The following is a 442,994-nucleotide window of genomic DNA, read 5'->3' on the forward strand; positions in this document are numbered from 1 at the left end:
GTGGTTCGTGCTGGTCAACGCCGCACCCCAGGGCACCGGCGAGGCTCGGGTGGACTGGCGGCGGCCGGGGCTGGCCGAGGCGTACCGGGATCGGGTCCTCGATGTGCTCGCCGCGCGCGGGGCCGACGTACGCGATCGCCTGCTCTTCGCGGAGATCCGCACGCCGGCCGATCTGGCCGACGCGACCGGCGCACCCGGCGGCGCCATCTACGGCACCGCCGGCGGCCTGCTGCGCCCGGCCAATCGCGGCCCGGTCGACGGATTGTTCCTGGTCGGCGGTTCGGCCCACCCGGGCGGTGGCCTCCCCATGGTCACCCTCTCAGCCCGCATCGCCGCCGACCAGATCGCCAAGTCGCGGGTTGAGGAGTAACCACCACCCCATCAGGCCCGGCCGTGAGCGGCCAGGAAAGCCTGGGCGATGCCGGCGGCGAGGTCGGCCGGGTTCTTGGCGGCGATCGCCTGCCCGCCGGTCGCCTTGGCCATTCCCTGCAGCGCCGGCAGGTTCGCGCCCGGCCCGAAGCCGACCGCGATCACCGGCACCGGCCGCGCCGGGTCCTCCACCGCGGCCAGCCGTTTCAGGAAGTCCGTATGGGACATCTTGAAACGTGTCCCGCCGTCCGACCCGTCGGTCAGCACCACCACCACGGTCGCGGTGTTGGGTTTGACCTCATCACGCATCGCCGTCACCCCGTCCAGCACGGTCTGGTAGAGCGGCGTCCCCGAGTTCGCCACCGGCTGGTAGTTGGTGATGGCCGCGGCCAGCTGATCCCGCCGCGACTTGCCGTTGGCGGCGGCCCGCATCGGTCCGAACGGCACCGCCTCGGTGTGCGCCGGGCTGCTCGCCGACGGGGTGCCGAAGAACCACATGCCCAGGCTGCTGTCGTCGCTGAACAGTTGGGCGGCGGTGGCTCCGGACTCGCGCAGCAATGACGCCTTGGTCACGCTCCGCCCGGCCCGGTCGGTGATCTTCTCGTTCATCGAGCCGGACGCGTCGATGAGCAGCAGCACCTGGAAGGCCACCGACTTGTAGTCGGCCCACTGCCGGGCCGGGCCGAGCAGCGCCTCCGGGTCGGCCGGCAGGCGCAGCGCGCCCTTGGTGGCCGAGGAGCGGAATCCGGCGTCGGTCAGGGCTTCCGTGGTGATCGCCTTGCGCAGGTCGGCGACGAGGTCGGCCGGGGCGCCCTTGCGCACCGCGTAGGGATAGTCGGCGTCCACCTGCCCGTCGGCCGGGGCGCCGCCGGCCAGCCGTACGTCGTGTTCGGCCTTCTGATAGCCGAGGAACTGCTGCTCGGTCGTCGGGAAGACGCCCACCTGATAGGTCGCGGCGGTCGCGTCCGACTGGTCGGCCATCTGCTGGAGCAGCCCGGCCGGGTCGGCCACCGCGCTCTCCAGCCGGCTGCGCAGGGTGAGCGCCTGCAGCTGGGCGATGCCGGCGTCCGGGTTGGCCTTGGCCGTGGCCTGCTGGAGGGCGAAGACACTGAGCAGCCCGATCGTGGTCTGGGTCGGGTCGGACATCCGGACCGCGGGCACCCGTTTCTGGATCGCGCCCTGCACCATGCCGCTCCACGAGGTCGCGCCGTTCGGGGCGAACAGGGTGCTGATCGCCTCGGGTCCGGCGATCACCAGCGGCGACCAGGCGAGCGGTCCGCCGTCCACGGTGTACTTGGCGCCTTTGGCCCCGGCGACGGCCAGCCACGCGCTGCTGGACGGCACCCACACGTCCGGCTGGGGGTTGGCCGTGAGCACCGCGCCCGGTTCCATGGCCTGGACCGCGACCTCGGAGCAGCGCTGCCCGTCCCGGCTGAGCCCGGTGGCCGCGGCCTGGACCACCGGGGCGATCTCGGGCGCGGCGGCGACCCGCAGTTTCGGCTCGGGGCAGGGCAGGGCGGTGGCCGGCACGGTGGGCGGGGGCGCGCTGGGGTCGGCGACCGGGGTCGTGCCGCGGCCGCTCATCAGGCGCCAGGCGATGCCGCCGGCGGCCAGCAGGACCAGGACGACGACCGCGGCGGCCAGCAGCGCACGTCCCCGCCCGGGCGGCGGGTCGTGGTGCGGCTGGCCCCACTCGACCGGTTCGGGGAGTCGTGGGTCGGACCACTCGTTCTCGGGCATGCCACCTCGACATCGCGTAAAGATCGACAACGGTCGGTAAAGGCCGACACCGATGGTTGCGGATAGTAGTCCCGGTTCTAAGTCATGCAATGGCTCCTAAGGTTCCGCACAACAACTCGGCACAACCGTGACCGTCAGGACATCAATCGAGGAGCCGCTATGGAGATCACGATGAACTCGCCGTCTCCGCTGAGGCCGACCGGCTCACGGCCCCATCCGCCGTAGATCTTGTCCACCCGGAAACCGGCCTCCCGCAACGAGTCGCGCAGTTCCGGTTCGGTCCGGAATCTCAGTGTCGCCGAGTTCGCCAGATCCCGCCCGTCGGCAAATCGGTAGCGCTCGGTGACGTGCCAGACGTTGGTCGCCACCTCCGCCGACTCGCTCCACGCCTCCACCGCGCTGCCGTCGCCGAGCACCACGGTCCGCCCGGAGTCGCGCGGATTCCAGAAGCCCCACGGCTCGCGCGCTGGGTCGCTGGTGTCGAAGACCAGCCGCCCCTCGGGGACCAGGGCCCGCCGCAGCCCGCGCAGCACCCCGTCCCACTCCTCGTCGTCCACGAAGGACTGGGCGACGTGGCTGGTCATGAACGCGGCGTCGAACGAGCGGGCCGGCAGCTGCCCGGCCGAGCCGCGCACCCAGTGCACGCGGTCCCCGCCGGGTTTGCGCCGGGCCGCGGCCAGGGCCGCCGCGGCCGGGTCGAGGGCGGTGACGTCGTGTCCGGCCTCGGCCATGGCGATGGCCAGCCGGCCGGTGCCGCAGCCCAGGTCGATCACCCGGTGGGCGGAGCGTTCGGCGAGCACGGCCATGAAGAAGTCGTCGTCCCAGCCCCAGGGACACTCGGCGTCGTAGACCTCGACGAGTCGCGGGTCGTGGAACTCGCCAATCCACACACCTGGACTCTAAACGCGCGGTGGGCGGTTGACTACCCTATGTGGACGGTGCCTTCCAACGCCCGTACGCCGAAAGGCAGTTTGCCCGAGGTGATGTGCTCGAGCACCACGTCGCGCAGCGCCGCGGCCGCGTGCGGCAGGACCGCGGCCCGGCGCTGGGCCAGGGCGATCGTCCGGCGCATGCCGGGCGGGGCGAGCGGCGTGGCCCGCAGCAGCGGCCGGTTGGCCAGGACCATGCTGGGCACGAGCGCGACACCGAGTCCGGCCTCGACGAACGCGAGCACGGCATCCATCTCGCCGCCCTCGACGGCGAGCTTGGGGGTGAAGCCGGCCCGCTCGCAGGCGTGCAGGGTCACGTCCCGGATGTCGTAGCCCTCCCGGAACATCACCATCGGGGTGTGCCGCAGCTCGCCCAGCTCCAGCTGCCGGGCCACGGTGAGCGGCGGACCGTCGGCCACCGAGGCCACCACCAGACTCTCCCGGACCAGTTCGGTGGTGATCAGCGCCGGGTCCACGCCGTGCTCGGGGGCCACGATCAGGGCCAGGTCGAGGGTGTGGGCGAGCAGCCCGGCGATCAGGTCCTGCGAGCTGCCCTCGCTGATGTGCAGTTTGACCCCGGGATGGTCGGCCCGGTAGGTGCGCAGCACGGCCGGGACCAGGGAGGAGCAGAGGCTCGGGGTGGCACCCAGGCGCACCTCCCCGCGACGGAGCCCGACGATGTCCTGGACGGCGTCGCGAGCGGCGTCGGCGTCGGCGACGATCCGCTGGGCCATCGGCAGCAGGGTCTCGCCGGCCACGGTGAGGGTGACCGCACCCCGCATCCGCTCGAAGAGAGGGGCTCCGAGCGAGGACTCCAGGGTGTGAATCTGCTTACTCAACGTAGGCTGCGAGACGCCCAGAATGTCCGCCGCTTGGGTGAAATGTCGTGTCTCCACCACTGCTAAGAAGTACCTGAGTTGTTGCAGCTGCACCGTAATAGCCTATCTCTATGGCAACCGGCCCGATCATGCATTAGACGAATGGCCCGGGACTTCCTACCGTCCAGGTTGTGGCGGTAGACACTTCAGTTCCTAAAACCAAGAACGCGGCCGGGGCGACGGCAACGCCCACTCCGCGCAAGGTGGTCCGGCCCTCGTCGATCATCTTGAAGATCACCATGGCGGTCAGCGGCATCCTGCTGGTGCTCTTCCTTTACGTACACATGATCGGCAACCTCAAGATCTTCCTGGGCGGCCCCGACTTCGACCACTACGCGCACTGGCTGCGGGATCTCGGCACGCCGCTGCTGCCGCACATGTGGTACCTGTGGATCCAGCGAGGCGTCCTGACCCTCGCCGTGCTCGCGCACATCTACACGGCCGCGGTGCTGACCATCCGGGCCAAGAAGGCCCGCCCGGTCAAGTACGCGCACCGGCCCAAGATCCAGGGCAGTTACGCCGCCCGGACCATGCGCTGGGGCGGCGTGATCGTCTTCCTGTTCATCATCTTCCACATCCTCGACCTGACCACCGGCACGGTGAACCCGGTCGGGGACCACGAGCACCCGTACGCCAACGTCGTGGCCGACTTCGCGCCCGACCGCTGGTACGTGACGCTCTTCTACGCCCTGGCGATCGTGGCCGTCGGTTTCCACCTGTGGCACGGGATCTTCAGCGCGGCCCGGACGCTGGGCCAGCAGACCGAGAAGGGTCAGCGCCGGGCCAAGGCCGCCGCGCTGGTGCTCTCCGCGGTCCTGGTAGTGGGATACCTCTCGGTGCCGTTCGCGGTGCTGACCGGATTGGTGGACTGAGATGACTGAGACTGATTTCTGGAAAGAGGGCGACCCGGTCGTCGACAAGGCCGCCCCGGACGGCCCGATCGAGACCCGGTGGGAGCGTCGCAAGTTCTCGGCCAAGCTGGTCAACCCGGCCAACCGCCGGAAGCTGACGATCATCGTGGTCGGCACCGGCCTGGCCGGCGGTTCGGCCGCGGCGACGCTGGCCGAGCAGGGTTACCACGTCAAGTCCTACTGCTACCAGGACAGCCCGCGCCGCGCGCACTCGATCGCCGCGCAGGGTGGCATCAACGCCGCGAAGAACTACCGCAACGACGGCGACTCGATCTACCGGCTGTTCTACGACACGGTCAAGGGCGGCGACTTCCGCGCCCGCGAGTCCAACGTGTACCGGCTGGCCCAGGAGTCGGTGAACATCATCGACCAGGCCGTGGCCCAGGGCGTCCCGTTCGCCCGCGAGTACGGCGGCCTGCTCGACAACCGCTCGTTCGGCGGCACCCAGGTGTCCCGCACGTTCTACGCCCGGGGCCAAACCGGTCAGCAGCTGCTGCTCGGTGCGTACCAGGCCCTGGAGCGCCAGATCGGCCTCGGCAACGTCGAGATGAACGCCCGGCACGAGATGCTCGAACTGATCATCGTCGATGGCAAGGCCCGCGGCATCGTGGTCCGGGACATGGTCACCGGCGAGATCACCACCGAGCTGGCCGACGCCGTGGTGCTGGCCTCCGGCGGGTACGGCAACGTGTTCTTCCTGTCCACCAACGCCAAGGGCTGCAACGTCACGGCGTCATGGCGGGCCCACCGCAAGGGCGCGCTGTTCGCGAACCCCTGCTACACGCAGATCCACCCGACCTGCATCCCGGAGTCCGGCTCGCACCAGTCGAAGCTGACCCTGATGTCGGAGTCGCTGCGCAACGACGGCCGGGTCTGGGTGCCCAAGGCGCAGAAGGACACGCGTCGCGCCGCCGACATCCCCGAGGACGAGCGCGACTACTACCTGGAGCGCATCTACCCGTCGTTCGGCAACCTGGTGCCGCGGGACATCGCGTCGCGCGCGGCCAAGAACGTCTGCGACGAGGGTCGCGGTGTCGGTCCCGGCGGGCTCGGCGTCTACCTGGACTTCGCCGACGCGATCAACCGGCTGGGCCGCAAGGCGGTCGAGGCCAAGTACGGCAACCTCTTCGAGATGTACGAGCGCATCACCGGTGAGGACCCGTACGAGACGCCGATGCGCATCTACCCGGCCGTGCACTACACGATGGGTGGCCTCTGGGTCGACTACGACCTGCAGTCGACGATCCCCGGCATGTTCGTGGTCGGCGAGGCCAACTTCTCCGACCACGGCGCCAACCGGCTCGGCGCGTCCGCGCTGATGCAGGGTCTGGCCGACGGCTACTTCGTGCTGCCCAACACGATCAACAACTACCTCGCGTCGGGCCCCTTCCCCAAGGTGACCCAGACCCACGAGGCGGTCGTGGCGGCCCGCAAGCAGGTCGAGGACCAGATCGAGAAGTTCCTCTCGATCGACGGCGACCGGACCGTCGACTCCTTCCACCGCGAGCTCGGCCACATCATGTGGGAGTACTGCGGCATGGAGCGCACCGAGGAGGGCCTGACCAAGGCCATCGGCCTCATCCGGGCCCTCAAGGAGGAGTTCTGGACCCGGGTCAAGGTCCCGGGCAAGGGCGAGGAGCTCAACCAGAACCTGGAGAAGGCCGGCCGGGTCGCCGACTTCATCGAGCTCGGCGAGCTGATGTGCATCGACGCGCTGCACCGGCGGGAGTCGTGCGGCGGTCACTTCCGGGCCGAGTCGCAGACCCCGGACGGCGAGGCGCTGCGCCACGACGACGAGTTCGGCTACGCCGCGGCGTGGGAGTACTTCGGCGCCGACGGCAAGCCGACCCTGCACAAGGAAGAACTCGTTTTCGAGTACGTCCACCCGAGCACGCGGAGCTACAAGTAATGGACATTCAGGTACGGGTGTGGCGTCAGTCCGGTCCCTCCGACAAGGGCCGGATGGTCACCTACGACGTCAAGGACATCTCCCCCGACGCGTCGTTCCTCGAGATGATCGACGTCCTGAACGAGAAGCTGATCCTCGACGGCGACGACCCGATCGCGTTCGACCACGACTGCCGTGAGGGCATCTGCGGCGCGTGCAGCATGGTCATCAACGGCACGGCGCACGGCCCGGAGAAGGCCACCACGACGTGCCAGCTGCACATGCGCAAGTTCAAGGACGGCGACGTGATCGACGTCGAGCCGTGGCGGGCCGCCGCCTTCCCGGTCATCAAGGACCTGGTCGTCGACCGTTCCGCGTTCGACCGGATCATCCAGGCGGGCGGTTACATCAGCGCCCCGACCGGCACCGCGCCCGACGCGCACGCCGCGCCGGTGCCCAAGAAGGACGCCGACGCCGCGTTCGAGGCGGCCACCTGCATCGGCTGCGGTGCCTGCGTCGCCGCCTGCCCGAACGGCTCGTCGATGCTGTTCACCGCCGCGAAGATCACCCACCTCGGCCTGATGCCCCAGGGGCAGCCCGAGCGCGACAGCCGCGTCATCGACATGCTGCAGGCGCAGGACGACGCCGGCTTCGGCGGTTGCACCAACATGGGCGAATGCGCGGAGGTCTGCCCCAAGGGCATCCCGCTGAGCCTGATCGGCCGACTCAACAGCGACTACCGCAAGGCCGTCGCCAAGAGCTGACGCTTTCCCCCAGCCCGGGGGTTGCCGTCCCCGGGCCGCTGGTGGCGGGACATCCGCTGTCCCGCCACCACCAAATCTCCAGGCGTCCGGCCCAGTGTCGTGCCGGACGCCCGGTCATCCGAACTTCCCGAAGATCAACTTCAAGATCTTCATTGCCTCGGTCCGCCGGGGTACAGACCGTCGCTCCCGCGGGGACCCTTCCGACCCTCGCAGGGCGCTGGCGCGCCCAGAACGCGAGGCCCGCAAGGGCGACGTGGTCGGCTGGTCACGGTCAGAGCAACAAACCCGGTCAGGCCGCGAGAGCCGCGACGATAACCATCGTGCACTGATACTCACGCCACCCGTCCCGCGCACGCAGCACCCCGATGAACCGCGCCGACGCCCGCACGCCGGCCCCCCGATGGATGCCGACCAGCTCGCACTCACGACGATCACGCCCGGGTCAGCAGTCTCGTAGATCACCACGCTCCGGCAGTCGTCGAACCCAGCTGACCGGCCTCAGCTGGCACTCACGGCTCCACAACCAGCCCAGAACAGCCCCCAGCGCCAGCTGACCGGCCCCAGCTGGCACTCACGGCTCCACAACCAGCCCAAAACAGCCCCCAGCGCCAGCCGGCAGGCCTCAGCTGGTGCTCACGGCTCCACAGCGAAGCCGGAACAGCCCTCGGCGCCAGCTGGCGGGCTTTGGCTAGTGCTGAGGGCTGTTTTGAGGGGCTGGGGACAGCCGTCAGCGCCAGCTGGGCGGGGCGAGGCGCGCTGCGGCCCGGAGTGGAGCGGGGGTCGCGGGTCGTGGGGACGGGCGGGTTCTCACGGCGTACGGGAAAAAGAATTGAGGCCGCCCAGTCCCGCGTGGAGGAAGCCGGTGAGGGTGTCGATGGCCTCGTCGTCGGAGAGTTCGCGGCCGAGGTCGGGGCGGTTGGCCGAGAGCCAGCTGGTGGCGAAGGCGCTGATCGTCGTGCCGAACAGGGACGCGCAGACGAGCGGGTCGCCGGGCAGGGCGAGTCCGGCCAGGTGGTCGGCGATGTGGCCGAGGTCGGGGGCGAGCAGGTCGCGGCTGCGTTCGGCGAACGTGTCGGAGACGAGCGCCGCCTGCTGGAGCGCGAGCATGACCACGTGGTGCCGCCGGTAGGTGTGCCAGAACGCCGCGACGTGCCACCGGACCGCCTCGCGGTCGCGGAAGTCGGTGCCGTGGCCGGCCATCTCGGCGCTGGCGTCGCCCTCGGCCAGCAGGTCGGCCATCAGGGCTTCGAGCAGGGCTTCTTTCGAGGCGAAGTGTTTGTAGAACGAGCCGGTGGCCCGGCCCGCCTCGGCCGTGATGTCGGTGATCTTGGTGTTCAGGTAGCCGACGCGTTCGAAGACCCGGACCGCGGCCGCTTTGAGTTCGGCCTCGGTCTGCGCCGCCAGTTCCTTGCGGAGCACCCCGTCACCACCATCCGGACAACCCGACCCTTGACCGGAGCGTATCAGCGCCTTACGGTGAATCTATGTTCACTGAATCGAGATTCACTCTCATCGCCGGTGCCGGCCCGACCGGCCTCACCGTGGCCCGCCAGCTGCAGCGCTACGGCGTGCCGTTCCGCATCGTGGAGAAATCGCCGCGCCCGTTCGACGGCTCGCGCGGCAAGGGCCTGCAGCCGCGCACCCAGGAAGTGCTCGACGACCTCGGACTGATCGACCGGTTCCGCGCGTCCGGCAGCGACTACCCGGCGCTACGGGTGCACCGGCCGGACGGGACGCAGGTCGAGTGGCGGATGGACGAGCTGCACGAGCCGACGCCCGCGGTGCCGTACCCGAACGTGCTGATGGTCCCCCAGTGGCGCACGTCCGAGCTGCTCGCGGACGGCATACCGGTCGAATTCGGCGTCGGGGTCGAAACGGTCGAGCAGGACACGGACGGCGTCCGGGTCACGCTCGACACCGGCGAGGTCGTCACCGCGCGTTACCTGGTCGGGGCCGACGGCGGGCGCAGCACCGTCCGGCGGGCGCTCGGGGTGGAGTTCCTCGGCTCGACCCACGAGGACGAGCGGATGTTCATCGCCGACGTCCGGCTGACCGGTGTGGATCGCTCGCACTGGCACGTCTGGCCGGGCGACCCCGGGTTCCGGCTCGGCCTGTGCCCGCTGCCCGGCGAGGGCGACTGGTGGCAGCTCACCGCGCCGCCCACCGAGACCCCGATCGCCGAGCTGGTGGCCGGGGCCGACCCGTCCATCACGATCACCGAGGTGGCCTGGACGTCACAGTTCCGGGCCAACATCCGGATGGCCGAGCGTTTCCGCATCGGCAACGTGTTCCTGGCCGGCGACGCCGCACACGTGCATTCCCCGGCCGGCGGGCAGGGGCTCAACACCGGCATCCAGGACGGCTACAACCTGGGCTGGAAGCTCGCCACCGGCGACGACGCGCTGCTGGACACGTACGAGGCCGAGCGTCTGCCGGTCGCCGCCGGCGTGCTCGGCATCAGCACCGAACTGCACCGCCGTTACGTCGCGAGCGAGGACGACGCGATGCGCCGCGACGACCCGGTGCTGCGCCAGCTCACCCTGAACTACCGCGGCGGGCCGCTGGCCGCGGAACATCGCGCGACACCGGGCACGGTCCGGGCCGGCGACCGGGCCCCGGACGCGCCGCTCGGCGACGGCCGCCGCATCTTCGACCTGCTCCGCGGCGGCCACGCGACGCTGCTCGCCTTCGACCGGCCGGACACCCCGCCCGTTTCGGTGCCGGTTCACCACATCACCGCCGACAAGGCAAAAGACGCCTATGACGTACGGGATTCCGCCCTGTTCCTGATCCGCCCCGACAACTACGTGGGCTGCGCTACGCAGAACCCGCAGGACGTCCTCGACTACCTGAAACTGATCGGCCGCTAGCGATCAGGACCAGGGTGGCGCCGAGCAGCAGCGGGGGTCGGGAGCCGAGGGTGGAGAGGGCCGAGCCGAGCGGGATCCCCAGCGTGATCGGGCCGAACATGACCATGGTGCCGGTCGCGGCGACACGGCCGAGCAGGTGGGCCGGGGTGCCGGTCTGGATCGCGGTGACGCCGGCGATCAGGGTCCACGGCAGCCCCAGGCCGGCCAGCACACTGCCGGCGATCATCGCCGGCCACCAGGGCAGGGACCAGGCGATACATGCCGTGGCGAAGAGGGCGGCGCCGAGCGCGGCGACGCGGGCGGCCGGGAGGCGGGCCAGTAAGCGGCCGACCAGCAGGCCGCCCGCGATCGAACCGGCGCCCTGGCTGCTGGACAGGAGGCCGAGCTGAGTGGCCGGGCGGTGCAGGTCGTCGACCAGGTGGAGCAGGACGGCCGCGTTGGTCAGGCCGGAGACGGTGATCGCGACCGCGGCGACCAGGACCGGGGTTCGCATCGGCTCCCGCCACAGGGTGGTCAGGCCGGCGCGGACGCTCGCCCAGCCCAGCGTCACCGCCCGCTCCTCGTCGGCGATCGTGTCCGCTCCCCCAGCACCCGGAGCGAGCCCGGCATCCGGAGCGAGCCCGGCAGCAGGGGCGGGAGCGACAGCAGGGGCGGGAGCGGGTGCCGGTCGGAGGCGGACCAGGGCGTACATCGCGGCGGTGGCCAGCGGAAGGGCGGCGCAGAGCAGGACCACCGCGTGCGGGCCGCGCCAGGCGTAGAGCGCCGCGCCGGCCAGCGGGGCCAGCAGTTTCGCGCCCTCCTGGGCGGACGAGCGCCAGCCGTTGACGTCCCCCAGCGACTCCGGCGCCAGGGCGGCCGGGAGCAGGGCCGTCTCCCCCGCGTCGAGCAGGACGTAGCTGAGACCGCGGACCAGCAGCACCGGATAGATCCAGAGCGCCGACGGAGCAGCCAGGAGGGACAGGATCGCGGCGCTGATCACCAGGTCGACGGTGATCAGGAGCGGTCGGCGCGGCAGGCGGTCGACCAGGGCGCCGAGCCACGGTGCGACGAGCACCGGCAGGTAGGTGCCGAGCCCGGCCAGGGCGGCCAGCCCGGCGGAACCGGTCAGCTCCAGGATCCACAGGCCGGCCGCGATGGCCATGGCGGTGCTGCCGAAGCCGGAGCACAGGGAGATCAGCACGAACAGGACGGCGTTCCGGCGCATGCGTCACCCCAGTATTGAGTCGAGTGGACTCACATCCTGGGCGGTTGAGGGAACCTATGTCAACCCGGGCCGGCCGCCCCGAAATCGGCCCGGAGACGGTCGACGGCGGCCTGCAGCGCGGCCGGGAAACCCGTGCCCAGGTCGGCCAGGGCCAGCCCGACCAGGTCGTACAGCGCGCCGGGCGGGGCGTCGGGCGTGGCCGACAGGGTTTCCCGGACCAGGGCGGCGCGCGGGAAGCGGTGGTCCCACCGGCGGTCGGCGCCGATCCGGTGATGCAGGTCGAGGGCGGATTCGCGCAGGCGGGCGGGGCTATGACCGTACCCCCGATCGATTTTGACCCGCAGCGGCCCGGCGTCGCGGTCGGCAGCCTGAGCCAGGCGATGCCGGCGTTGTTCGGCCGCCTGGCGGCTGGCCAGACCGAGGGCGGCGGCGATCTCGGGCCAGGTCGCGCCGTCGCGGCGAGCACGATCGATCAACGCCAGCTCCTCGGCGTCGAGCCGGGCCCGCCGTTCCCGGATCTCGCGCAACTCGCTCAGCTCGGACATGCGCCCACTCTATCGTTTGTCAACAAAATGTTGACAGGTAGATCAGTCGAACTGGTCGTCGATGAGCGCGTACGGCGGCCGGTCGGCCCGCCGGGAGAAGCGGACGATCACGTCGGCGGCCGCAGTCGGCGGCGGCGTGTTGTCGGCGACGACGATCTGCGCGCCGGCGCCGGGCCCGGAGAGCCAGTCCTCCAGGTGGCGGTAGACGCGGTCGATGCCGGGGCCGTCGCCCGCCTCCGGACCGGACGTCTGGCCGAGGTTCTTCTGCGGGCTGTCGACCAGCAGGAATCCGGGGTGCGAGGAGCGCGTCTCCCAGGCGATCTCGAAGATCGCGAGCTGCCAGGCGAGGGCGATGAGCGTGCGGCCGCCGGGCGACGCCGAGGTGTAGGGCTTGCCGCGGACGAACGGGGTCAGGTCCTCGGCCACGAACGCGTCGGCGGCCCGCGGGAAGTGCCATTCGCGCAGGATGTCGCGGTAGCGCCGGCTCACCCGGGCGACCGTCGCGGCCCGCTCGCCGTGCCCACCGCCCAGCGGCGTCTCCGTCCGCAGCGTCGTGAGCTGCGCCGACAGGTCGGCCACGGTCGCCGCCCGCCGTTCCAGTCCGTGCACCAGCCGCAGCCCGGCGACCGCCTGCTGCAGCGCGCCGCTCGCGCCCTCCCGCCGTCGGGTCACCGCGTCCCGCTGGGCCAGGTACGGCGTGACCGCCCCCGAGGTCACCGCGTCGAGTTCGGCCGCGGCCCGCGCCTCGGCCTCGGCGGTGCGTTCGGCGGCCGCCCGCAGCCCGGGGATCTCGCGTTCGATCGTGTCGAGGTAGTCGGTCAGCTCGGCCAGCCGCGCCCGCGCCGACCTCAGCTCGGCGCCGACGTCGGGCGGCCCACCGGCCGACGGCTCCAGGGCGGTGTCGCAGGTGGCACAGCGCCGGTCGTCGGGCCCGACCTGGTGGAGGCAGGACGGGCAGACGTCGAGCCGCATCGGCGGAAACAGGCTGCCCGCCTCGGCCAGCATGACGAGTTTGCTCACCTCGTCCGCGTACGTGATCCGCAGCCCGGTCATCCGCTGCGCCTGGGTCTCCCGGTCGCGCAGCAGCGCGGCCGCCGCCCGGGCCGCGACGGCCGCCGCGCGGTGGCGTTCGCGCAGGTCGTCGGCGAAACGAGTGTCGGCCCGGGCCCGGGCGTCGAGCTCGGCCAGGGCGGCGTTGCAGGCGGCGATCTCGGCCTTGGCCGCGCGTTCGCGCTCCTCCAGCTCGGCCCGGCGGCCCGGCTCCAGCTCGGCGATCATCACGGCCGCGGTCCGGTGCGCGGCGGCCGCGGCGTCGATCTCCGCCTCCAGGGTCCGGATCCGCCGGCCGACCTCGATCGCCTGGTCGTCGTGCACGTCGAAGACGACGTCGACCACCTGGCGAAGCTTGAGGTTCTTCATCGGCACGTTCTCGAACAGCAGGTTGCGGTCGTCGAGCCGGTCGTTGGGCAGGAAGCAGAGCCACATCAGGTCGCGGAAACTGAGCGGGTCGGTGTCGCCGGCCCGCAGCCGCACGCCCTCCAGCTTGCAGTGCGCGAGCAGGAAGCTGGACAGGCTGTCGGGTGCGCCGGCCGGGCGCAGCGGGCGGCGCTCAGGGGTGGCCGGGGGGCCGATCCGGTCGAGGCGGCCGGGCAGCACGTACGCAAAGGTGGAGGGTTCGCCGACGATGCGCTGGATCAGGTACGGCGTCCCGGAGAGCTCGGCCTCCAGGGTCGCCGCCCGCACCTTCGGCGTGATCTCCGGATGCCGTGGGTGGTCGGACGCGCCGAGGCAGTAGTCGACGAACTCGAGGATCGTCGTCTTCCCGGTGCCGAACGCCCCGGCGATGATCGAAAGCGGCCGCGTGAGGTCGCTCCCGTCACGGAAGTCGACGTCGTAGGTCCGGCCGTCGGCGTGCAGGCGCAGCCGCCGGATGCGTATCCCGTTTCTCATCGCGTGCCCTCCACCAGGCATTGACGCGCGACCCATCTCAGCCTACGTCCGCTGAGCGGTCGCAGTCGTTTCACGACCGCTGTGGCAGCTGTCAGGTACGAAACGGCATATGCCGCATCGACCCGCCCGGCCGCGGCCTGTCCCTCGCCGGTCAGCCGGTACCGGATCCGCCCGGCCGCCCGCGGCGCGACCAGGCCCCACCGCACGAGCAGCAACAAGTCGCCGGGCAGCCGCTGCTGGGCGGTCGCGAGCAGCTGGCCGGCGCTGGAATAACCGAGTGCCCGATCGTCGAATCCGGACAGTCGCAGGGTCAGCCGCTCGGGGTCACCCTCCCGGAACAGCAGCAGTGGGTGGGCGGCGAAGAAGTCGTACAGTCCGAGCCGTTCCGCGTCGGTGCCCTCCGGATCCAGCCGCCGCAGATACCCGAGCAGGACCAGCAGCCGCGCGCAGCGGAACGCCGCCACGTCGTCCGGGGTCATGACGACGCGACCTCTCGCCAGTGCCGCACCCACCCGGCGCGACGGCCCTGCACGACGTGGTGCATCAGGCCGCAGCGATGCACCCGGCCCGCGTTCAGCTCGGCCGGGAACGCGCCCGACTCGCGGATCTCCCGCATCACCGCCGCGTGCAGGCCGGGCAGCACCGGATCGGCCGGGTGGGCCTGGCTCGCGGCATTGAAACGAGCCTCCCAGATTCCGTACGCGATGCTGTCCGCCTCGCCCAGGGCGTCGAGCTCGGCCGGCACCCCTTTGTCGCGGATCTCCCGGGTGAGCAGGTCGGCGTTGAAGAACTCGTGCTTGGCCGACTCCACCTCGACGTGACCGGCCGCGCGCAGCTGACGGACGAAGAGCGCCCGTTCGAAATCGACGGCCGTGGCGTGATCGAGTTCGCGCAGCGGCCGCCGCGCCGGAGAAGAATCCGCCGGGAAGTACGGGTCGTAGTAGTGCCGCCGGACATGACCCGCGTCCGGCCGCACCAGCATCTCCCGCAGCACCGTCTCGTGCCACAGCTCGATCACCACCCCGGTCTCCCGCTGCCGGCGTGCCCGCCACCGGTCCCACCAGCGCGCCGTCTCCGGGTCCATGCTGGACGGAACGCACAGGACCCAGCGGCTGACCCGGTAGTGGTTGCGCTCGGCGGCGGCCATCGCGGAGTTGAAGGACTCGCGGATCTGCGCCCTCGCGGACCCGGCGACCACCGGCCAGAAGTACTTGGCCTGCCAGATCATGACCAGGCCGGAGAGCTCGCCGAGCAGGACGTCGATGCCCCAGTCGCCGGGGTTGGCGGCGATCGCCCGGGCCGCCGGGTGGATCGCCGAGATGAGAACCGCGAGCATCTGCTCGAAGTCGTCCCGCGCGCCGGCCAGGTTGCCGGCGCGGAACTGGTGGGCCGCGAAGTTGATCGGGGGCTCGCCCGCGACGAGCCGGGAGCTGGCAGCCGTCGCCGACATCACCCCTCCTCAGGGCTCTCGGAGCTGCATGATCACTATCGCTCGGTCGAGTGACGCGATGCAATCATGCGGCTACCGAAAGACAACTGTTGGGGAGGGATTCACCCGCTGTTGGTCGCGTTCTCGATCAGCCGGTGTCCACTGCCGACAGTCATCGCCCCGAGCCGGCGATCAACAGCTCGATGCCGTCGAGCAGGCGGGCCAGGCCGACCTCGAAACCGTCGTCCGGCTCGTCGCTCGCGAAGACGCCGGCGGCCAGCGCCTCGGCCAGCGCCGGGAACCGGTCCGCGGTGACGAACCGGGCCAGCAGCGCGCCGTAGTCCTCGGTCACGTCCGGCGTCCCGCTCATCAGCACCGCGTTGATGTGCGCCTCACCGCGGGCCAGGTACAGCGCGGCCATCACCATCTGGCCGCGCTCGTCGTGACTCAGCGGCGTCCCGGCGAAGGCGGCCAGGCCCCGGTCCAGCCAGGCGAGCTGCCCCGGCTCCAGCGGCGGCCGGCCGGTGGTGGCCTGCAGGATCCACGGATGCGCATAGAGCACCGCGCGCAGCGCCCGCGCCCACGTCGCCAGCCCGTCCCGCCAGCCCGCCGGCAGTTCCGGCGGCTCGCCGGGGGCCGCGTCCTGCATGAAGACCAGCAGCTCGTCCTTGTTGGCGACGTGCCGGTAGAGCGACATCGGCGCGCAACCCAGCCGCTCGGCGAGACGGGCCATGGAGAGCGCGGCAAGACCGTCACGGTCGGCGATCTCGATCGCCGCGGCGACGATGCGGTCCAGGCTCAGCGTCGGCTGCGGGCCGCGGACGGGCCGCTCCGCAACACCCCAGAGCACCTTCAACGTACGGGGTAGCTCGCTCACCATCGGCACATTCTAGGGGCTTGGCAGATTACTGCGTACGTCATACGCTCAACTGCGTAGGCCATACGCAGATTGGGGAGCTGACATGGTCCGATGGTGGCGACGTCCATGGATCGTCCCGCTCGCGGCGATCGTGGTGATCTTCGTGGGGTTCTCGATCCCGCCATACCTGAGCTTCGACCCGGCCCGATCCCGCGTACCCCAGCCGGCGACACTGGGCGTGGCGCACTACTGGCTGCTCGTACCGCACGTGCTGTTCGGCAGTGTCGCACTCGGCACCGCCGTGCTGCAGATCTGGCCGTGGTTCCGGCAACAACACCCCGTCGCCCATCGGCGCATCGGCCGCATCTACGTATTCGGCGGAGTGCTGCCGGGCGGGATGTGCGCGCTGACCATCGGGGCGTTCACGCCGTACGGGCCGGCCACCCGGGCCAGCGACGTCCTCCTGGCCGTGCTGTGGCTGGGCGTCACCACGGCCGGCTGGCGGGCCGCACGCCGGCGACGCTTCGGAGAACACCGACGCTGGATGATCCGCAGCTTCGCCCTCACCGCGTCGATCATCACCAATCGGATCTGGGGGGCGATCTTCGTGATCGGGCTGACGCCGCAGCTGGACACCACCTTCCACGGGGACGAAGGGCTGCTCAGCTGGGTGGCATCGGCGGGGGCGGCGTGGCTGGGGTGGACTGTTCCGCTGGTGCTGGCGGAGTGGTGGCTGGAACGGGATCGGGGGCGAGGACGGCGGGCGGGAAGGGGCGTCGGCGGGCGGGTGGAGGCTGAGGTTCCGGTGTCTTGACGGGGTGGCCGTTGCGCCCGGATGCCGGCGCCCCGCCGGCGCGACCCACCTGCCGGCGCCCTGGCCGGTCCGGTCGGCCCGGCGCCCCAGCGCCCCGGTCGGCCCCGGCGGCCTGGTCGGCCCGGCGGCCCGGCAGCCGGCGGCTGGACCGGTCTGCGGGCGCCCGCCTGAACGTAGAACCCACCCTCCCTCAGGGGGTCTTGCCCCCACAAACATCCTGGCAGAAAAGCCGAAGATCATGCCGACAGCCTGTGGACAACCAACCACTGTGGATAACCGAAATCGATCTTCAAGCCGGGCTAGGGTCGACGGATCAGCCGCACCAGCAGGCCACCCGACTCAGCCGGCAGCTCGCAGGTCGGTCCGCGACGCCAGGGAAGGGGTGGGGTTCGAGGTCGGCAGGTGGCGCAGGGCGGTGAGGACGATCAGCAGGGCGCCGACGGCGAAAGCGGCCGCGGTGAGGAAGGCGAGGCTGTAGCCGTCGCGCAGGGCCGGCACTTCGGCCACACCGGCGGCGAGACGGGAGGAGGTGCGACTGGCGGCAACCGCGGCGAGGACGGCCAGGCCGAGGGCGGCACCGGCCTGCTGGGCGGTGTTGTTCAGGCCGGAGACCAGGCCCATGTCCTCATCGGACGCGCCGGCCATGGCCAGCATCATGATCGACGGGACGGTGATGCCGACGCCCAGGCCCATGACGATCAGGGCCGGAAGCACGTCGCGGGCGTAGGACGGATCCACCGGTACGCGGACCAGCAACGACAGGCCGCCAGCGAGGAGCGCCAAGCCGGCCAGCAGGACACGCCGGGGGCCGAACCGGGAGGTCAGGCGGGCGGCGACGAAGAGCGACACCAGGCCGATGACGATCGGGGTGGGGAGGAAACCGAGACCGGTCCGGAGCGTGTCGAAGCCCATCACACGCTGCAGGAAGAGGGTGTTCACGAACTGGAAGCCCATGCCGGCGGCCAGGATCAGGACCACGGCGGCGTTCGCGGCGAGCAGCCACGGGCGGCGGAGCAGGCGGAGCGGGACGAGGGGTACGGGCGCGCGGCCCTGCCGTACGAGAAAAGCGATGACCAGCAGGAACGCACCGGCGGCGAGCGACCAGGCCGGGGCCGGCGGAGCCGGTTCGCCGACCGCGACGATGGCGTAGACGCCGAGCGAGAGACCGGCGGTGACCAGGACCGCCCCGAGTACGTCGATCCGGCCACGCACCCCGGCACCGGTGGTCCCGGCCGACGACTTACCGACCGGCTCGGGGACGACGGAGTCAGCCGGTCCGGCCGTCCGCCCACCGATCGGCCCGGCGCCGAGGTCGGCTAGCCCACCGACCGGCTCCGCGACGAAGTCGGCGGGGCCGCGGGTCGGCTCGGCGAGGACGGGGACGGGGGCGGCCGGGAGGAGGCGGCGGCCGAGGAACCAGGTGGTCAGGCCGATCGGGATGTTGATCAGGAAGATGGCGGGCCAGCCGGCCAGGTCGGTCAGTACGCCGCCGACGACGAAGCCGATGGCGGCGCCGCCGGCCTGGGTGAAGCTGAAGATGCCCATGGCCCGGGCTTGCGGACCCGGCTCCGGATAGAGGCGGACGATCATGCCGAGTACGACGGCGGAGGCCAGCGCGCCGCCCGCGCCCTGCACGAAGCGGCCGGTGACCAGGAGTCCGGCGTTCGGGGCGAGGCCGCAGAGCAGGCTGGCCGTGGTGAACACGAGCAGGCCGGTCAGGAAGATCCGGCGGGCGCCGAGCAGGTCGCCCAGGCGGCCGGCCAGCAACAGCAGGCCGGCGAAGGCGACCAGGTAGCCGTTCACGACCCAGGCGACCCCGGCCGGGGTGAAGCCGAGATCCCGCTGGATGGCCGGGATCGCCACGGCGACGATGGTGCTGTCCAGAACGATCATCAGCGCGACCGTGCAGAGCACGGCCAGTGTTGCCCCACGAGAAGGACTCATAGGACCGACCGTAACAGATAATCCGCTTCGGAACTATCTCGGAGCGGACGAAGAGGGTGCAAGCAAGACGCGGCGCGCGAACCAAGAAGGGCGCGCGGACCAAGGGCTACCGCGGAGCGGAGGAAGCGCGGGCACGGCGGACCGGCTGCGGACCCAGGATCGTCTCGCCGGCCAGCGCGTCGAGGATGCTCAGGAACGCCGCACGGGAGTCCGCCGGGAAACCGGCGAGCGCCTCCTCGTGCACCCGATCGACGATCCGCTGCCCTTCTTCCGCGGTCAGCCGGCCTTTCTCGGTGACCGCGATGATCCGGGCCCGCCGGTCGGTGGCCGACGGGCGACGCTCGGCCAGCCCGCGTTTCTCCAGCTCGTCAACGGTGCTGACCATCGTGGTCTTGTCCAGGCGGGAGACGGCGGCGATCTGGATCTGGGTGCGTTCCTCCTCCAGCGCATGGAGCAGCACGCACTGCATGCGGGGAGTCAGGTCGACCTCGGCCAGCGCGGTGGCCAGGCGGTTGGTCAGCGCGTGGCCGGCCTCGTTGAGCAGGCCGCTGACGTCGAGCTGGGTGCGTTCCGGGGCAGACATGAGACAAGGTTATCCCCGGATCATCCGCAAGCAGACGACCCGGGGAAAGACGCAAGGCGGGGCAAGGAAGAAGCGGGAGCGGGACGGGAATGCGAGCAGAGGGAAGAGAAGGGGGGACGGCCGGCGAGTCCCCGTGTAAAACCCGCCGGCCGCCCGGCTCTCAGGCGAAGGTCACCCAGGCCGGCGCGTACGGCGTCACGCGCAACGGCATCCGGGCCTCCGCGGGCGTCCGGTCGCCCTTCCGGTTGTTGCAGCGGCCGCACGCGGCGACCGTGTTGAGCCATTCGTTTCCGCCGCCGCGCGAGCGGGGCAGGATGTGGTCGATGGTGGTGGCGGTGTCGCCGCAGTAGCCGCAGACCTTCTTGTCGCGGGCCAGCACGCCGGCCCGCGTCCAGCCGGGGCCGCGTCCGCGCCGCCAGCGGGTCACCACGTAGCTGACCAGGCGGACCACGGTGGGCACCTGGTAGACCCCGATGGTCGCGTCCGGCTGCGCCTCGTGCACCACCGCCACTTGACGGAACAGCATCCGGATCGCGTGCCGGAGGCTGACCCGGTGCAGCGGCCCGCAGTCGGCGTTCAGAACCAGAACCGCGCTCATTCCGTTTCACCTCCGTCAACTCTATTTTCCACCACGAATCAGCAGTTCAGAGCGCATTACTGCTGAGGAAGAAAATAGGCGCGGCATCGAAGCCGGACAACTGATTAAAGGTCAGCGCAGAGCGCGGTGGACGACCACCGACAATTGCACCAGGCCGGCTGTTTGCAGCGCCGCCCAGAGCGCCGGCGGCAGCCACGGAAGGTCGGCGAAGGCGAGTGCGGCCAGGCCCAGGCCGGCGATCAGGGCACGGGTGGGCCGTTCGGCGACGGTGACGACGCCGATCTCCGACATGCCGGCCGCGACGGCGCGGGCCCGGATGTACTCGTGCAGCCAGCTCAGGGCGCCGGCGCCGGCCACCAGCCAGCCGGGGGCGCCGGCGATCCAGAACGCGACGAGCCAGGCGGCTTCACCGATGCGGTCGGCGACCGAGTCGTACACGAATCCGGTTCTCGTCACCCGGCCGGAGACCACCGCGACGGCGCCGTCGAGGCCGTCGGCGAGGGCCGCGACCAGCACCAGCACGGCGGCCAGGAGCAGGCTGACCGGGACCGCGGCGGGCACGCCGACACAGATCAGGAGGCCGCAGGTGGTCACCGTCATCGGCGACACCCGCTTCTTGCTCAACCAGAATCCGATTTTGTACGCCGTGAGCACCCACCCACGCACGATCCGCGACCCTTTCCGCGGGTCGAATCCGCCGTGCAGCCCGGACCACGCGATCGCGTAGTCGTCCCAGGTCACCGCAGTCCCCACGGCACTAAAGGCACCTAGGCCGCCACGGCCACGTCCGACGGGGCGAGCCGCTGCCAGACGTCACGCGTCGCGGTCGACCGGTTGAGCGTGATGAAGTGGATGCCCGGCACCCCTTCGTCGAGCAGTCGCGCGCACATCTCGGCGCATTTCTCGACGCCGAGCTCCCGCACCGCCGCCTCGTCGTCGGCGACCTGTTCGAACTCGCGCAGCAGCGCGGGCGGGAACGGCGCCCCGGACAGCTGGGTGGAGCGTTCGATGGTGGCCATCCGGGTCACCGGCATCACCCCGGGCACGATCGGCGTGTCACAGCCCCCGGCCGCGACCCGGTCGCGCAGGCGCAGGTAGTCGTCGGCGTCGAAGAACATCTGGGTGATCGCGTAGTCGGCGCCGGCCCGGCATTTGCGGATGAAGTTCGACGTGTCGGCGGCCACGTCGGCCGAGCGGGGATGTTTGTACGGGAACGCGGCGACGCCGACGCTGAAGTCGCCCGACTCGCGGATCAGCCGGACCAGTTCCTCGGCGTAGAGCACACCCTCGGGGTGCCGCACCCACTCCCCCATCGGGTCGCCCGGCGGGTCGCCGCGCAGGGCGAGCACGTTGCGGATCCCGGCGCCGGCCAGCCGGCCGATGACGTTGCGCAGGTCGGCGATCGAATGGTCGACCGCGGTGAGGTGGGCCATCGGCAGCAGGGTGGTCTCGGCGGCGACCCGCTCGGTGACCGCGACCGTCGTCTCCCGGGTGGTGCCGCCGGCGCCGTACGTGATCGAGACGAAGCTCGGCCGCAGGGACTCCAGTTCCCGGATCGCCTGCCACAGGAGCTGCTCGCCGGCCGGCGTCTTGGGCGGGAAGAACTCGAACGAGAACGTCGGGGCGGCGCCGCGGATCAGCGCGCCGACCGACGGCGTTCCGGGCAGCTTGGAGGGGAGGCCGAGTGACACACCGGCAACTCTACCGGGCCGGTTTCACGGCGAAAGTTCGTGAACAAGTAGCGTCGGGGCGTGACGACTTCCCCGCTCGAGCTGGCCGGCCTCCGGCCTCGCGTGAACCAGGCGCTGACCGATTTCCTGGCCGGGCAGACCGACCGGCTGCTGGCGATCGACCCGGCGCTGGCCGAGGTGGCCGCCACGGTCTCCGAGTTCGTGCTGGGCGGCGGCAAGCGGCTGCGGCCGGCGTTCGCCTACTGGGGGTTCCGCGGGGCCGGTGGCGCCGACTCGGACGGCGTGGTCGCGGCCGTCGCGTCGCTGGAGCTGGTGCAGGCCAGCGCCCTGATCCACGACGACCTGATGGACCGGTCGGACACCCGGCGCGGGGTGCCGTCGGTGCATCGCCGGTTCGAGAAGCTGCACGCCGGTGAGGGCTGGCGCGGCGGTTCGGCCGGGTTCGGCGACTGTGCCGCCGTGCTGCTGGGTGACCTGGCCCTGGTCTGGTCGGACGAGCTGCTGCACGGTTCCGGGCTGCCCCTGGAGGACCTGGCCCGGGCGCGGCCGGTCTTCGACGGGATGCGCACCGAGGTGACCGTCGGGCAGTACCTGGACGTGCTCACCCAGGCGACCGGGGACACGTCGCTGGAGCGGGCCGGCAAGGTGGCGATCTACAAGGCGGCCAAGTACACGGTGGAGCGTCCGCTGCTGCTCGGCGCGGCGCTGGCCGGTGCCGGTCCCGAGGTGCACGCCGCCTATTCGGCGTTCGGCCTGCCCCTGGGCGAGGCGTTCCAGCTGCGCGACGACGTGCTGGGCGTCTTCGGCGACCCGGATCGGACCGGCAAGCCGGCCGGTGACGACCTGCGTGAGGGCAAGCGGACCTACCTGGTCGCGTCCGCGTTCGGCGCGCTCGACGCGGCCGGCCGGGCCGAGCTGGATGCCGCGCTCGGCGATCAGGGCCTGGACGACGCCGGGGTCGAGCGGCTGCGAGCGGTGATCCGGGACAGCGGTGCCCTGGCCGCGACCGAGGCGCGGATCGACGAGCTGATGACCGGTTCGCTGGCCGCGCTGGCCGCGGCGCCGATCGACGACGAGGCCCGGGACGTGCTGCGGCAGCTGGCCGAGGCGGCTACTCGCCGTTCCGTCTGATCCGGTCCCACAGACTCCGGCCCTCACCGGCCATCGGGTGGCGCTGGATGCCGCGACGGCCCAGCGTCACCCACACCGACAGCGTGCTCAGCACCAGAGCGAACCCGAACAGCAGGTCCTCGACGGGCGCGTAGACGAGACGCCATCCGATGATCGCGGCCGGGTCGTACATCACGATGTCGCGCCCGGTCAGGATCCCGTTCGAGATCAGCTGAAAGACGAAGATGATCGGGTAGGTCGCCCAGAAGACGACCCGGCGCACGAGCTTCGTCCGCAGAATCAGAAGATCAAGAGCCAGCGATCCCAGTACGCCGATGAGCGCGGCCGTGGTGTAACTCACTCGTCCCCCGCCGGACGGCGCAGGACCGCGCGCACGGCCTCGAACCCGAGGATCGCGCAGACCGGCACGACCAGGAAGAACAGCACCTCGTCGAGCGGCAGACCGCCCCCGAGGAAGATCCCGGTGATCTGCTCGGGGTCGAAGTGCCAGTGCCCGGCGGCGATCGCGCCCAGGTCCCAGAGGACGAAGACGGCCGCCACCGGCAGCACCGTCAGCAGCAGTCGACGCCATCGTCGCACCACGTTGACCCGCAGGAACGGCTCCAGCCAGAGCGCGCCGGCCAGGCAGCCGACGAGCACGACGACGTACGTCAAATGCCGCATTTGATCTATTTGAAGGTCAGAAGCCGAGCGCCTGGGCGCGCCGCTTGATCTCCCGGGCCAGGTCCCCGCCGAGCGCGATCGCGGCGTTGCCCCCGACGTCGGGATCGGACGCGTACAGCCACCGGAGGGCCTCTTCGTCGTTGTACCCGGCGTCGCGGAGCAAGTTCAGCACGCCGGGCAGGTGCTTCAGCACAGTCTCGTTGGCGACCAGCTCGGCCGGCACCAGACGCACGCCGTCGCGCCGGACGGCGAGCAGGTCGCCGTCCTTGACCATCTGGTTGACCTTGCTGATCGACAGGCCGAGCTTCTCGGACACGTCCGGCAGGTTGACCCATCCGGTGGGTTCGGTAGTGACGGTTTCGCTCACGCGTACAGCGTGCCAGACCAGATCGGAGAACAGTTGATGAGCCTGTGGCGAAGGATGCGCGGCGAGCTCGCCGGGGCCTGGCGCTCGGTCCGCTACGACCTGCGCGGGCGCCCGGGAGAGCGTCCCGAGGGCCCGGACGTGACCTCGACCGGGCTGAGCACGTTCCCCGGATCGCTGATGGAGTGGCGCACCGTGCCGCCGGAGACGAACGCCACACCCCCGCGGCGATTTGTTGCGGTATCGGCCCTGTGCCTGCTCGCGCTGGTCGGCGCGATCGGCTCGTATCTGCTGGTCACGCGCGGTCTCGCGGCCGCCGACGACCGGCCCGAGGCCGCTCCGGCCGTTCCCGCCGCCCCCGCCCCGCCGGCGGTCGAGACCCCGGTGGACCCGGCGACCAGCACCCCGGACGACGCGATCGGCCCGCCGAGCCGCCCGAAAACGGTCCGTCCGGCCCCGACGACCACGGACGCCCCGCCGCCCGAACCGACAAAGACCGACATGTCCGGCACAGCGCCGCAGCGGGCGACCACTCATCGCCCTCCGGTGACCACTCCGGAGTGTGACTGCGTGACTCCCCCGGTTCCGACCCCGACCGTCCCCTCACCGAGCGGCAGCACCGCCTCTGACCCGGGCGGATCCACCTCGGTCGGCCCGTCCGCGACCCCCGGCGGATCGATGGACCCCAGCCCGGGCGTGAGCAGCGGGGACACCGACGGTAAGCAGCGGCACGCCCGCCGACACTGGCCGAAAAACGGATAAAACCGGAATGCCAGCCGGGGCGACTGTCAATCGGCGCAGGTCACAGGGGTTCAGGTACCCGTTTGGACTCAGCTGTGACATCCTGGGTCACCCTCACCGGAAAGACACATACACTTCACGCCGATGGACACCACAGTCGCCGATACGTTGATCGGCACAACGATTGACGGGCGCTACCGGATCACCGGTCGCGTCGCCCGTGGTGGCATGGCGACCGTGTACCGGGCCACCGACGAGCGACTCGGCCGTCCCGTCGCCCTCAAGATCATTCACCCGTCGCAGGCCACGAACGTTCACTTCGTCGACCGGTTCACCGACGAGGCGAAGACGATCGCCCGGCTCACCCACCCGAACGTCGTGGCCGTTTACGACCAGGGCCGCCACCAGGGTCTGCCCTACCTGGTGATGGAGTTCGTGCAGGGCAAGACCCTGCGTGACCTGCTGGCCCAGCGGCGCAAGCTGAGCGCGGTCGAGGCGCTGGCGATCCTGGAGCAGATGCTCGCCGCGATCGCCGCCGCGCACCGCGCCGGTCTGGTCCACCGCGACGTCAAGCCGGAGAACGTGCTGGTCGCCGAGGCACCCAGCGGCGGGACGGCCGACCTGGTGGACGCCGTGGTCAAGGTCGCCGACTTCGGTCTGGCGCGGGCCATCGAGGCGAGCACCGTGGACGAGTCCGGCCAGCTGATGGCCACCGTGGCCTACGTGGCTCCCGAGCTGGTCCAGGCCGGCCAGGCCGACGCCCGCACGGATGTGTACTCGGCCGGCATCGTGCTCTACGAGATGCTCACCGGCCAGGTGCCCTACGACGGCGCCGACCCGGTCGAGGTCGCCTGGCAGCACGTCGACAACGACGTCCCGCCCCCGTCGCGGACCGTTCCCGGCCTGCCGCGGGCACTCGACGAGCTGGTCGCCCGGGCCACCAAGCGCAACCCGTCCGAGCGGCCGACCGACGCCGGCCGGCTGCTCACCGAGGTCCAGGCGGTCCGCGACGGCCTGGGCGCGATCAACCTGCAGACCGCGATGATGCCGCAGGTCCCCGGCCGGCCCCCGGTCGCGGACGCGACGACGATCGTCCCGACCGTGCCCGCGGCCGACGCGACCGCGCTGGTCCCGCCCGTCCCGGGCGGCTATCACCATCCCGGGGCCGGGCAGCGCCCGTCCTGGGCGCGGCTGCCCGAGCAGGGCGGCCCGCCGCGCACGACGGCGTACGGGCGGGGCGCGGCCGACCCGCGCGGCCGGGAGGGTTTCTTCGCCGACCGGCGCCGGGTCACCCTGGTCTCCCTGATCGCGCTGATCGTCCTGGTCGTGGCCGGCAGCACCTGGTGGGTCACCTCCGGGCGGTACACCGACGCCCCGAACCTGATGAACCTGCCGAAGGCGGACGCGCAGGCGGCCGCCGACAAGGCCGGCTTCGGCATCATCTTCGGCGAGCCCGGGCAGTACAGCCCCAACGTCCCGGCGAACTCGGTGGTCAGCCAGAACCCGGCCCCCGGCGACAAGGTGGTCAAGGGCGACACGCTCACCCTGTTCCTGTCGCTCGGCCCCGAGGTGCACCCGGTGCCCGACGTGGCCGGGCAGGAGGCGGCCGCGGCCAAGGCCTCGATCGAGGAGCTCGGCCTGAAGTACAAGCAGGCCAAGGGCGCCTACAGCGACACCGTCCCGGAGGGCGTGGTCGTCTCGACCAACCCGAAGGTCGGCACCGAGCTGAAGCCCGGCGACACGGTCACCGTGACGCTGAGCCTGGGCCGCGCCCCGATCACCGTGCCCAAGCTGACCGGGCTCAACATCAACGAGGCCCGCGCCAAGCTGCAGGAACTCGGCCTGACCGCGCTGGAACGCACCAAGGACAGCGACCAGCCGGCCGACCAGGTCCTGGCCCAGACCCCCGCGGCCGGCACCGGCGTGGAGAAGAACGCCGAGATCACCCTCGACGTGAGCAAGGGCCCGCCGCTGGTCACCGTCCCCGACGTGAACAACCAGCCCTGCGCCCAGGGCGAAAGCACACTGAAGAACCTCGGTCTGCAGGTCCAGGTCAACAACCTGAACCCGCTGAACCCGGGCGCCACCGTCCACCAGCAGAACCCGGGACCGAACTCGCAGGTCCAGCCCGGCTCGGGAGCGCAGATCACGTGCTTCTAGACCGCCGGATCGGGTCGCACACGAAGACGTCGGGCGGGCTGGCCAAGGCCGCCCTCCCGTACGTCGACGCCGCCGGGTCGGAGACGCTGCAGGTGTACGTCTCCAACTCGCGCGGCTGGGCGCTGCCGGCCGGCGACCCGAAGCAGGACACGCTGTTCCGCGACGGGATCGGCGAGCGCGAACTGCCCGCGTACATCCATGCCTCTCTTCTGGTGAATCTCGGATCACCGACCGAGCTCACGGTGGAACGCTCGATCGCCACCCTGGAGCACGCCCTGCGGCGCGGGAAGGCGATCGGCGCGACCGCGGTCGTCTACCACGCCGGCAGCTCGGTCGACGAGGCGCACGCCGAGAAGGCCATGCACCAGCTACACGAGCAGCTGCTGCCGCTGCTGGAGACGGCCGCCGCCGAGGGCCTGCCCCGGCTGCTGGTCGAGCCGAGCGCCGGTGGCGGCCGCAGCCTGGCCTCCAAGGTGCAGGACCTGGAGGCCTACCTGGCCGCGGTCGACGGGCACCCGTGGCTGGGCGTCTGCTTCGACACCTGCCACGCCTGGGCCGCCGGGCACGACCTGGCCACCCCGGGCGGCATGACCGAAACCCTGGACGCGCTGGTGACGGCGGCCGGGGCCGGACGGCTCCAGCTGATCCACGCGAACGACTCGAAGGACGCCTGCGGTTCGACCCGCGACCGGCACGAGACGATCGGGAAGGGCACGATCGGGACGGCCCCGTTCGCGGAACTGTTCAACCATCCGGCGACGACCGGCGTGCCGATCATCGTGGAGACGCCGTCGGTCGAGCACGAGGGCCACGCGGCCGACATCGCCCTGCTCAAGGGCCTGCGCGACACCTGACCCGTTCGGTGATCTTGAAGGGGCCGTCCGGCGGTTGGCCGGGCGGCCCCTTTCGCGTTTCCTCGGTGACGTCAGTAAGAGGTGTCCTCTGCCGGCGCCGGATTCCTCGTCGGCGTCCGCGGCAGGCTCCTCGATGACTCTGCGGAACATGAGGAGGCCGGGCCGGTGGACGACACGCGCGGGCCCGGGATCGACACTCCGGCCGGATACACCCGGTTGCGCCGGATCGGCTCCGGCGCCGAGGCCGACGTCTACCAGGCCTGGGAAGAGCACACCGGGACGTGGACGGTGCTGCGGCTGTTCCACGGCTACATCGCCGGACGCCTCCAGGAACAGGACTTCACCGACCGGTACGGATCAGCGGCCCGGCTCGGTGGGCACCCGGGCATCGTGCCGGTCCGGGCCGGCGGGATCACCGCGACCGGCCGCGCCTGGCTCGCCACCGACCTCGTCGACGGCGACACCCTGGCCGACCGGCTGGCCGTCGGGCCGATGCCGCTGGACGACGCGCTCGCCCTCACCGCCGTCCTGGCCGACGCTCTGGCCTGGGCCCATGCCACGCAACCGCCGATGACGCACGGCCGGATCGACGCCGAGCACGTGCTGCTGACACCGGACGGGCGGCCGATGCTCACCGGGTTCGCGCTCGCCGCCGGACGCCGCTCGACCCGCGCCGACGTGGCCGCACTCGCCGCGCTGCTCGGACACGCCCTGACCGGCCGTCCGGGAATGATCAGTGGACTGCCGCCCGCGCTCGCCGCCGTCCCGGGGCTGGCCCGGCTGCTCTCCGACGGGCTGTCGACCAACTCGGCGGCCGAATTCGCCTACCGCCTGCGCGATGTGACGGCACGCCGCTTCCCGACCGCGCTCGCCGCGCCGTCCGGGACCTATCCGGCGGTGCACGCCCCTTCGGGCGCGTTCTCGGTGCTGCATGCGCCTTCGGGCGCATTCTCGATCCTGCACTCGCCCGGCGCTCACCCGGCGCCGCACGGGTCCGGCGGTTTTCCGGCATCGCGCAAGGGCGGCCCTCACGCTGCGCCGCACTCGCCCGGCGGTCACGCGGCCGACGGTCATCCGGCCGGCGGTCATCCCGTGTCCGGCGCCTACCCGGTGCTGTCCGACGCGATGGCCGCGCGGCTCACCGCTCCGGCCGCGGGGCAATCTTCGCTTTCCTCCAAAAAAATCCCTTCGCCGTACGGCGGAAAGCGCCGTCGCCTGGCTGGAATCGTGGCTCTGGCCGCGGTCGCGGTCCTCGCCGTCGCCGCCGGCGTGGTGCACGCCACCGGAGGCCGGACGTCCTCCGACGCTGCCGTCCCGCTCACGGGCGGCGCCGGCGGCGCGGCAATCGGCAACGGTGATGCGGCGGCAAGCAACGGCAACGCGTCGGCGGCCGGCAACGCGGGCGCCGCGGCCGGTGGAGGCAACGCGTCGGCCGGCGATGGCAACGCGTCGGCCGGCAGCGGCAACACGTCGGCCGGTGGAGGCACGGTCGGCGCGGGCGATGCCGCAGCCGGCTCCGGCAACACCGGGGCTGGTACCGGCAACACCGCGGTCGGTGCCGGCGCGACGGCATGCCCACCGGCCACCACCGACCTGGCCACCGGCAGTAACACCGCCCCGGCGCTGTGGTGGCCGCTCGACGGGAACGCGGGCACGATCGCCTGCGACGCGTCCGGGAACGGGAACACCGCGACGCTCGGCTCCGCGGCGGGCTGGCGCAGCGCCGCCCCGAAAGCGCTCAGCCTGACCGCGGCGACCGGCGACAGCTACGCCGCGGGGCGTGCTCCGGCGGTCCGGACCGATCGCAGCTTCACGGTGATGGCCTGGGTGTATCTGACCGACAAGAGCGGTCCGCACGGCGTGCTGTCCCAGCCGGGCAAGGTGAGCAGCGGTTTCAACCTCAAGTACGAGAAGTCGACCGACTCGTGGCGGCTCACCATGCCGCGGACGGACTCCCGGAGCCCGGTCGTGGACGGGCCGTCGTCGACGAGCCGGCCGGCCCTGAAGACGTGGACGCACCTGGCCGCCCGGTACGACGCCGGGTCGGGGAAGATCACGCTCTTCGTGAACGGGCGAGACGAGGACAGCGCCGAACATCCACGGTCGTGGAACGCGACCGGGGCCGCTCAGATCGCCCGGTCCTGGTACAACGGCGCGTGGACCGATCGTCTGGCCGGGGCGGTCACGGATGTGCGGGCCTATCAGGAGGCGCTGCCCAGCGACGAGATCACCGCCATCAGCAAGCTCAAGCCGTAGCCGCCTCCGCGACCCCAGAGGCGGCGGGTTCAGGGTTTGCGGGCGACCGCCCCGAACTCGTCCACCTCGCGCAGGTCGTCGCCGGAGGCGTCGGTGGCCGGGCGCCAGCGCGAGCACGGGACCAGGCCCGGCTCCAGGATCTCCAGGCCGTCCAGGAAGCGGGCGAGTTCGTCCGGGTGGCGCAGGTGGTAGCTGAGCGGCGCGTTCGCGTTCCACACCCCGATCGCCGCCTCGAATGCCGGCCCGTCGAGCACGTTCGTCCCGTCGGCGGTGATCAGGTAGCTGCCCGGCGGCAGGCCGGCCAGCAGTTCCCGGGCGATCGTGACCGCCTGTTCGAGGTCGGGCACGTGACCGAGGATGTTCATCAGGATGAGCCCGACCGGCCGGTTCAGGTCGAGGGTCGCCCCGGCCGCTTCCAGGATCGTCGCGGGCGCGTGCAGGTCGGCGTCGGCATACACCGTCCGGCCTTCGGGGGTGCTGGTCAGCAGCGTCCGCGCGTGTGACAGGACCAGTGGGTCGTTGTCGACGTAGACGATCGACGCGTCGGGTGCGGCGGCCTGCGCCACCTGGTGTGTGTGCTCGGCCGACGGCATGCCGGTGCCGACGTCCAGGAACTGCCGGATCCCGGCGTCGCGCACCAGGAACGTGACGGCCCGTTTGAGGAATGCCCGCGAGTGCCGCGCGACCACGGTGATGTCCGGGTAGAGCTTGGCGAAGTCGTCGCCGACGGCCCGGTCGACCGGGAAGTTGTCCGTGCCGCCCAGCCAGTAGTTCCACACCCGGGCGGAGTGCGGCACACCGGTGTTCAGCGCGGCGATGGCGTCACTCTCGGTCATGTTGCGCCTCCCGGCTCTCACGTCCGACGCTCAGCCTACGCCGCCTCCCCCCGGTGTCCACTATGGATTCTTCTGGTGAGGCGGCTCGCGGGCTCGACCGGGCCGATGGATTCAGCCGGCCAGGAGCGCGGCCAGGCGGCTGGCCGGCTCGGCCGGGTCGTCGGCGCCCGGGGCCCGCAGCAGTTCGACCCGGTGCACCAGGCGGGGTGCGCCGAGCCGGACCGCGACCAGGTCGGCCCGGCCCGCGACCAGCCACTCCGGGAGGACGGCGAGGCCGTGGCCGGCGGCGATCAGGCCGGTGAGGACTGTCGACTCGGCACCCTCGTAGCGCAGGCCGGCCCGCAGCCCGTCGACCGGGAGCCGCTGGAAGGGGGCCACGCCGGGGGCGTCGATCCAGTACGCGTCGGCCAGGTCGGCGAGATCCACCGACGGCCGCCGGGCCAGCGGGTGCCCGGCCGGGACGGCGACGACCGCCGGGCTCTCGGTCACCCGCAGTGATCGCGGGTCGCCGGGCTCGGGCAGGCGCAGCGGGTCGCTCGGGGCGGTGAAGCCGTCGACCAGGCCGAGGTCGAGCGCGCCGGTGGCGGTGGCGGCGACGACCCGGTCCAGGTCGGTGACGTGCAGGCGGGCCGAGAGGCGGACGGACTCGGCGCGGATCCGGGTCAGGGCCGCGGCGACCGGGCCGGACCAGGCGAGCGGGGTCAGGCCCAGGGTGAGGCGGCCGGGTGGCGCGGACGTGCGGGTCACGTCGGCGCGAGCGGCCTCAAGACGTACGAGCAAGATCTTGGCATGGCCGAGAAGCCGCTCACCGGCCTCGGTCAGGCCGACCGGACGTCTGGTCAGCAACGGGGTGCCCAGGTCGGCCTCCAGGGCGGCGATCTGCTGGGAGACGGCCGACTGGGTGAAGTTCAGGCGCTCGGCGGCGGCCGAGAACGAGCCGGTCCCGGCGACCTCGGCGAAGGTGCGCAGCAGATGGGGATCCACATCAGGAACCCTAATACGGCATGCAGTAACGATCGTTGGACCTGATCTCGGTCGCGGGACGACGATGAGCGCATGATTTCGATCGCATTGGTCGGTGACCGGTCACCGACGGTTCGCGCGCACGGCCGGATCCCGATGATCGTGGACGCTCTTCGCGAGAGCGAGGGCCTCGACCTGGACGTCTACTGGGTGCCGACCCCGGCCGCCGAGGACCCGGAGGCGCTGCGCGGGTTCTCCGGGATCTGGCTCGTGCCCGGCAGCCCGTATCGGAGCGAGGCCGGCGCGGTGGGTGCGGTCCGGATCGCGCGGACCGAGGGCATCCCGTTTCTCGGCACGTGCGGCGGGTTCCAGCACGCGATGCTGGACTTCGCCCGGGACGTCTGCGGGTTCACCGGCGCACGGCACGCGGAGAACGGGCCGGCCGGGGAGGACGACCTGATCGTGGAGCTGTCCTGCTCGCTGGCCGGGCACGAGGCGGCCGTGGACCTGGTGCCCGGCTCGCTGGTGGAGCGGCTGCTCGGGGCGACGCGGACGGTGGAGCGGTATCACTGCTCGTACGGGCTCTCCCCCGCCTACCTGGAGCTGTTGCAGGCCCACGGCATGCGGTTCACCGGGCACGACCGGTCGGGCGAGGTGCGGGTGGCCGAGCTGCCCGGCCACCCGTTCTTCCTGGCCTCGCTCTTCCAGCCGGAGCTGTCCGGCGAGGGTGCCCACCCGTTGATCCGCGGCTTCGCCCGCGCGGCCGGTGCCACGAGCCGGCCGGTCCTGAGCGGGCCGGCCGGACCGAACGCCTAGCGCCCCCGGCGCCGAGTGGCATCGGGGGCGCTGGGCGCCGGGCAGGAAAGCCGGAACTAGTTGTCGGTGTAGCTGAAGATCGACGCGGCCGTGAAGTGGCTGGCCTTCCCGGAGCCCGAGGTGAAGCTCACCGCCACCGGCCCGCCCTGGGTCGCCGTCGGCACCGTGCACTGGAAGGCCAGCGTCGACCCGGACCCCTGCTTGACGCACTCGGCCGGGTTGTCGCCGAACTTGAATCCGGTCGAGTCGGCCGCGCTCGCCCCGGCCACCCGGACCACGACCCGGGTGCCCCCGGCGATCGTGTCGGACTTGGCCGACAGGCTGGTGACGACCGGTGCGATGCTGACGTCGGACGCCTCGCCGGCGATGTTGTCGTGGGTGACGGTGAGCGACGCCGTGTCGGTGGCCAGGGCCGGCATGAGGACCCTGACGTGGGTCTCGTCGACCCAGGTGGCGGTCAGGGACTTCTTGCCGGCCAGGACCGCGATCCGCTCGGCGGTGAACTCCTTGGCCGAGCCGCCGACCGTGCCGCCGCTGATGGTCAGCAGCAGCGGGCCGCCGCTGGCCTTGGCGGTCGGGTTGTCGGTGATGTCGACGCCGAGCGCGGCCCGGTAGTTCACCTTGCTGGAGTTGTTGGCCTCGCTCGACCCGCCGGTCGAGGTGATCTTGACGGTGGCCGGGCCGTTCGCCCCGGCCGGGGCGACCGCCGTGATCTTGGTGGCGGACACGACGGTGACCGCGGTGGCGGCCGCGTCGCCGAACATGACGGCCTGCGGGTCGGACGCGTCGACCCCGAGGAAGCCGTTGCCGCTGACGGTCACCAGGGTGCCGCCGATCGAGCTGAGCTTGGTCGGGACCACCGAGACGACGCCCGGGTAGTACGCGACCGTCGAGGTGGACTCCGGCCCGGCCGTACCCTTGCGGAACAGCTGCATGGTGACCGCGCTCGCGTTGGTGGTGGCCGGCGCGGTGACCTTGATGTGGGTCTCGTCCACGTAGGCCACCTGCGCCGACTGCCCGCCGACCCGGGCGGTGACCCGCATCGCGCTGAACGCCTGCGGCGTGGATCCGACGGTGCCGCCGGTGACAGTCACCGGGATGACCGTGCCGCCGGTCGAGCGGGCGGCGGTCCGGTCGGTGAAATCGGCTCCCAGCTGGATCGGGTCGGCCTGGGCGGTGACCCGGCCGGAGGCGTAGGCGCTGCTGGAGACGCCGGCGGCCAGGAGAGCGGCCACGGTGGCGGCCCCCGCCGCGGCGCGGGACTTCTTCGAGTACGTCATTGCGGCCCTCCTGATCAGTCGATGTCGGTGTAGCTGAACGCCGCGCCCGGGGTGAACTTGCTCGTCGTCCCGGTTCCGGCGGTGAAGGTGACCCAGACCGGGCCGGGCTGCGTGGCGGCCGGCACGGTGCAGGTGTAGACGAGCCCGGAGCCGGTGCCGCTGCCCGGGCAGACGGCCGGGTTGGAGCCGAACATGAAGTTCGTCGCGGTGGCGACGCCGGCGCCGGCCACCCGGACCTTGATCGTGGCGCCGCCGGTGAGCGTGCTGTTCACGGTGGACAGGCTGGTCACGACCGGCGCGACCGGCACGGTGACCGGCGGGCCGGCGACCACGTCCTGCCACAGGATCAGGTCGACGTTCTCGGCGGTGAGCGGCGGGACGGTGACCTTGAGGTGGGTCGGGTCGACGTAGGTGGCGGCGAGTTTGGTGTTGCCCATCCGTACGGTGATCGCCGCCGCCGTGAACTCGGCGACGTTGGCGCCGAGCGTGCCGCCGGTGACGCTCAGCAGGTGCACCCCGCCGCTGGCCCGCAGGTACTGCCCGCTGTCGAGGGCCAGCGGGGTGCGGTAGGAGACCTTCGCCGCCGTCGCGTCCGGGCTGCTGCCGCCCGGGGTCGTCACCTTCACCGCGGCGTTCCCGGCGGCCGCGGGCGGGACGACGGCCTCGATCTGGACCGGGGAGATCACGTTGACGTACGTCGCCGGCACGCCACCGATCGTGACGGCCCCGGTGTCGGTCTCGTCCACCCCGCCGAACCCGGTGCCCATGATCTTGACGGTGTCCCCGCCGGCCACGCCGACCGAGCCGGGCGTCACCGTGGACACCACCGGGAAGTAGTTGACCACCGAGCTGGACTCGGGCCCGGTGAATCCTTCCTGGACCAGCTGGATCTTGCTGGGCACGGCCTTGGTGGTCGCGGGCAGGGTGATCCGCACGTGGCTGTCGTCCAGCCAGACCACCTTGGTGGTGGAGATGCCGCCCACCTTGGCCGTGATCTTCAGGGCGGCGAACTGGGAGGAGGTGGCGCCGACGCTGCCACCGGTGACCGCGGCGATGACGTCGGTGCCGCCGGTCGCCTTGGCCGAGAGGGTGTCGAAGTCGGCGTTCAGCTGCATCCGGTAGCCGAAGATGGAGGTGGTGTTCTTACTGGTCCCGCCGCCGGTGACGACCGTGATCAGCGCGTTGCCGGTGTTCGGCGGGGAGATCGCGATGATCTTGGTGTCGGAGACGAACCGGATCTCGGCGGCCGGCTGGTCGCCGAACATCACCGAGGCGACGTCGTCGGAGTCGATGGTCTTGAAGCCCGAGCCCCAGATGGTCACCGGCGTCCCGCCCTCGACGACCCCCATGAGCGGCGTGATGCTGGAGACGACCGGGCCGACGTCGGCGGCGGCCCGGACCATGGCCGTCGCGGAGTACGCGGCGGTCGGTTCGGCAATGGCGACCGTGACGGTGCCGGCAACGGCTACCACGGCTGCGGTGAATGCGCTGGCCCTCCGGGCCCGAGTTGTCTTCGTCATAGCGAGGACTTGTATCGGGCCCGGCGGGCCGCAGTTGCGGAAAGTCAGGCCAGCAATACGGTGAGTACCGAGATCGCCTCGTCGATGCCTTCGTCGTCCACATCCAGGTGCACCACGAGCCGGGCCAGCTGCGGCAGCATCGCTGCGATCATGACGCCCCGGCGGGCCGCCTCGGCAGCCAGTTCCGGCGCGTCGACCGAGGCCTTGGTCAGGTCCAGCGGGACCAGGTTGGTGCGCACCTTCTCCGGGTCGACCACGCCGAGCGGGGCCAGGCCCTCGGCCAGCCGGCGGGCCCGCGCGTGGTCCTCGGCGAGCCGCTCGACGTGGTGGTCGAGCGCGTACCGCCCGGCCGCGGCCAGGATGCCGGCCTGCCGCATGCCGCCGCCCATCCGCTTGCGGATCACACGAGCCCGGGCGATCCGCTCCCGGCTGCCCACGACCAGCGAGCCGACCGGGGCCCCGAGACCCTTGGACAGGCAGACCGAGAGCGTGTCGAAGAGCGCGCCGTAACTGGCCAGCGGCACGCCGTCGGCGATGTGCGCGTGCCAGATCCGGGCGCCGTCGCAGTGCAGGGCCAGGTGCTGGGCGTCGGCCACGGCACGCAGGTCGCGCAGCGTGGCCAGCGGGATCACGCCGCCACCGCCCAGGTTGTGGGTCTGCTCGACGGCGATCGCCGCGGTCGGCACGGACGGGAAACCGGACGGGCGGATCATCGCGGCGATCCGGTCCACGTTGAGCGCGGCGCCGGTGGCCGCCCAGGTCCGGGTGGAGATGCCGCCCAGCAGCGCGGCCGCGCCCAGCTCGTAGGTCACCACGTGCGCGTCCGACCCGGCCAGCAGCTCCCCGCCGGGCGGGGCGACCAGCTGCAGCGCGATCTGGTTGGCCATCGTTCCGGACGGGGCGAACAGCGCCGCCTCGTGCCCGAACATCCGGGCCACGTGCTGTTCGAGCGCGTTGACGGTCGGGTCGTCCCCGAACACGTCGTCGCCGACGACGGCGGTGGCCATCGCCTCCCGCATCCCGTCGGTGGGACGCGTGACCGTGTCCGAGCGCAGATCAACAACCACGGGACGCCTCCGGGAAAGAGCGGCGGAGAGAACGCGGATCAGCCACGGAGCATCTCCGCGACCAGGAAGGCCAGCTCCAGGCTCTGCTGGGTGTTCAGGCGCGGGTCGCAGGCGGTCTCGTACCGGTCCGGCAGGTCCAGGTCCTCGATGCCCTGCGCGCCGCCGAGGCACTCGGTGACGTCCTCACCGGTCAGTTCGATGTGGATGCCGCCCGGGTGGGTGCCGAGGCCGCGGTGCACCTCGAAGTAGCCCAGCACCTCGTCGACGATCCGGTCGAAGTGCCGGGTCTTGTAGCCGTTGGACGACTCGTGCGTGTTGCCGTGCATCGGGTCGCACTGCCAGACCACCTTGGCCCCGGTGGCGTGCACCTTCTCCACGATCGGCGGGAGCGCGTCGCGCACCTTGCCGTTGCCCATCCGGCTGATCAGGGTGAGCCGGCCCGGGATGTTCTCCGGGTTCAGCTTCTCGCACAGCTCGATCGCGGTCTCCGGGCTGGTGCCGGGGCCGATCTTGACGCCGATCGGGTTGGAGATGCGGCTGATGAAGTCGATGTGCGCGTGGTCGAGCTGGCGGGTGCGCTCGCCGATCCAGAGGAAGTGGCCGGAGAGCCCGTACGCCTTGCCGCCGGAGACCCGGGTCAGGGCGCGGTCGTACTCCAGCGCGAGCGCCTCGTGGGAGCAGTAGAGGCTGACCGTACGCAAAGCCTCGTTGTCGGTCATGCCGCAGGCGCGGATGAAGTCGAGCGCGCGGTCGATCTCCCGGGCGATCGCCTCGTAGCGCTCACCGGCCGGGGAGGCCCGGACGAAGTCCTTGTTCCAGTCGTGCAGCCCGTGCAGGTCGGCCAGGCCGCCGGCCAGGTAGGCGCGGAGCATGTTCATCGCGGCGGCCGAGTTCGCGTACGCCCGGATCATGCGCTGCGGGTCGGCGACCCGCGCCTTCTCGTCCGGCTCCAGCGCGTTGATCATGTCGCCGCGGTACGCCTGGAGGCCCAGCGAGTCGGTCAGCGACGAGCGCGGCTTGGTGTACTGCCCGGCGACGCGCGCGACCTTGACGACCGGCATCGACGCCCCGTACGTCAGCACCACCGCCATCTGCAGCAGCGTCCGCGCGTTGGCGAGCAGGTGACTCTCGGTGTTGTCGGCGAACGTCTCGGCGCAGTCGCCGCCCTGGAGCAGGAACGCCTTGCCCTCGCACACCTCGGCGAGCCGGGCCCGGAGCTGGTCGACCTCGTACGGCGCGACGATCGACGGAACGTTGCCGAGAACCTCGCAGACCGAGGCGACCTCGGCCATGTCGGGCCAGGGCGGCATCTGCACCCGGGGTAGAGCACGCCAGCGGTCGAGGCCCAGGGCCTCGTCCTCGGCGGAGTCGGTGGACGGACGGGAGGTCGCGACTCCCGGGTGACTGAGCTGATGCCACTCACGGCGCATGAGGTAGAGCCTACGAAAACGGGGCACCGGGCCTGGACCCGGTGCCCCGCATTCAACTATTCGATCAGAGGTTGTTCTTGATCGAGGTGATCAGCTCACCGTTGCTGGTGTCGCCGGAGAACTCCCAGAAGAAGGCGCCGCCGAGACCCTGGTTCTTGGCGTACGTCATCTTCCCGGCGATCGTCGACGGGGTGTCGTAGCTCCACCAGTTGCTGCCGCAGTAGGCGTACGCCGTCCCCGCGACCGTGCCGGTGGCCGGGCAGCTGCCCTTGAGGACCTTGTAGTCCTCGATGCCGGCCTCGTAGGTGCCGGGGGCCGCGCCGGTCGCCGAACCGCCCGGAGCCGCCTGGGTGACCCCGGTCCAGCCGCGGCCGTAGAAGCCGATGCCGAGCAGGATCTTGCTGGCCGGAACGCCCTTGCTCTTCAGCTTCTGGATCGCCGCGTCGGAGTAGAAGCCGGCCGTCGGGATACCGGTGTACGAGGTCAGCGGCGAGTGCGGGGCGGTCGGGCCCTGCGCCGCGAACGCGCCGAAGTAGTCGTAGGTCATCGGGAAGACCAGGTTCAGCTTCGAGATGCCGGAGGCGTAGTCGGCCACGTCCAGCTTGCCGCCGTTGGAGCCGTCGGCCGAGATCGCCGAGGTGACCAGGAAGCTCGAACCGAACTTGTTGCGCAGCGCGGTGATGACCTTGTTGTACGAGTCCGGGCCGGACGCGTCGCAGCTCAGGCCACAGGCGTTCGGGTACTCCCAGTCGACGTCGATGCCGTCGAAGACGTCCGACCAGCGGGAGTCCTTGACCAGGTTGTAGCAGGAGTCGGCGAACGCGGTCGGGTTCGCGGCGGCCTGGGTGAAGCCACCGGACCAGGTCCAGCCGCCGAACGACCAGATCACCTTGATGTTCGGGTACTGCTTCTTCAGCTTGCGCAGCTGGTTGAACGAACCCCGCAGGGCGCCCGCGTCCCAGGTGTCGGCCACGCCGTCGACGCTCTCGGCCGCGGAGTAGGCGCGGTCGTAGTCGGCGTACGAGTCACCGATCGAGCACTGCCCGCCGGTGGTGTTGCCGAACGCGTACAAAATGTGGGTCAGCTTGGCCGCCGAACCGGACGTCACCAGGTTCTTGACGTGGTAGTTGCGGCCGTAGATGCCCCACTCGGCGAAGTAGCCGACGACGTTCTTCCCGCTGGTGCCCGGAGGAGCGGTGGTCGGGCTGGTCGTCGGGCTGCTGGTCGGCGACGCGGTCGGCGAGACCGTCGGGCTCACCGTCGGGGAAGCGGTCGGGGATGACGTCGGGGTGGTCGTGCCGCCGCACACGCCGTTGTCGATCCAGACGTCCCACTGGCCGCTGTGCGTGGCCGGCGACTCGTTCTGGGTCCACCACTTGGCGGTGTAGTTGTGGCCGCTCTGCGAGGCGACGTTGTCCTTGACGTAGGTGGCGGTGGCAGACCAGGCGGTGGCACACGCGGTCGCCGCGTTCGCCTGCACGAGCGGGACCGAGGCCGAGGCTCCGATCACCACCGCACTGACGAGCAGCGCCCGGCGGAGGGTTTTGCCCACGGGGTCTCCTTTAATATTTAGGAAACTTTCCAGAAAGAGGATGTAGAGACCGTAGTCACATCGATTAACACGAGTCAAGCCTGGTGACGACCTTTAAGGTTTCGTTAACAGCGACCACGGGATGAACACGGCGTGCATTCAAGCCACTACACCGCGTAGGCTTCGACCATGACCATCTTCGACGTCGACATTGACGCCCTCACCGGCGGCACGACCGATTTGGACCGCTACCGCGGATCGGTTCTGCTGGTGGTCAATGTGGCCTCGCGCTGCGGACTGACCCCGCAGTACGACAAGTTGCAGCCCCTCTACGACACCTATCGCGACCGCGGTCTGGTGCTGCTCGGCGTGCCCTGCGACCAGTTCGGCAACCAGGAGCCCGGCAGCGCGACCGAGATCGACGAATTCTGCCGGACCACGTACGGCGTGACGTTCCCGATGACCGAGAAGGTCGAGGTCAACGGGGCCGGGCGGCACCCCCTCTACGCCGAGCTGATCGGCGGCGGCCCGGACATCCAGTGGAACTTCGAGAAGTTCGTGGTCGCCCCGGACGGCACGGTGGCCGCCCGCTTCAGCCCACGCGTCGAGCCGGACGATCCCGAGCTGGTCGCGACCGTCGAGAAGCTGCTGCCCCACTGAGCCGCCCGATGCGCGAGCTTGCGAGCAAATCCAGAAGCACAGTCCTCAGCTCATCGAGGCGCCGGAGCGCAGCGGAGGTGACTCGATGAGCATCCATGTGATAGGGGTCGATGCGTACGCGCTCGGCTGGGTCGGGGTCGAACTGCGCGACGGCGCCTTCGGGCGCGCGGTCCTCGCCTCGACGCTCTACGAGATCGTCGCCGGCAGCTCCGGGGCCGCCGTGATCGGCGTCGACATCCCCCTCGGCATGCTGCCCGACCGCTGGCGGGCCGCCGACACCCTCGCCGCCGACCAGCTCGGCCCGCGCCGCGGCAGTGTCTTCCGGGTGCCGCCGCGCGCGGTCTGGACCGAGCCCGACTTCGCCGCCGCCAACCGGCTCTGCCGCGAGCTCACCGGCGCCGGTCTGAGCCGTCAGTCCTGGGCCCTCCGCCCCAAGCTGCTGGAGGCCAACGCCCTCTGGGAACGCCACCCGGGCCTGCTCTTCGAGGCCCATCCCGAGGTCAGTTTCCGCACCATGGCCGGCGAGCCGCTGCCGTTCGCCAAGAAGACCTGGGCCGGCCAGTCCCGCCGCCGCGAGCTCCTCGCCCGCAACGGCATCACCCTCCCCGACCAGCTCGGACCGGCCGGCCAGGCCCCGCCCGACGACATCCTGGACGCCGCCGCGGTCGCCTGGACCGCCCACCGGGTCGCCACCGGCACAGCATTGTCCTTCCCGTCACCCCCCGAGGAGGACAACGGCTCCCGCATAGCCATCTGGTATTAAAACCCCCGATTTGGTACGGCCATAAGCACACGCCCGCCCAGCCCGGCCGGCGCCGCCCACCCTCGGGCACACGCCCGCCCGGGCCCCGGCCAAGCGCCGCCCACCTCGGGCACGGGCCCGCCCGGGTCCCGGCGCGGCCCGGTCCCGGCGCGGCCCGGTCCCGGCGCGAGCCGGCGCGGCCCGGTCCTGGCGCGAGCCGGCGCGGCCCGGTCCTGGCGCGAGCCGGCGGCGCGCCGCCGGGTCCCGGCTGGTGCTCACGGCTGTCTCAAGGCCCTCGAAACAACCCTGAGCACCAGCCGAAGACCGGGAGTCGCGGCTGGGCCCCGGGGTGGGATCGGCTCGCGGGCCAGAGACTGACGCGCAAGTCGCCGGCCGGGGCCGGGAGTGGCCGCGGCGTCGCGGGATCGGACCAGGGACTCCGGGTCTGCGGTCGTGGGGTGCGCCAGGACGTACTGCGAAAGGGTTTTAAAGGGCCTGAGCGGCGATCTCGCGGGCCCGGTCGCGCGCCGCCTCCAGGGCCGACAGCATGGCCGCGCGAACCCCGTGCTTCTCGAGCTCGCGGACCGCCGAGGCGGTCGTGCCGGCCGGGGACGTCACGGCCTCGCGGAGCTTGACCGGGTGCTCGCCGGAGTCGCGGAGCATCGCGGCCGAACCGACGGCGGTCTGCACGATCAGGTCGTGGGCCGTCGACCGGGGCAGGCCGAGCAGGACGCCGGCGTCGATCATGGCCTCGACCAGCAGGTAGAAGTAGGCGGGACCGGAACCGGAGAGCGCGGTGACCGCGTCCTGCTGCGACTCGGGGACGCGGATGGTCACGCCGAGCGGCGTGAACATCGCCTCGGCGACGGCCAGGTGCTCGTCGTCGGCGTGGGTGCCGCCCGAGATCGCGGTCATCGCCTCGCCGACCAGGGCCGGGGTGTTGGTCATGACCCGGACGACCGGGGTGCCCTCGGGCAGCCGGGACGCGAAGAACGCGGTCGGCAGGCCGGCGCAGAGCGAGACGACCAGCTTGCCGAGGGCCAGCGACCGGCCGAACCCGTCGAGCAGCGCGGCCGCGTCCTGCGGCTTGGTGCCGATGGTGAGGATGTCGGCGCGCTCGACCGCCTCGGCGGTGCCGACGGCGGCGACACCGTACTTCTCGGTCAGCTCGGCGGCGCGGGCCGGACGGCGGGCGGTGACCAGCACCCGGTCGGCCGGCCAGCCGGACCGCAGCAGACCGGCCAGGACGAGCTCGCCCATCTTGCCGGTGCCGAGCATCGCGACGGTGTGCTTGGTCAACGCGTTCTCCGTTCATGAATGAAGGCCGGCGTCGAGGACGCCGGCCTTCATCACAACACGATCAGTTACCGAAGAAGACCTCGGCCTCTTCGTACCGCGACAGCGGAACGGTCTTCAGCTCGCCGGTGCCCTCGATCAGCGGGACGCGGACGATGTCGGTGCCGCGCAGCGCCATCATCTTGCCGAAGTCGCCCTCGTGCACGGCGTCGATCGCCTGCAGGCCGAAGCGGGTCGAGAGGACCCGGTCGAACGCGGTCGGCGTGCCACCGCGCTGGATGTGACCGAGGACGACCGTGCGGGCCTCCTTGCCGGTCTTCTCCTCCAGCTGCTCGGCCAGCCACTGGCCGATGCCGCCCAGGCGGACGTGGCCGAAGCTGTCCAGCTCCTGGTTGTGCGTGACCATCTGGCCGTCGAGCGGCTGCGCGCCCTCGGCGACGACGACGATCGGCGCGTACTCCACCTGGAAGCGCTTGGTCACGTACGTCGCGACCTGCTCGACGTCGAACTTGCGCTCCGGCAGGAGGATGACGTTGGCGCCACCGGCGAGACCGGCGTGCAGCGCGATCCAGCCCGCGTGGCGGCCCATGACCTCGACGACCAGGGTGCGGTGGTGCGACTCGGCGGTGGTGTGCAGCCGGTCGATGGCCTCCATCGCGATGTTCACCGCGGTGTCGAAACCGAAGGTGAAGTCGGTCGCGTTGAGGTCGTTGTCGATCGTCTTCGGCACGCCGACGACGTTGACGCCGAGGTCGTTCAGCTTGGTCGCGACGCCGAGGGTGTCCTCGCCGCCGATCGCGACCAGCGCGTCGACGCCCTGCTCGGCCAGGTTGGCCTTGATGCGCTCGACGCCACCCTCGATCTTGAACGGGTTGGTGCGCGAGGAGCCCAGGATGGTGCCGCCGCGCGGCAGGATGCCACGCACCTCCGCGATGCCCAGCGGCTTCGTCAGACCCTCCAGCGGGCCCTTCCAGCCGTCACGGAAACCGACGAACTCGTGACCGTAAGCGGTGACGCCCTTGCGCACCACGGCACGGATGACCGCGTTGAGACCGGGGCAGTCGCCGCCACCGGTGAGCACGCCGATACGCATGTTTCTCCTCGTCCTTCCCCTTGCGGGTAGCGAGATGCAGATAGCTCGTGAGAATCCCCGGGAGCGTCTTCGTCGGCAGCGTTGCCGGGCCCGGGGCGAGCCGCAGGCCGAACTCTAGTCTCCGTCTCCGACAGCGTTCGAAGCGGCCCTTTCAAAGCAACGACTCGACCGCTCCGAGGGCTTCGGCCTCGTTGCCGAGTGCGGCCTGGACCACGGTCAGGCCGGCCGCCGCGCTCGGCGCGCAATGTCGCTGCAGCGACTCGCGGATGCCGTCGATCACGTACGGCCCGGGCTCGGTGAACCGGCCGCCGACCACCACCACGGACGGGTTGAGCAGGTCGCAGACGACCGCGACGGTCCGTCCGATCAGGCGGCCGGCGTCCAGCAGGGCGCGGCGGGCCGGCCCGTGACCGCCGGCGGCCAGCGCGATCAGGTGGTCCTCGGTCGGCTTCTCCAGCAGCGCGCCGAAGTAGGACGGCATGAGGAACGCGCCCAGGCAGCCGCGGCGGCCGCAGACGCAGAGGGGTCCCATGTCCCGGACCGTGAGGTGGCCGATCTCGCCGGCGTAGCCGATCGCGCCGCCGTACGAGCGGCCGGCGGCCACGATGCCGGCGCCGACGTACTGGGCCGCCTTCAGGTAGAGGACGTCCCGGGCGCCCCGGGCGGCGCCCCGGCGGGCCTCGGCCAGGGCCGCCAGCTGGGCGTTGTTGCCGACCACGACCGGGCAGCCGAGCATCCGGGCCATCAGTTCGCCGGGTGAGAAGCCGGAGAACATCGGTAGAACACTGCGGGCGCCGAACTCGCCGGTGAGCGGGTGCACCGGGGAGGGCACGCTGAGCGCCACGGCGGCGTCCGGGCCGGTGATCAGCTCCTTCGCGTACTCGGCGGCGGCCTGGATCAGCACCCGGCCGTCGAGGCCCGGGGCCAGCGGCCGGAAACCCTCGGCCAGGCGGTGGCCGGAACGGTCGGTCAGGATCGCGCGCAGGCCGTCCAGGTCCATGGCCAGGCCGAGGACGACGCCGGGCGGGGCGGCCAGGCGGAACGCGGGTGAGGGACGGCCGGAGCGGACCGGGGGCGGGCAGGACTCGATCACCCGGTCGTGGCGCATCTCGGCGAGCGCCTCGGTGACCGCGGCGCGGGGCAGCTTGGTCAGGCGCACGAGGTCGCTGCGGGTGGTCGCGCCCCGGGCCCGCAGGAGGTCGGTGATCACTTCGCGGCGAACAGCACGTTCATGCTGTCCGACTTTTACGGATATTTCGCTTAATGTTCTCCCGCCGCGTGAGGTTGGCGTCGCGCGCAGCGCCAGCGTCACCGCCCCCAGCAGACCGGCCCGCCCGCCCAAGCCGGTGATCCGGATCTCGGTGCTCTCCGCGACCTCGGGCTGGGCATATCGCCGGATCGCCTCCCGGACCCCGGCCAGGACCGGCCCGCCCTCCTCGATCAGCGGCCCGTCCAGCACCACCAGCTCCGGGTTCACGGTGTTGGCCAGGTCGGCCAGGACCCGCCCGACCATCCGCCCGGCGTCCGCCATGATCCGCTCGACGGTGGCGTCGTGCCGGGACAGCTCGACCGCCCGCTCGGCGGTGAGCGGCTCCCCGTACGTCACGGCCAGCGCGGCCAGGATCTCCCGGGGCGCGGCGATCGTCTCCAGGCAGCCGCGGTTCCCGCAGCGGCAGAGCGCCCCGGTCTCGTCCACCTGCACGTGCCCGAGCTCGCCGGCCACCCCGGAGGCGCCCGGATGCACGTGCCCGGCCAGCATCAGCCCGCAGCCGATGCCGGTGGAGACGCGCAGGTAGCAGACGTCCCGCCGGCCGGCGGCCACGCCGTGCGCGACCTCACCGATCACGCACAGGTCGGCGCCGTTGCGGACGGTGACCCGGTGGCCGAGGCGGGCGGTCAGTTCGCGGGCCGGCTCGTGACCGGCCCAGCCGGGCAGCACCGTGCCGGGCTGCACGACCCCGTTGAGCAGGGGCGCGGAGAGCCCGACGACGATGGACCAGACGCGCTGGCTCGTGCACGCGGCGAGCAGGTCGGCCAGCTCGGCCGGGTCGCCGCCGGGGTGCCGGCGTTCGTCCAGGATCCGGCCGGAGAGGTCGGCGACGGCGATCCGGATGCCGTCGCCGCCGACGACCGCGCCGACCACGACGCCGGCCCGCTCGCCGAGCGTGAGCAGCCGGGCCGGGCGGCCGGGACGGCTGCCGTCGGCGGCGGCGCCGGTCTCGGCGAGCAGGCCGGCCTCGATCAGCTCGGCGACCAGCCCGGTGATGGTCATCCGGGCCATGCCGGTGCGCTTGGCGAGCTCGGCGCGACTGATCCGGCCCGCCTCGCGGACCGCCGCGAAGATCAGGTCGCGGCGGACGAGGTGGACGCGACGGCCGGTCACCGGTCGAGCCTACGCCGGGGTTTTGCCGGACCTGGACGTAATCCGCGCCGCACGGTGACCGTGATCACCATCAGAAAGCCGCAAAACGTACATATATACCGTCGACACAGGCAATTCACGGCCGTGACCAGGCCTCACAGCCTCTGGTTCGGTGCTGTTCCAATCGATACCTTACGAAAACAAGGCGTTAACAAACCGGAAGCCGGCCCGGTCCCCGCCTCTCCCCATAACCCGTGTTCCGAGGTGTGCGATGACCACTGTCGAATCCCGGCCGACGACGACGCCCGTCCAGTCCGAGCGGCCGAACGCTCCCACCAAGCTGATCGTCGCCATGGCGCTGGCCATGCTCGGCGCCTATCTCACGATCCTCACCCCGGTCATCGTCACGATGTCGATCCGGGTCGCGCAGATCGCCCCGGACGACAAGTCCGCCGCCCTCGGCACGGTGCTCTCGGTCGGCGCGGTCCTCGCGCTGATCGGCAACCCGTTCTTCGGCGCGATGTCCGACCGGACCACCTCCCGCTTCGGCCGCCGCCGCCCGTGGCTGCTCGGCGGCATGCTGGTCGGCTCGGCCGGCCTGCTGATCGTCGCGCTCGGCAGCAACATCCCGACACTGACCGCCGGGTGGGCCCTGGCGCAGCTCGGCATCAACGCCACCCTGGCCACGCTCACCGCGCTGCTGCCGGACCAGATCCCGCCCCAGCAGCGCGGCAAGGTCAGCGGCATCCTCGGCCTGATGACGTCGGTGGCGATCCTGGCCGGCAGCGCGCTCGCCGCCGCCCTCTCCAACACGGTGCTGATGTTCATGGTCCCGGCGATCATCGGGGTCGCGACGATCGGACTGCTCGTGGTGATCCTCAAGGACCGCCCGGCCGAGAAGGGGCACTTCGCGCCGTACGGCTTCAAGGAGTTCCTGGGCACCTTCTACATCCACCCCGGCAAGTACCCGGACTTCGCCTGGAACATCCTCAGCCGGTTCCTGATCTGGACGGGCCTGGCCTGCGTCACCACCTACCAGGCGTACCTGCTGATCGACCGGTTCGGCTACACCACCGACAACGTGGCCGGCGGCATCCTGGTCGCCACCCTGATCAGCACCGTCGGCCTGGTCGCGGGCTCGTCCTTCGGCGGCACGCTCTCCGACCGCCTGGGTCGCCGCCGCCCGTTCGTGCTCGGCGCCGGCATCGTCATCGCCGCCTCGCTGGTCCTGATCGCCTTCGCGAACAATTTCGCGGTCTTCCTGATCGCCTCGGCGCTGTTCGGGGTCGGCGAGGGCGTCTACCTCGCGGTCGACCTGGCGCTCGCCACCGACGTGCTGCCGAACCCGGACGACGCCGCCAAGGACATGGGCGTGCTGAACATCGCCAACGCGCTGCCGCAGTCGCTGGTGCCGATCCTGGCCGCACCGATCCTGGCCATCGGCTCCGGTGGCTCCAACTACAGCCTGCTGTTCCTGCTCGGCGCGGTCGTCGCGGTCGCCGGCTCCCTGCTCGTCCAGATGATCCGCGGCGCTCGCTGACCCTCTGTCTCCTTGGAGAAGAAGATGCACGACTACCAGAACCCGGAACTCCCCATCGAGGAGCGGGTCACCGATCTGCTCGGCCGGATGACCCTGGCCGAGAAGGCCGGACTGATGTTCCACACCATGGCCGGGGTCAGCCCGGACGGCACCCTCCCGCCCGGTGACGCGATGATCCCGTCCACCGAGTCGCTGATCCGCGACGGCCGGCTGAACCACTTCAACATCCTGACGTTCGGCCCGGTCACCCCCCGCAAGATCGCCGAGTGGCACAACCGGGTCCAGGAGATCGCCGCCGGCACCCGGCTCGGCATCCCGGTCACCGTCTCCACCGACCCGCGCCACGGTGTGATCGACAACCCGGCGGCCTCGGCCGCGTCCGGCGGCTTCTCGGCCTGGCCGGAACCGATCGGCCTGGGGGCGACCAAAGACCCCGATTTGGTACGGAAATTCGCCGACATAGCGCGCCGGGAGTACCTGGCCGCCGGCATCCGCGTCGCCCTGCACCCGATGGCCGACCTGGCCACCGAGCCGCGGTGGGCGCGGACCAGCGGCACGCTCGGCTCCGACGCCGACGTGGTGTCGGCGCTGATCACGGCGTACGTGCAAGGGTTTCAAGGTTCCTCGCTCGGACCGGACAGCGTCGTCGCGATGGTCAAGCACTTCCCCGGCGCCGGCCCGCAGAAGGACGGTGAGGACGCGCACTTCGCCTACGGCCGCGAGCAGGTCTACCCGGGCGGGATGTGGGACTACCACCTCAAGCCGTTCGAGGCGGCCTTCGCGGCCGGGGCGGCCCAGATCATGCCGTACTACGGGATGCCCGTCGACACCACGTACGAGCAGGTGGGGTTCGGTTTCAACCGCGACGTGATCGAGGGACTGCTGCGGCAGCGGTACGGCTTCGACGGTGTCGTCTGCACCGACTGGGGCCTGGTCACCGACGCCGAGATCATGGGCACCCCGATGCCGGCCCGCGCCTGGGGCGTCGAACATCTCGACCGCCACGCCCGCGTCCTGAAGATCATCGAGGCCGGGGCCGACCAGCTCGGCGGCGAGCAGTGCCCGGAACTGATCATCGACCTGGTCTCCCGCGGCGACCTGAGCGAAGCCCGGATCGACGTCTCGGTCCGGCGCATCCTGCGCGACAAGTTCCGCCTCGGCCTGTTCGACGACCGCCGCTTCGTCGACCCGGACGCGGCCGGACGGATCGCCGGGGCGCCGGAGTTCCGCGCGGCCGGCCTGGAGGCGCAGCGCCGCTCGGTGGTGGCCCTCGCCGGCTCGATCCTGCCGCTGGCCGAGGGTTGCACGGTCTACCTGGACGGCGTCGACCCGGACGTGGCGGCCGGCTACGCCAAGGTGACCGACGACCCAGCGCTGGCCGACGTCGCGATCGTCCGGCGGGCCGCGCCGTTCGAGCCGCGCGGCGGTGGGTTCGAGGCGTTCTTCCACGCCGGGCGCCTCGACTTCTCGGCCGACGAGCTGGCGCCGGTCCTGGCCCTGACCACCCGGCTGCCGACCGTCGTCGACGTGTGGCTGGACCGGCCGGCCGTGCTGACCCCCCTCGCCGAGACGGCCGCGGCCCTGGTCGGCACGTTCGGGGTGAGCGACGAGGCGCTGCTGGACGTCCTGTTCGGCCGGTCCCCGGCCACCGGCACGCTCCCGTTCGAGCTGCCGTCCTCGATGGCCGCGGTGGAGGCGTCCCGCGAGGACGTTCCCAACGACACCGAGAACCCGCTGTTCCCGTACGACCACGGCCTCGCGTTCTGACCTTTCCGACTACGGCCGTCACCCACGCCTCCACGGGTGACGGCCGTTTCGGCGTCTTGTCGAGGATTTGATCATCAAGTAAGAACGGTTGTCGTGACTGTTCCGGGCGGTTCGGCCGCAGAGCGTGAGCCCGTACGGGATGCGGCGCCGTCGCTCGAGGAGGCCGTGCGTTCGGCCGTCGAGCAGGGGCGGGCCGAACTGACCCATCTGGACGACCTCACCGACGAGCTGGCCGCCGTCTTCGCCGGCGAACCGTCCGGCGAGGCGTCCTCCCCCGGCCTGATCACCCGGCTGGATGCGTTCGCCCGGGTGTTCCCGGCCGAGCTGCGCCTGCACCTCGACCGGGAACGCGAGGAGCTGGGCACGTTCAACATCGCGTTCTTCGGGCGGACCGGGGCCGGGAAGAGCACCCTGCTGTCCGCGTTCGGCCGGCTCGACGGCGGTTACGTCTCCCGGAGCGAGGGCGACTGGACCACCGAGGTCTGCCCCATCGAGTGGCGGGACTGCCGGCTGTTCGACACCCCCGGGATCAACGGCTGGGGACGGACCGAGAGCCGGGCCGCGCTGGAGGCCAAGGCCCGCCGGGCGGTCGAGATCGCCGACGTCGTGCTCCTCTGCTTCGACAGCATCAGTCAGCAGCAGATGGAGTTCGACAAGGTCGCCGACTGGATCCGTGACCGCGGGAAGCCGGTGGTCGCGGTCCTCAACGTCCGGAACGCGGACTGGCGCCAACCGGACCGGGTGCCCGAGTCGCGCCGCGCCAACCTGTCCGAGCAGGTGCGCCAGAACGCCGGGAACATCCGCTCCCAGCTCGCCCAGAAGAGCCTGACCGGCATCCCGATCGTCGCGGTCCACAGCCGGCGGGCCCTGATGGGCCGGGCCACCCTGCCCTACCGCGGCCCGTTTCCGGGACCCTTCCTGAAAGAACGCGACCATTTCGGTACGGACCATCACGAACGCTGGTCGAACTTCGCCACGCTGGAACGCCTGATCGTCGCGTCGATCGCCGAGGGCGGGGCCGACCTGCGGCTGGCCGCGCTGCGCGACGACGTCCGGTCCCGGTGCCGGCGCGGGACCGCCGAGCTGGAACGCCTGGCCGCCGAGATCGAGCGGGAGGCCGAGTCCCTCGAACGCCACGTCGAGTCCCTCTTCGCCGTGCTGGGCTACCCGGGCGAGACCGAACGGGCGACCCGGCTGCACGACGCGGGACTGAACGCGGATCTGGTCGACGTCTCCGAGCGGGCACGGGGCCGGGAGTACACGTCGCCGCCGCAGGGGTCGCTCGACCGCTTCGTCCGGCACCTGGCCGCCGCCCACCTGGCCGGCGCCCACCGGCAGGCCAAGACCGCCGTGGACGACCTGATCCGGGCGGCCGCCGAGAACCAGAAGGTGATCGACGAGACGGCGTTCACGGCGGCGGTGTTCGACCGGGAGACGATCGCCGCCGCCGAGGACGCGGTCTGGTCCGAACGCGCGGCCTTCCTGCGGCGCGAGCTCGAAGTCGTGGCCGGTCAGGAGGCCGGCGGTGACGGCCCGGCGGTGCTGCACGCCGCGCGGATCCTCGGCGACGTGGGCCACGGGGTCACCGGGAACGTCGTCCGGGGCACGGGCATCGCGGTCGCCCTGGCCGGGACCGCGCTGCCGCTCATCTGGAACCCGGCCGGCTGGATCCTCGGCCTGACCGCGATCGGCGTCGGGCTGGTCACCCAGGCCGGGCAGATCCTCGGCCGCCGGAGCAGCCAGAACGAGGCCGAGAAGGCCCGGGAGGCGAAGGCCCGGGCGATCACCGAGGGCCACCACGCGGTGGACCGGACGTTCGCCGAGTGCGAGGACGCGCTCGTCCGCGACAGCCGGGAGGCGGCCTGGACGCTGCTGGCCCCCGCAGTCGCGGAGTCGCTGCGCGCGGCCGTCGAGCTGCGGATGGCGCTCAGCCGGACCGTGCGGTTGCTCGACGGGATCGGGGCGTACGCCGCCTCGGTCCGGACCGCACCCCCGGTCGCCGACGTCCTGCAGCGGGCCCAGCGGCGGCTGGCCGACTCCCCGGACGAGGTGACCCGGGTGCTGCTGGGCGAGGACTGGCTCACCGCCCCGGTCGGTCACCGGCCGGCGCCGATCGACCCGGCCGTCCACGAGACGTACGCGACCCTCCAGGAAGTCGAGCACGCGCGGCTGGCCGGGGTGCTCGCCGAGGCGTGGAGCCGGCCGTCGGCGGACGGGCTCGGGGCGTGGCGGGCCGAGCTGGAGGAGGCGGCCCGGCACGATCCGGGGCTGTTCGACGTGGTACGGACGTTCTGGCGGGTCGACGGCGCCCGCCCGGCCGTCGCCGTCCTCGGTGACTACAACTCGGGCAAGTCGTCGCTGCTGCGCCGGATCGTGGTCGACTCCGGCCCGCCGCCGTACCCGGTGTTCGGCATCCGGGCGTCGCCGGCGACCACGGCCGCGGTCCACTACCGCCTCCCCCGACTGGACCTGGTGGACACTCCGGGCCTGCAGAGTGGGCGCGACGGGCACGACGCCGCCGCGCTGGAGGCGATCACCGAGGCCGCGCTGGTGCTCGTCGTCCTCCAGATCAACCTGCTGGTCGGCGACACCTCGATCCTGGAGGATCTGCTCCGCGGCTCGGCGACACTGGCCGCGAAGGGCACACGGACGCTGTTCCTGGTCAATCGCAGCGACGAGCTGGTCGTGGATCCGCGGATCGCGGCCGGCGACTTCGTCACCCTGCGGGAGAACAAGCGCGTGGAGCTGCGCGCGGCCTTCGCCACCCGTGCCGTCGACGTCCCGGCCGACCGGGTGCACTGCCTCTCCGGCGATCCGTTCGGCCTGATCGGCGACGACCCGGCGGCCGAGGCCGGTGACTTCGACGAGCATCGGCTGTGGGACGGCGTGGGTGCGCTGACCGGCGCCCTGGCCGGGCTCTCGGACGAGCAGTTGTCGGCCGCGTCGTCGGCGGCCGCTCTCGACGCGGCACTCACCGGCCTCAAGCGTCACCGGCACGCGCGGGAACGGGAGCGGGACGACCTCGCGGCCGAACTGCTCCGCGCGGAACCGGTGATCGACGCGCTGCGGGCCGCCGTCGACGAGGCCGCGCTCCTGGCCGGCTCGCTGCGGGAAGCCGCCCGCCGGATGGTGGACCGGCACCTGGTCGAGGCCAAGTCCGCGGTCGCGCGCATCGACCGCAAGGACGGCCGGAAACTGACCGAGCTGGTCGAGTCCTGGGCGCGGACCCCGCAGTTCGAGGCCGACCTGGAGAAATATCTGGCCGACGCGACCGGCCGGCTGACCGACTGGTACGCCGACCACAACTCGGCGATCGGACGGGAGATCCGCGCCGCCGAGTTCGAGGTGGCCCCCGAGCTCGCCACCGAGTTCGAGGCCCGAGGCAACGCCTGGGCGGGCGATCTGGCCACCGGTGCCGGGGCGGTCACCGGCACCGCCGCGAAGATCACGAAGGCGCTGGGCAGCCGCGACGCGATCTACACGATCGGCAAGCAGTTCGGCGTCAAGTTCAAGCCGTGGGGCGCGGTCAACGCGGCCGGCAAGGTCGCCCGGGCCGGGATCGTCCTCGGGGCGGTGGCCGGCGTCATCGACACCGCGGCGATGGTCACCGACCACCGCAACGACGGGAAGCACCGGCAGCAGCAGGACTCGGCGGCCCAGAAGCTCGACGAGGCGGCGGCCCGGCTCATCGAACAGATCACGCGGGGCGAGCAGGACCGGGGTCCGCTCGGCTACCTCGACCAGCAGACCGAGCAGCTCCGGGCCTGGCTGGACGAACACCTCGGCCTGGCCGCCGCGGTCCGGGAACGGATGGACGAGGCGATCGCGCGGGCCGCGGTCGCCGGAACCCTGATCACGGCCGCGGAGGCCTTGACCGCACCAGCAGAGGGGAACGAGTGACCGTGGTCGACATCGATGCCGTGCGGGACTGGCTGGGGCGGCTGCCCGGCGGCGCACCGGACGACCGGCGGGCCGGCGACTGGGACGCGTTCGCGCGGCTGGACCGGCCGGTCGTGACCCTCTTCGGCGCCTACGACACCGGCAAGAGCTCGCTGCTGCGCCGGTTGCTGGTCGACGCGGGCGGCGAGGTGCCGGGCTGGCTGACGATCAGCGCCCGGCACGAGACCTTCGAGGTCAACCAGGCCGCGATCGGCGACTGCCTGGTCCGCGACACCCCGGGACTGGCCGTGGACGCGGCCGACCTGCGCGGGCAGAACAACTCGCGCCGGGCGATGGCCGCGGTCGGGCTCACCGACGTCGGCGTCGCGGTGCTCACCCCGCAGCTGGCCACCGCCGAGTACGACGTCCTGCGGGAACTGTTCGCCCGGGGCTGGCCGGCCGGCACGATGTGGTTCGTCATCTCCCGCTTCGACGAGACCGGCGGGGACCCGCGGTACGGCCTCGACGAGTACCGGGAGCTGGCCGATCGCAAGGTCCGCGAACTGCGGAAGGTCTTCGGGCTGGACGCCGAGGCGCGGATCTTCGTGGTCGCGCCCGACCCGTTCCAGACGGCCGGCCCGGACACCGACCTCACGCCGGAGATCTGGGACGAGTTCCGCGACTGGGACGGCGTGCGGGACCTCGCGGACGCGCTCGCCGCGATCTCCCCCGCGGCGCGGCCCGGGTGGCGGCGCGCGGCCGGGCAGCGGTACTGGACCGCGGTCCTCGACGAGACCCTGCCCGAGCTGCGGCGGGAGCTGGCCGACACGACGGCGCGGGCCGCGGTGGCGGCCAACGGGGTCGCCCGCCGCGACACCTGGGAGCAGGAGCTCGGGGCGATCGACCGGGCCGCCACGGCCGACCTCGACGGTCTCGTCGAGCAGGCGCTGCGACGCTCGTGGGACCCGCACTCCGGCGTCGACGGCCTGGCGGACGAGGTCAGGCGCACCCTCGACGAGTGGTTCGCCCGGCACGAGGCCCGCCTGCACCGGTTGTGGCAGTCGGTCCGCAAGGCCAGGGCCCGCGAGCGCGCCCAGCCGTCCTGGGCCGGGTTCGCCGCCCTGGTCGCGACCTTGGAGTCCGGGAAGAAGGACGCCCCGGCCGGAGGGGGTGGCGTCGCCGAACATGTCGACAAGTTCGGGAGCATGCTGATCAGGGCGTTGCGGGCCACCGAGGGCAAGCCCGCGGCCAAGGTCGCCGAGAAGGCCGCCGACAAGATCAACGCCAAGGCCGCGTCCCTGGCCACCGAGGTGGCCGAGGAGACCGACGGCTGGCGACGGCACCTCGGCACCGCCGAGGCGTTCCTGCCCCTGGTCGTCCACCTCACGAAGATCGCCGGCGACCAGTGGGCCGATCGCGCCCGGCGCCACCAGGACCGGGCCGCCGACGAGCGGCTCCGGCAGGTCGCCGCCGAGGGCACGCGGCGGGCCCGCGACCACTGGCAGCTCCACGTCGACGACGTGCGCGACCAGATCGTCGCCGAGACGGCCGACCAGGTCGACCTCGACGCCGGCCTGCGCGACCTGGTCGAGCAGTTGCGCGCGGCCGTCGCCGAGGGCGAGCAGCTGCGCGCGGCGGTATAGAACGGTGCAGAACGACCGAGAGCCGGCCGGGTGCCCGGCCGGCTCTCGTGGTTCGGGTCGGGTCAGTGGGCCATGGCCGGCTGCGCGTCCGGGTCCACCTCGAGCGGACCGGTCCGGAACAGCACCGCCGCCACCACCGCGGCCAGCACGAAGAAGCCGGTCGACCACCAGAACACCGTGTGGTAGCTCTCCAGCGCCGCCTGCGCCTGGACCAGCGGGGTGACCTGCTTGCCCTTCAGGTAATCGGTGGCCGCGCTGGCCGCGAACGAGCTGAGCAGCGCGGTGCCGATCGAGCCGCCGATCTGCTGCACCGTGTTGATCATCGCGGAGGCCACGCCCGCGTCCCGGTGCTCGACGCCCGAGGTCGCGGCGTTCTGCGTCGGCGCGAAGACCAGGCCGAGGCCCAGACCGATGATGATCAGGCCGGGCAGGACGCCACCGGCATACGTCGAGTCGAGCTGCAGCCGGGTCAGGAAGAGCATGCCGCCGGCGGCGACCAGCGCGCCCAGCGGGACGAGCGGGCGCGGGCCGACCTTGGGCGTCAGGATCGAGCCGGCCGTGGTCGCGGTGAGCATGACCGAGCCGAGCATCGGCAGGAAGGCCAGACCGGTCTTGACCGGGGTGAACCCGAGGATCGCGGTCAGGAAGTAGGTGAGGAACAGGAAGATGCCGAACATGCCGGCACCGGCGATCGCGATCGACGCGTACGACCCGCCGCGGTTGCGGTCGAGGACGACGCGCAGCGGCAGCAGCGGGTGCTCCACGCGCAGCTCGATCAGCACGAAGATGATCAGGGAGACGACGCCGACGGCGATCGGGCCGAGGGTCCAGCCGGCCGTCCAGCCGTCGGTCTCCGCCTTGCCGAGGCCGTAGACCAGGCCGACCAGGCCGATCACGGCGGCGATGGTGCCCGGGACGTCGATCTTGCCGTGCGCGGCGACCGGCTCGTCCTTGAGCTTGAAGATGGCGCCGGCCACGGCGATCGCGGCGATCAGCAGGTTGACGTAGAGGCACCAGCGCCAGGACACGTACTCGGTCAGCACGCCGCCGAGCAGCAGGCCGATGCCGCCGCCGGCACCGGAGATGGCGCCGAAGATGCCGAACGCCTTGCCGCGCTCGGCGGGCTCGGTGAACGTGGTGGAGAGCAGGGAGAGCGCGGCCGGGGCGAGCGCCGCACCGAACGCGCCCTGCAGCGCGCGGGCGACGATCAGCATCTCGAGCCCGTTGGCCGCACCGCCGAGCGCCGAGGCCAGGGCGAAGCCGATCAGGCCGATGAGGAACATCTTCTTACGGCCGAAGAAGTCGGAGAGCCGGCCACCGAGCAGCAGCAGGCTGCCGAAGGCGAGCGCGTAACCGGTGACCACCCACTGGCGGTCGGCGTCGGAGAAGCCGAGGTCGGCCTGCGCGGTGGGGAGCGCGATGTTGACGATCGTGGCGTCGAGCACCACCATCAGCTGGGCCATGGCGAGCACGACCAGCGCCCACCAGCGTCCCTTGTCGGACGGGACGGCGACCGGCGCCTCACGTCCGGATTCTCGGGGTCGATCAGTAAGGGTGCTCATCGTGGCCTTTCGGGAAGTTGAGGTTCGTCCTCCACTTCGGCAGGCTAGCAGCCGAAGTTGAGGAATAACCTCCACTTAGTTGTAGGCTTGGACACATGACCGAGACCGCCCGCCCCCTGCGCCGCGACGCCCAGCGCAACCGGGAACGGATCCTTCTCGCTGCACACGACGCTTTTGCGGCCCGAGGGTTCGCCGCCACGCTCGACGATGTGGCGCAACTCGCAGGCGTCGGCGTCGGCACGGTCTACCGGCGCTTCCCCACCAAGGAGGCGCTGATCGAGGCCCTCTTCGCCGACCGGCTGGAGGATCTGGTCTCCCTCGCCGAGGACGCGCTGGCCCTGCCCACCGGCTGGGACGGGTTGACCATGATGTTGCGGCGCACCATCGAGATGCACGCGGTCGACCGCGGCCTGCGCGACGCCGCACTCTGCGTCGGCATCGACAAGCACCACTTCGCTGAGGTCGGTGAGCACCTGTTGCCGCTGGTCCAGGAGGTGTTCGACCGGGCCCACCGGGAGGGCTCGCTGCGGGCCGACGTCGGCATCAACGATCTGCCGATCATCATGGCGACCGTCACCGACCTGGCCCGGCACAGCGGCGGCGACCGGCCGGCGATCTACCGGCGGTTCCTGGAGCTGATCATCGACGGGCTGCGCGCCTCACCCGACAACGGAGATCTCGGCCCGGCCACCACCCAGGAGGACGTCGAGGCGATCGTGCACGACTGCGTGCCCCCGATCGAGACCCGCCGCCGAGGCTGAGACCCCACAACCCTCAAAACCGATTATTCGGTACGTCGTGAAGGCCCCGCCCGGCGAAAGCGACCGTCCGAGCGAGGCGTACGTCAGGGCTGGGCTTTTTCGGACACGCTGAGCATCGTCTGCCAGCGGGCCAGGTTGTGCCGGGCGTCCACCAGCGCGTCGTGCCGCCCGGACATCTCGGGCAGAACCGGCCGCCCCAGATCGTCCCACCGCTGGCGCAGATCCTTGGTGAAGCGCGGGATCTCCCGCGGCAGCGCCGGCATCGCCCCCCACAACTGGGCCAGGGCCACGTGGTCGTACGCCGCGTACCAGGCCCAGAGCTCCATCTGCTCGCTGCGACCCCGCAGCGGCTCCATCAGGAACTCGTAGAGGTCGTCCCGGATCCGCTCCCGGCTGCGCCAGGACTTGTCGGCCGGGGACGGGAGCTTGTCCAGGACGTTGCGGCGCACCCAGGGCACGGCGCGGCTGTCGTCGAACTCGGTGCTGACCGCGTAGAACTCGCGGCCGAACTCGTCGACGACACCGATCGAGACGAGGTCGACCAGGCGGCCGTCCTCGATGAACTCGCAGTCGTAGAAATAGCGGTAGACCATCGGGGTACATCCTTGCCCATCGTCACCCGGGCATGGACTCCAGGGCCTCCCTGGCCAACTCCAGGCCGGTCAGGCAGCCCCAACGGGCCGATCGGTCGGCCAGCACGGCCCAGCGCAGCCGCAGCAGTACCGGCAGCGCGACCTCCAGTTCGTCGGCCTCGACCGGGCCGGCCGCGCGGTAGCCGTCCAGGAACTCGGCCGCCCGGTCCGGGCCGCCGGCGTAGAGCACCGCGGCGGCCACGTCGTAGACGAGCGGGCCGGTCCCGCAGGCCCCGCAGTGCATCAGGCCGGAGCGGCCGGTGTCGGCATCGAGCACGAACGTGTCCGGCGCCGGGTCGCCGTGCAGGACGCCGTACGTCAGCCGGTCGGTGACCGTCAGCCGGGTCGCCGCGGTGACCGCGGCCGCGACCGCACCGCGCAGCCAGGGCTCGGCGTCCAGGTGCGGCGCCTCCGGGTCGATCGGCTGCCACGGGCGCAGGCCGGGGTGCCGGAAACCCTCCAGGGCCCGGTGCACGGCACCCAGCCGCTCCCCCCACCACTGCTGGTCGACCGGGTCGGCCCCGTCCAGGTGCCGCCCGGGCGGGCGCCGCAGCACGGCCAGGGCGCCGTGGGCGGTCTCCACGGTGAGCGCCCCGCCCAGGGTGCGGACCGGCTCGCCGGCTTCCATCCGGATGCCGCGCAGGTGGATCGCGGCGGCCAGCCCGGCCTCGACCGGCAGCCGCGCGGCACTCTCGGCGAGCCGGGCCACGTAGCGGTCGCGTCCGGCCCGGACCTCCCAGCCGCGTGACATCACCGCCATCGGGAGCTCGGTGATCTCCGATGGGGAGAGGTGCCACTCGTCGCGCAGCACCGTTCGCACAATCTCGTCTTCCGGCACGGCGGGATTATCGCGGCACACCGCTCAAATCCGACGGACAGGCAGGGCGACAATCACAGAAGGCGATGGGGTGTTTACAGAAAGCGACCGAAGAGACATGATCGTGGGTGGCGAGCTTCGATGTCCGGAGTAGAAATGGCGTTCGGAGCGCGTCATGTGCTAAGAGTGATCGTTCGCGTCGTGGGGCCGGCGCCGGCCGGGTCGACGCGGTCCCCAATGGGGGAGGGATAACGTCGTGGACCATCGCCTGCCGGATTCCGGCGACGCGCTGACCGGCGTGGAAATGTTCGCCGGGCTCGAGCTGGATGTACGACAGCGGGTCATAGCCGCGGCGGTTCCTCGCCACTACCGGAAGGGGCAGATCCTCTTCGTCGAGCACGACCCCGGGGATTCGCTGATCATCCTGAAACGGGGCGCGGTCGCGGTCTTCCGCACCGCACCGACCGGTGAGCGCGCCGTGCTCACCGTCGTGCGACCACCCGACGTGCTGGGCGAGGTGTCGCTGCTGGACGCGTCCACGCGCAGCGCCTCGGCCGAGGCGATCGAGGACTCGCAGGCACTCTCGCTGTCCCGGGCCGCCTTCATGGACCTGGTGCACTCGAACCCGCGCATCCTGGACGCGGTGATGCGCTCGGTCGGCGGCCTGATCCGCCGCCTCACCGAGCAGAACGCCGATCACGTCTTCCTCGACCTGCCCGGCCGCGTCGCCAAGACGCTGGTCCGGCTCTCCGGGGAGAGCCAGGCGCCGATGATCACCATCGAGCTGAACCAGAGCCAGCTGGCCGAGATGGCCGGCGGCTCACGCCAGAGCGTCAACCAGGCGATCGGCTCGTTCGCCAACCGTGGCTGGCTGCGCACCGAGGGGCGCCGCATAGTGGTCACGGACGTGCAGGCGCTCAAGCGGCGCGCGGGGATGAGCTGAACCCCTCAGATCAAAAACATGTGCGCGTACGGCGACAGGAGCGCTTCCTGCCGCCGTACGCGCAAATGATCTGACCCTGACCTCAGGCGGGCTGAGGTTGAGGCTGGGGGTCTTTGAGCTTCGAGGCGTAGACGTCGACGTACTCGCGGCCGGAGAGCGCCATCAGCTCGAACATGATCTCGTCGGTGATCGCGCGCTCGACGAAGCGATCGCCGCGCGTGGCGGCGTAGCGGGAGAAGTCGAGCGGCTTGCCGATCCGCATCCGGACGCGCTTGACCGCCGGGATCAGCGTGCCCGTGGGCTGGATCTCGTCGGTGTTGAGCAGCGCCACCGGCACCACCACGGCCCCGCTCTCCAGGGCCAGCCGGGCCACGCCGGTCTTGCCGCGGTAGAGCCGCCCGTCGGGCGAGCGGGTGCCCTCGGGATAGATGCCGGCGATGTTGCCCTCGCGCAGCACCCGCAGGAGGGTGTCGAGCGCCGCCTGGGCCGCCTCACCGCCCGAACGGTCCACCGGGATGGTCCCGGCGCCCACGAAGAACATCCGCGAGAACCACCCCTTGATCCCCTTCCCGGTGAAGTATTCAGCTTTGGCGACGAAGGTCACTTTCCGCTTCATCACCAATGGGGTGAAGATCGAGTCCGAGAACGAGAGATGGTTGCAAGCCAGGATCACCGGGCCGGATCGGGGAACATTTGCCAGCCCCTCGACCTTGGGACGGAACAGAAGCTTCAGCACGGGTCCCAGGACCACCAACTTGAGCAGCCAGTAGAACACTCTCGTCCTTTCAGCGGATGCCGCCGGCGTCCCGGGGCGCAAGAAGGGTACGAAGCGGGAGCGGCACGCCACAACGCACTCCCGCAAGTGGTGCCTGCCGTGTCACCATTCAAGGCACGGTCGGCGAGGAGGGTGTGCATCGGTGACAGCGGGCGGCGCCCGTCGCGGGCGGCGGGACAACGGACTCGACGCGACTGATTACGCGGTCGCGGGCGACGTGGACCCACGCGTGGGTGAGCACATGCTCGACGTGCTGGCCGCCGGCGGCATTGCCGCCTATCTGCAGCCGACAGCGGATCTGAACCCGGTGCTCCGGGCGACGACCCTGCCGGCCCGGCCGATCGACCGGCTCTACGTGGACCGGACCCATCTGGAGACGGCCAAGGAGCACCTGCAGCAGGTGACCGGCGGCGCGCCGCCGACCCCACCGGCCGAACCCGCTCCGGCGCCCCGGCCACAGGCCGAGGTGGACGCCGAGTGGGAGAAGATCATCGCCGGCTTCCACACCGCGGTCGAGCCGGAGGCGGCGTCCTGGCCGGAGTCCGAGGGCACCACGTCGGACACCAAGGCCCGCCCGGTCGACCAGGACGGGCGGCCGCTCAACCGGCGGCGCACCGATCCCCCGCCGGAGCCGGTGTTCTACCCGGTCCTCGACCCGTTCGGCTTCCCGGACGTCGCCGAGGAGGACGAGCGGTATGTTCCGCCCCCGCCCCCGCCGCTGCCCAAGATCTCGAAGTACGCGGCGTTCGGCGTCCTCGGCGTGGTCCTCGGGTTCGTGCTCTTCCTGTTCCCGTGGCTGCTCCCGATCGACCCGTTCTTCGTCATGCTCTTCGGCTTCGGTGCGATCGTCAGCGGCGCGGTCACCCTGGTGTGGCGACTGCGCTCGGGCGATGACGACGACGAGTTCGACGACGGCGCCGTGGTCTGAATCGGTCACGTCGTCTTCACCTCACCCCTCGCATCGACATACGTGAGTGGCTTACCGATAACCTACGGTGATGCGTCAGAGTTCGCTCGTCGTCGTCGCCAATCGACTGCCCCTCGATGACAGCGCCGCCCGGGACGGCGCCTGCGAGTGGCGCCGCAGCCCAGGCGGGCTCAGCGGGGCCCTGCACGCGATCCTGCAACAGACCCCGGCCACCTGGGTCGGCTGGGACGGCGAGGTCGGCCCGGCGCCCCAGCTGCCCGACATCGGCAGCGTGCGGCTGCGGCCCATCGCGCTCAGCGCCGAGGAACAGGCCGGGTACTACGAGGGCTTCGCCAACTCGACACTCTGGCCGCTCTACCACGACGCGGTGCAGCAGCCCGTGTTCCAGCGGGAGTGGTGGGAGACGTACCGGTCGGTCAACCAGCGCTTCGCCGAGGCCGCGGCCGAGGTCGCGGGCAAACACGCCGCGGTCTGGGTGCAGGACTACCACCTGCAACTGGTCCCGCGGATGCTCCGGGAACTACGACCCGACCTGCTCATCGGGTTCTTCATGCACGTGCCGTTCCCGCCGCCGGAACTGTTCATGCAACTCCCCCGCCGGGTCGAACTGCTCCTCGGGATGCTCGGCGCCGACCTCGTCGGCTTCCAACGCGAACAGGCCGCGCACAACCTGGCCCAGCTCGCCCAGAAACTGGTCGCGGCCGACGCCACCGACGACGCCATCACCGTCGGCGGGCGCACCGTGCGGACCGGGGCGTTCCCGGTCTCCATCGACGTCCGCGAGATGCGCGCCCTGGCCACCCGGCCCGACGTGGTCGCCGAGGTCAAACAGCTCCGGCACGACCTCGGCGAATCGAAACGGGTGCTGGTCAGCGTGGACCGGCTGGACTACACCAAAGGGATCGAACATCGGCTCACCGCGTACCGGGAGCTGCTGCGGGACGGGCACGTCAAGGTCCGCGACACCGTCCTGGTCCAGGTGGCCGTGCCCAGCCGGGAACGGGTCGAGAGCTACCGGGCCCTGCGCGACCGGATCGAGGGCGAGGTCGGCCGGATCAACGGGGAGTACGGGCGGGTCGGCGAACCGGCCATCCACTACCTGAACCAGCCGTTCTCCCGGGCCCAGCTGGCCGCGCTCTACCAGACCGCCGACGTGATGGTGGTAACCCCGCTGCGGGACGGGATGAACCTGGTCGCCAAGGAGTTCGTCGCCGCCCGGGAAGACGGGTCGGGGGCTCTCGTACTCAGCGAATTCGCCGGGGCCGCGGCCGAACTGTCCGAAGCCTTCCTGGTCAACCCGCACGACGTCGACGACCTCAAACAGACCCTGCTGCGCGCCCTCGACGCCGACCCGGCCGACCTCGCCGCCCGGATGACCGCCATGCGCCGCCACATCGCCGAACACGACATCCTGGCCTGGGCCCGCGCCTACCTCACCGACCTCGACCACACCGGCCGCCTCGCCCGCCGCTTCATCGGCCGCCCCTGACCCACCCGCCCAGCTCCCGCGCCGCGGATACGGGCCCCAGCTGGTGCTGAGGGCTGCCCCAAGCCCCGCGAAACAACCCTCAGCACCAGCTGACGGGCGCGAGCCGCACCGCGAGGCCGAACCGGGACGGGCCGGGCGGCGCAGGGCGGGGCGGGCGGCGCAGGGCGGGGCGGGCGGCGCAGGGCGGGGCGGGCGGCGCAGGGCGGGGCGGGCGGCGCAGGGCGGGGCGGGCGGCGCGGGGACGCGACGTTCGCCGCGCACCGGGTGGCGACGCGGGTGCGAGCCCCAGCTGGCACTCAGGGCTGCTTCAAGCCCCGCGAGACAACCCTCAGCACCAGCCGGCACCGCGAGCCGCACCGCAATGCCGAACCGAGCGGGGACGCGACGTCCGCCGCACACCAGGCCGCGACGCGGGCACGGCCCCGGCTGGCACTCAGGGCTGTTTCAAGCCCCGCGAGACGACCCTCAGCGCCAGCTGGCTGGCGCGAGCGGCACCGCGAGGCCGACCGGGACGGGGCCGCGGTGCGGGGCCTGGGTGGGGTTGGGGGCGGGGTTGGGTTGGGTTGGGTTGGGGGTGGGGTTGGGGTTGGGGTGAGGGGGACCAACGGCGGACGTCGCCCTGGAGGGGGTCGCGTTCTGGGCGCGCCAGCGCCCTGCGGGCCCCGGAAGGGTCCCCGCGGGAGCGACGGTCTGTACCCCGGCGGACCTAGGCAATGAAGGTTTTGAGGGTTTCAGAGGTGTTTGAGGAGCCAGTCGAGGATGGCGTCGATCGGCTCGGCCCAGCTGTCGTCGAGCATCAGGTCGTGGCCCATGCCGGGGAACATCAGGGGGGCGCCTGCGTAGGCGGCGGCCGCGCGGTCCAGGGCTTTGCGGGCTACGACGCGGTCGTCCGGGCTGCCGATGACCAGCGTCGGTGGGTTGCCGACCGGGCGGGGCGGGGTGGTGCGGCGCAGGAGTTCGGCGCGGGGCTTCGGGTCGAGGCGGGACAGGTACTCGGTGGCCTGGTCGGCCGGGAGTCCGGAAGTGAACAGCTGGCGGGCGGAGAACCGGAGGCGTCCGCCGAAGAGGGCGGGCAGCGTGCCGGACGGGTTGGTGCGCAGCGCCGAGCCGAGCGCGGACCATCCGTCCAGGACCGGGGCGACCAGTACGGCGGCGTGGGCCGGGTAACGGCCGAGGGCCCGGGCGACCACCTGGGCGCCGACGCCGTGACCGATCAGGACGGCGCGGCGGGGCAGGGACGCGGCGGTCTGGACGACGTCATGGACCTGGGCGCGCAGGTCGCCGCCGGGGCGCGGGGTGACGGCGTGGGCCGGGAAGCCGCGGCCGGCCGTGTGCGGGAGCCAGTGCTCGGCGAACGCCCACGCGGCATGGCCCAGGCCGGGGACGAACAGGACCGGCGGGCGGCCCTCGTCGTCGTCCGGGAGCAGGGCGGCGACCTCGCGGTCGGCCGGGGGGACCGGGTTCGTCCAGTCCTCGAAACGGAGCAGATCAAAAGCGGTCATGACGCGGGCTCCATCTCGTTCAGGAGACTCTCCAGCGAGCGCAGGTAGTCGAGGTGGTCGACCTCGAACCAGTGGCGCTCGGTCTTGACCACCCGCCGCTTCGACCAGGAGCCGAGGGGCTTGGCCGACTCCTTCTGCTGGACCGCGGCCGCCCGCACCGGGTCGGACTGGCGCAGCCGCAGCCAGCGGGCGGTGGCCACGCTCTGCCAGTGGGCCAGCGGGAACACCCCGGCGTCGGGCTGGACCAGGCCGATCACGGCCAGCGTCGGGTTCTTCCGGGCGAACGTGTGCAGGTGCAGGTCGGGGCGGCCGGACTCGTCGGCGTCGAGCAGCTCGGGGGCGAGAAACTCGAAACGCGGACGATAGCCGGTGGCGGTGATCACCAGGTCGGGCTCGATGCGGCGGCCGTCGGCGAGTTCGGCCGCCGGGCCGTCGAAGCCGGTCACGTCCGGGACCGGGGTGATCCGGCCGTGGCCCAGGTAGTACGGCAGCTGGCTGTTGACGATCGGGTGGCTCTCGTACGGCTCGTGGTCCGGCGCCGGCAGCCCGAAGCGCGTCAGGTCACCGGTGGTCAGCCGCACCGTGCGGCGGTACAGCCACTGCCGCAGGCGCAGCGGCAGCCGCCACTTGAGCAGCGCGTCGTTCACCTGGTCGGCCGGGCGGCCGAGAATGTACTTGGGGGCGTACCAGTAGCCGCGGCGGGTCGAGTGCCACACCTTGGTCGCCTGCTGGGCCGCCTCGACGGCGATGTCGCAGCCGGTGTTGCCGCCGCCGATCACGAGCACCTTGCGCCCGCGCAGGTCGGCCGGATCCTTGTACGCCGACGAGTGCATCACCCGCCCGCGGAACTCCCCCGGGATCGACGGTTTCCGCGGATCCCAGTTGTGGCCGTTGGCGACGATCAGCGCCGCGTAACGCGACGTGCGGGACGAACCGCCACCGGTCGACCGGGTGGTCACCTCCCAGCCGCCGTCGTCGGTCGGGACCGCGGAGACCACCTCCATGCCGAACCAGATGTGCTCGCCCAGCCCGAAGTGCGAGGCGTAGCGCTCCAGGTAGGTCAGCACCTGGCTGTGGTGCGGATAGTCCGGCCAGGTGTCCGGCATCGGGAAGTCGGGGAACTCGGTGAGCGGCCGCGACGAGATCAGGTGGGTTCCGGCGTAGACCGGGCTGCGGTCGTGACGCCAGTTCCAGGCACCGCCCACGGCGGTCTCCCGCTCGTAGCAGTCGACCTGAAAGCCCAGTTCGAGCAGGTTCTTGACGGCGGTCAGGCCGCTGGCGCCGGCGCCCACGACGCACACGGCGTCGCGGCGGTCGCCCGGGTCCGGGGAGTCGTGCACCCGGCGATCCTGCCAGACCCGGGGCTCAGCCGGAAGGGAGTGAAAGGTCCGCGAGGACCGGTAAATGATCACTCGCGGCACGTGCCCGATCCGTCGAGATGATCTCGTAACCTTCGATGGCGATGTCCGGACTGACGAAGAGCCCGTCGATGCGCCGGCTGGGCGCGGCGGCCGGGAACGTCGGCTCGTCGTCCTTGGTGGTGACCAGGCCGTCCTCGACGGTGCGCCAGGCGCCGCCGCCCGGGCCCTCGTTCAGGTCGGCCGCCACGATCACCGGGCCCTCGATCTTGACCAGCTCGTCCTTCCAGTGCGCGGCCTGGGCCGGACGCTCGGCCGGATCGGTGGCCAGGTGCGAGCCGGAGACGGTGAACGACGCGCCCCGCACCCGCCCGCGGGCGAAGAACGCGCCGCGCAGGTGCCGGCCCGGGGTCAGCGGATAGCGCAGATTCCACGACTCGCGGACCGCGACCCGCAGGTTCACCAGCAGCAGGTTGCCCAGCGCGGGCAGCCCGCCCGCGCCCACGACCAGGCCGCACTCGTCGGCCAGCGCGGCCGACCGGTGCCGCCAGCGGAACCGGCGCGGGGCCTCCTGCACGATCAGGACGTCCGGGGCCAGCTCACGAACCAGGCCGACCAGCGCGGCCCGGTCGTCCTTCAACCCGTGCACGTTCCAGCTGAGCACGCGCAGCGGCACCCCGGACATTCCCGTTTCCCCTGTTCGCTTCGTTTACGCGCGCCGGGCCAGGTCGGCCGCGCCGACCACACCGGCGACGTTGCCCATCTGCGCGGCCCGCACCTCGGCGACCGGGAAACGGTCGCGCTGGGCGAGCTGATCCCGGTACGTCCGCTCGGCCGGGCCCATCAGCAGCGGGCCGGCGTCGACCACGCCACCACCGATCACCAGGATCTGTGGGTCCAGGCTCTGCGCCAGGTCGGCCAGGGCCACCCCGAGCCAGTAGCCGATCTGCGCGAACGCGTCCATGGCGACACCGTCGCCACCCCGGGCGGCCTCGGTGATCTGCCGGCCGGTGATCGCCAGCGCGTCCCCGCCGGCCAACTCCAGCAGCTTGGCGGCGCGCTCCGGCTCCTGCCGCGCACCGGCCCGGGCGAAACGGACCAGGGCGTTGCCGCTCGCATACTGCTCCAGGCAGCCCAGCCGGCCACAACCGCACGGATGCCCGTCCGGCACCGACTGGATGTGACCCAGCTCACCGGCGATGCCGTTGGCGCCCCGCCACAACTTGCCGTTGATCACGATGCCGCCGCCGATACCGGTACCCACGGTGATCATCACCATGGAGTCGTCGGCCTGCTTGGCGACCCCGAAGCGGAACTCGGCCCAGGCGGCCACGTTCGCGTCGTTCTCCAGCACGGTCGGCAGGCCGACCGCCTTCGACACGTAGTCCCGCAGCGGCTCGTCACGCCAGGCCAGATTCGGCGCGAACAGCACCGTCGAACCGGCGGCGTCGATCCACGCGGCGGCACCGATCCCGATCGCGGTCGCCTCCGGGTGCGCCGCCGCCAGCTCGGCGGCCACCTCGGCGATCGTGTCCCGGGTGCCGGCCGGGTCCTCCGCCGGCGTCGGCCGGCGCGTCGACGCCAGCACGTTGCCGTGCTCGTCGACCACCCCACCGGCCACCTTGGTGCCGCCGACGTCGATTCCGATGGTCAGCGTCACGCTGCCCGTCCCCTCTTCACACCGCGTCGTCGCCCCGGGCGTCATCGCCCGGCCGCACGCCACGATCCTCGGGCGCCTCGGCGCCCCGCTCATGATCCACGCTACGTCGCCCGGCCGCGTCGCCTTCGGCGGCCTCCGAGGTGACCACGGACCAGACGTCCCGACCGGGCGCCGGGTTCGCTTTCCCCGGCGCGGGCCTGGCCGCCGCCGGGTTCGCTTTTCCTTGCGGTTTGCCCTTTTCCGGTACGGCGTCAGCCGCCGCCCCCGGAGCCGCCGGGCGAGACGCCACACGCCGGGCGTCGGCCACCGCCTGGGCGACCGCCTTCTCGGCGGCGCGGGCCCGGGCACGGGCGGCCTCGGCCTCGCGGGCGCTCTCGGCCGTCGCGGCCGCCCACGGGTCGGCGTCCCGATCCACAGCGGGCTCGGCGGCACGCGGCCCGGGCGTGGCGGGGCCGGCCGGCGTGGCCGTGCCCGGAGACGTGGCCGTGCTGGTGGGCGTGGCTGTGCTGGTGGGCGTGGCTGTGCTGGTGGGCGTGGCCCTGCCAACGGGCGTCGCCGCGTCGGCGGGCGTCGCCGCGTCGGCGGGCCTGGTGGGTGCGGCGGCGGGGGTCCGGGCGCCGCCGGGCGCCGGGGTGCGGGTGGCGGCGGACCAGGCCTGGTCCGGGGTCGGGGCGTGCCGGGCCGCTCCCCCGCCGGACGGCTTGGCGGCTGGGCGCGGGTTGTTCAGGACCGTGCCGGCCAGGGTCGACAACCCGCGCAGCACGCCGGCCGCGCCGGTGGCGACGTCCCCGGCGCCGGTGGCGACCTTGAACACGGTGTCCGGGTTGGGGTTGCGGGCTGCGGCGATGGCCCGGCAGACCGGGCAGACGCAGCATTCGACGCTGCCGGTGGACCAGCCGGCCTGCGCGGAACCGCCCTGGCCGGCCTGTGGGGTGCCGGCGCGGGCGACATCGTTCAGCACGCCGAAGAGGCCGTCGACCGCGTTGCCGACCAGCGCCGCGGCGCCCGAGACGGCCGAGCCCGACCCGGCCCCGGAGCGGCCCGAGGCTGAGCGGCCGGAGGCGGTGGAATCGGACGAACCGGGGGCGTCGGCTGACGCCGTACCCCCGAAATTGACGGAGTCGCGGAAACCGCGAGCCGCGGCACCCACGCCGGCCGAAGCGGCCCTCGCGAGAATCGCCGCCACCAGGCGCTCGGCCTCATCACGTGCTGACCCGGCCACAGCCGCTCCCCTCGACGCCCCCGCGAACGGTCGACGCCCGCGAATAGTCACCGCCCGCGGCCGATCGTCGCCCGCGAGCACAAGTCACCGCCCGCGGGCGGTGGACGCCCGCGAACAGCTCAATCCTGCGTCGAAAAACCGGCCCCGGCGAGCGGCCGGGCCATCTAGCCCGGGCGCGGCGCGGTCAGGTCGCGGGCAGGCTCTCGACGCGGCGCTTGAGCTCCTTGAGCGCCGTGTCCATGATCATCTTCTCGGCCTTGCGGCGGAACATCCCGAGCATCCCGATGGCCAGGTCGACCGCCAGCGTGTACGTCACCGTGGTGGTGCCGTCGGCCCCCTCGACCAGGTCGTAGGAGCCCTCTTGGGACTTCTGCGTCTTGGACGGCGCGACCAGGTGCCACTCGATCCGGGAGAGGTCGTCGGCGTACGCGTACTCCAACGTGTACTCGTCGGCCATCACGCCGGCGTCGATCCGGAAGGAGACCTGGGCGGCATAACCGTCCTCGTACTCCTCGACGACCGTGGCCTGCTTGATCGCCTCCGCCCACTCCGGATAGCTCGGGAAGTCGCAGATGACCGCGGCCACCCGGGCCATGGGGGCAGCGACCTGGATCGACTGGGTCGAGGTGTCCGCCATGCACGGGAGGCTACCCGCTGCGTACGACAAAGGATGTGACCGCCCCGTCGCCGACGGGCCGTTTCCCGCCATCCCCGCTACCATCCGTGACGTGCCAGCCCTACCCAGCGGATCCACGCGCATCCGTCCGCTCGAAGCCGCGGCGCGTGTGATCATGCTCGCGCTGGTCGCCGTGCTCACCGTGATCGCCACCCATGACGCCCGCCAGCTGGGCTGGATCGGCCTGCTCGCGGTCGCCGCGCTGCCCGCGTTCGTGGCTCGCAATCACCCGGTCCTGGCCCCGGCCGGCCGGTTCGCCGAGGTGATCGTCACCGGCCTGGCCGCCGGTTTTGTCGCCCACGCGGCCAAGGGCGTGGCCCAGGGGTTCGGCGCCGAGGCGATCCTGCCCTACCTGGCCGTCCCGCTGCTCACCGCCGCGCTGCGGCGCAGGCCGACCGAGGGCACCGCCCTGCTCGGTGTGGCCGCCGTGGCGATAGTGCTGGGTGGCGCCGTCACCGACCCGAAGACGGTGCTGGCCGGCACCGGTTACCTGGCCGCCGGCGGCCAGTGGCTGGTGCTCGGCGCGATCGTGACGTTCGCGGCCGAGGCGATGCGGCAGTTCCTGCAGCCGGCCGAGATCACCCCGCAGCCGTACGCGGAGGCCACCCGCCTGCTGACTCAGCTGCGCAGCGTGGCCCGCTCACTGCCGGGGGCGACCCTGGACCCGGGCGGCATCTCCGAGCACCTGCTGGAGGAGCTGCGCGCGGTCGCGCCCGGCCACCGGGCGGCGGTCCTGTCGGCCAGTGGCGGCGGCCGGCTGGTGGTGCTCGCGCAGACCGGCGCCGAGCGGGTCGACTGGGAGACCACGCTCGACGCGGACTCGGCCATCGCCGACGCCTGGGCCACCCAGCAGCCGCACGTGGCCAGCCGGTCGCAGGCGCGCACACATCGTGGTGGCGAGGTGTCCTCGCTGGTCATCCCCCTGGTCGCCGGGGTCCGGACGATCGGCCTGGTGATCCTGGAGACCGACGCGTCGGGGGCGTACCCGTCGGCCGTCGTCCAGGGCGTGACCGAGGTGACCGATCCGGCCGCACTGCGGCTGGAGGCGGCGCTGCTCTTCGACGACGTCCGCTCGCTGGCCACCAACGAGGAGCGGCAGCGCCTGGCCCGGGAGATCCACGACGGGGTCGCGCAGGAGCTGGTGATGGTCGGCTACGGCATCGACAACGCGCAGGCCACCCTGCCCGAGGGGGCCGAGGAGACGGCCGAGGAGCTGCGGGCCCTGCGCGGCGAGGTGACCCGGGTGATCACCGAGCTGCGGCTGAGCCTGTTCGAGCTGCGCTCGGAGGTGGACCGCAACGGCGGGCTGGCCGCGGCCATCGCGGAGTACGCGCGGACCCTGGGCACCAGCGCCGGCCTGCGGGTGCACTTCACGTTCGACGAGTCGACCGCCCGGCTGCCGGCCGCGACCGAGGCGGAACTGCTGCGGATCGCCCAGGAGGCGATCACCAACGCGCGCAAGCACGCGGGCGCCTCGAACCTGTGGGTCACGTGCACCGTCGATCCGCCGTACGCGGAAATCGAAGTCTCTGACGACGGCAAGGGTTTTGCCGACAATCGACCCGACGGCCGGTACGGTCTGACCATCATGGCCGAGCGGGCCGAGCGCATCCGGGGCCGTCTCAAGATCACCCCGAGACACCCGAGCGGGACAACCGTCGCCGTAGTGCTCGGAACCCCGCCCCGGCGCGATAGCGTGCGGGATAGCGTTTCCGCTCCAGAAGGGGAGTAACCCGAGCATGTCGACCAGTCCTGCGCCGACGACGCGCACCAAGGTCCTCCTTGTCGACGATCACGACTTGATCCGTAAGGGGCTGCGACACGCATTCGAGCGCGACCGGCAGTTCGAGGTCGTCGGCGAGGCGGCGACGGCCGCGGAGGCGGTGCGCCAGGCGGGCGCCCTGCAGCCCGATGTCGTGATCATGGATCTGCGGCTGCCCGACGGCAGCGGCCTGGAGGCCACCCGGGCCCTCCGGAAGAACAACTCGAACATGGGCATCGTGGTGCTGACCATGTATGCCGGCGATGACCAGCTCTTCGGCGCCCTCGAGGCCGGGGCCAGCGCGTTCGTGCCCAAGACGGCCCCCGCGGACGAGGTCGTGGCGGCCGCCCGGCACGCCGCGTCGGCGCCCAGCGCGTTCACCGCGGCCGACCTGGCCGAGGCGATGAAGCGCCGGCTCGCCCCGTCCGGCCCGCAGTTGTCGCCGCGTGAGGGTCAGGTGCTGCGGCTGCTGGCCGACGGCATGAGCGTGGCCGGGATCGCCAAGCAGCTGTTCGTCTCCGAGTCGACGGCGAAGACCCACATCTCGAAGCTGTACGAGAAGCTGGGCGCGGCGAACCGGGCCCAGGCGCTCATGACGGCGCTGCGTCTGGGGCTCCTGGAAGCCCCCGACGCCCCGAAGTTCTAGACATTCCCGACACTTTCGGCGTTTCTGCCTGTCAGCCTTCGAATCCCCAGATAGGCCTCGCAGCCCAGGCACAACCCGAAAGCAGCATTGAGGAACGCCGCGAGCAGCCCGAACGCCGCGGCGATCAATCCGAGTGTCTCCGCGCCCGTGAGGTATCCCCCCGCGGAGACGCTCAGGAACACGAAGCCGACGAGTTGCGCGAATCGGACGGGTGCCGCGGGCTCCGTGCGTCCACTGGGCGCCCAGACGGTTCGATAGATCAGGGCATAAGGCCCCCACTTCGGACGGTACGCGGTGATCGCGAAGACCACCGCCTGCGCCAGGGCCAGCCAGCCGGAGCCGGTGATCAGCACGAGCGCGACGACGACGCTGGTTATGGTCGCGGCGAAACGCTGGCCGCGGGGATCGAGTTCCATGCGCCCATTATTCCCCCAGGGATAGTAGGACTTTGCGCAAGAGTGCGTTGAGCTGCGTCAACTCGTCCAGCGAGAGCACCTTCAGCGCGTCCTGATCGCGGGCCATGCCCTGAAATATGTAGCCGTTCCACTTCTCGCGCCCCGCGGGCGTCGGCCGGATCAGCACCCGCCGTCGATCCTGCGCGTCGACCGTCCGGGTCACCAGACCGGCCGACTCCAGACGATCCAGCCGGCTGGTCATCGCCGCCCGCGTCACGTTCGCCGCCTCGGCCAGCTGCGCCGGGGTCGCCTCGGTCGGCCACGGCTGGATCATCAGCACGTGCAGGGTCTTGTAGTCCTGCAGCGTGAAGTCCTCGTCGTTGTGCGCGAACGCCGTCGCGTCGGACCGCTCGATCCAGCGCAGGATGTGCTTCATCCGCACCAACGCGCCCTCGACCTCGGGCGCGAACTTCGGCTCGTCCTTCCAGAACGACGCCCACCGGGCCACGTGCTGATCCACACCGTCTTCCATGGGTCAATTCTGCCACGCATCTAATTATTAGTTGCCTGATAGTTAGACGGTGAACTACTTTCGGGGCATGACACGCGACTTCCGGCTCCTCGCCACCGGGCAGACCCTGTCCTGGCTGGGCAACGGCTTCCAGACCGTGGCACTCGCCGTCGCCGTCGTCACCCACGGCGGCGCCGACGACCTCGGCCTGGTCATGGCCTCCTCGATCCTCACCATGCTGGCCGGCACACTCTTCGGCGGCGTCTGGGCCGACCGGCTCCAGCCCCGGCACGTCATGGTCGTCTCCGACCTGATCCGCCTCGTCGCCACCGCCGGAATCGCGATCATGTTCGCCGGCGGGGGCTACCACCTGCCGCTGCTCTGCGCCCTCACCGTCGTCTCGGCCGGCGCCGGCGCGTTCTTCACCCCGGCCATGAGCTCGCTCAAACCCCTGCTCGTCCCGGCCGACCGGCTCCAGAAGGCCAACGCGACCCTGAGCATGCTGCAGACCGGGTGCGGTATCGCCGGCCCGGCGCTGGGCGGCCTCGCCGTCGCCGCCTTCGGCGCTCCGGCCGGATTCGCGGCCAATGCGGTCAGCTTTCTCTTGTCCGGGGTTGCGGCCGCTCTTCTTCGCGTACGGGCGGAGCGGGGCCCCCGCGCACCCATGCTCAGCGAACTGGGCGCCGGATGGCGGGAGATCCGAAGCCGCGACTGGCTGATCGGCGGACTCCTCGGGGCCACCGTCTACCACGTCGCCAACGGCATGATCCTGGTCCTTGTGCAGGTGATCGCCGTGAAGCGGCTCGGCGGGGCCCACGCCATCGGCTGGATCTCGGCCGCCGAAGGGCTCGGCGGGCTGATCGGCTCCGGGCTGGCCCTGCGCTACCAGCCACGGCGGCCACTCCGGGCCGGCTGGCTCACCCTGCTGCTCATGCCGTTCTGGGCGCTGTCCTACGTGTGGCCCGGCATGCTCACGGGCGTGCTGGCCGGGGCCATCATCGGGTACGGCGGACTCATGTTCTTCGCCGTGGCCTGGGAAACCGCCATCCAGGACCGGGTGCCGCAGGCCGTGCTCGGCCGGGTCGCCTCCTGGGACTACCTGACATCGTTCCTGGCCATGCCGCTCGGCAACGCCCTGGCCGGCCCGCTCTGGACCCGATTCGGCCTCGACCGCGTCCTGATCGCCTGCGCGGCCGTCCTATTCGTCTCCGCCGCTTCCCAACTGCTCATCCCCGGCTCCCGCAACCTCACCCGCCACCCGTCCCCCGAGCCGGCCCCACCCCTCACCCCCGCCCTCACCCCCTGACCCCACCCCCACTTCACCCCCGCCCCGCCCTCACTCACCCCCGCCCCCACTCACCGCCTGCCCTCCCCGCTCACCGCCCGACCCCACTCACCGCCCGACCACCCTCGCCACCTGACTCCGCTCGCCCTCCAGCTCCGCCACCCAAGCAGCCGCCGGCTCCGCGGGGCGGGCAGCCGCCGGCCCTGCGGGGCGGCGCCACCCCGGCCCAGGCCGGGACGCGGGTCACGGGCTCAGCTGGCGCTGAGGGTCGCAAAAACAGCCGGACACAACCCTCAGCACCAGCCGGCGACCGCAACACCCGCCGGGCCCGCGAGCCCGCACCATCCCCGGGCCGCAATGCGGGTCACGGGCTCAGCTGGCGCTCAGGGCCGTGTCAACCACCGGGAAACAGCCCTCAGCACCAGCCAAGCAGCACGAGCTGGTGCTGACGGCTGCCCCGCAGGGGCCGAGGCAACCCTCAACGCCAGCCGAACAGCACAAGCTGGCACTGGCGGCTGCTTCGCGGGGGTCGAGGCAACCCTCAACGCCAGCCGAGCGGCAGGAGCTGGTGCTGAGGGCTGCTTCGCGGGGTTGAGGCAGCCCTCAGTGCCAGCTGGTGACCGTGCGGAGCGGGTGGGGCTGGAGTGGGGGCGGGCTCGCGTGGGGGCACGTACGGGTCTGGGGTCGGGGCTGGAGGGGGTGGGTGGGTTTGTTGCTCTGGCCGCGACCAACCGACCAGATCGCCCTGGAGGGTCTCGCGTTCTGGGCGCGCCAGCGCCCTGCGAGGCCCGGAAGGGTCCCCGCGGGAGCGACGATCTGGACCACGGCGGACCGAGGCAATGAAGAATTTGATCTTCGGAAGTCAGCTGGTGATCATCCCGGTCGGCGGTCCCGGCTCACGCCTGCGCCCCTGGCCGCGCTCCCGTCTGCGCCCCTGGCCGCATTGCCGCCTGCGCTTCCAGCCGCGCTCCCGCCCGCACCCGTGGCCGCAATGCCGCCTGCGCTTCCGGCCGCGCTCCCGCCTGCGCCCCTGGCCGCGCTAGCGCCTGCGTTTCTGGCTGCGTTGCGCGCCTGCGTTCTGGCTGGGTTCAGCTGGGGAGGAGGTCGGCGAGGGCGGCGATGAGGTGGGGTTTGGTGGGGACGCCGGTGGCGCGTTTGGCGACGCGGCCGTCGGCGGCGAGGACCAGCAGGGTCGGGGTGCGCCAGATGTTGAGTTCGCGGACCTCGTCGAGGTGGCTTTCGGCGTCGACCTCGACGTGGCGGATCTCGGGGAGCAGCTCGGCGACCTCGGCGCTGACGCGGCGGACGGCGCGGCACGGTGCGCAGAAGGCGGTCGAGAACTGGAGCAGGGTGACCCGGCCGGGTTCGGCGCCGAGCCTTTCCAGGAGGGCGGGGTCGAGCGTCTCGGGGGTGTCCACGCGACCAGTCTGCACCCGGCCGTCGGTGTGGCGGCGCCACAGGCCGACCGCCGCACCCGCCGCGAGTACCACACCGACCGCGCTTATCCCCACCGGATCCATGGGACTACTGTGACACTGGATCAGGCGGATTGATAGGCGCTGGCCTGCAGTGTGAACAACTGGGAGTAGAGACCGGCGGCGGCCATCAGCTCCTCGTGGTCGCCCTCCTCGACGATCGTGCCGTGATCGAGGACATAGATCCGGTCGGCCTCGCGCACGCTGGCCATCCGGTGGGTGATCAGCACCACGGTCCGGCCCGAGGCGAGGTCGCGCAGGCGGCGGTAGACCTCGTGCTCGGCTCGCGCGTCCAGGTTGGCGGTCGGCTCGTCGCAGATCAGCAGCGGTGCGTCCCGGTGGAAGGCACGGCTGACGGCGAGGCGCTGCCACTGGCCGCCGGAGAGGTCGGCGCCGTCGGTGAAGTGGCGGGACAGCAGGGTCTCGTACTGGCGCGGGAGTTCCATGACGAAGCCGTGCGCGTCGCCGGCCCGGGCCGATTCGCGCACCTGCTCCAGGGAGGCCGGGCGGTCGTGGCGGCCGATCGCGATGTTGGCGCGGGCCGACAGCGGCCACCGGGTCGGTTCCTGCATCACCACGGCGACGCGTTCGCGCACCGACTCCGGGTGGAACCGGGTGACGTCCACGTCGTCCCAGGTGATCGTGCCCTCCTGCGGCCGGTACAGGCCGGCCAGCACGGCGGCCAGGGTCGACTTGCCGGAGCCGTTCTCGCCGACCAGCGCGACGATCTCGCCGCGGCGCAGGGTCAGGCTGATGCCGTCGACGGCGGCCCGCTCGGCGTCCGGGTAGCGGAACGTCACGCCGTCCAGCCGGATCTCGTCGAACGACGCGGGCGCCCGCGAGTCCGGGGACGGCTCGGAGCGGGCCTCGGAGAGTTCACAGAAACCCTGGAAGTCGGCGAAGTAGAGGCCGTGCTCGTAGACCCGGTTCGCGGTGAATGCCAGCTCACGGAGCTTGCCGATGCCGATGTTGATCGCGTACGCGGCGGCGCCGCCGGCGGCCAGATCCATCCGGCCGGTCCAGAGCAGCCAGCACAGCACGACGTAGGCCAGGCCGGTGAGCAGGCCGCTGAGCGCCTGGCCGTACAGGTTGGTCCGCACCGAACGGGTCACCACCCGGATCTCCTCCTCGGTGGTGATCCGGAGCAGGCGGGCGGCCTCGGTCAGCAGGAACCGGCGCACGGTGAAGGCCCGCAGCTCACCGGCCGGTTCCCGGGCGCCCAGCAGGTCGGCCAGCATGCGGTGCCGGCGCCAGACCGCGATCAGTCCGAGGCGGCTGCGGTACTGGCCGCGGGCCGCGCGGACCGCCGCCCAGCCGGTCGGCAGGACCGCCCCGACCAGCAGCGGCAGCAGGATCGGATGCAGCACGGCCAGCACCCCGGCCACCGCGGCCAGCCCGATCACGTTGGTGAGCAGCTGGATACCGAAGTCGACGACCTGCTGCGCGGCGTAGATCCCGCGGTCCCGGGCCCGCTCCATCGCGTCCCGCCAGTCCGGGTCGTCGAACGTGGCCAGGTCGACCCGCGTGGTCAGATCGAGCAGGCGGTTCTCGGCGGCCTCGTAGACGGTCGGTGACAGGCGTCCGTGCGCGGCCGCCGCGGCCGACGCCAGCAGACCACGCACGGCAAGAGCGACAATCAGGACGATCAGCGAGGGTACGGCGGCCCGTACCCGCTCCGGGGTCGGGCCGGCCCGCAGCAACCCGTCGAAGACACCGACCACGCTGATCAGGCCGAGCGCGCTCGCCGCCCCGGCCGCGAGCTGCAGGGTGAGGACGGCGGCGGTGGTGCCGGGACTGGATCGCCAGGCCAGCAGCCAGGCCGAACGGAGCAGGCCGGGCAGGCGGCGCAGCATCTGCAGGAACGTGGTGTTCGCGGCCTCCTGGGTGCTGGTCAGCCAGTACGGCAGATCCAGCTCGGCGTCGTCCCCCATGTCCAGGGTGGTCGCGTCGTCGGTCGGGTCGTGGGCGGGACTGGCTTCCGGCATCAGCGGCCTCCGGTCAGGGATCCGTCCGTAGTCCGTTCCTACGCCGCCGGTGGGACCGCTGTCCACGGCGTTTCCGGCTCATTCACGATCCGGGTTCGAGCAGGGCCGCGAGGCGGGCCGCCTGCTTCTCCCAGCGCCACTCCCGCTCCACCCACGCGCGACCGGCCTTCCCCATCGCCCCGGCCTGATCCGGATCGGACAGCAGCCCGGCGATCCGATCGGCGATGGCCGGCCCGTCGGTGCCCCCGACGACGTAGCCGGTCTCCCCTTCGCGCACCGCGTCCGGTGCCCCGCCCGAGTCCCCGCCGACCACGGGTAGCCCGGTCGCGGACGCTTCCAGGTAGACGATGCCGAGCCCTTCCACGTCCAGGCCCGCGGCCCGGGTGCGGCACGGCATCGCGTAGACGTCGCCGGCCGCGTAGTGCTCGGGCAGCTCGGCCCACGGCACCGAGCCGGTGAACACCACGTCCTTCTCGACGTCGTGGTCGCGGGCCAGCTGGGCCAGGGTCTTCCGGTACGGCCCGCCGCTGACCAGCAGCAGCGCCGCCCCGGGGACCCGGCGGCGGATCTCCGGCAGGGCGCGGATCAGCATGTCCTGCCCCTTGCGGGGGACGAGCCGGGACACGCAGACCACCACCGGACGGTCGGACAGCCCGTGCCGGGCCCGGACCGCGGAACCGTCGACGCCGGGGTGGAACGTGTCGACGTCGACGCCGGGCGCGAGCCGCCGCAGGTCGGTCCGCCCGTGCAGGGCCTTGTCGAGCCGGACCCGCTGGAACTCCCCCAGGTACGTGATCACGTCGTTGCCCCGGGCGATCCGGCGCAGCAGCCCGCGGGCGCCGGGCAGCGCCGCCCAGCCGATCTCGTGCCCGTGCGTGATGCCGACCGCGCGGGTGATCCCGGCGTTCCTCCGCAGGCCGTGGGCGAGCAGCCCGAGCGGGGCGGCCGCGCCGAACAGGACCTTGTCGCAGCCGTGGGACCGGGCCAGCTCGGCCGCCCGCTTGGCCACCGCGGGGGTGGGCAGCAGCATCCCGGTGTCCTCCCGGACCACCTCGAACGGCTGCTCGGCGTCGAACGCGGCCGCGCCCTTCCAGGTGGACGAGTAGACGACGACCGAGCCGGCCGGCTGGCGCACCGCCAGGTTGTGCACGAACTGCTGGATGCCGCCGGGCCGGGGCGGGAAGTCGTTGGTGACGAGCAGGGTGCGGCCCATCAGCGCTCGCCCCGGGCGTAGGCGCGGGCCGCGGCCATCCGCTGCACGGTGGACGGGTGCGAGGCGAACATCAGGAACTCCCAGGTCGGCGGATCAGGATCGGACAGATTCACCGAGCCTAGGCGGCGCTGCATGGCCTCGAAGGTCTGCGGGTCGCCGGTCAGATCGAGCGCGTGCCGATCGGCCCGGGCCTCGATGTGCCGGGAGACGAACGCCTGGCCCGGCCCGGACGCCAGACCGGCCAGCGCGGCCACCGCCAGGAGCAGGGCGATGGCCCGGGGCTCGCCGATCGAGTCCACCCCGGCCAGTCGCAGCAGCCCGGACCAGGCGCCGAGCAGGTAGATCGCGACGACCGCGAGGGCGGCCCCGAGTGCGCCGAGGATCGTGCCGGTCAGCACGTCGCCGTCCTTGGCGTGACCCAGCTCGTGCGCGGCGACCGAGACGACCTCGTCCGGGGTGGCCTCGGTGAGCATGGTGTCGTAGACGACGATCCGACGGGTCGGGCCGAGCCCCGAGACGTACGCGTTGACGGCCCGCGTCCGCCGGGAGGCGTCGGCGACCAGCACGTCCTTGACCGGCACGCCGTCCCGGTCGGCCAGCGCGATCAGCTCGGTGCGCAGCGGCCCCTCGGCCATCGGGGTGAACTTGTTGAAGATCGGCTCGACCACCACCGGCAGCACGAACGACAGCAGCACGACGAGCCCGGCCGCACCCACCGCCCCGAACGCCCACCACCAGCGCGGCGCGAAGTGCGTGATCGCGAAGAACCCGGCCAGCGCCAGGCCACCCAGGACGACCGCGACGCCGAACGACTTCAGCAGGTCGGCGCCCCACCCGCCCCAGGACTGGGTGGAGATCCCGTAGCGCACCACGACGGTGTGCCGCCAGGCCGCGAACGGCAGCGTGAGCAGCTCACCGGCCAGGACCACGAGCAGGCCGCCGAGCACCGCACGGGCCAGCCAGTGGTCACCGAACGGCCGGCCGGCCAGCTCGACCAGCCGGGCCCCGAGCGGTGTCAGGCCCAGGACCAGGGCCACGATCAAACCCAAGATCATGCTTGCGTACGTCATGGGCCGCAGCTCGGCCCGGAACTGCCGTGCTTTCGCCACCTGGTCGGCCGGGAACTGGCCGAGCGCGGCCACCTGGTCGGCCCGCGGGGCGGGCGCGCGATGCCACGGGACGGTCAGCGCGGCGAAGACGACCAGCGCCACAAGGAGCACCCCGAACGCGACGAGGGCCCACAACCGGGGAGTCATGACGAAAGATCCTAGGCGCTTCTCATGATCACGCCACGTGGCGGCGGAACGGCACGATCGCCGGTGGCTCCGGCGTCTCCAGCAGCTCCACCTCGAAACCGGCCAGCTCGAACACCTCGATCGCCCGCAGCTCGCCGGGAGTCAGGTCGGCGATCCCGTCCGGCGTGCCGTCGAGCACGCTGACCAGGCACCCGGTGCACTCGTCAGTCCGCTCGACGCAACGACCACAATCGATGATCATTAAGCCTCCTCGACCGGGAGGGCCGGCTCGCGCGACGAACCGGTCACCTCAGGTGACCGTCACGCTATGCGAGGGGTACGACAGTTTTCCCGGCCCGAGATCAGGAACGGGCGAGGCGGCGCAGCAGGGAGTCGGCGCCCATCGGGTAGGCGCCGTGGCGGCGGACGCCGTCGGCCACCTCCCGGTCCGACGAGACCACGACCAGCGGGCGCCCGGCCGGCTCGGCCCGGACCAGCTGGCGGATCAGCTCGTCGGCGGTCATCCCCTTGCGGGAGAAGAGCACCCGCACCCCGCGCGGCGCCGGCGGCAGCCCGTGCACCCGCTCGGCCCCGTCGAAGACCACGGTCACCTCGTCGCCGGTCTGCGCGGCGATCCCGCCCAGCCCGGTGATCAGGCGTTTGCGCTGCTGCTCCAGGGACATGTCGGCGAAGCCGCGCTTGGTCACGTTGTACCCGTCGACGATCAGGTGCGCCCGGGGCAGGGCGAGCAGCTGGTCGAGGCGGCCGGGGTCGTCGGTGTCCTGCGCGCGGGCGCGGGCCCGCTCGGGCGCACCCGGGCGGTCGGCCGCGGCGTCGGCCACGAAGTCGGCCGGCCGTTTGTCGCTCGGCTCCAGGGCGAGCTCGCGGCGCAGGCCGGTGGCGGCCTGACCGATGGTCTCCAGCAGCAGCCAGAGCCGGGCGTCGTCGACCGCGCGGGCGTCCTTGGCCGCCTGCTTGCCGGTGGCCGCGGTGGTCTCGGCGTCGGCCAGGCGGGACTTCAGACGGCGTACCTCCGCCTCATGGTCCTGAGCCGTGCGCCCGGCGCGCCCCTTCTCGGTGGCGAGCAGGTCGGCCGCCCGCTTCTGCGCGGCCTGGGCCTCGCGCAGCGCCTTGGCCGTGGTCCGGGCCTCCTCGCGCAGCTGACCGAGCTCCTCGCGGACCCGGGCCAGCTCGTCGCGGAGCTTGTCGGCCTCGACGCGGGCGACCGTCCGGTCGTGGTCGGCGCGGGTGGCGCGCTGTTCGGCGGCGCGGATGCGGTCGGCCAGGGCGGCGCTGTCGGCGTCGGCCCGGACCACGTCGCCGGCGGCGTCGATCAGCTCGCGCCAGCCGTCCGGCCGGGCCAGGTAGGCCAGCGCGGCGACCTCGACCGGGTCGGCCGCGGCCGGGGCGACGCCGCTGGTCACGGCCGCGCCCAGGTCACCGGACTCGGTCACGATGCGGGCGCCGATGCGCTGGCGGAACAGCGGGTCAGCGGTGAGCTGGGCGGCGATCTCCCGGCCGCCGAGGCGGGCCCGCCGGTTCGGCGCGAAGCGGGCGACGCGGCGCAGCGCGACCGGGATCTCGTCACCGGGGAGCCCGGGCAGCGCGGCCGCGGCCAGTGTCATGATCCGCTGGCGGACCGGTTCCGGGAGAACGGGTTCCTGAGATGAGACCGCAGCCTCCGGCGCCGCCCCCTCTTCGGGGCGGTCATCGGGTTCGAGCGGCGCGGACATCTACCCATTCTCACACCGTGGCCCGCGAAAACGCTTGCTGAGGCAAGTGATCTTTTCCGGGTGGGCTCGGTTTATGTCGTACCCCCGCTCTAGTGTTGCCCGCCGTGGCACAACCGGCTTATGTGCAGGGCACTCTGGACACGCTGCTGGCCGCCGACGGCTCGGTCGATCCGGCCGCGGTCTCGCTGGCCGACACCACGTTCGTCGTGCTCGACCTGGAGACCACCGGCGGCGCTCCGGACGGTGGCGGCATCACCGAGATCGGCGCGGTCAAGGTGCGCGGCGGCGCGATGCTGGGCGAGTTCGGCACCCTGGTCAACCCGGGTGAGCCGCTGCCGCCGTTCATCACCGTGCTGACCGGCATCACCGAGGCGATGCTGCGCCCGGCCCCGCCGATCGAGACGGTCCTGCCCACGCTGCTGGAGTTCCTGCGCGGCGCGGTGCTGGTCGCCCACAACGCGCCCTATGACGTGGGCTTCCTGAAGGCGGCCTGCGCCCGGCACGGCTACCCCTGGCCGTCGCCCCGGGTGCTGGACACGGCCGCCCTGGCCCGGCGCGCGCTGACCCGCGACGAGGTGCCGAACCGGAAGCTCGGCACCCTGGCCCACTTCTTCCGATCCACCGTCGAGCCCAATCACCGGGCGCTGGACGACGCCAAGGCCACGGTCGACGTGCTGCACGGGCTGATCGAGCGGCTGGGCAGCTTCCGGATCCACACGCTGGGCGACGCCATCGAGTTCGCCAAGGCGGTCACCCCGGCCCAGCGCAGCCGGCGGCACCTGGCCGACAACCTGCCGCACGCGCCCGGGGTCTACATCTTCCGGGCGGCCGACGACCGGCCGCTCTACGTCGGCAAGTCCAACGACATCGCGACCCGGGTGAAGACGTATTTCACGGCCAGTGAGAAGCGGTCCCGGATCTCCTCCGAGATGCTCACCGCGGCGGTCCGGGTGGAGGCGGTGGAGTGTGCGCACTCGCTGGAGGCCGAGGTGCGGGAGTTGCGGCTGATCGCGGCGCATTCACCGCCGTACAATCGAAGGTCGAAATATCCGGAAAGAGTGGTCTGGCTGAAGCTGACGGCGGAGGCGTTCCCGCGGCTGTCGGTGGTCCGGAGCCTGACCGAGGACGGTGCGACCTATCTGGGCCCGTTCTCCTCACGGCGTACGGCCGAGCTGGCCGCGGCCGGGGTCTACGACGCCGTCCCGTTGCGCCAGTGCAACCACAAGCTCTCGCTGCGGACCCGGACCCCCGCGTGTGCCCTGGCCGAGCTGGGCCGCTGCCCGGCCCCGTGCGAACACGAGATCACCCCGGAGGAGTACGACCTGCGCGCTGCCCTCCCGTTCCGCACCGCCACCTCCGGCGATCCCGGTCCGGTGATCGAGGCGATCCTGGCCCGCATCGACACGCTCAGCGACAAGCAGCGGTACGAGGAGGCCGCGACCGTCCGTTCCCGCCTGATCGCGCTGCTGCGCTCCCTGATCCGGATGCAGAAGCTGGACGCGCTGACCCGCCTGCCCGAGATCGTGGCGGCCCGGCGCGACGACCGGGGCGGCTGGGAGATCGCGGTGATCCGGCACGGGCGGCTGGCCGCCGCGGCCACCTCGCCGCCGCGCGAGCACCCGCGGCCCACCCTGGACGCGGCGCGGCTGACCGCCGAGACGGTCCTTCCCGGACCGGGCCCGGTGGCGTCCGCATCGGCCGAGGAGACCGAGCGTGTCCTCGCCTGGCTGGAGCGGGTGGACACCCGCTTGGTGGAAACCTCCGGCGACTGGGTGTCACCGGCTCGTGGCGCGGCGCGTTTCTCCGCACTGCTAAGCAGGGCTGAATCCGCCGCATCAGTCCAAGACTCGACCGTTCGCCTATCGGTAACTGACCGTTCGGATGACGCCCGCTCGCTTAGGCTGTAAGGCACGCGGGGACTTGTGGTGATCCGGGTTGTGGACGGTTCAGCCACCACCGGTCCACGTGCCATGCTTCGTCGAGAAGGATGGACGATCGGTGAGGGGGTGTCCGGGTGGACGTCGACGCCGGCCACGGCGCCGCTCTCGGTCGTGCCCTGCCGGCCGCCACGTCCCCGAGCCCGCTCAGCTTCACCCGGCGGCTCCGGTCCTTTCTGAGTTTTCAGGGGAATGACGACGATCCGGTCTCGACTCTGGCCAAGACCCATCGCAACATCCACCCGTCGGCCGACGTGGCCCTGCTCCGCCGCAGCTATGCGATCGCCGAGCAGCAGCACCGCGGCCAGTTCCGCAAGTCCGGGGATCCGTACATCACGCATCCGCTCGCGGTCGCGCAGATCTGCGCCGAGCTCGGCATGGACACCACCACCCTGGTCGCGTCGCTGCTGCACGACACGGTGGAGGACACCAACTACACGCTCGAAGCCCTCGAAGGCGACTTCGGTCCCGAGGTGACCCACCTGGTCGACGGCGTGACCAAGTTCGACAAGGCGTTCTACGGCAAGGCGGCCGAGGGCGAGACGATCCGCAAGATGATCGTCGCCGCCGGCAAGGACGTCCGGGTGCTGGTGATCAAGCTGGCCGACCGGTTGCACAACATGCGCACGCTCGACGCCCGCTCCCCGGCCTCCCGTGCCCGGATCGCCAACGCCACCCTCGACGTGCTGGTCCCGCTCTGCGACCGGCTCGGCATCCAGGCCCTCAAGCGCGACCTGGACGACGTCGTGCTGTTCCACCTGGAGCCGGACGCGTACGCGCGGATCGACGACCACGTGCAGAACCGTCCCGGCTGGAACGAGTACCTGGCCGACGTCTCGGCCAAGGCCCGCGCCGCGCTGCGCCGCTCCCGGGTCGACGCCGAGGTCACCCCGCGCCCCCGGCACTACTACTCGATCTGGAAGGACACCGTCGCCGGCGGCCACACCGTGCCGCTCGACCTGCCCCGGATCGCGGTCGTGGTCGACGGCCCGGAAACGGACTGTTACGCCGCCCTCGGCGCCATCCACGGCCGGTGGCGCCCGGTGGCCGGCCGGTTCAAGGACTTCATCGCCTCGCCGAAGAACAATCTGTACCGCTCCCTGCACACCACCGTGGTCGGCCCCGAGGGCCGCCTGGTCGAGGTGCTGATCCGCACCGAGACCATGCATCGGTACTCGGAGTACGGCGTCGCCACCAGCTACCGATATCCCAAGGTGTCCGACGAGCCACCCGGCGCCGACCAGCTGACCTGGCTGAAACGTGTGCTCGACTGGCAGCAGGACACCACCGACGCGGCCCAGTTCCTCGACTCGCTCCGATGTGACCTGGCCGAGGCGCAGATCACGGTCTTCGCCCACGGCAACGCGTACGAACTGCCCAGCGGCTCCACCCCGGTCGACCTGGCGTACGAATTGGGCCCCTCCAAGGGCGACCAGTGTCTCGCCGCGACCATCAACGGGCGCCTCGCCCCCCTCAGCTCCCCCCTGCGTGACGGTGACGTCGTCGAGATCTTCTCGGAGAACGACGGGCACGTCGAGGCCGAGACGAACGCCCCGCGCGGCCCGCGCCGCGAGTGGCTCGGGTTCGTCAAGTCGAGCCAGGCGCAGATGCAGATCAACCGCTACTTCGACGAGCGGAACGCGCCGGGCATCAGCATCGCCGACAAGGTCCGGCTGGGCCGCGCGACCATCGGGCTCACCCTGCGCAAGCACGACCGCGGCCTGGCCAGCGAGGTGCCGTTGCGCCGCCTGGCCGAGGACATGGGCTACCCCGACCTGGAGACGCTGCTGGTCGCGGTCTGCGAGCGCACGGTCGAGCCGGACAACGTGGTCGAGCAGCTCATCGCCATGGTCGACCACCCTGACTGAGTTGTTCAGAATCCCGGGCTAGCCTTACCGGCGTGAACATCTCTCGGCAGTTACGTGGCCTCGCGTACCAGGTTTTCTACGGGCTTCCGCTGCCGCTGCGCCGCCAGGTCGCCCGCGCGGTCTCCCCCAAGTTCCTGGTCGGCGCGGTCGCCGTGGTCCGCGACTCGGAGGCCGGTGAGCCGGGCCGTGTCCTGCTGCTGCGCCAGCCGTCCATGCGCGGCTGGGGCCTGCCGGCCGGGCTGCTCAAGCGCGGCGAGATGCCGGCCGTCGGCGCCGCCCGCGAGCTCTTCGAGGAGTCCGGCGTCCGGATCGAGCCGGGCGACCTGCGCCCCGGCAATCCGAACGCGATCCTCCACCCGAACGCGGCCAACGTCGACATGGTCTGGTTCGGCTGGGTTCCCGCGTCGACGACCCCGCTGGTGGTGGACGGCGGCGAGGTCCTGGAGGCCCGCTGGTGGCCGCTCGACGAGCTGCCGAAACTCACCTGGGCGACGGCGCGGCTGCTCGGCATCTACGGCCTCGGGCCGCGGGCGGGCGAGCTGCCGCCGTCGGTGCCGGTCTCCGACACCGCCCCGACCCGGCCGACGTCCGCATGACCACTCCGGAGATCTGCGGGGTCGTGCTGGCCGCCGGTGAGGGCCAGCGCCTGCGCCCCCTCACCGCCGCCGTGCCGAAAGCGCTGTGCCCGGTCGGCAACCGGCCGCTGCTCGACCACGCGCTGCGCCGGCTCGCCGGTCTCGGCCTGATCGGCCCCGACCGGGTCGGCGTCAACGCCGCCTACCTGGCCGACCAGGTCGTCGCCCACGCCACCGGCCGCGCGCACCTCTCGGTCGAACTGGACGGCCCGCTCGGCACGTCCGGCGGCGTCGCCCGGCTGAAAAAATGGATCGACGGCCGCGGCGTGCTCGTCGGCAACGCCGACGCGTACCTGGCCGATCCGTTCCGCGAGCCCGGCAAGGACATCGAGGCCCTGCTGGCCGGCTGGTCCGGCGACACGGTCCGCATGCTGACCAAACCCTGCCGCCCCGGCGAGACCGGCGGCTTCAGCGGCAGCCGATTCGCCGGCTTCTCCCTGATCCCGTGGCGCTTCGTCGCCCACCTTCAAGATCAAAATCAGGATTTGGTACGTACGGTGTGGCGCCCGGCCGAGGCCGAGGACGCGCTCGAACTGATCCCGTACGACGGCCTCTACCTGGACACCGGAACACCCGCCCTCTACCTGGAGGCGAACCTGCACGCCGCCGCGTCCGGCCTGACCGACCCGTCGGCCCAGGTCACCGGCACCGCCGTCGACTCGGTCATCGGCGCCGGCGCGGTCGTGGCCGGCGACGTCACCCGCTGCGTGATCTGGCCCGGTGCGGTCGTCGCCCCCGGCGAGTCCCTGACCGACGTGATCCGCGCCCCCGGCGGCCTCACCGTCCCCGGCGTCGCCTGACCTCCCCGCCCCACCCGCCTTCCGGCGCCACCCCCGCCCCTGCGCCCCCCTTCAGGCGCCGCCCCACGCCCCTGCGCCACCCACGCATCCCTGCGCCACCCCACTCTTCCGGCGCCGCTCCACGTGTCCCTGCGCCGCCCCACTCTTCCGGCGCCACTTCACATGCCCCTGCGCCACCCCATCTTCCGGCGCCACCCACCTCCGGCGCCGCAGGCGGATCGCCTATCTGGAGGCCCGCCACGAACGCACCCCGCCGCGCCGAGAGGGAAGCGGAGTCCGGGATCCCGCACGACTGATCGTGGGACCCCGGCCGACCGGATCGTGGTGTGGATAGCATGGTCGCGGAATGTTCGGCCGCACGGCGAGGAGACCTCAGGTGAATACCGCGATCGTCCACATCGACTGCGCCACCGACTCGATTCCCGAGGTCGCGGAGGCGCTGGCCGCCCTCGACGGCGTCAGCGAGGTCTACTCGGTGGCCGGCAACGTCGACCTGATCGCCATCGTCCGCGTCCCCCGGTTCGACGACATCGCCGAGGTCATCGCCGGCCGCATCTCCAAAACCCCCGGCGTGATCAACACGGAGTCGCACATCGCCTTCCGTGCCTACTCCAAGCACGACCTCGAGGACGCCTTCGCCATCGGCCTCCCCGACGCCGACTGACCCCACCCACCCCAGCGCCACCCCAGCCCAGCGCCAAGCCTGACCCAGCGCCAAGCCCGACCCCAAGCAGCCCGGGCTTGGTGCCACCCCGCACCAACGCCGCGCAGGCGAAGCGGGCCGGTGCCGGCTCACCAGCTGGCGCTCACGGCTGCTTCCACGCCCGAATACAACCCTCAGTACCAGCCGAGACCCCAACCCGCGCAGCACGGGCCGGGCAACCGAGACACCACACGGCCCAGCTGGCACTCACGGCTGCTCCCACGCCCGAATACGACCCTCAGCACCAGCCGAGACCCCGACCCGCGCGGCGCGGGCTGGGCAACCGAGACACGTCGCGGGCCGGCTGGCGCTCACGGCTGCTTTCGCGCCGGGATACGACCCTCAGCACCAGCCGGGGGCCCGGGGCGCGCGATGACCTTGGGGTGCTCCGATGGGGCGCGGGGCGGCCGGTGCTCCGCGGAATGGGGAGCAGGGGCGGAGCGGGGGCCGGTGTTCTGCGGAATGGGGAGCACGGGCGGAGCGGGGGCCGGTGCTCCGCGGAAAGCGAATCGGCCCGCCGGCAAAAGCCGACGGGCCGAACTCGTTGCTGATCTCAGCGCTTGGAGCTGATCTCCTCGCGCTTGTTGCTGCCGATCGGCGCGGGCGAGACCGGGGCCTCGGCCGGCTTCTCGACCGGGAAGAAGAAGCCCTTCACGGCCGGTGCCAGAGCGCCGATCTTGTTCATCTTCTTCGGGACGACCCAGCCCGCGTATTCCAGCGGGATCGGGTGACCGTGGTCGTCCACCGGGCCGAGTGGCTGGTGGACTTCGATGAACGCGCCGTTCGGCAGGCGCTTGATGATGCCGGTCTCCACACCGTGGGCCAGGACTTCGCGGTCGTGCTGCTGCAGACCGAGGCAGATCCGGACGGAGATGTAGTACGCCAGCGGGGGCAGGACGAGCAGGCCGATGCGGCCGGCCCAGGTCATCGCGTTCAGGCTGATGTGGAACTTGTCGGCGATCACGTCGTTGCCACCGGAGATGGTCGCGACGAGGAAGAACGACAGGGCCATCATGCCGATGCCGACGCGCTCCGGGTTGTCCCGGGGGCGCTGCAGCAGGTGGTGCGACTTGGTGTCCTTCAGCTTCCGCGCTTCCAGCCACGGGTAGAGCATCGGCAGCGTGAACAGCGCGCCGAGGCCGACCACGGCCGGCCAGAACAGCGGCGGGAGGCTGTAGTTGCCGATGTAGATCTGCCAGTTCGGCATCAGACGGACCAGGCCGTCCATGAACATGACGTACCAGTCGGGCTGGGACGCGGAGGAGACCTCGGCGGCCCGGTACGGCCCGAAGTTCCAGATCGGGTTGATCTGGAACAGGCCTGCCATCAGCGCGATCACGCCGAAGACGGCCATGAAGAAGCCGCCCTGCTTCATGGCGTACCGCGGGAACATGCGCTCACCGACCACGTTCTCGTTGGTGCGCAGCGGGCCCGGCCACTGGGTGTGCTTCTGCTTGAACACGATGCCCAGGTGGACGCTGATCAGCGCCAGCAGGATGCCGGGGATGAGCAGCACGTGCGCGATGTAGAACCGGCCGATGATCAGCTCGCCCGGGTACTCCCCGCCGAAGATCGCGGCGGACAGCCAGGTGCCGATGACCGGGAGGGACAGCATGATCGCGGAGGCGATGCGGAGACCGGTGCCGGAGAGGCCGTCGTCCGGCAGCGAGTAACCGGTGAAGCCGGCGAAGAACCCGAGCAGGAAGAGCAGGACGCCGATCACCCAGTTGATCTCACGCGGCTTGCGGAACGCGCCGGTGAAGAACACGCGGGCCATGTGGACCACGATCGACGCCATGAACAGCAGCGCCGCCCAGTGGTGCATCTGGCGCATGAACAGACCACCGCGCACCTCGAACGAGAGGTGCAGGGAGGACTCGTACGCCGCGGACATCTCGGTGCCACGCAGGGCCAGGTACGACCCGTCGTAGGCGACCTCCTTCATCGAGGGATCGAAGAAGAGGGTCAGGAAGACGCCGCTCAGCAGCAGCACGATGAACGAGAACAGCGCGATCTCGCCCAGCAGGAACGACCAGTGGTCAGGGAAGACCTTGTTCAGGAGGCCTCGGAGCGGGGTGGCCGCCTGGAAGCGGTCATCGACGCCCTTGGCGAAATTCGCTGTTGCCTCGGCTGGATCAAGCTTTCGGCGTTTCACGGCCGCTCCCAGAAGTCGGGTCCGACAGTGTCCTTGAAGTCAGACGTTGCCACAAAGAAACCTTCGTCGTCCACCGACAGCGGCAACATCGGCAGACGGCGGGTGGCCGGGCCGAAGATCGGCTGAGCGTTGTCGACGATGTTGAACTGCGACTGGTGGCACGGGCAGAGCAGACGGTTGGTCTGCTGCTCGTACAGGCTGGCCGGGCAACCGGCGTGGGTGCAGATCTTCGAGTAGGCGACGTAGTTGCCCCACATCGAACCCTTGTTGCGCCCGTTCTTGTCGCCCTCGGCGGCCGTGCGCGCCTTGGTCGCGTCGTCGTCCCGCAGGTGGATCAGCAGGGTCGGCGAGTCGGCGAACTTGTTCGTCGCGCCGCCCGGGATGCCCGGGTAGACGGTCAGCTGACCGCCGGCGCTGACGTCCTCGGGGCGGATCGGCGAGCCGTCCTCACGGGACAGCCGGACCGGCTTGTTCCCGTTCGGCACCGGGTCGAAGCCGGTGTGGTACATCATCGGCTCGGGGTCGCGGTGCGGGTTCTGGATCAGACCGCCGACCAGCGGGGCCGCCGCGGCCAGGCCCAGCGGGGCCAGGCCGAGGCCGATCGCGCCCTTGAGCAGCGGGCGCCGCTGCACGCCGAGCTCGTCCGCCACGTACATCATGGTCTGACCGGTGATCAGACGCTCGTCGTCGCTGGACGGGTCGCCGTGCCGCTGCTGGATCGAGAGCTCGTGCGGCAGCAGCTTCTTCGCCCAGGCGAGGATCGCGATGCCGAGCGCGAACAGCGAGATGCCGAGCGTCACACCCAGGATCGGGGTGTAGTAGTCGCTGCGCGTCTCGCCCATCTCGAACTTCCAGGGCCACACGATGTAGAAGACCAGGAAGGCGAGCCCGAACAGACCGGAGATCAGGAACAGCAGGCTGATGTTGCGGACTACCCGCTTCTCGGCCTTCGAGTTCGGACCCTGGAACTGCGACTCGTACGTGATGATCTCGATGTCATCGCGCCGCAGGCCTTCCTTCACGATGTCGAAGCGGGTGAGCTTCGGATCGTGCACGTCGACCGGAGTGCCGGTCTCGCCGTGGTGCAGCGTGGTCATGACTTCCCCGCAATCCAGAGCGACGTGAAGACCAGGATGGTGATGCCGACCAGGAAGATCGCCACGCCCTCGGTCGCCGGACCGTAACCACCCAGGTTGAAGATGCCACCCGGGTCCTTGTTGTCCTGCAGCTGCTTGGTGATGTACGTGATGATCTCGCGCTTCTCGTCCGGCGAGATCTGGTTGTCACCGAAGACCGGCATGTTCTGCGGGCCGGTCAGCATGGCCGCGTAGATCTGCTCGGCCGTGGCGTCGTGCAGGCTCGGGGCGAACTTGCCCGAGGAGAGCGCGCCGCCGGCGCCGGTGAAGCTGTGGCAGGAGGTGCAGTTGACCCGGAAGAGCTCGCCACCGCGGGCCAGCGACTCGGGGTTGGTCTTCAGGTCCTCGGTCAGGTCGCCGGAGGGAACCTCCGGGCCACCGCCGATCTCCTGGATGTACTGCGCGAGCTGCTTCGTCTCGTCCGGAGTGAACTGCGGCTTCTTCTGCTCGGCCTGAGCTTCCTGGCGGGTCATCGGCATACGGCCGGTACCGACCTGGAACTCGACGGAGGCGGAGCCGACGCCGATCAGGCTGGGGCCACGGTCCTGGACACCCTGCCCGTCCCGACCGTGGCAGCTGATGCAGCTGTTGTCGAAGAGCTCCTTGCCCTGCTGCGCGGCGGTGGAGAGCTGGGTGTTGTCCTCGGCGAACGCGCCGGGGGCGAAAGCGGTGTAAACGCCGCCGGCGAGCGCGAGCGCCGCAAGCATGCGCACCGCTGCGCCGATCCGCCGGCGCGCCCGGCTGGGCGCGCCGCGGCGCCGGGAGAACACCCGGGCGCGCCCGCGGGCGGGGGTGTCAGAAGTCATGGGCTTATGTCCCTCTGGTTTGAACCTGAAGCTCAGCGGATTGCGGCGGTCACTTAAGCCAATAGATCATGGCGTAGAGGGCGATCCAGACGACATCCACGAAGTGCCAGTAGTAGGACACCACGATCGCCGAGGTCGCCTGCGCCGGGGTGAAGCGCCCCATGGTCGTACGGATCATGTAGACGATGAAGGCGATGAGTCCGCCCGTCACGTGTAGACCGTGGAACCCGGTGGTCAGGTAGAACATCGAGCCGTACCCGTCACCGTTGAGCTTCACGCCCTCGTGCACCAGGTTGCGGTATTCGTTCGCCTGGCCGAGCACGAAGATCAGGCCCATCACGAAGGTGATCGTGAACCAGCGCCGCAGCGCGAACACGTCACCCTTCTCCGCCGCGAAGACGCCCAGCTGGCAGGTCACCGAGGAGAGCACCAGGATCGTGGTGAACGTCGTGGCGTACGGGATGTTGAGCTCTTTGGTGTGCTCCGCCCACATCTCGGGCGCCGCCGCGCGGATGGAGAAGTACATGGCGAACAACGCCGCGAAGAACATGAGCTCGCTGGAGAGCCACACGATCGTCCCGACGCTGACCATGTTCGGCCGAGTGAGCGAGTGGATCCGGCTCTTGTCGATGGCTGCCGCTGTCACGGGCTCATTATTCCCCCGCCACAGGTGCAAGGTCAGCCGGGGTCCCTAATCCGGCACTGTGGGCAGCCCGGAATATTCGGTGACCAGGGGGTAGGTCTAGCTTCGAGTGGTGCAGTCAGTCGAAATGCCCCCGCTGGCGGACGCTCGCGGGGATACTGAACTTCCGCCGTTCTCGGCGGCGGCCATCTTCCAGCACTTCCACCTGGTCAGCTTGATCGCGGTCGGATTGCTGGTGGCGGCGGCGCTCTACCTCTACGGGGTGCAGCGCCTGCGGCAGCGCGGCGACCACTGGCCGCCCGGCCGGACCGTGGCGTTCGTCGCGGGTGGACTCGGTTCGATCGCGCTGGTCTCGGTGACCGGCATCGAGGCGTACGACACCACGCTGCTCTCGGTGCACATGGTCCAGCACATGGTGCTGTCCATGGTCGGCCCGATCTTCCTGGCCCTCGGGGCGCCGACCACTCTGGCCCTGCGTGTCCTGCACGGGCCGCCGCGCAAGGCGCTGCTCGCGGTCGTGCACAGCCGGATCGTGCGGGTGCTGACGTTCCCCCTGGTCGCGTTCGGACTGTTCATCGCCAACCCGTTCGTCCTCTACTTCACCGGTCTCTACCGGCAGACCCTGGAGCACGCCTGGCTGCACGAGTTCATCCACATCCACTTCATGGTGACCGGATGCCTCTTCTTCTGGCCGCTGCTGGGCCTCGACCCGCTGCCCAATCGCTGGCCCTACCCGGGGCGCGCGTTGCTGATGGTGCTGTCGGTGCCGTTCCACACCGTGCTCGGGCTGACGATCATGCAGGCGCCCGAGCTGCTCGGCGGCGACTGGTACCCCAACCTGCACCTGAGCTGGATGGATCCGCACAGCGACCAGGTCACCGCGGGTGGCATCCTCTGGGCCGGCGGTGAGGTCGTCAGCGTCACCATGCTCGGCATCCTGGTGATCCAGTGGATCCGGCAGTCGGAACGGGAGGCCCGCCGGATCGACCGCGCCCTCGACCGCCAGGAGATGGAGGCGGCCGCGGCCGCGTCGGCCACGACGCCGGAAATGGCGGCCCGACCGGACCCGGACGCCCGATAACAGATCCGATACGATCCGTGGGACCTCCGAGGTGAAGTGGGGCACAAAGATGAGCGACACAGCCGCTACTCAGTTCACGGTTCTGCTATACAGCGACGACGCCGCGGTGCGCGACCGGATCCGGCTCGCCATCGGCACGCGTCCGGCGGCCGATCTCTCGGTCGAATTCGCCGACGCCTCCACCTGGGAGGAGTGCCGGCGACTGCTGGACGACTACGAGATCGACCTGATGGTGCTCGACGGCGAGGCGACCCCGGCCGGCGGGCTCGGCATCGCCCGTCAGACCAAGGACGAATATCAGGACCCGCCGCCCACCTGCGTCGTGATCGCCCGCGCGGCGGACCGCTGGCTGGCGGCGTATTCGAACGTCGACGCCACCCTGCTGGCCCCGCTCGACCCGGTCACCACCGGTCAGACGGTGGCGCAGCTGCTCCGCGCCCGCAAGGCCGGCGCGGTGCCGCTGGGCGCCCTGCCCCGCACCTGACCTTTCACGAGCTGACACCCCCCGACGGAGGCCCCGCCATGGGCGCACGCACCTGGCCCAACCTGACCATGTCCCTGATTCGCGGCGAGGAACTCGCCACCGCGGACACGGCCTGGGCCATGGGCGAGATCATGGCGGGCAACGCCACACCGGCCCAGATCGCCGGTTTCGCGGTGGCGCTGCGCGCCAAGGGCGAGACCCCGGCCGAGCTGGCCGGCCTGGTCGAGGCGATGCTGGCCAACGCCACGCTGGTGGAGTTGCCGGCCGACGTCCGTACGTCCGCGGTCGACGTGGTCGGCACCGGGGGCGACCGGGCCAACACGGTGAACATCTCCACCATGGCGGCGATCGTCACCGCCTCCGCCGGGGTGACCGTGGTCAAACACGGCAACCGGTCCGCGTCGTCCACCACGGGCACCGCCGACCTGCTCGAACACTTCGGGATCCCGCTGGACCTGGGCCCGGCCGGGGTGAACCGGACAGTGACCGAGGCCGGCATCGGCTTCTGCTTCGCCGCCCGCTACCACCCCGGCATGCGGCACGCCGCGGTCACCCGGCGTGAGCTGGGCGTGCCCACCTTCTTCAACGTGCTCGGCCCGCTCACCAACCCGGCCCGGCCCACCGCGGCCGCCGTCGGCTGCTTCGACCCGCGGATGGCGCCGGTGATGGCCGAGGTGTTCGCCCTGCGCGGCGACTCCGCCCTGGTCATGCGCGGTGAGGACGGCCTCGACGAGTTCACCACGTCCGCGCCGACCCGGGTCTGGATGGCCCGCGACGGCAAGGTCGAGGAACTCCTGGTCGACGCGACCGAGCTCGGCCTGGCCCGCAGCCGGCCGTCCGACCTGCGCGGCGGCGACGTGGCCTTCAACGCCGACGTCGCCCGCCGCGTCTTCGCCGGCGAACCCGGCCCGGTCCGCGACGCCGTCCTGGTCAACGCGGCCGCCGCCTTCGCCGCCCGCGCCGGTTTCCCGGGCGACTTCCGCGACACCCTGCGTGCCGGCATCACCCGCGCCGCCGCGGCCATCGACTCGGGTGCGACGACGGCTCTCCTGGAGCGGTGGGTGGCTGCCGCGCAGGCGGCCAAAGCCGCCGATTAACCCCCTCTTCCCGTACGGCGGTGAGCCGCCCGCCCACCGCCACCCCACCGCGCGCGCCTCCCCCGGCAACGCCCACCCACGCCGCGCAACGCCCGCTCGCTAAGGCCGCTCTGCGACGCCGGCTCCCCAGCTGGCACTCACGGCTGTATCCCGCCCCCGGAAACAACCCTCAGCACCAGCTCAATGCCGCCAGCTGGCAGCCAGGGCTGGGTCGCGAGGCCGAAGGCAGCCCTCAGTGCCAGCTCGATGCCACCAGCTGGCAGCCAGGGCTGCGTCGCGAGGCCGGAAACAGCCCTCAGCGCCAGCTCAATGCCACCAGCTGGCAGCCAGGGCTGCGTCGCGAGGCCGGAAACAGCCCTCAGCGCCAGCTCAATGCCACCAGCTGGCAGCCAGGGCTGCGTCGCGAGGCCGGAAACAGCCCTCAGCGCCAGCTCAATGCCACCAGCTGGCAGCCAGGGCTGGGTCACGGGGCCGAAGGCAGCCCTCAGCGCCAGCTCAATGCCACCAGCTGGCAGCCAGGGCTGGGTCACGGGGCCGAAGGCAGCCCTCAGCGCCAGCTCGATGCCGCCAGCTGGCAGCCAGGGCTGGGTCACGGGGCCGAAGGCAGCCCTCAGCGCCAGCTCGATGCCGCCAGCTGGCAGCCAGGGCTGGGTCACGGGGCCGAAGGCAGCCCTCAGCGCCAGCTCGATGCCGCCAGCTGGCAGCCAGGGCTGGGTCACGGGGCCGAAGGCAGCCCTCAGGGCCAGCTGGATGCCGCTGGCTGGCGGTCACGGCTGGGTTGCGGGGTGGGGGCAGCGCTCAGCGCCAGCTGGGTGGTGGGTGGGTGGATGGTGGGATGTTTTTTGAGGTGGGGGTACACGTCTGGGGGCTGGGTGGGTGTTCGGGGGCGGCACTACCTGCTGAAAAATCCTGAAAAAGACCGCAACACGCCGTTGGTGATGCTCGGCATCGGCCTACGGACGTGACAGCGTCTGAAGGACATTCGGGTAATCCCACCTTCCGAACGAAGGAGAAGCCCGTGCACGAACGCGAACAGCGCTGCGTCATCTGCGACGGCGACATGCTCTTCGAGACGCCGCCCTGCGAGGACGGTCACGACGACTGCCCCGAACTCGTCTGCACCCGCTGCGGCGCGGCCGAGGTGGTAGCCCCGATCGTCGTGCACCTGTGGATGGAACCCAAGGACCGTCCCCGCCGCATCGCCCCCCAGCAGCGAACCGCCGCCGCCTGACCGTCCCCGGCACCCGAGCTACGCCTCGAATCCGTGACCACTCGCGGACGGTCATCAGCCGATACCGTCCGGCTGGGGCTCAGAGGTGCGTCGAGGGTCGGGCGGCCGCTCCGAACGAGTCAGCTGCTCAACGCGGTCGGGCCGGCCTCCATGCAGGGCGGGTGGGTGGGTTTGTTGCTCTGACCGTGACCAACTGACCACGTCGCCCTTGCGGGCCTCGCGTTCTGGGCGCGCCAGCGCCCTGCGAGGCCCGGAAGGGTCCCCGCGGGAGCGACGATCGGGACCACGGCGGACCGAGGCAATGAAGAATTTGATCTTGGGTTGGCGAGGGGAAAAGGACGCGGCCCGCACCTCCTGAGCAGGAGGTACGGGCCGCGGTAAGGCTGTGGATCAGTGTTCGGCGGGCTGGCGCGTGCCGGAGTAGTACTCGAAGAGCATCGCGCAGGCGGTGAAGATGACCGCGACCAGGCCGACCGCGATGAGCCACCACATCCAGAAGACCAGGCCCAGGCCGGCAACCGCGGCCGAGAGGGCGATGCCGAACGGCCAGTACGAACCGGGGCTGAAGAAGCCCAGCTCGCCGGCGCCTTCGGCGATCTCGCCGTCCTCGCGGTCCTCCGGGCGGAGGTCGATGCGGCGGGCGACGAACCAGAAGAAGCCGCCGCACATCGAGCAGAGCAGACCGGAAAGGATCAGCGCGATCGTGCCGACCCATTCGGTCTGGCCCTGCTGGCCGCTGGTGTAGAAGCCGTAGACGGCCGCGGCGCCGAAGAGGAACAGCGAGACGCCGAGGAAGATCTTGTATTCGGTACGCATGTCGGTTCCCTACTTCCCCGCGGCGACGTTGGAGTCGCCCTGGTTCCAGCTGTGCGTGCCCCGGCGGGTGTCGAACGGCTGGGTCTTCGTGGCGTACGGGTTCTCGCCGATGGCGGAGAGCGCGTCCTGAGTCGACTTGCCGGCCTTCTTGGCCGCGAGGAACTGGTCGAACTTGTCCGGGGTGGTCGCGACCATCTCGAAGTTCATGAACGCGTGGTACGTCCCGCAGAGCTCCGCGCAGCGGCCGACGTAGCGGCCCTCCTTGTCGAGGGTCACCTCGAAGACGTTGCGGATGCTGCCGGGCATGACGTCGCGCTTGAACAGCAGCTCCGGCACCCAGAACGAGTGGATGACGTCGGCGCTGGTCTCCTCGAAACGGATCTTCTCGTGGGTCGGGACGACCAGGATCGGGATCACGTCCGACGAGCCCACGGTGGACGCCACGGTGTGCGCGTCCTTACCCATGCCGTCGCGGTAGTTGAACTGCCAGTTCCACTTGAAGGCCTTGATCTCGACGATCTGATCAGGGTTCTTCGAGAGCTTGTCCACGTCGGTCTGCACGATCGCCGTGTAGTAGAAGAGCACCGCGACGATCAGCACCGGCGTGACCGTGTACAGGACCTCCATGGGCATGTTGAACCGGGTCTGCACGGGCAGCTCTTCGCCGCGCTTGCGGTACCGGATGATGCACCAGAAGATCAGGCCCCAGACGCCCACGCCGACGATCAGCGCGGCGATCACCGAGGCGATCCACAAGTCATACATCTTGTGTGCCTGCAGGCTCACACCCGGACCGGGCCATCCGAAGTGGCCGAACTTGCTTCCGACGTCCTCGACCGAGCATCCGGCGAGCATTGCCAGCAGCAGCACGCCCCCGAGACCCAGCCCGGCCGCCCGGCCAATCGCCCGCGGCCGTGTGGCCGAACTCCTTGCGCCCACCTGCTTCTGCCTCCTTAGCAGCGCCGCCGCCCTGCCGAAACCGGACACCTGGCGGCAAGGCTCACCGACGGTCGCACACTACTCGACCAGGGCGGGGCGACCCGCCACCGGGGGGCTCGCGTCAAGCCGTCCGAAGAACACCAGTCAACCGGACGATACCGTTCCCTCTGTGGATTACACAGGCGAACCGGCCGCCTACATGGACGCGGCCAGCGCGGCACCGCTGCATCCGGTCGCGCGGGAGGCCCTGCTGGCCGCGCTGGCCGACGGCTGGGCCGACCCGGATCGTCTCTACGCGGCCGGGCGCCGGGCCCAGCAGCTACGCGAGGCGGCCTCCGCCGTGGTCGCCGAGATCCTGCGCGTACGGACGGATGAGCTCTCCTTCTGGCCCTCCGGCGCCGCCGCGGCCCAGGCGGCCGTGCTGGGTGGCCTGGCCGGGCGCAAACGCGCAGGTCGCGGCCTGGTGCACTCGGCCATCGAGCATTCCACTGTGCTGCACGCGGCCGGGACGGCTGAGGCGCGTGAGGTGGGAGTGGACCGGCTCGGCCGGCTCGACCTGGACGACTGGTCGGCCGCGGTCGCCGGGCCCGGGGTGGCCCTGGCCGCCCTGATCAGTGCCAGTCACGAGGTGGGGACGATCCAGCCGGTGGCCGCCGCCGCGGACTACTGCGCCGAATTCGGGGTACCGCTGTTCGTCGACGCCGCCCAGTCGGTGGGCCGGGTCCCGGTGCCGCCGGGCTGGTCGCTGCTGAGCGCGAGCGCGCACAAGTGGGGCGGGCCGCCCGGCGTGGGTCTGCTGGTGGTCCGCAAAGGGGTGCGATGGATCTCACCGTCCCCGCAGGATGATCTTTATCGCCCGCGCGCGCAGGGCGCGGCCGACCTGCCGGGGATCGTCGCCGCGGCGGCGAGTCTGCGGGCGGTGACCGCGGAGGCCGAGGCCGAGGCGGCCCGGCTGGGCGCGCTGGTCGACCGAGTCCGGGAGCGGGTCGCGGCCACCGTGGAGGACGTGGAGATCGTCGGCGATCCGGTCGACCGGCTCCCCCACCTGGTGACGTTCAGCTGCCTGTACGTGGACGGCGAGGCGCTGCTGCACGCGCTGGACCGGCACGGCTTCGCGGTGTCGTCCGGCTCGTCGTGCACGTCGTCGACGCTGCGGCCCAGTCACGTGCTGGAGGCGATGGGGGTGCTCAGCCACGGGAACGTGCGGGTCTCGCTGCACCGGGGCACGTCCGAGGCCGAGGTCGAGCGGTTCCTGGCGGTGCTGCCCGGGCTCGTCGCGGAGATCCGGAAGGAGGCCGGGCTCTGATCACGCTGGACTGCCGGGGGCAGAAGTGCCCGCTGCCGATCATCAAGCTGGCCAAGGCGATGCCGGGGGTGGCCGTGGGTGAGATCGTCCGGGTGCTGGCCGACGATCCGGCCGCGGCCAACGACATCCCCGCCTGGTGCCGCATGAAGGGCCAGGAGTTCGTCGCGGGCCACGGCCACACGTTCGACGTGCGCAGGATCAGCTAGCTCAGATAACTGACGACCTGCGGGACGGGGTCCTTCGCCAGGAAGGTGTCGACGACCAGGCGGGGGCCCAGATACGGCTCGTACTCCGACTGGCGTTCCAGCACGCGCACCCAGTCCGGCACCCCGTCGTGATCGCGGGACTCGTAGCGGGACTCGACCCGCCGCCGGTGCTCGGCGTCGTCGCCGCAGACGACCTCGACCACGCGCAGCGGCACCTGCATGCGCTCGGCCAGGTCGACCCAGAGGTCACGGGCGGCCTTGACCGGGTTGACGGCGTCGATGATGACGTGCCGGCCGATCTTGAGTTGTTCCTCGGCGAGGGCGGCGACCACGCCGTACGCCGCGTAGCCCGGACGGGACTCGTGGACGGCATACCGCTGGAGCGTGAAGTCGACGATGTCGACGGCGAGCACCGCGGCCGGCAGCTCCTTGGCGACAGCGCCGGCCAGCGTGCTCTTGCCGACGCCGGGCAGACCGGCGAAGACGGCTAGGACCATGGTTGGAGTTTCTACCCTCAGGCCGGCAGATGCGGGGTGATCTCGGCGGCCGCCTGCTCGCCGTAGGCCGCGGTGAACCGCTTGACGAACTCGGAAGACTTGATGTCGTACTCCTGCGTGCCGACGGTCTCCAGCACCAGCGCGGCGACCAGCGAGCCGACCTGGGCCGACCGTTCCAGGCCGAGACCCCAGGACAGGCCGGAGAAGAAGCCGGCCCGGAAGCCGTCGCCGACACCGGTCGGGTCCTCACCGATCACGTCGGGCACGACCGGCACGTGGATGCGCTCGATGCCCTTGCCGGTGATCTCCACGCCGTCCTTGCCGAGCGTGGTGACCCGGATGCGCACCTCGTCGAGGATCTGGTCGCTGGTCAGGCCGGACTTGGTCTCCAGCAGGGAGCGCTCGTACTCGTTGCAGAGCAGGAACTCCGCCCCCTGGATGAGGGTCAGCACGTCCGACCCGTCGACCCGGGCCAGCTGCTGCGACGGGTCGGCGGCGAACTTGTAGCCCCGGGCCCGGCACTCCTGCGAGTGGCGGATCATCGCGGCCGGGTCGTTGGCACTGATCAGGACCAGGTCGATGCCGCCGAGCCGGTCGACGACCGGGGCGAGCTCGATGTTGCGGGCCTCGGACATGGCCCCGGCGTAGAACGACGCGATCTGGTTCAGGTCGTCGTCGGTGGTGCAGACGAAACGGGCGGTGTGCGCCACGTCGCTGATGTGCACCGAGTCGCAGTCGACCCCGTGCCGCTCGAGCCAGGACCGGTAGTCGGCGAAGTCGGCGCCGACCGCACCCACCAGGATCGGCCGCAGACCGAGCTTGCCCATCCCGAACGCGATGTTGGGCGCGATGCCGCCGCGGCGCACGACCAGGTCGTCGACGAGGAACGAGAGCGAGACCTTGTGCAGCTGGTCGGCGATGAGCTGGTCGGCGAACCGGCCCGGGAAGTGCATCAGATGGTCGGTGGCGATCGAGCCGGTGACGGCGATCTTCATGTCGGCCCTCAGGTGTCGGGGATCAGGGGTCCTTGCGGCTAGAGCCTACCGGGCGGTTACGCAGAACAGGCCGCCCCGTGAACGGGACGGCCTGTTCGGAGAAAGCTCGATCAGTGGAACGAGTCACCGCAGGCGCAGGAGTTCTGCGCGTTCGGGTTGTCGATGGTGAAGCCCTGCGCGTCGATGCGGTCCGCGAAGTCGATGGTGGCGCCGGCCAGATAAGGCGAGCTCATCCGGTCCACGACGACCTCGACGCCGTCGAAGTCGCTGACGACGTCGCCGTCGAGCGAACGCTCGTCGAAGAAGAGCTGGTAGCGCAGGCCGGAGCAGCCACCGGGCTGTACGGCGATGCGCAGGCGCAGGTCGTCGCGCCCTTCCTGCTCGATCAGGGCCTTGACCTTCACCGCGGCGACGTCGGTGAGGATGACGCCGGTCGGGGCGGTCGCCTCGGTCGACTCGGTGTGCGCTTCAGTGGTCACGTAGGTATCTCCCTGCCAGGTGCGGTCATGTGCCGTACCAGCCAACGCTAACCCCATTCCCGGAGATTCCCAATCCGGGCGGGTTGCAGATCACCTACTCCACTGCCGCGAGATACGTTCGGCCAGTTCCCGCAGGCCGCGCGCGGGTTCCTCCATCGCCTGCTCGACCGAACCGAAATGTTCGACCAGGGTGTGCGTCTCGGTCACCCCGGCCGCCGAGGCCTCGCGGTGACCGGTCTCGTTGCGCCCGGCCAGCACCACGCAGGGCAGGCCGCGGTCGCGGGCGCCGGCCGCGATCCCGGCGACCACCTTCCCCCGCAGCGACTGATGATCGAAACTGCCCTCGCCGGTGATCACCAGGTCGGCCGCGTCGAGCTCGGCATCCAGCCCGATCAGGGTGCTGACCAGGCCGATCCCCGAGGTCACCCGGGCGCCGAGGGCGATCAGGGCGGCCCCGAGCCCGCCGGCCGCCCCGGCACCGGGTCGAGCGGCAAGATCTTCAACCGCAAAGGCCTTCTCCAGTACGGCCGAGAAGTGCGCGAGGGCGGCGTCCAGGCGCAGCACGTCGTCGCGGGTGGCGCCCTTCTGCGGGCCGAAGACGTTACTGGCGCCGTGCAGGCCGGTCAGCGGGTTGTCGACGTCGGTGGCGGCGACCAGGGCGACCTGGCGCAGCTGGGGGACGCCGCCGAGCGCGGACGCGGTGATCAGCGGGGCGCCGCCGTAGGGCAGCGCGTACCCGGCCGCGTCGATCGGGGCGGCACCGAGCGCGGCCAGCATGCCGGCGCCCGCGTCGTTCACCGCCGAGCCGCCCAGGCCGACCACCACCTGGGCCGCCCCTGTCTCGACGGCGGCGGCGAGGAGCAGGCCCAGGCCGTACGACGTAGTGGTGTTGGGGTTTCGCTCTTCGATCGTGAGGAGGTGCAGGCCGCAGGCCTGGGCGCTCTCGACGTAGGCGATCCCACCGGCGTAGAGGATCTCGCCGCGAGCCGGCCGCCCGAGCGGGTCGACCGTCTGCACCGGGATCCGGCGGCCGCCCAGCGCGGTGGCCAGGACCTCGACGAAGCCGGGGCCGCCGTCGGCGATCGGGCGCAGAACCAGCTCGTCGGTGGGGACGGACCAGCCGTCGGCGACCGCCTGGGCCACTTCGGGGGCGGAAAGGGTACCGGCGAACTTGTCCGGACAGATCAGTACGCGCACCCCAGGAGTGTGGCAGCACACAGCCGCCTTCTCAGCCCCTGTGCAACGATGAATCTCGTGACGGCGACCTGGACCGAACCTGGAAACACCCCTGTCGCGCTGCTGCTTCTCGGCAAGGGCACCGACCCGGCGAGCGAGCGGGGCGTCGACTGCCCCGGTGATCTGCCCGCCCCCAGCGACCCCGACCTGGTCGCCCGCGCGACGGCGGCCAAGGCCGCGCTCGGGGACCGGGTGTTCGTGCTGGGGCATCACTACCAGCGGGACGAGGTGATCCAGTTCGCCGATGTCACCGGCGACTCGTTCAAGCTGGCCCAGCAGGCGGCGGCCCGGCCCGAGGCGGAGTTCATCGTCTTCTGCGGCGTGCACTTCATGGCCGAGAGCGCGGACATCCTGACCAAGCCCGAGCAGCAGGTGATCCTGCCCGACCTGGCGGCCGGCTGCTCGATGGCCGACATGGCCGTGCTCGGCCAGGTCGAGACCGCCTGGGAGCACTTCCAGGACCTGGGCATCGCCGGTGACATCGTCCCGGTGACCTACATGAACTCGTCGGCCGACATCAAGGGCTTCGTCGGCCGCAACTCCGGTGTGGTCTGCACCTCGTCCAACGCCAAGCGTGCGCTGGACTGGTCGTTCGAGCAGGGCTCCAAGGTCTTCTTCCTGCCCGACCAGCACCTGGGCCGCAACACGGCCGTCCTGGAGATGGGCTTCGACCTGGACGACTGCGTGCTCTACGACCCGCACAAGCCGCACGGCGGCCTGACCGACGAGCAGCTGCGCAACGCCCGGATGATCCTGTGGCGCGGGCACTGCTCGGTGCACGGCCGGTTCACCATCGACAGCGTGCGCGAGGTGCGCGAGCGGGTGCCCGGCGTGAACGTGCTGGTCCACCCCGAGTGCCGGCACGACGTGGTCCGCGCGGCCGACTACGTCGGCTCGACCGAATACATCATCAAGGCGCTCGACGCCGCGCCCGCCGGTTCGGCCTGGGCCGTCGGCACCGAGCTGAACCTGGTCCGCCGGATGGCCCTGGCCCACCCGGACAAGCAGATCATGTTCCTCGACCGGACGGTCTGCTACTGCTCGACGATGAACCGGATCGATCTCCCCCACCTCGTCTGGACGCTGGAGGAGCTGGTGGCCGGTCGGGTGCCGAACGTGATCACGGTGGACGAGAAGACCGCCCGCGAGGCCCGGGTCGCGCTCGACCAGATGCTCGCCCTGCCGTAGTTTCGTAACACTGTGTAGCCGGGCTGTATCACCCCGGAGGGTGATTGCCCGGCTACTTCGTTTTCTCGCCGCGCTACGACTGGCGGACTTGTCACTCAGCGCTATGCTTCCCCGGTTGCAGGATCGGGTACCCCCGCCCGAGAAATGCCCCCTCAATCACCGGGCGTGCACACACGCCCACCGGCTGGAGGTTACGTTGACCGACGATGTCCTGATCGTGCACGGCGGCACGCCGCTGCAGGGACAGATCCGGGTCCGTGGCGCCAAGAACCTGGTTTCCAAGGCGATGGTGGCCGCCCTGCTGGGCGAGTCGCCGAGTCGGCTGTACGACGTGCCCCGCATCCGCGACGTCGAGGTCGTCCGCGGCCTGCTCGGGCTGCACGGCGTCAAGGTCAGCGACGGCGCCGAGGACGGCGAGCTGATCATGGACCCCACGAACGTGGAGTCCGCCAGCACCGACGAGATCAACGTGCACGCCGGCTCCAGCCGGATCCCGATCCTGCTCTGCGGCCCGCTGCTGCACCGGCTCGGGCACGCGTTCATCCCGGACCTGGGTGGCTGCCACATCGGGCCGCGCCCGATCGACTTCCACATCAAGGCGCTGCGCGAATTCGGCGCGGTCGTCGACAAGACGCCCGAGGGCATGCACCTCAGCGCCCCGAACGGGCTGCACGGCGCCAAGCTGGAACTGCCCTACCCGAGCGTCGGCGCCACCGAGCAGGTGCTGCTCACCGCCGTCCGCGCCGAGGGCGTCACCGAGCTGCGCAACGCCGCGATCGAGCCCGAGATCATCGACCTGATCTGCATCCTGCAGAAGATGGGCGCGATCATCACGGTGCACACCGACCGGATGATCGAGATCCAGGGCGTGCCGAAGCTGTACGGCTACGAGCACAAGCCGATCCCGGACCGGATCGAGGCCGCCAGCTGGGCCGCCGCCGCGCTCGCCACCCGTGGCGAGATCGAGGTGCTCGGCGCCCGGCAGGCCGACATGATGACGTTCCTGAACGTCTACCGGAACATCGGCGGCGAGCTGAAGATCACCGACGACCGGGTGGCCCGGCCGGGAGTGACCGGCGCCGAGGGTGGCATCAAGTTCTGGCACCCGGGCACCGAGCTCAAGGCGGTCGCCCTGGAGACCGACGTGCACCCCGGTTTCATGACCGACTGGCAGCAGCCCCTGGTCGTCGCCCTGACCCAGGCCCGCGGCATCTCGATCGTGCACGAGACCGTGTACGAGCAGCGGCTCGGCTACACCGAGGCGCTCAACTCGATGGGCGCGACCATCCAGGTCTACCGGGACTGCCTCGGCGGGACCCCGTGCCGGTTCGGCCGCCGCAACTTCATGCACTCCGCGGTCATCGCCGGCCCGTCCAAGCTGCACGCGGCCGACCTGGTCATCCCCGACCTGCGGGCCGGCTTCGCGCACCTGATCGCCGCCCTGGCGGCCGAGGGCACGTCCCGGGTCTACGGGGTGAACCTGATCAAGCGCGGGTACGAGGACTTCGAGCAGAAGCTGGCCGCCCTGGGCGCCCACGTCGAGCGGCCCTGAGCCTTTTAGCTGCAGTTATGTTGCGATCAACGGCGCGGTGTGCGACACACCGCGCCGTTTGGCTACGCTCGTGTCGTGTCCCCGCTGTTTCGCCGTAAGGCTGCCGACCTCGTCGAAGACGCCACCGCCTCGGTAACCGAGGAGGCGTCGGCCGACAACCGCCGCAAGAGCTACACGCCCAGCAAGAAAGAGCTGGGCGTGGTCACGCCGAAGCGCGCCCCGCAGGGCCGCCGCGTGGAATCGGCGCCGGCCGACCGCAAAGAGGCGATGAAGCTGATGCGCGAGAAGCAGCGCGTCGAACGGGCCGAGGCGTCCGAGGGCATGCGCAACGGCGACGAGCGGTATCTGCTGGCCCGCGACCGCGGCCCGGAGCGCTCGCTGGTCCGCGACATCGTCGACTCACGGCGTACCGTCGGATCGTTCTTCATCGCCGGCGCCGTGATCGTCATGATCGGCTCGGTGGTCCGGAACACGAACGTCCAACTGGCCAGCAACGTGCTGTGGGCGCTGCTCGCCCTGGCCGTGGTGGTGGACAGCATCTTCATCTCGCAGCGGATCAAGAAGACGGTGAAGTCGCGCTTCCCGGAGTCGACCCAGCGGATGGGGTCGCTGTATCTGTACGGGGTGATGCGGGCGCTGACGTTCCGGCGGATGCGCGTCCCGAAGCCGAAGGTCGAGCTCGGCGCGAAGATCTGAGTCCAGCTTTCCGAGGCCCCGGCGCTGTCTGCGCCGGGGCTTCGCGCTTTCCTGCCCCGGCTAGGGGACTCCGGCCAGGCGGAGGAGGGCGGCCGTTGCGGCGGCGGCGATGACGACCAGGATGAACGGGGCTTTGCGCCAGGCCAGGAGGGCGCCCACGGCCACGCCGGCGGGGCGGGCGACGCCGGCGAAAGCGGTGCCGGCCATCAGGGCGGCGGTTCCGGCCAGGGCGGCGAGCAGGGCGGCGGCGGCCATCGGGAGCAGGCGCTGGAGTGCGGGCGAGAGTTCCAGGCGGTCGCGGAGCAGGACGCCGCCGAGGCGGATCGCGTAGGTGCCTACGCCGAGGGCGATGATCGCGGCGATCAGCATGGGTTCCTCCCTGAGACAGGCCCCTCGACGTCCGACAAGTGTGATTTGTCGGACCGGGCGGGTGGTTTGACGGCGGGGCTCCGGCGGGCGGGGCGCAGGAGGACCAGGAGACCGAGGAGGGCGGCCAGGACCGGGAGGCCGGCCGGGAGGATCGGGGTCAACAGGACGGCCAGGGCGGCGCCGGTGAGGGCGACCCGGCGGGTGTCGCGGTCCTTCAACGACGGCAGGATCAGGGCGAGCAGCGCGGCCGGGAACGCCGCGTCCAGGCCGAACGTGTTCGGGTCGCCGGTGACGCCGCCCAGCAGGACGCCGAGGACGGTGCCGGCGTTCCAGGAGATCACCAGGGCGACGGCGACCGTCCAGTACGTGCGGCGGCGGGCCTGCGGGGTTTCCTCGGCCAGGGTGAACGCGACCACCTCGTCGGTCATCAGGTGACTGCCGATCAGGCGGTCGCGCCATCGGGGGCCGAGGGTGCCGGCGACGGCCAGGCCGAACGGCAGGTGGCGGGCGTTCAGCAGGAGACCGGCGAGGACGGCGGCCACCGGGTTGCCGGCGGCGAACAGGCCGACCGCCAGGAACTGGGCGCCGCCGGCGAACACGACGATCGACATGAGTGGCGGCAGCCAGGGCGGAAGTCCGTACGCGATGGTGATGGCGCCGAACGACGCGCCGGTGGCCAGGGTCGCGGCGGCCAGGGCAGCCACGTCGCGGGGACGGGCTCGCGTTCGATATACCGTACTCATAGTTCGTCATGCTGAACGACACACCGAGCGTTCGTCAAACCGAACGACCCGACCGATGGAGCGAACACTGATGGATCAACCGGCGCCGCCGCTCGCCGTCATCGCCGCCGCGCTGCGCCGTGAGCGGGATCGGGCCGGCATCTCGCTGGCCGAGCTGGCCCGCCGCGCCGGGCTCGCCAAGAGCACGTTGTCGCAGCTCGAAGCCGGGGCCGGGAACCCCAGCATCGAGACCCTGTGGGCGCTCGGGGTCGCGCTCGGGGTGCCGTTCAGCCGGCTGGTCGAGCCGGAACCGACCCGGGTGCGGGTCATCCGGGCCGGCGAGGGCGCGACGCGGCTGCGGGCCGACCGGGCCGACTTCGTGGCGACCCTGCTGGCGACCGGGTCACCGCACGTACGGCGGGATCTCTATCTGATGGAGCTCGAGCCCGGCGAGGCCCGGGAGGCCGAGGCGCACATCCCGGGCAGTGTCGAGCACATCGTGGTCGGGGCCGGCCGGATCCGGACCGGGCCGGCCGAGGAGCCGGTCGAGGTCGGGCCGGGCGACTACGTGACGTTCCCCGGCGACGTGCCGCACCGCTACGAGGCGCTCGAACCGTCCTGGGCGGTGCTGGTCATGGAACATCGGTAGCGGTGTAGAGACGGGCCACCACGTCCTCGATGTCGGGCTCGACGACCGACAGGTCACGGATCGGGACGGCCGCGACCAGGCCGGCCACCGCGGCGCCGGCGGTGGCGCCGTCCAGGGCGAAGGTGACCCGGTGACGGTCGGCCTCGGTGGCGACCAGGGTGGCACCGGGCAGGGTGAAGTCGAGTGGGAGCGGGGACGCCAGGTCGGCGACCAGGCTGCGGCGCGAACCGTAGCGGGAGTGCAACGCCTCGATCGTGCCGTCGTGCACCACCCGCCCGTGGTCGATCACGATCAGGCGCTCGCACAGGCGCTCGATGTCGGCCAGGTCGTGGGTGGTCAGGACGAGCGTGACGTCACCGGTCGCGCCGAGCTCGGCCAGGAACGAGCGGACCGCCTGCTTGCTGACCACGTCCAGGCCGATCGTCGGCTCGTCCAGGAACAGCACCCGCGGGCCGTGCAGCAGGGCCGCGGTCAGCTCGCCGCGCATCCGCTGACCCAGGGAGAGCTGGCGGACCGGGGTGTCCAGGAAATCGTCCAGGTCGAGCAGGTCACGGCAGCGCCGCAGCCGGGCCGCGTGGTCGGCCGCGGGGACCCGGTAGATGTGCCGGAGCAGGGCGAACGACTCGTGCAGGGGCAGATCCCACCAGAGCTGGGAGCGCTGCCCGAAGACGACGCCGATGCGCAGCGCCAGCTTCGTGCGCTGCGGGACCGGGCGCAGGCCGCACACCTCGACCTCGCCGCCGGACGGGGTGAGCACGCCGGTCAGCATCTTCAGGGTGGTGGACTTGCCGGCCCCGTTCGGCCCGATGTAGCCGACCATCTCCCCCGCACCGATGTCGAGCGAGACGCCGGCGACCGCTTCGACGGTGCGTTTCTCACGGCGGAAACGGCCGCTTTTCACCCGTACGGCGAAATCTTTGGTCAGGTCCTTGGTTTTGATCATGAGCCGGTGCTCCTGTACTGACGGATGCCGATGCGCCAGACGACCGTGGCGATCGTGGCGGCGACCATGGCGACCAGGGGTGACGCGAAACCGGCCCAGGCCGGCAGGCCGAGCGGATCCGGGCGGCCGAGGAGGGCCAGCGCCGGTTGATAGGCGACGAAGGCGAACCCCAGCGCGTACGCGAAAAGGCTGCGGAACGTCGTGCCGTAAACCGTGATCGGGTACGAGGCGAAGTCGCGCCCGCCATAGGTGAACGCGCTGCCGATCTCCCCCGACTCGACCCACCAGAACGCCAGGCTGGCGCTGATCACGAAGATCGAACTCATGAACACGGCACACGACAGCGGCGCCAGGGTGATCAACAACACCCGGGCCGGCGTCCAGTCGACGTCGTTCACGACGACCGCCGTGACCAGCACCCCGAACCCGAACACCACCCGCAGCACCTTGCGGATCGGCATGTCCATGAGCAGCAGCTGAGGCAGCGCGCCGAGCGGGCGGACCAGCACCGCGTCCAGGGTTCCGGCGCGGACGTACGTCTTGAGCCGCTCCACGTTGCCGACGGCGAAATCGGCCAGCGCGAACCCGGACGACACGATGCTGGTCATCAACAGCGCCTCGGAGAGGTCGAAACCGCCGATCCGATCCGTGGCGCGGAACAGCACCAGGATCGCGAGCAGGTCGAACGCGGTCGCACCGATGTTGCCGACCATCTCGACCAGGAACGACGCGCGGTAGGAGAAAGCCGAGCGCGCCTGGGCGCCGGCCAGCGCCGCATAGGCCCGGAACTGCAGGTCAGCCACCCTGCACCACCAGACGGCGCTCGGCCCGCTTCTGGACGACCCAGGCCAGTGTCAGAAGTACGACGGCCCACCAGGCCTGGAGTGCGACCAGCCCCGCCTGCAGGCCCGGACCATCCCGCTCGGCCGCCACGTCCAGCGGCGTCTGCAGAATGCTCGGCATCGGCGTGCCCAGCCACAACGCGACCGTCAGCCCGTGCGGGAGCAGGCGCAACGGGAAATACAGGCCACCCAGCACGCCCGCGCCGAGCACCCACAGCAGGATCGGGCCCCGGGCGTCGTGCAACCAGTAGGCGGTCGCGTTCACCAGATAGCGGCAGCCGAAACTGATCACCACCGCGAGCAGCACCGACATCAGGAACAACGGCACGGTCGTCCAGCGTGTCGGCATCCGCAACGGGAAACACAGGGCGCCGACGACCACCGGCGCGATGAACCGGGTGAGCATCGCATGGCCGGCCCGGCCCAGGTCAGCGGCCAGATAAGCGATCAACGGGGGCACCGGACGTAACAGATCGGCCGCGACGTCGCCCGTCCGGATGCGTTCGGCGAGCTCCGACCAGGCCCACAACATGACTACGCTGAGTAATCCTTGCCCCAACCACACGTACGTGGCGAGTTGCTCCGTGTCGTACCCGGCGGGCTTGCCGCCGAGTGTGCTCGCCGCCACCGCCAGCAGGACATAGCACCGCAGGTAGCCGAAGACTATGTTGGTGAACGTTCCGGCTATGGTGGCCTGACGATAGGTGGTGTACCGCCGGAAACCCGACCCGACCAGTGCACCGAAAGTAGTAATCGAGCCGCGCAACGGACCGTCCGGAGAGATCGTGAGCACGCTGGCGTCCTTCCCGGCCACGCCGCTAGTCTCCTTTCCACCAACCCGCAGTGGAGCCGGGAGACTGTACCCGGGTCCCCGGTCGGCCACGGCTCGATTTTTTGACACCCTGGAGTTCGCCGTGACGGAGCGTTGCCAATCGCCGGGCCCGGTCGCCCGATGAACGGTTGGAGCTCCCGCCCGGGCGCGGAAGGCTGGGACGACGAACCGGCGTGGGTGTACGAGATCACCTGGGAATGGGAACCACTCCCCGGTCAGCGCTATCCGGGCGACCCCGGGCGCCGCAAGGCCGTGCACACCCCGGTCTACGAGGCGTCCCGCGGCGGGCAGTCAGGATCCGCGCCGGTCAGCTCCGCTCCAGGAAGCGGCGCGGCGCAAGGTCGCGGCCGGGTTCCGGCTGAAGATCCGCAGAGGTACGGCGGGGCGCCGCGCGACTCGCGAGACGATCCGTCGTGGAATCGGCCCAACCCGTATGGGGAACAGCGGCGAGGGGCCGCGCCCGTTTATGGGCGTGGGGCGCCTTCCGTTCCGGTGAACCCTGGACGGGTGCCCGGAGCGTCGGCACCCGTTTCGCCCGGGCGGCCGTCCTCGGGGCCGGTTTCGCCGGGGCGGCCTGGGGTTTCCGGGGCGGCTCGGGTTCCGCAGGGTGGGGGGCCTGGGGGCCCTGGTGGGTCTGGGGGCCCTGGTGGCCCTGAGCGTGGTGGACAGCGGCCGGAGAACTGGGGTGGGCGGCCTCCGCAGACTCAGCCCGGGTCGCCGCACTCTCAGCCCGGGCCTCAGCAATCTCAGCCTGGGCCTCAGCAATCTCAGCCTGGGTGGAATCGGGAAGGATTCGGGCCGCGGCCGGTCTCGCCGGCCGGGCAGGCCGCCGGTGGGCCAGGGCGTGGAGGCTTCGGGCCCGGGCAGGCTCCGGCTGCTGCTCGGGGTGGGGCTCCGATGCCGCCCGGTGGGCGTGGTCCGGGTGGTCCTGGGCAGGTTCCCCCTGGGCAGATGCCGCCCGGTGGGCAGGTTCCACCCGGGGGTCAGCAGCAGCGGTACGGCGGGTTCCCGCCTCCGCACGAGCAGCAGCCCGGGTATCAGGGGCGGCCGCCTCAGCACGGTGGGCAGCCTCATGGTGGGCAGCAGCCTCAGCACGGGGGTCAGCCTTCACACGGCGGGCAGCCTCAGCACGGTGGGCAACCTCTTGGTGGGCAGCAGCCCCAGCACGGTGGGCAACCTCTTGGTGGGCAGCAGCCTCAGCACGGGGGTCAGCCTTCGCATGGGCCTCGGCCCGGTGAGCAGCAAGGGCGGCCTGGGCCTCGGCCGGTCTCCCCGGCCGGGCCGACCTACGGCAGCGCTCGGCCGGCTCCGCCGGAGGCGTTCCCGACCCGGGCGGGGCGCGATGGGCGTACGCCCGATTCGCCGTTCGATCTGCGGCCCGTTCCGCAGGATCGGAACAGTCCCGCGCCGGCGCGTCCGGCTGCCCAGCCGACCCGGATGACTCCGCAGCAGCCGGCAGTTCAGCCCTCGGCGATGTACCCGGGTCAACCTGGGCAAGGGAATCCGCCCTACCGGCGGGACGAGCACGAGTGGGGTGCCAGCCAGCCGGTCTCCGGGGTCGCCTCGGCTCCGGTCTCCGGCATCGCCGGTCCCGGCGTCGCTCCCGTGTCCGGGATCGCCGGCGCCGGCGTTGCGCCGGTCTCCGGTGTTGCGCCGGTCTCCGGTGTTGCGGGTCCGGGGGTTGCTCCCGTCTCCGGCATTGCGGGTCCCGGGGTTGCTCCGGTCTCCGGCATTGCGGGTCCCGGGGTTGCCCCTGTGTCCGGCATTGCAGGGCCCGGGGTTGCTCCTGTGTCCGGGATCGCCGGGCCCGGGGTTGCGCCCGTGTCCGGGATCGCCGGGCCGGGGGCCGCGTTCGGTGGGCCGATTCCTGGGGCGGCCGCGCCCGTGTCCGGGATGGCCGCGCAGGCTTCCGCTGGTCCGGCGCCGGTGGCCGAACCTCGGCGGGCCGAGAACGAGTACGAGGAGCGGACGCGGCCGTTGGATCCGCGGCGGGCCGGGTATCCGGGGCAGGCCGCGCAGGTACGGCCGGCCGATCCGGTCGCGCCGGCGGCCGGGGAGGATCCGACGCGGCCGTTCGACCCGCGACGGGTGGATCTCGCAGGAGGCGCGCAAGGGGGCGCCCCCCGGCGGGCCGAGCATCTTCAAGGACCGCACCGGCCGGAGGACCGTACCCAGGCAGTGGACCTGCGGCGGGTGGATCTGGGCTCGCCCGGGGGAACTCAGCCGCGGCACGGTGGGGCACCGTTCCCGCCCGAGGAGCGCACTCAGGCGATCGACCCTCGGCGGGTCGGGCCGGGGATGCCGATCGAGCCGTTCGCCGGGCCGGACACCACCGCTCCGCGGGCAGCATTCGCGGGGCCGGACACCACGGCGCCGGGTGGGGCGTTCAGCGGGACGGAGACGCCGGGGACGGTGGCCGGTGGGGCGGAGGCCCCGGTTACCGGGGTTCCGTTCTCGGAGGGCGCACCTCAGGGCGACGGCGAGGCCGAGGAGCCTCGCGGGCTCGGCTGGCTGCTGTCGATGAGTGGGCTCGGGGCGGAGACGCCCGTGCCGGACACCTCACCGTTGGCGCCCGAGCCGGTGGTCGAGGTCGTGGAAGTGCCGAAGCCGGCCGGATGGTTCGCGGCCGAGGAAGGTGCGGACGGCGAGTCCGCGCAGGAGGCCGGCGACGGCGCTGAGGCTGCGGAAAGCGCCGAGGTCGCTGTCGGGACGGACCTTGTCGACGCGGCCTCTGCCGGGGCGGACTTTGTCGACGCGGCCTCTGTCGGCGTCGAGACCGGTGCTGAGGCCGAGGTTGCCGGCGCGAACGGTTCCGACGCGGCTGTTGTCGAGGCCGGCGTGGTGGACGGCGGGTCGGATGCTGCGGCGAGCGATGCCGAGATCACGCAGGCACGGCTCACGGTGCCGGTGGGCGAAGTTGACGACGTTCGGGCCGGGCTGACCGATCCGGAGATCACGCAGACGCGCCTCGGCGCGGACTCGGCGGGTCAGGGTGCTGAGGCCGGTGAGGTCGAGGTTACGCAGGCTCGTCTGACGCTGGACGGGGTCTCGGGTGGCGTCGGGTCGGCCGGGGATGACGGTGACGTCGCGGAACCGGTGGTGGCGGCTGAGGATCAGCACGGTCACGCGCGGGGCGAGGATACGCTGGCCGGGGACGTTCCGGAGTGGATCGCCGCTGTTCAGGCCGGGTATGGGCGGCACGAGCGGTCCGGGGTCGACGAACGGCCGGGGCGGCACGAGCAGCCGGTGGCCGAGTCGTCGGCCGGTGCGCACTTCGCTGCCGAGGAGGCGGTCGAGGACGCCGCGGATGAGGAACCCGTCATCACCGTGGTGACGCATCTCGCGGAGGCGGTGGCCGAGGACGCGGCACCGGTTGAGCCGGGTGCGGGACGGTTCCAGTCGCCCACCGTGGCGATGCCGTTGATCGCGGCTCGTTCGGCTCTCGCGGCCGAGTCCGTGGACCAGCAGGCCGACGTCTCCCCCGACCAGCCGGTCAGTGCTGTACCCGCACCGGTCAGCGCCGCACCCGTCGTCACGAGCCAGCCGATCAGCGCGGCGCCTGCGTTCACGGCCGAACCGGTCAGCGCCGCACCCGCGTTCACCAACGTGCCCGTCAGTGCCGCGCCCGCATTCACCGCCGAACCGGTCAGCGCGGCGCCTGCATTCACAGCCGAGCCCGTCAGCGCGGCGCCGGCGTTCACGGCCGAGCCGGTCAGCGCGGCGCCGGCTGTCACGGACGAGGACGACGACACGCGCGGGGCCGGCGATGAGCTGGGCGGCGCGGCGGCGGTCGTCCTGGACGAGCCGGTCAGCGGGGCGCCGTTGTTCGGGGGCCGCCTGGCCGGTGCGGAATACGACCTGACCGACGAAAAGGTCAGCACGCATCTGCCCGAGCCGGTCAGCGCGGCGCCGGTCTACACGGACGAGACGGTCGGCGGGCTCGGGCCCGCGCCGGTCAGTGCCGTGCCGGTCGGCGTGGACGGGACGGCCGGCGCGAGCGGGGCCGTCGGCGCGGTGGAGACGCAGGTCGCCGCCGGGTCCGAGGGCTTGACGGCCGCGGCTGATGAGCTGGACGGCGGGGTGGAGCGAGACGGCGGCGCCTCGGCCGGTACGGCGAGTGCTGGTGCGGGACCGGCGTCCGGGGACGCCCACGACACGTCCGAACCGGGGTCGACCGCTGCGCACCACCACAACGGGACCGGGCCGGCCTTCGCGCTCGCCGGTGACACCGTGACCGAGACGGCCGCCGCCGTCCCGGCAATCGTGGATGCGCCCGCCGCCGCCGGAACGGACAGCGAGTCCGCGCCGGTCGATCCGATCGCGGAGACTCCGGCCGCGCAGAGCCCGGCGGTGGAGACTCCGGCCGCGCAGGTTTCGGCCGTGCCGACAGCAGCGGAGACCCCGGCCGTGGCGACACCGGTCGCGGAGACTTCGGCTGGGCAGGCGCCGGCCGGGGAGACGCGGGAGGCTGAGGGGTCGGAGACGACGGGCGCGGGTCCGGAGTCCGGTTCCGGGGCGGAGGCTGGTGCCGGGCACGGTGCTGACGCCGTACGCGCAAATGAAGTTGATCTTCTGCCGATCCGGCAGCGACGGAATCAGCAGGCGCCGGCCGACCGCAGGCGGGCCGACCCGGAGCAGATCCTGGCCGCCTACCCGTGGATGTTCGATCCGCAGACCCTGCGTGAGCAGCTCGACGAGCCGGAGCGGCTCTGGGACGTGGCCGACCGGCTGACCGACCGGCTGGAGTTCGCCGAGCGCGACAGCGTGCGAGCCGGCCTGCTCAGCCTGCGCGCGGTCGTCTCGCGGGTCCTGGGTGAGCTGGACGACGCGCTGGCCGACGGGCGGGAGGCGTTGCGGCACGCCGAGACCTCGGGTGAGGCGCGGACGGTCTCGGTGGCGCAGGCGCGGCTGGCCCACGTGCTGCAGTGGCGGGGCGAGTTCGACGAGGCCGACCGGCTCTACGCGAAGGCCGACTCGCCGGAGTTGCCGGCCCGGCTCCGCGCGGAGATCTACGAGCTGGCCGGGCGGTCGGCGTTCGAGCAGGGCCGGTTCCTGGAGGCGGTGAACCGGTTCGAGCGGGCGCTGGACCTGTGCCAGGACCGTGATCCGGAGCTGGTCGAGCGGATCGAGCTGGCGCTCGACGTGATCGCCCGCCGGTCCGGGGACGGCTGGGGACCCTACCCGCGGCGCCGTGAGGAGCTGCTGGAGCTGCCGGCCGCGCCGCTGCTGCTGCCGGACGAGGGCGCCGGGCTGTGGGGCTACGCGGCGGCCGTGGAACCGCGCTACGCGCAGGCGCAGCCGTTCGCCGAGGGTGTCGCCTGGGTGCGCCGCCCGGATTCGCCGGCGTGGGAGCTGATCGACCCGTCCGGGGCGGTGGTGATCGGAGCCGACTCCGGTTATCTGGCCGCCGACCGGTTCTCCGAGGGCCTGGCCTGGGTGACCCGGGATCAGGACGGCGGCTGGTTCGCGATCGACCGGGAGAACCGGCTCATCGTGCCGGGCGGTTTCGAGGACGTACGGCCGTTCCGCCGCGGCCTCGCGCTGTTCCGGCGCGGCGGCGGCTGGGGCGCGATCGACCGGCACGGGCGGATCGCCGTGCAGCCGAAGTGGCGGCAGGTCGCCACCGTGCTCAGCACCGGCGGCCCGATCGACGGCTTCAGCGACGAGGGTTTCGCGGTGGTGGACGCGGGCGCCGGTTTCGGTGTCATCGACCGCACCGGCCAGCTGGTGATCACCCCGGGGCACAAGGCCGTGGTGATCCACCCGTCGGCGTTCCTGATCGCCGACGACGCCGGTCGCTGGGGTGCGCTGGACCGGCAGGGGCAGCCGCTCGTCGAGACCCGGTACGTGGATCGCGCCGAGGCGGTCGAGGAGGTCGTACGGCTGCGGCCGGACGCTCGACCGGTTCTGTAGGTTCAACCCATGGAGTTCCGTCATCTCGGCCGTTCCGGCCTGCTCGTCAGCGAGATCGCCTACGGCAACTGGATCACCCACGGATCCCAGGTGGAGGAGGAGGCCGCGCTCGCGTGTGTGCGCGCGGCCCTCGAGTCCGGGATCACCACGTTCGACACCGCCGACGTCTACGCCGGCACCCGGGCCGAGGAGGTGCTGGGCCGGGCGCTGAAGGACGAGCGGCGCGACGGCCTGGAGATCCTCACCAAGGTCTTCTGGCGGACCGGGCCGGGCGCCAACGACAGCGGCCTGTCCCGCAAGCACATCATGACGTCGATCGACGGGTCGCTGCGCCGGCTCGGCACCGACTACGTCGACGTCTATCAGGCTCATCGGTACGACCACACGACGCCGCTCGAGGAGACCATGGAGGCGTTCGCCGACGTGGTGCGGGCCGGCAAGGCGCACTACATCGGGGTGTCCGAGTGGGACGCCACGCAGATCCGCGCGGCCAAGGTGCTGGCCGACGAGCTGAAGGTCCGTCTGGTGTCGAGCCAGCCGCAGTACTCGATGCTGTGGCGGGTCATCGAGGCCGAGGTGGTGCCGGCGTCGCAGGAGCTGGGCCTGGGTCAGATCGTCTGGTCGCCGATGGCGCAGGGCGTGCTGACCGGCAAGTACAAGGCGGGCGAGCAGCCGCCGGCCGGTTCGCGGGCCACCGACGAGAAGTCCGGGGCCAACTTCATCGCCCGCTGGATGACCGACGAGGTGCTGAACACCGTCGCCCGGCTGCAGCCGCTGGCCGACCAGGCCGGGCTGACCATGGGTCAGCTGGCGATCGCCTGGGTGCTGAGCAACCCGAACGTCTCGGCCGCGATCATCGGGGCGTCCCGGCCCGAGCAGGTCCGGGACAACGTGAAGGCGTCCGGGGTGAAGCTGGACGACGGGCTGCTGAAGGCCATCGACGAGATCGTCGACCCGATCGTCACCCGGGACCCGGCGCTCACGACCAGCCCGGCCAAGCGGCCGTGAGCACCACCCCGATCCGCTAGCTCCAGAAACGCATCAGGTCGAAACCGTCCGACACCAGGCCGGGATGCAACTGGAGCAGCTCCGCGATCCAGGTGACCAGCCTGGAGAAGTACGTGCCGAGCTCGGTCTGCCACAGCGCCACGAACAGCAACAGGAACCCGAACGGGGCGAACGTGTCCCAGGCGCGCCGGTAGGCCGGGCTCAGCCACGGCCGCAGGATGCTGCCGCCGTCCAGACCGGGGATCGGCAGCAGGTTCAGCACGCTCGCGGTGATCTGCAGGAACGCGACGAGCGAGAGCGCCTGCCAGAACTCCGGGTGATCGGTCACGATGAACGCCCGGGTGCCGGTCTCGACGATGTCCGGCCCCAGGCCCACGATGAACGGCAGGGCCGCCACCAGCGCCAGGACGACGTTGGCGAGCGGACCGGCCGCGCTGATCAGCGAATCCTTGAGCCTGCTGTTGATGTACCGGTGATCGATCCAGACCGCGCCACCGGGAAGACCGATGCCGCCCAGGATCACCACGATCACCGGGAGCACGATGGACAGCAGCGGGCTCGTGTACTTCAACGGGTTGAGCCGTAGATAACCCCGGTCGGCCACGGTCAGGTCGCCGGAGAAGAACGCCGAGACGGCGTGCGCGTACTCGTGCAGGCACAGTGAGACCAGCCAGCCCGAGACGACGAACAGGAACGCGTCGAACCCGACGTTGCCGAACTTCGACCAGACCAGGTAGCCGCTCACCGCGAAGATCGCGACGATGCCGACGAAGACCGGGCTCGGGACGAACGCGTTCCTCGGGGTGCGCGTGTAGACCGGTTCGTAGGTCACGTCACTCCGCCGGCTGCAGGCTCATCTGATAGTCGACCCGGTCGTCCTCGACCAGCGTGACCGTGCTGACCCCGGACGCCTGCAACTGACGCCACTCCTGGCCGATCCAGGACTCGGCGTCGGCCTGGCTGCTGAACGTCTCGGCCGGCCCTTCGACCGATTTGCCGTCGACGTCCTCGTACCGCCAACTCCACGGCATTGAGCCGCCCCCTCACGTCGTACGTCGGTGGCCTTCCACCCTACGGCGTGCGCTTGTGCGGACCGGCTCTAAGGTACGGGGCATGTCCGAAGATCGGTGGAACACGGTCCTGGTGCTCGGTGGGATCCGCTCCGGCAAATCCGCGTTCGCCGAATCGCTGGTGGCGGACGCGCCGGCGGTGCGGTATGTGGCGACCGCGGTCGGCGGTGAGGACGATCCGGAGTGGCTGGCCCGTATCGAGGAGCATCAACGTCGACGGCCGCAGTCCTGGACGACCGAGGAGACCGGCGCCGACCCGGCCCGGCTCACCGAGCTGCTGTCGTCCGCGAAGCCCGACGACACACTGCTCGTCGACGACCTGGGCGGCTGGGTGGCCGCGGTGCTCGACCCGGCCCGCCAGCCCAATGACGACGAGGCCGACGTGGCCGCGCTGGCCGAGGCCGTGCGCGGCTGCGCCGGGCGGGTCGTCCTGGTCAGCCCCGAGGTGGGGCTCTCGCTGGTTCCGGTGACGCCCGTGGGCCGGGCGTTCGCCGACGCGCTGGGGAGCACGAACCAGGCGCTGGCGGAGGCCGCCGACGGCGTGGTTCTCGTGGTCGCCGGCCAACCGACCTGGCTGAAAAATCTTTCTTCGCGTACGGCGGTGGCCCCCGCCCCCGAACCGGTTGTCTCCGCGGCGGCGGCTCCCCGGCCGGCCCCTTCGGTCACGGCCACGCCCGCGCCCCCTCCCCCGCCCGCCTCGTCGCCGACCTTCGTCACGCCCGAGGCCGACCCCGCCTTCGTGGCCGCGCCGGTCGCGGCCACCGTCGTCGCGCCCACACCCGTCGCCGACCCGGTGCCGCCGGTCGCCGACGCGCTGGGCGGCATGACCATGAGCCTGCCGCTCGTCGCGTCCGGGCTCACCAAGATCCAGCCGGGCATGGACCTGCCGCTGCCGGACAGCGACGCCGGCCCGGACGCCCGCGAGCGCCTGGAACGGATCGACCTGCCCGGCGCCGGGCTGGGCCGGGTCCGCGAGGCGATCGAGTTCGCCGCCGGAACCCAGGAGACCATCACCCCGCAGCCCTGGTCGTCGGTCCGGGTCCTGGTGATCTCCGGCCGGCACGGCGGCGGCGCCGCGGCCGGCGCCGACCCCCTCGACGCCGAACGCCGGGTCGCCGAGACCGAACTCGGCATCGGCCTGCTGGGCCGGCTGGCCGGGCAGGCCGGCGCCGACATCGCCGTCCTGCGGGTCCGGTCCTCCGGCGCCATGGAGGACGGCCCGGTCACCGAGGGCCACGCGGTCGACGCCGCGCTGCGCCAGGGCTGGCAGCTCGCCGACGAGGCGGCCGACGCCGGGCGGGACGCGCTGCTGCTGGCCGGGATCGGGGTCGGTGTGGAAGCGGTCGCGACCGCGGTGCTCGCCGCCACCACCGGCGCCGAGGCGGCCGCCACCCTGCCCCGGGTGCTGCTGCCCGGTGGCCGGTTCGACGACAACGCCTGGATGGTGCGCTGCGCCGCCGTACGGGATGCCCTGCACCGGATCCGTCAGGAGCCGCGCGGCGCCCACGACATCCTGCGCGAGATCGGTGGCCTGGACCTCGCCGTGGCGACCGGCGTGCTGCTCGGCGCGGCCGCCCGGCGCCTTCCCGTCCTGGTCGACGGGCCGCTGGGCATCGCCGCCGGGCTGATCGCGCGGGACCTGGCCGGGCAGACCCGGCACTGGTGCCTGCTGCCCGAGGCCGGGACGCTGGCACTGGTCAAGCAGGGCGCGGACGTACTCGGCCTGACGCCCGTCCTGGAACTCGGGCTCGACCTCGGCGAAGGGGCGAACGCCCTGGCCACGCTGCCGCTGCTGCGGACCGTGCTCGGGCTCGCGGCGGCGTTGCCGGTGCACCCGGCACTGCTCGCCGAGCCCGGCGACGACGGCCTCTCGGACGAACTGGCCGAGGAGACCGGCGGTCTCGACGACAGCTACGACGACGGGATCGACGAGGAGGAGCCGACGACAGTGCTCCCCCGCGGCTTCGGCAACCCCGCGCCGGACCCCGAGGACGGCGCGGCCGGGCGCTCGTGACCGGGCGGGTGGCCGACGGGCTGCGGCTGGCGGTCACCACGTTGACCGTGCTGCCCGTACGCGGCGGCCGGGTGGATCGACCCACCGCGGCCGTGGCCATGAGCGTGGCGCCGCTCGTCGGGGCGTTGCTCGGGCTGGTGCTGGCGGGCGTGGACGAAGGGCTGGGGGCGCTCGGCGCCCCCGGTCTGGTCGCCGGCGGGGTGACCGTGGCGGTGGGCGCGCTGCTGACCCGGGGGCTGCATCTGGACGGGCTGGCGGACACGGTGGACGCGCTGGGGTCCTATCGCTCCGGGGCCGATGCGCTGGAAATCATGAAAAAGCCTGACATCGGGCCGTTCGGTGTGGTGGCACTGGGGACCGACGTGCTGATCCAGGCCGCGGCGATCGCCGCCCTCCCGTGGTGGGGGATTGTGCTGGCCTGGACCACCGGGCGGCTTGCCATCTCGGTGGCCTGCCGTCGCGGAGTGCCGCCGGCCCGGCCGGGAGGAATGGGGGCGATGGTTGCCTCTACGGTTCCCACGCCGGTGGTGGTGATCTCTGCGGCACTTGTGGTGGGGGCCGGGGTATCGGCTGGCTGGCAAGGGGTGGCCGGGGTGGTGGTGGCGGTGGGAGCTGTGGGTCTGCTGGTGCGGCACTGCACTCGACGGTTCGGGGGGATCACCGGGGATGTGATCGGGGCCTGCGTTGAGGTGGCTACGGCTCTTACACTTTTGGTGCTGACTTTGGGCTGATATCCACAGTGATGGCTTGTCCACAGGGCGCGGGCGGGATCTTGGATTTTCCTGCCACACTGGAATTGGGGGGCGCCCCAAAGGATGCGGGCCTCCCAGCAGCGGCGGGCTCCCCGGTTTTCCGGTCGGCGTCGCTCACGGCCGTGGGTGGTTGCGGTTTTGCATCCCAGCCACCATTCGCTTCGGGTCACTGTCCCGGCCGCCACGAGCGGCCCGCTGCTGGTCACCCTTTTCCAGCCCGCTTGGGTACGGACTCAGCCCCGCCCCAACCGCACCCGCCAAGCCCCACCCAGCCCTCACCGCCGGCCCGCTGGCCCGCACGGTCGAACCCCGCTCGGCATACACCCGTCAGCACCAGCCGAGCCCAGCCAGCTGGCACTGAGGGCGCCACCAGGGCCCGGAAACAGCACTGAACGCCAGCCGAGCCCAGCCAGCTGGCACTGAGGGCGCCACCGAGGCCCGGAAACAGCACTGAGCACCAGCCGAGCCGAGCGAGCTGGTGCTGAGGGCTGCTTCCGGGGCCCGGAGACAGCCCTCAGCGCCAGCCGCGCCGCGCCGGCTGGTGCTCACGGTCGGGGAACGAGCCCGGACCAGCCGCCAGGGCCGGCTGCGGGGTGGGGGCTGGTGCTCACGGTCGGGGAAAGAGCGCGGGACAGCTGTCAGCGCCGGCTGGGCCGGTGCCGGCGGGAGTGGCGGGATTCGGCGGGGGCCGCTACGGGCGTACGCGCGAAGGGTTTGTCATCGGACCGAGGGCTGGACGAACGGGGGCTTGACCAGGCGCGCCTCGACCCGGCGACCGCGGATGTCGATCTCGACCAGGTCGCCGTCGGCCAGGGCCGGGGCGGTGTCGATCAGGGCCAGCGCGATGCCGATCTTCTTGGTCGGGGAGAACGTGCCGCTGGTGGTCTCGCCGACGGTGCGGTCGCCGGCCAGGATCGGCATGTGGCCGCGCGGGATGCCGCGGCCGGTGAGTTCGAGGCCGCGCAGCTGGCGGCGCGGGCCGGCGGTTTTTTCGGCGAGGAGGGCGTCGCGGCCCCAGAAGGCCGGTTTGGACCAGCCGACGGCCCAGCCGGAGCGGGCCTGGACGGGGCTGATGTCCAGGGACAGTTCCTGACCGTGGAGCGGGTAGCCCATCTCGGTGCGGAGGGTGTCGCGGGCGCCGAGGCCGCACGGGCGGACGTCGGCGGCGATGATCGCGTCCCAGACGGTGGTCGCGGCGTCCCACGGGACAACCAGTTCGTAGCCGTGTTCGCCGGTGTAGCCGGTGCGGCAGACGACCAGCGGTGCGCCGCTGAGCGTGGCGGCGGTGAACGACATGTAGTCGTGGTCGGTGGGCAGGCCGAGGGTGTCGAGGACGGCGGCCGAGCGGGGGCCCTGGACGGCCAGGATCGCGAAGTCGTGGTGCAGGTCGGTGACGGTGATCCCGGGCGGCGCGGCCGCGTGCAGGCGGCGGACGACCTCGGCGGTGTTGGCGGCGTTGGGGATCAGGAAGACGTCGTCGGGGCCGTAGAGGTACGCGATCAGGTCGTCGACGACCCCACCGGACTCGTCGCAGCAGAGTGTGTACTGCGCCTGGCCGGGGGCGATGCGGCCGAGGTCGTTGGTGAGGCACGCGTTCACGAAGTCGGCCGCGCCGGGGCCGAGGACGCGGGCCTTGCCCAGGTGGGACACGTCGAAGACGCCGGCCGCCTCGCGGACGGACGCGTGCTCCTTGAGGACGCCGGTGTATTCCAGCGGCATCTCCCAGCCGCTGAAGGGCGCGAACTTGGCGCCCAGCGCGACGTGGCGTTCGTGCAGCGGGGAGCGGTGCGACGCGGCAGACATGAGACTCAACTTACCGGTGACCTTGGCGGTGGTTAGAGTCGCGGGGAATACCAAGCGTTTCCCACCAGCCGGGAGTACCGCCCTGCGGCGGAACCGGCCCAGAACGTCGCGGAGAGTCCGAGTGACCCAGCCCAGCCTGAGCCTGGTCGATACCGACCCGGCCGAATTGGCGGTCGATGCCATCGTCATCGGCCTGCACAGCCAGCCCGACCAGGACGGCGCCCTGCTGCCGGCGTCCGGCGCGGAGAGCATCGCCGCGGCGTTCGACGGGAAGCTGACCGCGACGCTCGCCCTGCTCGGCGCGAGCGGCGCCCCGGGCGAGGTGACCAAGCTGGCCACTCTCGGCACGATCGCCGCGCCGCTGGTGGTCGCCGTCGGCCTGGGTGACGAGCCGTCCGGTTCGGCCCCGGATCTGGAGACGCTGCGCCGGGGGGCCGGTGCGGCGGTCCGCGCGCTGGCCGGCAGCGCGTCGGTGGCGCTGGCCCTGCCGCTGCCGGACGACGCCGACGCCCCGCCGGTGCTGCGCGCCACGCTGGAGGGTGCGCTGCTGGGTGGGTACCGGTTCGCCGGTTACAAGACCAAGCCGCAGAAGGGCCGCCGCGAGCCGGTCGCCGAGTTGCGCATCCACGTGCCGGATGCGGCCGACGAGGCGGCCGCGGCCGAGCTGACCCGGGCCGCGGTGGTCGGCCGCGCGGTCCGGCTGGCCCGCGACTGGGTGAACATGCCGCCGAACGAGTTGCGGCCGGCGGGCTTCGCCGACCGGGTGGCCGAGGCCGCCCGCGAGGCCGGGCTGGGTGTCGAGGTGCTGGACTTCGAGCAGCTCAAGGCCGGTGGTTACGGCGGGATCGTGGCGGTCGGGCAGGGTTCGGAGGCGCCGCCGCGGCTGGTCAAGCTGACCTACACGCCGGAGGGTGTGACCGACCCGAAGCGGGTCGCGCTGGTCGGCAAGGGCATCACGTTCGACACCGGTGGTGTGAGCATCAAACCGGCGGCCGGCATGTGGGAGATGAAGTCCGACATGGCCGGCGCGGCCGCGGTGGGCGCGACGATGCTGGCGATCGCCGCGGTCAAGCCGGGTGTCGCGGTCTCCGGTTATCTGGCGATCGCCGAGAACATGCCGTCCGGGTCGGCGTACCGGCCGGGCGATGTGATCACCATGTTCAACGGCAAGCGGGTCGAGGTGTTCAACACCGACGCCGAGGGCCGCATGGTGCTCGGCGACGCGATCGCCCGGGCCTGCGCGGACGGTACGGACTACGTGTTCGAGACGTCCACGCTGACCGGTGGCCAGGTCATCTCGCTGGGCAAGCGGGTCGCCGGCCTGATGGGCTCGGAGGAGGCGACCGGGCTGGTCAAGGCCGCCGGTGACGTGGTCGGCGAGCCGGCCTGGCCGATGCCGCTGCCGGACGACGTGCGCAAGGGCATGGAGTCCGACATCGCCGACATCTGCCAGACCAACGCGAACATGGACCGGGCCGGGCACATGCTGCAGGGTGGCGTGTTCCTGCGCGAGTTCGTCGAGCCGGGTGTCGAGTGGGCGCACATCGACATCGCCGGGCCGGGTTACCACTCGGGTGAGGCGACCGGTTACTGGACCAAGGGCGGGACCGGCGTGCCGATCCGTACCCTGCTGCACCTGGTCGAGAATCTTTAATCGGACGTACGCCGTCCGGCCTGATCAGGCCGGACGGCGTTTCTGCCGGGCGTTGTAATCGCGCATCCGCTGCGGATATCCGAGCAGCCGGACGTCATAGATCGGCAACGAGAGTTGTTGTGCGAAACGGCGCGCGACCTCAGGGGACTCAATTCGTCGCCGTGTCCATTCCCCATCGTGTGCCACAAGCAACACGGTGGTTTCGGTCACTGTCGTGCGGGGCTCGATGAACGCCTCGACGCCCCGGCGCGAGCGGACGAACTGCGTGAGATGCTCCAGATCGGCCTGATCCACTCGCCGCCCGCCGGGCCCACCGGTACGGGGTCGACGCCGAAACCAAGCCACTGCTCCTCCTCGCGCTGAATGCCGCAAGGGTACGACGAGCCGACGTGTCTTGGGGCACCTGGCTGCATTGAGCGGGTCTCCAAGTGACAAGATGTCCGAGACGGGACTGTGACCGTTTCCATTGTGTGACCCACATGGCGACGACTCGACTACTGGAGTCAACGTGAGCCAGCCGAACGGCGGAACCTTCGACATCGTCATTCTCGGCGCGGGCAGCGGCGGCTACGCGGCCGCGCTGCGCGCCGCCGAACTGGACCTCTCCGTAGCGCTGATCGACAAGGCCGAGCTGGGCGGCACCTGCCTGCACCGCGGCTGCGTCCCGACCAAGGCGCTCCTGCACGCGGCCGAGATCGCCGACCAGACCCGCGAGAGCGAGCAGTTCGGCATCAAGGCCGACCTGGTCGGCATCGACATGGCCGGGGTCAACACGTACAAGGACGGCGTGGTCGGCCGGCTGTACAAGGGCCTGCAGGGCCTGCTGACCCACAACAAGAACATCACCGTGGTGGCCGGCGCCGGCAAGCTGGTGAGCAAGGACACCGTCGAGGTCGACGGGCAGCGCTACACCGGCCGCAACGTCATCCTGGCCACCGGCTCGTACTCGCGGTCGCTGCCGGGCCTGGAGGTCGACGGCACCCGGGTGCTGGCCAGCGAGCACGCGCTGAAGCTGGACCGGGTCCCGTCCTCGGCGATCGTGCTGGGCGGCGGCGTGATCGGCGTCGAGTTCGCCAGCGTGTGGAAGTCGTTCGGCGCCGACGTGACCATCATCGAGGCCCTCCCCCGGCTGGTCGCCGCCGAGGACGAGGACGTCTCGAAGCAGGTCGAGCGCGCCTTCCGGAAGCGGAAGATCAACTTCAAGGTCGGCAAGCCGTTCGAGAAGGTCGAGAAGACCTCGGACGGTGTCAAGGTCACCATCGCCGGCGGTGAGACCCTCGAGGCCGAGGTCCTGCTGGTCGCGGTCGGCCGTGGGCCGACCACCGCCAACCTGGGGTACGAGGAGCAGGGCATCACCCTGGACCGCGGCTTCGTGATCACCAACGAGCGCCTGCACACCGGGGTCGGCAACATCTACGCCGTCGGCGACATCGTGCCCGGCCTGCAGCTCGCGCACCGCGGCTTCGCGCAGGGCATCTTCGTGGCCGAGGAGATCGCGGGCAAGAACCCGGCGGTCATCGACGAGGCCGGCATCCCGCGGGTCACCTACTCCGACCCCGAGGTCGCGTCGGTCGGTCTGACCGAGGCCAAGGCCAAGGAGAAGTACGGCGCCGACAAGGTCACGTCGTACAACTACAACCTCGGCGGCAACGGCAAGAGCCAGATCCTCAAGACCGCCGGCTTCGTCAAGCTGGTCCGGGTGGAGGACGGCCCCGTGGTCGGCGTCCACATGGTCGGCGCCCGCATGGGCGAGCAGGTCGGCGAAGCTCAGCTGATCTACAACTGGGAGGCCTTCCCGGAGGAGGTCGCCCAGCTCATCCACGCCCACCCGACGCAGAACGAGGCGCTGGGCGAGGCCTTCCTCGCGCTCGCGGGCAAGCCCCTGCACGCGCACAGCTGATTCGATTTCGATCGCGTTCACTGAGGCCACGTGAACAAGCCTCATTTGCGTTAAGGAGTTTGGGGAAAAATGCCGACATCGGTAACCATGCCGCGGCTGGGCGAGAGTGTCACCGAGGGCACCGTCACGCGTTGGCTCAAGCAGGAGGGCGAGCGCGTCGAGGTCGACGAGCCGCTGCTCGAGGTCTCCACCGACAAGGTCGACACGGAGATCCCGTCGCCCGCCGCGGGTGTGCTCACCCGGATCGTGGTCGCTGAGGACGAGACCGCGGAGGTCGGCAGCGAGCTGGCCGTGATCGGCGACGAGGGCGACGACGCGGGTTCCGCGGCTCCCGCCCCGCAGCAGGAGGCCCAGGCCGAGCCCGAGCCGGCCGCGCCGGTCGAGCCGTCGACCGAGAAGCCGGTCGAGGCCGAGGCCCCCGCGCCTCAGGCGTCGGGTGGTTCGGCCGAGGGCACCGAGGTGAAGCTGCCGGCTCTCGGCGAGAGCGTCACCGAGGGCACCGTCACCCGCTGGCTCAAGGCCGTCGGTGACTCCGTCGAGGTCGACGAGCCGCTGGTCGAGGTCTCCACCGACAAGGTGGACACCGAGATCCCGTCGCCGGTGGCCGGAACGCTGCTGGAGATCCGGGTCGGCGAGGACGAGACCGCCGAGGTCGGCGGCGTCCTGGCCGTCGTCGGCTCCGCGTCGGCCGCACCGGCCGCGGCTCCGGCCGCCCCGGCGCCGGCGCCGCAGCAGGCCAAGCCCGAGCCCAAGCCCGAGCCGAAGCCGGAGCCCACGCCGGCCCCGGTCATCGAGTCGAAGCCGGCTCCGGCCCCCGCGCCGGCCGCTCCGGCGCCCGCTCCCGCGCAGCCGGCCGCGCCGGCCGCCGAGACGGTCAAGGCGAACGGCGCCGGCGACGCCGGTTACGTGACCCCGCTGGTGCGCAAGCTGGCGGCGGAGAAGGGCGTGGACCTGTCCTCGCTGACGGGGACCGGCGTCGGAGGCCGGATCCGCAAGCAGGACGTGATCGACGCCGCCGAGAAGGCCGCCGCGGCCAAGGCCGCTCCGGCTCCGGCCGCCGCCGCTGCCGCCCCGGCCGCCGAGGCGCCCGCCGCCAAGGCCAAGCCGGAGCCGAGCCCGCTGCGGGGCCGCACCGAGAAGCTGACCCGTATCCGGGCCACCATCGCCCGGCGCATGGTCGAGTCGCTGCAGATCTCGGCGCAGCTCACCACCGTCGTCGAGGTGGACGTCACCAAGATCGCGCAGCTGCGGAACAAGGCGAAGGCCGACTTCCAGGCCAAGCACGGCGTGAAGCTGACCTTCCTGCCGTTCTTCGCCCTGGCCACGGTCGAGGCGCTGCAGCAGCACCCGGTGGTCAACTCCTCGATCGACGTCGAGGCGGGCACGGTCACCTACCACGGCTCCGAGCACCTGGGTATCGCCGTGGACGCGCCGAAGGGCCTGGTCGTCCCGGTCATCAAGGACGCCGGTGACCTGAACCTGGCCGGTCTGGCCAAGCGGATCGCGGACGTCGCCGACCGCACCCGCAACAACAAGATCGGGCCGGACGAGCTCGGTGGTGGCACGTTCACGCTGACCAACACCGGCAGCCGGGGCGCGCTCTTCGACACGCCGATCATCAACCAGCCGCAGGTCGGCATCCTCGGTCTCGGCGCGGTCGTCAAGCGCCCGGTGATCGTGAACGACCCCGAGCTGGGCGAGATCATCGTGCCGCGGTCCATGGTCTACCTGGCGCTGAGCTACGACCACCGGATCGTGGACGGTGCCGACGCGGCCCGCTTCCTGGGCACGCTCAAGGAGCGTCTCGAGGGCGGGCACTTCGAGGCCGACCTCGGTCTCTGATCCACATTCAGGAAGACCGGTTGCGCGTACGCCGTACGCGCAACCGGTTTTTTGTTTTGGTTTGAATGATCTCCGGGCAAGAATCGAAGTCATGCGGATCGTCATGGCCGGCGCGTCCGGCTTCCTGGGTGCCCGGCTCGCCGACAGGTTGCGCCGGAGCGGCCACGACGTGGTTCGGCTGGTGCGACGACCGGCCGCCGGCTCGTCGGAGATCACCTGGACCCCGGGGCAGGGGCGGCTGGAACCGGCGGCGCTGGCCGGCGCGGATGCGGTGATCAACCTGTCCGGGGCCAACGTCGGCGGTCGCCGCTGGACCACGGCCTACAAGAACACGTTGCGGACCAGCCGGTTGGACACCACCGACACGATCGCCCGGGCCCTGGCCAAGCTGCCCGAGGGCGATCGCCCGCGCACGCTGCTGCAGTCGTCGGCGGTCGGGTGGTACGGCGACACCGGCAACCGCGAGGCGGGCGAGGAGTCCCCGGCCGGTACGACGTTCCTGGCCGATCTCTGCCGGGTCTGGGAGGCCGCCGCCCGCCCGGCCGAGGACGCCGGTGTCCGCGTCGTGCTGCTGCGCACCGCGCCGGTGCTGGACCGGCAGGGATCGCTGCTGAAACCGCTCCTGCCGGTCTTCAAGCTGGGCGGCGGGGCCCGGATCGGCGGCGGCCGGCAGTGGATGGCCTGGATCGCGCTGGCCGACTGGCTGGGCGCGGCCGAGTTCCTGCTGGAGCGCGAGGACGTGGCCGGCCCGGTCAATCTGGTCTCGGCCGCGCAGTGCACGAATCTCGATTTCACCCGGGCGCTGGCCCGCCGGCTGCGTCGCCCGGCGTTGCTCAGCGTGCCCGGTCCGGTGCTCGATCTGGTGCTGGGCGAGTTGGCCGGGGAGGCACAACGGAGTCAGCGGGTGATTCCCGGCGTACTACGCAATGCCGGGTTCTCCTGGAGGTATCCGGACATCGAGTCCGCGCTGGCCGCCGCTCTGCAACCGCAACCGGCGATCACTCACTGATCCGTGGCTCGCGCTGCTAACCTGCGCGTGATGTCCGTCGCCGCCCCCGCCCCCGCCGCCTCCGCCGATCCCCCCTCCGAGTCCACGAGCGTGCCCACCGAGAAGGCACGCGAGTGGCCCGTGCACCTGAGTTTCGCCGTCGTGGCGATCTCGTTCGCGGTGTACGTCACGAGTGGCCTCTGGCGTGACCCGTACACCCACGTGCTCTCCGACAACGTCGGTGATCAGGCCTTCTTCGAATGGCTGATGGGGTACGGGTACTACACCGTCACCCAGGGATCGGACCCGTTCTTCACCCACCTGCTGAACGCCCCGCTGGGCGTGAACCTGGCCGCCAACACGTCGATCACCGTCTACACGGTGCTCTTCACGCCGCTGACCCACTTCGCCGGCCCGCAGGTCAGCTTCGTGACCGTGCTCACGCTGAACCTGGCCGGTTCCGCCTTCGCGTGGTACCTGTTCCTGCGCCGCTGGCTGGTCAAGAACTCGATCGCGGCCGCGGTCGCCGGCCTGTTCTGCGGCTTCGCGCCCGGCTTCATCTCGCACGCCAACGGGCACCTGAACTGGACCGCCGGCTGGGTCGCCCCGGTCGTGGTCTGGCAGGTGCTGAAGCTGCGCGAGCCGGGTCGCTGGCTGCGCAACGGCATCGTGCTCGGGGTGCTGCTCGCGGTCGGCTTCTCGATCGCCGCCGAGGGCCTGTTCTTCACGGCCCTGGCCAGCGGCGTCTTCATCGTCGTGTGGTCGATCGCCCGGCCGGTGCGTCAGCAGGCGCGGGAGGCGCTGCCGACCGTCGCGCGTGCGCTCGGCGTGACCGCCGTGGTCGCCGGGTCGCTGCTGGCGTACCCGCTGTACATGCACTTCGCCGGTCCGCAGACATTCTCCGGCACCGGCTTCAACCAGCGTTACTTCGTCGAGGACGCCGCGGCCTACCTGTCGTTCCCGAGCCGCTCGCTGGCCGGGTTCTTCGGCTGGCACGCCGATCTGGCGCCGAACCGGACCGAGGAGACGTCGTTCTTCGGCGTGCCGCTGGTGCTCCTGATCATCGTCGGGTTCGTGCTGGTCTGGCGCCGGTCGGATCCGGGCCGCCGGGCGACGCTGCGCGCCGTGGCCGTGGTCGGCGTGTTCTTCTTCCTGCTCTCGCTCGGCCCCCGGCTGAACGTGAACAAGCACGAGTACAGCCACGTCCCGCTGCCGTACTCGGTTCTGATGCACTTCCCGCTCTTCGACTCCGCGCTGCCGATCCGCTTCGCGCTGGGCGTGGTCGGTGTCTTCGGCATCCTGCTGGCGCTGATGATCGACCAGGTGCTCAGCCGGCGCCCGTCCAGCGGGCTGCTGAACACGGCGCTGGCCTCGGCGGTCGTGGTCAGCCTGCTGCCGATCGTCCCCCTGCCGGTCCGGATCCAGTACCGCGCCCCCGAGCCGGCGTTCATCGCCGACGGCCTGTGGAAGAAGTACGTGCCCGAGGGCGGTGGGATCACCGCGCTGCCGTTCGCGATGAACGTGACCGCGGACGGGCAGCGCTGGCAGGCGTACACGATGGCCCGGGGCGGGCAGCCGTTCAGCATTCCGGACGGCTACTTCCTCGGACCGCAGACCACCGGCGAAGAGGGCAAGAAGCAGGTCGGCCGGATCGGCGCGCCGCCGCTGGCGACCGACTGGCTGTTCCTGCGGGCCGCCTGGTACGGCTACATCCCCCGCCTCACCAACGCCGACCGCGCCCAGGCCCGCGCCGACTTCCAGTACTGGGGGCTCGACGCGGTCTTCCTGGCACCGCAGATCACCGGCTCGGACCACCAGACGCTGAACCAGCCGGCGGTCGAGGCCGCCGCCCGGGAACTGCTCGGTGAGCCCGAGGAGGTGGGTGGCGTGCTGGTGTGGCGCATCCGTCGCGGCACGGACCCGGTGGATCGCTGAGTACTGGTGAGTACGGAGTTACGCTGGCCGACGTGACAGCCTCCGTACTCACCGTTCTGCGCCCCGGCCTGGTCGATTACCGCGACGCCTGGGACGAGCAGAAGCGCCTGCACGAGGACGTGGCCGACGGCACCCGTCCGGACACGATCCTCCTGCTGGAACACCCGAGCGTCTTCACCGCCGGCAAGCGCACCGAGCCGGCCGACCGTCCGTGGGACGGCACCCCCGTCGTCGACGTCGACCGCGGTGGCAAGATCACCTGGCACGGTCCGGGCCAGCTGGTGGGGTACCCGATTCTCAAGCTGCCCGAGCCCGTCGACGTCGTCGCTTACGTACGCCGGGTCGAGCAGATGCTCATCGACGTCTGCGCCGAGTTCGGCGTGGCCACCGAGCGCGTCGAGGGCCGCAGCGGCGCCTGGGTCCGGGCCACCGACGGCGGCCTCGACCGCAAGATCGCCCAGATCGGGATCCGGGTCGCACGCGGCGTGACCCTGCACGGGTTCGCGCTCAACTGCGACTGCGACCTGTCGGCGTTCGACCGGTTCATCCCGTGCGGGATCCGGGACGCCGGGGTGACCTCGCTCAGCGCCGAGCTGGGCCGCCCGGTGACGATCGCCGAGGTCATGCCCGTCGTCGAGCGGCACCTCACGACGCTGTTCTAGTCTCCGCGGTGGGCACGCGCCAGACCGTGGTGCCGCCGGCCTTACGGCAGGCCAGGAACTCCCCGGCCCGCACACAGCCGAACGGTGTCACGCCGTCCAGCATGCCGTAGACGTGACCGGTGCGCAGGTCGGTGACCTGCGTCCGGTCCCCGGCGGCGCGCAGCATCAGATCACCGGCGGCTTCGCCCCGGCCGAGATCGCGGATCACGTGCCCGGTCGCCGGGTCGGCCAGGACGATGTGCCCGTCGACCCGCCGGACGATCCCGCCGGAGTAACCGAGCCAGTTCGGCGCGGTCCAGCGCAGTTCGCCGGTGGCCGGGTCGAGCGCGCTGGTCCCCTGCTCACCGCTGACACAGTCCAGCTTTCCGCAGGCCACGATGCTCGCCGGGCTCAGCACGTCGGCCGGGGCGGTCCAGAGCGCGGTCAGGTCGCCGAGCCGCAGCACGGTGACGTCGGACTGGCCGAACAGGTACACCCGGTCGCCGACGATCGGTGACTGGACGATGCTCACCCCTTTACCGGGCAGGGGGTGGGTGGCCAGCAGGCGCCCGTCCGCGACCGACCGCACCTGCGCGATCAGGCTCCCGACCACGTCCACCGTGAACAGGTAGCGCCCGCTCGGGTCGAAGTTCGCCGACAGTGCTTCGCCCGGCTGCGACCACCGGATCCGGCCCGTCCCCAGGTCGGCCAGCTTCACGACGCCGTCCCCGCGGATCACCACCTGATCGCCCTGGATCAGCGCGGCACCCGCGTCCAGCTGCCAGCGGTCCTTCCCGGTGGCCGCGTCGACGATCTTGACGGTCTGATCGTCGCTCACCACCAGACCGGTTCCGGCCCGGGACAGCTTCACGCTGCCGTTCGTGCTCAGCCCGGCCCGGAACTGCCAGGACGGGCCGCCCTCGACCAGCGGCCGGGCCGCGACCTCGACGCCGTCACCGTCCGCGGCCTCCTGCACGGAGTACAGCGCCCGCTCGTCGAGCAGGATGGCCGCCGCCGGACGCCCACCCGAGTCCGCGACCTGCTCGAACACCATCGGACGGGCGCCCGCGGCACCACCGCCGAGCAGCAGCAGCGGCACGACGGCGACGGCCACCCGGCCCCACCACGGACGCCACTTCTCGCCGGGCGGCACCGGGGCGGGGACCACGTCCAGGTCGATCAGCACCTGGACAACCTACGGCTACGGCGCCACCCGGTGCGGGTCGCGGGGAAACGCCGTGACCTCACGGACGTTGGCGGCGCCGGTCAGCCGGGCCACCAGGCGCTCCAGGCCGATCGCCCAACCGCCGTGCGGCGGCATCCCGTACCGGAAAGCGGCTAAATAGCCGTTATATGCGGAGATCGGTTCGCCGGCGGCGCTCAGCGCGGCCACGTAGTCGGCGTGCCGATGCAGCCGCTGACCTCCCGTGACGATCTCCAAACCCCGGAAGAGCAGGTCAAATCCATTCGAGTACGAGGGTCGGGCCGGGTCCGGGTGTGTGTAGAACGGCCGTTTGCGCATCGGATAGCCGGTCACGTAGACGAACTCGGAACCGTGCTCGCGCCGCGCCCACTCCCCCAGCGCCCGCTCGTGCGCCGGCGCCAGGTCGGGCTCGTCGGCCGGCGCCCCGGCGATCCGCAGCGCCTCGGTGAAGTGCACCGCCGGGATCTCGGCCGGCACCTGCGGCGTCTCCGCCCCGGTCCGCCCGGTGATCTCCGTGAACATCCCGGCCAGTGTCCTGGTCAGCGTCGCCATCACGTCGCGGTGGTCGGTGATGAAACCCATCTCGGCGTCGAGCGACGTGTACTGCGTGAGATGCCGCGCGGTGTCGCTGTTCTCCGCGCGGAACACCGGCCCGACCTCGAAGACCCGCTCGAAGACGCCGACCATCATCTGCTTGTAGAACTGCGGCGACTGGGCCAGATAGGCGGGCCGACCGAAGTAGTCCAGCTCGAAGACGTCCGCGCCGGACTCGGTGGCCGACCCGACGATCTTCGGCGTCTGGACCTCGACGAACCGCTGCGCTTCCAGGGCTTTGCGGAAACCGGCGGTGGCGGCGGCCGAGATCCGCAACACGGCCCGGCGGGCCGGATGCCGAAGAGCGAGAGCGGCGTGGTCCAGCTGGGTGGGCAGACTCGCGGTCAGCGCCGGTCGATGCAGATCGAACGGCAGACGTACGTCCACTGCGGAGTGCACGCGGACGACCGGCCCGGTCAGCTCCACCCCGTTCGGCGCCTGCGCGTTCGGGGTGACCGTGGCGACGACCGAGACCACGCTCTCCTCGGTCAGCTCGCCGGGCTCGTCGAGCACGACCTGGGCCAGGCCGGCGGCGTCCCGGACGATCAGGAAAGTGACCGCCTTCAGCCGGCGGACGCGATGGACCCAACCCTCGACGAGCACCTTCTCGTACGGGTGGGCGGCCAGTTCGGTGGAGAGGATGCGTTGCACGGCTTCGTACCTCCTCGGGTTGCTGCAACGCGGCCCCAGGGAGGTGCGGGCGAGCGGGATCCTCGCGGTACCACCGCACCTTCGCGCCCCGTCAGGGCGCCTCTTGCACTGCTCGGCTCCGGGGTGTCTTCGCGCCCCGGCGCACGGGCCACCCTCACAGCCGCCGCGTCCCGGGGCCGGTCTCCCGGCCGGCTCGGGCGCGGCCGGTGGCTCTCTCGGCCGGCGGATCGGAGCGCTACTCGGTCCCATCACTGCCGTGGCCCGGAACGTTAATCGCGTCCTCGACATCTGTTCAACGGGTTTTCCGCGCTGCATTTCATGATGGGTTCGATTTCGTGACAGCGGTCACACGGAACGTCACGTGAGCCTCGTCGCCCATCCGTCGCGGCGGCCGGTCGCGGGCGTATCTTCGGGGTGTGACTATTGCTCCCGAGGGCCGCCGCATGCTGCGCATCGAGGCGCGCAACGCCGAAACTCCCATCGAGCGGAAGCCGCCGTGGATCAAGGTCAAAGCGAAAATGGGTCCTGAGTACACCCAGATGCGCGGGCTGGTCCAGAAGGAGGGCCTGCACACCGTCTGTCAGGAAGCCGGCTGCCCCAACATCTACGAATGCTGGGAAGACCGCGAGGCCACCTTCCTCATCGGTGGCGATCAGTGCACCCGACGCTGCGACTTCTGTCAGATCGACACCGGCAAGCCGGCCGAGTTCGACGCCGACGAGCCCCGCCGCGTCGGCGAGTCCGTCGCCACCATGGGCCTGCGCTACGCGACAGTCACCGGGGTGGCCCGCGACGACCTGCCCGACGGCGGCGCCTGGCTCTACGCGGAAACCGTCCGCCAGATCCACAAACTGCAGCCCGGCTGCGGCGTCGAGCTGCTGATCCCCGACTTCAACGCCGACCCGGCCCAGCTCGCCGAGGTCTTCGGCGCGGCGCCCGAGGTGCTCGCCCACAACGTCGAGACCGTCCCGCGGATCTTCAAGCGCATCCGCCCCGGTTTCCGTTACGAGCGCTCCCTCGACGTGATCACCCAGGCCCGCTCGGCCGGCCTGGTCACCAAGAGCAACCTGATCCTCGGCATGGGCGAGGAGCGCGCGGAGATCTCCGCCGCCCTGCGCGACCTGCACGCCGCCGGCTGCGAGCTGATCACCATCACGCAGTACCTTCGCCCGACCCCGCGGCACCACCCGGTCGAGCGCTGGGTCAAGCCGGAAGAATTCGTCTCCCTCCGCGAGGAAGCCGAAGCCATCGGCTTCGCCGGCGTGATGAGCGGGCCGCTGGTCCGCTCCTCCTACCGGGCCGGGCGCCTCTACCGCCAGGCCCTCGACGCGCGGGGCTGACCTCGGCGGTTACCGCTGCTCCACCGTCCGACCCCGGTCCCAGCGACCGGGGTCGCCGCGTTTCCGGCCGGCCGTCACCCGGCTGATCCCGACGCCCGCGGGCTGCCCGGCACGGCCTGTCCACCCGGCCGCCGCCCGCCCTCACCGCCGCGCCTCAGGCCATGCCCGGACGCCGCGCCCTCACCCCGGCCGCCGCACCCTCACGCTTCATGTCACCCCGCTCGGCGCGCCCTCACGCCTTGCGCCGGAAACGGGTAAGGCCCGTAACCGCTCCAGGTCGTCCGGCGCCTGGGGTGGTTGCGGGCCTCCGGCCGGCAATTCACTTCTTGCCCTTCTTGCCTTTCTTGCCCTTGTCCTTGCTGTCCTTCTCCTTGCCCTTGCCGTCCCGTTCCCTCCGGAACTCGGCAAGCCGGCGATCCGTCTCCGCCTCCGCCGCGGCGGCCTCGGGGAACATCACCGGATACATGAGTCTGGCCAAAACCAATCCGATCGGCGCAAGCCAGGCCCACCAGGGGATTCCGGAGTCCGGCCCGAACAACGCCTCGACCACCCGATAAGCCATGTCGACGGCGTTGTCCATCACCAGCCCCCAAGGGGCGAACGGAACTTGTCGTGCATGACGGCTCCCTTAGGCTGTTGGACGGCCCCACATATCGGGCACCCACCAGGCGGGATTAGCCTTCGCCCCCGCACCCCACCCCGCCGAGCGCCGGACCCCGCCATTTGCCCCCGCTCCGCAACTCCCCACACCCACCCGGCAACTAAGAACCCACCCCACCGGACCGGACCCCGACCCGGGCTGCGGGCTGCGGGACCTGCTCCCCACAGCTCCAGGCACTGGCCGGTGAGCGCACGGACCGGCTCGCCGGGAACCATTTTCTCGCGCTCCTTGAGTCGTCGTTGTCGTCGGCTCTTCGCGCGAACGCGGCCCCCGGGCATGGGGTCGCCGCCTCGTCTCCGGGCCCGCCGCTGCCTTGCCGAGGCGCGCCCGGGTGCCCGGGACGCCGTAAGGTACCTGAGGCTGACTACACTTTCCGGCTATGGCAAAACCCCAGGAGAAGGTGTCGTTCTTCGAGCGCCTGAAGCAGATCGGCCAGGTGTTCAGTTTCACCGCGAAACAGGACAAGTGGTTCGTCCCACTGGTTGCTGCGGCGGTGCTGATCCCGGTCGCGCTGACCGTGGTCGCGGCATTGAACCTGGGCCTGCTCTGGATCCCGGTCGGTGTGCTGGTCACCCTGCTGGCCGTGCTGATCGTGCTGAATCTGCGGTCGAACACCGCGATGATGAACGTGGCCGAGGGCCAGCCGGGCGCCGCCGCCTCGCTGATGGAGAACATGCGGGGTGACTGGCGGGTCCGGGCCGCGGCCAGCTCGACCACGCAGTTCGACATGGTGCACGTGGTGATCGGCCGGCCCGGTGTGATCCTGCTCGGCGAGGGCAGCCCGCAGCGGGTCAAGGCCCTCCTCGGCCAGGAGCGCAAGCGCCTGTCCAAGGTGATCGGCAACGCGCCGCTCTACGACTACGTGATCGGTTCCGAGGAGGGTCAGCTTCCGGTGCGCAAGCTGCGCACCACGATGCTGCGGCTCCCCCGCAACCTCACCGGCAAGGACGTCAACGCGCTGGACAAGCGGCTTTCCGCGCTGATGGCCCGCCCGCAGATGCCGAAGGGCGCGATCCCGAAGAACATGCGGCCGAGCAAGGGCGCGTTCCGGCAGCAGCGACCGCGCTAGGCTCGCACATCCCCGGTGACTCACCCCCCGTCACCGGGACGCGAACTGAAGACGGAGACAAGATGTCCACCGCTGGGCCTTACCGCCTGGAGCACCGGCTGTCCACCTGCACGGTCGGTGACGTCTGGTCCGGTGCCGACGCGCAGGGGCGGCCGGTCACGGTCGCTCGGCTCAACGAGCTGGCGTCGGCCGACGATCGCTGGCGGGGAGCCTTCGCGGCGGCCACCGAGACACTCGCCCGGTCCGAGACCGATCATCTGCCGGTGGCCGGTGCGGATCACGACGGCGAGCGCCCCTGGGTCGCCAGCGCCGACGACGCGGGCGAGATCTTCCGGGCGCTCGGCCAGGTGTTGACCTCGGTGGACACGGCCTTCGGCAACACCGAGGATCAAGACCCCGATGGGGTACGGACGGAGCCGGCCCCGGTCACCGAGGCCGAGCCGCCGACCCGGCCCCTGGAGCCGGTGACCGTTTCCGCCCAGCCGGTGTCCGCGGTGCCGGTCTCGTCGCGACCCGCGTCCGGCCATCCGCTGTCCGAGCGCCCGACGTCAGCGCTGCCGGCCTTCGACCGCCCGGTCTCGGCCGTGCCGGTTTCCGGGGCTCCCATGCCGTACGCGCAAATCGGTCGCCCACCGCAACCAGGCCGCCTCCTGGTGCTGATCGTCGGCCTGGTGTCGCTGCTCGTCGGCGTCGCCGGAGGCGCGACGGCGGTCGCCCTGGCCGGCGGCGGCGACGAGCCGGCGCCGGCGGTCAGCGCCGCGCCGGTCACCTACACCGACGCTCAGCTGCTGCTGCCCAGCACCCCGCCGACCGCGCCCGGCCTGGCGCCGGAGACCGACGAGTGGCCGGACAACACCTGGCCGTCCTTCGAGGGGCAGACCTCGGGCGTCACCGAGATCACCGGGCTGGACGGTCTCGGTTTCGGCTTCCTGGCGCCCGAGGGCTGGACCTGCACCATGGCCGAGAAGGCGTCGGACGCGGTGCACTACCGCTGCGGCGTGTCCAGCGGCGGTCAGCTCACCGTCGGCGGCGACCTGACCGTGCGCGCCTGCGCCGCGGTCTGCGACGACAAGGCCCGGGTGGGCCTGCGCGCCCGCGAGGAGGCCTGGGGTCTACGGTGGACCGGCGGCACGACGCTGCAGTCCTGGGTGGAGAACCCCGCGGTCGGCGGCAAGCAGGAGTTCGGGCTGGTCTACGTCGGGTTCTGGCGCACCGCCGCCGAAGAGGTGCTGAACCGGGAGGTCGTCCTCCGGATGACCGCGCCGGCCGCGTCGGCCGACGACGTGAAGAAGGTCGCCTACAGCGTCCGCGACCGCACCTACACGCAATAAGGAGCATCCGTGGCCAGCACCCTGCCGGTCCCCGGCACCTATCCGACGATCCGGGACGCGCTCGAGGTGGCTCCGGACGACGCCGTCATCACCATCGCCCCCGGGACCTACCGGGAGCGGATCGAGCTGGCCGGGCGGCGACTCACCCTGCGCGGCACCGGTGAGGAGGGCACGGTCGTCGTCGACGCGTCCGGGCTGGAAGGGCCGGCCCTGGCCGTGCTCAGCGGCGAGGTGACCGTCGAGGGGCTGGACCTGACGTCCGGGGACTATCCGGCGATCGCGGCGACGAGCGCGCGGGTGACCGTACGGAAAACTCGTCTTTCCGCCGGATACGGCGCGGGCCTGCAGGCCACCGACATGTCCGTCGTGGACGCCACCGAGGTCCGCGTGCTGCGCGGGCAGAACGGGCTGGTCTTCTCGGACTCCGGCGGCACGGTCGAGTCGTGCGAGGTCCGCGGGGTGAACGACGACGGCATCATCGTGCGGCTCGGCGCCGACCCGGCGATCCGCAACACCACGGTCGCCGAGTGCGGCTATCGGGGCGTCTACGTCTACCAGTCCGGTCGCCCGGTGATCGAGCACTGTGACGTCTCCGGCACCGGCGACGCCGGCATCGTGGTGGCCAACGGCAGTTCCCCGACGATCCGGGAGACGTGGGTGCACCAGACCGCGGGCTCCGGCATCGTGTTCGGGCCGGGCTGCACCGGAGTGGTCGAGCAGTGCCGGATCGAGGGCACGGCCGAGCCGAAGGTCGCGGTCGACCCGCGCGCCCAGGTCACCGTGTCGCTCTCCGAGGGCGGCCCGGCGCCGCGGGCCGGGATCACCGAGGCCGGCAACGGGCAGGACGCGGTCGAGGTCGACCGGCTGCTCACCGAGCTCGACTCGATGATCGGCCTGGCCGGGGTGAAGAACGAGGTCCGCGCCCTGATCGACGAGATCCAGGTCAACGAGTGGCGGCGCAACGCCGGGCTGTCGGTCGGCGCGGCCAGCCACCACCTGATCTTCACCGGCGCTCCCGGCACCGGTAAGACGACGGTGGCCCGCGTCTACGGCCAGTTGCTCAAGGCGCTCGGCGTGCTGCCGAACGGCCGGTTCCGTGAGGTCTCGCGCCGCGACCTGGTCGGGCAGTACATCGGTCACACCGCGGAGAAGGCCAGCGCGGTGTTCGAGGAGGCGATGGGCGGCGTGCTGTTCATCGACGAGGCGTACACGCTGGCCCGGGCCGGTGGCGCCAGCGCCGACTTCGGCCAGGAGGCGATCGACACCCTGGTCAAGCTCATGGAGGACCACCGCGACCAGGTCGCCGTGATCGTCGCCGGCTACACCCAGGAGATGCTCGACTTCCTGGACGCGAACTCCGGTCTGGCCTCCCGGTTCGCCAAGACCCTCGAATTCGAGAACTACGGTCCCGACGAGCTGGTCATGATCGCGACGCGGATCGCCGAGAACGACGACTACGCGTTCGCGCCGGGGCTGGCCGACGCGCTCCACGAGCACTTCTCGCAGATCGAGCGGGACCGGAACTTCGGTAACGCCCGTGAGGCCCGCAAGCTGCTCGAAGGCATGCGCAAGGCCCAGTCCGGACGGCTGCGGTCGCTGGGCCGGATGCCCAGCCGGGACGACCTCACCACACTGGTCCTCGACGACCTGCTCACGGCCATTCGCTGACGCATAGAATGGGCTCTCTATCGGGGGAGGCGACGCGGTGAATCCAGGTGACGGCTACCCGGGGCAGGCGTACGGCGCCGCCGTGCCGCCACCGGCCGCCCCCGCCCCGCAGCAGCTTCCGCCGCCACCCCCGGTGAGCGCGCCCCCGCAGGCGAACGCCGCCGCGGCCGCCACCCCCCTGCGCCGGGCCGGCACCCAGGCCCGGGCCAGCGTCCCGGCCCCCACCTCGGGTGGGCCGCAGCCCGGCGGGGTCGCCCAACGGCCGCAGCCCGGTGGGGTGGCCCAACGGCCGGTGGCCGCGCCCGGCCCGGCCGACGCGTCCGCCGACGCCGGGGTGCGGGCGATCCCCCGCCGCGGGCAGCTCGGCCCGGTCAGCCTCACCCAGATCGTCGTCGCCGAACTGGCCGTGCTGGCCACCGTCGCGGCCGCCGTCCAGGGCCCGATCCCGGCCGTGATCACCGGCGTGATCGGGCTGGCCCTCGTCGTGATCTTCTTCGCCCGGCAGCGCGGCCGCTGGTGGCTGGAACACCGCCAGGTCGCGCGCAGCCACGCCCGCCGGCGGGCCGCGGCCCTGGAGACCGGCGCCGGGCCGGTGCTGGCCGCGCTCCGCACCATCGCGCCCGGGCTGGCCGTGCGCGACATGGCCGCGCAGGACGGTGCCCGCGCCGGCGTCGCCAAGGACGAGGCCGGCTGGTTCAGCGTCGTCGCGCTGACCCCGACCGCGCCGGTGCACCACGACGCCGCCCCGATCCCGCTGGACGCGCTGGTCAGCGTGCTCGCCGCGACCGAGCAGCCGGGCGTGGTGCTGGAACTGGTCACGCACACCGTGCCCGCACCCAGCCCGGACGTGCACGCGTCCTCGCCCGCCGGGTCGTCGTACCGGCAGCTGGTCGAGTCGCTGAGCCCGGAACCGGTCCCCGCCCACCGGGAATCGACGATCAGCGTCCGGGTCGACGCGCGTGTCCTGGCCGAAGCCCTGCACGACCACACCGCCGACCTGGAAGCGGCCGCCGCCCTGGTCGCCGGCCTGGGCCGCAAGGTCGCGACCAGCCTGCGCCGCATCGGCATCGCCTGCCGGGTGCTGGACGCGGAAGAGCTGATCGCGGTCCTGGCCCGGTCCTGCGACGTCGAGGCCGGATCGCTGGCCGAGGGCTCCCAGGTCGACGAGGACTGGACCCACTGGCGCTCGGCCCGGCTGATCCACCGGACGTACTGGTTGAAGACCTGGCCGACCTCGGCCGGCGAAATCGGCTCGCTGTTCGCGTGGGCGGCCACGGCCCCGGCGGCCCAGACCAACGTGGCCCTGGTGCTGAACGCGGCGCCCGACGGGGACGAGGTGGCCGCGCGGGCCTTCATCCGGCTCGCCACCCGGCCCGACGCCGACCTGGCCGCGCTCGACCGGGTGCTGGTCGAAGGTGTGAGACGGGTCGGGGCCGAACTGCAGCCGCTGGACGGGGAGCACGGGCCGGCCGCGTATGCGACGGCGCCTACGGGAGGTGGCGCGGGATGAGCCGGCCGGATCGCGACGACGCCTGGCGGCCGCAGGAGCCGGCTGAGGAGAATCAGCCGCAGCTGCCTCCGGTTTTTCCGCCGGCGGCTTCGGCTCGGGCGCAGGTGCGGCCGCCTCAGCAGTTGCCTCCGCCTCCGGGGCAGTTCTCGCCGGGGCCCGGGTCGGTGCCCGTTCCGCCGGGGCAGGCTCAGTATCCGCAGGCTCAGCCATCGTTTCCGCAAGCGCCGCAGCCGGGTCAGTTCGGGGCGGCACAACCGGGACAACCCGCTCAATCCCCGCAGTTCGGCGCTGCGCAAGCCCCGCAGTTCGGCACTGCGCAACCCTCGCAATTCGGGCAGGCCCAGCCGGGTCCGGCCGGGGCGGCTCAGGCGGGGCAGTTCGGTGCGGCTCCGGCGGGGCCGGCCGGGGCGGCTCAGGTGGCTCCGCAGGCCGCGCCGGTCCAGGGCTTGGCGCCGCTGCAGCAGGGCGGGCAGCAGCAGGTCTCCGACGCGACCGGTCGCGGACTTGCCGCGCCGCAGCTCACGTCGGCGCCGCTGGCCGGGCCGCAGGGTCGCGCCCTGGCCGCCGCGCAGGCCGCCCGGGCGTTGGAGAACGACACCCCGCCCGACGAGCCGTCCGAGGTGGACGACGAGGCGCGCACCGGCCCGTCCGGGAAGACGTCGCCGCTGCACATCGGCTGGCACGCGATCTCCCGCAAGACGCTGCGCCGGGTCACCGTGGCGCCGTCGGCCGGGGCCGGGCTGGTCCTGGGTCGCGACCGGCAGCACGCGCCCGTGCCACTGCACCTGTTCGCCCCCGAACCGGTGCGTATCGCCCTGGTCGGCGGGGTGTGGGCGGCCCAGTTGCTGATCTTCCGGGCGTTCGCGCTGGGCGCCCGGGTCGTCGTGGTGACGACCGAGCCGCGGGCGTGGGCCGGTTTCGGCGAACGGGCCACCGGTCAGTACAACCGGCTCACCGTCCACAGCAGTGATCAGGGGGTCGCGCTGACCGGTAGCGCGCAGATGCCGACGCTCGCGGTCTACGACCTCGGCATGACCGGGCCGGCCACGACACCGCCGCTGGGCCCGTGGCGAACCCAGTTGACCATCCTGCGCCAGCTGGACCGGCCCGGACTCGCCGCACTGCAGGAGTCCCAGCTGGCCCTGCTCCAGCGCCTCGGCGGGGACGAGGCCGCACTGGCCGCCTCCGCGCTCAAGCTGCGCCCGCACAGCAGCCAGTTCCTGCAGTTCATGGCCGACGACATGCTGGCCCTGATCGGCGACGGCACCGACCGCTACCTGTTCCTCGGCCAGACCCAGACCGAACAGCAGTTCGTAGGTCTCCCCCGCCGCTGACCCACCCGCCGCCGACACCCGCGACGTGATCCCGGCGCCGACTCTCCTAGCGCCCCTCCCCTCAGCTGGCACTCAGTGCTGTCCCAACCACCCGGAAACAACCCTGAGCACCAGCCGGAAACCGCAAGCGTCCCACCGGCTGAGGTTGCCGCGCGGGGCGCGGGCTCGGCTGGTGCTCAGGGTTGTTTCGACCGGCCGGGAACAGCCCTGAGCGCCAGCTGGTGGGTGGGGCGCGGCTGGGGGCTGCGTGGGCTGGGGGTTGCGGGGCGAGTGATGGACTGGCACCGAAGTGGGGGGTGGGCTGCGGGGCGGGGGTGTCGGGTGGTGGCTTGGGGTCGTTGACCGGGGTTTGCTCTGAGCGGGACCACCCGACCACGTCGCCCTTGCGGGCTGAGCGTTCTGGGCGCGCCAGCGCCCTGCTCAGCCCGGAAGGGTCCCCGCGGGAGCGACGGTCTGGACCACGGCGGACGTAGGAAATGAAGATCTTGAATTTGATCTTGGGGGTCAGCGGACCGGTGGGGTCCAGGCGAGTTGGACCAGGCGGGCGCCGTGGCGGCGGGTGATCATCCAGGCGCGGCCCGGCGGCAGGGTCTGGGGTTTGATGTTGCCGAACAGCGGGCCTTCCTCGCGCGGGCCGGACATCATGATGCCCGGGGAGGCGAGTTCGCGGATGCGGCCGATGACCGGGTCGAACATGGCGCGGGCGGCGCCGCCGATGCGACGGGTGATGACCAGGTGCAGGCCGATGTCGCGGGCCTGCGGGAGGAATTCGAGCAGGGGCAGCAGCGGGTTCTGCGCGGCGGCGGCGACCAGGTCGTAGTCGTCGACCAGGACGTACAGCTGGGGGCCTTTCCACCAGCTGCGGTTGGCCAGCATCTCCGGGGTGACGTCGGGGCCGGGGAGGCGTTCCCGCATGGCGACCGCGACCTGGTTGATCAGATCGGCGGTGACCTGGTGGGACGTCCCGTACCCGATGGTGTTCTCCTTCGGGATGATGCCGAGCAGGCTGCGGCGCAGGTCGACCATGAGGACGCGGGCCTCGGACGGGCTGTTGCCGGCCACGATCGACTTGGCCAGGCTGCGCAGGAACGAGCTCTTGCCGGACTCGATGTCGCCGAAGAGCAGCGCGTGCGGTTCGGCGTCGAAGTCGAGCCAGACCGGCTGCAGATCGTTCTCGGCGATGCCGATCGGGACGACCGGGCCCCGGGCCGGGGGCAGTGCCTCGAACGGCAGCTCGGCCGGGAGCAGCCGGACCCGCGGCGCGGGCGGCCCGGACCAGTGCTCGGTGGAGTGTTTGACCAGTTCGGCGACGGCTTCGGCGAGGTCGTCGGCGCGTTGTTCGCGGTCGATGCGGGGCAGCGCGGTGAGGAAGTGGTGGCCTTCCGGGGTGAGGCCGTGGCCGGGTGACTGGTCGGGCACGTTGACCGCCTCGCGGCGGTTGATCACCGAGTCGGCCGGTTCGCCCAGGCGCAGTTCGACGCGGGTGCCGAAGACGTCGCGGATCTGCGGACGGACGTCCATCCAGCGGTTGGTCGCGGCGACCACGTGGATGCCGAAGCCGAGGCCGCGGTTGGCCAGCTCGTTCACGGTGGGCTCAAGGTCCTCGAACTCGGCCCGCAGCGTGGACCAGCCGTCGATGACCAGGAAGACGTCGCCGAACGGGTCCTCGGCGTAGCGGCCCTGCTGCTTGGCCCGCCGGTACGCCGCCATGCCCTCCACGTTCTGCTGGGCGAACAGGTCCTCCCGGCCGCGCATCAGGCCGTGCACCTCGGCGATCGTGCGCCGGACCCGGTCGACGTCGCGGCGGGTGGCGACACCGCCGACGTGCGGCAGGTCGGTGAGGCCGGACAGCGGGCCGCCACCGAAGTCCAGCCCGTAGAACTGCACCTCACGCGGGGTGTGGGTGAGGGCAAGGCTGGTTATCAACGTACGCAGAAGGTTTGATTTTCCGGATTGTGCGCCGCCGACCACGAGCAGGTTGCCGGCGGCGCCCGAGAGATCCAGCCACATCGGGTCGCGGCGCTGGTCGAACGGCTTGTCGATGATGCCGACCAGGGAGTGCAGGCCGGCGAAACGCTCGGCCGCGTCGACCTGCAGACCGCGGTCGGGCATGGAGATGACCGGCGGCAGCATCTGGCCGAGCGTGGGCGCCTTGTCCAGCGGGGGCAGCCACACCTCGTGGGCCGGGGTGCCGCGGCCCTCCATCTGCCGGGCCAGGACGTCCATCAGGGTGTCGCCCTGAACCTTCTCCTCCAGGTCCTGGCCGGTGGTCTCGGGTTCCGGGCGTTCCTGCTGCAGGGGCGCGGCATAGTAGGTGCTGAACTCGCGGATCGGGCTGCCCGCCGAGGTGCTGCCGGCGGCGACGATGCCCTCGCGGCGGACGGCGCCGGACACGTACGCCGCCTTGAGCCGCACCAGACCGTCGGTGCCGGCCCGCAGATAGCCGTGGCCCGGGTGATGGGGCAGCTCGTAGGCGTCGGGCACCCCGAGGACGGCCCGGCTCTCCATCGAGGAGAAGGTGCGCAGACCGATCCGGTACGACAGGTGGGACTCCAGCCCGCGCAGGCGGCCCTCCTCCAGCTTCTGCGAGGCGAGGAGCAGGTGGATGCCGAGGGACCGGCCGACGCGTCCGATCTGGACGAACATGTCGATGAAGTCCGGACGGTCGGCCAGCAGCTCGGAGAACTCGTCGACGATCAGGATCAGGCTGGGCAGCGGGGCCAGCGGCACCCCGGCCGCGCGGGCGCGTTCATAGTCCCGGGCCGAGGCGTAGTTGCCGGCCTTGCGCAGCAGCTCCTGCCGGCGGGTCAGCTCGCCCTGGATCGCGCCGAGCATGCGGTCGACCAGCGACTGCTCGTCCTGCAGGTTGGTGATCATCGCGGCGGTGTGCGGGAGCCGGTCGAGCGAGGCGAACGTCGCGCCGCCCTTGTAGTCGACCAGCACGAAGTTGAGGATCTCGGGGTCGTGGGTCATCGCCAGCGCGACCACGAGCGTGCGCAGCAGCTCCGACTTGCCGGAACCGGTGGCGCCGATCAGCAGGCCGTGCGGGCCCATACCGTCCTGCGCGGACTCCTTGAGGTCGAGCTCGACCGGACGGCCGTCGGTGCCGATGCCGATCGGGACGCGCAACCGGTCCCGGTTCGGCCGGTTCGCCCACATGTCGGCGAGCTCGATCTGGTACGGATCGTCGACCTCGAGCAGCTCGGCCAGCCCCATGTCCTGCGAGATGGCCGGCTGGTCGCCGTAGGTGGCCGCGGAGAGCCGCAGCGGCGCCAGCTCACGCGCCAGCACCTCGATCTCGGCCTGCCCGAGCATGTCGGCCCGCCCGACCTCGGTCGAACCGTCCATCGTCGTGCCGGTGATCGTCCCGTCGGCGGCGATCTCCAGGACCACCGAGCTGTCGTCGAGCAGCCGCGGCGGCGGCACCGACAGGTCGAGGATGGTGACGCCGGAGACCCCGCCCTCGGTCATCAGGTGGTCGGAGCCGGCCGTCGAACCCCCGTCGATGATCACCATCACGTGCGGGCCGGCCGGGGCCGGGCCCATCGGGTCGAACCGCGGCCGGTTGACCAGCACGTCGTCGAGCATCGCCTCGAGCGCGGGCACGCTCGGCGCGACCAGCCGGACCGGGCCGACCGCGTCGGTCTTGTCCGGGTGCTGGGCGTGCGGCAGCCACTTGGCCCACTCCCAGCGGCCGCGCTGGTGATCGGGCACGCAGACGCCGACGCGCAGGTCGTCCGGGGCGTGGAAGGTGGCGATCTGGGCGGTCAGCGCGCGGCAGAAACCCTGCACGCCCTCGTCCGAGCCGCGCAGGTAGATGTGCGAGAAGTCGCGCAGGGCGACCGAGACCGGGAGGTCGGGCACGACCGAGTACGTGTTCACGAACTTGCGCAGCGCCATCGCGCAGAGCGGCTCCAGCTCGTCGACCGGGCGGGTCTGCGGCGGGATCAGGCGGGTCGCCACCTCCTGCGCGCCGACCGCGATCCGTACGACGGTGAAGTCGGCGTCGTTGCGCCGGCGCTCCCAGAGGCGGCCGCTGTCGGCGAACGTCCACAGGGTGGCCGGGTCCGGATTGCGGTAGTAGAGCGCCTCGCGCTGCTGGCGGATCGTGTTGCGCAACTGGGCGCGCAGCTGGGAGAGGTGCCGCAGGTACTGCCGGCGGGACTCGATCATCTCGCGCTTGCCCGGACCGGAGGTGTTGGTCGCCATCATCGCGATCATGCCGAGGATGGAGACGCCGTACATCGCTCCGGCCACATACGTCAGCGGGCCGCCGCGCTGGACACCCATCATCAGACCCATGGCGGCGGCGCCGGCCCCCATCGGCAGAACCATCAGCATCCGCGTCCAACCCTTGCCGGCCGGCGGCGGAACCTCCGGCGGCGGATCGAGCAGCACCTCACCGGAAGGCATCACCGGCGCGGGCCGGCGCGGGGGACGCTTGACGATGCTGACGGTCACGTCAGGCATCCTATCGAGCCATTCGCCGGGGCGAATCCTCCCGGACTCCACCTGCTAGTTTGTGGGCACGTTCAGGAACAGCTGGAGGTGACCGCGTGACCGCTCCCGGTGGCCCGAGTCTGGCCCGGGTGACGATCGCCGCGCCGACCCGCCGGATGGACATCGCCCTACCCGACAACATGCTCGTCGGTGAGCTGCTGCCGCATCTGCTGCGGCACGCCGACGGCGCGCTGGGCGAGCCGGCCGAGCGTCACGGCGGCTGGGTGCTGCGCCGCGCGACCGGCACCGCCCTGGAGCCCGGCCGCAACCTGGCCGCGCAGGGTGTCCGCGACGGCGAGCTGCTGCACCTGAAACCGGCCCGGGAGGACTGGCCCGAGCTGGCCTACGACGACGTGGTCGAGGTCATCGCCAGCGGCGCCCGCCGGGCCGGCCGTTCCTGGGGAGCCCCCGCGACCCGGCGGACCGGTCTCACCGTCTTCGCCGCGGCCCTGCTCGTCGGCCTCTTCGGCCTGGCCGTGGGCGGCCCGGCCCGGTCGACCTCGGCGATCGTCGCGCTGGCCGTGGCGATCGGCCTGTCCGTGGTCGGCATCCTGCTGTCGCGCGCGTTCACCGACTCCGGCGCCGGCGCGGTGGTCGCCGCGAGCGGCCTGCCCTACGCATTCCTGGGCGGGGCCTGGCTGATCGCCGACTCCGGTTCCCGTTTCCTCGGCATCGGCGCCCCGGCCCTGCTGCTCGGCGCGGCCGTGCTGCTGGTGCTCAGCGTGCTCGGGCACGCGGCCGTGGCCGGGCTGCCCCGGCTCTTCGTGGCCGGCATCGCGATCGCCCTCACCGGCCTGCTGGCCGCCCTGCTCACGCTGGCCGGGGTGCCCGCGAGCGGCGGCGCCGCGGTGGCCCTGACCGCGGCGATCGGCCTGCTCCCGGGCTATCCGGTGCTGGCCAGCTGGATCGGCCGGCTGCCCTTCCCGGAGCTGCCCAGCCGCGCCGAGGAGATCCTCAAGGACAAGCCGATGCCCCGCCGGGCCGACGTGTTCGCCGCCGTGGTCCGGGCCGACGAGGTGCTCTCCGGGCTGCTGCTCGCGGCCGCGTTCAGCAGCATCGTGGCGATCCTCTACCTGGCCTGGTCCGATCCCGGCACCTCGGCGGTGCTGCTGATCGTGGCCGCGGTCACCGCCCTGCTGCTGCGCGCCCGGCTGCTGGCCACCCCGCAGCAGCGCGGCCCGCTGCTCGTCGCCGGGGTCGCCGGCCTGGCCGTGCTCGGCATCGGCGGGGTCGCCACCGGCACTGTCCCGGGCCTGCTCGTGCTGGCCGGCGCGGTGCTGGCCGGCGCGGTCGCGCTGCCCGCCGCGGTGGTCTACAGCCGGCGGCAGCCCTCGCCCTACCTGGGCCGCGCCGCCGACCTGCTGGACGTGATCGCCATCATGGCGCTGATCCCGCTGGCCTGCGCGGTGATGGGCGTCTTCGACGACATCCGCGGGCTGTTCTCGTCGATCGGCGGGTGACATGGCCTCCCGTCGTGATCAGCTGCAGTCGTACCAGTTCCTGAACCAGCGGGTCATCTCCGCGTTCGTGATGCGCGAGACCGACCCGGCGCAGTCCCCGCTGCGGCGCGGCATCGGCGCGCTCTTCGGCGGCCTGATGGTGGCCATCCTGATCGGCGCCGGCTTCGGCATCTACGGCATCCTGACCAAGGTCGGCACCGACCAGTGGAAGAGCGACGGCTCGGTCGTGGTCGAACGCGAGTCCGGCGCCAGCTTCGTCTACCTGCGGGGCCGCCTCAACCCGGCGCTCAACTTCACCTCGGCCAAGCTGGCCGCCGGCCGGGCCAACCCGACCGTCTACCGGGTCGCCGCCAAAGCCCTGGCCGGTGTGCCGCGCGGCGTCACCATCGGCATCCCGAACGCGCCCGCCTCCCTGCCCGACGCCGGTCAGCAGGTCGGCCTCCCCTGGTCGATGTGCCTGGTCCCGGGCGAGAACCCGGCCGCCGTCCTGCTGGTCGGCTCGACCGGGCCGGCCGGCGCCGACCTGGGCGACCGCGGCCTGCTGGTCAGCGACGGCGGCAACAACACCGAACTGGTCTGGCACGGCCTCAAGCACCAGATCCGGGACGCCCCGACGACGATCCCGGCCCTCTACGGCGCCGTCGACCCGACCACGGTCAGCACCGCCTGGCTCAACGCCATGCCGGCCGGCGCCGACATCGCCGCCGTCCAGGTGCAGAACCGCGGATCCGCCTCCCAGCGCGTCGACAACTTCGTCAACGGCCAGGTCCTGGCCGTCGACGTCGGCGTCAACGGCAAACAGTTCTACCTGGTCCTGAACAACGGGCTGCTCCCGATCAGCGCCCTGCAGCGGGCCGTCCTGAACGCCGGCTTCCCGGCCGAACCCACGAACGTCCCGGTCACCGTCGTCTCGGCCGCACCCCAGCTCAAGCCGTCCGGCGACGCCGACGCCCAGCCCCCGGAAACCCCGCCCACGCTGGCCACGGTCGCCGCCGGCACGACGGCCTGCGCGATCACCCGGGCCGGCGCCAAGGCCACCACGATCACCGTGGGCGGCGCGGCCTCGGCCCTCTCCTCGGCCGTCCCGACCACGGGCGCCTCCGGCAGCCGCGCCCTGGCCGACGCGGTCGGGGTTCCGGCCGGCCGGTTCGCGCTGGTCCGGGTGCCCGGCTCGGCCAACTACCAGGTGATCACCGACCTCGGCCTGCGCCACGCGGTGCCGGACGCGGACGCCCTCGGCCGCCTCGGCTACGCCGAAACCTCGGCCACCGAGGTGCCGACCGCGCTGGTCAACGCGATCCCGGCCGGGGTCACCCTGGATCCGGCGGCGGCGGTCAAGCCCGCTTCATAAACTTTTTTCCCAGGTCCGCCGTGGTCCAGATCGTCGCTCCCGCGGGGACCCTTCCGGGCTTCGCAGGCCGCTGGCGCGGCCAGAACGCGAAACCCTCCAGGGCGATGTCCGTGGGTGGCTGAGCTCACCCCAACCCCAACCCCAACCCCGCCGCCCGCCCCGCCGCGAACCAGCCTCGCCTCGGCGCCCGCCCCGCCCGCCGCAGGCCCCAGCTGGCACTCAGGGTCGCCTCAGCACCCCAAAACAGCCCTCAGCACCAGCCCGCTCCAGCCAGCTGGTGCTCAAGGTCGCCTCAGCACCGCGAAACAGCCGTGAGCCGTGAGCGCCAGCCCGCTCCGGCCAGCTGGTGCTACGGCTGCCTCAAGCACCGCGAGGCAGCCGTCAGCGCCAGCTGGGTGGGGTGGGCTGGTGCTGAGGGCTGATTCGGGCGGTTGGAGACAGCGCTCAGCGCCAGCTGGGGAGGGAGGGCTAGCGGGGGGAGTTGGTGGGGGTGTCGAGGAGCATTACCGGGGGGCCGGGCTCGACCGGCTCGTCGTACTCCGGGAGCGGCGGCGCCAGGCCGGGACGCCAGTGCTGGCGACGGCTACGACGAACGGCGGCGGTGATCATGAGGACGGCGACCACGGCAACCGCGGCGAGGGTGGCGCCGGCGAACGCGACGACGCGGCGCTGGTTCTCGGCGCCGCTGCGGGACGGCGCCGCGGCCGACAATGCGGGCAGGGCCCGGCCGCGCTTGGCGGTGGCCTTCCCGGTGACCGCGCCGTACGGATTGACCACACCCGCCCCGAACGCCTCCCCGTTCACCGTCGGGCTGGCCGACGCGGTCAGCAGCCGGGTCAGGTCGGCCACAGGCATCCGGCCGGTGCGGCCCCGGATCAGGGCGGCCGTCGCCCCCACATACCCCGCGGCCAGCGCTGTCCCGTCCGCCTCGATCACGCCGCCGGGTCCGGCGTCGCCGCCCTGCAGGGTGGGTACGGCAACGCCGGGGGCGACCAGATCGACGTACGCTCCATGTCCTGATTTTTCGAAGATCTTGCCGTTCTGGTCGATCGCACCGACCGTGATCACGTCCGGGTAGGCGGCCGGGAACGGGTCGGGGTTCTTGTCCTGGGCCGAGCCGAGGTCCCCGGACGCGGCGACGACCGGGATGTCGGCGGCGATCGCCGACGCGACGGCCGTGCGCAGGCGGTCGTTGTCCGTGTACGCCTGAGCGGCCACCACGATCACGTCGGCGCCCTGGTTCACGGCGAATTCGATGCCGCGGGCCAGCACGTTCGGCTGGGCGGTGGCGTCCTGGGCCGACAGGTTGTCCGGCAGCACCCGGACCGGCAGGACGGTGGCCGACGCGGCCAGGCCGAGGACCGGGTTGCCGGCGCTGACGGCGGCCGCGATCACCCCGGCGACCTGGGTGCCGAGCCCCCGGCAGTCGGTGTTGGCCGTGCCGTTGTCGGCGTTGGCGTCGCGGCCGTTGAGGACCCGGCCGGCGAGTTGCCGATTTCCGGCCTGGACGCCGGTGGAGAGCACAGCGACGGTGACGCCGCCGCCGCGGGCGAGTTGGCTGACCGAGTCGGTCGCCAGCATGGTCCGTGGCCAGGCCGCGCCGGGGAGGTCACCGGCGCTCGCGCAGTCGGCCGCCGACGCGGGCGTGACCGGCACGATGACCCCGACCAGACCCACGACCAGGCCGCCGAGGAGTACGCGGGACCAGGGCCTCATCGCCCGGCCAGTCCCGCACGCCGCGCCAGCAGTTCGTCGCGCCGGAACCGCTCGGGCGACCGGGCCCGGAACGCCTGCCCGTCCGCGCTCCAGAACGCCTCGGCCGGCGCCTCGCCCGCCCCGTCCGGCAGGAACTTGAGGGCCTCGTCGAAGCAGGCCACCGCGATCCGCGCCGAGTCCTCGGATCCGGGCAGCCCGGCGGCGAGCGTGAGCATGTCGGCGATCTCCACCCACTGCCCGGCGTCGAAGAGCCGTGACGTCGACGGGCCGAACGTCACGTACTCCCCCGGGCGGGGCGGGGTGGGTCGTTCCGGCAGGGCGAAGACGAATTCCCGCTCCTGCCCGCACTGCCCGCACGACCCGTGATAGCGGCGGGCCATCTCACCGGACCGGTCGACCAGTGCCTCGGCCCAGGCGACGTCGACGCTGCCGCACTCGGCGCAGCCGTGCAGGTCCATGTAGAGATGGGCTTCGTCACGTGTCCTGGCAACCGGTAGCACCCGCCGATGATATGCCGGTCGATCGGGCCGGGCGTTACCCTGTGGTGCCCTGACGCCCACCCCCGGGAGCGTGATGAAGAAGCGCGTCATCCTCTACGGCATCGCCGTGGTCCTCGTCGGCGTCGTCGCCGCCGACCTGATCAGCGGCGGCAAGCTGATCCGGCTGCCGCGGACCGAGGATTCCATCGCCGAGGAGTTCCTCCAGATCAACGCGAAGCTGCAGAAGGCCGGCACGGCCCGGGTCGCGTTCGAGGCGCAGCTGGGCGGGGCCTATTGGAAGGGCACGAGCACGGTCCGGTTCGGCAACGAGGACGACGCGCGCTGGGACACCACGTACCAGAACGCGACGGCCGGCACGAAGAACCTGGTCGGGCTGCGGCGGGTGCACACCGGTTTCCGCAAGGACTTCTACACCTCGCCGGACGTGAAGCCGAAGGACGGTCGCACCTGGTTCACCCCGGAGAAGGCGAATCTCGGCACCGACGCCACGTCCCCGCAGAGCAACCTGGCCGACATCACCACCTGGCTGCCGTTCATCGCGGGCGCCAACAAGTATCACGCCGGCCAGGCCAAGACGGACGCCCTCGACAACCTGAAGGACGCGCCGGACGAGTACCGGTTCTACTGCAACAAGGACACCGCGTCCTGCCCGCCGTTCTGGGACACGCCGCTCGACAACGTCTTCAACACCGCCCCGATCGGGACGATCTACGACATCTGGCTGGACGAGGACGGCCGGTTGCGGCGCATGGAGGTGACCACGTCGCTGGACTACCAGAACGGGGACGGCTCCCGTGACCTGGGCCGCCTGCCGGCGCCGTTGAGCGCCAAGCTCACGTTCGAGGTCTCCGATTTCGGCGCGAAGCTCGACGCTCAGGCCCCGGCCGCGTCGGACCTGACCACCACGTACGTCAATTAGTCGGGTCGGAAAGCCAGCAGGGCGAGAACCTGGTCGGCCGGCAGCGCGAACGCCCCGGCGCTGTCCGGGTCGACCGAGACGCCGTGCTCGTCCGGCCACGCGGCCAGGGCGAACGCCAGCGCCACCTCGACCACCTCGGGCGCGGCGACCGGGTGCCGCCGGGCCAGCGTGCCGGCGCTGGTGAACACCTCGATCATCCGGTCGGCGCCGGGCTGCCAGGGGAAGCCGGCTTCGAGGATCTCCTCGGGTTCGGCCGGCCGGGCGACCGGGATCAGCACGTTCATGTCGAGCAGCCGGTCGACGTAGCCGTAGACGTCACCGGCGTCCAGCGCGGCCCGCAGCGCCTCGGCGTCGTCCTCGGGGTAGGGCCCGGCGTTGGCGTGCCGGTCGCGGAGTTCGACGTCCAGGATCTCGTCCTGTTCCGCGGTCTTCACGAGTTCGTGCATGGTCGGCACCTTGAGGTCGCCCAGCGCGGCCTGCATCAGGCTCTCGATCGAGAGGTACGCGTCGAGCGGCGTTCCCGGGTTGATGGCCAGACGCCAGTCCGGGTCCGGCCACTTGCGGCTGAGCTCGGCGAAGTTGGTGAGTGTGTAGCCGTCGACGGCCTGTCCGTACTGCTGGGCGAGCGCCCGCGCCGACGTGAAGACCGGCAGGAAGACCTGGCCGAGCGCGTGGATCGTCAGGAAGCGCTGCGGCCCGTCCAGCCCGCTCATCTGCGGCAGGTAGAGGTCGGCCGACGCCACCACCTGGAAGAACATCTGCCGATCGTCGGCCAGCCCGGCCGCCAGCAGCGCCTCCTCGACCGGATTCGCGGGTTCCCAGGCCGGCGCGGTCACGAAACACCCCGGTGAGACAGCGCGGGCGCGGTCACGAAACACCCCGGCGTGTGCGGGCGGGCGCCGTCACGCCGCGCTCCGGCGGTGCGACGGCGGCAGGAGAACGCCCAGACCCTCGGGCCGGGCCGGCTGCGCACCCGCGGCCACGCCGGCCGCGAGGTCCGACAGATCATCCGGTACGGGTCGAAGGGCCAGCCAGAACGACGAGAAGTCCCCGGCCAGCCGGTGCAGCAGCCGCGCGCTGACGTCGGCCGCGGTGAAGTGGTCCCGGTCGCGCCAGTCGTCGTCGTCCAGGTATCCGACCGCGCCGGTGTCCTCACCCCGCACCTTGACCGTCAACAGTCCACCCTGCACATATCCGACGGCCAGCCACTCCGGGGTGAGCCGGTCGACGAACCAGTTGTTCATGTACCCCAGGTCCTGCAGCCGGTCCGGGCGCCAGCCGAACAGCGGCTGGTCCAGGACGAACCCGTGGCCGGGGTGCACGGACGGCTCGGACGGGGCCGCTCCGTTCGTACGTAATAAAAAGTCTCGATAGCCGGCCGGAAGCCGCACCTTGAGGATCTCCTCGCCCACCGCCACCGCCGCCTCGGTGAGCCGTTCGGTGACCACGATCCGGGGTGGTTCGCCGTCGCCCGCGGTCAGGCCGCGACCGGCCGCCCGGGCCCCGCCCACGCTGACCCCGCCGAGGTGCCGGAACGCGGCGTGCAGCTCGGCCGGGACGAGGGCCAGGTGCCGGGTCTGGGCCACGTGCGCCCAGGTCCAGCCGGGTGGGGTGCCGATCGTGCCGTCCCAGAGCGGGTCGCCGCTGACCCGGGCGACCAGGTCGGCGGCGCGGACGTCGACGACCCGGGACTCGTCGACGGTCAGGTCGGGGATGGCCGGCGGCAGGGCGACGAGCAGGCGGGCGTAGGGCGTCCAGTCCGGGAAGCCCCACGGGTCGACCGGGACGCCGTGCCGATACCGCACCCGCAGCATCGGGCTGGCCGGGTGCGCCGTGCGGAACGAGTAGCGCGCCCCGGCGATCCGATCGGTCACGCCGGCCACTCTACGAAGTCGCCGGTGTCCGGGTCCATCCCGGCCGCCCGGCGGGCCGAGCGGACCATTTCCCAGGTCTCGGCGGCCGGGGGCAGCCGGTCGGCCGGGATCTCGAACTCGTCCTCGATCGAGTCCGGGTCCCAGGCCGGGTGTCCGGTCCGGGCCAGCCAGTCGGCCCGCACCGCGGTCAGCGCGGCCAGCCGCCGATCCCTCTCGGCCGGATCGTCCTTGAACTGGCGCTGCACCGCCCACGGCAGCCGGTTGTAGGCGGCCACGGCCGCTCCCGGCAGGTTCAGCGAGAAGCCGGTGGCCATGTCCAGGTCGGAGGCCGCGCGTTCGGCCCGTTCCAACTCGTGCCGCTGCTCGGGCGTGACCCGGGTGTCGTCGAGCCCGGCCAGGCCGTGCCGGGCGATCCACCGGGACCGGACGTCGCTCAGCCGCTGGAGTTTGGCCTGGTAGCCGGGGTCGCCGCCGAAGAACTCGGCCGCCGGCACCCCGGGCAGGGCGCTGAGCAGCCGTCGCAGCTCGTCGGCGCGGCGCTCCAGCCAGGGGCGGCGGAACCGGTCGGGGGCGGCGGCCCGGGACTGGCGGCTCCAGTCGCTCCACAGTGCCGGGCCGGGCATGTCCTCGGTGCCCCGCGGCAGGAACTTGAACACCTCGTCGAGGGCGGAACCGGCCGCGCTCAGCCGCAGCTGGACGGCCGCCCGCTGATCGGCCGGGACCGCGCGCAGCTCGTCGATCGTGGCCGGCACGCTCGACGCGTACTGTTCGCAGACCCACAGCCACTGGGCGGCGTCGATCAGCTCGGACGGGCCGGGGTGGTGGCTGTACTCCACATATCCCGGCGTGGTGCGGTCGGCGTAGTCGGCGAAGCGGAACCGGAAGTCGCGGTCGCGCCCGCAGTTCGGGCACGGGCCGTACCACCGCTGGGTCCCGTCCTCGGCGTGCGTGGCCGGCGCGAACCGGGTCTCGCCGCACTCGCAGGCGGTCAGGTCGAGATAGAGGTACGCCTCGGCGTACGTGTGCGCGGACAACACGGTCGTCACCGTACGAACTCCCCTGTCTCCGGATCCTGCCCGGCGGCCGTCCGCACGGCCCGCACCAGCTCCCACGCCGGCCCGGCGGGCGGCAGCCGGTCGGCCGGCAGGTCGAACTCCTCGATGCTGTCCGGGTCCCACTCCGGGAAGTGTTCCCGCGCGCACCAGGCCGACCGCAGATCGGCGATCGCGGCCAGCCGCCGGTCCCGTTCGTCCGGCTCGCCGGTGAACCACGCCCGCAGGTCGCCGTGCACCCGGTTGTAGGCGCTGATCGCGGTCCGCCCGGTGTCGGTCACGAACCCGGTGGCCACGTCCTGCCCGGCCAGGCGGCGCAGCTCGTGCCGCAGCTCGGTGCTCTGGGCCGGGCCGGCGTCGCGCGGGTGGCCGAGGCCGTGCCGGGCCAGCCAGACGCGTTCCACCCGGTCGCGGGCGATCCGGCGCTCGGCCGCCGGCCCGTACATGTCCGGGGGTGTCTCCACGCCGAAACGGCTCAGGTCGCCGTTGTACGTCTCCCAGGCGCGGAACACCGCGTCCTCGGTGAAGCGTTCGGGCTGTTCCTCGCGCATCCGCCGGCCGAGCGGGGTCCAGAACGCCGCGTCGGTCAGCGGGTGACCGAATTTGTCCACCTCCAGGACCGCCGCCATCGCGGCCCGCAGCCGGAGGCGGCCGGTCGGCGCATCCACGCCGGGGCGGGCGGCCATCTCGGCGAACTTGGCGGCGGCCCACACCCACTGGCCGGCGTCGATCAGCTCGGAGGGCTCGCGGCCGCCGTACAGCGGGTGTCCCGGCTCGACCGCCTCGAAGCCCTCCGGCCCCTCGCAGGCGACGCCGGGGTTGAGATCCATGAACAGCCGCGCCTCGTAGGTGCTGCGCGCGCGAAGAACCGGCATGCGTTCCAGCCTGCCACAGGCCGGCATTGATAGGGTTGGCCGGTGACCGAGCCCGACGCCGAGCGCGACCCGGCCCGGCATCTGCTGGCCCGGCTGCGGTTCCAGCGCTTGCCGGACGGCACGCAGCAGCGCACCCCGATCCCGCTGGACGAGGCCGCGGCCGAGTTCGCCGAGCTGATCGACGCCGGCCGCCCGGCCGAGGCCCGCCTGGACCCGGACGACGCCCGGGACGAGATCGCGGCGTTCTCCCGGCAGCGGGCCAAGGTGGTCGCCACCCTGCTCGACGAGCTGTCCCGGCGGCTCGCGCCCGGCCTCGGTGTCGCCGCCGTGCAGGGCGACGGGGAGCTGGCCGAGCTGGCCGCCCGTACGGCCCGCCACCTGCGCAGCGGAACGGGGTATTGACGTGACCGCGCCCCGCGATCCCGCCCGGCACTGGCTGAGCCGCCAGTCCCTGGACGGGCCGAAACCGCTCGACGACTTCGCCGCCGACGCCCGCCCGGCCCTGACCGCGGGCGCGTCCGTCGACGCCCGGCCGCCCGGCTCGCGGGACATCGTGGCGATCTCCGTGCAGCGGGCCGGCGTGATCGCCGACCTGCTGGACGAGCTGGCCGCGCGGCTGCGGCCGGGGGTCGAGTCCGGCCCGGTCCGGTCGGACGGCGAGCTCGCCCGCCTGACGCGCGAGCTGGCCGACGACATGTACCGGCGGGCTACGTGAACCGGGACATCTCTCTCGCCGCCCCGACCATCTCCCACACGGCTGCGGCCGGTGGCAGCGCGTCGTCCGGCACGTCCCAGACCCCGCCGGTCCAGAGCCCTTCCCGCCACGGCCGGTCGTCGATCCGCAGCCGCTGCAGCCACGCCTCGTAGGCGGCCAGCGCCAGCCCGATCCGCAGGTCCCGTTCCGGCACGTTCCGGGCCAGGTCGGCCTCGTACGTGCTGATCAGCTCCCGGAACGCGGCCAGCCCGCCGCGGGCGCTGCTCAGCTGCAGCCCGGTCTCCGGGTCCTGCCCCCGCAACGCCCGCAGCTCCAGCGCGAGCTCGTGATTCTGCTCCTTGGTGCCCGCGCCGAGCCGCGCCGATGCCAGCCCGTGCCGCCGGGCCCAGGCCTCGACCAGCCGGTTCTCCTCGATCTGCCGGCGGGTGATCTCCGGGTCGCGCGGCGGTGGAGCGTCCTGCAGTGTGCGCAGCCGCCGCTCGAAGCCGAGCCGCCGGTCGACCAGCCAGCGGCGGGTGAAGGTGGTCCGATCCTGCGGCGGCCCGTTGAAGAACGCCGGCTCGGGCACCTGTTCCTCGCCCGGCGGAATGAATTTCACCGCTTCGCGGAGGGCGGCCACGGCCGCCGTCATCCAGGTCCGGGCGATTTCTCGCGCTTCGCCGGTGAGATGTCCGGGATTGGCGGGTACGGCGTCGGCGTACTGCTCCGCCGCCCACAACCACTGCCCCGGATCGAGCAGTTCGGACGGGCGGGTCAGCCGGCCGTACACGATCTTGGCGGGGTTCTCGGAGTCCTCGGCGATCTCCGGCACCCGGAAGACGAACTCCCGGTCCCGCCCGCAGGCCGGGCACGTCCCGGCGTAACGCCGCCCGGGGGTGCCGTCCGGCAGCGTGATCGCCTCCCCGGCGGTGACCAGCCGCCGGTCGCCGCACTCGCACGGCGTCAGGTCGAGGTAGAGGTGCGCTTCCTGCCGGGTGCGCGCGAGTTTCCAGGTCATCGGCCCGGCAGCGCGTTGAACTGTTCCCGGGCCACGTCGCCGGGACCGGTCGCGCCGTGCACCTCGCGCAGCGTCCGCACCACGAGCTCGGCCACCGCCGCCGCGTCGGCCGAGCTGAGCGGCCACGGGAAGTGCCGCTCCCAGTGGTTGACGATGTCCGGGTTCGGCGGCGGGCGCCAGCCCAGCTCCTGCAGGTGCCGCCGGTCGGCGCCGGTCAGCCGCCGGTCGACCGGCAGGTGGTCGTCGCCGTCGGCCGTCTCGACGGACAGGTAGGACGGTTGCTGCTGCATCGACACCGCGTACGGCTCGACGATCAGGTTCAAAGTGTCCCCGTCGGCCAGGCCGGGCACGAGCGCGGCGATCTCGGCGGCCAGCGCGTCCCACCCGCCGGCGGTCACTGCCGGTCCTTCCGGTCGGAGAAGTCGGCGATCTCCTGCCACGCGTTGTCGGCCCAGGTCAGGACGACCGCGACGTCCATCCGGTTCAGCCGGACGGTCCGTGACTCGCCCCGCCACCGCACCTCGGGTTCGGCGCCCGGGGCGCGCCCGGTCGGTTCGCCCAGGATCGTGGTGAGGGCGCGGGTGGCCATGGCGAACTCGTCGACGAGGAACTCCGGCGGCACGTCCGGGAGGCCGTCGACGTCGGTCAGCGTCATGGTGACGTGGTTGATGCCGCGCTCGGGGTGGTACGCGACCCGGACCGCCCGCCCCCGCGACGGCCAGGGCGCCGCGTAGAACCCGCTGGTCTCGGAGTCCCGCAGCGGGGTCAGCCCGAGCCGCGCGGCCAGCCCCTGGAATCCGGCCCGGTCCCAGGACCACTCGGTGTCCCGGATCGTCCGGACCAGGGTCTCCAGCGTGGGCCGGTCGACGGCGGGTGGCAGCTCTGTCATGGTCATCGGTCCTCGGCGGTCACTCGCCCACCAGCCGGATCGATCCCGGCCGCAGGCGATCGTGGAACATCAGGTAGTCCGTCGCGGTGACGTGGCCCCGGTCGCTGACGTGCACCTGCAGGTATCGCAGGCTGCCGGCGCGCTCGGAGTTGATGATCTCCTGCAGCACGGGCCGCATCTGCGGGTTCGCCTCGAGGAAGGCCGCGAGCTTCACGTCGTGCTGGAGCATATGCCGCAGGTACTCCGGGCTGCACTGCTCGGCCGTGATGTACCGCCCGCCGAGGTTGCCCGGGTCCTCGACGCCGCGGGAGCCGAGGGTGCTCCCGGCGCCCTTCTCCTCGATCCCGACCAGGACCAGGTTGTTCTCCGGGTCCCGCCAGAGCAGGATCCGGTCGAGGTTGTCCGGCCGCCCGGGTTCCTCGGGGGTCTCCACGCCCGGGGTCAGTTCCCGGGCGCCCGGGAACTGCCGTTCCTTCACCAGGTCGCCGCCGCGTGTCCCGAGCCGCTCGCTCGCGGTGCGCAGCAACTTGTCGAGTTCCAGGTAGCGCTCGCCGGCCGTCTGCAGGGTGTCGAGCTGTTCGAGGTCTTCGAGGCGGGACATCGCCTTCTGCATGATCTGGCCGAACAGCTTGTCGCCGAAGTGCTTGCGGTCCATCGTGATGCCGAGGTCCTTCAGCACCGGGACGAGCGGTTCGAGATCGTTCTTCCAGAGGTCGGTGTACTCCCGGTGGAGCCGGTCGCGCTCGATCATCTGGTCGTGGACCGCACCTTCCGGGCCGTCCCCGGGCCGGGCGTCGTAGTGCTGCGCCCCGGCGTCGTCCCCGACCGCCCGGGCCTGCATGCCGGGCAGCGGCTGCGGGTTGTCCTCGTCGACGTAGCGGTTCCCCTTGCGGAGCCGGCCGTCGATGCCCCGGCTGGTGTCGCGCTGGTCGCCCGGGAAGTGGTTCTTCCGGTCGGGCCCGGTGTAGAGCTTGCGGCCGAGCTGGTCACGTGTGCCCTCGAACCTCAGCTCGGAGTCCTTGAACCGCAGCGCCGGGTCTTCCCCGGGCCGGGCCACGGAACGCGGCGGCGGCGCGGCCGACGAGTCGCCGGCCGTGTGCTCGATCGGCAGCTCGGCCGGCCATTCCTGACCGGCCATGACCTCCTCGCCCAGCGACGTGCGGCCCCGGTGCCAGCCCTCGGCGGTCCCGGCCTCGGCGATCTCGCGCGGCGTCGGGAAGTCCGGGTGGCCGAGCCCGGACCGGGCCCGCTCCACCAGCTGCCGGGCGTCGGCCACCTCGCGGGCCAGGTTGGCGCGGGTCTCCTCCGGGTCGCGCCCGCCGAACCGTTCGCGCAGCGCGCCCTCGTCGGTGGCGGTGGTCCGCAGGTGCTCGATCTCGTCGGCCCGGCGTTCCAGCGCGTCCAGGATCCGGCCGACGTCCTCGGCGTCGGCCTGCCGGCCCCACTGGTAGCCCTCGCGGGCCAGCTCGTAGCCGTCCCGGCCGACCGCCGGCGTCTCCACCCGGTCGACACCGGCCTCGCGGTAGAACTCCAGCATCTGCCGGTCGAACCGCTCGTTCCCGGAGCGGCCCTCGTGCCGCACGACCAGGCTTCCGTCCGGCTCGCGGGTGAAGACGCGGGTCTCGGCGCCGTGGTGCTCGCCGGCCGTCGTCTCGGCCCGGAACCGGATCGTCACCTCGTCCGGGCGTACCCGGATCGCGTCCTCGCCGTCCAGGCGCAGCACGCGATCGCCGAACCGGTGGCCGTCCAGCCGCCCGGCCAGCTCGGCGCGGGCCGCCTCACTCCAGTGTCCGGCGCCGTCGCGGGGAATCAGCTCGTCCAGGTTCGGCGGGCGTTCCGGGCGTTCGGCCCAGTGCCTCGGCGGATCCGCATGACCGAGTTCGATCAGGTCGCGTTCCACCCCGGCGATCTCGTGGCGCAGCCGTTCCTGCAGCTCCGGGTGTCCCTCGGCGGCGTCCAGCCGCCGCTGCAGATGCAGCCGCTCGTTGATCCGCGCCGCCGTGTGCGGGTCGACCGGACGAGGCGGGCCGGATTCCCCGGCCTCACCGTACTGCCGGGCGATCGCCTCGGCCGGGCGCCGGATCAGCCCGTGCTCGTGCGGTCGCGCCTGCTCGGCGTGCTTCATCGCCAGCGTCTCGGTGATCTCGTGCACCCAGACCCGGCTCAGCTGATCGCCGGCCACCCGATGGTTGACCTTGACGACGTGCGGCCGGTCCGGCGTGCCGTCGCGCACCGTGGTCTCGGCGAGATTCCGCATGTTCTCGCCGACCTCGGTCCGGAAATGCCGCACCTCACCGTCGGTCATGGTGACCCGGACCAGGTCACCGGCCACGTCGACGGAGTGCACGACACCCTCGGAGAAGTCCGCGCCGACGACCTCCCGGGCCGCGTCGTGCAGCTCGGGCACGGTCACGTCGGCGACGTCCTCGGGCCGCCCGTCCGGCACGAACTCGGTGTCCTCGATCGGGCTGGCGTTGTGCCGTGGATCCGGCATTTCATTCAAAACACGATTTTCCCGTACGGGATCCCCGGCGCCCGCCTCCACCCGTTCCGGCCCCGCAGGCCCGGCGACCTCGTGCGCCGCGGCCCGCTCGGCGTGCAGCGCACCCTGGTCAGCGTGCGGCGCTCCCCGCTCGGCGTGCGGCCCACCCTGGTCGGCGTGCGGCGCATACGGCGGGTCGGCCGGCGCGTCCCCGCGCAGCACCTCCAGCACCCCGCGCGCCGCGCTGCCCGGCGCGTACTCCTCGGCGATGTGGTCGCGCAGCCCACCGGCGCGGGCATAGTGCTCGTCGAGCCCGTGCAGGGCCGACCGCACGTGATCCACCCACGCGCCCAGACGCGCCTCGTCCACGTCCCGCAGCACCCCGTCGACCACGTGGTCGGGCAGGATCGCGGCGTCCCCGGCGACCCGGTCCACCCGGTCGCGCAGCGCACCCACGGTGTTGCCGTCCCGCACGGTCGCGGCCTCGCCCAGGTGTTCCGGCACGTACCGTTCGTCGCCGAAGAACATCCCGGCGCCGGTGCCCTCGCCGACCACCACGGGCACTCCGGCCTGCGCCGCCTCGCTGGCCACCAGCCCGAAACCGTCCTGCACGGACGGCATCAGCACCAGGTCGGCGTCGACCAGGTCCTGCCGCAGCTGGGCCCGGCCCTCCTCGGTCCCGGACGGCACGAACTCGCGCACCTCGACCGGGTTCCCGGCGATCTCGCTGAGCCGCTCGGCCATCCGCGGACCGGCCCCATCCGGGGCGCCGCGCACGGTCAGGTGCACGTCCAGGCCCTCGGCGCGCAGCTCGCGAACCATCCGGGCGGCCATCTCGACACCCTTGATGGTGTCGTCGGCCCGGCCCCGGACATGCAGCTCGTAGCGGTCCCCCGGGGTCCGGCTCGGCGCCGGGCCGGGGTCGCGCGGCATGTCCGAGATGATGGTGTGGGCCGGCGGCGTCTCGCCGGGCACGCCGGCCGCCAGCCGCGCGGCCTCCTGCCCGAGCAGCGGCCCGATGCCGGTCACCAGGTCGGCACCGGTCATCAGCTCGCGCTCGGTGGCCGCCCGGTCCTGCCCCTCGCCCGGCTTGCCGCGCACGCCGTCGAGCACCTCGGGCGAGGTGTGCAGCACGTGCACGTACTTCGCCTCGGGGTAGACGTGCTCCTGCAGGATCCGGGCCGCGCCGCCGCCGAAACGGGAGTTGCCGACGATCACGTCGACGTCGGCCGGCAGGTTGTCCAGCAGCATCGACATCGCGCGACGGTCGGGCTGGCCCTTCTCGTCCAGCACGCCCCACACGTCGTGCACGCCGCGCACGTGGATGCCCTGCTCGGTCTCGTGCCGGGTCAGGTGCGGCTCGCTCGCCGAGACGAGCGAGACCCGGCCGTACACCTCGGCGCCGTTGGTCCGGAAACTCTGGCTCAGCTCGCGGTTGGCGGTGATCACGCCGCCCGCGTTGGAGTCGTACTCGGTGCAGACGGTCATCACGCGGACCGCGTCCGGATCGGTCGGCGCGTCCTCGACGGCGTTGCGGCGCACCACCTCCCCCGCGTCCAGAGTGTCGTGGAACCGCTCGTCACCGACCCGGGCGACACCGTCGCCGAGGTCGTGGATCGCGTCGTGCACGCTGCGGGCCACGGCCTCTCGCCCGTAACGCTCCGTCATCTCGTGCCGCAACGACATCGCGCGGTCGCGCTGGGCCGGGAGGTCGTCGAACGTACGGCGAAGATGATCGGACCAGCCGGCGGCGTCGCCGCCGTCCCGGACCACCGACCCGGCCCCGTGCTCGTCGCTGACCCGCAGCGGATCGCCGAGCAGCCGCCCGGCGCCGCCCTCGGAGTGCACCAGCACCGGGACGCCGTCGCCGGTCGCCTGCAGCACCAGCGGATCCAGCTCGGGGCGGGCCACCGGGTCGATCACCACGTCCGCGCGGTGCAGCAGCTCACGCCGCCCGGCCACGTCGTCGGGCAGCCGCCGGACGGTCACCTCGCTGTCGGCCACTTCGGACAGACGGTCCCGGTGCCAGTTCGCCTCAGGCCCGTCGGCGTCGCGGACCGCGACCGTCAGCCGGGCGTCCACGCCCTGCGAGCGCAGCTCACGGACCGTCTCGGCGGCGGCCAGCTGCGCGCGCTCGCCGCCGGTGACCAGCACGTGATAGCCGTCCCGGCCCGGGTCCCGGGTCGGCGGGGGCGGACCACCACCGTCGACCGGCGGCACCACCTCGTGCACCGGCGGGACCGGCTCCGACCCGTGCCGTTCGAACGCGCCGCGCAGGCCGTCGGCGACCTCCGGGCCGACGGCGATCACCAGGTCGGCGCGGGACAGCACGTCCAGGTGGGCCGGGTCGGTGGGCACGGTGTCGACGATCTGGACGACCCGGGCGTCCGGGTAGGCGTCCCGGCGGGCCTCGGCGACACCGGCCGTCTGTCCGTAACCGACCACCACGTCGGCGTCGGCCGGCAGGTGGTCCGGGCGCAGCAGCGGACTGATCCGGCCGGTCACGCCCGGGATCGGATCGGCCGGGAGGGCGCGCACGTTCGGGCCGAGCTCGCCCGACTCCAGGCCGGGGGCCCGCAGCGCGACCCGGTCGCCGCCCTCGCCCAGGGCGCCGGCCAGGTCGCGGAGGGTGCCGCGCTGCATCGGGCCGTCCGGAACGTCGTCGAACGCCAGCAGGTGAAGCGGCTCGGTCCGCCGCCGCTCGTCCCCGCGAGGCGGCGCGTGCTCGTCCCCGCGAGGCGGCGCGTGCTCGTCCGTACGCGGGAAGCTGTTGTCATCGATGCGCGGCGGCACTTCTTCGCCGCGCAGATCCGGCATGCCGGAAATATCATTGTCGTGCAGGGAGATCGGCTCGTGGACGGCCGGCGGGTGGGCCGCGGCGAGCGGTTCCGGGCCGGGCACCTGGTCCAGGCGGCGGGAACCGGACCAGGTCGAGTCCAGCAGCGCGTCCTTGCCGACCCAGTGCGCGTCCCGGCCGTGGTCGCCCCGGTGGCCGACCCCGAGCACGTCCTCGGTGGTCGGCCAGTCGGACGACGGTCGCTCGCCGGCCTGCACCTCCTGCATCCGCCGGACGATCTGGAGGGCGTCCCGGCGCTGCTCCAGCATGTTGGCGCGCAGCTCGTCCGGGTTGTCGCCGCCGTACTTGTCGTAGAGCGGACGCAGCCCCTCGGCGTCGCGACCGTCCAGGCCGCGGAGCAGGTCGGTGATGTGGTGAGCCTCGTCGCCGAGCCGCCGGATCGGGTCCAGGCCACCGAACTCGGGCCACGAGAAACCCTGCCGCGCCCACGCGTAACCGCCGACCTTGGCCGTGGTCACGTCGACCTGCCGCACACCGGACTCGCGGTACCACCGCTCCAGGTGATCGTTGTACTCCCGCGCGAATCCGCCGCCCCGCACGTCGTCGTTCAGGTTCAGCGACTGGTTCTTGACCCGCAGGTAATCCTCGTCCGGATGCCGTTCGAGCACCCGGACCGACCGGCCGACCTCGTGCCCCTGCGCGTCGAAGACCTTCAGCTTGACCTCGACCGCGTGCGGCGAGACGCGGACGTTCTCGACCTCGACGCGCATGTCCGCGTACGTCCGGCCCTCGAACTTCTGGACGACGGCGTCGTGGATCGCGCCGTGCCAGTTCGCGGCCTGCTCGGGGGTGTGCGGGAGCAGGTCGCCGACGGGCGGGGTCTCCCCGTGCGTCCAGGGTGGATCGATCAGATGCGACCCGTCGGGCCCATGCGGCTCGGCCACAGGATCGTGCGGCTCGGGCGCGGGGTTGCGCAGCTCAGGCCCGGATTCGTGTGGTCCAGTGCTCAGGTCGTGCACCGGATGTGGTGATCCGTGCGAGGCGCCGATCAGCCCGCCCGCGGGCAGCACGTTGGCCAGTTGATGCACCAGCGACGGCGCCACCGGATGCCCGAGCGTCTCCAGATCCCGCTCCACCCCGGCGATCTCGTTCCGCAGCCGGTTCTGCTCGGCCCGATCGCCGGTCGCGTCCCGGAACTGCCGTTCCAGGTGCACCCGCTCGTTGATCCGGGCCGCCGCGTGCGGATCCACCGGCGGCCGGGACGGCCCGTCGCCGAACCCGAACGCCCGCCCGATAGTGGCCGTGGCCCGCCGCAGCAGTCCCTGCGGTGGGCGCCCGGCCGCCTCGGTGTGCTGGATGGCCAGCGTCTCGGTGATCTCGTGCACCCAGACCCGGCTCAGCTGCTCCGGCGCGACCCGGTGGTTGACCGTGACCACGTGCGGGTCCTGCGGGGTACCGGCCCGCACCTCGCTCTTGCCGAGAGTCGACATGTCGTGACCGATCTCGGTCACGAAGTGGCGGCTGCTGCCATCGGCCAGATCCACCCGGACGTACGGGCCGTCGCTCGTCACGCCGACGATGTCCCGGCCCGCGAAGTCCTGCCCCTCGACGTGATCGGCGGCCGCGCGCATCTCCTCGACGGTCACGTCGGGCAGGTGCCCTGGGCGCCCGTCCGGCACGAAGCCGGTGTTCTCGATCCCGCTGGCGGTGTGCGTGGTCCCGCCGGCCGGTTCGGCGCGCAGGGCCGGGTCGTAGCCCAGGTACTCCTCGGGCGGCGGCCCGTCCAGGTAGCGGCGGCCGTGCCACATGGTGTCGACCATGGCGTCCTTGCCGACCCAGTGCGCGGCCGCGCGGTCGGCACTCGTGCCCCGCCCGTGCACCGACTCGCGGTAGCCGAGATCGGCCACCTCGCGTGGCGTCGGGTACTCGTGCTTCGGCAGGGCACCACTCATCGCGCCGTCGGCCCGCCCGACCAGGGACTGGGCCTCGTGCCGCTGCATCCGCATGTTCTGCGACAGCTCGGCGGGCGTGTCACCGCCGTACTTCTCGTAGAGGGGTCGCAGTTCCTCGGCGCCGTAATGATCCATTCCGGACAGATGGCGGCCGATGTCGCCGATCTCGATCTTCAGCTTGGCGAAGACCTTGTGCCCGCCGCCGAGCTGCCACTCGAAGCCGGCCTTGCCCCAGGTGTAGCCGCCGACCCAGCTGGTCACGACCTTGATGTGGTCGACACCGGAGTCCCGGTACCAGCCCTCCATGTGCCGGTTGAACTCGCCCGCGAAGCCCCGCCCCTGGTAGGCCGCGTCCACCTTGAGCGAATCGTGCGACACGACCAGCTCGCCGCCCGGCTCCCGCATGAAGATCCGCGAGATGCTGCCGACGGTGTGCTCCTCGCCGGGCGCGCGGATCGACATCTCGATGTGCACGTGGTCGGTCCGGACCTCCGCGTACGCGACCTTCACCTGCAGCCCGGCGAAGTCCTGGCCGTCCAGCGTGGCCTGGAACGCCCGCTCCAGCTCGGCCTCGGCCGCCGCCCGTTGCTCGGGCGTCAGGTCGTGCCGCGGGATCATCTCCTCGATCGGCGGCTTGTCCGGGGGTCTCGGCCGCTCCCCGGCCCGGTCCACCTCATGCGGCCCAGCCTCGTCCCGCCCATGCGGCCCGGCCTCGTCCCGCCCATGCGGCCCAGCCTCGTCACGCTCGTGCGGCGCGGCCTCATCACGCTCGTGCGGCGCGGCGGAATCACGCTCGTGCGGCGCGGCGGAATCACGCTCGTGCGGCGCCGGGCCATCGTGATCGCGCGCTGCAGAACCGCTCTCATGGTCACGCCCGGCCAAGCTCTCGTGATCCCGGACCTCCGGCTCGCGCGGCCCTTCATGCCCGGTCCGCCCCGGTTCGAGCGCCTCCAGCTCCGGGAACCGAGAGGCCGGCTCCTCCCACCCCCGAGGCGTAACCCGATCAACCGATTCGTCCCCCAGAACCCGGAGCCGCTCGCTCACCTCATCCGAGGCCTTGGGCCGCGCCGGACCGTGCTGCCCCTGATCCGCAAGGTGTTCCCCAGCCCACCGCGGCAGCTGCTCAGGCATCTGCTGACCCCGCAGGATCGCATGAATCTCGGCCGAACTGAGCTGCTTCGGCAACGGCGGCTCAGCCGGTTCAGCCGCATGCCGCACAACCCCGTCATGATCCCGAAGCCCGACGTCCGGCCCGCCGACCTCTTCCAGCCCCCGCAGCCCTTCCGGCCCCGCGGCCCGCTGAGGCACCGAACTGTCCGCCCGCTCCGCCCCGGAAGGCTCCGCCCGCCCCGGCCCCGACGTTTCCGCACGCTCCGGCGCAGCCGGCTCGGCCGGCTCGGCGGGTCGTGGCCCGGCAGTTTCCGCGTGCTGCGGCGCGGCGTCATGCGCCGGCGCGACGTCATGCGTTCCCGGCCCGGCTTCGCCGGCCGGAGGGCGAAGCTGCCCGCCGACCTCTCCATGCAGCTTCCGGAAAGCATTGTCCAAATTATCCCGTACGTACGGAGCCCGCGCCGCCGGCTCGGCCGGCACATGCGGCGATAGTCCGATCGCCGCACTGTCCGCCTGCCGCCAGGTCCCGTCCCCGAGCTCCTCCATGGCCGGCCGCCGCACGACCGCCCCGCCGGGCGGCAGCGACTCATTGACCTGCACGGATACGTCCAGTTCGACGCCGTCCCCGTACCGGACCCGCATCGTCCCCGACTCCTGGTCGAAGTCGGCCCGATGCGGCAGGTCCGGAGCCCCGGGTTCCCGCCCTTCGATGAGCCCGCCGATCTCCCGATCCGCGACCGTCTCCACGTCTTCCGGCCGGGCCACCGCCCGTTCAGGCGCAACCCCGTCCACCGGAACCAGCCGCGGATCCTCTACCCGGCGTACTCCCCCACCGCCGGCCGAGTCCCCACGCCCCGGAACCCCCGGCCCACGCCGGCCGTCAGCCCCGTCTCCCCCACCGGCGCGCTCCGGCCGATCCCCCACTCCCCGGCCATCCGAACTCGCCCCCTCCGAACGAGCCGCCCCGACCCCCGCGGACCCGGCCGCCGCCGACCCAGCCGCAGCCGACCCGGCCGCCGCAGCAGCATCCTCAGGCCGAGCAGACGTCGGATCACGCGGCGGCCCATCGTTCGGCGGCCCGTCATGGGGAGGATGCCCCGCACCCCCATCGCGCGGACCGACCTCACCCCCGCGGTCCCCCACGCCGAGCGCCCGATCCGCCACCTGGCCAGGCCCGGCCCCACGATCCACAGGCCCGGGATCACCGCGTCCGGCAAGACTGTCCACATCGGCCCGATGCGGCGTCTCCGTCGGCCGGCCCACGGGAGCAACGTCATCCCGCCGCCCGTCAGCACGTTCATGCCCCGCTGCCCCATCGCCGGCAGCCTGGTGCGACGCGGCCCGATCCCCACCCGTCGGGACACGATCTCCCCCGGCGGACCCATGATCACCGCCGGCCGACGCACTCCCGGACTCGGACGCAACATGACCGGAAGCGCCCGCCCGGTTAGCCCCGGGCTCAGGCGCGACACGATCGGAAGCGCCCGCCCGGTCCGCCCCGGCCTCGGGCGCGACACGATCAGAAGCACCCGCCCGGTCCGTACCCTCAATCGCCCGGTCCGCGGCAGGCGCTCCTCCCGACGTACTGTCGCCGTGGGAAACGTCTCCACCCGCATGCCCGGAGTTGCCGGCGGACCTGGACCCCTCGCCGCCTGTGCTCGGGCCGGCCTCGCCGGCCCGGACGGGGGTGCCGCCACCCCCGCCGCCTCCGCCGCCCCCTTGTCGCGGTCCGCCGCCACCACCGGCTTCGGCCCGGGCCGGGGTCGCCGTCGTCTCGGGACGCGGTGCGGTCGCCGTGTTACTACCGGCCGGGCTCGGCGACTGGGTCAGAACCGTGTCCGGATCGTTGCCCCATTTCGCCTGAATATGATCAGCGACCTCGGGCCGCGCCGCGACCTCGTCGGGCAGTACCCGCAGCCCGCCGGTCTCGCCCGCCCCGGGGTGCGCGCCCTGCCAGCCCACGTACCCGTTGTCGGTCAGGACGAGATGTTCCTGCAGGCCTTCGGCCTTGTTGAAGCGGGTCGAGACCGCCGAGAACCCACCGTCCTCACCGGACAGCAGGTGCAGATCCTTGCCGATGGTCAGCTTGCCGCCACCGAGGGTGCTCATCTCCAGGTGGGTCTGGCCGCCGAAGATCACGCCGGCCGACGCGCCCATCACGGCCTGGTGGCCGACCTCGGACCAGTTGAACGGCTTGTCCGAGCCGAGCTGTCCGACAATGCCCATGCCGCCACCGGCCAGGGCGCCGCCGACGGTGTGGCCGACCGGACCGCCGAACATGCTGGCGCCGAAGACGCCGCCCTGGACCGCGCTGTTCTGGATGTGACCCCAGTCGAGGCTGTCGCGGTTCCCGGCACCCATCTGCAGCAGCTGGGCGCCGAGGTCGCCGCCGCCCATGAAGCCGGCGCCGAACGCGACCCGGCTGCCGATGTAGTGGGCGAACTCCTTGCCGAGCCCGACCTTGGCCGCCTCTTCGACGGCGGTCTTGGTCAACGCGGTCTCGACGAACTTGGAGCCGAGCTTCTTGCCCGCCCAGTTCTTCATCAGCTGCTGCTGGATCTCTTTGGCCAGCTGTTTCTGCACGGCGCGGGCGGTCTGGCTGGCCAGCCGGCCGCGGATCTCGTCACCGGCCATGCCGCGCAGGGCCTGGGCGGCGAGCCGGTTGGCCACGGCTTTGGAGACGCCACGGGCGACGACGTTGGTGGCCAGTTTGCCGAGCCAGGTCTCGGCGATCCGCTTGGCGCCGTCGTAGACCAGGGCTTTGACCACGCCGGCCGGGATCGCGTGACCCAGCGTGATCCGGGTCACGAGCGGCACGGCGAATCGGGCGCCGGCCGCGAGGGCGCGGGTCGCCAGGTTGGCCGGCAGTTTGAGGAAGAGGTTGGTCAGCGGTTTGATCGCGAATCGGACGACGATCGACGCGATCCGGCCGACGGTGTTCTCGGCCAGTTTGCCCAGGGCCAGGCGGAACCCGGTGAACAGGCCGGGTGCGGCGCCGAGTGATCCGCCGCCGGACGGGATGGCGGCGACGATCAGCATGTAGATCGAGACCGCGAGCATCAGCAGGTTGATCGCGACCATGTACTTCATGAGCTCGACCTCGAGCCCGAAGCCCTGCACGCCGGACCGCATCTGGGCGGCGCCCTCGGCCGATCCGCGGAGCCCTTCGAGGTACGCGTACCACTGCTCGACGAATGCGGCGGCGGACGCGTCGCCCGACCAGTTGTTCAGGATCGGGTCGGCGGCCTTCTGCACGTCCTGGTACGCGTTGTGCAGTTCGGTGGCGAGCTGTTCCCACTGGTCGGCGAGGTCGTAGACGTCGTTGGCCTTGGCCAGCGGGATCTCGCCGAGCACGATGTGCGAGAGCCAGTCGATCCAGTCCGGAAGCCACTCCTCGAACTCCGAGAAGTAGTCCAGCATCGTGGTGATGAACTCATGATCATCAGAGGGCACGGGGCGTCCGTCGTCAGTCGATGCGCGTGGCGACGTGCTTCACGACGGACTTCTTGATGTCGTCGGCGCCTTCCATGTCGGCGACGTCGTAGTTGACCATCGCCTTGCTCACGTACTCGCCGACCTTCTGCATCCCCTGGCCGCTGGCCACCGCGGCGCCGGTGACCGCGGTGCTGGCCTCCACGTCGCCACCGTCGGCGCCGGGCACCATCTTGTGATAGGTCTGCGAGAGGAACGTGTCGGTGTACTGATCCGAGGGGAACGTGTCCTTCTCGTGGTCCCGGATACCGAGCACGGCCTCGTCGACCGCCTGCTTGAGCGCGATCCCCTTGTCCCGGATCTTGTCCGCGGCGTTGATCAGGTCACTCGGACTCGACGTGATCGAGACGTAGTTACCCATTGTCGTCCTCCGCCCGGATCCGCACGTCGGCGTCGTGGCTGCCGATGAAGCTTCGCATGTCGGTGCCGGCCATCTTGCGCAGGTCGGCCGGCAGGCTGTCGTTCATGACCTCGGTGCTCTTGCGCCCGGCGTCCTCGATGGCCGCGCGAACCGTCTGCACGATGCTCGCCGACAGGGCCTTCGAATTGGGCGTACGGAGGATCCGCGGGTCGATGTCCAGCTCCAGCAGATGTCCGCGGGGGCCGACGACCGCCTTGATCATGCGGTCGGGCGACCACGCAGTGCCGGTCACCTCAAGCATCTTCCGCTGGGTGGCGGGGATCTCGGAGGTGGCCTTGCGCAGGTCCGACAGCATGTCGCGAAGCACTCCCCAGTCGGGACGCCCCGGAACGTCAGCCATCTCGCCCGCCTCCTCGTGTCTCGGTCCTCCCGATCATCGCGCACCCGGCCGGCCGCCGAGAACCCTGGGCAGGGCTCCGGCGGCCGGACCGGTCACATACCCGAGGCGATCTGCTGGTCGATCTGCTGCATCCGCTCGGCGGACGCGCCCAGCTTGACGCCGACGCTCTGCAGCGCGCTCTTGATCTCCAGGGCGCCCTGGTTCCACTTCTGCCGGGCCTGGTCGCAGGCCTCGCCCGCGGAGCCCTGCCAGTCGGCCGCGAACAGCTGGGTGAAAGCCGTGTACAGGTCGTTCAGCTGCTGGTCCATCTGGCCCTCGAAGGTGCCGATGGCCTGTGCGGTGTCGTTGATCTGCCCGAAGTTGTAGGTGATGCTCATTGTTCGTCTCCCCGATCTCGCTCAGGCGCGCTCAGCCGCGCAGGATGCCGATGACGGAACTGTCGCCGGTCGACGCGGCCGCGGAGCGGATCTCCTGGGCGGCGTCGTCGTCGTGCACGCCGTACTGCTTGGAGGCGCTGCTCATCTTGCCGGCCAGCTCGTCCAGCGCGTTGATGATCTTCGTCAGGCCGTCGTTCAGCTGAACGGAGACGTCCTGCAGGGCGGTGTTGGCCGCACCCGAGAATCCGCCGCCACCGAGCGACTGGATCCGGTCCAGCAGCTGCGCCATGCCCCGGGACACGCTCTGCCCGGTTTCCTCACAGCGCTGCGCCATTGAGTTGAGCTGCTCCTGCGTGGCATGGACCTGTCCCATACCCGGAGTTCCTGCCAAGGTGGTTCACCCCGATTCTTCCCTGTCGACCCACTCCGAGAGCGGCCGGCGAAACGTCCTGGTGGGCCCCGAAGGTAACCATCCGTACCAACGTGGGGCTACCCCGATGTACAGCGCCGAACCCGGCCCGGTTCACATCCAGGAATTCGAACCCGCGTATCGGTGACGGCGTACTCTATCGCGTCACCGATTGCCGGACCTGACGGCTAACCTGGCGGTGCACGCATGAACGTCTACGGGGAGGCGAAGATGAGCGGCGAGCCGAATCCGTACTCCGACGCGACGAAGGCGAACACCAACGCGCCCTGGCTGAGTGAGACGACACCGATCGACGTCGATCTCGACGGCCTCCGGGAGTACGCGTCGCTGATGGCCAAGCAGCAGCTTGACCTCGCGGGCGAGCAGACGCATCTGATGCATCTCTACGACACCCCGTTCGAGGCCTGGAAGGATCAGGTGCTCGGCGAGGCCGCGACCATCCGGGCCCAGCTGAAGAACAACGCGACCGAGCTCTCCTCGTACCTGGGCTACCTGGGCCAGACGTTCTTCAACATCGGCTCGGCCGCGCAGACGATCGCCGACATCTATCAGAGCGGTGACGCCACCGGTGCCGCCGACCTCAACGACGTGCTGTTCGCGTTCGGCGACAAGTCCGTCGGCCGGCCGGACGGCCTGCCCAAGGGCATCGGCCAGACGTACTGGGAGGCGCTGGCCGCGCAGGGCGGCAACGAGCAGACCGGCGCCCCGGCCGCGAACAGCGCCGAGTGGCAGCCCCCGGTGACCACGTCGATCTCGCCGTACCAGTTGCAGGAGAACTCGACCGGCCCCAACGGGCAGCGCATGGAGAAGATCATCACCACCGTCCCGGGCAGCGGGGTGATGATCGAGACGGTCACCATCTTCAACGCCAAGGGTGACGTGCTCTCGACCAAGTCCACGCGCACCACGACGTCGTACGACACCACCAGGCACACCCTGACCACCACCACGGAGAACAGCCAGGGCGGCAAGGCGACCGGGTCCAGCACGACCACGACGACGTACGACGGAAGCCGGGTCGTCGACGAGAAGACCGTCAGCAAGTCGGCGAGCGGCCAGGAGACCAGCACCACGCACACGCAGACCGACGCCAAGGGCGAGACCGTCGAGACGACCGACAAACCGGCCCGCGACGAGCACGGCAAGCTGATCCCGGGCCAGCGCACCACGACCGACTCGGTGACGACCGGCGCGGCCACCGACGACAGCGGCACGACCAGCCCGACGTCGCTCGCCGACGAGGCCGACCCGATCGCCCGGAAGGCGCTGGGATAGGCCATGGGCGACGAGACGTTCAACGCCAAAGCCGACCCGAATTACGGGTACAGCCCTTACAGCGGCCAGTTGCATTACGGCAACCTGACCTATCCGTCGGATTACACCCCGGCTCCGGGTGAGAACAATCAGCTGACGATCGAAATGATCGAAATGATGATCAAGAATGCGCACCCGGAGAAGATCTCGGTCCTGGCCGACCATTGGCACAACGTCGTGACCGTTCTCGGTCAGTACCGGACGTATCTGTACGGACAGAGCGTCCAGTTGCGCGACGAGCACTGGAAGTCGGAGGCCGCCCGGGACGCGTTCCTGGAGAAGGGTCCCGGCGAGGCTCTGGCCTATCTGGACGTCTGGATCCAGGCCGCCCAGGCCAACGAGGACGGGCTGCGCGGCATGGTCACCGTCGCGATCGAGTCCCGCGACAAGATCGACAAGATGATGGTGCGCTACCGCCAGGCACTCAAGGACGCGCAGAACGTCGACTTCATCGGCCAGTTCAGTGAGTACGCGGACGTCAGCCGCTACTGGCTGACCAGCTGGAGCGACTCCAAGGACTACCAGATCCAGCAGCAGGTCCAGGAGCAGCACGAGAAGTTCCTGAAAGAGGCGCAGGGCATCGCCTACACGTACGGCAATCAGTACTACGAGTGGAGCAAGAAGCTGCTCAAGGGCGTCGGCCCGCCCTACAAGCCGATGGACGCGGTGCTCAACCAGCCCGGCAAGCCGCAGTTCTCGGCGCCGCCTCCGGGCGCACCGGCCGGCAGTCCCCCGCCGCCGCCCCCGCCGCTGAACAATCCGGCGCTCCCGCCCGCGCCGCCCGCCGCACAGCCACCCGGCACGCCGCCGAACCCGGGGCAGAATCTTCCGACGCCCCCGCCGGGCACCGCGCCCGGTGACGCGCCGCCGAACCCGGGCCAGCTCCCCGGTGGTCTGCCCGGCGGCCTCCCGGGTGGGCTGCCGCCGCTGTTCCCCGGTCCGGGCGGGCTCGGCGGCCCCAAGCTCAACCCGCCGACCCTGACACCCGGCCTCGGCACCCAGAAGCCGGGCGCGCCGTCAGCGGTGCCGGGCGAGAACGTGCCCAACCCCGGTCAGCTGACCCGCAACGCGTTCAACCGCGGGGCCCAGCCGCCCGGTGGCCTGGGTCAGCCGCCCGGCCGCACCCTGCGCCGGGGCGGTCAGACCGGTCGTCCGGGCGGCCTGCCGCCGGGCCGTCCCGGTGACCGCCGCCGCGGCGAGGCCGACCGGGGCAACCGCCTGCCCGGCGCACCGATCGACGGCGAGGAGAACTTCGGCCGGCCGGGCAGCATGCCCCCGGTGTTGAAGAACCCGAACAGTGACCGTCAGCGCCGCCGCCCGGGCAGCACCGAGGAGTTGCGCCCGACCCTGCCCGGCGGCAAGGACGCGTACCGGCCGGACGGCACCACGCCCCCGGTCCTGAACCGGCCGACCCTGCCGGCCGAGCCGGCCCCGGCGCGTCCGGCCCGCCGCAAGGAGAAGGCGGGCACCGCGTGGGGCGACCTGTTCGGGGCCGAACACGCCCGGGCCGGAGCCGGCTCGGGCCTGATCGAGGCGCCGTCCCAGCCGCCCACCGGCGGTCATGTGTCCAGGTTGGAGGAGGTGCCGGAGTCGTTGCGCAGCCGCGCCGCCCGGGCCGCCGACCAGCCGGGCGCGGTGTCGCCGGAACTCAGCAAGCGCAAGGTCGGCCCCGAGCCGATCACGGTGCTGCCGCCCGACGACGAGGCGGCCGGCGTGGTCACCGACGAGCAGGCGTTCGAGGTGCAGACCCCGGGCGGCGGCGTGGTGACCGGCCGGCGCGACGAGCCGGTCTACGAACCGGAGATCCGCAAGGTTCTCGGCGGCGGCCACTGAGGCCGGCCGGGCCGGCCGGTCTCAGGCCTTCGGGGTCCTGATCACCATCGAGCCGGCGGCCCGGTCGTGCAGGCCGCGGCCGTTCTCGTCGGCGATCAGGGCGGGAATGAGCAGGGCCAGCAGCACCGCGCGGACCAGGCCGCGGCCGAGCCCGATCGCGCCGCCGTCGGCGAACGAGCGGCAGCCGATCCGGGCCAGGCGCATGCCCGGCGTCTGCGCGAACAGCCCGATGAAGAACGTGTTGATCAGGATCAGCAGCACGACCGGGGGCCAGGCGACCCGGGACGGATTGGCGTAGAGGCCGGCCACCAGCAGGCAGAGAACCCAGTCGATGAGCAGGGCGATCAGGCGCTGCCCACCACCGGCCGGTTCCGGACGGGCCGGGGCCTGCGGTACGTCGTTCGCGGAAGCTGCCACGACGGCCGAGCCTACGCGATAGGGTCCGAGGGTCGGCCGCTGCGCTCACGCCGTGCCTGATCATCCGGTTACGTAACACGGCGGAAACAATAGGGATACGCCGGGGCAACCCCGGACCCCTAACGTCGCGACAAGCCTTGCCAGGTGGCGGCTCATGCCGCCCGGTATCGGAAAACTGTGCCAGGAGGACGTGTGTTCGCCAATCCCGAGGAACTCCTGCGATACCTCAAAGACGAGGACGTCAAGTTCGTCGACGTACGTTTTTGTGACCTTCCCGGCGTGATGCAGCACTTCAACATCCCGGTGGAGTCGTTCGACGACAGTGTTGCCACCGACGGCCTCGCCTTCGACGGATCCTCGATCCGCGGCTTCCAGGCCATCCACGAATCCGACATGATGCTGCTGCCGGACGTCGCCACCGCCTTCATCGACCCGTTCCGGTCCCAGAAGACGCTGGCCCTGAACTTCTTCATCCACGACCCGTTCACCCGCGAGGCCTACTCGCGCGACCCGCGGAACGTGGCCAAGAAGGCCGAGGCGTACCTCGCCGCCAGCGGCATCGCCGACACCGCCTACTTCGGCGCCGAGGCGGAGTTCTACATCTTCGACTCGATCCGCCACGAGACCTCCGCGCACCAGGCGTTCTACTACATCGACTCGATCGAGGGCGCGTGGAACTCCGGCCGTGAGGAGGAGGGTGGCAACCGCGGTTACAAGACCGCGTACAAGGGTGGCTACTTCCCGGTCTCCCCGGTCGACCACTACTCCGACCTGCGCGACGCCATGGTGCGCCGCCTGATCGACACCGGCTTCACCGTCGAGCGCTCGCACCACGAGGTCGGCACCGCCGGCCAGGCCGAGATCAACTACAAGTTCTCGACGCTGCTGCACGCCGGCGACCAGATGCAGCTGTTCAAGTACATCATCAAGAACACCGCGTGGGAGCACGGCAAGACGGCGACGTTCATGCCGAAGCCGCTCTTCGGTGACAACGGCTCCGGCATGCACACCCACCAGAGCCTCTGGCTCGGCGGCGAGCCGCTGTTCTACGACGAGACCGGCTACGCCGGCCTGTCCGACACGGCCCGCTGGTACATCGGCGGCCTGCTGCACCACGCGCCGTCGCTGCTCGCGTTCACCAACCCGACCGTCAACTCGTACCGGCGCCTGGTGCCCGGCTACGAGGCCCCGGTCAACCTGGTCTACTCGCAGCGCAACCGCTCCGCCTGCACCCGCATCCCGGTGACCGGCAGCAACCCGAAGGCCAAGCGCGTCGAGTTCCGCGTGCCGGACCCGTCGTCCAACCCGTACCTGTCGTTCGCCGCCCAGATGATGGCCGGCCTCGACGGCATCAAGAACAAGATCGAGCCCCCGGCCCCGATCGACAAGGACCTGTACGACCTGCCGCCGGAGGAGTGGGGCAGCGTCAAGCAGGTCCCGGGCTCCCTCGACGCCGTCCTCAACACCCTCGAGGACGACCACGACTTCCTCACCGCCGGCGGCGTCTTCACCGACGACCTCATCTCCACCTGGATCGACTACAAGCGCACCAACGAGATCGACCCGGTCCGCCTGCGCCCGACCCCGCACGAGTTCGAGATGTACTACAACGTCTAGGGTTGATCACGCCCCTGACCAGCGGTTCTACTCGCCGCTCTGACCTGGGGCACAACTCGGGCACAGCTTGAGAAACGGCGGTCATGCTCGGCTCCCAGCCGACGTGGCCGCCGTTTCGCGTGTACCGAGCGCCCCTCACTCAGCACCGCGCCCGATCGAGAAACGGCCGAGGAGCGGTGGCCGACGCCGGAAATCGGTGGAGCTTCTCTACCCCTCCAACGCGACCTACGGGCCGCTCGCCTGGCCTACTCGCTCTGGCGGTTTTGCGCCGCCGGTCGCAGGCCCCTTCGGTCGATGTCTTCCAGTGACGCCAACCACCGGGCAGGCCGAAACTCTCGCGCCCAGCCGGTGTCATAGGCGCGCGCCAGGGCCCGGAACCAGAGCTTCGCGAACTCAGACCGTGTCTAGATCAAGTCGCATCGCTCAAACACACTGAGCCTGAAAGCCAGATCGAGCAATGGAGCGAGGAGCCTGAGATGGCATGGGTCTTGCGAAACCTTGGAGTCATTATCGCGACGTTAGCCGTTGGACTCTCGTTCGCAACAGCGATCTTGAACCGGCGCCAGCGACAAGAGGACATGTACCTCCGCGTCCACGAGACACTCATTGACATCGAAATGCAGCGCGGTCGACGGGCGCTTCATGCGTTCGGAGAAGCAGGCCTGCTTCCATCAGAAGAAAGTCCTGAGTTCGCTCAGATTAGCCGAACGCTTTCAGTCCACAACGCCGGCGCAATCTATGTCCGACGCGGCATCGTCCCGCGCCGCTGGGTACTGCGTGAGTGGAAAAACACGCTCTGCGACATGCGCTGCGCTTTGACTGTTTTTCGCGAGTATCGCCAGAGCACGTACGGCTGGCCTGTACTCGTGGAACTGGATTCCTTGATCTCGTCGGCAGAGCGAAGTGTAGTCAGGCGCCCAGCACTCGATGAGCAAGGTCAAATGCTCAAACCTCGCTACCTCCTCAAGACCGCAAATGGCCCGGAGGTCAATCCGCCGGGCACCGTCATGAATTCGGACCGCCCCACCCGAAAAATTTCCAATCCACCGCAGCAGATATAGGAGTCGCGCGTCGGCGGACCCACGACCCGGTGCCTGCTTCCGGCGACCGCGGCTGTCCCGGAAAGCCCTCCCACGTTTGGTTCTACGAGATTTGAAACAATGCTCTGAACTCGGTCTGCGCCATTCCCGGGAGCCCTTGGATCACATCGGGACCATCCGGAGAGTCGTCACTCAGCCCGCCAAAGGTACGGGGCGTTTTCGCGGGATAGCCGATCATCTACGGCTTGCCGTCCGTCCGGACAGGTTCCGGGCGGCTGCTGTCGCGGTTGGACCGGTGCGGCCGGGTGTCATGGGACCGGGGCCTTGGCCGCCGTCCCAGTCCTGATGCCCCGGTCCGGTGGAGTTCTGTCGTGACCTACCAACCGCCCTCGTTCGGCCGGCCGTACCAGCAGCGACCCGCCTCAGGCCCGCCCTATGGCGCCGCGCCGGCCGGTTTCCCGCCGCCAGTCCCGCCGGCGAAGCGCAAGGTGTGGCCGTGGGTGCTCGGCGGTGTAGCCCTGACCGCACTTCTGGGTTGTGTCGGAGCGTTCACGCTGCTCGGCGCCGGCGCGAAGATGGTCGGCGACGCGGCCACGGAGATGGACGACAACCAGAAGGGCCGGAACGCGGTCGTCGGCAAGGTGGGTAGGCCCACGCGGGACGGCAAGTTCGAGTTCACGGTGACCGGCGTGAAGTGTGGCGCCGAGCAGGTCGGCCCGGACGGCTTCGGCGAGAAGGCTCAGGGCCAGTTCTGCCTGGTGTCGATGTCGGTCAAGAACGTCGGCGACACGGCCGAGGTGTTCAACGATTTCTCGCAACTCGCCCACGACGCGAAGGGGGCCGAGTTCCAGCCGGATTCCGGCGCGGGGATCTGGGCAAACGGGGAGACCTCCACGTTCATGGAGTCGATCAATCCGGGGAACGTGGTGAAGGGCAAGCTGGCCTTCGATGTTCCGGCCGGCACGAAACTCGCGGATGTGGTGCTGCACGAGTCGCAGTACACCGCCGGGGTGAGGGTGCCGCTCGGCTGAAGCTGCCGGTCAGGGGGTTTCCGGCAGGGGTGGGCGGTCGAAGAACCACTGCCGGACCGGCAGACGGGTCAACAGAATCAAGTAGACGGTCGGCCAGGCCAGGTTGGTCGCGTAGCGCAGGCCGTGAAGACCGATGTAGACCCCGGTGACCACCACCGACACCGCGCACAGGGCGGCCAGGCCCCACCAGGCCCAGCGTTCGCCGCGGTGCAGGCGCCAGGCCAGCAGCAGGATGATCACGCCGTAGAGGGTCTGGAACAGCACCAGGCCGAACAGCGAGGAGAACAGGGTCAGGCCGCCGCCGATGTAGAGCAGGACGCACATCACGGTGACGATCGGCGGGGTGGGTCGGTTCGGCACTGCGGCATTGAAGCATTTCAGTGGGGCTCAGTGGTAGGTGCGTTTCCCGGCGAGGCCGGCCAGGCGCCACAGGAGCTCGGCTCGGCGATGGGCTACCTCGATCGAGCGCGCCGGGTCGGCGGGCAGGGCGGTGACAATCAGGCGACTGACCAGCGCTGCGATCGGGTTTTCACGATCAAAGGCCGGGACCACGATGCCGACGTACGGCCGGAGCAGGGCCCGAGGCGCAATGACGGTCAGGATGCGGTCGAGGTGGGTTCGTTCGGAGACGATGGCGACCGGGCGCGGGTCGCCGAAGTGGGACTCGTGTTCGGCCCGCAGCAGGTTGGTGACCGTGTCGACGGAGCGGCGTTCCGCCCGTACTGAATCGGGGTTCAGCCCGGCGGCGATGAGGGTGGCTCGCATCGCGTCGGCCTCGGGCCGGCCCTGGAAGGTTTCGCCGGGCGCGTCGGGTGTGGTCCACGGTGTGCCTTTCCGGTCGGCCGGTGATTTGTAGCCGGCGCAGACGATCCGGCCGCCCCGCGGGCCCACCACTTCGCGGAAGAGTGCCGCCGCGACGTCGACCCGGGCCGCCGCCGCGGGGGTAAGTCCGAAGCCGGTGTCGTCGCGGCCGCGCCCGGGCACCAGGATGTGCGCGACCCGGTCGAGCGTCAGTCCGGCCGTCCCGGGCAGCAGTTCGAAGTCCACCGCACCCAGCATGCCAGCCGGGCCCGGGAGAAAGCGCCGGAAAGCACCGGGGAACGGGGAACGCCGGGGAGCGGGAAACGCCGGGGAGCGGGAAACGCCGGGAGACAACCGGCGGGAGACAACCGGCGGGCGGCGGGGTTGCGCGGGCGGGCAGAATCGACGCGTGGACATCGCGGTGCTGGGGCCGTTGGAGCTGCGCGCCGGCACCGGGGAGGTCGTGCCGATCGCGGGCGCGCGCCTGCGTGCCCTGCTGGTCCTGCTCGCCCTGGATGCCGGCCGCGCTGTTTCCGCGGACCGGCTGGTCGACGGTGTCTGGGGTGAGTCCCCGCCGGCCGCGGCCGGGAACGCGTTGCAGGCGCTGGTGTCGCGGCTGCGCCGGATCGCCCCGGAGTTGCGGATCGAGGCGACCGCGACCGGGTATCGGCTGGTGATCGAGCCCGATCGGGTGGACGTGTTCCGGTTCGAGCGGAGCGAGCCCGCCGAGGCGTTGCGGCTGTGGCGCGGCGAGCCCGAGTTCCCCGAGGTGGCCGCGGCCGAGGTGGTTCGTCTGCGGCAGATGCGGTTGACCGCGCAGAAGGCGTGGCTGGCGACCGAGATGGTTCACCGCGATGTGACGCCCGAGTTGGCCGCCCTGGTCGCCGAGCACCCGCTCGACGAACCGCTCGTCGCGCTCCTGATAAGAGCCTTGCGGAGGTACGGGAGTCCGGGCCGCGCCCTGGACGTGTTCGAACGGGCCCGCCGCCGTCTCGCCGACGAGCTCGGCGCCGACCCCTCCCCCGAGCTGGCCCGTCTGCATCTGGAGCTGCTGCGGGAGCGGCCGGTCGGCAATCTGCCGGCCGAGTTGAGCAGTTTTGTCGGGCGGGCCGCCGATGTCCGCGCGGTGAGCGCCCTGATCGGCGGGAATCGTCTGGTCACGCTGATCGGCCCGGGTGGCAGTGGGAAGACCCGGTTGTCGGTCGAGGTGGGTGCCCGCCTGCCGGGTGGGGTGTGGCGTGTGGAGCTCGCCCCGGTGCGGGACGCGGCCGAGATCCCGCAGGCGATCCTGTCCGCTCTTGATCTGCGCGAGCAGGTGATCCTGGGCACCGGGCGGGAGAGCCTGGCCCGGCTGCGGGACGCCGTCGCCGCCCGCGAGTTGCTGCTGGTCCTGGACAACTGCGAGCACCTGATCGGGGCCGCGGCCGAGGTCGCCGACGTGTTGTTGCGGGCCGCGCCCGGGTTGCGGCTGCTGGCCACGAGCCGGGAGCCGCTGGGTCTGCCGGGTGAGGCGTTGTATCCGGTCGAGCCGCTCGAACTGCCGCCGCCGGAGGTGGACGCGGCCGGCGCGGGCGGTTTCGCGGCGGTGCGGCTGCTGCTGGACCGGGCCGGCGGGTTCACGCTGACCGACGGGAACGTGGAGCACGTGGTGCGGATCTGCCGCGCGCTGGACGGGATGCCGCTGGCGATCGAGTTGGCCGCGGCCCGCCTGCGCACGCTGCCGGTGACCGTGCTGGCCGATCGGCTGACCGACCGGTTCCGCCTGCTCACCGGGGGCAGCCGGGCCGCGCTGCCCCGGCATCAGACGTTGCGGGCGATGGTCGACTGGAGCTGGGACCTGCTGTCCGAACCGGAGCGCCGGCTGTGGCGGCGGCTGGCCGCGTTCCCGGGCGGTGCCGACGTGCCGGCCGTGGAGCGGGTCTGCGAGGCCGATCTGGATCTGCTGGGCGCCCTGGTCGACAAGTCGTTGCTGATCCTGGGCCCGGACGGGCGGTACCGGATGTTGGAGACGATCCGGGAGTACGGGTTGGAGCGTCTCGCCGAGGCGGGCGAGGCCGAGCCGTTACGCCGGTCGATCGCCGCCTACCTGCTGGCCCTGGCCCGCGAGGCCGAGCCGTTCCTGCGCGGGTCCGAGCAGCTGGTGTGGATGGCCCGCCTGCGCGAGGAGCATGACAACCTGCATGCCTCGCTGCGGGCGGCGCTGGCCGCCCGGGACCGGGCGACCGCGATCGCGCTGGTGGCCAACCTGGGCTGGTACTGGTGGCTGTGCGGGCACCGGACCGAGGGTTCGCTGCTGTGCGTCGAGGCGCTCGACCTGGACGGGCCGGCCGACGAGCACGAGCTGGCGTTGGCCTTCACCCTCGCGGCGCTCAACGGCGTCGAGGGTCCGATGGACTTCGACCAGGTCAAGGAGTATTTCAATCGGGCCATCGCGCTGGCCGAGCCGCACCGCGACCGGCATCCGGGGCTGCGGATGGTGGCCATGGTCGCGGCGCTCTACCGCACCTATCAGGACGATGCCGTGCGGGTCGCGACCGAGCTGGCCGACGACCCCGACCCGTGGCTGCGGGCCGTGGTCAAGATGATGATCGGGCAGGTGCGGCTGAACTTCGGGGAGCCGGCCGAGGCGGCCGAGGCCGATCTGCGGGCGTCGCTGGCCGAGTTCCGGACGGTCGGCGACCGCTGGGGCATCGGGTTCACGTTGAGCGCGCTGGCCGACTTGACCGCCGCCCGCGGCGACCTGGCCCAGGCCGTGGGCTGGCAGCGGGAGGCGATCGACCTGCTCCGGGAGGTCGGCATCCGCGAGGAGGTGCCGCAGATGTGCGCCAAGCTGGCCCACCAGCTGTGGCTGTGCGGGGAGCCCGCGGAGGCCCACCGGGTGCTCGAGGAGGGCCGGCGGGTCGCCGACGAGCTGGGCATCCCGGAGATCATGGCGTCGGTGCACCACGCGTACGCGACGATCGCGCGGGAGGAGGGCCGCCTGGACGACGCCCGGGAGCAGGTGGACCGGACGATCGCGCTGATCGCCAACTCGACGCTGGCGCCGCAGTTCCGGGCGATGACGCACAGCACGCGCGGGTTGATCGAGGCGGCGGCCGGGGACTTCGCCGCGTCCCGGGCCCATCACGAGGCGGCGCTGCGGGTCGCGGTGTCCACGAGGGACTCGCCGGTGATCGCGCAGGTCCTGGCCGGCTGGGCGGATCTGGTGCTGCGCGAGGGCGACGCCGGACGGGCGGCCTATCTGCTGGGCGCGGCCGACTCGGTGCGCGGATCCGTCGACCGTACCGTCAATGAGGGTTTGATCGTGGCGCGCGAAGCCCGCGCCGCACTCGGCGACGCGGGCTTCGAAGCGGCTTTCGGCCGTGGCGACGGGGTCACGATGACCACCGCGCTGGCCGCGGCCGGGCTAGACCCGGCGGCGGAACGCCCAGACCGATAGGGGTGCGAACAGCGCGGTCAGGGCGGCCGCCCAGATCAGGGCCTGGGTCACCGGCCCGGCGACCGGCCCGCCGGTGAGCAGGCCGCGGGCGGCGTCGGCCAGGATCGTGGTCGGGTTCACGTCGGCGAAGGCCCGCAGCCAGCCGGGCATGCTGTCGGTCCGGACGAACGCGCTGCTGACGAACGTGATCGGGAAGACCAGCACGAAGCCGAAGATCTGCACCCGTTCCGGATCGCTGACCAGCATGGCGACGAGCACCGACACCCAGGAGACGGCGACCGCGAAGACGAGCAGCACCGCGAACGCGGCCAGCACGTCCAGCGGCCCGGTGCTGATCCGGAAGCCGAGGAGCATGCCCACGCCGAGCAGCAGCGCGACCGCCCACGCCTGCTTGATCACGTCGGCCAGGATCCGCCCGGCGAGCGGCGAGAACCGGGCGATCGGCAGTGATCGCAATCGGTCAAAGACGCCCTTGCTGATGTCGGTGTTCAGGCCGACCCCGGTGTTCAGGGTGGCGAAGAGCAGGTTCTGGGCGATGATGCCGGGCAGCGCGAAGGCCAGGTACTCCTTGGGCGAGCCGGCCATCTGCCCGCCGAAGACGTACGTGAAGAGCAGCAGGAACATCACCGGCTGGATGCTGAAGTCCATCAGCTCGAACGGGTTGTGCTTGATCTGCACCAGCGTCCGCCAGGCCAGGGTCGCGGTGTTCCGGATCGCCATGGTGCTCATGCCGGTGCTCCCGTCAGGCTGAGGAAGACCTCGTCGAGGCTGGGGTTGCGCAGGGAGATCTCGGCCACGGCCAGGCCGGCGTCGTCGAGCCGCCGCACCAGCGCGGTCAGCGCGCCCGGGTCGGTGACCGGGGCGACCACGACGTCACCGCGCACGTCGACCGTTCCGGAGGCGACCCGGCGGACCTCGGCGACCAGTTTCTCCAGGTCGGTGCCCAGGGCCGGGCGGGCGGTCACGGTCTGGGCGCCGGTCCGGGCCTTGAGCTGGGCGGGCGTGCCACTGGCGATCACCCGGCCGTGGTCGATCACCACGATCTCGTCGGTGAGCTGGTCGGCCTCCTCCAGGTACTGGGTGGTGAGCAGCACGGTCACCCCCTCGGTGACCAGCCCGCGGATGATGTCCCAGACCTCGTTGCGGCTGCGCGGGTCCAGGCCGGTGGTGGGCTCGTCCAGGTAGAGCAGGCGCGGATTGCCGACCAGGCTGGCCGCGAGGTCGAGGCGGCGCCGCATGCCACCGGAGTACTTGCCGGCCGCGCGGTCGGCCGCGTCCACGAGGTCGAAACGGGCCAGCAGTTCCCGGGCGCGGGCCCGGGCCGACGGGCGGCTCAGCCCGAGCAGGCGGCCGATCATGAGCAGGTTCTCGAAGCCGGTGAGCTGCTCGTCGACCGACGCGTACTGGCCGGTCAGGCCGATGATCTCGCGCACCTGGTGCGCCTGGCGGACCACGTCGAAACCGCCGACCGTGGCGTGCCCGGCGTCCGGGCGGATCAGGGTGGCCAGGATCCGGACGGCGGTGGTCTTGCCGGCGCCGTTCGGCCCGAGCAGCCCGAGAACGGTGCCGGGGCGGACCGCGAGGTCCACCCCGGCCAGGGCGGTGGTGCCGCCGTAGCGTTTCACCAGGCCCTCGGCGTGGATCGCGTTGGTGTCATCTCGCATGCCGACACCGTGCCGAGGGCCGCTGACACGGCGCTGACATCCTCGTCGGCGCCGTGTCAGAGCACGTCAGAGCAGGCGGCCCAGGTCCAGGAAGACGGTCTCACCGGTGGCGTCGTCGATCGCGTCGTTGTCGGTCACCGCGTAGGTGCGGCCGTTGCCCGCGACGGCGAGACCCTCCAGTTTGTCCTGCACCCAGCCGTTGTCCCTCTGCAGGGCCGGCAGCACGTCCTTGACCAGCTTCTTGGTCACGGTCGGAGTGCCGGTCCAGGTCTTCGGGACGTCGAACCGGTAGATCTTCTTGATCGAGGCCAGGGGGCCGCGCTGGTTGTCCCGCTCGATCACCGCGAATGTGTCCCGGTCGACGGCGACCAGCTCGGACAGGCCGCTCCAGCCGACCGGGGCGACGTCGGCCGGGTAGAGCAGCCACGACCAGGTCTTGGTGACCGTGTCGTAGCGCCCGATCCGGTTGGTATTGGCCGGGTCGCCCTTGATCGCGCGCTGGACGGCGACCCAGACGTCCGGGCCCACCTCGGCCACGCCTTCGAGTCCGTTGGTGGTGACGGCGGCGGCCACGTCGGCGGAGAGCGGGACCTCCTCCTGCACCTGGCCGGCGGCGTTCAGGCGTACGAGCAAATTGGGTTTTGTGGTCGAAGATCCTTCGACGGCGAGCCAGTAGCCGCCGGCCCTGCGCGCGACCACGCCCTCGGCGTCGTAGCCGATCGGCGCGCCGTCCTTGGTGACGGTCAGCTGGGAGTCGATGACGCCGCCGGTCGACAGGCCGAGAATCCGGGTCGGCGAGTAGGCAGAATCGGTCACCGAGACGAGCCGGTCGGGCCGGCCGGGCACCGCCGAGAGCGCCGACAGCGTGCCGAACGGGATGTCCCGCACCGAGTGCAGCTGGGTGTTGACCGGCGTGCCGAAGCCGTAGACCTGCACGGTGCCGCGGATGCCGATCGAGGCGTCGTCCTCCTCCGAGGAGACCACGATCAAACCCCGCGACGGTACGGCGACGACACCCTCGGGCCCGTTGGTGGTCGGCAGGAGCTGCTTGAACTTCGGAGCCCAGGGCCGGGAGACGTCGTAGACGGCGGTGAAGTTGCCGCGCTCGGCGTTGACGAAGACGTACGGCACGCCACCCATCCGCGCGAACGTCACGTTCTCGGGCTCGATGCCCTTGGCGTCCGACCGCTTGTCCGGGTACTGCCCGTACGAGATGGCGATGTGCTCCAGGGTGTTCCGGCGTCCCAGACGACCTTGCCGGTGCTCTTCGAGAAGATCGACCAGCCGCGCGTGCCGCCCTCGTAGTCACCCTCGTTGGCGGTGGCGAACAGGTCGTCGGTGATCCAGGTGACACCGTCCGGCTCGCGCTTGGCGGTGATCGACCCGGTCGGCGCGATCCGGTCGTCGTCCTCGGTGTCGACGCCGTCGACCGTCACCGCGCCGGCGCTGAAGTGCCGGATCACCTTCCCGGTGCGGAGCGAGACGACGACCAGGTGGTTGTTCTCCTGCAGCGAGACGACGGCCTCGTCCCGGGAGTTGACGCTGACGTACTCCGGCTCGGGGTCGGTGGGCGCGACCAGGGCCAGCCCGGTCAGGTCGACCCGGGTGACCTTCCACGTCCTGGTGTCGATCACGGCGAGGTAGCCGGCCGGCAGCTGCGGGAGCCGGCCGTCGTCGACGTCCTCGTCCCGCTCGTTCTCGATCGCGACCGCGATGTAGCGGCCGCTCGGGGCGACCGCGACCGAGTCCGGCTGACCGCCCAGATCCAGCTCGCGGACCACGGCGCGGGATCGGTCGTCGACCACGACCAGCTTGCCCGACGGCGTCGCCCGGGACGGGCTGGTGTTCACGCCGGCCAGCAGCAGGTGACCCCCAGGTGGGCCACCGAGGTCGGCTCGCCGCCCATCGCCAGCGTGCCCAGGGGCTGCGGCCGGGACGGGTCGGCGATGCCGACGAAGCCGAGGCGCTTGCCCGGGCTGTCGGTGTAGACGACCGTGCGACCGTCCGCGGTGACCGTGGAGATCTCGGCCGCCGCGGTGTCACCGATCGACGAGTTCAGATATGCGGGAAAGGTGGAGAGGCGGTGGAAGGAGCTGGAACGACCGTGCGCGGCGGCCGCGGCGGGCACACTGCCGGCCGCGGCCAGAGCCAGAACGCATGCGACCGCCGAGGTGGTACGGCGTAGTGACATGCCAACTGACTACGCCAAAACCTTTTCCGGCTCCTTGACGGGAACCGAAATCCGGGTGCTGACCGGTGTCCAGAACAGCAGAGCCAGGCTCAACAGGACATAGAGGTTGCCGCCCAGGATGTAGAGGGCCGGGCGGGGCGGATTCTCGTAGATCCAGGCGAGATGCGAGGTCATCAGGACGTAGGCGCCGATGGCCAGCCAGGCCGGTTTCCGCTTCGGTGTCCGCCAGCCCAGTTCCACGCAGCGGATCAGCGCGGGGATCAGCCAGACACAGTGGTGGATCCAGGTGACCGGGCTGATCAAGCAGCCGAGGATGCCGGTCAGCGCGAGACCGCCGACCACGTCCTCGGGCGACCGGTAGCAGCGCAGACCCCACCAGACCAGGGTGGCCAGCACGCAGACCAGCCAGATCTTCGACTCCAGCTCGTCGTACGGAAGCCGGGCGATCATGCCCCGCTCGGACTGGTTGGAGAGGAAGCCGAGCACGCCGACCCGGTTGGTGTCCCACAGCGCCGACGTCCAGAACTCGCGGGACTCGTCCGGGAAGAGCGCCCCGGCCAGCACCGTCGCGCCGGTCGCGGCCGCGATCGCCGTGGCCGCCTCCTTCCACCGGCGGGTCACCAGCAGGTAGAGGATGAACACGCCGGGGGTCAGCTTGATCGCGGTCGCCAGGCCGATGCCGATACCGCCCCACCAGCGGCCCTTGGCCACACCGAACAGCAGGTCGACGGTGACCAGGGTGAGCAACAGCGTGTTGACCTGGCCGAAGCTGAACGTCTCGCGGACTGGCTCGAACGCCATCAGGATGCAGAACGTCACCCCGTAGCTGAGCCACAGCGGGTACTTCAACGTCCGCAGGAACGGGCCGGCCAGCCAGTGCACCAGCAGGCCGATCGTGATCCCGGTGCCGATCGAGGCGAACAGCACCACGACCGCGAACGGCAGCACGGACATCGGCGACATCACCAGCCCGGCGAAGGGCGGGTACGTGAAACCGTACGGCGTGAGCGGTTTCAGCCAGTCGTAGACCATCCCGCCGTCGCGGAACCAGTACTGCACCGCCCCGTAGTAGACCGTCGAGTCGAAGAACCGGTTACGGTGCCAGGCGATGTACATCAGCGCCGCCGCGGCCAACGCCGACACGATCAGGGTCAGAATTCGTCTCATGCAGCACTTTCCACACTAGATATCCGGCGAGCAGGGTCATGCCTACGGCGCCCGGCGCCTTGGTGGCGAGGGCGAGGTTGTAGCCGTCCGGCAGGCACAGCGCGGCGGCCACCGCGCACGGGACGACGAGCCAACGGGTCTCCTGGCGCAGGGTCGCGGCCAGCAGGGTGAGGGGCCAAACCGCGTACCACGGGTGGAAGATCGGGGCGAGCAGCACGGTAGCAGCCATTGCCACGGCCGCGTGCGGCAGCGCGGCGCCACCGAGCCAGGCCCGGCGGAACAACCACAGCAACACCCCGGCCAGCGCGATCACACCCAGGACCCGGGTCACCGCGACGGCGTGCGGCACTCCGAGCAGCTCCAGCGTCATGCCGACCGCGGTCGGCGGCGACGTCCACTGCACCGAGACACCGCTCTCGGCCAGCGCACCGATCCAGCCCAGACCCAGGCCGGAGGCGAGCGAGACGGCGGCCAGAGCACCGGCCGCTCCCCCGGCCAGCTCCAGGCCGGCCCGCCACCAAGCCCGGGGAATCAGGAAGATCGCGAACGGCAGCACCACGATCGCGGTCGCCTTGACCCCGACCGCCAGCCCGAACAGGACGCCGGCGACCCAGCCACGACCGGTCGCGGCCACGGCGAGGCCACCGGCCAGCAGCGCCACCATCACCGCGTCATTGTGCGTCCCGGAGACCAGATGGATGAGCACAAGCGGACAGGCCAGCACCAGCCAGACCGCGCGGCCGAGCGGCACACCGGCCCGGCGGGCCAGCGGCGGCAGAGCCAGGCCGATCGCCGCGACACCCAGCCCGGCGATCACCCGGAGCAGGGCGATCGTCCCGGTCAGGGAGCCACCCAGCTTGGCCGCGCCGGCCGCCAGGACCAGGAAGACGGGACCGTAGGGCGCCGGCGCGGACCGCCACGTCGGCGCGACGGCATCGGCCCAGGGACAACCCAGAAGATCAACACCGCCCGCGTACGGATTCAGCCCCGCGCTCTGCTGCCAGCCCTGACACGCGTACGAGTACGCGTCGTAACTGCCCAGCGGCAGGAACGGCAGCAGCGGCAGCGCCCACAACCCGGCCGTCACGTAGGCCCACCGCGCCGACGGCACGACCCGCCGCCCGACCAGCCACGCGCCGATCAGCAGAACCATGCCGATCAGCCAGAACACCGGCAGCAGCACACCGTTCTGCCCACGGAAGACAGTGAGCGGAGTCACTGTCGGTTCCCACGGCCGGTGGGCGCCACCCAGGTAGGCCGCGCCCCCCAGCAGGGCGCTACCAGCGAACCCCGCGTAGCGGACGAGGGACGGACGGGGCATGGCGACGACCCTACCGTGACAGGCTGCTACGTACGGGGCACCCGGTACTGTCGGCCGGATGAGGGCTGCGCACCGGGTGGAGTGGGTGGTCGCCCTGGTGGCCGCCGCCCTCGGCGGCATCTACCTGGCCGCGCCGGTGATGGGGTCGGACCTGGCCGCCCAGGTGGCGCGGGCCGGATTCTTCGCCGCACACGGCTTCACGCCGATCGACCTGCGGTGGTACGGCGGGGTCGACCAGCTCGGATACAGCCTGGTCTCACAGCCGGTGATGGCACTGCTCGGCGTGCGGGTCACCGGCGTACTCACGGTGGTTCTCGGTTCGGTGCTGCTGGCCGTGCTGCTGCGACGCACCGGCGGCGTGCGGCTCTGGGCGGCCGGGCTGCTCGGAGTGGCCGGGCTCGCCGGGAACCTGGTGAGCGGGCGGGTGACGTACGGGCTCGGGGTCGGGCTCGGGCTCGGGGCGCTGGTCGCCCTCACCTTCCTGCCCCGGCGGGGCGCCGCGGTGGGTGCGGTGGTGCTCGCCGCACTGGCCTCGGCGGCCAGTCCCGTGGTCGCGCTCTTCCTCGGACTGGCCGGCACCGCCCTCACCCTCGCCCGGATGTCCCCATCCACCCGAGACACCCCTGCGAGCCGGCCGCACGGGCTCAGCCGGCTCTCACGGGTCCTTCCGGGGGCCCGAGACACGTCTGGGGGCCAGCCGCGCGAGCCCGGCCGGCCGGCCGGGCTCCTTCCGGGGGGCCGAGACACGCCTGGGGGCCGGCCGGGAGTGTGGGCGGGGCTGCTGGTGGCCGGGCCCGGGGCCGGGCTGATCGGGCTCAACGGGCTGTTCTTCGGAGACGGCGGGTGGATGAACATCAGCCGGGACGACACGGTGCACGCGGTCGTGACCGGGCTGGCGGTGGCGCTGCTCGTGCCGGTGCGACCGATTCGGATCGGGGCAGTGCTCGCCTCGGCCGGGGTGCTGGCGGCGGCGGTGATCCACACGCCGGTGGGGCTCAACGCGACTCGGCTGGTGGTGATGTTCACGCTGCCGGTGCTCATCGCGTACGGGAAATTGCCGGGATTTTTCGGGAAAATGCGGCCGATCGCGCTGATCGCCATCGTGGCGCTGGCCGCCTGGTGGCAACCGCCGGTGGTCTCGGCCGACCTGCGTGACCGCGGGAACCCGACCGCCGACCCGGAGTACTTCCGGCCGCTGACCGCGCTGCTCACGACCCGTCCGCTGACCGGACGGGTGGAGATCCCGCCGACCCGGGACTACTGGGAGGCGGCCCGGATGGGCGACGTGCCGCTGGCCCGCGGCTGGCTGCGGCAGGCCGATATCGATCGGAACCCGCTGTTCTTCACGACCGTGCCCGGCGCCACCGGGACCGGGGTGGCGCTGACCGCGGAGAGTTACCGGGCGTGGCTGGCCGAGCAGGCCGTCCAGTACGTCGCGGTGCCCGACGCCGAACTGGCCTGGCCCGGACGCGACGAGGCGGCGCTGGTCACGGGCGGTTTGCCGTATCTGACGCTGATCGCCACGATGCCGCACTGGCGCCTGTACGCGGTCGCCGACCCGCAACCGATCGTCACCGCCCCGGCGACCCTGGTCCGGCACACCGCCGCCGCGATCACCCTGGACGCGCCCGCCGCCGGGGACGTGCGCGTGCGGGTCCGCTGGTACCGCTGGCTGACCGCGCCGGGCGGCGCCCGAGTGATCAAAGACGGACACTGGACGATCCTGCGAGTGCCGGGGCCGGGGCGCTGGACACTGTCCGGTTAGGCTCCGGGCCGTGTTCGACGGACTGGACGACATCGACTGGGCTTCCATGGAGCACGCCTACGGCCCGGCCGAGGAGGTGCCCGACCTGATCCGCGGCCTGATCGACCCGGACCCGGCCGTCCGCGAGGAATCCCTCGACGAGATGTACGGGGCGGTGCACCACCAGGGCGACGTCTACGAGTGCACCGTCGCCGCCGTCCCGTTCCTGCTCGAAGCCCTGCTCGACCCGCACCGGCCCGGTCGCGGCGACATCGCCGGGCTGCTGACCAGCATCGCCGAGCAACACCCGGCCGATCCGCTCGTGCACCGGGCCCACGCCCTGGTCCTGGCCGCCGCGCCGGCCCTGGCCGGGCTGGCCGGCGACCCCGACCCGGAGCTGCGCGCGGCCCTGCCGCCGCTGCTCGTCGTGGTCTCGGCGGCCCTGCCCGGCCTGGCCGACCGGTTCTTCACCCAGCTGACGACCGAGCCGGACGCCGAGATCCGGCAGACCCTGCTCGACGCGCTCGGCAAACTCGGCGGACCCGGCATCCTCGACCGCCTGCTGGCCGTCGACGGCCCGGCCAGCACCCGGGTCGCCGCGCTGATCGCGGTCGCCCGCGCCGATCCCGCCCGGGTTCCGCTGGACGACGCGGCCGGGCTGCTGGAGCGGGCGTACGCCGAGGAGGCGCCGCCCGAGGAACCGGCCGGGTTCGTCACCGACACGCTGACCGGGTCACTGCGGCAGCGGGCCGAGGAGGACCGGGCCGGCCGCCGGGCCCCGCACGCCGGCCGGCTCATCGACAGCCTGACCGACGCGCTCGGGCCACGCGTCACCGAGCGGATCGCGCTGCTGGAGACTTTGCTGGAGTCGCCGCACGCCGACGTGGCCGGTGACGCGCTCCACGGCGCGACCAAACTGATCGAACGCCGGCGCGGTGACCATCGGGGCCTCGTGACCCGGATCGCCGGATTCCTCACCCACCCGGACGCCGAACTCGCCGAACGGGCCGCCCGGAGCCTGAGCGGCTGGGGCCCGGTCGCCCGGCCCGCGGCCGACGCCGCCGCGGCCCGGCTCGCCGAGTTCACCGCGAGCGGGCGGCCCTGGACCATCCGGTGGGCCTCCACCGCGCCCGACCTGCACCCGCTGGTCGCACTGCTCGCCCGGTGCGGTGACGAGCGGGCACTGCCCTACCTGTACGCGTCGCTGACCCTGCCCGAAGTCCCGAAGGACGTCGGATACCTGCTCGCCCACTTCCCGGCGGACGCCGACCGGATCGTCGCCGCGGTCACCCGCCGGCTCGCCACGACGGACGCCGAGGAACGCTCGTCGGCCGAGTGGTCCGCGCTGCTGAGCGCGCTCCGGGCCTGCGGCCCGGCCGCCGCGCCGGCCGTCCCCGAACTGCTCGCCGCGCCCCTGACCGACTGGTCGGCGGTCACCCTCGGGCGGATCGGGCCGGCCGCGATCGCGGCGGCACCGGCCCTGCACGCGGCCGTCACCGGCGGCGAGGACCGGCTGGCCGTGCCGGCGGCCGGAGCGCTGCGGCGGATCGACGGGTGGCCGGGGGCGCTGGCCGCGCTGACCGCCCGGATCGAAGGGCCGGCCGGGCGGGCCGCGCTCGACGAGATCGCCGCGATGGGGGTGGAGGCCGCGGCGGCCGGGCCCTATCTCGCGACGTTCCTGGACACGCCGCCGGAGCCGCCGTTCTGGTCGGCGACCGCCCACGGATTGGCGTACTGGCAGGTCACCGGGGACCTGGAACGGTCGCTGCCACTGGTGACCGCGGCCTGGAACGGCAACCAGCACACCCGCCCGGTGATCGCGGAGCGGGCCGCTGGGGGGCTCGCGGCCGCGCTGACCCCGCTGTTCCGGGCCGAGCTGGCCGAGTCACGGCGGCACGGGCTGTTCGAGAGCGGCTGGTCCAGCTCCGCGGTGCTGGACGACGAGAAGCTGCTCGCCACCCTGCGCACCTTCTGACCCCAGCCCTCCCGACACAACCCCCAGCCCCAGCCGACCGCCCCCAGCTGGCCCTCAGGGCTGCCTCCACCCCCGCCACACAGCCCTCAGCACCAGCCGAACAGCCCCAGCTGGCGCTCAGGGCTGCCTCGACGCCCGCGACACAACCTTCAGCGCCAGCCGGACGGCCTCAGCTGGTGCTGAGGGTTGCCTCCGGCCCTGCGAGGCAGCCCTCAGCGCCAGCTGGGGACCGGGCGTCGCGGCTGGGGCTGGAGTGGGGGTGGGCTTGCGTGGGGGCACGGACGGGACGGGGGTGGGGGCTTGAGGGGTGGGTGGGGTTGTTGCTCTGAGCGTGACCAACGGCGGACGTCGCCCTGGAGGGGGTCGCGTTCTGGGCGCGCCAGCGCCCTGCGGCCCCCGGAAGGGTCCCCGCGGGAGCGACGATCCGGACCACGGCGGACCGGGGCAATGAAGAATTTGATCTAGATCTTGCGGGCGGCCCGCTTGCGTTCGCGCTGTTCGCGGGTGAACTGCTTGCGGCGTTCGAGGTCGGCCTTCCAGCCTTCGCGGGCGAACTCGTCGCAGCCCTGGACCGCGCCTTTGGTCTGGGCCGGGCCGATCATCGACCGGAACCACATGTCGTCGAAGGTCTCGTGGAACCAGCTCGCGAACCGATCCTGAAACTTCGCCACGACGCTCTCCTAAGACAGTTAGTGGGCTAATGGTTGGTGCCCCAACTATTGGTAGACTAACTCACGACCTGAGGAGAACCCAAGTGAGTGATGAAGACCCCCTGGCTCTGGAGCAGCAGGTCTGCTTCGCGCTCTCGGTCGCGGCGCGGAGTGTGGTGGCGATCTACCGCCCGCTGCTGGAGCCGATGGGCCTGACCCACCCGCAGTACCTGGTGATGCTCGCCCTGTGGGGTGAGTCACCGGTCACCGTGCGGCGGCTCAGCGAGCTCCTGGCGCTCGACCCGGGCACGCTGTCACCGCTGCTCAAGCGGCTGGAGGCGGTCGGCTACCTGCGCCGCGAGCGGGACCGGGCCGACGAGCGCAGCCTGGCCATCACGCTGACCGAGAGTGGTCAGGCGCTGCGGGCCGAGGCGTTGAAGATCCCGCCGGCCGTGGTCGAGCGGCTCGGCCTGCCGATCGAGGACCTGCGGAAGCTGCACGCCTCACTGACCCAGGTCATAGCCGCGGCCTTATGAGAACACCCGCTCCATCGCGGCCCGCGACCGGCGGGTGATCCGCAGGTAGCGGTCGACGAACTCGCCCGGGTCGCCGCCGCCCAGCAGCAGCACCGTCCCGGCCAGTTCCACGCCGTGCTGCGGCAGCTGATCGGTCGGCCGCCCGCGCACCAGCGTCAACGCGTTGCGCACCTGTGCGGCCAGGGTCCAGCCGGCCGCCATCTCCTCCGCGTCGGCCGGCGTGACCAGCTCGGCCTCGCGGGCGGCGTCGAGCGCCTCCAGCGTTTTCGTGCAGCGCAGGCCCGGCACCTCGTGCGCGTGCCGCAGCTGCAGCAGCTGGACGGCCCACTCCACGTCGGCCAGGCCGCCGCGGCCCAGCTTGGTGTGCGTGTTCGGGTCGGCGCCGCGGGGCATCCGCTCGGTCTCGACCCGGGCCTTGATCCGCCGGATCTCGACGACCTGCTCGCGGCTGAGCCCCTCGACCGGGTAACGCTTGGTGTCGGCCAGCGCCTCGAACGCGGCGCCGAGCTCCGGCGAGCCGCAGACGAACCGGGCCCGCAGCAGCGCCTGCGCCTCCCACACCTTGGACCAGCGGTCGTAGTACTGCTGGTAGGCCTGCAGGCTGCGGACCAGCGGACCCTGCCGGCCCTCGGGACGCAGGTCGGCGTCGATGCCCAGGGCCGGGTCGGGCGCGGGCGCGTTGAGCAGCCGCCGCATCTCCTCGGCGATCGCGTGGGCGGCCGCCTCGGTGCCGCCCTCGAAGACGAACAGCACGTCGGCGTCCGACGGGTAGCTCATCTCGTAGCCACCGAGGCGGCCCATGCCGATCACCGCGAACCGCATCCCGGCCGGGCCCGGCTTGACCCGGCGGGCGATCAGCAGCGCGGCGTTCAGCGTCGCGTCGGTGACCGCGGACAACCCGTCCCCGAGCTGGTGCACGTCGATCGGGTGGGCCGGGGCCAGGTCACCGGCCTGGCTCAGGATGTCGGCGCAGGCCAGCCGGAACAGCTCCCGGCGGCGCAGCGCGCGGACCGCGGCGATCGCCTTCACCGGGTCGTCGGCGTGCCGCTCGGCCGCCGCCGCGAAGCCGTCGACCAGCTTCTCCTTGGACCGTGGCCGCAGCTCGGGGTCGTCGGCCAGCAGCCGCAACGCCTCCGGGTCGCGGGTGAGCAGGTCGGTCGCGTACCGGGAGAGGCCGATCACCCGGGCCAGCCGCCGGGCCACCGGGCCGCCGTCGCGCAGCAGCCGCAGGTACCACGGCGTGCTGCCCAGTTTGTCGGACACCTGGCGGTAGTTGAGCAGGCCACGGTCCGGTTCGGGGGCGTCGGCGAAGTCCTGCAGCAGCATCGGCAGCAGGGTGCGCTGGATCGCCGACGTCCGGGTCACGCCGCCGGTCAGCGCCTCCAGGTGCCGCAGCGCGCCGGCCGGGTCGGCGAAGCCGAGGATCTCCAGCCGTTTGCGGGCCGACGCCGGGGTCATCCGCAGCGCCTCGGCCGGCACCCGGGCCACGGCCTCCAGCAGCGGCTGGTAGAGCAGCTTGACGTGCAGGCGGCGGACGTTGGCGGCATGCCCGACCCAGTCCGAGCGGAACGCCTCGACCGCGTCCTGCCCGGGCAGCGCCGTGTACCCGAGCGCAGCGGCCAGCCAGCGCAGGCCGGCCGGGTCGTCCGGGACGGTGTGGGTGCGCCTCAGGTGCTGCAGTTGCAGGCGGTGCTCGACGGCGCGCAGGAACCGGTACCCCCGCAGCAGCGTCTCGCCGTCCTGCCGACCGACGTAACCGCCGGTGACCAGGGCGCGCAGCGCCGGCAGGGTGCCCGGCAGCCGCAGCGTCTCGTCGACCCGGCCGTGCACGAGCTGCAGCAGCTGCACCGCGAACTCGATGTCGCGCAGCCCGCCCGGCCCGCGCTTGATCTCCCGGTCCAGCTCCTTGGCCGGGATGTTGTCGATGATCCGGCGGCGCATGTCGCGCACGTCGGCGACCGCCTCGGGCCGCTCGGCGGCGTGCCAGACCAGCGGCGCCAGGTCGGCCAGCCACTCCTGGGCCAGCGCCAGATCACCGGCGGCCGGACGGGCCTTGAGCAGCGCCTGGAACTCCCAGGTGCGGGCCCAGCGCCGGTAGTACGCCTGGTGGCTGGCGAGCGTGCGCACCAGCGGGCCGCGACTGCCCTCCGGACGCAGCGCGGCGTCCACCGGCCAGGCCACCTGCCCGCAGATCTCCATCAGCCGGGCCGCGACCGCGGTGCCGACCTGCAGGTCCTCGTCGGCGGCGGCCACGAAGATCACGTCGACGTCGGAGACGTAGTTCAGCTCGTTGCCGCCGCACTTGCCCATCGCGACCACGGCCAGGCGGGGCTCGGGCTGCCCGTCCAGCGCGATCGAGTACGCCGCGGACAGGGTCTCGTCGGCCAGCGTGGACAGCGCCGCCATGGTCGGCTCCAGGCCGCGCCCGCCGGTCAGGTCGGCCGCGGCGATGCGCAGCAGCGAGATCCGGTACGCCCGCCGCAGCGCCGGCACGGTCGGCGCGTCCAGCTCCAGGTGACCTTCCGGGTCCGGTGGCAGCCCGCTCTTGGTGGTGGCCAGGGTGCGCCACTCCTGCTCGTTGGCGACCAGATGATCGCCGAGGGTCGACGACGCGCCGAGCACCGCGACGAGCCGCCGGCGCAGCCCGTGGTCCCGGTACAGCTCGTCGATCAGCTCGCGGCTCGCGGCGTTCTCGGTGATCTCGCCGGTCGGGCCGGTGGGCCGCCCGCCGCCGGCCCGCTCGGCGGCCCGGGACACCGAGTCGACCAGGCGGTGGAACTGGCGCAACGCCAGATTCGGGTCGGCCGCCCGGGACAGGGCGTGGATCAGCTCGGCCGCGTCACCGCTGACCGGGCCGTGCTCGCCGTCCCACAACCGCAGACCCCGCGGACCGAGCAGGTCGGCCCCGTTGTCGGCGAAGCCGTACCGCGCCAGCCTGGTCGGTCGCGTCATCTCAGTGCCCCAGCAACGGCAAGGTCCTGGGCGTCTCCGCGTCCGGCAGCTTGCCCAGCGCGAGCGCGGCGAACCGAGCCGCGAACGGCTGCCACACCTCCTCGACGTCGGGCAGGATCTCGGCCACGGCCAGGACCACCGCCTCCGGGTCATAGCCCAGCTCGTCCAGGTCGGCGGCACCGTCCCGGACCCAGTCGGCCATCATCTCGGCGTCACACTCGATGTGGAACTGCAGGCCCCAGGCCCGATCCCCGATCCGGAACGCCTGATGCGGGTAACGGCTGGACGCGGCCAGTAGCGTCGCGCTCAACGGCAGCTCGGTGATCTCGTCCCGATGCCACTGGACCACGTCGGGCAGCAGCGGCACCCACTTGAACAGCGGATCCGTGTCGGCCGCGTCGCGCTTGCCGACCAGCCCCGGGCCGATCTCCGGCCCGGACGGGCTGCGCTCCACCTGACCGCCGTGCGCGCGGGCCAGCAACTGCCCGCCGAGACAGACGCCGAGCGTCGGCACCCGGTGCTTGACCGCCTTGCGCAGCAGCCCCTCCAGCGCCGGGAACCAGGGCGCGCCGGGCTCGCCGGCCGCGTCCGGATACACACTCTGGTCCCCGCCGAGCACGACCAGGGCCGCGAACGTGTCCAGTGACTCGGGCAACGCGTCACCGGCATGGGGCCGGACCACGGTGACCCCGAGCCCGGCCTCGGTGAGCCAGTCCCCCAGTCGCCGGAGGTCGTCGGTCGGATCGTTCTCGATGACAAGCGCTGTGCTCACCCGTCGAGGCTAACCCGGCAAACACCGACAGGACGCTGTCGGGGTGGACCGGCAGAGTCGATTCCGACAGCTTCTTACTCAGGTTTCTTTCCCAGGGGGAATGTGATGAGCAACGGCATCGGGTGGATCGAAGTGGGCGCCGACCGGCCGGAGGAGGCCGAGAAGTTCTACGGCGACGTCTTCGGCTGGACGTTCGCGGACGACGACGACTCGATCGGCCCGGACGGCCGGCCGTACCGGATGGTGACCGGTCCGGACGGCGGCGCCCCGTTCGGCGGCTTCTACGGCACCGGCGGGCACGTTCCGCCCCAGGCGATCTTCCTGGTCGTGGTGGCCGACACCGAGGCCGCCTGCAAGCAGGCCGAATCGCACGGCGGGCGGGTCCTGGTCGGCCCCCAGCGTGAGCCCAACGGGCTGGTCTTCGCCCGCCTCAGCGACCCCGCGGGCAACCTCTTCGGCGTCTTCACCCCGCCCGCCCGTCCGTAAATGATCAGCGGGCCGGGGTCCAGCGGGCGACCACCTCGTCGTCCTCCTGCTCGCCGGTCTCGACGAAGCCCATCGACAGGTACAACGCCCGCGCGCCCGCGTTGGCCGGCTGGTAGCTGAGGGCGACGTCCGGCGTGCCCGGCTCGGCGATCAGGCGGTCGCGCAACAGCCCGACCAGGGCGCGGCCGACCCCCTGACGCTGGTGCCGGGCGTCGACGACGAGGCCGCCGATCCACCGGCTGCCGTCGTCGTCGACGGCCCAGATCGCGAACCCGACCACCTCGTCACCCCGGTAGGCCGCGACCGGCTGCCAGGTATCGCCGTAATTGCACATGCACAGGTAGTACGTCACGTCGGCGACGAAGCGCCTCTGTTCCTCGTGGACGGTCAGAGCGGCGCAGTCCCGCCAGTTGCCGGCGGTGACCGGCTCCAGACGGATCGAGTCGGCAGAGATCATCCGGAGATCTTCGCAAAGTCCCCCACCAGCGACAGCCGCTCCCGCCGGTCACCTGGAATGTCCAGATCGCCCTCGGGGAACACGCGCGCCGGGGCCACCTCCCGGGTCGGGGTGATCGTGGTGATCCGATCGGTCCGGAAGATCCGCACCGACTCGCGCAGCCGGCACCAGGCGATCAGATACCACTGCTCGCGGATCCCCACGTAGCCCAGCGGCTCGATGTCGCGTGTAGTCACCGCGCCGGCGCGATCCGCATAACCGATCCGGAGCACCCGGCCGACCGGCAGCGCCCCGACCGCGGCCCGCGGCATGGACGCCGGTGCCGCCCCGCCGACCAGGTGGATCCGGTCGGCCAGGGCCTGCGCGGCGGCCGCGTCGTCGGCCCGCATCACCGCCACCAGCTTGCGCAGCGCACTCGCGGCGGACTGCCGGAACGGTGTCCCGTCGAGCCGGCGCAGGGCCAGCGCCATCGCCACCGCCTCCTCGGGGGTGAGGTTGACCGGTGGCAGCGTGTGCGTCCGGTCCAGGCAGTAGCCCCCGGTGCGGCCGGTCTCGGCGTAGATCGGCGTGCCCGACTGCTGCAGGGCGGAGATGTCCCGCTCCACCGTGCGGACGCTCACCTCGAAGCGCTCGGCCAGCCAGCGCGCGCTGCGCGGGCGGGGCGCCACCGCCCTCAACTCCTCGACGAGGGCATACAACCGGTCGGTACGGTTCACGTCACGAAACCTAGCCGGGGGGTACGACAGATTAGTCTCTCCGGCATGACGCAGGAGTCGCCCGGCGCTCGGGTGTCCACACTGGAGCTCTTCTTCGACCTGGTCTTCGTGTTCACCGTGACCCAGCTGGCCGATTCGCTGGCGCACCACCTGACGTGGTCCGGCCTGGTCGACGTCGCGCTGGTGCTGTTCGTGGTCTGGTGGATGTACTCGGGGTACGCGTGGCTCACCAACGCGGTCGCCCCGACCACCACCGTCCGGCGCACCCTGCTGCTGGCCGGGATGGCCGGCTTCCTGGTGATGGCGCTGGCCATCCCCGAGGCGTTCACGGAGTACGGCTGGATCTTCGGCGCCGGCTACCTGGTGGTCAACATCGCCCACTCGGTGCTGTTCCTGCAGGCCGGCCCGGCCGCGCTGCGGATGATGCGCACGCTCGGCCCGATGAACCTGGTGGCCGCGCTGCTGGTGCTGGCCGGCGGTCTGCTGCCCGAGCCCTGGCGGCACCTGTGCTGGCTGGCCGCGCCGCTGGTGCAGGTCACGGCCGGGTACCTGCACCCGGCCGAGATGCACACGATCTCGGCCGGTCACTTCGTCGAACGGCACAGCCTCGTCATGATCATCGCGATCGGCGAGTCGGTCCTGGCCATCGGCGTCGGCGCCACCGATCTGGACCTCGACGCCGGCCTGATCCTGGCCGCCGTCCTGGGCCTCACGGTGGCCTACTACCTGTGGTGGAACTATTTCGCCGACGGCGACCGCCGCTCCGAGCACGTCCTGGCCGAGGCCGTCGACCCGGCCCGGCGTGCGCGCCTGGCCCTGAACGCGTGGGGTTACGCGCACATCCCGATGCTCCTGGGCATCGTCCTGACCGCCGTCGGGATCAAGAAGACCCTGGCCCACGCGTTCGACGCGCTGCACTGGGACGAGGCTCTGGCCCTGGGCGGCGGCGTCGCCCTCTACCTGCTGGGCCACGCGATCTTCCTGCGCCTGCTCCGGCTCCCGGGCGCGCCCTACCGCGTCGCCGTGGCCGCGTTGTGCCTGGCCGCCGTCCCGCTCGGGCACCACCTGGCGATCGCCCAACTGGCCGCGACCGCGATCATTCTCGCGGCCGGCGCCATCACCGAGGACATTCCCCGCGTCCGCCGCGCCGGCCTGGCCAACGCCATCGGCGATTTCGGCCGAGGATCATAAAAACCCCGATTTGGTACGTCATGAGCACCCGTCCCGCGGCACTCCGCCCCAAGCCCACGCCCCGCGGCGAGCCCACGCCCCGCGGCACTCCGTCGCGAGGCCGCCGCCGCTCCCGGGGGCAGGCTCGACGTCAAGCACACGTCGCGTGGGGGTGCCGCGGGGCGTGGACGACGGCGGGTGCTCGTGGGGTGGGAGTGTCACGGGGCCGGGCTTGACGCCGTACGCAAGCAATTGGCTCTTTTTAAGCGATGCAGGCGCAGACGATGAGGGCGGCGCCGAAGTGGGAAGCCGCGCTGACCAGGGCGCCGCCGTGGAAGGTCTCGGTGCAGATGACCTCGCCCAGCTTGCCGGGGGTCATCCAGTCCAGCACCTTGAAGGCGAGCCCCATGATCACGATGCCGAGCAGGCCGAAGAGCAGCGTCGACGCCAGGCCCTGGCCGAACGAGTCGTAGGTCGTCCAGATCGCGGTGAACACGATCGCGGCGATGCCGAGCTGGTTGGCGGCGAGGAGCAGCGACGCGTTGGGGTTGCGCTCGATCCAGATCAGGTCGCGCAACCGACCCGGGGTGAGCATGTCGATGAGCACGTAACCGACCGCCATCAGACCGATTCCGATCAGGCCGAAGACGATGCTCCGCCCGGCGCCCTCCAGCAGATCCTGCAACACGGCCTCTCCCCTTGTCGCGTGACGTCAGAGGAGACCGTACCCCGTGTGGCAAAACTTCGGGGCACGGCGCTGCAGCAAGGGGGCCCGGCTGTCCGCCCGGTCGTCAGCGGCGACACGGCGGGAACAGTTCAGGCGGCGGCGGTCCTTCCGGACCGTCGCCGCCTGGCGTCAGTTCGAGTTGCTCAGAGGGCGCCCAGGTACCGTTGGCGCTCGTAGGGCGTCACCTCGCGGCGGAACTGCTCCCACTCGGCCCGCTTGTTCCGGAGGAAGTAGTCGAAGACGTGCTCGCCGAGCACCTCGGCCACCAGCTCCGAGCCGGCCATCACGTCGATCGCCTCGGACAGGTTCTCCGGCAGTGCCTCGTAGCCCGCCGCCTTGCGCTCGGCCGGCGACAGCGACCACACGTCGTCCTCGGCACCCGGGGGCAGCTCGTAGCCCTCCTCGATGCCCTTGAGGCCGGCGCCGAGCATGACCGCGAAGGCCAGGTACGGGTTCGCGGCGGAGTCGATCGAGCGCACCTCGACGCGGGCCGAGCTGGGCTTGCCGAACGCCGGGACGCGCACCAGGGCCGACCGGTTCAGGTGGCCCCAGCTGACGAACGCCGGCGACTCGGTGATCCGGTCCGGCAGCTGCATCGGGAAGAGCCGCTTGTACGAGTTGACCCACTGGTTGGTGATCGCCGTGTACTCCCGGGCGTGCACCAGCTGGCCGGCGATGAACGCGCGGGCCGTCTTGGACAGCCGCTGCGGGTCCTCGCTGTCGTAGAACGCGTTGCGCTCACCCTCCATCAGCGAGAGGTGGGTGTGCATGCCGGAGCCCGGCTGGTCGGTGTACGGCTTCGGCATGAAGGTGGCCCGCACGCCCTGCGACAGCGCCACCTCCTTGACCACGTGCCGGAACGTCATGATGTTGTCGGCCGTGGTCAGCGCGTCGGCATACCGCAGGTCGATCTCCTGCTGGCCGGGGGCGACCTCGTGGTGGCTGAACTCGACCGAGATGCCGATCCGCTCCAGGGCCAGCACGGCCTGGCGGCGGAAGTCGCGCGCGACGGCGTGTGTGGTGTGGTCGAAATACCCACCGGCGTCGACCGGGACCGGCACCGAGCCGTCGTTCGGCCCGTCCTGGACCAGGAAGAACTCGACCTCGGGGTGGGTGTAGAAGGTGAAGCCCTTCTCGGCCGCCTTGGCCAGGCCGCGGCGCAGCACGTGGCGCGGGTCGGCCCAGGCCGGACTGCCGTCGGGGAGCAGGATGTCGCAGAACATCCGGGCGCTCTCGCCGCTGCCGCCGCCCTCGAACGGGAAGACCTGGAACGTCGTCGGGTCCGGCATCGCGACCATGTCCGACTCGAAGACCCGGGCGAAGCCCTCGATCGCCGAGCCGTCGATGCCGATGCCCTCCTCGAAGGCGGACTCCAGCTCGGCCGGGGCCACCGACACGCTCTTCAGCGTGCCGAGCACATCGGTGAACCAGAGACGGACAAAACGGATGTCGCGCTCCTCGAGCGTGCGAAGCACGAACTCCTGCTGTCGGTCCACTTCCACCCCTTGTCCCGGTGTCGATCCTTCGAGGCCGAGACTACGCTGACCTTGGCTTGTGACGTCGGCCCGGGTCAGGATCCGAGGGCCCGTCATTGGGGAACAATAAGGTGCATGCCCACGCTGCGCATCGCCCTCGCCCAGGTGAATTCGACGGTCGGCGACATCGCCGGCAACGCGGCCGCGATCCGCCGCTGGTCGCGGGCCGCCGCCGACTCGGGAGCGCACCTGGTCGCGTTCCCGGAGATGATGCTGACCGGCTATCCGATCGAGGACCTGGTCTTCCGTAATTCGTTCGTCGACGCCTCGAAGCGCGCGCTGCGCACGCTCGCCGCCGACCTGGCCGCCGAGGGCCTCGGTGACCTGGCCGTCGTGGTCGGGTATGTGGATGCCGACGGCCCGGCCCCGATCAGCTCGGACGCCACGCCCGGGACCGGCCGCCGGGACGCGTCCGCGCTGCTGCACGGTGGCGAGGTCGTCGCGACGTACTTCAAGCACCACCTGCCGAACTACGGCGTCTTCGACGAGGACCGCTACTTCGAGCCCGGCGACGCGCTGACCGTGGTCCGGCTCGGCGGGGTCGATGTCGCTCTGACCGTCTGCGAGGACATCTGGCAGGCCGGCGGGCCGTTCACCGCGGCCCGGCGGGCCGGGGTGGGACTCGTCGTCAACATCAACGCTTCGCCGTACGAGTTGAACAAGGACGACGTCCGGCTGCCGCTCGTGCAGCGCCGGGCGGCCGAGGCGGGCGCCGCCGTGGCGTACGTGAACATGATCGGTGGTCAGGACGAGCTGGTCTTCGACGGGGACTCGATCATCGTCGGGGCGGACGGGGAACTGCTCGCCCGGGCGGGACAGTTCACCGAGGAGCTCCTGGTCCACGATCTCGACCTGCCCCTGGCCGATGCCGCGCCGAACGCGGAAGGCTCGACCGACGCGACGAAGCCGCCGGTCGAGCAGGAAATCCTGCAGGACATGTCGATCAGTCGGACCTCTGCGGCCGGCGAGCTCGCGCCGCTTTCCGACCGCAGGTCCGGACAGATCGCCGAGCGCGTCTCCGACGAGGCCGAGGTCTGGACCGCCCTGGTCATGGGCCTGCGCGACTACGTCAACAAGAACGGCTTCCGCTCGGTCGTCTTCGGCCTCTCCGGCGGCATCGACTCCGCGGTGGTCGCCGCCATCGCCGTCGACGCCCTCGGCCCGGAACGCGTCACCGGCGTCTCCCTGCCCAGCGGCTACTCGTCCGAGCACTCCAAGGACGACGCCGCCGACATGGCCAAACGCACCGGCATGAACTACCGCGTCGAGCCGATCCAGCCGATGGTCGACGCGTTCCTGGCCAACATGTCGCTCTCCGGCGTGGCCGTGGAGAACCTGCAGGCCCGGGTCCGCGGCGTGATCCTGATGGCGCTCTCCAACCAGGACGGGCACCTCGTGCTCACCACCGGCAACAAGAGCGAACTGGCGGTCGGTTACTCCACGCTCTACGGCGACTCGGTCGGCGGCTTCAATCCGCTCAAGGACGTGCCCAAGACGATGGTCTGGCAGCTCGCCCGCTGGCGGAACACGCAGGGCGACCCGCCCATCCCGGAGAACTCGATCACCAAGGCCCCCAGCGCCGAGCTGCGGCCCGACCAGAAGGACTCGGACTCGCTGCCCGACTACGCGGTGCTTGACCCGATCATCAAGGGGTATGTGGATCACGACCTCGGCCGGGACGAACTGATCGCCGCCGGCAACGACCCGGCCCTGGTGGACCGGGTGCTGAGGATGGTCGACCTGGCGGAATACAAGCGCCGCCAGTCGGCTCCCGGCACCAAGATCTCCGGCAAGGCGTTCGGCCGGGACCGCAGGCTTCCTATTACCAACAGGTTTCGCCAGGAGGAGAGTCTTTAGTCCGCTTTAGGGGTGGCGGGCGGGGTGGTTGGACGGGTGTGACACCTTCCACTGACCCCTCGTTTCAACGGCCGCCCTGGTGCGACGATTTCCGGGACACCCGGGGACCGCATCAGGCGGCCTCGAGGGAGGAGAGTGACGAGATGTCGGAAATTCCGACCCTGTACGGAGGGCCGGCCACCCGCCGCGTCCGCACCCGCGACCTGCTCAACGCCAAGGTCCGCGGCGACCGGTGGCCCATGCTGACCTCCTACGACCAGTACACGGCCTCGATCTTCGACCAGTCCGGCGTGCCGGTCCTGCTCGTGGGCGACTCGGCGGCCAACAACGTCTACGGCTACGAGACCACCGTCCAGATCACCGTCGACGAGCTGTTGCCACTGGTCAAAGCCGTGGTCCGGGCCACCAAGACGGCACTGATCGTCGGTGACCTGCCGTTCGGCAGCTACGAGGAGAGCCCCACCCAGGCGCTGCGCACCGCCGTCCGCTTCATGAAGGAGGGCGGCTGCCACGCGGTCAAACTCGAAGGCGGACGCCGGGTGGCCCCGCAGATCGAGGCCATCACCGGCGCCGGCATCCCGGTCATGGCCCACATCGGCTTCACCCCGCAGCGCGAACACACCATCGGCGGCTACCGGGTCCAGGGCCGGGAGAACGAGGGCGCCGAGGTGATCTCCGACGCCCGCGCGGTCGCCGACGCGGGCGCGTTCGCCGTCGTCCTGGAGATGGTCCCGGGCGACGTCTCCAAGCAGATCACCAAGGAACTGCCGATCCCCACCGTCGGCATCGGTGCCGGACCCGACACCGACGCCCAGGTCCTCGTCTGGCAGGACATGGCCGGCCTGCGGACCGGCAAGGCGCCGCGCTTCGTGAAGCGTTACGCCGACCTGGCCGGCGCGCTGACCGAGGCGACCAAGCAGTTCGCCGACGAAGTGCGCAGCGGAGAGTTCCCGGCCGCCGAACACACTTTCTAAAATTTTCCCGTACGGACATGGAAACGGGCCACGCCGTGATCACGGCGTGGCCCGTTCCTGTGCGATCTACCGGCTCCGACGAGAACCCGACGGCGCGCGTACGGCACTGGCCCGCGCCACCGACGTCGCCTTGGCCGCACCCCGTGCACCGCGGGCCGCGGTCGTCGCCCCACCGTTCGTACCGGAAGCGCGGGTGACCTTGGTGGCCTTGGCCGCGTTCCCGGTGGCCTTGGCGCCGGTCGTGGCCTTGTCGGCGGTCTTCTTGGCCGGTGCCTTCTTGGCCGGCACGGCCGCGTTCGCCGCCGAAGCCGCCCGCGACGCCGTGGTCCGGGCACCGGCCCCGGCCTTGGTCGCCTTCGCGCCGCCGGACCGGGTCGCGCCCTTGGCGGCGGTCGCCCGTCCCCCGGCACTCTGAGCCCCGCCCGCCGACCCGTTCGACCGGGAGCCGGCCGCCGAGTTGCTCGACCGAGAACCGGCCGCTGACCCGTTGGACCGGGAGCCGGCCGACCCGTTCGAGCGGGAACCGGCCGCCGAACCGTTGGACCGGGAACTCGCCGGCGAACTGCTCGAACGGCCGCCGGATCGGGTGCTCTTCGCCGCGGTGGAGCGGCCGGTGGCCTTGGCCGGAGCCTCGTCGGCCACCGTCGCGGCGACCTGCGCCGCCTTGGTCGCCGCCACCTTCGTGGTCCGAGCCGCCTTCGCCGCCGCGGCCCGAGTGGTCGCGGCCGTCTTGGCCGCCTTGCGAGCCGCACTCTTGGCCGCGGTGGCGGACACCGCCGCCACGCTCGCGGTAGCCATCGCCTCTTCGGCCCGGGCCGCCGCAACCTCGGTGGCCACCGCCTCAGCAGCCGCCGCCTCAGCAACCATCGCCTCGGCCGCAGCCGCCGCCCGGGCCGACGTAGCCCGAGCCGACGTAGCCTTCCGCCCGCTCGCCTTCACACCAGTCGCCTTGGCCCCGGCCGCCTTCGCACCCGTCACCTTGGCCGCTGCCGCCTTCGCACCGGTCGCCTTCACACCCGCGGTCTTGCCGGCGGCCGCCTTCGACGCCGTCGCCTTCACACCCGCAACCTTGCTCGCCGCTGCCTTACTCGCGGTCGCCTTGGTCGCCGCCGCCTTACTCGCGGTCGCCTTGGAAGCGGTCGCCTTGCTCGCGGTCGCCTTGGTTGCCGTCGCCTTGGATGCGGTTGCCTTGGATGCGGTTGCCTTGGCCGCGGTCGCGCCTGCCTTGGCCGGCGCTGCCTTCCTTGCCGCCGTCTTGGCAGCGGTGGCCTTCGTCGAGGCCGCCTTGGAAGGCGCGACCTTCGCCGCCCCCGCCTTGGTCGCGGTCACCTTGGCGGGCGCGACCTTCGCCGCCCCAGCCTTGGCCGCAGTCACCTTGGCGGGCGCAGCCTTTGCCGCCCCAGCCTTGGTCGGGCTCGCCTTGGCCGGCGCGGCCTTGCTCGCCCCGCCCCTGGCCGAGGTGGCCTTCTTCGCAGTGGCCTTAGCAGCAGTGGCCTTGCTCGCGGCCGTCTTGGTCGGAGCAGCCTTCGCCACCCCAGCCTTAGCCGCATTTGCCCTGGCCGGCGCCGCCTTAGCAGCCCCAGCCTTAACAGCTCCAGCCCTAGCAGCCGTAGCCTTGACCGCCGTCGCCTTGGTCGGCGCGGCCTTCGCCCCTCCGGCCTTGGCCGCTGCACTCTTCGAGGCGCCCGCCTTGACCGCCGACCCGCTCCCAGCCGCCGAGGCCTTGGCCCCACCCGCCTTCGCCGCCGTCGCCTTGGCGCCCGTCGCCTTGGTCCCGACCGTCTTGGCCGGAGCCGCCTTAGTAGCAGTGGCCTTAGCCGCTGTCGCCTTGGTCCCAGCAGCCTTGGCCGCTGTCGCCTTGGTCCCAGCCGTCTTAGTCCCAGCAGCCTTGGCCGCTGCCGCCTTGGTCCCAGCCGTCTTAGTCGCGGTCGCCTTGGTACCGGTCGCTTTAGCCGCAGTGGCCTTGGTCCCGGCAGCCTTGGCGGGAGCCGCCTTCGTCCCGGTCGCCGCAGCCGACCTGGCCGCGGTCGTCTTCGCCGCCCCGACCTTGGTCGCCGCAGCCTTACCAACAGCCGACTTGGCCCCACCAGCGACCGCCTTGGCAGCAGTCGCTTTCGTACTCGCGGCCTTGACCGGAGCAGACTTAACGGCAGTCGCCTTAGCAGGAGCCGCCTTCGCCCCAGCCGACTTCGTCGCCGCAGTCGTCTTGGTCGCAGTCGCCTTCGCCGCGGTCGACCTGGTCGCAGTTGCCTTCGCCGCAGTCGACTTGGCTGCAGTCGACTTGGCTGAAGTCGACCTGGGCGCGGGCGCCTTCGCGGCCCCGCCGTCCACGGCCTCAGCAGTCACCCGGGCCGCCGAAGCCGCCCCACGCGGAGCCGCCGAAGATCCAGCACCCCGGCGCCGACCAGCGTTCTTCCGCCCCGGGGCCTCTACCGCAGCCGCTTCCTCAGCCGCCACGACGGCCCGCTCGGCTGCAGCCGCCGCCGCTGTCCCGGCGGTCCGCCGGCTGCCGACGGTCTTGACCGGTCCGGCCGCCCGCCCGCGAGCCGCCTTGGAGCCCACCGTCTTCACCGGCGCCGAACCGTTCCGCGCAGCCGCCCTGGATCCCACCGTCTTGACCGGCCCGATCGCCGCGACCACGGCTTCGTCGGCCAGTTCGGCGGCTTGGGCGGCCGCTTCGGCCGCTTCGGCCGCCTTGGCCGCCGCTCCCCGGGCGGCCCGCACGGTTCCGGCCTCGCGTTCTTCGAAGTCGGCGGCGGGCCGGGAGTCCCAGTCCTCGTCGTCGTCCGCAGGTTCCGGTTCGCTGACGGCCGGACGTCCCGTGGTGCCTCGGGCCGCGGCCCGCCGGGCGGCGGCTTCCCGCCGTGTCAGCCGCGTCGGTGCCGTTTCCTCGACGGTGTCCGGCTCGGACGGTACGGCGACGAGCCCGGCCGGCCCGGGTCGCGCGCCGGTGGTCTCGGGCAGCGCTCCCCCGCCGACGGCGATCTGCGTGGCCGGCGGTTCCGGTTCGTCCGGCGCGACCTGTCCGACCGCTACGGTGCCGGCCTGGGCGGCTCGGATCGCCGCCATCTCGGCCTGGGCCGCACGTACCGCGGCCGCTTCGGACCGTCCGGTCGCCGGTGCCGCGGACACGGGTTCCGCGGCGGCACCGCGCTTGCGTACCGGCTTGCTCCGCACCACTCCGCCGTCCTCGACGACACCTTCGTCGTCGGGCGAGAGGAACAGCTGCCCGCGGGCCCGCGCGCTCTTGGCGAACGCCGCCATCTGCTCGGAGATGGGGTCCGGTTCCTGCTCACCGTCGGTGTCGTTGTCCGTCTCGGGTGTGCCGAGTGCTTCCAGGTCGGGCCGGTCGGCCCCCCACTGGTCGGATTCCCGGTCGGGGCTCGACGAGTCTCGTGGCGGCGCGAACCAGCCGCCGAGGAACGGCCGGTCGGTCAGGTCGCTGGGCGACACTTCGGCGTCGCCGGGCCGGGCTCCTTCGGCGGTCGACGCGGGCCAGGCCGTTCCGGGCCGGTTCCAGTCCCGTTCGGCATCGGCCGACACGGTGACCTGTGTCTTGTTCGGCACATTGCTGCTGGCCGCCGCGACCCGCCGACCGCTCCGGGCCGCTGCCGCGCCACCGCTGCGCTGCGACACAACCCCTTTCTTGGGTACGGAGGAAGCCCGCGCCACCGGCACCTTGGCCGCCCCACCGGCACCCCGCCCGGTCGTGCTCTTCCCCGCAGCCGGCTTGGCCCCGCCCGCCTTGACGGCACCCGTCTTGGCCGCGCTCGCCTTGGCCACGTTCGACTTGGCCGGACTCACCTTGGCCGCGTTCGATTTGGCGGCCACCACCTTGGCCGCACCGGTCTTGACCGAGCTCACCTTGGGCGCGTTCGTCACCTTGCCCGAGCCGGCCCGCACCGCGGCCGCCTTGCCCGCAACCGGCTTGGCCGCCTTCACCGGCGCCGCCTTGCCGGCCGCGACCCGGGTCGACTTCGCGGGAGCAGCCTTCGTCGCGGCCACCTTCGTCGCGGCCACCTTCGTAGCGACCGCCTTGGCTGCGGAAGCCTTCGTGGCGACCGCCTTGGCCACGGAAGCCTTCGTCGCAGCCGCCTTCGTCGTGGAAGCCTTGGCCGCCACCGGCTTGACCGCAGTGCTCTTGGCCGACCCGGCCTTGGTCACGGCGACCGGCTTGGTCACGGCCGCCTTGCCGGTACGCGGTTTCGCCGCTGCCGGCCCGGCCCCGGATCGCGCGGCCGGAACCCGCCCGGTCACCGACTTGGCCGGTGCACTCTTGGCCGAACTCCGAGCCGCCGCCACCGCTTTACCCGTAGGCTTGGCAGCAGCGGAACCCCGTGCCACCGGCACACTCGCGCGCTTGCTCCCGGCCGTCGTCCCCGCACTCCTGGCCGGGGTCGAGGCCCCGGACCGAGCCGTGGGAACCTTCCCCGCCGCGACCGCCCGAGACCCCGCGGCCTTGGCCGACGCTTTCGAAGTCACAGCCTTCGCGGCCACAGCCTTCGCAGCAGCACTCTTCGCGACCGCAGGCTTCGAGGCAACGCTCTTCGCCGCCGCGGTCTTCGAAGCAGCGCTCTTCGGAGCGACGCTCCTGGCCGCCACGGTCTTGGACGCAGCCGTCTTCGACGCGACAGTCCTGGACGCCGCCGACTTGACCGGCGCGGGCTTGGACGCCGCAGTCTTGGGCGCCGCGGACCTGGCCGGCGCCGCCTTGGCCGCGGCCGGCTTCGCCACGGCCTTCTTCACTGTCGCGCTCTGCTTCACCGTCGCCGGCTTCGCCGGGGCCGTTTTCCCACCGGCAATCCGAGCCGTCACGCCCGCCGGAACCTTTGCTTTCGCCGCCACCGCGACTCCACTCCCCACTTTCGCGGCGGCACGTCCCACCGCTGCCGTCTTCGACGCGCTCACCCGCGGCGCGGGCGTCCGCCCGGTCCCACTCCTGGTCGCGGCACTACCGGCCGCTTTGGCCACCCCGTTCGACGCGGTCCGACCAGTGGCCTCGGATCTGCCCGTTCCGGTCGGCGCCGGGCGGGCACTCACGGCCGCGCGTTTCGCCGTACGGGAAACCGGTTTTGATTCTGCGCCGGAGGCGGCGGGTCTGATCGGTGCCTTCTTGGCAGGGGGCATCGGGGTGTTTCCTCCTTGCGAATGACTGCGGGCACGTCGGCACCGGGAAGGGTCGGACATGGAGCGAGCTGACGGTCTAATTGCTCTCCCCGGTCCAGCGGGCGTCGTCGGCGTCCCACTCGGCATTGCGCTTCTCGACCGTTTCGAGGGCCCGCGTCGCTTCGTCAGCCGTGGCGAACGGGCCGAGCCGGTATTGGGCGGGACACACGTCGTCGCCGTTCTCGACCCGGTGGTGTCGAAGGCACCAGAAGTAGCCCGCCCCGCCGAGCCCACTGTCGTTCATTCCATCACTCTGCAACTAAAAACGACCATGCGCTACCGATTCGGGCAAAATGCCCCAGATTTCCATTGTGGAGCCGAGAGGATTGACCGTCATACCTCATCGGAACGAGCCACCCGGTCAATTCGCCCGGCTTCCCCCTCGCATTCACACCACAGAGACCTCGATGGGTGCCGCAGCGACCTCGATCAGCGGCTCAGCGACCTCGATGAACGCCTGCTGGGGGGCGAAAACAAAGCCGCCCCGGCCGCGAAACGGCGGCCGGGGCGGCGGTGCGACGAAAGGATCAGCTCAGTTCGGCGGCGACCAGTTCGGCGATCTGCACCGCGTTCAGCGCGGCACCCTTGCGCAGGTTGTCGTTCGAGATGAAGAACGCCAGCCCGTTCTCCGCGGTCGGGTCCACGCGGAAGCGGCCCACGTACGACGGGTCGCGGCCGGCCGCCTGCAGCGGGGTCGGCACCTCGGACAGTTCGACCCCGGGCGCGGACGCGAGCAGTTCCTGCGCGCGGGCCGGTGACAGCGGGCGGGCGAACCGCGCGTTGACCTGGATGGAGTGCCCGGTGAAGACCGGCACGCGCACGCACGTCCCGGAGACCAGCAGCTCGGGCAGGCCGAGGATCTTGCGGCTCTCGTTGCGGAGCTTCTGCTCCTCGTCGGTCTCGAAGCTGCCGTCGTCGACGAACGAGCCGGCCTGCGGGATCACGTTGAACGCGATCGGCTTCGGGAACACCTTGGACTCCGGGAACTCCACGGCGGACCCGTCGTGGACGAGTTCGAGGGCCCGGTCGGCGACCTTCTTGATCTGCTCGTCGAGCTCGGCCGCGCCGGCCAGCCCGGCCCCGCCGACGGCCTGGTAGGTGGTGGCGATGAACGACACCAGACCGGCGTCGTCGTGCAGCGGCCGGAGCACCGGCATCGCGGCCATGGTCGTGCAGTTCGGGTTGGCGATGATGCCCTTGGGCCGCACCTTGGCCGCGTCCGGGTTCACCTCGGCGACGACGAGCGGGACGTCCGGGTCCATCCGCCAGGCTGACGAGTTGTCGACGATGACGGCGCCGGCCTCGGCGACGCGGGGCGCGTACTCCTTCGAGCCGCCCTTGCCGGCCGAGAAGAGCACGATGTCCAGGCCGTTGTAGTCCGCGGTGGCCGCGTCCTCGACGGTGACCTCGCCGCTGCCCCAGGGCAGGGTGCGGCCCGCGGAGCGCGCGGAGGCGAAGAGCCGAAGCTCACTTACCGGGAAAGCGCGCTCGGCCAGGATGCGGCGCATGACGCCACCGACCTGTCCCGTCGCGCCGACGATGCCGATCCTCATGACGACCAAAATACGGCCTGAACTGCGTACCAAGAAATCGTCTTGTTCATTATGTGGGATACCTGTCCCATATTTCTGGACGACAGGTCTAGCTTCGAAGGCATGGCGACGTATACCCACGGGCACCACGAGTCGGTCTTGCGCTCACACCGCTGGCGCACCGCAGAGAATTCGGCGGCGTACCTGCTGCCGCGTCTTTCCTCCGGATTCACCCTGCTGGACGTCGGATGCGGCCCCGGCACCATCACGGCCGACCTGGCGACACTGGTCACACACGTCACCGCGCTGGAACGCACCGACGACGCGCTGGACCTGGCCCGCGCCGAGATCGGCCGCCGCGGCCTGACCAACGTCGACTTCGCCACCGGCGACGTCCACGCCCTCGACTTCCCCGACGACAGCTTCGACGTGGTCCACGCCCACCAGGTCCTGCAGCACGTGACCGACCCGGTCGCCGCGCTGCGCGAGATGCGCCGCGTCACCCGGCCCGGCGGCCTGGTCGCCGCCCGCGACAGCGACTACGCCGGCTTCACCTGGTTCCCGCTGCTGCCCGAGCTGGACGAGTGGCTGGCCCTCTACCGGCGCATCGCCCGCGGCAACGGCGGCGAACCGGACGCCGGCCGGCGGATGCTCTCCTGGGCCCGGGCCGCCGGCTTCACCGACGTGACCACCACCGCGAGCATCTGGTGCTTCGCCGACGACGAGGACCGCGCCTGGTGGGGCGGCATGTGGGCCGACCGCATCCTGAAGTCCGACATGGCGGCCACGGCCCTGAGCACCGGCGCGGCCACCCAGGCCGACCTCGACCGCCTGTCGGCCGGCTGGCGCGAGTGGTCCGAGTCCCCCGACGGCTGGTTCACCATCCCGCACGGCGAGATCCTGGCTCGCGCCTGACCGGCCGTACGGCGAAAGGCTCTGGAAAAGGAAGCGATGCAGGACCGCGCGGCAACCGCCGGGGTCCCGCATCGCTCGCGTCAGGTGTTGGGGCGGAACGCCCAGTGCCAGCTCTCGCGCTTGACGTTCTCGACGAAGCCGTAGCGATCGGCGTTCTTGCGCATCCACGACAACGCCTCGGGGTTGAGGGCGAGGTCGGTGGCCATGCCCCAGCCGTGTTCGCTGGTGCCGGGCTTGGCGGCCAGGCCGCCCTGTGAGTAGAGGCCCTTGCGGCGGGCCAGGTCGACCTGTTCCTCGATGGGGCGGTACGAGTCGGTGATGCCGATGTTCACGCCGTCGCGCTTGGCGTCGGCGATGAGCTGGGTGAGGCGTTCCGCGGCGGGCGCCCACAGTTTGTGGCGGGTGTCGCCGACCTGTTCGAGCGCGGATGCCGGGATCCGGCCGTTGCCGTACGCGGCCAGGTCCTCGGGAATGCCCTTGCTGTTGAGTTTGTAGGTTTCCGGGCTGTTCTGCGCCGCGATCGCGCCTTGGAGCTGGCTCGCGAACGCGGTGCTACTGCTGCTGCCCGGCTCCGACGTCCGGGCCGCGGTCGTCGCTGTGGTGGCCTGCTGAGTCTGCAGCGCGATGATCCGGCTCTGGATGTTCGCGATGCGTGCGTTCACTCCCTCGATTCCCACGCTCTACTGGTTCGGCGTGGCCACGGAAATCTGAGTTGCTCCGGGAAAAACTCTCCGCGGGAACCCCTTCGAGACGCACGGTCAGATCCAGATCGACCTCGGATTTCCCGTCCTTCCGGTTCGGCATCACGTTGGTGATCAGGACGAGCAGACAACCGACGATCGCGTACGCGGCGAGCACCCCCATGTGTCCGCCGATCGGCGCTTCCGGGAAGTACAGGTCCTGCCGGATCGCCTGGACGCCGGCGCCGGTCGGCAGGTTCTCGCCGAGATGCCGCCCGAACGCGGGCAGGAACTCGGGCAGGATGCTGGCCCCGGAGATCACCGTGCCGATCATGAAGTAGAACGCGCCGACCGCGGCGCCGGCCGGACCGACCAGCGCCACCGCGCCGGCTGTCGAACCGGTCACGGCCAGCGAGATCAGCGAGAAGATGCCGAGCATCTCCCACTTGTCGGCGTGGCTGCCGATCCCGAACCAGCTCATCGACCACAGGATCGCGGCCGCGGAACCGACCGCGTACAGGATCAGTGTCGAGAGATGCGCGACTCCGCGGCACCAGCTTCTTCGCGTACGGGGGATCAACCGCCCGAGCCCCATCGACGCGATCGTCCCGCCCAGCGACAGCGCCTGGGTGAGGAAGCCCAGCGACACCCCGTTCACGTCGTCGCTGGGCAGCGGCACCACGTCGGTCACCTGCGGTGCGGCGGTCAGCGCCTGGACCGTGGCGACCGCGACCTGGTCGCCGGCCTTGGCCAGCGCCGCCACCTGGGTCGCGGTGCGCTGCTGCAGGACCGCGGTGTACGTGCTGCGCAGCAGGCTCGCGGCGGCCGGGCCGGCCGCACCGGCGACGTAGAGGTGCGGGGCGGTGCCGGTGAGGTCGACCCCGCCGTACACCTCGCGGCGTTTGATCGCGGTGGTCAGCGCGTCGGCCGAGGTGAAGTCGCCCACCGCGAACCGGCCGCCGGATTCGAGCGTGCTGACCACCTCGGCCCGCTGGTCGGCGCTGGCGACCAGCCCGACCGGCAGGTGGTGCGGCGCTGCCTTGTGGCCCATGCCCAGGTAGTACGCGGTCAGGCCGAGCTGGATGACGGTGCCGATCGCGCAGACGGCGAGGGCGAAGCGCCGGAACTGATGTACGGACTGGATCTCGTCGGCCACATTTCTGAGAGTGCCCTGTTCGTAGGACCTATCCGGCCAGATCGGCGGGATTCGTGTTGGCGCCGCAGAGCAGGACGGTGACGCGTTCGCCGGGGGCCGGGCGGTAGGCGCCGGAGGTCAGGGCGGCGTAGGCGGCGGCGGTGCCGTGCTCGACGGCGATGCGGTAGTCGTCCCAGAGCCGGCGGCGGGCGTGGATGATCGCCTCGTCGTCGACCAGGATGGAGTCGATCTTGGCGTCGGTGGCGAGGTCGAAGGCGATGTCCCCGACCCTTCTGGCACCGAGTGCGTCAGCCGCGACACCCTCGACACGGACATCTACCGGTTTTCCGGCTTTCAGGGCCGCGTGCAGCGCCTGCGCGTTCACCGGCTCCACCGCGACGATGCGGGCGCGGTCCCGCAGGGCGGCGATGACGCCGGCCACCAACCCGCCGCCACCCACGGCCACGAGCACCGTGTCCGAGATTTCGGAAATTTCAAGACCTATCGTGCCGTTACCCGCGACCATGGCCGCGTCGTCGTACGCGTGGAAGAACATCGCGTCGGTGCGCTCCAGCGCGGCCGCGTAAGCCTCCGCGTACTCGTTGCCGACCTGCACCACCTTCGCGCCCAGCTTCGCCAGCTTCTCGACCTTGACGACCGGCGCGGTCACCGGCACGAACACCTCGACCGGCACGCCCAGCTCGCGGGCCGCGTACGCCGCGGCCAGCCCCGCGTTACCGCCGGAGGCCGCGACGATGCCGGCCGCCGGGATCTCACTGCTGAGGATCTTGTTCATCATGCCGCGGGTCTTGAACGACCCTGCATGCTGCAGGTACTCCAGCTTGAACCACAGACCGGGCTCGGCCTCGAACAGCGGGGTGCGCCGCACCCGGCCGTCGATGCGCCGGGCCGCCGCTTCCACATCGGCAAGGTTGACCATGGCGACAAATCTAGGCGACGCTCCAGCTGACCTGTCCGGACGGAACCGGTAAGAGCTCACCGATCAACCGGGCCAGGTCGAGTAATCGGTTCGAGAAGCCCCACTCGTTGTCGAACCAGCCGCGCACCTTCACCCCGCCGTCGGCCGTGGTCTGGGTCCCGGACGGGTCGAACAGGCAGGACGCCGGATTGTTCTTCACGTCGATCGACACGGTCGGGTCCGGGTCGTACGCCAGAATGCCGCGCAGCGGCCCGGCCGCGGCCTCGGCCATCGCCCGGTTGACCTCCTCGACCGACACCGGACGCCCGGTCTGGCCGGACAACTCGGCCAGCGAACCGATCGGTGTCGGCACGCAGTAGTAGCTGTAGCGCATCTCGCCGATCTCCGGCAGCGCCACCCGCACCAGGTCACCGACCACGTGGTTGTGCGGGATGATGCTCTCCCCGGTGGCCCGGCCCAGCCGCGGATCGTCGCGCGAGGCGCCGATCAGCGAGTCCTGCACCCGCCCCCAGCCCTGGGTGGCCAGCATCACCGACGTGTTCACCGACCGCAGCCCGAACCGGTCGAGCAGCACCTTGGCCATCACGGTCAGCGCGTTCACCCCGCACGAGGCCGGCGAGACCACGTCGTGCAGCGCCGGGTCGTAGCTGGCGTGGTTGGCCCCGATGACCAGGAACGCGTCCGGGTCGTCGGCCGAGGCACTGATCACCACCTTGCGGGCGCCGCCGTGGGTGATGTGGGTCCGCGCGGTGCCACCGGCCCGGAACCGGCCGGTCGCCTCGATCACCACCTCCACCCCGTGGTCGGCCCACGGGATGCGCTCCGGCCGCTCGTGGCGATAGGTGCGGATGGCGTGGTCGTTGACCACCAGGTACTCGCCGCGGGCGGTCACCGTTCCGGGAAATGATCCCCGGATGCTGTCCCGGCGCAGGCCGTACGCCAGTTTCTCGGTGGACGCGATGTCATTCACCGCGGCGATCGAGACGCCCGGATTCGGTGCGGCCGCGACGATTCGGGTCAAGCTGCGACCGATCCGCCCTAGGCCGTTGATCCCGATCGCGACAGTCATCGAGCGCTCCTCGACTACGTTGCTGTTTTGTGTGCTCCCCGTCCGCCAAGGACACCCCCGTTTTGCACAAGGGTCCACTAGGCGTCACGGGTTCGACACTATGAGTTGTGCAAGTTGCACGTCAACGGATGACAATGTCACACCCGTCGAGTGACCACCTTCAACGCCCGATGCCCAATGTGGAATGCATTACGGCATGCTGAAGACGTGCCCGTACTCCTCTCCTACACCCTCGCGGACGCCGTCTGGGCACAGTGGATCAACAGATCACTGCAGGCCGCGGGCCATGCCGTGGAAATGGCCCCGGCCGGGGTCGACTTCGCTCATCGGCTATCGATCGCGCTTTCCGGCCCGGACCCGGTGATCATTCTTGTCTCGGCCGAACACCGGGGAACCGCATCCGAGTGGTCCCGGGTGCCCGTCACTCCCACCCTCACGGTGCTTCGCCTGGACGCGGTTCCGGCGCCCGCGGCACTGCGCGCCGCGAACTGCAAAAGCCTGCACGACCTGGACGAGGAGGAGGCCCTGGAGATCCTGATGACCGTGGTCGACGGCCCGCAAAACCCTTTTTCGCGTACGTCGTGATTGCGGGCCTGTTTGATTTCCGAACCCACCGGGTAACGAAGATCATCAGTCGCCACGGCCGACCGGTTTCGGACGCCTCAGCGGAATGCCCGGTACATCAGGATCAGACCGATAACGGTGCCGAACGTCACGATGAGGTACTTCAGGACGCGAGCCGGCAGCCGCCGCGCCACCCGCGCCCCGACGTAACCGCCGACCACCGTCGCCGGCGCCAGCGTCGCCACAGCCGCCCAGTGCACGTCCGCGAAGAACGCGAACACCAGCACCGTCATCAGGCCCACGGTCGCCGACAGCACATTCTTCAACGCGTTGATCCGCTTCAACGGCTCGTCCAGGACCAGGGCCAGCGCGGCCACGTACATCACCCCGAGCGCGGCGCCGAAATACCCGCCGTACACCGCCCCGGTGAACACCACCACCTGCAACGTCACCGCCGCCCGGCGCGGTGACATCGCCCGCGGATGCCCCACCAGCCCCCGCAGACGCTCCTGGAACGCCAGCGTCGCCGCCGCCCCCAGCACCAGGAACGGCACGACGACCTCGAACACCCGCCCCGGCGTCACCAGCAGCAACACACACCCGGCGACACTGCCGACCACCGCCGCCGGCAACACCGCCCGGACCCGGCCGCCCTGACCGGCAAGATCCGCGCGGCTCCCGGCCACGCTGGAGACATAACCGGGGAAAACCGACACCGAGTTCGTCACGTTCGCGTCCACGGACGGCAGCCCGGTCGCGATCAGACTCGGGAACGTGATCAGCGAACCGCCGCCGGCGATCGCGTTCACCCCGCCGGCCGCGACACCGGCGACCACCAGCAACAGCATGTGCGACAGATCCATGATGCGAGCGACCCTACGGCGTCCCCGGTCCCCGGTCGCCCCCTCCCACCGGACATCACACCCCCACCCCTCCCCTCTTCCCTCCCACCCTCACCTCGCTCCCCACCCACCGTTCTCCCCCCTTCTCGCTCCCCACCCACCGGTTTTCCGGCCCGCTCCCGTCCCGCGCACGGCCAGCCATCACCCGCACGAGCCGTCAGTGCCAGCTCGATCCGCCCAGCTGGCGCTGACGGTCGTCTCAGCGCCGAAAAACAGCCACCACCACCAGCCGAGCAGTCCCAGCTGGCACTGACGGTCGTACCCGGGCCGAAAAACAGCCGCCAGCACCAGCCGAGCACCCCGAGCTGGCGCTGACGGCTGGTCTCGGGCCGAAAAACAGCCGCCAGCACCAGCCGAGCGGTCTCAGCTGGCGCTGACGGCTGCACCGGGGGCGGGAAAGCAGCCGTGAGTGCCAGCTGGCGGCACTTGGCTGGCGGCTATGGCTGTTTGCTCTGGGGGCGGCCGGGGGTGCTTGCGTGGGAGCAAAACGTGCACCGGGTTCGCGGGGCCGCACCGGCCAGGACGTAGTATTGCGGCGCGACGGACGAGTCGGCTGGGCGGCCGCGTCGGTGTCTTCGGGCACCGCCGAGGAACGTCCGGACTCCGCAGAGCAGGGTGGTTGTTAACGGCAACCCGGGGCGACCCGCGGGAAAGTGCCACAGAGAACAGACCGCCGGCGCACGCGCCGGTAAGGGTGAAACGGTGAGGTAAGAGCTCACCAGCACCCCGGGTGACCGGGGTGGCTCGGTAAACCCCACCCGGAGCAAGGCCAAGCAAGGTCGTGTCCGCAAGGCCACGGCCGGCGCAGGGTTCGAGGGCTGCTCGCCCGATCCTGCGGGTAGGCCGCATGAGCCTGTCGGCAACGGCAGGCCGAGATGGATGGCCGTCACCGGGGCTCCGGCCCCGGCCACAGAATCCGGCGTACAGGCCGACTCGTCCGCCGCCCTGTCGCGCAACACCGCCGATCACTCGCCGGCTCAGTCGTCGACGATCGTCGGCAGAGCGTGAAGCCGGGCGGCCGGCGCCCCATCGCGTCTCCGCTGGTGAGCGGCCCGAAACATGATCAGCGTGCCCCGCGTCCAGCACCCGGACGGAACGTTCGGCTGCGACGTTCTCCACTACGTCCGCCGGTCGGCGCTGGACCGGCTCGGGATCACTGCCGGACCCGGACCTGCTGGGTCACCTCCGGGTAGCCCGGCTGATACGGCTGGGCCGCGAAGAACCCCTCCAGCTCCGCCTGTTCGAGGACGTCCTTGGTCGCGCGGGCGCGGGCGGATTTCGCGGAGCGGGAGCGGGCGACGTCCTCGGCCGCCTTGGCCGCCTGATTCGCGCGGCGGGTGACGGCGGCTTTCGCGGCCCGCCGGCGGGCGACTTCGGGGTCGAGGCGGCGGGCCGGGCGGATGTCGGCCTCGATCTCGCGGGCCTCGATCGCCGCGAAGTCTGGGCGGATCTTGGCGGCGACCCATTCGACGCCGGCGACCAGGCCGACGACCAGGGCGAAGATGACGCGCAGGCCGATCGGGCCGGGGGCGGCGAAGTTCACGGCGGCGGAGATGCTGACGACCAGGACGAGGACCTTGAGGGCCGCTTTCTGGGCGTCCTGGGCCATTCCGGCGGTCTGGCTGATCGTCAGCATGGAGACCATGGCCAGATCAAAAACGGCCGGCACGATCCACGCGAACAGCCCGGCGCCAAGGCTCACCAGGTAGTGCCCCTGGTGCAGATAGCTGGCCGCGAGCGCGCCCATCAGGATCCCGTTGTTGGCCCGTTTGATGGTCCGGATCGCCTTCAGCATGCCGGGCACGGCACCCTTGGCGTACTCGGCGGCGAACTGCTGCGTCAGCGTCATCTGCGCCGGCAACGCGAACCTCCCCAGCCACTTCGGATGCGAGGAACCCTCGGAGAACAGGCCAGACGCTACCGAAGATCGGTCGAACGGGGGCAAGGTTCGCAACGGACCGCAAGGTCCGCAATAAAAATCAAACGCCGATTCGCGTACGTCGGGAGCGCCCGCCCCCGCGCCCCGGGGCGGGCGAGCGGGAGCGCCCGCGAACCGCGTGAGCACGCACCCGCCACCGGGGCCGGCGCGTGCTCACGGCCGTACGCGCAAATGATTGAAATCGGTCAGGTGGAAGACGCTGTGCCGACCGCGGTGGTCGTCTCCCGTTCGATCCGCGGGTCGCCCTCGTCGGCGAAGTAGTCGTCCCGGGTCGTCCCGTCCACGCCCTCGGGCGTCTTCATGGCCCGCAGCACGAACGTCACGAGGACGGCGACCACCAGGTTGACCAGCACCGCCACGAACCCCACGTAGATCGTCTTCTTGGTGTCGAGGCCGAACTCGGAGAGTGCGAACGCCGAGCCGCCGAAGTGCTTGCGGCCGGTGGCCGCGTTCGGGATCTGCCAGAGCATCCAGAACGCCAGGATCATGCCGGCCGCCCAGCCGGCGATCAGCGCGCCCCGGTGCAGCCAGCGGCCGTAGAGGCCGAGGATCACCGCGGGCGCCGTCTGCAGGATGATCACACCGCCGATGAGCTGCAGGTCGATGGAGAACTGGGGGTCCAGGAAGACGATGAACGCCACCGCGCCGACCTTCACCACCAGCGAGGTGATCTTGGCGACGTTGGCCTCCTGGGCCGGGCTGGCGTCCCGCTTCAGGTACTCCTTGTAGATGTTGCGGGTGAACAGGTTGGCCGCGGCGATCGACATGATCGCGGCCGGCACCAGCGCCCCGATCCCGATCGCGGCGAATGCCACCCCGGCGAACCAGGCCGGGAAGTGCAGGTCGAACAGCAACGGCACCACCGTGTTGCTGTCCACACTGCCGGCCTTGGCCCCGGCCAGCGGCTTCACCCCGGCCGCGATCGCCATGTAGCCGAGCAGCGCGATCAGGCCGAGCAGGAAACTGTAGGCGGGCAGCGCCGACATGTTCCGCTTGATCACGTTGCGGTTCTTGCTGGCCAGCACCCCGGTGATGCTGTGCGGGTAGAGGAACAGGGCCAGCGCCGAACCGAGCGCCAGGGTGAAGTACTGCACCTGGTTGTTGCCGTTCAGCAGGATCCCGTCACCCGGCGCCGGCGAGGCCTGGAACTTCTTGTCGGCCGCCTCGAAGATCGCCCCCCAACCCCCCAATTTGTACGGCAGGTAGAGCACCGCGACCAGGATCACGATGTAGATCAGGGTGTCCTTGACGAACGCGATCAACGCCGGCGCCCGCAGCCCGGACTGATACGTGTACGCGGCCAGGATCGCGAACGCGATGATGATCGGCAGATGCCGGGCGATCGCACTGTCCCCGGTCACGCCCATCGTCTTGAGCACCGCCTCGATCCCCACGAGCTGCAGGGCGATGTACGGCATGGTCGCCACGATCCCGGTGATGGCGATCAGCAGGGCCAGCGTCGGCGAGTCGTACCGGGTCCGCACGAAGTCGGCCGGCGTCACGAACCCGTGCCGGTGCGACACCGACCAGAGCCGGACCAGGATCAGGAAGAACAAGGGATAGATGACCACGGTGTACGGCACGGCGAAGAACCCGGCCGCACCGGCGCCGAAGATCAGCGCGGGGACGGCGACGAACGTGTACGCCGTGTACAGGTCCCCGCCGACCAGGAACCAGGTGATCCAGCCCCCGAAGCTGCGCCCGCCCAGCCCCCACTCGTCCAGGTGAGCCATGTCCTGCGGCGCCCGCCACCGCGCGGCCACGAACCCCATCCCGCTCACCAGCAGGAACAGGATCGCAAAGACGACGATCTCAGTGACGTGGTCGCTCATGGCGCCACCTCCGCTGCGCTCCGGCGTCGCCATGAGTTGAATACTGAGCCCGATGATTCGTTCGCAGGCTCTCTCATTGCCGGCTCCGCTTCTTGGTCATCTGGTAGACCAGCGACGTCGTGCCCACCCCGAGCAGGATGAAGGCGAACTGCAGCCAGTAGAACAGCGGGAAGCCGCCGAGCCGCGGCCCGTCATGGTTGAACAGGAACGTCAGCAGCGGCACCACGATCGGCACCACCAGCAACCAGTTCCAGGGACTGCTATCGGTACGCGGGGATTCCGGCTCCGCCATGATCCGCCTCCCTCAACAGCGTGTGTGGTTTCCGTCACGCTAACGAGGCAGTCGCCCCCAAGGCGATCAACGTGCGCCGAACGGGCACGGCCGTGCGCCGAGCGGCCTCACCAGGCTTCCACCCATGAGCATGAATCGGCGCCTACCTGGTGAGCGCGGCGTGCCCGCTCGGGCGAGGTCGACCGGACGGGTGACCGCCGGCGAGGGACTGCGGGCCGGTCGGGTGGCGACCCATTCTGTGCGGGCCGAGACACCCTTCACCTGCGTTTGAGGAGCGACCCATGACCTTTCCCGGAAAGCGCCGGCTCAGCCTGGCGGCTCTGAGCCTGGCCGCGGCCACCGTGTTCGTGCTCGGGTTCGCGGCCCCGGCGTCCGCGTCGTTCACCGATCCGGACGTCAGTGAATGCCTGGAGTTCACGCACAGCAGGCCGTTGATCGGCAGGACGCAGAAACTGATGGCGACCAACAGGTGCCGGAGCAAGACCCACGGGTTCAAGGTCCACAACTGGTCGTTCATCTCCCAGGAGACCTCGTACTGCATCGAGGTCGAGCCGTCCCGAAGCGGCGGATGGAAATGGACCAAGGGCCGGAACCACTACGAGGTCATCAGCTGCTGAAAGCGGTCCCCGGGCCACCCGACGGTGGCCCGGGGACACCTCAGATCAGGCCGAGCGCGATCGTCTTGGTGAGGGTGGCGTTGGTGTCGTCACCGTCGAGGGACCACATCATGGCGCCGCCCAGGCCGCGCGTACGGATGTAGAGGGTTTTCTGCAGGAGGACGGCCGGATCGTCGTACGTCCAGAAGGTGTTGCCGTTGAAGAGCCAGGCGTGACCGTTCCGCAGATCCCGGTGCACGGTGTAACCCTGGGCCGGGAGGTTCTTGAGCGTCTTCCAGTCCTCGGTGCCGGCGGCGAAGACGCCCTGGGCCGGGCCGGTGGCGGGCTGGAAGAGGCCGTTGCCGGTGCCGGTGACGCCGGTCCAGCCCTGGCCGTAGTAGGGGACGCCGAGGACCAGCTTCTGGCGCGGGGCACCGCCCGCGAGCCACGTGTCGACCGTGTTCTGGACGGAGAAGTCCGGGTTGTCGGGGGCGCCGGCCGGAACGCGCAGGGCCGACTGCTGGTTGGTCCGGGCCTCCCAGGTGCCGTGGTAGTCGTAGCCCTGCAGGGTGCCGAAGTCGAGGTACTTGAAGATCTTGGAGACCTCGAAGCCGGCGGCGATCTTCGCCGGGGCGGCCGGGAGGAACGCGGTCAGGTCGTAGTGGCGGCGGGTGGACCGGCCGAGCTTGTCGAGCTGGGCGCGGAACTCGGCGGCGAGCAGGGTGAAGTTCTGCTTGTCCTCGGGGCGGATGACGTTGCCGGCGTTGCCGTCCGAGCCGGGCCACTCCCAGTCCAGGTCGATGCCGTCGAAGATGCCGGCGCCGACGCCCTCGGTGAGTCCGGTCAGGTTGCCCTTGATCCAGAGGTCCACGCAGGACGAGACGAGCTTCTTGCGGGAGGCGTCGGTCAGGGCCGCGTCCGAGAAGTACGCCGAGCCGCTCCAGCCGCCGAGCGAGATCAGCACGCGCAGCTTGGGGTTCTTCTTCTTGAGCTCGGCGAGCTGGTTGAGGTTGCCGGCGATGGGCTGGCCGGCGACGTCACCGACACCGTCCACACTGTTGGCGTCCGAGAACGGGGTCTGCCAGTCGGCCCACGGGTCGGCCGAGGCGCAGACACCGTCGGCGGTGACCGGTCCGAAGGCGTAGTTGAGGTGGGTGAGCCGGGCCGCCGCGCCGGACTTCTGGACCTTGGCCAGCTGGAAGTCGCGGCCGTAGATGCCCCACTGCGTGAAGTATCCGACCTTGACGAAATTGGTGGTGGCAGATGCCGGCGCGGGAGCGCCGGCCACGACGGCCGTCATGGCTGCGGCAGCCGCGACGAGGCCACGGGTGAAACCCTTCATGAGCCCCCCAAGGGCGAAACGGTTAAGAACGTTTCCTGATCGAGGAAACTAAACGTCCCGCCCCACGGGGGTCAATCTTTTCTATCGAAGATGGGCAGTCTCGTTCACGGAACGGACCGCGATGTTGCCGTCAGGCCAGATGTCCATGGTGGATACGCCCGCTGCGTCCAGAAAGAGCCGATGCAGGAACGCATCCCCGGCCGCGAGCGCGTCCCGCAGGATCAGCTTGATCGGCGAGACGTGCGAGACGACCACGACGACCTGACCCGGGTACGCCTGCACGATCTTGGCCATCGCCCCACGCACCCGCTTGCCGACCGTCTGGAACGACTCCCCCTTCGGCGGGGCCACGCTCGTCGACTCCAGCCACGCGGTCATCTCCCGCGGCCAGCCCTCCTGCACCTCGGCGAAGGTCTTGCCCTCCCACAGCCCGAAGTCGCACTCGATCAGATCGTCCATGACCGTCACCGGCACCGCGCCGACCTCGGCCGCGATCAGCTCGGCGGTCCGCACGCAGCGGGCCAGCGGCGAGGTCAGCACCGCCCCGACGTCGCGGGACAGCCCGGCCACCCGGCCGGCCGCGGCCATCGCCTGGGCCTCGCCCTCGTCGGTCAGCGGCACGTCGCCCCGGCCCGAGTAACGGCCCTGCGCGGTCATCGCGGTCGCGCCGTGCCGGACCAGGATCAGCCGGGTGGCGTTGTCCAGCGACGGCGGCGCCCACGAGCGCGGCTTCGGCACCTCCGGCCGTTCCCGGTCGCCGGTGAACTTGCCCGCGGCCTCGTCCATGGCCCGGTTGGCCAGGGCGTCGGCGGCCGTGTTGCGTTCCCGCGGGATCCAGTCGAAGGTGACCGTCTGGAACTTGGAGACGAGTCCGGCCGCCTCGGCGGCGAGCGGGCGCAGCCCCGGGTTCTTGATCTGCCAGCGGCCGGACATCTGCTCGATGACCAGCTTGGAGTCCATCCGGACGTCGACCCGGGTGGCGTTCAGCTCGGCGGCCGCGCGCAGGCCGGCGATCAGCCCCGAATACTCGGCGACGTTGTTGGTGGTCGTGCCGAGAGCGGCGTAGCGCTCCAGCAGGACCTCGCCGTCGGTGTTCAGGACCACCGCGCCGTAACCGGCCGGGCCCGGATTGCCCCGCGAGCCGCCGTCCGCCTCGACGACGACCCGCAGGTCACCGCTCATAGACCCGACTCCGACGTACGGACCATGATCCGCCGGCACTCCTCACAGCGCACCACCTCGTCGGCCGGGGCGGACTTCACCCGGTTCAGGTCGGCGCCGTACAGCTCGATCCGGCACGCCCCGCAGCGACCGGCGTAGACCAGCGCGGCCCCCATCCCGGTGTCGGCGCGGATCTTGTCGTACAGGGTGACCAGGTCGGCCGGCAGGTCGGCGGCGAGCGGGCCGCGCGACGCCGACTTGAACTCCTGCTCCTTGACGATCTCGGCCGACGTCTCGTCACGCCGCCGCTCGGCGTCCGTGCGCCGCTCGCCGGCCGCGATGGTCCGCTTCTGCACGTCGGCCAGCGCGGCGGCCGCGGTCTCCCGCTGCTCCATCAGCTCGAGCTCGGCGTCCTCCAGCTCGGACTGCCGCCGGTTCAGCGTGGCCAGCTCGTGCTGCAGGCCCTCGACCTGCTTCAGCGAGCCGCCGGCGTCCAGCTGCTGCTGGTCCTTGGCCTTGCGCTGGCGGACCTGGTCGATGTCCTTCTCGAACCGGGAGATGTCCCGGTCCAGGTCGTCGACCGCGACCTGCGCGCGGATCCGCTCGTCCTCCAGCGCGGAGATCTCCCGGGCCACCGCCTCGATCTCGGCGAGCTCGGGCAGACTCTTGCGGCGGTGCGCGAGCTGGGCCAGCGCGGTGTCGACGGCCTGCAGGTCGAGCAGGCGGCGCTGGGCTTCCGGGGCGGCCTTCACGAGTGGTTCTCCTTCAGCGCAGAGGCGGAATGAACGGTCCAGGGATCCGTGTCCAGGTCGGACACCACCACATCGACAGGGAACTGTGTACGCAGCCAGGCCGCCACGTCGTCCAGCCAGGGGCGCTCGGTCGCCCAGTGCGCGGCGTCGAGCAGCGCCGGGCCGTCGTTCGCGAGATGCTCACCGGCCGGGTGGTGCCGCAGGTCCGCGCAAAGATACGCGTCCACGCCGGCGCGGGCCGCGTCGGCCAGGAAGGAGTCGCCGGCACCGCCGCAGACGGCCACCGTACGGATCGACCGCCCCGGATCCCCGGCGGCGCGCACCCCGGCCGTGGTGGCCGGCAGGCGCTCGGCCGCGAACGCGGTGAGCTGCGCGAGGGTGAGCGGCTCGGCCAGCTCACCGATCCGGCCGGCACCCCGGCCACCACCGGCGGCGGCACCCTCGGCCGGCACCAGCGGGCGCAGCCCGGTCAGCCCGAGCCGCGCGGCGAGCGCGTCGGAGACACCGGGACTGGCGACGTCCGCGTTGGTGTGCGCGGTGTAGAGGGCCACCTCGGCGCGGATCAGCCGGTGCACGCTGCGCCCCTTGAACGTGTCCGGGGCGAGCGACGACACCGGCTTGAGCAGCAACGGGTGGTGGGCGACGATCAGATCGGCGCCGACGGCGAGAGCCTGGTCGACGGTCTCCGGGACGCAGTCCACGACGCAGAGGACGCGGGCCACGGCGTGATCGAACTCGCCGAGCACCAGGCCGACCCGGTCCCAGGACTCCGCCCAGTTCCGCGGGTAACGCGCGTCGAGCGCGTCGACCACCTGGCGAACGGTAGGTACAACGGCAGGGTCCACGACCGGAAACTCTATACGGCTAGGAAACCGCCCCAGGCTCGACTCGGCTCCCGGCCGTGATCGGGTTGCTCACCGCCTGCAGGGCACGACGCCACGGGAACTGCCCGCGGAAGCGGTCGGTCTGGCCGGGGCCGCCGAGCCGGCACACGTCCTCCCCGTAGAGGACGTGCACACCCCAGTCCCGGAGCTTGGCCAGGCTCTCGTGCAGCGACGGGTGCAGGGCCATGACCTTGTTCGTGTACGGGACGACAGCGGTGGGCACGCCGTACCCGTACCCCTCGACCAGCAGGCCGAGCACGAGCGTGTCGGTGATCCCGGCCGCCCACTTGTTGACCGTGTTGACCGTGGCCGGCGCGACGATCATCGCGTCCGCGGGCGGCAGCACGTCCGGGTCGCCGGGACTCTTGTAGTCCGTACGCACCGGATGTCCGGTCTGGTCCTGCAGAGCCGCGACGTCGACGAACTTGCGGCCGTCCGGAGTCGTGATCACACAGACCTCCCAGCCGTCACGCTGGGCCAGGCTGACGAGGATCCCGACGTCCCGGGCCATCGGTGAGCCGCACACGAGGACGTACAGCACACCGGGTGAGGGGTTACCCGTCATCACGCGCGGACCCACCTCATACGCCGACTCCCATCTGTTCGGCCAGCTCCGCGATCGGAGCCGGCGGCGTGCCCCGCGTCCGGCGCAGCACGTCGGAAAGGACTTCGTGGGCGAGCGGGCGGCAGCGGATCTCCGAGGGGGCGAGCCGGTCGCCCTCCAGCAGCATCTCGCCGGCCTTCTCCACGTCGCCGATCTGTGTGTAGCCGCGGGCGATGTCCAGGTAGTGATGCGCCCGCCGTTCCGGCAGCAGGGCGTGGAACCCTGCCTTCTCCATGCGGTCGTGCACTTCCACCGCCGTACGGCCGTCGCCCAGCTCGACCGCGGTGGCGCAGCGGTGCAGCTGCACGTTGGTCGGCCCGAACGAGGTCCAGTAGTGGTTGAAGTCGCCACCCAGCTCGATGGCGGCCTGCTCGGCACCGCTGAGCAGGTCGCGCACGGTGGCGCTGTCCCCGATCCGCGAGGCCGACATCGCGCCGTTGAGCAGGAGCATCCCGTACACCGAAAGTTGTTCGGCCTCGGGCCGCGTCGGCCCGGGGGCCAGGCGATTGGCTATGTTGACGTTGACCTCGAGCGACGGGCGGACCCGGCCCAGGGCCAGCAGCGCGCTGCCCACCCGATAGCTGGCCAGCCCGGCGAGCAGCTGGTCGCCGGCCCGCTGGGAGACCGCGATCGATCGGTCCGCGGCGAGCCAGGAGAGCTCGTGCTCGCCCACCTTCCGCAGCGCCGACGAGGCGATCTGGTAGACCTGCCCGAGCAGGTGCGCGGCGCTCTTGGCCTGGTCGCTGTTGGCGTGCGCGCTGTCCGCGGCCTGCGCGTCGCGCAGCAGCTTGGGCAGTGCCCGCGCGAGCGCGCCGTACTTCGCGTGCTGATAGGTCAGCCACGCGTGGCTGACCGCTTTGTGCATCTCCGCGAGCGGCGGTGATTGCGGCACCGCCTGGAAGAACGCACTCATCTGGTCATAACGCTCCAGAGCCGCACGAATCTCCTCGACCTCTACCTGGTCGATACAGTTCTGCGTCTCCGGCTTGCGCTCCACCTCTTTGCCCAGCAACAGCTGGACATCGACCTGGAGAACGTCCGCGATGTCGTACACCACGGAGAACTTGTCGAGTCGGCGGACCCCACGCTCCACCTTGTCGACCCAGCTCTTGCTCTTGCCCAGCCGGTCTGCGAAGACCTGCTGAGACATCTTGCGCCTGCCCCGCCAGTAGGCGACGCGGCGGCCGATCGGCAGCTCGTCCACGGTGCCTCCCCCACTCACCCGGCGGCCTTTCCGCCGGTGAGCCATCCGGTGACCTGCAGTGTGAACCGCTCACGTGCGCACAGATCGCACAGCGTGTGTGATCGCCTGCTCACCGATGCTCGTAGTTTTTCTTGCAAGTTGCAAAGGGTGGATCTGACCGGCCCAACGATGAACGTCTCGATGGGATACGGCCGGGCCTCTCGATTCCGGGGGAGTTGGGCTATGCAGTGGACCAACCGTCAGCCGTTCGTCCCACCGTCGCTTCTCGATCGACTCGACCGAATCCGTCTCCGCCGCGCCGCGCAGGCTTTCGCCGAGCACGGCTGGGCGGTGGCGCCCGGCTCCTACCTCACCGGCACCCGGTTCGACTGCGGGCGCCCCGGCTGCCCGATCACCGGATGCCATCCGGCCGTCGACTCCCTCGCCGAGTCGGCCACCACCGATCCGGCCCGGACCGGCCGATGGTGGCGGCACCGGCCGCACAACGTGCTGCTCACCACCGGCGACGCCTTCGACGTGCTGGAGGTGCCGGCCGTGCTCGGCCGGCCGGCCGCGGACCGGAACGCGGAATCGGCCGGGCCGGTCGCGGTGACCGCGGCCGGGCGATGGATGTTCCTGGTCCGGCCCGGGTGCCCGCTCCGGGCCGAGCTCGAGCTGCGCCTCGACGTGGTCCGTCACGGGACGGGATCGTGGATCCCGGCGCCACCGAGCCGCATGGTCGAGGGACCGGTCCGCTGGGTGATCGCGCCGAGCCAGGTGGACTGGGCGCTGCCCGACCCGGAACGGGTGCAGGCGATGCTGGCGCGATCGGTGACCCGGACGCCCCGGACCCCGATCGTGCCGCGGCAGCTCTCCACCCTGCGCCGCGCCGCCTGAATCGGACAGACGTCCGCCGCCGGCCGCCCCATCGCGGCCGGCGGCCGATGGCCGGGTGTGTGCATGAGAACACATGTCATCCGACAAGGTATCCCGGCCACCGGCATGCGGCGAGTCACCCGAAGGGATGACGCGGATGAGTGAAATTTTTCAGACCACGAGATCCCGGTACGCGGTGATCACCGCTTGCGTCCGGTCGGCCAGTTCCGGTCCGCTCTCGGCCGCCGGGACGCCACCGACCCGGGCCAGCGCGCGCTCGGCGTGCCGGGCGGTCGCGGCCACCTGCTGCTCCCGGATGAAGCTCTCACCGGCCCGGGCCGCGGCGTCGACCGCCCGCAGGATCCGGTTCGCCGCCGCGCCGGTCTCCCGCCACAGCTCGTCCGCCCGGTCCCACTGGGTGTCCGCGGCCAGCCGGGCCGGACTGTCGGCCGGGATGTCGGCGTCGTGCGTCGACTCCAGCCCGGCCCGCACCCGGCGCAGCTCCTGACGGCGTTCCAGCAGCGTGGCCAGCTCGTCCAGGGCCCGCGTGAGCGAACGGTCGGCCTGCCCCGGGTCGACCATCTCGCCCAGCGCCGGCCAGGTCCGGCGGACCCGGTGCGACGCGTCCAGAGCCCGCGCGAACGCCTCCCGCTCCGGCTCGGTCCAGAGCACCCGGGCCTCGGCGTCACGCGGCGCCACGAACGCGGCCGGCTGGGCCGCCCGGGCCTGCCGGCGCCACGACCAGGCGAGCAGGCCGGCACTCAGGACGATCGGGAACCACCAGGCCAGCCCGGTGGCGGTGAGGACCGCGGAGGCGAACAGGAGCCCCAGGGCGAGCCGGCTGGCCGAGGCCAGCCGGACCTCGCGGCCACGTCCGGAAGGCGGCCTGGGCACGGCTGCGACAATTGATCCCGTACGGCGGTAGCGGGCGCGCCCGGTCCGCGTGCGCACCGTCCGCGCCGCGACCACGACCTTCTCCGCGTCGGCGCCGATGTGAAGATCCGTGCTCACCGCGTCGCCCTCGCCCTCCGCCGATCTTCCGGGCGGGTCCGAACCGCCGAGGGGACACCGGCCGGACCCGCCCACCGCGGGGGTTCTCCCCGCGAGCAACAGTTGAATCGGTGCCGGGCGGCCCCGGTTGAGCCCCGTCCGGTTGCGTCGCCGGTGCAGCCCGGGATGCGAGGCTGCGCTAGCGTCGCGGGCGTGGATGCGGTCGACCTGGTGTTACGCAAGTACGACGGCCGGCCGCACCGCCGGGTCACCGGGAGCCTCCTCGGTGAGGACGAGTTCGGCACCTGGATCGGCACCCCGCGCGGCACGATGGTCCGCTACAGCTACGGCCTGCGGCGGGTCTCCTGGACGAGCTCGGACTCGGTCCGGCTGATCCCCCGGGACACCTGGTGGATGGCGATGTTCTCGGCCGAGCCGAGCCGCTCGGAGATCTACTGTGACGTGATCACCCCGGCCCGGCGCACCCGGCCGGCCGAGTTCACCGTGGTCGACCTGGACCTCGACGTGATCCGGATGCGGGCCGGCGGCCGGGTGGTGATCGACGACGAGGACGAGTTCGCCGAGCACACGATCCGCTTCGGCTACCCGGACGACGTGGTGGCGGCCGCCACCGGGGCGGCGGCCGAGCTCCAGGCCGCGCTGGGCGGCGGCGCCGAGCCCTTCGCCGGGCGGTACCGTCCGTGGCTGGCCCGGGTCACCGGACCGGCCCACCGCTGGCCGCGCCTGCGCTGACCGGCGCGAGCGGAAAATTGTCAGGGGGTGGCCCTAGCGTCGGGCCCATGACTGACACGGCACTACGCGACTCCCCGATCACCCTCGACCGGCGGCTCCTGCTCGGCGGGACCGATTATCAGGTCACCGTCTTCCCCACCGAGGATCAGCGGCTCGACCTCTGCATCGTGAGCAGCGACGGCGACGGCCACGTGGTCAGCGAGATCAGCGGCAGCCTCGCCCCCGGCGACCTGGCCGGCCTGACCGAGGTGCTCGCCTCCACCCTGACCGGCCTGATGGCGATGACCGGCGTCCAGGGCCCGGGCACCGCGCCCGCGCCGGCCCAGCGCGGCCGCGCGCCCAACCACGGCGCCCGGTGGGCTCCGGCCGACGACGAGCGGGTCCGGGCCCGTTATCGCGAGGGCGCCGGCCAGGCCGAGCTGGCCGCCGAGTTCGGCCGCACCACCGGCGGCATCCGGTCCCGGCTGGAGCACCTCGGCGAGATCCCGCCCGGTGGCCGCTGGCGCCCGCCCGCAGCTGATCCGCCCGTGGCCGCGTGACCCGCGGCGAGCGTGGAAAGGCCCCGGCTCGCGCTGGCGCGGGCCGGGGCCTGGTGCCGGTGGGCGCGGTAGGTTTCGAACCTACGACCCCTCGCTTGTAAGGCGAGTGCTCTCCCACTGAGCTACGCGCCCGGCTGCGGCTGGCGCCGGAGTGGTCATCCTACCCTGCCCCGATTCACGATCCGAGTGCGCCGCAGATCACAGCCGGGGTCAGGGGGTCAGGGTGGCGAGGGCGGCTCGCCAGGCGGACTGGTCGCGGGTCTCGCCCGGGCCGGTCATCTCGGCGAAGCGGATCACGCCGGCCGCGTCGATCAGGAACGTGCCGCGGTTGGCGAAGCCGGTGTCCTCGTTGAGGACACCGTAGGCGCGGGCCACACCCCCGTGCGGCCAGAAGTCGGCCAGCAGGGGGAAGTCGAAGCCTTCCTGCTCGGCCCACACCTTGTGGCTGTAGATCGAGTCCACACTGACGGTCAGGACCTGCACCCGGTCGTTGACGTAGTCGGCCAGGTGCTCCTGGATCTCGGTCAGCTCGCCGTGGCAGCGACGGCTGAACGCGAGGGGGTAGAACACCACGAGCGCCGCCTTGCGACCGTGCAGGTCGCTCAGACGTACGTCCTGGTTGTTCTGGTCTTTGAGCTGGAAATCCGGCGCCGGCGCGCCCACCTCGATCGGCACCTGCCCCACCCTAGTCACGCCGAAGCCGCCGCACAGCGCGGGCCGCGGCGTGCCGCCACCGGACCGAACTCGCGGCAAGGCCGGAGCACAGCGCGAGCCGCAAGGTGCGACCCCCGGGCTGGAGGCCGCCGCACAGCGGGGTCCCGCGGCGTGCCGCCGCCGCACAGCCGGGGCCGCGGCACGAGCTCGTGGCGAAGGGCCGGCGCCCGCCGGGGACGCCGACCTGGGGCCGGTTTCGCAGCGAGCTACTTCTTCTTGGCGCCCCGAGGGGAAACCAGCCGAGCCCCGGTCCAGTCCTTGCCGGCGTTCACCGTCGAGGTCTGCTGCAGGCCGGCGGTGGGTGCCGACTCGCTGATCTCGCTCGGCTCGACGTGCCCGTCGCGGCCGGCTTTCGGGGTCAGCAACCACACCACGCCGTTGTCGGCGAGGGGGCCAAGTGCATCGGTGAGCAGCTCGAACAGGTCACCGTCGCCGTCGCGGTACCACAACAGCACCGCATCGACGACCTCGTCGGTGTCCTCGTCGACCAAATCACCGACGCGTTCGGTCAGGGCGTCACGGAGCTCCTCGTCGACGTCATCGTCGTAACCCATCTCCATGACCACCATGTTCGGCTCGAAGCCGAACCGGTCCGCCAGGCTGCGTACGCCGTCGGCCTGACCCGCGGTCGCGCTCACTGTCCAAATCCTCCTAGCCGTGAAAAAGCCTTGAAAATGCGCCGGAACTTTGGGGGTAGTCCACACACTCCGGGCTCCCGGCGCAAGTGGCGCACCGAGTGTGTGGCAATTTACCGTGCCAGCAGTGCCTGGGCACCCTGTGTGATGGCATCCTCTCCCACCAGCACGTGCTGAGCGGCCGGTCCCAGCGGAACCGGTGCGTCGGCCGCAGCCACCCGTCTGGCCGATCCGACGAACGCGCCGTCGACCAGGGCCGCCAGCACGCCCTCGCCGACGCCGCCGGAGCGACGGGTCTCGTCGACGATCAGCACACGACCGGTGGCCAGGGACTCGCGCACCAGGTCAGCGACCGGGAGCGGGCTGAGCCAGCGTAGGTCGACCACCCGGGTGCCGTACCCGTCGGCGGCCAACCGGGCCGCGACTCGCAGGGACATCCGCACCCCGCCACCGTACGTGACGATGGTCAGGTCCTGCGCCGTGCCCAGGGTGTAGATCCGCGCACGGCCGATCGGGGCGTGCTCACCGGGCCATCGTTCGGGGGCCGGATAGGCCGCCAGCCACTCGTTGTCGCCTTGCTGATAGAGGTCCCTCGTCTGATACAGCGCGGCCGGTTCCAGGAAGACGCAGACGCTCCCGTCGACCTCGGCCGCGGCCAGGCAGGTGCGCAGCATCGGTGCGGCGTCCTCGGCCCGGGCGGGCGCGGCGACGACGAGCCCGGGGACGTCGCGGAGCACGGCCAGGGAGTTGTCGTTGGCCAGCGGGCCGCCGATCCCGTACGGGTCGGCCAGCGCCGGGATCCGCAGCACCATCGGATTGCGGTAGGCCCCGGAGGACAGGAACGACATGGTCGCCGCCTCGATCCGGACCTGGTCCTCGCCGTTGTGCAGGTCGGCCAGGCCGGTCAGTTCGGGCACCGGGAGCAGGCCGGCCAGTCCGGCGCCGAGGGCGAGCCCGATCACGCTGGTCGCGTCGGGCAGAGTGTCGAAGACCCGGTCGCCGCCGCGTTCGCGCAGCCCGGCGGTGACCCCGTGACGTCCGCCACGGGTCGTGCCGGGGCCGAAGACCTGCAGATGCGGGCGGGCGGCGAGGGCGTCGGTGAGTGCGGCGTTGACGGTCTGGGCCAGGGTCATCGGCCCGGCCTGCTCGGGGAGGTGCCCGCCGAAGACCCGGGACCGGTTGGCCGCGCCGGGTCCGACGGCCCGGCTCGCGGCGTCGGCGATGGCGTGGGCGACGCGCAGCGGGCGGCGCGGGGCCAGCGAGGCCACGATCTCGCCGACGGTGGCCAGTTTCGGCTCGCCCAGCACTTCCTCGGCGGCCTTGCGGACCTGCCAGCCGATCTCGTCGTAGCGGGTGATCACCTCGTCCGGGCCGAGCAGGCCGGCCTCGATCAGCAGGCGGGCGGTGCCGATCAGCGGGTCCCGGTCGAGGTCGGGGCCGGGTTCGGGGTCGCCCGGGTCGTCCAGCAGCCGGACCGTGCCCACGTGCAGCACGGCGGGCCGGCGTTCGCGGCGCACGTACTCGGCCGCGTCGGCGGCGGCGTCGTAGGTGGCGGCCAGGTCGCACCCGTCGGCGTACGAATACCGCACCCCGGGCCGCCCGCGCAGCACCGCGGCCACCCAGCCGTCCGGGGCGGGACCGCCGGGCGCGTCGTCCTCGCACACCAGCAGCAGCGGGATCCGCTGGTCGGCCCGGTCGTGCCAGCCGGCCGCGTGCAGGGCCGCGGTGGCGCCGGGCTGGTCGACCCCGTCGTCGCCGAAGGTGGCCGCGACGATCGCGTCGGCCGGCCAGCGCGGGTCGGGTGAGCGGCTCAGCCCGTAGGCGAGGCCGACGGCCCGCGGCAGGTGACCGGCCGGTGTCGAGATCACCGGGACCAGGTGCAGTTCGGCGTTGCCGAAGACCTTGTCGCGCCCGCCGCTGATCGGGTCGCGGACCGAGGCCACCACCCCGCGCAGGATGTCGCGGGCGGCCTCCTCGAGCCGCTGGACGCGGTTCTCCCGGGCCGAGAGGGCGGCCCGCACGCAGTAGAACGCGGCGGCCCGGGCGTGCGGCAGCGCCGGGTCGTCGCCGCGGAGCGCGGCCGCGACCGCGGCGTTGCCCTCGTGGCCGGCCGAGGCGACGGTGTGGAAGCCCTCGTTGAAGCTGCGCAGCCAGCGCGCCGCCAGGTCGAGGTGCCGGCTGGTGAGCTGGGCGTCGAAGAGTTCGAGGGCGCGGGCGCCGGTCAGCGTGACGCCGTCGCGGACCGGGTCGCCGGGAGCGCGCCGGTGCTCCGGGGGTCGCAGGGCCGAGACCGCATCGCGGAACCGCTCGTCGAGGCTTTGCGGGGTGGTCACGAAATCAGCATTACGGAACCGGGCGAAGGCTGCCACCCACCGTAAATCCGATCACAGGTGTCGATCTTCCGACGCGACCTCCCGTACGGGTGGTGCAATGTCCGAATGATCATGTGCCGGCTGGCGCTCCGGGTGGGCTGGCTGACCATCACGGCGGCGCTGTTCCTGCTGCTGGATCTATACACATAGGCTCGCCGGATGCGTACCGAAGTGATCACCGTACGGACCGGGGACTCCCCCGTCGTCGTCGACATCACCCGCGAAGCGGAAAGATTCGTCGCCTCCGAGAAGGACGGGCTGCTGCACGTCTTCGTGCCACACGCGACGGCCGGTCTGGCGATCATCGAGACCGGCGCCGGTTCCGACGACGACCTGCTGACCGCGATCGACGACCTCCTGCCGGCCGAGGACAAGTGGCGGCACCGGCACGGGTCCCGGGGCCACGGGCGCGATCATGTGCTGCCGGCCTGGATCCCGCCGTACGCGAGCCTGCCGGTCATCTCCGGACGCGTCGCGCTGGGCACCTGGCAGTCGATCTGCCTGGTGGATCCCAATGGCGACAACCCCACGCGACAGGTCCGGTTCTCCTTTCTACAAGGGTGATTCACAAAGTTACTGGTCAGTACATGTGTCGCGCATCGCTGCCCCGACCGTTAGGCGTGACGATCCCCACCGTTAAGGGGCAGGATGGAGACCTATCCGGGCGATACGCCACCTGGATCGCACCGGTTCCAACACTCAACCAAGAGGATTGCCTGTGGCCACGGAGCGCAAGCGCCCGGTGATCAGCGATGGCCTGCCGAGCCAGCTTCCGGACATCGACCCTTCGGAAACGAACGAATGGATCGAGTCCCTCGACGGAGTCATCGACGAACGGGGCGCAAAACGAGCCCGTTACGTGATGTTGCGCCTGCTGGAGCGCGCTCGTGAACGACAGGTGGGCGTTCCGCCACTGACGTCCACCGACTACATCAACACGATCACACCGGAGCAGGAACCGTGGTTCCCCGGTGACGAGTTCGTGGAGCGGCGCATCCGGGCCTACGTCCGGTGGAACGCCGCCATGCTGGTGCACCGCGCGCAGCGTCCGGAGATTGGCGTCGGAGGCCACATCTCGTCGTACGCGTCCAGCGCCAGCCTGTACGAGGTGGGCATGAACCACTTCTTCCGGGGCAAGGACCACCCCGGTGGTGGCGACCAGATCTTCTTCCAGGGCCACGCGTCGCCCGGTATGTACGCGCGCGCGTACCTTGAGGGCCGGCTCACCACCGACCAGCTCGACGGCTTCCGCCAGGAGCTCAGCCACCCGGGCGGCGGCCTGCCGTCGTACCCGCACCCCCGGCTGATGCCGAACTTCTGGGAGTTCCCGACCGTCAGCATGGGCCTCGGCCCGATGAACGCGATCTACCAGGCGCGATACAACCGCTACCTGCACAACCGCGGCATCAAGGACACCAGCCAGCAGCACGTCTGGGCGTTCCTGGGCGACGGCGAGATGGACGAGGTCGAGTCGCTCGGCGCGATCGGCGTGGCCGCCCGCGAGGAGCTGGACAACCTGACCTTCGTGGTCAACTGCAACCTGCAGCGTCTCGACGGCCCGGTCCGGGGCAACGGCAAGATCATCCAGGAGCTGGAGTCGTTCTTCCGCGGCGCCGGGTGGAACGTGATCAAGGTCGTCTGGGGCCGCGAGTGGGACTCCCTGCTCGCCGCCGACACCGACGGCGCCCTGGTCAACCTGATGAACGCCACGCCCGACGGTGACTACCAGACCTACAAGGGCGAGTCCGGGGCGTACGTTCGCGAGCACTTCTTCGGCCGTGACCCGCGCACCCGCAAGCTGGTCGAGGGCATGACCGACGACGAGGTGTGGAACCTCAAGCGCGGCGGTCACGACTACCGCAAGCTCTACGCGGCGTACAAGGCGGCCACCGAGCACACCGGCCAGCCGACCGTGATCCTGGCCAAGACCATCAAGGGCTGGACGCTGGGCTCTCACTTCGAGGCCCGCAACGCCACGCACCAGATGAAGAAGCTCACGCTGCCCGACCTGAAGAGCTTCCGGGACCGGCTCTACCTCGACATCAGCGACAAGCAGCTCGAGGAGAACCCGTACCTCCCGCCGTACTTCCACCCGGGCGAGAAGTCCGACGAGTACCAGTACATGCAGGAGCGCCGCCGTGACCTGGGCGGTTACGTGCCGTCCCGGCGCACCAAGCCGAAGGTCCTGGCCATCCCGGACTCGTCGGCCTTCAGCGGGGTCAAGAGCGGCAGCGGCAAGCAGAAGGTCGCCACCACGATGGCCTTCGTCCGCCTGCTCAAGGACCTGATGAAGGACAAGGAGTTCGGCGCCCGGTGGGTGCCGATCATCCCGGACGAGGCCCGCACCTTCGGCATGGACTCGTTGTTCCCGACCAAGAAGATCTACTCGCCGCACGGCCAGACCTACACCTCCGTGGACCGGGAGCTGTTCCTGTCCTACAAGGAGGCGACGAACGGCCAGATCCTGCACGAGGGCATCAACGAGGCCGGGTCGACCGCGAGCTTCATCGCGGCCGGCACGTCGTACGCGACGCACGACGAGCCGATGATCCCGCTGTACATCTTCTACTCGATGTTCGGCTTCCAGCGCACCGCCGACGAGCTGTGGGCGGCGGCCGACCAGATGACCCGGGGCTTCCTGCTCGGGGCCACCGCCGGGCGGACCACGCTCAACGGTGAGGGCCTGCAGCACGAGGACGGGCACTCGCTGCTGATCGCGGCGACGAACCCGGCCGTGGTGGCCTACGACCCGGCGTTCGCGTACGAGATCGCGCACATCATGGAGAACGGCCTCCACCGGATGTACGGGGAGCAGCAGGAGAACATCTTCTACTACCTCACCATCTACAACGAGCCGGCGATCCAGCCCGCCGAGCCCGCCGGTGTGGACGTGGAAGGCCTGCTCAAGGGCATCTACCGGTACGCCGAGGGCCCGTCCACCAACGGCCCGAAGGCGCAGCTGCTGGCGTCCGGCACCGGCATGCGCTGGGCGCTGAAGGCGCAGGAGCTGCTGGCCCAGGACTGGGGGGTCAGCGCCGACGTCTGGTCGGTCACCTCCTGGGGCGAGCTGCGCCGGGACGCGATCGAGGCGGAGGAGCACAACCTGCTCCACCCGAGCGACCAGCCGCGCAAGCCGTACATCCAGCAGAAGCTGGAGAGCACCGAGGGTCCCTCGGTGGCGGTCAGCGACTGGATGCGGGCCGTGCCCGACCTGATCGCCCGCTGGGTGCCGAACGGTTACACCTCGCTGGGCACCGACGGCTGGGGTCGCAGCGACACCCGGCACGCCCTGCGCCGCCACTTCCACGTGGACGGCGAGTCGGTGGCCGTGGCCACGCTGCGCGAGCTCGCGCTGCGCGGCAAGATCCCGGCCCACGTACCGGGCGAGGCCGCCAAGAAGTACGCGATCGACGACGTCAACGCGGCTCCGGTCGGGGAGACCGGCGGCGACAGCTGATCGTCTGACCATTGGCCAGGCCCGTCGCTTTTCGCGGCGGGCCTGGCTTTTGTCCGGAAGACTACGAGTTGTGCGGCTACGTATCAGCCACAAACTCATGATCCTCGGCCTGGGCAGCGTCCTCGGCACGGCGCTCGTGCTGGTGCTGGTCGGCGCCTGGCAGAGCGGCCGGTTCGCGAACAGCACCGAGCAGGCCGTGGTCCAGTCGAACGAGGCCGACCTGGACCGGGCCACGGCCGACGTCAGCACCCTGGTCTCCTCGGTCGGCGACGAGGTGCAGCGCGAGGTCGACCTCGGCATGCACGCCGCCGACGGGCTGCTCGCCCAGCACGGCGGGATCAAGCTCACCGAGCAGACCGCCACGTGGACCGCGACGAACCAGGTCGACCAGTCGAAGAAGAAGGTGACGCTGCCACGGGTCACGGTGGACGGCGACTGGCTCGGGCAGAACACCGACTTGAAGAAGGCCACCCCGTTCGTCGACGACACCGCCAACCTGGTCGGCGGCGCGGTCACGTTCTTCCAGCGGATGAACACCGCGGGCGACCTGCTGCGGGTGGCGACCACGGTGAAGGCGACGACCGGGGCCCGGGCGATCGGCACCTACATCCCGGCGACCGGCGCCGACGGCAAGCCGAACGCGGTGGCCGCGGCGATCAGCTCCGGCCAGGGGTATCGCGGGGTGGCGCAGGTGGTGGGTACGCCCTACATCACCGCCTACGACCCGATCAAGGACAGCGCCGGGAAGGTGGTCGGGGCGCTCTTCGTGGGGGTGCCGCAGACCGACGCGCTGGCCGGTCTGACCGAGGCGATCGCGGGCTCGCACGTCCGGGAGAACGGCTGGGTCACCGTCTACAGCACCTCCGCGGCCGACCAGGGGCGGGTGGTGGCGTCCAGCCTCAAGGACGCGTCCGGCGACCTCACCGCGACCGACGCGAAGGGCGCGAAGTACATCCAGGAGATCGTCACCAAGGCGCCGCAGCTCGCCGGCGGGGCGACCTGGCGGACCGCCTACCGGCTGCCGGGAGCCTCCGGGGCGGAGGCCGGGAACACCACCACGACGGTGGCGTACTACAAGCCGTACCAGTGGGCCATCGCCGTCGGGGGCTACGACGCCGACGCCGCGAAGGCGATCACCGTGGTCCGGGACGGCCGGCGCACGATGCTGACCGCGTTCGTGATCGCGGCCGTGCTGCTGGCCCTGCTCGGGGCCGCCGCCGCGTACCTGCAGGCGTCCAGGATCGCCGGGCGGGTCGGCGCGCTGACCGGCGCGCTGAAGCGGCTCGCCGCCCGCGACCTGACGGTGACCGTGAACGATCACGGCCGGGACGAGATCGGGCAGGCCTCGGAGGCGCTGAACACCGCGGCCACCGAGCTGCGCGCGGTGATGGCCGACGTGTCGTCGGCCTCGGCCGAGGTGGCCGGCACGGCCGAACGGGTGGCCGGGGCGGGCGCCGATCTCTCCACCGCCGCCGAGACCGCGGCGACCCGGGCCGGGCAGGTCACCGGCTCGGCCGAGACCGTGTCGCACGTGGTGCAGACCGTGGCGGCCGGGGCCGAGCAGATGGGCGCGTCGATCACCGAGATCTCGCACAACGCCCAGGAGGCCGCGCAGGCCGGCCGGGACGGGGTGGGCCTGACCTCGGCCGCGGCCGGGGTGGTGGCCGAGCTGCGGGAGTCGACCACGAAGATCACCGACGTGGTCCAGCTGATCGCCACGATCGCCGAGCAGACGAACCTGCTGGCGCTGAACGCGACGATCGAGGCGGCCCGGGCCGGCGAGACCGGCAAGGGCTTCGCGGTGGTCGCCAACGAGGTCAAGGAGCTGGCCCAGGAGACCGCCCGGGCGACCGAGGACGTCACCGCGCGGGTCGCCGCGATCGAGGCCGACACCGCCCGCGCGGTCAGCTCGATCGACGCCATCTCGGCCCGGATCGCGCAGGTCAACGACTTTCAGACGGCGATCGCGGCGGCGGTCGAGGAGCAGGCCGCCACCACCGCCGAGATGGCCCGCAACATCTCCGAGGCGGCGGGCGGGAGCCGGGAGATCGCGGACGGGATCAGCTCGGTCAGCGGCGCGGTCGACGGCACCCGGCAGTCGGTGGCCGCGGCGCACCGGGCCGCCGGCGAGCTGAACGCCACCGCGCAGCGGCTGACCGGGCTGGTCGGGCGCTTCACGGTCTAGGCGGGCCCGTAGGTGACGACCTGGACACCGGTCGCGCTCTGCCAGCTCTTCCGGACCGTCAGCGCGATCTTGGTGCCGTCGTCCCAGAGCTTGCGGCCCTCGCCCTGCACGACCGGGAAGATCATCAGCCGGTACTCGTCGATCAGGTTGTGCCGGGTCAGGTAGTTCACCAGCGAGGCGCTGCCGTTGATCAGCAACGTCCCCGGCTCGGTCCGGAGCTTGGCCACGGCGTCCGACACCTCGCCGGTGAGCAGCGACGCGTTCCACTCCGGGGTGGTGACGGTGGTCGACGCCACGTACTTGGGCATGGTGTTCATCTTGATGCCGAAGTCGCCGGTCTCGGCCTCCATCTGCGGCCACGCGGCCTTGAAGCCCTCGTAGGTGCGCCGGCCGAGCAGCAGCGCGTCGGCCTCGGCCAGGTTCTCGGCCTGCCACGAGCTGAGCTCCTCATTGAAGTACGGCCCGCTCCAGGCCGGCTCCTCGAACACGCCGTCGAGCGTCACGTACTCCACCGCGACAACCTTGCCCATGCCCCTCAGCTCCCTATTTAACGACTGCGTTAATTAACTGATCGGTAAATTACGCCGCTCCCGACCGCATGTCAAATACCCCTCGCTCGCCTCGGTAGGCTGGGTCCGTGACTGTTCGCGTACGTTTCGCCCCGTCTCCCACCGGCATGTTCCACGTCGGCGGCGCCCGATCGGCGCTGCAGAACTGGATCTACGCCCAGCAGCACGGCGGTGTCTTCGTGCTCCGGATCGAGGACACCGACGCGGCCCGCAACCGGCCCGAGTGGACCGAGGGCATCATCTCGGCGCTCGACTGGATCGGCATCGAACGCGGGACGTACGAGGGCCCCTACTTCCAGTCGTCCTACGCGGCCGACCACACCGCCGCCGCCACCCGCCTCTACGGCGAGGGCAAGGCCTACTACTGCGACTGCAAGCGTGAGGATGTCGTCGCCCGCACCGGCAACACCCACACCGGCTACGACGGCTTCTGCCGCGACCGGGCGCTGGGCCCGGGCGAGGGCCGCGCGCTGCGCTTCCGCACCCCCGACGAGGGCGAGACCGTGGTCGAGGACCTGGTCCGCGGCAAGCCCACGTTCGAGAACAAGCTGATCGAGGACTTCGTCATCGCCCGCTCCGACGGCTCGGCGGTGTTCCTGCTGGCCAACGTGGTCGACGACATGAGCATGGGGATCACCCACGTCTTCCGCGCCGAGGAGCACCTGCCCAACACGCCGAAGCAGCAGCTGCTGTGGGAGGCCCTGGGCGTCACTCCGCCGGTCTGGGGTCACGTCCCGGTCATCGTCAACGAGAAGCGGCAGAAGCTGTCCAAGCGGCGCGACAAGGTCGCCCTGGAGTCGTACCGGGACGAGGGTTACCTCGCCGCCGCGATGCGCAACTACCTGATGCTGCTCGGCTGGGCGCCCTCCGGCGACCGGGAGATCGTCCCGTGGTCGGTCGTCGAGGCGGAGTACCGGATCGAGGACGTCAACCACGCCCCGGCGTTCTTCGATGTCAAGAAGCTGCGCGCGTTCAACGGCGAGTACATCCGGGCCCTCACCGCCAACGAGTTCACCCAGGTCTGCGCCCCGTGGCTGACCGGCACCGAGACGATCCCGGCCCCGCCGTGGGACCCGGCCGCCTTCGACGCCGAGGCCTTCACCACGATCGCCCCGCTCGCCCAGACCCGGATCGCGGTGCTCTCCGAGATCGTGGAGAACGTCGACTTCCTCTTCCTGGCCGAGCCGGTCTCCGACGAGGCCTCCTGGGCCAAGGCGATGAAGGAGGGCGCGGCCGACATCCTGGACGGCGCCGCGGCGGCCTTCACCGAGCTCACCGACTGGTCCGCGGAGGCCCTGAAGACCGCCCTGGAGCAGGTCGGCGAGGCCCGCGGGCTGAAGCTCGGCAAGACCCAGGCCCCGGTCCGGGTCGCCGTCACCGGCCGTACTGTCGGATTGCCGCTCTTCGAGTCGATCGAGCTGCTGGGCCGCGAGCGGACGCTCGCTCGCATCTCCGCCGCCCGGGCACGTCTTTCCGCCTGATCGGCCCCCTTTTACCGCATTCGGCGGGCCGCCACCATAGCGGTTCGTCGAATGCGGTGATGCGGTCCGCTACATGGGTGGCCACCACCCCCACGACTTGCGCGGACTGGGTAATATTCGGCCGCTGATCAACGGCTTTACCGTCCTCCGCGGTCGTCCCCCCAAATGGCTCCAATTCACCCTGCTGCGAGATGCGGCCGGGCCGGTGCTCGGGAAGGCTGGAGGCTGATGCCGCGCGCCGGCCATCGCCGGGGCACGAGCAGCGGTCAGACGTAGCCATGTCATCCACGGGCGGGGGAGGTCGGATGGTGGTTCGACGAGCAATGAGACGAGTGGCCGCGGCGGCCGGCGCGCTGGCGATCGCCGCGGCTGTGACACTGGGCACGACCCCGGCTGTGGCGCAGGCCACACCGGCCGGGCAGACCGGCGCGGCCGCGACGCCGAAGGCGACGACCAAGCCGAAGCCCACACCCGACACGATCACGATCACCGGCGGCGAGCTGCCGGAGAGCGGGATCAAGGTTCTGCAGGCCGAGGACCCGAAACTGTTCCGCATGCTGATGGAAGAGGTCAGCTGGATCGCCGGGGCCACACCGCAGACGTCGACGCCGGCCAAGAAGAACCTGGGCACCAAGTACACCGTCCAGATCCTGATCAAGGACAAGGCGACCCAGCTCTACGAGCTGTACCCGCAGGCCACCGGCGGCCCCCGGGCCCACCGGCCGGCCACGCAACCCTCCGGCAAGAAGACCGACGGCTGGTTCTACGGCCGCCTGTCGATGTCCGAGTCGCTGCGCCTCAGCGGCGTTCCGCTGAAGGCGAAGCCCGACGTGGTCAACGGCGGCATCGGCGGCGGCGTCGGCGAGACGCTGAGCTCCGACAGCGACCCGGTCGAGGGCGCCAACGAGCTGTTCGGGCAGTTCCGCCGCCTGTTCCTGCTCAACGGGGCGCTCCTGCTGGTCATCCTGACCGGGCTGGCCGGCATGGCGTTCCTGATCCGCCGCCGCATCTAGCGCAGGCCTCACCAGAGCCGCCTCGGTCCGCTTCCGGTCCGGGGCGGTTCTGCTTACCCCAAGATCAAATTCTTCATTGCCTATCTCCGCCGGGGTACAGACCGTCGCTCCCGCGGGGACCCTTCCGACCCTCGCAGGGCGCTGGCGCGCCCAGAACGCGAGGCCCGGAAGGGCGACGTGGTCGGTTGGTTGCGGTCAGAGCAACAAACCCGCCCATGGCCGCGACCGAATCCCCGAAGCACCCGATCCGGCGACGTCGGCCCCGGGCGGCTTGGCTTTCAGCGCCGGCCGGGCGGCTTGGCCTTTCTCAGTGCCGGCCGGCCGCGTGGTGGCGGGCGGCCTGGGTCACCAGCCCGACCAGGTCTTCCAGGTCCGCGGCGAACTCCGCCTCCAGAGCCGCCGGATCCGCCTCGCCGGGCATCGAGAGTTCGTCGGGTTCCGCGGCGACCCCGGACTTCTCCTCCGCAGAGCCGGGTTCCCCGCCGGCCGAAGGCAGGCCGGGCGTGCCGGCCAAGGGCAGGCCGGGCGTGCCGGCCGCAGGGAGATCGGGCGTGCCCGCCGCGGGCCGGTCGGGCGTGTCGGCCGCGGGCGTGTCGGGCGGGGGTGGCGGGACCCGGGGCAGGCCGCCGGTGACCTCGCCGGTCGTGTAGCCGAGCAGGAACGCGCAGATCATCCGGGCCAGCCGAGGCGCCTCGGCCGTCGGCACCCCGGCGTCGTGCAGGATTCCGCGCAGGGCGGCGGTCATCCAGGACGCCGACGCCCCCGCGGCCGACCGGTTCAGCAGCAGTGGAAACGCGCTCGGGTGGGCGTGGGCCAGGGCGCGCACGGCCCGGCCGAGCGCCCGCAGGCGCTTCCGCCAGTCGATGCCGGCCGGATCTTCCCCGAACGACGTGCCCAGTTCCAGGTGCAGCAGGTCGACCAGTCCGTCGAGCAGGGCGTCCTTGCCACCCACGTACGGATAGAGGGCCATTGACGTCAGCCCGACCCGTTCGGCGACCGCGCGCATCGACATGGCGGCCAGTCCCCGCTCGTCCACCAGTGCGAGCGCCTGGTCCAGGATCAGCCGTCTCTTGTCGTCCACCCGCCAACCCTGGCCAGGGCGGGCCCCGCGGACATCGAAACGCGCCCGTAGCGGCCCGCCCACTCACCCGACGGAGTGACCCCGTACGCGAAAAGCGCGAAGCGCCCGGAAAACCGCGCCTCGCCCAGCGACCGCAACCCTCGCCCGGGTCAGCGAAAAACGCCGCCGCGGGCGCAAGGCCCGCGGCGGCGGAGGTGATGTGACGGCTGACTCAGCACCAGCGCCCTGGGGGGCGGCCGCGGCCGGCGGCGCGGCGGCGGGGGCGGACCGCGCCGTGCAGGTGGGCGCCCGCCCAGCCGCGCAGTTCGGTCCGGCAGCCGACCCGGCCCGTCTCCGACACGATGATCGGCTCCTCCTCGGCGACCTGTGACAGGTCGTCAAGGGCGGGTTCGATCTCGGTACGCATCTCGTCCCGGTCCATCATCTCCCCTCCTCGATCCTCGGTATCGGCGGTCGATCGGTTGTTCGGCACCGTGTCCTCATCGGCACCGCCGGCTCCGGGTTGATGAGACCCGGCCGTGGCGCACAGACGGACACGATGCCAGGTCACCGACCGGAATTGGGGTAGAGGCGCACCGCTACACCGGACAAATGTCATAAAAATGATGAAACGGGCGGGGTTCGCGTCAGCGATCGGCGGCGTGACACTCTGGGCGCGTGGCGGACAGCCGAAGTGCCCAATCCTCGCCGGAGGCCCCGGCGAACCCGCTCCAACCTGCGACTTTGCGCCGGATCGAGCGGCACGCGGGGGCCCTGGCGAGCTCCGCGGTGGCCCGGATGGACGAGACCCTGCCCTGGTTCCGCGCCTTGCCGGCCGATCAGCGCTCCTGGGTGATGCTCGTCGCACAGGCCGGTGTCCGGTCGCTCGTCGAGTGGCTGCGGTCGGGCGCCACCGTGGCCGCCAGCACCCAGGAGATCTCGGACGAGGTGTTCGCGGCCGCGCCCCGCGCCCTGGCCCGGGCGATCACGCTGACCCAGACCGTGCAGCTGATCAAGGTCACGATCGACGTCGCCGAGGTCGAGGTGCCCGGGTTCGCGGCCAAAGGCGAAACGGACTTGTTGCTCCAGGCCATCCTGCGGTTCTCCCGGGAGATCGCGTTCTCGGCCGCCCGGGTCTACGCGCGGGCGGCCGAGTCGCGCGGCGCCTGGGACGCCCGGCTGCAGGCCATGCTCGTCGACGCGCTGCTGCGCGGCGACTCGTCGGACGTGCTGGCCAGCCGGGCGGCCGCGCTCGGCTGGGTCGACTCACCCCCGGTGGCGGTGGTGGTGGGCCGCTCCCCCGGCGGCGACATCACGGCCGTGCTGCACGCGCTCTACCGGGCCGCCCGGCGGGCCCGGCTGGAGGTGATCGGCGGGCTGCACGGCGACCGGCTGGTCGCGGTGGTCGGCGGCGCGACCGACCCGGTGGCCACGGCGGCGTCGCTGAGCTCCGGGTTCGGCGAGGGGCCGATCGTGGCCGGCCCGGCCGTCCCGACCCTGGAGCAGGCGACCGAGTCGGCCCGGGCCGCGCTGGCCGGGTTCCGCGCGGCGCCGGCCTGGCCCGGGGCGCCGACCCCGGTCGCCGCCGACGACCTGCTGCCCGAGCGGGCGCTGGCCGGCGATCTGGACGCCCGGCGGAAGCTGCGCAACGACGTCTACGGGGCGCTGGCCCGGGCCGGCGGGGGCCTGCTGGAGACCCTCGACGCGTTTTTCGCGGCCGGCGGGGTGTTGGAGAGCGCGGCGCGGGAACTGTATGTGCATCCGAACACGGTTCGGTACCGGCTGCGGCGGGTGGCCGAGGTGTGCGCGCTGACGCCGCTGGACGGGCGGGACGCGTTCGCGCTGCGGATGGCGCTGAGCATCGGACGCCTGGATCCGTCGTGAGTTCCAAGATCCTCGGCAGTGCCCAGTGTCACAGCGATTAACCACTAACGAGCAGCGTGCAAAATAGTGCGTAATCCTCCCAACTCCACCCCCGTTTTGTAGGAAACCTACAACGTCTGTCGTAGGGTTTCGTCGCGCCCGGCAACCCCGGAACGCTCCCCGATCCGGAAGAGTCGAAGACGTGCTCGCCGTACTCTCACCCGGCCAGGGTTCCCAGAAGCCCGGCTTCCTGACTCCCTGGCTCGCCCTCCCCGGCGCCGAGGAGCGACTGACCGCCTGGTCGTCGCTCGCCGGCGTCGATCTGGTGCACCTCGGCACCGCCGCGGACGCCGAGGAGATCAAGGACACCGCCCGCACGCAGCCGCTGCTGGTCGCCGCCGCCCTGCTGGCCCTCGAACAGCTCCCGCTGGACCGGGTCGGCGTCGTCGCCGGTCACAGCGTCGGCGAGCTGGGGGCCGCCGCGGCCGCCGGGGTGCTGACCCCGGAGGACGCGATCACGCTGGCCGGGGTCCGGGGCCGGGAGATGGCCGCCGCCTGCGCGCTGGCCCCGACCGGGATGTCGGCCGTGCTCGGCGGCGACCCGGACGAGGTGGTCGCCGCGATCGAGAAGCACGGGCTGCACCCGGCCAACCGCAACGGCGCCGGCCAGATCGTCGCGGCCGGTGCGCTGGACGCGCTGGCCGAGTTCAAGGCCGACCCGCCGACCAAGGCCCGGGTGATCCCGCTGGCCGTGGCCGGGGCGTTCCACACGCCGTTCATGGCACCCGCCGAGACCGCGCTCGCCACGGTGGCGCAGAACACGGCCGTCACCGACCCGGCCCGCACGCTGTTGTCGAACCTGGACGGCACGGCGGTGGCGGGCGGGCGCGAGATGCTCGACCGCCTGGTCCGCCAGATCACCGCCGGCGTCCGGTGGGACCTGTGCATGGACACGCTCAGGAGCCTCGGCGTCACCGCGGTGATCGAGCTGCCCCCGGCCGGCACCCTCGCCGGCCTGGTCAAGCGTGAACTGAAGGGCGACGGTGCTCCGGAGATCGTCACCCTGAACACGCCGGACGATCTGCCCGCCGCGCGCGATCTGATCGCCCGGCACGCCACGCCCCAGCACTGACGCGCGCAGTCGCGACCGAAGGAGGAACGAGATGGTTGCGGGTTCCCGCATCGTCGCGATGGGTCACTACCAGCCCTCGCGCGTGGTCACCAACGAGGATCTGACCAAGACGCTCGACACCAACGACGAGTGGATCCGGAGCCGGGTCGGCATCGCCGAGCGGCGCATCGCCGACACCGAGACGGTCGCCGACATGGCCGGTTTCGCCGCCGAGAAGGCGCTGGCCGCCTCCGGGCTGACCGCGGCCGACATCGACCTGGTGGTGGTCGCGACCTGCTCGTCGATCGACCGCTGCCCGAACGTCGCCACCCGGGTGGCGAACAAGCTGGGAATCGCCGCCCCGGCGGCGTACGACCTGAACACCGCCTGCTCCGGCTTCTCGTACGCGGTCGGCAGCGCCGACCACGCGATCCGCGCCGGCGCCGCCCGCAACGCGCTCGTGATCGGCGCGGAGAAGCTCTCCGACGTCACCGACTGGTCGGACCGCAAGACCGCGGTCCTGTTCGGTGACGGCGCGGGCGCCGCGGTGATGACCGGGGTGCCGGACGGCGAGCAGCCCGGCGTCGGCCCGGTGCTCTGGGGTTCCGCCCCGGACAAGGGCGACGTCCTGCGCATCGAGGGCTGGCGGCCGTACATCGAGCAGGAGGGCCAGATCGTCTTCCGCTGGGCCACCACCGAGCTCGCCCCGTTCGCCCTGGAGGCGTGCCGCCGGGCCGGTGTCGAGCCGTCCGAGCTGGCCGCGTTCGTGCCGCACCAGGCCAACACCCGGATCATCGACGGCATCGTGAAGCGGCTCGGCCTGAGCGAGAACGCGATCGTCGCGAAGGACCTGGTCGAGTCCGGCAACACCTCGGCCGCGAGCGTGCCGCTGGCCCTGTCCAAGCTGATCGAGCGCCGCGAGGTGCCCTCCGGGGCGCCGGTGCTGCTGTTCGGTTTCGGCGGTGGCCTGACCTATGCCGGTCAGGTCGTCCGCTGCCCGTAAGCGCTTTTCCCATCCGCAGTACCGAGCACAAACAGTAAAAATCGAGAGGAAAACACCGAAAATGGCTACTCGCGAAGAGATCACCTCCGGCCTCGCCGAGATCCTCGAGGAGGTCGCCGGGGTGAACCCGGACGACGTCGCCGAGGGCAAGTCGTTCACCGACGACCTGGACGTCGACTCGCTGTCGATGGTCGAGGTCGTGGTGGCGGCCGAGGAGAAGTTCGGGGTCAAGATCCCGGACAACGAGGTCCAGAACCTCAAGACCGTCGGTGACGCGGTCACCTACATCGAGGCGAACGCCTGACATGAGCACTGTCGACGTCGTCGTCACCGGGCTCGGCGCGACGACCCCGCTGGGCGGGGACGTCGCGTCCACTTGGGACGCCATGCTCGCCGGCCGCTCCGGGGTGAGTCCGCTCACCCAGGAGTGGGCCGGGCAGTTGTCCGTCCGCATCGCCGCGCAGATCGCCGTGGACCCTTCGGAGGTCATCGAGCGCGTCCGGATGCGGCGGCTGGACCGCAGTGAGGCGATGGCCATCGTCGCCGCCAAGCAGGCCTGGGCCGATTCCGGCCTGGAGGGCACCGGGCTCGACCCGGAGCGTCTCGCGGTCAGCTTCGGCAGCGGCATCGGTGGCGCCATCACCCTGCTCGACCAGGACGACATCCTGGAGCAGCACGGTCCGCGGCGGGTCAGCCCGCACACGGTGCCGATGCTCATGCCGAACGGCCCGGCGGCCTACGTCGGGCTCGAGGTCGGCGCCCGGGCCGGGGTCCGGGCCATGGCCAGCGCCTGCGCCACCGGCGCCGAGGCGGTCGCCCTGGGTCTCGACCTGATCCGGGCCGGCCGGGCCGACGTGGTGGTGGCCGGCAGTACCGAGGCCGTGATCCACCCGCTGCCGATCGCCGGTTTCGCCTCGATGCGCGCCATGTCGACGCGCAACGACGATCCGGAACGGGCGTCGCGCCCCTGGGACAAGAACCGGGACGGTTTCGTCCTCGGTGAGGGTGCCGGCGCGATCATCCTGGAACGGGCCGATCACGCGGCGGCTCGCGGCGCCCGGGTGTACGCCCGGCTCGCCGGTGCGGGCATCACCTCGGACGGCTACGACATCGTCCAGCCCGACCCGGACTGCAAGGGCGGGATCCGGGCCATGTCGATGGCCATCCGCGACGCCGGTCTGACCGGCGCCGACATCAAGCACGTCAACGCCCACGCGACCTCGACCCCGGTCGGTGACATGGGCGAGATCAAGGGCATCCGGGCCGCTATCGGTGACCACCCGGTGATCACGTCGACCAAGTCGATGACCGGTCACCTGCTGGGCGCGGCCGGCGCGCTGGAGTCGATCGCCACCATCCTGGCGATCCGCGACAGCGTGGTTCCCCCCACGATCAACCTCGACGACCCGGACGACCGTCTGGACCTCGACGTGGCGGCGCACAAGGCCCGTCCGCTCGACATCCCGGCGGCCATGAACAACTCGTTCGGCTTCGGCGGCCACAACGTGGCTCTGGTCTTCACGCGTCCCTGACGCGCAGACCGGGGAGAACAGAGGAGGAGCCGTGATCCGCGACCCGGGATCACGGCTCCTCGCCCTTTTCGACCACGACACGATGCGGCCGCTCGCCCCGGCCGGCGACTCGGGTGTCCTGCACGCCCGCGGTGCGATCGACGGCACCCCGGCGATCGCCTTCGCCACCGACGCCTCCCGGCGAGGCGGCGCCATCGGGGTCGACGGCAGCCGGCGCGTGGTCGAGGCGATCGATCTCGCGGTCCGCGAACGCGTTCCGGTGATCGGCGTCTGGCACTCCGGCGGCGCCCGCCTCGACGAGGGCGTGATCGCGCTGGACGCGGCCGGTCAGATCTTCGCCGCCACGGTCCGCGCCTCGGGCCGGATCCCGCAGATCTCGCTGCTGCTGGGACCGACGGCGGGCAGTGCCACCTACGCCGCCGCACTCACCGACATCGTGATCACCGCGACCGACGGCTCGGCCCGGGTCGCGCACGTGCTCGCCTCCGGCGACGAGGCCGCGGTGGCCGAGGCCCGCCGCACGGTGCGGCTGCTGGGCCGCCCGGGCCGGCTGTCGCCGGCCGACGTCAAACCCGGCGGCACGCTCGGCCGGTCACTCTCATCCCTGGTCAAGGCCGACGCTTATGACGTACGGCCGTTGATCCGCTCCCTGCTGGACGAACCCGCCCTGGAGTTGCACGCCCCCTGGGCCCCGAACCTGGTCACCGCCGTGGGCCGTTTCGCCGGCCGCACGGTCGGCGTCGTCGCCAACAACCCGCACCACCTCGACGGCGCCCTGGACGCACCGGCCGCCGAGAAGGCCGCCCGTTTCGTCCGCATGTGCGACGCCCTGGCCCTCCCGCTGATCGTCCTCACCGACACCCCGGGCTACCTCCCGACCCCCGCCGTCACCACCCCCGACCTCCCGGCTCCCGCCCCTTCCACAGCCGGCCGTTCCACAGCCGGCCGCGAGCCGGATGCCGTGGTCCTGGCCGGCGCCCAACTGCTGCACGCATTCGCCGAAGCCGTAGTCCCCCGGGTGACCCTGATCACCCGCCGCGCCTACGGCGGCGCCTACCTCGCCATGAACTCCCGGGCCCTCGGCGCCTCGGCGATCCTGGCCTGGCCCGACGCCGAGCTGGCGGTCCACGACCCGGCCGCCGCCGTACCGATCCTCCACCACCGCCGGATCGCCGCCACCCCACCGCCCGAACGCGTCGCCCTCCACGACCGCCTGGCCCGCGAGCAGGTCGAGACAGCCGCCGAGGCGGTAAAGCTGGGCCTGCTCGACGCGGTGGTCACCCCGGACGAAACCCGCCGCCGCATAGCCGAGTCCCTCGCCGCCGCCCCACCCGCCCGAGGCGCCCACAGCAACATCCCCCTCTGACGCCGGCCGCCCGCCCGGCGCAGGCCCGCAGCGCGCCGAAAGGCTCCAGCTGGCGCTCACGGCTGCCTCAAAGCCCTCGACACAACCCTCAGCACCAGCCGAGAGAGCTCGCCGCGGCCGGGCGCCGGGTGGCAGCCGGCTCGCGGCGATGCAGGGCAGAGCGGTGCGGTGCGGTGCGACGCGGGGCGGGGCAACGCGGTGCGGGGCGGGGCAACGCGATGCGGGGCGGGGCAACGCGGTGCGGGGCGGGGCAACGCGGTGCGGGGCGGGGCAACGCGGTGCGGGGCGACGCGGTGCGGGGCGGGGCGGGGCGGGGCGGGGCGGGGCGGGGCGGGGCGGGGCGGGGCGGGGCGGGGCGGGTGGGGTGGTTACTTGGCGCAGGCGCTGCGGGGGAGGCCGGCCACGGCCATCGGCGACTTGCCCGGCGCGGTGGCCTTACCGGCGATCACCGCGGCGAGCGCGGTAAGCGACAGCTTGCTCGACGAGTAGGTAGCCAGCAGTGTCGGCGACTTGGCGTAGGCCAGCAGCCCCGGCAGGTCCATCATCACGGTCACGGCGGCGTCCGGTGACAGGTCGACCGGTTTGTCCCCGTACCCGACCAGGTGGATCTCCGCTCCCCCGGCCGCCCGCACGTCCACCCCGTTCGCCTGCAGTGCCTTGACCAGGGTGGCCCGGGCCAGTTCGCGGGACGACGGCGCGGTCACGGTGACCGGCCCGTTCACCAGTGGCCCGCTGCACTGTCCGCGCAGCACCGTGACCGTGGCCGCGTCGAGCGCGGACACCGCCTGCTGGTGTGTGTCCGCACCGACCACGGCGAGGTCGGGCTGGGCGGTCGCCGCGGTCCGGAACTTGAGGGTGAGGATCCGGGTGACCGCTTCGATGAGCCGTTCCCGTTTGAGGGTGCCGTTCTTCAGCCCGGCCAGGATGCCGTCCCGGGCGGCCCCGATGTCCGGGGGCATGAGCAGCATGTCGTTGCCGGCGTTGAGGGCGCGGACGGCGGCCTCGCCCGGCGCCCATTTGCGGGCCGGTTCCATGTTCATCGCGTCGGTGATGGCCACCCCGGTGAACTTGAGTTCGCCGCGCAGCACGTCGGTCATCAGCTTGTGCGAGAAGGTGGCGGCCACGCCTTTGTCGACGGCCTGCAGGTCGAGGTGGCCGGACATGACCACGCCGGCCCCGGCGTCCACGCCGGACTTGAACGGCGGCAGGTCCTGGGCCCGCCAGGCGGCCAGGCTCTGCTTGATCGCGGGCAGTACCTCGTGGCTGTCCCCGGTGGTGTGTCCGTGGCCGGGGAAGTGTTTGAGGGCGGCCGCGACTCCGGCGCCCTGGAGGCCGCGGACGGCGGCGGCGACCTGTTTGGCGTTGGCCGCGGCGTCCGTTCCGTAGGACCGTGACCCGATGACCGAGCTGCCGGCCGGCCCGAGGGTGTCGGCGACCGGTGCGAAGTCGACGGTGATGCCCATCGCGGCCAGTTCTTCGCCGGCCGCGTGCCAGGCCGTCTCGGTCAGGTCGGGCCGTCCGGCGGCGCCGACCGCGAACGCCGACGGGAGCGCGGTGACCCCGTCGGTGATTCTGGTCACCACGCCGTACTCCTGGTCGGTCCCGATCATCAGCGGCGCCGCGGCCGGCAACTGTTTCGCCGCCGCCTGCAGGCCGTCGGTGAGGGCCCGGACCTGCTTCGGGTTCTCCACGTTCGACGTGGGGTTGGTCTTGCCGGTCGGGTCCTGCTGGGTGAAGGAGACCAGGATCAGACCGCCCAGTTTGTACTTGGCGATCATCTGGGCCGGGGTGTCCACTCCGGCCAGGTTCCGGTTGCCGGCGATCGCACCGGGGTCCACCTGGGTCGCCGAGCCGCCGTAGGCGTACGGCATCAGCACCTGCCCGGCCAGGTCCTCGTCGCTGAGCCGGGCCACCGTCTCGGCCGCCCGCACCAGGGGGTCGCCGGGTGGCGCGGACGCCGACTCGGAGACCGGGCCGGACGCGGCGGACGCGACCGGCCCCGCGTCGGGCGGGGCGGTCGGCGTCTTGGCGTCGTCCCCGCAGGCTCCGGTGAGAAGCAGCAGCGGTGCGACAAAGGCGACACGGGACAACTTTTTCACGAACGCCATCGAATCAGGTCGCGGAAAGCCCCGCCACGCGAACCCCGGGTCCGGTTCGGACCCGGTCCGCACGACGGGATCTAGCCGACCCGGGTCAGCAGGGTGACCGGGGCGCCGTCGCCGGCGTACCGGTAGGGCTCCAGCTCCGCGTCCCACGCGGTGCCGAGCGCCTTCTCCAGGGCGTGCGCCAGCGCCTCGGGAGCCCGGGCGGACGCCATGATGGCGCGCAGCCGGTCCTCGCCGATCTGAATGTCGCCCGAGGCGCCCATCGTGCCGTGGAACAGCCCGCGACCGGGGACGTGCATGAAGCGCTCGCCGTCCAGTCCTGGGCTCGGCTCTTCGGTCACCTCGAAACGGATCATGGGCCACTGCCGGAGGGCAGCAGCCAGCTCGGCGCCAGTTCCCGCGCGTCCGGTCCAGCTGCACTCGGCTCGCCGCATGCTCGGATCGACCTGCTGCACGGTCCAATGCAGATTGACCGGCGCAGTCAGGACGCGCGCTATGGCCCATTCGACGTGCTGGCACACGGCGAGCGGGGTTGAGTGGACGTATACGACGCCACACGTTGGCACGGTGACCTCCCGGAGACCGAGGTGCGTCTTCCCCTACGACCTCGACCGCGGTTGATCGTGTCCCATGATGCCGGTTGGTACGGATGGTGCGCCAGAGAATCCGCAACATCGACTGCGGGACCAGTCGTAGTGGCACATCCAGTCCAACGGCTGTACCTGCTCCGACGGCACGGTTCAGCAGCTGTCGTGTAGTGTTGCTACGGCTTTTTATCTGTCCCGAGCACTTCCTCAAGGAGTACCGCCGTGGCTGGCAACACCTCAAAGACCGCCCGCGCATCAGTCCGCGCCGGCCAGAGCACCGGTGGCGCCCTGAGCGTGCTCGGTGAGTACAAGTACCTCATCCCGCTCGCCAACGGCCGGTTCGCCTACGTGCGCAACCTGACCAACGGCAAGACCACGCACCTCGCGACGACGTCGGACGCGTTCGTCGAGGAGATCCGGGTGCTGGTCGGTGCCGGTCACGGCGCCAAGATCCGCGCTGAGCTGCAGGCGCTGAACTCGGTGAGCCCGGAGCACGGCTGGGATGCGACCGAGAAGCGTCTCGTCGACGCCGGCGTCTTCGAGGCCTGAGCGGCCCCGCACGCACGACAAAGGCACCTCCCGGCTTCGGCCCGGAGGTGCCTTTTCGCGTTTGCTGAAGATCAGCCCAAACGGATCATCGTCGGCCGCAGCGCCCACCGAGCCCCAAAACGATCAAAATCAAGAGACGCTTGCCGACGTACGCCGGAAAGCCGTTGATCTTGATCGTGATCGTCCTCGGATCGTGGCGCGCCCGGCCGCCCTCAGGACCGGTCGAGGAACTCCACCCACCCGGTGTCCAGGTCGTAGATCGCCCCGACCACGTCCACCGTCCCGGCCGCGATCGCGGCGGCCAGATCGGGCGTCTCGCGCAGCCGGGCCACGGTCCGCTCGACGTGCGCCCGGATGACGTGGTCGGCCGCCGCGGGATCGGCCAGGTCGACCCCGTCGGCCGCCGGCGCGATCTCGCCCACCAGGTAGCCCACGTCACCACCGGGACGGTCCCCGGAGCGCACCGCGTCGACCGTGGCGGTCACCGCGCCGCATCGCTTGTGCCCCACCACCAGGGCGAGCGAGACGCCCAGGGAGGACACGGCGAACTCGACCGAGCCGATCATCGACCGGTCCAGCACGTGCGCGCCCGAGCGGGCCACGCAGATCGCACCGAACGGCTGGTCGAAGACCGCTTCGAGCGGCACGCGCGAGTCGATGCAGCCGAGCACCACGGCGTGGGGCTGCTGGCCGCCGGCGGTCGCGGCGGCCTGGGTCACGTTGTGCCCGTAATGCGGTTTCCCGTAAACGAAGCGCTTGTTGCCCGTGATGAGCTCGCCCAGCGAAGTGCTGGGCGTGATGGCCTGGGCAGCGCGGATGGCTGTCATGACGTCGATTCTCTCTGCCCGGACGGCCGGCGAAAGTAATTGGGAGGCAGCTCACGGTCACCGTCCCGGACGGTGGTCAATTCGGGTGATCCCGAGTGATGCTTATTACCCGTGGGTACGACGGGGAGCGTGACCAGCGCGGAGGTGCCCATGTCCGAGCGGACCGAGATCGTGATGCCCGACGGTGTGCGGCTGCACGCCGAGCTCTCCGGGCCGCCCGACGCGCCGGTCACCGTGGTGCTGCTGCACGGCTGGTGCCTGGACCGAAAGACCTGGCGGCGGCAGGTGGACGCATTGAGCGGCCTGGGCCGGCGGGCGCCGCGGGTGATCGCCTACGACACCCGCGGGCACGGCCGTTCCTCGGCCACCCGGCTCAGTTCGGCCACCCTGGCCCAGCTCGGCGACGACCTGGCCGAGGTGCTGCGCCGGCTGGCCCCGACCGGTCCGGTGGTGCTGGCCGGGCACTCGATGGGCGGCATGACGATCATGGAGTTCGCGCATCGGCATCCGGCCGAGTTCGCCGGGCGTGTCGCCGGGCTGCTGCTGGTCTCGACGACCGCCGAGGGGCACACCCATACGAGGTACGGCCTGCCGGAGAGCCTGGCCGGCGTCCTGCGCGTCGGCGAGACCCTCGGGGCCGGGGTGCTGGCCCGGTCCGGCGCCTGGCGTCCGCACCGGGCCGTGCTGCCCGCCCTGGCCCCGGCCCTGCGCTGGCTGCTGTTCGGGGACCGCTGCGCCGACGACGCGCTGGGTCTGACCCTGCGCAGCGTGGGCCGCGCGTCGCTGCGCTCGATCGGCGGCTTCCGGGCCTCGATCGGCGCCCAGCAGCGCCTGGACACCCTGGCCGCGATCGGCGACGTCCCGGCCGCGGTGCTGGTCGGCGACCGGGACCGGCTGACCCCGGTGGCGTGCGCGGAGTCGATCGCGGCCGCCCTCCCCCATGCCCGGCTGACCCTCTGCCCGGGTGCGGGCCACATGCTGCCGCTGGAGCGTCCGGAGGAGGTGTCGGCCGCGCTGGTCGAGATCGTCCGCCGCGCGAACCGTTCCACCCGCCGGGCCGCCCGGCGCTCGAACTACCGCGAAGCGGCTTGAGCGGAACATCCGCGCACCCCCGGTCGTTTCTGTAACGCTCGAACGATGCGGTCAAACACCAGGCCGCTTCGACGCGGTTTGCGGGGCGGGAGTAAGTTCGATTGCCCCCTTCGCGCGAGCGCTGGTGGTGCGCATGAAAGGGAGAACGACCGACTTGAGCGACGCCACCGTCCTGCAACAGGAGATCGCGGTCGAGCAGCAGCACGTGGACCGGGTGTATGCCCGTCTCGTCGAGCTGCGCAAGGACGCGTCCCGCGCCGAGAAGGAGGGCTATCAGCTCGCCGGGGTCGGCACGTTCGGCGCCCTGGTCGAGCGCGACGCGATGGTCTTCCACGCGGCCCGCCGCCGGCACGCACTGGACACCGAGTACGAGGGGCTGGTCTTCGGCCGCCTCGATCAACTGGACGGCGCCACGCACTACGTGGGCCGGATGGGTATCCGCGACGACAGCTCGAAACCGCTGGTCGTCGACTGGCGGGCCCCCGCCGCCGCCGCCTTCTACCGGGCCACCCCGGCCGAGCCGCTGGGCGTGATCCGGCGCCGGATGATCCAGTCCAGCCGGGAGCGGGTCACCGGCATCGAGGACGACCTGCTGGATCCCGAGTCGGCCCCGCCCGGCATGCGGGTCGTCGGCGACGGCGCGCTGCTGGCCAGCCTCTCCAAGGCGACCGGCAAGGGGATGCGCGACATCGTCGCCACCATCCAGCGCGAGCAGGACGACGCGATCCGGTCCCCGGCCGGCGGCGTGACGATCGTCACCGGCGGCCCGGGCACCGGCAAGACCGCAGTCGCCCTGCACCGCGCCGCCTACCTGCTCTACTCCGACCGCAGCCGGTTCGCCGGCGGCGGCATCCTGGTCGTCGGCCCGTCCGGCGTCTTCGTGGAGTACATCGCGACGGTCCTCCCGTCGCTGGGCGAGGACACGGCGACGCTGCGCTCGCTCGGCTCGCTGGTGCCGGGCTGGGACGCGACCCGGGTCGACCCGGGCGAGGTGGCCGCGATCAAGGGCTCGCTGCGCATGCGCCGGGTCCTGGAACGCGCCTCGCACGACGCCGTGCCGGGCGCCCCCACCGAGTTGCGCCTGCTCTACCGGGGTGCGCTGCTGCGGCTGGACGCGAACCAGCTGGATCAGATCCGCCGCAAGGCCCTGCCCCGGGGCGCCCGCCGCAACGAGGTGCGCGGGCACGGCTTCGACCGGCTCTTCGACGCGCTCTGGGCCCAGGCCCGCGACCAGAAGCTGCGGGGTCTGCCGGAGAAGCGCGAGTTCGAGGCCGAGCTGGCCGACCGCGGCGACTTCCGGGACTTCCTGCGGGCCTGGTGGCCCCGCTTCACGCCGCTGCGCGTGCTGCGCTGGCTGGCCGATCGGGGGCGGCTCAGGTCGTACGCGAACGGGGTCTTGTCTCGTGAGGAGATCGAAACCCTCCAGGGCTCGTTCGACGGGCTGGACGAGCACGGTCCGACGATCGCCGACGTGGCGCTGCTGGACGAGCTGGACGAGTTGATGGGCCGCCCGCGGCAGGCGCAGAAGAAGAGCAAGAACCCCTTCCACGTACGGGACGGGGTGCAGGAGGTCTCCACGTTCGCCGACCGCCAGGCCGCGCAGCGGACCGCGCACCTGCAGCGTGAGGACGACTACCGTGACTTCGCCCACGTCGTGGTCGACGAGTCGCAGGACGTCTCGCCGATGCAGTGGCGGATGATCGGCCGCCGGGGGCAGTACGCGTCCTGGACGATCGTCGGCGACCCGGCCCAGACCGCGTGGTCCGGTGACCCGGACGAGCTGGACCGGGCCCGGGAGAAGGCGCTCGGCACCCGCAAGCGCAACAGCTACGCGCTGACCACCAACTACCGCAACTCGTCGGAGATCTTCGCGGTGGCGGCCGGGGTGATCCGGGCGATCCTGCCCGACCTGCCGTTGCCGTCGGCGGTCCGGTCCACCGGGGTCGACCCGGTCGACGTGGTGGCCGCACCGGGCGCGCTGCCCGGCACGGTCCGCGACCTGACCGAGAAGCAGCTGGCCGACGTGGACGGGACGATCGGCGTGATCGCGCCGGTGGCCCGCCGCGACGAGATGGCGGCCTGGGTGACCGGCCTGCCCGAACGCGTCCAGGTGGTCACCGCGCTGGAGGCCAAGGGTATGGAGTACGACGCGGTGGTCCTGGTCGAGCCGGGCGAGATCGCGGTCGACCGGGCCGGGGTCCGCACGCTGTACGTCGCCCTCTCCCGGGCCACCCAGCGCCTCACCACGGTCGGCACCGACCCCGACTGGCACCCGTAGGTTCCGGGGGCGCCTCGATCCGTCCGAGGCGCCCCGACCCTCGGCCGGGTGATTGTGCTGATCAACTCGGGCGTCTCCACCGCCGGGACACATGTGGCGGTTACCGTCACCGCCGTCAGGGTTCATCCGGTCATGAGCCGGCTCCGGTCGTCGGCCGGCCGTCGATGCACACATCGCGATGTACGCATACCTTGGCGACGGCCCACCCGACGACGGAAGGTGGAGACATGGGAGCCGGTCACGACCACGGCACCCGGGCCCTGCACGCCGGCGCCCGGCACCGCGGCCGCCTGTGGTGGGCGGCCGGGCTGCTCACCGGGTTCATGCTGCTCGAAGCGGCAGCGGCCGGGATCACCGGCTCGCTGGCGCTGCTCTCCGACGCCGGTCACATGTTCACCGACGTGCTGGCCATCGCGATGACCCTGGCCGCGATCACCGCCGCCGGGCGGGCCGGGTCGGACTCGGCCCGCACGTTCGGGCTCTACCGTCTCGAAGTGCTGGCCGCGCTGGCCAACGCCGCCCTGCTGACCCTGGTCGCCGTGTTCGTGGTGGTGCAGGCGATGCGCCGCTTCACCGACCCGCCGGAGGTCCCGGCCGGCGCGATGCTGCTGGTCGCGGTCGGCGGGCTGGCCGCCAACCTGGTCGCGTTCGCGCTGCTGCGATCCGGCGCGAAGGAGAACATCGGGATCCGCGGGGCGTACGTGGAGGTCCTCGGCGACCTGCTGGGCTCGGCCGGTGTGATCGTGGCCGCGGTCGTGATCTGGCTCACCGGCTGGGCCTACGCCGACCCGATCGTCGCCGTCCTGGTCGCGCTGATGATCCTGCCGCGCACGTTCGCGCTGGGCCGCTCGGCGGTGCGCATCCTGGTCCAGGCCGCACCCGAGCACGTGGACGTGGCCGCGGTCCGGGAACGGCTGGCCGCCGTCCCGGGCGTCTGCGATGTGCACGATCTGCACGTCTGGACGCTGACCGAGGGCATGGAGGTCGCCTCGGCCCACCTGAGCCTGGAGCCGGCCGCCGAACTGGGCACGGTCCTGACCGTGGCCCGCGAGGCGCTGCACGACGAGTTCGCCATCGACCACGCCACCCTTCAGGTGGAACCGGCCGGTGTGGGCGGGCACTGCACCCCCACGAGCTGGTGACCGGGATGGCGATCATCACATCGATGACGGAGGATCCGGTCAGGACGGTGTGAGAGGCGGACCCGTGACGCGTACGCCGGAAACCGGCCACCCCGGTCGCTTCTGTTCTTTTTGGGATCCGCCACGCCGGATGCGCAAAAAGATGAGAATGCGAATCATGAGTGACGGCCGGGTCATGGTCTTCGCGCCGGCCCCACAGCTGACGGTGACCATCGAGCAACACCACGACGAGCCCGAATTGCACGTACACCCGGGCGGGCAGGGCATCTGGCAGACTCGGATGATCACCTCGCTCGGCGCCCAGGTGACGCTCTGCACGGCCGCCGGCGGCGAGGTCGGCCGGGTGCTGGCCCCGCTGATGTCCGAGCTGTCCGGCGTCACCATCCGCCTGGTCCACCGCGAGCACGGCACCGGCTGGTACGTGCACGACCGCCGCAGCGGCAGCCGCCAGGAGATCGCCGAGCGCCCCGGCGTCCCCCTCTCCCGGCACGAGCTGGACGAGCTCTACAACCTCACCCTGGCCGAGGGCCTGCGCGCCGGCATCGCCATCCTCAGCGGCCCGGCCCACCCCTCGGTGATCAAACCCGAGGTGTACGGACGTCTCGCCGCGGATCTCCGCTCGAACGGCTGCCGGGTGATCGCCGACCTGTGCGGGCGCTACCTGGAGGAGGTCCTCACGGCCGGCCTGGACGTCGTCAAGATCAGTCACGAGGAGCTGATCAAGGACGGGCTGGCCGCCGACGGCTCCACCCGGGAACTGATGAACGCCCTCATGAAGATCAACAAGGACGGCGCCATGGCGGTCCTGGTGTCCCGGGCCGACGAAGGCGCGCTGGCCCTCATCGACGACGAGATCTACACGGTCACGCTGCCCCGGCTGACCGCCGCCGAACACCGCGGCGCCGGCGACTCGATGACCGCCGGCGTGGCCGCCACCCTGGCCGGCGGCGGCTCGATGACCGACGCCGTCCGCACCGGCGCCGCCGCGGGCGCCCTCAACGTCACCCGGCACGGCCTCGGCACCGGGCACGTCGACGCCGTCCGGGTGCTGACCGAACGAGTCCGGCTGACCCCGATCAAGAAGGCATCATGACCCCTCGCGACCTGCGCATCCTGATCACCAACGACGACGGCATCGAGGCGCCGGGCATCCGCTGGCTGGCCCGGGCCCTCGCGCACGCCGACTACGACGTGGTCGTCGCCGCCCCCCTGAGCGAATCGAGCGGCAGCAGCGCCTCGATGACCGCCGTCGTGCAGGACGGCAAGATCGTCTCCGAGCCCCGGGAAATTCAAGGGGCCAAACACATTCCCGCGTACGGCGTGGCCGCCTCCCCCGCCTACATCGTCCTGCTCGCCCTGCGCGAGGCGTTCGGCCCCGCCCCCGCCCTGGTCGTCTCCGGCATCAACCGCGGCGCCAACGCCGGAGCGGCCGTCGTCCACTCCGGCACCGTCGGCGCCACCCTCACCGCCTCCCACGCCGGCCTGCGCGGCCTCGCCGTCTCCCTCGACGTCCTCACCCCGGCCCAGGCCACCGCGGCCAGCGGCGGCGCCGCCATCGACGCCATCCACAAGGCCGACGAGGAACAACACCACTGGGCGAGCGGCGCCGAACTGGCCGTACGCATCCTCCCCGCCCTCCTGCACACCCCACCCGGAACCGTCTTCAACCTCAACGTCCCCGACCTGCACGTCGACGGCATCCGCGGCCTCAAACAGGCATCCCTGGCCCGCTTCGGCCAGGTCCAGATGAGCATCGCCGAAGCCGGCGACGGCTTCGTCCGCACGGCCGTCCAGGCCGCCGAGGAAGAAATGGACCCGGGGACCGATCTGGCCGCCCTGGCCGACAACTTCGCCGTGGTCACGCCGATCCGCGCGCCGCACGAGGACACCGGAATCCGCATCAACGTCGACGGCATCCGCATCCAGACGCCGGCCCTCTAACCACCCCAACGCGGCCCACCCCGGCCGGGGCTCAGCCCAGCCCAGCCATGGCCCGACCCGGCACCGGCTTGCCCGCCGCGGGCTCGGCCCCGCCCGACACCGCTCAGCCGGGCTCGGCACGGCCCCGGGTCAGCGCGGGGCCGGGTCAGCGCGGGGCCGGGTCAGCGCGGGGCCGGGTCAGCGCGGGGCCGGGTCAGCGCGGGGCCGGGTCAGCGCGGGGCCGGGTCAGCGCGGGGCCGGAGGCGCTGCTCCCGGATCGACGCAGGGCCAGCGGGGCTGGCGGGGCGATCTTGAAGTGCGGTGATCTTGAAGTGCGGTGATCTTGGCGGGCGGAACTGTACGGCCCACCCACCCTGGGGGCAGCTCCGCACACCATTGTCCCGCGAACACCCAAGATCGTGTGGACAGCCTGTGGACAACCAGAATTGTGGATAACCCGCGAACCACTGACCAGCAAAAACAACGAAACGCCCGGCCCCGCCGAGCGGGACCGGGCCGTTCCGAGCGTGCCGTGTCAGGCGCCGGAGAGTGCGGCGTCGTCCTGGTGGGGCTGAGGGTTGCCGAACAGGCCCAGGAGGCCGGTGACCCACAGTTGTTTGTGTGCGAACCGGCTGGGCCGGGTCACGACCACCTTGACTCCGCTCACGCCGGCCAGCTGGAAGGCGGCCACGAGTGCACTGATGCCCACGGAGTCGATGAAGGTCACATGCTGCATGTTGAGCTCGATGCGAGCCGGGGTGCCCTCGCTGAGCTGGGCCGCGACGGCCTCTCGGATCTCATACGCGTTCTCGACGTCGATCTCGCCGCGCGGCGAGACCTCGACGGCGCCATCAGCGAGCGTCGACGTCGTTATCGACAGCGTCACGCCTCTTCCCTCCACCCGCCCGGGTCGTTCCGGGCGTTGTTCCTGTGTTCGCGAGTCGGCACGACCACCCTGAGATCAGGGTGGGACGGACTACCCCCGGAAGGTTCGGTGAAACTGACCGAAAGGTTAGGCCCCGAACCTGTTAGACACCTGAGTGGCTCGTGTGAGCCGGGTCAACAGTACTGCGGGACGTCAAATCGTTTTCGAACTGTGATGCCGTCCATACCGGACGTTTGCCGTGGCCCCCATCGGGGCACGAATCGGAGTGCAGGGCGAGCGCAGGAGGTAACCGACGATGTTCGCGACCAGGAAGAACCAGGCCGAACGGACAGCCACCCAGGCCTGGGAGTATTTGTCCGACGCCATGGCGTCCGCGGGCGAGAGCGCCCGGGATGCCGGTAGGCAGGCTGCCACGACGGCCGATCGCGCGAGCCGCCGCGGCCACGAATTGGCTGATCGGACGAGCCGGAGCGGTCGTAAGCTCGCCGCCCGGGTCGACAAGCGGAGCCACAAGCTGGCCCGGCGGGCGAGTAAGAAGGGTCACAAGTTCGCCGACCAGGTGAGCGGACGGGCCACCCAGACCGCCGGACGGGCCAACCGGGCCGCCGACGAGGCCTGGGGCCGCGCCAACGCCGCCGCCAACGCGCTGGCCGGGCACAAGGCGGGCCGTCCGTGGGCCCTGATCGCCGGGGTCGGCCTGCTCGGCCTGGCGGCCGGCTGGGTCGCGGCCACGACGGCCCGGGCCGCGCTGGAGCGGGAGGCCGAGAGCGAGCAGCTCGAATTGGCCGAGACCGCGCTGGTGGTCACTCCGACGTACGGCGACGAGCACTAGGTGGGAAAGCGGGTATGGCGGCCGAGCCGGGCCGCCATACCCTGTGGCGATGACCGCCGTCTTCTTCGCCGACGCCGCCGCTCTGCGCGTCTGGTTCGAGGAGCACCACGAGACCGCCCCCGAGCTGTTCGTGGGCTACTGGAAGAAGGGCACCGGCGAGGTCGGGGTCTCCCATCCCGGGGCGATCGAGCAGGCGCTCTGCTTCGGCTGGATCGACAGCATCGCCCGGCGCATCGACGACCGGAGCTATCAGGTCCGTTTCACTCCCCGCCGCAAGAACAGCGTGTGGAGTGAGGTGAACATCGCGAAGATGGCCGAGCTGGCCGAGCGCGGGTTGCTGCGCCCGGCCGGGCAGCGGGCCTTCGAGCAGCGCCGGCTGGATCGCAGCGGCGCGTATTCGTACGAGCAGGCCGCGCCGGTCGAGTTCGACGCCGCGCAGACCGCCCGCATCCAGGCCGAACCGGCCGCGTGGGAGTGGTTTCGGGCACAGTCGGCGGCGTACCGGCGGTCGGCCACGCACTGGGTGTTGAGCGCGAAGCGCGCGGAGACCCGCGAACGCCGTCTTGCCCAGCTCATCGCCGATTCCGCGGCCGGGCAAAGGGTGCCGCCGCTGACCTCCCGTTGATCGGCCGGGCTCTGTACTCTTGAGCGGCGTTGCGCTCGATCAAAGGTCGATCCGGAGTTGATCAGAAGTTGATCAAAGATCGATCAGAACTCGTCAGCGGCCCGGCCGCCCGATCAGAAAAGGTCCACCTGGTGCTCAGTGCGGGACATCTCCTGGACAACCGCTACCGGTTGGACGAACGGATCGCGACCGGTGGCATGGGTGACGTGTGGCGTGGCACCGACGTGGTGCTGGGGCGCACCGTCGCGGTGAAGGTGCTGCGCACCGCGATGCTCGACGATCCCGAGTTCGCCGCCCGGTTCTACGGCGAGGCTCGGATGATGGCCGCGTTCCGGCACCCGGGCGTGGTCGAGGTCTACGACTACGCGGAGGCCGGCGATTCCGGCGGGCCGGAGAAGGTCGCCTACCTGGTGATGGCGTTCGTCGAGGGCGAGCCGCTGTCCAACCGGGTGAAGCAGGGGCCGATCCCGGTCGCCGAGACCCTGTCGATCGTGGCTCAGGCGGCCGACGCGCTGCACGCCGCGCACGAGGCCGGCATCGTCCACCGCGACATCAAGCCGGGCAACCTGATCGTCAAGCCGTCCGGCGCGGTCATCCTGATCGACTTCGGTGTCGCCCGGTCGAACGCGCTGACCAGCATGACCGGGCTGAACGCGATCGTCGGCACCGCTCTCTACATGGCTCCCGAGCAGGTCGCCAAGGGCAACCTGACCCCGGGCACGGATGTGTACGCACTGGGCGCGGTCGCCTATCACTGCATCGCCGGCCGCCCGCCGTTCGACGGGGACAACGCGCTGCAGGTCGCGCTGCGCCACCTGGAGGACGAGCCCGACCCGCTCCCCGACCACGTGCCGTACGAGGTTCGCAGTCTGATCTCCCGCGCCATGGCCAAGCAGCCGGCCGACCGGTTCGAGAGCGCGGCCGAGTTCGCCGAGGCGGCCTACGCGGCCGTCGGCAGCCCGCAGGACTGGAAGCGCCTCACCGGGACCGCCCTGCTCGCGCCCAAGAGCCCGGTGCCGGTCAGCCCGTCCGGGGCCTATCCGACCGCCCCGGTCCCCCGGCCCGCGTCGCAGCCGCCGATGAACCGTCCGCGGATGTCGCCGTCCCCGCCGCCGATGCCGCCGCCGGTGCGCGTGCCCGAGAAGCCGTTCGCCCAGCGTGGCCTGATGATCGCCGTGATCGCGCTGTTCGTGGTCGCCGGCGGCCTCGGGATCGCGTGGGCGGTGAGCAGTCACGGCGATCCGGCCGACGCCAGCCAGAACAAGGGCACCAACACCGCCCCGATCGTCCCGGAGACCCAGGACGGGACGTTCCCGGCCGAGACCGAGGCGCCGGTGCAGACCGAGGCCCCGACGACCGAGCCGTCTAAGACCCGGAAGCCGAAGCCGTCGGCGACCAGTCCCTCGGCCTCGGTCTCGATCACGTCGGTGCCGCCGAGCGTCGCCCCGTCGTCGGCCACGCCGTCGTCCGCGGCGCCGAGCAGTGCGCCGCCGAGCAGCCCGGCCACCAGCACCTCGCCGACCACGCCGGTGGAGCCGAACACCGGGGGTTGACCCTGACACGGTGTCAGACGGGACGGTGAGGTCGCCATGTTGAGTATCGGAGACTTCGCCGGCCTGGGCCGGGTGTCGGTGCGCATGCTGCGCCACTACGACGCCCTCGGTCTGCTCCGGCCCGCCCACGTCGACCCGCACAGCGGCTACCGCTTCTACACCGCGGAGCAGTTGCTGCGGCTCAACCGGATCCTCGCCCTCAAGGACCTCGGCTTCAGCCTCCAGCAGGTGCTGGTGATGATCGAGGAGAAGGTGGATCCCGGTGAGCTGCGCGGGATGTTGCGGCTGCGGCGGGCCGAGCTGGCGGCGCAGGTGGAGCGGGACAACGCTCGCCTCGCCCTGGTCGACGCGCGTCTCCGGATGATCGAGACGGAGGGTCACATGAACACCGAGGACGTCGTCCGTAAGCAGATCCCGGCGCTGCGGGTCGTGGAGTTGTCGGCCACCGCGCTGGGGTATGACCATCCCACCTCCATCACCGAGGTGCTGACCCCGCTCTATCCGCGCCTGGAGGAGATGATCGGGCGGACCGGGATCACCGTCACCGGTTCCCCGCTGGCCTATTACCGGCCGGCGCCGACCGGGCCGGAGGACGAGACGATCACCGCGCACGCGGCCTTCCCGATCGGGGACGCCGTGGTCACCGAGCCCGGGTTCGACGTCGTGGTGCTCCCGCCGGTCGAGGTGGCCGCCGCGGTGCACCGGGGTCCGATGTCGGAGGCGTTCCGGACCGGTGGGCGGATCGCCACCTGGATCGAGGAGAACGGGTTCCGGCCGGTCCCGCCCGGTTATGCCCGTGAGGTCTACCTGCACTGCCCGCCCGAGCTGGACGAGTGGCTCACCGAGATGCAGGTTCCGCTGGCCGGCACCGGAAATGCAACCGGCGGCAACTGAATCCTCAACCGGGCCCGGTCGCGGCCGATGAACTCGGGTGGCACGGAACTGCACCCGAGCCGCTACCCGGAAAGGCCGCAAGATGACCATCCAGACGCCGCACAACGAGTACCCCGTCGAGTACCCCGCAGCAGCGCCGCCGTGGTCCACCGAGCACCGGACCGAGTGGCCCGCCGGGTCGCCGGACGAGACGACGCCGTGGTTCGGTGAGCAGCCGGCCGCGGCCCCGGCCTGGATCGGCGGGCACCACGCGGCCGAGGCGGAGACCGTGGAGACGGGACCGTTGCCGTTCGGCGGCGCGGTCCCGCCCTACGGCTCGCCGGAGAACCGGCACGGCCAGCTGCTGGTCCGGTTCCCGCACGCCGTGCTGGGCGAGGCCCGCCCGGACGCGCCGTCGTGGAAACCGGTGGTGGCCTGGACGTTCTTCCTGAGCGTGCTCGGGGTGGTGCCGACGATGCGCCGGGCCGGGCGGGCCAAGGCGTACGGCCGCCCGCGCGCCCCGTACTGGATCGCGTTCCTGACCTCCCTGGTCGCCGGCGCCGCGTTCTGGTCGTTCCTGGTCGTGGACGTGGCCGTTCCGATCCACCGCAGCGGGGTGGAGAGTGCCGCCACCGCGGCCGTGCAGGCGAAGGTGCTGGGCGACGGCCGGATCGCCGAGTCGGTCGGTACGAAGGTCAAGTCGGGCGGCTGTGTGGCCACCGACGACCGGGGCACGGACGGGCTGCGGGCCTACGACTGCACGTTTCTGCTGGCCGACGGCCGGTCCGCGCTCGTGCACATCAAGGCCGACGTCCGGGGCAACTGGGAATCGGCGCGCTGAACCCCGCTGTGACCGTACGTAAGAGGCGCCTTTGACCTTGATCGTCAAAGGCGCCTCGGCGGAACGGATGATCAGAACGTGACCGGGACGCCCTCGCGGACGAGCTGCCAGTTCTTGACGAAGAAGTCGGCCGGGTTGATCTGGCCCTTGGCCTGCGCCCAGTCGATCAGGAGCTGGCGGATCTCCTTCTGCTCGTTGTAGACCTGCGTCTTCACGATGCCCGGGAACGCGCCGCCGCCGGAGCGACGGTAGTTGTTGACCGCGACGACGAACTGCGCGTCGGCCGCGACGTCGGCGCCGGCGATCTGCAGCTTGGTGATGCGGCTGCCGATCGGCTTGCTGATGTCGATGTCGTAGTCGACCCCGGACAGGATGTCGTAGTTGTAGTCCGGGATGGTGCTGTCGCTGATGTCGGCCGCGACGACCGGGGCACCGACGGCGAGGGTCTTGAAGAACTTCGCCGAGTACTCCAGGTAGGCCTTCACCTCGGCACCGGTCAGCACGACCGCTTCCAGGGTGTTGTCGTAGATGTAGAGCCCGGCGACGTCCTTGATCTTGACGTCGCCCTTCGGGAACACCGCGGTCCGGCTGAACGGCGCGGCGATCGACAGGACCGGCAGCCCGGCGTACGCCGTGCCGGCCAGCGCCGTGGTCACCTCGTCGGTCTGCACCTTGTTGATGTAGTCGAGGATCGCGGTGTCCTCGTACCGGGAGGTCGCGGCCGACAGCTCCTCGGTGGAGGCGGCGACGACCTGGTTGACGTACGCGACCGTCTTGTTGTGCTGGCTCTTGGTGACGGCCAGCACCTTCGGGTCGGCCTCGACCGTGTTGGTGTTGATCGTCGCCGACGCCGAGGTCGCGATCTTCCAGCAGCCGTGCTCCCGGACCAGGTCGAAGTCCATCTTGGTGACCCGCTGGCCCCACTTGGACGGCTCCGAGGTCAGCACCTGCTTGCCGGTCTTGGTGTTGGTGTAGAACCGCTGGGCGATCTCCAGGTGCGCGTGTCCGAAGAGGATCGCGTCGATCCCGGGCACCTGCTGGGCGATCAGGCCGACCGGGTTCTCGTTCGGCAGCTCCGAGCCGTAGCTCGAAACGCCGCTGTCGCCGCCGTGGGCCACGACGATGACGATGTCAGCGCCGCGGCGACGGATCTCCGGGACCCACTTGGCGGCGGTCTCGACCATGCCCAGGAAGTTCAGCTTGCCCTCGACGTTGCCCTTGTCCCAGATGGCCACGCCCGGGTTGGTCAGACCGAGAATGCCCACCCGCAGGGTCGGCGCGTGCTTCCCGAGAGAGACCTTCTTGATCACGTACGGCGTGAACGCCGGCTTGCCGTTCTTGGCGCTCACCGCGTTCGCGGCCAGGGCCGGGAAACCGAGCTGACGGATCCACAGGTTCAGCAGCGGCAGGCCGTAGTTGAACTCGTGGTTGCCGAGCACGACCGCGTCGTACTGCAGCACGTTCATCGACTTGGCCATCGGGTGCTTCTCACCGGTGGTGGTGATCGGCTCCTGCTTGGCGTAGTACGTGGCCAGCGGCGTGCCCTGGATCGTGTCACCGGCGTCGAGCACCAGCGTGCCGCCGGTCGCCTCCGAGCGCAGCTTGTTGATCAGCGCGGCTGCCTTGGCGACACCGACGTCGTTGTGCGCGGAGTCGTCGTACTCGGCGTCCTTGTAGTAGTCCCAGTTGTAGATGTTGCCGTGCAGGTCCGAAGTGCCCAGGACGGTCAGGTGGAACGTCTCCGGCGCCGGCGGGGGCTTCGGGTGGCCCTTGCCACCGGCCTGAGCCGCGCCCGGGAAGGCGAGCGGAGCCGCGGCGGCGGCCGCCGAGACGGCCAGCACACCGCGCCGTGATACGCCGTTGGGAAGCGTCATAGCGAACCTTTCGCAGTCTTCGATGCGCGCGCCTCGTGGGCGCAGCAAACAAAGCACCCTAACGGTCGATAGGGTCATCGGTCGATCAACAGCAGGTTGCCCGCTCGTCAAATTTGATCAAATCTCGTCCGGCGCCTCGATACCCAGCAGAAACATTCCGGTGTGGAGGGTCCGCGCGGTCAGGTCGGCCAGGCCCAGCCGGCTCGCCCGCACGTCCGGCTCGGCCCGCAGCACCGGGCACCGCTCGTAGAAGACCGAGAACGCCTGGGCCAGGTCGTGCAGGTAGACCGCGAGCCGGTGCGGTTCGGCCTGCTCGGCGGCCACGGTGACGGCCGCCTCGAAGCCGAGCAGCGCCAGCGCGAGCGCCCGCTCGGCCGGCTCGGCGATCGTCACCGGGCCCGGCTCGGCGCCCGCCTTCCGGAAGATCGACCGCACCCGGGCGTGCGCCATCTGCAGATAGGGCCCGGTGTTCCCGGTGATGGCCAGCATCCGGTCGAAGTCGAAGACGTAGTCGCCCCGCCGGTCACCGGACAGGTCGGCGTACTTGATCGCGCCGATCCCGATCTCCGGCGCCGACGCCCGCCCGACCGCCTCGTCGAGCAGCTCGGCCAGCTTGACCGTGTCACCGGCCCGGGTCTTCAGCATCTTGCCGTCGGCGCCCAGGATCGAACCGAACCCGATGTGCTCGGCGATCACCCCGTCCGGCAGCCAGCCGGCCGCCCGGGCCACGGCGAACACCATGGCGAAGTGGATCCGCTGCGGAGCGCCGACGACGTAGAGCAGCCGCTGCCCGCCCAGGCCCACCCGGTGCCTGAGCGCGGCCAGGTCGGTCGCGGCGTACCCGTACCCGCCGTCGGCCTTCCGCACGATCAGCGGCAGCGGCACACCGTCACGCCCGGTGAACCCGTCCGGAAACGCGCAGAGCGCGCCGTCGCTCTCGGTCAGCAGCCCCTTCTCCCCCAGCTCGGCCACGATCCCGTCGAGATCGCCCTGGTAGCGGCTCTCCCCCGCGAAGTCGTCGGGCCCGAGCGTCACCCCGAGCCGGTGGTAGACGTCGAGGAAATACCGTTCGGACTGCGCCACCAGCTTGCGCCACAGCTCCCGCGACACCGGATCGCCGGACTGCAACGCCACCACCCGCAGCCGCGCCCGCGTCCGGAAATCCTCGTCGCCGTCGAACTTCACCCGCGCCGCCTGATAGAAAGCGGTCAGGTCACTGATCGAATGTTCGGCGTCACCGCCCAGGTCGGTGAGGTGCTCGACGAGCATCCCGAACGGGGTGCCCCAATCGCCCAGGTGGTTCACCCGGATCACGTCGTGCCCCAGCCACTCGGCGGTCCGGGCCAGCGCGTCCCCGATGATGGTGGACCGCAGGTGGCCGACGTGCATCTCCTTGGCCACGTTGGGTCCGGAGTAGTCGATCACTATGCGGTGCGGGTTCCCGGTCCGCGGCACACCGAGCCGGTCGTCGAGGGCGGTGGCCTTCAAAGCCGCGGTGAGCAGGCTGTCGGAAACGGTCAGGTTCAGGAAGCCCGGACCGGAGACCTCGACGTCCGAGATTCCCGACAAATCGGCTTTCGCGGCCACCTCGGCGGCGATCTCCCGCGGCGGCCGCCCCAACTCCCGGGCCAGCGCCAGCGGCGCCCCCGACTGAAAATCGGCGTGCGGCGACGACCGCACCACCGGATCGACCGGATGCCCGGCCACCGCTTCCAGCGCAGGCGCGAGCCGATCATGCAGAAGAGATTCCACGTTCAAGGTCAAACCCCGATTTCCTCGTACGGACGAGGCGGGTCGACCAGCATCACACCAGCAGCCGGCGGGTTCGACCCGCCGGCGGAGTGCACAACTTCAGCGGCGGCCTGTCGGACGCCGACGTCGCTCACTGAAGCTGCTGTGCATGCCGGGACTATATCGCGCCCGGAGTCCCCACAGCCTCCCCCTCGTCACGCCCGGCTGTCACCCGGCCGAACGCCATTCCCGGATCCAGGTCCGAACTTCCGCCGCCCGCCACACTCGGCCCATCTCCAGGTGCTGATAGGGCGCCGGGAAGTCCGGAAGGTCGGCGAGCTGCTGAATGCGCTGCCGGGACAACCCGAGTTGCTGCCGGATCTCCCAGGCCCCGACCAGAAGTGGTTCGCGATCGACGCCGCACCACGAGCAGCGCTCGTTCTCATCACCCCGCTGCTCGCTCACTGCACCAACCTCCCGGACACCGGAGCATTCGGTCCCCAGGTCACCCGCTGCAAACCCTTGACCTGCACAAAGATGGATCGTCGATCCACCGCGTCCCCGGCCGAGTTGATCTCATAGCCGTCCAGCCAGATCCAGCCGTCGTAGGTCGTCCAGTCGTGCACGCGAATCACCCGGAAAAGAATCGGCACGGCGAACTGGACGCTCGCCGCACTTCCCACCCGCAGCACCTCACCCGATCTCAGCAGCATCATCAATTCCCTTCCGGTCGACCGGCCCTCCGCGAGTCCAGGCCAGAAATCGTTGATAAAGGTCGAGCGGCGTCTCGCCCCGAGTCGCCAGGTCCTCGAACGCCTCGTACATCCGCGTCGACAGGTGGACCCGCAGCAGCGACGGGAAGGCGCGGTACTCGTACAGCAGACTCGTTCTCGCGGTCAGGCACGGCCACGAGTCGCCGCAGGCCCGACCGGTCCACTGTGGGCGAACAGCCAGATGGCCGGCATCCATCGCGCCTCCCCCAACAAACGGCCCACGTGATCATGAATTGTGATCATTCGGTCACCGTCCGACACATAGTTGCATGCGGTCATTGCTCCAGACAACTGTCTGGAGCCACTTTCGGGGACAGTAGTTCGGATAAATGGCCTGTTGATCAGGGCGACGTACACTGTGGCCCGTGGCCAGTCCAACCGCGCGCCGAAAGCTGGGCATCGCACTCAAGCAGCTCCGTGAGCAGGTCGGCCTCAACCTGGAGCAGGCCGCCAAGGCGGTGGGCATCTCGGATTCACACCTGAGCCGGCTCGAACGTGGTCGTGTCGGCGTGCGCCAGCTGACGCTGCGCGCCCTTCTTCAGGCGTACGCGGCCGCCCCGGAGGTCGCTGACGAACTACTGCAGATCGCGGCCGACACCACCAAACGGACGACCAAGGACTGGTGGCAGCCGCTCGCCGCCTCGATCTCCGAGCCGTACGCAACCCTCATCTCGTTCGAGCACGAGGCCACCTCAGCCAAGGTGTTCGGCCCGACGGCCGTGCCGGGTCTTCTCCAGACCGAGGCCTATGCCCGGGCGCTCCTGCAGAACGGACTGGCAAGGCTCGGACCCGACGAGATCGAGATCCGGATCAATGCACGCAGAGGTCGTCAGGCGATTCTCGATCGGCCCAATCCGCCGGCCGCCTGGTTCATCCTCGACGAGGCGGTGCTGCATCGCCAGGTCGGGAGCACCGAGGTCATGCGTGAACAGCTGACGCATCTGGTGGCGATCGCGCAGCGACCACAGGTGGATATCCAGATCATCCCGTACTCAGCTGGTGCTCATGCCGGAACGCTGGGGCCGCTCGTCATACTGGGCTTCGCCGAGGGCGATGATGTCATCTACTGCGAAACCTATGCCGGTGGCCTGTACCCGGACTCGGTAGCCTGGTATGGCGACCTCTTCGACCGGCTGGCGCAGGAAGCCCTGAGCAAGAGCGGATCACTGGACATTCTTCGTAGCACCGCAGAGGAGTTAGCGTCATGAGCGGCCTTGGCAACAACTGGAAGAAGTCGACGCGCAGCAACGGCAGCGACAACTGCGTGGAGGCGCGCACCTACCAGGGCGAGGTGCAGGTCCGGGACACCAAGGACCGGACCGGCGGCACGCTCAGCTTCTCCCCCGAAGCCTGGGCCGACTTCCTCAGCGGCATCCGGGCCGGCGAGTTCGACGCCTCATAGCCCGCCGGTCAGGCAGCGCGTCGCGCGGGCGACCATCGGAGCACCGCCGCCAGCGTCCAGCAGGCGAGCGCGATCAGCACGAACGGCTTCCACGGCACCGCCACGTACGGCTCCCAGAGCGCATCCGGCCCGTCCGGCGGGATCGGCGGCGGCCAGGGCAGCAGCAGCCCGGCGGTGACCGCCATCGTGCTGGTCAGCAGCAGGACGGTGCCGGTGCGCCCCAGGATCCGGGCCGCCCCGGGCTTCGAGCGGCGGCTGAAGCGCAGGCCGATCCAGCCGCCCAGCAGCAGCCCGGCACCCCACCCGACCAGGGCGAGCACCCGGACCAGGGCGGGCTCGGGCCGGTGGAAGACGACACCGCCGGGACCGTTGTCCTGATACACGGTGAGTTCGAGGGATCCACGCCGGGCGGTCACCGACCGTACGGTCGTCCCCGACCGGATCTCCCAGCCGTCCCGTTCCAGCGCGGCCCGCGCTCCCGCGACGTCCAGCGCGGCCGCGAAAACCGGCGTTTCCACAGCGTCCGGCTCTTCTTCGGCGTCCGACGCGGAGCCGGCCGGTTCCAGCGTGACCGAGCCGGCGTCGTACTCGTCCGTGCCGGCGATCAGTTGGCTGCTCATCGGATCCGGATCCCCGAAGATCACGTCATGCCGCTCGACCTCGCCCACCCGCATGCCGGGGACGATCGCGGCGACGATCTCCCGGGCCCGCTGATCATCGGGCAGTGCCGGAGCACCCCGCCAGCCGAGCCACGCACCACCCGCGCCCAGCAGCGCGGCGAAGGTCAGAGCCACCACGAACACCGCGATCCACCGCCGCACGCGAGGCCCGAAACGATGACCGACGTGCTGGTCATCGGTGGCGAGAATCGTCATGCCGGCACTTTAGAGCTTGGCGAACCGGGTGACGAACCGCCTCTGCCACGGCGTTTCGACCGCATGCCGGTTGTAGTGTTCGCGCACGTAGGCGACGGCCTCCCCCGGCGGCACCCCGTCGAGCACGGCCAGGCACGCCAGCGCCGTCCCGGTCCGCCCGACACCGCCGAAACAGGCGAGCTCGACCCGCTCACCCTCCGCTCGGCGCAGGGTTTCGATCAAGACCGATTTGGCGTACGGAGGATCGGCCGGCACCCAGAAATCGGGCCAGCGAACCCAGCGCGTCTCCCACCCGAACTCGGGCGGCGCCGAGCCCAGCAGGTACACCCCGAAGTCGGGCGGATGCCCGGTCGGCATGGCCGCGCGCAGCCCACGGCCACGGACCAGCCGCCCGGACGGCAGCCGCAGCACCCCGGCGGCATCCGGCTCCCAGCCCGTAAATGGGGTCACGATCCGAGATGTTATTCCGTAATGTCCACGCCTTGTGATCGCAACCGTGCTGCCCCCGCGTCTCGGGAAAAGTTTCCGCTGGCTGGTCGCCTCGTCCTGGTCGACGAACCTGGGCGACGGCATCTCCGGAGCGGCCGGGCCGCTTCTGATCGCCTCGCTGACCGACGACCCGTTCCTGATCTCGATGGCCGCGTTTCTGTCCTGGGCCCCGCCGCTGATCCTCGCCCTGTACGCCGGGGTGCTCTCGGACCGCCACGACCGGCGGCGGATCATCGTGACCGCCAACGTCGTACGCATGCTGGTCCTGGCCGGGATGATCGGCACGTTCGCCGCCGGCCGGCTCTCGGTCACACTCGCCCTGCTCGGGTTGGGCCTGCTCAGCACCGCCGAGGTGTTCGCCGACAACACGACCGGGACACTCACCCCGATGCTGGTGTCCCGCGACGACCTGACCCTGGCCAACGCCCGCCTCACGGCCGGTTTCGTCACCCTGAACCAGCTGGCCGGGCCACCCATCGGGGCCGCCCTGTTCGCCGTCGGCCGGGCCTGGCCGCTGGCCGCCGAGATGCTGCTGCTCGGCGCCGGGACACTGATGGTGGCCCGGGTGATCCTGCCGCCGCACGGCCGTACCGAGTCGGCCGCCGGCGCCCGCCGGGACGTCGTCGAGGGCGTTCGCTGGGTGGTGCGGCATCCGGCCGTCCGTACCCTCGGATTGATTGTCCTGATCTTCAACCTGGCCTTCGGCGCGGCCTGGTCGATCCTGGTGCTCTACGCCACCGACGTCCTCGGCCTGGGCTCGATCGGCTACGGCCTGATCACCACCGTCGGCGCGGTCGGCGGAATCCTCGGCACGGCCGGCTACGGCTGGCTCACCGCCCGGATCAGCCTGGGCAACCTGATGCGGATCGGCCTGATCATCGAGACGGCCACCTACCTGATCCTCGGCACCACCCGGTCGCCGTGGGTGGCCCTGCCGACGTTCTTCCTCTTCGGAGTGCACGCGTTCGTCTGGTCGAGCACCGCGACCACCATCCGGCAGCGGGCGGTCCCCACCGAACTGCAGGGCCGGGTCGGCGCGGTCAACATCATCTGCGTCTACGCCGGCCTGGTCGTCGGCGCCGCCTTCGGCGGCGTCCTGGCCTCCCGCTACGGCGTGCCCACCCCGTTCCGCGTCGCCTTCGTCATCGCGCTGATCGCCCTGGTCGCCCTCTGGCCCCAAACCAAACACATCGCCCACGACGACTGAGCACCCCGGCCCGGGTGTGACCGGAAAATCCATGTGTAACCTGACGCGCCTGTCGTGAGTCGTACGGGAGACATCAACCTGGCAGGGAGTGCCCAGTGGATCCCGAGATCGACCTACGCGACCTCTACGCGGCCTCAGCCGGCCGCCTGGTCGCGCAGCTGTACGGCATGACCGGCGACTTCGCCGAGGCACAGGACGCCGTGCAGGAGGCATTCGCCCGCGCGGTCGCGCAACCGGCCGGGGTGCGGGCCGCGGCCAACCCCGAAGCCTGGCTGTTCAAGGTCGCCTCGAACATCGCCCGTTCCCGGCATCGCCGGCGGGCGCTGTTCGACCGCCTCGCCCGCTCCGGCCGGCTGACCGTCGCCGCCACCACCCCGGCGCTCTCCCCCGACCACGTCGCCCTGGTCGCCGCGCTGCAGAAGCTGACCCGCGCCACCCGGGAGACCGTCGTCCTGCACCACATCGCCGATCTTCCGGTCGCCGAGGTCGCCACGATCCTCGGCATCAGTGTCGAGAGCGTGAAGGTTCGCCTGCTCCGTGGGCGCCGCGCGCTGGCCGAGGTCCTCCGCGACGCGGAGATGGAGAGCAGCCATGTCTGAGCCGGAACACCTGATCGACTTCCGTGGCTTCGCCACCACGGCAGCGGCCGCCGCCAAGCCGGACTTCGCCGACGTCCTGGCCCGTTCGGCCCGCCGCCGCCGTCGGCGGAACTGGTTCGGCGCCGGGTTCGCCGCCCTGGCCGTGGCCCTCGGCAGCGGGACAGCCGTGATCTCGTTCAGCGGCGACCACCCGTCGCCGAACCCCGCGCCAACCCCGACCGTACGGCCCTGGCACACCACGATCCCGAAGGCCGGCGGCGAACCACAACCACAGCCGACGTACACCGAGGCGGACGGCGCCTGGGACGTCACCGTGCCGGACGAGCCGCTGACCGGCATGTATCCCGAACTGATGGCCGGTGACGTCGACCACCTGTACCTGAACTACCAGAACTGTGCGGTCAAACCCTGCCGGACGATGCTGGCCACCACCGCCGATCGCGGGCGCACCTGGCGCAAACTGCCCATGCCGGTGCCGCCGGCCGGATGGGAGGGACCGGGCCTGACGATGGCCAGCGGTCCCGTACTCCTGGCCGGTGCCGGCCCGCACCTGCCGGGCGGGCAGATCATCGACCCGGGCAAGATCCCCGATCCGATCTTCTGGGCCAGCACCGACGCCGGGGCGACCTGGCAGCGGGCGAAGGTGCGGACGGTCAACGCCCTGCCCTCGGGCTGGCCGGTCTTCCAATCCAGGAAGGGCCTGTTCGCCGTCGACCCGGCCGACGGCGACATAGCGGCCCTCCCCTCCAGCGGCGGCATCCCGACCAGGGCGCTTCTGAACACCCCGCCCGCCGCCGGAATCTGGACCCAGACCAGCAAGGGCATCGAAGTCAGCCAGGACGGCGGCCGGACCTGGAACAAACGGTCACTGCCGCCGGGCGGCGCAGGCCGGTCCCCGGAACTGGCCACGACCGACGGCCGGACCGTCTACGTCGCAAGAGAGCTCAAGGGCGGCGGCCTGGTGCTGAACGTCAGCACCGACGGCGGGAACACCTGGGCGGCCCGCGGCACGATCGACCTCGGCGGCCCGCTGCTCACCGTGCTCGCGATCGACGACCGCACCGTGCTCGTCGAAGGTGTGCACGGGACGTACCGCAGCACCGACCAGGGACATACGTTCGCCCTGGTCGGGCCGTCGCTCGGCTACCGCGCGCACGCCGTCCCCGGCGGCTTCACCATCCCGACCAACAACAACGAGTACAGCGCCTGGGTCTCCCCCGACGGCGCCGAATGGACCTACGTGAAGCGCCCCCCGATCCCCTGAGCCCGCCGTGGCCGGCTCGTCCTTCAATACGGGGGAGGACGAGCCGCCCGCAGCGGAAAGCGCCGGCGGGCCGGCACTCAACCCGCCCGAGGCAGCCCTCAGCCCCAGCCGAACCCAACCAGCTGGCGCCCAGCGCTGCCTCACCCTGCCCGAGACGACCCTCAGCACCAGCTGAAGCCAGCCGGCTGGCGCTCAGTGCTGCTTCACCCTGCCCGAGACGACCCTCAGCGCCAGCTGAAGCCAGCCGGCTGGCGCTCAGTGCTGCTTCGCCCTGCCCGAGACGACCCTCAGCACCAGCTGGGGCGAGCCGGCTGGTACTGAGGGTCGTCTTGGGGTGCTCGGAGCAACCCTCAGGACCAGCTGGGGCAGCGCGGCTGGGGCTGAGGGTCCGGCGAGGGACAGCATGGGGCGTGCGTGCTTGGTGATCGCCGGCGCCGGCTTCTTCGGCTGGATCAACGTGACTACCGGACGGGGCCGGGCCGAGGTTGTCCACACTGGCCGGTTGTCCACGGGCGGGCGACGTGATCTTCCGATATCGGCCGTCCCGGCCTGCCGTGTCACACGGTCGGCGGTCGCCACACGGTGAAGTTCTCCAGGTGGAAATGGCTTGCCACGGTGCGGAAGGCAAACCAGCCGCTTTCGTACGGGGCGGGGTCCGTGTAGTCGAAGACCAGCTGATCGTCGCTGTAGTAGCGGATCCGCGCCCCGTTCACCGAGATGCGCACGTGAACCGGCACGTTCGCGGCGATCCGCGGTTCCGTGTAGTCGTAGATCAGCGGCCGGTTGCCGGGCTCGCCCACGTACCTCCGGAACCGGGTCGTCGTGTTGAGGTTGGCCCCCTGCCCGACGTAGTAGGTGGTCAGGTTGTCGTATTCGGCGAGCAGCCCGCCGCGTTTCGTGGCGAAGATGTCGTCCGGCGAGCGGGCGTCGCGGGCGCTCCAGAACGCGTTCAGGTCGGTGACATGGTCGTTCGGCCCGCCGGCGGAGATCGGCGTCGCGGTGTACTCGATCTCGTACGGCCCTTCGAGTTCCTGTTTGAGCCAGACCGAGGCGCCGCCGGGGACGTCGATGTCGAGCACGCCATCTGCCGCCGCGACGGTGCCGCCGCTCTGCAGTTCGGCCGACCACTTGTCGGTGCTCCCGGTGAAGTGGTCGGCGGTGACGACCTGCCAGGCGTTACCGGCGGTAGCCGTGGTCCGGATGCGCGGCCTGGGCGGCAACTTCCCACCGAACCCGAGGTAGAAATCGGTCAGAGTTGACTGAAGGTAACCCCGGACGGTCCACCCCAGACGGTACGCCGGGTCCTGCGCGAGCGTGTACAACCGCGTACTGGTCGGAATGTTGGTCGTGAACACCCGCAACGCCGTGTGATCGGCGTTCTCGGCCAGGTACTCCTCCCGCCAGTCCCCGAGGATGTCCCCGTAGAACGGCACGGCGTTGCGCCACGAGGAGACCACACCGGCCGGCTCGAAGATCTTCTTCGAAGACGAAGAACGCCAATCCCACTTCTCGACGTACGTGTTGTCGAGCAGTTCCGACCCGAGATCCCCGTCCCACCAGATGCGGAAATTGACGCTCGGCGTGGTCTTCGAGATCTGCGTGCCGTCGACGCTCCACACGCCGGCCCCGGGCAGGTCGGTGTCGGCGGTGGCGGCCCAGAACTCGTACCCGGGACGGGTCGGGTCGATGTCCGCGGTGGTGCCGCGCGGGACGTCCCAGAGCGTCGCGTCCTGCGGGACGTCCGGGTGCGCGCCGGTGATCAGGCGTTTCCCGGTCGACGCGTCGTAGTAGTACCAGGGGAAGTTCGTGAAGACGCCGCCCTCGGTCTGCTGGATCGCGTAGCCCTCCAGCCCGGGCCGGTTCGGGTCGAGGTCGCCGATGTGGAAGCGGTCGCCGTGAACGGATTCGGCCACGACGTAACGGAACGTGCCGTCGCTGTTGACCACGTAGTTGCCGTCGGCGATCTCGTCCTTGCCGTCCTGGTCGACGTCGACGATCCGCAGCTGGTGGAAGCTGATCCCCTGGTCGACGCCGCGGACGAACTTCCACCGCTGGGCCAGGTGCCGCCCGTCGTAGTCCCAGGCCGCGAAGAGGACCCGGAAGTCGCCGCGTTTGGCGCCGATCCGGGTGACCTGCTTGGTGATCAGGCTCGGGTGGACGCCGTCGAGGTAGCCGACGCCGTACTGTCCGCCGGAGGGCCCGTCGGCGACGAAGTCGGGGGCGACCGGGACGCGGGTGCGCTCGACGCCGGTCAGGCCGTCGATCACCGAGACGAACTGGTCGAGCGGGTTCGCCGACTTCACGACCGCGCCGTCGGCGAAGGTGGTGCCGTTCGCGGTCTTCACGGCGATCTCGGCCCGGCCGTCGCTGTCCAGGTCGAAGACGGTGACGTTGTCGTCGTTGCGGTAGCCGGCGACGTCGCCGTACCCGCTGATCGCGGCCAGGGGCGGGTCGTTGGCGGCGTTCCCGCCCGGCCTGAGGTACGACTGCGGGCCCAGGTCGACCCGCCACAACCGCCGGCCGGCGAGCGTGTACGCCTCCAGGTAGTTGGGCTTGTCCAGGTCGTAGGAGAGTCGCGAGACGACGATCTCGTACCGGCCGTCGCCGTCGAGGTCGCCGGGCCACGCGTGCTGCACGTAGTATCCGGGCGCCGGGGACAGCGGGATGTCGCCGGGAGTGACCGCCGCCGGGCTCGCCGCCTGCTCGCGTCCGTGGACCACAGCGCGGACGGTGTACGTACCCTCAAATCGGGTTTTGTCGGTGAAAGTTGTTGATTGGGTGATCGGGCGCTGATTGAGCCGCCGCGATCCCTTGTAGACGTTGAAGGCGATGTCGGAACCGTATTCGGTGCCCAGCAGCCGCCAGCTCAGGAAGGTGCCGCCGTCCTGGCCGGGCACCGCGACCAGGCCGCGGTCGAGCGACTCGACGATCCGTGTCGGCAGCGCCGAGGCAGCGGGGGGATGGGCCGAGGCCGGCGTGGCGACCGAACCGGCCGCCACCAGGCCGACCGCGGCCGCCGCGATGATGCGTCTCATGGCCGCGGACCGTAGGAGGTCGGTGTGTATCGACGTTTGCGCACATTTAAAGGTCTACATACTTAACCGGGCCATAGACGCAGCTAGTCGCTTTGCCGCGCTGCAAAAGTGTGAGCCGGGCGACCCTCCAACGCCGGGCGACCCTCCAGAGCCTCGGCCAGCACGGCCAGGTCGTCGCCGAGCGGCACGTCGGCCAGATCGGCCCGGATCTCGGCGTCGATCCGCTGGAAGAACCGCCGGCCGCGGGCGGTCAGGTGCACCTTGATCCGCCGCCGGTCCAGGTCGTCGCCGCGGCGGTAGACCAGGTTCTCCTCGACGAGGTGGTCGATCAGCCGGGTCAGGCTGCCCGGCGGCAGGAAGGCCCGCTCGGAGAGCTCGGTCATGAACCGGCTCCCGTCGGCGAGCAGGGCGAGCACCCGCCACGCGTCGAGCGAGCAGCCCTCGGCGTCGAGGATGGCGGACAGTCGGCGGGCGAGCAGCCGCTCGGCCCGGGTCAGCAGGTACAGAAGATCCGTGGGACCCCGCATCGTCGGGATGTTACCCAATCCGTGCTTCAGATCGAGGCCCGTCTCCAGGACGATGAGGGTCATGCCCTTCGATGTCGCCCTGGTGGTGCCGCTGCGGGGACCGGCCGGCATCTTCGGGCCGAGCGCCGAGCTGTGCGCGCAACTGGCCGCCGAGCAGGTCAACCGGGCCGGCGGCGTGCTCGGGCGGGAGCTGCGGCTGGTCCCGGTCGACGGTGGCGCTCCCCCGCGAGTGGTCGCGGCCGAGGTCGCCGCGCTGGTGGACAGCGGCCGGGTCCGGGGCGTGACCGGCTGGCACATCTCGTCGGTGCGGCAGGCGATCGCGCCGCGGATCGCCGGCCGGGTGCCGTACGTGTACACCGCGCTCTACGAGGGCGGCGAGCGCGCCGAGGGCGTGTTCATGACCAGCGAGACCCCGGACACGCAGCTGTTCCCGGCGATGCGGCTGCTGGCCCGGGAGCGCACGGCCCGCCGGTGGTTCGTGGTCGGCAACGACTACGTCTGGCCGCGCCGCACCGCCCGGGCCGCCCAGCGCTACGCGGCCACCAACGGACTGCACGTCGTCGGCGAGAGCTACCTGCCGCTGGGCACCGGCGACTTCGCCGAGACGTTGCGCCGGATCGAGGTGTCGTCGGCCGACGCGGTGCTGATGCTGCTGGTCGGGATGGACGCGGTGCGGTTCAACCGGGCGTTCGCGCGGGCCGGGCTGCCCGGCCGCTGCCTGCGCCTGAGCACCCTGATGGACGAGAACATGCTGCTGGCCAGCGGCGCGTCGGCCACCCACGACCTGTTCAGCACGGCCGGGTTCTTCGCGAGCGTGGTCACGCCGGAGAGCCTGGATTTCCACGGGCGTTACGCCGGGCGGTTCGGGCCGGAGGCGCCGCCGCTGGGCAGTCTCGGCGAGTCCTGTTACGAGGGCGTGCTGTTGCTGGCCGCGCTCGTGGAGCAGGCCGGCGATTGGGACGTACGGGCGATCGGGGCGCACGCCGGGTCGGTCTCCTACGAGGGTCCCCGCGGCCTGCTGCGCCTGCGGCAGCGGCACGTGAACCAGCGGATCTATCTGGCCGAGGCGCGCGGGGTCGACTTCGACGTCCTGACGCAGCTGTCTTGACAGCACCGCCCGGGGCCCGAGAAGATACTTCCAGCGGGAAGTAGCCGACCATTTATTTGGTCGGCTTTTTTGTTTTCCGAATCGACCTTCGTCGAAACCCCCAATTAAGAGCGGGGTAACAGGTCGGAAATCGATACATCTAACACTGACGTTTGCCCGGGCCGGCATCGCTGCCGGTCAGAGCGGCGAAACGTCCGGCGACCCCGGCGGCATGGATTCCTTTTGCATTCTGCGAAATTCGAGCCGAAAAAGGCTAGGAGACTTCATGTTCAGGATTCGCGGCCGCCGGTCAGCGGCCATTGTCGCGGCGGTGGCGGCCTTCGCGACCCTCACCGCCTGTGGCGCCAAGACCTCCGACACCAGCACCTCCTCCACGGCCGGCGCGGCCATCGACACGTCCGGGTCGTCGATCAAGGTCGGCCTGCTCAACTCGCTCTCCGGCACCATGGCGATCAGTGAGGTGACCGTCCGGGACTCGCTCAAGCTGGCCATCGAGGAGATCAACGCGGCCGGCGGGGTGCTCGGCAAGCAGATCGAGCCGGTCAGCGAGGACGGCGCCTCCGACTGGCCGACCTTCGCCGAGAAGGCGCAGAAACTGATCAGCCAGGACAAGGTCGCCGCGGTCTTCGGCTGCTGGACGTCGGCCTCGCGTAAAGCGGTCAAGCCGGTCTTCGAGAAGAACAAGTCGCTGCTCTTCTACCCGGTGCAGTACGAGGGCCTGGAGCAGTCGCCGTACATCTTCTACACCGGCGCCACCACCAATCAGCAGATCGTGCCCGGCCTGGACTACCTGAAGGCACAGGGCAAGACCTCGCTCTACCTGGTCGGCTCGGACTACGTCTTCCCGCGCACGGCCAACAAGATCATCAAGGCGTACGCCGAGGCCAACGGCATGAAGGTGCTGGGCGAGGACTACGCGCCGCTGGGCTCCACCGAGTTCTCCACGATCGTCAACAAGGTGAAGGCGTCCGGCGCGTCGGCGGTGTTCAACACCCTCAACGGCGACAGCAACGTGGCGTTCTTCAAGGAGTACAAGTCGGCCGGTCTGACCGCCGAGAAGATGCCGGTGGTCTCCGTCTCGATCGCCGAGGAGGAGGTCAAGAGCATCGGCACGCAGTACCTGGCCGGTCAGCTGACCGCGTGGAACTACTACCAGACCACGCCGGGCGCGGCCAACGAGAAGTTCGTGGCCGCGTACAAGGCCAAGTACGGCGCCGACAAGCCGACCAGTGACCCGATGGAAGCCGCGTACACCTCGGTCTACCTGTGGAAGGCGATGGTCGAGAAGGCCGGCTCGTTCGAGGTCGAGAAGGTCAAGGCGGCCGCCGCGGCCGGCGGGATCACCTACGACGCCCCCGAGGGCAAGGTCACCGTGGACGGCCCGACGCAGCACATCTACAAGACCGCCCGGATCGGCCAGATCGGCGACGACGGCCTGATCAAGGAGGTCTGGAACTCCGGCGAGCCGATCAAGCCGGACCCGTACCTCAAGGGTTACCCCTGGGCGACCGGGCTGTCCTGATCTTCTAGACGCGGGCCGTCCTCGGGTGAGAGGACGGCCCGCTGGAAGGGTTCACCGTGACTCTCGTCCTCAGCCAGCTCTTCACCGGCATCAGCATCGGCGCCGTCCTGTTGCTGATCGCTCTCGGACTCTCGCTGACCTTCGGTCAGATGAATGTGATCAACATGGCGCACGGCGAGCTGATCGCGGCCGGCGCCTACACCGTCTACGTCCTGCAGAAAGTGATCAGCGGGGCCGGGTTCTCGCTGCTGATCGCCCTGCCGGTGGCGTTCGTGGTCGCCGGCCTGATGGGCGTCCTGATCGAGGTACTGCTGATCCGCCGGCTCTACGCCCGCCCGCTGGACACGCTGCTGGTCACCTGGGGTGTCTCGCTGATCCTGCAGCAGGTGTTCCGGGACGTCTTCGGCGCGCCCAACGTGCAGACCACGGCCCCGTCGTTCCTGACCGGCAGCATCCACGTCACCGACGACCTGGTGATCTCCAGCAGCCGGGTGTTCATCCTGGTCCTGGCGCTGGCCGCGGTCGTCGCGCTGACCGTGGGCCTGAAGACCACCCCGCTGGGCCGCCGGATCCGCGCCGTCGTGCAGAACCGGGACCTGGCCGCGGTCTCCGGCCTGGCCACCGGCCGGGTGGACCGGCTGACCTTCTTCATCGGCTCGGGCCTGGCCGGCATCGCCGGGGTCGCGCTCACCCTGATCGGCCCGATCGGCCCGACCATGGGCACCAACATCATCGTGAACGCGTTCCTGGTCGTCGTCGTGGGCGGCATCGGCCAGCTCAAGGGCACCGTCATCGTGGCCTTCACGCTCGGCATCGTGCAGTCCATGGTGGAGTACACGACCACGGTCAGCGTCGCCAGCGTGATCGTCTTCGTGGTGATCGTGGCGTTCCTGCAGTGGCGCCCGCAGGGCCTGTTCACCCTCAGGACAAGGAGTCTGGCGTGACGACCCTCCAAGATCCGCCGGTCGCGGTCCACACCCCGGCGACGCCGTCGCCGCGCCGGCTTCAGGCCCTGATCGGTTTCGGGCTCACCGCCGTCGTGCTGTTCGGCGTCGCGCCGGTCCTTCTCGGCGACTTCCGGCTCGGCCTGCTGGCGAAATACCTCTGCATGGCCATCGTCGCGGTCGGCATCGGTCTCGCCTGGGGCCGCGGCGGCATGCTCACCCTCGGACAGGGCGTCTTCTTCGGCCTCGGCGGCTACGCGATGGCCATGCACCTCAAGCTGGCCGACGCGGGTCCCGGGCAACTGCCGGACTTCATGCAGCTGTACGGACAGTTGAACGCGCTCCCCTGGTGGTGGAAGCCGTTCGCGAACCCGGCGTTCGCGCTGGCCGCCACGGTCCTGCTGCCGATGCTGGTCGCGCTGCTGCTGGGACTGCTGATCTTCCGGCGCCGGGTCCGCGGCGCGTACTTCGCGATCCTCTCCCAGGCGCTCTGCGCGGCCCTGGCGATCTTCCTGATCGGGCAGCAGGGCACCACCGGCGGCACCAACGGTCTCACCGACATCCAGGGCTTCTTCGGGTACGACCTGAACGACCCGATCAACCGCCGGATGATCTACTTCGTCGTCGCCGCGGCGCTGCTCGCGGTGCTCGGCCTGGCCTGGCAGCTGATGCGCAGCCGCTACGGCGAGCTGCTGGTCGCGGTCCGGGACGGCGAGGAGCGGGTACGTTTCCTCGGCTACGACCCGGCCAACGTCAAACTCGTCGCGTACGTGGTCGCGGCCGGCATGGCCGGACTGGCCGGCGCGCTCTTCGTCCCGGCGGTCGGGATCATCTCGCCCGCGATGATCGGCGTGGTGCCGTCGATCGAGTTCGTGATCGGGGTCGCCGTCGGCGGGCGGGCCGGCCTGGTCGGGCCCGCGCTGGGCGCGATCGCCGTGGCCTGGGCTCGCACGGCACTGTCGGAGCGGCTCCCGTCGGCCTGGACGTACTTCGAAGGGCTGCTCTTCATCCTCCCGGTCGTCTTCCTTCCGGGCGGACTGGCGTCGCTCGCGGTGTTCCTGCGGCGTCGCCGCACGGCGAAGGAGGTGAGCGCGGCGTGACCGGCTTGTCCGTACACAAGCTGCATGTCGTCTTTGATGGGTTCGTCGCCGTAGGCGGCGTCGATCTCGACGTGCCGGCCGGGGACCTGCGGTTCATCATCGGGCCCAACGGCGCCGGCAAGACCACCCTGATCGACGCGATCACCGGCCTGGCCAAGGCCACCGGCAGCGTCACCTTCGACGGGCACGAGCTGCTCGGACGCAAGGTCCACAAGATCGCGCGGCTCGGCGTCGGGCGGACGTTCCAGAACTCCACGATCTTCGAGGAACTGACCGTCCTGCAGAACCTGGACATCGCCGCCGGGTGGAGTCGCGGCCCGCTCACGCTGCTGCGCCGCCGCACGTCGGTGCCGCCCGAGGTGCAGCACGCGCTGGAGACGATCCGGCTCACCGAGGTCCGCGACCAGCTCGCCGGCACCCTGCCGCACGGGCAGAAACAGTGGCTGGAGATCGGCATGCTGCTGGTCCAGAACGCCAAACTGTTCCTGCTCGACGAGCCGGTCGCCGGGATGAGCCACGAGGAGCGCGACGCCACCGGCGAACTGCTCGGCGAACTCAGCCGGGACCACACGGTCATCGTGATCGAGCACGACATGGACTTCCTGCGGCGCTTCGCCCGGACCGTCACGGTCATGCACGCCGGCAAGATCCTTTCCGAGGGAACGGTCGCCGAGGTCCAGGCCGATCCCCGGGTCCAGGAGGTCTATCTCGGACATTCGGTGGAGGCTTAAATGCTTCAATTCAACGACCTTCATTGCGGGTACGGTCGTAGCGTCGTCCTGCACGGCGTCTCGCTCACCGTGCCGGCCGACGGGGTGGCCGCGGTCCTGGGACACAACGGCGCCGGCAAGAGCACGCTGCTGCGGGCGGCCGTCGGCCTGCTCAAACCCCGGTCGGGCACGATCCTGCTGGACGACGAGGACATCACCCGCCTGGCGCCGCACGAGCGGGTGGCCCGCGGCATGGCCTACGTCCCGCAGGGCCAGCAGAGCTTCCCGCACCTGACCACCCTGGAGAACCTGCAGCTGGTGGCCGACGGCCGCAAGGACGGCAAACCGGCCATGGCCGAGGCGCTCGACCTGTTCCCGGCCCTGAAGGAACTGCTCGGGCGCCGGGCCGGCCTGCTCTCCGGCGGCCAGCGGCAACAGCTGGCCCTGGCCCGCGCGCTGATCACCCGGCCGCGGCTGCTGCTGCTCGACGAACCGACCGAGGGCATCCAGCCGTCGGTCGTCGCCGAGATCGAGCAGACCATCCTGTCCCTGGCCGCCCGCGGTGGCATGTCGGTCCTGCTGGTCGAGCAGCACGTCGGCTTCGCCCTGCGCGCCGCCGCCCGGTACTACGTCCTGGAAGCGGGCCGGGTCACCTCGACCGGCGACGGCGGCAGCGAGGCCGAGACCACGGTCCGCCAAGCCCTCACCGTCTGATGTAGGCCCCCGGACCAGCACACCCTATGATCGTGCTCGATCTCCGCCGGGTGATCACTGGTCACGGGGGCCGTTTGATGCGCGTCGTTGCTACCTGTCTCGTTCCCACCCTGCTGCTCGGTGTGCTGGCCGCGCCGGCCACCGCCGCCGAGAGTTCCGTGCTGCTCGACGTCGGTCTCGTGTCGCGCGCCGACCGGGCGGCCGTGCTCGCCCCGCTCGGGGACGCCGTGCTCGGCAGCCGCGACCTGTTCGACCTGGCCGCGATCACCGTCGAGGTGCCGGGCGATCAGGTCACCACGGTCCTGGCCGGGCTCAAGGCCGACGCCAAGGTCCGCTACGCCGAGGTCGATCCGCAAGTGACGGCCGACGGCGACACCGGTGACGCCAACCGGGCCCGGCTCACCGTCAACCAGGTCCCCGGCGCCTGGACGTGGGGCACCGGCAGCCCGGCGATCACCGTGGCCGTGGTCGACACCGGGGTCACGGCCACCGCCGGCCTCGGCGCCGACCGGCTGCGGTCCGGCTACGACGCCGTCGACGACGACGGTGACGCGGCCGACGAGGACGGGCACGGCACCCTCGTCGCCGGGATCGCCGCCCAGGTCTGCGGCCAGTGCCGCATCCTGCCGGTGCGGGCGCTGCGCCACGACCCGGCCGGGGGCCGGGCCACCGGGCACGCGGCCGACCTGGCCGCGGGCATCACCTGGGCCGCCGGCGCCGGCGCGCAGGTGATCAACGTCTCGGCCAGTGCGCCGGTCAACGCCGGCGTGTTCAAGGACGCCCTGACCCGGGCCGGCAACCTCGGCTCACTGGTGGTCGCGTCGGCCGGGCACGACCCGGCCCGCACGGCCTACCCGGCCGCGAACAGTGCCGCGCTCGCCGTCGGCTCGGTCTCCTCGGACGGCACGCCCGACAGCGGCACACCCACCGGGAACGGCTGGGTCGACATCGCGGCGGTCGACGGCCTCACCGCGCTCGGCCCGGACGGCCAGGCCCACGTCCTGACCGGCACGTCCGCCTCGACCGCGGTGGTCGCCGGCGCCGCCGCCCTGAACTGGGCCGCCGCCTCGTCCACGACCAGCGCCTGGGTCCGGACCGCGCTCACCTCGAACGCGCGGCGCCTCGACCCGCTCGGCACCGACCCGCCCCTGCTCGACGCGGCCGGGATGATGTTCCGGGCCGGCGGCGACGACCTGCTGCCGCCGACGATCCGGGCGAGCGGGCTCCCGGCCACGGTCGGCCCGGCCTCGGTGGCGATCACGCCGGACATCGTCGACGACCACGCGATCGAACACGTGGACGTGATCCATTCCGGCACCACGACCCGCTGGTGGACCGGGCTGCCGGCGCCGCGGCTGCAGGCCACCCCCGGCCAGGACTACGCCACCTACGTGAGCCTGCGCGCCTACGACTACGCCGGGCGTCTCGGCGAGACCTATGAGCTCGTACGGTTCGACGGGGTCGCCCCGACCGGGAAGTTCGAGCCGGGCACCCCGGCCTCCGGCGCGCACGTCCGCGGCGCCGCACCCGTCGTCTTCTCCTCACCGGACGGCGACGACCTGGTCTCGGTCAAGCTCAACGGCGTCACCATGGCCCACACCGCGGGATCGGGCCTGTGGCGGCAAACCGCGGCGCCGACCGCGGCCGGCCTGTACCGCATCGACTTCACCGACGCGGCCGGCAACACGTCCGCGATCGGCCGCAAGGTCGTCGTGGACAACACCGGCCCGACCCTCAAGATCACCTCGGCACCGGGGAACAAGGCCAAGGTCAAAGGCACCGTCACCGTACGGGCGTCGGCCTCCGACACCAGCGGCATCGCCAAGGTTCAGCTGCTGGTCAACGGCAAGGTGGTGGCCACCGACACCCGGGCCGCGTACGTGCTGATGGTGAACCCGGCGAAGGTCGCGCGGACGATGAAGGTGCAGGTCCGGGCGTACGACAAGCTCGGCAACGTCCGCGCGTCCAGCACCCGGACCTGGTACCGCCGCTGACCGGCCGCCGGGCGCGGGTGGCATCGATCACTCAGCCGGTCACTTCGCGCGACCGGTAGCCCGGCACGGAGAAGGCTGTAGTCATGTGTGCTGCTTGCGGCCAGTCCGCGCACGTTCCCGCCGCGCCCCGCCGGTTCGCCGCGCTGCGCAATCCGGACGCCCGGCCGTACCTGTTCGGCGCCGCGCTGGCCATGATGGCCGACAACATCGAGCACGTGATCACCTACTGGGTGCTGTGGGAGAAGTTCCACTCGCCGGTGCTCTCCGGATTCCAGGTGATCAGCCACTGGGTGCCGTTCCTGTTCCTGTCCGTCTGGTTCGGCTCGCTCGCCGACCGCTACGACTGCCGCCGCGTCATCCAGATCGCGCAGGGGCTGTTCGCGCTGGTCTCGGCCGCGTGGGGAGTGCTCTTCCTGACCGGCACCCTGCAGATCTGGCACGCCTGCGTCCTGCTGGTGCTGCACGGTGTCGCCGGCGCCCTGTGGGGACCCGGCGAGCAGCTGATGCTGCACGACTTCGTCGGCGACGACGAACTCCCCAGCGCGGTCCGGCTCAACGCCACGTTCCGCAGCCTCGGCGTGCTCTTCGGACCGGCGGTCGGCTCGGCCCTGCTGCTCGGGCTCGGCCCGACCTGGGGCATCTTCGCCAACATCGCGTTCTATCTGCCGCTCACCCTGTTCCTGTTCCGCACCCGGTTCACCGGGCACACCCGGGACGGCGGCGTCCCCCGCGACCGCAAACGCGTCGGGATCACCGACGCCGTCCGCGTACTCCGCGACGTCCGCGCCGACCACACCCTGGTCAGCATGATCATCCTGGGCGGGCTGGGCTCGTTCTTCGTCGGCGCCTCCCTGCAATCCGCCATGCCACTCTTCGCCACCGACCTGGGCAGCGGAAACGCCGGAACCGCGTACGGCATCCTGCTCTTCGCCAACGGCGCCGGCGGCGTCCTCGGCGGCCTCGTCCTCGAAGCCACCGGATGGATCAGACCCACGGTCATCTCGGCGGTGATCAGCACCGCCCTGTACGGGTTGTTCACGCTGCTCTTCGCCGTCACCCCGAACTACGGCCTGGCCGTGATCCTGCTGGTCGCGGGCGGCGTCGCCAACCTGGCGTCGATGTCCGTCGGGCAGACCGTGGTCCAGCTGATGGCCGCGCCGGCCGACCGCGGACGGGTCATCGGCGTGTACGGCATGTCGGCCAACGGCCTGCGCTTCGGCAGCGGCATCACGGTCGGCCTGTTCGGCGCCGTCGTCGGCATCCACTGGTCCCTCGGCCTGAGCTCCGCCGCCCTCCTCATCGGCACAGCCCTAGCCGCCTGGCACACCCGAACCCCCCGCTGACCCACCCGCACCGCAGACCCGCCCCTCCACAACAGCCCTGAGCACCAGCCCCCTGTCCTCAGCTGGTGCTCAGGGCTGTATCCGGGCCAGTTTGCGACCGTGAGCACCAGCCGACCGGCCTCAGCTGGCACTCAGGGCTGCATCCGGGCCGGTTTACGACCGTGAGCACCAGCCGGCTGGGCTCAGCTGGCACTCAGGGCTGCATCCGGGCCGGTTTACGACCGTGAGTGCCAGCTGGCTGGGCTCAGCTGGTGCTCAGGGCTGTATTCGGGGCGGTTTGCGACCGTGAGTGCCAGCTGGCTGGGTTGGGCTGGTGAGGTGCGGTTGGGTGGGGCTGAGGACGTACCCGAGGGGGTTGGAAAGGGGTGACCAGCGGCGGAGCGTTCGTGGCGGCCGCAGCAGTGACCCGAAGCGGATGGTGGCTGGGATGCAATACCGCAACCACCCACGGCCGTGAGCGGGGATGCGGCCGCGCCCGAAAGCAGCCATGCCCGGAATGCGGATGGGCCGGGCTGCGGCGGGCGCGCCGGAATGCGGTGGGCGCGGGACCGGGACTTACCAGGTGAAGTTGGGTGGGTAGGTGACTTCGGCCAGCTTGTTCTGGCCCTTGAGGTTCGGGTGGAAGAAGTCGAACGTGTTCAGCAGATCAATGCTGAACCGGACATCATGCACCCGCCCGTCATCCCACCGGCACCGGCTGCCGTACTTCACGCACGCCGCCCGCAACTCCTCGTCATACGCGTCGATCCGATCCCGGACCGCCCGCCGCCGCTGCTCGTCCGCGGCCGCATCCGATGCCGGGTCGGCCAGCATCGACGGGCACACCCCGCCGGCCCGCCACACCCGGACCACCTCGGCGTCGTCCCGGCCGACCTGCCACAGCCGGTACAGATCCGGGATGCTGGCCATCAGCACACGCGCCTTGGGCAGGCCTTTCTTGAGCCGGCCGAGCCCCCGGTCCACATTCGCGCGGAACGTGGCGACCGAGGTCATCCCCCCGACCGTCCCCGCGCAGGCGTCGTTGGCCCCGATCAGCACGGTCACGTAGGACACCTTCGCGTCGACCGCCCGGGTCGCCTGCCCGGCCAGCGCGCTCGCCTCGGCGCCGGGCTCGGCGTAGTTGTACGCGTGCCCCTTGATCTTCGGGTTCTTGGCCAGGATCCGCCGGTAGTGGCTGTCGATGTCGTCACCGGTGCCGGTCGACCAGGAGTTGCGGCTGCAGGCCAGGTAGGCCAGGCAGCTGCCGACCCCGGCGGTGATCGAGTCGCCGAGCGCGGCCATCGAGGCCGGGTATCCGGCCGTGCCGGTGGCCGTCGGTTTCGCCGTCCTGGTCCGGGTCGGCTCCGGGTCGGCCGCGCCGGCGCCGCCCTCGCAGGCCATGGCCAGGACCGCGAGCAGGGCCAGTACAGCGAGGTGCCAGCGGCGCAGCATCATTCACCCGAGCCTAGGTGCTGATCCGGGGATCTGTCGGGCCCGGCGCGGAAGTGGGTGTGCCGGAAAATCGCATACAACCAATCGCGGATCGAGCGCGTCGGATATGCGGAAGAGGTTGTGAACACCGGAAGCGGGGGCCATGTCGGACGGATCGGACAGTGAGTACCTGGCGTACGTCCACGGGCGTGTCCAGGAGTTACGCCGGACCGCGTACCTGCTGAGCGGGGATCGGCACCAGGCCGACGACCTGGTGCAGGAGACGCTGACGAAGTTGTACGCCCGGTGGCCGCGGATCCGCCGGGTGGACAACCTCGACGCGTACACGCACACCATGCTGGTCCGCGCGTTCCTCGACGACCGGCGGCGTGGTTGGTGGAAGGTGCGCCTGCTCAACTGGACACCGGAGTCCCCACCGGCCGACGAGGACGCGCCCGAGGACCGGGCCGCGGTGCGGGCGGCGCTGGCCGAGCTTCCGCCCCGGCAGCAGGCCGTGCTGGTGCTGCGCTACCTGTGCGACCGCCCGATCAAGGATGTCGCCGAGCTGATGCGCTGCTCCGAGGGCACCGTGAAGAGCCAGACCACGCACGGGCTGCGCCGGCTCCGCGAGGTGCTCGGTCCCCGTTTCCCACAGAACACCGTCGCCCGGAGCCGAGGATGAAGGACGAGAACGTGATGATCGACGACGAGGGCGCGGTCCGGTTGCTCGAACCGCTGCGGGAGGAGCCGGATCCCCGTACGGGAATCGATGTTCCTCGGGCCATGGCCGAGGGACTTCGCCGCCGCCGGTTCCGCCGCTGGTCGTCGGGGTTGGCGGTGGTGGCGCTGACGTCGGTGACGATCGGCGGCGGAACGTTCGCCGTTTCCGCCCTACGTGACGACACGCCGAGGCCGGATCCGAGCCCGACCGTGACGAGCACCCCGTCGACCGTTCCGACCGCGGCCGCGCCAGCCGGGGTGACCTCCTGCAAGGTGGCCCGCCTGCCTACCGACGGGGTCAAGAAAGCGCTGGTCACCTCCGGTGATCCGAGCGGCCGGTACGCGGCCGGGCGGCTCTATTCGACCAACGGGCGGCCTTCGAAGCTGATCGTCTGGAGGGACGGGGCCATCCTGACGACGGCGGCCATGCCCGGCGCCGATGCCGACATCCGGGACATGACCCGCACCGGCGTCGGCATCGCGAACGGCTACGACGCCAAGGACCATCAGTCGGCGTACGTGTATCAGAACGGTCGTTTCACCAGGCTGCGCGGCAACGATGCCGGCGCGGTCGCCATCAACGAGGCCGGTGTGATCGTGGGCGCCGTCGGGGCGTCACCGGAGACGCTGGCGGTCCGCTGGGCGTCGGCGTCGGCCGCCCCGGTCAAGCTTCCGCTGCCGGCCAAGGCCCGGCAGAGCGCGGCGAGCGGCCTGGACGAGGACGGGACGATCATCGGCTCGGTCGGCCCGGATCTGTCCAGGATGGCGGCCTACGTGTGGTTCCCCGACGGCACCGGCCGTTATCTCCCGGTGCCCACGCTCCCGGACGGGCGGAAGGCGACCGGTTTCTGGCCGGGAACGATCAGCAACGGCTGGGTCGCCGGGGACGCCGTGATGGAGACCAAGGAGTCGACGAGCTTCACCCCGATGCGCTACCGGATCTCCACCGGGGAGTTCGAGGTGCTGCCGGGTGACATCTACCGCGCCGACCTGGTCACGCCGGAGGGATGGGTGACCGGGATGGGCCGGCCGGTGGCCCTGTTCACCGGTTCGCGGACGATCCAGTTGCCGGCCTACGGCAAGGCGAGCCAGTCCTTCGACGTCTCCTACGACGTGCGCGGCATCAGCGCCGACGGCCACGTGATCGTCGGCTACAAGGCCGGGCCCGAGATGGGGAACGACCCTCTCATGTGGACGTGCCGCTGAGGGTGACGGGGTAACGGGGGATGCCGGCCGGCGAGCGTCATCGCCGGCCGGCGTCGTTTCACGGCGCGGTGATCGTGCGGATCTCGGCCAGGCCGACGTCGGTCGTCGCGGCCGAGACGCCGGTGACGGTGAGGCGCAGGCCGCTGACCGTGCGCGGGGCGAACGTCAGGATCAACGGTGACCCGTCGTCGGGCAGGGCCCCGACCGGGATCGTGCTGCCGTCCGAGAAGTGCAGCAGACCGGCCGTGACCTGCGATGCGGCGCCCGGGCGGTCGTAGAGGGCGATCTGGCCGAGCCGTTGCGGGGTGGGCCAGCGCAGGTCCAGCCACGCGCCGATGGTCTCGCCGGCGGTCACCCATTCGCCGATCAGCCCGGTGCCGAGCCGGCCGTCGACCGCTTTGGCCGCCAGCTGCACGGTCGCCGCGTTCGCGGAGGACGCGGTGATCCGGGCCTGGGCGGCCACGTTGCGGCCGGGCCCGATCGGCGGGCCGACCGGCACGTTGCGGCGGACGTAGACGCCGTACGTTCCGCGCGTGCACCAGTCCGCGGTCTGGCAGACCACCCGGTCGTGCGGGGCGTAGGTGAGGAAGTAGCCGAGTTTCGTCCCGTACTGCGTGGCGTTCAGGTTCGCCGGCTCCCGGCTGATCGGATATCCAAGGTGCCCGACCGTCCGGTGCGGGGTGCGATAGTGCTGCTGGGCGGCCCAGACGAAGTAGGCCACGGTGTGGTGGTCGTCGTGGTCGCCGTCGCCGTAGGCGCCCCGGAAGTCGAGCGTCCGGATGATCCGCGGACGGTAGCCGGCCAACACCGAGCCGAGCACCGCGAGCAGCGACGTCCGGGTGTAGGCGGGCCCGTCGTCCAGGGTCGGGATCCGGGTCAGCGGGTCGAGCCAGAGCAGTTGCAGGGTCTGGTCGGGCCAGCCGCCGACCCGGTCGGGCAGGCGCAGGAAGAGCAGGGTGACCGGGACGCCGTCGAGGCGGGAGCGGTGGATCGGGTGTCCGCTGATGATCAGCGTGTCCTCGGTCCAGCGCGAAGGGCGGGCGGCCATCCGGGCGTACGCCGCCATCTCGCCCTCCTCGCGCCCGCGCCAGTAGTCCCGGCCCCGGGCGGCGTCACCGGACGTGACGTAGAGCGTCGTGACGCAGCGCCCGCCGACGATGTCGTCGCTGATCTCCGGGTTCACGAAGAGCAGGTCGTCGTCCTCGTGCGCGACCACCGCCATCGTGTTCGTGCAGGTCGCGGCCGCTGCTGCGGCGGGGTCGGGCACGGCGGCGGGCGCCAGGGCGAGCACGGCCGCGGCGATCCTGGTCCAGCGCAACGGCGCTCTCCTCACTGACGGTGCGTTCGTAGGACACCTGCGAGAGGTAAACCGTCGAGTGCCGGTTCGGGTGATTCCGTCCGTACGTCGCAAATCGTCTTTGAAAAGAAAATCATTGAGTGAATGAAGTTACGTTCTCTTTGCAAGGTCTTGCAAAGATCGGACGGCGCCCTAGGCTGAGCCTGCCCTGTCCAAAGAGGATGGTTCCGGCTTGCCGGACATCACCGGTTACCTCCAGGAGAGCTATGCGTTCGCTCAGCAAGGTGCTGCTCGCACTGATCGTCGGTTTCGCCGGAATGGTCGCCGCGATCAGCCCGGCCGCCGCGGCGTCCTCGACGCCCGAGCAGCTCGGCGGGCTCGACATCGGCGCCTACTGCCGCTCGATCGGCTACGCCGACGCCGCCCTGACCGGTTCGACAGCTTATGACTGGCATTGCGTCGCCGCCGACGGCAGCCGGCACGACCTGACCTTCGAGGCGGCCTGCCGCTGGACCTACGGCACCGACGCCGCGGTCGACCGGATCGGCAGCTTCAACGACCCGGCGTCGGTCCTCTGCTACCGCGTCACCCCGACCGTCGTCACCCCCGCGATCAACGATTACTGCACGTCAACCGACCACAGCGCGGCCGCCCTGCTCGGCACCACGGTCTACGACTGGCACTGCGTCAACTACAGCCGCGTCGACCCGGTCTACTTCGACGTCAGCCTGCCGGCCGTCTGCCGGTACACGGTGGGCAGCTCGGCGACGATCGACCGATTCGCCGACTTCAACAACTCCAGCTCCTGGCAGTGCCGCGTCTGATCATGGAAAGACCATCCCGGGGTTGCGCGATGCGTGCAGCTCCGGGTTCTTTCTTTTTCTTTCCCGTACGGCGTTCCGGCGCGCGACCGACCCGAATCCGCTCGGGTAACCTGCCGCCCATGCAGCCCGTCTCGAAGGTGGAACGTCGAGTGGTGACCGCTGCCGATCAGGCCCTGACCCGTCAGGGTCACGTGAGTCCCCTCGACGTGCTGACCGGCATGAACTGACTCACGCCCGGAGCGGTGTGGAACTGGCGGCACGGCCAGACGCCCCACCTGGAGACCGTCGCGGCGGTCACACCGGCCCGGCTGACCGACGCGCTCGAAGTGTTCCGGCGCTGGGCGCACGGCCGTGACCTGCGCCCGAGCGAGGTCGACCATGGAGGACGGCGGGCCGTTCTGCCTCGGCTGCGCCGACCTCGACCACCTGATCTTCCTGCCGTCCGGTGACACGACCCGGACCCGCCGGGCCCGCAAGGCCAGCCGGCCGGCCGCGGTCGTGGTCCGGTTCAGCCGCTCCCGCAAACGTCACGAACGGCAGGGGCTGCTGGTCGAGCCGGCCGTGATCGAGGCGGCCGAGCAGTCCTGCCTGTCCGATGAGGAGGCCCGCGCCCGCCGTCGCGAACGCGACCGGGAACGGCGCGAGGCCTGGGACAAGACGTTCCAGGGACGCGCTCGACCCCGAGGCGGTGACCCGGGCGGTCGTCGCGTCGATCCGGCACGTGGACACGCCGTACGACGAAATGGTGATGAACGGCGTGGAGCGGGACGAGGCCCGGGAGCGGATCCGGGCGGAGATCGATCGGGTTCTCGACCGCCGGCGAAGGTCGCCCTAGGGTTTGTAGCCGCGCAGGATGAAGTCGATCGTCTCGTCCAGGCCCTGCTCGACCTGCTCGTCGGAGAATCCGCCGCTCAGCACCAGCTCGGTCATGCCCTGCAGGACCGCCGCGAGCGGCACCGCGCGCAGGATCACCGGCCCGGTGCGGACCTCGCCGCGGCGCTGACCGTCCTCGATCAGATCCGTGGCCAGAGCCATCAGCCGGTGCGTGGCCGAGATCAGTTCCGCCGGGGCGGTCGGTTCGTGCTTGCGCGAGAACATCAACTCGAGCAGAGCCGCATTACCGACGGCAAATCTCACATAGGTACGGGCGAGCACGCTCAGCCGCTCGGCGAACGAATCCCCGGTCCCGGCCAGGGCGCCGGTCATCGCCGTGGCGAGACGGTCGAAGCCCTCGACGGCGAGGGCGTCCAGCAGTGCGTGTTTCGTCCGGAAATGCCGGCTCGGAGCGGCCGGACTGACCCCCGCCTCCCGCGCCAGCTCCCGCAGCGACAGCTCGCCGGGCCCGCGCTCGCGCAGGGTCTCCTCGGCGAGGCCGAGCAGGGCGGCACGCAGGTCCCCGTGGTGGTAGGGCCGGGTCTTCATACCCCCAGCCTACCGTGATGTAGGCGACGAACACATTGTGATCGTTGCCTACATTGTTATCACCGCCTACATTGAGGTCATGCCTTCGAACCTCGCCGCCGCATTCGGCGCCAAATCCACCGGAGCCCGCCGCGCCCGCGTCGAGGCCTCCCCCCAGTTCTCCGACGGCAAGTTCCGCAACAACGTCCCCACCAGCTCGTCCCTCTCCCTGACCGCCCTCCCCCGGGTCGCCGTCGCCGCATTCACCGGCACCGACGCCCGCCGCCCGCACCGGGCCATCCCCCTCGTCCGCAGCGAGGCCACCGACGCCCAAGGCCTGCACGTCACCTGGTTCGGCCACTCCACCGCCCTGATCGAGATCGAAGGCCGCCGCATCCTGCTCGACCCGGTGTGGAGCGACCGCTGCTCCCCCTCCCAGCTGGCCGGCCCGCGCCGCCTGCACCAGCCGCCGATCCCGCTGCACGAGCTGCCGCCGGTCGACGCCGTGGTCATCTCCCACGACCACTACGACCACCTCGACATGGCCACCATCCAGCACCTGTCCGGCCTGCACCAGGCCACCTTCGTCGTCCCGCTCGGCGTCGGCGCCCACCTGGAACGCTGGGGCGTCCCCACCGCCCGCATCGCCGAACTCGACTGGAACGAGACCACCACCGTCGCCGGCATCGAACTGATCGCCACCCCGGCCCGCCACTTCTCCGGCCGAGGCTTCAGCCGCGACGACACCCTGTGGTCGAGCTGGGTCATCAAAGGCCCGACCCGGCGCGCCTTCTACTCCGGCGACACCGGCTACTTCCCCGGTTTCACGGAGATCGGCGCCGAGCACGGCCCCTTCGACGTCACGCTCGTGCAGGTCGGGGCGTATGGCGGCGACTGGCCCGACATCCACATGGTCCCCGAGGACGGCGTCGCCACCCACGTCGACGTCCGGGGCGGCCTGATGATCCCGGTCCACTGGGCCACCTTCGACCTGGCCACCCACCGCTGGTCCGAGCCCGCCGACCGCACGTGGACCGAGGCCAAGGCCCGCGACGTGCGCCTGGCCATCCCGCGCCCGGGCGAACGCGTGAACGTCGACACCCCACCGGAGATCGACGCCTGGTGGCAGCAGGTCGCCTGACCCGGGCGTCGGAGAATGCAGCGGTGGAATCGCTGAACACCGGGGTGCCGCCCGGGACCGAAGCCCTGGAGCGGGCGCTGCAAACAGCCGAGGAGATGCCCGCGTACGGGCCCGGGCCGGGACGACCGCACCCGGACGTGTGGCTGGGCAGCGCCGAAGCGTTGCGCTGGGTCCTCGGGCGGCGGGACACCACGCCGCTCAGCGGGCGTTCAGTCCCGGCCGACCCCGAGGGCAGCGCGGCGCTGGCCGAGATCGACTACGCCGACGCCTGCTTCCACGGCGGGCGGCTGCCGGTCGGCGGGCCCGGCACGACGTCGTACGTGCTCGGGGTTCAGGACGCGTTGATCTGGGTCCTCAACGGGGAATCGTTCGCGGACACCCTCGACGACGACGAATTGCGGGCCCGGTTCAGTGCTCCTTCTTGATGACGAAGTACGAGCCGCGAATGGTGCCGGCCAGCTTCGACTTCTGCCGGGCGAACTTGAAGTCGCCGAGCTCGGCCGGAACCTCCATGCCGTCGGAGAGCTTGAACCCGACGGCCCGCTTCCCGCCGTCGTCGACGGTGTACATCACGTTGATCGACAGCCCGTCCTCGTAGAAGACGTAGGCCATCCGGATGTTCTCGACCTGAAAGGCGGTCGCCTCAAGCGGGCGGGCCGAGATGACGATGCCGCGCTCCTCCTCGAGGATCCGGGTCACCCAGGCGACGGGCTCCTCGGCCTTGTCAGCCGGATCGACCGTGAAGACGTGGCCGTACTTGTTCTTGAAGTACCGCGCCTCGTTCGCCCGCAGCCCCGCCAGAGCTGCCGCATGCGGCGACGACTCCAATCCGACGGTCGACACGGTCTCGAAGTCCACCGCATAGGACATGACAGATTCCTCCGCTTGTCAGAGCCGGTCACGCCCTCGCGAGGGCCGACCGGCGAGCCCATCGCCCTCACCGTAACGTGGGCTCCGAAGGTGGCGCCCGGACAGACGCATCTTCGAAGCGTGCCGGCGGTCGGCGATCGGCCCGAGCCGGGCGTTCGACCGGCAGCCCGACGGATCAGGTGTTGTCCGGTGACGAGACCGGGACCGGGGCCGGCCGCCGGGAACGGAGCCAGAAGATGGTCAGCGGGATGGCCGTCGCCAGGAGCAGTCCGATGACCGGCCGCCACCCTTGGTACCGGCCGTACGGGACCAGGCCGCCGAACACGAAGTACAACAGCAGAGCCTGGGTGACGTAGCCCGCGGTGTACGGGTCTTTCCGGCCCGGGGCGGACCGGCGGATCACCACGGCGTAGACAACCGACAGGACAAGCGCACCCGACGCGATCAACAGCCCGATGGTGACCAGGGCGGAGTCTGATCTGATGTAGGCGCCTTCGACCGAGACGGGCCGCCCGTGGGAGAACCCGACCGACACGGTGTCGCCCTCATCCACTTTGATCATGGTCTTGCTCATCGGCGTCGTAACCTCCACGCCGTTGTCCAGCCGCAGCGAGAGCTGCTGTGTCACCCAGTCCGAGTCCGAGTCCCAGCCGGAGTCGTACGCCGTCGTCAACACGGTCGCGTCGTGCATCGCCAGCCGGCCGGTGGCGAAGTCGGTACGTGCCGTGATGTCCCCGTAGGCGGGGTAGGCGACGAGAAGCAGCAGGCCGAGGCACAGCCCGGCCGCGTATTTCAGAACAGTGCGTTCAAAAGCACGGTCGCTCCGCTCCGTGTTCATGAGGTCACCATATACACAGGTGTCTCCCCCACAGCCCGGGCCGAGGGCTCGGAGGCAGGAGCAGGGCGGCCCGCAAACCGGACCGCCCACCGTAACGTGGGGTCTGGGGGTCGCCCCCAGGATGGCAAAGGGTGGGGCGGGCGGGACTCGAACCCGCGACCGAGGGATTATGAGATCGAAAACCGCAGTCGATCTACTGGCACAAACGTCCGTCGAGCTGCAAAAACGCTTGCCAAGGTCTGACAGCGTTCCGCTACGTTTGCGGCCCTCGTGCGGACTGATTGCGGACTCTTCGATCTTGGGTGCGCCCTGCTCGCGCACCGCCCGCCCCACAGCCCCGCCGGCACTGACCGCCAGTGCCGGCGTTCGGCAACCCGCGGCACCACCGCGCCCACCCTCTTCGGCGGCAAGCCGCGAAGCGGCGCGGCAGAAGCCGTAAGCCTGTCCATCAGGAATCCGACAGAGCAGCTCCAGTCCTCGGCACCGCTCCTGCCTGACCGGCTACTTCGGCAGCGGAACCGACCGATATGACCGAAGTTAAGTATGGCCGACCGGTAAACCCGTCTTGGACTAGCGCACCTTACTGACTTAACGTGACCACACATTCACTCTTGGCAATATCGGTGAACGGTGGTCGGTCGAATGGCAGGCAACACTCACAGAGCGAACTGCGCAAACGCCAAGAACCCTGGCTGCGAGTGCTCAGGCTGCGGAGGCGCACTACACAGCTGGCAAGGCTGGGCGACCTTGGCTACAGACACCCAAGAGGCACGTAACGACCGTCGAAACCAACTCGAAGCAAAGGTCGAACGGAATAAACGAACCGGCGCACTCAGCTCCAACGCACGAAACCGCCAAGCCTTCGTTGATCTTGCGCGCCTAGACATCACCGATCACCTCTCGACCACCAGCAAGCCACTGGTCGGCCTACCGCCTCAACAAGTAGATCTCTCCGACCCGACGACCTACGCATCTGACCTCGGCAAGCTGAGAACGCTAGCTGAGACTCTCATGGCCGAGACCTGGCCAGAGATCTCTACGGGAATCGACCAGAGCGTCGACAGTGAGCAGGCTGCCCGAGAAATCAAGAAGCAACTGGCCGACCACACATGGTGCACACTCCTCGTTACGCTGATCCGCGGGCTAGAACAAGTGAATCAGGCCTTCAAGTTTGTGTCGGACCAGGGAAAACGCCTCGTCGAAGAAGCCCTGACCGCCAACTTGACAGGCATCTCCAAGACCCTTGCCCGAGTGGTCGTGGGTATCGTCGTGGACAAGGTCTGGGCGGCGCTTTACAGACTCCTCGATGCCCATTTCCCTCTAGTCGGCGAAGACAGCCTACGAGTGCTCCGAATATTGACCCTGTTCACATGCCCATCGGTTGAGCAACACCCAGAGGTCTACAAGCATGCCGCCAAGCCAATGATGGAAGACGGGCTGAAGCTCATCTCTGAAGAAACCAAGAGCCAGCTCGCGGCACTCTTCACTGCCTGGTGGCAGAGACGCAGCCCCGAGAAGAACGGTTAGTCGAGAAGCCTCATCGCTACCGGTCACGGCTGACCGCAACGCAACCGTTGCTGAGATCGAAAACCGCAGCCGATCTAATGACACAAACGTTCGCCGAACAGCGAAAACGCTTGCCATGATCCGACAGCGTCCCGCTACGTTTGCGGCCCTCATGCGAATAATTGCGAACTCCGCGATCTTGGCTGCGACCTGCTCACGCTTCGCCCGCCCCACAGCCCGCCGGCACTGCCCGCCAGTGTCGGCGTTCGGCAACCCACGGCACCACCGCGCCCACCCTATTCGGTGGCAAGCCGCGGAGCGGCGCGGCAACAGCTACGCCCTACCCCTTGACCTCCTCGACGTTCGTAGTATCACCAGCGATACTGAACGGAGTATCCTGGGAGATGTGGCGGACAGACTGGCGAAGATCTTGGCGGAGATGCGCCGGAACCCGAACAACGTCCGGTTCGCGGACCTGCTGTTCGTCTGTTGGCACTACTTCGGGGAACCACGATCGCAAGGCACATCACACTACGTGTTCAAGATGCCCTGGCCCGGCGACCCTCGGGTCAACATCCAGGACAAGGGCGGCAAGGCGAAGCCTTACCAGGTCAAGCAGGTGCTGACCGCGATCGAGAAACTGGGGGAACGATCGTGAGCGTGGCAGACCACTACACCTATCGAGTCCACTGGTCAGCCGAAGACGGCGAGTACGTCGGCACCGTCGCCGAGCTGCCGTCGGTCTCCTGGCTCGCCGAGGACCGCATGGAAGCCTTCGTCGGCATCCAGCGCGTCGCCGAAGAGATCGTCGCCGACATGGAAGCCTCCGGCGAAACTCCCCCGGTGGCCATCGCCGATCGGCACTACTCCGGCAAGTTCCAAGTCCGCGTACCCGAAGAGGTCCATCGCCGCCTGGCCATCCGCGCGGCCGAGCAGGGCGTCTCTCTGAACGCCCTGGCCTCCTCACGCCTGGCCGGCGCCTGACCAATGTGAGAGCCCGTCGTCAAGCTGGTCGATTGCCGCCCAGCTCGCCTACGACAAGCATCAACTGGAGAGGCAATTCCTTGTCGTAGTGACCGACCTGGGCGACGATCCCCCGGGCCCCGGCCTGCCAGAGCTCAATCTCAAAGAACCACCCCGTCAGATACTCGAACATCGAGGCGCCCGGGCATCGGGCGAAGCCTCGCCGTCGAAGTAAGGCCGGATGTCCCTGCGCTCAGGTGGCCCGTAGCGGTAGGTCAGCACCTGCGCCAGTTGTGCGCGGTCAGCTTCGAAGGATGTGAGCGCCAGGTCGAAGTCGCCATCCTCGGTCTCCCAGTCATAGAACGACTGGCTCTCGCGAAGATCGACATGGTGAGGTTCGGGCCTACCGCGGTTGTCCATCACGAACGGCTCGGCGAGCAACTGATCAAGCTTGGAGATCCACTCGTCCACAGCGGTGACCCTAGCCATGCCCCTCGCGCGGAGATAGCCCGCACAGCTGTCATCGCGGCATCGTCACCGCGCCCACCTTAGCCATCCCAGAGGCTGAGCCCCGCCGGGGCATCTCCTGCCCATAGGCACCGCAACCGAGAACCGGCCGGTGCGCCGGCCGATGCCGGCCGGAGGCCGCCAGCAGGCCGAGCGCGACCGGCCCGCGCCGCGCTTGCGCGGCGCCTTGATCTTATATAGCCGAATTCGGCAGCATGGGCGTCCGCCAGGACATCCAGACCAATAGCGGCACGCACCCATCTCGCCCGCGGCACATCACAGTGGGATACCAGCCGCAACGAAAAATGTCGCGAGGTGGCTACATGTCGAGCAACCAGTCGCGAACCGCTATGATTGCGCTTCATGCCATCAATCGATGCCAGGATCGGCGGGGGTGTTCGGTGCGTAACCTGAGCGAGGTCGAGTCATTCGGTGGATCAGCCGCCGAAGACGATGATGTTGAACGTTTCTTCGTCGAAACGCCAGCATTTTCTTTGCTGACTAACGGCCGCAAGCACCTGGTGGTAGGTCGCAAAGGATCCGGCAAGACTGCCCTCTACCTAGCAATGATCAACAGCGCTGAGCGTGAAGGTAGCTTGAGCGTGGGCCTGACGTTTAAACAGTATCCATGGGCGGCGCACCTGAAGTACGCCTCAACCGAGGTTGATTCTACAGAAAGATTCGTCTCTTCTTGGCTTTTCCTCACGCTAGTAGAGACATTCTCAACTCTAATCGAGTCGTCCGGGCCTAAACTGGATCGCAATCAAAGAAGAGCCCTCGACGATGTTTCAAAATTCTTGAGGAATAACTACGGCACCACCCACCTGGATTTCAAACATCTATTTCCCGCCGGAGGGCTTCGGCTCGAGAAGGTTGACATCAAGCCCGAGATTCTCAAAAACTCTCTAGGTGGCCTCACTAAGTCACGGACCGGCGAAAGCTTAGGCGCCACACTAACTAGGGTTAATGAGTGGCTGTTCGAAAAGCTGCAGGTGCTTGGCGACCGAATTCCCAAGACCTACGTGCTTTTTGACGAGCTTGATTTAGGATTCGATCCAGACAAGAGCGAGTACAGCGACCGCGTGATCGGCCTCCTGGTCGCCATGAGAATTTTCGTTTCGCGAATCACGCGCAACAAAATTCCGGTACATCCAATCATCTTCCTCCGCACAGACATTTTTGATCTACTTCACTTCGGCGACAAGAACAAAATCGTAAACGCCGAGATGGTCGAACTCGCGTGGCATGACCAGCTAAATCACACAGGCGCAAGCCTTAAGCACCTCATCGACTGGAGGATCAAGGAGGAGTTGGAAGTTGGCAACCTCGACGATGCCTGGGATAGCGCTTTCGACGAACAGCTCACTCGCGGCACACAGCACAAATTTCAGCATATGACCTTTCGCACCTTTTTACGCCCGCGAGACGTTATCCAGTTCGCTAACTTCGCTTTGACCGCAGCTCAAACCCGGGCAAGCATGGAGGCAGCCTCAAAGGAGGATTTGCGCATCACGAATGTCGACATCAAGGCCGCACGCATCCCTTATTCGACCTACTTTCGGCGTGAGTTGGATGACGAAATCGCTGCGATTGAACCCTCATGGCAGGACTACCTCGAAGTTCTCCGAACTGTGGGCGCGGCAAAGTTTACTCGGGCCGACTATGAGAACGCCTTCGAAATTGCCAAACGAAAGTTCGGTTTAAAGCTCTCGGTCGAAGATTCATTGTCGCTACTTTACCGATTCTCAATTCTCGGCTTTGAACGAGCAGTGACCGGTGCAGGAATTATTTACCAATTTCGATACACCGACCCGTCGGTACCATTCGAGTCTGATGCGTCATATTTCTACGTCCACCGAGGCCTGAAGGAGACGCTCGGTCTCACAGAGACTCTGACGTAAACGGCAAGTTTGCAGTCAAGATGTCCCCGCTACCGCAAGCCGTGACACTTACTAAACTCGTGCAGCCAAGGCAATACTCATCCATGCCTCGAGCCGGTCAGGCATGACTTGCCCAAGATCGGAAATTTGCGCGAACACGTCAACCGATTTTCGCACCGCCTGAATTCTAATTGCTAGTACAGCGACATCGTACGCATGCTCGCCGCTTATCCCACGTGGGTCGATGAACTTCCAACGGCCGAGATCGGCGGCAATGATGTTGCCGCTGGAGGCATCGCCATGACAAAGAGCTGGTGTATGGTCGCAAGCCAAGCCGTCCAGCAGCGTCAGAGCCATATTGCGTTCGCTAGCCGGTGCCACAACAGTTCCGGGACGCAGATCAGTAAGATGGTCATCTTTAAGTCGGTCGCGAAGCCAGTCAAACACTGAAGGCATGTCAGGCAGCGGGGCTGGTTGGGCCCGCATCATCGCCAGCGGCGCGAAAAGCGCCTGGGGATTGACGGATGCCGGGTCAGTCTGGCTGAGCGGAGTCCCCGGTAGGACGCGATCGGCCACGGTCCAGGTTCCGTGATCGGCGGTGACAACCTCGTGTATCTGCGGGCTGGCGCCCAGATCGGCCAGTGCTACGGCTACGGCTGCCTGGTCGCGGCCGCGGGGGTCTGGGCTGCTGCGGAGTACGAGTGGACCGTCCGGGGTGTCCACGGCGGCGACGAATCCATAGCGGGCTGGCAGGATACTGCGCGGTGTGGCCTGGTAGCGCTCGCAGAGGGTTTGGAACTCTTCGTGGACCTTGGCTGCCCACACGTCCGCGAGATCCGGCCAGCGGCGCTGAACGTTTGCCAGCACGTCGGCCGGCAAAGCGAGCTGGTCCTTCATAGGTTCGGCTTTGCGGCGACGCTGGACAGCACGTCAGCGATGGCCTGCATGGAGTCGATCACCACGTCTGCTCCCGCGTCCGTGAGTCGCTGGTGCTTGCCCGGCTTATTGGCGTAGCCGACGGTCGGGATACAGGCAGCTTGGCCTGCCTCGATGTCAGTTACTGAGTCGCCGATAAAAATGGCAGCATCACGGCTTGCCCGTGCGGCGGTCGGCCCTTGCTCCACGAGGAACGGGTTCGGCTTGAGTAGGCTTGGGTCCATGCCGTCGAAGCGAGCGACGATGCCGTTCACGTAGCGGAGTAGGTCGTGCTGGTGGAGGTAGGCCTCGATGGCGGCGCTGCTGTTGTTGCTGACGATGGCGACTGAGCGGCCGGTGGCGTGAGCTGTGCGGAGCACGTCCGCCGCTCCAGGTGTCGGGGTGGCTGTAGCAACGGCTGTCACCTCGGCGTCGCGGCAGGCGTCGGATACCTCGCGGGTCAGGCTGTCGTCTGCGACCGCGGCGACTGCTATCAGGATTTCTAGCGGGTCGAACGGCAGGTCAGCGAACACCGGCGCCAGCTCGGCCCCACCGCGCTGCTGGGCAAGCGCGCGCATCTCCTCGGCGATCGTACGGGCCGGATGGCCGGCAAACACCGAACAGATGGGGCCGTCAAAGTCGATCAGTAGACACTCGGCGCTGGCGAGCAAGTTGACGAGGGTCACGGCGTGTACTCGTGGGCGATCGTGGTCCAGATGCTGTCGAACCAGGCTTGGGACTGCTGGACGAACTGGTCGTTCGCGTCGCCCTCGTCGCCGGTGATGACGTAGTGGAACAACGGGACGTCCTTGCCGAGCACGTCGAAGATCGGGACTGGCTGCTTGTCTACAGACACGGTATTGCGGACGACCCGGTAGAAGCCGAAGAAGACCTCGTCACGGTTGATGATGTAGAGCTTCGACAGGACCGTGGTGCCGTAGGCGCGGACTTCGGTCGTGGCGTTGCGGACCAGGCCGAGTGTGGCCAGTTCGCTGACGGATTCCTCGATCGCCTCGGTGTGGCGGCGGGCGATGCGAGCGGCGCGCTCGCGGACCGCGGGGTCGTCGCTGGCTGGCTCAGCGCGGGACGGAACGATCGCGGGCTGGGTCAGGTCCGGGAGCAGGATGCGGATCGCGATCGACTCAGGTGTGAGGCGCCCGGCGCGGATCTTGTCCAACGGTTCCTGGATGGCGCCGTGCAGGGTCTCGCTGGAAAAGCCGGCGAAGTCGAGCGTGATGTGCGATTGCTCGAACGCGGCCTCGATGTGTGGCCGCAACCCGACCGGGCGATCGGTCTGGGCGCGGACGAACGCGCCACTCCCCTGCCGGCTCACGATCAGTCGGTCGTCGCGCAGGATGCGGAGCGCGGACTTGACCGTCTCGCGAGCCACGCCGTACCGCTCGGCCAACTCGTTCTGTGACGGCAGCCGTTCACCTGGGGCGAAGCGACGCGTCAGGATCGCCGCGCGCAGCACGTTGGCGATCTGCTGCGAAGCCGGACGGGCGTCGTCCGGCTCCAGGTCGTCGAGGTCGCGAGCTTCCACGTTCACATCGGACAGCTTAAGGCCTGGCTAGCCAGGCCAGGGATTTCAGTCATCGAGGGGTTGCATCTGACTAGCGGCACCCTTACGTTGAATGTGGCTAGCCAAGCTAGCCAAATAAGTCCTCGATCGACTTGATCGCCGAGCTTCACCCGGCTGACCTTGTTCTAACGAGGGCGGTCGGGCACCGGGGCGGGACCGCTTGGTCGTCATAAACCTGCCCCGGTGTCCGCTCCACGCTGCTGCGGAGGTCCGGTCATGCCCGAACCGCTCAACGCCGGCGGGCAGACACCGCCGATCGAACCGCCTACCGGATGCACCAGCACGCTGATCTGGCGGCTGGCCCGGCGCCTCTACGCCGATCACCAGCCCGGCCCGGACGGCTGGTGCCTGAACTGCCGCCCCGCAATCCTCTACCCCTGCGTCGCCCGCCAGCTAGCGGACTTCGGCCTTGCGACCGCGATGGGACATACGGCGGCCGCCCCACACCTCGCGAACAAAGGCCACCACTGGTGAGCGGCGTTCTGGTGATTTCCACCCCGCCCGATCTCCCAGTTCCAGCCGATCAACTCATCGGTCGTGTTCTGGAGGTTCCGGCCGGCGGCTGCCGGTATCGCAATGGCGTCCTGGTCCTGCTCGTGCATCGCGTTCGGCTCGACATCTCGCAGTGGTACGACGGCCTGTGGGTCTGGGTCGAGGGCGACGAACTCGTCGGCGGCTACCGGCTCGGCTGGACGCAAGCCCTCGTACACGTCACCGCCTGCCACCCGGTCGCCGAACCCCACAGAGCGTGACCGGGATGCCAATCGAGCCAGTCCCAGCGAAGTACGCGCACATCGCCGATGCGGTGCAACAGCGGATCGAGCGCGGCACCTACCCGCCGGGGTCCATGCTGCCCAGCGAATCCCAGCTCGTCCGCGAGTTCGACGCATCGCGATCGACGGTCGTCCGGGCGCTGGAGTACCTGCGCCAGCTCGGCTACCTCGAAGGCCTACAGGGAAAAGGCCGTCTTGTCCTCGGCTCTCCCCCGCGCCGGCGCCCGGCAATGCCCGACCGGGTCTTCGACGCGCTGCACGCGGCGGAGCTCACGCACGGAACGGTCATCGGAGCGGGCCGCGCGCCCGCCTCGTCGCGGATCGCAACGATGCTCGCCATCCCCGTTGGTGAAGCCGTGATCGCTCGTCAGCGAGTCATGCAGGGCGACGGGGAAGACCGTTCGACGCTGTCGACGGTCTACCTTCCGGCGGTTGCGGCGATCGGCACCGGGTTCGCCGATGCCGGGCCGCTACGCGAGGGCGCCCTCGATCATCTTGAGCGCTGCCGGCGACTCGTCGCGGCCGATGTGATTGAACGACTGTCCGCGCGGCCGGCAACCCCTCGCGAATCGACGCTTCTCACAGTCCAGCCGCGGACGGTCGTACTGACGAATCTGCTGGTGATCCGCAATGCGGCGGCAAAGCCGCTGCTCATAGTCGATCTTGCGGGCATGCTTCCGGCTCAAGGCATCGAAGAAATTTTCTCTCTCCACTAAGGATTTACTTGGCTAGCCATGCTGTTCATGTGCTAGCTTCGGTCCAACTTGGTTAGTCAAGTAACCAGGTCCGACGGAGGGAGTCGTTCGGTGATTCCGAACTCGATCAAGGTGCCGGTTCCGTGGGACTACGTCGCTCCGCACGGCGCGCTCTGCCTCGGCGTGGAGCCGGCCACCGACTTCGACAAGCGCGGCCAGGGCGACGACCAGCTTCGCGACAAGGAGACCGGCGAGCGCATCTGGCTGGTCCGCCTGCTCGACCTGGACCCGGAGGCCGGAAAGTTCGGCGGGTCCAAGGAGTTCAAGGTCAAGGTCGTGGCGCCGCACCAGCCGGTCCCGCCCACCTCGGCGGTGCCGGGCTACCCGCCGATCGTCGAGTTCGCCGACGTGATGCTCACGCCGTACGTGGACTCGCAGAAGTGCAAGGGCGTCGGCGCCAAGTGCCGGGCGCGGCTCGGCTGGTCGATCCGCGCCACCGCGATGACCGCCCCGCAGGCGAACCGGGCCAAGGCTGCTTGACCTGCACGTAGCCGCGTCCGGGAGCGGGGCCAACAACCGCCAAGAAGTTCTCCCCGCCCCGGGCGCTCAACCACTCCACCCACAAAAGGAGAGGGCTGCGATGCCCAAGCTATCCGATGCTGCCCGCATCACCACCAAAGACAACACCATCTGGCGTACGTGTACCGGCTGCGGCCTGCCGAAATCACTGCCGCCAGAGGTCGACCGCTGCACCGTGTGCATCACGTCTGACGAACAGCCTTTCCCTGACGACCAGGAACAGGCGCGCCGGTACGCGGCGCTGGTCTACCGGATCGAGGCGTGGGCGTCGATGCCGCACGCCACTGACGCGGAACGCCTCGACGGCATCCGCCAGGTTCTGATTACGGCAGACCTGCACAAGGCGGTGCCGTGATGCCGCTGATCAACATCATCCGCGGCGAGACGATCCCGGTCGCACCGCTCAACGTCCGCACCCCGTTCGTCAAGCTCCCGATCTGGCTGGTCGTCGTCTGGGAGATCTTCAAAGCGCTGTACTGGCTGTTCATCAACTACGTCCGGCACTGGTACGTCACGCTGCCGATCACGCTTCTGACCGCGCTGTACGTCGTCCACGGATGGCAGGCTCTCACCGCAGTGGTGGGCGGAATCGCGGCTGCGGCGACCGGTTGGTCGTTCGCCCATCGGCCCAGCTGGCTGCGGTTCGGATGGTGGCCGGCCCTCGCCAAGCTGCGGCGCTTCGTCTACCGGCGGCGGTGGATGGCCGCGATGGTCACCGCGAACCTCTCCATCTCCTACGACAAGCGCACGATCATCCCGCAGATCCGCCGTGTGCGGTGCCGGGCTGGCGGCTGCGACGAAGTCCTGGTCCGCATGGTCACCGGGCAGATCCCGGACGACTTCGCCAAAGCGTCCGAGCGGCTGGCGCAGACGTTCGGGGTCCGGCAGGTCAAGGCCATCCCCGGCCCGGCCTACGGCAGCGTGGTCCTGGTCCTCATGCGCGGCGACACACTGCGGGAGATCGTCAAGCCGTTGGCGGTCCCGTTCAAGCCGGATTTCACCGCGCTGCCGATCGGCGTCCAGGAAGACGGGGACCTCTACCGTCTCCGCCTGTTCGGCACGCAGGTCCTGATCGTCGGCGCGACCGGCTCCGGCAAGGGCTCGGCCATCTGGTCGATCGTCCGCGCGCTGGCCGGCGGTGTCGGCTCCGGGCTGGTCGAGCTGTGGGGCCTGGACCCCAAAGGCGGCATGGAACTGGGCATCGGCCGGCCGCTGTTCGCCAAGTTCGCCGCTCACGACTTCGCCGAAATGGCCGCCATGCTCGAACACGCGGCGGCCACCGCCCAGGACCGCGCGGCCCGGCTGGCGGGGCTCACTCGTCAGCACGTGCCGACCGAGAACGAGCCGTTGATAGTCCTGATCATCGACGAACTTGCGAACCTGACCGCCTACCTGACCGAACGCCAGCTCAAAGACCGGATCAAAGCCGCGCTCGGCATCGTGCTGACCCAGGGCCGCGCCGTCGGCGTCCACGTGATCGCCGCGATCCAGGACCCCCGCAAGGAAGTCCTCCCGGCCCGTGGCCTGTTTCCGACCCGAATCGGACTACGGCTCTCGGAACCGGCAGAGGTCGACCTGGTCCTCGGCGACAACATGCGCGACCGCGGAGCGTTGTGCGACCGGATCCCGCAGACCCAACCCGGCACCGGCTTCGTCGTCCTCGAAGGCGACCCGACCCCGATGCGGATCCGGCTCACCTACTGCGACGACACCACCGTCCGCGACATGGCCGCGGACTACGGGGTCGCCGAGTGAGCCACCACGACTTCTCAGCCCACCGGCTCCACCTCGTCACCGTTGGACGCCGCTGCCTGCAACTGCTCGCGACGGTCCATGACCAGCTGGCGTGCCTCCGGGAGCGTGGTCACCCGGGTAATGCGGGCTTCCATGATCGCCTCCATGATCTGGCCAGCCCGGATCAGAGCATCGATCTTCGTCCAGTCATCCACGCCCAGCATCCTGACAGGGAGCAGCCTCGATGACCGCACTCACCCGGTCCGACAAAATGGAATCCCTGGTTCTGGCCGCCATCCTCACCATCGTCGCCGTGGCCGCCGGTTGGGCATCGTTCACCCACGTCCACGACTGGACCATGCGCCACGCCCTGACCGGAACCCCGGACGCCTTCGGCTGGGTCAACGCGGTCATCTCCGAACTGGTGCCTGTCGCTGCCCTACTGACGATCAAGCGCCGGCGGCGTGACGGCGGCCCGCTCGGCTACCCGCTGTTCCTGCTCATCGCCGCCGGTGCACTCTCGCTGTCGGCTCAGCTCGCCGTCGCTCAGCCCAGCCCCTCGGGATGGCTGCTGTCCGCGGTCCCTGCCCTAGCCTTCATGGCCCTGGTCAAGCTGGTCTTCGCCACCACTCCGGCGGCGGAAGATGCAACCCTTGCACCGGCCAGTACCCCGACGCCGGTGGTCACGCCGATCCCGGTGCGGCCGCTCGCTCGGTCCAACGGGGTGCCGGTCATCGGGCAGGTGACGCGATGACTGCTCAGGCCCTGCCCCGCCCCGGCTCGCGGGCCGCACGCCTCGCCCAACCTCGCGCCGTCGACGCGCTCAAAGACCTCGCCATCGACCACGGCGTCTGCATCCGCCCGATCGCGCTGCGCCGGACTGACCTCACCACCGGCAAGACCGAACTCGTCGACCTGCCGTGCGGCGCCACTCTGGAAGCCAAGTGCCCGCCGTGCGCCAAGAAGGCGCGGCGGCTGCGGCAGATCCAGATCCGGGAGGGCTGGCACCGGGCCGACGAACCTCAGCCCGGCCCGGCACCGGCCACCGCGAAGCAACGTGAGCTGATCACCGCACGGGCGCACCTCGAATTCGACCGGGCCAGCATCGAACTCGTCCCGATGGACCCCGCCGACCGGGCGACGGAGCTCGAACGAATCGCCGCCGCGATCGACGCCGTGGAACAGGAGATCGCCGCGGAAGGACTGCGCGGCAGCATCGCTCCCGGCACCAAGCGAGGCGAGGAGGAAGACGACGACCAGCCTCGACGGGTCCGGTCGACGAAGCGTCGGCAAGACGTGCCCGATCTCCCCCGGCAGAAGGTCGACGCGCGCACGGTCGGCCGGACCTACGTTGGCTCGGACGGGGTCGAGCACCGGCCCTCGATGTGGCTCACCCTGACCTTGGACAGCTACGGGCCGGTGCACTCGATCCACCAGGGCCGGCCGTGCTCCTGCCGCCGCCACCACACCGCCGATGACCCGCTGCTGGGCACACCGATCGACCCGTCCCGGTACGACTACCGGCGAGCGGCCTGGGACGCCGTGCACTTCCCACGGCTGCTCGACCGGTACTGGCAGAACCTGCGCCGCGCGGTCGGCTGGAACGTCCAGTACGCGGGTTGCGTCGAGCCTCAGCGCCGGTTGGCGCCACACGCGCACTTCGCCATCCGCGGCACCATCCCGCGCACGATGTTGGAGCTGGTCGCCAAGGCCACCTACCACCAGGTGTGGTGGCCACCGGCCGACCAGCTCCGGTACCCGATCAACCGGCCGCCGGTCTGGGACGCCAAGGCAGAGGCGTGGGCGGACCCGGACACCGGCCGTCTGCTGCCGACCTGGGGCGAAGCCCTGGACGCGGTCGACGACGACCCCGACGCCGAGCCGGCGCACCTGGTCCGCTTCGGGGCACAGGTCAAGGCGAAGGGCGTCGACATCGGCTCCGGCGACGTGGAACGCACGATCGGCTACATCACCAAGTACGTGACCAAGTCCGCCGCGGACTGCCACACGACGACCAGCGACCCGCAGCGCCAGCACCTCGACCGGCTCTGGCACGAACTTCGCGTCACCCCGTGCTCGGAACGCTGCTCGAACTGGCTGCTCTACGGCGTCCAGCCCAAGAAGACACACGGCAGGCTCCGGCCGGGTCACTGCAAGGGCCGGGTCCACCAGAAGACGACCCTCGGGATCGGCGGCCGTCGCGTGCTCGTCTCCCGCGACTGGTCCGGCAAGACCCTGGCCGACCACCGCGCCGACGCCCACGCCTGGGTCAAAGCGGTCCTCGGCGTCGCGGAAGAGGAACCGGACGAAAAGCCGGGGGTCGCCTGGGAGATGGCCAGACACGACGACCCCGACCTGCCACCGCTCGAACACCGGCTCTTGCGCGCGATCTCCCAACGCATCCAACGCCGAACACAGCTCAACGCCGCCAGACAAGCGAGAGAAATGGAGCCCAACCGGTGAGGCACGGAAACGTTCGGCAACTCCCGCTCGCCCCTCGATTGTGGTCGGTCGACGACGTTTCCAACTTCCTCGGCATCCCGGTCGGAACCCTCTACCAATGGCGCCATCGCGGCCAGGGACCCCGCGCCCGCAAGGTCGGCCGCCACCTCCGATACGACCCCGTTGACGTGCAGTCCTGGCTAGAAGAGGCGGCCTGAAGTGAGCGTTGCAAAGCGACCCAACGGCATGTGGCGCGCCCGCTACCGCGACGCCTCCGGCCGCGAGCACTCCTGACACTTCGACCGCAAGGCCGACGCCGAGCGCTGGCTCGCCTCGGTGAAAACGAGCATCGCTCGCGGCGAGTGGGTGGACCCCGCCCTGGCAAAGGTCACCGTCGGCGATTGGGCCGCGGTTTGGCTCGGCAACCAGGTGCAGCTCAAGCCATCGACCCGCTTCCGGTACGAAATCCTGCTCAAGAACCAGATCCTCCCGGTCTGGGAGCGGGTCCAGCTCTCGGCAGTCACGCACGCCGATGTGGGCGAGTGGATCCGCCGGCTGTCCGAATCCGGCTACTCCGCTTCAACCGTTCGGCAGTCGCACCGCGTCTTCTCTCTGCTGCTGGCCTTGGCGGTCCGGGACGGCCGGCTCCCTCGCAACGTGGCGACCGGGGTCAAGCTCCCGCGGGTCGGCCGCGCGGAGAAGACGTTCCTCACCCACGTCCAGGTCGCCGACCTCGCAGAGGCCGCCGGCCCGTACGGCATCGCCGTGGCGGTTCTGGCCTACACCGGCCTGCGCTGGGGCGAACTGGCCGCGCTCCGGGTCAAGCGGGTGGATCTGACCCGCCGGCGCCTGCTGGTCGCCGAGTCGATGACCGAGATCAACGGCAAGGCTGTCTTCGGCACACCCAAGACCCACCACCGCCGCTCGGTGCCGTTCCCCCGCTTCCTGGCCGACCCCCTGAAAAGCCAGATCGCTGGCCGCGACCGCGACGACCTGGTCTTCCCGTCGCCGGAGGGCGAAGTGTTACGCAACAACAACTTCCGGCGGCGCGCCTTCGACCGCGCGGCAGCTGAAGTGGAGCTCAAGGGGCTCACCCCGCATGAGCTACGTCACACCGCGGCCAGCCTCGCGGTAGCGGAAGGCGCCAACGTCAAAGCCGTCCAACGGATGCTCGGCCATGCCTCGGCCGCCATGACGCTCGACGTCTACGCGGATCTCTTCGAAGACGACTTGGACCAGGTCGCGGACCGTTTGGACCAGGCCGCGACCCGCTCAAGTGCGGACTATTTGCGGACTGATCATGATGCCCCGGCCTTCGACGCGGTCCAGCCGAGACGAAAGCCGAGGTGAGTATGGTGGGGCGGGCGGGACTCGAACCCGCGACCGAGGGATTATGAGTCCCCTGCTCTAACCCACTGAGCTACCGCCCCGTACCGGCGGCGATACTATCCCGCGGCCTGCGATCGGAGCTAGCGATCTATCGCTCCACCAGCGTCTGTGGCAACAAAACGATTTGATATCGCGGGTCGGAGACCATGTCCGGTGGCTGCAGGTCGGCCACCGCGAGGGTGTCGTCCTCGCTGACGCTGGGCGAGTCCGGGCCGTCCGAGGTGGTGAATTCGGCGAAATTCTCCGGGTTCAGGTCGCTCAACACGCCTCCCACAAGCTCAACACGTCTCCCAAAAAGCGACGAAAAGGATCAGACACCGACTCGGGCTCCCAGGGATGTCAGGACTTGGCCGGCGGTTCGCCAGCCGCCGGCCATGGCGCCCTGGGTGGACGGACTGTCGCGATGATCACCTGCGACGAAGAGGCCGTCGCCGAGGGCGACCGGTTTGCGCAGCGCCCATTGGGGGACGCGGGCGGCCGGGAGCGCGTGGGGGACGCTGACGACGTTGAGGAGTTCCCATTCGTCGGTGGGGGTGCCGTACATCCGGGCCAGTTCGACGCGGATGACCGCTTCGGAGGCGCTGGACGGGGCGGAGACGCCGACGACGGTGGCGGCGATGAGGCTGCGGCCGCCGGGCGCGTATTCGGGGGCGGCGTTGCTGATGACCACGGTGTTGGCGATGATTTCGCGCCGGTCGCCGTCGAGCAGCAGGATGGGTTCGTCGATGGGGGCGCGTTCGGCGCCGAAGTAGAACGTGGTCAGCCCGTGCATGTCGGGCCGGGGTAGTTGCGGGAGCAGTTCGGAGGCGCTGATCGGGTCGGTGGCGACGATGACCGCGCGGCAGTGGATCTCGCCGCCTTCGGTGACGACCAGGCCGGGTCCGATGCTGAGTGTCCGGGCGCCGATGAGCAGCTGCGGGAACGGCAGCGGTCCGGCGATGGCCGCGGGCAGGGCGGCCATGCCGGCGGCGGGCACGCCGATCCGGCCGCGGGTGAAGGAGCGCAGCACCATGCTGGTGACGTGGCTGGACGTGTCGAGCGACCGGTCGGCGAACACGCCGGAGAAGAACGGTCGCAGCACTTCTTCGATGATCCGGTGTGACAGTCCGGCTTTGCGGAGCATCTCCTGGGTGGTCGTCTCGGGCGTGTCGAGCAGCCGGTCGACCGGTGTGGTCGCGCATCGGGTGGCCAGCGCGGCGAATTTGAGCCGGTCGGTGAGGGTGCCGATCCCGGAGAGCAGGGTTTGCGGCGTGGTGAGCGGTTCGCGCAGCGGGTTTTCCAGCCGGTGCAGGCTGCCGCCGCGGCGGACCAGCACGCCGGCGGTCAGGTAGCGCATCTCCAGGGCGTCGACGTCGACGAGCGCGGACAGCCGCGGGTAGGCGGTGTTGAGCACCTGGAATCCGCGGTCCATGTGCCATCCGTCGATGATGTCGGTGGCGACGCGCCCGCCGACGCGGTCGGATCCTTCGACGAGCAGCCATTCGACCCCGGCGCGGTCGAGTCGGCGGGCGGCGGACAGCCCGGCGAGACCACCGCCGACGATGACGACGTCCACCTCGACCGGCTGCGACATAACCACCTCACTGACAGCGAACAACGCAGGCCCCAGCGTAACCGCGCACTTGGTGCCAAGGAGGCGAAAGAGCAAGGGCCACAAAAACCCCAACATTTGGTACGTACGCCGTCAGGCCTCCAGAAGCCCCGCCGTGCCCTCCGACTCGCGGCGAACCCGTTCCCGCCGCGCGTACCAGCAGGGCCCCCGCTGCGCCATCAGGTAGGCCCGCTCCCCGATCGGCTGACGGACCCAGTACGTGCAGCACCGCGCGTCCCCGCCGTCCCCGCAGTCCCGCCGGTCGAGCAGTTCCCGCAGTTCCCCGGCCCGTTCCCGCCCGGCCACCCGCCCGAACGCCCGCCGCACCACCAGGCCCCGCTCGGGGTCCGCGGCCAGCAACGCCTCGATGGCCTCGATCGCCCCGGCCCGGATCCCGGCCACGTGATCAACGGCCCGCTCCACCAGGAACCATTCCTGCCCGTCGAGCGGTTCGGCCGCCATGACCCGCACCGCCGCCTCCCGAACCCGCCCGTCCCGATCCAGGCTGTCCAGCACGACGTCCAACGGTGTCGCCACCTCGCCCCGCGGCCACGACGGCAGTTCCCCCCGCCCACCATGAAAGATCAGCGCGTCGAGCAGCCCCGGACACCCACCAAGATCAGCCAACTCCACCCGAGCCCGCCCCGCCGGCGCCGCCCGCATCTCCCGGACCAACTCCCGAACCCGATCGAGATCGTGACGTTCCACGGGCCCGACCCGCTCCCGGATCCGAGCAGTCTCCCGCTCCACCTGAAGATCACGCCGATTCGCGACCACACCGGCCCACCCGCCACCGCCGAAGAAGAGCACCCCGGCCACCGAAAGAAGCAGGTCCCCGGGCCGGAACGGCTGCACCGAGTCCACCCCGATGGCAACGAACCCCAGGGTGAAGACCAGACAGGCCAGCATCAGAAGCCCGAAACGCAACTTTTCCCGCGGCGACATGCCCGCACCGTACGGGAAATAGATCTTGATCTGCGAAGCGATTTTGACCTGACCCCGACCACCGACAAGCCGCAACCGGCCGTAACGCGGGGTTCCAGGGGGCTCGGCCCCCTGGGCTAGCAAAAGGGGAAGGGCCCTGGTCTGCGCTTTTCAGCAGACACAGGGCCCTTCCCGCCCGCTCCCCCGATTGGACTCGAACCAATAACCTGCCGGTTAACAGCCGGCTGCTCTGCCAATTGAGCTACAGGGGATCGTGCTTGCCGCCGGGTTTCCCTGGCGACGGAGAGAAGATTACACGACGCCGGGGGCTTCGCGCGAAGGGGTATCCCCGTGCCTCATCCGTCAGGTGTGACGCGGGGCAACAGGAGTGAAACCAGGATGTCTGGAGTACCGGCGCGGCAGGATGGGTATGCACGGCGAACAGACGCAAGCGCGTCACGACACGGAAGGAGCCGCTCATCATGCGCGGAAAGCTTTTGTTCCTCGGCGGTCTCGCGGCGGGCTTCGTCCTGGGCAGCCGGGCCGGCCGCGAGAAGTATGAGGAGATTCGGGCCAACGCCCAGAAGTTCTGGGAGCACCCGACGGTCCAGGAGGCCGCCGGCGTGGCGCAGGCCCAGGCGAACAAGCTGTACACCGAGGGCAAGGACAAGCTGCAGTCGTCCAAGCTGGGCGAGAAGCTGGGCACCACGACCAGCGGCAACAGCACGGACGATCTGCTCGCCCCGACGGATTCCCTCTCCGCCGGCAAGGCTCCGGGCACGCTCTGACCACCGAGCTCGCCGGAAAAGCCGCCCCGACCGGGGCGGCTTTTCCGTTTCCGGGATCAGGGTGCGGCGCAGGGTTCGCTCTCCGGCACCAGGCCGAGGGTGGTCAACTGCCGGATTACGTACGCCATGTCGGCCGCGGTGGTCGCGCCGCCGTCGACCTCGATGTACTCGGTGCGGGCGGTGTCGGCCGCGAGCAGGTGCCGCAGGACGGGCTGCCAGGCCGCGGCCGGGTCGGTGATCCGCACCGTGATCACGGACAGGCCGGCGTCGGTCAGACGGTCGATGCCGTCCTGCGGGGCGGGCCAGTCGCGGACGACCCGGGCCAGGTCCAGGCAGACGCCGAGCCGGTCCTTGTCGACCCGGGCCAGGGCGGCGACCGTCTCCTCGGGACTGTCCAGCACGTACCCCGGCCGGGGTTCGAAACCGACCCGCACCGCGCGGCCGACGCGCCAGGCCAGGTCGGCCAGGCCGCCGGAGAGGCGACCGAGGTGCCGGGCGGCGGCCCGCTCGTGCGCCTCGTCCCAGATCTCGCGCCGGCCGAGCCCGCTGGTGCCGACCGCGCCCCGGACCTCGTCCTCGGGGAGCAGGTCGACCAGGATGCGGGCCAGGTCGAGGGTGTGCTGCAGGCGGGCGGTCTCGCTCCAGTCGGGCAGGACGCCGCCGGGGAGCATCGGGTCGTTCTCGGCGCTCGCGTCGGGGGAAGTCGACCCGGACGCCGGGCCGGACTCCGGGTCCGAAGTCGGCTCGGCGGCAGGGTCGGATATCGGCTTCGACGCCGGCTCGGCTGTCGGTGCGGCCGGGTCCGCCGGCTCGGGGGGTGCGCCGCCGCCCTCGGCGTCGGGCCCGCCGCTCAACGTGACGACCTCGAGGCTGCGGGCGTCGAGTTCGGCACGAAGTCGGGTGCGGGCGCGCCCGTCGTCGACGAGGGCGGCGGCAAGCGGGTAGGACAGGCGCAGGGCGATCGTGAGCGGTCCGGGATATCCGGTGCCGGCGGCGTTTCCGGTCAGGCCGCCGCCGCTCAGACCGGCCCGCAGCTCGGCCGCGGCCGCGTCGAGCATCGCGAACGCCTCGGCCGGGGTCGCCGCGTCGATTAGGCTCACGCCGCAGATGAGGTGCACGATGCGGCCGGAAGGATGTCGCAGCCGCATCAGTTTCCTCCCCGGACGAGTCCACCCGTGCAGGTGCACGTGCATTGGCGCGTGCTAACGAATCCAGTATGGACCATCCTCGGCACGGCTCTAGATCGACCTTTACCCTGCCGCCGGGATGCCATGACCGCCTCCATCCTGGAATGTCTTGCCCTCCGATACGAGCGTGCGACGCGGCTCGGATCATCGGCACACTTGCCGTGCGACACCGTGACCGGCGCATTCATGATCAAAACCCGTCACTCGAATAGGTGATCGACGATCTCTACCCCAGGGGTGACCAGCGAGTAGCAACCTGGCGCGACCCCCGGGAGAGCGTTTTCGGACCCTTCCGTGTGTGCGCCATATGAACAAATGGACATGCACCGCCCGACTGCTCGTGCGTACGCCCCGTGCCCCCGCACGGGGCAAATGACCACCTTGCCCCTACCCCGATCACGCCGGCCCACTCCTGTTCGGCGTCGATGAACCCCTTGGTGCGGTGACCGGCCGCCCGAGGGTTAGCCCGGCCGCACCCAGGGCACAACCACCACAGGCCGTATGCGCACGTCACGCCGGGGGCGACGAAGGCATCGACCCGCCGCTCGGCCCGAAGGGAAGCCCAGATGAGACTGAGTCACCGCCCGGACGGGCGCCACGACCCTGATGACAAGAGCACCGGCGGCACCCCGGCGACCGGCCTGGCCGCCGTCCCCGCCTCCTCCGAGGCCGCCGACGACGGGAAGGCGGCCGCCGGGAAGGCCGACGACCGGAAGACCGGCGCCGGGGAGCGGGAGACCGCTGACCGGGACGCGACCGCGGACGCGCGGCGGCGCGGCGGGGACGATTTCGATCTGGCCGCCGCGAGCACGACCGACGTGGGGCGCACCCCCGACCCGAGCGATCTCGGCGGTCTCGGGCCCGATGACGGGCCGGACCGGCCCTCGCAGCTACGGGCCAAGGGGCTGTGGGCCGCGCTGAAGCGGACGTTCAAGCAGTTCTCCGAGGACAACGTCTCCGACTGGGCGGCGGCGCTCACCTACTACGGCGTCCTGTCGATCTTCCCGGGCGCGCTGGTGATCGTGTCGCTGCTGGGCATGCTCGGGGAGACCGGGCAGCGCACCGTCACCGACGCGGTCACCCAGCTCACCCCCAACTCGCAGCTGCGCGACCTGGTCAACACCGTGCTCGACCAGGTGCAGGGCACCGGCGGGGCCGGGCTGGCAGCGATCGTCGGTCTGGTCGTCGCGTTCTGGTCGGCGTCCGGGTACATCGCCGCGTTCATGCGCGCCTCGAACGCCATCTACGACGTGCCGGAGGGCCGGCCGATCTGGAAGACCCTGCCGATCCGGGTCGGGGTGACCGCGGTCGTCGGGGTGATGCTCATCGCGTCGGCCGCGATCGTCGTGTTCACCGGCGACCTGGCCCGGGTGGTCGGCGAACGGATCGGGCTGGGCGGGGTGGCCGTGGGCACGTGGAACATCGCCAAGTGGCCGGTGCTGCTGGTGCTGGTCAGCCTGATGTTCGCGATCCTGTACTGGGCGTCGCCGAACGCCCGGACCGGTGGCTTCCGCTGGATCAGCCCGGGCGGCATCTTCGCGGTGCTGCTGTGGGTGGCCGCGTCGGCCGGGTTCGCCATCTACCTGGCCAACTTCGCCAACTACAACAAGACGTACGGGACCCTGGGTGGTGCCGTCGCCTTCCTGGTCTGGCTCTGGATCTCCAACATGGCGATCATGCTCGGCGCCGAACTCGACGCCGAGCTGGAACGGGGCCGCGCGATCGCCGCCGGCCACCCGGCCGACGAGGAGCCGTTCCTGGAGCTGCGGGACACCCGCAAGCTCAAGAAGGGCTCCGAGCACGGCCTGAGTCAGGGTTGACCCGGCCGGGCCGCCGGATGATCACTTGCAGAGCAGGGTGCTCATCCGGCGGCCCGAGACGGTCAGGCCGACGGCGAGCAGCGCCAGCAGGTAGAGCACGTCGACGACCTGCGTCCCGCCGACCGACCCGAGGCTGATGCCGCGGATCAGGTCGACCGAGCGGTAGAGCGGGGAGAGCTCGACCAGCCAGCGCAGCACCGCCGGGTACGCCTCGGCCGGGACGAACGTGCCGGAGAACAGGAACAGCGCGAACTGCCCGGCCGCGATCAGGTCGAAATCCTGCCAGCTGCGGATCAGCGTGGCCACGGTCATCCCGAGCGCGCCGAACGCGAAGCCGACGAGCACCGCGGCCGGGAACGCGGCCAGCGCCCGCAGCGGTGTCGTCAGATCCATCGCCACCATGATCACCAGGAAGGCCAGGGAGTAGACGCTGCCCCGGGCCATCGCCCAGATCAGCTCGCCCAGCCCGATCTCGAACGGCCGGATCGGCGTGGCCAGCACACCGTCGTACAGCCGCATGAATTTCATCTTGCCGAAGAAGTTGAAGGTGGTCTCGGAGAGCGCGCCGCTCATCGCCGACGCGGCCAGCATCGCCGGCGCGACGAACTCGGTGTAGCCCACCGACCGGCCACCGGGCAGCTCGATGTCGCCGATCAGGGCGCCCACCCCGACCCCGATCGAGAACAGGTAGAGCACCGGCTCCAGCAGGCCACCGGCCATCACCAGCCAATATGCCGGTTTGAGCGCGGTGACGTTGCGCTCGGTGACCCGCACCGACCGGCCCGCGCTGCCCTCGAACGACACCAGTTTCGGCAGGATCAGCGTCAGCACGTCGTCACTCCCATCGTCAGAACACCAGCCGGCGCTGGAACCGGCGACGCGCCAGGAACCAACCGGCGGCGCACCAGAGCAGCAGGTAGAGCACGTGCCACAGGCCGGCCGGGCCGAGCGCCCGGCCGAGCGTGGCGGCCCGGGTCAGGTCGACCCCGTGCCAGAGCGGCAACGCGTAGGCCAGCCAGCGCAGCGGCCCGGGCAGCGACTCGATCGGGAAGAAGACCCCGGAGAAGAGCGACATCGGCAGCACCGCGAAACGGAACATGATCGGCAGATAGCTGTCGCTGCTGATGCTCGCCGTATACGCCACCATGGGGGCGGCCACCGCCAGCCCGATCAGCACCGACAACGGCAGCACGGCCAGGGCCCAGAACGAGTGCAGGGCGCCGAACGTGGACGCGACCAGCAGGAACGCGGCGACGCTGATCAGGACCCGGAACATCATGAAGGCCAGATGCCCGCCGAGGATGTCACCCGGCCGCAGCGGCGCGGTGGCCTGGGCGAAGTAGACCTTCAGCCACTCGAAGCCGCTCAGCACCGGCCAGGACGCCTCACCGAGCGCGGTCTGCGCGGCGGTGGAGGCGATCAGGCCGGGCACGATCCAGTCCAGGTAGGCCGCGCCGTCGACGTCGGCCTGCACGTAACCGCCGACGCCCAGGCCGAAGCCGAGCATGGTGAGCAGCGGCAGGACCAGGGTGGACAGGGCACTCGCCCGCCAGGTGCGGCGGTAGTTGACGAGGTGGTACTCCAACACGTACGCCGAGGGGGTCATCAATCCACCAGCGTCCGGCCGGTGAGGTGCAGGAACACGTCCTCCAGGGAGGAGCGGCGGACCAGCGCGGAGGCCGGGCTCAGCGAGCGGCGCTGCACCTCGGCCAGCGCGTCGTCCCCGTCGGCGACGTAGAGCAGCACCCGGTCCGGCAGGACCTCGACGCGCTCGGCGATGCCGGCCAGCTTCTCCGCGAACGCGCCCTGATCCTCGGTGGCGAACCGGAGCTCGACCACCTCACGGGTGGAGTGCTGCTCGATCAGGGCGCGCGGGGAACCCTCGGCCACGATCCGGCCGCCGTCCATCACCACCAGGCGGTCGCAGAGCTGCTCGGCCTCGTCCATGTAGTGGGTGGTCAGCACCAGCGTCACGCCCTGCTGCTTGAGCCGGAACAGCCGCTCCCAGACCAGGTGCCGGGCCTGCGGGTCGAGGCCGGTGGTGGGCTCGTCGAGCAGCACCAGGTCGGGCTCGTTGACGAGCGCGCGGGCGATCGTGAGCCGCCGCTTCATGCCGCCCGAGAGCGGCTCGACCTTGCTGCCGGCCCGCTCGGTCAGCTGGACGAACTCCAGCAGCTCGTCGGCCCGGCGGCGGGCCGTGGCCCGGGAGATGCCGAAGAACCGGGCATAGGTCGTCAGGTTCTCCCGGACGGTCAGCTCGACGTCCAGGTTGTCGAGCTGCGGGCAGACACCGAGCCGGGCGCGGATGGCCGGGCCCTCCCGCCGGGGATCCATCCCGAGGATCCGCAGCACGCCGTCGGTCGGTGGGGAGACACAGCCGATCATCCGCATGGTGGAGCTCTTGCCGGCACCGTTGGGCCCCAGGAAGCCGAACGCCTCACCGGCCTGCACGTCGACGTCGATGCCGTCGACCGCGGTGAAGTCGCCGAACCGTTTGATCAATCCGCGGGCATGAATAAGAGCGGTCACGCCCCGACCCTACGGAGGGGGTGCGACAGAATTCTGCGCCTCGCCGACCAGATCGTCGGTCGCCTGGACCACGGCGGGCCAATCCGTCCAGGCGCCCGCGTCGTAGCGGACCGCCCAGCTCAACCCGTCCTGCCCGCTGACCCGGCGGCCGACCACCCGGACCGAGCCGTGGTCGAGCTCGTGATGCGTCGTGTAGGCCACCGAGCGGGTCACCCGGGTCCGCACCTGGTCGGGCAGCTCACCGGGCTCCAGCAGCAGGAACGTGCGGACCGGGCCGTCCACCAGCACGGTGTAGCCGTCCCGTTCCTCGTCGACCTCGGCCGGGGTGATCCGCAGCTCCCGCCCGGACCAGGCGACCTTGTGGATCTCGTGCCAGCCCAGCCGTTCCGCGGCCGCGGGCAGCCAGATGCCCCGGTTGGTCGCGACCAGGACGCCCTGCTCGCACCGGGACCAGGTGAGCACCCGCTCCTCGGCGTCGAGCGGCGGACGGTGCTCGGCCGGCAACGCGGGCCGGCGTCGGAAGAGCTTCACATGCCACCTGCCGCCTGGTCACGCAGGGCGCGGGCCTGCTGTTCGAGCGAGAAGAGCTCCCCGGCGAGCGCCAGATACTGATCCTTGTGGGTGACCGGGTTGAGCCGCTGCACCTTGGACTTGAGGTCGCGGATCCGGGTCGTCACCGCGGCCGCCTGCAGCCGGGCCAGGGTGACCTGAACGTAGCGCGGGTCGGCGGTGCCGTCGACCCGCAGCGGGTCCACCGCCAGCTCGCTGACCAGGCCCTGCGCGCCCAGGTCGGCGCAGGAGTCGCGGACCTTCTCGATCCAGACCACGCCGCCGGTCGCGGCCGACGCGCCACCGGCCTGGGCGACCGCCTCGCGCACGGCGGCCAGCACCGGGTCGGCGTAGTTCTCCGGACCCAGGGCGTCGAACATCGGGCCGGCCAGCCCCGGCTCCTGCAGGGCCAGTTTCAGGGCCTCACGCTCGACCAGACGCTGCGGGGAGTCGGCCTGGACGGGACGGCCGGGGGCTCGCTGCTCGGCCGCCTCGCCGCGCAACGCGTTGTTCACCGCCCGCTGCACCGGCTCCAGGTCCATGCCGAGATCGCCGGCCAGCTTCCGCGCGTACTCCGGGCGCTTCTCCCGGTCCTTGATCTTGGCGACCAGGGGGGCCGCCTTGCGCATCGCCTCGACCCGGCCCTCGACCGTGTCCAGGTCGAAGCGGGAGATGGTGTGCCGCAGCGCGAAGTCGACCAGCGGCTCGCGCCCGGCGATCATGTCCCGCACGGCCAGGTCGCCGCGGGCCAGCCGCAGGTCGCACGGGTCCATGTTGTCCGGGCTGACCGCGATGAAAGTACGCCCGACGAAGCGCTGATCCTCCTCGAACGCCCGCAGCGCGGCCTTCTGCCCGGCCGCGTCGCCGTCGAACGTGTAGATGATCTCGCCGGTGAAGCTGTCGCTGTCCATCAGCAGCCGCCGCAGCACGCCGATGTGGTCGATGCCGAACGACGTCCCGCACGTGGCCACCGCGGTCGGCTCGCCCGCCTCGTGACAGGCCATCACGTCGGTGTAGCCCTCGACGATCACCGCCCGGCCGCGCTTGGCGATCTCCCGCTTGGCGTGGTCGATGCCGTAGAGCACGTGCGACTTCTTGTAGATCGGCGTCTCGGGCGTGTTCAGGTACTTCGGGCCGTCGTCGTCGTCGAACAGCTTGCGCGCGCCGAAGCCGATCACGTCGCCGCTCAGATCCCGGATCGGCCACATCAGCCGGCGGCGGAACCGGTCGATCAGCGAGCCGGACCGGGCCGTCTTGGACAGGCCGGCGGTGATCAACTCGTCCTGGGTGAAGCCGATCAGGCGCAGGTGCTTGCTCAACGCGTCCCACGAGTCGGGGGCGAAACCGCACCCGTACTTCTCGGCGGCGTCCCGGCCGAAGCCGCGCCCGGCCAGGAACTCGCGGGCCTTGCGCGCACCCGGCGAGCCGAGCTGGTCACGGTAGAAGTCGACGGCCGAGGCGTGCGCGGCGATCAGCCGCTGACGCTGCCCGGTCTGCGGCCGCGGACCGGATTGCTGGGGGCCGTCGGTGTCGTACCGAAGCTGGATGCCGGCCTTGCCGGCCAGCCGTTCGAGCGCCTCGACGAACGACAGGTGCTCGGCGTCCATCAGGAACTTGATGGCGTCGCCACCCTGGCCGCACCCGAAGCAGAAATACACGCCCCGGGCCGGTGAGACGTTGAACGACGGGGATTTCTCGTCGTGGAAGGGACACAGCCCCTTCAAGTTGCCGCCCCCGGCCGAGCGCAGCGTCACGGTCTCGCTGATCACATCGGCAATCGAGGTGCGGTCGCGGACCAGTGCGATGTCCTCGTCCTTCACCCTGCCCGCCACGGCATACATCCTGCCTCGCCCGGCGCCGGAACCGCCAGCAGGGTCCGGGCGCGGCGTCAGGTGAGGTCGCGGTGCCAGGCCACGGCCGTGTGATCGGTGAGCGACGCCACCTGATCGATGATCACCCGCAGGGCTTCGGCGTCACCCGAGGCGGCCTCGTGCTGCGGCCGGAAGAGAGGATCCAACCTTTCCGGCGTACGGACGAGCGCGGCCACCAACTCGGCGACGATCGTGCGCTGCTGCTCGTACCACTGCTCGGCCGACCGGGTGCGCATCACGTACCGGAACGCCATGCCCTTGAGCAGCGCGCACTGGTTGCGCACGGTGCGCGGGACGACCAGGTCGGCGTCGTAGCGGCGCATCGGGTCGGTCCCGTACTGGCTGTGGGTCGCGCCGACCGCGGACGAGACGAACCGCCCGGTCAGCACGCTGGTCATCCGTTTGAGGGTGATCTGCGCGTCGTAGGACCCGTCGTACTCCCCGACCGCGGCCACCGCCGGATCGGCCAGCAGGTGTTCGAGCGCCTCCCCGAGCTGGTCGGGGCTCTCGTCGGAGTAGGTGGCGGCCACGTCCGCGCAGAGCTCGGCCCGCTCGGCCGGGTCGCGCAGCAGCGGGCCGAGCGCCAGGTAGCCACCGTGCACGCCGTCCTCGACGTCGTGCACCGAGTACGCCACGTCGTCGGCCCAGTCCATCACCTGCGCCTCCAGGCAGCGCCGGTCGTCGGTGCGGCCGTCGCGCAGCCAGGTGAAGACCGGCTCGTCGTCGGCGTAGACGCCGAACTTGCGGGTGCCCGGGCGGCGGAACCACGGGTACTTGGAGCAGGCGTCGAGGGAGGCGCGGGTCAGGTTGAGGCCGGCCCCGGGGACCTTGGCCTCCAGCCGGGTGAGCACCCGCAGGGTCTGCGCGTTGCCCTCGAAGCCCCCGCAGGACTCGGCGGCCAGGTCGAGCGCGGCCTCGCCGTTGTGCCCGAACGGCGGGTGACCGATGTCGTGGGCCAGCCCGGCGACGTCCACCACGTCCGGGTCGCAGCCCAGGCGCGCGCCCATCTCGCGGGAGATCTGCGCGACCTCCAGGGAGTGGGTCAGTCTCGTACGCAAAAAATCGTCGGACCCGGCGGTGTGCACCTGCGTCTTGGCCGCCAGCCGCCGGAAGCCGGCCGAGTGCAGCACGCGGGCACGGTCCCGCTGGTAGGGGGTGCGTCCGTAGCCGCTGTCCTTGGCGGGCTCGGAGACCCAGCGCTGGGCGTCGGCGGCCGTCATAAGATCAACCCTACGTCCCTCAGCCGGTTTTCCATGTTGCCGATGGGTATAGCCGTGGAGTCCGTTTCCCGGCGCCGAGGCGTCACGATCGTGGGTCGTCTCGTCGTCATGGGGGCGGCCGGACTCCTGTCGGTCGGCCTGGTGACCGGGTTCGCGGTGCGCAACGCCTCGGACCAGACCGCCGCCAACGAGGAGATCGCCAAGGTCAGCGAGGCGATGAGCGACCAGTGGAACGCCGACATGATGCACGACGCGCTGCGGGCCGACGTGATGTCGGCGATGTACGCGACCACCGCGGAGATGCGCACGACGTTCGCGGTCGACGAGGTCGCCGACCACGGGCAGACGATGCTGCAGATGTACGACGACGCCGCTGCCAACGCGCCGGCGAGCCTCGTCGCCGACTACGCGTCGATCCGGCCGTCGGTGGTCACCTACACCGAGGCGGCCCAGGACATGGTGGCCGGCGCGGCCACCGCGCACGCGGCGACGGCCAAACGTCTGCCCGACTTCCTCGCGGTCTACTCGGACCTGGAGGAGAAGCTCGGCTCGCTCGACGAGCGGATGTACGCCGAGGTCAAGGCCGCCGCCGTCCAGGGCGCCGAGACGTCCCGGTCGAGCAACCGGTTCATCGTGATCGCCGCGCTGGTGGCCGCTCTGATCACGGCGGCCGCCTGCGCCCTGACCGTCCGCGCGGTGCGCCGCCCGCTGCGCGGGATGCTCGACGCGTTACGGGCCCTGGCCAAGCGCGACCTGACCGTCCGCGCCCCGGTGGTCAACCGGGACGAGCTGGGCGCGATGGCGACCGCCCTGAACGAGGCGACGACCGTGCTGCAGGGCACCGTCTCGGCGACCGCCGAACGGGTCACCGTGCTCACCGCGGCCAGCGCCGAGCTGCAGTCGCTGGCCGGCACGCTGGACCAGTCCGCCGAGGCGACGTCGTCGCAGGCCCGCAGCGCGGACGCGTCGGCCGGCAACGTCTCCGACTCGGTGAACGACATGATGACCGCGACCGAGGAGCTGTCGGCGTCGATCCGGGAGATCGCCAAGCAGGCGATGTCGGCCGCGACCACCACGAACGAGGCCACCACCAGCGCGAACCGGACCGCCGAGGCGGTCGCCAAGCTCAGCGAGGCGAGCCGCGAGGTCGGCGACATCGTGCAGATGATCACCAACATCGCCGAGCAGACGAACCTGCTGGCGCTGAACGCGAGCATCGAGGCGGCCCGGGCCGGGCAGGCCGGCAAGGGCTTCGCGGTGGTCGCCACCGAGGTCAAGGACCTGGCCCAGGAGACCGCGCAGGCGACCGCCGACATCACCGCCAAGATCCTGGCGATCCAGGAGATGACCGGGGGCACGGCGGCCGCGATCGAGGCGATCTCGGCGGTCATCACCCGGATCGACGCCGGGCAGCGGACCATCGCGGCCGCGGTCGAGGAGCAGTCGGCGACCACCGATCAGCTGGCCCGCAACGTCGGGGCGGTGTCGGCGGCGGCGTCCGAGATCAGCGGGACGGTGTCACACATCAGCACATCGAGCGCGGACACGGCCGAGGGCGCGAACACCACCCGGCACTCGGCCGAACTGGTCAGCGGCGCGGCCGACGAACTCCGCGCCCTGATCGGCGAGTTCCGCTATTAGCTAGCTCTTGCGGGCGGCGAGAACACAGAACTCGTTGCCCTCGGGGTCGGCCAGCAGCACCCACGGCACGTCACCCTGCCCGATGTCGACCGGCCGCGCCCCCATCCCGACCAGCCGCTCCACCTCGGCCTCCTGATCGTCCGGCCGCAGGTCGAGGTGCAGCCGGTTCTTGACCCGCTTCACGTCGGTGTTCTCGCCGAAGAGCAGTCCGGGCAGCTCGTCGGGGCGGCGGCGGATCTCCACGTAGTGCCCGTCGCGGTCGTCACCCTCCTCGACGATCTCGTAGCCGAGCGCTTCGCCCCACCACCGCGCCAGCCGGGCCGGGTCCTGCGAGTCCACCACGATCTGCTCCCAACGACTGGGCATATGACCTCCCGACGATCGACGCGTGACGATCAGGTTACGCGACTCCGACGGGTGACCCAGGCCACTCGGCGGACGCGTCGTGCGACGACCGCCCGCGCCGGCTGCCCCAGGATGACTTTCCGTGATTACGGGCGCCGGCGCCGAATCCGGACCTCTGGACCATGACGCACACCGGGTGCGACCTGTCGCCTCTGTGTCACCGCAGGATGGCCCACGGTGGCGGGAACGGCGCTGTGGCCGTACGTCATAAGCAATTGGCACGTCGAGGAGAGAAGTTGCCCGGCGTCGATCACTGTCTACAGGAGGCCATGACGATTCCTGGCGCTGTCGGGGCCAGCATCGTCGACTACACCACGGGTTTTCCGGTCGCCACGACCGGAGCCGCTCCCAATGCGGACCACGAGGCCGCGGCCTCCGGCACCGCCGAAGTGGTCCAGGCCGCGAACAGCCGGTCGCTGTTCGTCTCGGCGATCCCACACGACCTGCTCGAAGACCTGATCATCACGACCGCCGGGGGTTACCACCTTCTGCGTGTCCTACGGACCGAGTTCGACAGCCGCCTGGTGCTCTACGTCTGGCTGGACCGGGTTCGCGGCAACCTCGCCGTGGCCCGCCGCAAGATGCAGCGCCTCGCCGAAGAGTTAGTCGCGACCTGACCAACGACGTCACCCTTCCCCGCGCACGCGGGGGTGATCCAGCACACGCCCGTGAGGAGTAACGGTGGCCGCCACGAAGACCGCCGCGCCCGGCGATCTGCTCTCGCAGATCGCCGGTGAACGGCAGACCGGAGCGCTGGTGGTGGGTGGCCATCCCGGCGGCGCGGTCTACGTCTTCGAGGGCCGGGTCATCTACGCCGAGTCGCCGGCCGCGCCCGGGGTGGGTGAACTGCTCACCTCGTCCGGGCGGCTGGCCGGGCGCACCTGGCAGAACGCCCTGGACCTGGGCACCTCCACGGCCCGGGTGGGCCGGCTGCTGGTCGAGCAGGGCCACCTGACCCAGGGTGAGCTGGAGCTGTGCGTGCTCGGGGCGACCTACGACGCGGCGTACTTCGCGCTGGCCACGGCGTCCGCGTCGCTCGACTTCCTGCCGGCGGCGACGCACTGGCTGGGGCCGGTCGTGCACATCGACACGGTCGCGGTGCTGCGCGAGGTGCGGCGCCGGGTCACGCTCCTGGACGACATCTTCCCGAACCCGCGGATCGACACGCACCCGGTGACCCCGGTGGCGCGCCCGCCGCGGGAGCGGGTGACGGTCACCGCGCTGCAGTGGGAGCTGCTGATCCACGCGGACGGCCAGCGCACCCCGGCCGACCTGGCGCTGCTGCTGGGCCGGGCCGGTTACGCGACCATCCAGGAGCTGCGGCGACTCGCGGCCCTGGGCCTCATCGAGCTGCCCGAGGTCCGGTCGCCGGAGGGCCCGGATTTCGTCCGGCTCCCCCAGCATCGCGCCGAGGCCGCCCCGGTGGTCCGGCCGGCGCCGCCGCCGCCACCGGTCGAGGAGCCACCGGCCGTGCCGGTGATCAGCGGGCCGCCGCCGTCGCTGCCACCGCCGGCTCCGCCACCACCCGGCGAGAGCAACACCGGGCCGAACCGGTTGCCCCGGCTGGCCCGCCGAAAGCCCGGCGCCAAGCTGCCGAAGGAGCTTGCCACCGAGAACCCGCCGGTGCATCAGGGCACCGACGAAGTCCTGTTGAAGCGCATACGCACCGCACTCAGGGCACTGCGGTGACGCGCGCACCCCCCGATCGAGGAGAAGGAGCGTCCGAGGATGCAGGTGGACCCGGCGGTACTCGACGAGCTCGGCCGCCTGCGGAGCAGGGTGCCCGAGTTGTCCGGCAGCGTGCTCGCCACCGCCGACGGGATGGTCGTCGCGCACGACTCGCACGGCATCGAACCGGACACCCTGGCCGCTCTCGCCGCCGCCCATCTGGCGCTGGCCCGCCGCTTCGCGCACGCGGTCAACCACGGCGAGCTGCGGGAGTCGGTCGTCGAGTGCGACGGCGGCTACATCACCTCGTACACCGCCGGTCCGAACGCGCTGCTCACGGTGGTCACCTCGGGCGACGCGAACCTCGCCATGGTGCACCTGGAAGCCCGGCGGTGCGTGCGCCGGATCGTCAAGCTCCTGGCCCTGGAGACCGTTGCGCAACGGCAACAGCTGCGGCCGGAGATCCCACAACAGACCGGGCCGTCGACGGTCCCGCTGGCCCGGCGGACCCCGATGGCCACCCTGCCCAACGTCTCGCAGCGCCGCCGGACGGCGACGAACTGACCGGCAGCGCACCACCGCGGCATCCCGCCGCACCCATCCGGCGTCACCGTCGTTCCCGGCGGGCCGCCATCCCACCACAACGGAGGAATCAATCCCATGCCCGACATGGAAACCGCTCTGAAGGAAGTTATGGAGATCGACGGCTGCATCGGCGTCGCTCTCGTCGACCACACCAGCGGCATGGCCCTGGGCACGCTGGGCGGCGGCAAGGACCTCGACCTGACGGTCGCCGCGGCCGGCAACACCGACGTGGTCCGGGCCAAGCTGCGGGCGATGGAGATGCTCAACCTCTCCGAGAAGATCGAGGACATCCTCATCACCCTGGACACGCAGTACCACATGATCCGCCCGCTCACGAGCCGGGCCGGCAAGGGGCTGTTCCTCTATGTGGCGCTGCGCCGGGACCGGGCGAACCTGGCCATGTCCCGGCACCAGCTGCGCCGCATCGAGAACGACCTCGACATCTAGAACCCGTGTGAGCCGTGATCACCACCCCTTGGCGGGGAGGGTCCGCACCGCCCTCCCCGCCCACGATCACGGTCAACTTCAAGATCTTCATTGCCTCGGTCCGCCGGGGTACAGACCGTCGCTCCCGCGGGGACCCTTCCGACCCTCGCAGGGCGCTGGCGCGCCCAGGACGCGAGGCCCGGAAGGGCGACGTGGTCGGGTGGTTGCGGTCAGAGCAGCAAACCGGACGGCGGCGCGACGCCGGACACATCGGGGCCCTGGCCGGACGGGGTGGGGGCTAGCATTCACGCCATGTCGGCCCGGGAGATCGTCGAACGCGTCCGGGCCGGAGGGCTCGGCCACGAGGCCGCGCTGGACCTGCTGACCGGCGCGCCGGCCGCGGAGACCGACGCGGCTCTGGCCGCCGCGCTGAACGCCGAGTTCGACCGGCTGTTCACCCACGGCTGGCAGCCGGTGGAGCTGCACCGGGCCATCGCGCGACGCGGCGACCCGATCCAGGGGCGGCTGGTGGCCGAGGCCGCGGCCGCGTTCCTGATCGGGCGGGAGCCGGTCGACGACGGGTGGCGGGCTCAGGCCGTACAGCTGAAATCGCCCGACGGACGCCGGCCGGACCGGATCGCCGTACTCGATGCGTCTCTTGATCTTCTGTCGGAGTTGCGGCGCCTCCCGGCCATCGAGATCCTGATCCCACCGCCCGGGACACCGGCGACGACCGTGCATCATCACGCCGACCGGCGGGTCCTCGACCGGGTGCGCGCGCTGCTGGCCAAGGCCGAGGCGACCGACTTCCCGGCCGAGGCCGAGGCGTTCAGCGCGAAGGCGCAGGAGCTGATCACGCGGTACCGGATCGAGGAGGTCACCGCGCCCGCGGTCGACGTCGTCCCGTTCGCGCGGCGGATCGGCGTCGACCATCCGTACGAGAACGAGAAGGCCAGCCTGCTCGACGCCGTCTCCAAGGCCAACGCCTGCCGCACGGTCTGGTCCCCCGAGCTGGGCTTCAGCACGATCTTCGGCTTCGACACCGACATCGACGCGGTCGAGCTGCTCTACACGTCCCTGCTGGTCCAGGCCAACAAGGCGATGACCAGGGACGAGCCGGCCAAGGGGAAGGCCCGGGTGAAGGCGTTCCGGCGCTCGTTCCTGGTCGCCTACGCCATCCGGATCGGCGAGCGCCTGCGCGAGGTCGCCGAGCGCGAGTTCGCCGGCCGCGGCGACCTGCTGCCGGTCCTGCGCAGCCGCGACATCCAGGTCCAGACGGCCATGGAGAAGGTGTTCCCGCGCACGGTGCGGTCCCGCGCCAGCCGCGTCGACAGCCTGGAAGGCTGGGATTCCGGCCGCGCCGCCGCCGATGAGGCCAGACTTTCCTGAGGTTGATACGGTCGGCGCCGCATCACCATCTTTACCAGCGCGAACGTCAGGAGCCGGCATGGGACTCTGGGACAAACTCAAGGGTGAGCTGGTCGACATCATCGAGTGGCTGGACGACAGCCGCGACACGATCGTCTGGCGCTTCCCCCGGTACGAGAACGAGATCAAGATGGGCGCCAAGCTCGTCGTGCGCGAGTCGCAGGTCGCCGTCTTCGTCAACGAGGGCCGGATCGCGGACGTCTTCCCGCCCGGCACCCACACGCTGACCACCCAGAACCTGCCGATCCTGTCGACCCTCAAGGGCTGGAAGTACGGCTTCGAGTCGCCCTGGAAGGCCGAGGTGTACTTCGTCAACACCCGGCAGTTCACCGACATGAAGTGGGGCACGCAGAACCCGGTCATGATGCGGGACGCCGAGTTCGGCGTGGTCCGGCTCCGGGCGTTCGGCGCGTTCGCGATGCGGGTCGTCGACCCCGGCAAGCTGCTCACCGAGCTGGTCGGCACCGACCCGCAGTTCCGCACCGAGGAGGTCCAGGAGTACCTGCGCCAGCTGGTCGTCAGCCACCTGGGCAGCGCCCTGGCCACCTCCGGCGTCCCGGCCCTGGATCTGGCGGCCAAGCAGCAGAGCATCGGGCAGACGCTGTCCGCGGTGCTCACCGACGAGCTGGCCCCGTCCGGGATCGCGATCCCCCGCTTCATCATCGAGAACATCTCGCTGCCGCCCGAGGTCGAGCAGGCCATGGACAAGCGCACCTCGATGGGCGTGGTCGGCAACCTGGACGCGTACACGAAGTTCCAGACCGCGAACGCGATCGAGGACGCCGCCAAGAACCCGGGCGGGGCCGGCGAGGCGTTCGGCATCGGCATCGGCATGGCCGCCGGGCAGCGCGCCACCCAGGCGATGAACACACCCCCGGCCGCGGCCCCGCCGACCGGCCCGCCGCCGCTGCCCGCGGCCGACTGGTTCGCCGCGCTCGGCGGCACCCAGCAGGGCCCGTTCGACCTGGCCACCCTGGCCGGGCACGCCTCGGCGGGCGCGCTGACCCGGCAGACCCTGGTCTGGCGCAACGGCATGGCCGCGTGGACCCCGGCCGGCCAGGTGCCGGACCTGGGCAGTGTCTTCGCCGCGGTCCCGCCGCCGCTGCCCCCACAGCAGGCCTGACGTGTCACAGCAGCAGACCCAGACGCAGTACCCGTGCTCCGGCTGCGGGGCCAACCTGGAGTTCGCCCCCGGCACGACCGTGCTCAAATGCCCGTACTGCGGGACCGAGACCCCGGTCGGGCCGGCCGAACGGGCCATCCGCGAGCACTCCTGGGCGCAGTTCGCCGGGCTCCCCCGCAAGCCGATCTCGGCGCTGGCCCCGCACGTCTTCACCTGCCAGGGCTGCGGGGCGATCACCCAGAGCGACAAGATCTCCGACCGCTGCCAGTTCTGCGGGGCGGCCCTGGTCGCCGACATCACCCCGGGCGACCAGGTTCTGCCCGAGGCGGTGCTGCCGTTCGCGGTGGACCGGGCGGCACTGCGGGAGGCGCTGCGGCAGTGGGCGTCGTCGCGCTGGTTCGCGCCGAACAGCCTGAAGCGGGTCACCGAGGCCGAGTCGTCCCACAGCTCGTACCTGCCGCACTGGACGTACGACTCGAACACGGTCTCGCACTACTCGGGTGAGCGCGGCGAGCACTACTGGGTGACCGAGACGTACACCGAGGACGGCCAGACCAAGACGCGTCAGGTCCAGAAGACGCGGTGGTACCCGGCGTCCGGCGTGGTGTCCCGCACCTTCGACGACGTGCTGGTCACCGGCACCAGCCGGGTCATGCCCAAGCACCTGGAGAAGCTCGAACCGTGGCCGCTGCCCGAGGCCGAGCCGTACCGGCCGGACTACCTGGCCGGGCACGAGACGCTGCGCTACGACATCGAGCCGGAGAGCGGGCTGGAGAACGCGAAGTCGGTCATGGCCGGCGTCATCCGCGACGACTGCGAACGCGACATCGGCGGCGACGAGCAGCGGGTCCACTCCGTCGACACCGAGTACCACGACACGACGTTCAAGCTGATGCTGCTGCCGGTGTGGATCGCGTGCTACCTGCACGCCGGCCGCACCTACAACGTCCTGGTCAACGGCCGCTCGGCCGAGGTCGCGGGCGAACGCCCCTACAGCAAGGCCAAGATCGCCCTGGCCGTGATCGCGGCGGTGCTACTGATCGCCGCGATCGTCGTGGCGGTCCAACTCAACCGCCATTAACTACCCGCCGGACTCGTCGGTCTCGGCTCCCTCGGGGACGGTGTCGTCGTCGCGGGAGTCGAGCCAGCCGTGCGGCAGCGAGACCTTGCCCGGCGCGTTGATCCGGCCGCGCGGCTGACCCAGCGACTCGACCGGGAACGGGATCGCCGGGTCCAGCTTCTCCAGCAGGTCGTCCAGCTCGGCCAGCGAGGAGATCATCGCCAGGCTGCGGCGCAGGTCACCGCCGACCGGGAAACCCTTCAGGTACCAGGCGACGTGCTTGCGGAAGTCGGCGCAGCCGTGCCGCTCGTCTTCGAGGGCCTCGACCAGCAGCTGGGCGTGCCGGGACATGATCTTCGCGACCTCGCCCAGGGCGGGCAGCACCGGCTGGTAGCCGGCGCCCTGGGTGAACGCGGCCTCCAGGTCGGCGAAGAGCCACGGGCGGCCCAGGCAACCCCGGCCGACGACCACGCCGTCGACACCGGTGTGCGCGACCATCCGCAACGCGTCCGAGCCCTCCCAGATGTCGCCGTTGCCGAGCACCGGCACGTCCAGGGCCTGCTTCAGGGTGGCGATCGCGTCCCAGTCGGCCTGGCCCGAATACCGCTGCTCGGCGGTGCGCGCGTGCAACGCCACGGCGGCGACCCCGGCGTCCTGCGCGGTCAGGCCGGCTTCGACGTACGTCAAATGGTCTTCATCGATGCCTTTGCGCATCTTGATGGTGAGGGGGATGCCGAACTCGGCGGCGGCGTCGACGGCCTGCTTCACGATCCGGCCGAACAGCTTGCGCCGCCACGGCAGGGCCGAACCGCCGCCGCGCCGGGTCACCTTCGGCACCGGACACCCGAAGTTCAGGTCGACGTGATCGGCGAGATTGTCCTGACCGACCATGCGGACCGCCCGCGCGGTCACATCCGGGTCCACGCCGTAGAGCTGCAGGCTGCGGAAACCCTCGTCCTCGGCGAACGTGACCATCTTCAGCGTCTTGGGGATCCGCTCGACCAGCGCCCGAGTGGTGATCATCTCGCAGACGTAGACGCCGCCGCCCTGCTCCCGGCAGAGCCGCCGGAACGCCACATTGGTGATCCCGGCCATCGGGGCGAGCACGACGGGCGGATTGACGGCGTGGTTGCCGAGCATGAGTGGTGCGGTCACGCGCTCTAGGGTGACACGCCCAGCCCGGCAACCTCGAATCGCCCGCTCGTTACTGCTGGCCGCCTCGCTCGATCAGCGTGTCCAGCATCCCGATCATCCGCTGGGACGTATCCGTCAGGCCACGCATATCAAGCCTGAGCCACGCGATTTCCGTCTCTTGGTTCTTGAGCATCGAGGTGTGCCGCTCAAGGATCTCCGTGTGGCGCCCGAGGGTGGCCGCTTGCTTCGTAAGCGCCGCGGTGTGCTCGGATTGAGTCTCCCTGATCGCCTTGATGAGGCTGTCCTGAGCCGCCACCTTGATACCGGTGTCGGACAAATCCTTATCTTGACCAGCTCGGAGCTCCTGCTGTTCGGCCACGAGTTCCTCCAGGCGAGTCAAGCGCTCTTCGACGGTGGGCATAGGTGCCTCCAGGGGTGAAGGGTAGCCGGTCGGCCGACCGACGAGGGGGTGTTCACACTCCGGAGAACTATAGGCGCGGGACAACTTGCCGGGCGTCACCTGAACGAGTGCATGATCCGCTCTCATCTGACAGAGTCGACAACGTGACCGAGGAAATGAGTCCGCGCAGGCTGGTGGCGGTTTTCGCCTCGCCCACGGCGGAGATGCTGGCCCGGTTCGGTGTCGAGCTGGGCTTCCACGTCGTGGTCGTCGAACCCGACCCGGCGCGGCTGGTGGGAACGCCCCGCCCGCACGGCGATCGGGCGGTCAGCGACCTCTGGGCGGCCGAGGCCGACGACCACACCGACATCCTGCTCACCGACCATCACCGTCCCGAGATCGGCACGCTGCTGCGCGAGGCCCTGGCCGGGAAGTCCCGGTGGATCGGCATCGTCGGGAATCCGCGCCACGAGGGTCCGCACGTCGCCGCGCTGCGTGAGCTGGGCGTGCCGGCGGAGGAGATCGCCCGGGTGCACCGCCCGGTCGGCCTGAACATCGGCAGCCGCACCCCGGCCGAGATCGCGGTGGCGGTCCTGGCCGGCCTGGTCGCCGACCGCAACGGCCGTCCCGGCGGCTTCGACTTCTAGAGCGCCGACGAGCAGGCCCGGGCGGCGGCCCTGGCCGGGCGGGCCCGGCTGGGGTCAGGGCAGGCGGCTGGCGACCACTTCGACGAAGTTGCGGATGCCGCTCTGGGCCCAGACCTCCTCGGCCGTGTCGTTGCTGGTCCAGCCCTGGATCCGGACGTCGTTCTCCAGGTAGTCCGGGTAGTCGGCCTCCACCTCGGCCGCTATCCCGTTCTTGAGGACGGCCCAGGTGTAGCTACCGAGGGAGTGGGTCGAGCACGCGTCGAGCTCGAACCGGCTCACCAGGTCGGCCGGGCACTTGTACTTCTCCGCGTCGACGGCCGAGCCGAGGACGTTCTCCTCGAAGTTCGACTTGGCCGCCTCGGGTGTGCCGGCGGCGCGGATGACGACCGAGACCCGGGTGCCCAGGTCGTCCTTGTTCGCGCTCTCCGGGAAGTACACGGTGGCCTGGCAGGTGGCATCCTTCACCGACACCTTCTGCCCGAAACCCTGCACCGAACTGTTGCTGAAGGTCGGGCTGGCCGACTTGAGCTCGACCTTGGTGGCGGACGGGAAGACCGCCCGGACCGCGTCCTCAGGCATCAGCCCGCAGGCGTTCGGCCACCGGTCCAGCGGCAGCAGCCCGCTGCTGTCCGGTTTCGCCGCGACCTTGACCGGTTTACCGGGAGTGGCCTGACCGATCGGCAGGTACCGGTATTCCTTCTCCCCGCACCCGGCGGCCACGGCCAGGACCAGCGTCATCGCGAAAATAGATCCCCGTCGCACCATGGCCGCCCATCTTAGGCGGCCATGGCGCACGGGTCAGAATCCGCTCAGGGGACGCTGATGTTGAACGTGATCCGGTTGTCGCCCTCGGTCAGGCCCCACAGCCGCGGCGCCGAGCCGTTGTAGGACGGCTGGTAGGACAGGTTCTCCAGCCCGCCGTTGACCTGCGCCTGCTGGTGCGGCGCCTGGTCGGGCACGGCCTTGTGGACGCATGTCCCGCTGCCGCCGGCACAGGTGCCGGAGAGGAACCAGTTCGTGCCGTCGCTGGCCACCCCCTGCATGTGCCAGATCGGCGAGACGAAGGCCTCGTCCGCGTGCACCTTGCCGTCGGCGCTGAGCAGCGGCAACGCGGTGGCCGCGCTCATCGGCCAGCGGATCGCGCGCCCGCCGGCGGCGTCGGTCCCCACGTATTCGGCCGAGACCATCGAGTCGCGGTTGCTGCCCCGGCGGTCGAGGCTTATCGCGTTGAGGCAGGGCCGGACGCCGGTGATCGACGAGCACCCGACGTAGCCGTCGGTCGGCGTGTACTCCGGGTAGTACTCGCCGATCTCCGGCAGCACGTACCGGTGCCAGCGGCCGCTGGGCGCCTTCGACCCGTCGGCGCCGAAGCCGACCTCCTCCTCGGAGCGGGTCATGGCCCAGAGGTGGCGCAGGTTGAACGCGTGCAGCCGGCCGCCGTCGGCGACCAGCAGCGTGTTGCCGTACCAGACGACGCCGTCGGCGTGGTTCCAGTCGAAGGTCCGGAAGTTGTCGACCCCGCCGGTGGCGTCCGGGACGACCAGCAGCACGTCGCGGAACTTGAGCTTGGCCGTGCTGGTGTAGTCGACGAATGTGAGGCGGGAGAACGCGTTGCTGTCCTGCGGGCCGTGCCAGCTGGCCACGGCGATCTTCCGGTTCTCCCAGAGCAGGTTGGGCTGGGCGTCCCACGAGCCGGTGATGCCCTGCGGGCGCCAGGTCGAGGCCCAGTCGTCGTCCTCGGTGTCCCAGCAGAAGCCGACCGGGTTCAGCGTCGACACGATGCCGCTGGTGTGGCACAGGCCCCAGGTCGGGGTGAAGTCCTGTGTCCCGTCGAGGGCGGCGCTCAGCGACGCCGCCGGGGTGACCTTGCCACTGGCCTCGATCCGGCTGACGATGTCGCCGTAGCGCTGGAAGCTGTCGGCCGGGTCGAGCACGAACGCCGACGCGTCGATGTGCGCGAACGTCGCCGCGGCCTCGGCCCGGCCGGGGCCGATGGCCACCGCGGTGAGGCCGAGGAGCAGCGAGGCGGCCACGGTCAGGAGACGCCGGGCCCTCACTTGAGGTACCCCACGATCGGGGCGTGGTCGGAGTTCCCGTCCGGGGTCGGCGAGGTCAGCGTGTCCTGGTAGCCGGTGGTCAGCACGTCGCACGCGGTGAAGCCGGCGCTGGCGAAGACGTAGTCGATCTTCCCGGGGTCGGTGCCCCCGATCGTCGGCTCCCGGACGGTGTCCCCGGTGGTGTACGCCTTCTCGTCGCACTCGTCGTACTTGTCGTGCAGCGTCTTGAGGTAGGTGCTCCACTGCCGGGTGTTGAAGTCGCCGCCGAGCACCACCTGGGGCGCGTCGGCCGGCCGGTCGAAGACGAACGTGCCCAGGGTCGCCACCTCGTCGGCGTACGCGGTCGCCCCGATGTCGCTGTTCACCAGGTGGGTGGTGCAGACCTCGGTGGTCCAGCCGGACACCTTGGCGCAGAGTACGGTCGGCGAGCTGATCCCGGTCGCCGACGAGCGGGCCTGGTGCGGGACGGGCAGCGGCCGGCGGGTGATCTGGCTGATCTTCCCGTGGACGGCGATGGCAACCCCGAGCGTTCCGGCCAGACCCCCGCGGCAGTCGGAACGCCCGTCCGGGCGCTGCATCTCGGCCCAGGCGGTGGTCCACTCGTCGCCGAGCCGGGACTGGAGGCGGTCGAGCAGGCTGGTGTTGCCGGCCGCCTGGTTCAGTGCGAGGGGCCCGGAGCAGACCTCCTGCAGCATCACGACGTTGAGCTGCTGACTCGTCACGAGGTTGACGACCGCGTCGACCTTACGGTCGGGCTCGTTCCGGTTCGGGCAGTAGGACGACGAGCCGAAGGCGCCACCGGCCTCGCCGCAGATGTTCCAGCTGGCCACCCGGATCGATGGCTCGGCCGCCGCGGCGGTCGCTTCGGATGTGGACGGCGCCGGCCGGGCCAGGAGGAACACCCCGGCCACGGTCAGGGCCGCCAGCACCGGCGACAAAATTCGATTGATGTTCATAAATCGGCAAGCATAGCGACGCCGGGCGTCCCACAGGGGGGTGCCCGGCGTCACGGAACGCGGATCAGCAGCCCGGAAGGCGCTTGATCAGGTAGTCCTCGATCTGGTCGAGCGACACCCGCTCCTGCTTCATGGTGTCGCGGTCCCGGACGGTCACCGCGTTGTCGGTGAGCGTGTCGAAGTCGACGGTGACGCAGAACGGCGTGCCGATCTCGTCCTGCCGCCGGTAGCGACGCCCGATCGCCTGCGAGTCGTCGAACTCGACGATCCAGCGCTTGCGCAGGTTGGCCGAGAGCTCACGCGCCTTGGGCGACAGCTCCGGGTTGCGCGACAGCGGCAGCACCGCGACCTTGACCGGCGCCAGGCGCGGGTCGAACCGCATGACCGTGCGCTTGTCGACGCCGCCCTTGGTGTTCGGCGCCTCGTCCTCGTCGTAGGCCTCGAGGAGGAACGCGAGGACCGCGCGGGTGAGGCCGGCGGCCGGCTCGATCACGTACGGCGTCCAGCGCTCCTGCTTCTCCTGGTCGAAGTACGACAGGTCGACCCCGGAGTGCTTGGAGTGCGTGGACAGGTCGAAGTCGGTGCGGTTGGCGATGCCTTCGAGCTCGGCGAACTCACTGCCACCGAACTGGAACCGGTACTCGATGTCGACGGTCCGCTTCGAGTAGTGCGACAGCTTCTCCTTCGGGTGCTCGAAGAAGCGCAGGTTGCTCTCCGAGAGGCCCAGGCCGCGGTACCAATCCCAGCGCTGCTGCAGCCAGTACTCGTGCCACTGCTCGTCCTCGCCGGGCGCGACGAAGAACTCCATCTCCATCTGCTCGAACTCACGAGTACGGAAGATGAAGTTGCCCGGCGTGATCTCGTTCCGGAAGCTCTTGCCGACCTGCGCGATGCCGAACGGCGGCTTCTTGCGGGCCGCGGTCGCCACGTTCAGGTAGTTCACGAAGATGCCCTGGGCGGTCTCCGGGCGCAGGTAGTGCATGCCCTCGGTGCTCTCGGTCGGCCCGAGGTAGGTCTTCATCAGGCCGTTGAACATCTTCGGCTCGGTGAAGGTGCCCTTGTTACCGCAGTTCGGGCAGTTCAGCTCCTGCAGCGAGGTCGGCAGCGAGCCGTGCTTGGCCTCGTACGCCTCTTCCAGGTGGTCGGCCCGGTACCGCTTGTGGCAGGACTGGCACTCGGTCAGCGGGTCGACGAACGCGTCGAGGTGACCGGAGGCGGCCCACACGTCCTTGCTCAGGATCACGGCCGAGTCCAGGCCGACGATGTCGTCGCGCTGCTGGACCATGGTCCGCCACCACTGCCGGCGGACGTTCTCCTTCAGCTCGACGCCGAGCGGACCGTAGTCCCAGGCGGAGCGGGTTCCCCCGTAGATCTCGCTGGAGGGGAAGACGAAACCCCGGCGCTTGGCAAGGCTGACAACGGAATCGATGCGGTCGGCAGGCATGAGTCTCCTACGCCGGCTGGGTGTCGGCGGGGGTATCGGAAGGTGATGGGACGATTAGGGAGGTTACTCCCCGACCGAGCACACCTCGAACGCGCCCGTGGTCCGGTTCTGCCCCAGCTGAGCCTCGGTGTGCTCGACGTCGCCGCCGGGATGGACCAGGTCAACCTTGACCTCACCGGTGTTCAGATCAAGATCACCGATTTGGTACGACGTGATGCGCTCCTCCTGCGAGACCCGCTCCTGGAACTCGGTGACGGTCTCGCGCAGCTTGGCGCTGCGGCACAACTGCCCGTACGCCCCGTCGTAGTCCCCGGCCTTGACCGCCTCCAGGTAGTCGGTGATCACGGCGCGCGCCTGCTCGTTGGCCGAGCCGTTGATGGCCAGCCCGAGCCCGATGATCGCGGCCAGCCCACCGCCGCAGATCAGCGCCACGACACCACCGCCGATGCCGAAGCCCAGCCCGATGCGGCGGCCCCGGCCCTCGACGGGCGGCGCCGGGAACGGCGGATGAACGCCCGGGCCGGGAGGTGGCGGCGGGACGAACGTCGCCGGCGGGGGCGGCGGCGGGGCGTACTGCAGGGGCGGTTGACCGTAGGTCATGACATCAGCCTAGTTCTCAGCGCCACGGCTCGGCGGCCCGGTCACTGCCGATGATCTTGACGGGCTCACCCGGCCCGGCACTGGCCAGTGTCTCGAACGCCGACGGCTCGTCCAGCGACCGCGCCAGCAGCGGGGTGGCGTGGACCTTGACGTCGAAGTTGCCCAGCGCGCGGCGGTAGGCTCCGACGGACTCCCACTCGGTCACCAGGGTCCAGCCGGCGGTGTCCTCCAGGGCGCGGGTGAGCCGGCCGGACAGGTATCCGGAGCACTGGGCGAGCGCGGCGAGAGCGGCGTGCGCCTGTTCCGTGAAGCCGTCCTGCGTGTCCGGCGGGACCAGGAAGCGGTTGAGCACCAGCATGTGACGAGGGTACGCAACGCCGACAGGAGCGACGGTGACGACGTCCGATCATTTCCTGCGCCGCCTGGCCAGGGTCAACCCGACCACCGCGTTCATCGTGGCGCTGGTCCTGCTGCTGGCCGGGTTGTTCCTGTCCGGGATCGTGGGCGCGCTGCTGCTGGCCGCGCTGGCCGCCGGCCTGGCCGCGCTGACGTTCACCACCTGGCCGGTGCAGCCGCCGATCACCCGCATCGTCCGGGTGGTGCTGCTCACTCTTCTGGTGGTCGCCGTGGTCGGCAAGGCGCTGTGAACCCATGCGCTTTTGACAATCATTGTCATTATCGATCACAGTAGGTGGCATGATGCGCCGCCCGTTGATCCCGCTGCTCGTGCTGGCCGCCGTCGCGGCGCTGGCCGGGTGCGCGACGCGGGCCCAGGCCGACGGCCGGCTCCCGATCGTCGCCGCGTTCTACCCCCTGCAGTTCGTCAGCGAGCGCATCGGCGGTGACCTGGTCCGGGTCACCAACCTCACCAAGCCCGGCGCCGAGCCGCACGACGTCGAGCTCAGCCCGCGGCAGGTCGCCCGGATCGCCGACGCCAGGGTCGCGGTCTACCTGCGCGGTTTCCAGCCCGCGGTCGACGACGCGATCAAACAGAACGCCGACGATCGGGCGTACGACGTCTCCGGCGCCGTGCATCTCGAGCACGCCGACGACTCGGCCGCCGAACAGGGGCACGAGCACGGCGCCACCGACCCGCACGTCTGGCTCGACCCGACGCGCCTGGCCGCGATCGGTGACGCCCTGGCCGGACGCCTGGCCGAGGCCGACCCGGCCCACGCCGAGGGCTACCGGAGCCGCGCCGCCGCCCTGCACCAGCAGCTCACCGCGCTGGACGGCGAGTTCAGCACGAGCCTGGCCACCTGTCAGCGGCACGAGCTGGTCACCAGTCACACCGCGTTCCACTACCTGGCCGAGCGGTACGGCCTGACCCAGGTCGGGATCACCGGCGTCGACCCGGAGGCCGAGCCGTCGCCGCGCCGCCTGGCCGAGGTCGCCGCCGACGCCCGGGCCCACGGCACCACCACCATCTTCTTCGAGACCCTGGTCAGTCCCAAGGTGGCCGAGACGATCGCGCGCGAGGTCGGCGCGCGTACCGCGGTGCTCGACCCCCTCGAAGGCCTGACCGACCCGACCGCGGACTACTTCTCGGTGATGCGGAGCAATCTGGCCGCGCTCACCACGGCATTGGGGTGCTCATGAGCGTCATCGAGGTCCGCCATCTGGCCGCCGGATACGACGGGCGGGAGATTCTGCGGGACGTCAACCTCAGCGTCGCCCCGGGTGACGTCGTCGCCGTGCTCGGCGCCAACGGCTCCGGGAAGTCCACGCTGATCCGCACGGTCCTGGGCCTGGTCCCGGTCCGCCGGGGCGAGATCGACCTGTTCGGTACACCTCAGCGGAAATTCCGCCACTGGGAGCGGATCGGCTACGTCCCGCAGCGGCTGGGCGCCGGGAGCGGCGTGCCGGCCACGGTCGGCGAGGTGGTCGCCTCCGGCCGGCTGGCCCGGCGCGGGATGTTCCGGCTGCCCGGCGCGGCCGACCGGGCCGCCGTCCACCAGGCCCTCGAAGCGGTCGGCCTGCTGAACCGGATCGGCGACCCGGTCAGCACCCTCTCCGGCGGCCAGCAGCAGCGCACCCTGATCGCGCGGGCCCTGGCCGGCCGGCCGGACCTGCTGGTGCTGGACGAGCCGACCGCCGGGGTGGACGCGGCCAGCCAGGAGGCGTTCGCCGGCGCGCTCACCGAGTTCGCCGCCGCCGGCGGGACGATCCTGCTGGTCCTGCACGAGCTGGGCCCGCTGCGGCCACTGATCGGGCGGGCCGTCGTGGTGCACGACGGCCGGATCGCACACGAGGGTGTGCCGCCCGAGCCGGCCGGCCATCACGCCGAGCCGGGGCACGACCACGTGCACCCGCACGCCGACGAGGAGAAGGCCACGATCTGCGAGTGGGCGCCCACCGAGGGGATGAAGGCGTACTGAGATGGACCTGCTGACCTATCCCTTCATGCTGCGCGCGCTGGCCGGGGCTCTGATCATCGGCCTGGCCGCGCCGGCGCTCGGCATCTACCTGGTGCAGCGACGGCTGTCGCTGATCGGCGACGGCATCGGGCACGTGGCGCTGACCGGTGTCGGCGTCGGCCTGCTCACCCACCAGTCCCCGGTGCTCACCGCGGTGCTGATCTCGGTGGTCGGCGCGGTCGCGGTCGAGCTGGTCCGCGAGCGCGGGCGCACCTCCGGCGACCTGGCCCTGGCGCTGCTCTTCTACGGCGGCATCGCGGGCGGCGTGGTGCTGGTCGGGCTCTCCGACGACGCCAGCAACGCCAGCCTGATGCAGTACCTGTTCGGCTCGCTGATCACCACGTCCCCGTCGGACATCGCGGTGATCGCCGGGCTGGGCGCGGCCGTGCTGGCCGCGATGCTGGTGTTCCGGCCCGCCCTCTTCGCGCTCTGCAACGACGAGGAGTATGCGCGGGTCAGCGGCCTCCCGGTGCGCACCCTGAACCTGCTGCTGGCCGTGACCACCGCGATCACCGTGACCATCGCGATGCGTACCGTCGGATTGTTGTTGGTCTCGGCCTTGATGGTGGTCCCGGTGGCGGCCGCCCAGCAGCTCACCCGGGGATTCCGGTCGACCATGGCGGTGGCCATGCTGATCGGGGTCTGCGCGGCCGGTGTCGGCGTGGTGCTGGCCGGCCAGATCGACACCGCGCCGGGCGCCACCACGGTGCTCATCGCCCTGGCCGCGTTCCTGGTCACCGCCCTGGCCGGAGCCCTCTGGCACCGCCGCCGGGCGACCGCGGCGGCCCACGCCGAGCCCCCGGACGTCGTGCTCCATGCCTGAGCCAGAAGGTACGGTGGTCCGCACCATGACGGCCACCGGTTACGAAGCGTACGAAGCCGCGGGCGCGCTCCTGCGGGCGCTGTCCGCGCCGATCCGGATCGCCATCGTCGCGGAGCTCGGAGCGGGCGAACGCTGCGTGCACGATCTGGTCTCGCAGCTCGGCGCCCCCCAGCCGCTGGTCTCGCAACACCTTCGGGTGTTGCGCGGGGCCGGCGTGGTGCGGGGTGTCCGGCGTGGGCGCGAGATCGCATACTCCCTGGTGGACGAACACATCGCGCACATCGTGGCGGATGCCGTCAGCCATGCGAGGGAGAACCGATCGTGAATCCGGAGACCAGCGCCCAGCGCAACACCAAGCAGCGGAGCGCGGTGCGTGACGTGCTCGTCGAGACCGAGGGTTTCCACAGTGCCCAGGACCTGCACGCGATACTGCGGGACCGGGGCGAGCGGGTCGGCCTGACCACCGTGTACCGGACGCTGCAGGGCCTGGCCGACGCCGGCGAGGTGGACGTGATGCGCCCGCCCGGCGGCGAGCATCTCTACCGCCGGTGCAGCCAGGGGCATCACCACCATCTGGTGTGCCGCGACTGCGGGCGGACGGTCGAGGTGCTCGGCCCGGCGGTCGAGTCGTGGGCCGAGAAGATGGCCGGTGAGCACGGTTTCGTCGACGTCTCCCACACGATGGAGATCTTCGGTACGTGCCCGGAGTGCGCGGCGAAATGCTGAGCCTCGCCTGAGGGACGCCCGGATGCGTCACCGGCGGCCGGGTGCGAGGCTTCACTCGTGAAGCTCTATGCCGACCGCATGCCCACCGCGGTACGCCAACTGGTCACCGACATCCTCGTCGTCCTCTGGGTCTACCTGTGGATCCGGGTCGCGCTCTGGGTCCACGACGTGGTCGAGAAGCTGGCCGTTCCCGGTCAGAAGCTGGAGACCGCGGGCGGCGGCATCGCCGACAACCTGGCCGACGCGGGCGGCAAGGTCGGCCGGGTGCCCCTGGTCGGCGATCAACTGGTCAAGCCGTTCAACGGTGCCGCCGACGCCGCCCGGTCGATCGCCGAGGCCGGTCACCAGCAGCAGGAGCTGGTCGACAAGCTGGCGCTGATCCTGCCGCTGATGGCCATCGCCGTACCCCTGGCCCTGGTGTTGTTCCTCTGGCTGCCGCTGCGGCTGCGCTGGATCCGGCGGGCCTCGACCGCGCTCGCGGTCCGCGACGAGCCGGCCGGCCGGGATCTGCTGGCGCTGCGGGCGCTCGCCTCCCGCCCGTTGGGCGAGCTGGCCAAGCTGGGCCCGGACATCGCGCAGAGCTGGCGGGCCGGCGACGCGGCGGCCGTCGACGCCCTGGCCGAACTGGAGCTCAAGCGCCTGGGCCTGCGCAAGGCGTCCAGGAAGTTGTCTAAGAAGTGATCGACGAGTCGGCCGGGGCGTCGTCCAGGACGAAGCCGTCCTTGTCGTCGTCGGTGGCCCAGTTACGGTGGGTTACCGGCAGGATCGCCCAGAACGTCAGGAACCACCCGCCGGAGACCACGGTCAGCACCACCGCCCAGCGGGCGTCCAGCACGTAGTCGGTGATCAGCAGGACGCTGCTGACCATCGACACCAGCATGCAGGCCAGCCCGGCGGTGGCCATCCGGTGCGAGTAGCGCACCAGTTCCGGCTTACGGCCTTGCCGGAACAGGGCCCGGTGGAACGCCACCGGCGAGATGATCAGCGCGGTCGCGAACGCCGCGCTGATCAACGCCACCATGTAGACGTCCCGCTGGAACGCCGTGGCGTCCGGGAAGCCGCTGGAGAACGGCAGGGTCAGCAGGAACGCGAAGAGGATCTGCACCCCGGTCTGGGCGACCCGGAGTTCCTGCAGGAGGTCGGCGAAGTTCCGGTCCCAACGCTGCTTCTCGGTTTCCTTCGACGACGAGGGGGCCATGGTGAACGCCGATTCCCCGTCGCGGCCATGGTCAAACGCCGATACGTGCCAGGACCGCGTCGCCCAGTTCGCGGGGCGCCTGCTCGGGCACCCAGTGGCTGACCCCGCGCATGGCCACGAGCTGGTAGTCGGCGCGCACCCAGTCCGCGGTCCGCAGCGCCGCGGTCAGGCCGACCACGCCGTCGCGGTCGCTCCAGACGTACGTGGTCGGCACGGTGACCTCCCCGAGGTCGGCCACGTCGCTCCCGCGGAACGCCCGGTACCAGTTCAGCGCCGTGGTCAGCCGGCCCGGCTCGCGCATCGCCTTGACGTAGAGATCGGCCCGTGGCCCGATCGCCCCGAGCATCCGGCGCATCACCAGCGCTCCCCCGCCGAGCAGCAGCCGCTCGGCCCCCGGACTGCGGAACACCTGGAAGTACGCGAGGCGCGCCCGCTGCGACGGCCGGACCCGCAACGCCAGCATCAGGGCCCGCGGGTGCGGGACGGAGACCGCGGTGAGCGTGCGCACCCGCTCCGGATGCCGGCCGGCGACCAGCCAGGCGACCTGAGCACCCCAGTCGTGCCCGACCAGGTGGGCCGACTCCAGACCGAGCTCGTCCAGGACGGCGAGCACGTCGGCGACGGCCTCACCGATGCGGTACTGACCGACGCCGGACGGGCGGGCGCCGGGCGAGTATCCGCGCTGGTTCATCGCGTACGTCCGCAATCCGGCCTCGTGCAGGCGCGGCCGTAGGAGATCGAACTCCCGGTGGTCCTGCGGGAAGCCGTGCAGCAGGAGCACCGGCGGCCCGTCCGAGGGCCCTCCTTCGGCCACGTCGAACGTCAGCCCCCGGGCTTTGACCTCCATATGCGCGCTCCCTCCCTGTGCTGCCAAGACCACTAGGTGTTAGCGTCATCGAAACATATGTAATCCGACAGGGGAGCGCGCAGCGCTGAGAGTGCGGTGAAGACCGCAGACCCTCGTACCTGATCTGGGTAATGCCAGCGCAGGAAGTTCGGGAGGACCTCCATGAGAAGCAGTTCCTGGCGAACGATCGACATCGTCATCGCCTCGGTCATCGCCGTCGCCTTCGGCGTCATCTTCTGGGCCTGGGACGCGGTCTGGGCCGCCACCGAGAACGCGTTCGTGTTCTTCCCGCCCGCGCAGGCCGTCCTCTACGGCATGTGGTTCCTGCCGGCCGTGCTGAGCGCGCTGATCATCCGCAAGCCGGGGGCCGCGTTCTTCACCGAGACGGTCGCCGCGATCATCTCGGCGCTGCTCGGCAACAAGTGGGGCGCCACGGTCATCTTCCAGGGCGCGGCCCAGGGCCTCGGCGCGGAACTCGCGTTCGCGCTGTTCCGCTACCGGTTCTTCACCCTGCCGGTGGGCCTGCTCTCGGGCGCGCTGGCCGGCCTGGTGGCCGCGGTCTTCGACTGGTTCGTCTGGACCTACGACTACGAGCTGTGGAACTACCGCGTGCCCTACGCGCTGATCACCGTCGCCAGCGCCACGGTCCTCGCCGGGGCCGGCGCCTGGCTGCTGGTCCGGGCCCTGGCCCCGACCGGCGTCCTGGATCGATTCGAGGCCGGCCGGGAGCGGGCCCTGATCTAGCCGATGGCCGAGGTTGAACTGACCGGGTTCGGCTGGCGGCACGCGGGGCGTCGCGCGTGGGCGGTCCGCGGCCTCGACCTGCGGATCCGGCACGGCGAACGGGTGCTCCTGCTCGGCCCTTCCGGGGCGGGCAAGAGCACGCTGCTGGCCGCGCTGGCCGGGCTGCTGCCGGAGGACTCGGGCGAGTCCGAGGGCGGCCTGGAGATCGACGGACTCGACCCGCGCAAGGCCCGCGACCGGGTCGGCATCCTGTTCCAGGATCCGCAGACCCAGCTGGTGATGGCCCGGTCCGGCGACGACGTGGCGTTCGGGCTGGAGAACCGGGGCGTGCCGCGCTCCGAGATCTGGCCCCGGGTCGCCGAGGCTCTGGAGCGCGTCGGATTTCCGTACCCGATGGATCGCCCGACCGCCCAGCTCTCCGGCGGCGAGGCGCAGCGCCTGGCCCTGGCCGGGGTGATCGCCCTGCGCCCGGGACTGCTGCTGCTCGACGAGCCGACCGCCAACCTCGACCCGGACGGCGCCGCGCTGATCCGCGACGCGATCGCCCGCGCGATCGGCCCGGACACCACGCTGATCATCGTCGAGCATCGGGTCGCCGAGGCGTTACCCCTGGTCGACCGGGTGGTGGTGATCGATCCGGGCGGTGGCGTGCGGGCCGACGGGCCACCCGAGACGATCTTCGCCGCCTGCGGCGACGAGCTCGCCGACCAGGGAGTCTGGGTGCCGGGCCGACCTCCGGCCGCCCGCGAGGCGCCGATCACGGTCAATGCCACGACCGATGTGGTACGGACGGAGCACGCGGCCGTCCCCGATCGCCTCCCCCCGACGTCGCTGACCGTCGGGGCGGGCGAGGTGGTGGCCGTCACCGGCCCCAACGGCGCCGGCAAGTCCACCCTCGCGCTGCTGCTCGGCGGCCTGCTCGCCCCGGGGAGCGGGCGGGTCGCCGGGTTCGGCGATCGGCGGCCGCCGCACCGGTGGCCGGCCCGGACCCTGAGCGCCCGGATCGGTTCGGTCTTCCAGAACCCGGAACACCAGTTCGTCACCGGGCGGGTCGCCGACGAACTGGCGCTGGGTCCACGCCGGCTGCGCCGGCCACCGGCCGAGATCCGGCGCACCGTGGACGAACTGCTGCACCGGCTGCGGCTGGAACGGCTGGCCGAGGCGAACCCGTACACGCTCTCGGGCGGTGAGGCGCGGCGGCTGAGCGTGGCCACCGCGCTGGCCACCGCGCCGCGGCTGCTGGTGCTGGACGAGCCGACGTTCGGGCAGGACCGCCGGACGTGGCTCGAACTGGTCGACCTGATGGCCGAGCTGCGGGACGGCGGGCACGGGATCGTCACCGTGACGCATGACGCGGATCTCGTCCGTACCATCGCCGATCGAAGAGTGACCATCGGCGCAGCCGGCGGCGGGCAGCGGCCGTGAGCCTCGTCGAACCCGTCGCCGAAGCCGGCGCGCCTCTGGCGCGGCGCAATCCCGTGGCCAAGCTGGGCGCCGCCCTGCTTTTCACGTTTCCGCTGGTGGCGACGCTGGACCCGGTCACCCCGGCGATCGCGCTGGCGGTCGAGGTGATCGCCCTGCCGTTCTTCGGGGTGCGGGCCGGTGTGCTCGCGCGGCGCGTCTGGCCGCTGCTGATCGCCGCGTTCGGCGTGCTGGTCAGCATGGTCCTGTTCGCCGCCGATCGTAGCGGTGACCTGCTGTTCTCGGTCGGCCCGTGGGACGTCACGACCGGTGTGGGATCGGCCGCGGCCGGGCTGATCCTGCGGATCTTCGCGGTGGCGCTGCCCGGCATCGTGGTGTTCACCACGACCGACCCGACCGACCTGGCCGACGCCCTGGTGCAGAACGCCCGCGCGCCGGAACGGTTCGCGGTCGGCGCGCTCGCCGCGTTCCGGATGCTGCCGCTGCTCGGCCAGGAATGGCGGATGCTGAGCCTGGCCCGGCGGGCCCGGGGCATCGACACCGGCCGCAGCCCCCAGGCGTTCGTCTCGACCGCGTTCGCCCTGCTGGCGGGCGCTCTGCGGCGCGGTGTGCGGCTGGCCGTGGCGATGGACGCGCGCGGCTTCGACTCGGGTGTCGCACGCACGCACGCCCGGGTCCAGCACTTCACCCGGGCCGACCTTCTATTGATCGTGATCTCGGCGCTTCTGTCCGCGATGATCCTGACCCTGACGATCACCCTCGATCTGTTCCGCCCGATCATCGGTTGACCGCGTGTTCGTCACCCCGTCATCGGATCGACAGTGGACGTTGGCCTGCCCCCGCGAAGGTGGCGCTCATGGGTCATGGCCACGATCACGATCACTCTTCTGAAGCGGCTGCCGGGACCGACGTTCCCGAAGCCCTCGACCTGAGCATCCCGGACAGCGAACTCTCCCCCTCCGACAGCTCGCGGCGCACCTTCCTGCGCGGGGCCGGGCTGCTCGGCGCGGGTGCGGCGGCCGCGTCGGTCTTCGGCCGGCCGGGTGCCGCCGAGGCCGCCGGACTCCCGCACACCCACGACCGGCCCGGCGGCGGCTCCTCCGTCGGCGGCTTCCGGTGGCTCGCCGGCGACCACCACATCCACACCCAGTACAGCTCGGACGCGCAGTACCGGGTGCTGGACCAGGCCAAGCACGGCCACGCGTACGGCCTCGACTGGCTGGTCATCACCGACCACGGCAGCGCCGCGCACGCCAAGATCGGCGTGGACAAGGTCAACCCGGACATCGTCAAGACCCGGTCCGAGATCCGTGACCTGCTGACCTTCCAGGGCCTGGAGTGGAACATCCCGGGCGCCGAGCACGCGACCGTCTTCGTCCACCCGGGCAAGAACGAGGTCGACGTCCTCAAGCGGTTCGAGAACGCGTACGACGGGTCGCTGCAGCCGGCCACCAACACCGACGCGCAGAACGAGGCGCTGGCCATCGAGGGCATCAAGTTCCTCGGCGACCAGGTCAAGCACCGCAAGGTCGACGGCGCCCTGTTCTTCGCCAACCACCCGGCCCGCCGCGGCGTCGACTCCCCGCACGAGATCCGCAACTGGCGCGACGCCGACCCGACCGTCGCCGTCGGCTTCGAGGGCGCGCCCGGCCACCAGGCCTCCGGCATCCCGGCCCCGAACGGCCGGGGCGGCGCCCGCGGCGACTACGACAACAACCCGTCGGCGGCGTCGTTCCCCGGCTACCCGCTGGAGAGCTACCGCACGTGGGGTGGCTTCGACTGGATGACCGCGACCGTCGGCGGCCTCTGGGACAGCCTGCTGTCCGAGGGCAAGACCTGGTGGATCACCGTCAACTCGGACTCGCACGTGGTCTACCTGGACCAGTCGGTGAACGGCGCCGGCAGCGACTTCAACACCAACGGCAAGTACAACGACCCCGAGTACACCGGCAAGCCGCTGACCACGGCCGGCGACTTCTGGCCCGGCTACTACGGCCGGACCAACGTGGGCTCGTCGTCGTTCTCCTACAAGTCGGTCATGGACGGCCTGCGCGCCGGCCGTGTCTGGGTCGACCACGGCCGCCTGATCAAGGGCCTGGACGCGCGGGTGCGGGTGGCCGGCGACCGGCGCTCGTACACCGGCACCCCGCTCGGCGGCGTGCTGCAGGTCAAGCGGGGCACCTCGACCGAGCTGACCCTCGACATCGACCTGCAGGACCTGCCGAACTGGGCGACCTTCATCCCCAAGCTCAAGCGGGTCGACGTGATCGTCGGCACGGTCACCGGTCCGGTCACGAACAAGGACACGTTCGTCGCGCCGGACACCAAGGTGGTCAAGTCCTTCGAGATCACCCAGACCAGCGGGCGGGTCTCGCTCGACCTGAACCTGGGCCGCCTGGACAAGCCGTTCTACGTCCGCGTCCGCGGCACCGACGGCAACCGCAGCCAGACCGGCCTGCGGGGTGCGGCGGTGGACGCGGCCGGTCCGAAGCTCGACGTGATCGGCGACGCCGACCCGTGGACCGACCTGTGGTTCTACACCAACCCCATCTGGGTTCTTCCCCGATGACGCGTGGGCTCGTGCCGGCCGGTTCTCCGGCCGGCACCGCCTCCGTCACGGCTTTCGTTCCCCACACGGCCTCCGGCGTCCCGGCGGGCGGGGGCGTCGTCTACGCGCCGGGGGCGGCGGCCCGGATCCTCGGGGTCAGCCTGGGGCATCGCACCCTGCCCGAGGCCGACCACTGGATCCACGAACTGGACCCGGCCCCGGTGCTCGCCTGCACCCACCTGGTCCGCAGCCCGTTCCCGCACGTCGCGATCAGCCTGCTGACCCCGGAAACCTTCGACACCGACCCGTCCCTGCGGGAGGCCGCCGACGCCGCGGCCACCGGCCCGGCCGGACGCGCCGTCGTGTTCCCGGGCAGCACACGACTCACCGGAACGCTCACGGTGAGCGAGATCCTGCAGCGCAGCTCCATCGCCCGGGTGGAGATCCTCGGCAGCGGCCCGGCCGAACCCGACGCCGTCGTCGACACCGGCGACTTCGTCCGGCCCCAGTTCCGCTCCGGCGAACTGATCCTGGTCACCACCCCGGCGGTGGGCGACCGGCTGGTCCCGTTCGAACGTCGCGACCCGACGCCCTGCTGCGCCGGCCACTGACGAACTCCCGGCCCGGCGCCCGATCAGGGGCCGGGCCGGTGATCACAGCACGTAGTTGGCGATCATCTGGCTCAGCTGGCGGATGTCGACGTTGCGCTTGAACTCCAGGCGGACCTTGCCGAGCCCGCTGTACCAGAGATCCAGCTCGGTGTCCCGGTCCAGGCTGCCGGCCGTCTCGACCGAGAAAGCCTGGATCTTGCTGTAGGGCAGTGAGGTGAAGTCGGTCTTCGAACCGGTGATGCCCTGGACGTTCGCGGCGATGAGGCGCTTGGTGGTGAAAACCACGAAGTCGCGCACCGACTTGAACGCGAAGACGATCTGCTCGCCCTGAATCAGGAACGGCGCGACCTGCGGATACAGCTCGCCCGGATCGCACGGGTTGAGTTTGAAGACGGAACCGTTGCTGAAGTCGATCACAACGAACCCTAACGTCCGAGCAGCGCCGCGACCTCGGCGGCAAGCTGCGTGGTGGCCTCGATCTCGGCCTTGCGGATGGACACGCTCTCGATGTTGAACCCGTACGGCATGCCCAGGTGCTCGCAGAAATCCCGCAGGTCCCGGGCGATGTCGAGGCAGTGCCGGTACGACTCGGCGACCGGATCGGCGGTGTGCCGCAACGAGTTCTCCAGCCAGCGCGGGACGTCCACACCGAGCCAGCGCAGGAACTCCAGCGTCTTCAACGACCCGCACAGCGACAACGTGAAGATCAGCGTCCGCGGCTTGACCCCGCGCGCCCGGCACTCGTAGAAGTAGTCGGAGATCAGGTTCTTGGTCTCGTTCACGTGGTAGACCACCTGCGAGACGAAGAAACTCGCGCCCCGCTCCTGCTTGGCCAGCATCCGCAGGTGCTCGTCCGGCCGCTCGCCGATCGCCACCGCACCCAGCGGCAACTCCGGCCGGAACTCGTCGCGCAACTCCTGGGCCCGCCGCAGCCCGGTCCGGACCTCCTTGCCCCCGGAGGACGCGCCGACGAACACGCTGAGCACCCGATCGGGGTCGGAGCGGACCATCCAGTCCCGCAGCTCCGCCTCTTCATACTTCCCCACACACCGGTAGATGATCACCGGCTGCGCCCAGGCGCCCAGATGGTTCTCGTAGTACCAGGCCGGATCGAGCGTGGCCAGGAACGGAAACGGCCGCTCCCGCGGATTCCGATCCGACTCGTCGTCGATGTCGTACAGAATCAGCCCGTCGAGGTCGATCCCGCTGATCCGCTCCAGCGTGACCGCCGCGATCTCCTTGACCCGCTCCTCAGCCGTGCTCCGCTTCGGCGGCGTCACACTGAACAGCAGCACCCCACTCCGGGTGTCGGCCAGCAGCTGAGGCAGAGCAAGACCAGTCATGGCCCCACCCTAAAAACCTCCCCCACCGTGACCGGCACGACAGTCCCCCATTCCCGTCAGTCGAACACCCCGGCCGCAGGGGCCGGCCGCCGCCCCCGGCGCCACCCGGCGTCCCAGCACGGCGGCCCCACCCGTCAGTCGATCGACCCCGGCGCCGCGATCCACCATGTCGGCTGTCCGGTAATCCTGGCGACACTCTCAACCGTGATCACCCGGGAGACTGATCGATGGCTGCCAGATCGTCGGCGGTCAGGTGGAGGGCGGCGGCGGCGATGTTCTGCTCCAGGTGGGCGAGGTCGCCGGTGCCCGGGATCGCCAGGACGTGCGGGCCCTGGTGCAGGGTCCAGGCCAGCCGCACCTGGTGTTCGCTGACCCCGTGCCGCTGCGCCACGAGCCGCACCCCCACATCCGCCGCCGGCGAGGAGCCGGCCCGCGCAGGGCCGGTCGGCGAAGGGTCGGCCGCTGAGGAAGTCGGCGGTGGGCCGGACTCACGGCCGGGGCCGGCGATGGCGAAGAACGGGACGAAGGCGATCCCCCGCTCGCCGCAGACCCGCAGCAACTCGTCATCACGGCGGACGTCGACCGCGTACGCGTTCTGCACGCACACCACCGGCGCGATCCGCGCGGCCTCGTCCAGCTGCGCGACGCTCACGTTGGAGAGTCCCAGGTGCCGGATCAGCCCTTCGGCGCGCATCTCGGCGAGTTCCCCGAACCAGTCCGACACGGCCGCGGTCCGGCCGTTCATCCGCAGATTCACCAGGTCCAGCGTGTCGACGCCGAGCCGGCGCAGGTTTTCCTCGACGTGGTTGCGCAGGTCGCCGAAGGTCCAGCCGCCGTCGGGCAGCAGTCTCGGTCCGACTTTCGTGGCGATGAAGACCTTGTCGCCGTACGGCGAAATCGCCTTTCGAATCAATGCGGTGGCGTGCCGGACGGGCTCGGGTCCGACGTCGATGATCCCCCCGGGTGAGCAGTAGAACGCCGCCGTGTCGATGTGGTCGACGCCCAGCTCGACGGCGCGTCGCAGCACCTGGACGGCCGCCGTGGTGTCCGGGTTGACGGTGAGCCGCATCGAGCCGAAGCCCATCCGGTGGACGACCCGGTCCCCGATGGTCCATGTTCCCGCCACTGTCGCATCAGTCACCCGGCGACCGTAGGGGAGATCGTCCCGTCCCGGCCTCGGTCAAGCGACCGATACCGATTTGCCAGCTTAGCTGGTAATTTGTAGACATCGCGGAAGCCGCTGTCGCGCCTGCGAAAATCGACCCATGCTGGTTGCCTTCTCTGTCACGCCGATCGGGTCCGGGGATTCCGTCGGGGATGCCGTCGCCGAGGCCGTCCGGGTGGTGCGGGCCTCGGGCCTGCCGAACCGGACCGATGCCATGTTCACCACGATCGAGGGCGAGTGGGACGAGGTGATGGCCGTCGTCAAGCAGGCCGTCGACGCCGTCGCCGCGGTCGCGCCGCGGGTCAGCCTGTCGCTGAAGGCCGATGTGCGGCCCGGTGTGACCGGCGCCCTGACCGCGAAGGTGGAGCACATCGAGCGGGTGCTGGGCGGATCATGAGACGGCTGGTCATGTGGGACATCGACTACACCCTGCTGCGCGGCGGCGGGGTGGCGTCCCGGGCCTGGAAGGCGGCGTTCACCGAGGTCACCGGTGTGCCGTGGCGGGACGAGCCGATCTTCGGCGGGCGCACCGACCTGGACATCTGCGGTGGCGTCTTCGCCTCGCACGGGGTCACCGACTGTGCCCCGGAGACGTTCTTCGCGCGGTATGTCGAGCTGGTCGGCGCCGTCCGGCACAAGTTCGCCGAGCAGGGCGCGCTGATGCCCGGGGTGCGCGAGGTCCTGTCGCATCTCGGTGACCGGCCGGACGTGGTGCAGACCCTGGTCACCGGGAACGTGCCGGAGGTGGCCGTGATGAAGGTGACCGCGTTCGGGCTGGCCGGCTCGTTCGACGTCGAGGTGGGCGGCTACGGCACCGACGACAGCGTGCGGGCCACCCTGGTGCGGCGCAGCCTGGAGCGGGCCCGGGCCAAGTACGGCGAGCTGTTCCGCCCGGTGGTCATCGGCGACACCGTGAACGATGTGACGGCCGCGCTGGCCAACGATGCGGCGGCGATCGCGGTGGCCACCGGCGCGACACCGGCGGAAGAGTTGATCGCCGCGGGCGCGCACGTGGTCCTGCCCGACCTCACCGACCTGGAGGCCGCGATCAAGGCCCTGACCGGCTGACCCGCAGCGCGAGCCGGCCGACGGGTCAGGGACGCAGCTCCGGCGGAAACCCGGTCCACTGCAACGCCACCGGCAGGTGACTCACGTCGTTGAACATGATCAGCCGAGGTTTCAGCCCGGGCGAATACCGGATCAGCGTCAGCCCGGCGTTGCACGAGTTCAGCCCCCGCCACCGCTCCTCGGGCGCCTCCAACGCGTCCCGTACCAGCCAAGCCACCTGGAACGCATGGGTGACCACCAGCTCGTGCGTCTCCACCGCGGCCGGCCCGGTGAACCGCGCGATCATCGCGGCCGAGTTGGCCGGGGTGGGCATGTTGTCGTCGAGTTCGTCGGCCGCTTCGACGGGCACGCCCGGCAGCTGCTCGCCGACGAGCGCGGCTGTCTGCGCCGCACGCGGCAGCGGCCCGTGGAAGATCGCCGTGATCGGCACCTGGGCGAGGCGTTCCCCGAGCAGGGTGGCCTGCTGTTCGCCGTCGCCGGTGAGCCCGGTCTCGTCCTCGTTGGCGAACGCGTGCCGCGCGATCCAGAGGTGCCGGACCTCGTTCATCACGACGGGCTCACCGGGTTCGGCAGCGCGCCGCCGAAGCGCCGGTCCCGCTGGGCGTAGAGCTCGCACGCGTACCACAGGTGGCGGCGGTCGAAGTCGGGCCAGAGCGTGTCCAGGTAGACCATCTCGGCGTACGCGGACTGCCAGAGCAGGAAGTTGGACGTGCGCTGCTCGCCGGAGGGCCGCAGGAACAGGTCCACCGCCGGCACCTCGGGGTGGTACAGATATTTCTCGATGGTCTTCTCGTTGACCTTGTCGGCCTTGAGCTTGCCGGCCGCCACGTCGCGCGCGATGGCCGCGGTGGCGTCGGCGATCTCGGCCTGACCGCCGTAGTTGACGCAGAACTGCAGGGTGAGCGTCTTGTTGTGCTTGCTCATCTCCTCGGCCGTCTGCAGCTCGGAGATCACGCTCTTCCACAGCCGGCCGGACCGGCCGGACCAGACCACCCGGACACCGAGGTCGACCAGCTGGTCGCGGCGGCGGCGGATGACGTCCCGGTTGAAGCCCATCAGGAAGCGCACCTCTTCGGGCGAGCGCTTCCAGTTCTCGGTGGAGAACGCGTACGCCGAGAGGTAGGGAATGCCCAGCTCGATGGCGCCTTCGATGGCGTCGAAGAGCGAGTGCTCGCCCTGCTCGTGTCCCTTGGTGCGGGACAGGCCGCGCTCCTTGGCCCAGCGGCCGTTGCCGTCCATCACCATCGCCACGTGGCGCGGGATCGCGGCGGCGGGCAGCGCGGGGGGCCGGGCGCCGGAGATGTGGGGTGTGGGTGGACGCGGGCTCACGGTTTCAACTCCCGTCGATCGACAAGCGGCAGCGAGCGTAGCGAGCGCTCCATGTGCCATTGCAGGTGGGCGGCGACCAGGCCGCTGCACTCCCGGCGGATGGACGGGGCGGACGCGTCCGCCACCGGCCAGTCGCCGCTGGTCAGCGCGGCCATCAGGCCCAGCGTTTCCGGGCTGGGGTGGGCGGCGCCGGGCGGACGGCAGTCGGGGCAGACCGCGCCGCCGGCCGGGACCGCGAACGCCGCGTGCCGGCCGGGCTCGCCGCAGACGGCGCACTCGGTGAGCGCGGGCGCCCAGCCGGCGAAGGCCATCGCGCGCAGCAGGTACGCGTCCAGGACCAGGCTGCCGGCGTGCTCGCCGGCCGCGAGTGCCTTGAGCGCGCCCAGGGTCAGCTGGAACAGCCGCAGCGAGGGTTCCCGCTCGACCGGGGTGAGGCGTTCGGCGGTCTCGCAGATCGCGCTGGCCGCCGTGTACCTCGGGTAGTCGGCGAGGAAGCTCTTGCCGAACAGGGTCAGCGCCTCGACCTGGCTGACCGAGTGCAGCGCGCTGCCCACGCCCTCGGGCGAGCCGGCCAGCTGCAGGTCGATGTGCCCGAACGGCTCCAGGCGGGCGCCGAAGCGCGAGGTGGTGCGCCGCACGCCGCGGGCGACGGCACGCAGCCGGCCGTGGCGGCGGGTGAGGAGGGTGACGATCCGGTCGCTCTCGCCCAGTTTCTGGACGCGCAGCACGACCGCGTCGTCGCGGTAGAGATGGCGGCGGTATCCAGCAGGCACCCCGCCATTCTGCCCGGTGCCTACGACAAACCCTGACCCGGATCTCAGGGTCGTCTCGGGGACGGGACTGATGGTGCTCAGTGTGCTGCCGGAAATAGCGTCTACCCCATGAGCCGTAGAGTTGCCGCCTTCGCCCTCGCCGCCGCCTCGGTCGCCGTCCTGGCCGGCTGCGACGGCGCGGTGGGCGCCAGGATGACCTTCGACGACACCGAGAAGACCAAGGTCACCGACATCGTGCTGACCGGCGGGGGCGGCGGCGACGTGACGGTCACCACCGGCAACGTCACCGAGACCCACATCAAGCGGATCGTCAGCGGCGGCAACGGGTCCGGCCAGGCCTATCAGATCTCCGGGAGCACCCTGACCCTGCCGACCGCGTGCGGCTTCAACTGCCACATCTCGTGGGAGGTGCAGGCGCCCACCGGGGTGAAGGTGAGCGGGAGCATCCACTCGGGCGACGTGAACCTGACCGACGTGGGTGCCGTCGACCTGAGCCTGACCTCGGGCGACGTCATGATCGACGGGTCCGCGGCGCCGGTGAAGGTCAAGGCCACCTCGGGCAACGTGTCGATCGCCCGGGCGCCCGGGGTGACGCTGGAGGCCACCTCGGGCGACATGCAGGCCCGCGACATCACCGGCCCGATCGACGCCCGGGTCACCTCGGGCAACCTCGACCTGGAGCTGTCCAAGCCGGCCTCGGTGACCGCCGAGGTGATCAGCGGCGACCTGCACCTGCTGGTCCCTACCGGCAGTTACCAGATCAAGCAGCGCTCCGGCACCGGCGACGCGACCATCACCGGCGTCACCGACGACCCCAAGTCACCGAACGTGCTGGATCTCCGCGCGCGCAGCGGGGACCTTTCCGTCGACACCCTGTAGGGCGGGCGCCGGGGACACCGGCACCGGGATCCGGCGGCCGGGCACCAGCGACGGCCGCCGCCCGGCGGCCACGTCCTCCACCCAGCCGACCAGCGCCAGCACCACGCCGAGCAGCGCGACGACGACCACGAGCCGCCAGCCGTACCCGTACACCCCCATGATCGGCAGCCCGTGCCGTTGGCCGAACTCGGTCACCAGGACCAGCACCGGGATGTGCCAGAGGTAGATGCTGAGCGCCCGCGAGTTCAGCACGGTCAGCACCCGGTGCTCCCCGACCATCGGCGAGCAGCTGAGCGCGACCAGCACGAACGCGGCCGACCAGAGCGCGTTGCCGATCGGGATGTCGTTCAGGTCGTAGCCGCGCGGCCCCGGATGCGTCAGCGTCCACACGGCCGCCGGCACGGCCAGAGCGGCCGCGATCGTGAACATCCACCGGCGCGGGATCCGCTTCAGATACCCGTCGTGGTGCGCGAACCCGAGCATCCAGGCACCGCCGTAGAGCGCCAGGTCGTGCACCACGTTCACCGGCTTCACGCCGCCGATTTCGAAGACCAGCAGGATTACGTACGGAATGAGCACCGCGACCAGCGGGAACCGCCGGAAGACCGGGAGCAGCAGCGGCGAGAGCAGGACGAACCACAGGAAGTCCCGCAGATACCACGCATGGTTGAGCAGCTCCGCCCAGCGACCGCTGACCTCGGGGTCGACCAGGGGAAAACCCCAGAGCAGCAGATGTACGTCGAACGGGGTGCCGGCGATCAGCATCGCCGGCACCGCGATCAGCAGTGCGAGCACCCAGAGCGAGGGCAGTAACCGGCGCAGGCGGCGTTCGACCGCCCACACCCCGGACCGGTCCAGCGACGCCGCCATCAGCGAGCCGGCCAGCGCGAACATCACCGACATGGCCGGGAAGACAACGGTCAGCGCCGACCAGCCGGTGAGGTGATAGACCACCACCCGGACGGTGGCGATCGCGCGGAGCAGGTCCAGATACCGGTTGCGCATGGCCAACGGTGTTACCCGCTTTCGCCACAAAAGCGCAAATTCCGGTGAACTATCCCATAATCAGAGAATGTCCACTTATCGATCTAGAATCCGAGCTTGCGAAGCTGCTTCGGATCCCGCTGCCACTCCTTGGCGACCCGGACGTGAAGGTCCAGGTAAACCTTCGTACCCAGAAGCTGCTCGATCTCAACCCGCGCGCGCGAACCAACTTCCTTGAGCCGGGCCCCCCGCGTCCCGATCACGATCGACTTCTGGCTGTCCCGCTCCACGTAGATGTCCGCGTAGATCTTGGTGACCTTGCCCTCGACCTGCATCTCCTCGACAATCACGGCGATCGAGTGGGGCAGCTCGTCGCGAACCCCCTCCAGCGCCGCCTCGCGGATCAGCTCGCCGATCAGCACCTGCTCGGGCTCGTCGGTGAGCACGTCGTCGGGGTACAACTGCGGCGATTCCGGCATGTGCCGCACCATCGCGTCGATCAGGTTCTCCACCTGATGCCCGGAGACCGCGCTGACCGGGATGATCTCGGCGAAGTCGTAGAGCTCGGCCACCGCCAGCAGGCGCTGGGCCAGGGTCGCCGGGTCGACCAGGTCGACCTTGGTCACGACCGCGATCACCTTGGCCTTCAGCTCGCCGACCTCGGAGGAGATGAATCGGTCGCCGCGGCCCACCGGCTCGTCGGCCGGGAAGCAGACGCCGATCACGTCGACCTCGCTCCACACCTCCCGGACCAGGTCGTTCAGCCGCTCGCCGAGCAGCGTCCGCGGCCGGTGCAGACCGGGGGTGTCGACGAGCACGAGCTGTGAGTCCGGCCGGTGCAGGATGCCCCGGATGATGTGCCGGGTGGTCTGCGGCTTGTTCGAGGTGATGGCGATCTTCTGGCCGACGATCGCGTTGGTCAGTGTCGACTTGCCGGCGTTCGGGCGCCCGACGAAACAGGCGAAACCCGCACGATAGATGCCGTCGTCCTTGCGCTCCAGCGTCGCCGCCTTGTGCTTGCGGACGCGAGGCTTCCTTTCGGTACGGACCTCCGGCCGTTCCGCCGTCGTCTCGTCCCGCCCCGGCACCGCCGCCGTAGCCGCCGCCGCCTCGACCGGAACAGACCCGGCCCGGCCACGCCCGCCGGCCGAGCCAGCTCCGCCGCGCGCCGGCGTCGAACCCGGTCCACCGCGACCGGCGGCCGAGTCTGCTCCGCCGCGACCGGCCCCGGCACGGTTCGCCGTCGGCGGCCGACCGGCCGAACCGGCCCCGGTCGCACCCCGCTCGCCCGACGGACCGCCCCGAGCCCCGCCCGGCTTACGCCCGCGCGGACTGTCGCCCTGCTGCTCGGCCCGGCGAGCCGCGCGACGCTCCTGCCGCTTCAGCTCATTGCGCTCCCCGGCCGTGAGCCGGCGCTCGGTGGCAGCCTCCGGCCGATCCCCCGACGCGGGCCGGCGCTCGCCGGACACCGGCCGCCGGTCGCCGGCGGAGGGACGACGATCCCCCGCAGCCGGGCGACGGTCACCGGTCGTCGGACTCCAGTCCCCGGCCCCCGGACGCCAGTTCCCCGACGTGGTGCGACGCTCCCCCGCAGCCGGACGACGATCCCCGGCGGTGGGACGACGGTCCCCAGAAGTGGGACGACGCTCCCCCGCGACCGGACGACGGTCACCAGAGGTGGGACGACGGTCCCCGGCGGCGGGACGGCGCTCGCCCGACTTGGGACGGCGCTCTTCGGGCTTGTCGGCGCTCACGCGGTAACCGTGCCGACCAGCGTGCCGGACGGCCCCGCGACGTGAATGGCGGCGTCGGCGGCCAGGTCCCGGACCGCGGCATGACCGGCCCCGTCCAGCACCGCCGCCTCGGTCACCACCGCGGCGGCCTCGATCTTCGTCGCGCCGGAGGCCGCGGCCAGGCCCACGGCCAGCTGCAGCGCGGTCACGGTCAGGCTGGGCAGCGCCACCGAGGCGGCCGCGTACGTACGGCCGTCCTGGTCGCGAACCGCGGCGCCCTCGGCCGCACCGACCCGGGCGCGCGAGCCGCGCGCCAGGGTGATCAGCTTGGCGTCCTCGGCGCTCAGCGCGGCGTCACCGGCGCTCGGCACGGTGACGGCGGTAAACGTCTGCTCAGGCATCAGCGGGAAGTCTTTCCTCGTTCTCGGCTACGTTCTCATCGTTGTCATCGGCCCGCGGTTCCGGCTTGGCCCGGCGCACCAGCACCGAGTCGATCCGGTTCCGCCGGCCGGCCGTGCCCTCGGCGATCAGGTGCAGACCGCCGACGTCGGCCCGGGCGCCCGGGATCGGCACCCGGCCCAGGGTCTGCGCGAGCAGGCCGCCGACCGTCTCCACCTCGTCGGTGGGCAGTTCGACGCCGAACACGTCGCCCAGGTCCTCGATCGGCAGGCGGGCGGCGACGCGGACGGCGCCGTCCTCCAGGTGCTCGATCGGGGGACGTTCGACGTCGTACTCATCGGTGATCTCGCCGACGATCTCCTCGAGGATGTCCTCGATGGTGACCAGGCCGGCCGTCCCGCCGTACTCGTCGACGACGATCACCAGGTGGTTGCGGGCCGCCTGCATCTCGGAGAGCAGGTCGTCGACCGGCTTCGACTCGGGCACGAAGGTGGCCGGGCGCATCGCGTCGGCCACCGCCTGCGCGGTCGACGCCGGGTCGCCGTTCTGCGTCCGCCGGATCACGTCCTTCAGGTAGAGCACGCCCAGCACGTCGTCGACGCTGTCGCCGATCACCGGGATCCGCGAGAAGCCCGAGCGCAGGAACAGGTAGAGCGCCTGCTGCAGGGACTTCGGCGCCTCGATCCACACCATCTCGGTGCGCGGCACCATCACCTCGCGGGCGATCGTGTCGCCCAGCGCGAACACCGAGTGGATCATCTCGCGCTCGCCGTGCTCGACGACGCCGCGCTGCTCGGCCAGGTCGACCAGCTCACGCAGCTCGACCTGGCTGCCGAACGGGCCTTCCGGGAAGCCCTTGCCCGGGGTCACCGCGTTGCCGATCAGGATCAGCAGCGACGCCAGCGGGTTGAGCACCCGGCCCAGCCAGCGGACCAGCGGGGCGGCGGCGCGACCGACCGCGTACGCGTGCTGGCGCCCCAGGGTCCGCGGCGCCACCCCGACCACGACGAAGCTGATGAGCGTCATCGAGCCGGCCGTGACCAGCGCGGACGACCAGCCCACCTCCCAGGTGTCCACCGTGACCAGCGCCACCAGCGTGGTGGCGGAGAGCTCGCAGAGCAGCCGGAGCAGGAGCAGCAGGTTGACGTAGCGCACCACGTCGGAGGCGACCGCGGCCAGTGCCCCGGCGCCCCGCTGCCCCTCCCGGTCGAGCTCGCTGGCGCGGGCCGCGGAGACCGTGGCCAGCGCCGCGTCGGTCATCGAGGCGAGGCCGGCCAGCAGGACCAGCCCGACCGCGAGGAGGATCAGTTGCAGGTCGGGCAGGTCGGCCGAGGCGGGGTTCACGATCAGCCGGCTTTGCGCCCGGCGCGCCAGCTCTGCAGGAGCTTGTTCTGCAGGGCGAACATCTCGCGCTCCTCGTCCGGCTCGGCGTGGTCGTAGCCGAGCAGGTGCAGGGCCCCGTGCACGGTGAGCAGGTGCAGCTCGTCGGCGGCGGAGTGCCCGGCGGCGGCCGCCTGTTTCGCGGCCACCTCCGGCGCCAGCACGATGTCGCCCAGCAGGGCCGGCTCGCCGGCGCCGGACTCGCCGGGCCCGTGGTCGACGCTGCCCTCGTCCATCGGGAAGGCGAGCACGTCGGTGGGACCGTCGCTGCCCATCCACCGATGGTTCAGCTCGGCCATGTACTCGATGTCGACGAGAAGGATGGACAACTCGGCGAGCGGGTTGACCCCCATCTCGTCGAGGGCGTGCCGGGCAACCGCGAGGATCGCGTCGGTGTCGACCTCGACTCCCGACTCGTTGGCGATCTCGATGGACATAGTGGTGCGATTACCCCTTGCGAATCAGCGCCGGCGCGGGGCTCGGCCGTTGGCGGCCCGGCCCGGCACGGCGTGGACGGAATTGGCGGTCTGCTGCTGCTCCTGCTCGGCGTCGAACCGCGCGTAGGCGTCCACGATCTCGGCCACCAGCCGGTGACGGACCACGTCGGAGCTGGACAGCTCGGCGAAGTGCACGTCCTCGACGTCGCGCAGGATCTCGCGGACGATCTTGAGCCCGCTCGTGGTGCCGCCCGGCAGGTCGACCTGGGTCACGTCGCCGGTCACCACGATCTTGGCGCCGAACCCGAGACGGGTCAGGAACATCTTCATCTGCTCGGGCGTCGTGTTCTGCGCCTCGTCCAGAATGATGAACGCGTCGTTGAGCGTGCGACCGCGCATGTAGGCCAGCGGCGCGACCTCGATCGTGCCCGCCGCCATCAGGCGCGGGATCGACTCGGGGTCGAGCATGTCGTGCAGGGCGTCGTAGAGCGGACGCAGATACGGGTCGATCTTCTCGGTGAGCGTGCCGGGCAGGAAGCCCAGCCGCTCGCCGGCCTCGACCGCGGGCCGGGTCAGGATGATCCGGCTGATCTGCTTGGCCTGCAGCGCCTGCACGGCCTTGGCCATCGCCAGATACGTCTTACCGGTACCGGCCGGGCCGATCCCGAAGACGATCGTGTTCTCGTCGATGGCGTCGACGTAACGCTTCTGCCCCAGCGTCTTGGGCCGGATGGTGCGGCCCCGCCGAGACAGGATGTTCAGCGTCAGCACCTCGGCGGGACGCTCGGAGGTGTTCTCCTCGAGCATCCGCAGGGTGCGGCGGACGGCGTCCACGCTGAGCGTCTCGCCCTTCTCGATGAGCTCGATGAGCTCGGAGAAGAGACGCTCGGCGGTGGCGTTGTCAGCCGGCTCGCCGGTGATGGTGATCTCGTTGCCACGCACATGCACGTCACTGCTGAGCGTGCGCTCGATGAGGCGGAGGATCTCGTCCTTGGCGCCGAGCAGGTTCACCATGATCTTCGGGTCGGACACCGAGATCTTGGTCTGCGCCCGCACCGGGCTGGACGAGCCCGTGCTGGAAGGGTTCGGCGTACCGGTCATAGGGCGGCCCGGAAGGGCCTCCGCCACCTGCTCTCGTTCTAGGCGTCGTCCCGGTGCGGGGCGGCGTGCTCAAGGATCGTGCCATCCTATCCGCTCGCCCGCTGGCCTGCCGATGCCATTATCGGCAGGCCGTTCCCAGGGTCACCTTTCCGATGCCCCGACCAGCAAGATCAGCGCCGGGCGGGGGCGGATCAACCGGGGCCGTCGGAGGCCCGGCCGCCGTCGAACCCCTCCTGCCCGCGGGTGAACCGATAGGTCGCCCAGTGCATCCGGACCACCGCGCCCGAGGAGTCCCGGGTCAGGCGGAGCAGTTCGCCGACCTCGCGCCCGGAGGCCGTACGCAAAATGTCTTTGTCGTCGGGAAGCGGCCGGAAGGTCGCCGGGGGCTTGTCGGCCGGCGCCTCGACCGCGCGGGCCTGCAGCTGCCCGTCGTGCCAGGCGAACACGAACTCGGAACCCTCGCCCCACCAGCGGCCCAGCACCGACCGGTAGGCCGCCGGGGCCGGCGCGGCGACCCGCCACGGCCGGATCTCCGCCGGATCGGTGTCGACCGCGAGTCGCAGCAGCTCGTGGGCCAGGTCGATGGTCTGCCCGGCGGTGCCCGAGGAGCCGAGGACGGCACAGCCCAGCCCGCCCGGGTTGCCCTCGCCGCCGCGCCGGCCGTAGACGCCGGCCAGGAAGCCCGGCATGGCGCCGTCGTGACCGACGTGGGTGACCCGCTTGCCCTCCGGGGTGAGGATCAGCCCGAGGCCGAAGCCCTGCACCCACAGCGACTCGTCGGTGGTGGTCAGCGGCCAGCGCATCTCGTCCAGGGTGGCCGGGTCGAGGACCTTGTTGCCGGTCGCCGGGTCGGCCAGGAACGCGGCCCACTGGGCCATGTCGCCGGCGGTGCTCCAGAGCTGCGCGGCCGGGGCGACGCCACCGAGGTCGATCGGCGGCTCCGGGCGGGCGGCGTCGGAATACGCGTCCACCACGTAACCCACCACGGCCTCGGCCGGCCGCTCGACCGTGGTGTGCTCCAGCCCGAGCGGTCCGAGGATGCGCTCGGTCAGGATCTCGGCCCAGGTCCCGCCGCGTAGTTTCGCCACGAGTTGTCCGAGAACGGCCAGTCCCAGATTCGAGTAGTGGTAGCGCCGCGCGTTGGGCAGCACCCGCTCGGCCCGGGCCAGTTCGGCCAGCATCCGGGTCGCGTCCGGGGCGATCAGCGTGTCCCACACGTCGCCGTGCGGCTCGCGCTGGTAGCCGGCGGTGTGCGAGAGCAGCCGCCGGACGGTGGCGTCGCCGTGCGCGGGGACGTCCAGGTACCGCGAGACCGGCTGGTCCAGGTCGAGCAGCCCCTCGTCGCGGGCCTGCATGACCAGCACGGCGGTGAACGTCTTGGTGACCGACCCGATCCGGAACCGGCTGCCCGGACCGAGCGGGCGCTGCGGGTCACCGGAGTCACCGACGGTGAGGACCCACGGGTCGCGGTCGGCCCGGACCAGGGCGACGCTGAGCGCCGGGATCCGCCCGTCGGACTGGGCCCGCCGGACGGCCCGCTCGTAGCGCGGGTGGGTGGTCGTCACTTGCCGGCCAGCATCGGGCCGAGCGGCTCGCCGCCCAGGACGTGCGCGTGGACGTGGAAGACCTCCTGGCCACCGTCCTGACCGGTGTTGAAGATGACCCGGAAACCGTCCCCGGCCAGCCCCTCGGCCTCGGCCACGACGGCCACCGTGGCCAGCAGGTCGGCGGCGACCGACGGGTTGGCCTCGGCCAGCACGGCCACGTCGGCGTAGTGCTCGACCGGGATCACCAGCACGTGGGTCGGCGCCTTGGGGTCGATGTCGCGGAACGCCAGGGTGGTCTCGGTGCGGTGCACGACGGTCGCGGGGATCTCGCCGGCGACGATGCGGCAGAACAGGCAGGAGTTATCCACCTGTCGGATCTTATGCGGGCCGGAAGTGGGCTTGAATGGGTCCCGGAAGGTTCCACCCCATCTTGGGAGCGCTCTCACATGACCGATATCGATCACTTACTCGACCACCTGTCCCTGGACGAGAAAGTGTCCCTGCTGACCGGCCAGGACTTCTGGTCGCTGCCCGCCATTCCGCGCATCGGCCTGCGCTCGCTGGTCATGTCCGACGGGCCGGTCGGCGTCCGGGGCACCGGCTGGGCGCCCGACGACCCGTCGATCGCCCTGCCCAGCCCCACCGCGCTGGCCGCGACCTGGGACCCGGAACTGGCCGCGGAGGCGGGACGGCTGCTCGGCCAGGAGGCCCGCCGCAAGGGCGTGCACGTGGTGCTCGGCCCGACCGTGAACCTGCACCGCACCCCGCTCAACGGCCGCCACTTCGAGTGCTACTCGGAGGATCCGCTGCTCACCGGCGAGATCGCCGTCGGGTTCGTGCGCGGCGTGCAGGAACACGGGGTCGGCACGACGGTGAAGCACCTGGTCGGGAACGACTTCGAGACCGAGCGGATGACCGTGGACGTGCGGATCCCGGAACGGGCGCTGCGCGAGCTCTACCTGGCCCCGTTCGAGCGGGTGGCGCAGGCCGGCGGCTGGGGCGTGATGAGCGCGTACAACGGGGTCAACGGCGCGTCGATGGCCCAGAACGGCCGCTTCCAGGAGGAGATCCTGAAGGACGAGTGGGGCTTCGACGGGGTCGTGGTCTCGGACTGGCGGGCCGCCCGGGACACCGTGGGGGCCGCGCTCGGCGGCCTCGACATCGCCATGCCGGCGATGGACAACCCCTGGGGGCCGAAACTCGCGGAAGCGGTCCGGTCCGGGTCCGTTCCCATCGAGGTCATCGACGATAAAGTACGGCGGGTCCTGCGCCTGGCCCGGCGCGTGGGCGCTCTCGGCGACTCACCCCGGCCGAGCGTGACGGAGATCGACGGTGACGCGGTCGCCCACCGGGTGGCCTCACGCTCGTTCGTGCTGACGCGCAATGAGCAACTCCTCCCCCTGAATCCCGGCATTTCCCAGAAAATCGCCGTGATCGGCGCCCTCGCTCAGGACGCCCGCGTCCTCGGCGGCGGCAGCGCCCAGGTCGCCCCACCCCACGTCATCTCCCCGCTGGACGGCATCCGCACGGCGTTCCCCCAGGTCGAGTACGCGATCGGCGCCGACCCCCGCCCGTTCCTCCCGGCCGCCCAGGGCCCGGACTGGTCCGGCTTCCACATCGACCTCGGCACCTACCGGTTCGAGGTGCCGACGGCCGGGGTCCGCTGGCTCGGCGACCCGCCCGGCGGCCTGGCCGTGAACGACGTCACGTTCCTGGAACTGTCCACCACGTACACCCCGGCCGAGGCGGGTGAGCACACCTTCGCGATCTCCGGTTTCGGCGCGTTCGAGCTGACCGTCGGCGACCAGAAGCTCTACCAGGGTTCGCTGCACCCGCCCGGCACCGGCCGCGCCGACCTGCTGCTGCACCCGCGCGAGCAGCGCTTCACGATCACCCTGCCGGCCGGCGAGCCGATCCCGGTGACGCTGCGGCAGACCTTCGAGCCGGGCACGGCCCACTCGGCCGGCACCACGCTCGGCCACCGCCCGCCCGGCCCGGACGAGGAGGGCATGATCGCCGAGGCGGTCGCCCTGGCCGCGGGCTCCGATGTGGCCGTGGTCGTGGTCGGCACCACCGAGCAGGTCGAGTCCGAGGGCTTCGACCGCACGTCCCTGGCCCTGCCCGGCCGGCAGGACGAACTGGTGTCCCGGGTCGCGGCGGCCAACCCGCGGACCGTGGTGGTGGTCAACGCCGGGTCGCCGGTGCTGCTGCCGTGGGCCGACCAGGTGGCGGCGGTGCTGCTCACCTGGTTCCCCGGGCAGGAGGCGGGCGCGGCCCTGGCCGCGGTGCTGACCGGCGCCGAGGAGCCGGGCGGGCGTCTGCCGACCACGTGGCCGCGCCGCGAGGAGGACTGCCCGGTGCTCGACGTCACACCGCGGGACGGCTCCCTCTCGTACGGCGAAGGGATTTTCATCGGTTATCGCGGCTGGACGAAGGAGCCTCTGTACGCGTTCGGCTCCGGCCTCGGCTACACGAACTGGACTTACACCGATATTTCAGCATCGGTGACCGAGGCCGTCGTGACGCTGACCAACACCGGCGAGCGCCCCGGCCGCGAGATCGTCCAGATCTACCTGTCCGCCGAAGAAAGCCTGGTCGAACGGCCGACCCGATGGCTGGCCGGCTTCGCCGCGGTCGAGGCCGCCCCCGGCGAGACGGTCACCGTCCGGATCCCGCTGCCCGAGCGGGCCTTCCAGGTCTGGGACGACGGCTGGCGCACCCTGACCGGTCGTTACACGGTCATCGCGGCCCACGCCCTCGACGATCCTCGCCGGACTGTCGAGATCGACCGATAAAAGGTTAGCCTACCCTCACTTCCGAGTGAGGAGCAGTTCATGCAGTTCAGGCGCGTACTCGCCGCGGTCCTTCTGACGACCGCGCTGACCGCTTGCAGCACCAGCGACGACGCCGACAAGGCGGCCCCGGCGAGCAGCACGGCCGGGACCGCCTTCCCGGTGACCATCGAGCACAAGTTCGGCCACACCACGATCCCGTCGAAGCCGCACCGGATCGTCACCGTCGGCTGGAACGACCAGGACTTCGCGCTCGCCCTCGGCGAGGTGCCGGTCAGCACCCGGGAGTGGTTCACCGAATACCCCACGTACCCCTGGGTCGCCTCCTCGCTCGGCGGCGCATCCCTGCCGACCTTCTCCGCGGAGATCAACTACGAGGCGATCATCAAGCAGCGGCCGGACCTGATCCTGGCCGTCTACGAGACGATCGACAAGGCCACCTACGACAAGCTGTCCCAGATCGCGCCCACGGTCATCCAGTCCTCGCAGTACAAGGACGAGGAGACGCCCTGGGACGTGCAGACCCTGACCACCGGCAAGGCCCTCGGCAAGCCGGCCGAGGCGCAAGCCCTGGTCGACAAGGTCAAAGCCGCCGCCGACGCCGCCAAGACGGCCAACCCGCAGTTCGCCGGCAAGACCCTCGTCGTCGACTACGGCCCCGAGAAGGGCCAGCACTACCTGCTCCCGAAGAACGACCCGCGCCGCGCCCTCTTCGACCTCCTCGGCTTCGCCACCCAGGACCAGGCCGAGGACGTCAGCGAGGAACGCCTCGACCTGGCCGACCGCGACGTCCTGGTCATCGAGGGCGCCACCGAGGCCGACATGCTCAAGTCCCCGGTCTTCGCGAAACTCAAGGTCGTCGCCGCGAAACACACCCTCTACATCCCGTTCGACGGCCCGCTCGCCGGCGCGCTCTCCTACAGCGGCCCGGACGCCCTGCTCTACGCCCTGGACCAGCTGGTCCCCCAGCTCAAGACCGCCACTTCTTAAAACCATCATTGCCTATCTCCGCCGGGGTACAGACCGTCGCTCCCGCGGGGACCCTTCCGGGCCTCGCAGGGCGCTGGCGCGCCCAGAACGCGAGGCCCGGAAGGGCGACGTGGTCGGTTGGTCGCGGTCAGAGCAACAAACCCACCCACGGGGAACACCCGGCACCCGCGTCCCGTCCCCCGGACCACACGAGCCCGCTGCCACACACCCGTGTTCCGTCCCCCGGACCCCGCGAGGCAGCCCCCAGCCGCGACCCACGCCTCTGGCCGGCGCCGGCCAGGGCTCACGGGTGCCTCCGGGCGCCGGGGTCAGGCTCGGCTCTGGCGGTAGAGGAGCCAGACGAAGTAGAGGCCGCCGACCGCGACCGTCACCACACCCACCGGCAGCTGGGTCGGGGCGAACAGATGCTGACCCAGCCAGTCGGAGACGATCGTGAGCAGGGCACCCATGACCGCGGCCGGCGTCAGCGCCACGCCCGGGGTGCGAGTCAGACGAAGAGCCAGCTGCGGGGCGGCCAGCGCCACGAACGAGATCGGGCCGGCCACCGCCGTCGCGGCGGCGGTCAGGCCGACACCCACGGTCAGATAGGCGAGACGAGTCGACTCCACCCGCACCCCCAGCGCCGCCGCGGTGTCCTGACCCATCTCCAGGATCGACAGTCGCGGACCCAGCACCAGCAACGCGACCACGCACACGCCGATCGCCACGGTCACCGGGGCGACGACGTTCCAGCCCAGACCGTTCAGGGTGCCCTGACCCCAGATCGCGGCGGCCAGCGCGGTCTGCAGATCCGCCCTGATCACCAGCCACTCGTTGAACGAACCGAGGACCGCGCTCACCGCGATCCCGACGATGATCAGCCGGAAGCCCTGCACGCCCCGCTTCCAGGCCAGCACGTACACCCCGACCGCGGTGAGCATCCCGCCGGCCAGGGCGCCCAGCGCCGTCACGTAGTAGCCGCTCCCGGCCACGACCAGCACACCCGTGTACGCGCCGACGTTGAACCCGATCACGTCCGGACTGCCCAGCGGATTCCGGGTCAACGCCTGGAAAATCGCCCCGGACAGGCCCAGCGCCGCGCCGACGATCAGGGCCAGCAGCACCCGGGGCAGGCGCCACTCGACGACGACCAGGTGGTTCGCGCGGGAACCGGAACCGAGCAGCGCCCGGACGACATCACCCGGCGGGATACCGAACTCGCCGGTGCCGAGCGTGAACACGGCGGTCACCAGCGCGGCGGCGGCCAGGAGCAGGCACACGATCAGCGGTCGGACCGGGAAACGGGCCCATGGCCGTACCGTAATCGTGGTTCTGGTCTTCACCATGTGGTCCCTCGCAGCCGGCGAACCCACCAGATCAGCACCGGCGCGCCCAGGAACGCGGTGACCACGCCGACCCGCAACTCGCCCGGGCGGATCAGCAGACGGCCGGCGACGTCGGCGAGCAGCAGCAGAATCGGCGCGCAGACAATCGTGAACACGAAGATCCAACGCTGGTCGGGACCGGCCATCCGGCGCACCACCAACGGAATCATCAGGCCGAGGAACCCGATCGGGCCGACCGCGGCGGTCGCCGCCCCGGCCAGCAACATCACCGAGAGCAGGGCCAGCGCGCGGATCCGGGTCAGCTTCGCGCCGAGCGTCCGGGCCAGGTCGTCGCCGAGCGCGACCGTGTTCAGCGAACCGGCCACCGCGAGCGCGCACACCGTCCCGGCCAGCACGAACGGCAGAATCGTGGCCGCCACGTCCAACGGCCGCCCGGACAGCGAACCCACGTCCCAGAACCGCAGGTAGTCGAAGGCCCGCGGCCGGACCAGCCGGACCCCGGTGGCGACACCGTCCATGACCGCGCCGAGCGCGACCCCGGCCAGAGCCAGCCGGATCGGAGTACCGCCACCCCGGCCCGCCGAGCCGAGCAGATACACCAGGAGCAGCGCGAACGCCACCCCGCCGAAGCCGAACCACAGGTACTCGTCCAGGCGCGTCCGCCCGAGAACCCCGACAGCGAAGACGACAAAGAGCGCGGCACCCGAGTTCACGCCGAGGATCTGCGTGTCGGCGAGCGGATTGCGGGTGACCGCCTGGATGACCGCGCCGGACAGTCCGAACGCGACCCCGGCCAGAATCCCCAGCACCGTCCGCGGCACCCGAAGGTCCCGCACCACGGACTGATCGTCGGTCCCGGCGTAGTGTGCGAACGCGTCCCAGACCGCACCCGGGGCGATGTTGCGGGTGCCGATCGCGATGCTGAGCAGACAGGTCGCCCCGAGAGCAGCCAAGCACAGCAGCAGCAAACCACTCCGGCGTGCACCTCCCCGAACGTCCCGCCCCCGAATCCCGCGCTCCCGAACGTCCTGTTCCCGCACGTCCCGTTCCTGGGCGTCCCGTTCCCGAATCTCGCGCTTCCGGACGTCCCGCCCCCGCACGTTCGGTTCCCGGACGTCCCGTTCCCGGGCGTGCTGGCCCAACGCGTCCCGCTCCGGCGCGTCCGCACCCCGTGTCGCCGGCCCGGTCCCGGCGTCCGCTCCCGTTCGTGGTCCGGGTTCGGCCCCCGCAGCGGTTCCGCCGCTCGGCCCGGTATCGACGCCATCCACGATGGAAGGCTAGCCTAACCTCATCTCCGGAGGATCGGCCGCTCGTCCAGGTCGGACCCATGCCGAGCGCGGATTCGCTACCAGCGGCCGAGGCGCGCCGAGAGGACCGAAAGCGCGGCCACACCAGCGGTCGACGTGCGCAGGACGGCACTGCCCAGCCGGACCGGAACAGCTCCGGCTTCCCGGAACGCCGCCACCTCGGCGTCGCTGATGCCACCCTCGGGCCCGACGACCAGCACGATCTCACCGGCCGCGGGCAGGCCCACCGTGGTCAACCGCTCGGTGGCCTCCTCGTGCAGCACGAACGCCGCCGACGCCTCGGCCAGCCGTCCCGTGACCTGCTTGGTGGAACAGTCCGGATCCCCGGCCACCAGCGGCAGCCACGACCGGCGGGCCTGTTTCGCGGCCTCCCGGGCGGTCGCCGCCCACTTGTCGCGCGCCTTGAACCCCCGATCCCCCCGCCACTGCGCCACCGACCGGGACGCCGCCCACGGCACGATCTCGTCCACACCGGTCTCGGTCATCGCCTGCACGGCCAGCTCGCCCCGGTCCCCCTTGGCGATGCCCTGCACCACGACCAACCGCGGATCCGCCGCCGGCTCCTGACTCCGCTCACCCACCGCGACGTCCACGCTGCCCTTACCCACCGCCACAACCTCGCCGTGCGCGATGCCACCCCGCCCGTCCGCAAGGATCAGCACCTCACCCACCCGAAGCCGCTGCACGGTAGCGGCATGATGCCCTTCCGGCCCGTCCAGCGTGAACAACGACCCGACAGGCAAGCTCTCAACCAAAAACAACGGCGCGGACACCCCCGAACGCTACCGTGCACCACCGCCCCTCAACCGCCCCAGCCCAGCAACCACCACAGCAGCCGGCACCCCACCTGGCAGCCCCCACGGCCAGCCAGCGCCCCCGCCAGGCAACCACCGCGGCCGGCCAGCACCCCGGCACGCAACAACCGCGGCCAGCCGGCGCCCCAGCCGGGAAACAGCGCGGCCAGTCAACATCGCAGCCGGGCAATCACCGCGGCCGGTCGAGGCCGCAGCAAGCGGCCCGCACGCGAGCGGCATCGCAGGCCGGCCACCACGGCCGGCGGTGCCCGCCGGCGGCGGGCGCCGTCGGCCGGCCCGGTCAGGGCCGGAAGAAGGCGGTGACGTCGTCGGCGAAGAGTTTGGGCTGTTCGGCGGGGAGGAAGTTGCCGCCGGCGGGGAGTTCTGTCCAGTGGGTCACCGGGGCCTCCCGCTCGGCGAACCGGCGGATGGTGATGTCGGTGACCCCGAGCGCGACGCCGAGCGGCACGGTCGACTTCTCCTTCGGGCCCCAGGCGGACGGGTCGTGGGCGGATTCCCAGTACGTATTCGCCGAGGAGCCGGCTGTGCCGGTGAACCAGTACAGGCTGACGTTGGTGAGCAGCAGGTCGAGGCCGACAGCATCCTCCGGCAGCGGTGAGGCCGGGTCGGTCCACTCCTGGAACTTCTCGACGATCCAAGCCAGCTGGCCGACCGGGGAGTCGTGCAGCCCGAACGCCAGGGTCTGCGGCCGGGTCGACTGGATCGCGGCGAAACCCATCCGGTCGTCGCGGAACTCCTGCAGGCGGCGCAACCGGTCCTGCTCGGCGTCGGTCAGGCCCTCGAACTCGGCCGGATCGCCGGACGGGAACGTGACGTGGCCGTTGACGTGCACACCGATCACCCGGTCGGGAGCCTGCCGGCCCATCTCGACAGCGATCCAGGCGCCGCCGCCGGTGCCCTGGACCCCATATCGCTCATAGCCCAGCCGGGCCATGAGCTCGTTGAGCGCGGACGCGGTGCGAGCCGTGCTCCAGCCCGGCGCGGTGAGCGGGCCGGAGAAGCCGACGCCCGGGTTGCTGACGAGCACCAGGTGGAAGTGCGCGCGCAGCGCCTCGACCACCGGCAGGTAGAGCGCGAACGAGCCGGGCCAGTCGTGGCTGATCAGCAGCGGGGTGGCGGCCGGATCGGCAGAGCGGACGTGCGCGAAGTGCAAGGTCTGCCCGTCGACCTCGGTGAGGAACTGGGGCAGCTCGTTGAGCCGGGCCTCGGCCGCGCGCCAGTCGAACTCGTGGGCCCAGTAGGCGGCGAGCCCGCGCAAGTAGTCAGTCGGGACGCCGCGGGCCCAGCCCTGGCCGGGGATCTCGGGTGTCCAGCGGGTGCGGGTCAACCGGTCGCGCAGGTCGTCCAGATCGCTCTGGGGGACCTCGATGCGGAAGGGGCGGATCTCGGCCATGTCCTGCTCCTCGTCGACGAGTCTTCGAAGTTCGATCGGAACGGAATGCTTCGTTCCGACTCAGACTCTAACACCTTCCCAAGCGGAGCGGAATACTTCGTTCCGTTCCGGTAGGATGGGTGGCATGAAGCGACCGGGACGTGGTGAGCAGGCCGTTCGCAACAACGAGGCCATCCTGACCGCGGCCCGGGAGATCTTCCTGGCCGATCCGCGGGCGCCGGTCGCCGCCGTTGCCGAGCGGGCCCAGGTCGGCATCGGGGCGCTCTACCGGCGCTATCCGAGTAAGGAGGAACTACTGCGGACGCTCTGCCACGACGGGTTGCGGACGTTCATCGCGGAGGCCGAGCAGGCCGACCTGGAGTCGGACGACTGGGAGGCGTTCGCGAGGTTCCTGCACGGTGTGGTGCGGGCCGACGTGCACTCGTTGACCGTGCATCTGGCCGGCACGTTCAGGCCTACCGAGCAGATGAACGCCGACGCGGAGCTGGCGTCCGAGCTTGCCGCCGGGCTGATCGAGCGGGCGCGGGCGCACCTGCGGCCCGACGTCGGCCCGGCCGACGTGACCCTGCTCTTGGAGATGTGCTCGGCCGTGCGGGTTCCCGATGCCACGCGCACCGGTGAGCTGCGCGAACGCTGCCTGGCCGTGCTGCTCGACGGCCTGCGCACCGGCGGTGCCCTGCCGGGTCCGCCCCCGGGCGCGCTGGAGCTCAACTGGCGCTGGCTCTCCCCCTGACTTCGCGCTGGCGCGGCCGACACGATGGGCAGCGAAACGGGCGCGCGGTATGGACAGGTGCAGCACGGACGCGGTGCAGCACGGACGCGGTGCAGCACGGACGCGGTGCAGCACGGACGCGGTGCAGCACGGTGCGGTGCGGTGCGGTGCGGTGCAGTGCGGTGCAGTGCGGTGCGGTGCGGCACGGTGCGGTGCGGGCTCGGTGCGGTGCGGGCGCGGGTGCGGGCGCGGGTGCGGGCGCGGTGCGGGTGCGGGCGCGGTGCGGTGCGGGCGCGGGTGCGGCTCGGGCACGGGCGCGGTGCGGGTGCGGGCGCGGTGCGGTGCGGGCGCGGGTGCGGCTCGGGCACGGGCGCGGTGCAGCACGAACGCGGTGCAGCACGGGTGCAGGGCGGGCTGGGGTGTCAGCGGGCCACGCACCCGAGGGCGCGGCCGTGAGTTCGATCAGCCGCGGCCTCGCGATGGGCCATCGCACGGGACTCGGGCATGCGGTCCCGGGCGTGGACGGGTCTGTTGCTCTGACCGTGCCCACCCACGGACATCGCCCTGGAGGGTTTCGCGTTCTGGGCGCGCCAGCGCCCTGCGAAGCCCGGAAGGGTCCCCGCGGGAGCGACGATCTGGACCACAGCCAAGCGAGGCAATAAAGATCTTGAAGTTGACTGGAAGCGATCAGAGGTCAAGCCGGGGCGAAAGCAGCAAGGCGGCGGCCCCGGGGCACCGCCGCCTTGCGCATCACGCCTGATCAGTGCCCGTTGAAGGCGTCCCGCATCCGCGAGAAGAAGCCGCCCTGCTTGCTCAGTTCGGCCACGTCTTCCCCGCGGGTCTTGGCGAAGTCCCGCAGCATCCGTTCCTGGTCGGCGGTCAGCTTGGTCGGCGTCTTGACGTCCAGGTGGACGAAGAGGTCGCCGCGGCCCTGGCCGCGCAGGTGGGGGACGCCCTTGCCGCGGATGCGGAGGGTCGAGGCCGGCTGGGTGCCGGGTTTGACCTCGATGTTCTCTTCGCCGTCGAGGGTTTTGATGGTCATCCGGGTGCCGAGTGCGGCCGCCGTCATCGGCAGCGTGACCCGGCAGTGGAGGTCGTCGCCCTTGCGGGAGTAGACGTCGTGGGGCCGTTCGTGGATCTCGACGTAGAGGTCACCGGCGGTGCCGCCGCCGGGGCCGACCTCGCCCTGCTGGGCGAGGCGGATGCGCATGCCGTCCTCGACACCGGCCGGGATCTTGACCGTTAGTGATCGGCGGGTGCGGATGCGGCCGTCGCCGGCGCAGGTGGGGCACGGGCTCGGGATGATCGTGCCGTGGCCCTGGCAGTTCTGGCAGGGGCGGGACGAGACGACCTGGCCGAGGAAGGTGCGCTGGACCGACTGGACCTCGCCTCGGCCGCCGCAGACCTCGCAGGTGGCGAGGTGGGTGCCGGGCGCGGTGCCGGCGCCGGAGCACTGGGTGCAGAGCACCGCGGTGTCGACGGTGATCGGCGCTTCGACGCCGAACGCGGTCTCGACCAGGTCGAGCTCGAGACGCAGGATGGCGTCGGCGCCGGGACGGGTCCGCGGGCGCGGGCCGCGGCTGCCGCCGCCGGCCGCGGTGCCGAAGAACGCGTCCATGATGTCCTGGAATCCGACGAACGGGCCGGCTCCGCCGGGGCCGCCGCCGGGCGCGCCGCCGCCGGGGGCGAGCGGGTCACCGCCCAGGTCGACGATCTGCCGCTTCTGGTCGTCGGACAGAACCTCGTACGCCGCGTTGATGTCCTTGAACTTCTCGTGCGCCTCCGGATCGGGGTTGACGTCCGGATGGTACTGCCGAGCCAGTTTGCGGTAGGCGCGCTTGATCTCGTCGTCGGTGGCTTCCCGGCTCACGCCGAGAATTCCGTAGTAGTCCTTGGCCACGGGGTTTGGAGTCCTCAATGTCTGCGCGGATCCGTCAATTCTGTGCCAACAGGTCGCCAACGTAGCGTGCCACTGCACGAACAGTAGCGATGGTGCCGGGGTAGTCCATCCGGGTGGGCCCCAGCACGCCGAGCCCACCAACGATCGTGGCACCGGGTCCGTAACCGGTGCTGACCACCGATGCCGACCGGAGGTTGTCGATCTCGTTCTCGTCGCCGATCCGGACCCGGGTGGTGCTGGGTTCGAGGTCGCCGATCAGCTTGAGCAGGATGACCTCCTCCTCCAGCGCTTCGAGAACGGGGCGCAGCGTGCCCTGAAAGTCCAGCACACCGCCGCGAGTCAGGTTGGCCGTCCCGGCGAGTGCGAGGCGCTCCTCACTCCGCTCGACCAGAGTCTCCAGCAGCACGGTGGCGAGGCAGACCATGTCGCCGCGGCGCTCGGGGGCGCACTCCTCGACGAGTTTCTGCACCAGCGGCGGGGTGTCCGCGAGCTTCTGACCAGCCAGTTTCTCGTTGACACGGCGTCGCAGATCCCAGACGTCGCCCTCCGGGACCGGGGCCGGCATCTCGACCAGGCGCTGCTCGACCCGGCCGGTGTCGGTGATCATGACGAGCATCAGCCGGGTGGTGGAGATCGGCACGAGTTCCAGATGACGCACCGAGGAACGCGACAGGCTCGGATACTGCACCACCGCGACCTGGCGGGTCAGCGTGGCGAGCAGGCGGACCGTGCGGTGCACCACATCGTCGAGGTCGACCACGCCGACCATGAAGCGCTCGATCGCCCGGCGCTCGGCCGGGCTGAGCGGCTTGATCCTGGTCAGACGGTCGACGAACAGCCGATAACCGGCGTCGGTGGGCACCCGGCCGGCACTGGTGTGCGGCTGCCGGATGTAGCCCTCCTCCTCCAGCACGGCCATGTCGTTGCGGACCGTGGCCGGGGAGACGCCCAGCTGATGGCGCTCGACCAGCGCTTTCGAGCCGACCGGCTCGTGCGTCTTGACATAGTCCTCGACGATCGCCCGCAGGACTTCGAGCTTGCGGTCATCCAGACTCATCTGACCCCTCCCCCTAGATCGCAGCCCTCTGGCACTCCCGCGGACAGAGTGCCAGTCTACGTCGCCGCTGGCTGCAGCGCGATGATCGAAAGGACGGATGGTCGAACCGAAACAGTACGGCTCGTCAGGGAACGACGTCGCGGATCACCGCGTCGGCCAGCAACCGCCCACGCAGGGTGAGAACGAGCCGACCGGCGTCGTAGGCACCCGGCTCCAGCAGGCCGTCGGCCAGGGCCCGGGCCGCCGCCGGGCCGTCCACACGGTCCAGGGCGATGCCCTCGCGCAGCCGGACGCGCAACATCACGTCCTCGACGTGCTGGTCCTCACGCGTCAGGAGCTCTCGACCATGACCTGGGGAAACACCATCAAACAAGCGTTTCGCGTACGTCGTCGGATGCTTGACATTCCACCAGCGCACCCCGCCCACGTGGCTGTGCGCGCCCGGCCCGAGACCCCACCAGTCGGCGCCGGTCCAGTACCGCAGGTTGTGCCGGCACTCGCCCCCCGGTTTGGCCCAGTTGGACACCTCGTACCACTGGAAGCCGGCTTTTGTCAGTTTTTCCTCGGCGGCCAGATAGCGATCGGCGGCGATGTCGTCCGACGGGTAGGGCAGCTCGCCGCGGCGCATCCGGACGGCCATGCGCGTGCCGTCCTCGACGATCAGCGCGTAGGCGCTGACGTGGTCGACCCCGGCGTCGACCACGGTCTGCAGGGAACGGTCGAAGTCCTCCGGCGTCTCGCCCGGGGTTCCGTAGATCAGGTCCAGGTTGACGTGCTCGAAGCCGGCCTCGCGAGCCTCCCGAGCAGCCTCGGGCGCGCGGCCGGCGGTGTGTTTGCGGTCCAGGACCCGGAGGACGTGAGCGGCCGACGACTGCATGCCGAGCGAGATCCGGGTGAAGCCGGCTCGGCGAAGGGCTTTCAAGCTCTCGGGGGTGACGGACTCCGGATTCGCCTCGGTGGTCACCTCGGCATCGGCGGCCAGGCCCCAGGTCCGGTCGATCCCCTCCAGGATCTTCCCCAGGTCACCGGGGCTGAGCAGGGTCGGTGTCCCGCCGCCGACGAAGACGGTGTCGACCCGCCGGGGCCGGACCACCTTGGCGGCCAGGTCCAGCTCGCGCAGGACGGTCTCGGCATACTCGTCGCGGCTCGCGCCGCCGCCCAGCTCGCTCGCCGTGTACGTGTTGAAGTCGCAGTAACCGCAGCGGCTCGCGCAGAACGGCACGTGGACGTAGACGGCGAAGCCGTTCGCCCCGACGTCGCGGACCGCCTCGTCGGGGAGGGACCCGTCATCGGGTACGGGTTCACCATCGGGGAGTGCGCCGGCCATCCGTCAAGTCTGCCTTAGGGTGCCGACATGGATCTGGTCCGTACCGTCACCGAGGCCGGGGTGACCACCCTCACGCTGGACAGCCCCTCGAACCGCAACGCCCTGTCCCGCGCCCTGATCACCGAGCTGCTGACCGCGCTGGCCGCCGCGGCTGCCGCCCCCGAGGCCCGGGTCGTGGTGATCTCGCACACCGGCCCGGTCTTCTGTTCGGGCGCCGATCTGAAGGAGACCGCCGCCACCAGGCCGGGTGAGCGGCTGCCGGTCGAGCTGATGGCCGACCTGCTGGCCGCGATCTGGGAGTTCCCGAAGCCGGTGGTGGCCCGGATCGCCGGTCCGGCCCGGGCCGGCGGGCTGGGCCTGATCGGCGCCGCCGACCTGGCCGTCTGCACGAGGTCGGCCACCTTCTCGTTCACCGAGGTCCGGCTCGGGGTGATCCCGGCCGTGATCAGCGCCACCGTGCTGCCCCGGCTGGCCCCGCGGGCCGCGGCCGAGCTCTACCTGACCGGGGACGTCTTCGACGGTGCTCGCGCCGCGGAGATCGGCCTGGTCACGGCCGCTGTCCCGGACGAGGAGCTGGACGCGGCGGTCGCCGCCTACTGCGCCTCGCTGATCCGGGGTGGGCCGCTCGCGCTGGCCGGAACCAAGCAACTGCTGCGGCGTACGCGCTCCGAGTCGATCCGGACCGAACTGGCAGAACTGAGTGACCGTTCAGCCGGATATTTCACCTCGGCGGAGGGCCGCGAGGGCGTTTCCGCACGTCAGGAGAAACGCGATCCGAGCTGGGTGCCGAAACAGTGATGACGATCTAGGTGCGCCGGTTGTCTAGGCTTGGCGTCCGATCGAGCTAGGGGGTGCGGATACGTGAAGACGGCGATCGGCGTGCTCGCCTCGCTCATCCTCATCGCCGTGGTGAGCGTGATCGTCGTGCTGCACCGCAATCCGGGCTCGATCTCGCTGCCGGTGCTCGGCCCGGAGTGCGTGGTCGGCGCCGAGGGTGAGGTCACCATGGACCTGACGCAGATGGCCAACGCGGCCACCATCGCCGCGGTCGGCGTGCGGCGGGACATGCCCGAGCAGGCGGTGGTGGTCGCGCTCGCCACCGCCCTGCAGGAGTCCAAGCTGGAGAACCTGGACGGCGGCGACCGCGACTCGGTCGGCCTGTTCCAGCAGCGCCCGAGCAAGGGCTGGGGCACGGTCGAGCAGATCAAGGACCCGAGGTACGCGGCCGGCAAGTTCTACACCGCCCTGAAGAAGGTCAAGGGCTGGGAGAACATGCGGGTCACCGACGCCGCGCAGAAGGTGCAGCGCTCGGCGTACCCGAATGCCTACGAGAAGTGGGCCGACGAGGCCCGCGTCCTGACCAGCGCGCTGCTCGGCAAGTCCACCGGCTCGGTCGCGTGCCGGGTCACCGGCACTCCGGCGCTGCGCGGCGCGGCCGCGGCGTCGGCCGTCATGGCCGGCCTCAAGCTGGACTGGGGCAAGAAGCTGGGCTCCACCAGCCCGGAGGCGGCCGGCCTGACAGTTTCGGTCAGCAACGCCAGCTCGGGCTGGCGCTACGCGCACTGGCTGGTTTCGCACGCTTCGGCGACCGGACTCGAACGGGTACGTTTCGCCGACCTGGAATGGCATGCCCAGGACGGAAAGTGGCAGCAAGTAACCACGGCGGGCGACCACGACAGCAGCCGCGTCGTCGCCGAAGTCTTCGCCTGACCCCTACTCTCCGCAACTTTCGGTGACTTTCGGTAGTTCACACGGCTGAGACAAGAAATTGCGCTGCGTATACATCGACATGGACAGTCCGCAACCGTCCTGGTACTAAGTAGGACGTGTTCTGGGGAGCGCTCGAATGGATCCTGCTGGGAGTGGGGGGCGTCGGCGCGATCACCTACGGTGTGCGCCGTCATCGACCGGCGCGGAAAGCGCCGTGGTGGCTGCTGGCCGGCTCTCTGGCCGCTCTTGCGGTGGGCGACGTCTGTTACTCGTACCGGGTGATGGGACTGGCCGACATCTTCTACCTGTTGATGTTCGGTCTCACCGCCCTGTGCCTGCTGCAGTTCACCCGCGGCGGCGCGCTGCTGGGTGACCGGGCCCGGTTGATCGACCTGCTGGCCGCCACCTGCACGACGCTGCTGGTGGTCTGGGTCTTCGTGATCGGGTCGGATCGGTTGCACACGGTCTCGGCCACCGACGTGATCGGTGACCTGCTGCTCATCGGCGTGGCCGGCCGGCTGGTCGCGGCCGACCGGCGCAACGTCTCGGCCTGGCTGCTGCTGACCGGCGCGCTCGGGATGCTGACCGGCGACGTGGCGTTCCCGCTGGAGCACAACTGGAAGACCGAGTCCGCGTTCGTGGTGCTCTACATCTGCTGGGGCCTGGCCGCGCTGCACCCGTCGATGGTCCGGCTGACCGAACCGGGGCCGCCGCGGCACAGTCCCTGGAAGTTCCGGTGGTCGGTGCTGCTCGCGCTGGCCGCCACCACGCCGCCCACGGTGCTGCTGATCGAGGCGCTCCGGGGTGACGTGAAGGACGGTCTGGTGATCGCCATCACCGGCGCGGTCACCCTGCTGCTGACCATCACCCGGCTCGGTGACGCGATCCGGCAGAACAGCCAGGCCCTGGGCCGCGAGCAGGGCCTGCGGGCGGCCACGGCCGCGCTGGTGGCCGCGGCCGACCGGCCGGCCGTGGACACGGCGGTGCGGGCCGCGGTCGTCCGGCTGCTGCCGCCGGCGTCGGTGCGCCGGGTCTCGCTGGCCGACGAGTTGTCCCCGGCCGAGCTGCCGCCCGCCCCGGCCGGTCCGGCCGCGCGCAGCTGGTGGCTGGACTCGGCCGACCCGGACGACCGGACCCTGGTCTGCCCGCTGCGCCTGGAGCCGCTCGACGTGGCCCGGCCCAGTGGTGGCGCGCTGATCATCACCGGCCGCCGGACCGATCTGCTGGCCGGGCACGACGCGCTCGAGGTGCTGGCCGGTCAGGCCGCGCTCGCGCTGGACCGGATCACCCTGGTCGAGGCGGTCGGCCGCCGGGACAGCGATCTCTATCTGCGGGCTGTGATTCGAAACACAGCCGACCTGATGGCGGTGATCGACGTCGACCAGCGGATCCGCTACGCCAGCCCGGCGCTGCGCGACGCGCTCGGCCAGACCGAACTACCTCCGCTGGCCACCCTTGACGAGCTGATCCACCCGGACGACCGGGCCCGGGTCCGCAACGCGCTGCGCTCGCACGGCGACGGCACCGTGCACTGTGCCCTGCAGCGCTCCGACCAGAGCCAGGTGCTGGTCGAACTGACCTACCGCGACCTGCGCGAGGACCGCCTGGTGCAGGGCCTGGTGGTGACGCTGCGGGACATCACCCGCAACCACGACCCGGCCGAGCAGCACCCGCACGCCGAGCACAGCACCGAGATGCCGGCCTGGGTCAATCGGCGCAGCGCTCAGCAGCGTTTCCGCTATTAGGAAAGACCATTTCCCGCGTACGAGGGAAATGGTCTTCGAACACACGAAGAAGCGCCGGACCTCCGAGGAGATCCGGCGCTTCCCTGGTTGCCTTATCGGGTCAGGCCACGACGGCCGGTGATACCGACCGTGAGGGCGACACCGATGGCGGCCAGAACGACCTGGAAGAAGAACTCGATCCAGTCGAAGCCGTTGGTGTTCGCGACACCGAAGGCCCGGGCCAGCACCGTGCCGAGCAGCGCCGCGACAACACCGATGACCATGGTCAGCCAGATCGGGATGTTCTGCTTGCCGGGTACGACCAGGCGACCCAGAGCGCCGATGATCAGACCGACGATAAGGGCGGTGATGATTCCGGTGACAGTCATTGAGGTCCTCCTCGGGGGGTGGAGCTTGTTCGGTTGCGTCCGTCGAGCACCAGAGTTCCCGACCCCCCGAGAAATCAAACCGCCCTATTTTTTGGCGGCCTTCGGATCGGCCGCCTCCGAGGTGGAGAGCGCGGCGATGAAGGCCTCCTGGGGCACCTCCACGCGGCCCACCATCTTCATCCGCTTCTTGCCTTCCTTCTGCTTCTCGAGCAGCTTGCGCTTGCGGCTGATGTCACCGCCGTAGCACTTGGCGAGCACGTCCTTGCGGATCGCGCGGATCGTCTCGCGGGCGATGATCCGGGAGCCGATGGCCGCCTGGATCGGCACCTCGAACTGCTGCCTCGGGATGAGTTTCTGCAGCTTGGCGGCGATGGACGTGCCGTACGCGTACGCCTTGTCCTTGTGCACGATGGCGCTGAACGCGTCGACCGGCTCGCCGTGCAGCAGGATGTCGACCTTCACCAGGTCCGCGACCTGCTCGCCGGAGGGCTCGTAGTCGAGCGAGGCGTAGCCCTTGGTCTTGCTCTTGAGCTGGTCGAAGAAGTCGAAGATGATCTCGGCGAGCGGCAGGGTGTACCGCAACTCCACCCGTTCGGCGGACAGATACTCCATGCCGAGCAGCGCACCGCGCCGGCTCTGGCACAGCTCCATGACGGCGCCGACATACTCGTTCGGGACCAGCACGGTGGCCCGCACCACCGGCTCGTGGATCTCGGCGATCTTGCCGGACGGGAACTCGCTCGGGTTGGTGACCGTGGACTCCTTCGCGTCCTCGGTGACCACCTGGTAGACCACGTTCGGCGCGGTGGAGATCAGGTCGAGGCCGAACTCGCGCTCCAGCCGCTCGCCGATGATCTCCAGGTGCAGCAGGCCCAGGTAGCCGACGCGGAACCCGAAGCCGAGCGCGGCCGACGTCTCCGGCTCGTAGGTGAGCGCGGCGTCGTTCAGCTTCAGCTTGTCCAGCGCGTCACGCAGGGCCGGGTAGTCCGAGCCGTCGATCGGGTAGAGACCCGAATAGACCATCGGCTTCGGGTCCTTGTAGCCGCCCAGCGCGTCCTTGGCCGGCCGGTTGTGGCCGGTCACGGTGTCACCGACCCGGGACTGACGGACGTCCTTCACACCGGTGATCAGGTAACCGACCTCACCGACACCGAGCGCGGTCGCCTTCTCCATCTCGGGCGAGACGACACCGATCTCCAGCAGCTCGTGCACGGCGCCGGTGGACATCATCTTGATCTTGTCGCGCGCCTCGATCCGGCCGTCGATCACCCGGACGTACGTGACCACGCCGCGGTACACGTCGTAGACCGAGTCGAAGATCATCGCGCGGGCCGGAGCGGCCGCGTCACCGACCGGCGCCGCCAGCTCGCGGACGATCTCGTCGAGCAGGTGGTCCACGCCGACACCGGTCTTGCCGGAGACCCGCAGCACCTCCGAGGGGTCGACGCCGATGAGCTTGGCCAGCTCCTCCGCATACTTCTCGGGCTGCGCGGCCGGCAGGTCGATCTTGTTGAGCACCGGGATGATGCGCAGATCGTTCTCCATCGCCAGGTACAGGTTGGCGAGAGTCTGCGCCTCGATGCCCTGCGCGGCGTCGACCAGCAGGATCGCGCCCTCACAGGCGGCCAGGCTGCGGGACACCTCGTAGGTGAAGTCCACGTGACCCGGGGTGTCGATCATGTTCAGCACGGCGGTCTCGCCCTGCCGGGCGCCCTCACGGACGGTCCACGGCATACGGACGGCCTGGGACTTGATGGTGATGCCGCGCTCGCGCTCGATGTCCATCCGGTCCAGGTACTGCGCGCGCATCTGACGTGGGTCGACCACCCCGGTGATCTGCAGCATCCGGTCGGCCAGCGTCGACTTGCCGTGGTCGATGTGGGCGATGATGCAGAAGTTGCGGATGCGGCTGGGATCGGTCGATCCGATCACGTTCACGCCGGGGTCGAGCGGTCCAGGCACGGTCGTCCGTTCTTCTCGGGCTGGTCTTTGTCGTCGTGCTGCTCAAGAGCTCCGGCCGGGTGGCCGGTCACTCCGGATCCGGCTCGCCGGCCGGGAGACCGGCGGTCCGGGGTCCGGCCCGTCGGCTGACACGCCGGCGGTCCGGTTCGGGGTCGCCGGCGGACACGCCGGCGCTCCCTATCGTCCCACGCCCGGATGGGCAGGTCCGATCACACCCGTTCGAGCGGCTCACGCGGACCCGGCGGCAGCTCCACGGCAACCGGATCCCCGGGACGAATCGGGCCACCGCGCAGCACCACGCCCATCACGCCGGCCCGGCGGACGACGTGGCCGTGATCGTCCTGGCCCAGGACCTCCTTGAGCAGGCCCGGCCGGAACGTGTTGATCTGCGCGCACGGATTCCGCAGGCCGGCCAGCACGACCGCGGCCCGCGGGTCGGCGCCGGAGTCACGGTCGACGGCGTGGGCCACCGCGGTGGTCGCGCGGGCCGTGGCCTCGTCCAGCTCGGCCGAGGCGGCCGCGGCCAGCACCGCGCGCACCGGATGCTCCCCCGGACTCTCCGGCATCGCACCGTCGGGCGGTGGGCCGAAGCGCAGGATCGTGCCGCGGGGCAGGGCCAGCAGGTCGAGGCCGCGGGTCGTCACGTTCTCGCCGATGCCGCCGGCGGGCACGTCGAAGCCCTTGCCGGCCACCTCGTCGAACAGCTCGGCCTGGATCAGATGGACCTGTCGCAGGTTCGGCTGGGCCGGATCGGCCCGCACCCGGCTCCGATGCCGCACGTTGACCCCGGCGTGGATGTCCCCCTCGACGCCCAGGCCGGCTACCAGCACGATCTCGTCCCGGTTGGGCTTGGAGAACGTGTAGGCGTCGTTCCGGCTGACCGCCGCGACAGTTCCCGAATCAGCACTCATACCCCGAGTCTCGCCACCACCGCCCCACATCTCGACCCGGTTTCCGCCGATCAGTAATCCGGCGGCTCCAGGAACAGCGCGGACAGTTTCGGAAGACGGCGACGCATCTCGTCCTCGTTGTCGAAATCCCACAGGTCGCCGACCGCGGGCCGGGTGCGGGGCCGCTCCTCGGCCGGCATCGGCTCGCCGGTGGCCTGCTCATAGGCCCGCGCCGCGATGCCCAGCACCTCCTCGGCCTCGAACACGGCGCCGGTGTCCGCCGCCGCCTTGATCACCACCACGTTGGCCAGCACGTCGGGAGACTGGACGGCCGCGGCGACCGCCTTGCGCCCGTGCGCGATGAGCCAGCCCCGGAACGCGTCGAAACCCGCCTCGTCGGCCCCGCTGTTGATCAGATAGGCCGCGGCCCAGAGATCCTCCGTCCCGGAGGCCGCCATCACCTTGTCCAGGTGGCGGCCCCAGGCGACGATCTCCGCCGGATCACTCGTGGCCAGGTCGGCGACGGCGCGCTCGGCCACCTCGGCCGGGGACGCCGGCTTCGACGCGGTCGCGCGGTCGATGACCGCCCAGAAATCGTCGGTTCGCATGCCGCGATCCTGCCAGTGCCCTACGACACTTCCCCCACGACACGGGCGGCGGTTTCCGTCAAGGCCACCGCGGCCCCCATCGACAGCAGCTCCCACGAGGCGATCGCGGCCACGCAGACGACGGCTCCCGCGCGGACCACCACGGGCGCGACTCCGTGGTGTGGGTCACGGCGGCAGGATGGAGGCATGCGGCCGATCACTCTGCCCGACGTTCCGTACGATGCCACCGCCGTACGCCCGGAATGGCAGGATTTGCCGGAGAGCGTGCGCAAAGCGATCACCGCGCGCCTCGCCTCCCCGGTTTCCGCCGCGCGCAGCGCAGGCGGCGGTTTCACCCGGGCCTTCGCCAGCGTCCTGCAGACCGAGGCCGGGACCAGCGCGTTCGTCAAGGCGGCCCCGCTCAGCGACCCGACCTCCCGGTGGTACGCCCGGGAGGCGGCCGTCACCGCGGCCCTCCCGCCGGAGGTGACCGCCGCCCGGCCGCTCTGGACCATGACCGAATCCGATTGGTACGTGCTGGCCCTGGAGGCGATCGACGGCAGCATCCCGGCGCTCCCCTGGACCCGGGCCGACCTGGACGCCACGCTGCGGACCTGGTCGGCCGCGGCCACCGCGCTGGCCTACCCGTCGCCGCGGATGCTGGAGATCGGCCTGCCCGCGCTGCCCGAGATCCTGCGCGACGAGATGTCCTGGTGGCAGCGGATCGCCCGGCGCCGCGAGCCGATGCCGGAACCGGCCCGCGACACGATCGCCCCCAGCCGGCTCGCCGAGCTGGCCAAACTCGAACGCGCCCTGCCGGGGCTCGCCGCCGGGGACGCGATGATGCACGGCGACCTGCGGCTGGACAACGTGCTGATCGACCGGAACGGCCGCGCGTGGCTCTGCGACTGGACCTGGCCGTGCCTCGGCGCGCCCTGGTTCGACACGGTCACGCTGCTGGTCAGCGCGCATGCCGCCGGCGTGGACACGGACGCCGTGCTGCGCGCGTGGGGCGCGCCGGACGAAGGGGTGGACGGCGCGCTGGCCGCATTGTCGGGATATTGGCTGGTACGTGCCGGGGGCGGACCGAGCAGCGCGTCCCCGCACAGCCGGCAGCACCAGCGCTTCAGCGGCCTCCAGGCCCTCGCCTGGCTCACCGAACGCCGTGGCTGGACCACGACCCCGGAAAAGCGCGGCCGGCTCCGCCGCTGACCCCTGAGGGCGCCGCAAGGGCCGCCCTCCAGGGGGCCGCAAGGGCCGCTGACCCCTGCAGGGACAGCTCGGACACGGCCCGGGCCGGGCATCACCCACCGCGATCAGCGGCTTCAACGGGCGGCCGGGCGGAGCCGTTTTGGCGGCTCGGAGGCGTACTGGTAGTCTGGATCCTCGCGTGTGGTGACACGCTGTTGTTTCATGCACCGGCCTCGCCGGGTGAGACTTCCGCGCGGTGATCACTCGTTCAGACCATTTTCCGAACTAGTCAGGACAAGGCTGTCGCGTGGCGAACATCAAGTCCCAGATCAAGCGCAACCGGCAGAACGAGAAGGCCCGTCTGCGCAACAAGTCGGTCAAGTCGTCGCTGAAGACGGTGATCCGCAAGCTTCACGAGGCGAGCGACTCCGGCAACACCGAGTCGGCTACCGCTCTGCTGCGTGACGCCTCGCGTCAGCTGGACAAGGCTGTCAGCAAGGGCGTCATCCACAAGAACCAGGCGGCCAACCGTAAGTCGGCCATCGCCAAGAAGATCGCCTCGCTGTCCGCCTGATCCTCTTCGGATCAGATCGGCGGCCGCACGGAAGCGGCCGCCGGCTCCGCCCGCCGGCGGGCGGGCAGAACGACGAAACCGGGCACCGCTGGACTCTCAAGGTCCGCGCGGTGCCCGGTTCGTTTTAATTTCCGGGGTACGGCGTCAGCACCGCCCCACAGCATCGCCATATTTCCGGCAAGCGGGTTAGGCCCGCGGCCACGCCACCTCATCGTCACCAGCCAAGCCGATGCCGCACGCGCGCGACCAGGCCGACGGCCCACAACGATACCGGTGCGACCGCTTCAGCAGCTCACGGCACCTCGCGCGTAACCACATCAGCAACTCACGGCCGCACGCGCGGAACCACGTCGGCACCTGCGCGACGGCGCCGCAGGCTCACGGACAGCGCGCCTGAACGCCGTACGGCGAAATCGTCTTGAAAAATCGCCTACTCGTAGCGCCGCACGGCCGATTGGCGAGCCATCTGCTGCCGGACGTCGAGCTCTTCCGCCCACGGGCGCCGAACCGGTGCCGTGTTGACCGCGGCCCCCTGCTCGGACGGCATTTCCGGCTGGCCGGAGCGACGACCGTAACCGTTTTCCGGAGGGAACCAGACCACGCCGGTGGACCGGGCGCCGGTCTCGACCGGGGGCGGCACGACGGGTGTCCGCACCCGGGGCGGCGGCGGGGGCCACTCTCCCGACGGCCATTCGGTCGAGTGCGGTCGATGCGGGTGGCGTTCCCGCGTCACGGCGGCCCGGGCCGCGATCGGCTCGCCGACCGGCGCGGGCGGTGCGAGCCACCCGGCCACCAGGTCGTTGAACTTCACCATGACGGCGACGGCGGCCGGCAGCACGATCACGCCCCACCAGCTGACCAGCTCGGCCAGGGCGAGCAGCGCGCCGAGGGCGAGCGCGCCCTCCAGGAAGACGAAGCAGAGCAGCCCGCCGGGGCTGAGGTGGCGCAGGCCCAGCATGCGGGCGTAGAGCGGCTGGTTGGCCACCCCGGCCCGGCGGGAACGAACTGTCCTGGTCATCGTGTGCCACCTCCGCGCCGGGCCGCGGCCACCGCGAAGACGGCCTGCTCCAGCGCATATCCCCGGTCCTCGGCGCCGCCCTTGACCGCGGCGTTGCACTCGGCGGCGGCGCGCATGGCGTCGACCAGGCCGTCGGGTGTCCAGCCGCGGCTGCGTTCCTGGGCCCGCTGGATCTTCCAGGCCGGCATGCCGAGGGTGCTGGCCAATTGGTACGGATTTCCCTTCCCGGCCGAGGCGACCCGCGCGACGGTCCGCACGCCGTCGGCCAGCGCGTCCGCGATCGGCACCGGGTCGACGCCGACGTGCAGGGCCCAGCGCAGCGCTTCGAGGGCGCCCGGCAGGTCGCCGATCATCGCCGCGTCGGCCACGGTGAAGCCGCTGACCTCGGCGCGGCCCTTGTAGTAGCGCGCGACGACGGCCTCGGTGACCTTGCCGTCGGTGTCGGCGATCAGCTGCGAGCAGGCGGCGGCGATCTCCCGCAGGTCGTTGCCGACGGAGGCGAGCAGCGCGGACGCGGCGGCCTCGTCGCACCGGCCGCCGGCCCGGCGGAACTCGTCCCGGACGAAGGCGATGCGATCGCGGTCACTCTTGAGCTTCATGGCCGGGATGACGGTGGCGCCGGCCTTCTGCAGGCCGTCGGCGAACGCCTTGCCCTTGGCCCCGCCGGGATGGGTGACGATCAGGGTGACCTCGGGGTCCGGGCTCTTCGCGTAGGCCAGCAGGGCGGCGGCCAGCTCCTTGCGCGCGTCCTGCCCGTTGCGCAGGACCAGTGCGCGACGGCCGCCGAACAGGGACGGGCTCAGCATCTCGGCGACCTCGCCGGGGCTGAGCTGGCCGGCCTCATACTCCCGGACGTCCGCGCCGGGGTCGGCGGCGCGCGCCGCTTCCACCGCCGCGGTGACGGCACGGGCGGCGAGAAGTTCCTCATCACCCTGGACGAGTAGCAATGAGGGAGGTGGCGCGGCGTTCACGCGTGCCATGTTCGCACGTCCCACCGACACTCCGACGAGCCTCACTCTTCAGCGCAGCTCAACTGATCACTGAACGCGAAACCCGACATATCGGCACGCAACACTGCTTCTGCGTGCGTGGCCTGCGGCATCGCCTCCGGTCACGCCGATATCCGTCCGAGGTCGTCCGGCCGGGACCGGCCCGGAAATTCGCCATCCCCCTTCGGCATGTCGGACTTTCCCGATTTATCGCCGAAGCCGAGCCCGCCCGCTGAGCCGCGCCCGTCCACCCAACTGGGCTCGTGAGTCGAGCCGAGCCGCCGCCCCAGCGACTGGAACGGCAGCTCGACCAGCCGATGACCGACCCAGCTCACCACCAGCGTCACCACGAGACACACACCCGCCCACCCGAGCCGAGCCGGAACCCCGCCCGCCCGAGCCGCGATCAACTGCTCCCCGAGCAGGCGCAACACCAGCACATGGGTCAGATAGACCGAGTAGCTGACACCCCCGAGCCAGGACAACCACCGCGGAATCCGCCGCGACATCCGCCCCAGCCCGAAGACCGCGAACGCCAGCGCCACCGCACTCAGCCAGGAACTCCGCGCCAGCCCGTCGGACAGGCCGACCATGTCCCAGATCCCGCCGTACCGGTACACCGCGAAGATCGCCGCCCCGAGCACCCCGGCGACCGCGAGCAGCGCCCGGCGCACACTGATCTGCCCCCGCTCGGCCCGGTAGAGCGCGGTCCCGGTGAACATCACGGCCAGGATGACGAACCCCTCCCACGGGCCGCCCGGCTGGTTCACCCCGAGCAGGCCGAACACCAGCACCGTGAGCAGGACGGCCCCGCCGGTCACCACCACGGCGCGACCGCGGCACACCGCCACCACCCCGGCCACCAGCACGAACGCCGCGACCACGGTCACGTTGCGCGGATCGCCGGTGAACACCCCGGACGGCAGCACCCCGCCGAGCACGACGGCCGCGGCGGCCAGCAGCAGCGCGATCTCCACGCTGAACCGGTGCACCCCGACCACGAACGCGGCGGTGACCAGCAGGTAGAAGAACATCTCGTAGGTGAGCGTCCAGAACTGGTTCTGCACGTTCACGCCGCCGAGCATGTCCTGCAGCATCGTCAGGTTGCTCAGCACCGTCGTGCCGGTGTGCTCGCGCAGCCCGGCCGGCACGACCCCCGGCCGCCACCACGACAGCAGCACGGCCATCGCGAAAACGGTCAGGAACGCCGGGTAGAGCCGGAACAACCGGCCCGTCCAGAACCGCCGAAGGTCGCCCCGGCGTTCGAGCGAGGCCGGCACGATGTACCCGCTGACCAGGAAGAACAGGGTGACGCCGAAGATCCCGGCGTGCGCCACGGACCGGGTCGCGTGCTTCACCTCCGGCGCCAGGTAGTCGGTGACGTGCTCGAAGAAGACCGCGAGCACGGCCAGGCCGCGCAGTGCGTCGAGCCACCGCATCCGGGCCGGCCCGCTCTCGACTGATGCTGATGAGCTCACACCCCTTCCAACGAGCGGTCAGACTCCGCGCACGGTCACCGCGAGGCCACCTCCGGCGGCCGTCACGGCGACATCACCCGATTCATCGGTACGGATCACTCGCGCCCCGTCCCGGGCCAGCCGCGCCAGCAGGGACGCGTTCGGATGCCCGTAGTCGTTGTCCACCCCCACCGACACCAGCGCCACCGCCGGATCCACCGCGTCCAGCAGCTCCGGCGACTGCAATGCACTGCCGTGATGCGCCACCTTCAGCACATCGGCCCGCAAGCCCGCCGCGCCGAGCCGCCCGACCAGGTCGTTCTGCTCCTCGGTCTCGGCATCACCGGGCAGCAGCACGGTCCGCCCGGCGACCGTCGCCCGCAGCACCAGCGAGTTGTTGTTCGGATCCGAATTGGTCCCGTGCAGCGGCTCCAGAGGCGCAAGCGCCTCCAACCTCAGACCCCCGATCGCGTACGTCCACCCGGGCCCCGCCGAGGACACCGGCGCACCGGCCTTCCCGGCGACCTCGGCCACCCGCCGTCGCCCACCGGCCGGCTCGGGCCAGTCCGGGCCCACCACCGCCGCGACCGCACGCCCCCGGAACAGGCCCTCCACCCCGCCGATGTGATCCACGTGATAGTGGCTGACCACGAACAACGCCACCTGCCGGATCCCGAGCCGGCGCAGGCACCCGTCCACCGGATCCGGCTCCGGCCCGGCGTCGACCACCACCGCCCGCCCGTCCCCGGCCGGCAGCACGATCGCATCCCCCTGCCCGACCGAACACGCCACCACCAGCCAGCCCGGCGGCGGCCAGCCGGAGGCGAGCAGCCGCACCGGCAGCGCACCCAGCACCGCGCACGCCGCCACCACCGCGGCCAGCTTCCGGACCACCGCCCGCCGTGCCGCGATCAGCACCACCACCGTGATCCCGGCCAGCAGCAACGCCCCGGGCACCCCGTCCGGCCAGGGCAGCGCCCCGGCCGGCATCCGGGCGCCGGTCCGGGCGACCAGCACCAGCCACTCGGCCGGCCAGTGCGCCAGCCAGGCCGCGAACTCGGCGCCGGCCGGCCACACCGGAGAGAGCAGCGCCGCGCCCACCCCGAGCAACGTCGCCGGGGCGATGGCGGGCACCACCACCAGGTTCGCCGGCACCGCGACCAGGCTGACCGTGCCCGACAGCCCGGCGATCACCGGACCGCAGGCCACCTGCGCGGCGGCCGGCACGGCCAGCGCCTCGGCCGCGCCGGGCGGCCAGCCCCGGGCCCGCAACGCGTCCCGCCAGACCGGGGCGAGCAGCAGCAGACCGGCGGTGGCCAGCACGGACAGCGTGAAACCGGCGTCCGCGGCCAGCTCCGGGTCGTACACCAGGAGCACGGCGGCGGCCGCGGCCAGCGCCGGAACCGCCGCCCGCGGTCGCCCGGAAGCGAGCCCGAGCAGCCCGATCGCGCCCATCGCGGCGGCCCGGACCACACTCGGCGACGGCCGGGCCAGAATCACGAAACCGACCAGCGCCACCCCGCACACCACCGCGCAGAGCACTGGGCCGGCCCCGGTCCGCCGCACCACGAAAAGGATGACGCCCAGGATGATCGCCACGTTCGAGCCGCTCACGGCGTTCAGATGTGTCATGCCGGTCGCCTGGAAATCGGCCTCCAGACTCGGATCGAGCCGGCTGGTGTCCCCGACGACCAGGCCCGGCAGCAGACCCCCGGAGTCGTCGGGCAACGGCTCGCAGGCGCGCTGCAGCCCGGCCCGGAGAACCCCGGCGGCGCGCTGAGCCCACGACGGTTCCCCGATGAGCTGCGGCGATTCGCGTACGGAGACGACCGCCGCCCGCAGATCACCCGGGCGCGGCGGCATCAGCCGGCCGGTGGCGGTCAGATGCTGGCCGGGAAGCAGGGTGCGCCAGCCCGGGTCGCTGCCGAGTACTAGCGCCCGCGCGGACAGCCGGATCGGGGTGCCGCCGTCCTTCGGCCGGACACGTTCCAGCTCGACCGCGACCAGGTAGGTCGGTGGGCCGGCGGTGGTGGTCAGCGCGTGCGGGTCGTCGCGGACGATCATCGACAGGTCGACCGGATCGCCGGAGTCGATCAGGGAGACCAAGGGTTGCGCCTCGCGGACGCTGACCCGGGCGGCGGTGGCCAGGGATCCGCAGGCGGCGCCGAGGGCGATCGCCGCGCCGGTCCAGCGCAGGGCGGCCCAGGTTGCCGGTGCTCCTCGCGGTTGCTCGGTTGTCGATACCCCTCGCGCCCGCCCTCCCGCCGCCTCCTCCGCCTTGTTCCTGTTCGGCCCGGCCAGCGCACCCGCCACGGCCACGAGCAGGGCCAGCCCGCCTGCGAGCAGCCCGATCCGGGCGCTGCCGTGTAGCCCGCCCAGCGATGCCAGCCAGATCCCCACCATGAACCCGGCCAGCCGCAGATCCGGTGCCGCTTTCTGCGGCCCGGAGCCCCGCGCCGACGCCGGGCCGGGTCGGCGCGGCCGAGGCGTTTCCGGTCGTTCCGGGCCGGGCCGGGGCGGGCGCCGGGCGGTCATATCGTCACCAGGTCCTTGAGCTGCTCGTAGCGGGCGTCGCCGATGCCGTCCACCTTGCGGAGGTCGGTCACCGCTTTGAAGCCGCCCTGGGCGTCGCGGGCGTCCAGGATTCGCTGGGCCAGGACCGGGCCCACCCCGGGCAGCGAGTCCAGGTCGGCCAGCGTGGCCGTGTTCAGGTTGATCAGGCCACCGCCGGAGCCGGGCGGGCCGGTGGCGGCCGGGCCGGTCGGGGCGCCGGCCGGTGGGGTGACGCCCACCATGATCAGTTCGCCGTCGGTGACCTTGCGGGCCAGGTTGAGGGCGGACACGTCGACTCCCGGTTCGGCGCCACCGGCCGCGGTCAGGGCGTCGGCGACCCGGGCGCCGGGGGCCAGCCGGACCAGGCCGGGTTTCCGGACCTTGCCGCCGACCGCGACCACGACCTCGGCCGGGGCGCTGCCACCGGTCGGTCCGGTGACGGCCTCGGTGCTCGTGAGGCCGGCCGGGACGCCCGGCGCGATCGGGTCGGCCCGGGGCCGGGACCGCCAGGCCAGGAACGCCGCGACCAGGGCGACCACCACCGCGACGGCGGCCAGGGCCCGGACGCCGGAGCGCCCGGGGTCGACGGCGTGCAGCCATTTGCGTGGTTCGTCGGCCTCACCGAACGCCCCTTTGCCGGGGAGGGCCGGTTCGGGTTCCGGCGGTTCCTCGAACTTCCAGGAGTACCGCTCGTCGAACGGCTCGCCCCACGCAGGCATCTCAGCGCCCGCCGGGCCGTCGGGAAGCCCGGAAGGCACCGGAACCCGCCCGGGCCGGTCAACTCCGTCAGGCAGACCACGCCCACCACCTCTCGATCCTCCCGAGCCGTACACACCGGACGGGCCGCCACCCGGCTCGTCGATCTCGGACCAGGCCGGCACGATGTCCGACCACCGCAGCGGCCCGCCGTCGCCGCCCGGCCCCGCCCGGCCCGGCGCACCCACGGCCGGCGCCGGCGGCGGCGACCCGTCGTGGAGCGCCCGCATCCGGGTCGCCACGACGTCGTCGGTATCCTTCGCCTCTCGCACGGGGTCGAAGTCTGTGACCTCGGCCCGGCCGGTGCCGGCCGGGCTGTGGACAGACCGGCACTGTGGACAAGCCCCATGATCTTGCGAGCTCTGCTAAGGACGGCGTGTGACCGAAGAAGAGGCGATCATCCGGCTACGGTCCGCGGGCTGCGTCTTCGCCGAGGACGAGGCCGCGGTGCTGGTCAGCAGCGGCGGCGACCTGGCGGCGCTGGTCGAGCGGCGCTGCGCGGGCGAGCCGCTGGAGCAGGTGGTCGGCTTCGCGGATTTCGCCGGTGTCCGGGTCAGGCTCCGGCCGGGCGTCTTCGTCCCCCGGGTGCGCAGCGAGCTGCTGGTCCGGGTCGCCGTCGAGGAGGCCGGGCGGCACGATGATCCGCTGGTCGTGGACCTGTGCTGTGGGTCCGGAGCGCTCGCTCTGGCCGTACGGGAAGCAATTCCCGGAATCAGCGTGCACGCCGCCGACGTCGATCCGGTCGCGGTCGCCTGCGCCGAGGAGAACCTCGGGGGCAACGTCCACCAGGGTGATCTCTTCGCCGCCCTGCCCCCGGAGTTGCGCGGCCGGATCACCGTCCTGCTGGCCAACGTCCCCTACGTGGCGACCCGGCACCTCCCGTTCCTGCCGGCCGAGGCCCGTGATCACGAGCCGCGCACGGCGCTGGACGGTGGCGACGACGGTCTGGCCGTGTTCCGCGCGGTTCTCGACGGGGCCGGGGCCTGGCTGGCCCCGGGCGGGCTGCTGCTCTCCGAGATCACCGAGGCACAGGCCGGGGCCGCGATCGCCGCCGTCGATGGGAACGGATTGACGTCCGCCGTGGTCACCGACGATGATCTCGACGCCCGTGTGATCACCGCGAGACGATAGGGCAGCGTCGTGGGGCTGTTACGCAGGGTTGCCCGCGCCCGGTTGGCCGGTCGGGCCCTCCGGCGTCTGCGCCGTGCGGGCGTGCGGGACGCCCGTTACCACCGGGCCGCCTTCGAGATCCGGTTCACGCTGCCGGGCGACGACGAGCCGAGCATCCTGCCGTTGACCCCGCTGCTCGGGCGCAATCGTCGTGAGCTGCGGGAACATCTCGCCGACATTCTCCGTACCGGAAATCTTCCGCAGGACTGGAAGGACGCGGCGCCGATGCTGCGCCCGGTTCTGCGAGGTGGCGCCCCGGGTGCTCCGATCCGGCGCCCGGCCGTGCCGTTCCTCTCGGAATTCGTGGTTTTCGACCATCCCGAGACCATCACGTACGTCACCCCGGCGCAACTGGCGCTCTGGAACGTCACCGCCGAGCAGGTCTTCGACGCCGCCCGAGCGAACCTGCCCGGCGCGGTGCTGCACGGGAACCCGGCGGGCAAGCCGGTCGTGGTGCGTTTCGTGGACGACGGGAACGCGTACTGGACCTCGCATCTGCTGCTCCCGGGCTGGCTGGAGCGTCTGGCCGGGCAGGTCGGCGGCCGTCCGGTCGCGTTCGCCCCGGAGCGCGGAACCCTGCTGGTCACCGCCGACGATCCGGCCCTGCTCCCGGCGTTGTTCGCGCAGGCCGAGGAGATCTACGCGAAGTCCTCACGGTCGCTGACCCCGATGGCGTACGTCAGTGACGGCGACGGCAGCCCGATCCCGTACCCCGCGCCGGCCGGCCATCCGCTGCACCACGTGGTGTCCCGGGCCGAGCGGATCCTGGCCGTCGAGGAGTACCACCGGCAGGCGGCCGAGCTGCCGGATGCGGCCGAGCTGCGGCTGACCGGCTCGGACGAGGGCGGCTGGCGCACCCGGGCGGTGTGGGCGGCCGACGGCCCGGTCCTGCTCCCGGTCGCCGACGAGGTCGAGCTGGGCGACGAGCGGGTCGTCCCCTGGACCGAGCTGGACCTGACCCGGGTCGACGACGTCAGTCCGGAGCGGTGGCGTGCGGAGGGCTGGCCGGCTTAAGGACGCCGGTGCACGACGACACCGGCCAGGCCCGGCCCGGTGTGCGCGGCCACGACCGCTCCGACCTCGGTCAGGTAGCAGTCCCGCAGCCGGTCCCCGAGCCGCATGGTGATCGCGTCCACCAGCGCGGTGGCCCGCTCCGGTGTCCCGAGATGGTGCACCGCGATGTCGGCCTCCCCCGGCCCGGCCGCCTCCACCGCGAGATCGACCAGCCGGCTGAGCGCCCGACCGGCGGTACGCACCTTGTCGCGCACGACCACGGCCCCGTCCACCACGTGCAGGATCGGCTTGACCGACAGTGCCGTGCCGAGCAGCGCCGACGCCGCCCCGATCCGGCCGCCGCGGCGAAGGAACTCCAGCGTGTCGACGTAGAACAGGGTGCTCACGCGTTCCGCGTGGTCGACGGCGACCCGACGTACCGAATCAAGATCTTGACCTTGATCGGCGGCCGTGGCGGCGGCCAGTGCGGGAAATCCCAGGCCCATCGCGGCGGTGCCGCTGTCCACGACCTGGATGCGCGGGCCGACCTCGGCCGCGGCCAGTTGCGCGGCCTCGAACGTGCCGGACAGCTTGGCCGACAGGTGCACCGAGACGACCCCGTCGGCCCCGTCGGCCAGCAGCTTGCGATAGACCTCGGCGAACTGGGACGGGGACGGGCGGGACGTGCTGACCGAGGAGCGGCGCCCGCCGAGCGCCCGGGCCACCTCGGCCGGGGCGATCTCCAGGCCCTCCAGGCCGTCCCACCCGTTGATCACGACGGTGAGCGGCACGATGGTCAGCTCATATCGCCCGCTCAGCTCGGCGGGCAGATATGCCGTGGAATCGGTGACGACCGCGATGGTCATGCACGAACTCTACTGATCGCGGGCCCGCTCGGGATCAGCCCGGCGTGACCGAGGACACCAGGAACGGCTCGCCCTGCTGGCAGGTGCTCATCATGCCGGGCTGGGCGACGCCGGTGACGGTCACCTTGCTGCCCGCGGCGGCGGCCGATCGCAGCTTCTCGTCCTTGAAGACGAGCAGGTGGGCGGCACCGCCGGGCTCCTGCAGAAGCGTGCAGTTCGGCTCGACGCCGGCCGAGACCGTGCCGGTGATGGTGGTGGTGCCGGTCACCGGCTTGCCCGGCGAGGTCGCCTCGGGCAGCGCGGACGGCGACACCGCGGCCGACGGGCTCGCCGACGGCACCGAGCCGGAGGAGATCGACCCGGCGTCGTCCGCCGAGTTCGCACACCCGGCGACGAGCAGCAGGAGAAGGGCGGTGGGTACGACAGTTCGACGGATCATGACGGTTGGACGCTCCCGGAGCCGGAACGGTTCCCCTCGGCGAGGACACCCACGTTGTACGCCGACAGCTGCCAGCCCGGCCCCTCGTCGAGGGTGAGCTCGATCCAGTGACAGTTCCGCAGCGCGCGCAGGGTGCGGACCTGCTCGCGGGGCCAGCCGAGCAGGTGGCCGAGGCCCTGCCGGGCGGCCGCGCCGTGGGTGGCGGCCACCACGACGCCGCCGGGGGCGAGAGCGGCCGCGTCCTGGAACGCTTCGCTGACCCGCTTGCCCAGGTCGTCGAGGGTCTCGACGTCGTCGCCGACGACGTCCTCACCGGCTTTCCAGCGGGCGAACTCGGCCGGCCGCTGCACCTGGACCTCCGCGGTGGTCAGGCCCTGCCAGGGCCCGAAGAACCGCTCCCGCAGCCGCTCGTCGTAGCCGGCCGTGAGCCCGGTGAGCGCGGTCAGCGCGGCCGCGGTGTCCGAGGCCCGGCTGAGGTCGCTGGCGACGATCGCGGCGGGCCGCATCGCCGCCAGCAGCTCGGCCGCCTCCGCCGCCTGCCGGCGGCCGAGATCGTTGAGCGGCACGTCGGTCTGCCCCTGGACGCGACTGCCCGCGTTCCAGTCGGTGTTGCCGTGCCGCCAGACGATGAGGCGAGTGGTCACGGCGCTTCGGTGCCGGCCGCGCCCGCCTCGACCATGTCGCGGTCGACGAACGGAATGACCGGGCAGTCCTTCCACAGCTTGTCGAGGGCGTAGAACTCCCGCTCCTCGGCGTGCTGCACGTGGACCACGATGTCGACGTAGTCCAGCAGCACCCAGCGGCCCTGCCGTTCGCCCTCGCGCCGGACCGGCTTCGCCTTCTCCGGCAGCGCGACGAGCGCTTCCTCGATGGCATCGACGATCGCGACCACCTGGCGCTCGTTGGACGCGGAAGCGATCACGAAGGCGTCGGTGATGGCGAGCTGGTCGCCCACGTCGATGACGGAGATGTCCTGCGCCTTCTTGTCGGCGGCGGCCTGGGCGGCAGCCATGGCGAGTTCGTAAGCGCGCTCGTTAATCGTCAAAAGAATCCCCTCTACCGGGTCCACTAACAGGCCAAGTCTCTCACGCGGGTCCGACAATCCCCGAGTCCCGATAGAGGCCCCGCTTGTTGATGTATTGCACGACACCGTCCGGTACCAGGTACCAGACCGGAAGGCCCGCGGCCACCCGTTTCCGGCAGTCGCTGGACGAGATGGCCAGCGCCGGGACCTCGACGAGCGTCACGCTGTCCTCGGGCAGGTTCGCGGCCGACAGTTCGAAGCCGGGCCGGGTCACGCCGATGAAGTGCGCCAGGCCGAGCATGGTCAGCGCGTCCTTCCACGACATGATCCGGGACACCGCGTCGGCGCCGGTGATGAAGAACAGCTCGGCCGACTGTCCGTAGACGGCCCGCATGTCGCGCAGCGTGTCGACGGTGTACGTGGGCCCGTCCCGGTCCAGGTCGGCCCGGCTCACGTGGAAGCGCGGGTTCGACGCGGTGGCGATCACCGTCATCAGGTAGCGGTCCTCGGCGGGCGAGACGCGGCCCTTCTCGTACGGCTGCCCGGTCGGGACGAACATCACCTCGTCGAGCTCGAAGCGGGCCTGCACCTCGCTGGCCGCGACCAGGTGGCCGTGGTGGATGGGATCGAACGTCCCACCCATGATGCCGATGCGGCGGCCGGAAGACATCCGAGCAGCTTAAAGCACGATTTTGCGGGTTCTCCCCGGCGGGGGCAAACCCAGCTCAGCCGTCCAGGCGCTTCCGGACGGCGGCCAGCAGGTCGTTCGCGGTGAACGGCTTCTCCAGCAGCTCCACGCCCGGATCCAGCGTCCCCTGCGAGGCCAGCACCGGCTGCGCGTACCCGGACATGTAGAGCACCCGCGTCGACGGCCGCGCCCCGGTCAGTCGCTCGGCCAGCTCCTTGCCCAGCATCCCGGGCATCACCACGTCGCTGAGCAGCAGGTCGATCCGCCCGGAGTGCCCGGCCGCGACCTCCAGCGCCTGCTTGCCGCAGTCCGCGGTGATCACCTGATAGCCGGCGCCGGTCAGGATCCGCCCGGCCACGTCGCGCAGTGCCGCCTCGTCCTCGGCGACCAGCACGGTCTCGCCGTGCCCGCGGGTCGCGGCCGGCGCCTCCTCCTCCTGCGGCACGGATTCCTCGCCGGCCGGCAGCACCACGGTGACCGTGGTGCCCAGGCCCGGTTCGCTGGCCAGGGTCACCTCGCCGCCGGCCTGGTTGATCACGCCGTACACGGTGGCCAGGCCGAGCCCGGTCGCCTCGCCCTTGGGTTTGGTGGTGAAGAACGGGTCGAAGGCGCGGTCGAGCACGTCGGCGCTCATGCCCTGACCGGAGTCGGAGATCCGCAGCCGGACGCGGTCGCCGAGCCGGTGCGTGTCGATCACCAGGCTGCCGCCCGAGCGCATCGCGTCCCGGGCGTTCTGCACCAGGCTGACCAGCACCTGTTCGAGGTGGCTGGGATCGAAGGTGACCGACGGCAGGCCCGGCCCGGGCCGGAAGATCAGCGTGACGTTCTCCCCCACCAGCTCGCGCAGGCTCTGCTGCAGCTCGCCGATCCGCGCGTTCAGGTCGATCGGCTGGGGGCGGACCACCTCGCGGCGGGCGAAGGCGAGCAGCTGGTGGGTGAGGTCGGTGCCGCGGGTGCCGGCCCGGACCACCTGCTGGGCGTCGGCGGCGATCGCCTTGAGGTCGGGCTCGGCCGCCTCGGCCTCCTCGATCACGAAGTTCGCGTAGTTGAGGATCACGCCGAGCATGTTGTTGAAGTCGTGCGCGATGCCGCCGGCCAGCTGGCCCAGGCTCTCCAGCCGCTGGCTGCGGTGGGCGTGCGCCTCGGCCCGCAGCTTGGCCTTCTCCTCCTCGCCGCGGATCCGCTCGGTCAGGTCCCGGACCACCGCGATCGCGAGCCGGCCCTGCGGCGTCTCGACGATCGTGGTGGACGACTCGACCGGGAACTCGGAGCCGTCGCGACGCCGGGCGGTGGTCACGACCGAGCCGATCGAGCCGCCGGTGGACGACGCGATGGCCCGCCGGCGCTCGGGCAGCATCGCCCGGGACTCGTCGGTCAGCAGCACGTCGACCGGCTGGCCGACCAGCTCGCCGCCGGGCCAGCCGTACATCTGGCCGGCCCGGTCGTTGGCCAGCGCGATCCGTGGACCGTCGAAGACCAGGATCGCGTCCGGCGCGGCCTGCAGCAGACCACCGGAAAGTTCAGCGGACCATTCCACGCATTCACCCCCGTAGTCTCAGGTTACGGGGTGTGAACGGATAAAACCGGAGAAGTCAGGACGCGTTCACCGCGCGCCGCATGTCGTCGTCGTTGTCCAGCACGACCCGGTGCAGCAGCGGGTGCAGCTCCGGCGTGGCCAGCAGCTCGGCCGCCAGCTCCCGGGTCCGGGCCGAGACCATCACGGCCGGGTAGGCCGCCAGCACCGTCTTCTCGGCGCTCATCCCGGACCGGATCCGCATCATCGCGGGCATCTCGGCGAAGTACCGCGCCACGTACGGCTCCAGCAGCTCCCGCTGCTCGGCCTGCCAGAACCCGGACGCGGTGAGCTCGACCAGCCGGTTGGAGAGCGTCTCGTCCCCGACGATCGCCGCCCACGCCGCCTCCTTGCCGGCCGGGTCGGGCACCGCGGCCCGGCAGCGGAACGCCCACTGCTCGCCGGTGGCCGTCCGGTCCCCGGCCAGCTCGGCCTCGATCGCGTCCGGCCCGGCCACGCCCAGCACGGCCAGCCGGTAGAGGATCAGCCAGCGCAGGTCGGCGTCGACGACCAGCCCCTCGGGCACGTTCTCGCCGTCCAGCCAGCCGCTCAGGCGGGCGGTGTCGACGGTGGCGCCGATCAGCCCGCGGACGGCGATCAGCTGCCGCGAACCGCCGGGCTCGGAGGCGGCGATCAGCCGGTCGGCGGCCTGCGCGATCAGTTCCAGGGCGGCCGGGCGGGTCTCGGCGGTGGCGTAGCGGTCGACCAGGCCGCGGGTGGCCCGCAGCACGTCCTCGACGATCACCGTCTCGGTCTCGGCCGGCAGCGCGGCCAGCACCAGCGCGACCAGCTCGGCGACCGGGCGCTCGCCGTCCACCACGGCGTCCAGCACCGAGGCCCAGATGATCGCGCGGGCCAGCGAGTCGCCGAGCAGCGGCAGCAGCAGCGGGACGGCGGCGGCCGATTCATCGTCGAGACGGATCTTCCCGTACGCCAGATCCCCGTCGTTCAACAGCAGGAGATCCGCGACCGGAGCCCCGGCCAGGGCGGGCAGCACGGTCCGCCCGGTCGCGTCGAGCTCGGTCTCGATCAGCTCCCGCCGCGTGACCACGCCCCCGGCGTGGTCGTAGACCCCGACCCCGATCCGGTGCGGGCGCAGCGTCGGGAAGTCCTCGGGGGCGGTCTGCACGACGGCCACCTCGCGGTACACGTCGCCGTCGCGGTGCGCCTCGAGCCGCAGCGTGTTCACCTGGGCGCGGCGCAGCCACAGCTCGGCCCAGCCGGACAGGTCCCGGCCGCCCGCCTTGGACAGGGCCCGGAGCAGGTCGGCCAGCGTGGCGTTGCCGTACGCGTGGGTCTCGAAGTGCGCGTTCACCCCGGCCAGGAACGGCTCGTCGCCCAGCCAGGCGACGAGCTGCTTGAGCACCGAGGCACCCTTGGCGTACGAGATGCCGTCGAAGTTCATCAGCGCCTGATCGGTGTCGGCGACCTCGGCCGGCGCGACCGGGTGGGTCGACGGCCGCTGGTCGGCGCGCAGCCCCCAGGCCTTGCGGTGGATGGCGAACGTGGTCCAGGTGCCGGTGAACCGGGTCGCCTCGGCGGCCACCCGGGCGCCCAGGTACTCGGCGAACGACTCGTTCAGCCACAGGTCGTCCCACCAGGCCATGGTGACCAGGTCGCCGAACCACTGGTGGGCCATCTCGTGCGCGATCACGCTGGCCCGGTGCTCACGCTCGGTCTCGGTGATCGTCGAGCGCGGCACGAACTCGTCGCGGAAGACCACCAGCCCGGGGTACTCCATCGCGCCGAAGTTGAACTCCGGGGCGAAGGCCTGCTGGTAGTGCCCGAACGGGTAGCGGATCTCGAACATCTCGTGGAACCGGTCCAGGCACTGCTTGGTGACCTCGAAGATCTCCGGGGCCTGGGCGTCCAGCTGCTCGGCCAGCGTGGCCCGGATGTAGAGGGCCAGCGGGATGCCGTCGTGCTCCTCCTCACGCACGTGCCAGGGGCCAGCGATCAGGCTGGCCAGGTACGTCGAGATGCGCTCGGTGGGCGCGAACTCCCAGCGCCCGCCGTCCCGCGACACCAGCCGGCCGTTGGTGGCCACCGTCCAGTCGGCCGGGGCGGTCACACTCACCCGGAACGACGCCTTCAGGTCGGGCTGGTCGAAGCAGGGCAGCACCCGGCCGCCGTTGTTGATGAACAGGTGCTGGTAGAGGTAGACCGAGCCGTCGGCCGGGTCGGTGTAGCGGTGCAGGCCCTCGCCGTTGTTCGAATACCGCATGGTCGCGTCCACGACCAGCTCGTTCTCCTCGGCCAGGCCGTCGAGCGCGAGCCGTCCCCCGGCCACCGCCGCGGGCGGCACCGGCTGCCCGTTCAGCGTGATCGAGGCGACCTCGACCGGCTCGAACTCACAGAACGTCGACGCGCCGGAACGAGCCCGGAAACGGGCCACCGCGCGGGTCCGGAACGTGTCGCCGTCACCGGTCAGGTCCAGGTCGACGTGGTAGCTCTCGACGTCGACGAGGGACGCCCGGTCGGCGGCCTCGGCACGGGTCAGGGTCGGCATGCGCACAATCATGCCGGTAACCGCTCCCGCGCCGCGCGGGCACGTCCCGCGATCACTTGCCCGGGGACGGCCGGCGCGCTAGCTTCGGGGCATGCGCGTGACTCGGAACAACTGGTGGCGGCCCTAGCCGGGCGGCCTCACCCACGCGCGATCACTCTTCCGCGGCCGCCCCCATCCGGGCGGCCGTGCTTCGTTCACGCAGCTGTGGTCTCCGGGAAGGGGCGGTCTCCGTACCCAAGAAATCGGAGACCTCTCATGACGACAACCGTGACCGACGCACCCGGCCGGACCCGCCGCCTCACCGGTTTTCAGCCGACCGGACGGCTGCATCTCGGCAACCTGCTGGGCGCGCTGCGTCCCCTGATCAGAGCCCAGGACACCACCGAGTCCATCGCCCTGATCGCCGACCTGCACGCGATGACCATGGAACACGACCCCGCTTCGGTACGGCGATTCACGCTGGAGCAGGCCACGGTCATGCTCGCCGCCGGGGTCGACCCGGAACGCACCCCGATCGTCGTCCAGTCCCAGGTCCGCGAGCACACCGAGCTGCACTACCTGCTGGAATGCGTGGCCGCGCACGGCGAGGCGACGCGGATGATCCAGTTCAAGGAGAAGTCGGCGGCGGGTGGCCCGATCCGGCTCAGCCTGCTCACCTATCCGGTGCTGATGGCCGCCGACATCCTGCTCTACGACACCACCCAGGTCCCGGTCGGCGAGGATCAGAACCAGCACCTGGAGCTGGCCCGCACGCTCGCGACCAGGTTCAACACGAAATACGGCCCGACGTTCACCGTGCCCGAGGGCGTCCGCCCGGACTCGGCCGCGCGGGTCATGGACCTGGCCGAGCCGACGATGAAGATGGGCAAGAGCCTCGGAACCGGTCAGATCGGCCTGCTCGATCCGCCCGAGGTGATCCGGCGGACGATCGCGCGGGCCGCCACCGACCAGGCCGGACGGGTCCGCCGCGACCGGGAGAACCAGCCCGGCGTGACCAACCTCATCGACATCCTGGCCGAGACGACCGGCCGGCCACCGTCCGACCCGACCTCCTACGCGGCACTGAAACGGGAGGTCGGGGACGCGATCGAGGCGCTGCTGGCTCCCTTGCGGGCGCGTCACGCCGAGCTTGCGAAAAATCCCGATTTTGTACGGAGGGTACTCGCGGACGGCGCCGAGAAGGTCCGTCCGATCGCCGCCGCGACGGTGCGCCGCGCGCGGGCCGGCATCGGTCTACTGAACTAACGCGGGAAGCTGCTTCTCGAAGCAGACACTGCTCGGGTTGCCGGCATAGCCACCGAACGCGGGGATCTGCCGGTACCCCGAGGACTGGTAGAGGGCGATCGCGGCCGGCAGGTAGACGCCGGTCTCCAGCCGGATGACCGGCCGGCCCACCGCGAGCGCCTCCTCCTCCACCGCCACGATCATCTGGCGGGCCAGGCCGCGGCCGCGGTAGGCCGGGCGGACGTACATGCGCAGCAGCTCGGCGACCCCGGCCTCCAGGGTCCGCCAGGCCGCGCACGCGACCGCCCGGCCGTTCACCACACCGATCAGATACTCCACGTCATCGTGCGGTTCGAATATCTTCCCCGTGCCCGCTCCAGCCTCGGCCATCTCGCGCTGCTGAGCAGTCACGAGAGCGGCGATTTCGGGGTCCAGGGCGGGACGCGATTCGATTTGCACGTAGGTGACCCTATGTGACGTCCGTTTCCGGAGGGTTGCGAAGAACTGGCCGAACCGCTATTCGCCGGTGTCGTCCTCGTCGTAATCGTCGTCACTGACCAGAACGGGGAGTTTCGAGTTGGTGACGCTGGTGACGGTTCCGTCGGCCGCCATGTGCGAGATCTCGTCCTCCGACCGGACCCGGCGGGCCTTGCGGGCGGCCAGACGCTGGGCCGCCGACGGCCGGTGGTCCAGTTCCTCCAGACGGGCGTCGGTGCCGCGCGGGCCGGAGATGAACTCGCCCGCGTTCGGGTGCCAGTCGAACTCGCGGGTGCCGATCCGGACCGGGTCGCCGGCCACCGCGCCCAGCTTGCCGAGCTTGTCCTCGACGCCGAGCCGCTCCAGCCGGTCGCCCAGGAAGCCGATCGCCTCGTCGTTGTCGAAGTTCGTCTGCTTGATCCAGCGCTCGACCTGGGTGCCCCGGACCACGAAGACGCCGTCCGCGTCCTGCTCGACGGTGAAACCGGTGTCGTCCACCGCGCGCGGGCGCAGCACCACCCGGGTCGCCTCGACCACCGGCTTGGCCGCCCGGAAGTCGGCCACGGCCTTGGCCAGCGCGTAGTTGAACTCCTTGAGACCCTCCCGGGTCACCGCGCTCACCTCGAACACCTCGAAGCCGCGGGCCTCCAGGTCGGGGCGCACGATGTCGGCCAGGTCCCGCCCGTCCGGGATGTCGATCTTGTTGAGGACCACCATCCGGGGCCGGTCCTCCAGGCCGCCGTAGGCGCTCAGCTCGGCCTCGATCGCGTCCAGGTCGGCCAGCGGGTCCCGGTCGATCTCCGGCGTCGCCGCGTCCAGCACGTGCACCAGCACCGAGGTCCGCTCGATGTGCCGCAGGAACTGCATGCCGAGGCCCTTGCCGGTGGCCGCGCCCGGGATCAGCCCGGGCACGTCGGCGATGACGAACGTCTGCTCGCCGGCCTGCACCACGCCCAGGTTCGGCACCAGGGTCGTGAACGGGTAGTCGGCGATCTTCGGCTTGGCCGCCGAGAGCACCGAGATCAGCGACGACTTGCCGGCCGACGGGAAACCGACCAGGCCGACGTCGGCGACGCTCTTCAGCTCCAGCACGACGTCCAGCTGGTCACCCGGCTCGCCCAGCTCGGCGAAGCCCGGCACCTTGCGGCGGGTGTTCGCGAGGGCCCGGTTGCCCCGGCCGCCCCGGCCACCGCGGGCCACCTCGAACTCGGTGCCGATGCCGACCAGGTCGGCCAGGACCTCGCCGTCCAGGGTCTGCACGACCGTGCCGTCCGGAACCTTGAGGACCAGGCCCTTGCCGTTCGCCCCGTCCCGGTTGGCGCCGGCGCCACCGGCGCCGTTGGTGGCCTTGACGTGCGGGTGGAAGTGGAAGTCCAGCAGGGTGTGCTGCTGCGGGTCGACGACCAGCGTGATGCTGCCACCGTGCCCGCCGTCGCCACCGTCCGGACCGCCGAGCGGCTTGAACTTCTCCCGGAGAACGGAGACACAGCCGTGCCCGCCGTCACCCGCCTGCAGGTGCAGCACGACCCGGTCGACGAACGTGGTCACGGCTCAACTCCTCGTAACGCTTCATGTCTCAGTTACCCACTGGCGGCGGGCTCTTCGGCTGGCTCTCAGGGGTGCCTCACGCCGGTTGAGGCACCCCTGACAACCAGCCACGCCCTCGCGCGGTGGCTGTTCCGCGCCCCGGCCTTGCCCAACGCCGGCCGACGCACCGCTGTTCCCCCGCGTCGCCGTCGAGGCCAATGGCTCGGCTGGCGCTCAGGGCGGTTTTTCGCCCGAAAAGCAGCCCTCAGTGCCAGCCGGGACCGCGGGCCCGGGGCGTACAAACGAAAGCGGGCCGTGGACCCCAAGAGGTCCGCGGCCCGCTTCGGCAGTATTACTCCGCGACCGGCACGATGCTGACGGTCTTGCGGCCCCGCTTGGTGCCGAACAGCACGTTGCCCGCGGAGAGCGCGAACAGCGTGTCGTCGCCACCGCGACCGACCAGGTCGCCCGGGTGGAACTTCGTGCCACGCTGGCGGATCAGGATCTCGCCGGCGTTCACGAGCTGGCCGCCGAAGCGCTTGACACCGAGCCGCTGGGCGGCGGAGTCACGGCCGTTACGCGAGCTGGATGCACCCTTTTTGTGAGCCATGTCTACGCCTACTTCCCGCTCTTGATGCCGGTCACCTTGACGCGAGTCAGCGGCTGACGGTGACCCTGGCGCTTGTGGTAGCCGGTCTTGTTCTTGAACTTGTGGATCCGGATCTTCGGACCCTTGGTGTGCTCGGCGATCTCGCCGGACACCGTAACGTTGGCAAGCTTGGCCGCGTCGGTCACCAGGTTGTCACCGTCGACGAGGAGGACCGCGGCGAGCGTCAGAGCGTCGCCGGGCTCGCCCACGAGCTTCTCGACCTCGATCACGTCGCCCTCGGCAACCTTGTACTGCTTGCCGCCGGTCTTGACGATCGCGTACATAGGACGCGGACTCCCTGAGACTTGCGCAGCCGAGACATAAGCTGCTTGGCGGATACTGCTGGGGCCCCGGCGCGGCCGACTCGGCCACTGATGTGATCAGGCCGGGCGCACGAGGCAGGCGCCGAAAAAGCGCCGTCGGCAAGCCTACTTCATCGGCGCGCCGACACCAAAACCGGGTTAACTCTTTCCGCAGGCCGCATCGAGGGTGGCATGCAGGTCGGCCAGCGTCTTGTCGTCGATCTTCGAAAGATCACCTTTGAGGGTGGTCACCTGGGCCCCCATACCGGACAACGCCTTCTTCAACGCCGGGTCGTCGGTGAGCTTCGCCATGTCGGTCAGGGCGTACGAGTACCCGTCCACGGTCCGGTCGACCTTCTCCTGGGCGCGGGCCTTGGCTTCGGCCCCCTGCGCGGCGGCGCCGACCAGGGTGGCGTAGTCGGCGGCGAAATTCGTGCCGAAGTTCGTGCTGGTCCGGGCCGCCTGCGCGCAGATGGCCTGGGTGTCGGCGGACAGGGCCGCGTCGGCCGAGGCGGCCGCCGCCGGGTCCGCGGATGCCGGCGCGGCGGCGGCCGGGGTGCCCGTCGCCGCCGGCGAACCGGAATCGGCCGAGCAACCGGCCGCGAGCAGGGTGAAGGAGAGCGCGGCCAGGGCCGCGAGAGAACGTCGCACGGGGATCTCCTCGGGGGACGGGGATCGATCCCGACGAGGGTAACGGAAAACCCGCCCCGGCAGTTAACTTTGTTTACAGCTAACTGCCGGGGCGGGTTTCCTCAGCTCACGGACGGGTGCGGCGGCGAGCCCCACTGCGGCGCGACCGGCGACGGCCGGCTCCGGCCCCCACCGCGTCGTCGTCCTCGTCCTCGTCGGCCGCGTCCGGGTCGTCGGCCCCGGTCAGCCGCAGCGGCTCGGTGTCGCCCTCGTACTCCGCCCCGTTGACCTCGGGGGCCTCGTAGCGGGAGAGGTCGTAACCGCTGATGTCGTAGTCGTCGTCGGCGTCCGCCTTGGTCAGCGCCGTCGGCGCGGCCCGGACGATCCCGGACCGGATCACGCCGGAACCGGTGACCGGCGCCTGCGGCTCGGCGACCGGAACCTCGGCCACCTCCACCGCCGGACCGGCGTCGACCGGCTCGATCACGGCGACCGGCTCGACCGGCGCCTCGATCACCTCGACCTCGACCTCGACCGGCTGCTCGACGACCGGGGCGTCCCCACCCCGGCGCCGGCGCGACCGGCTGCTCGTCGGAGCCGCCTGGACCGGCGGAGCCTCGGTCCGCACGGCCGCCGCGACCGCCTTGACCTGGGTCACCGCGCCCGCGCCGGTGTTGCCGGCGCTGCTGCCGTTGCCGTTCGACCGCTTCTCCGGCACCGGCTCGTGGTGGATGATCACCCCGCGGCCCTTGCAGTGGTCACAGGTCTCGCTGAACGCCTCCAGCAGGCCGGCGCCGATCCGCTTCCGGGTCATCTGCACCAGGCCGAGCGAGGTGATCTCGGTGACCTGGTGCTTGGTCCGGTCCCGGCCCAGGCACTCGGTCAGCCGCCGCAGCACCAGCTCGCGGTTGCTCTCCAGCACCATGTCGATGAAGTCGATCACCACGATGCCGCCGAGGTCGCGCAGCCGCAGCTGACGCACGATCTCCTCGGCCGCCTCCAGGTTGTTACGGGTGACCGTCTCCTCCAGGTTGCCGCCCGCGCCGGTGTACTTACCGGTGTTGACGTCGACCACGGTCATCGCCTCGGTCCGGTCGATCACCAGGTGACCGCCGGACGGAAGGAAGACCTTGCGGTCCAGGCCCTTGAGGATCTGCTCGTCGATCCGGTGCTCGGCGAAGACGTCGCCCACCCCGGTGTGCCGGTGCAGCCGCTCGACCAGGTCGGGCGAGACCGAGTGGAGGTAGCCCTCCACCTCGCCGTACGCCTGCTCGCCCTGGACGATCAGCTCGCGGAAGTCCTCGTTGAACAGGTCCCGGACGACCCGGATGACCAGGTCGGGCTCCTCGGAGAGGGCGCGCGGAGCGTTGCCCTCGGCCGCCCTCGCCTGGATGTCCTCCCACTGGGCCTGCAGACGCTTGACGTCGCGGGCCAGCTCGTCCTCGCTGGCGCCCTCGGCCGCGGTGCGCACGATCACGCCCGCGCCGTCCGGCACCAGCTTCTTCAGGATGTCCCGGAGACGCTTGCGCTCGTTGTCCGGCAGCTTGCGGCTGATCCCGGAGGCGTTGCCGTTCGGCACGTAGACCAGGTGCCGGCCGGAGAGCGCGATGTGGCTGGTCAGCCGCGCGCCCTTGTGCCCGATCGGGTCCTTGGTCACCTGCACCAGCACCGCGTCACCGGAGCGCAGCGCCTGCTCGATCGAGCGAGCCCGGCCCTCCAGCCCGGTGGCGTCCCAGTTGACCTCACCGGCGTAGAGCACGGCGTTGCGGCCCCGCCCGACGTCGACGAACGCGGCCTCCATGCTCGGCAGCACGTTCTGCACCTTGCCCAGGTACACGTTGCCGACCATGGTGCCGGAGGTGGCCCGGGCGACGTAGTGCTCGACCAGAACACCGTCCTCCAGGACCGCGATCTGGGTGCGGTCGGCCTTCTGCCGGACGACCATGACCCGGTCGACCGCCTCGCGGCGGGCCAGGAACTCGGACTCGCTCAGGATCGGCGGGCGGGTCCGGCGCTGCTCGCGCCCGTCCCGGCGGCGCTGACGCTTGGCCTCGAGCCGGGTCGAACCGGAGACGCCCTGCACCTCGTCGGTGCGGCGCGGCTCGCGGACCCGGACGACGGTGTGCACACCGTCCTCGATGCCACCGGTCTCGGCGTCCCCGCCCGAGCCCTTGCGGCGGCGGCGACGGCGACGGCGGGTGACCCCGCCCTCGCCCTCCTCGGACTCCTCGTCCTCGGCGTCGCCCTCCTCGTCGGCGGACGCCTCGGCGTCCCCCTCCTCGTCGGCGACGGCGTCGGGGTCGTCGGACTCGTCGGACGGGCCCTTGCCCCGCCCGCGGCCACGACGGCCACGGCGGCGACGACGGCGGCCACCGGCCTCGTCGTCCTCGGAGTCGTCGTCGGCGCCGTCCTCGACGTCGTCGGCGCCCTCGTCCACCTCGTCCAGCACCGGCGACTCGGCCTCGGCGACGACCGGCTCGGCCGGCTGCTCCTCGGCGGCGCCCCGGCGACGGCGACGGCTGCGACGGGTGCCCTCGACGGGCTCGTCGGCGACCTCGGCGGCCGGAGCCGCCTCGGTGGTCGCCGCGGTCTCGGCGGCCGGAACGGCCTCGACCGGTTCCGGCGCCACCGGCTGGGCCAGCGGGTCGGTGACCGGGCGACGCCGGCGGCTCACCGGGGCCGGCTCGGCCTCGGTCGCCTCCGGCGGCATGAACAGGACAGCCGGGGGCAGTGCGGCCCGGCGGGTCCGGGACCGGGAGGCCGGCTTCTCCTCGACGAAGTCGTCGTCGAGCGGGAGAACCCCGACCACCGGCACGGCCGGAGTCGCGGCGACCGCCTCCACGGCGGCCTCCTCTTCCTCCTCCGCGGGCTCCTCCACCGGCACGACCTCGACCACGACGGGCGTGGGCTCGGCCGCGACCGGAGCGGGCTCCGGCTGGGGGATCTCCAGTTGCTCGGCGGGCGGCTCAGCGGCCGGCGCGGCTGCCTTGCGGCGGCTGCGGGTGGCCTTCTTCACCGGTGCCGGGGCCTCGGCGGGCTCAGCCGCCGCGACCTCGGGGACCTCGGCGACCGGCTCGTCGGCGGAGACGGCCGGAGCAGCCGCCTTGCGCCGGCTGCGCGTGGCCTTTTTCACGGGCGCCGGTGTTTCGGCGACCTCGGCGGGCACCTCGGCCGAGACGTCCGCAGGGGTCGCGGTCTCCTCGGCCGGAGGCGCCGCGGCCTTGCGACGTGTCGTCCTGGTCCGGCGGGCCGGAGTGGTGGCGGTTTCCGTGGGCGGCGGAACTGCACCGTCCCGTTCACCGCCCTGTTCTCCCAGATTGGCTGGGGGCTCGTTATCGAGCATGGGCGCTCTCCAGTTCTGGCGACCCCGGGCGCGGGTGAGCGCTGCCACGCAGGGTCGCTGCAAGTATTTCGGGCCCGTCCGAGCCGGACGGGCTGCCGAAGTCTGCCAATGGACCCCGACCGGATTCCGGTCAGTGTCCGCCGATGCCGACGCCCTCGCGATCCGCCTCCAACGGATCGACGATCTCCCCCTGCGCGGTGAGTGTGCCCTGGGCCAGCCGGGTCACCCTTGCAGGGACCGGCGGCTCCAGGCCGGCCACCACGCGCAGGCCGGAAAGGACATCATCGGGCCGCACGGCGGGCGTTACCTGCCGTACGACAAGGTCGATTATCGCACACGGTACTCCACCGGCCCCGGAAGGTAGGTCCGGCTCTGACACCACCATGCACCGAACCACGGCCGCGCGCGCGTCGAACGTGCGCCGGCCCTGCTTGGTCATGCGTTCGACCAGCACCTCGTCGGCCGAGAGGAAGGCGGCGACCGCCTCCTCGGCAGTGGCCGGATTCACCTCGAACAGTTCCAGGCGCCAGAGCGAGGCGTCGATCCGGTCGGCCAGACTGCCCGCGCCGGCCCGGACCGCCTCCAGCACGTCCAGGCCCGGGGAGAGGGCGGCGTCCAGCGCCACCCGCAGCTGCTCGGGGTCGGTCTCGGCCTGCAGCCCGATCTCCAGGTACTCCGCCTCGCTGCCGACACCGGTCGGGGCGGCACTCGCGTACGAAATCTTGGGGTGTGGGGTGAAGCCCTGAGAGAAAGCGATCGGGACGCCGGCACGCCTCAGCGCACGCTCGAAGGCGCGGGCGAAGTCCCGGTGGGAGGTGAAGCGCAGCGGTCCGCGCTTCGCATATCGAAGGCGGATCCGCTGCACGACCGGGGCCTGACCGCCCACGGGCTGGTTCTTGGGGGGAATCGTCGCACTCCTAAACGGGGACCCGCAGGCCGTTCACCGGGGTCAGGGGAAGCAGCTTCTTACCGGTCGGACCGATCTGGATCTCGGTGTCCATCGACGGGCACACGCCGCAGTCGAAGCACGGGGTCCAGCGGCAGTCGTCCTGCTCGAACTCGGACATCGAGTCCTGCCAGTCCTGCCAGAGCCAGTCCTTGTCGAGGCCGGAGTCCAGGTGGTCCCAGGGCAGGACCTCGGCCTCCTCGCGCTCGCGAGTGGTGTACCAGTCCAGGTCGACACCGAGATCGGGAAGCACCTCGGCGCAGGACTCGACCCAGCGGGCGTACGAGAAGTGCTCGGACCAGCCGTCGAACCGGCCGCCCTTCTCCCAGACCCGGCGGATGACCTGGCCGACCCGGCGGTCACCGCGGGACAGCAGGCCCTCGATCAGCGACGGCTCGCCGTCGTGGTAGCGGAAACCGATGGCCCGGCCCAGCGAGCGGTCACTGTTGATCGCCTGCTTGAGCATCCGGAGCCGGCCGTCGATGACCTCGGGCGTGTCCATCTTCGCCCACTGGAACGGGGTGTGCGGCTTGGGCACGAACCCGCCGATCGAGACCGTGCAGCGGATGTCCTTGGTGCCGGCGGCCTCGCGGCCGGCCCGGATCACCTCGTGCGCCATGTCGGCGATCTCCAGCACGTCCTCGTCGGTCTCGCTGGGCAAGCCGCACATGAAGTACAGCTTCACCTGCCGCCAGCCGTTCGAGTACGCCGTGACGACGGTCCGGATCAGGTCCTCCTTGGTCACCATCTTGTTGATGACCTTGCGGATCCGCTCCGAGCCGCCCTCGGGGGCGAAGGTGAGGCCGGTGCGCCGCCCGTTGCGGGACAGCTCCTGGGCCAGGTCGATGTTGAACGCGTCGACCCGGGTGGAGGGCAGCGACAGCGAGACGTTGCTGTCCGCGTACTGCTGGGCCAGGCCCGAGCACATGTCGCCGATCTCCGAGTGGTCGGCGCTGGAGAGCGAGAGCAGACCGACCTCGCTGTAGCCGGAGAACTCCAGCCCCTCCTTGACCATCTGGCCGACCGTGGTGATCGACCGCTCCCGCACCGGGCGGGTGATCATGCCGGCCTGGCAGAACCGGCAGCCCCGGGTGCAGCCGCGGAAGATCTCCACCGCATACCGCTCGTGGACCGTCTCGGCCAGCGGGACCAGGGGCTTCTTCGGGTACGGCCACGCGTCGAGGTCCATCGTGGTGCGCTTGGCGACCCGGAACGGGACGTCCGGCCGGTTCGGCACGACGCGCTGGATGCGCCCGTCCGGCAGGTAGTCGACGTCGTAGAACCGCGGCACGTAGATGCTCTCCGTGCGGGCCAGGCGCAGCAGCAGCTCGTCGCGCCCGCCCGGGCGGCCCTCGGCCTTCCAGTCCCGGATGATCCCGGTGATCTCCAGGACCGCCTCCTCGCCGTCGCCGAGCACGGCGGCGTCGATGAAGTCGGCGATCGGCTCCGGGTTGAAGCTGGCGTGGCCGCCGGCCAGCACGATCGGGTCGTCGATCGTGCGGTCCCGGCTCTCCAGCGGGATCCCGGCCAGGTCGAGCGCGCTGAACATGTTCGTGTAGCCGAGCTCGGTGGCGAACGACAGCCCGAGGACGTCGAACGCCTTGACCGGGCGGTGCGCGTCGACCGTGAACTGCGGGACGCCATGTTCCTTCATCAGCGCCTCAAGATCCGGCCAGACCGAATAGGTCCGCTCGGCCAGCACGTCCGGCTGCTCGTTGAGCACCTCGTAGAGGATCTGCACGCCCTGGTTGGGCAGGCCGACCTCGTACGCGTCGGGGTACATCAGCGCCCAGCGGACGGTCGTGGCGTCCCAGTCCTTGACGACGGCGCCGAGCTCGCCGCCCACGTACTGGATCGGTTTGCTGACCCGGGGCAGCAGCTGCTCGAGCTGCGGGAAGACGGAACTCACGCTCATGGGTGTCCAGGGTACGCGAGTGGCTAATCGCTCAGTTCGGCTGCGGCCCGATCCAGGTCGACGGCGAACAGGTCGTTCCGGAACGCACAGAGCTGCAGCGTCATCCGGGCCGCGCCGCGTTCGCCGACCACCAGCCGGATCGGCTTGCCGCGCTCGTCCAGCTCGCCGACGATCAGGTCGAGCAGCCGGACCCCGGCGCTGTCCAGGAACGAGACGGCGGTCAGGTCGATCAGCACGGCATCGGCGAGCGTCGTCCGGGCCACGATCGCGCGCCCGATGTCGTGCGCGTTGGCCAGATCGATCTCACCCTTGAGATGTACGGTCTCGGCCACCCCACGCCGTGAGAAAGTCACCCACTGATCCGTCATCCTCGGGCCTCTCCTCGGTGCCGGCGCATCGTCACCGTGGTCCCGTCGCCCCGGTCCACCAGCACCTCGTCCATGGCTTCCTCGATCAGCTGCAGGCCACGGCCGCGGGACTGCCCCGGGCCGCGCCAGGTGCCGTGGTCGGTGACCCGGATCTCCACGGCGTCGTCGGTGATCGTGGCGGACACGTCCACCACGCCGAACGGGTCGTCCCGGTAGGCGTGCTCGATCGCGTTCGCCACCGCCTCGGAGCAGCCCAGCAGGACCGCGTCCATGCACTCCTCGTCCACCCCGTGCGCGATCAGCCAGGCCCGCATGTCCGAGCGGAGCAGGGCGATCTGCAGCGGGTCGGCCCCGAGGGTGCGTTCCAGCCGCTCCTCGGCGCCCAGGGTCAGGCAGAGTAGGCAGACGTCGTCGCCGTGCTCGCGCCCGACCATGGTGTCGGCCAGTCCCGCGGTCAGGCCCTTGAGCGGGGCCCCGCGCAGCCGGCTGAACTCCCGGTTGAGCACCTCGAAGCCGCGGTCGATGGGCCGGTCCCGGCGCTCGACCAGCCCGTCGGTGTAGAGCAGCAGGCGGCTGCCCGGGGTCAGGCGCATCCGGTGCTCGGTGCGGCGGCGGTCACCGGCCCGCGTGCCGATCGGGCCGGACCGGGCCTGGAGCAGGAACTCGGCCGAGCCGGCGGGCTGGTGCAGCAGCGGCGGCAGGTGCCCGGCGCACGCGTAGACCAGCTCGCACGCGTCCAGGTCGACCTCGGCGTAGACGACCGTGGCCATCCGCGCCGACTCGACCCGCTGGCAGAACCCGTCCAGGCCCTCCAGCAGCCGGGCCGGCCCGTTGGCGGCGTTGGCCAGGGCCCGGATCGCGCTGCGCAGCTGGCCCATCGTGCTGGCCGCCTCCAGGCCCCGGCCGACCACGTCGCCGACCACCACGGCCAGCTTGTTCGGGGTGATCAGGAAGGCGTCGAACCAGTCGCCGCCGACCTCCAGGTCCTGCCCGGCGGCCTGGTAGTGGGTCTCCACCGAGAACCGCGGGTCGCCCGAGGGCACGTCGGTGGCGAGCAGGCTGCGCTGCAGGGACCGGGCGATGGCGCGCTCCTGCTCGTAGAGGCGGGCATTCTCCAGGGCCAGCCCGGCCCGGTCGGCCAGGTCGACCAGGAACGCCTGCTCGGCCTCGGCGCCGCGCCGGTCGGCGGCCATTCGCAGCGAGAGGGTGCCCAGTACGTGACCACGCGCCGTGATCGGCAGGACCGTGCAGCCCAGCCGATCACCTTCGGTGACGAAGATCGGCATCACCGAGCGGGTCGCCTCGGTGATCCGCTCGGCCAGCAGCGCCTCGTCCGGGGCCGCGCCGCCGGCGTCCTCGCGCAGACCGGCCGAGCCGACGTGCAGGCGGACGGTCGCCCAGTCGGCGATCTCCGGCACCACCCGTTCGACCAGGCGGCGGCTGCGCTGCAGCAGCCGGTGCTCCTCGTCCAGCGCCCGGGTGGTGCCGGCCAGGAAGGCCGCCCGCTCCTCGCGGCGGCGGGCGTCGTCGTAGAGCCGGGCCCGGTCCAGCGCCTGCCCGGCCTGCTGCCCGAGCAGCCGGATCACCCGCAGCTCGCCGTCGGTCAGCTCGCGCTCCTCGGCGAAGCTGAAGGCCAGCACGCCGAGCACGGTCACCCCGGCCTGCTCGTCGGAGGGCCCGGTGGTCAGCGGCAGCAGCACCACGGTCTTGCGGCCGGAACTGGTCATGGTCCGGGCCAGGTCCGGGAAGTGCTCGGCGGCCTCGGCCAGGGTGTGCACCACGTGCAGGTCGCCGCGGCGGGCGACCTCGGCCACCGCCCGCTCCGAGGAGCGGGGCATGTCGTCCCAGTTGCCGGTGGTCGGGTCGGTCGAGGCCACCGCGACCAGCTGGTCCCGCTCGACGTCGACCAGGTAGATGCTGCTGCTGGTGGCCCGGAAGGCCGGCTCGGGCGCCCGCACCACGGCCTCGGCCACCTCGGCCTCGGTCGGCGCGGCGGACAGGTCGGCCACTATCTGCTGCAGCACCCGGACCCGCTTGTCCGAGGCCTCCGCGACCTGCCGGGCCAGCAGCAGCTCGTTCTCGTAGCTGCGCCGCTCGGTGGCGTTGAAGACCATCGTGCGGATCACCCGCGGTGCCCCGCCGGCTCCTCGTTCCAACACCGAATTGACCAGTACGGGAATCCGCGCCCCGTCCGCGCAGACCACGTCGAGAGCGATCTCGTGCACCTCGCCCTGCATCGCCAGCAACGGCGCGTAGTGGGTCTCGTGGTAGATCTGGCAACCAGGGGTGAGCAGGTCACGGAACCGTCGGTGACCGACCAGGACCGCCCGGTCCCACCCGGTCCAGTCCAGGAACGTCTGATTGACCCGGACGACCGTGCCGTCCGGGAGCGTCGTCAAATATCCGCAGGGTGCATGCTCGTACAGGTCCTCGGGATCGTCGTCCCAGGGCAGTCGCAACTCATTCGTCACGTCCGGCCCACCAGATTCACTCACGCCTCTGCTCCGCCGATCATGCCCGCTGTCTACAACCAGGACTTGATCGCGTCAACCGTCTCTTCCGGAGCGCTCAGATTCGGACAGTGGCCGGTCGCGTTCAGGGCCGTGAAAGTGCTCTGCGGCGTGTTCTTGTGGACGTACTCACCGACCACCGTGGGCGCGATGACGTCGTCCGAGCACTGCAGGACCAGCGAGGGCACACGCATCCGGGGCAGGTCGGCACGGTTGTCGGAGAGGAACGTGACCCGGGCGAACTTCTTGGCGATCGCCGGGTCGGTCCGGCAGAACGAGTTCGTCAGCTCCTCGCCCAGCTCCGGGCGGTCCGCGTTGCCCATGATGACCGGGGCCATCGCGCTCGACCAGCCGAGGTAGTTGCTGTCCAGCGAGACCAGCATCTGCTCGATGTCGGGCCGGCCGAAACCGCCGACGTAACCGTCCGCCTCGTCGTTGATGTAGCGCGGCGACGGGCCGATCATCACCACACCGGCGAAGCGCTCGGGCTGCCGGACCGCGGCCAGCAGGCCGATCATCGCGCTGACCGAGTGGCCGACGAACAGCACGTCACGCAGGTCGTGCTCCTCGACGATCTCCAGGATGTCGGTGGCGTAGCCGTCGAGCGTGGCGTATTTGGCGTCGTCATACGCCGTCAGGTCCGACTTGCCGTTGCCCACATGGTCGAAGAGCACCAGCCGGTGCGTGTCCGCGAACGCCGGCGTGACCAGCCGCCACATGTTCTGATCGCACCCGTAGCCGTGCGCGAAGAGCATCGGCTGCCCGGACTCACGGCCGGACGACGTGACGGCGTTTCTCTGCGTGGTTCTCATGCGGGCCAAGCCCTCCCCAGGGGTGGTGAGAGGTGTCACCCGGGTCACCGGATGTGAAGTCCGGGTAACCATACGACTCCGGAGCGTTTCGCACATCGCCCCCGTTGTCCGCCATTCGTGTCCGGTGGCCGGAATCTGCTCGGCCGTCCCCTTGGCACACCGTGCCTAACCTGGGTGAGGACGCCCACCGCCACCCGGGAGAAGGAGATCGACAACCATGGCTGACGCGGAGCCGGGAGATCACACCCCGGCCACCGGAATGCCCGGCCCGACCCGCGTGTCCGGCTTCTCCGACGAGCCGCCCACCGGCGTGCTGCCGACGGAGCCGCCGACCGGTGTGCTGCCGCCGCCGAGGTGGAGCGGGGCAGCCGCGGTTCCGGAGGTCGCGCCCAGGAGATCGCTGTGGGGGCGGCTCGTCGACCGGGTGAACGGGGAGCCGCCGGAGCCCGACCCGGAGGAGTACTGGGCGACGATGCCGGCGGTGGACCCGTGGGCCGGGCAGGACACTCCGGTCTGGACCACGGAACACCTGGGGCCGGCCGCGCACACGCCGCCGACCCGGATCGACGCGCCGACCGCGCACACGCCACCGACCAGGCTCGACGCCCCGGCCGCACACACCCCACCGACCAGGCTCGACGCGCCGACCGCGGGACAGGGCACCGGCCCGGCGGCGGAAAGAGCGGCGCCGGAAAAAGTGGACTTCCCGGCCAAGGTGCGGGCGCTCCTCGACGACCTGGGCGTGAAGGCGGCCGAGGTCGCCCAGGCGCGCAACGCCAAGGCGGGCGCGGCTACCGCCGTACCTCCGAAGGCCCCTGTTCCCAAGGAGCAGGCGCCATCGCGCGGCTGGTTCCGCAAGCCGGCCGCCGCCCCCGCGGCCGATCGGATCCCGGTGCAGCCCCGGCCGCCGGTCAAGCGGCCGGAAACGATCCGTCCGCCGGAGGCGAATCGGCCACCCTGGGCCGGGAAGGCACCGCGCCCGCGACGACGGCACCGCCGCCTCCGGCGCCTCCTGCTGATCATCGCGGTCCTGGTCGCGGCCTGGTTCGGAGCCCCTTACGCGTACGACCAATGGCCCGCCCTGGGTCAGTTCCCGGTCACCGCCGAGCTGCCCGACCGCGTCGGTGACCTGCGGCTACGCGTCGACGACGCCAGTTCGAAGGCGGTCGACCGGCTGGCCGATCAACTGGCCGCGGCCGGTTCCGAGGGGCAGGCGTTCGCCGGTGTCTACGGCGACTCGGGCGGCAAGCGGGTCACCCTCTACGGCGTCACCGGCTGGCGTTTCACCCCGCAGTCGGACGTGAACGGGCAGCTGGCCCGGATCTCCGGCGACGTGAAGCTGAGCGACGTCCAGGACTTCGATCTGGGCGAGTCCGGCGCGTTCGAGAGTTGTGGCGCCGGTCGCGTGAACGGGACCTCGACGGTGATCTGCACGTGGGCCGATCACGGCAGCATGGCCACTGTGCTGCTGACCCGGCGCTCGGTGTCGGAGAGCGCCGAGCTGGTCGCCGCCCTGCGCGGGGAGGTGCTCACCCCGAAGTTCGGCGCCTGAGGCCGCGCGAGGCCGTGTGACGCTCAGTCCTCGCGCTTGGGCGGGGCGTAGCGGGACACGTACTCCTGGCCGGTCAGTTTCTGGATCTCGGCCATCACCTGGTCGGTGAGCTCGCGCAGCGACGTCCGGTCGTCGGAGCGCCCGACGGTCTCGATCGGCTTGCCGAACTTGACCGTGACGTGGCCGCGCATCAGCTTCGGGTAGACCTGGCCGATCGGCTGCACGTCCTCGGTGCCGATCATGCCGACCGGGATGATCGGCACCCCGGCGGCGGTGGCCAGGCGGGCCACGCCGGTGCGCCCGCGGTAGAGCTTGCCGTCCGGCGAGCGGGTGCCCTCGGGGTAGACGGCGACCAGGTCGCCGCCCTTGAGCGCGGGGATCGCGGCGTCGAACGCGGTGAGCGCGGCCCGGCCACCGGCGCGCTCGACCCGGATCGCGCCCAGACCCTCCATCAGCTTCCGCGAGAAGAAACCCTTCACACCTTTGCCCACGAAGTAGTCCGACTTGGCCCAAAAGGCCAGGTGGCGTGGCACGGCGGCGCCGAGGAACAGCTCGTCGGCAACCGAGAGGTGGTTACCGGCGAAGATCGCGCCACCGGTCTTCGGCACGTGCTCGAGGCCCTCGACGCGCGGCTTCCAGCCCACCATCAGCGCGTTGCCGACGGTGAGTTTGCCGATCGAGTAGAGCAGCGGCAACTCGTCCTCCGATGACCAGTGCAAAAAACAAAGTTGTGGGGTGAGGAGAGGTTATCGGACGCGGGCCCGCCATGGACTATTGATCTTGCCCACGGCCCGGACATTCGCCGCGTCAGGCGAACATCCGGGCCAGTCGGTTATCTCACACGGGGGTGACGGTAACGGTGATCTGTTCCCCGTCGCCCACCTCGCCGGCGAAACCGTCCACCGGAGCGAAGACCAGGGAAGTGGCCAACGTCTCACCGGTGACGAACGGCCGGTGCGCCTCGACCGCGGCCTCGACCGCCGCCGACGCGCCGACGATGAGCGCGATCCGGTCCGAGACGTCCAGGTCGGCGTCCCGCCGGGCCTGCTGCACGACCCGGATCACGTCCCGGGCCAGGCCCTCGGCGGCCAGCTCGGGGGTGACCGCGGTGTCCAGCACGACCACGCCACCACCGGCCGGCAGCGGGGCCGAGTTGTCGGCGTCGGCGGCGACCAGCTTCAGCTCGTACTCCCCCTCGGCCAGGGTGACCCCGGCCGCGACCGGCGAGCCGTCGACCAGCTCCCAGTCACCCGATTTGACGGCCTTGATGACCGGCTGGACCTGCTTGCCGACGCGCGGGCCGAGCACCCGCGGCACCACCGTGAGCACCTGCTCGCAGTAGGCGGCGACGTCGTCGGTGAAGACCACGTCCTTGACGTTGACCTCGTCCTTGAGCAGGTCGCCGAGCCCGGTCAGGGCCCGGCTGTCGGGCCGGGCGACGGTCAGCCGGGCCAGCGGGAGCCGGACCCGCAGCGCCTTGGCCTTGCGCAGCGACAGGGCGGCCGAGGCCACGTCGCGGATCGCGTCCATCGAGGCGACCAGGTCGCGGTCGGCCGGGAACGCGCTCGCGTCCGGCCAGTCGGTCAGGTGCACCGACCGGTCGCCGGTCAGGCCGCGCCAGATCTCCTCGGCGGTGAGCGGGGCCAGCGGGGCGACCACCCGGCACAGGGTCTCCAGGACCGTGGCCAGGGTGTCGAACGCGTCCGGGTCGCCGTCCCAGAAGCGGTCGCGGGAGCGGCGGACGTACCAGTTGGTCAGGGCGTCGAGGTAGTTCCGGATACTTCCCGAAGCGCCGGAGATGTCGTATTCATCCATCTGGCGCTCCACGCCCTCGACCAGCTCCCTGGTCTTGGCGAGGATGTAACGGTCGAGCAGGTGCGTACTCGTCGTCCGGAATGTCGCGGCATGGTGGGCGGCGTTGGCGTAAAGGCTGAAGAAGTACCAGACGTTCCACAACGGGAGCAGGACCTGGCGGACCGAGTCCCGGATCGCCGTCGCGGTGACCGGCATGTCCCCACCCCGCAGCACGGGCGACGACATCAGCATCCAGCGCATCGCGTCCGACCCGTAGGAGTCGAAAACGCCGTACACATCGGGATAATTGCGCAAGGACTTCGACATCTTGCGACCGTCCTCGCCGAGCAGGATGCCGTGGCTCAGGCAGTTGCGGAACGCCGGGCGGTCGAACAACGCGGTCGCCAGCACGTGCATGGTGTAGAACCAGCCGCGCGTCTGCCCGATGTACTCCACGATGAAGTCACCCGGGTAGTGGTGCTCGAACCAGTCCTTGTTCTCGAACGGGTAGTGCACCTGCGCGAACGGCATCGACCCGGACTCGAACCAGCAGTCCAGCACCTCCGGCACCCGGCGCATGGTGGACCGCCCGGTCGGGTCGTCCGGGTTGGGCCGGGTCAGCTCGTCGACGTACGGCCGGTGCAGGTCCTTCACCGAGACGCCGAAGTCGCGCTCCAACTCCTCGTAGGACCCGTAGACGTCCACCCGCGGATAGGCCGGGTCGTCCGACTTCCACACCGGGATCGGCGAACCCCAGAACCGGTTCCGGGAGATCGACCAGTCCCGGGCGTTCGACAGCCACTTGCCGAACGAGCCGTCCTTGATGTGCGCCGGCGTCCAGGTGATCTCCTGGTTCAGCTCGACCATCCGGTCCCGGAACCTGGTCACCGCGACGAACCAGGACGAGACCGCCTTGTAGACGAGCGGGGTGTCACAGCGCCAGCAGTGCGGGTACGAGTGCGTGTACCCGTCGTGCCGGACCACCACGCCGCGCTCCTTGAGGCGGGCGATCACCGGCTTGTTGGCGTCGAAGACCTGCACACCCTGCAGGTCCGGGACCAGCGAGGTGAACCGGGTCCGCTCGTCCACGGTGACCACGGTCGGGATGCCGGCCGCGTTGCAGGCGTTCTGGTCGTCCTCACCGAAGGCGGGGGCCATGTGCACGACGCCCGTACCGTCCTCGGTGGTCACGAACTCGGCGCCGAGCACCTGGAACGCGTTCTCCCCGGCGGGCTCGCGCAGGTAGTCGAAGAGCGGGGTGTAGCGGCGACCGACCAGCTCGCGGCCGCTCACGGTTCCGACCCGCTCGTATCCTTCGAGCTCCTTGGCGTAGGCGCTCGCACGCCCGGCACCGAGGATGAGCTTCTGCCCGTCCTGGTCGGAGAAAACGGCGTACTCGATGTCCGGTCCGACCGCGAGCGCCAGGTTGGACGGCAGGGTCCACGGTGTGGTCGTCCAGACCGCGATGTCCTCGCCGGTGTCCAGCCGGAACTTCACCGTCAGCGCGGGGTCGGTCCGGTCGCGGTAGACGTCGTCCATCCGCGTCTCGGTGTTCGACAGCGGCGTCTCACAGCGGTAGCAGTAGGCGAGGACGCGGAAACCCTCGTACACCAGGCCCTTGTCGAAAAGGGTCTTGAACGCCCACATGACCGATTCCATGTAATCGGGATCGAGCGTCTTGTAGTCGTTCGAGAAATCCACCCAGCGGGCCTGCCGGGTCACGTACTTCTGCCATTCGCTGGTGTAGGCGAGCACGTTCGTCCGGCAGGCCTCGTTGAAGGCCTCGATGCCGAGTTCGAGGATCTGCGCCTTGGTGGTGATGCCGAGCTGCTTCTCGGCCTCGACCTCGGCCGGCATACCGTGCGTGTCCCAGCCGAATCGGCGCTCGACACGCTTTCCGCGCATCGTCCGATAGCGCGGGACGACGTCCTTCACATAGCCGGTGAAGAGGTGCCCGTAGTGCGGAAGACCATTGGCGAACGGCGGGCCGTCGTAGAAGACGTATTCATTGCCGCCGTTGTCCCCGGCCGGTCGTGCCTGGACCGAGGCCTCGAACGTGTTGTCGCTCGCCCAGTAGGCGAGGACCTCGCGCTCGACCGCGGGCAGATCCGGAGAGGCCGGAACGCCCGTCGCGTCGGTGTGCTTCGGATACATCGTGCTCCTCGAAACAGTCATCCACATGACTGCGAGGACGAGCTCTCGCCCGCGGTACCACCTCGCTTGACCTCTCCCTCTCGGGGAGGCCCGCTCATTCCCGGCTGACGCGCGTGCCGTATCGCCCGGTTCTACTGAAGCCGAAAGGCTCGTTCTTCCGGTGGCTCCCCGGTGATGGCCGGTTCGTTGCCCGCGTTCCGACAACGATACCGGCCACCCCGGGAATCCCTCACCCGCATTACCTCGGACCCATCAAGATCAAGACCATTTTCCCGTACGGCGGGAGAACCGCTCCCTCAGTGACCGGGCCGCAACGTGGTCGACCAGAGCGCCACCCCGTCCCGATCACGCAGGTGAACGGTCAGCGCGCCCGAATGCCCGTCGATCTCCACCTCGCCGAAGTGCTGGTAGCCCTCGGCCGGCGAGGCGTTGGCCACCGGCGGCGCGTGCACGAAGACCGCCTCCGGCCCGAACGTGCCGTCCAGGGCGTTCGGCCCGAACCCGCCCGCGTGGGCCGGCCCGGAGACGAACTCCCAGAACGGCGTGAAGTCCTGCACGGCCGCCCGCTTCGGGTCGTAGTGGTGGGCCGCGGTGTAGTGCACGTCCGCGGTCAGGAACACGATGCCGCTCACGCCATGACGGTGCGCGGCCCGGAGCACCTCGGCGAACTCCAGCTCGCGACCCTCCGGCGCACCCGCGTCGCCCTGCGCCACGCCCTCCTGGCCGACCGGTGAATCGGGCACGACCAGGCCGAGCGGCAGGTCGTTGGCGATCACCTTCCAGGTCGCCCGGCTGTTCCGGAGCCCGTCGATCAGCCAGCGCCGCTGGGTCGCCCCGAGCAGGCCGCGCTTCGGATCGGCGTACGTGTCGTCGGTGTTCGGGTCCTTGAACGTCCGCATGTCCAGCACGAAGATGTCGAGCAGCGGCCCGTACGAGATCTTGCGGTGGACCGGGCCGGAACGCACCGGGGTCGGCACCCACTCGTGGTACGCCCGGTGGGCCCGCGCGGCCAGCACGTCCACCCGCTTCTCGGTGTACCGCGCGTCGTCCAGGATCTCCCCCGGGTACCAGTTGTTCAGCACCTCGTGGTCGTCCCACTGGTTGATCTGCGGGACCGCCGCCGTGAACCGCTTGTACGCGTCGTCGAGCAGGTTGTACGCGTACTGCCCGCGGTACTCGTCGAGGGACTCGGCGACCTTCAGCTTGGCGTCGGTCAACCGGTTCCGCCAGATCCGCCCGTCCGGCAGCGTGACCGTCTCCGCCAGCGGCCCGTCGGCATAGACGGTGTCCCCGCTGTGCAGCAGGAAGTCCGGCCGGCGCAGGCGGGCCGACTCGAACAGCTTGAGCCCGCCGTAGTTCGGGTCGATACCCCAGCCCTGACCGACCACGTCACCGGTCCAGACGAACCGGACGTCACCGCGATGCGTCGGCGCGGTCCGGAACGTGCCGTCCACCGGAAGACTGAAAAGTCCCGGCCGATCCGCGCTCTCCACCTTGGCCCGGTAGTAGACCTTCTCCCCGGACGGCAGCCCGCGCAGCAACACCTTGCCGGTGAAATCGGTGTCCGGGGTGACCAGCGGGCCGCGGATCACCCGCGAACCCCGGAAGTCGGGACGGCGGCTGGCCTGCACCCAGAGCCGGCCGGGCCGGTCGGCCCGGGTCCACACCACCGCCGCATGCGCGGTGGCGTCACCGCTCTGCACGCCGTGAGTGATCACCGGCCGGCTACCGGCACTCGAGAACGCCGGGGCCTCGAACAGCGCCCCGGCCACACCGCCGGCCACCCCGGCGCGCAACAGATTCCTTCGCGAGATCGAAGTCATGCTCTGATGCCTATCGATCCCATGTGGCCCCGAGGTGGCCGTACCCTGAACTTCCCCGCTTTTAGGGGTTGGGCTCTTGTCCTAGAGGTTCGGGAACCAGAGGGCCAGCTCACGCTTGGCGCTGTCCACCGAGTCGGAGGCGTGCACCAGGTTCTCCCGGTTCGACAACGACAGGTCACCGCGGATCGTGCCGGCCGCCGCCTTACGCCCGTCGGTGGCGCCGATCATCGCGCGGACCACGTCGATCACCTCGTCGCCGGAGAGCACCAGGGCGGCGAGCGGGCCGCTGGTCATGAACTCCTTGAGCGGCGGGTAGAACGCCTTCTCGACGTGCTCGGCATAGTGCTGGTCGGCGAGCTCGGCATCCATCGTGCGCAACTCCAGCGCCTCGACGACCAGGCCCTTACGCTCGAAACGCGACAGAATCTCGCCGAGCAGTCCGCGGCGGACGGCGTCAGGCTTGACGAGCACGAGCGAACGCTCGGTGTTGCTGGACACGTGGGGTTCCTCTCCGGAGGCGACAAGAAGGCCGACACGCCTGAGGTTCAGCCTATCGGTACCTCCGGGACGGCGAGCGGCGATGCCCGTACTGCCGCACTTTCGCTCAGTGACCGGAGGGCCATAACCTGACGGGAACGAACCGGGAGGTCCACAGTGGCGAACCAGGCCGGCCGGCCCATCGCTCCGGCACGCAAGTTGGTGGCGTGGGTCATGGGCACGCTCGCTGCTTTCGTGATCTTTTTAGGTCTCGGCATGCAGAGCTGGCCCGTCGCGATCTTCGGCTTCGTGGTGCTGGGATTGGCGATCGCGCTGGCGATGATGACCAACGTGCGCCGCGGCGGCCGGGCCACCGTGGCCGGCACCGCCGAGATCCTGAACATCACCGAACCGCCGGTCGCCGGGGCGTACGGGCGGGCCGAGATCTCGGCCATCGTCGTCGCCCCCGGCCTCGGAACCTTCGACAAGGTGATCCGGGACGGCCGGGTGCCGGTCGCGAAATGGCCGACCATCGGCTCCACCGTGCCCATCACCGTCGACGTCGACGACACCCGCCGGGTCCGGGTCAACTGGAAGGACGCGCCCGACATCGGCGCGGCCGGCGACCCGCCCCCGCCCGCCCAGCCCGACCTCGGCACCGACCCCGAGGAGACCGAGGACGACGACGTGCTCGGCGCGGTCGCCCCCGGCCCGTGGGAGAGCAGGGACGACGACTGGACCGCCGAGGAACCCGCTCCGGCGTACGAGGAGACCCGCGTCACCACCCCCGTGGTCGTTCGCGACACCCCGAACGGGCCGATCCTCGAAGGCCAGCTCGTCGGCGACGAGGAGCCGGTGTCGCCGCTGCCGCGACGCGCGGGGAACGGGCCTCGGGCGGAGGCGGGCGGTTTCGAGGCGGCGGACACCGATCCGATCGGCTTCGACCCGATCGACCTGGACTCCCCGGCCGAACCCCGGCCCGCCGACTCCACCCGGACTTCGCCTCGGGCCGCTGCCGGTGAGGCCCCTCCGGCCGACCCTGCTTCCGCCGACCCGGGTTCCGCCGAATCCGGCCGGGCTGAGCCTCGCCCGACTTCTTCCGAGTCGCCGGCCGGGGCCGGTCCCTACGCGCCGCCGGCCGCCGCGCCCGCTGACGACCCGGCGCCCGCCCCCTCGTCGCGGGACACTGCCGCCGCCTATGCCGCGGGCGCCGCCGCGACCGCTGCCGCCGCCGGGGCCGCTCGCCGCGCGGAGAACGCTCCCGTTGCCGAGCCGGTTGCCGCTTCCGACCGCTCAGCGGCTCGTGAGGGCCGCAACGCGGCCGCGGCCAGCACCAGGCCGGGGTCGGGTGCCTCCTCCGAGGCCTGGCCCTCCGCCAGCTACCCGCCGCCGCCCGGGCCGGGTGCGCCCAGCCGCCCCTCGGACGACTCCGACTCGTTCGACTTCCCGCCCCCGCCCCCGCCGGGCGCCGCCGCCCGTTCGGGCCCCTTCGACGACGACGAGTACCCGCCGCCGCCCGCCCCGGGGTCGCGTCGCGGTCGTGCGCCCAGCCGTTCGGAGGAGTTCGACTACCCACCGCCCCCGGCGCCCGGGCTGGGCCGGCCCGCCCCGTCCATCCCGACGGGCTCCGACTACCCACCCCCGCCCCGGCCGGCCTCGTCCCCTTCCTCCCCGGCTCCCGTGAGGACGGGCACCCCCTCGACCCCGCCGTCCAGCGCTCCCCCAAGCGCCACGACATCCGGCGCCCCTTCCGGCCCCACGACGTCCAGCGCACCTTCCGCCCCCGCGACATCCGGCTCCGCACCGTCCGGCCATCAATCGTCCGGTAGCCAGTCGTCCGGCGGAGGTGTCACGGCCGCGGCCTTCGCCGCCGGCCTGGCCACCGGAGCCACCGCCACCGGAGCCACCGCCGCCGCAACCCGCACCGCGACACGCCGCCCACCCGGGTCCCGGCCCAGCCCGAAGCCGCGGTCCAGCAGCACGGCCACGGTCGAACCCCCGGTCACCAAGCCGCAGACCACCGGCCGCCCGCCCACCCAGCGCACCTCGACCGAGTCGGCCCCGGCCACCGATCCCCTGATCGACCTGGAGCTCGACGAACCCACCAAGCCGGCCGCCGCCCCCCGGCCGGAGCCGAAGTCCACCCACTCCGGCCGCACCCGCTTCGTCGACCAGCCCGGCACCCCCGAGGCCCCCATGGCCGCCCCGGCACCAGACGCCGCTGTCCCCGTCGCCCCGGCCTCCGAGGCACCCTCCGACGACCCCGGGCACGCCGACTTCCCGCCGATGGCCTTCCCCATCAGCGCCTACCCCTCCACCACTGAGAACCCTGCTTCCTACCGCACCCAGCCCCACCCGGAGCCGACCGTCTCGGCGACGTCCCACACCCCCACTCCGGTCGCGCCGCCACCCACTGCCCCGGAGCCGGATCGCCCCTTCCCCACCGCGCCGTCACCGTCCACCCCCCGCGCGACCGGCCCGATCCTCCCCGAGGACGAGGTCGACATCCCGCTGGACGCCGTCCCGGAGTCCACCCCTCCCGTAGCCGCCGGAATAATCGCTCCCGCGGCAGGATCACCGGCAGCCGCGAAGACTCCCCCGGTAGCAGAGGCTGCGGAAACCCTCCAGGCCGACGAGCCCGAGGAAGACCTCCCGAGCAAGCCCACCGGCAGCCCGTGGGGCGACTTCTCCGGCCGCCAGGAACCCGACATCCACGCCGCCGACCTGATCACCGCCTACCCCAGCGCCCGGCCGGGCCCGGCCGGCGCGATCCACGGCGTGGGCATCACGATCCTGGTCACCGACCTGGAACGCTCGATCCGCTTCTACCGCGACACCCTCGGCTTCTTCGAGATCGACACGGGTGACGGCAGTTCGGTCCTGGCCTCCGGCGACACCCGGGTGGTTCTGCGGACCGTCCCGAATCTCTCGTCCGAGGCGGGCCGCCTGATCTACCTGAACCTGGAGGTCGGCGACATCGAGGCGGTGCACGACGAGCTCAAGGCCAAGGGGGTCAAGTTCGTCCATTCCCCGCGCCCGGTGAATCGCGGCGACAAGTTGGAGCTCTGGTCGGCCACGTTCCGCGACCCGGACAACCACAACATCGCCATCACCCAGTGGCGTGCGATCCGCCCGGATTCCGAGGCCTAGAAACGCCGAAAGGGGGAGTCACCACGGTGACTCCCCCTTTTTTCGAACAGCTTCAGCCGAGGATCGACTTCCTGACGTACGTCGCATAGGCCCACGCCAAGCCGAAGATCACGCCCAGCGCCGCCAGTGACCACTGCACCATCCCACTGGCGAGGAGCAGCACCTGCAGTACCGTCCCCGCGGTCCAGCCCCAGCTGCGCCGCATGCACCCGGCCAGCGCCGCGGCGATCACCGCCAGGGCCACGACCAGCCCGATCCCCCACCCGCTGAGGTGGCCGCCGAGGATGCGGATCGGCTGGATCGCCAGGAGCAGCACGATCGCTTCGAGGGCGAGTGTTCCCGCCCCGAGTCCCCGTACGGCCGCTTCGGGGTTGCGAAGCCCGGAAGGGCGAGTCGCGGCGCCCGCCTCGCCCTCCGGCGACATCGCGTTCTCCTCCGGCTCGGTCATCGTTTGAGCAGTTTCCGCGCGTCGGCGACGGTCGCCACCGAGCCGGTGATCAGCACGCCGACGCCGCTGAGTTCGCCGGACGCGTCTTCCTCGGCGAGCACCACGGCTTCTTCGATCGCGTCCGGCATCGTTTCGGCGGCCGTCACGCGGTCCTCGCCGAACACGTTGATCGCCAGTTGTGCCAGTTCGTCGACCGGCATCGACCGCGGCGAACTGTTCTGGGTCACGACGATCCGGGCCGCGACCGGTTCGAGCAGGTCCAGCAGCCCGGTCGCGTCCTTGTCGGCGAACACGGCGAGCACGACGACCAGGTGCCGGAAGTTGAATTCCTCTTCCAGCGCGGTGACCGTCGCGGCCATGCCGTGCGGGTTGTGCGCGCCGTCGAGCAGGATGGCCGGCGCGCTGCGGACCCGTTCCAGCCGCCCGGGCGAGTCGACCTGGAGGAAGCCCTCACGGATCAGCTCGATGTCGATCTGCTTGTCCGGCCCGGCCCCGAGGAACGCCTCGACCGCGGCCAGCGCGACGGCGGCGTTCTGCGCCTGGTGGGCGCCGAAGAGCGGCAGGAAGATCTCCTCGTAGACGCCGCCGAGCCCCTGCAGGACGAGGACCTGGCCGCCGACCGCCTGCGTGCGCTGGACGACACCGAACTCGCTGCCCTCGCGGGCCAGCGTGGCCCCCATCTCCGCGCAGCGTTCCAGGATGGGCCGTATGGCCTCCTCGGTCTGCAGCGCGCTGATCACCGTGGCGCCCTTGTGGATGATCCCGGCCTTGGCCCAGGCGATGTCCTCGATCGTGTCGCCGAGCCATTCGGTGTGGTCGAGCCCGATCGGGGTCATCACGCACACGCCGGCGTCGATGACGTTGGTCGCGTCCTCCTCGCCGCCCAGCCCGACCTCGACGACCGCGATGTCGACCGGCGCGTCGGCGAAGGCCGCGTACGCCATGGCGGTCGTCATGTCGAAGTAGGTCAGCGGTTCGGTGTTCCGGTCGTCGATCAGGTCGGCCAGCGGCGAGATCTCCCGGTACGTGTCGACGAGCCGTTCCTCCGAGATCGGCTCCCCGTCCAGGCTGATCCGCTCCCGGACGGTCTCCAGGTGCGGGCTCGTGTATCGCCCGGTGTGCAGTCCGCACGCCCGCAGCAGCGCGTCGATCATGCGGGCGGTGCTGGTCTTGCCGTTGGTGCCGGTCAGGTGGATCGCCGGGTAGGCCCGCTGCGGGCTGCCCAGCACGTCCATCAGGTCCCGGATCTTCTGCATGTCGAAGACCATGCGGGTGAAGCCGCGCTCGTTCAGCGCGGCCTCGACCTCTGCGTACTCACTCATGTCAGGCATCCCTCAGGCTGCCGGCAGCGCGTCGAGCGCGGCCGCGATCCGGACCAGATCCGCCTCGGCGGTCGCCAGCCGGTCCTTGATCTTGGCGACGACCTGCTCCGGCGCCTTACCCACGAACGCCTCGTTGCCCAGCTTGCCCCGGCACTGCGCGGCCTCCTTCTCGGCGGCCGCCCGGTCCTTCTCCAGCCGGGCCCGCTCGGCGGCCACGTCGATCGCCCCGCGGGTGTCCAGGTCGACGGTGACGCCACCGGTGACGGCCAGGGTGGCGGTCGCGGTGAAGTCGGCCGCCGGCGCGTCCAGCCGGACCAGGGAACGGATCAGCGTCTCGTGCGTGTCGATGCCGACGTTGCCCAGCCCGGTCAGCGCCGCCGAGACCCGCTGGCTCGGCTTGAGCCCCTGGTCGGAGCGGAACCGCCGGACCTCGGTGACCACCTTCTGCAGCGCGGTCAGTTCCTCCTCGGCGGCGTCGTCGACCCGCGCGTAGTCGACCGACGGCCAGGTCGCGAACGTCACGGTCTCGCCGCCGGTGAGCGCGATCCACAGCTCCTCGGTGACGAACGGGATGACCGGGTGCAGCAGGCGCAGCAGCTGGTCGAGCACGTGCCCGAGGACACGCCGGGTGCGCGCCGCCTCCGGGGTGTCCTGGGCCAGCACCGGCTTGCTGAGCTCGACGTACCAGTCGCAGACGTCGTCCCAGGCGAAGTGGTACAGCGTGTCGCACACCTTCGCGTACTCATAGCTGTCGAACTGCTCGTTGACCTCGGCGATGGTGTGCTGCAGGCGGGACAGCACCCACTTGTCGATCGCGCTGAGCTCGCTCGACGGGGGCAGGTCACCCTCGACGGTGGCGCCGTTCATCAGCGCGAACCGGGTCGCGTTCCACAGCTTGTTGCAGAAGTTGCGGGAACCCTGACACCAGTCCTCGCTGATCGGCACGTCGGAGCCGGGGTTGGCGCCGCGGGCCAGCGTGAAGCGGGTGGCGTCGGCGCCGTACCGCTCGATCCAGTCCAGCGGGTCGACGACGTTGCCGAACGACTTCGACATCTTCTTGCCGAACTGGTCGCGGACCATGCCGTGCAGGTTGACCACGTCGAACGGCTGCTTGCCGTCCATCGCGTAGAGGCCGAACATCATCATCCGGGCGACCCAGAAGAACAGGATGTCGTAGCCGGTGACCAGCACACTGGTCGGGTAGAACTTCTCCAGCTCGGCGGTCTGCTCCGGCCAGCCCAGCGTCGAGAACGGCCACAGGCCCGAGGAGAACCAGGTGTCCAGCACGTCCTCGTCCTGGCGCCAGCCCTCGCCGGTCGGGGGCTGCTCGTCCGGCCCGACGCAGACGACCTCGTCGTTCGGCCCGTACCAGACCGGGATGCGGTGACCCCACCACAGCTGACGCGAGATGCACCAGTCGTGCATGTTGTCGACCCAGGCGAAGTACCGCTTCGACAGCTCCTCCGGCTCGATCCGCACCCGGCCGTCCCGCACCGCGTCGCCGGCCGCCTTGGCCAGCGGGGTGGTGTTGACGAACCACTGCAGCGACAGGCGTGGCTCGACCGTCGTCTTGCAGCGCGAACAGTGCCCGACCGAGTGCTGGTAGGGCCGCTTCTCGGCCACGATCCGGCCCTGCTCCCGCAGAGCGGCGACGACCGCCGGCCGGGCCTCGTACCGATCCAGACCCTCGAACGGGCCGGGCACGGTGATCACCGCGCGCTCGTCCATCACGGTCAGGCTGGGCAAGCCGTGCCGCTGGCCGATCTCGAAGTCGTTCGGGTCGTGGGCCGGGGTCACCTTGACGGCGCCGGTGCCGAACGCCGGGTCGACGTGCTCGTCGGCCACGATCGGGATGCGCCGCCCGGTCAGCGGCAGCTCGACCTCGGTGCCGACCAGGTGCTTGTACCGCTCGTCGTCCGGGTGCACGGCCACCGCGGTGTCACCGAGCATCGTCTCGGCCCGGGTAGTGGCGACGACGATCGCGTTCGCCCCCTCGCCGTAGCGGATCGAGACCAGCTCACCGTCGTCGTCGGTGTGCTCCACCTCGATGTCGCTGAGCGCGGTCAGGCAGCGCGGACACCAGTTGATGATCCGGTTCGCCCGGTAGATCAGCTCGTCGTCGTACAGCTTCTTGAAGATCGTCTGGACGGCCCGGGAAAGCCCATCGTCCATGGTGAAACGCTCACGGCTCCAGTCGACGGAGTCGCCCAGCCGCCGCATCTGCCCCAGGATCGCGCCGCCGGACTCGGCCTTCCACTCCCACACCTTCTCCACGAACTTCTCGCGGCCCAGGTCGTGGCGGGAGAGCTGCTGCTCGGCGAGCTTGCGCTCCACCACGTTCTGCGTGGCGATGCCGGCGTGGTCCATGCCCGGCAGCCACAGCACCTCGAAACCCTGCATGCGCTTGAGACGCACCAGCGTGTCCTGGATGGTGTGGTCGAGGGCATGGCCGACGTGCAGCGAGCCCGTCACGTTGGGCGGTGGGATGACGATGGTGAACGGCGGCTTGTCACTCTTCGGGTCGGCGGTGAAATAGCCCTCCGATACCCACCGCTGGTACCGCGACTGCTCTACGTCGCCCGGCTGGTACTGAGCGGAGAGGCCACCGGTGGGCCGGCTGTCGGGAGTGCGGGTATCAGTCGCATCGGTCACCCCGCAAGTCTACGGATTCCCACGCGCGACCCGGTATTCGCACTGCCACCTGTGGATAACGGTAGGCTCGCGTGATGTCCGAACCCGGCCGGCCGACGCCCCCCATCGCGGCCTCCTCGGCTCCTCCACCGCCGTCAGCTGCCCCGATCCCCGCCGTTCCGGATCATTCGACCCCGTCGAATCCCGCTCCGGCCGGTCCCTCGAACCTGGCTCCTGACCGCGCTTCCGACCTCGCTCCTGACCGCGCTTCCGACTTCGCTCCTGACCGCGCTCCCGGCCTTGCTCCTGAGCGCGCACCTGGCCTCGCACCTGGCCTCGCTCTGAACGAACCGGAGCCGATCGAGATCCAGGACGCGCCGTTCAGCCTCGTCGGCGAGGACGACGGCGAGGAGCCCGAGGCCGAACCCCTCAGCCCGGCCCGCCGCCACACCCGCACGATCCTCCTGGCGTCCCTGCTCACCGTCGGTGTCGTCGGCGTGGCCGCGCTCGGCTGGTTCTACTGGCAGATCAACTCCCAGCGCCACGTCACCCTGAACCTGCCGTCCACCATCGGCGAGCTCAAACTCGACAAGACGCAGGACGCCCAGGACACCGCGGACTATCTGCAGACCGCCCTCTCCGCCGAGATCGACCTCGACAAGACGGTCGGCGCCGTCTATTCCGGCGCCGCCGACAAGGACGTTCTGATCTTCGGCGGCACCACGCTGATCTGGAGCCCGGACAAAGACCTGGAAACGTCGTTCGAATTGCTCAACGACGACAAGGGTTCGGTAACCGGCCTGCACGACGTCGACGCCGGCTCCCTGGGCGGTTCCATGAAATGCGGAACCACGGTCAGCGACGGATCGGGCATGGCGGTCTGCGGCTGGGCCGACCACGGAAGCCTCGCCCTGGCCATGTTCCCCAACCGCTCCGCCGCCGAAGCAGCCCCGCTGATGATTCAAGTGCGAGAAGCAATTCAAACCCGCGATTGACGTACGGTCATAGCCCCGCCCCCAACGCAGAACACCCCGTCCCCGGGCATTCCCGGAGGCGGGGTGTTCCGTTTGTGGTGAACGCACAAAAAAGATTAGGCCCACCCCGTGTGGGGTGGGCCTAATCTGTAAGTTAAGTCCGGCGGCGTCCTACTCTCCCACACCCTCCCGAGTGCAGTACCATCGGCGCTGGAGGGCTTAGCTACCGGGTTCGGAATGTAACCGGGCGTTTCCCCTCCGCTATGACCACCGAAACAGCCATCAGCAGAACCAACCAGCAACCCGTCATACAGACCGGGGTGGTTGTTCGTTTGCTGTGAATCACACAGTGGACGCAAGCGCAATGTTTAGGGTGGTTAAGCCCTCGGCCTATTAGTACCGGTCAACTCAACACGTTACCGTGCTTACATCTCCGGCCTATCAACCCAGTAGTCTAGCTGGGAGCCTTACCCACTCAAGGTGGTGGGATACCTCATCTCGAAGCGAGCTTCCCGCTTAGATGCTTTCAGCGGTTATCCCTTCCGAACGTAGCCAACCAGCCGTGCCCTTGGCAGGACAACTGGCACACCAGAGGTTCGTCCGTCCCGGTCCTCTCGTACTAGGGACAGCCCTTCTCAAGTATCCAACGCGCACGGCGGATAGGGACCGAACTGTCTCACGACGTTCTAAACCCAGCTCGCGTACCGCTTTAATGGGCGAACAGCCCAACCCTTGGGACCTGCTACAGCCCCAGGATGCGACGAGCCGACATCGAGGTGCCAAACCATCCCGTCGATATGGACTCTTGGGGAAGATCAGCCTGTTATCCCCGGGGTACCTTTTATCCGTTGAGCGACACCGCTTCCACACGCAAGTGCCGGATCACTAGTCCCGACTTTCGTCCCTGCTCGACCCGTCAGTCTCACAGTCAAGCTCCCTTATGCACTTACACTCAACACCTGATTGCCAACCAGGCTGAGGGAACCTTTGGGCGCCTCCGTTACCCTTTAGGAGGCAACCGCCCCAGTTAAACTACCCACCAGACACTGTCCCTCGACCCGATCAGGGCCGCAAGTTAGATACCCAAACCCAACAGAGTGGTATTTCAACAACGACTCCACCCGAACTGGCGTCCGAGCTTCACAGTCTCCCACCTATCCTACACAATCGAATTCAGATACCAATGTCAAGCTATAGTAAAGGTCCCGGGGTCTTTCCGTCCTGCCGCGCGTAACGAGCATCTTTACTCGTACTGCAATTTCGCCGGGCCTGTG

At 71.0% G+C, this 442,994-nt stretch carries 401 protein-coding genes, 3 tRNA genes, 2 rRNA genes, 1 other RNA gene, 1 pseudogene and 1 riboswitch (2 of these 409 running past the window's edge); of the genes and pseudogenes, 178 read left to right on the plus strand and 230 right to left on the minus strand.

Going from position 1 to position 442,994, the window contains the following annotated elements; translation table 11 throughout:
* A protein-coding gene (locus ACSHV8_RS32650; RefSeq protein WP_436522042.1) for a phytoene desaturase family protein crosses the window boundary here: on the plus strand, positions 1-370 show its final stretch. The gene continues 1,127 nt to the left of window position 1, outside the view; 370 of the gene's 1,497 nt are visible here — the last part of the coding sequence; the start codon falls outside the window, past its left edge; it ends in the stop codon at positions 368-370.
* 11 nt (positions 371-381) lie between these two features.
* Here ACSHV8_RS32650 and ACSHV8_RS32655 read toward each other — a convergent pair whose 3' ends face one another.
* From ACSHV8_RS32655 to ACSHV8_RS32665, 3 genes are all read right to left on the minus strand, one after another.
* A complete protein-coding gene (locus tag ACSHV8_RS32655; protein ID WP_436522044.1) occupies positions 382-2,109 on the minus strand; it encodes a substrate-binding domain-containing protein in 1,728 nt (575 codons plus the stop codon).
* 134 nt (positions 2,110-2,243) lie between these two features.
* A complete protein-coding gene (locus ACSHV8_RS32660) occupies positions 2,244-2,999 on the minus strand; it encodes a class I SAM-dependent methyltransferase (protein ID WP_436522046.1) in 756 nt (251 codons plus the stop codon).
* Positions 3,000-3,031: 32 nt separating this feature from the next.
* Positions 3,032-3,976: a LysR family transcriptional regulator gene (locus tag ACSHV8_RS32665; protein ID WP_436537002.1), complete on the minus strand. Its 945-nt coding sequence runs from the start codon at positions 3,974-3,976 to the stop codon at positions 3,032-3,034.
* 143 nt (positions 3,977-4,119) lie between these two features.
* Here ACSHV8_RS32665 and ACSHV8_RS32670 point away from each other — a divergent pair, with 143 nt between their 5' ends.
* Genes ACSHV8_RS32670 through ACSHV8_RS32680 form a run of 3 tightly spaced genes read left to right on the plus strand, consistent with a single transcriptional unit; the run spans position 4,120 to position 7,479 of the window.
* A complete protein-coding gene (locus tag ACSHV8_RS32670; RefSeq protein ID WP_436537004.1) occupies positions 4,120-4,788 on the plus strand; it encodes a succinate dehydrogenase cytochrome b subunit in 669 nt (222 codons plus the stop codon).
* Between the two features lies 1 nt (position 4,789).
* Positions 4,790-6,736, plus strand: a complete 1,947-nt coding sequence (locus ACSHV8_RS32675; RefSeq protein ID WP_436522048.1) for a fumarate reductase/succinate dehydrogenase flavoprotein subunit — start codon at positions 4,790-4,792, stop codon at positions 6,734-6,736.
* Positions 6,736-7,479, plus strand: a complete 744-nt coding sequence (locus ACSHV8_RS32680; RefSeq protein WP_436522050.1) for a succinate dehydrogenase/fumarate reductase iron-sulfur subunit — start codon at positions 6,736-6,738, stop codon at positions 7,477-7,479. Before ACSHV8_RS32675 ends, ACSHV8_RS32680 begins: the two co-directional genes overlap by 1 nt.
* Positions 7,480-8,286: 807 nt before the next feature.
* Here the strand turns inward: ACSHV8_RS32680 and ACSHV8_RS32685 are convergent.
* Positions 8,287-8,898 (minus strand): TetR/AcrR family transcriptional regulator, encoded by a 612-nt coding sequence (locus ACSHV8_RS32685; RefSeq protein WP_436522052.1) that lies wholly within the window; start codon positions 8,896-8,898, stop codon positions 8,287-8,289.
* A gap of 65 nt (positions 8,899-8,963) precedes the next feature.
* Here ACSHV8_RS32685 and ACSHV8_RS32690 point away from each other — a divergent pair, with 65 nt between their 5' ends.
* Positions 8,964-10,349: an FAD-dependent monooxygenase gene (locus ACSHV8_RS32690; protein WP_436522054.1), complete on the plus strand. Its 1,386-nt coding sequence runs from the start codon at positions 8,964-8,966 to the stop codon at positions 10,347-10,349.
* Here ACSHV8_RS32690 and ACSHV8_RS32695 read toward each other — a convergent pair.
* From ACSHV8_RS32695 to ACSHV8_RS32720, 6 genes are all read right to left on the minus strand, one after another.
* A complete protein-coding gene (locus ACSHV8_RS32695; protein ID WP_436522056.1) occupies positions 10,297-11,553 on the minus strand; it encodes an MFS transporter in 1,257 nt (418 codons plus the stop codon). The genes ACSHV8_RS32690 and ACSHV8_RS32695 overlap by 53 nt on opposite strands.
* A 59-nt stretch (positions 11,554-11,612) precedes the next feature.
* On the minus strand, positions 11,613-12,098 hold the full coding sequence (locus tag ACSHV8_RS32700; RefSeq protein ID WP_436522058.1) for a hypothetical protein: 486 nt from the start codon (positions 12,096-12,098) through the stop codon (positions 11,613-11,615).
* Positions 12,099-12,140: 42 nt separating this feature from the next.
* Complete coding sequence (locus ACSHV8_RS32705; RefSeq protein WP_436522060.1) at positions 12,141-14,048, minus strand: DNA recombination protein RecN; 1,908 nt, start codon at positions 14,046-14,048, stop codon at positions 12,141-12,143.
* Positions 14,045-14,527: a hypothetical protein gene (locus tag ACSHV8_RS32710; RefSeq protein WP_436522062.1), complete on the minus strand. Its 483-nt coding sequence runs from the start codon at positions 14,525-14,527 to the stop codon at positions 14,045-14,047. Before ACSHV8_RS32710 ends, ACSHV8_RS32705 begins: the two co-directional genes overlap by 4 nt.
* On the minus strand, positions 14,524-15,498 hold the full coding sequence (locus ACSHV8_RS32715) for a hypothetical protein (protein WP_436522064.1): 975 nt from the start codon (positions 15,496-15,498) through the stop codon (positions 14,524-14,526). Before ACSHV8_RS32715 ends, ACSHV8_RS32710 begins: the two co-directional genes overlap by 4 nt.
* A 151-nt stretch (positions 15,499-15,649) precedes the next feature.
* Positions 15,650-16,357 carry a TetR/AcrR family transcriptional regulator gene (locus ACSHV8_RS32720; RefSeq protein ID WP_436522066.1) on the minus strand — a complete coding sequence of 236 codons (708 nt, stop codon included), beginning with the start codon at positions 16,355-16,357 and terminating at the stop codon, positions 15,650-15,652.
* A gap of 82 nt (positions 16,358-16,439) precedes the next feature.
* Here ACSHV8_RS32720 and ACSHV8_RS32725 point away from each other — a divergent pair, with 82 nt between their 5' ends.
* The gene (locus ACSHV8_RS32725) at positions 16,440-17,150 is read left to right on the plus strand and encodes a DUF2306 domain-containing protein (protein ID WP_436522068.1); all 711 of its coding nucleotides are present in this window, start codon (positions 16,440-16,442) and stop codon (positions 17,148-17,150) included.
* A gap of 339 nt (positions 17,151-17,489) precedes the next feature.
* Here the strand turns inward: ACSHV8_RS32725 and ACSHV8_RS32730 are convergent, their stop codons facing one another.
* The 5 genes from ACSHV8_RS32730 to metF form a co-directional block, all read right to left on the minus strand.
* On the minus strand, positions 17,490-19,094 hold the full coding sequence (locus tag ACSHV8_RS32730) for an MFS transporter (RefSeq protein WP_436522070.1): 1,605 nt from the start codon (positions 19,092-19,094) through the stop codon (positions 17,490-17,492).
* Between the two features lie 106 nt (positions 19,095-19,200).
* Positions 19,201-19,677, minus strand: coding sequence for a MarR family winged helix-turn-helix transcriptional regulator (locus tag ACSHV8_RS32735; RefSeq protein WP_436522072.1), 477 nt, complete (start codon positions 19,675-19,677; stop codon positions 19,201-19,203).
* A gap of 160 nt (positions 19,678-19,837) precedes the next feature.
* A complete protein-coding gene (locus ACSHV8_RS32740) occupies positions 19,838-20,275 on the minus strand; it encodes an HNH endonuclease (RefSeq protein ID WP_436522074.1) in 438 nt (145 codons plus the stop codon).
* 111 nt (positions 20,276-20,386) lie between these two features.
* Positions 20,387-21,028: a CDP-alcohol phosphatidyltransferase family protein gene (locus ACSHV8_RS32745; protein WP_436522076.1), complete on the minus strand. Its 642-nt coding sequence runs from the start codon at positions 21,026-21,028 to the stop codon at positions 20,387-20,389.
* A gap of 14 nt (positions 21,029-21,042) precedes the next feature.
* Positions 21,043-21,966, minus strand: coding sequence for a methylenetetrahydrofolate reductase [NAD(P)H] (metF, locus tag ACSHV8_RS32750; RefSeq protein ID WP_436522078.1), 924 nt, complete (start codon positions 21,964-21,966; stop codon positions 21,043-21,045).
* Positions 21,967-22,026: 60 nt separating this feature from the next.
* Here metF and ACSHV8_RS32755 point away from each other — a divergent pair, with 60 nt between their 5' ends.
* Positions 22,027-23,097 (plus strand): polyprenyl synthetase family protein, encoded by a 1,071-nt coding sequence (locus tag ACSHV8_RS32755; protein WP_436522080.1) that lies wholly within the window; start codon positions 22,027-22,029, stop codon positions 23,095-23,097.
* Here ACSHV8_RS32755 and ACSHV8_RS32760 read toward each other — a convergent pair.
* From ACSHV8_RS32760 to ACSHV8_RS32770, 3 genes are read right to left on the minus strand one after another with little or no spacing between them, the layout of a single operon-like run.
* Entirely contained in the window at positions 23,078-23,437 is a 360-nt protein-coding gene (locus ACSHV8_RS32760) for a lycopene cyclase domain-containing protein (RefSeq protein WP_436522082.1), read from the minus strand. The genes ACSHV8_RS32755 and ACSHV8_RS32760 overlap by 20 nt on opposite strands.
* A complete protein-coding gene (locus ACSHV8_RS32765; RefSeq protein WP_436522084.1) occupies positions 23,434-23,760 on the minus strand; it encodes a lycopene cyclase domain-containing protein in 327 nt (108 codons plus the stop codon). The genes ACSHV8_RS32760 and ACSHV8_RS32765 overlap by 4 nt, the downstream gene beginning before the upstream one ends.
* Before the next feature lie 16 nt (positions 23,761-23,776).
* Positions 23,777-24,127: an Rv2175c family DNA-binding protein gene (locus ACSHV8_RS32770; RefSeq protein WP_436522086.1), complete on the minus strand. Its 351-nt coding sequence runs from the start codon at positions 24,125-24,127 to the stop codon at positions 23,777-23,779.
* A gap of 36 nt (positions 24,128-24,163) precedes the next feature.
* Between ACSHV8_RS32770 and ACSHV8_RS32775 the strand changes: the two genes are divergently transcribed.
* The 4 genes from ACSHV8_RS32775 (at position 24,164) to ACSHV8_RS32790 (ending at position 30,135) form a co-directional block, all read left to right on the plus strand.
* Positions 24,164-24,886, plus strand: coding sequence for a hypothetical protein (locus ACSHV8_RS32775; RefSeq protein ID WP_436522088.1), 723 nt, complete (start codon positions 24,164-24,166; stop codon positions 24,884-24,886).
* A gap of 123 nt (positions 24,887-25,009) precedes the next feature.
* On the plus strand, positions 25,010-27,025 hold the full coding sequence (gene pknB, locus ACSHV8_RS32780; protein WP_436522090.1) for a Stk1 family PASTA domain-containing Ser/Thr kinase: 2,016 nt from the start codon (positions 25,010-25,012) through the stop codon (positions 27,023-27,025).
* Positions 27,016-27,879: a deoxyribonuclease IV gene (locus ACSHV8_RS32785; RefSeq protein WP_436522092.1), complete on the plus strand. Its 864-nt coding sequence runs from the start codon at positions 27,016-27,018 to the stop codon at positions 27,877-27,879. Before pknB ends, ACSHV8_RS32785 begins: the two co-directional genes overlap by 10 nt.
* A gap of 165 nt (positions 27,880-28,044) precedes the next feature.
* Positions 28,045-30,135 (plus strand): LamG-like jellyroll fold domain-containing protein, encoded by a 2,091-nt coding sequence (locus tag ACSHV8_RS32790; RefSeq protein ID WP_436522094.1) that lies wholly within the window; start codon positions 28,045-28,047, stop codon positions 30,133-30,135.
* A 29-nt stretch (positions 30,136-30,164) separates the two neighbouring features.
* On the opposite strand, the gene ACSHV8_RS32795 is transcribed toward ACSHV8_RS32790, so the two are convergent.
* Positions 30,165-30,971 carry an SAM-dependent methyltransferase gene (locus tag ACSHV8_RS32795; protein ID WP_436522096.1) on the minus strand — a complete coding sequence of 269 codons (807 nt, stop codon included), beginning with the start codon at positions 30,969-30,971 and terminating at the stop codon, positions 30,165-30,167.
* Between the two features lie 111 nt (positions 30,972-31,082).
* The gene (locus ACSHV8_RS32800; RefSeq protein WP_436522098.1) at positions 31,083-31,955 is read right to left on the minus strand and encodes a LysR family transcriptional regulator; all 873 of its coding nucleotides are present in this window, start codon (positions 31,953-31,955) and stop codon (positions 31,083-31,085) included.
* 72 nt (positions 31,956-32,027) lie between these two features.
* Between ACSHV8_RS32800 and ACSHV8_RS32805 the strand changes: the two genes are divergently transcribed.
* On the plus strand, positions 32,028-32,750 hold the full coding sequence (locus ACSHV8_RS32805; RefSeq protein WP_436522100.1) for a CTP synthase C-terminal region-related (seleno)protein: 723 nt from the start codon (positions 32,028-32,030) through the stop codon (positions 32,748-32,750).
* A gap of 56 nt (positions 32,751-32,806) precedes the next feature.
* On the opposite strand, the gene ACSHV8_RS32810 is transcribed toward ACSHV8_RS32805, so the two are convergent.
* The 5 genes from ACSHV8_RS32810 to ACSHV8_RS32830 form a co-directional block, all read right to left on the minus strand.
* A complete protein-coding gene (locus ACSHV8_RS32810; RefSeq protein WP_436522102.1) occupies positions 32,807-34,030 on the minus strand; it encodes an IPT/TIG domain-containing protein in 1,224 nt (407 codons plus the stop codon).
* Between the two features lie 14 nt (positions 34,031-34,044).
* On the minus strand, positions 34,045-35,550 hold the full coding sequence (locus tag ACSHV8_RS32815) for an IPT/TIG domain-containing protein (RefSeq protein ID WP_436522104.1): 1,506 nt from the start codon (positions 35,548-35,550) through the stop codon (positions 34,045-34,047).
* Between the two features lie 44 nt (positions 35,551-35,594).
* Positions 35,595-36,617 (minus strand): threonine aldolase family protein, encoded by a 1,023-nt coding sequence (locus tag ACSHV8_RS32820; RefSeq protein WP_436522106.1) that lies wholly within the window; start codon positions 36,615-36,617, stop codon positions 35,595-35,597.
* Between the two features lie 38 nt (positions 36,618-36,655).
* Positions 36,656-38,047, minus strand: coding sequence for a class II 3-deoxy-7-phosphoheptulonate synthase (locus tag ACSHV8_RS32825; protein ID WP_436522108.1), 1,392 nt, complete (start codon positions 38,045-38,047; stop codon positions 36,656-36,658).
* 64 nt (positions 38,048-38,111) lie between these two features.
* Positions 38,112-39,599 (minus strand): glycosyl hydrolase family 18 protein, encoded by a 1,488-nt coding sequence (locus tag ACSHV8_RS32830; RefSeq protein WP_436522110.1) that lies wholly within the window; start codon positions 39,597-39,599, stop codon positions 38,112-38,114.
* Between the two features lie 168 nt (positions 39,600-39,767).
* Between ACSHV8_RS32830 and ACSHV8_RS32835 the strand changes: the two genes are divergently transcribed.
* Positions 39,768-40,238 (plus strand): glutathione peroxidase, encoded by a 471-nt coding sequence (locus ACSHV8_RS32835; RefSeq protein ID WP_436522112.1) that lies wholly within the window; start codon positions 39,768-39,770, stop codon positions 40,236-40,238.
* A gap of 85 nt (positions 40,239-40,323) precedes the next feature.
* Positions 40,324-41,001 carry a DUF429 domain-containing protein gene (locus tag ACSHV8_RS32840; protein WP_436522114.1) on the plus strand — a complete coding sequence of 226 codons (678 nt, stop codon included), beginning with the start codon at positions 40,324-40,326 and terminating at the stop codon, positions 40,999-41,001.
* A gap of 465 nt (positions 41,002-41,466) precedes the next feature.
* Here the strand turns inward: ACSHV8_RS32840 and proC are convergent, their stop codons facing one another.
* The 3 genes from proC to ACSHV8_RS32855 form a co-directional block, all read right to left on the minus strand.
* On the minus strand, positions 41,467-42,279 hold the full coding sequence (gene proC / locus ACSHV8_RS32845; protein ID WP_436522116.1) for a pyrroline-5-carboxylate reductase: 813 nt from the start codon (positions 42,277-42,279) through the stop codon (positions 41,467-41,469).
* Between the two features lie 61 nt (positions 42,280-42,340).
* Positions 42,341-43,369, minus strand: a complete 1,029-nt coding sequence (locus ACSHV8_RS32850) for a 6-phosphofructokinase (RefSeq protein WP_436522118.1) — start codon at positions 43,367-43,369, stop codon at positions 42,341-42,343.
* 151 nt (positions 43,370-43,520) lie between these two features.
* Positions 43,521-45,752 (minus strand): ROK family protein, encoded by a 2,232-nt coding sequence (locus ACSHV8_RS32855; RefSeq protein WP_436522120.1) that lies wholly within the window; start codon positions 45,750-45,752, stop codon positions 43,521-43,523.
* 250 nt (positions 45,753-46,002) lie between these two features.
* Here ACSHV8_RS32855 and ACSHV8_RS32860 point away from each other — a divergent pair, with 250 nt between their 5' ends.
* The 4 genes from ACSHV8_RS32860 (at position 46,003) to ACSHV8_RS32875 (ending at position 54,560) form a co-directional block, all read left to right on the plus strand.
* On the plus strand, positions 46,003-47,271 hold the full coding sequence (locus ACSHV8_RS32860; protein ID WP_436522122.1) for an MFS transporter: 1,269 nt from the start codon (positions 46,003-46,005) through the stop codon (positions 47,269-47,271).
* Between the two features lie 12 nt (positions 47,272-47,283).
* Positions 47,284-49,038, plus strand: coding sequence for a glycoside hydrolase family 3 protein (locus ACSHV8_RS32865; RefSeq protein WP_436522124.1), 1,755 nt, complete (start codon positions 47,284-47,286; stop codon positions 49,036-49,038).
* Positions 49,039-49,131: 93 nt separating this feature from the next.
* Positions 49,132-52,938 carry a GTPase gene (locus ACSHV8_RS32870; RefSeq protein ID WP_436522126.1) on the plus strand — a complete coding sequence of 1,269 codons (3,807 nt, stop codon included), beginning with the start codon at positions 49,132-49,134 and terminating at the stop codon, positions 52,936-52,938.
* 2 nt (positions 52,939-52,940) lie between these two features.
* On the plus strand, positions 52,941-54,560 hold the full coding sequence (locus tag ACSHV8_RS32875; protein ID WP_436522128.1) for a GTPase domain-containing protein: 1,620 nt from the start codon (positions 52,941-52,943) through the stop codon (positions 54,558-54,560).
* Between the two features lie 62 nt (positions 54,561-54,622).
* On the opposite strand, the gene ACSHV8_RS32880 is transcribed toward ACSHV8_RS32875, so the two are convergent.
* Complete coding sequence (locus ACSHV8_RS32880) at positions 54,623-56,122, minus strand: DHA2 family efflux MFS transporter permease subunit (RefSeq protein ID WP_436522130.1); 1,500 nt, start codon at positions 56,120-56,122, stop codon at positions 54,623-54,625.
* A gap of 95 nt (positions 56,123-56,217) precedes the next feature.
* Here ACSHV8_RS32880 and ACSHV8_RS32885 point away from each other — a divergent pair, with 95 nt between their 5' ends.
* On the plus strand, positions 56,218-56,883 hold the full coding sequence (locus ACSHV8_RS32885) for a TetR/AcrR family transcriptional regulator (RefSeq protein WP_436522132.1): 666 nt from the start codon (positions 56,218-56,220) through the stop codon (positions 56,881-56,883).
* A gap of 83 nt (positions 56,884-56,966) precedes the next feature.
* Here ACSHV8_RS32885 and ACSHV8_RS32890 read toward each other — a convergent pair whose 3' ends face one another.
* Together ACSHV8_RS32890 and ACSHV8_RS32895 are read right to left on the minus strand one after the other, a co-directional pair.
* Positions 56,967-57,476, minus strand: coding sequence for a polyadenylate-specific 3'-exoribonuclease AS (locus tag ACSHV8_RS32890; protein ID WP_436522134.1), 510 nt, complete (start codon positions 57,474-57,476; stop codon positions 56,967-56,969).
* A gap of 22 nt (positions 57,477-57,498) precedes the next feature.
* A complete protein-coding gene (locus ACSHV8_RS32895) occupies positions 57,499-58,353 on the minus strand; it encodes a phosphotransferase enzyme family protein (protein WP_436522136.1) in 855 nt (284 codons plus the stop codon).
* A 235-nt stretch (positions 58,354-58,588) separates the two neighbouring features.
* On the opposite strand from ACSHV8_RS32895, the gene ACSHV8_RS32900 reads away from it, so the two are divergent.
* Entirely contained in the window at positions 58,589-59,275 is a 687-nt protein-coding gene (locus ACSHV8_RS32900; protein WP_436522138.1) for a Crp/Fnr family transcriptional regulator, read from the plus strand.
* Positions 59,276-59,357: 82 nt separating this feature from the next.
* Here ACSHV8_RS32900 and ACSHV8_RS32905 read toward each other — a convergent pair whose 3' ends face one another.
* A complete protein-coding gene (locus tag ACSHV8_RS32905) occupies positions 59,358-60,050 on the minus strand; it encodes a lysophospholipid acyltransferase family protein (protein WP_436537006.1) in 693 nt (230 codons plus the stop codon).
* Positions 60,051-60,192: 142 nt separating this feature from the next.
* Between ACSHV8_RS32905 and ACSHV8_RS32910 the strand changes: the two genes are divergently transcribed.
* Positions 60,193-60,978, plus strand: coding sequence for a DUF308 domain-containing protein (locus ACSHV8_RS32910; RefSeq protein ID WP_436522140.1), 786 nt, complete (start codon positions 60,193-60,195; stop codon positions 60,976-60,978).
* Positions 60,979-61,048: 70 nt separating this feature from the next.
* Entirely contained in the window at positions 61,049-62,467 is a 1,419-nt protein-coding gene (locus tag ACSHV8_RS32915; RefSeq protein WP_436522142.1) for an alpha,alpha-trehalose-phosphate synthase (UDP-forming), read from the plus strand.
* A 731-nt stretch (positions 62,468-63,198) separates the two neighbouring features.
* On the opposite strand, the gene ACSHV8_RS32920 is transcribed toward ACSHV8_RS32915, so the two are convergent.
* The 6 genes from ACSHV8_RS32920 to ACSHV8_RS32945 form a co-directional block, all read right to left on the minus strand.
* On the minus strand, positions 63,199-63,969 hold the full coding sequence (locus ACSHV8_RS32920) for an alpha/beta hydrolase (protein WP_436522144.1): 771 nt from the start codon (positions 63,967-63,969) through the stop codon (positions 63,199-63,201).
* A complete protein-coding gene (locus ACSHV8_RS32925; RefSeq protein WP_436522146.1) occupies positions 63,966-65,309 on the minus strand; it encodes a flavin-containing monooxygenase in 1,344 nt (447 codons plus the stop codon). The genes ACSHV8_RS32920 and ACSHV8_RS32925 overlap by 4 nt, the downstream gene beginning before the upstream one ends.
* 25 nt (positions 65,310-65,334) lie before the next feature.
* A complete protein-coding gene (locus tag ACSHV8_RS32930) occupies positions 65,335-66,012 on the minus strand; it encodes an endonuclease/exonuclease/phosphatase family protein (RefSeq protein ID WP_436522148.1) in 678 nt (225 codons plus the stop codon).
* Positions 66,013-66,036: 24 nt separating this feature from the next.
* Positions 66,037-66,987: an ROK family glucokinase gene (locus ACSHV8_RS32935; protein WP_436522150.1), complete on the minus strand. Its 951-nt coding sequence runs from the start codon at positions 66,985-66,987 to the stop codon at positions 66,037-66,039.
* Between the two features lie 16 nt (positions 66,988-67,003).
* Positions 67,004-68,209, minus strand: coding sequence for a hypothetical protein (locus tag ACSHV8_RS32940; protein ID WP_436522152.1), 1,206 nt, complete (start codon positions 68,207-68,209; stop codon positions 67,004-67,006).
* 184 nt (positions 68,210-68,393) lie between these two features.
* Positions 68,394-68,846: an SRPBCC family protein gene (locus ACSHV8_RS32945; RefSeq protein WP_436522154.1), complete on the minus strand. Its 453-nt coding sequence runs from the start codon at positions 68,844-68,846 to the stop codon at positions 68,394-68,396.
* Positions 68,847-68,916: 70 nt separating this feature from the next.
* Between ACSHV8_RS32945 and ACSHV8_RS32950 the strand changes: the two genes are divergently transcribed.
* Entirely contained in the window at positions 68,917-70,617 is a 1,701-nt protein-coding gene (locus ACSHV8_RS32950; protein WP_436537008.1) for a GAF domain-containing sensor histidine kinase, read from the plus strand.
* Positions 70,618-70,624: 7 nt separating this feature from the next.
* Positions 70,625-71,293: a response regulator transcription factor gene (locus ACSHV8_RS32955; RefSeq protein WP_221326355.1), complete on the plus strand. Its 669-nt coding sequence runs from the start codon at positions 70,625-70,627 to the stop codon at positions 71,291-71,293.
* Here ACSHV8_RS32955 and ACSHV8_RS32960 read toward each other — a convergent pair.
* Positions 71,290-71,709: a DUF4395 domain-containing protein gene (locus ACSHV8_RS32960; RefSeq protein ID WP_436522157.1), complete on the minus strand. Its 420-nt coding sequence runs from the start codon at positions 71,707-71,709 to the stop codon at positions 71,290-71,292. The two genes, ACSHV8_RS32955 and ACSHV8_RS32960, sit on opposite strands and share 4 nt — an antisense overlap.
* A 7-nt stretch (positions 71,710-71,716) precedes the next feature.
* Entirely contained in the window at positions 71,717-72,220 is a 504-nt protein-coding gene (locus ACSHV8_RS32965) for a MarR family winged helix-turn-helix transcriptional regulator (RefSeq protein ID WP_436522159.1), read from the minus strand.
* Between the two features lie 67 nt (positions 72,221-72,287).
* On the opposite strand from ACSHV8_RS32965, the gene ACSHV8_RS32970 reads away from it, so the two are divergent.
* On the plus strand, positions 72,288-73,505 hold the full coding sequence (locus ACSHV8_RS32970) for an MFS transporter (protein WP_436522161.1): 1,218 nt from the start codon (positions 72,288-72,290) through the stop codon (positions 73,503-73,505).
* A 1,067-nt stretch (positions 73,506-74,572) separates the two neighbouring features.
* Here ACSHV8_RS32970 and ACSHV8_RS32975 read toward each other — a convergent pair.
* The 6 genes from ACSHV8_RS32975 to ACSHV8_RS33000 form a co-directional block, all read right to left on the minus strand.
* Positions 74,573-75,004, minus strand: a complete 432-nt coding sequence (locus ACSHV8_RS32975; protein WP_436522163.1) for a TlpA family protein disulfide reductase — start codon at positions 75,002-75,004, stop codon at positions 74,573-74,575.
* Between the two features lie 20 nt (positions 75,005-75,024).
* Complete coding sequence (locus ACSHV8_RS32980) at positions 75,025-76,944, minus strand: ABC transporter ATP-binding protein (RefSeq protein ID WP_436522165.1); 1,920 nt, start codon at positions 76,942-76,944, stop codon at positions 75,025-75,027.
* An 82-nt stretch (positions 76,945-77,026) separates the two neighbouring features.
* The gene (locus ACSHV8_RS32985) at positions 77,027-78,157 is read right to left on the minus strand and encodes a glycosyltransferase family 4 protein (protein WP_436522167.1); all 1,131 of its coding nucleotides are present in this window, start codon (positions 78,155-78,157) and stop codon (positions 77,027-77,029) included.
* Positions 78,157-79,413, minus strand: a complete 1,257-nt coding sequence (locus tag ACSHV8_RS32990) for a M48 family metallopeptidase (RefSeq protein ID WP_436522169.1) — start codon at positions 79,411-79,413, stop codon at positions 78,157-78,159. The genes ACSHV8_RS32985 and ACSHV8_RS32990 overlap by 1 nt, the downstream gene beginning before the upstream one ends.
* Before the next feature lie 28 nt (positions 79,414-79,441).
* Entirely contained in the window at positions 79,442-79,654 is a 213-nt protein-coding gene (locus tag ACSHV8_RS32995; protein WP_436522171.1) for a hypothetical protein, read from the minus strand.
* A 100-nt stretch (positions 79,655-79,754) separates the two neighbouring features.
* Entirely contained in the window at positions 79,755-81,125 is a 1,371-nt protein-coding gene (locus ACSHV8_RS33000) for an NYN domain-containing protein (RefSeq protein ID WP_436522173.1), read from the minus strand.
* 104 nt (positions 81,126-81,229) lie between these two features.
* Here ACSHV8_RS33000 and ACSHV8_RS33005 point away from each other — a divergent pair, with 104 nt between their 5' ends.
* The 5 genes from ACSHV8_RS33005 to ACSHV8_RS33025 all read left to right on the plus strand — a co-directional run bounded on the left by ACSHV8_RS33005 (position 81,230) and on the right by ACSHV8_RS33025 (position 87,029).
* The gene (locus tag ACSHV8_RS33005; RefSeq protein WP_436522175.1) at positions 81,230-83,032 is read left to right on the plus strand and encodes a DEDD exonuclease domain-containing protein; all 1,803 of its coding nucleotides are present in this window, start codon (positions 81,230-81,232) and stop codon (positions 83,030-83,032) included.
* A 107-nt stretch (positions 83,033-83,139) separates the two neighbouring features.
* The gene (locus ACSHV8_RS33010) at positions 83,140-84,930 is read left to right on the plus strand and encodes a RelA/SpoT family protein (protein WP_436522177.1); all 1,791 of its coding nucleotides are present in this window, start codon (positions 83,140-83,142) and stop codon (positions 84,928-84,930) included.
* A gap of 32 nt (positions 84,931-84,962) precedes the next feature.
* On the plus strand, positions 84,963-85,526 hold the full coding sequence (locus ACSHV8_RS33015; protein WP_436522179.1) for an NUDIX domain-containing protein: 564 nt from the start codon (positions 84,963-84,965) through the stop codon (positions 85,524-85,526).
* Positions 85,523-86,365: an NTP transferase domain-containing protein gene (locus tag ACSHV8_RS33020; RefSeq protein WP_436522181.1), complete on the plus strand. Its 843-nt coding sequence runs from the start codon at positions 85,523-85,525 to the stop codon at positions 86,363-86,365. The genes ACSHV8_RS33015 and ACSHV8_RS33020 overlap by 4 nt, the downstream gene beginning before the upstream one ends.
* 376 nt (positions 86,366-86,741) lie before the next feature.
* A complete protein-coding gene (locus tag ACSHV8_RS33025) occupies positions 86,742-87,029 on the plus strand; it encodes an Lrp/AsnC family transcriptional regulator (protein ID WP_185040226.1) in 288 nt (95 codons plus the stop codon).
* A 592-nt stretch (positions 87,030-87,621) separates the two neighbouring features.
* On the opposite strand, the gene qcrB is transcribed toward ACSHV8_RS33025, so the two are convergent.
* Genes qcrB through ctaE form a run of 4 tightly spaced genes read right to left on the minus strand, consistent with a single transcriptional unit; the run spans position 87,622 to position 91,811 of the window.
* Positions 87,622-89,223, minus strand: a complete 1,602-nt coding sequence (qcrB, locus tag ACSHV8_RS33030) for a cytochrome bc1 complex cytochrome b subunit (protein ID WP_436522183.1) — start codon at positions 89,221-89,223, stop codon at positions 87,622-87,624.
* Positions 89,220-90,320, minus strand: coding sequence for a cytochrome bc1 complex Rieske iron-sulfur subunit (gene qcrA, locus ACSHV8_RS33035; protein WP_436522185.1), 1,101 nt, complete (start codon positions 90,318-90,320; stop codon positions 89,220-89,222). Before qcrA ends, qcrB begins: the two co-directional genes overlap by 4 nt.
* Entirely contained in the window at positions 90,317-91,165 is an 849-nt protein-coding gene (gene qcrC, locus ACSHV8_RS33040; protein WP_436522187.1) for a cytochrome bc1 complex diheme cytochrome c subunit, read from the minus strand. Before qcrC ends, qcrA begins: the two co-directional genes overlap by 4 nt.
* Positions 91,166-91,214: 49 nt before the next feature.
* Positions 91,215-91,811, minus strand: coding sequence for an aa3-type cytochrome oxidase subunit III (ctaE, locus tag ACSHV8_RS33045; protein ID WP_396120720.1), 597 nt, complete (start codon positions 91,809-91,811; stop codon positions 91,215-91,217).
* A gap of 124 nt (positions 91,812-91,935) precedes the next feature.
* Here ctaE and ACSHV8_RS33050 point away from each other — a divergent pair, with 124 nt between their 5' ends.
* From ACSHV8_RS33050 to trpD, 3 genes are read left to right on the plus strand one after another with little or no spacing between them, the layout of a single operon-like run.
* Complete coding sequence (locus tag ACSHV8_RS33050; RefSeq protein WP_436537010.1) at positions 91,936-92,889, plus strand: cytochrome c oxidase assembly protein; 954 nt, start codon at positions 91,936-91,938, stop codon at positions 92,887-92,889.
* A gap of 49 nt (positions 92,890-92,938) precedes the next feature.
* Entirely contained in the window at positions 92,939-93,373 is a 435-nt protein-coding gene (locus tag ACSHV8_RS33055) for a hypothetical protein (RefSeq protein WP_436522190.1), read from the plus strand.
* A 38-nt stretch (positions 93,374-93,411) separates the two neighbouring features.
* Complete coding sequence (gene trpD, locus ACSHV8_RS33060; protein ID WP_436522192.1) at positions 93,412-94,470, plus strand: anthranilate phosphoribosyltransferase; 1,059 nt, start codon at positions 93,412-93,414, stop codon at positions 94,468-94,470.
* 137 nt (positions 94,471-94,607) lie between these two features.
* On the opposite strand, the gene ACSHV8_RS33065 is transcribed toward trpD, so the two are convergent.
* Entirely contained in the window at positions 94,608-95,189 is a 582-nt protein-coding gene (locus ACSHV8_RS33065; protein ID WP_436522194.1) for a hypothetical protein, read from the minus strand.
* 299 nt (positions 95,190-95,488) lie between these two features.
* On the opposite strand from ACSHV8_RS33065, the gene ACSHV8_RS33070 reads away from it, so the two are divergent.
* Entirely contained in the window at positions 95,489-95,701 is a 213-nt protein-coding gene (locus ACSHV8_RS33070; RefSeq protein ID WP_203738653.1) for a hypothetical protein, read from the plus strand.
* Between the two features lie 390 nt (positions 95,702-96,091).
* Here ACSHV8_RS33070 and ACSHV8_RS33075 read toward each other — a convergent pair whose 3' ends face one another.
* Together ACSHV8_RS33075 and ctaC are read right to left on the minus strand one after the other, a co-directional pair.
* Positions 96,092-96,517 (minus strand): cytochrome c oxidase subunit 4, encoded by a 426-nt coding sequence (locus ACSHV8_RS33075; RefSeq protein ID WP_436522196.1) that lies wholly within the window; start codon positions 96,515-96,517, stop codon positions 96,092-96,094.
* Between the two features lie 9 nt (positions 96,518-96,526).
* Positions 96,527-97,456: an aa3-type cytochrome oxidase subunit II gene (gene ctaC, locus ACSHV8_RS33080; RefSeq protein WP_436522198.1), complete on the minus strand. Its 930-nt coding sequence runs from the start codon at positions 97,454-97,456 to the stop codon at positions 96,527-96,529.
* A 199-nt stretch (positions 97,457-97,655) separates the two neighbouring features.
* Between ctaC and ACSHV8_RS33085 the strand changes: the two genes are divergently transcribed.
* Together ACSHV8_RS33085 and ACSHV8_RS33090 are read left to right on the plus strand one after the other, a co-directional pair.
* Positions 97,656-98,762, plus strand: coding sequence for a cysteine desulfurase family protein (locus ACSHV8_RS33085; RefSeq protein ID WP_436537012.1), 1,107 nt, complete (start codon positions 97,656-97,658; stop codon positions 98,760-98,762).
* Entirely contained in the window at positions 98,759-98,968 is a 210-nt protein-coding gene (locus tag ACSHV8_RS33090; RefSeq protein WP_436537014.1) for a sulfurtransferase TusA family protein, read from the plus strand. Before ACSHV8_RS33085 ends, ACSHV8_RS33090 begins: the two co-directional genes overlap by 4 nt.
* Here the strand turns inward: ACSHV8_RS33090 and ACSHV8_RS33095 are convergent.
* From ACSHV8_RS33095 to ACSHV8_RS33110, 4 genes are all read right to left on the minus strand, one after another.
* The gene (locus tag ACSHV8_RS33095; protein ID WP_436522200.1) at positions 98,965-99,465 is read right to left on the minus strand and encodes an AAA family ATPase; all 501 of its coding nucleotides are present in this window, start codon (positions 99,463-99,465) and stop codon (positions 98,965-98,967) included. The two genes, ACSHV8_RS33090 and ACSHV8_RS33095, sit on opposite strands and share 4 nt — an antisense overlap.
* Before the next feature lie 17 nt (positions 99,466-99,482).
* Positions 99,483-100,460, minus strand: a complete 978-nt coding sequence (locus ACSHV8_RS33100) for a carbohydrate kinase family protein (RefSeq protein ID WP_436522202.1) — start codon at positions 100,458-100,460, stop codon at positions 99,483-99,485.
* Positions 100,461-100,570: 110 nt separating this feature from the next.
* A complete protein-coding gene (gene erpA / locus ACSHV8_RS33105; RefSeq protein WP_203738649.1) occupies positions 100,571-100,939 on the minus strand; it encodes an iron-sulfur cluster insertion protein ErpA in 369 nt (122 codons plus the stop codon).
* Positions 100,940-101,029: 90 nt separating this feature from the next.
* A complete protein-coding gene (locus ACSHV8_RS33110; protein WP_436522205.1) occupies positions 101,030-102,136 on the minus strand; it encodes a glycerate kinase family protein in 1,107 nt (368 codons plus the stop codon).
* A gap of 48 nt (positions 102,137-102,184) precedes the next feature.
* Between ACSHV8_RS33110 and nadA the strand changes: the two genes are divergently transcribed.
* The 3 genes from nadA to ACSHV8_RS33125 all read left to right on the plus strand — a co-directional run bounded on the left by nadA (position 102,185) and on the right by ACSHV8_RS33125 (position 105,611).
* On the plus strand, positions 102,185-103,363 hold the full coding sequence (gene nadA, locus ACSHV8_RS33115) for a quinolinate synthase NadA (RefSeq protein WP_436522207.1): 1,179 nt from the start codon (positions 102,185-102,187) through the stop codon (positions 103,361-103,363).
* Positions 103,364-103,559: 196 nt separating this feature from the next.
* On the plus strand, positions 103,560-104,915 hold the full coding sequence (murA, locus tag ACSHV8_RS33120) for a UDP-N-acetylglucosamine 1-carboxyvinyltransferase (RefSeq protein ID WP_436522209.1): 1,356 nt from the start codon (positions 103,560-103,562) through the stop codon (positions 104,913-104,915).
* Positions 104,916-104,990: 75 nt separating this feature from the next.
* Positions 104,991-105,611 (plus strand): DUF3043 domain-containing protein, encoded by a 621-nt coding sequence (locus ACSHV8_RS33125; protein WP_436522211.1) that lies wholly within the window; start codon positions 104,991-104,993, stop codon positions 105,609-105,611.
* A 60-nt stretch (positions 105,612-105,671) separates the two neighbouring features.
* Here the strand turns inward: ACSHV8_RS33125 and ACSHV8_RS33130 are convergent, their stop codons facing one another.
* Together ACSHV8_RS33130 and ACSHV8_RS33135 are read right to left on the minus strand one after the other, a co-directional pair.
* The gene (locus ACSHV8_RS33130) at positions 105,672-105,980 is read right to left on the minus strand and encodes an AzlD domain-containing protein (RefSeq protein ID WP_436522213.1); all 309 of its coding nucleotides are present in this window, start codon (positions 105,978-105,980) and stop codon (positions 105,672-105,674) included.
* Complete coding sequence (locus ACSHV8_RS33135) at positions 105,974-106,723, minus strand: AzlC family ABC transporter permease (protein WP_436522215.1); 750 nt, start codon at positions 106,721-106,723, stop codon at positions 105,974-105,976. Before ACSHV8_RS33135 ends, ACSHV8_RS33130 begins: the two co-directional genes overlap by 7 nt.
* Positions 106,724-106,793: 70 nt before the next feature.
* Between ACSHV8_RS33135 and ACSHV8_RS33140 the strand changes: the two genes are divergently transcribed.
* Complete coding sequence (locus tag ACSHV8_RS33140) at positions 106,794-107,351, plus strand: helix-turn-helix domain-containing protein (protein ID WP_436522217.1); 558 nt, start codon at positions 106,794-106,796, stop codon at positions 107,349-107,351.
* On the opposite strand, the gene ACSHV8_RS33145 is transcribed toward ACSHV8_RS33140, so the two are convergent.
* The 3 genes from ACSHV8_RS33145 to ACSHV8_RS33155 are packed head-to-tail and all read right to left on the minus strand — an operon-like array spanning position 107,335 to position 109,950.
* Positions 107,335-108,294 carry an ABC transporter ATP-binding protein gene (locus ACSHV8_RS33145; protein ID WP_436522219.1) on the minus strand — a complete coding sequence of 320 codons (960 nt, stop codon included), beginning with the start codon at positions 108,292-108,294 and terminating at the stop codon, positions 107,335-107,337. The genes ACSHV8_RS33140 and ACSHV8_RS33145 overlap by 17 nt on opposite strands.
* Positions 108,291-109,097 (minus strand): ABC transporter permease, encoded by an 807-nt coding sequence (locus ACSHV8_RS33150; RefSeq protein ID WP_436522221.1) that lies wholly within the window; start codon positions 109,095-109,097, stop codon positions 108,291-108,293. The genes ACSHV8_RS33145 and ACSHV8_RS33150 overlap by 4 nt, the downstream gene beginning before the upstream one ends.
* Entirely contained in the window at positions 109,090-109,950 is an 861-nt protein-coding gene (locus ACSHV8_RS33155) for an ABC transporter permease (protein WP_436522224.1), read from the minus strand. The genes ACSHV8_RS33150 and ACSHV8_RS33155 overlap by 8 nt, the downstream gene beginning before the upstream one ends.
* 1,839 nt (positions 109,951-111,789) lie before the next feature.
* On the opposite strand from ACSHV8_RS33155, the gene ACSHV8_RS33160 reads away from it, so the two are divergent.
* Both ACSHV8_RS33160 and ACSHV8_RS33165 read left to right on the plus strand, forming a co-directional pair.
* The gene (locus ACSHV8_RS33160) at positions 111,790-115,881 is read left to right on the plus strand and encodes a WG repeat-containing protein (RefSeq protein WP_436522226.1); all 4,092 of its coding nucleotides are present in this window, start codon (positions 111,790-111,792) and stop codon (positions 115,879-115,881) included.
* Positions 115,882-115,890: 9 nt separating this feature from the next.
* Complete coding sequence (locus ACSHV8_RS33165; RefSeq protein ID WP_436522228.1) at positions 115,891-116,889, plus strand: aldo/keto reductase family protein; 999 nt, start codon at positions 115,891-115,893, stop codon at positions 116,887-116,889.
* Between the two features lie 16 nt (positions 116,890-116,905).
* Here ACSHV8_RS33165 and ACSHV8_RS33170 read toward each other — a convergent pair whose 3' ends face one another.
* Positions 116,906-117,721, minus strand: a complete 816-nt coding sequence (locus ACSHV8_RS33170; protein WP_436522230.1) for a site-2 protease family protein — start codon at positions 117,719-117,721, stop codon at positions 116,906-116,908.
* Between the two features lies 1 nt (position 117,722).
* Entirely contained in the window at positions 117,723-117,920 is a 198-nt protein-coding gene (locus ACSHV8_RS33175; RefSeq protein WP_436522232.1) for a hypothetical protein, read from the minus strand.
* A gap of 82 nt (positions 117,921-118,002) precedes the next feature.
* Here ACSHV8_RS33175 and ACSHV8_RS33180 point away from each other — a divergent pair, with 82 nt between their 5' ends.
* On the plus strand, positions 118,003-119,973 hold the full coding sequence (locus ACSHV8_RS33180; RefSeq protein ID WP_436522234.1) for a bifunctional adenosylcobinamide kinase/adenosylcobinamide-phosphate guanylyltransferase: 1,971 nt from the start codon (positions 118,003-118,005) through the stop codon (positions 119,971-119,973).
* Positions 119,970-120,704 carry an adenosylcobinamide-GDP ribazoletransferase gene (locus ACSHV8_RS33185; protein ID WP_436522236.1) on the plus strand — a complete coding sequence of 245 codons (735 nt, stop codon included), beginning with the start codon at positions 119,970-119,972 and terminating at the stop codon, positions 120,702-120,704. Before ACSHV8_RS33180 ends, ACSHV8_RS33185 begins: the two co-directional genes overlap by 4 nt.
* A gap of 738 nt (positions 120,705-121,442) precedes the next feature.
* On the opposite strand, the gene gcvT is transcribed toward ACSHV8_RS33185, so the two are convergent.
* On the minus strand, positions 121,443-122,528 hold the full coding sequence (gene gcvT / locus ACSHV8_RS33190) for a glycine cleavage system aminomethyltransferase GcvT (protein ID WP_436522238.1): 1,086 nt from the start codon (positions 122,526-122,528) through the stop codon (positions 121,443-121,445).
* Between the two features lie 121 nt (positions 122,529-122,649).
* On the opposite strand from gcvT, the gene ACSHV8_RS33195 reads away from it, so the two are divergent.
* Positions 122,650-124,182 (plus strand): leucyl aminopeptidase, encoded by a 1,533-nt coding sequence (locus ACSHV8_RS33195; protein WP_436522240.1) that lies wholly within the window; start codon positions 122,650-122,652, stop codon positions 124,180-124,182.
* A gap of 24 nt (positions 124,183-124,206) precedes the next feature.
* Here the strand turns inward: ACSHV8_RS33195 and ACSHV8_RS33200 are convergent, their stop codons facing one another.
* Entirely contained in the window at positions 124,207-124,527 is a 321-nt protein-coding gene (locus tag ACSHV8_RS33200; RefSeq protein WP_436522242.1) for a hypothetical protein, read from the minus strand.
* A 163-nt stretch (positions 124,528-124,690) separates the two neighbouring features.
* Here ACSHV8_RS33200 and lpdA point away from each other — a divergent pair, with 163 nt between their 5' ends.
* The 5 genes from lpdA to lipB all read left to right on the plus strand — a co-directional run bounded on the left by lpdA (position 124,691) and on the right by lipB (position 131,509).
* Positions 124,691-126,082, plus strand: coding sequence for a dihydrolipoyl dehydrogenase (gene lpdA / locus ACSHV8_RS33205; RefSeq protein WP_436522244.1), 1,392 nt, complete (start codon positions 124,691-124,693; stop codon positions 126,080-126,082).
* A 69-nt stretch (positions 126,083-126,151) separates the two neighbouring features.
* The gene (gene sucB, locus ACSHV8_RS33210; RefSeq protein WP_436522246.1) at positions 126,152-127,924 is read left to right on the plus strand and encodes a 2-oxoglutarate dehydrogenase, E2 component, dihydrolipoamide succinyltransferase; all 1,773 of its coding nucleotides are present in this window, start codon (positions 126,152-126,154) and stop codon (positions 127,922-127,924) included.
* Positions 127,925-128,015: 91 nt separating this feature from the next.
* The gene (locus ACSHV8_RS33215; RefSeq protein WP_436522248.1) at positions 128,016-128,933 is read left to right on the plus strand and encodes a TIGR01777 family oxidoreductase; all 918 of its coding nucleotides are present in this window, start codon (positions 128,016-128,018) and stop codon (positions 128,931-128,933) included.
* Positions 128,934-128,963: 30 nt separating this feature from the next.
* A complete protein-coding gene (locus ACSHV8_RS33220) occupies positions 128,964-130,847 on the plus strand; it encodes a DUF2079 domain-containing protein (RefSeq protein WP_436522250.1) in 1,884 nt (627 codons plus the stop codon).
* A 32-nt stretch (positions 130,848-130,879) separates the two neighbouring features.
* The gene (gene lipB / locus ACSHV8_RS33225; protein WP_436522252.1) at positions 130,880-131,509 is read left to right on the plus strand and encodes a lipoyl(octanoyl) transferase LipB; all 630 of its coding nucleotides are present in this window, start codon (positions 130,880-130,882) and stop codon (positions 131,507-131,509) included.
* On the opposite strand, the gene ACSHV8_RS33230 is transcribed toward lipB, so the two are convergent.
* Together ACSHV8_RS33230 and aspS are read right to left on the minus strand one after the other, a co-directional pair.
* A complete protein-coding gene (locus tag ACSHV8_RS33230) occupies positions 131,493-132,674 on the minus strand; it encodes an outer membrane protein assembly factor BamB family protein (protein ID WP_436522254.1) in 1,182 nt (393 codons plus the stop codon). The genes lipB and ACSHV8_RS33230 overlap by 17 nt on opposite strands.
* A 15-nt stretch (positions 132,675-132,689) precedes the next feature.
* Positions 132,690-133,937, minus strand: coding sequence for an aspartate--tRNA(Asn) ligase (aspS, locus tag ACSHV8_RS33235; RefSeq protein WP_436522256.1), 1,248 nt, complete (start codon positions 133,935-133,937; stop codon positions 132,690-132,692).
* Positions 133,938-134,380: 443 nt separating this feature from the next.
* Between aspS and lipA the strand changes: the two genes are divergently transcribed.
* A complete protein-coding gene (gene lipA / locus ACSHV8_RS33240; protein ID WP_436537016.1) occupies positions 134,381-135,277 on the plus strand; it encodes a lipoyl synthase in 897 nt (298 codons plus the stop codon).
* A 319-nt stretch (positions 135,278-135,596) separates the two neighbouring features.
* Here the strand turns inward: lipA and ACSHV8_RS33245 are convergent, their stop codons facing one another.
* Entirely contained in the window at positions 135,597-135,857 is a 261-nt protein-coding gene (locus ACSHV8_RS33245) for a hypothetical protein (RefSeq protein ID WP_436522258.1), read from the minus strand.
* A gap of 460 nt (positions 135,858-136,317) precedes the next feature.
* On the opposite strand from ACSHV8_RS33245, the gene ACSHV8_RS33250 reads away from it, so the two are divergent.
* The 5 genes from ACSHV8_RS33250 (at position 136,318) to ACSHV8_RS33270 (ending at position 142,850) form a co-directional block, all read left to right on the plus strand.
* Entirely contained in the window at positions 136,318-137,007 is a 690-nt protein-coding gene (locus tag ACSHV8_RS33250; RefSeq protein WP_436522260.1) for a DUF4191 domain-containing protein, read from the plus strand.
* Positions 137,008-137,069: 62 nt separating this feature from the next.
* Positions 137,070-138,338 carry a hypothetical protein gene (locus ACSHV8_RS33255; RefSeq protein WP_436522262.1) on the plus strand — a complete coding sequence of 423 codons (1,269 nt, stop codon included), beginning with the start codon at positions 137,070-137,072 and terminating at the stop codon, positions 138,336-138,338.
* 9 nt (positions 138,339-138,347) lie between these two features.
* Positions 138,348-140,006 (plus strand): right-handed parallel beta-helix repeat-containing protein, encoded by a 1,659-nt coding sequence (locus ACSHV8_RS33260; RefSeq protein WP_436522264.1) that lies wholly within the window; start codon positions 138,348-138,350, stop codon positions 140,004-140,006.
* Positions 140,007-140,043: 37 nt separating this feature from the next.
* Positions 140,044-141,516 (plus strand): type VII secretion protein EccE, encoded by a 1,473-nt coding sequence (locus tag ACSHV8_RS33265; RefSeq protein WP_436522266.1) that lies wholly within the window; start codon positions 140,044-140,046, stop codon positions 141,514-141,516.
* A 416-nt stretch (positions 141,517-141,932) separates the two neighbouring features.
* Positions 141,933-142,850, plus strand: coding sequence for a hypothetical protein (locus ACSHV8_RS33270; protein ID WP_436522268.1), 918 nt, complete (start codon positions 141,933-141,935; stop codon positions 142,848-142,850).
* Positions 142,851-143,354: 504 nt separating this feature from the next.
* Here the strand turns inward: ACSHV8_RS33270 and eccCa are convergent.
* Positions 143,355-147,311, minus strand: coding sequence for a type VII secretion protein EccCa (gene eccCa, locus ACSHV8_RS33275; protein WP_436522270.1), 3,957 nt, complete (start codon positions 147,309-147,311; stop codon positions 143,355-143,357).
* A gap of 95 nt (positions 147,312-147,406) precedes the next feature.
* Here eccCa and eccD point away from each other — a divergent pair, with 95 nt between their 5' ends.
* Positions 147,407-148,810, plus strand: coding sequence for a type VII secretion integral membrane protein EccD (gene eccD / locus ACSHV8_RS33280; RefSeq protein ID WP_436522272.1), 1,404 nt, complete (start codon positions 147,407-147,409; stop codon positions 148,808-148,810).
* Position 148,811: 1 nt separating this feature from the next.
* On the plus strand, positions 148,812-150,161 hold the full coding sequence (gene eccB, locus ACSHV8_RS33285) for a type VII secretion protein EccB (RefSeq protein ID WP_436522274.1): 1,350 nt from the start codon (positions 148,812-148,814) through the stop codon (positions 150,159-150,161).
* 468 nt (positions 150,162-150,629) lie between these two features.
* On the opposite strand, the gene ACSHV8_RS33290 is transcribed toward eccB, so the two are convergent.
* Both ACSHV8_RS33290 and ACSHV8_RS33295 read right to left on the minus strand, forming a co-directional pair.
* A complete protein-coding gene (locus ACSHV8_RS33290; protein ID WP_436522276.1) occupies positions 150,630-151,877 on the minus strand; it encodes a S8 family serine peptidase in 1,248 nt (415 codons plus the stop codon).
* Positions 151,874-152,377: a hypothetical protein gene (locus ACSHV8_RS33295; protein ID WP_436522278.1), complete on the minus strand. Its 504-nt coding sequence runs from the start codon at positions 152,375-152,377 to the stop codon at positions 151,874-151,876. Before ACSHV8_RS33295 ends, ACSHV8_RS33290 begins: the two co-directional genes overlap by 4 nt.
* A gap of 73 nt (positions 152,378-152,450) precedes the next feature.
* Between ACSHV8_RS33295 and ACSHV8_RS33300 the strand changes: the two genes are divergently transcribed.
* Positions 152,451-153,296, plus strand: coding sequence for a hypothetical protein (locus ACSHV8_RS33300; RefSeq protein ID WP_436522280.1), 846 nt, complete (start codon positions 152,451-152,453; stop codon positions 153,294-153,296).
* Here the strand turns inward: ACSHV8_RS33300 and ACSHV8_RS33305 are convergent.
* From ACSHV8_RS33305 to ACSHV8_RS33320, 4 genes are all read right to left on the minus strand, one after another.
* Positions 153,293-154,132 (minus strand): SseB family protein, encoded by an 840-nt coding sequence (locus tag ACSHV8_RS33305; RefSeq protein WP_436522282.1) that lies wholly within the window; start codon positions 154,130-154,132, stop codon positions 153,293-153,295. The genes ACSHV8_RS33300 and ACSHV8_RS33305 overlap by 4 nt on opposite strands.
* A gap of 66 nt (positions 154,133-154,198) precedes the next feature.
* Positions 154,199-155,170, minus strand: coding sequence for an SMI1/KNR4 family protein (locus tag ACSHV8_RS33310; protein ID WP_436522284.1), 972 nt, complete (start codon positions 155,168-155,170; stop codon positions 154,199-154,201).
* The gene (locus ACSHV8_RS33315; protein WP_436522286.1) at positions 155,167-156,216 is read right to left on the minus strand and encodes a hypothetical protein; all 1,050 of its coding nucleotides are present in this window, start codon (positions 156,214-156,216) and stop codon (positions 155,167-155,169) included. The genes ACSHV8_RS33310 and ACSHV8_RS33315 overlap by 4 nt, the downstream gene beginning before the upstream one ends.
* A complete protein-coding gene (locus tag ACSHV8_RS33320) occupies positions 156,213-157,097 on the minus strand; it encodes a hypothetical protein (RefSeq protein WP_436522288.1) in 885 nt (294 codons plus the stop codon). The genes ACSHV8_RS33315 and ACSHV8_RS33320 overlap by 4 nt, the downstream gene beginning before the upstream one ends.
* A gap of 42 nt (positions 157,098-157,139) precedes the next feature.
* Here ACSHV8_RS33320 and ACSHV8_RS33325 point away from each other — a divergent pair, with 42 nt between their 5' ends.
* Both ACSHV8_RS33325 and ACSHV8_RS33330 read left to right on the plus strand, forming a co-directional pair.
* Positions 157,140-157,499, plus strand: a complete 360-nt coding sequence (locus ACSHV8_RS33325; protein WP_436522290.1) for a hypothetical protein — start codon at positions 157,140-157,142, stop codon at positions 157,497-157,499.
* Position 157,500: 1 nt separating this feature from the next.
* Positions 157,501-157,812 carry a hypothetical protein gene (locus tag ACSHV8_RS33330; RefSeq protein WP_436522292.1) on the plus strand — a complete coding sequence of 104 codons (312 nt, stop codon included), beginning with the start codon at positions 157,501-157,503 and terminating at the stop codon, positions 157,810-157,812.
* On the opposite strand, the gene ACSHV8_RS33335 is transcribed toward ACSHV8_RS33330, so the two are convergent.
* The 8 genes from ACSHV8_RS33335 to ACSHV8_RS33370 all read right to left on the minus strand — a co-directional run bounded on the left by ACSHV8_RS33335 (position 157,805) and on the right by ACSHV8_RS33370 (position 173,042).
* Positions 157,805-158,809, minus strand: coding sequence for a hypothetical protein (locus ACSHV8_RS33335; protein WP_436522294.1), 1,005 nt, complete (start codon positions 158,807-158,809; stop codon positions 157,805-157,807). The two genes, ACSHV8_RS33330 and ACSHV8_RS33335, sit on opposite strands and share 8 nt — an antisense overlap.
* Positions 158,806-159,207, minus strand: coding sequence for a TY-Chap domain-containing protein (locus ACSHV8_RS33340; protein WP_436522296.1), 402 nt, complete (start codon positions 159,205-159,207; stop codon positions 158,806-158,808). The genes ACSHV8_RS33335 and ACSHV8_RS33340 overlap by 4 nt, the downstream gene beginning before the upstream one ends.
* Positions 159,204-159,704 (minus strand): DUF6301 family protein, encoded by a 501-nt coding sequence (locus ACSHV8_RS33345; protein WP_436522298.1) that lies wholly within the window; start codon positions 159,702-159,704, stop codon positions 159,204-159,206. Before ACSHV8_RS33345 ends, ACSHV8_RS33340 begins: the two co-directional genes overlap by 4 nt.
* 13 nt (positions 159,705-159,717) lie before the next feature.
* Positions 159,718-171,492 (minus strand): glycosyltransferase, encoded by an 11,775-nt coding sequence (locus tag ACSHV8_RS33350; RefSeq protein WP_436522300.1) that lies wholly within the window; start codon positions 171,490-171,492, stop codon positions 159,718-159,720.
* A 13-nt stretch (positions 171,493-171,505) separates the two neighbouring features.
* Entirely contained in the window at positions 171,506-171,892 is a 387-nt protein-coding gene (locus tag ACSHV8_RS33355) for a hypothetical protein (RefSeq protein WP_436522302.1), read from the minus strand.
* Entirely contained in the window at positions 171,885-172,292 is a 408-nt protein-coding gene (locus tag ACSHV8_RS33360) for a YbaB/EbfC family nucleoid-associated protein (RefSeq protein ID WP_436522304.1), read from the minus strand. The genes ACSHV8_RS33355 and ACSHV8_RS33360 overlap by 8 nt, the downstream gene beginning before the upstream one ends.
* Before the next feature lie 92 nt (positions 172,293-172,384).
* Entirely contained in the window at positions 172,385-172,669 is a 285-nt protein-coding gene (locus ACSHV8_RS33365) for a WXG100 family type VII secretion target (protein WP_436522306.1), read from the minus strand.
* Positions 172,670-172,700: 31 nt separating this feature from the next.
* Positions 172,701-173,042, minus strand: coding sequence for a WXG100 family type VII secretion target (locus ACSHV8_RS33370; protein WP_436522308.1), 342 nt, complete (start codon positions 173,040-173,042; stop codon positions 172,701-172,703).
* Positions 173,043-173,285: 243 nt separating this feature from the next.
* Between ACSHV8_RS33370 and ACSHV8_RS33375 the strand changes: the two genes are divergently transcribed.
* A complete protein-coding gene (locus ACSHV8_RS33375; RefSeq protein ID WP_436522310.1) occupies positions 173,286-174,374 on the plus strand; it encodes a hypothetical protein in 1,089 nt (362 codons plus the stop codon).
* 3 nt (positions 174,375-174,377) lie between these two features.
* Positions 174,378-176,246 carry a hypothetical protein gene (locus ACSHV8_RS33380; protein ID WP_436522312.1) on the plus strand — a complete coding sequence of 623 codons (1,869 nt, stop codon included), beginning with the start codon at positions 174,378-174,380 and terminating at the stop codon, positions 176,244-176,246.
* Between the two features lie 21 nt (positions 176,247-176,267).
* Here ACSHV8_RS33380 and ACSHV8_RS33385 read toward each other — a convergent pair whose 3' ends face one another.
* Entirely contained in the window at positions 176,268-176,663 is a 396-nt protein-coding gene (locus ACSHV8_RS33385) for an RDD family protein (protein ID WP_436522314.1), read from the minus strand.
* A 192-nt stretch (positions 176,664-176,855) separates the two neighbouring features.
* Here ACSHV8_RS33385 and glnA point away from each other — a divergent pair, with 192 nt between their 5' ends.
* The 3 genes from glnA to ACSHV8_RS33400 all read left to right on the plus strand — a co-directional run bounded on the left by glnA (position 176,856) and on the right by ACSHV8_RS33400 (position 180,351).
* A complete protein-coding gene (gene glnA, locus ACSHV8_RS33390) occupies positions 176,856-178,280 on the plus strand; it encodes a type I glutamate--ammonia ligase (protein ID WP_436522316.1) in 1,425 nt (474 codons plus the stop codon).
* A gap of 476 nt (positions 178,281-178,756) precedes the next feature.
* On the plus strand, positions 178,757-179,341 hold the full coding sequence (locus ACSHV8_RS33395) for a hypothetical protein (RefSeq protein ID WP_436522318.1): 585 nt from the start codon (positions 178,757-178,759) through the stop codon (positions 179,339-179,341).
* 350 nt (positions 179,342-179,691) lie between these two features.
* Positions 179,692-180,351 (plus strand): DUF4352 domain-containing protein, encoded by a 660-nt coding sequence (locus tag ACSHV8_RS33400; RefSeq protein ID WP_436522320.1) that lies wholly within the window; start codon positions 179,692-179,694, stop codon positions 180,349-180,351.
* A gap of 9 nt (positions 180,352-180,360) precedes the next feature.
* Here ACSHV8_RS33400 and ACSHV8_RS33405 read toward each other — a convergent pair whose 3' ends face one another.
* Both ACSHV8_RS33405 and ACSHV8_RS33410 read right to left on the minus strand, forming a co-directional pair.
* Positions 180,361-180,711 carry a hypothetical protein gene (locus ACSHV8_RS33405; RefSeq protein ID WP_436522322.1) on the minus strand — a complete coding sequence of 117 codons (351 nt, stop codon included), beginning with the start codon at positions 180,709-180,711 and terminating at the stop codon, positions 180,361-180,363.
* Between the two features lie 27 nt (positions 180,712-180,738).
* Complete coding sequence (locus ACSHV8_RS33410; RefSeq protein ID WP_436522324.1) at positions 180,739-181,398, minus strand: ElyC/SanA/YdcF family protein; 660 nt, start codon at positions 181,396-181,398, stop codon at positions 180,739-180,741.
* 163 nt (positions 181,399-181,561) lie between these two features.
* Here ACSHV8_RS33410 and ACSHV8_RS33415 point away from each other — a divergent pair, with 163 nt between their 5' ends.
* On the plus strand, positions 181,562-184,591 hold the full coding sequence (locus ACSHV8_RS33415; protein WP_436522326.1) for a BTAD domain-containing putative transcriptional regulator: 3,030 nt from the start codon (positions 181,562-181,564) through the stop codon (positions 184,589-184,591).
* Here the strand turns inward: ACSHV8_RS33415 and ACSHV8_RS33420 are convergent.
* The 7 genes from ACSHV8_RS33420 to mptB all read right to left on the minus strand — a co-directional run bounded on the left by ACSHV8_RS33420 (position 184,559) and on the right by mptB (position 190,934).
* Entirely contained in the window at positions 184,559-185,320 is a 762-nt protein-coding gene (locus tag ACSHV8_RS33420) for an ABC transporter permease (RefSeq protein ID WP_436522328.1), read from the minus strand. The genes ACSHV8_RS33415 and ACSHV8_RS33420 overlap by 33 nt on opposite strands.
* Positions 185,317-186,255: an ATP-binding cassette domain-containing protein gene (locus ACSHV8_RS33425; protein ID WP_436522330.1), complete on the minus strand. Its 939-nt coding sequence runs from the start codon at positions 186,253-186,255 to the stop codon at positions 185,317-185,319. Before ACSHV8_RS33425 ends, ACSHV8_RS33420 begins: the two co-directional genes overlap by 4 nt.
* Positions 186,256-186,321: 66 nt before the next feature.
* Complete coding sequence (locus ACSHV8_RS33430; RefSeq protein WP_436522332.1) at positions 186,322-187,410, minus strand: esterase-like activity of phytase family protein; 1,089 nt, start codon at positions 187,408-187,410, stop codon at positions 186,322-186,324.
* Complete coding sequence (locus tag ACSHV8_RS33435; protein ID WP_436522334.1) at positions 187,407-188,105, minus strand: hypothetical protein; 699 nt, start codon at positions 188,103-188,105, stop codon at positions 187,407-187,409. The genes ACSHV8_RS33430 and ACSHV8_RS33435 overlap by 4 nt, the downstream gene beginning before the upstream one ends.
* The gene (locus ACSHV8_RS33440; protein WP_436522336.1) at positions 188,102-188,446 is read right to left on the minus strand and encodes a hypothetical protein; all 345 of its coding nucleotides are present in this window, start codon (positions 188,444-188,446) and stop codon (positions 188,102-188,104) included. Before ACSHV8_RS33440 ends, ACSHV8_RS33435 begins: the two co-directional genes overlap by 4 nt.
* A gap of 9 nt (positions 188,447-188,455) precedes the next feature.
* Positions 188,456-189,613 (minus strand): glycosyltransferase 87 family protein, encoded by a 1,158-nt coding sequence (locus tag ACSHV8_RS33445; RefSeq protein ID WP_436522338.1) that lies wholly within the window; start codon positions 189,611-189,613, stop codon positions 188,456-188,458.
* Positions 189,540-190,934 (minus strand): polyprenol phosphomannose-dependent alpha 1,6 mannosyltransferase MptB, encoded by a 1,395-nt coding sequence (mptB, locus tag ACSHV8_RS33450; protein ID WP_436522340.1) that lies wholly within the window; start codon positions 190,932-190,934, stop codon positions 189,540-189,542. Before mptB ends, ACSHV8_RS33445 begins: the two co-directional genes overlap by 74 nt.
* A 58-nt stretch (positions 190,935-190,992) precedes the next feature.
* Here mptB and ACSHV8_RS33455 point away from each other — a divergent pair, with 58 nt between their 5' ends.
* Positions 190,993-192,699, plus strand: coding sequence for a hypothetical protein (locus tag ACSHV8_RS33455; RefSeq protein WP_436522342.1), 1,707 nt, complete (start codon positions 190,993-190,995; stop codon positions 192,697-192,699).
* Between the two features lie 10 nt (positions 192,700-192,709).
* On the plus strand, positions 192,710-194,653 hold the full coding sequence (locus ACSHV8_RS33460) for a hypothetical protein (RefSeq protein ID WP_436522344.1): 1,944 nt from the start codon (positions 192,710-192,712) through the stop codon (positions 194,651-194,653).
* Between the two features lie 461 nt (positions 194,654-195,114).
* Here ACSHV8_RS33460 and ACSHV8_RS33465 read toward each other — a convergent pair whose 3' ends face one another.
* Positions 195,115-195,324: a hypothetical protein gene (locus ACSHV8_RS33465; RefSeq protein WP_436522346.1), complete on the minus strand. Its 210-nt coding sequence runs from the start codon at positions 195,322-195,324 to the stop codon at positions 195,115-195,117.
* Positions 195,325-195,407: 83 nt separating this feature from the next.
* Here ACSHV8_RS33465 and ACSHV8_RS33470 point away from each other — a divergent pair, with 83 nt between their 5' ends.
* Positions 195,408-195,839 (plus strand): MarR family winged helix-turn-helix transcriptional regulator, encoded by a 432-nt coding sequence (locus tag ACSHV8_RS33470; protein ID WP_436522348.1) that lies wholly within the window; start codon positions 195,408-195,410, stop codon positions 195,837-195,839.
* Here the strand turns inward: ACSHV8_RS33470 and ACSHV8_RS33475 are convergent.
* Both ACSHV8_RS33475 and ACSHV8_RS33480 read right to left on the minus strand, forming a co-directional pair.
* A complete protein-coding gene (locus tag ACSHV8_RS33475; protein WP_436522350.1) occupies positions 195,834-198,791 on the minus strand; it encodes a bifunctional [glutamine synthetase] adenylyltransferase/[glutamine synthetase]-adenylyl-L-tyrosine phosphorylase in 2,958 nt (985 codons plus the stop codon). The genes ACSHV8_RS33470 and ACSHV8_RS33475 overlap by 6 nt on opposite strands.
* A 1-nt stretch (position 198,792) precedes the next feature.
* Entirely contained in the window at positions 198,793-199,563 is a 771-nt protein-coding gene (locus ACSHV8_RS33480) for a type 1 glutamine amidotransferase (RefSeq protein WP_436522352.1), read from the minus strand.
* Positions 199,564-199,668: 105 nt separating this feature from the next.
* On the opposite strand from ACSHV8_RS33480, the gene ACSHV8_RS33485 reads away from it, so the two are divergent.
* Entirely contained in the window at positions 199,669-200,049 is a 381-nt protein-coding gene (locus tag ACSHV8_RS33485; protein WP_436522354.1) for a VOC family protein, read from the plus strand.
* A 4-nt stretch (positions 200,050-200,053) separates the two neighbouring features.
* Here ACSHV8_RS33485 and ACSHV8_RS33490 read toward each other — a convergent pair whose 3' ends face one another.
* Together ACSHV8_RS33490 and ACSHV8_RS33495 are read right to left on the minus strand one after the other, a co-directional pair.
* Positions 200,054-200,506, minus strand: coding sequence for a GNAT family N-acetyltransferase (locus tag ACSHV8_RS33490; protein WP_436522356.1), 453 nt, complete (start codon positions 200,504-200,506; stop codon positions 200,054-200,056).
* Positions 200,503-201,222, minus strand: a complete 720-nt coding sequence (locus tag ACSHV8_RS33495; protein WP_436522358.1) for a helix-turn-helix transcriptional regulator — start codon at positions 201,220-201,222, stop codon at positions 200,503-200,505. Before ACSHV8_RS33495 ends, ACSHV8_RS33490 begins: the two co-directional genes overlap by 4 nt.
* A gap of 45 nt (positions 201,223-201,267) precedes the next feature.
* On the opposite strand from ACSHV8_RS33495, the gene ACSHV8_RS33500 reads away from it, so the two are divergent.
* Positions 201,268-202,413: a low temperature requirement protein A gene (locus ACSHV8_RS33500; protein WP_436522360.1), complete on the plus strand. Its 1,146-nt coding sequence runs from the start codon at positions 201,268-201,270 to the stop codon at positions 202,411-202,413.
* 241 nt (positions 202,414-202,654) lie between these two features.
* On the opposite strand, the gene ACSHV8_RS33505 is transcribed toward ACSHV8_RS33500, so the two are convergent.
* Together ACSHV8_RS33505 and ACSHV8_RS33510 are read right to left on the minus strand one after the other, a co-directional pair.
* Positions 202,655-203,080 carry a DUF350 domain-containing protein gene (locus tag ACSHV8_RS33505; RefSeq protein ID WP_436522362.1) on the minus strand — a complete coding sequence of 142 codons (426 nt, stop codon included), beginning with the start codon at positions 203,078-203,080 and terminating at the stop codon, positions 202,655-202,657.
* 182 nt (positions 203,081-203,262) lie between these two features.
* Positions 203,263-204,615, minus strand: coding sequence for a glutamine synthetase family protein (locus ACSHV8_RS33510; RefSeq protein WP_396120796.1), 1,353 nt, complete (start codon positions 204,613-204,615; stop codon positions 203,263-203,265).
* Between the two features lie 114 nt (positions 204,616-204,729).
* On the opposite strand from ACSHV8_RS33510, the gene ACSHV8_RS33515 reads away from it, so the two are divergent.
* Together ACSHV8_RS33515 and panB are read left to right on the plus strand one after the other, a co-directional pair.
* Positions 204,730-206,511 (plus strand): NAD+ synthase, encoded by a 1,782-nt coding sequence (locus tag ACSHV8_RS33515; protein WP_436522365.1) that lies wholly within the window; start codon positions 204,730-204,732, stop codon positions 206,509-206,511.
* A gap of 143 nt (positions 206,512-206,654) precedes the next feature.
* Complete coding sequence (gene panB, locus ACSHV8_RS33520; protein WP_436522367.1) at positions 206,655-207,485, plus strand: 3-methyl-2-oxobutanoate hydroxymethyltransferase; 831 nt, start codon at positions 206,655-206,657, stop codon at positions 207,483-207,485.
* Positions 207,486-207,551: 66 nt separating this feature from the next.
* Here the strand turns inward: panB and ACSHV8_RS33525 are convergent, their stop codons facing one another.
* Positions 207,552-211,787: a hypothetical protein gene (locus ACSHV8_RS33525; RefSeq protein ID WP_436522369.1), complete on the minus strand. Its 4,236-nt coding sequence runs from the start codon at positions 211,785-211,787 to the stop codon at positions 207,552-207,554.
* A 115-nt stretch (positions 211,788-211,902) separates the two neighbouring features.
* Between ACSHV8_RS33525 and ACSHV8_RS33530 the strand changes: the two genes are divergently transcribed.
* Positions 211,903-212,637, plus strand: a complete 735-nt coding sequence (locus ACSHV8_RS33530; protein ID WP_436522371.1) for a hypothetical protein — start codon at positions 211,903-211,905, stop codon at positions 212,635-212,637.
* Positions 212,638-212,688: 51 nt separating this feature from the next.
* Here ACSHV8_RS33530 and ACSHV8_RS33535 read toward each other — a convergent pair whose 3' ends face one another.
* On the minus strand, positions 212,689-212,895 hold the full coding sequence (locus tag ACSHV8_RS33535; RefSeq protein WP_436522373.1) for a hypothetical protein: 207 nt from the start codon (positions 212,893-212,895) through the stop codon (positions 212,689-212,691).
* A gap of 283 nt (positions 212,896-213,178) precedes the next feature.
* Entirely contained in the window at positions 213,179-214,204 is a 1,026-nt protein-coding gene (locus ACSHV8_RS33540) for an aspartate-semialdehyde dehydrogenase (RefSeq protein ID WP_436522375.1), read from the minus strand.
* 102 nt (positions 214,205-214,306) lie between these two features.
* On the opposite strand from ACSHV8_RS33540, the gene ACSHV8_RS33545 reads away from it, so the two are divergent.
* The gene (locus ACSHV8_RS33545) at positions 214,307-215,098 is read left to right on the plus strand and encodes a class I SAM-dependent methyltransferase (RefSeq protein WP_436522377.1); all 792 of its coding nucleotides are present in this window, start codon (positions 214,307-214,309) and stop codon (positions 215,096-215,098) included.
* Positions 215,099-215,178: 80 nt separating this feature from the next.
* Here ACSHV8_RS33545 and ACSHV8_RS33550 read toward each other — a convergent pair whose 3' ends face one another.
* From ACSHV8_RS33550 to ACSHV8_RS33565, 4 genes are read right to left on the minus strand one after another with little or no spacing between them, the layout of a single operon-like run.
* Entirely contained in the window at positions 215,179-215,760 is a 582-nt protein-coding gene (locus ACSHV8_RS33550) for a M15 family metallopeptidase (RefSeq protein ID WP_436522379.1), read from the minus strand.
* Complete coding sequence (locus tag ACSHV8_RS33555; protein ID WP_436522381.1) at positions 215,651-216,934, minus strand: hypothetical protein; 1,284 nt, start codon at positions 216,932-216,934, stop codon at positions 215,651-215,653. Before ACSHV8_RS33555 ends, ACSHV8_RS33550 begins: the two co-directional genes overlap by 110 nt.
* 28 nt (positions 216,935-216,962) lie before the next feature.
* Positions 216,963-217,853: a serine/threonine dehydratase gene (locus ACSHV8_RS33560; RefSeq protein ID WP_436522383.1), complete on the minus strand. Its 891-nt coding sequence runs from the start codon at positions 217,851-217,853 to the stop codon at positions 216,963-216,965.
* Positions 217,854-217,863: 10 nt separating this feature from the next.
* Complete coding sequence (locus tag ACSHV8_RS33565) at positions 217,864-218,922, minus strand: type I glyceraldehyde-3-phosphate dehydrogenase (RefSeq protein WP_436522385.1); 1,059 nt, start codon at positions 218,920-218,922, stop codon at positions 217,864-217,866.
* 150 nt (positions 218,923-219,072) lie between these two features.
* On the opposite strand from ACSHV8_RS33565, the gene ACSHV8_RS33570 reads away from it, so the two are divergent.
* The gene (locus tag ACSHV8_RS33570) at positions 219,073-219,507 is read left to right on the plus strand and encodes a toll/interleukin-1 receptor domain-containing protein (RefSeq protein WP_436522387.1); all 435 of its coding nucleotides are present in this window, start codon (positions 219,073-219,075) and stop codon (positions 219,505-219,507) included.
* A 77-nt stretch (positions 219,508-219,584) separates the two neighbouring features.
* On the opposite strand, the gene ACSHV8_RS33575 is transcribed toward ACSHV8_RS33570, so the two are convergent.
* Positions 219,585-220,349: a sulfite exporter TauE/SafE family protein gene (locus ACSHV8_RS33575; protein WP_436522389.1), complete on the minus strand. Its 765-nt coding sequence runs from the start codon at positions 220,347-220,349 to the stop codon at positions 219,585-219,587.
* A gap of 584 nt (positions 220,350-220,933) precedes the next feature.
* On the opposite strand from ACSHV8_RS33575, the gene rnpB reads away from it, so the two are divergent.
* An RNA gene (gene rnpB / locus ACSHV8_RS33580) (RNase P RNA component class A) lies at positions 220,934-221,328 on the plus strand.
* Positions 221,329-221,541: 213 nt separating this feature from the next.
* Here rnpB and ACSHV8_RS33585 read toward each other — a convergent pair.
* From ACSHV8_RS33585 to ACSHV8_RS33595, 3 genes are all read right to left on the minus strand, one after another.
* Positions 221,542-222,249: a DUF2637 domain-containing protein gene (locus ACSHV8_RS33585; protein ID WP_436522391.1), complete on the minus strand. Its 708-nt coding sequence runs from the start codon at positions 222,247-222,249 to the stop codon at positions 221,542-221,544.
* Positions 222,250-222,512: 263 nt separating this feature from the next.
* Positions 222,513-224,159: a monocarboxylate uptake permease MctP gene (gene mctP, locus ACSHV8_RS33590; RefSeq protein WP_436522393.1), complete on the minus strand. Its 1,647-nt coding sequence runs from the start codon at positions 224,157-224,159 to the stop codon at positions 222,513-222,515.
* Between the two features lie 73 nt (positions 224,160-224,232).
* The gene (locus tag ACSHV8_RS33595) at positions 224,233-224,451 is read right to left on the minus strand and encodes a DUF3311 domain-containing protein (RefSeq protein ID WP_436522395.1); all 219 of its coding nucleotides are present in this window, start codon (positions 224,449-224,451) and stop codon (positions 224,233-224,235) included.
* A gap of 281 nt (positions 224,452-224,732) precedes the next feature.
* On the opposite strand from ACSHV8_RS33595, the gene ACSHV8_RS33600 reads away from it, so the two are divergent.
* Positions 224,733-225,068 (plus strand): hypothetical protein, encoded by a 336-nt coding sequence (locus ACSHV8_RS33600; protein ID WP_436522397.1) that lies wholly within the window; start codon positions 224,733-224,735, stop codon positions 225,066-225,068.
* Between the two features lie 40 nt (positions 225,069-225,108).
* Here ACSHV8_RS33600 and ACSHV8_RS33605 read toward each other — a convergent pair whose 3' ends face one another.
* From ACSHV8_RS33605 to ACSHV8_RS33630, 6 genes are all read right to left on the minus strand, one after another.
* Positions 225,109-226,389 (minus strand): glycoside hydrolase family 18 protein, encoded by a 1,281-nt coding sequence (locus ACSHV8_RS33605; RefSeq protein WP_436522399.1) that lies wholly within the window; start codon positions 226,387-226,389, stop codon positions 225,109-225,111.
* An 81-nt stretch (positions 226,390-226,470) separates the two neighbouring features.
* Complete coding sequence (locus tag ACSHV8_RS33610; protein ID WP_436522401.1) at positions 226,471-227,571, minus strand: bifunctional RNase H/acid phosphatase; 1,101 nt, start codon at positions 227,569-227,571, stop codon at positions 226,471-226,473.
* Positions 227,568-228,302, minus strand: coding sequence for a zinc ribbon domain-containing protein (locus ACSHV8_RS33615; protein ID WP_436522403.1), 735 nt, complete (start codon positions 228,300-228,302; stop codon positions 227,568-227,570). Before ACSHV8_RS33615 ends, ACSHV8_RS33610 begins: the two co-directional genes overlap by 4 nt.
* Positions 228,299-229,147 carry a Nif3-like dinuclear metal center hexameric protein gene (locus ACSHV8_RS33620; protein ID WP_436522405.1) on the minus strand — a complete coding sequence of 283 codons (849 nt, stop codon included), beginning with the start codon at positions 229,145-229,147 and terminating at the stop codon, positions 228,299-228,301. The genes ACSHV8_RS33615 and ACSHV8_RS33620 overlap by 4 nt, the downstream gene beginning before the upstream one ends.
* Before the next feature lie 19 nt (positions 229,148-229,166).
* A complete protein-coding gene (locus ACSHV8_RS33625) occupies positions 229,167-229,751 on the minus strand; it encodes a flavoprotein (protein WP_436537018.1) in 585 nt (194 codons plus the stop codon).
* Positions 229,752-229,767: 16 nt separating this feature from the next.
* Positions 229,768-230,994 carry a helix-turn-helix domain-containing protein gene (locus ACSHV8_RS33630; RefSeq protein ID WP_436522407.1) on the minus strand — a complete coding sequence of 409 codons (1,227 nt, stop codon included), beginning with the start codon at positions 230,992-230,994 and terminating at the stop codon, positions 229,768-229,770.
* A 222-nt stretch (positions 230,995-231,216) separates the two neighbouring features.
* On the opposite strand from ACSHV8_RS33630, the gene ACSHV8_RS33635 reads away from it, so the two are divergent.
* On the plus strand, positions 231,217-231,870 hold the full coding sequence (locus ACSHV8_RS33635) for a bifunctional DNA primase/polymerase (protein ID WP_436522408.1): 654 nt from the start codon (positions 231,217-231,219) through the stop codon (positions 231,868-231,870).
* A 150-nt stretch (positions 231,871-232,020) separates the two neighbouring features.
* On the opposite strand, the gene ACSHV8_RS33640 is transcribed toward ACSHV8_RS33635, so the two are convergent.
* A complete protein-coding gene (locus tag ACSHV8_RS33640) occupies positions 232,021-232,860 on the minus strand; it encodes a hypothetical protein (protein ID WP_436522410.1) in 840 nt (279 codons plus the stop codon).
* Between the two features lie 192 nt (positions 232,861-233,052).
* On the opposite strand from ACSHV8_RS33640, the gene ACSHV8_RS33645 reads away from it, so the two are divergent.
* Positions 233,053-233,592 (plus strand): DUF402 domain-containing protein, encoded by a 540-nt coding sequence (locus ACSHV8_RS33645; protein WP_436522412.1) that lies wholly within the window; start codon positions 233,053-233,055, stop codon positions 233,590-233,592.
* 47 nt (positions 233,593-233,639) lie between these two features.
* Positions 233,640-234,131 carry a hypothetical protein gene (locus ACSHV8_RS33650; protein WP_436522414.1) on the plus strand — a complete coding sequence of 164 codons (492 nt, stop codon included), beginning with the start codon at positions 233,640-233,642 and terminating at the stop codon, positions 234,129-234,131.
* A gap of 60 nt (positions 234,132-234,191) precedes the next feature.
* Here the strand turns inward: ACSHV8_RS33650 and ACSHV8_RS33655 are convergent.
* From ACSHV8_RS33655 to ACSHV8_RS33670, 4 genes are all read right to left on the minus strand, one after another.
* Positions 234,192-234,263, minus strand: a tRNA-Val gene (locus ACSHV8_RS33655).
* Positions 234,264-234,341: 78 nt separating this feature from the next.
* Complete coding sequence (locus tag ACSHV8_RS33660) at positions 234,342-234,806, minus strand: peroxiredoxin (RefSeq protein ID WP_436522416.1); 465 nt, start codon at positions 234,804-234,806, stop codon at positions 234,342-234,344.
* A 245-nt stretch (positions 234,807-235,051) separates the two neighbouring features.
* A complete protein-coding gene (locus ACSHV8_RS33665; RefSeq protein WP_396120833.1) occupies positions 235,052-235,483 on the minus strand; it encodes a DUF3052 domain-containing protein in 432 nt (143 codons plus the stop codon).
* 110 nt (positions 235,484-235,593) lie between these two features.
* On the minus strand, positions 235,594-237,813 hold the full coding sequence (locus ACSHV8_RS33670; protein ID WP_436522418.1) for a transketolase C-terminal domain-containing protein: 2,220 nt from the start codon (positions 237,811-237,813) through the stop codon (positions 235,594-235,596).
* Between the two features lie 198 nt (positions 237,814-238,011).
* Between ACSHV8_RS33670 and ACSHV8_RS33675 the strand changes: the two genes are divergently transcribed.
* The 3 genes from ACSHV8_RS33675 to ACSHV8_RS33685 all read left to right on the plus strand — a co-directional run bounded on the left by ACSHV8_RS33675 (position 238,012) and on the right by ACSHV8_RS33685 (position 243,494).
* The gene (locus tag ACSHV8_RS33675; protein WP_436522420.1) at positions 238,012-238,416 is read left to right on the plus strand and encodes a YjbQ family protein; all 405 of its coding nucleotides are present in this window, start codon (positions 238,012-238,014) and stop codon (positions 238,414-238,416) included.
* A gap of 154 nt (positions 238,417-238,570) precedes the next feature.
* Positions 238,571-241,309 carry a pyruvate dehydrogenase (acetyl-transferring), homodimeric type gene (gene aceE / locus ACSHV8_RS33680; RefSeq protein ID WP_436522422.1) on the plus strand — a complete coding sequence of 913 codons (2,739 nt, stop codon included), beginning with the start codon at positions 238,571-238,573 and terminating at the stop codon, positions 241,307-241,309.
* 70 nt (positions 241,310-241,379) lie between these two features.
* Positions 241,380-243,494: a methyl-accepting chemotaxis protein gene (locus ACSHV8_RS33685; protein WP_436522424.1), complete on the plus strand. Its 2,115-nt coding sequence runs from the start codon at positions 241,380-241,382 to the stop codon at positions 243,492-243,494.
* Here ACSHV8_RS33685 and ACSHV8_RS33690 read toward each other — a convergent pair.
* Positions 243,491-244,024 (minus strand): dihydrofolate reductase family protein, encoded by a 534-nt coding sequence (locus ACSHV8_RS33690; protein WP_436522426.1) that lies wholly within the window; start codon positions 244,022-244,024, stop codon positions 243,491-243,493. The genes ACSHV8_RS33685 and ACSHV8_RS33690 overlap by 4 nt on opposite strands.
* Positions 244,025-244,131: 107 nt before the next feature.
* Here ACSHV8_RS33690 and gltX point away from each other — a divergent pair, with 107 nt between their 5' ends.
* Both gltX and ACSHV8_RS33700 read left to right on the plus strand, forming a co-directional pair.
* Positions 244,132-245,544: a glutamate--tRNA ligase gene (gene gltX, locus ACSHV8_RS33695; protein ID WP_436522428.1), complete on the plus strand. Its 1,413-nt coding sequence runs from the start codon at positions 244,132-244,134 to the stop codon at positions 245,542-245,544.
* 323 nt (positions 245,545-245,867) lie between these two features.
* A complete protein-coding gene (locus ACSHV8_RS33700) occupies positions 245,868-246,557 on the plus strand; it encodes a hypothetical protein (protein ID WP_436522430.1) in 690 nt (229 codons plus the stop codon).
* 307 nt (positions 246,558-246,864) lie between these two features.
* Here ACSHV8_RS33700 and ACSHV8_RS33705 read toward each other — a convergent pair whose 3' ends face one another.
* Entirely contained in the window at positions 246,865-247,638 is a 774-nt protein-coding gene (locus tag ACSHV8_RS33705; RefSeq protein WP_436522432.1) for a TetR/AcrR family transcriptional regulator, read from the minus strand.
* 211 nt (positions 247,639-247,849) lie between these two features.
* Complete coding sequence (locus ACSHV8_RS33710) at positions 247,850-248,062, minus strand: hypothetical protein (RefSeq protein ID WP_436522434.1); 213 nt, start codon at positions 248,060-248,062, stop codon at positions 247,850-247,852.
* 233 nt (positions 248,063-248,295) lie between these two features.
* On the opposite strand from ACSHV8_RS33710, the gene ACSHV8_RS33715 reads away from it, so the two are divergent.
* The 6 genes from ACSHV8_RS33715 to ACSHV8_RS33740 all read left to right on the plus strand — a co-directional run bounded on the left by ACSHV8_RS33715 (position 248,296) and on the right by ACSHV8_RS33740 (position 254,492).
* Positions 248,296-249,501, plus strand: coding sequence for a PucR family transcriptional regulator (locus ACSHV8_RS33715; RefSeq protein WP_436522436.1), 1,206 nt, complete (start codon positions 248,296-248,298; stop codon positions 249,499-249,501).
* 181 nt (positions 249,502-249,682) lie between these two features.
* Entirely contained in the window at positions 249,683-250,612 is a 930-nt protein-coding gene (locus tag ACSHV8_RS33720) for an ACP S-malonyltransferase (RefSeq protein WP_436522437.1), read from the plus strand.
* Positions 250,613-250,643: 31 nt separating this feature from the next.
* Complete coding sequence (locus ACSHV8_RS33725) at positions 250,644-251,594, plus strand: beta-ketoacyl-ACP synthase III (protein ID WP_436522439.1); 951 nt, start codon at positions 250,644-250,646, stop codon at positions 251,592-251,594.
* Positions 251,595-251,655: 61 nt separating this feature from the next.
* A complete protein-coding gene (locus ACSHV8_RS33730) occupies positions 251,656-251,898 on the plus strand; it encodes an acyl carrier protein (RefSeq protein WP_396120845.1) in 243 nt (80 codons plus the stop codon).
* Position 251,899: 1 nt separating this feature from the next.
* The gene (gene fabF / locus ACSHV8_RS33735; RefSeq protein WP_436522442.1) at positions 251,900-253,126 is read left to right on the plus strand and encodes a beta-ketoacyl-ACP synthase II; all 1,227 of its coding nucleotides are present in this window, start codon (positions 251,900-251,902) and stop codon (positions 253,124-253,126) included.
* Between the two features lie 82 nt (positions 253,127-253,208).
* Complete coding sequence (locus tag ACSHV8_RS33740) at positions 253,209-254,492, plus strand: carboxyl transferase domain-containing protein (RefSeq protein ID WP_436537020.1); 1,284 nt, start codon at positions 253,209-253,211, stop codon at positions 254,490-254,492.
* A gap of 368 nt (positions 254,493-254,860) precedes the next feature.
* Here ACSHV8_RS33740 and ACSHV8_RS33745 read toward each other — a convergent pair whose 3' ends face one another.
* The gene (locus ACSHV8_RS33745; RefSeq protein WP_436522444.1) at positions 254,861-256,600 is read right to left on the minus strand and encodes a glycoside hydrolase family 3 protein; all 1,740 of its coding nucleotides are present in this window, start codon (positions 256,598-256,600) and stop codon (positions 254,861-254,863) included.
* Between the two features lie 71 nt (positions 256,601-256,671).
* Positions 256,672-257,163 carry a DUF3145 domain-containing protein gene (locus tag ACSHV8_RS33750; RefSeq protein WP_203738543.1) on the minus strand — a complete coding sequence of 164 codons (492 nt, stop codon included), beginning with the start codon at positions 257,161-257,163 and terminating at the stop codon, positions 256,672-256,674.
* A 243-nt stretch (positions 257,164-257,406) separates the two neighbouring features.
* Between ACSHV8_RS33750 and ACSHV8_RS33755 the strand changes: the two genes are divergently transcribed.
* Positions 257,407-257,733, plus strand: a complete 327-nt coding sequence (locus ACSHV8_RS33755) for a hypothetical protein (protein WP_436522446.1) — start codon at positions 257,407-257,409, stop codon at positions 257,731-257,733.
* Between the two features lie 212 nt (positions 257,734-257,945).
* Here ACSHV8_RS33755 and ACSHV8_RS33760 read toward each other — a convergent pair whose 3' ends face one another.
* Positions 257,946-258,560 carry a carbonic anhydrase gene (locus tag ACSHV8_RS33760; RefSeq protein WP_436522448.1) on the minus strand — a complete coding sequence of 205 codons (615 nt, stop codon included), beginning with the start codon at positions 258,558-258,560 and terminating at the stop codon, positions 257,946-257,948.
* Positions 258,561-258,710: 150 nt separating this feature from the next.
* Between ACSHV8_RS33760 and ACSHV8_RS33765 the strand changes: the two genes are divergently transcribed.
* The 5 genes from ACSHV8_RS33765 (at position 258,711) to surE (ending at position 265,013) form a co-directional block, all read left to right on the plus strand.
* On the plus strand, positions 258,711-259,652 hold the full coding sequence (locus ACSHV8_RS33765) for an alpha/beta fold hydrolase (RefSeq protein ID WP_436522450.1): 942 nt from the start codon (positions 258,711-258,713) through the stop codon (positions 259,650-259,652).
* A gap of 154 nt (positions 259,653-259,806) precedes the next feature.
* Positions 259,807-261,930, plus strand: a complete 2,124-nt coding sequence (locus ACSHV8_RS33770; protein ID WP_436522452.1) for a HelD family protein — start codon at positions 259,807-259,809, stop codon at positions 261,928-261,930.
* Between the two features lie 227 nt (positions 261,931-262,157).
* Complete coding sequence (locus ACSHV8_RS33775) at positions 262,158-263,072, plus strand: cation diffusion facilitator family transporter (RefSeq protein WP_436522454.1); 915 nt, start codon at positions 262,158-262,160, stop codon at positions 263,070-263,072.
* 148 nt (positions 263,073-263,220) lie between these two features.
* A complete protein-coding gene (locus ACSHV8_RS33780) occupies positions 263,221-264,165 on the plus strand; it encodes a PfkB family carbohydrate kinase (protein WP_436522456.1) in 945 nt (314 codons plus the stop codon).
* A complete protein-coding gene (gene surE, locus ACSHV8_RS33785; RefSeq protein ID WP_436522458.1) occupies positions 264,162-265,013 on the plus strand; it encodes a 5'/3'-nucleotidase SurE in 852 nt (283 codons plus the stop codon). Before ACSHV8_RS33780 ends, surE begins: the two co-directional genes overlap by 4 nt.
* Before the next feature lie 514 nt (positions 265,014-265,527).
* Here the strand turns inward: surE and ACSHV8_RS33790 are convergent.
* The gene (locus tag ACSHV8_RS33790) at positions 265,528-265,878 is read right to left on the minus strand and encodes an STAS domain-containing protein (protein ID WP_436522460.1); all 351 of its coding nucleotides are present in this window, start codon (positions 265,876-265,878) and stop codon (positions 265,528-265,530) included.
* A gap of 295 nt (positions 265,879-266,173) precedes the next feature.
* On the opposite strand from ACSHV8_RS33790, the gene ACSHV8_RS33795 reads away from it, so the two are divergent.
* From ACSHV8_RS33795 to ACSHV8_RS33815, 5 genes are all read left to right on the plus strand, one after another.
* Positions 266,174-266,710, plus strand: coding sequence for a hypothetical protein (locus tag ACSHV8_RS33795; RefSeq protein WP_436522462.1), 537 nt, complete (start codon positions 266,174-266,176; stop codon positions 266,708-266,710).
* Between the two features lie 49 nt (positions 266,711-266,759).
* Positions 266,760-267,335 carry a YdeI/OmpD-associated family protein gene (locus ACSHV8_RS33800; RefSeq protein WP_436522464.1) on the plus strand — a complete coding sequence of 192 codons (576 nt, stop codon included), beginning with the start codon at positions 266,760-266,762 and terminating at the stop codon, positions 267,333-267,335.
* A gap of 131 nt (positions 267,336-267,466) precedes the next feature.
* Positions 267,467-268,888, plus strand: coding sequence for a serine/threonine-protein kinase (locus ACSHV8_RS33805; RefSeq protein WP_436522466.1), 1,422 nt, complete (start codon positions 267,467-267,469; stop codon positions 268,886-268,888).
* Between the two features lie 36 nt (positions 268,889-268,924).
* Positions 268,925-269,782, plus strand: a complete 858-nt coding sequence (locus ACSHV8_RS33810) for a MerR family transcriptional regulator (RefSeq protein WP_436522468.1) — start codon at positions 268,925-268,927, stop codon at positions 269,780-269,782.
* Between the two features lie 82 nt (positions 269,783-269,864).
* Positions 269,865-270,602, plus strand: a complete 738-nt coding sequence (locus ACSHV8_RS33815; protein ID WP_436522470.1) for a hypothetical protein — start codon at positions 269,865-269,867, stop codon at positions 270,600-270,602.
* A gap of 71 nt (positions 270,603-270,673) precedes the next feature.
* Here ACSHV8_RS33815 and ACSHV8_RS33820 read toward each other — a convergent pair whose 3' ends face one another.
* The 5 genes from ACSHV8_RS33820 to ACSHV8_RS33840 all read right to left on the minus strand — a co-directional run bounded on the left by ACSHV8_RS33820 (position 270,674) and on the right by ACSHV8_RS33840 (position 275,176).
* Positions 270,674-272,476: a bifunctional metallophosphatase/5'-nucleotidase gene (locus tag ACSHV8_RS33820; protein WP_436522472.1), complete on the minus strand. Its 1,803-nt coding sequence runs from the start codon at positions 272,474-272,476 to the stop codon at positions 270,674-270,676.
* A gap of 117 nt (positions 272,477-272,593) precedes the next feature.
* Positions 272,594-274,234: an arginine--tRNA ligase gene (gene argS / locus ACSHV8_RS33825; RefSeq protein WP_436537022.1), complete on the minus strand. Its 1,641-nt coding sequence runs from the start codon at positions 274,232-274,234 to the stop codon at positions 272,594-272,596.
* 201 nt (positions 274,235-274,435) lie between these two features.
* Entirely contained in the window at positions 274,436-274,672 is a 237-nt protein-coding gene (locus ACSHV8_RS33830; RefSeq protein ID WP_436522474.1) for a hypothetical protein, read from the minus strand.
* Positions 274,669-274,920, minus strand: a complete 252-nt coding sequence (locus ACSHV8_RS33835; RefSeq protein WP_436522476.1) for a hypothetical protein — start codon at positions 274,918-274,920, stop codon at positions 274,669-274,671. The genes ACSHV8_RS33830 and ACSHV8_RS33835 overlap by 4 nt, the downstream gene beginning before the upstream one ends.
* Positions 274,901-275,176 (minus strand): hypothetical protein, encoded by a 276-nt coding sequence (locus ACSHV8_RS33840; RefSeq protein ID WP_436522478.1) that lies wholly within the window; start codon positions 275,174-275,176, stop codon positions 274,901-274,903. Before ACSHV8_RS33840 ends, ACSHV8_RS33835 begins: the two co-directional genes overlap by 20 nt.
* A 169-nt stretch (positions 275,177-275,345) precedes the next feature.
* Here ACSHV8_RS33840 and ACSHV8_RS33845 point away from each other — a divergent pair, with 169 nt between their 5' ends.
* Positions 275,346-276,188 (plus strand): helix-turn-helix domain-containing protein, encoded by an 843-nt coding sequence (locus tag ACSHV8_RS33845; protein WP_436522480.1) that lies wholly within the window; start codon positions 275,346-275,348, stop codon positions 276,186-276,188.
* The gene (locus tag ACSHV8_RS33850; protein WP_436522482.1) at positions 276,185-276,382 is read left to right on the plus strand and encodes a DUF397 domain-containing protein; all 198 of its coding nucleotides are present in this window, start codon (positions 276,185-276,187) and stop codon (positions 276,380-276,382) included. Before ACSHV8_RS33845 ends, ACSHV8_RS33850 begins: the two co-directional genes overlap by 4 nt.
* Positions 276,383-276,390: 8 nt before the next feature.
* On the opposite strand, the gene ACSHV8_RS33855 is transcribed toward ACSHV8_RS33850, so the two are convergent.
* Together ACSHV8_RS33855 and ACSHV8_RS33860 are read right to left on the minus strand one after the other, a co-directional pair.
* Entirely contained in the window at positions 276,391-277,257 is an 867-nt protein-coding gene (locus ACSHV8_RS33855; protein WP_436522484.1) for a hypothetical protein, read from the minus strand.
* A gap of 9 nt (positions 277,258-277,266) precedes the next feature.
* Positions 277,267-277,707: a protein-tyrosine phosphatase family protein gene (locus tag ACSHV8_RS33860; protein ID WP_436522486.1), complete on the minus strand. Its 441-nt coding sequence runs from the start codon at positions 277,705-277,707 to the stop codon at positions 277,267-277,269.
* 49 nt (positions 277,708-277,756) lie between these two features.
* On the opposite strand from ACSHV8_RS33860, the gene ACSHV8_RS33865 reads away from it, so the two are divergent.
* The 3 genes from ACSHV8_RS33865 to ACSHV8_RS33875 all read left to right on the plus strand — a co-directional run bounded on the left by ACSHV8_RS33865 (position 277,757) and on the right by ACSHV8_RS33875 (position 280,816).
* The gene (locus tag ACSHV8_RS33865; protein WP_436537024.1) at positions 277,757-278,953 is read left to right on the plus strand and encodes an MFS transporter; all 1,197 of its coding nucleotides are present in this window, start codon (positions 277,757-277,759) and stop codon (positions 278,951-278,953) included.
* A gap of 95 nt (positions 278,954-279,048) precedes the next feature.
* Entirely contained in the window at positions 279,049-279,552 is a 504-nt protein-coding gene (locus ACSHV8_RS33870; protein ID WP_436522488.1) for an RNA polymerase sigma factor, read from the plus strand.
* Entirely contained in the window at positions 279,545-280,816 is a 1,272-nt protein-coding gene (locus ACSHV8_RS33875) for a WD40/YVTN/BNR-like repeat-containing protein (RefSeq protein WP_436522490.1), read from the plus strand. Before ACSHV8_RS33870 ends, ACSHV8_RS33875 begins: the two co-directional genes overlap by 8 nt.
* A 557-nt stretch (positions 280,817-281,373) precedes the next feature.
* Here ACSHV8_RS33875 and ACSHV8_RS33880 read toward each other — a convergent pair.
* The gene (locus tag ACSHV8_RS33880) at positions 281,374-283,851 is read right to left on the minus strand and encodes a DUF6250 domain-containing protein (RefSeq protein ID WP_436522492.1); all 2,478 of its coding nucleotides are present in this window, start codon (positions 283,849-283,851) and stop codon (positions 281,374-281,376) included.
* 83 nt (positions 283,852-283,934) lie between these two features.
* Positions 283,935-284,378 carry a MarR family winged helix-turn-helix transcriptional regulator gene (locus ACSHV8_RS33885; RefSeq protein ID WP_436522494.1) on the minus strand — a complete coding sequence of 148 codons (444 nt, stop codon included), beginning with the start codon at positions 284,376-284,378 and terminating at the stop codon, positions 283,935-283,937.
* A 61-nt stretch (positions 284,379-284,439) separates the two neighbouring features.
* Between ACSHV8_RS33885 and ACSHV8_RS33890 the strand changes: the two genes are divergently transcribed.
* The 8 genes from ACSHV8_RS33890 (at position 284,440) to ACSHV8_RS33925 (ending at position 293,813) form a co-directional block, all read left to right on the plus strand.
* Positions 284,440-285,486, plus strand: coding sequence for a substrate-binding domain-containing protein (locus ACSHV8_RS33890; protein WP_436522496.1), 1,047 nt, complete (start codon positions 284,440-284,442; stop codon positions 285,484-285,486).
* A 265-nt stretch (positions 285,487-285,751) separates the two neighbouring features.
* Entirely contained in the window at positions 285,752-287,008 is a 1,257-nt protein-coding gene (urtA, locus tag ACSHV8_RS33895) for an urea ABC transporter substrate-binding protein (RefSeq protein WP_436522498.1), read from the plus strand.
* 56 nt (positions 287,009-287,064) lie between these two features.
* The gene (gene urtB / locus ACSHV8_RS33900) at positions 287,065-287,952 is read left to right on the plus strand and encodes an urea ABC transporter permease subunit UrtB (protein ID WP_436522500.1); all 888 of its coding nucleotides are present in this window, start codon (positions 287,065-287,067) and stop codon (positions 287,950-287,952) included.
* Positions 287,949-289,052, plus strand: a complete 1,104-nt coding sequence (gene urtC, locus ACSHV8_RS33905; protein WP_436522502.1) for an urea ABC transporter permease subunit UrtC — start codon at positions 287,949-287,951, stop codon at positions 289,050-289,052. Before urtB ends, urtC begins: the two co-directional genes overlap by 4 nt.
* Positions 289,049-289,783: an urea ABC transporter ATP-binding protein UrtD gene (gene urtD, locus ACSHV8_RS33910; protein WP_436522504.1), complete on the plus strand. Its 735-nt coding sequence runs from the start codon at positions 289,049-289,051 to the stop codon at positions 289,781-289,783. Before urtC ends, urtD begins: the two co-directional genes overlap by 4 nt.
* Entirely contained in the window at positions 289,784-290,476 is a 693-nt protein-coding gene (gene urtE, locus ACSHV8_RS33915) for an urea ABC transporter ATP-binding subunit UrtE (RefSeq protein ID WP_436522506.1), read from the plus strand.
* A 77-nt stretch (positions 290,477-290,553) separates the two neighbouring features.
* Positions 290,554-292,470 (plus strand): S8 family serine peptidase, encoded by a 1,917-nt coding sequence (locus tag ACSHV8_RS33920; RefSeq protein ID WP_436522508.1) that lies wholly within the window; start codon positions 290,554-290,556, stop codon positions 292,468-292,470.
* 83 nt (positions 292,471-292,553) lie between these two features.
* On the plus strand, positions 292,554-293,813 hold the full coding sequence (locus ACSHV8_RS33925; protein ID WP_436522510.1) for an MFS transporter: 1,260 nt from the start codon (positions 292,554-292,556) through the stop codon (positions 293,811-293,813).
* A 555-nt stretch (positions 293,814-294,368) separates the two neighbouring features.
* On the opposite strand, the gene ACSHV8_RS33930 is transcribed toward ACSHV8_RS33925, so the two are convergent.
* Entirely contained in the window at positions 294,369-295,244 is an 876-nt protein-coding gene (locus ACSHV8_RS33930) for an SGNH/GDSL hydrolase family protein (protein WP_436537026.1), read from the minus strand.
* Positions 295,245-295,386: 142 nt separating this feature from the next.
* Here ACSHV8_RS33930 and ACSHV8_RS33935 point away from each other — a divergent pair, with 142 nt between their 5' ends.
* Together ACSHV8_RS33935 and ACSHV8_RS33940 are read left to right on the plus strand one after the other, a co-directional pair.
* Positions 295,387-295,905 carry a SigE family RNA polymerase sigma factor gene (locus ACSHV8_RS33935; protein ID WP_436522512.1) on the plus strand — a complete coding sequence of 173 codons (519 nt, stop codon included), beginning with the start codon at positions 295,387-295,389 and terminating at the stop codon, positions 295,903-295,905.
* Complete coding sequence (locus ACSHV8_RS33940; protein WP_436522514.1) at positions 295,902-297,149, plus strand: hypothetical protein; 1,248 nt, start codon at positions 295,902-295,904, stop codon at positions 297,147-297,149. The genes ACSHV8_RS33935 and ACSHV8_RS33940 overlap by 4 nt, the downstream gene beginning before the upstream one ends.
* Before the next feature lie 58 nt (positions 297,150-297,207).
* On the opposite strand, the gene ACSHV8_RS33945 is transcribed toward ACSHV8_RS33940, so the two are convergent.
* A complete protein-coding gene (locus ACSHV8_RS33945) occupies positions 297,208-298,467 on the minus strand; it encodes a DUF7402 domain-containing protein (protein ID WP_436522516.1) in 1,260 nt (419 codons plus the stop codon).
* Between the two features lie 245 nt (positions 298,468-298,712).
* On the opposite strand from ACSHV8_RS33945, the gene ACSHV8_RS33950 reads away from it, so the two are divergent.
* The 3 genes from ACSHV8_RS33950 (at position 298,713) to ACSHV8_RS33960 (ending at position 300,105) form a co-directional block, all read left to right on the plus strand.
* Entirely contained in the window at positions 298,713-299,270 is a 558-nt protein-coding gene (locus tag ACSHV8_RS33950; protein WP_436522518.1) for a hypothetical protein, read from the plus strand.
* 242 nt (positions 299,271-299,512) lie between these two features.
* Complete coding sequence (locus tag ACSHV8_RS33955) at positions 299,513-299,719, plus strand: hypothetical protein (protein ID WP_436522520.1); 207 nt, start codon at positions 299,513-299,515, stop codon at positions 299,717-299,719.
* A 146-nt stretch (positions 299,720-299,865) separates the two neighbouring features.
* Positions 299,866-300,105 carry a DUF2293 domain-containing protein gene (locus tag ACSHV8_RS33960; protein WP_436522522.1) on the plus strand — a complete coding sequence of 80 codons (240 nt, stop codon included), beginning with the start codon at positions 299,866-299,868 and terminating at the stop codon, positions 300,103-300,105.
* Here the strand turns inward: ACSHV8_RS33960 and ACSHV8_RS33965 are convergent.
* Positions 300,102-300,692: a TetR/AcrR family transcriptional regulator gene (locus ACSHV8_RS33965; protein WP_436522524.1), complete on the minus strand. Its 591-nt coding sequence runs from the start codon at positions 300,690-300,692 to the stop codon at positions 300,102-300,104. The genes ACSHV8_RS33960 and ACSHV8_RS33965 overlap by 4 nt on opposite strands.
* A gap of 79 nt (positions 300,693-300,771) precedes the next feature.
* Here ACSHV8_RS33965 and ACSHV8_RS33970 point away from each other — a divergent pair, with 79 nt between their 5' ends.
* Both ACSHV8_RS33970 and ACSHV8_RS33975 read left to right on the plus strand, forming a co-directional pair.
* Positions 300,772-301,812: an MBL fold metallo-hydrolase gene (locus tag ACSHV8_RS33970; protein WP_436522526.1), complete on the plus strand. Its 1,041-nt coding sequence runs from the start codon at positions 300,772-300,774 to the stop codon at positions 301,810-301,812.
* 23 nt (positions 301,813-301,835) lie between these two features.
* On the plus strand, positions 301,836-302,237 hold the full coding sequence (locus ACSHV8_RS33975; RefSeq protein ID WP_436522528.1) for a hypothetical protein: 402 nt from the start codon (positions 301,836-301,838) through the stop codon (positions 302,235-302,237).
* On the opposite strand, the gene ACSHV8_RS33980 is transcribed toward ACSHV8_RS33975, so the two are convergent.
* Entirely contained in the window at positions 302,221-302,682 is a 462-nt protein-coding gene (locus ACSHV8_RS33980) for a phage tail protein (protein ID WP_436522530.1), read from the minus strand. The two genes, ACSHV8_RS33975 and ACSHV8_RS33980, sit on opposite strands and share 17 nt — an antisense overlap.
* A gap of 175 nt (positions 302,683-302,857) precedes the next feature.
* On the minus strand, positions 302,858-303,520 hold the full coding sequence (locus tag ACSHV8_RS33985) for a hypothetical protein (protein ID WP_436522532.1): 663 nt from the start codon (positions 303,518-303,520) through the stop codon (positions 302,858-302,860).
* Between the two features lie 747 nt (positions 303,521-304,267).
* On the opposite strand from ACSHV8_RS33985, the gene ACSHV8_RS33990 reads away from it, so the two are divergent.
* The 3 genes from ACSHV8_RS33990 (at position 304,268) to ACSHV8_RS34000 (ending at position 306,010) form a co-directional block, all read left to right on the plus strand.
* Positions 304,268-305,047, plus strand: coding sequence for a hypothetical protein (locus ACSHV8_RS33990; RefSeq protein WP_436522534.1), 780 nt, complete (start codon positions 304,268-304,270; stop codon positions 305,045-305,047).
* 385 nt (positions 305,048-305,432) lie between these two features.
* Positions 305,433-305,684, plus strand: a complete 252-nt coding sequence (locus ACSHV8_RS33995) for a toxin HicA (RefSeq protein WP_436522536.1) — start codon at positions 305,433-305,435, stop codon at positions 305,682-305,684.
* Entirely contained in the window at positions 305,681-306,010 is a 330-nt protein-coding gene (locus tag ACSHV8_RS34000) for a type II toxin-antitoxin system HicB family antitoxin (RefSeq protein WP_436522538.1), read from the plus strand. Before ACSHV8_RS33995 ends, ACSHV8_RS34000 begins: the two co-directional genes overlap by 4 nt.
* Positions 306,011-306,029: 19 nt before the next feature.
* Here the strand turns inward: ACSHV8_RS34000 and ACSHV8_RS34005 are convergent, their stop codons facing one another.
* Together ACSHV8_RS34005 and ACSHV8_RS34010 are read right to left on the minus strand one after the other, a co-directional pair.
* Positions 306,030-306,182 (minus strand): hypothetical protein, encoded by a 153-nt coding sequence (locus ACSHV8_RS34005; RefSeq protein WP_436522540.1) that lies wholly within the window; start codon positions 306,180-306,182, stop codon positions 306,030-306,032.
* Positions 306,167-306,460, minus strand: a complete 294-nt coding sequence (locus ACSHV8_RS34010; RefSeq protein WP_436522542.1) for a hypothetical protein — start codon at positions 306,458-306,460, stop codon at positions 306,167-306,169. Before ACSHV8_RS34010 ends, ACSHV8_RS34005 begins: the two co-directional genes overlap by 16 nt.
* Before the next feature lie 359 nt (positions 306,461-306,819).
* Here ACSHV8_RS34010 and ACSHV8_RS34015 point away from each other — a divergent pair, with 359 nt between their 5' ends.
* Positions 306,820-308,397 (plus strand): P-loop ATPase, Sll1717 family, encoded by a 1,578-nt coding sequence (locus tag ACSHV8_RS34015; protein WP_436522544.1) that lies wholly within the window; start codon positions 306,820-306,822, stop codon positions 308,395-308,397.
* Positions 308,398-308,448: 51 nt separating this feature from the next.
* Here the strand turns inward: ACSHV8_RS34015 and ACSHV8_RS34020 are convergent, their stop codons facing one another.
* From ACSHV8_RS34020 to ACSHV8_RS34030, 3 genes are read right to left on the minus strand one after another with little or no spacing between them, the layout of a single operon-like run.
* Entirely contained in the window at positions 308,449-309,273 is an 825-nt protein-coding gene (locus tag ACSHV8_RS34020; protein WP_436522546.1) for an aminoglycoside phosphotransferase family protein, read from the minus strand.
* Positions 309,270-309,977, minus strand: a complete 708-nt coding sequence (locus ACSHV8_RS34025) for an HAD family hydrolase (protein ID WP_436522548.1) — start codon at positions 309,975-309,977, stop codon at positions 309,270-309,272. Before ACSHV8_RS34025 ends, ACSHV8_RS34020 begins: the two co-directional genes overlap by 4 nt.
* Positions 309,974-310,840: a winged helix-turn-helix domain-containing protein gene (locus ACSHV8_RS34030; RefSeq protein WP_436522550.1), complete on the minus strand. Its 867-nt coding sequence runs from the start codon at positions 310,838-310,840 to the stop codon at positions 309,974-309,976. The genes ACSHV8_RS34025 and ACSHV8_RS34030 overlap by 4 nt, the downstream gene beginning before the upstream one ends.
* A 249-nt stretch (positions 310,841-311,089) precedes the next feature.
* Between ACSHV8_RS34030 and ACSHV8_RS34035 the strand changes: the two genes are divergently transcribed.
* From ACSHV8_RS34035 to ACSHV8_RS34060, 6 genes are all read left to right on the plus strand, one after another.
* Positions 311,090-311,347 carry a hypothetical protein gene (locus ACSHV8_RS34035; protein WP_436522552.1) on the plus strand — a complete coding sequence of 86 codons (258 nt, stop codon included), beginning with the start codon at positions 311,090-311,092 and terminating at the stop codon, positions 311,345-311,347.
* Positions 311,344-311,625 carry a hypothetical protein gene (locus ACSHV8_RS34040; RefSeq protein ID WP_436522554.1) on the plus strand — a complete coding sequence of 94 codons (282 nt, stop codon included), beginning with the start codon at positions 311,344-311,346 and terminating at the stop codon, positions 311,623-311,625. The genes ACSHV8_RS34035 and ACSHV8_RS34040 overlap by 4 nt, the downstream gene beginning before the upstream one ends.
* A gap of 5 nt (positions 311,626-311,630) precedes the next feature.
* Entirely contained in the window at positions 311,631-312,362 is a 732-nt protein-coding gene (locus tag ACSHV8_RS34045; RefSeq protein ID WP_436522556.1) for a GntR family transcriptional regulator, read from the plus strand.
* A 90-nt stretch (positions 312,363-312,452) separates the two neighbouring features.
* Entirely contained in the window at positions 312,453-312,881 is a 429-nt protein-coding gene (locus ACSHV8_RS34050) for a hypothetical protein (protein WP_436522558.1), read from the plus strand.
* Between the two features lie 100 nt (positions 312,882-312,981).
* Positions 312,982-313,275, plus strand: coding sequence for a hypothetical protein (locus tag ACSHV8_RS34055; RefSeq protein WP_436522560.1), 294 nt, complete (start codon positions 312,982-312,984; stop codon positions 313,273-313,275).
* Entirely contained in the window at positions 313,275-314,675 is a 1,401-nt protein-coding gene (locus tag ACSHV8_RS34060) for an FtsK/SpoIIIE domain-containing protein (RefSeq protein WP_436522562.1), read from the plus strand. The genes ACSHV8_RS34055 and ACSHV8_RS34060 overlap by 1 nt, the downstream gene beginning before the upstream one ends.
* A gap of 14 nt (positions 314,676-314,689) precedes the next feature.
* Here the strand turns inward: ACSHV8_RS34060 and ACSHV8_RS34065 are convergent, their stop codons facing one another.
* On the minus strand, positions 314,690-314,869 hold the full coding sequence (locus tag ACSHV8_RS34065; protein WP_436522564.1) for a hypothetical protein: 180 nt from the start codon (positions 314,867-314,869) through the stop codon (positions 314,690-314,692).
* 29 nt (positions 314,870-314,898) lie between these two features.
* On the opposite strand from ACSHV8_RS34065, the gene ACSHV8_RS34070 reads away from it, so the two are divergent.
* The 4 genes from ACSHV8_RS34070 to ACSHV8_RS34085 all read left to right on the plus strand — a co-directional run bounded on the left by ACSHV8_RS34070 (position 314,899) and on the right by ACSHV8_RS34085 (position 318,446).
* Positions 314,899-315,408: a DUF2637 domain-containing protein gene (locus ACSHV8_RS34070; RefSeq protein WP_436522566.1), complete on the plus strand. Its 510-nt coding sequence runs from the start codon at positions 314,899-314,901 to the stop codon at positions 315,406-315,408.
* On the plus strand, positions 315,405-317,117 hold the full coding sequence (locus tag ACSHV8_RS34075) for a replication initiator (protein ID WP_436522568.1): 1,713 nt from the start codon (positions 315,405-315,407) through the stop codon (positions 317,115-317,117). The genes ACSHV8_RS34070 and ACSHV8_RS34075 overlap by 4 nt, the downstream gene beginning before the upstream one ends.
* On the plus strand, positions 317,114-317,314 hold the full coding sequence (locus tag ACSHV8_RS34080; protein WP_436522570.1) for a helix-turn-helix transcriptional regulator: 201 nt from the start codon (positions 317,114-317,116) through the stop codon (positions 317,312-317,314). Before ACSHV8_RS34075 ends, ACSHV8_RS34080 begins: the two co-directional genes overlap by 4 nt.
* 118 nt (positions 317,315-317,432) lie before the next feature.
* Complete coding sequence (locus ACSHV8_RS34085; RefSeq protein ID WP_436522572.1) at positions 317,433-318,446, plus strand: tyrosine-type recombinase/integrase; 1,014 nt, start codon at positions 317,433-317,435, stop codon at positions 318,444-318,446.
* Between the two features lie 3 nt (positions 318,447-318,449).
* Here the strand turns inward: ACSHV8_RS34085 and ACSHV8_RS34090 are convergent.
* The 5 genes from ACSHV8_RS34090 to ACSHV8_RS34110 form a co-directional block, all read right to left on the minus strand.
* A tRNA-Ile gene (locus tag ACSHV8_RS34090) sits at positions 318,450-318,526 on the minus strand.
* A gap of 47 nt (positions 318,527-318,573) precedes the next feature.
* Positions 318,574-318,747, minus strand: coding sequence for a hypothetical protein (locus tag ACSHV8_RS34095; protein WP_436522574.1), 174 nt, complete (start codon positions 318,745-318,747; stop codon positions 318,574-318,576).
* Between the two features lie 48 nt (positions 318,748-318,795).
* Entirely contained in the window at positions 318,796-320,058 is a 1,263-nt protein-coding gene (locus tag ACSHV8_RS34100; protein WP_436522576.1) for an NAD(P)/FAD-dependent oxidoreductase, read from the minus strand.
* A gap of 111 nt (positions 320,059-320,169) precedes the next feature.
* On the minus strand, positions 320,170-321,021 hold the full coding sequence (locus ACSHV8_RS34105; protein WP_436522578.1) for a hypothetical protein: 852 nt from the start codon (positions 321,019-321,021) through the stop codon (positions 320,170-320,172).
* Between the two features lie 178 nt (positions 321,022-321,199).
* Positions 321,200-321,272, minus strand: a tRNA-Asn gene (locus ACSHV8_RS34110).
* 210 nt (positions 321,273-321,482) lie between these two features.
* Here ACSHV8_RS34110 and ACSHV8_RS34115 point away from each other — a divergent pair.
* Entirely contained in the window at positions 321,483-321,788 is a 306-nt protein-coding gene (locus tag ACSHV8_RS34115) for a hypothetical protein (RefSeq protein WP_436522580.1), read from the plus strand.
* Between the two features lie 56 nt (positions 321,789-321,844).
* On the opposite strand, the gene ACSHV8_RS34120 is transcribed toward ACSHV8_RS34115, so the two are convergent.
* Positions 321,845-322,888: a hypothetical protein gene (locus ACSHV8_RS34120; RefSeq protein WP_436522581.1), complete on the minus strand. Its 1,044-nt coding sequence runs from the start codon at positions 322,886-322,888 to the stop codon at positions 321,845-321,847.
* Positions 322,889-323,541: 653 nt separating this feature from the next.
* Here ACSHV8_RS34120 and ACSHV8_RS34125 point away from each other — a divergent pair.
* Positions 323,542-324,795, plus strand: a complete 1,254-nt coding sequence (locus ACSHV8_RS34125; RefSeq protein WP_436522583.1) for a YihY/virulence factor BrkB family protein — start codon at positions 323,542-323,544, stop codon at positions 324,793-324,795.
* Positions 324,796-324,816: 21 nt separating this feature from the next.
* On the opposite strand, the gene ACSHV8_RS34130 is transcribed toward ACSHV8_RS34125, so the two are convergent.
* The 6 genes from ACSHV8_RS34130 to ACSHV8_RS34155 are packed head-to-tail and all read right to left on the minus strand — an operon-like array spanning position 324,817 to position 330,964.
* On the minus strand, positions 324,817-325,626 hold the full coding sequence (locus tag ACSHV8_RS34130; protein WP_436522585.1) for an ABC transporter permease: 810 nt from the start codon (positions 325,624-325,626) through the stop codon (positions 324,817-324,819).
* 16 nt (positions 325,627-325,642) lie between these two features.
* Positions 325,643-326,401: an ABC transporter permease gene (locus ACSHV8_RS34135; protein WP_436522587.1), complete on the minus strand. Its 759-nt coding sequence runs from the start codon at positions 326,399-326,401 to the stop codon at positions 325,643-325,645.
* Entirely contained in the window at positions 326,401-327,324 is a 924-nt protein-coding gene (locus tag ACSHV8_RS34140) for an ABC transporter ATP-binding protein (RefSeq protein ID WP_436522589.1), read from the minus strand. The genes ACSHV8_RS34135 and ACSHV8_RS34140 overlap by 1 nt, the downstream gene beginning before the upstream one ends.
* Positions 327,325-327,333: 9 nt before the next feature.
* Entirely contained in the window at positions 327,334-327,855 is a 522-nt protein-coding gene (locus ACSHV8_RS34145; RefSeq protein ID WP_436522591.1) for a hypothetical protein, read from the minus strand.
* On the minus strand, positions 327,852-329,714 hold the full coding sequence (dnaG, locus tag ACSHV8_RS34150; protein WP_436522593.1) for a DNA primase: 1,863 nt from the start codon (positions 329,712-329,714) through the stop codon (positions 327,852-327,854). Before dnaG ends, ACSHV8_RS34145 begins: the two co-directional genes overlap by 4 nt.
* A 47-nt stretch (positions 329,715-329,761) precedes the next feature.
* Positions 329,762-330,964, minus strand: a complete 1,203-nt coding sequence (locus tag ACSHV8_RS34155; RefSeq protein ID WP_436522595.1) for a deoxyguanosinetriphosphate triphosphohydrolase — start codon at positions 330,962-330,964, stop codon at positions 329,762-329,764.
* 42 nt (positions 330,965-331,006) lie between these two features.
* Between ACSHV8_RS34155 and ACSHV8_RS34160 the strand changes: the two genes are divergently transcribed.
* Positions 331,007-332,605, plus strand: coding sequence for a methyl-accepting chemotaxis protein (locus ACSHV8_RS34160; RefSeq protein ID WP_436522597.1), 1,599 nt, complete (start codon positions 331,007-331,009; stop codon positions 332,603-332,605).
* Here ACSHV8_RS34160 and ACSHV8_RS34165 read toward each other — a convergent pair whose 3' ends face one another.
* Positions 332,606-332,971 (minus strand): VOC family protein, encoded by a 366-nt coding sequence (locus tag ACSHV8_RS34165; RefSeq protein ID WP_436522599.1) that lies wholly within the window; start codon positions 332,969-332,971, stop codon positions 332,606-332,608.
* 275 nt (positions 332,972-333,246) lie between these two features.
* Between ACSHV8_RS34165 and ACSHV8_RS34170 the strand changes: the two genes are divergently transcribed.
* The 7 genes from ACSHV8_RS34170 (at position 333,247) to ACSHV8_RS34200 (ending at position 339,321) form a co-directional block, all read left to right on the plus strand.
* On the plus strand, positions 333,247-333,627 hold the full coding sequence (locus ACSHV8_RS34170) for a hypothetical protein (protein WP_436522601.1): 381 nt from the start codon (positions 333,247-333,249) through the stop codon (positions 333,625-333,627).
* A 64-nt stretch (positions 333,628-333,691) separates the two neighbouring features.
* Complete coding sequence (locus ACSHV8_RS34175; protein WP_436522603.1) at positions 333,692-334,699, plus strand: DUF4388 domain-containing protein; 1,008 nt, start codon at positions 333,692-333,694, stop codon at positions 334,697-334,699.
* A 39-nt stretch (positions 334,700-334,738) separates the two neighbouring features.
* Complete coding sequence (locus ACSHV8_RS34180; protein ID WP_436522605.1) at positions 334,739-335,242, plus strand: roadblock/LC7 domain-containing protein; 504 nt, start codon at positions 334,739-334,741, stop codon at positions 335,240-335,242.
* 96 nt (positions 335,243-335,338) lie between these two features.
* The gene (locus tag ACSHV8_RS34185) at positions 335,339-335,710 is read left to right on the plus strand and encodes a hypothetical protein (protein WP_436522607.1); all 372 of its coding nucleotides are present in this window, start codon (positions 335,339-335,341) and stop codon (positions 335,708-335,710) included.
* 291 nt (positions 335,711-336,001) lie between these two features.
* On the plus strand, positions 336,002-337,078 hold the full coding sequence (locus tag ACSHV8_RS34190; protein ID WP_436522609.1) for a DUF2786 domain-containing protein: 1,077 nt from the start codon (positions 336,002-336,004) through the stop codon (positions 337,076-337,078).
* Positions 337,079-337,136: 58 nt separating this feature from the next.
* Positions 337,137-338,240, plus strand: a complete 1,104-nt coding sequence (locus ACSHV8_RS34195) for an SPFH domain-containing protein (RefSeq protein WP_436522611.1) — start codon at positions 337,137-337,139, stop codon at positions 338,238-338,240.
* A gap of 1 nt (position 338,241) precedes the next feature.
* On the plus strand, positions 338,242-339,321 hold the full coding sequence (locus ACSHV8_RS34200; protein WP_436522613.1) for a hypothetical protein: 1,080 nt from the start codon (positions 338,242-338,244) through the stop codon (positions 339,319-339,321).
* Here ACSHV8_RS34200 and dusB read toward each other — a convergent pair whose 3' ends face one another.
* Together dusB and ACSHV8_RS34210 are read right to left on the minus strand one after the other, a co-directional pair.
* A complete protein-coding gene (gene dusB, locus ACSHV8_RS34205) occupies positions 339,322-340,440 on the minus strand; it encodes a tRNA dihydrouridine synthase DusB (RefSeq protein WP_436537028.1) in 1,119 nt (372 codons plus the stop codon).
* 64 nt (positions 340,441-340,504) lie between these two features.
* A complete protein-coding gene (locus ACSHV8_RS34210) occupies positions 340,505-340,855 on the minus strand; it encodes a hypothetical protein (RefSeq protein ID WP_436522615.1) in 351 nt (116 codons plus the stop codon).
* A 143-nt stretch (positions 340,856-340,998) separates the two neighbouring features.
* On the opposite strand from ACSHV8_RS34210, the gene ACSHV8_RS34215 reads away from it, so the two are divergent.
* Positions 340,999-341,481, plus strand: a complete 483-nt coding sequence (locus tag ACSHV8_RS34215; RefSeq protein WP_436522617.1) for an XdhC family protein — start codon at positions 340,999-341,001, stop codon at positions 341,479-341,481.
* Between the two features lie 54 nt (positions 341,482-341,535).
* Here ACSHV8_RS34215 and ACSHV8_RS34220 read toward each other — a convergent pair whose 3' ends face one another.
* The 6 genes from ACSHV8_RS34220 to ACSHV8_RS34245 all read right to left on the minus strand — a co-directional run bounded on the left by ACSHV8_RS34220 (position 341,536) and on the right by ACSHV8_RS34245 (position 346,896).
* Positions 341,536-342,219 (minus strand): hypothetical protein, encoded by a 684-nt coding sequence (locus ACSHV8_RS34220; RefSeq protein ID WP_436522619.1) that lies wholly within the window; start codon positions 342,217-342,219, stop codon positions 341,536-341,538.
* 71 nt (positions 342,220-342,290) lie between these two features.
* Entirely contained in the window at positions 342,291-343,538 is a 1,248-nt protein-coding gene (locus ACSHV8_RS34225) for a hypothetical protein (protein ID WP_436522621.1), read from the minus strand.
* The gene (locus ACSHV8_RS34230; protein ID WP_436522623.1) at positions 343,535-344,494 is read right to left on the minus strand and encodes an endonuclease/exonuclease/phosphatase family protein; all 960 of its coding nucleotides are present in this window, start codon (positions 344,492-344,494) and stop codon (positions 343,535-343,537) included. Before ACSHV8_RS34230 ends, ACSHV8_RS34225 begins: the two co-directional genes overlap by 4 nt.
* A 64-nt stretch (positions 344,495-344,558) precedes the next feature.
* Complete coding sequence (locus tag ACSHV8_RS34235; RefSeq protein WP_436522625.1) at positions 344,559-345,938, minus strand: glycine--tRNA ligase; 1,380 nt, start codon at positions 345,936-345,938, stop codon at positions 344,559-344,561.
* Between the two features lie 63 nt (positions 345,939-346,001).
* Complete coding sequence (locus ACSHV8_RS34240) at positions 346,002-346,538, minus strand: hypothetical protein (RefSeq protein ID WP_436522627.1); 537 nt, start codon at positions 346,536-346,538, stop codon at positions 346,002-346,004.
* Positions 346,539-346,554: 16 nt separating this feature from the next.
* Positions 346,555-346,896, minus strand: a complete 342-nt coding sequence (locus ACSHV8_RS34245; protein ID WP_436522629.1) for an antibiotic biosynthesis monooxygenase family protein — start codon at positions 346,894-346,896, stop codon at positions 346,555-346,557.
* A gap of 34 nt (positions 346,897-346,930) precedes the next feature.
* Here ACSHV8_RS34245 and ACSHV8_RS34250 point away from each other — a divergent pair, with 34 nt between their 5' ends.
* From ACSHV8_RS34250 to ACSHV8_RS34280, 7 genes are read left to right on the plus strand one after another with little or no spacing between them, the layout of a single operon-like run.
* The gene (locus ACSHV8_RS34250; RefSeq protein WP_436522631.1) at positions 346,931-347,185 is read left to right on the plus strand and encodes a DUF6703 family protein; all 255 of its coding nucleotides are present in this window, start codon (positions 346,931-346,933) and stop codon (positions 347,183-347,185) included.
* 52 nt (positions 347,186-347,237) lie between these two features.
* On the plus strand, positions 347,238-348,137 hold the full coding sequence (locus tag ACSHV8_RS34255; RefSeq protein ID WP_436537030.1) for a metal ABC transporter substrate-binding protein: 900 nt from the start codon (positions 347,238-347,240) through the stop codon (positions 348,135-348,137).
* Positions 348,134-348,916 (plus strand): metal ABC transporter ATP-binding protein, encoded by a 783-nt coding sequence (locus ACSHV8_RS34260; protein WP_436522633.1) that lies wholly within the window; start codon positions 348,134-348,136, stop codon positions 348,914-348,916. Before ACSHV8_RS34255 ends, ACSHV8_RS34260 begins: the two co-directional genes overlap by 4 nt.
* A gap of 1 nt (position 348,917) precedes the next feature.
* On the plus strand, positions 348,918-349,778 hold the full coding sequence (locus ACSHV8_RS34265; protein WP_436522635.1) for a metal ABC transporter permease: 861 nt from the start codon (positions 348,918-348,920) through the stop codon (positions 349,776-349,778).
* Between the two features lie 25 nt (positions 349,779-349,803).
* A complete protein-coding gene (locus tag ACSHV8_RS34270) occupies positions 349,804-350,103 on the plus strand; it encodes an ArsR/SmtB family transcription factor (RefSeq protein ID WP_436537032.1) in 300 nt (99 codons plus the stop codon).
* Entirely contained in the window at positions 350,100-350,504 is a 405-nt protein-coding gene (locus ACSHV8_RS34275; RefSeq protein ID WP_436522637.1) for a Fur family transcriptional regulator, read from the plus strand. Before ACSHV8_RS34270 ends, ACSHV8_RS34275 begins: the two co-directional genes overlap by 4 nt.
* Positions 350,505-350,561: 57 nt before the next feature.
* The gene (locus ACSHV8_RS34280; protein WP_436522639.1) at positions 350,562-351,185 is read left to right on the plus strand and encodes a hypothetical protein; all 624 of its coding nucleotides are present in this window, start codon (positions 350,562-350,564) and stop codon (positions 351,183-351,185) included.
* Here ACSHV8_RS34280 and ACSHV8_RS34285 read toward each other — a convergent pair.
* Together ACSHV8_RS34285 and ACSHV8_RS34290 are read right to left on the minus strand one after the other, a co-directional pair.
* Entirely contained in the window at positions 351,175-351,702 is a 528-nt protein-coding gene (locus ACSHV8_RS34285; RefSeq protein ID WP_436522640.1) for a DUF6328 family protein, read from the minus strand. The two genes, ACSHV8_RS34280 and ACSHV8_RS34285, sit on opposite strands and share 11 nt — an antisense overlap.
* Before the next feature lie 31 nt (positions 351,703-351,733).
* The gene (locus tag ACSHV8_RS34290) at positions 351,734-352,549 is read right to left on the minus strand and encodes an alpha/beta fold hydrolase (protein ID WP_436522642.1); all 816 of its coding nucleotides are present in this window, start codon (positions 352,547-352,549) and stop codon (positions 351,734-351,736) included.
* Between the two features lie 59 nt (positions 352,550-352,608).
* Positions 352,609-352,713, plus strand: a riboswitch (TPP riboswitch).
* Here ACSHV8_RS34290 and ACSHV8_RS34295 point away from each other — a divergent pair.
* The 5 genes from ACSHV8_RS34295 to ACSHV8_RS34315 all read left to right on the plus strand — a co-directional run bounded on the left by ACSHV8_RS34295 (position 352,712) and on the right by ACSHV8_RS34315 (position 357,874).
* The gene (locus ACSHV8_RS34295; protein WP_436522644.1) at positions 352,712-353,293 is read left to right on the plus strand and encodes an ECF transporter S component; all 582 of its coding nucleotides are present in this window, start codon (positions 352,712-352,714) and stop codon (positions 353,291-353,293) included. (Overlaps the previous riboswitch by 2 nt.)
* A 3-nt stretch (positions 353,294-353,296) precedes the next feature.
* Positions 353,297-354,718 carry an ABC transporter ATP-binding protein gene (locus ACSHV8_RS34300; protein ID WP_436522646.1) on the plus strand — a complete coding sequence of 474 codons (1,422 nt, stop codon included), beginning with the start codon at positions 353,297-353,299 and terminating at the stop codon, positions 354,716-354,718.
* The gene (locus ACSHV8_RS34305; RefSeq protein WP_436522648.1) at positions 354,715-355,503 is read left to right on the plus strand and encodes an energy-coupling factor transporter transmembrane component T family protein; all 789 of its coding nucleotides are present in this window, start codon (positions 354,715-354,717) and stop codon (positions 355,501-355,503) included. Before ACSHV8_RS34300 ends, ACSHV8_RS34305 begins: the two co-directional genes overlap by 4 nt.
* Before the next feature lie 68 nt (positions 355,504-355,571).
* Positions 355,572-357,284 (plus strand): histidinol-phosphatase, encoded by a 1,713-nt coding sequence (locus ACSHV8_RS34310; protein ID WP_436522650.1) that lies wholly within the window; start codon positions 355,572-355,574, stop codon positions 357,282-357,284.
* Positions 357,281-357,874, plus strand: coding sequence for a hypothetical protein (locus ACSHV8_RS34315; protein WP_436522652.1), 594 nt, complete (start codon positions 357,281-357,283; stop codon positions 357,872-357,874). Before ACSHV8_RS34310 ends, ACSHV8_RS34315 begins: the two co-directional genes overlap by 4 nt.
* A gap of 42 nt (positions 357,875-357,916) precedes the next feature.
* Here ACSHV8_RS34315 and ACSHV8_RS34320 read toward each other — a convergent pair whose 3' ends face one another.
* The 3 genes from ACSHV8_RS34320 to ACSHV8_RS34330 all read right to left on the minus strand — a co-directional run bounded on the left by ACSHV8_RS34320 (position 357,917) and on the right by ACSHV8_RS34330 (position 360,358).
* Positions 357,917-358,291, minus strand: coding sequence for a PH domain-containing protein (locus ACSHV8_RS34320; protein ID WP_436522654.1), 375 nt, complete (start codon positions 358,289-358,291; stop codon positions 357,917-357,919).
* An 8-nt stretch (positions 358,292-358,299) separates the two neighbouring features.
* The gene (locus ACSHV8_RS34325; RefSeq protein WP_436522656.1) at positions 358,300-359,217 is read right to left on the minus strand and encodes a 5,10-methylenetetrahydrofolate reductase; all 918 of its coding nucleotides are present in this window, start codon (positions 359,215-359,217) and stop codon (positions 358,300-358,302) included.
* 208 nt (positions 359,218-359,425) lie between these two features.
* Complete coding sequence (locus ACSHV8_RS34330) at positions 359,426-360,358, minus strand: aldo/keto reductase (RefSeq protein WP_436522658.1); 933 nt, start codon at positions 360,356-360,358, stop codon at positions 359,426-359,428.
* A gap of 124 nt (positions 360,359-360,482) precedes the next feature.
* Here ACSHV8_RS34330 and ACSHV8_RS34335 point away from each other — a divergent pair, with 124 nt between their 5' ends.
* Both ACSHV8_RS34335 and ACSHV8_RS34340 read left to right on the plus strand, forming a co-directional pair.
* Positions 360,483-360,779, plus strand: coding sequence for an MTH1187 family thiamine-binding protein (locus ACSHV8_RS34335; protein ID WP_436522660.1), 297 nt, complete (start codon positions 360,483-360,485; stop codon positions 360,777-360,779).
* Positions 360,776-361,450, plus strand: coding sequence for an HAD family hydrolase (locus tag ACSHV8_RS34340; protein WP_436522662.1), 675 nt, complete (start codon positions 360,776-360,778; stop codon positions 361,448-361,450). The genes ACSHV8_RS34335 and ACSHV8_RS34340 overlap by 4 nt, the downstream gene beginning before the upstream one ends.
* Positions 361,451-361,475: 25 nt before the next feature.
* On the opposite strand, the gene ACSHV8_RS34345 is transcribed toward ACSHV8_RS34340, so the two are convergent.
* Genes ACSHV8_RS34345 through recO form a run of 3 tightly spaced genes read right to left on the minus strand, consistent with a single transcriptional unit; the run spans position 361,476 to position 363,552 of the window.
* A complete protein-coding gene (locus ACSHV8_RS34345) occupies positions 361,476-361,997 on the minus strand; it encodes a histidine phosphatase family protein (protein ID WP_436537034.1) in 522 nt (173 codons plus the stop codon).
* The gene (locus tag ACSHV8_RS34350) at positions 361,997-362,779 is read right to left on the minus strand and encodes an isoprenyl transferase (RefSeq protein WP_436522664.1); all 783 of its coding nucleotides are present in this window, start codon (positions 362,777-362,779) and stop codon (positions 361,997-361,999) included. The genes ACSHV8_RS34345 and ACSHV8_RS34350 overlap by 1 nt, the downstream gene beginning before the upstream one ends.
* On the minus strand, positions 362,776-363,552 hold the full coding sequence (recO, locus tag ACSHV8_RS34355) for a DNA repair protein RecO (RefSeq protein WP_436522666.1): 777 nt from the start codon (positions 363,550-363,552) through the stop codon (positions 362,776-362,778). The genes ACSHV8_RS34350 and recO overlap by 4 nt, the downstream gene beginning before the upstream one ends.
* 108 nt (positions 363,553-363,660) lie before the next feature.
* On the opposite strand from recO, the gene ACSHV8_RS34360 reads away from it, so the two are divergent.
* Complete coding sequence (locus ACSHV8_RS34360; protein ID WP_436522668.1) at positions 363,661-364,431, plus strand: DUF4097 family beta strand repeat-containing protein; 771 nt, start codon at positions 363,661-363,663, stop codon at positions 364,429-364,431.
* On the opposite strand, the gene ACSHV8_RS34365 is transcribed toward ACSHV8_RS34360, so the two are convergent.
* From ACSHV8_RS34365 to ACSHV8_RS34400, 8 genes are all read right to left on the minus strand, one after another.
* Complete coding sequence (locus tag ACSHV8_RS34365; RefSeq protein ID WP_436522669.1) at positions 364,372-365,436, minus strand: acyltransferase family protein; 1,065 nt, start codon at positions 365,434-365,436, stop codon at positions 364,372-364,374. The two genes, ACSHV8_RS34360 and ACSHV8_RS34365, sit on opposite strands and share 60 nt — an antisense overlap.
* Before the next feature lie 83 nt (positions 365,437-365,519).
* Positions 365,520-366,416, minus strand: coding sequence for a GTPase Era (gene era / locus ACSHV8_RS34370; protein WP_436537036.1), 897 nt, complete (start codon positions 366,414-366,416; stop codon positions 365,520-365,522).
* A 749-nt stretch (positions 366,417-367,165) separates the two neighbouring features.
* The gene (locus ACSHV8_RS34375; protein ID WP_436522671.1) at positions 367,166-367,549 is read right to left on the minus strand and encodes a cytidine deaminase; all 384 of its coding nucleotides are present in this window, start codon (positions 367,547-367,549) and stop codon (positions 367,166-367,168) included.
* Positions 367,542-368,891: a hemolysin family protein gene (locus ACSHV8_RS34380; protein ID WP_436522673.1), complete on the minus strand. Its 1,350-nt coding sequence runs from the start codon at positions 368,889-368,891 to the stop codon at positions 367,542-367,544. Before ACSHV8_RS34380 ends, ACSHV8_RS34375 begins: the two co-directional genes overlap by 8 nt.
* A 2-nt stretch (positions 368,892-368,893) precedes the next feature.
* Positions 368,894-369,364, minus strand: a complete 471-nt coding sequence (ybeY, locus tag ACSHV8_RS34385; protein WP_436522675.1) for an rRNA maturation RNase YbeY — start codon at positions 369,362-369,364, stop codon at positions 368,894-368,896.
* Positions 369,365-369,388: 24 nt separating this feature from the next.
* Positions 369,389-370,465, minus strand: a complete 1,077-nt coding sequence (locus ACSHV8_RS34390; protein ID WP_436537038.1) for a PhoH family protein — start codon at positions 370,463-370,465, stop codon at positions 369,389-369,391.
* Positions 370,466-370,656: 191 nt separating this feature from the next.
* Complete coding sequence (locus tag ACSHV8_RS34395) at positions 370,657-372,030, minus strand: serine hydrolase domain-containing protein (RefSeq protein ID WP_436522677.1); 1,374 nt, start codon at positions 372,028-372,030, stop codon at positions 370,657-370,659.
* Positions 372,027-372,380, minus strand: a complete 354-nt coding sequence (locus tag ACSHV8_RS34400) for a histidine triad nucleotide-binding protein (RefSeq protein ID WP_436522679.1) — start codon at positions 372,378-372,380, stop codon at positions 372,027-372,029. Before ACSHV8_RS34400 ends, ACSHV8_RS34395 begins: the two co-directional genes overlap by 4 nt.
* A 78-nt stretch (positions 372,381-372,458) precedes the next feature.
* Here ACSHV8_RS34400 and ACSHV8_RS34405 point away from each other — a divergent pair, with 78 nt between their 5' ends.
* Together ACSHV8_RS34405 and ACSHV8_RS34410 are read left to right on the plus strand one after the other, a co-directional pair.
* Positions 372,459-374,807 carry a beta-glucosidase family protein gene (locus ACSHV8_RS34405; protein ID WP_436522681.1) on the plus strand — a complete coding sequence of 783 codons (2,349 nt, stop codon included), beginning with the start codon at positions 372,459-372,461 and terminating at the stop codon, positions 374,805-374,807.
* 39 nt (positions 374,808-374,846) lie between these two features.
* Positions 374,847-375,794 (plus strand): ABC transporter substrate-binding protein, encoded by a 948-nt coding sequence (locus tag ACSHV8_RS34410; RefSeq protein WP_436522683.1) that lies wholly within the window; start codon positions 374,847-374,849, stop codon positions 375,792-375,794.
* A 308-nt stretch (positions 375,795-376,102) separates the two neighbouring features.
* On the opposite strand, the gene ACSHV8_RS34415 is transcribed toward ACSHV8_RS34410, so the two are convergent.
* The 4 genes from ACSHV8_RS34415 to ACSHV8_RS34430 all read right to left on the minus strand — a co-directional run bounded on the left by ACSHV8_RS34415 (position 376,103) and on the right by ACSHV8_RS34430 (position 380,634).
* On the minus strand, positions 376,103-377,119 hold the full coding sequence (locus ACSHV8_RS34415; protein WP_436522685.1) for a FecCD family ABC transporter permease: 1,017 nt from the start codon (positions 377,117-377,119) through the stop codon (positions 376,103-376,105).
* On the minus strand, positions 377,113-378,072 hold the full coding sequence (locus tag ACSHV8_RS34420) for an iron chelate uptake ABC transporter family permease subunit (protein ID WP_436522687.1): 960 nt from the start codon (positions 378,070-378,072) through the stop codon (positions 377,113-377,115). Before ACSHV8_RS34420 ends, ACSHV8_RS34415 begins: the two co-directional genes overlap by 7 nt.
* A 392-nt stretch (positions 378,073-378,464) precedes the next feature.
* Positions 378,465-379,199, minus strand: a complete 735-nt coding sequence (locus ACSHV8_RS34425) for a 16S rRNA (uracil(1498)-N(3))-methyltransferase (protein WP_436522689.1) — start codon at positions 379,197-379,199, stop codon at positions 378,465-378,467.
* A 322-nt stretch (positions 379,200-379,521) separates the two neighbouring features.
* The gene (locus ACSHV8_RS34430; protein ID WP_436522691.1) at positions 379,522-380,634 is read right to left on the minus strand and encodes an epoxide hydrolase family protein; all 1,113 of its coding nucleotides are present in this window, start codon (positions 380,632-380,634) and stop codon (positions 379,522-379,524) included.
* Positions 380,635-380,758: 124 nt separating this feature from the next.
* Here ACSHV8_RS34430 and ACSHV8_RS34435 point away from each other — a divergent pair, with 124 nt between their 5' ends.
* Positions 380,759-381,367, plus strand: coding sequence for a TetR/AcrR family transcriptional regulator (locus ACSHV8_RS34435; protein WP_436522693.1), 609 nt, complete (start codon positions 380,759-380,761; stop codon positions 381,365-381,367).
* A 739-nt stretch (positions 381,368-382,106) separates the two neighbouring features.
* On the opposite strand, the gene dnaJ is transcribed toward ACSHV8_RS34435, so the two are convergent.
* The 3 genes from dnaJ to hemW all read right to left on the minus strand — a co-directional run bounded on the left by dnaJ (position 382,107) and on the right by hemW (position 385,630).
* On the minus strand, positions 382,107-383,246 hold the full coding sequence (gene dnaJ / locus ACSHV8_RS34440) for a molecular chaperone DnaJ (protein ID WP_436522695.1): 1,140 nt from the start codon (positions 383,244-383,246) through the stop codon (positions 382,107-382,109).
* Positions 383,247-383,280: 34 nt separating this feature from the next.
* Entirely contained in the window at positions 383,281-384,303 is a 1,023-nt protein-coding gene (gene hrcA, locus ACSHV8_RS34445) for a heat-inducible transcriptional repressor HrcA (protein ID WP_436522697.1), read from the minus strand.
* Positions 384,304-384,427: 124 nt separating this feature from the next.
* Complete coding sequence (gene hemW, locus ACSHV8_RS34450; RefSeq protein WP_436522699.1) at positions 384,428-385,630, minus strand: radical SAM family heme chaperone HemW; 1,203 nt, start codon at positions 385,628-385,630, stop codon at positions 384,428-384,430.
* Positions 385,631-385,657: 27 nt separating this feature from the next.
* Between hemW and ACSHV8_RS34455 the strand changes: the two genes are divergently transcribed.
* From ACSHV8_RS34455 to ACSHV8_RS34465, 3 genes are all read left to right on the plus strand, one after another.
* Complete coding sequence (locus ACSHV8_RS34455; protein WP_436522701.1) at positions 385,658-386,428, plus strand: enoyl-CoA hydratase-related protein; 771 nt, start codon at positions 385,658-385,660, stop codon at positions 386,426-386,428.
* Between the two features lie 63 nt (positions 386,429-386,491).
* Complete coding sequence (locus tag ACSHV8_RS34460; protein ID WP_436522703.1) at positions 386,492-387,340, plus strand: hypothetical protein; 849 nt, start codon at positions 386,492-386,494, stop codon at positions 387,338-387,340.
* A 116-nt stretch (positions 387,341-387,456) separates the two neighbouring features.
* Entirely contained in the window at positions 387,457-389,085 is a 1,629-nt protein-coding gene (locus ACSHV8_RS34465) for a PAS domain S-box protein (RefSeq protein ID WP_436522705.1), read from the plus strand.
* 92 nt (positions 389,086-389,177) lie between these two features.
* On the opposite strand, the gene ACSHV8_RS34470 is transcribed toward ACSHV8_RS34465, so the two are convergent.
* From ACSHV8_RS34470 to ACSHV8_RS34485, 4 genes are all read right to left on the minus strand, one after another.
* On the minus strand, positions 389,178-389,453 hold the full coding sequence (locus tag ACSHV8_RS34470) for a GlsB/YeaQ/YmgE family stress response membrane protein (protein ID WP_221326093.1): 276 nt from the start codon (positions 389,451-389,453) through the stop codon (positions 389,178-389,180).
* Between the two features lie 84 nt (positions 389,454-389,537).
* Positions 389,538-391,415 (minus strand): translation elongation factor 4, encoded by a 1,878-nt coding sequence (lepA, locus tag ACSHV8_RS34475; RefSeq protein WP_436522707.1) that lies wholly within the window; start codon positions 391,413-391,415, stop codon positions 389,538-389,540.
* Positions 391,416-391,624: 209 nt separating this feature from the next.
* On the minus strand, positions 391,625-392,326 hold the full coding sequence (locus ACSHV8_RS34480) for an MOSC domain-containing protein (RefSeq protein WP_436522709.1): 702 nt from the start codon (positions 392,324-392,326) through the stop codon (positions 391,625-391,627).
* A 50-nt stretch (positions 392,327-392,376) separates the two neighbouring features.
* The gene (locus ACSHV8_RS34485) at positions 392,377-392,913 is read right to left on the minus strand and encodes a DUF4240 domain-containing protein (RefSeq protein WP_436522711.1); all 537 of its coding nucleotides are present in this window, start codon (positions 392,911-392,913) and stop codon (positions 392,377-392,379) included.
* A 186-nt stretch (positions 392,914-393,099) separates the two neighbouring features.
* On the opposite strand from ACSHV8_RS34485, the gene ACSHV8_RS34490 reads away from it, so the two are divergent.
* Both ACSHV8_RS34490 and rpsT read left to right on the plus strand, forming a co-directional pair.
* Positions 393,100-394,104: a phosphotransferase family protein gene (locus ACSHV8_RS34490; protein ID WP_436522713.1), complete on the plus strand. Its 1,005-nt coding sequence runs from the start codon at positions 393,100-393,102 to the stop codon at positions 394,102-394,104.
* 286 nt (positions 394,105-394,390) lie between these two features.
* Complete coding sequence (rpsT, locus tag ACSHV8_RS34495) at positions 394,391-394,657, plus strand: 30S ribosomal protein S20 (protein WP_106316520.1); 267 nt, start codon at positions 394,391-394,393, stop codon at positions 394,655-394,657.
* 787 nt (positions 394,658-395,444) lie between these two features.
* Here rpsT and ACSHV8_RS34500 read toward each other — a convergent pair.
* The 5 genes and pseudogenes from ACSHV8_RS34500 to ACSHV8_RS34520 all read right to left on the minus strand — a co-directional run.
* A pseudogene (locus tag ACSHV8_RS34500) lies at positions 395,445-395,675 on the minus strand (hypothetical protein); the annotation flags it as partial.
* On the minus strand, positions 395,672-396,655 hold the full coding sequence (gene holA, locus ACSHV8_RS34505) for a DNA polymerase III subunit delta (protein ID WP_436522715.1): 984 nt from the start codon (positions 396,653-396,655) through the stop codon (positions 395,672-395,674). The gene holA and the pseudogene ACSHV8_RS34500, both read right to left, overlap by 4 nt.
* A gap of 131 nt (positions 396,656-396,786) precedes the next feature.
* Positions 396,787-398,142 carry an acyltransferase family protein gene (locus tag ACSHV8_RS34510; RefSeq protein WP_436522717.1) on the minus strand — a complete coding sequence of 452 codons (1,356 nt, stop codon included), beginning with the start codon at positions 398,140-398,142 and terminating at the stop codon, positions 396,787-396,789.
* 18 nt (positions 398,143-398,160) lie between these two features.
* Positions 398,161-400,656 (minus strand): ComEC/Rec2 family competence protein, encoded by a 2,496-nt coding sequence (locus ACSHV8_RS34515; protein WP_436522719.1) that lies wholly within the window; start codon positions 400,654-400,656, stop codon positions 398,161-398,163.
* Positions 400,653-401,393 carry a helix-hairpin-helix domain-containing protein gene (locus ACSHV8_RS34520; RefSeq protein WP_436537040.1) on the minus strand — a complete coding sequence of 247 codons (741 nt, stop codon included), beginning with the start codon at positions 401,391-401,393 and terminating at the stop codon, positions 400,653-400,655. The genes ACSHV8_RS34515 and ACSHV8_RS34520 overlap by 4 nt, the downstream gene beginning before the upstream one ends.
* Positions 401,394-401,808: 415 nt before the next feature.
* Here ACSHV8_RS34520 and ACSHV8_RS34525 point away from each other — a divergent pair, with 415 nt between their 5' ends.
* A complete protein-coding gene (locus tag ACSHV8_RS34525; protein ID WP_436522721.1) occupies positions 401,809-402,561 on the plus strand; it encodes a putative protein N(5)-glutamine methyltransferase in 753 nt (250 codons plus the stop codon).
* Between the two features lie 81 nt (positions 402,562-402,642).
* On the plus strand, positions 402,643-403,614 hold the full coding sequence (locus ACSHV8_RS34530) for a hypothetical protein (RefSeq protein WP_436522723.1): 972 nt from the start codon (positions 402,643-402,645) through the stop codon (positions 403,612-403,614).
* Here the strand turns inward: ACSHV8_RS34530 and ACSHV8_RS34535 are convergent.
* Genes ACSHV8_RS34535 through pepN form a run of 7 tightly spaced genes read right to left on the minus strand, consistent with a single transcriptional unit; the run spans position 403,611 to position 410,692 of the window.
* A complete protein-coding gene (locus ACSHV8_RS34535) occupies positions 403,611-404,459 on the minus strand; it encodes a DegV family protein (RefSeq protein WP_436522725.1) in 849 nt (282 codons plus the stop codon). The two genes, ACSHV8_RS34530 and ACSHV8_RS34535, sit on opposite strands and share 4 nt — an antisense overlap.
* A 34-nt stretch (positions 404,460-404,493) precedes the next feature.
* On the minus strand, positions 404,494-404,898 hold the full coding sequence (locus ACSHV8_RS34540) for a hypothetical protein (RefSeq protein WP_436522727.1): 405 nt from the start codon (positions 404,896-404,898) through the stop codon (positions 404,494-404,496).
* Entirely contained in the window at positions 404,895-405,542 is a 648-nt protein-coding gene (locus ACSHV8_RS34545; RefSeq protein ID WP_436522729.1) for a histidine phosphatase family protein, read from the minus strand. The genes ACSHV8_RS34540 and ACSHV8_RS34545 overlap by 4 nt, the downstream gene beginning before the upstream one ends.
* On the minus strand, positions 405,539-405,943 hold the full coding sequence (rsfS, locus tag ACSHV8_RS34550) for a ribosome silencing factor (RefSeq protein ID WP_436537042.1): 405 nt from the start codon (positions 405,941-405,943) through the stop codon (positions 405,539-405,541). Before rsfS ends, ACSHV8_RS34545 begins: the two co-directional genes overlap by 4 nt.
* Before the next feature lie 40 nt (positions 405,944-405,983).
* Positions 405,984-406,592 (minus strand): nicotinate-nucleotide adenylyltransferase, encoded by a 609-nt coding sequence (gene nadD / locus ACSHV8_RS34555; protein ID WP_436522730.1) that lies wholly within the window; start codon positions 406,590-406,592, stop codon positions 405,984-405,986.
* Positions 406,593-406,647: 55 nt separating this feature from the next.
* A complete protein-coding gene (locus ACSHV8_RS34560) occupies positions 406,648-408,147 on the minus strand; it encodes an ATP-binding protein (protein WP_436522732.1) in 1,500 nt (499 codons plus the stop codon).
* Between the two features lie 55 nt (positions 408,148-408,202).
* A complete protein-coding gene (pepN, locus tag ACSHV8_RS34565; protein WP_436522734.1) occupies positions 408,203-410,692 on the minus strand; it encodes an aminopeptidase N in 2,490 nt (829 codons plus the stop codon).
* A 255-nt stretch (positions 410,693-410,947) separates the two neighbouring features.
* On the opposite strand from pepN, the gene trpS reads away from it, so the two are divergent.
* Positions 410,948-411,937 (plus strand): tryptophan--tRNA ligase, encoded by a 990-nt coding sequence (gene trpS, locus ACSHV8_RS34570; protein WP_436522736.1) that lies wholly within the window; start codon positions 410,948-410,950, stop codon positions 411,935-411,937.
* Here trpS and ACSHV8_RS34575 read toward each other — a convergent pair.
* The 11 genes from ACSHV8_RS34575 to ACSHV8_RS34625 form a co-directional block, all read right to left on the minus strand.
* Positions 411,926-412,375, minus strand: a complete 450-nt coding sequence (locus tag ACSHV8_RS34575; RefSeq protein ID WP_436522738.1) for a GNAT family N-acetyltransferase — start codon at positions 412,373-412,375, stop codon at positions 411,926-411,928. The two genes, trpS and ACSHV8_RS34575, sit on opposite strands and share 12 nt — an antisense overlap.
* A gap of 57 nt (positions 412,376-412,432) precedes the next feature.
* Positions 412,433-413,941, minus strand: coding sequence for a GTPase ObgE (gene obgE, locus ACSHV8_RS34580; RefSeq protein ID WP_436522740.1), 1,509 nt, complete (start codon positions 413,939-413,941; stop codon positions 412,433-412,435).
* Positions 413,942-414,272: 331 nt separating this feature from the next.
* Positions 414,273-414,530 carry a 50S ribosomal protein L27 gene (rpmA, locus tag ACSHV8_RS34585; protein WP_122976754.1) on the minus strand — a complete coding sequence of 86 codons (258 nt, stop codon included), beginning with the start codon at positions 414,528-414,530 and terminating at the stop codon, positions 414,273-414,275.
* An 8-nt stretch (positions 414,531-414,538) separates the two neighbouring features.
* Entirely contained in the window at positions 414,539-414,853 is a 315-nt protein-coding gene (gene rplU / locus ACSHV8_RS34590) for a 50S ribosomal protein L21 (protein ID WP_014688346.1), read from the minus strand.
* Positions 414,854-415,030: 177 nt separating this feature from the next.
* Positions 415,031-415,522: a hypothetical protein gene (locus ACSHV8_RS34595; protein WP_436522743.1), complete on the minus strand. Its 492-nt coding sequence runs from the start codon at positions 415,520-415,522 to the stop codon at positions 415,031-415,033.
* 106 nt (positions 415,523-415,628) lie between these two features.
* Positions 415,629-418,844 carry an Rne/Rng family ribonuclease gene (locus ACSHV8_RS34600; protein WP_436522745.1) on the minus strand — a complete coding sequence of 1,072 codons (3,216 nt, stop codon included), beginning with the start codon at positions 418,842-418,844 and terminating at the stop codon, positions 415,629-415,631.
* 130 nt (positions 418,845-418,974) lie between these two features.
* Positions 418,975-419,709, minus strand: coding sequence for a TIGR03936 family radical SAM-associated protein (locus tag ACSHV8_RS34605; protein ID WP_436537044.1), 735 nt, complete (start codon positions 419,707-419,709; stop codon positions 418,975-418,977).
* Between the two features lie 52 nt (positions 419,710-419,761).
* Positions 419,762-421,705 carry a TIGR03960 family B12-binding radical SAM protein gene (locus ACSHV8_RS34610; protein WP_436522747.1) on the minus strand — a complete coding sequence of 648 codons (1,944 nt, stop codon included), beginning with the start codon at positions 421,703-421,705 and terminating at the stop codon, positions 419,762-419,764.
* Between the two features lie 23 nt (positions 421,706-421,728).
* Positions 421,729-422,058: an STAS domain-containing protein gene (locus ACSHV8_RS34615; protein WP_436522749.1), complete on the minus strand. Its 330-nt coding sequence runs from the start codon at positions 422,056-422,058 to the stop codon at positions 421,729-421,731.
* 11 nt (positions 422,059-422,069) lie between these two features.
* Positions 422,070-424,568, minus strand: a complete 2,499-nt coding sequence (locus tag ACSHV8_RS34620; RefSeq protein ID WP_436522751.1) for a SpoIIE family protein phosphatase — start codon at positions 424,566-424,568, stop codon at positions 422,070-422,072.
* Between the two features lie 29 nt (positions 424,569-424,597).
* Positions 424,598-425,395, minus strand: a complete 798-nt coding sequence (locus tag ACSHV8_RS34625; protein WP_436522753.1) for an alpha/beta fold hydrolase — start codon at positions 425,393-425,395, stop codon at positions 424,598-424,600.
* Between the two features lie 217 nt (positions 425,396-425,612).
* Here ACSHV8_RS34625 and ACSHV8_RS34630 point away from each other — a divergent pair, with 217 nt between their 5' ends.
* Positions 425,613-426,947 (plus strand): hypothetical protein, encoded by a 1,335-nt coding sequence (locus tag ACSHV8_RS34630; protein WP_436522755.1) that lies wholly within the window; start codon positions 425,613-425,615, stop codon positions 426,945-426,947.
* A gap of 23 nt (positions 426,948-426,970) precedes the next feature.
* Here ACSHV8_RS34630 and ACSHV8_RS34635 read toward each other — a convergent pair whose 3' ends face one another.
* The 4 genes from ACSHV8_RS34635 to ndk form a co-directional block, all read right to left on the minus strand.
* Positions 426,971-427,642 (minus strand): lysophospholipid acyltransferase family protein, encoded by a 672-nt coding sequence (locus ACSHV8_RS34635; RefSeq protein WP_436537046.1) that lies wholly within the window; start codon positions 427,640-427,642, stop codon positions 426,971-426,973.
* 142 nt (positions 427,643-427,784) lie between these two features.
* Positions 427,785-430,895, minus strand: coding sequence for an isoleucine--tRNA ligase (gene ileS, locus ACSHV8_RS34640; protein ID WP_436522757.1), 3,111 nt, complete (start codon positions 430,893-430,895; stop codon positions 427,785-427,787).
* Positions 430,896-431,191: 296 nt separating this feature from the next.
* Positions 431,192-432,718, minus strand: coding sequence for an alkaline phosphatase D family protein (locus ACSHV8_RS34645; protein WP_436522759.1), 1,527 nt, complete (start codon positions 432,716-432,718; stop codon positions 431,192-431,194).
* An 81-nt stretch (positions 432,719-432,799) separates the two neighbouring features.
* Positions 432,800-433,216 carry a nucleoside-diphosphate kinase gene (gene ndk / locus ACSHV8_RS34650; RefSeq protein WP_436522761.1) on the minus strand — a complete coding sequence of 139 codons (417 nt, stop codon included), beginning with the start codon at positions 433,214-433,216 and terminating at the stop codon, positions 432,800-432,802.
* A gap of 255 nt (positions 433,217-433,471) precedes the next feature.
* Here ndk and ACSHV8_RS34655 point away from each other — a divergent pair, with 255 nt between their 5' ends.
* Complete coding sequence (locus tag ACSHV8_RS34655) at positions 433,472-436,345, plus strand: VOC family protein (protein ID WP_436522763.1); 2,874 nt, start codon at positions 433,472-433,474, stop codon at positions 436,343-436,345.
* Between the two features lie 52 nt (positions 436,346-436,397).
* Here ACSHV8_RS34655 and ACSHV8_RS34660 read toward each other — a convergent pair whose 3' ends face one another.
* The 3 genes from ACSHV8_RS34660 to ACSHV8_RS34670 are packed head-to-tail and all read right to left on the minus strand — an operon-like array spanning position 436,398 to position 440,767.
* Positions 436,398-436,793, minus strand: coding sequence for a DUF4233 domain-containing protein (locus ACSHV8_RS34660; protein WP_436522765.1), 396 nt, complete (start codon positions 436,791-436,793; stop codon positions 436,398-436,400).
* Positions 436,790-438,115, minus strand: coding sequence for a bifunctional folylpolyglutamate synthase/dihydrofolate synthase (locus ACSHV8_RS34665; protein ID WP_436522767.1), 1,326 nt, complete (start codon positions 438,113-438,115; stop codon positions 436,790-436,792). The genes ACSHV8_RS34660 and ACSHV8_RS34665 overlap by 4 nt, the downstream gene beginning before the upstream one ends.
* Before the next feature lie 12 nt (positions 438,116-438,127).
* Positions 438,128-440,767, minus strand: a complete 2,640-nt coding sequence (locus ACSHV8_RS34670; protein ID WP_436522769.1) for a valine--tRNA ligase — start codon at positions 440,765-440,767, stop codon at positions 438,128-438,130.
* Positions 440,768-440,841: 74 nt separating this feature from the next.
* On the opposite strand from ACSHV8_RS34670, the gene ACSHV8_RS34675 reads away from it, so the two are divergent.
* Positions 440,842-441,741, plus strand: a complete 900-nt coding sequence (locus ACSHV8_RS34675; RefSeq protein ID WP_436522771.1) for a hypothetical protein — start codon at positions 440,842-440,844, stop codon at positions 441,739-441,741.
* A gap of 137 nt (positions 441,742-441,878) precedes the next feature.
* Here the strand turns inward: ACSHV8_RS34675 and rrf are convergent.
* Both rrf and ACSHV8_RS34685 read right to left on the minus strand, forming a co-directional pair.
* Positions 441,879-441,995, minus strand: a 5S ribosomal RNA gene (rrf, locus tag ACSHV8_RS34680).
* Between the two features lie 98 nt (positions 441,996-442,093).
* A 23S ribosomal RNA gene (locus ACSHV8_RS34685) occupies positions 442,094-442,994 on the minus strand; it runs 2,175 nt beyond the window's last position.

Source organism: Actinoplanes sp. HUAS TT8 (genome assembly GCF_051380535.1).
GTDB lineage: Bacteria > Actinomycetota > Actinomycetes > Mycobacteriales > Micromonosporaceae > Actinoplanes.

What these genes read in the sequence shown, in the direction of transcription:
- ACSHV8_RS32655 (WP_436522044.1), bottom strand. Translation starts at nt 2,109, where the DNA reads ATGCCCGAGAACGAGTGGTCCGACCCACGACTCCCCGAACCGGTCGAG.
- ACSHV8_RS32675 (WP_436522048.1), top strand. Translation starts at nt 4,790, where the DNA reads ATGACTGAGACTGATTTCTGGAAAGAGGGCGACCCGGTCGTCGACAAG.
- ACSHV8_RS32680 (WP_436522050.1), top strand. Translation starts at nt 6,736, where the DNA reads ATGGACATTCAGGTACGGGTGTGGCGTCAGTCCGGTCCCTCCGACAAG.
- ACSHV8_RS32690 (WP_436522054.1), top strand. Translation starts at nt 8,964, where the DNA reads ATGTTCACTGAATCGAGATTCACTCTCATCGCCGGTGCCGGCCCGACC.
- ACSHV8_RS32695 (WP_436522056.1), bottom strand. Translation starts at nt 11,553, where the DNA reads ATGCGCCGGAACGCCGTCCTGTTCGTGCTGATCTCCCTGTGCTCCGGC.
- ACSHV8_RS32700 (WP_436522058.1), bottom strand. Translation starts at nt 12,098, where the DNA reads ATGTCCGAGCTGAGCGAGTTGCGCGAGATCCGGGAACGGCGGGCCCGG.
- ACSHV8_RS32705 (WP_436522060.1), bottom strand. Translation starts at nt 14,048, where the DNA reads ATGAGAAACGGGATACGCATCCGGCGGCTGCGCCTGCACGCCGACGGC.
- ACSHV8_RS32710 (WP_436522062.1), bottom strand. Translation starts at nt 14,527, where the DNA reads ATGACCCCGGACGACGTGGCGGCGTTCCGCTGCGCGCGGCTGCTGGTC.
- ACSHV8_RS32715 (WP_436522064.1), bottom strand. Translation starts at nt 15,498, where the DNA reads ATGTCGGCGACGGCTGCCAGCTCCCGGCTCGTCGCGGGCGAGCCCCCG.
- ACSHV8_RS32720 (WP_436522066.1), bottom strand. Translation starts at nt 16,357, where the DNA reads ATGGTGAGCGAGCTACCCCGTACGTTGAAGGTGCTCTGGGGTGTTGCG.
- ACSHV8_RS32725 (WP_436522068.1), top strand. Translation starts at nt 16,440, where the DNA reads ATGGTCCGATGGTGGCGACGTCCATGGATCGTCCCGCTCGCGGCGATC.
- ACSHV8_RS32730 (WP_436522070.1), bottom strand. Translation starts at nt 19,094, where the DNA reads ATGAGTCCTTCTCGTGGGGCAACACTGGCCGTGCTCTGCACGGTCGCG.
- ACSHV8_RS32735 (WP_436522072.1), bottom strand. Translation starts at nt 19,677, where the DNA reads ATGTCTGCCCCGGAACGCACCCAGCTCGACGTCAGCGGCCTGCTCAAC.
- ACSHV8_RS32740 (WP_436522074.1), bottom strand. Translation starts at nt 20,275, where the DNA reads ATGAGCGCGGTTCTGGTTCTGAACGCCGACTGCGGGCCGCTGCACCGG.
- ACSHV8_RS32765 (WP_436522084.1), bottom strand. Translation starts at nt 23,760, where the DNA reads ATGCGGCATTTGACGTACGTCGTCGTGCTCGTCGGCTGCCTGGCCGGC.
- ACSHV8_RS32775 (WP_436522088.1), top strand. Translation starts at nt 24,164, where the DNA reads ATGAGCCTGTGGCGAAGGATGCGCGGCGAGCTCGCCGGGGCCTGGCGC.
- pknB (WP_436522090.1), top strand. Translation starts at nt 25,010, where the DNA reads ATGGACACCACAGTCGCCGATACGTTGATCGGCACAACGATTGACGGG.
- ACSHV8_RS32795 (WP_436522096.1), bottom strand. Translation starts at nt 30,971, where the DNA reads ATGACCGAGAGTGACGCCATCGCCGCGCTGAACACCGGTGTGCCGCAC.
- ACSHV8_RS32805 (WP_436522100.1), top strand. Translation starts at nt 32,028, where the DNA reads ATGATTTCGATCGCATTGGTCGGTGACCGGTCACCGACGGTTCGCGCG.
- ACSHV8_RS32810 (WP_436522102.1), bottom strand. Translation starts at nt 34,030, where the DNA reads ATGACGTACTCGAAGAAGTCCCGCGCCGCGGCGGGGGCCGCCACCGTG.
- ACSHV8_RS32815 (WP_436522104.1), bottom strand. Translation starts at nt 35,550, where the DNA reads ATGACGAAGACAACTCGGGCCCGGAGGGCCAGCGCATTCACCGCAGCC.
- ACSHV8_RS32825 (WP_436522108.1), bottom strand. Translation starts at nt 38,047, where the DNA reads ATGCGCCGTGAGTGGCATCAGCTCAGTCACCCGGGAGTCGCGACCTCC.
- ACSHV8_RS32835 (WP_436522112.1), top strand. Translation starts at nt 39,768, where the DNA reads ATGACCATCTTCGACGTCGACATTGACGCCCTCACCGGCGGCACGACC.
- ACSHV8_RS32840 (WP_436522114.1), top strand. Translation starts at nt 40,324, where the DNA reads ATGAGCATCCATGTGATAGGGGTCGATGCGTACGCGCTCGGCTGGGTC.
- ACSHV8_RS32850 (WP_436522118.1), bottom strand. Translation starts at nt 43,369, where the DNA reads ATGCGTATCGGCGTGCTCACCGGTGGCGGCGACTGCCCCGGTCTCAAC.
- ACSHV8_RS32860 (WP_436522122.1), top strand. Translation starts at nt 46,003, where the DNA reads ATGACCACTGTCGAATCCCGGCCGACGACGACGCCCGTCCAGTCCGAG.
- ACSHV8_RS32880 (WP_436522130.1), bottom strand. Translation starts at nt 56,122, where the DNA reads ATGAGCACCCTTACTGATCGACCCCGAGAATCCGGACGTGAGGCGCCG.
- ACSHV8_RS32885 (WP_436522132.1), top strand. Translation starts at nt 56,218, where the DNA reads ATGACCGAGACCGCCCGCCCCCTGCGCCGCGACGCCCAGCGCAACCGG.
- ACSHV8_RS32890 (WP_436522134.1), bottom strand. Translation starts at nt 57,476, where the DNA reads ATGGTCTACCGCTATTTCTACGACTGCGAGTTCATCGAGGACGGCCGC.
- ACSHV8_RS32915 (WP_436522142.1), top strand. Translation starts at nt 61,049, where the DNA reads ATGCGTCAGAGTTCGCTCGTCGTCGTCGCCAATCGACTGCCCCTCGAT.
- ACSHV8_RS32920 (WP_436522144.1), bottom strand. Translation starts at nt 63,969, where the DNA reads ATGACCGCTTTTGATCTGCTCCGTTTCGAGGACTGGACGAACCCGGTC.
- ACSHV8_RS32930 (WP_436522148.1), bottom strand. Translation starts at nt 66,012, where the DNA reads ATGTCCGGGGTGCCGCTGCGCGTGCTCAGCTGGAACGTGCACGGGTTG.
- ACSHV8_RS32945 (WP_436522154.1), bottom strand. Translation starts at nt 68,846, where the DNA reads ATGGCGGACACCTCGACCCAGTCGATCCAGGTCGCTGCCCCCATGGCC.
- ACSHV8_RS32955 (WP_221326355.1), top strand. Translation starts at nt 70,625, where the DNA reads ATGTCGACCAGTCCTGCGCCGACGACGCGCACCAAGGTCCTCCTTGTC.
- ACSHV8_RS32960 (WP_436522157.1), bottom strand. Translation starts at nt 71,709, where the DNA reads ATGGAACTCGATCCCCGCGGCCAGCGTTTCGCCGCGACCATAACCAGC.
- ACSHV8_RS32965 (WP_436522159.1), bottom strand. Translation starts at nt 72,220, where the DNA reads ATGGAAGACGGTGTGGATCAGCACGTGGCCCGGTGGGCGTCGTTCTGG.
- ACSHV8_RS32970 (WP_436522161.1), top strand. Translation starts at nt 72,288, where the DNA reads ATGACACGCGACTTCCGGCTCCTCGCCACCGGGCAGACCCTGTCCTGG.
- ACSHV8_RS32975 (WP_436522163.1), bottom strand. Translation starts at nt 75,004, where the DNA reads ATGGATCCGGTGGGGATAAGCGCGGTCGGTGTGGTACTCGCGGCGGGT.
- ACSHV8_RS32980 (WP_436522165.1), bottom strand. Translation starts at nt 76,944, where the DNA reads ATGCCGGAAGCCAGTCCCGCCCACGACCCGACCGACGACGCGACCACC.
- ACSHV8_RS32985 (WP_436522167.1), bottom strand. Translation starts at nt 78,157, where the DNA reads ATGGGCCGCACCCTGCTCGTCACCAACGACTTCCCGCCCCGGCCCGGC.
- ACSHV8_RS32990 (WP_436522169.1), bottom strand. Translation starts at nt 79,413, where the DNA reads ATGACTCCCCGGTTGTGGGCCCTCGTCGCGTTCGGGGTGCTCCTTGTG.
- ACSHV8_RS32995 (WP_436522171.1), bottom strand. Translation starts at nt 79,654, where the DNA reads ATGATCATCGATTGTGGTCGTTGCGTCGAGCGGACTGACGAGTGCACC.
- ACSHV8_RS33000 (WP_436522173.1), bottom strand. Translation starts at nt 81,125, where the DNA reads ATGTCCGCGCCGCTCGAACCCGATGACCGCCCCGAAGAGGGGGCGGCG.
- ACSHV8_RS33020 (WP_436522181.1), top strand. Translation starts at nt 85,523, where the DNA reads ATGACCACTCCGGAGATCTGCGGGGTCGTGCTGGCCGCCGGTGAGGGC.
- qcrA (WP_436522185.1), bottom strand. Translation starts at nt 90,320, where the DNA reads ATGACCACGCTGCACCACGGCGAGACCGGCACTCCGGTCGACGTGCAC.
- qcrC (WP_436522187.1), bottom strand. Translation starts at nt 91,165, where the DNA reads ATGACTTCTGACACCCCCGCCCGCGGGCGCGCCCGGGTGTTCTCCCGG.
- ACSHV8_RS33050 (WP_436537010.1), top strand. Translation starts at nt 91,936, where the DNA reads ATGCCCCCGCTGGCGGACGCTCGCGGGGATACTGAACTTCCGCCGTTC.
- ACSHV8_RS33055 (WP_436522190.1), top strand. Translation starts at nt 92,939, where the DNA reads ATGAGCGACACAGCCGCTACTCAGTTCACGGTTCTGCTATACAGCGAC.
- trpD (WP_436522192.1), top strand. Translation starts at nt 93,412, where the DNA reads ATGGGCGCACGCACCTGGCCCAACCTGACCATGTCCCTGATTCGCGGC.
- ACSHV8_RS33075 (WP_436522196.1), bottom strand. Translation starts at nt 96,517, where the DNA reads ATGCGTACCGAATACAAGATCTTCCTCGGCGTCTCGCTGTTCCTCTTC.
- ACSHV8_RS33085 (WP_436537012.1), top strand. Translation starts at nt 97,656, where the DNA reads ATGGACGCGGCCAGCGCGGCACCGCTGCATCCGGTCGCGCGGGAGGCC.
- ACSHV8_RS33095 (WP_436522200.1), bottom strand. Translation starts at nt 99,465, where the DNA reads ATGGTCCTAGCCGTCTTCGCCGGTCTGCCCGGCGTCGGCAAGAGCACG.
- ACSHV8_RS33100 (WP_436522202.1), bottom strand. Translation starts at nt 100,460, where the DNA reads ATGAAGATCGCCGTCACCGGCTCGATCGCCACCGACCATCTGATGCAC.
- nadA (WP_436522207.1), top strand. Translation starts at nt 102,185, where the DNA reads ATGAATCTCGTGACGGCGACCTGGACCGAACCTGGAAACACCCCTGTC.
- ACSHV8_RS33130 (WP_436522213.1), bottom strand. Translation starts at nt 105,980, where the DNA reads ATGCTGATCGCCGCGATCATCGCCCTCGGCGTAGGCACCTACGCGATC.
- ACSHV8_RS33135 (WP_436522215.1), bottom strand. Translation starts at nt 106,723, where the DNA reads ATGAGTACGGTATATCGAACGCGAGCCCGTCCCCGCGACGTGGCTGCC.
- ACSHV8_RS33140 (WP_436522217.1), top strand. Translation starts at nt 106,794, where the DNA reads ATGGATCAACCGGCGCCGCCGCTCGCCGTCATCGCCGCCGCGCTGCGC.
- ACSHV8_RS33145 (WP_436522219.1), bottom strand. Translation starts at nt 108,294, where the DNA reads ATGATCAAAACCAAGGACCTGACCAAAGATTTCGCCGTACGGGTGAAA.
- ACSHV8_RS33165 (WP_436522228.1), top strand. Translation starts at nt 115,891, where the DNA reads ATGGAGTTCCGTCATCTCGGCCGTTCCGGCCTGCTCGTCAGCGAGATC.
- ACSHV8_RS33175 (WP_436522232.1), bottom strand. Translation starts at nt 117,920, where the DNA reads ATGCCGTGGAGTTGGCGGTACGAGGACGTCGACGGCAAATCGGTCGAA.
- ACSHV8_RS33180 (WP_436522234.1), top strand. Translation starts at nt 118,003, where the DNA reads ATGTCCGAAGATCGGTGGAACACGGTCCTGGTGCTCGGTGGGATCCGC.
- gcvT (WP_436522238.1), bottom strand. Translation starts at nt 122,528, where the DNA reads ATGTCTGCCGCGTCGCACCGCTCCCCGCTGCACGAACGCCACGTCGCG.
- sucB (WP_436522246.1), top strand. Translation starts at nt 126,152, where the DNA reads ATGCCGACATCGGTAACCATGCCGCGGCTGGGCGAGAGTGTCACCGAG.
- ACSHV8_RS33215 (WP_436522248.1), top strand. Translation starts at nt 128,016, where the DNA reads ATGCGGATCGTCATGGCCGGCGCGTCCGGCTTCCTGGGTGCCCGGCTC.
- ACSHV8_RS33220 (WP_436522250.1), top strand. Translation starts at nt 128,964, where the DNA reads ATGTCCGTCGCCGCCCCCGCCCCCGCCGCCTCCGCCGATCCCCCCTCC.
- lipA (WP_436537016.1), top strand. Translation starts at nt 134,381, where the DNA reads ATGCTGCGCATCGAGGCGCGCAACGCCGAAACTCCCATCGAGCGGAAG.
- ACSHV8_RS33245 (WP_436522258.1), bottom strand. Translation starts at nt 135,857, where the DNA reads ATGGACAACGCCGTCGACATGGCTTATCGGGTGGTCGAGGCGTTGTTC.
- ACSHV8_RS33250 (WP_436522260.1), top strand. Translation starts at nt 136,318, where the DNA reads ATGGCAAAACCCCAGGAGAAGGTGTCGTTCTTCGAGCGCCTGAAGCAG.
- ACSHV8_RS33255 (WP_436522262.1), top strand. Translation starts at nt 137,070, where the DNA reads ATGTCCACCGCTGGGCCTTACCGCCTGGAGCACCGGCTGTCCACCTGC.
- eccB (WP_436522274.1), top strand. Translation starts at nt 148,812, where the DNA reads ATGGCCTCCCGTCGTGATCAGCTGCAGTCGTACCAGTTCCTGAACCAG.
- ACSHV8_RS33290 (WP_436522276.1), bottom strand. Translation starts at nt 151,877, where the DNA reads ATGAGGCCCTGGTCCCGCGTACTCCTCGGCGGCCTGGTCGTGGGTCTG.
- ACSHV8_RS33300 (WP_436522280.1), top strand. Translation starts at nt 152,451, where the DNA reads ATGAAGAAGCGCGTCATCCTCTACGGCATCGCCGTGGTCCTCGTCGGC.
- ACSHV8_RS33320 (WP_436522288.1), bottom strand. Translation starts at nt 157,097, where the DNA reads ATGCCGGTTCTTCGCGCGCGCAGCACCTACGAGGCGCGGCTGTTCATG.
- ACSHV8_RS33335 (WP_436522294.1), bottom strand. Translation starts at nt 158,809, where the DNA reads ATGACCTGGAAACTCGCGCGCACCCGGCAGGAAGCGCACCTCTACCTC.
- ACSHV8_RS33345 (WP_436522298.1), bottom strand. Translation starts at nt 159,704, where the DNA reads ATGACCATGACAGAGCTGCCACCCGCCGTCGACCGGCCCACGCTGGAG.
- ACSHV8_RS33355 (WP_436522302.1), bottom strand. Translation starts at nt 171,892, where the DNA reads ATGGGTAACTACGTCTCGATCACGTCGAGTCCGAGTGACCTGATCAAC.
- ACSHV8_RS33360 (WP_436522304.1), bottom strand. Translation starts at nt 172,292, where the DNA reads ATGGCTGACGTTCCGGGGCGTCCCGACTGGGGAGTGCTTCGCGACATG.
- ACSHV8_RS33365 (WP_436522306.1), bottom strand. Translation starts at nt 172,669, where the DNA reads ATGAGCATCACCTACAACTTCGGGCAGATCAACGACACCGCACAGGCC.
- ACSHV8_RS33370 (WP_436522308.1), bottom strand. Translation starts at nt 173,042, where the DNA reads ATGGGACAGGTCCATGCCACGCAGGAGCAGCTCAACTCAATGGCGCAG.
- ACSHV8_RS33375 (WP_436522310.1), top strand. Translation starts at nt 173,286, where the DNA reads ATGAACGTCTACGGGGAGGCGAAGATGAGCGGCGAGCCGAATCCGTAC.
- ACSHV8_RS33380 (WP_436522312.1), top strand. Translation starts at nt 174,378, where the DNA reads ATGGGCGACGAGACGTTCAACGCCAAAGCCGACCCGAATTACGGGTAC.
- ACSHV8_RS33395 (WP_436522318.1), top strand. Translation starts at nt 178,757, where the DNA reads ATGGCATGGGTCTTGCGAAACCTTGGAGTCATTATCGCGACGTTAGCC.
- ACSHV8_RS33420 (WP_436522328.1), bottom strand. Translation starts at nt 185,320, where the DNA reads ATGAGCACCATGGCGATCCGGAACACCGCGACCCTGGCCTGGCGGACG.
- ACSHV8_RS33425 (WP_436522330.1), bottom strand. Translation starts at nt 186,255, where the DNA reads ATGCGAGATGACACCAACGCGATCCACGCCGAGGGCCTGGTGAAACGC.
- ACSHV8_RS33440 (WP_436522336.1), bottom strand. Translation starts at nt 188,446, where the DNA reads ATGTCACTACGCCGTACCACCTCGGCGGTCGCATGCGTTCTGGCTCTG.
- ACSHV8_RS33445 (WP_436522338.1), bottom strand. Translation starts at nt 189,613, where the DNA reads ATGAGACGAATTCTGACCCTGATCGTGTCGGCGTTGGCCGCGGCGGCG.
- mptB (WP_436522340.1), bottom strand. Translation starts at nt 190,934, where the DNA reads ATGCCCCGTCCGTCCCTCGTCCGCTACGCGGGGTTCGCTGGTAGCGCC.
- ACSHV8_RS33455 (WP_436522342.1), top strand. Translation starts at nt 190,993, where the DNA reads ATGAGGGCTGCGCACCGGGTGGAGTGGGTGGTCGCCCTGGTGGCCGCC.
- ACSHV8_RS33475 (WP_436522350.1), bottom strand. Translation starts at nt 198,791, where the DNA reads ATGACGCGACCGACCAGGCTGGCGCGGTACGGCTTCGCCGACAACGGG.
- ACSHV8_RS33485 (WP_436522354.1), top strand. Translation starts at nt 199,669, where the DNA reads ATGAGCAACGGCATCGGGTGGATCGAAGTGGGCGCCGACCGGCCGGAG.
- ACSHV8_RS33490 (WP_436522356.1), bottom strand. Translation starts at nt 200,506, where the DNA reads ATGATCTCTGCCGACTCGATCCGTCTGGAGCCGGTCACCGCCGGCAAC.
- ACSHV8_RS33500 (WP_436522360.1), top strand. Translation starts at nt 201,268, where the DNA reads ATGACGCAGGAGTCGCCCGGCGCTCGGGTGTCCACACTGGAGCTCTTC.
- ACSHV8_RS33515 (WP_436522365.1), top strand. Translation starts at nt 204,730, where the DNA reads ATGCCCACGCTGCGCATCGCCCTCGCCCAGGTGAATTCGACGGTCGGC.
- panB (WP_436522367.1), top strand. Translation starts at nt 206,655, where the DNA reads ATGTCGGAAATTCCGACCCTGTACGGAGGGCCGGCCACCCGCCGCGTC.
- ACSHV8_RS33535 (WP_436522373.1), bottom strand. Translation starts at nt 212,895, where the DNA reads ATGAACGACAGTGGGCTCGGCGGGGCGGGCTACTTCTGGTGCCTTCGA.
- ACSHV8_RS33540 (WP_436522375.1), bottom strand. Translation starts at nt 214,204, where the DNA reads ATGAGGATCGGCATCGTCGGCGCGACGGGACAGGTCGGTGGCGTCATG.
- ACSHV8_RS33545 (WP_436522377.1), top strand. Translation starts at nt 214,307, where the DNA reads ATGGCGACGTATACCCACGGGCACCACGAGTCGGTCTTGCGCTCACAC.
- ACSHV8_RS33560 (WP_436522383.1), bottom strand. Translation starts at nt 217,853, where the DNA reads ATGGTCAACCTTGCCGATGTGGAAGCGGCGGCCCGGCGCATCGACGGC.
- ACSHV8_RS33565 (WP_436522385.1), bottom strand. Translation starts at nt 218,922, where the DNA reads ATGACTGTCGCGATCGGGATCAACGGCCTAGGGCGGATCGGTCGCAGC.
- ACSHV8_RS33575 (WP_436522389.1), bottom strand. Translation starts at nt 220,349, where the DNA reads ATGGATCTGTCGCACATGCTGTTGCTGGTGGTCGCCGGTGTCGCGGCC.
- mctP (WP_436522393.1), bottom strand. Translation starts at nt 224,159, where the DNA reads ATGAGCGACCACGTCACTGAGATCGTCGTCTTTGCGATCCTGTTCCTG.
- ACSHV8_RS33595 (WP_436522395.1), bottom strand. Translation starts at nt 224,451, where the DNA reads ATGGCGGAGCCGGAATCCCCGCGTACCGATAGCAGTCCCTGGAACTGG.
- ACSHV8_RS33600 (WP_436522397.1), top strand. Translation starts at nt 224,733, where the DNA reads ATGACCTTTCCCGGAAAGCGCCGGCTCAGCCTGGCGGCTCTGAGCCTG.
- ACSHV8_RS33605 (WP_436522399.1), bottom strand. Translation starts at nt 226,389, where the DNA reads ATGAAGGGTTTCACCCGTGGCCTCGTCGCGGCTGCCGCAGCCATGACG.
- ACSHV8_RS33610 (WP_436522401.1), bottom strand. Translation starts at nt 227,571, where the DNA reads ATGAGCGGTGACCTGCGGGTCGTCGTCGAGGCGGACGGCGGCTCGCGG.
- ACSHV8_RS33625 (WP_436537018.1), bottom strand. Translation starts at nt 229,751, where the DNA reads ATGACGGGTAACCCCTCACCCGGTGTGCTGTACGTCCTCGTGTGCGGC.
- ACSHV8_RS33635 (WP_436522408.1), top strand. Translation starts at nt 231,217, where the DNA reads ATGCAGTGGACCAACCGTCAGCCGTTCGTCCCACCGTCGCTTCTCGAT.
- ACSHV8_RS33650 (WP_436522414.1), top strand. Translation starts at nt 233,640, where the DNA reads ATGACTGACACGGCACTACGCGACTCCCCGATCACCCTCGACCGGCGG.
- ACSHV8_RS33675 (WP_436522420.1), top strand. Translation starts at nt 238,012, where the DNA reads ATGCGTACCGAAGTGATCACCGTACGGACCGGGGACTCCCCCGTCGTC.
- ACSHV8_RS33690 (WP_436522426.1), bottom strand. Translation starts at nt 244,024, where the DNA reads ATGGGCAAGGTTGTCGCGGTGGAGTACGTGACGCTCGACGGCGTGTTC.
- ACSHV8_RS33700 (WP_436522430.1), top strand. Translation starts at nt 245,868, where the DNA reads ATGAGACGAGTGGCCGCGGCGGCCGGCGCGCTGGCGATCGCCGCGGCT.
- ACSHV8_RS33710 (WP_436522434.1), bottom strand. Translation starts at nt 248,062, where the DNA reads ATGATGGACCGGGACGAGATGCGTACCGAGATCGAACCCGCCCTTGAC.
- ACSHV8_RS33725 (WP_436522439.1), top strand. Translation starts at nt 250,644, where the DNA reads ATGGTTGCGGGTTCCCGCATCGTCGCGATGGGTCACTACCAGCCCTCG.
- ACSHV8_RS33730 (WP_396120845.1), top strand. Translation starts at nt 251,656, where the DNA reads ATGGCTACTCGCGAAGAGATCACCTCCGGCCTCGCCGAGATCCTCGAG.
- fabF (WP_436522442.1), top strand. Translation starts at nt 251,900, where the DNA reads ATGAGCACTGTCGACGTCGTCGTCACCGGGCTCGGCGCGACGACCCCG.
- ACSHV8_RS33740 (WP_436537020.1), top strand. Translation starts at nt 253,209, where the DNA reads ATGCGGCCGCTCGCCCCGGCCGGCGACTCGGGTGTCCTGCACGCCCGC.
- ACSHV8_RS33745 (WP_436522444.1), bottom strand. Translation starts at nt 256,600, where the DNA reads ATGGCGTTCGTGAAAAAGTTGTCCCGTGTCGCCTTTGTCGCACCGCTG.
- ACSHV8_RS33760 (WP_436522448.1), bottom strand. Translation starts at nt 258,560, where the DNA reads ATGACAGCCATCCGCGCTGCCCAGGCCATCACGCCCAGCACTTCGCTG.
- ACSHV8_RS33765 (WP_436522450.1), top strand. Translation starts at nt 258,711, where the DNA reads ATGTCCGAGCGGACCGAGATCGTGATGCCCGACGGTGTGCGGCTGCAC.
- ACSHV8_RS33775 (WP_436522454.1), top strand. Translation starts at nt 262,158, where the DNA reads ATGGGAGCCGGTCACGACCACGGCACCCGGGCCCTGCACGCCGGCGCC.
- ACSHV8_RS33780 (WP_436522456.1), top strand. Translation starts at nt 263,221, where the DNA reads ATGCGAATCATGAGTGACGGCCGGGTCATGGTCTTCGCGCCGGCCCCA.
- surE (WP_436522458.1), top strand. Translation starts at nt 264,162, where the DNA reads ATGACCCCTCGCGACCTGCGCATCCTGATCACCAACGACGACGGCATC.
- ACSHV8_RS33795 (WP_436522462.1), top strand. Translation starts at nt 266,174, where the DNA reads ATGTTCGCGACCAGGAAGAACCAGGCCGAACGGACAGCCACCCAGGCC.
- ACSHV8_RS33800 (WP_436522464.1), top strand. Translation starts at nt 266,760, where the DNA reads ATGACCGCCGTCTTCTTCGCCGACGCCGCCGCTCTGCGCGTCTGGTTC.
- ACSHV8_RS33810 (WP_436522468.1), top strand. Translation starts at nt 268,925, where the DNA reads ATGTTGAGTATCGGAGACTTCGCCGGCCTGGGCCGGGTGTCGGTGCGC.
- ACSHV8_RS33815 (WP_436522470.1), top strand. Translation starts at nt 269,865, where the DNA reads ATGACCATCCAGACGCCGCACAACGAGTACCCCGTCGAGTACCCCGCA.
- ACSHV8_RS33820 (WP_436522472.1), bottom strand. Translation starts at nt 272,476, where the DNA reads ATGACGCTTCCCAACGGCGTATCACGGCGCGGTGTGCTGGCCGTCTCG.
- ACSHV8_RS33835 (WP_436522476.1), bottom strand. Translation starts at nt 274,920, where the DNA reads ATGCTGCTGAGATCGGGTGAGGTGCTGCGGGTGGGAAGTGCGGCGAGC.
- ACSHV8_RS33840 (WP_436522478.1), bottom strand. Translation starts at nt 275,176, where the DNA reads ATGGATGCCGGCCATCTGGCTGTTCGCCCACAGTGGACCGGTCGGGCC.
- ACSHV8_RS33850 (WP_436522482.1), top strand. Translation starts at nt 276,185, where the DNA reads ATGAGCGGCCTTGGCAACAACTGGAAGAAGTCGACGCGCAGCAACGGC.
- ACSHV8_RS33855 (WP_436522484.1), bottom strand. Translation starts at nt 277,257, where the DNA reads ATGACGATTCTCGCCACCGATGACCAGCACGTCGGTCATCGTTTCGGG.
- ACSHV8_RS33875 (WP_436522490.1), top strand. Translation starts at nt 279,545, where the DNA reads ATGTCTGAGCCGGAACACCTGATCGACTTCCGTGGCTTCGCCACCACG.
- ACSHV8_RS33880 (WP_436522492.1), bottom strand. Translation starts at nt 283,851, where the DNA reads ATGAGACGCATCATCGCGGCGGCCGCGGTCGGCCTGGTGGCGGCCGGT.
- ACSHV8_RS33885 (WP_436522494.1), bottom strand. Translation starts at nt 284,378, where the DNA reads ATGCGGGGTCCCACGGATCTTCTGTACCTGCTGACCCGGGCCGAGCGG.
- ACSHV8_RS33890 (WP_436522496.1), top strand. Translation starts at nt 284,440, where the DNA reads ATGCCCTTCGATGTCGCCCTGGTGGTGCCGCTGCGGGGACCGGCCGGC.
- urtA (WP_436522498.1), top strand. Translation starts at nt 285,752, where the DNA reads ATGTTCAGGATTCGCGGCCGCCGGTCAGCGGCCATTGTCGCGGCGGTG.
- urtE (WP_436522506.1), top strand. Translation starts at nt 289,784, where the DNA reads ATGCTTCAATTCAACGACCTTCATTGCGGGTACGGTCGTAGCGTCGTC.
- ACSHV8_RS33920 (WP_436522508.1), top strand. Translation starts at nt 290,554, where the DNA reads ATGCGCGTCGTTGCTACCTGTCTCGTTCCCACCCTGCTGCTCGGTGTG.
- ACSHV8_RS33925 (WP_436522510.1), top strand. Translation starts at nt 292,554, where the DNA reads ATGTGTGCTGCTTGCGGCCAGTCCGCGCACGTTCCCGCCGCGCCCCGC.
- ACSHV8_RS33930 (WP_436537026.1), bottom strand. Translation starts at nt 295,244, where the DNA reads ATGCTGCGCCGCTGGCACCTCGCTGTACTGGCCCTGCTCGCGGTCCTG.
- ACSHV8_RS33935 (WP_436522512.1), top strand. Translation starts at nt 295,387, where the DNA reads ATGTCGGACGGATCGGACAGTGAGTACCTGGCGTACGTCCACGGGCGT.
- ACSHV8_RS33940 (WP_436522514.1), top strand. Translation starts at nt 295,902, where the DNA reads ATGAAGGACGAGAACGTGATGATCGACGACGAGGGCGCGGTCCGGTTG.
- ACSHV8_RS33950 (WP_436522518.1), top strand. Translation starts at nt 298,713, where the DNA reads ATGCGTTCGCTCAGCAAGGTGCTGCTCGCACTGATCGTCGGTTTCGCC.
- ACSHV8_RS33960 (WP_436522522.1), top strand. Translation starts at nt 299,866, where the DNA reads ATGAGGAGGCCCGCGCCCGCCGTCGCGAACGCGACCGGGAACGGCGCG.
- ACSHV8_RS33965 (WP_436522524.1), bottom strand. Translation starts at nt 300,692, where the DNA reads ATGAAGACCCGGCCCTACCACCACGGGGACCTGCGTGCCGCCCTGCTC.
- ACSHV8_RS33970 (WP_436522526.1), top strand. Translation starts at nt 300,772, where the DNA reads ATGCCTTCGAACCTCGCCGCCGCATTCGGCGCCAAATCCACCGGAGCC.
- ACSHV8_RS33980 (WP_436522530.1), bottom strand. Translation starts at nt 302,682, where the DNA reads ATGTCCTATGCGGTGGACTTCGAGACCGTGTCGACCGTCGGATTGGAG.
- ACSHV8_RS33985 (WP_436522532.1), bottom strand. Translation starts at nt 303,520, where the DNA reads ATGAACACGGAGCGGAGCGACCGTGCTTTTGAACGCACTGTTCTGAAA.
- ACSHV8_RS34005 (WP_436522540.1), bottom strand. Translation starts at nt 306,182, where the DNA reads ATGTTCGAGTATCTGACGGGGTGGTTCTTTGAGATTGAGCTCTGGCAG.
- ACSHV8_RS34015 (WP_436522544.1), top strand. Translation starts at nt 306,820, where the DNA reads ATGTCGAGCAACCAGTCGCGAACCGCTATGATTGCGCTTCATGCCATC.
- ACSHV8_RS34020 (WP_436522546.1), bottom strand. Translation starts at nt 309,273, where the DNA reads ATGAAGGACCAGCTCGCTTTGCCGGCCGACGTGCTGGCAAACGTTCAG.
- ACSHV8_RS34035 (WP_436522552.1), top strand. Translation starts at nt 311,090, where the DNA reads ATGCCCGAACCGCTCAACGCCGGCGGGCAGACACCGCCGATCGAACCG.
- ACSHV8_RS34045 (WP_436522556.1), top strand. Translation starts at nt 311,631, where the DNA reads ATGCCAATCGAGCCAGTCCCAGCGAAGTACGCGCACATCGCCGATGCG.
- ACSHV8_RS34055 (WP_436522560.1), top strand. Translation starts at nt 312,982, where the DNA reads ATGCCCAAGCTATCCGATGCTGCCCGCATCACCACCAAAGACAACACC.
- ACSHV8_RS34060 (WP_436522562.1), top strand. Translation starts at nt 313,275, where the DNA reads ATGCCGCTGATCAACATCATCCGCGGCGAGACGATCCCGGTCGCACCG.
- ACSHV8_RS34070 (WP_436522566.1), top strand. Translation starts at nt 314,899, where the DNA reads ATGACCGCACTCACCCGGTCCGACAAAATGGAATCCCTGGTTCTGGCC.
- ACSHV8_RS34075 (WP_436522568.1), top strand. Translation starts at nt 315,405, where the DNA reads ATGACTGCTCAGGCCCTGCCCCGCCCCGGCTCGCGGGCCGCACGCCTC.
- ACSHV8_RS34100 (WP_436522576.1), bottom strand. Translation starts at nt 320,058, where the DNA reads ATGTCGCAGCCGGTCGAGGTGGACGTCGTCATCGTCGGCGGTGGTCTC.
- ACSHV8_RS34105 (WP_436522578.1), bottom strand. Translation starts at nt 321,021, where the DNA reads ATGTCGCCGCGGGAAAAGTTGCGTTTCGGGCTTCTGATGCTGGCCTGT.
- ACSHV8_RS34115 (WP_436522580.1), top strand. Translation starts at nt 321,483, where the DNA reads ATGCGCGGAAAGCTTTTGTTCCTCGGCGGTCTCGCGGCGGGCTTCGTC.
- ACSHV8_RS34125 (WP_436522583.1), top strand. Translation starts at nt 323,542, where the DNA reads ATGAGACTGAGTCACCGCCCGGACGGGCGCCACGACCCTGATGACAAG.
- ACSHV8_RS34135 (WP_436522587.1), bottom strand. Translation starts at nt 326,401, where the DNA reads ATGACCCCCTCGGCGTACGTGTTGGAGTACCACCTCGTCAACTACCGC.
- dnaG (WP_436522593.1), bottom strand. Translation starts at nt 329,714, where the DNA reads ATGTATGCCGTGGCGGGCAGGGTGAAGGACGAGGACATCGCACTGGTC.
- ACSHV8_RS34155 (WP_436522595.1), bottom strand. Translation starts at nt 330,964, where the DNA reads ATGACGGCCGCCGACGCCCAGCGCTGGGTCTCCGAGCCCGCCAAGGAC.
- ACSHV8_RS34160 (WP_436522597.1), top strand. Translation starts at nt 331,007, where the DNA reads ATGGGTATAGCCGTGGAGTCCGTTTCCCGGCGCCGAGGCGTCACGATC.
- ACSHV8_RS34165 (WP_436522599.1), bottom strand. Translation starts at nt 332,971, where the DNA reads ATGCCCAGTCGTTGGGAGCAGATCGTGGTGGACTCGCAGGACCCGGCC.
- ACSHV8_RS34180 (WP_436522605.1), top strand. Translation starts at nt 334,739, where the DNA reads ATGCAGGTGGACCCGGCGGTACTCGACGAGCTCGGCCGCCTGCGGAGC.
- ACSHV8_RS34185 (WP_436522607.1), top strand. Translation starts at nt 335,339, where the DNA reads ATGCCCGACATGGAAACCGCTCTGAAGGAAGTTATGGAGATCGACGGC.
- ACSHV8_RS34190 (WP_436522609.1), top strand. Translation starts at nt 336,002, where the DNA reads ATGTCGGCCCGGGAGATCGTCGAACGCGTCCGGGCCGGAGGGCTCGGC.
- ACSHV8_RS34195 (WP_436522611.1), top strand. Translation starts at nt 337,137, where the DNA reads ATGGGACTCTGGGACAAACTCAAGGGTGAGCTGGTCGACATCATCGAG.
- dusB (WP_436537028.1), bottom strand. Translation starts at nt 340,440, where the DNA reads ATGCTCGGCAACCACGCCGTCAATCCGCCCGTCGTGCTCGCCCCGATG.
- ACSHV8_RS34210 (WP_436522615.1), bottom strand. Translation starts at nt 340,855, where the DNA reads ATGCCCACCGTCGAAGAGCGCTTGACTCGCCTGGAGGAACTCGTGGCC.
- ACSHV8_RS34220 (WP_436522619.1), bottom strand. Translation starts at nt 342,219, where the DNA reads ATGACGCTGGTCCTGGCCGTGGCCGCCGGGTGCGGGGAGAAGGAATAC.
- ACSHV8_RS34230 (WP_436522623.1), bottom strand. Translation starts at nt 344,494, where the DNA reads ATGAACATCAATCGAATTTTGTCGCCGGTGCTGGCGGCCCTGACCGTG.
- ACSHV8_RS34235 (WP_436522625.1), bottom strand. Translation starts at nt 345,938, where the DNA reads ATGCCTGCCGACCGCATCGATTCCGTTGTCAGCCTTGCCAAGCGCCGG.
- ACSHV8_RS34240 (WP_436522627.1), bottom strand. Translation starts at nt 346,538, where the DNA reads ATGACCTACGGTCAACCGCCCCTGCAGTACGCCCCGCCGCCGCCCCCG.
- ACSHV8_RS34245 (WP_436522629.1), bottom strand. Translation starts at nt 346,896, where the DNA reads ATGCTGGTGCTCAACCGCTTCCTGGTCCCGCCGGACACGCAGGACGGC.
- ACSHV8_RS34255 (WP_436537030.1), top strand. Translation starts at nt 347,238, where the DNA reads ATGCGCCGCCCGTTGATCCCGCTGCTCGTGCTGGCCGCCGTCGCGGCG.
- ACSHV8_RS34260 (WP_436522633.1), top strand. Translation starts at nt 348,134, where the DNA reads ATGAGCGTCATCGAGGTCCGCCATCTGGCCGCCGGATACGACGGGCGG.
- ACSHV8_RS34265 (WP_436522635.1), top strand. Translation starts at nt 348,918, where the DNA reads ATGGACCTGCTGACCTATCCCTTCATGCTGCGCGCGCTGGCCGGGGCT.
- ACSHV8_RS34270 (WP_436537032.1), top strand. Translation starts at nt 349,804, where the DNA reads ATGACGGCCACCGGTTACGAAGCGTACGAAGCCGCGGGCGCGCTCCTG.
- ACSHV8_RS34285 (WP_436522640.1), bottom strand. Translation starts at nt 351,702, where the DNA reads ATGGCCCCCTCGTCGTCGAAGGAAACCGAGAAGCAGCGTTGGGACCGG.
- ACSHV8_RS34290 (WP_436522642.1), bottom strand. Translation starts at nt 352,549, where the DNA reads ATGGAGGTCAAAGCCCGGGGGCTGACGTTCGACGTGGCCGAAGGAGGG.
- ACSHV8_RS34295 (WP_436522644.1), top strand. Translation starts at nt 352,712, where the DNA reads ATGAGAAGCAGTTCCTGGCGAACGATCGACATCGTCATCGCCTCGGTC.
- ACSHV8_RS34300 (WP_436522646.1), top strand. Translation starts at nt 353,297, where the DNA reads ATGGCCGAGGTTGAACTGACCGGGTTCGGCTGGCGGCACGCGGGGCGT.
- ACSHV8_RS34310 (WP_436522650.1), top strand. Translation starts at nt 355,572, where the DNA reads ATGGGTCATGGCCACGATCACGATCACTCTTCTGAAGCGGCTGCCGGG.
- ACSHV8_RS34315 (WP_436522652.1), top strand. Translation starts at nt 357,281, where the DNA reads ATGACGCGTGGGCTCGTGCCGGCCGGTTCTCCGGCCGGCACCGCCTCC.
- ACSHV8_RS34325 (WP_436522656.1), bottom strand. Translation starts at nt 359,217, where the DNA reads ATGACTGGTCTTGCTCTGCCTCAGCTGCTGGCCGACACCCGGAGTGGG.
- ACSHV8_RS34335 (WP_436522660.1), top strand. Translation starts at nt 360,483, where the DNA reads ATGCTGGTTGCCTTCTCTGTCACGCCGATCGGGTCCGGGGATTCCGTC.
- ACSHV8_RS34340 (WP_436522662.1), top strand. Translation starts at nt 360,776, where the DNA reads ATGAGACGGCTGGTCATGTGGGACATCGACTACACCCTGCTGCGCGGC.
- ACSHV8_RS34345 (WP_436537034.1), bottom strand. Translation starts at nt 361,997, where the DNA reads ATGAACGAGGTCCGGCACCTCTGGATCGCGCGGCACGCGTTCGCCAAC.
- ACSHV8_RS34360 (WP_436522668.1), top strand. Translation starts at nt 363,661, where the DNA reads ATGAGCCGTAGAGTTGCCGCCTTCGCCCTCGCCGCCGCCTCGGTCGCC.
- ACSHV8_RS34365 (WP_436522669.1), bottom strand. Translation starts at nt 365,436, where the DNA reads ATGCGCAACCGGTATCTGGACCTGCTCCGCGCGATCGCCACCGTCCGG.
- ACSHV8_RS34375 (WP_436522671.1), bottom strand. Translation starts at nt 367,549, where the DNA reads ATGCCTGAGCAGACGTTTACCGCCGTCACCGTGCCGAGCGCCGGTGAC.
- ybeY (WP_436522675.1), bottom strand. Translation starts at nt 369,364, where the DNA reads ATGTCCATCGAGATCGCCAACGAGTCGGGAGTCGAGGTCGACACCGAC.
- ACSHV8_RS34390 (WP_436537038.1), bottom strand. Translation starts at nt 370,465, where the DNA reads ATGACCGGTACGCCGAACCCTTCCAGCACGGGCTCGTCCAGCCCGGTG.
- ACSHV8_RS34405 (WP_436522681.1), top strand. Translation starts at nt 372,459, where the DNA reads ATGACCGATATCGATCACTTACTCGACCACCTGTCCCTGGACGAGAAA.
- ACSHV8_RS34410 (WP_436522683.1), top strand. Translation starts at nt 374,847, where the DNA reads ATGCAGTTCAGGCGCGTACTCGCCGCGGTCCTTCTGACGACCGCGCTG.
- ACSHV8_RS34415 (WP_436522685.1), bottom strand. Translation starts at nt 377,119, where the DNA reads ATGGTGAAGACCAGAACCACGATTACGGTACGGCCATGGGCCCGTTTC.
- ACSHV8_RS34430 (WP_436522691.1), bottom strand. Translation starts at nt 380,634, where the DNA reads ATGGCCGAGATCCGCCCCTTCCGCATCGAGGTCCCCCAGAGCGATCTG.
- ACSHV8_RS34435 (WP_436522693.1), top strand. Translation starts at nt 380,759, where the DNA reads ATGAAGCGACCGGGACGTGGTGAGCAGGCCGTTCGCAACAACGAGGCC.
- hrcA (WP_436522697.1), bottom strand. Translation starts at nt 384,303, where the DNA reads ATGAGTCTGGATGACCGCAAGCTCGAAGTCCTGCGGGCGATCGTCGAG.
- hemW (WP_436522699.1), bottom strand. Translation starts at nt 385,630, where the DNA reads ATGGCCGGCGCACTCCCCGATGGTGAACCCGTACCCGATGACGGGTCC.
- ACSHV8_RS34455 (WP_436522701.1), top strand. Translation starts at nt 385,658, where the DNA reads ATGGATCTGGTCCGTACCGTCACCGAGGCCGGGGTGACCACCCTCACG.
- ACSHV8_RS34470 (WP_221326093.1), bottom strand. Translation starts at nt 389,453, where the DNA reads ATGACTGTCACCGGAATCATCACCGCCCTTATCGTCGGTCTGATCATC.
- ACSHV8_RS34480 (WP_436522709.1), bottom strand. Translation starts at nt 392,326, where the DNA reads ATGAGTGCTGATTCGGGAACTGTCGCGGCGGTCAGCCGGAACGACGCC.
- ACSHV8_RS34485 (WP_436522711.1), bottom strand. Translation starts at nt 392,913, where the DNA reads ATGCGAACCGACGATTTCTGGGCGGTCATCGACCGCGCGACCGCGTCG.
- ACSHV8_RS34490 (WP_436522713.1), top strand. Translation starts at nt 393,100, where the DNA reads ATGCGGCCGATCACTCTGCCCGACGTTCCGTACGATGCCACCGCCGTA.
- holA (WP_436522715.1), bottom strand. Translation starts at nt 396,655, where the DNA reads ATGGCACGCGTGAACGCCGCGCCACCTCCCTCATTGCTACTCGTCCAG.
- ACSHV8_RS34515 (WP_436522719.1), bottom strand. Translation starts at nt 400,656, where the DNA reads ATGACCGCCCGGCGCCCGCCCCGGCCCGGCCCGGAACGACCGGAAACG.
- ACSHV8_RS34520 (WP_436537040.1), bottom strand. Translation starts at nt 401,393, where the DNA reads ATGCCTGCGTGGGGCGAGCCGTTCGACGAGCGGTACTCCTGGAAGTTC.
- ACSHV8_RS34535 (WP_436522725.1), bottom strand. Translation starts at nt 404,459, where the DNA reads ATGACCATCGCGGTCGTCACCGATTCCACGGCATATCTGCCCGCCGAG.
- ACSHV8_RS34540 (WP_436522727.1), bottom strand. Translation starts at nt 404,898, where the DNA reads ATGATCCGTCGAACTGTCGTACCCACCGCCCTTCTCCTGCTGCTCGTC.
- nadD (WP_436522730.1), bottom strand. Translation starts at nt 406,592, where the DNA reads ATGTCTTCCGGCCGCCGCATCGGCATCATGGGTGGGACGTTCGATCCC.
- pepN (WP_436522734.1), bottom strand. Translation starts at nt 410,692, where the DNA reads ATGCCGACCCTGACCCGTGCCGAGGCCGCCGACCGGGCGTCCCTCGTC.
- trpS (WP_436522736.1), top strand. Translation starts at nt 410,948, where the DNA reads ATGACGACAACCGTGACCGACGCACCCGGCCGGACCCGCCGCCTCACC.
- rpmA (WP_122976754.1), bottom strand. Translation starts at nt 414,530, where the DNA reads ATGGCTCACAAAAAGGGTGCATCCAGCTCGCGTAACGGCCGTGACTCC.
- rplU (WP_014688346.1), bottom strand. Translation starts at nt 414,853, where the DNA reads ATGTACGCGATCGTCAAGACCGGCGGCAAGCAGTACAAGGTTGCCGAG.
- ACSHV8_RS34600 (WP_436522745.1), bottom strand. Translation starts at nt 418,844, where the DNA reads ATGCTCGATAACGAGCCCCCAGCCAATCTGGGAGAACAGGGCGGTGAA.
- ACSHV8_RS34610 (WP_436522747.1), bottom strand. Translation starts at nt 421,705, where the DNA reads ATGAGCGTGAGTTCCGTCTTCCCGCAGCTCGAGCAGCTGCTGCCCCGG.
- ACSHV8_RS34625 (WP_436522753.1), bottom strand. Translation starts at nt 425,395, where the DNA reads ATGAGAACCACGCAGAGAAACGCCGTCACGTCGTCCGGCCGTGAGTCC.
- ACSHV8_RS34630 (WP_436522755.1), top strand. Translation starts at nt 425,613, where the DNA reads ATGGCTGACGCGGAGCCGGGAGATCACACCCCGGCCACCGGAATGCCC.
- ileS (WP_436522757.1), bottom strand. Translation starts at nt 430,895, where the DNA reads ATGTATCCGAAGCACACCGACGCGACGGGCGTTCCGGCCTCTCCGGAT.
- ACSHV8_RS34645 (WP_436522759.1), bottom strand. Translation starts at nt 432,718, where the DNA reads ATGACTTCGATCTCGCGAAGGAATCTGTTGCGCGCCGGGGTGGCCGGC.
- ACSHV8_RS34655 (WP_436522763.1), top strand. Translation starts at nt 433,472, where the DNA reads ATGCAGAGCTGGCCCGTCGCGATCTTCGGCTTCGTGGTGCTGGGATTG.
- ACSHV8_RS34660 (WP_436522765.1), bottom strand. Translation starts at nt 436,793, where the DNA reads ATGACCGAGCCGGAGGAGAACGCGATGTCGCCGGAGGGCGAGGCGGGC.
- ACSHV8_RS34665 (WP_436522767.1), bottom strand. Translation starts at nt 438,115, where the DNA reads ATGAGTGAGTACGCAGAGGTCGAGGCCGCGCTGAACGAGCGCGGCTTC.
- ACSHV8_RS34675 (WP_436522771.1), top strand. Translation starts at nt 440,842, where the DNA reads ATGTCCGAACCCGGCCGGCCGACGCCCCCCATCGCGGCCTCCTCGGCT.